Annotated in this window: 395 protein-coding genes, 10 tRNA genes, 1 other RNA gene and 2 pseudogenes; 251 read left to right on the top strand and 157 right to left on the bottom strand. The window is 53.6% G+C overall.

Annotation, left to right across the window (positions count from 1 at the left end; translation table 11 throughout):
* Positions 1 to 121: 121 nt before the first annotated feature.
* The 3 genes from QQJ87_RS09105 to QQJ87_RS09095 form a co-directional block, all read right to left on the bottom strand.
* Entirely contained in the window at positions 122 to 718 is a 597-nt protein-coding gene (locus QQJ87_RS09105; RefSeq protein WP_284281335.1) for an outer membrane lipoprotein, read from the bottom strand.
* 105 nt (positions 719 to 823) lie between these two features.
* Positions 824 to 1999, bottom strand: coding sequence for a vWA domain-containing protein (locus QQJ87_RS09100; protein ID WP_284281334.1), 1176 nt, complete (start codon positions 1997 to 1999; stop codon positions 824 to 826).
* Between the two features lie 26 nt (positions 2000 to 2025).
* Positions 2026 to 2868 (bottom strand): AAA family ATPase, encoded by an 843-nt coding sequence (locus QQJ87_RS09095; RefSeq protein ID WP_284281333.1) that lies wholly within the window; start codon positions 2866 to 2868, stop codon positions 2026 to 2028.
* A gap of 258 nt (positions 2869 to 3126) precedes the next feature.
* Between QQJ87_RS09095 and QQJ87_RS09090 the strand changes: the two genes are divergently transcribed.
* Both QQJ87_RS09090 and QQJ87_RS09085 read left to right on the top strand, forming a co-directional pair.
* The gene (locus QQJ87_RS09090) at positions 3127 to 3390 is read left to right on the top strand and encodes a c-type cytochrome (RefSeq protein WP_431310090.1); all 264 of its coding nucleotides are present in this window, start codon (positions 3127 to 3129) and stop codon (positions 3388 to 3390) included.
* A 30-nt stretch (positions 3391 to 3420) separates the two neighbouring features.
* A complete protein-coding gene (locus QQJ87_RS09085) occupies positions 3421 to 3753 on the top strand; it encodes a c-type cytochrome (RefSeq protein ID WP_284281331.1) in 333 nt (110 codons plus the stop codon).
* Between the two features lie 57 nt (positions 3754 to 3810).
* Here QQJ87_RS09085 and QQJ87_RS09080 read toward each other — a convergent pair whose 3' ends face one another.
* From QQJ87_RS09080 to fdxA (QQJ87_RS09050), 7 genes are all read right to left on the bottom strand, one after another.
* Positions 3811 to 4260, bottom strand: coding sequence for a DUF1841 family protein (locus QQJ87_RS09080; RefSeq protein WP_284281330.1), 450 nt, complete (start codon positions 4258 to 4260; stop codon positions 3811 to 3813).
* 12 nt (positions 4261 to 4272) lie between these two features.
* On the bottom strand, positions 4273 to 5364 hold the full coding sequence (locus QQJ87_RS09075) for a hypothetical protein (RefSeq protein ID WP_284281329.1): 1092 nt from the start codon (positions 5362 to 5364) through the stop codon (positions 4273 to 4275).
* 21 nt (positions 5365 to 5385) lie between these two features.
* The gene (gene nth / locus QQJ87_RS09070) at positions 5386 to 6018 is read right to left on the bottom strand and encodes an endonuclease III (RefSeq protein WP_284281328.1); all 633 of its coding nucleotides are present in this window, start codon (positions 6016 to 6018) and stop codon (positions 5386 to 5388) included.
* The gene (locus QQJ87_RS09065; protein WP_284281342.1) at positions 6015 to 6653 is read right to left on the bottom strand and encodes an RnfABCDGE type electron transport complex subunit B; all 639 of its coding nucleotides are present in this window, start codon (positions 6651 to 6653) and stop codon (positions 6015 to 6017) included. Before QQJ87_RS09065 ends, nth begins: the two co-directional genes overlap by 4 nt.
* Positions 6646 to 7881: a polyhydroxyalkanoate depolymerase gene (locus tag QQJ87_RS09060; RefSeq protein ID WP_284281327.1), complete on the bottom strand. Its 1236-nt coding sequence runs from the start codon at positions 7879 to 7881 to the stop codon at positions 6646 to 6648. Before QQJ87_RS09060 ends, QQJ87_RS09065 begins: the two co-directional genes overlap by 8 nt.
* A gap of 95 nt (positions 7882 to 7976) precedes the next feature.
* Positions 7977 to 8774 carry a ferredoxin--NADP reductase gene (locus QQJ87_RS09055; RefSeq protein WP_284281326.1) on the bottom strand — a complete coding sequence of 266 codons (798 nt, stop codon included), beginning with the start codon at positions 8772 to 8774 and terminating at the stop codon, positions 7977 to 7979.
* The gene (gene fdxA, locus QQJ87_RS09050) at positions 8771 to 9094 is read right to left on the bottom strand and encodes a ferredoxin FdxA (protein ID WP_284281325.1); all 324 of its coding nucleotides are present in this window, start codon (positions 9092 to 9094) and stop codon (positions 8771 to 8773) included. Before fdxA (QQJ87_RS09050) ends, QQJ87_RS09055 begins: the two co-directional genes overlap by 4 nt.
* A gap of 176 nt (positions 9095 to 9270) precedes the next feature.
* Here fdxA (QQJ87_RS09050) and QQJ87_RS09045 point away from each other — a divergent pair, with 176 nt between their 5' ends.
* Genes QQJ87_RS09045 through QQJ87_RS09035 form a run of 3 tightly spaced genes read left to right on the top strand, consistent with a single transcriptional unit; the run spans position 9271 to position 11417 of the window.
* A complete protein-coding gene (locus QQJ87_RS09045; RefSeq protein ID WP_284281324.1) occupies positions 9271 to 9954 on the top strand; it encodes a LutC/YkgG family protein in 684 nt (227 codons plus the stop codon).
* Positions 9951 to 11093, top strand: coding sequence for a TRAP transporter substrate-binding protein (locus tag QQJ87_RS09040; protein WP_284281323.1), 1143 nt, complete (start codon positions 9951 to 9953; stop codon positions 11091 to 11093). Before QQJ87_RS09045 ends, QQJ87_RS09040 begins: the two co-directional genes overlap by 4 nt.
* Before the next feature lie 48 nt (positions 11094 to 11141).
* Complete coding sequence (locus QQJ87_RS09035; protein ID WP_284281321.1) at positions 11142 to 11417, top strand: polyhydroxyalkanoic acid system family protein; 276 nt, start codon at positions 11142 to 11144, stop codon at positions 11415 to 11417.
* A 2-nt stretch (positions 11418 to 11419) separates the two neighbouring features.
* On the opposite strand, the gene QQJ87_RS09030 is transcribed toward QQJ87_RS09035, so the two are convergent.
* Positions 11420 to 12286, bottom strand: a complete 867-nt coding sequence (locus QQJ87_RS09030) for a Rossmann-fold NAD(P)-binding domain-containing protein (protein ID WP_284281320.1) — start codon at positions 12284 to 12286, stop codon at positions 11420 to 11422.
* Between the two features lie 73 nt (positions 12287 to 12359).
* On the opposite strand from QQJ87_RS09030, the gene QQJ87_RS09025 reads away from it, so the two are divergent.
* Positions 12360 to 13394: a CDP-6-deoxy-delta-3,4-glucoseen reductase gene (locus QQJ87_RS09025; RefSeq protein WP_284281319.1), complete on the top strand. Its 1035-nt coding sequence runs from the start codon at positions 12360 to 12362 to the stop codon at positions 13392 to 13394.
* On the opposite strand, the gene QQJ87_RS09020 is transcribed toward QQJ87_RS09025, so the two are convergent.
* From QQJ87_RS09020 to QQJ87_RS09005, 4 genes are all read right to left on the bottom strand, one after another.
* Positions 13343 to 14104: an ABC transporter ATP-binding protein gene (locus QQJ87_RS09020; protein ID WP_284281318.1), complete on the bottom strand. Its 762-nt coding sequence runs from the start codon at positions 14102 to 14104 to the stop codon at positions 13343 to 13345. The two genes, QQJ87_RS09025 and QQJ87_RS09020, sit on opposite strands and share 52 nt — an antisense overlap.
* Positions 14091 to 14870 (bottom strand): ABC transporter ATP-binding protein, encoded by a 780-nt coding sequence (locus tag QQJ87_RS09015; protein ID WP_284281316.1) that lies wholly within the window; start codon positions 14868 to 14870, stop codon positions 14091 to 14093. Before QQJ87_RS09015 ends, QQJ87_RS09020 begins: the two co-directional genes overlap by 14 nt.
* Positions 14867 to 15907: an ABC transporter permease subunit gene (locus tag QQJ87_RS09010; protein ID WP_414674904.1), complete on the bottom strand. Its 1041-nt coding sequence runs from the start codon at positions 15905 to 15907 to the stop codon at positions 14867 to 14869. The genes QQJ87_RS09015 and QQJ87_RS09010 overlap by 4 nt, the downstream gene beginning before the upstream one ends.
* Before the next feature lie 84 nt (positions 15908 to 15991).
* Positions 15992 to 16957, bottom strand: a complete 966-nt coding sequence (locus QQJ87_RS09005) for a branched-chain amino acid ABC transporter permease (RefSeq protein WP_284281314.1) — start codon at positions 16955 to 16957, stop codon at positions 15992 to 15994.
* A 198-nt stretch (positions 16958 to 17155) separates the two neighbouring features.
* Here QQJ87_RS09005 and QQJ87_RS09000 point away from each other — a divergent pair, with 198 nt between their 5' ends.
* Positions 17156 to 18304, top strand: a complete 1149-nt coding sequence (locus QQJ87_RS09000; protein WP_284281313.1) for a branched-chain amino acid ABC transporter substrate-binding protein — start codon at positions 17156 to 17158, stop codon at positions 18302 to 18304.
* 80 nt (positions 18305 to 18384) lie between these two features.
* Here the strand turns inward: QQJ87_RS09000 and QQJ87_RS08995 are convergent, their stop codons facing one another.
* Positions 18385 to 18699, bottom strand: a complete 315-nt coding sequence (locus QQJ87_RS08995; RefSeq protein ID WP_284281312.1) for a c-type cytochrome — start codon at positions 18697 to 18699, stop codon at positions 18385 to 18387.
* A 93-nt stretch (positions 18700 to 18792) separates the two neighbouring features.
* On the opposite strand from QQJ87_RS08995, the gene QQJ87_RS08990 reads away from it, so the two are divergent.
* Positions 18793 to 19086 carry a TIGR04438 family Trp-rich protein gene (locus tag QQJ87_RS08990; RefSeq protein WP_284281311.1) on the top strand — a complete coding sequence of 98 codons (294 nt, stop codon included), beginning with the start codon at positions 18793 to 18795 and terminating at the stop codon, positions 19084 to 19086.
* Between the two features lie 61 nt (positions 19087 to 19147).
* Positions 19148 to 19960, top strand: a complete 813-nt coding sequence (lgt, locus tag QQJ87_RS08985; RefSeq protein WP_284281309.1) for a prolipoprotein diacylglyceryl transferase — start codon at positions 19148 to 19150, stop codon at positions 19958 to 19960.
* Between the two features lie 56 nt (positions 19961 to 20016).
* On the opposite strand, the gene ssrS is transcribed toward lgt, so the two are convergent.
* The 6 genes from ssrS to QQJ87_RS08955 form a co-directional block, all read right to left on the bottom strand.
* Positions 20017 to 20200: non-coding RNA, 6S RNA (gene ssrS, locus QQJ87_RS08980), on the bottom strand.
* Positions 20201 to 20206: 6 nt separating this feature from the next.
* Positions 20207 to 20536 (bottom strand): cell division protein ZapA, encoded by a 330-nt coding sequence (locus QQJ87_RS08975; protein ID WP_284281308.1) that lies wholly within the window; start codon positions 20534 to 20536, stop codon positions 20207 to 20209.
* Entirely contained in the window at positions 20523 to 20765 is a 243-nt protein-coding gene (locus QQJ87_RS08970; protein ID WP_284281307.1) for a hypothetical protein, read from the bottom strand. Before QQJ87_RS08970 ends, QQJ87_RS08975 begins: the two co-directional genes overlap by 14 nt.
* 111 nt (positions 20766 to 20876) lie before the next feature.
* Entirely contained in the window at positions 20877 to 21617 is a 741-nt protein-coding gene (locus QQJ87_RS08965; protein ID WP_284281306.1) for an energy transducer TonB, read from the bottom strand.
* Positions 21618 to 21621: 4 nt separating this feature from the next.
* Positions 21622 to 22443 carry a 4-hydroxy-tetrahydrodipicolinate reductase gene (gene dapB, locus QQJ87_RS08960; RefSeq protein ID WP_284281304.1) on the bottom strand — a complete coding sequence of 274 codons (822 nt, stop codon included), beginning with the start codon at positions 22441 to 22443 and terminating at the stop codon, positions 21622 to 21624.
* Positions 22444 to 22447: 4 nt separating this feature from the next.
* Positions 22448 to 22921 (bottom strand): outer membrane protein assembly factor BamE, encoded by a 474-nt coding sequence (locus tag QQJ87_RS08955; protein WP_284281302.1) that lies wholly within the window; start codon positions 22919 to 22921, stop codon positions 22448 to 22450.
* 91 nt (positions 22922 to 23012) lie between these two features.
* On the opposite strand from QQJ87_RS08955, the gene fur reads away from it, so the two are divergent.
* Positions 23013 to 23447, top strand: coding sequence for a ferric iron uptake transcriptional regulator (fur, locus tag QQJ87_RS08950; protein WP_284281301.1), 435 nt, complete (start codon positions 23013 to 23015; stop codon positions 23445 to 23447).
* An 8-nt stretch (positions 23448 to 23455) separates the two neighbouring features.
* Here fur and recN read toward each other — a convergent pair whose 3' ends face one another.
* Entirely contained in the window at positions 23456 to 25105 is a 1650-nt protein-coding gene (recN, locus tag QQJ87_RS08945; protein WP_284281300.1) for a DNA repair protein RecN, read from the bottom strand.
* A complete protein-coding gene (locus QQJ87_RS08940; protein ID WP_284281299.1) occupies positions 25098 to 26042 on the bottom strand; it encodes an NAD(+)/NADH kinase in 945 nt (314 codons plus the stop codon). The genes recN and QQJ87_RS08940 overlap by 8 nt, the downstream gene beginning before the upstream one ends.
* Positions 26043 to 26117: 75 nt before the next feature.
* Between QQJ87_RS08940 and hrcA the strand changes: the two genes are divergently transcribed.
* The 5 genes from hrcA to dnaJ all read left to right on the top strand — a co-directional run bounded on the left by hrcA (position 26118) and on the right by dnaJ (position 32261).
* A complete protein-coding gene (gene hrcA / locus QQJ87_RS08935; protein WP_284281298.1) occupies positions 26118 to 27137 on the top strand; it encodes a heat-inducible transcriptional repressor HrcA in 1020 nt (339 codons plus the stop codon).
* A 48-nt stretch (positions 27138 to 27185) separates the two neighbouring features.
* Positions 27186 to 28301 (top strand): ferrochelatase, encoded by a 1116-nt coding sequence (gene hemH, locus QQJ87_RS08930; RefSeq protein ID WP_284281297.1) that lies wholly within the window; start codon positions 27186 to 27188, stop codon positions 28299 to 28301.
* A 76-nt stretch (positions 28302 to 28377) separates the two neighbouring features.
* Positions 28378 to 28965: a nucleotide exchange factor GrpE gene (grpE, locus tag QQJ87_RS08925; RefSeq protein WP_284281296.1), complete on the top strand. Its 588-nt coding sequence runs from the start codon at positions 28378 to 28380 to the stop codon at positions 28963 to 28965.
* 93 nt (positions 28966 to 29058) lie between these two features.
* The gene (dnaK, locus tag QQJ87_RS08920) at positions 29059 to 31014 is read left to right on the top strand and encodes a molecular chaperone DnaK (RefSeq protein ID WP_284281295.1); all 1956 of its coding nucleotides are present in this window, start codon (positions 29059 to 29061) and stop codon (positions 31012 to 31014) included.
* A gap of 116 nt (positions 31015 to 31130) precedes the next feature.
* Positions 31131 to 32261 (top strand): molecular chaperone DnaJ, encoded by a 1131-nt coding sequence (gene dnaJ, locus QQJ87_RS08915; RefSeq protein WP_284281294.1) that lies wholly within the window; start codon positions 31131 to 31133, stop codon positions 32259 to 32261.
* Between the two features lie 67 nt (positions 32262 to 32328).
* Here the strand turns inward: dnaJ and QQJ87_RS08910 are convergent, their stop codons facing one another.
* The 8 genes from QQJ87_RS08910 to QQJ87_RS08875 form a co-directional block, all read right to left on the bottom strand.
* Positions 32329 to 33210, bottom strand: coding sequence for a segregation and condensation protein A (locus QQJ87_RS08910; protein ID WP_284281293.1), 882 nt, complete (start codon positions 33208 to 33210; stop codon positions 32329 to 32331).
* 9 nt (positions 33211 to 33219) lie between these two features.
* Positions 33220 to 33402: a DUF3460 family protein gene (locus QQJ87_RS08905; protein WP_284281292.1), complete on the bottom strand. Its 183-nt coding sequence runs from the start codon at positions 33400 to 33402 to the stop codon at positions 33220 to 33222.
* Positions 33403 to 33431: 29 nt separating this feature from the next.
* Entirely contained in the window at positions 33432 to 35513 is a 2082-nt protein-coding gene (gene metG, locus QQJ87_RS08900; protein ID WP_284281291.1) for a methionine--tRNA ligase, read from the bottom strand.
* An 80-nt stretch (positions 35514 to 35593) separates the two neighbouring features.
* Positions 35594 to 35687, bottom strand: a tRNA-Leu gene (locus QQJ87_RS08895).
* A gap of 13 nt (positions 35688 to 35700) precedes the next feature.
* Positions 35701 to 35774, bottom strand: a tRNA-Cys gene (locus QQJ87_RS08890).
* Positions 35775 to 35842: 68 nt separating this feature from the next.
* Positions 35843 to 35918: transfer RNA gene (locus QQJ87_RS08885), tRNA-Gly, on the bottom strand.
* An 81-nt stretch (positions 35919 to 35999) separates the two neighbouring features.
* A complete protein-coding gene (queC, locus tag QQJ87_RS08880) occupies positions 36000 to 36698 on the bottom strand; it encodes a 7-cyano-7-deazaguanine synthase QueC (RefSeq protein ID WP_284281290.1) in 699 nt (232 codons plus the stop codon).
* A 101-nt stretch (positions 36699 to 36799) separates the two neighbouring features.
* Positions 36800 to 37528: a LuxR C-terminal-related transcriptional regulator gene (locus tag QQJ87_RS08875; RefSeq protein ID WP_284281289.1), complete on the bottom strand. Its 729-nt coding sequence runs from the start codon at positions 37526 to 37528 to the stop codon at positions 36800 to 36802.
* 353 nt (positions 37529 to 37881) lie between these two features.
* Between QQJ87_RS08875 and QQJ87_RS08870 the strand changes: the two genes are divergently transcribed.
* From QQJ87_RS08870 to QQJ87_RS08840, 7 genes are all read left to right on the top strand, one after another.
* The gene (locus QQJ87_RS08870) at positions 37882 to 38538 is read left to right on the top strand and encodes an RNA polymerase sigma factor (RefSeq protein ID WP_284281287.1); all 657 of its coding nucleotides are present in this window, start codon (positions 37882 to 37884) and stop codon (positions 38536 to 38538) included.
* Positions 38539 to 38550: 12 nt separating this feature from the next.
* Positions 38551 to 38958, top strand: a complete 408-nt coding sequence (locus QQJ87_RS08865) for a hypothetical protein (RefSeq protein WP_284281286.1) — start codon at positions 38551 to 38553, stop codon at positions 38956 to 38958.
* Positions 38959 to 38971: 13 nt separating this feature from the next.
* A complete protein-coding gene (locus QQJ87_RS08860; RefSeq protein ID WP_284281285.1) occupies positions 38972 to 40897 on the top strand; it encodes a peptidase domain-containing ABC transporter in 1926 nt (641 codons plus the stop codon).
* Positions 40898 to 40922: 25 nt separating this feature from the next.
* Positions 40923 to 42266, top strand: coding sequence for an HlyD family type I secretion periplasmic adaptor subunit (locus QQJ87_RS08855; RefSeq protein ID WP_284281284.1), 1344 nt, complete (start codon positions 40923 to 40925; stop codon positions 42264 to 42266).
* 78 nt (positions 42267 to 42344) lie between these two features.
* Positions 42345 to 43985 carry a TolC family protein gene (locus tag QQJ87_RS08850; RefSeq protein WP_284281282.1) on the top strand — a complete coding sequence of 547 codons (1641 nt, stop codon included), beginning with the start codon at positions 42345 to 42347 and terminating at the stop codon, positions 43983 to 43985.
* A gap of 132 nt (positions 43986 to 44117) precedes the next feature.
* On the top strand, positions 44118 to 45524 hold the full coding sequence (locus tag QQJ87_RS08845) for a hypothetical protein (RefSeq protein WP_284281281.1): 1407 nt from the start codon (positions 44118 to 44120) through the stop codon (positions 45522 to 45524).
* Between the two features lie 87 nt (positions 45525 to 45611).
* Positions 45612 to 46427 carry a hypothetical protein gene (locus tag QQJ87_RS08840; protein ID WP_284281280.1) on the top strand — a complete coding sequence of 272 codons (816 nt, stop codon included), beginning with the start codon at positions 45612 to 45614 and terminating at the stop codon, positions 46425 to 46427.
* 1 nt (position 46428) lies between these two features.
* Here the strand turns inward: QQJ87_RS08840 and acnA are convergent, their stop codons facing one another.
* The 7 genes from acnA to QQJ87_RS08805 all read right to left on the bottom strand — a co-directional run bounded on the left by acnA (position 46429) and on the right by QQJ87_RS08805 (position 58363).
* A complete protein-coding gene (gene acnA, locus QQJ87_RS08835; RefSeq protein ID WP_284281279.1) occupies positions 46429 to 49155 on the bottom strand; it encodes an aconitate hydratase AcnA in 2727 nt (908 codons plus the stop codon).
* A gap of 32 nt (positions 49156 to 49187) precedes the next feature.
* Positions 49188 to 50423, bottom strand: coding sequence for a DUF2863 family protein (locus QQJ87_RS08830; RefSeq protein WP_284281278.1), 1236 nt, complete (start codon positions 50421 to 50423; stop codon positions 49188 to 49190).
* Positions 50424 to 50492: 69 nt separating this feature from the next.
* Positions 50493 to 53048 carry a response regulator gene (locus QQJ87_RS08825; RefSeq protein ID WP_284281277.1) on the bottom strand — a complete coding sequence of 852 codons (2556 nt, stop codon included), beginning with the start codon at positions 53046 to 53048 and terminating at the stop codon, positions 50493 to 50495.
* The gene (locus QQJ87_RS08820) at positions 53041 to 54000 is read right to left on the bottom strand and encodes a response regulator (RefSeq protein WP_284281276.1); all 960 of its coding nucleotides are present in this window, start codon (positions 53998 to 54000) and stop codon (positions 53041 to 53043) included. Before QQJ87_RS08820 ends, QQJ87_RS08825 begins: the two co-directional genes overlap by 8 nt.
* A 49-nt stretch (positions 54001 to 54049) precedes the next feature.
* The gene (locus QQJ87_RS08815; protein WP_284281275.1) at positions 54050 to 56236 is read right to left on the bottom strand and encodes an ATP-binding response regulator; all 2187 of its coding nucleotides are present in this window, start codon (positions 56234 to 56236) and stop codon (positions 54050 to 54052) included.
* Positions 56237 to 56389: 153 nt separating this feature from the next.
* A complete protein-coding gene (locus QQJ87_RS08810; protein ID WP_284281274.1) occupies positions 56390 to 57322 on the bottom strand; it encodes a sterol desaturase family protein in 933 nt (310 codons plus the stop codon).
* Positions 57323 to 57421: 99 nt separating this feature from the next.
* The gene (locus tag QQJ87_RS08805) at positions 57422 to 58363 is read right to left on the bottom strand and encodes an alpha/beta fold hydrolase (protein WP_284281273.1); all 942 of its coding nucleotides are present in this window, start codon (positions 58361 to 58363) and stop codon (positions 57422 to 57424) included.
* Positions 58364 to 58449: 86 nt separating this feature from the next.
* Here QQJ87_RS08805 and QQJ87_RS08800 point away from each other — a divergent pair, with 86 nt between their 5' ends.
* A complete protein-coding gene (locus QQJ87_RS08800) occupies positions 58450 to 59466 on the top strand; it encodes an AraC family transcriptional regulator (RefSeq protein WP_284281271.1) in 1017 nt (338 codons plus the stop codon).
* 156 nt (positions 59467 to 59622) lie between these two features.
* Complete coding sequence (acnB, locus tag QQJ87_RS08795) at positions 59623 to 62205, top strand: bifunctional aconitate hydratase 2/2-methylisocitrate dehydratase (protein WP_284281270.1); 2583 nt, start codon at positions 59623 to 59625, stop codon at positions 62203 to 62205.
* A 79-nt stretch (positions 62206 to 62284) separates the two neighbouring features.
* On the opposite strand, the gene QQJ87_RS08790 is transcribed toward acnB, so the two are convergent.
* Positions 62285 to 62707 (bottom strand): hypothetical protein, encoded by a 423-nt coding sequence (locus tag QQJ87_RS08790; protein WP_284281269.1) that lies wholly within the window; start codon positions 62705 to 62707, stop codon positions 62285 to 62287.
* Positions 62708 to 62892: 185 nt separating this feature from the next.
* Here QQJ87_RS08790 and QQJ87_RS08785 point away from each other — a divergent pair, with 185 nt between their 5' ends.
* Positions 62893 to 64392, top strand: a complete 1500-nt coding sequence (locus tag QQJ87_RS08785) for an amidase (protein WP_284281268.1) — start codon at positions 62893 to 62895, stop codon at positions 64390 to 64392.
* On the opposite strand, the gene QQJ87_RS08780 is transcribed toward QQJ87_RS08785, so the two are convergent.
* The 5 genes from QQJ87_RS08780 to prpB all read right to left on the bottom strand — a co-directional run bounded on the left by QQJ87_RS08780 (position 64389) and on the right by prpB (position 73250).
* Positions 64389 to 67109, bottom strand: a complete 2721-nt coding sequence (locus QQJ87_RS08780; RefSeq protein ID WP_284281267.1) for a phosphoenolpyruvate carboxylase — start codon at positions 67107 to 67109, stop codon at positions 64389 to 64391. The two genes, QQJ87_RS08785 and QQJ87_RS08780, sit on opposite strands and share 4 nt — an antisense overlap.
* Before the next feature lie 215 nt (positions 67110 to 67324).
* The gene (prpF, locus tag QQJ87_RS08775; protein ID WP_284281266.1) at positions 67325 to 68518 is read right to left on the bottom strand and encodes a 2-methylaconitate cis-trans isomerase PrpF; all 1194 of its coding nucleotides are present in this window, start codon (positions 68516 to 68518) and stop codon (positions 67325 to 67327) included.
* Entirely contained in the window at positions 68515 to 71133 is a 2619-nt protein-coding gene (acnD, locus tag QQJ87_RS08770; RefSeq protein ID WP_284281265.1) for a Fe/S-dependent 2-methylisocitrate dehydratase AcnD, read from the bottom strand. Before acnD ends, prpF begins: the two co-directional genes overlap by 4 nt.
* Positions 71134 to 71146: 13 nt before the next feature.
* A complete protein-coding gene (prpC, locus tag QQJ87_RS08765) occupies positions 71147 to 72304 on the bottom strand; it encodes a bifunctional 2-methylcitrate synthase/citrate synthase (protein ID WP_284281263.1) in 1158 nt (385 codons plus the stop codon).
* Positions 72305 to 72356: 52 nt separating this feature from the next.
* Positions 72357 to 73250 (bottom strand): methylisocitrate lyase, encoded by an 894-nt coding sequence (gene prpB, locus QQJ87_RS08760; protein ID WP_284281261.1) that lies wholly within the window; start codon positions 73248 to 73250, stop codon positions 72357 to 72359.
* Positions 73251 to 73475: 225 nt separating this feature from the next.
* On the opposite strand from prpB, the gene prpR reads away from it, so the two are divergent.
* The 5 genes from prpR to QQJ87_RS08735 are packed head-to-tail and all read left to right on the top strand — an operon-like array spanning position 73476 to position 77302.
* On the top strand, positions 73476 to 75086 hold the full coding sequence (gene prpR, locus QQJ87_RS08755; protein ID WP_284281260.1) for a propionate catabolism operon regulatory protein PrpR: 1611 nt from the start codon (positions 73476 to 73478) through the stop codon (positions 75084 to 75086).
* A gap of 57 nt (positions 75087 to 75143) precedes the next feature.
* Positions 75144 to 75302, top strand: a complete 159-nt coding sequence (locus QQJ87_RS08750; RefSeq protein WP_284281259.1) for a hypothetical protein — start codon at positions 75144 to 75146, stop codon at positions 75300 to 75302.
* Positions 75303 to 75332: 30 nt separating this feature from the next.
* Positions 75333 to 76469, top strand: a complete 1137-nt coding sequence (locus QQJ87_RS08745) for an AI-2E family transporter (RefSeq protein WP_284281258.1) — start codon at positions 75333 to 75335, stop codon at positions 76467 to 76469.
* Positions 76466 to 76813 (top strand): DsrE family protein, encoded by a 348-nt coding sequence (locus QQJ87_RS08740; RefSeq protein WP_284281256.1) that lies wholly within the window; start codon positions 76466 to 76468, stop codon positions 76811 to 76813. The genes QQJ87_RS08745 and QQJ87_RS08740 overlap by 4 nt, the downstream gene beginning before the upstream one ends.
* Positions 76814 to 76828: 15 nt before the next feature.
* A complete protein-coding gene (locus QQJ87_RS08735) occupies positions 76829 to 77302 on the top strand; it encodes a WbuC family cupin fold metalloprotein (protein ID WP_284281255.1) in 474 nt (157 codons plus the stop codon).
* A gap of 12 nt (positions 77303 to 77314) precedes the next feature.
* Here QQJ87_RS08735 and QQJ87_RS08730 read toward each other — a convergent pair whose 3' ends face one another.
* Positions 77315 to 78289, bottom strand: a complete 975-nt coding sequence (locus tag QQJ87_RS08730) for an HpcH/HpaI aldolase/citrate lyase family protein (RefSeq protein WP_284281254.1) — start codon at positions 78287 to 78289, stop codon at positions 77315 to 77317.
* 88 nt (positions 78290 to 78377) lie between these two features.
* A complete protein-coding gene (locus tag QQJ87_RS08725) occupies positions 78378 to 79364 on the bottom strand; it encodes a malate dehydrogenase (protein ID WP_284281253.1) in 987 nt (328 codons plus the stop codon).
* Between the two features lie 153 nt (positions 79365 to 79517).
* Between QQJ87_RS08725 and QQJ87_RS08720 the strand changes: the two genes are divergently transcribed.
* From QQJ87_RS08720 to zapE, 11 genes are all read left to right on the top strand, one after another.
* Positions 79518 to 80237 (top strand): GntR family transcriptional regulator, encoded by a 720-nt coding sequence (locus QQJ87_RS08720; RefSeq protein WP_284281252.1) that lies wholly within the window; start codon positions 79518 to 79520, stop codon positions 80235 to 80237.
* A gap of 150 nt (positions 80238 to 80387) precedes the next feature.
* Positions 80388 to 80801 (top strand): succinate dehydrogenase, cytochrome b556 subunit, encoded by a 414-nt coding sequence (gene sdhC / locus QQJ87_RS08715; RefSeq protein WP_284281251.1) that lies wholly within the window; start codon positions 80388 to 80390, stop codon positions 80799 to 80801.
* A complete protein-coding gene (sdhD, locus tag QQJ87_RS08710) occupies positions 80801 to 81178 on the top strand; it encodes a succinate dehydrogenase, hydrophobic membrane anchor protein (protein ID WP_284281250.1) in 378 nt (125 codons plus the stop codon). Before sdhC ends, sdhD begins: the two co-directional genes overlap by 1 nt.
* Before the next feature lie 3 nt (positions 81179 to 81181).
* Positions 81182 to 82963: a succinate dehydrogenase flavoprotein subunit gene (gene sdhA / locus QQJ87_RS08705; RefSeq protein ID WP_284281249.1), complete on the top strand. Its 1782-nt coding sequence runs from the start codon at positions 81182 to 81184 to the stop codon at positions 82961 to 82963.
* Positions 82964 to 82979: 16 nt separating this feature from the next.
* On the top strand, positions 82980 to 83696 hold the full coding sequence (locus QQJ87_RS08700; protein WP_284281248.1) for a succinate dehydrogenase iron-sulfur subunit: 717 nt from the start codon (positions 82980 to 82982) through the stop codon (positions 83694 to 83696).
* Positions 83697 to 83767: 71 nt separating this feature from the next.
* Positions 83768 to 84040, top strand: coding sequence for an FAD assembly factor SdhE (locus tag QQJ87_RS08695; RefSeq protein ID WP_284281247.1), 273 nt, complete (start codon positions 83768 to 83770; stop codon positions 84038 to 84040).
* 27 nt (positions 84041 to 84067) lie between these two features.
* Positions 84068 to 85375 carry a citrate synthase gene (locus QQJ87_RS08690; protein ID WP_284281246.1) on the top strand — a complete coding sequence of 436 codons (1308 nt, stop codon included), beginning with the start codon at positions 84068 to 84070 and terminating at the stop codon, positions 85373 to 85375.
* Between the two features lie 362 nt (positions 85376 to 85737).
* Positions 85738 to 88593, top strand: a complete 2856-nt coding sequence (locus tag QQJ87_RS08685) for a 2-oxoglutarate dehydrogenase E1 component (protein ID WP_284281244.1) — start codon at positions 85738 to 85740, stop codon at positions 88591 to 88593.
* 27 nt (positions 88594 to 88620) lie between these two features.
* On the top strand, positions 88621 to 89889 hold the full coding sequence (gene odhB / locus QQJ87_RS08680; protein WP_284281243.1) for a 2-oxoglutarate dehydrogenase complex dihydrolipoyllysine-residue succinyltransferase: 1269 nt from the start codon (positions 88621 to 88623) through the stop codon (positions 89887 to 89889).
* 12 nt (positions 89890 to 89901) lie between these two features.
* A complete protein-coding gene (gene lpdA / locus QQJ87_RS08675) occupies positions 89902 to 91338 on the top strand; it encodes a dihydrolipoyl dehydrogenase (RefSeq protein WP_284281242.1) in 1437 nt (478 codons plus the stop codon).
* An 86-nt stretch (positions 91339 to 91424) separates the two neighbouring features.
* A complete protein-coding gene (gene zapE, locus QQJ87_RS08670) occupies positions 91425 to 92516 on the top strand; it encodes a cell division protein ZapE (RefSeq protein ID WP_284281241.1) in 1092 nt (363 codons plus the stop codon).
* A gap of 462 nt (positions 92517 to 92978) precedes the next feature.
* Here zapE and QQJ87_RS08665 read toward each other — a convergent pair whose 3' ends face one another.
* Together QQJ87_RS08665 and QQJ87_RS08660 are read right to left on the bottom strand one after the other, a co-directional pair.
* Positions 92979 to 93146 carry a hypothetical protein gene (locus tag QQJ87_RS08665; protein WP_284281240.1) on the bottom strand — a complete coding sequence of 56 codons (168 nt, stop codon included), beginning with the start codon at positions 93144 to 93146 and terminating at the stop codon, positions 92979 to 92981.
* Positions 93147 to 93226: 80 nt separating this feature from the next.
* Positions 93227 to 95557 (bottom strand): Tex family protein, encoded by a 2331-nt coding sequence (locus QQJ87_RS08660; RefSeq protein WP_284281239.1) that lies wholly within the window; start codon positions 95555 to 95557, stop codon positions 93227 to 93229.
* A 147-nt stretch (positions 95558 to 95704) separates the two neighbouring features.
* Between QQJ87_RS08660 and QQJ87_RS08655 the strand changes: the two genes are divergently transcribed.
* The 3 genes from QQJ87_RS08655 to yoaA all read left to right on the top strand — a co-directional run bounded on the left by QQJ87_RS08655 (position 95705) and on the right by yoaA (position 98305).
* Positions 95705 to 95998, top strand: a complete 294-nt coding sequence (locus QQJ87_RS08655; protein ID WP_284281238.1) for a hypothetical protein — start codon at positions 95705 to 95707, stop codon at positions 95996 to 95998.
* Between the two features lie 102 nt (positions 95999 to 96100).
* Positions 96101 to 96310, top strand: coding sequence for a YdcH family protein (locus tag QQJ87_RS08650; protein WP_284281236.1), 210 nt, complete (start codon positions 96101 to 96103; stop codon positions 96308 to 96310).
* A gap of 9 nt (positions 96311 to 96319) precedes the next feature.
* The gene (gene yoaA, locus QQJ87_RS08645; protein WP_284281235.1) at positions 96320 to 98305 is read left to right on the top strand and encodes a DNA repair helicase YoaA; all 1986 of its coding nucleotides are present in this window, start codon (positions 96320 to 96322) and stop codon (positions 98303 to 98305) included.
* On the opposite strand, the gene QQJ87_RS08640 is transcribed toward yoaA, so the two are convergent.
* Positions 98271 to 99119: an outer membrane protein assembly factor BamD gene (locus QQJ87_RS08640; protein ID WP_284281234.1), complete on the bottom strand. Its 849-nt coding sequence runs from the start codon at positions 99117 to 99119 to the stop codon at positions 98271 to 98273. The genes yoaA and QQJ87_RS08640 overlap by 35 nt on opposite strands.
* A 113-nt stretch (positions 99120 to 99232) precedes the next feature.
* Between QQJ87_RS08640 and QQJ87_RS08635 the strand changes: the two genes are divergently transcribed.
* From QQJ87_RS08635 to QQJ87_RS08595, 8 genes are all read left to right on the top strand, one after another.
* On the top strand, positions 99233 to 100423 hold the full coding sequence (locus QQJ87_RS08635; protein ID WP_284281233.1) for an RluA family pseudouridine synthase: 1191 nt from the start codon (positions 99233 to 99235) through the stop codon (positions 100421 to 100423).
* Complete coding sequence (gene pgeF, locus QQJ87_RS08630) at positions 100393 to 101178, top strand: peptidoglycan editing factor PgeF (RefSeq protein WP_284281231.1); 786 nt, start codon at positions 100393 to 100395, stop codon at positions 101176 to 101178. The genes QQJ87_RS08635 and pgeF overlap by 31 nt, the downstream gene beginning before the upstream one ends.
* 332 nt (positions 101179 to 101510) lie before the next feature.
* The gene (locus tag QQJ87_RS08620; RefSeq protein ID WP_284281228.1) at positions 101511 to 103325 is read left to right on the top strand and encodes a PHA/PHB synthase family protein; all 1815 of its coding nucleotides are present in this window, start codon (positions 101511 to 101513) and stop codon (positions 103323 to 103325) included.
* Positions 103326 to 103350: 25 nt separating this feature from the next.
* Positions 103351 to 104529 carry an acetyl-CoA C-acetyltransferase gene (locus QQJ87_RS08615; RefSeq protein ID WP_284281227.1) on the top strand — a complete coding sequence of 393 codons (1179 nt, stop codon included), beginning with the start codon at positions 103351 to 103353 and terminating at the stop codon, positions 104527 to 104529.
* Between the two features lie 35 nt (positions 104530 to 104564).
* Positions 104565 to 105308, top strand: coding sequence for a 3-ketoacyl-ACP reductase (locus tag QQJ87_RS08610; RefSeq protein WP_284281226.1), 744 nt, complete (start codon positions 104565 to 104567; stop codon positions 105306 to 105308).
* A gap of 110 nt (positions 105309 to 105418) precedes the next feature.
* A complete protein-coding gene (gene phaR / locus QQJ87_RS08605; RefSeq protein WP_284281225.1) occupies positions 105419 to 105991 on the top strand; it encodes a polyhydroxyalkanoate synthesis repressor PhaR in 573 nt (190 codons plus the stop codon).
* 9 nt (positions 105992 to 106000) lie between these two features.
* Positions 106001 to 107365: a 30S ribosomal protein S12 methylthiotransferase RimO gene (gene rimO / locus QQJ87_RS08600; RefSeq protein ID WP_284281224.1), complete on the top strand. Its 1365-nt coding sequence runs from the start codon at positions 106001 to 106003 to the stop codon at positions 107363 to 107365.
* A 73-nt stretch (positions 107366 to 107438) separates the two neighbouring features.
* Positions 107439 to 108620: an acetyl-CoA C-acyltransferase family protein gene (locus QQJ87_RS08595; RefSeq protein WP_284281222.1), complete on the top strand. Its 1182-nt coding sequence runs from the start codon at positions 107439 to 107441 to the stop codon at positions 108618 to 108620.
* A 1-nt stretch (position 108621) separates the two neighbouring features.
* On the opposite strand, the gene serB is transcribed toward QQJ87_RS08595, so the two are convergent.
* Both serB and mfd read right to left on the bottom strand, forming a co-directional pair.
* Entirely contained in the window at positions 108622 to 109485 is an 864-nt protein-coding gene (gene serB, locus QQJ87_RS08590; protein ID WP_284281221.1) for a phosphoserine phosphatase SerB, read from the bottom strand.
* Between the two features lie 25 nt (positions 109486 to 109510).
* Positions 109511 to 112981 (bottom strand): transcription-repair coupling factor, encoded by a 3471-nt coding sequence (gene mfd, locus QQJ87_RS08585; protein ID WP_284281220.1) that lies wholly within the window; start codon positions 112979 to 112981, stop codon positions 109511 to 109513.
* Positions 112982 to 113080: 99 nt separating this feature from the next.
* Here mfd and ispD point away from each other — a divergent pair, with 99 nt between their 5' ends.
* The 7 genes from ispD to serC all read left to right on the top strand — a co-directional run bounded on the left by ispD (position 113081) and on the right by serC (position 118800).
* A complete protein-coding gene (gene ispD, locus QQJ87_RS08580) occupies positions 113081 to 113818 on the top strand; it encodes a 2-C-methyl-D-erythritol 4-phosphate cytidylyltransferase (protein WP_284281219.1) in 738 nt (245 codons plus the stop codon).
* 2 nt (positions 113819 to 113820) lie between these two features.
* On the top strand, positions 113821 to 114327 hold the full coding sequence (gene ispF, locus QQJ87_RS08575; RefSeq protein WP_284281341.1) for a 2-C-methyl-D-erythritol 2,4-cyclodiphosphate synthase: 507 nt from the start codon (positions 113821 to 113823) through the stop codon (positions 114325 to 114327).
* Positions 114320 to 115087: a tRNA (adenosine(37)-N6)-threonylcarbamoyltransferase complex dimerization subunit type 1 TsaB gene (gene tsaB, locus QQJ87_RS08570; protein ID WP_284281218.1), complete on the top strand. Its 768-nt coding sequence runs from the start codon at positions 114320 to 114322 to the stop codon at positions 115085 to 115087. The genes ispF and tsaB overlap by 8 nt, the downstream gene beginning before the upstream one ends.
* Positions 115074 to 115535 carry a ribosomal protein S18-alanine N-acetyltransferase gene (rimI, locus tag QQJ87_RS08565; RefSeq protein ID WP_284281217.1) on the top strand — a complete coding sequence of 154 codons (462 nt, stop codon included), beginning with the start codon at positions 115074 to 115076 and terminating at the stop codon, positions 115533 to 115535. The genes tsaB and rimI overlap by 14 nt, the downstream gene beginning before the upstream one ends.
* A complete protein-coding gene (locus QQJ87_RS08560; protein WP_284281216.1) occupies positions 115535 to 115936 on the top strand; it encodes a hypothetical protein in 402 nt (133 codons plus the stop codon). Before rimI ends, QQJ87_RS08560 begins: the two co-directional genes overlap by 1 nt.
* 114 nt (positions 115937 to 116050) lie before the next feature.
* On the top strand, positions 116051 to 117685 hold the full coding sequence (locus QQJ87_RS08555) for an ATP-grasp domain-containing protein (RefSeq protein ID WP_284281215.1): 1635 nt from the start codon (positions 116051 to 116053) through the stop codon (positions 117683 to 117685).
* Positions 117682 to 118800 (top strand): 3-phosphoserine/phosphohydroxythreonine transaminase, encoded by a 1119-nt coding sequence (gene serC / locus QQJ87_RS08550; protein ID WP_284281214.1) that lies wholly within the window; start codon positions 117682 to 117684, stop codon positions 118798 to 118800. The genes QQJ87_RS08555 and serC overlap by 4 nt, the downstream gene beginning before the upstream one ends.
* Positions 118801 to 118823: 23 nt before the next feature.
* On the opposite strand, the gene lplT is transcribed toward serC, so the two are convergent.
* A complete protein-coding gene (gene lplT, locus QQJ87_RS08545; protein ID WP_284281212.1) occupies positions 118824 to 120095 on the bottom strand; it encodes a lysophospholipid transporter LplT in 1272 nt (423 codons plus the stop codon).
* 117 nt (positions 120096 to 120212) lie between these two features.
* On the opposite strand from lplT, the gene alr reads away from it, so the two are divergent.
* The 4 genes from alr to QQJ87_RS08525 are packed head-to-tail and all read left to right on the top strand — an operon-like array spanning position 120213 to position 126946.
* Positions 120213 to 121319 carry an alanine racemase gene (alr, locus tag QQJ87_RS08540; protein WP_284281211.1) on the top strand — a complete coding sequence of 369 codons (1107 nt, stop codon included), beginning with the start codon at positions 120213 to 120215 and terminating at the stop codon, positions 121317 to 121319.
* A 6-nt stretch (positions 121320 to 121325) separates the two neighbouring features.
* Complete coding sequence (radA, locus tag QQJ87_RS08535) at positions 121326 to 122705, top strand: DNA repair protein RadA (protein WP_284281209.1); 1380 nt, start codon at positions 121326 to 121328, stop codon at positions 122703 to 122705.
* 37 nt (positions 122706 to 122742) lie between these two features.
* Positions 122743 to 123849 (top strand): efflux RND transporter periplasmic adaptor subunit, encoded by a 1107-nt coding sequence (locus tag QQJ87_RS08530; RefSeq protein ID WP_284281208.1) that lies wholly within the window; start codon positions 122743 to 122745, stop codon positions 123847 to 123849.
* Entirely contained in the window at positions 123842 to 126946 is a 3105-nt protein-coding gene (locus QQJ87_RS08525; protein WP_284281206.1) for an efflux RND transporter permease subunit, read from the top strand. Before QQJ87_RS08530 ends, QQJ87_RS08525 begins: the two co-directional genes overlap by 8 nt.
* On the opposite strand, the gene QQJ87_RS08520 is transcribed toward QQJ87_RS08525, so the two are convergent.
* The gene (locus QQJ87_RS08520) at positions 126917 to 127759 is read right to left on the bottom strand and encodes a squalene/phytoene synthase family protein (protein WP_284281205.1); all 843 of its coding nucleotides are present in this window, start codon (positions 127757 to 127759) and stop codon (positions 126917 to 126919) included. The genes QQJ87_RS08525 and QQJ87_RS08520 overlap by 30 nt on opposite strands.
* A 117-nt stretch (positions 127760 to 127876) precedes the next feature.
* Here QQJ87_RS08520 and QQJ87_RS08515 point away from each other — a divergent pair.
* From QQJ87_RS08515 to QQJ87_RS08470, 10 genes and pseudogenes are all read left to right on the top strand, one after another.
* Positions 127877 to 127961 (top strand) — tRNA-Leu (locus tag QQJ87_RS08515).
* Positions 127962 to 128338: 377 nt separating this feature from the next.
* Positions 128339 to 129646 carry a trigger factor gene (tig, locus tag QQJ87_RS08510; protein WP_284281204.1) on the top strand — a complete coding sequence of 436 codons (1308 nt, stop codon included), beginning with the start codon at positions 128339 to 128341 and terminating at the stop codon, positions 129644 to 129646.
* Positions 129647 to 129667: 21 nt separating this feature from the next.
* The gene (gene clpP / locus QQJ87_RS08505) at positions 129668 to 130315 is read left to right on the top strand and encodes an ATP-dependent Clp endopeptidase proteolytic subunit ClpP (protein WP_284281203.1); all 648 of its coding nucleotides are present in this window, start codon (positions 129668 to 129670) and stop codon (positions 130313 to 130315) included.
* Between the two features lie 24 nt (positions 130316 to 130339).
* Positions 130340 to 131611 carry an ATP-dependent Clp protease ATP-binding subunit ClpX gene (gene clpX / locus QQJ87_RS08500; protein WP_284281202.1) on the top strand — a complete coding sequence of 424 codons (1272 nt, stop codon included), beginning with the start codon at positions 130340 to 130342 and terminating at the stop codon, positions 131609 to 131611.
* A 160-nt stretch (positions 131612 to 131771) separates the two neighbouring features.
* Entirely contained in the window at positions 131772 to 134180 is a 2409-nt protein-coding gene (lon, locus tag QQJ87_RS08495) for an endopeptidase La (protein ID WP_284281201.1), read from the top strand.
* Positions 134181 to 134395: 215 nt separating this feature from the next.
* Entirely contained in the window at positions 134396 to 134668 is a 273-nt protein-coding gene (locus QQJ87_RS08490; protein WP_284281200.1) for an HU family DNA-binding protein, read from the top strand.
* Between the two features lie 144 nt (positions 134669 to 134812).
* A tRNA-Val gene (locus tag QQJ87_RS08485) sits at positions 134813 to 134888 on the top strand.
* Positions 134889 to 134921: 33 nt separating this feature from the next.
* Positions 134922 to 134998: transfer RNA gene (locus tag QQJ87_RS08480), tRNA-Asp, on the top strand.
* A 197-nt stretch (positions 134999 to 135195) separates the two neighbouring features.
* Positions 135196 to 137292: pseudogene (locus tag QQJ87_RS08475) on the top strand (heavy metal translocating P-type ATPase).
* A 65-nt stretch (positions 137293 to 137357) separates the two neighbouring features.
* Entirely contained in the window at positions 137358 to 139271 is a 1914-nt protein-coding gene (locus tag QQJ87_RS08470) for a SurA N-terminal domain-containing protein (protein ID WP_284281199.1), read from the top strand.
* Positions 139272 to 139289: 18 nt separating this feature from the next.
* Here the strand turns inward: QQJ87_RS08470 and QQJ87_RS08465 are convergent, their stop codons facing one another.
* Positions 139290 to 139961 carry an arylesterase gene (locus QQJ87_RS08465; RefSeq protein WP_284281198.1) on the bottom strand — a complete coding sequence of 224 codons (672 nt, stop codon included), beginning with the start codon at positions 139959 to 139961 and terminating at the stop codon, positions 139290 to 139292.
* Between QQJ87_RS08465 and QQJ87_RS08460 the strand changes: the two genes are divergently transcribed.
* Positions 139960 to 140640: an ABC transporter ATP-binding protein gene (locus QQJ87_RS08460; RefSeq protein ID WP_284281197.1), complete on the top strand. Its 681-nt coding sequence runs from the start codon at positions 139960 to 139962 to the stop codon at positions 140638 to 140640. The genes QQJ87_RS08465 and QQJ87_RS08460 overlap by 2 nt on opposite strands.
* Here the strand turns inward: QQJ87_RS08460 and QQJ87_RS08455 are convergent.
* Complete coding sequence (locus QQJ87_RS08455; protein WP_284281196.1) at positions 140599 to 142170, bottom strand: NAD(P)H-hydrate dehydratase; 1572 nt, start codon at positions 142168 to 142170, stop codon at positions 140599 to 140601. The two genes, QQJ87_RS08460 and QQJ87_RS08455, sit on opposite strands and share 42 nt — an antisense overlap.
* An 86-nt stretch (positions 142171 to 142256) precedes the next feature.
* Between QQJ87_RS08455 and purL the strand changes: the two genes are divergently transcribed.
* From purL to QQJ87_RS08425, 6 genes are all read left to right on the top strand, one after another.
* Complete coding sequence (purL, locus tag QQJ87_RS08450; RefSeq protein WP_284281195.1) at positions 142257 to 146300, top strand: phosphoribosylformylglycinamidine synthase; 4044 nt, start codon at positions 142257 to 142259, stop codon at positions 146298 to 146300.
* An 8-nt stretch (positions 146301 to 146308) separates the two neighbouring features.
* The gene (locus tag QQJ87_RS08445; RefSeq protein ID WP_284281194.1) at positions 146309 to 146965 is read left to right on the top strand and encodes a uracil-DNA glycosylase; all 657 of its coding nucleotides are present in this window, start codon (positions 146309 to 146311) and stop codon (positions 146963 to 146965) included.
* Complete coding sequence (gene uvrC, locus QQJ87_RS08440) at positions 146955 to 148853, top strand: excinuclease ABC subunit UvrC (RefSeq protein ID WP_284281193.1); 1899 nt, start codon at positions 146955 to 146957, stop codon at positions 148851 to 148853. Before QQJ87_RS08445 ends, uvrC begins: the two co-directional genes overlap by 11 nt.
* A gap of 53 nt (positions 148854 to 148906) precedes the next feature.
* Positions 148907 to 149476 (top strand): CDP-diacylglycerol--glycerol-3-phosphate 3-phosphatidyltransferase, encoded by a 570-nt coding sequence (pgsA, locus tag QQJ87_RS08435; RefSeq protein WP_284281192.1) that lies wholly within the window; start codon positions 148907 to 148909, stop codon positions 149474 to 149476.
* Positions 149477 to 149497: 21 nt separating this feature from the next.
* On the top strand, positions 149498 to 150856 hold the full coding sequence (locus QQJ87_RS08430; protein ID WP_284281191.1) for a DUF3422 family protein: 1359 nt from the start codon (positions 149498 to 149500) through the stop codon (positions 150854 to 150856).
* A 42-nt stretch (positions 150857 to 150898) separates the two neighbouring features.
* Positions 150899 to 150988 (top strand) — tRNA-Ser (locus tag QQJ87_RS08425).
* Between the two features lie 51 nt (positions 150989 to 151039).
* On the opposite strand, the gene QQJ87_RS08420 is transcribed toward QQJ87_RS08425, so the two are convergent.
* Both QQJ87_RS08420 and QQJ87_RS08415 read right to left on the bottom strand, forming a co-directional pair.
* Positions 151040 to 152164, bottom strand: a complete 1125-nt coding sequence (locus QQJ87_RS08420; protein WP_284281190.1) for a hypothetical protein — start codon at positions 152162 to 152164, stop codon at positions 151040 to 151042.
* A 96-nt stretch (positions 152165 to 152260) separates the two neighbouring features.
* Positions 152261 to 153058, bottom strand: a complete 798-nt coding sequence (locus tag QQJ87_RS08415; protein ID WP_284281189.1) for a tetratricopeptide repeat protein — start codon at positions 153056 to 153058, stop codon at positions 152261 to 152263.
* A gap of 125 nt (positions 153059 to 153183) precedes the next feature.
* Between QQJ87_RS08415 and QQJ87_RS08410 the strand changes: the two genes are divergently transcribed.
* The 5 genes from QQJ87_RS08410 (at position 153184) to QQJ87_RS08390 (ending at position 157081) form a co-directional block, all read left to right on the top strand.
* Positions 153184 to 153540, top strand: a complete 357-nt coding sequence (locus tag QQJ87_RS08410; protein WP_284281188.1) for a hypothetical protein — start codon at positions 153184 to 153186, stop codon at positions 153538 to 153540.
* Between the two features lie 92 nt (positions 153541 to 153632).
* Positions 153633 to 153977 (top strand): hypothetical protein, encoded by a 345-nt coding sequence (locus QQJ87_RS08405; RefSeq protein WP_284281187.1) that lies wholly within the window; start codon positions 153633 to 153635, stop codon positions 153975 to 153977.
* Positions 153974 to 155341 carry a TolC family protein gene (locus QQJ87_RS08400; RefSeq protein WP_284281186.1) on the top strand — a complete coding sequence of 456 codons (1368 nt, stop codon included), beginning with the start codon at positions 153974 to 153976 and terminating at the stop codon, positions 155339 to 155341. Before QQJ87_RS08405 ends, QQJ87_RS08400 begins: the two co-directional genes overlap by 4 nt.
* A 1-nt stretch (position 155342) precedes the next feature.
* Positions 155343 to 156764 (top strand): multicopper oxidase family protein, encoded by a 1422-nt coding sequence (locus QQJ87_RS08395; RefSeq protein WP_284281185.1) that lies wholly within the window; start codon positions 155343 to 155345, stop codon positions 156762 to 156764.
* 20 nt (positions 156765 to 156784) lie between these two features.
* Positions 156785 to 157081 (top strand): copper-binding protein, encoded by a 297-nt coding sequence (locus tag QQJ87_RS08390; RefSeq protein ID WP_284281184.1) that lies wholly within the window; start codon positions 156785 to 156787, stop codon positions 157079 to 157081.
* On the opposite strand, the gene QQJ87_RS08385 is transcribed toward QQJ87_RS08390, so the two are convergent.
* Entirely contained in the window at positions 157082 to 157738 is a 657-nt protein-coding gene (locus tag QQJ87_RS08385) for a DUF305 domain-containing protein (protein WP_284281183.1), read from the bottom strand.
* A gap of 7 nt (positions 157739 to 157745) precedes the next feature.
* Positions 157746 to 159272, bottom strand: a complete 1527-nt coding sequence (locus QQJ87_RS08380) for an LVIVD repeat-containing protein (RefSeq protein ID WP_284281181.1) — start codon at positions 159270 to 159272, stop codon at positions 157746 to 157748.
* Positions 159273 to 159498: 226 nt separating this feature from the next.
* Between QQJ87_RS08380 and QQJ87_RS08375 the strand changes: the two genes are divergently transcribed.
* A complete protein-coding gene (locus tag QQJ87_RS08375) occupies positions 159499 to 161157 on the top strand; it encodes a PAS domain-containing hybrid sensor histidine kinase/response regulator (protein WP_284281180.1) in 1659 nt (552 codons plus the stop codon).
* A 5-nt stretch (positions 161158 to 161162) separates the two neighbouring features.
* Here QQJ87_RS08375 and QQJ87_RS08370 read toward each other — a convergent pair whose 3' ends face one another.
* From QQJ87_RS08370 to QQJ87_RS08355, 4 genes are read right to left on the bottom strand one after another with little or no spacing between them, the layout of a single operon-like run.
* Positions 161163 to 162716: a DHA2 family efflux MFS transporter permease subunit gene (locus tag QQJ87_RS08370; RefSeq protein ID WP_284281179.1), complete on the bottom strand. Its 1554-nt coding sequence runs from the start codon at positions 162714 to 162716 to the stop codon at positions 161163 to 161165.
* A complete protein-coding gene (locus QQJ87_RS08365; RefSeq protein WP_284281178.1) occupies positions 162713 to 163960 on the bottom strand; it encodes an HlyD/EmrA/EmrK family protein in 1248 nt (415 codons plus the stop codon). Before QQJ87_RS08365 ends, QQJ87_RS08370 begins: the two co-directional genes overlap by 4 nt.
* A 17-nt stretch (positions 163961 to 163977) precedes the next feature.
* Positions 163978 to 165447 carry an efflux transporter outer membrane subunit gene (locus tag QQJ87_RS08360; RefSeq protein ID WP_284281177.1) on the bottom strand — a complete coding sequence of 490 codons (1470 nt, stop codon included), beginning with the start codon at positions 165445 to 165447 and terminating at the stop codon, positions 163978 to 163980.
* Between the two features lie 35 nt (positions 165448 to 165482).
* A complete protein-coding gene (locus QQJ87_RS08355) occupies positions 165483 to 166004 on the bottom strand; it encodes a MarR family winged helix-turn-helix transcriptional regulator (RefSeq protein WP_284281176.1) in 522 nt (173 codons plus the stop codon).
* A gap of 203 nt (positions 166005 to 166207) precedes the next feature.
* Here QQJ87_RS08355 and QQJ87_RS08350 point away from each other — a divergent pair, with 203 nt between their 5' ends.
* The 6 genes from QQJ87_RS08350 to QQJ87_RS08325 all read left to right on the top strand — a co-directional run bounded on the left by QQJ87_RS08350 (position 166208) and on the right by QQJ87_RS08325 (position 173657).
* Entirely contained in the window at positions 166208 to 168382 is a 2175-nt protein-coding gene (locus QQJ87_RS08350) for an acetyl-CoA hydrolase/transferase C-terminal domain-containing protein (RefSeq protein ID WP_284281175.1), read from the top strand.
* Positions 168369 to 168830, top strand: coding sequence for a gamma-glutamylcyclotransferase family protein (locus tag QQJ87_RS08345; protein ID WP_284281174.1), 462 nt, complete (start codon positions 168369 to 168371; stop codon positions 168828 to 168830). The genes QQJ87_RS08350 and QQJ87_RS08345 overlap by 14 nt, the downstream gene beginning before the upstream one ends.
* Positions 168831 to 168841: 11 nt before the next feature.
* Positions 168842 to 170332 (top strand): glycerol kinase GlpK, encoded by a 1491-nt coding sequence (gene glpK, locus QQJ87_RS08340; protein ID WP_284281173.1) that lies wholly within the window; start codon positions 168842 to 168844, stop codon positions 170330 to 170332.
* Positions 170325 to 171818, top strand: coding sequence for a glycerol-3-phosphate dehydrogenase/oxidase (locus tag QQJ87_RS08335; RefSeq protein WP_284281172.1), 1494 nt, complete (start codon positions 170325 to 170327; stop codon positions 171816 to 171818). Before glpK ends, QQJ87_RS08335 begins: the two co-directional genes overlap by 8 nt.
* A 221-nt stretch (positions 171819 to 172039) precedes the next feature.
* Positions 172040 to 173509, top strand: coding sequence for an OmpP1/FadL family transporter (locus QQJ87_RS08330; protein WP_284281171.1), 1470 nt, complete (start codon positions 172040 to 172042; stop codon positions 173507 to 173509).
* 71 nt (positions 173510 to 173580) lie between these two features.
* A tRNA-Arg gene (locus QQJ87_RS08325) sits at positions 173581 to 173657 on the top strand.
* A 39-nt stretch (positions 173658 to 173696) separates the two neighbouring features.
* Here QQJ87_RS08325 and QQJ87_RS08320 read toward each other — a convergent pair.
* The 12 genes from QQJ87_RS08320 to QQJ87_RS08265 form a co-directional block, all read right to left on the bottom strand.
* The gene (locus QQJ87_RS08320; protein ID WP_284281170.1) at positions 173697 to 174830 is read right to left on the bottom strand and encodes a tyrosine-type recombinase/integrase; all 1134 of its coding nucleotides are present in this window, start codon (positions 174828 to 174830) and stop codon (positions 173697 to 173699) included.
* Positions 174831 to 175035: 205 nt separating this feature from the next.
* Positions 175036 to 175446 carry a hypothetical protein gene (locus QQJ87_RS08315; protein WP_284281169.1) on the bottom strand — a complete coding sequence of 137 codons (411 nt, stop codon included), beginning with the start codon at positions 175444 to 175446 and terminating at the stop codon, positions 175036 to 175038.
* Between the two features lie 104 nt (positions 175447 to 175550).
* Positions 175551 to 175769 carry a hypothetical protein gene (locus tag QQJ87_RS08310; protein WP_284281168.1) on the bottom strand — a complete coding sequence of 73 codons (219 nt, stop codon included), beginning with the start codon at positions 175767 to 175769 and terminating at the stop codon, positions 175551 to 175553.
* Complete coding sequence (locus QQJ87_RS08305; RefSeq protein WP_284281167.1) at positions 175766 to 176206, bottom strand: hypothetical protein; 441 nt, start codon at positions 176204 to 176206, stop codon at positions 175766 to 175768. Before QQJ87_RS08305 ends, QQJ87_RS08310 begins: the two co-directional genes overlap by 4 nt.
* Entirely contained in the window at positions 176203 to 176583 is a 381-nt protein-coding gene (locus tag QQJ87_RS08300; protein WP_284281166.1) for a hypothetical protein, read from the bottom strand. Before QQJ87_RS08300 ends, QQJ87_RS08305 begins: the two co-directional genes overlap by 4 nt.
* A 190-nt stretch (positions 176584 to 176773) precedes the next feature.
* Positions 176774 to 178546 (bottom strand): hypothetical protein, encoded by a 1773-nt coding sequence (locus tag QQJ87_RS08295; RefSeq protein WP_284281165.1) that lies wholly within the window; start codon positions 178544 to 178546, stop codon positions 176774 to 176776.
* Positions 178547 to 178548: 2 nt separating this feature from the next.
* Positions 178549 to 179040, bottom strand: a complete 492-nt coding sequence (locus QQJ87_RS08290; protein ID WP_284281163.1) for a hypothetical protein — start codon at positions 179038 to 179040, stop codon at positions 178549 to 178551.
* 10 nt (positions 179041 to 179050) lie between these two features.
* Complete coding sequence (locus QQJ87_RS08285; protein ID WP_284281162.1) at positions 179051 to 180058, bottom strand: recombinase RecT; 1008 nt, start codon at positions 180056 to 180058, stop codon at positions 179051 to 179053.
* Positions 180059 to 180082: 24 nt separating this feature from the next.
* Positions 180083 to 180916: a PD-(D/E)XK nuclease family protein gene (locus QQJ87_RS08280; RefSeq protein WP_284281161.1), complete on the bottom strand. Its 834-nt coding sequence runs from the start codon at positions 180914 to 180916 to the stop codon at positions 180083 to 180085.
* Positions 180913 to 181170 carry a hypothetical protein gene (locus QQJ87_RS08275; protein WP_284281159.1) on the bottom strand — a complete coding sequence of 86 codons (258 nt, stop codon included), beginning with the start codon at positions 181168 to 181170 and terminating at the stop codon, positions 180913 to 180915. Before QQJ87_RS08275 ends, QQJ87_RS08280 begins: the two co-directional genes overlap by 4 nt.
* Complete coding sequence (locus QQJ87_RS08270) at positions 181167 to 181433, bottom strand: hypothetical protein (RefSeq protein WP_284281158.1); 267 nt, start codon at positions 181431 to 181433, stop codon at positions 181167 to 181169. Before QQJ87_RS08270 ends, QQJ87_RS08275 begins: the two co-directional genes overlap by 4 nt.
* 109 nt (positions 181434 to 181542) lie before the next feature.
* Entirely contained in the window at positions 181543 to 181800 is a 258-nt protein-coding gene (locus QQJ87_RS08265) for a hypothetical protein (RefSeq protein WP_284281157.1), read from the bottom strand.
* 422 nt (positions 181801 to 182222) lie between these two features.
* Between QQJ87_RS08265 and QQJ87_RS08260 the strand changes: the two genes are divergently transcribed.
* The 3 genes from QQJ87_RS08260 to QQJ87_RS08250 all read left to right on the top strand — a co-directional run bounded on the left by QQJ87_RS08260 (position 182223) and on the right by QQJ87_RS08250 (position 183310).
* Positions 182223 to 182537 carry a DUF4258 domain-containing protein gene (locus tag QQJ87_RS08260; protein WP_348534579.1) on the top strand — a complete coding sequence of 105 codons (315 nt, stop codon included), beginning with the start codon at positions 182223 to 182225 and terminating at the stop codon, positions 182535 to 182537.
* 17 nt (positions 182538 to 182554) lie between these two features.
* On the top strand, positions 182555 to 183001 hold the full coding sequence (locus QQJ87_RS08255; protein WP_284281156.1) for a helix-turn-helix domain-containing protein: 447 nt from the start codon (positions 182555 to 182557) through the stop codon (positions 182999 to 183001).
* A gap of 162 nt (positions 183002 to 183163) precedes the next feature.
* Entirely contained in the window at positions 183164 to 183310 is a 147-nt protein-coding gene (locus QQJ87_RS08250) for a hypothetical protein (RefSeq protein ID WP_284281155.1), read from the top strand.
* Positions 183311 to 183346: 36 nt separating this feature from the next.
* On the opposite strand, the gene QQJ87_RS08245 is transcribed toward QQJ87_RS08250, so the two are convergent.
* Together QQJ87_RS08245 and QQJ87_RS08240 are read right to left on the bottom strand one after the other, a co-directional pair.
* Positions 183347 to 183778: a hypothetical protein gene (locus tag QQJ87_RS08245; protein WP_284281154.1), complete on the bottom strand. Its 432-nt coding sequence runs from the start codon at positions 183776 to 183778 to the stop codon at positions 183347 to 183349.
* 33 nt (positions 183779 to 183811) lie between these two features.
* On the bottom strand, positions 183812 to 184486 hold the full coding sequence (locus QQJ87_RS08240) for a LexA family transcriptional regulator (RefSeq protein WP_284281153.1): 675 nt from the start codon (positions 184484 to 184486) through the stop codon (positions 183812 to 183814).
* A 396-nt stretch (positions 184487 to 184882) separates the two neighbouring features.
* Here QQJ87_RS08240 and QQJ87_RS08235 point away from each other — a divergent pair, with 396 nt between their 5' ends.
* From QQJ87_RS08235 to QQJ87_RS08030, 42 genes are all read left to right on the top strand, one after another.
* Positions 184883 to 185263: a hypothetical protein gene (locus tag QQJ87_RS08235; RefSeq protein ID WP_284281152.1), complete on the top strand. Its 381-nt coding sequence runs from the start codon at positions 184883 to 184885 to the stop codon at positions 185261 to 185263.
* Positions 185264 to 185401: 138 nt separating this feature from the next.
* Complete coding sequence (locus QQJ87_RS08230; protein ID WP_284281150.1) at positions 185402 to 186121, top strand: hypothetical protein; 720 nt, start codon at positions 185402 to 185404, stop codon at positions 186119 to 186121.
* The gene (locus QQJ87_RS08225) at positions 186108 to 186767 is read left to right on the top strand and encodes a DUF6475 domain-containing protein (protein WP_284281148.1); all 660 of its coding nucleotides are present in this window, start codon (positions 186108 to 186110) and stop codon (positions 186765 to 186767) included. Before QQJ87_RS08230 ends, QQJ87_RS08225 begins: the two co-directional genes overlap by 14 nt.
* Complete coding sequence (locus QQJ87_RS08220) at positions 186754 to 187377, top strand: RusA family crossover junction endodeoxyribonuclease (protein WP_284281147.1); 624 nt, start codon at positions 186754 to 186756, stop codon at positions 187375 to 187377. Before QQJ87_RS08225 ends, QQJ87_RS08220 begins: the two co-directional genes overlap by 14 nt.
* Positions 187374 to 187922 carry a hypothetical protein gene (locus tag QQJ87_RS08215; RefSeq protein WP_284281145.1) on the top strand — a complete coding sequence of 183 codons (549 nt, stop codon included), beginning with the start codon at positions 187374 to 187376 and terminating at the stop codon, positions 187920 to 187922. Before QQJ87_RS08220 ends, QQJ87_RS08215 begins: the two co-directional genes overlap by 4 nt.
* Before the next feature lie 4 nt (positions 187923 to 187926).
* Positions 187927 to 188538, top strand: coding sequence for a hypothetical protein (locus QQJ87_RS08210; RefSeq protein WP_284281143.1), 612 nt, complete (start codon positions 187927 to 187929; stop codon positions 188536 to 188538).
* 142 nt (positions 188539 to 188680) lie between these two features.
* A complete protein-coding gene (locus QQJ87_RS08205; RefSeq protein WP_284281141.1) occupies positions 188681 to 188929 on the top strand; it encodes a hypothetical protein in 249 nt (82 codons plus the stop codon).
* Between the two features lie 628 nt (positions 188930 to 189557).
* Positions 189558 to 190601, top strand: a complete 1044-nt coding sequence (locus QQJ87_RS08200) for a DNA modification methylase (RefSeq protein WP_284281139.1) — start codon at positions 189558 to 189560, stop codon at positions 190599 to 190601.
* Between the two features lies 1 nt (position 190602).
* Positions 190603 to 191013: a hypothetical protein gene (locus QQJ87_RS08195; protein WP_284281137.1), complete on the top strand. Its 411-nt coding sequence runs from the start codon at positions 190603 to 190605 to the stop codon at positions 191011 to 191013.
* The gene (terL, locus tag QQJ87_RS08190; RefSeq protein WP_284281136.1) at positions 190997 to 192439 is read left to right on the top strand and encodes a phage terminase large subunit; all 1443 of its coding nucleotides are present in this window, start codon (positions 190997 to 190999) and stop codon (positions 192437 to 192439) included. Before QQJ87_RS08195 ends, terL begins: the two co-directional genes overlap by 17 nt.
* A gap of 33 nt (positions 192440 to 192472) precedes the next feature.
* Positions 192473 to 194632: a phage portal protein gene (locus tag QQJ87_RS08185; RefSeq protein WP_284281135.1), complete on the top strand. Its 2160-nt coding sequence runs from the start codon at positions 192473 to 192475 to the stop codon at positions 194630 to 194632.
* 6 nt (positions 194633 to 194638) lie between these two features.
* Positions 194639 to 196030 carry an HK97 family phage prohead protease gene (locus QQJ87_RS08180; protein WP_284281134.1) on the top strand — a complete coding sequence of 464 codons (1392 nt, stop codon included), beginning with the start codon at positions 194639 to 194641 and terminating at the stop codon, positions 196028 to 196030.
* Positions 196031 to 196137: 107 nt separating this feature from the next.
* On the top strand, positions 196138 to 197634 hold the full coding sequence (locus QQJ87_RS08175) for a hypothetical protein (RefSeq protein ID WP_284281133.1): 1497 nt from the start codon (positions 196138 to 196140) through the stop codon (positions 197632 to 197634).
* Positions 197635 to 197696: 62 nt separating this feature from the next.
* Complete coding sequence (locus tag QQJ87_RS08170; protein WP_284281132.1) at positions 197697 to 197978, top strand: hypothetical protein; 282 nt, start codon at positions 197697 to 197699, stop codon at positions 197976 to 197978.
* Positions 197979 to 197981: 3 nt separating this feature from the next.
* Positions 197982 to 198539, top strand: coding sequence for a phage head-tail connector protein (locus tag QQJ87_RS08165; protein ID WP_284281131.1), 558 nt, complete (start codon positions 197982 to 197984; stop codon positions 198537 to 198539).
* The gene (locus QQJ87_RS08160) at positions 198536 to 199024 is read left to right on the top strand and encodes a phage virion morphogenesis family protein (RefSeq protein ID WP_284281130.1); all 489 of its coding nucleotides are present in this window, start codon (positions 198536 to 198538) and stop codon (positions 199022 to 199024) included. The genes QQJ87_RS08165 and QQJ87_RS08160 overlap by 4 nt, the downstream gene beginning before the upstream one ends.
* 5 nt (positions 199025 to 199029) lie before the next feature.
* Entirely contained in the window at positions 199030 to 199455 is a 426-nt protein-coding gene (locus QQJ87_RS08155; RefSeq protein ID WP_284281129.1) for a hypothetical protein, read from the top strand.
* A gap of 72 nt (positions 199456 to 199527) precedes the next feature.
* On the top strand, positions 199528 to 200289 hold the full coding sequence (locus QQJ87_RS08150; protein WP_284281128.1) for a hypothetical protein: 762 nt from the start codon (positions 199528 to 199530) through the stop codon (positions 200287 to 200289).
* Between the two features lie 6 nt (positions 200290 to 200295).
* Positions 200296 to 200616, top strand: coding sequence for a hypothetical protein (locus QQJ87_RS08145; RefSeq protein ID WP_284281127.1), 321 nt, complete (start codon positions 200296 to 200298; stop codon positions 200614 to 200616).
* A 68-nt stretch (positions 200617 to 200684) separates the two neighbouring features.
* Positions 200685 to 200861: a hypothetical protein gene (locus tag QQJ87_RS08140; RefSeq protein ID WP_284281126.1), complete on the top strand. Its 177-nt coding sequence runs from the start codon at positions 200685 to 200687 to the stop codon at positions 200859 to 200861.
* The gene (locus QQJ87_RS08135; RefSeq protein ID WP_284281124.1) at positions 200861 to 201067 is read left to right on the top strand and encodes a hypothetical protein; all 207 of its coding nucleotides are present in this window, start codon (positions 200861 to 200863) and stop codon (positions 201065 to 201067) included. Before QQJ87_RS08140 ends, QQJ87_RS08135 begins: the two co-directional genes overlap by 1 nt.
* 5 nt (positions 201068 to 201072) lie before the next feature.
* Entirely contained in the window at positions 201073 to 201393 is a 321-nt protein-coding gene (locus tag QQJ87_RS08130) for a TM2 domain-containing protein (RefSeq protein ID WP_284281122.1), read from the top strand.
* A gap of 64 nt (positions 201394 to 201457) precedes the next feature.
* On the top strand, positions 201458 to 204349 hold the full coding sequence (locus tag QQJ87_RS08125) for a tape measure protein (RefSeq protein ID WP_284281121.1): 2892 nt from the start codon (positions 201458 to 201460) through the stop codon (positions 204347 to 204349).
* A 17-nt stretch (positions 204350 to 204366) separates the two neighbouring features.
* Positions 204367 to 208134: a DUF2460 domain-containing protein gene (locus tag QQJ87_RS08120; RefSeq protein WP_284281120.1), complete on the top strand. Its 3768-nt coding sequence runs from the start codon at positions 204367 to 204369 to the stop codon at positions 208132 to 208134.
* 4 nt (positions 208135 to 208138) lie between these two features.
* Positions 208139 to 208984 carry a DUF2163 domain-containing protein gene (locus QQJ87_RS08115; RefSeq protein WP_284281118.1) on the top strand — a complete coding sequence of 282 codons (846 nt, stop codon included), beginning with the start codon at positions 208139 to 208141 and terminating at the stop codon, positions 208982 to 208984.
* An 8-nt stretch (positions 208985 to 208992) separates the two neighbouring features.
* On the top strand, positions 208993 to 209421 hold the full coding sequence (locus tag QQJ87_RS08110; RefSeq protein ID WP_284281116.1) for an NlpC/P60 family protein: 429 nt from the start codon (positions 208993 to 208995) through the stop codon (positions 209419 to 209421).
* On the top strand, positions 209421 to 212030 hold the full coding sequence (locus QQJ87_RS08105; protein ID WP_284281114.1) for a phage tail protein: 2610 nt from the start codon (positions 209421 to 209423) through the stop codon (positions 212028 to 212030). Before QQJ87_RS08110 ends, QQJ87_RS08105 begins: the two co-directional genes overlap by 1 nt.
* A gap of 8 nt (positions 212031 to 212038) precedes the next feature.
* Positions 212039 to 213136: a hypothetical protein gene (locus QQJ87_RS08100; protein ID WP_284281112.1), complete on the top strand. Its 1098-nt coding sequence runs from the start codon at positions 212039 to 212041 to the stop codon at positions 213134 to 213136.
* A gap of 99 nt (positions 213137 to 213235) precedes the next feature.
* Positions 213236 to 213604 carry a hypothetical protein gene (locus QQJ87_RS08095; protein ID WP_284281110.1) on the top strand — a complete coding sequence of 123 codons (369 nt, stop codon included), beginning with the start codon at positions 213236 to 213238 and terminating at the stop codon, positions 213602 to 213604.
* Positions 213605 to 213946: 342 nt separating this feature from the next.
* Positions 213947 to 214432 carry a glycoside hydrolase family 24 protein gene (locus tag QQJ87_RS08090; protein ID WP_284281108.1) on the top strand — a complete coding sequence of 162 codons (486 nt, stop codon included), beginning with the start codon at positions 213947 to 213949 and terminating at the stop codon, positions 214430 to 214432.
* On the top strand, positions 214429 to 214911 hold the full coding sequence (locus QQJ87_RS08085) for a hypothetical protein (RefSeq protein ID WP_284281106.1): 483 nt from the start codon (positions 214429 to 214431) through the stop codon (positions 214909 to 214911). The genes QQJ87_RS08090 and QQJ87_RS08085 overlap by 4 nt, the downstream gene beginning before the upstream one ends.
* An 87-nt stretch (positions 214912 to 214998) precedes the next feature.
* Complete coding sequence (locus QQJ87_RS08080) at positions 214999 to 215754, top strand: hypothetical protein (RefSeq protein ID WP_284281105.1); 756 nt, start codon at positions 214999 to 215001, stop codon at positions 215752 to 215754.
* Positions 215755 to 216337: 583 nt separating this feature from the next.
* The gene (locus QQJ87_RS08075) at positions 216338 to 217423 is read left to right on the top strand and encodes a DUF3800 domain-containing protein (protein WP_284281103.1); all 1086 of its coding nucleotides are present in this window, start codon (positions 216338 to 216340) and stop codon (positions 217421 to 217423) included.
* A 615-nt stretch (positions 217424 to 218038) separates the two neighbouring features.
* Positions 218039 to 218713, top strand: a complete 675-nt coding sequence (locus QQJ87_RS08070; protein ID WP_284281101.1) for a hypothetical protein — start codon at positions 218039 to 218041, stop codon at positions 218711 to 218713.
* Positions 218714 to 219171: 458 nt separating this feature from the next.
* The gene (locus QQJ87_RS08065) at positions 219172 to 220377 is read left to right on the top strand and encodes an ABC transporter substrate-binding protein (protein ID WP_284281100.1); all 1206 of its coding nucleotides are present in this window, start codon (positions 219172 to 219174) and stop codon (positions 220375 to 220377) included.
* Between the two features lie 82 nt (positions 220378 to 220459).
* Complete coding sequence (locus QQJ87_RS08060) at positions 220460 to 221338, top strand: branched-chain amino acid ABC transporter permease (protein WP_284281098.1); 879 nt, start codon at positions 220460 to 220462, stop codon at positions 221336 to 221338.
* A 5-nt stretch (positions 221339 to 221343) separates the two neighbouring features.
* The gene (locus QQJ87_RS08055) at positions 221344 to 223266 is read left to right on the top strand and encodes a branched-chain amino acid ABC transporter ATP-binding protein/permease (protein WP_284281097.1); all 1923 of its coding nucleotides are present in this window, start codon (positions 221344 to 221346) and stop codon (positions 223264 to 223266) included.
* A 21-nt stretch (positions 223267 to 223287) separates the two neighbouring features.
* Positions 223288 to 224010 carry an ABC transporter ATP-binding protein gene (locus QQJ87_RS08050; protein ID WP_284281096.1) on the top strand — a complete coding sequence of 241 codons (723 nt, stop codon included), beginning with the start codon at positions 223288 to 223290 and terminating at the stop codon, positions 224008 to 224010.
* Between the two features lie 233 nt (positions 224011 to 224243).
* On the top strand, positions 224244 to 224684 hold the full coding sequence (locus QQJ87_RS08045; protein ID WP_284281095.1) for a TadE/TadG family type IV pilus assembly protein: 441 nt from the start codon (positions 224244 to 224246) through the stop codon (positions 224682 to 224684).
* Positions 224674 to 226287 (top strand): Tad domain-containing protein, encoded by a 1614-nt coding sequence (locus QQJ87_RS08040; RefSeq protein WP_284281094.1) that lies wholly within the window; start codon positions 224674 to 224676, stop codon positions 226285 to 226287. The genes QQJ87_RS08045 and QQJ87_RS08040 overlap by 11 nt, the downstream gene beginning before the upstream one ends.
* A 532-nt stretch (positions 226288 to 226819) precedes the next feature.
* Positions 226820 to 228628 (top strand): methyl-accepting chemotaxis protein, encoded by a 1809-nt coding sequence (locus QQJ87_RS08035; RefSeq protein WP_284281092.1) that lies wholly within the window; start codon positions 226820 to 226822, stop codon positions 228626 to 228628.
* 157 nt (positions 228629 to 228785) lie between these two features.
* The gene (locus tag QQJ87_RS08030) at positions 228786 to 229196 is read left to right on the top strand and encodes a hypothetical protein (RefSeq protein ID WP_284281091.1); all 411 of its coding nucleotides are present in this window, start codon (positions 228786 to 228788) and stop codon (positions 229194 to 229196) included.
* A gap of 40 nt (positions 229197 to 229236) precedes the next feature.
* Here the strand turns inward: QQJ87_RS08030 and merR are convergent, their stop codons facing one another.
* Entirely contained in the window at positions 229237 to 229671 is a 435-nt protein-coding gene (gene merR / locus QQJ87_RS08025) for a mercury resistance transcriptional regulator MerR (RefSeq protein ID WP_284281090.1), read from the bottom strand.
* A gap of 70 nt (positions 229672 to 229741) precedes the next feature.
* Here merR and merT point away from each other — a divergent pair, with 70 nt between their 5' ends.
* From merT to QQJ87_RS07985, 8 genes are all read left to right on the top strand, one after another.
* Entirely contained in the window at positions 229742 to 230092 is a 351-nt protein-coding gene (gene merT / locus QQJ87_RS08020; protein ID WP_284281088.1) for a mercuric ion transporter MerT, read from the top strand.
* A 12-nt stretch (positions 230093 to 230104) separates the two neighbouring features.
* Positions 230105 to 230380, top strand: coding sequence for a mercury resistance system periplasmic binding protein MerP (gene merP / locus QQJ87_RS08015; protein ID WP_284281087.1), 276 nt, complete (start codon positions 230105 to 230107; stop codon positions 230378 to 230380).
* Between the two features lie 23 nt (positions 230381 to 230403).
* Positions 230404 to 230826: an organomercurial transporter MerC gene (merC, locus tag QQJ87_RS08010; RefSeq protein WP_284281086.1), complete on the top strand. Its 423-nt coding sequence runs from the start codon at positions 230404 to 230406 to the stop codon at positions 230824 to 230826.
* A 38-nt stretch (positions 230827 to 230864) separates the two neighbouring features.
* Complete coding sequence (gene merA, locus QQJ87_RS08005; protein ID WP_284281085.1) at positions 230865 to 232550, top strand: mercury(II) reductase; 1686 nt, start codon at positions 230865 to 230867, stop codon at positions 232548 to 232550.
* 299 nt (positions 232551 to 232849) lie between these two features.
* Entirely contained in the window at positions 232850 to 233113 is a 264-nt protein-coding gene (locus tag QQJ87_RS08000; protein WP_284281083.1) for a thioredoxin family protein, read from the top strand.
* 373 nt (positions 233114 to 233486) lie between these two features.
* Positions 233487 to 233903 carry a heavy metal-responsive transcriptional regulator gene (locus QQJ87_RS07995; protein ID WP_284281079.1) on the top strand — a complete coding sequence of 139 codons (417 nt, stop codon included), beginning with the start codon at positions 233487 to 233489 and terminating at the stop codon, positions 233901 to 233903.
* Positions 233900 to 234166, top strand: coding sequence for a thioredoxin family protein (locus tag QQJ87_RS07990; RefSeq protein ID WP_284281077.1), 267 nt, complete (start codon positions 233900 to 233902; stop codon positions 234164 to 234166). The genes QQJ87_RS07995 and QQJ87_RS07990 overlap by 4 nt, the downstream gene beginning before the upstream one ends.
* Positions 234166 to 234861 (top strand): cytochrome c biogenesis CcdA family protein, encoded by a 696-nt coding sequence (locus QQJ87_RS07985; protein WP_284281076.1) that lies wholly within the window; start codon positions 234166 to 234168, stop codon positions 234859 to 234861. The genes QQJ87_RS07990 and QQJ87_RS07985 overlap by 1 nt, the downstream gene beginning before the upstream one ends.
* A gap of 98 nt (positions 234862 to 234959) precedes the next feature.
* Here QQJ87_RS07985 and QQJ87_RS07980 read toward each other — a convergent pair.
* From QQJ87_RS07980 to QQJ87_RS07945, 8 genes are all read right to left on the bottom strand, one after another.
* Positions 234960 to 236101, bottom strand: a protein-coding gene (locus tag QQJ87_RS07980; RefSeq protein ID WP_284281074.1) for an IS3 family transposase whose coding sequence is annotated in 2 segments (ribosomal slippage) — positions 234960 to 235831 and positions 235831 to 236101 — 1143 coding nt in all. Because the reading frame shifts where the segments join, the coding sequence is not laid out codon by codon here.
* A 52-nt stretch (positions 236102 to 236153) separates the two neighbouring features.
* Positions 236154 to 236678: a DUF4405 domain-containing protein gene (locus QQJ87_RS07975; protein ID WP_284281073.1), complete on the bottom strand. Its 525-nt coding sequence runs from the start codon at positions 236676 to 236678 to the stop codon at positions 236154 to 236156.
* Positions 236675 to 237535: an FAD:protein FMN transferase gene (locus tag QQJ87_RS07970; protein ID WP_284281072.1), complete on the bottom strand. Its 861-nt coding sequence runs from the start codon at positions 237533 to 237535 to the stop codon at positions 236675 to 236677. The genes QQJ87_RS07975 and QQJ87_RS07970 overlap by 4 nt, the downstream gene beginning before the upstream one ends.
* Entirely contained in the window at positions 237469 to 238002 is a 534-nt protein-coding gene (locus QQJ87_RS07965) for an FMN-binding protein (protein WP_284281071.1), read from the bottom strand. Before QQJ87_RS07965 ends, QQJ87_RS07970 begins: the two co-directional genes overlap by 67 nt.
* Positions 238003 to 238026: 24 nt before the next feature.
* Entirely contained in the window at positions 238027 to 239343 is a 1317-nt protein-coding gene (locus QQJ87_RS07960) for a hypothetical protein (protein WP_284281069.1), read from the bottom strand.
* A gap of 48 nt (positions 239344 to 239391) precedes the next feature.
* Positions 239392 to 240606 (bottom strand): cytochrome-c peroxidase, encoded by a 1215-nt coding sequence (locus QQJ87_RS07955; RefSeq protein WP_284281067.1) that lies wholly within the window; start codon positions 240604 to 240606, stop codon positions 239392 to 239394.
* 119 nt (positions 240607 to 240725) lie between these two features.
* A complete protein-coding gene (locus tag QQJ87_RS07950; RefSeq protein ID WP_284281065.1) occupies positions 240726 to 241727 on the bottom strand; it encodes a quinoprotein relay system zinc metallohydrolase 1 in 1002 nt (333 codons plus the stop codon).
* Positions 241724 to 242533 carry a quinoprotein dehydrogenase-associated SoxYZ-like carrier gene (locus tag QQJ87_RS07945; protein WP_284281063.1) on the bottom strand — a complete coding sequence of 270 codons (810 nt, stop codon included), beginning with the start codon at positions 242531 to 242533 and terminating at the stop codon, positions 241724 to 241726. Before QQJ87_RS07945 ends, QQJ87_RS07950 begins: the two co-directional genes overlap by 4 nt.
* Before the next feature lie 196 nt (positions 242534 to 242729).
* Between QQJ87_RS07945 and QQJ87_RS07940 the strand changes: the two genes are divergently transcribed.
* From QQJ87_RS07940 to QQJ87_RS07880, 13 genes are all read left to right on the top strand, one after another.
* A complete protein-coding gene (locus QQJ87_RS07940; RefSeq protein WP_284281061.1) occupies positions 242730 to 243713 on the top strand; it encodes an MBL fold metallo-hydrolase in 984 nt (327 codons plus the stop codon).
* A gap of 15 nt (positions 243714 to 243728) precedes the next feature.
* Positions 243729 to 244205, top strand: coding sequence for a thiosulfate oxidation carrier protein SoxY (gene soxY, locus QQJ87_RS07935; RefSeq protein ID WP_284281059.1), 477 nt, complete (start codon positions 243729 to 243731; stop codon positions 244203 to 244205).
* 18 nt (positions 244206 to 244223) lie between these two features.
* Positions 244224 to 244535 (top strand): thiosulfate oxidation carrier complex protein SoxZ, encoded by a 312-nt coding sequence (gene soxZ / locus QQJ87_RS07930; protein WP_284281056.1) that lies wholly within the window; start codon positions 244224 to 244226, stop codon positions 244533 to 244535.
* Positions 244498 to 245355: a sulfur oxidation c-type cytochrome SoxA gene (gene soxA / locus QQJ87_RS07925; protein WP_284281054.1), complete on the top strand. Its 858-nt coding sequence runs from the start codon at positions 244498 to 244500 to the stop codon at positions 245353 to 245355. Before soxZ ends, soxA begins: the two co-directional genes overlap by 38 nt.
* A gap of 37 nt (positions 245356 to 245392) precedes the next feature.
* Positions 245393 to 246037 (top strand): sulfur oxidation c-type cytochrome SoxX, encoded by a 645-nt coding sequence (gene soxX / locus QQJ87_RS07920; RefSeq protein WP_284281052.1) that lies wholly within the window; start codon positions 245393 to 245395, stop codon positions 246035 to 246037.
* Positions 246038 to 246055: 18 nt separating this feature from the next.
* Positions 246056 to 247657, top strand: coding sequence for a thiosulfohydrolase SoxB (soxB, locus tag QQJ87_RS07915; protein WP_431310089.1), 1602 nt, complete (start codon positions 246056 to 246058; stop codon positions 247655 to 247657).
* A 127-nt stretch (positions 247658 to 247784) separates the two neighbouring features.
* Positions 247785 to 249425, top strand: coding sequence for an acetolactate synthase large subunit (locus QQJ87_RS07910; protein ID WP_284281339.1), 1641 nt, complete (start codon positions 247785 to 247787; stop codon positions 249423 to 249425).
* The gene (locus QQJ87_RS07905) at positions 249422 to 250810 is read left to right on the top strand and encodes an aldehyde dehydrogenase family protein (RefSeq protein WP_284281048.1); all 1389 of its coding nucleotides are present in this window, start codon (positions 249422 to 249424) and stop codon (positions 250808 to 250810) included. Before QQJ87_RS07910 ends, QQJ87_RS07905 begins: the two co-directional genes overlap by 4 nt.
* 81 nt (positions 250811 to 250891) lie before the next feature.
* A complete protein-coding gene (locus QQJ87_RS07900; protein ID WP_284281046.1) occupies positions 250892 to 251203 on the top strand; it encodes a hypothetical protein in 312 nt (103 codons plus the stop codon).
* Between the two features lie 47 nt (positions 251204 to 251250).
* A complete protein-coding gene (locus tag QQJ87_RS07895) occupies positions 251251 to 252615 on the top strand; it encodes a porin family protein (protein ID WP_284281045.1) in 1365 nt (454 codons plus the stop codon).
* A gap of 10 nt (positions 252616 to 252625) precedes the next feature.
* A complete protein-coding gene (locus tag QQJ87_RS07890) occupies positions 252626 to 253540 on the top strand; it encodes a metal ABC transporter substrate-binding protein (RefSeq protein WP_284281043.1) in 915 nt (304 codons plus the stop codon).
* Positions 253541 to 253542: 2 nt separating this feature from the next.
* Positions 253543 to 254328 (top strand): metal ABC transporter permease, encoded by a 786-nt coding sequence (locus QQJ87_RS07885; RefSeq protein WP_284281041.1) that lies wholly within the window; start codon positions 253543 to 253545, stop codon positions 254326 to 254328.
* Between the two features lie 71 nt (positions 254329 to 254399).
* Positions 254400 to 255038, top strand: coding sequence for a hypothetical protein (locus QQJ87_RS07880; RefSeq protein ID WP_284281039.1), 639 nt, complete (start codon positions 254400 to 254402; stop codon positions 255036 to 255038).
* A gap of 24 nt (positions 255039 to 255062) precedes the next feature.
* Here the strand turns inward: QQJ87_RS07880 and QQJ87_RS07875 are convergent, their stop codons facing one another.
* The gene (locus QQJ87_RS07875) at positions 255063 to 258158 is read right to left on the bottom strand and encodes an ATP-binding protein (RefSeq protein ID WP_284281038.1); all 3096 of its coding nucleotides are present in this window, start codon (positions 258156 to 258158) and stop codon (positions 255063 to 255065) included.
* A gap of 49 nt (positions 258159 to 258207) precedes the next feature.
* Positions 258208 to 259422: a saccharopine dehydrogenase family protein gene (locus tag QQJ87_RS07870; protein ID WP_284281036.1), complete on the bottom strand. Its 1215-nt coding sequence runs from the start codon at positions 259420 to 259422 to the stop codon at positions 258208 to 258210.
* A gap of 519 nt (positions 259423 to 259941) precedes the next feature.
* Between QQJ87_RS07870 and QQJ87_RS07865 the strand changes: the two genes are divergently transcribed.
* Positions 259942 to 261576: a hybrid sensor histidine kinase/response regulator gene (locus QQJ87_RS07865; RefSeq protein WP_284281034.1), complete on the top strand. Its 1635-nt coding sequence runs from the start codon at positions 259942 to 259944 to the stop codon at positions 261574 to 261576.
* Positions 261491 to 263254: an EAL domain-containing protein gene (locus QQJ87_RS07860; RefSeq protein ID WP_284281033.1), complete on the top strand. Its 1764-nt coding sequence runs from the start codon at positions 261491 to 261493 to the stop codon at positions 263252 to 263254. Before QQJ87_RS07865 ends, QQJ87_RS07860 begins: the two co-directional genes overlap by 86 nt.
* Here QQJ87_RS07860 and QQJ87_RS07855 read toward each other — a convergent pair whose 3' ends face one another.
* The 4 genes from QQJ87_RS07855 to metE all read right to left on the bottom strand — a co-directional run bounded on the left by QQJ87_RS07855 (position 263255) and on the right by metE (position 269569).
* Positions 263255 to 264169: a mechanosensitive ion channel family protein gene (locus tag QQJ87_RS07855; RefSeq protein ID WP_284281031.1), complete on the bottom strand. Its 915-nt coding sequence runs from the start codon at positions 264167 to 264169 to the stop codon at positions 263255 to 263257. It abuts the gene before it with no gap.
* 24 nt (positions 264170 to 264193) lie between these two features.
* Positions 264194 to 265945, bottom strand: a complete 1752-nt coding sequence (locus tag QQJ87_RS07850) for a monovalent cation:proton antiporter-2 (CPA2) family protein (RefSeq protein WP_284281029.1) — start codon at positions 265943 to 265945, stop codon at positions 264194 to 264196.
* Between the two features lie 16 nt (positions 265946 to 265961).
* Complete coding sequence (locus tag QQJ87_RS07845; RefSeq protein ID WP_284281028.1) at positions 265962 to 267155, bottom strand: acetyl-CoA C-acyltransferase; 1194 nt, start codon at positions 267153 to 267155, stop codon at positions 265962 to 265964.
* A gap of 80 nt (positions 267156 to 267235) precedes the next feature.
* Complete coding sequence (gene metE, locus QQJ87_RS07840; protein ID WP_284281027.1) at positions 267236 to 269569, bottom strand: 5-methyltetrahydropteroyltriglutamate--homocysteine S-methyltransferase; 2334 nt, start codon at positions 269567 to 269569, stop codon at positions 267236 to 267238.
* Between the two features lie 99 nt (positions 269570 to 269668).
* Here metE and QQJ87_RS07835 point away from each other — a divergent pair, with 99 nt between their 5' ends.
* The 9 genes from QQJ87_RS07835 to QQJ87_RS07795 all read left to right on the top strand — a co-directional run bounded on the left by QQJ87_RS07835 (position 269669) and on the right by QQJ87_RS07795 (position 277343).
* Positions 269669 to 270631, top strand: coding sequence for a LysR family transcriptional regulator (locus QQJ87_RS07835; protein WP_284281026.1), 963 nt, complete (start codon positions 269669 to 269671; stop codon positions 270629 to 270631).
* A 31-nt stretch (positions 270632 to 270662) separates the two neighbouring features.
* Positions 270663 to 271433 (top strand): 3-hydroxyacyl-CoA dehydrogenase, encoded by a 771-nt coding sequence (locus QQJ87_RS07830; RefSeq protein WP_284281025.1) that lies wholly within the window; start codon positions 270663 to 270665, stop codon positions 271431 to 271433.
* Positions 271434 to 271443: 10 nt separating this feature from the next.
* A complete protein-coding gene (locus QQJ87_RS07825; RefSeq protein ID WP_284281024.1) occupies positions 271444 to 272595 on the top strand; it encodes an acyl-CoA dehydrogenase family protein in 1152 nt (383 codons plus the stop codon).
* 12 nt (positions 272596 to 272607) lie between these two features.
* Positions 272608 to 273351 (top strand): fused MFS/spermidine synthase, encoded by a 744-nt coding sequence (locus tag QQJ87_RS07820; protein WP_284281022.1) that lies wholly within the window; start codon positions 272608 to 272610, stop codon positions 273349 to 273351.
* Positions 273352 to 273473: 122 nt separating this feature from the next.
* Positions 273474 to 273878, top strand: coding sequence for a flagellar basal body-associated FliL family protein (locus QQJ87_RS07815; RefSeq protein ID WP_284281020.1), 405 nt, complete (start codon positions 273474 to 273476; stop codon positions 273876 to 273878).
* A gap of 86 nt (positions 273879 to 273964) precedes the next feature.
* The gene (locus tag QQJ87_RS07810) at positions 273965 to 274405 is read left to right on the top strand and encodes a hotdog fold thioesterase (RefSeq protein ID WP_284281018.1); all 441 of its coding nucleotides are present in this window, start codon (positions 273965 to 273967) and stop codon (positions 274403 to 274405) included.
* 11 nt (positions 274406 to 274416) lie between these two features.
* Positions 274417 to 275268, top strand: coding sequence for a class I SAM-dependent methyltransferase (locus tag QQJ87_RS07805; RefSeq protein ID WP_284281017.1), 852 nt, complete (start codon positions 274417 to 274419; stop codon positions 275266 to 275268).
* A gap of 85 nt (positions 275269 to 275353) precedes the next feature.
* Positions 275354 to 276772, top strand: a complete 1419-nt coding sequence (locus QQJ87_RS07800; RefSeq protein WP_284281016.1) for an ABC1 kinase family protein — start codon at positions 275354 to 275356, stop codon at positions 276770 to 276772.
* 160 nt (positions 276773 to 276932) lie between these two features.
* Positions 276933 to 277343, top strand: a complete 411-nt coding sequence (locus QQJ87_RS07795; protein ID WP_284281015.1) for a hypothetical protein — start codon at positions 276933 to 276935, stop codon at positions 277341 to 277343.
* 18 nt (positions 277344 to 277361) lie between these two features.
* Here QQJ87_RS07795 and QQJ87_RS07790 read toward each other — a convergent pair whose 3' ends face one another.
* Complete coding sequence (locus QQJ87_RS07790; RefSeq protein ID WP_284281014.1) at positions 277362 to 278435, bottom strand: MBL fold metallo-hydrolase; 1074 nt, start codon at positions 278433 to 278435, stop codon at positions 277362 to 277364.
* A gap of 13 nt (positions 278436 to 278448) precedes the next feature.
* The gene (locus QQJ87_RS07785; RefSeq protein WP_284281013.1) at positions 278449 to 278730 is read right to left on the bottom strand and encodes a hypothetical protein; all 282 of its coding nucleotides are present in this window, start codon (positions 278728 to 278730) and stop codon (positions 278449 to 278451) included.
* Between the two features lie 167 nt (positions 278731 to 278897).
* Between QQJ87_RS07785 and QQJ87_RS07780 the strand changes: the two genes are divergently transcribed.
* Entirely contained in the window at positions 278898 to 279596 is a 699-nt protein-coding gene (locus tag QQJ87_RS07780; protein ID WP_284281012.1) for a dienelactone hydrolase family protein, read from the top strand.
* Positions 279597 to 279718: 122 nt separating this feature from the next.
* Positions 279719 to 281581, top strand: a complete 1863-nt coding sequence (locus tag QQJ87_RS07775; protein WP_284281010.1) for an ATP-binding protein — start codon at positions 279719 to 279721, stop codon at positions 281579 to 281581.
* Position 281582: 1 nt separating this feature from the next.
* On the opposite strand, the gene QQJ87_RS07770 is transcribed toward QQJ87_RS07775, so the two are convergent.
* The gene (locus QQJ87_RS07770; protein ID WP_284281008.1) at positions 281583 to 281888 is read right to left on the bottom strand and encodes a hypothetical protein; all 306 of its coding nucleotides are present in this window, start codon (positions 281886 to 281888) and stop codon (positions 281583 to 281585) included.
* Between the two features lie 60 nt (positions 281889 to 281948).
* Between QQJ87_RS07770 and QQJ87_RS07765 the strand changes: the two genes are divergently transcribed.
* The gene (locus QQJ87_RS07765; protein WP_284281007.1) at positions 281949 to 282410 is read left to right on the top strand and encodes a hypothetical protein; all 462 of its coding nucleotides are present in this window, start codon (positions 281949 to 281951) and stop codon (positions 282408 to 282410) included.
* On the top strand, positions 282407 to 282823 hold the full coding sequence (locus QQJ87_RS07760; RefSeq protein ID WP_284281006.1) for a carboxymuconolactone decarboxylase family protein: 417 nt from the start codon (positions 282407 to 282409) through the stop codon (positions 282821 to 282823). Before QQJ87_RS07765 ends, QQJ87_RS07760 begins: the two co-directional genes overlap by 4 nt.
* A 1-nt stretch (position 282824) precedes the next feature.
* Here the strand turns inward: QQJ87_RS07760 and QQJ87_RS07755 are convergent, their stop codons facing one another.
* Positions 282825 to 283601: a ferredoxin--NADP reductase gene (locus QQJ87_RS07755; protein ID WP_284281005.1), complete on the bottom strand. Its 777-nt coding sequence runs from the start codon at positions 283599 to 283601 to the stop codon at positions 282825 to 282827.
* Between the two features lie 204 nt (positions 283602 to 283805).
* Between QQJ87_RS07755 and QQJ87_RS07750 the strand changes: the two genes are divergently transcribed.
* Positions 283806 to 284774 (top strand): alpha/beta fold hydrolase, encoded by a 969-nt coding sequence (locus QQJ87_RS07750; protein ID WP_284281004.1) that lies wholly within the window; start codon positions 283806 to 283808, stop codon positions 284772 to 284774.
* A gap of 15 nt (positions 284775 to 284789) precedes the next feature.
* Here QQJ87_RS07750 and QQJ87_RS07745 read toward each other — a convergent pair whose 3' ends face one another.
* A complete protein-coding gene (locus QQJ87_RS07745; protein WP_284281003.1) occupies positions 284790 to 286037 on the bottom strand; it encodes a DUF445 domain-containing protein in 1248 nt (415 codons plus the stop codon).
* Between the two features lie 152 nt (positions 286038 to 286189).
* On the opposite strand from QQJ87_RS07745, the gene QQJ87_RS07740 reads away from it, so the two are divergent.
* The 3 genes from QQJ87_RS07740 (at position 286190) to QQJ87_RS07730 (ending at position 289940) form a co-directional block, all read left to right on the top strand.
* The gene (locus tag QQJ87_RS07740) at positions 286190 to 287449 is read left to right on the top strand and encodes a DUF445 domain-containing protein (protein WP_284281002.1); all 1260 of its coding nucleotides are present in this window, start codon (positions 286190 to 286192) and stop codon (positions 287447 to 287449) included.
* Between the two features lie 78 nt (positions 287450 to 287527).
* Entirely contained in the window at positions 287528 to 288904 is a 1377-nt protein-coding gene (locus tag QQJ87_RS07735) for a hypothetical protein (protein WP_284281001.1), read from the top strand.
* Between the two features lie 4 nt (positions 288905 to 288908).
* Positions 288909 to 289940, top strand: coding sequence for a DUF2804 domain-containing protein (locus tag QQJ87_RS07730; protein ID WP_284281000.1), 1032 nt, complete (start codon positions 288909 to 288911; stop codon positions 289938 to 289940).
* Positions 289941 to 289984: 44 nt separating this feature from the next.
* Here QQJ87_RS07730 and QQJ87_RS07725 read toward each other — a convergent pair whose 3' ends face one another.
* Both QQJ87_RS07725 and QQJ87_RS07720 read right to left on the bottom strand, forming a co-directional pair.
* Positions 289985 to 290149: a rubredoxin gene (locus QQJ87_RS07725; RefSeq protein ID WP_284280999.1), complete on the bottom strand. Its 165-nt coding sequence runs from the start codon at positions 290147 to 290149 to the stop codon at positions 289985 to 289987.
* Positions 290150 to 290181: 32 nt separating this feature from the next.
* The gene (locus tag QQJ87_RS07720) at positions 290182 to 290658 is read right to left on the bottom strand and encodes a rubrerythrin family protein (RefSeq protein WP_284280997.1); all 477 of its coding nucleotides are present in this window, start codon (positions 290656 to 290658) and stop codon (positions 290182 to 290184) included.
* Positions 290659 to 290903: 245 nt separating this feature from the next.
* Here QQJ87_RS07720 and apbC point away from each other — a divergent pair, with 245 nt between their 5' ends.
* The 5 genes from apbC (at position 290904) to dcd (ending at position 295109) form a co-directional block, all read left to right on the top strand.
* Positions 290904 to 291992, top strand: a complete 1089-nt coding sequence (gene apbC, locus QQJ87_RS07715) for an iron-sulfur cluster carrier protein ApbC (protein WP_284280996.1) — start codon at positions 290904 to 290906, stop codon at positions 291990 to 291992.
* 12 nt (positions 291993 to 292004) lie between these two features.
* The gene (locus QQJ87_RS07710) at positions 292005 to 292976 is read left to right on the top strand and encodes an alpha/beta fold hydrolase (RefSeq protein ID WP_284280995.1); all 972 of its coding nucleotides are present in this window, start codon (positions 292005 to 292007) and stop codon (positions 292974 to 292976) included.
* 63 nt (positions 292977 to 293039) lie between these two features.
* Positions 293040 to 293903 (top strand): periplasmic substrate-binding domain-containing protein, encoded by an 864-nt coding sequence (locus QQJ87_RS07705; protein WP_284280994.1) that lies wholly within the window; start codon positions 293040 to 293042, stop codon positions 293901 to 293903.
* 70 nt (positions 293904 to 293973) lie between these two features.
* Positions 293974 to 294498 carry a hypothetical protein gene (locus QQJ87_RS07700; protein ID WP_284280993.1) on the top strand — a complete coding sequence of 175 codons (525 nt, stop codon included), beginning with the start codon at positions 293974 to 293976 and terminating at the stop codon, positions 294496 to 294498.
* Between the two features lie 44 nt (positions 294499 to 294542).
* On the top strand, positions 294543 to 295109 hold the full coding sequence (gene dcd / locus QQJ87_RS07695; protein WP_284280992.1) for a dCTP deaminase: 567 nt from the start codon (positions 294543 to 294545) through the stop codon (positions 295107 to 295109).
* Here dcd and QQJ87_RS07690 read toward each other — a convergent pair.
* A complete protein-coding gene (locus tag QQJ87_RS07690) occupies positions 295090 to 296229 on the bottom strand; it encodes a hypothetical protein (protein WP_284280991.1) in 1140 nt (379 codons plus the stop codon). The two genes, dcd and QQJ87_RS07690, sit on opposite strands and share 20 nt — an antisense overlap.
* Before the next feature lie 190 nt (positions 296230 to 296419).
* On the opposite strand from QQJ87_RS07690, the gene QQJ87_RS07685 reads away from it, so the two are divergent.
* Positions 296420 to 298675, top strand: coding sequence for an arginine/lysine/ornithine decarboxylase (locus tag QQJ87_RS07685; protein WP_284280990.1), 2256 nt, complete (start codon positions 296420 to 296422; stop codon positions 298673 to 298675).
* Here QQJ87_RS07685 and QQJ87_RS07680 read toward each other — a convergent pair.
* Both QQJ87_RS07680 and argA read right to left on the bottom strand, forming a co-directional pair.
* Positions 298648 to 299877: an aminotransferase class I/II-fold pyridoxal phosphate-dependent enzyme gene (locus QQJ87_RS07680; protein ID WP_284280989.1), complete on the bottom strand. Its 1230-nt coding sequence runs from the start codon at positions 299875 to 299877 to the stop codon at positions 298648 to 298650. The genes QQJ87_RS07685 and QQJ87_RS07680 overlap by 28 nt on opposite strands.
* Before the next feature lie 7 nt (positions 299878 to 299884).
* Entirely contained in the window at positions 299885 to 301225 is a 1341-nt protein-coding gene (argA, locus tag QQJ87_RS07675) for an amino-acid N-acetyltransferase (RefSeq protein ID WP_284280988.1), read from the bottom strand.
* Between the two features lie 120 nt (positions 301226 to 301345).
* Here argA and hrpA point away from each other — a divergent pair, with 120 nt between their 5' ends.
* From hrpA to QQJ87_RS07660, 3 genes are read left to right on the top strand one after another with little or no spacing between them, the layout of a single operon-like run.
* A complete protein-coding gene (gene hrpA, locus QQJ87_RS07670; RefSeq protein ID WP_284280986.1) occupies positions 301346 to 305239 on the top strand; it encodes an ATP-dependent RNA helicase HrpA in 3894 nt (1297 codons plus the stop codon).
* A gap of 18 nt (positions 305240 to 305257) precedes the next feature.
* Positions 305258 to 306004, top strand: coding sequence for an EI24 domain-containing protein (locus tag QQJ87_RS07665; protein ID WP_284280985.1), 747 nt, complete (start codon positions 305258 to 305260; stop codon positions 306002 to 306004).
* Positions 306005 to 306017: 13 nt separating this feature from the next.
* Positions 306018 to 306800: a competence/damage-inducible protein A gene (locus tag QQJ87_RS07660; protein ID WP_284280984.1), complete on the top strand. Its 783-nt coding sequence runs from the start codon at positions 306018 to 306020 to the stop codon at positions 306798 to 306800.
* Positions 306801 to 306895: 95 nt separating this feature from the next.
* Here the strand turns inward: QQJ87_RS07660 and QQJ87_RS07655 are convergent, their stop codons facing one another.
* On the bottom strand, positions 306896 to 307447 hold the full coding sequence (locus tag QQJ87_RS07655) for a phasin family protein (protein WP_414674894.1): 552 nt from the start codon (positions 307445 to 307447) through the stop codon (positions 306896 to 306898).
* A gap of 399 nt (positions 307448 to 307846) precedes the next feature.
* On the opposite strand from QQJ87_RS07655, the gene pbpG reads away from it, so the two are divergent.
* Positions 307847 to 308734, top strand: coding sequence for a D-alanyl-D-alanine endopeptidase (gene pbpG, locus QQJ87_RS07650; protein WP_284280982.1), 888 nt, complete (start codon positions 307847 to 307849; stop codon positions 308732 to 308734).
* Here the strand turns inward: pbpG and QQJ87_RS07645 are convergent.
* The gene (locus tag QQJ87_RS07645; protein ID WP_284280980.1) at positions 308728 to 309528 is read right to left on the bottom strand and encodes an IclR family transcriptional regulator; all 801 of its coding nucleotides are present in this window, start codon (positions 309526 to 309528) and stop codon (positions 308728 to 308730) included. The genes pbpG and QQJ87_RS07645 overlap by 7 nt on opposite strands.
* Positions 309529 to 309666: 138 nt before the next feature.
* Between QQJ87_RS07645 and QQJ87_RS07640 the strand changes: the two genes are divergently transcribed.
* Positions 309667 to 310398: a (Fe-S)-binding protein gene (locus QQJ87_RS07640; RefSeq protein WP_284280979.1), complete on the top strand. Its 732-nt coding sequence runs from the start codon at positions 309667 to 309669 to the stop codon at positions 310396 to 310398.
* The gene (locus tag QQJ87_RS07635; protein ID WP_284280978.1) at positions 310398 to 311801 is read left to right on the top strand and encodes a LutB/LldF family L-lactate oxidation iron-sulfur protein; all 1404 of its coding nucleotides are present in this window, start codon (positions 310398 to 310400) and stop codon (positions 311799 to 311801) included. Before QQJ87_RS07640 ends, QQJ87_RS07635 begins: the two co-directional genes overlap by 1 nt.
* Positions 311802 to 311829: 28 nt before the next feature.
* Here QQJ87_RS07635 and QQJ87_RS07630 read toward each other — a convergent pair whose 3' ends face one another.
* From QQJ87_RS07630 to QQJ87_RS07615, 4 genes are read right to left on the bottom strand one after another with little or no spacing between them, the layout of a single operon-like run.
* Positions 311830 to 312867 carry a quinone-dependent dihydroorotate dehydrogenase gene (locus QQJ87_RS07630; RefSeq protein WP_284280977.1) on the bottom strand — a complete coding sequence of 346 codons (1038 nt, stop codon included), beginning with the start codon at positions 312865 to 312867 and terminating at the stop codon, positions 311830 to 311832.
* A 6-nt stretch (positions 312868 to 312873) separates the two neighbouring features.
* Entirely contained in the window at positions 312874 to 313599 is a 726-nt protein-coding gene (locus tag QQJ87_RS07625; RefSeq protein ID WP_284280976.1) for an arginyltransferase, read from the bottom strand.
* Positions 313592 to 314317 (bottom strand): leucyl/phenylalanyl-tRNA--protein transferase, encoded by a 726-nt coding sequence (aat, locus tag QQJ87_RS07620; protein WP_284280975.1) that lies wholly within the window; start codon positions 314315 to 314317, stop codon positions 313592 to 313594. The genes QQJ87_RS07625 and aat overlap by 8 nt, the downstream gene beginning before the upstream one ends.
* The gene (locus QQJ87_RS07615) at positions 314314 to 314880 is read right to left on the bottom strand and encodes an NUDIX hydrolase (RefSeq protein WP_284281338.1); all 567 of its coding nucleotides are present in this window, start codon (positions 314878 to 314880) and stop codon (positions 314314 to 314316) included. Before QQJ87_RS07615 ends, aat begins: the two co-directional genes overlap by 4 nt.
* Positions 314881 to 315098: 218 nt before the next feature.
* On the opposite strand from QQJ87_RS07615, the gene QQJ87_RS07610 reads away from it, so the two are divergent.
* Both QQJ87_RS07610 and QQJ87_RS07605 read left to right on the top strand, forming a co-directional pair.
* Positions 315099 to 315174: transfer RNA gene (locus QQJ87_RS07610), tRNA-Ala, on the top strand.
* A gap of 16 nt (positions 315175 to 315190) precedes the next feature.
* Positions 315191 to 315266: transfer RNA gene (locus tag QQJ87_RS07605), tRNA-Glu, on the top strand.
* Positions 315267 to 315313: 47 nt separating this feature from the next.
* On the opposite strand, the gene QQJ87_RS07600 is transcribed toward QQJ87_RS07605, so the two are convergent.
* On the bottom strand, positions 315314 to 315634 hold the full coding sequence (locus tag QQJ87_RS07600; protein WP_284280974.1) for an Hpt domain-containing protein: 321 nt from the start codon (positions 315632 to 315634) through the stop codon (positions 315314 to 315316).
* A gap of 286 nt (positions 315635 to 315920) precedes the next feature.
* On the opposite strand from QQJ87_RS07600, the gene QQJ87_RS07595 reads away from it, so the two are divergent.
* Positions 315921 to 316511 (top strand): hypothetical protein, encoded by a 591-nt coding sequence (locus QQJ87_RS07595; RefSeq protein ID WP_284280973.1) that lies wholly within the window; start codon positions 315921 to 315923, stop codon positions 316509 to 316511.
* Positions 316512 to 316521: 10 nt separating this feature from the next.
* Here the strand turns inward: QQJ87_RS07595 and QQJ87_RS07590 are convergent, their stop codons facing one another.
* Positions 316522 to 317334, bottom strand: coding sequence for a crotonase/enoyl-CoA hydratase family protein (locus QQJ87_RS07590; protein ID WP_284280972.1), 813 nt, complete (start codon positions 317332 to 317334; stop codon positions 316522 to 316524).
* 89 nt (positions 317335 to 317423) lie between these two features.
* Here QQJ87_RS07590 and QQJ87_RS07585 point away from each other — a divergent pair, with 89 nt between their 5' ends.
* The gene (locus QQJ87_RS07585) at positions 317424 to 318755 is read left to right on the top strand and encodes a PcfJ domain-containing protein (RefSeq protein ID WP_284280971.1); all 1332 of its coding nucleotides are present in this window, start codon (positions 317424 to 317426) and stop codon (positions 318753 to 318755) included.
* Here QQJ87_RS07585 and QQJ87_RS07580 read toward each other — a convergent pair.
* From QQJ87_RS07580 to yjgA, 4 genes are read right to left on the bottom strand one after another with little or no spacing between them, the layout of a single operon-like run.
* Positions 318709 to 318945, bottom strand: a complete 237-nt coding sequence (locus QQJ87_RS07580) for a DUF3717 domain-containing protein (RefSeq protein ID WP_284280969.1) — start codon at positions 318943 to 318945, stop codon at positions 318709 to 318711. The genes QQJ87_RS07585 and QQJ87_RS07580 overlap by 47 nt on opposite strands.
* 33 nt (positions 318946 to 318978) lie before the next feature.
* Positions 318979 to 319659, bottom strand: a complete 681-nt coding sequence (locus QQJ87_RS07575) for an alpha/beta hydrolase (protein ID WP_284280968.1) — start codon at positions 319657 to 319659, stop codon at positions 318979 to 318981.
* 2 nt (positions 319660 to 319661) lie between these two features.
* Positions 319662 to 320261: a molybdopterin adenylyltransferase gene (mog, locus tag QQJ87_RS07570; protein WP_284280966.1), complete on the bottom strand. Its 600-nt coding sequence runs from the start codon at positions 320259 to 320261 to the stop codon at positions 319662 to 319664.
* A gap of 10 nt (positions 320262 to 320271) precedes the next feature.
* Positions 320272 to 320820 (bottom strand): ribosome biogenesis factor YjgA, encoded by a 549-nt coding sequence (yjgA, locus tag QQJ87_RS07565; protein ID WP_284280964.1) that lies wholly within the window; start codon positions 320818 to 320820, stop codon positions 320272 to 320274.
* A gap of 27 nt (positions 320821 to 320847) precedes the next feature.
* On the opposite strand from yjgA, the gene pmbA reads away from it, so the two are divergent.
* The 4 genes from pmbA (at position 320848) to QQJ87_RS07545 (ending at position 325375) form a co-directional block, all read left to right on the top strand.
* Positions 320848 to 322200 (top strand): metalloprotease PmbA, encoded by a 1353-nt coding sequence (gene pmbA / locus QQJ87_RS07560; protein WP_284280961.1) that lies wholly within the window; start codon positions 320848 to 320850, stop codon positions 322198 to 322200.
* Between the two features lie 42 nt (positions 322201 to 322242).
* Positions 322243 to 323328, top strand: a complete 1086-nt coding sequence (locus tag QQJ87_RS07555) for a TRAP transporter substrate-binding protein (protein ID WP_284280960.1) — start codon at positions 322243 to 322245, stop codon at positions 323326 to 323328.
* A 228-nt stretch (positions 323329 to 323556) separates the two neighbouring features.
* Positions 323557 to 324225: a response regulator transcription factor gene (locus QQJ87_RS07550; protein ID WP_284280959.1), complete on the top strand. Its 669-nt coding sequence runs from the start codon at positions 323557 to 323559 to the stop codon at positions 324223 to 324225.
* Positions 324226 to 324235: 10 nt separating this feature from the next.
* Positions 324236 to 325375, top strand: a complete 1140-nt coding sequence (locus QQJ87_RS07545) for a sensor histidine kinase (RefSeq protein WP_284280958.1) — start codon at positions 324236 to 324238, stop codon at positions 325373 to 325375.
* A gap of 20 nt (positions 325376 to 325395) precedes the next feature.
* Here the strand turns inward: QQJ87_RS07545 and QQJ87_RS07540 are convergent, their stop codons facing one another.
* Genes QQJ87_RS07540 through argH form a run of 3 tightly spaced genes read right to left on the bottom strand, consistent with a single transcriptional unit; the run spans position 325396 to position 328793 of the window.
* On the bottom strand, positions 325396 to 326811 hold the full coding sequence (locus QQJ87_RS07540; protein ID WP_284281337.1) for a TRAP transporter large permease: 1416 nt from the start codon (positions 326809 to 326811) through the stop codon (positions 325396 to 325398).
* A gap of 26 nt (positions 326812 to 326837) precedes the next feature.
* Positions 326838 to 327359 carry a TRAP transporter small permease subunit gene (locus QQJ87_RS07535; protein WP_284280957.1) on the bottom strand — a complete coding sequence of 174 codons (522 nt, stop codon included), beginning with the start codon at positions 327357 to 327359 and terminating at the stop codon, positions 326838 to 326840.
* A 9-nt stretch (positions 327360 to 327368) separates the two neighbouring features.
* Entirely contained in the window at positions 327369 to 328793 is a 1425-nt protein-coding gene (argH, locus tag QQJ87_RS07530; RefSeq protein WP_284280956.1) for an argininosuccinate lyase, read from the bottom strand.
* 114 nt (positions 328794 to 328907) lie between these two features.
* Between argH and hemC the strand changes: the two genes are divergently transcribed.
* From hemC to ppa, 4 genes are read left to right on the top strand one after another with little or no spacing between them, the layout of a single operon-like run.
* Complete coding sequence (hemC, locus tag QQJ87_RS07525) at positions 328908 to 329831, top strand: hydroxymethylbilane synthase (RefSeq protein ID WP_284280955.1); 924 nt, start codon at positions 328908 to 328910, stop codon at positions 329829 to 329831.
* A gap of 13 nt (positions 329832 to 329844) precedes the next feature.
* A complete protein-coding gene (locus tag QQJ87_RS07520) occupies positions 329845 to 331833 on the top strand; it encodes a uroporphyrinogen-III C-methyltransferase (protein ID WP_284280954.1) in 1989 nt (662 codons plus the stop codon).
* On the top strand, positions 331830 to 333020 hold the full coding sequence (locus tag QQJ87_RS07515) for a heme biosynthesis HemY N-terminal domain-containing protein (RefSeq protein ID WP_284280953.1): 1191 nt from the start codon (positions 331830 to 331832) through the stop codon (positions 333018 to 333020). The genes QQJ87_RS07520 and QQJ87_RS07515 overlap by 4 nt, the downstream gene beginning before the upstream one ends.
* A gap of 49 nt (positions 333021 to 333069) precedes the next feature.
* On the top strand, positions 333070 to 333597 hold the full coding sequence (ppa, locus tag QQJ87_RS07510) for an inorganic diphosphatase (RefSeq protein WP_284280952.1): 528 nt from the start codon (positions 333070 to 333072) through the stop codon (positions 333595 to 333597).
* 46 nt (positions 333598 to 333643) lie between these two features.
* Here ppa and QQJ87_RS07505 read toward each other — a convergent pair whose 3' ends face one another.
* The gene (locus QQJ87_RS07505) at positions 333644 to 334846 is read right to left on the bottom strand and encodes a GNAT family N-acetyltransferase (protein ID WP_284280950.1); all 1203 of its coding nucleotides are present in this window, start codon (positions 334844 to 334846) and stop codon (positions 333644 to 333646) included.
* A 46-nt stretch (positions 334847 to 334892) separates the two neighbouring features.
* On the opposite strand from QQJ87_RS07505, the gene QQJ87_RS07500 reads away from it, so the two are divergent.
* Together QQJ87_RS07500 and QQJ87_RS07495 are read left to right on the top strand one after the other, a co-directional pair.
* Complete coding sequence (locus QQJ87_RS07500; protein ID WP_284280949.1) at positions 334893 to 336551, top strand: NAD+ synthase; 1659 nt, start codon at positions 334893 to 334895, stop codon at positions 336549 to 336551.
* Positions 336548 to 336886, top strand: coding sequence for a P-II family nitrogen regulator (locus QQJ87_RS07495; protein ID WP_284280948.1), 339 nt, complete (start codon positions 336548 to 336550; stop codon positions 336884 to 336886). The genes QQJ87_RS07500 and QQJ87_RS07495 overlap by 4 nt, the downstream gene beginning before the upstream one ends.
* Before the next feature lies 1 nt (position 336887).
* Here QQJ87_RS07495 and QQJ87_RS07490 read toward each other — a convergent pair whose 3' ends face one another.
* The 3 genes from QQJ87_RS07490 to trxB are packed head-to-tail and all read right to left on the bottom strand — an operon-like array spanning position 336888 to position 339456.
* Positions 336888 to 337796, bottom strand: a complete 909-nt coding sequence (locus tag QQJ87_RS07490; protein WP_284280947.1) for an alpha/beta fold hydrolase — start codon at positions 337794 to 337796, stop codon at positions 336888 to 336890.
* A gap of 23 nt (positions 337797 to 337819) precedes the next feature.
* Positions 337820 to 338464 (bottom strand): Smr/MutS family protein, encoded by a 645-nt coding sequence (locus tag QQJ87_RS07485; RefSeq protein WP_284280946.1) that lies wholly within the window; start codon positions 338462 to 338464, stop codon positions 337820 to 337822.
* 26 nt (positions 338465 to 338490) lie between these two features.
* Positions 338491 to 339456, bottom strand: coding sequence for a thioredoxin-disulfide reductase (gene trxB / locus QQJ87_RS07480; RefSeq protein ID WP_284280944.1), 966 nt, complete (start codon positions 339454 to 339456; stop codon positions 338491 to 338493).
* Positions 339457 to 339564: 108 nt separating this feature from the next.
* Here trxB and QQJ87_RS07475 point away from each other — a divergent pair, with 108 nt between their 5' ends.
* From QQJ87_RS07475 to QQJ87_RS07465, 3 genes are all read left to right on the top strand, one after another.
* Entirely contained in the window at positions 339565 to 341883 is a 2319-nt protein-coding gene (locus QQJ87_RS07475; protein ID WP_284280942.1) for a DNA translocase FtsK, read from the top strand.
* Positions 341884 to 341952: 69 nt separating this feature from the next.
* On the top strand, positions 341953 to 342585 hold the full coding sequence (gene lolA, locus QQJ87_RS07470; protein ID WP_284280941.1) for an outer membrane lipoprotein periplasmic chaperone LolA: 633 nt from the start codon (positions 341953 to 341955) through the stop codon (positions 342583 to 342585).
* 12 nt (positions 342586 to 342597) lie between these two features.
* Positions 342598 to 343941 (top strand): replication-associated recombination protein A, encoded by a 1344-nt coding sequence (locus QQJ87_RS07465; RefSeq protein ID WP_284280938.1) that lies wholly within the window; start codon positions 342598 to 342600, stop codon positions 343939 to 343941.
* A gap of 543 nt (positions 343942 to 344484) precedes the next feature.
* Here the strand turns inward: QQJ87_RS07465 and QQJ87_RS07460 are convergent.
* From QQJ87_RS07460 to QQJ87_RS07410, 11 genes and pseudogenes are all read right to left on the bottom strand, one after another.
* The gene (locus QQJ87_RS07460) at positions 344485 to 345261 is read right to left on the bottom strand and encodes a ferredoxin--NADP reductase (RefSeq protein ID WP_284281336.1); all 777 of its coding nucleotides are present in this window, start codon (positions 345259 to 345261) and stop codon (positions 344485 to 344487) included.
* 13 nt (positions 345262 to 345274) lie between these two features.
* The gene (locus tag QQJ87_RS07455) at positions 345275 to 345583 is read right to left on the bottom strand and encodes a DUF971 domain-containing protein (RefSeq protein ID WP_284280937.1); all 309 of its coding nucleotides are present in this window, start codon (positions 345581 to 345583) and stop codon (positions 345275 to 345277) included.
* Positions 345583 to 346440, bottom strand: a complete 858-nt coding sequence (locus QQJ87_RS07450; RefSeq protein WP_284280936.1) for an ABC transporter ATP-binding protein — start codon at positions 346438 to 346440, stop codon at positions 345583 to 345585. The genes QQJ87_RS07455 and QQJ87_RS07450 overlap by 1 nt, the downstream gene beginning before the upstream one ends.
* On the bottom strand, positions 346437 to 347447 hold the full coding sequence (locus tag QQJ87_RS07445; protein ID WP_284280935.1) for an ABC transporter permease: 1011 nt from the start codon (positions 347445 to 347447) through the stop codon (positions 346437 to 346439). Before QQJ87_RS07445 ends, QQJ87_RS07450 begins: the two co-directional genes overlap by 4 nt.
* Positions 347448 to 347450: 3 nt before the next feature.
* Positions 347451 to 348905, bottom strand: coding sequence for an ABC transporter substrate-binding protein (locus tag QQJ87_RS07440; protein WP_284280933.1), 1455 nt, complete (start codon positions 348903 to 348905; stop codon positions 347451 to 347453).
* Between the two features lie 76 nt (positions 348906 to 348981).
* On the bottom strand, positions 348982 to 349323 hold the full coding sequence (gene fdxA, locus QQJ87_RS07435; RefSeq protein WP_284280932.1) for a ferredoxin FdxA: 342 nt from the start codon (positions 349321 to 349323) through the stop codon (positions 348982 to 348984).
* A 14-nt stretch (positions 349324 to 349337) separates the two neighbouring features.
* Entirely contained in the window at positions 349338 to 350285 is a 948-nt protein-coding gene (locus QQJ87_RS07430; RefSeq protein WP_284280931.1) for a HEAT repeat domain-containing protein, read from the bottom strand.
* 12 nt (positions 350286 to 350297) lie between these two features.
* On the bottom strand, positions 350298 to 350531 hold the full coding sequence (locus QQJ87_RS07425; RefSeq protein WP_284280930.1) for a 4Fe-4S dicluster domain-containing protein: 234 nt from the start codon (positions 350529 to 350531) through the stop codon (positions 350298 to 350300).
* A 25-nt stretch (positions 350532 to 350556) separates the two neighbouring features.
* A complete protein-coding gene (locus tag QQJ87_RS07420; RefSeq protein WP_284280928.1) occupies positions 350557 to 352284 on the bottom strand; it encodes a fumarate reductase/succinate dehydrogenase flavoprotein subunit in 1728 nt (575 codons plus the stop codon).
* Positions 352285 to 352312: 28 nt separating this feature from the next.
* A complete protein-coding gene (locus tag QQJ87_RS07415; protein WP_284280926.1) occupies positions 352313 to 353080 on the bottom strand; it encodes a GntR family transcriptional regulator in 768 nt (255 codons plus the stop codon).
* Positions 353081 to 353228: 148 nt separating this feature from the next.
* Positions 353229 to 354260, bottom strand: a pseudogene (locus QQJ87_RS07410) (YeiH family protein).
* A gap of 101 nt (positions 354261 to 354361) precedes the next feature.
* Here QQJ87_RS07410 and QQJ87_RS07405 point away from each other — a divergent pair.
* The 4 genes from QQJ87_RS07405 to QQJ87_RS07390 all read left to right on the top strand — a co-directional run bounded on the left by QQJ87_RS07405 (position 354362) and on the right by QQJ87_RS07390 (position 358647).
* The gene (locus tag QQJ87_RS07405; protein ID WP_284280924.1) at positions 354362 to 355234 is read left to right on the top strand and encodes a LysR substrate-binding domain-containing protein; all 873 of its coding nucleotides are present in this window, start codon (positions 354362 to 354364) and stop codon (positions 355232 to 355234) included.
* A gap of 42 nt (positions 355235 to 355276) precedes the next feature.
* Entirely contained in the window at positions 355277 to 356038 is a 762-nt protein-coding gene (locus QQJ87_RS07400) for a YoaK family protein (protein WP_284280923.1), read from the top strand.
* A gap of 60 nt (positions 356039 to 356098) precedes the next feature.
* Positions 356099 to 357388, top strand: coding sequence for a serine--tRNA ligase (serS, locus tag QQJ87_RS07395; protein WP_284280921.1), 1290 nt, complete (start codon positions 356099 to 356101; stop codon positions 357386 to 357388).
* An 83-nt stretch (positions 357389 to 357471) separates the two neighbouring features.
* Positions 357472 to 358647 carry an MFS transporter gene (locus QQJ87_RS07390; RefSeq protein ID WP_284280918.1) on the top strand — a complete coding sequence of 392 codons (1176 nt, stop codon included), beginning with the start codon at positions 357472 to 357474 and terminating at the stop codon, positions 358645 to 358647.
* On the opposite strand, the gene QQJ87_RS07385 is transcribed toward QQJ87_RS07390, so the two are convergent.
* The 3 genes from QQJ87_RS07385 to QQJ87_RS07375 form a co-directional block, all read right to left on the bottom strand.
* Positions 358628 to 359947 carry an MFS transporter gene (locus QQJ87_RS07385; RefSeq protein ID WP_284280917.1) on the bottom strand — a complete coding sequence of 440 codons (1320 nt, stop codon included), beginning with the start codon at positions 359945 to 359947 and terminating at the stop codon, positions 358628 to 358630. The genes QQJ87_RS07390 and QQJ87_RS07385 overlap by 20 nt on opposite strands.
* Positions 359948 to 359977: 30 nt before the next feature.
* Positions 359978 to 360544: a hypothetical protein gene (locus tag QQJ87_RS07380; protein WP_284280915.1), complete on the bottom strand. Its 567-nt coding sequence runs from the start codon at positions 360542 to 360544 to the stop codon at positions 359978 to 359980.
* Positions 360545 to 360731: 187 nt separating this feature from the next.
* Entirely contained in the window at positions 360732 to 361124 is a 393-nt protein-coding gene (locus QQJ87_RS07375) for a GIY-YIG nuclease family protein (RefSeq protein WP_284280914.1), read from the bottom strand.
* A gap of 228 nt (positions 361125 to 361352) precedes the next feature.
* On the opposite strand from QQJ87_RS07375, the gene QQJ87_RS07370 reads away from it, so the two are divergent.
* Positions 361353 to 362078, top strand: a complete 726-nt coding sequence (locus QQJ87_RS07370) for an NYN domain-containing protein (RefSeq protein ID WP_284280912.1) — start codon at positions 361353 to 361355, stop codon at positions 362076 to 362078.
* A gap of 19 nt (positions 362079 to 362097) precedes the next feature.
* On the opposite strand, the gene QQJ87_RS07365 is transcribed toward QQJ87_RS07370, so the two are convergent.
* Entirely contained in the window at positions 362098 to 363783 is a 1686-nt protein-coding gene (locus QQJ87_RS07365; protein ID WP_284280910.1) for an AMP-dependent synthetase/ligase, read from the bottom strand.
* A 218-nt stretch (positions 363784 to 364001) separates the two neighbouring features.
* Between QQJ87_RS07365 and QQJ87_RS07360 the strand changes: the two genes are divergently transcribed.
* On the top strand, positions 364002 to 365615 hold the full coding sequence (locus QQJ87_RS07360) for a type IV pilus assembly protein FimV (protein ID WP_284280908.1): 1614 nt from the start codon (positions 364002 to 364004) through the stop codon (positions 365613 to 365615).
* A 19-nt stretch (positions 365616 to 365634) separates the two neighbouring features.
* Here the strand turns inward: QQJ87_RS07360 and QQJ87_RS07355 are convergent, their stop codons facing one another.
* The 6 genes from QQJ87_RS07355 to queF are packed head-to-tail and all read right to left on the bottom strand — an operon-like array spanning position 365635 to position 371330.
* The gene (locus QQJ87_RS07355; RefSeq protein WP_284280907.1) at positions 365635 to 367533 is read right to left on the bottom strand and encodes an ABC-F family ATP-binding cassette domain-containing protein; all 1899 of its coding nucleotides are present in this window, start codon (positions 367531 to 367533) and stop codon (positions 365635 to 365637) included.
* A 13-nt stretch (positions 367534 to 367546) separates the two neighbouring features.
* A complete protein-coding gene (prmB, locus tag QQJ87_RS07350; RefSeq protein WP_284280906.1) occupies positions 367547 to 368455 on the bottom strand; it encodes a 50S ribosomal protein L3 N(5)-glutamine methyltransferase in 909 nt (302 codons plus the stop codon).
* A 5-nt stretch (positions 368456 to 368460) separates the two neighbouring features.
* A complete protein-coding gene (locus QQJ87_RS07345) occupies positions 368461 to 368808 on the bottom strand; it encodes a Spx/MgsR family RNA polymerase-binding regulatory protein (protein WP_284280905.1) in 348 nt (115 codons plus the stop codon).
* Positions 368809 to 368835: 27 nt separating this feature from the next.
* Positions 368836 to 369666: a 2,3,4,5-tetrahydropyridine-2,6-dicarboxylate N-succinyltransferase gene (gene dapD, locus QQJ87_RS07340; protein WP_284280904.1), complete on the bottom strand. Its 831-nt coding sequence runs from the start codon at positions 369664 to 369666 to the stop codon at positions 368836 to 368838.
* Between the two features lie 45 nt (positions 369667 to 369711).
* Entirely contained in the window at positions 369712 to 370902 is a 1191-nt protein-coding gene (gene dapC, locus QQJ87_RS07335; protein WP_284280902.1) for a succinyldiaminopimelate transaminase, read from the bottom strand.
* A gap of 8 nt (positions 370903 to 370910) precedes the next feature.
* Complete coding sequence (gene queF / locus QQJ87_RS07330; protein ID WP_284280901.1) at positions 370911 to 371330, bottom strand: preQ(1) synthase; 420 nt, start codon at positions 371328 to 371330, stop codon at positions 370911 to 370913.
* Between the two features lie 189 nt (positions 371331 to 371519).
* On the opposite strand from queF, the gene smc reads away from it, so the two are divergent.
* The 5 genes from smc to QQJ87_RS07305 are packed head-to-tail and all read left to right on the top strand — an operon-like array spanning position 371520 to position 379807.
* Positions 371520 to 375044, top strand: coding sequence for a chromosome segregation protein SMC (gene smc / locus QQJ87_RS07325; RefSeq protein ID WP_284280900.1), 3525 nt, complete (start codon positions 371520 to 371522; stop codon positions 375042 to 375044).
* A complete protein-coding gene (locus QQJ87_RS07320) occupies positions 375041 to 376069 on the top strand; it encodes a hypothetical protein (RefSeq protein WP_284280898.1) in 1029 nt (342 codons plus the stop codon). The genes smc and QQJ87_RS07320 overlap by 4 nt, the downstream gene beginning before the upstream one ends.
* An 8-nt stretch (positions 376070 to 376077) precedes the next feature.
* The gene (gene ligA, locus QQJ87_RS07315; protein ID WP_284280895.1) at positions 376078 to 378153 is read left to right on the top strand and encodes an NAD-dependent DNA ligase LigA; all 2076 of its coding nucleotides are present in this window, start codon (positions 376078 to 376080) and stop codon (positions 378151 to 378153) included.
* 26 nt (positions 378154 to 378179) lie between these two features.
* Positions 378180 to 379055, top strand: a complete 876-nt coding sequence (galU, locus tag QQJ87_RS07310; protein WP_284280893.1) for a UTP--glucose-1-phosphate uridylyltransferase GalU — start codon at positions 378180 to 378182, stop codon at positions 379053 to 379055.
* Between the two features lie 5 nt (positions 379056 to 379060).
* Positions 379061 to 379807, top strand: coding sequence for an S-methyl-5'-thioinosine phosphorylase (locus tag QQJ87_RS07305; RefSeq protein ID WP_284280890.1), 747 nt, complete (start codon positions 379061 to 379063; stop codon positions 379805 to 379807).
* Positions 379808 to 379829: 22 nt separating this feature from the next.
* On the opposite strand, the gene QQJ87_RS07300 is transcribed toward QQJ87_RS07305, so the two are convergent.
* A complete protein-coding gene (locus QQJ87_RS07300) occupies positions 379830 to 382430 on the bottom strand; it encodes a [protein-PII] uridylyltransferase (protein WP_284280888.1) in 2601 nt (866 codons plus the stop codon).
* A 24-nt stretch (positions 382431 to 382454) separates the two neighbouring features.
* Positions 382455 to 383264: a type I methionyl aminopeptidase gene (gene map, locus QQJ87_RS07295; protein ID WP_284280887.1), complete on the bottom strand. Its 810-nt coding sequence runs from the start codon at positions 383262 to 383264 to the stop codon at positions 382455 to 382457.
* A gap of 184 nt (positions 383265 to 383448) precedes the next feature.
* Between map and rpsB the strand changes: the two genes are divergently transcribed.
* From rpsB to QQJ87_RS07210, 17 genes are all read left to right on the top strand, one after another.
* Positions 383449 to 384204, top strand: a complete 756-nt coding sequence (gene rpsB, locus QQJ87_RS07290) for a 30S ribosomal protein S2 (RefSeq protein WP_284280886.1) — start codon at positions 383449 to 383451, stop codon at positions 384202 to 384204.
* Between the two features lie 85 nt (positions 384205 to 384289).
* Positions 384290 to 385174: a translation elongation factor Ts gene (gene tsf / locus QQJ87_RS07285; RefSeq protein ID WP_284280885.1), complete on the top strand. Its 885-nt coding sequence runs from the start codon at positions 384290 to 384292 to the stop codon at positions 385172 to 385174.
* A gap of 120 nt (positions 385175 to 385294) precedes the next feature.
* Positions 385295 to 386005, top strand: coding sequence for a UMP kinase (gene pyrH, locus QQJ87_RS07280; protein WP_284280884.1), 711 nt, complete (start codon positions 385295 to 385297; stop codon positions 386003 to 386005).
* A gap of 21 nt (positions 386006 to 386026) precedes the next feature.
* On the top strand, positions 386027 to 386587 hold the full coding sequence (gene frr, locus QQJ87_RS07275; protein ID WP_284280883.1) for a ribosome recycling factor: 561 nt from the start codon (positions 386027 to 386029) through the stop codon (positions 386585 to 386587).
* A 6-nt stretch (positions 386588 to 386593) separates the two neighbouring features.
* Positions 386594 to 387376 (top strand): undecaprenyl pyrophosphate synthase, encoded by a 783-nt coding sequence (gene uppS / locus QQJ87_RS07270; protein WP_284280882.1) that lies wholly within the window; start codon positions 386594 to 386596, stop codon positions 387374 to 387376.
* Between the two features lie 28 nt (positions 387377 to 387404).
* The gene (locus QQJ87_RS07265) at positions 387405 to 388247 is read left to right on the top strand and encodes a phosphatidate cytidylyltransferase (protein ID WP_284280881.1); all 843 of its coding nucleotides are present in this window, start codon (positions 387405 to 387407) and stop codon (positions 388245 to 388247) included.
* 5 nt (positions 388248 to 388252) lie between these two features.
* The gene (dxr, locus tag QQJ87_RS07260; protein ID WP_284280879.1) at positions 388253 to 389458 is read left to right on the top strand and encodes a 1-deoxy-D-xylulose-5-phosphate reductoisomerase; all 1206 of its coding nucleotides are present in this window, start codon (positions 388253 to 388255) and stop codon (positions 389456 to 389458) included.
* Positions 389459 to 389464: 6 nt separating this feature from the next.
* Positions 389465 to 390811: an RIP metalloprotease RseP gene (gene rseP, locus QQJ87_RS07255; RefSeq protein WP_284280878.1), complete on the top strand. Its 1347-nt coding sequence runs from the start codon at positions 389465 to 389467 to the stop codon at positions 390809 to 390811.
* Between the two features lie 49 nt (positions 390812 to 390860).
* Positions 390861 to 393167: an outer membrane protein assembly factor BamA gene (gene bamA, locus QQJ87_RS07250; RefSeq protein ID WP_284280877.1), complete on the top strand. Its 2307-nt coding sequence runs from the start codon at positions 390861 to 390863 to the stop codon at positions 393165 to 393167.
* Between the two features lie 38 nt (positions 393168 to 393205).
* On the top strand, positions 393206 to 393718 hold the full coding sequence (locus QQJ87_RS07245) for an OmpH/Skp family outer membrane protein (protein WP_284280876.1): 513 nt from the start codon (positions 393206 to 393208) through the stop codon (positions 393716 to 393718).
* Between the two features lie 15 nt (positions 393719 to 393733).
* Positions 393734 to 394819 carry a UDP-3-O-(3-hydroxymyristoyl)glucosamine N-acyltransferase gene (lpxD, locus tag QQJ87_RS07240; RefSeq protein WP_284280875.1) on the top strand — a complete coding sequence of 362 codons (1086 nt, stop codon included), beginning with the start codon at positions 393734 to 393736 and terminating at the stop codon, positions 394817 to 394819.
* Between the two features lie 30 nt (positions 394820 to 394849).
* Complete coding sequence (fabZ, locus tag QQJ87_RS07235; protein ID WP_284280874.1) at positions 394850 to 395299, top strand: 3-hydroxyacyl-ACP dehydratase FabZ; 450 nt, start codon at positions 394850 to 394852, stop codon at positions 395297 to 395299.
* Between the two features lie 14 nt (positions 395300 to 395313).
* Entirely contained in the window at positions 395314 to 396102 is a 789-nt protein-coding gene (gene lpxA, locus QQJ87_RS07230) for an acyl-ACP--UDP-N-acetylglucosamine O-acyltransferase (protein ID WP_284280873.1), read from the top strand.
* 2 nt (positions 396103 to 396104) lie between these two features.
* The gene (lpxB, locus tag QQJ87_RS07225) at positions 396105 to 397283 is read left to right on the top strand and encodes a lipid-A-disaccharide synthase (protein ID WP_284280872.1); all 1179 of its coding nucleotides are present in this window, start codon (positions 396105 to 396107) and stop codon (positions 397281 to 397283) included.
* Positions 397280 to 397933 carry a ribonuclease HII gene (rnhB, locus tag QQJ87_RS07220; RefSeq protein WP_284280871.1) on the top strand — a complete coding sequence of 218 codons (654 nt, stop codon included), beginning with the start codon at positions 397280 to 397282 and terminating at the stop codon, positions 397931 to 397933. The genes lpxB and rnhB overlap by 4 nt, the downstream gene beginning before the upstream one ends.
* 1 nt (position 397934) lies before the next feature.
* Entirely contained in the window at positions 397935 to 398732 is a 798-nt protein-coding gene (locus QQJ87_RS07215; RefSeq protein ID WP_284280870.1) for a TrmH family RNA methyltransferase, read from the top strand.
* A 9-nt stretch (positions 398733 to 398741) separates the two neighbouring features.
* The gene (locus QQJ87_RS07210; RefSeq protein ID WP_284280869.1) at positions 398742 to 400409 is read left to right on the top strand and encodes a cryptochrome/deoxyribodipyrimidine photo-lyase family protein; all 1668 of its coding nucleotides are present in this window, start codon (positions 398742 to 398744) and stop codon (positions 400407 to 400409) included.
* Here the strand turns inward: QQJ87_RS07210 and ppsR are convergent, their stop codons facing one another.
* Positions 400410 to 401246: a posphoenolpyruvate synthetase regulatory kinase/phosphorylase PpsR gene (gene ppsR, locus QQJ87_RS07205; RefSeq protein ID WP_284280867.1), complete on the bottom strand. Its 837-nt coding sequence runs from the start codon at positions 401244 to 401246 to the stop codon at positions 400410 to 400412. It lies immediately after the preceding gene.
* 143 nt (positions 401247 to 401389) lie between these two features.
* On the opposite strand from ppsR, the gene ppsA reads away from it, so the two are divergent.
* From ppsA to QQJ87_RS07185, 4 genes are all read left to right on the top strand, one after another.
* Complete coding sequence (gene ppsA, locus QQJ87_RS07200; protein WP_284280866.1) at positions 401390 to 403801, top strand: phosphoenolpyruvate synthase; 2412 nt, start codon at positions 401390 to 401392, stop codon at positions 403799 to 403801.
* Between the two features lie 6 nt (positions 403802 to 403807).
* Positions 403808 to 404224 (top strand): NfeD family protein, encoded by a 417-nt coding sequence (locus tag QQJ87_RS07195; protein WP_284280865.1) that lies wholly within the window; start codon positions 403808 to 403810, stop codon positions 404222 to 404224.
* 40 nt (positions 404225 to 404264) lie between these two features.
* On the top strand, positions 404265 to 405182 hold the full coding sequence (locus tag QQJ87_RS07190) for an SPFH domain-containing protein (RefSeq protein WP_284280864.1): 918 nt from the start codon (positions 404265 to 404267) through the stop codon (positions 405180 to 405182).
* A 157-nt stretch (positions 405183 to 405339) separates the two neighbouring features.
* On the top strand, positions 405340 to 405507 hold the full coding sequence (locus QQJ87_RS07185; protein WP_284280863.1) for a hypothetical protein: 168 nt from the start codon (positions 405340 to 405342) through the stop codon (positions 405505 to 405507).
* Positions 405508 to 406035: 528 nt separating this feature from the next.
* On the opposite strand, the gene smpB is transcribed toward QQJ87_RS07185, so the two are convergent.
* Positions 406036 to 406485, bottom strand: coding sequence for an SsrA-binding protein SmpB (smpB, locus tag QQJ87_RS07180; RefSeq protein WP_284280862.1), 450 nt, complete (start codon positions 406483 to 406485; stop codon positions 406036 to 406038).
* A 24-nt stretch (positions 406486 to 406509) separates the two neighbouring features.
* Here smpB and QQJ87_RS07175 point away from each other — a divergent pair, with 24 nt between their 5' ends.
* From QQJ87_RS07175 to QQJ87_RS07140, 8 genes are all read left to right on the top strand, one after another.
* Positions 406510 to 406944, top strand: a complete 435-nt coding sequence (locus QQJ87_RS07175; protein WP_284280861.1) for a type II toxin-antitoxin system RatA family toxin — start codon at positions 406510 to 406512, stop codon at positions 406942 to 406944.
* Positions 406931 to 407272 (top strand): RnfH family protein, encoded by a 342-nt coding sequence (locus QQJ87_RS07170; RefSeq protein ID WP_284280860.1) that lies wholly within the window; start codon positions 406931 to 406933, stop codon positions 407270 to 407272. Before QQJ87_RS07175 ends, QQJ87_RS07170 begins: the two co-directional genes overlap by 14 nt.
* 66 nt (positions 407273 to 407338) lie before the next feature.
* Complete coding sequence (gene guaB / locus QQJ87_RS07165) at positions 407339 to 408799, top strand: IMP dehydrogenase (RefSeq protein ID WP_284280858.1); 1461 nt, start codon at positions 407339 to 407341, stop codon at positions 408797 to 408799.
* A gap of 8 nt (positions 408800 to 408807) precedes the next feature.
* Complete coding sequence (locus QQJ87_RS07160; RefSeq protein ID WP_284280856.1) at positions 408808 to 409791, top strand: GAF domain-containing protein; 984 nt, start codon at positions 408808 to 408810, stop codon at positions 409789 to 409791.
* 61 nt (positions 409792 to 409852) lie between these two features.
* Positions 409853 to 411475 carry a glutamine-hydrolyzing GMP synthase gene (gene guaA, locus QQJ87_RS07155; RefSeq protein WP_284280854.1) on the top strand — a complete coding sequence of 541 codons (1623 nt, stop codon included), beginning with the start codon at positions 409853 to 409855 and terminating at the stop codon, positions 411473 to 411475.
* Positions 411476 to 411486: 11 nt separating this feature from the next.
* Positions 411487 to 412272, top strand: a complete 786-nt coding sequence (gene tadA / locus QQJ87_RS07150; protein WP_284280852.1) for a tRNA adenosine(34) deaminase TadA — start codon at positions 411487 to 411489, stop codon at positions 412270 to 412272.
* Positions 412269 to 413219, top strand: a complete 951-nt coding sequence (locus QQJ87_RS07145; RefSeq protein ID WP_284280851.1) for an LD-carboxypeptidase — start codon at positions 412269 to 412271, stop codon at positions 413217 to 413219. The genes tadA and QQJ87_RS07145 overlap by 4 nt, the downstream gene beginning before the upstream one ends.
* Positions 413220 to 413280: 61 nt before the next feature.
* Entirely contained in the window at positions 413281 to 414882 is a 1602-nt protein-coding gene (locus QQJ87_RS07140) for an ABC-F family ATPase (protein WP_284280850.1), read from the top strand.
* Between the two features lie 40 nt (positions 414883 to 414922).
* On the opposite strand, the gene purT is transcribed toward QQJ87_RS07140, so the two are convergent.
* Positions 414923 to 416155 carry a formate-dependent phosphoribosylglycinamide formyltransferase gene (gene purT / locus QQJ87_RS07135; protein WP_284280849.1) on the bottom strand — a complete coding sequence of 411 codons (1233 nt, stop codon included), beginning with the start codon at positions 416153 to 416155 and terminating at the stop codon, positions 414923 to 414925.
* 20 nt (positions 416156 to 416175) lie between these two features.
* Positions 416176 to 417255 (bottom strand): AI-2E family transporter, encoded by a 1080-nt coding sequence (locus QQJ87_RS07130; protein WP_284280848.1) that lies wholly within the window; start codon positions 417253 to 417255, stop codon positions 416176 to 416178.
* Positions 417256 to 417398: 143 nt separating this feature from the next.
* Between QQJ87_RS07130 and QQJ87_RS07125 the strand changes: the two genes are divergently transcribed.
* The gene (locus QQJ87_RS07125; protein ID WP_284280847.1) at positions 417399 to 418121 is read left to right on the top strand and encodes an SIMPL domain-containing protein; all 723 of its coding nucleotides are present in this window, start codon (positions 417399 to 417401) and stop codon (positions 418119 to 418121) included.
* Between the two features lie 10 nt (positions 418122 to 418131).
* Here the strand turns inward: QQJ87_RS07125 and QQJ87_RS07120 are convergent, their stop codons facing one another.
* Together QQJ87_RS07120 and QQJ87_RS07115 are read right to left on the bottom strand one after the other, a co-directional pair.
* Complete coding sequence (locus tag QQJ87_RS07120; protein WP_284280846.1) at positions 418132 to 418569, bottom strand: DUF3135 domain-containing protein; 438 nt, start codon at positions 418567 to 418569, stop codon at positions 418132 to 418134.
* Complete coding sequence (locus QQJ87_RS07115) at positions 418559 to 418801, bottom strand: hypothetical protein (RefSeq protein WP_284280845.1); 243 nt, start codon at positions 418799 to 418801, stop codon at positions 418559 to 418561. Before QQJ87_RS07115 ends, QQJ87_RS07120 begins: the two co-directional genes overlap by 11 nt.
* A gap of 110 nt (positions 418802 to 418911) precedes the next feature.
* On the opposite strand from QQJ87_RS07115, the gene QQJ87_RS07110 reads away from it, so the two are divergent.
* Complete coding sequence (locus tag QQJ87_RS07110) at positions 418912 to 419907, top strand: tetratricopeptide repeat protein (protein WP_284280844.1); 996 nt, start codon at positions 418912 to 418914, stop codon at positions 419905 to 419907.
* Here QQJ87_RS07110 and QQJ87_RS07105 read toward each other — a convergent pair whose 3' ends face one another.
* Complete coding sequence (locus QQJ87_RS07105) at positions 419908 to 420129, bottom strand: hypothetical protein (RefSeq protein ID WP_284280843.1); 222 nt, start codon at positions 420127 to 420129, stop codon at positions 419908 to 419910.
* A 136-nt stretch (positions 420130 to 420265) separates the two neighbouring features.
* Positions 420266 to 422221: a S8 family peptidase gene (locus QQJ87_RS07100; protein WP_284280842.1), complete on the bottom strand. Its 1956-nt coding sequence runs from the start codon at positions 422219 to 422221 to the stop codon at positions 420266 to 420268.
* Positions 422222 to 422349: 128 nt separating this feature from the next.
* Here QQJ87_RS07100 and QQJ87_RS07095 point away from each other — a divergent pair, with 128 nt between their 5' ends.
* The gene (locus QQJ87_RS07095) at positions 422350 to 423804 is read left to right on the top strand and encodes a DUF5666 domain-containing protein (RefSeq protein WP_284280841.1); all 1455 of its coding nucleotides are present in this window, start codon (positions 422350 to 422352) and stop codon (positions 423802 to 423804) included.
* Between the two features lie 87 nt (positions 423805 to 423891).
* Here the strand turns inward: QQJ87_RS07095 and QQJ87_RS07090 are convergent, their stop codons facing one another.
* The 4 genes from QQJ87_RS07090 to QQJ87_RS07075 are packed head-to-tail and all read right to left on the bottom strand — an operon-like array spanning position 423892 to position 429736.
* The gene (locus QQJ87_RS07090) at positions 423892 to 425214 is read right to left on the bottom strand and encodes a TolC family protein (protein ID WP_284280840.1); all 1323 of its coding nucleotides are present in this window, start codon (positions 425212 to 425214) and stop codon (positions 423892 to 423894) included.
* The gene (locus QQJ87_RS07085; protein ID WP_284280839.1) at positions 425215 to 425511 is read right to left on the bottom strand and encodes a DUF3240 family protein; all 297 of its coding nucleotides are present in this window, start codon (positions 425509 to 425511) and stop codon (positions 425215 to 425217) included.
* Complete coding sequence (locus QQJ87_RS07080; RefSeq protein WP_284280838.1) at positions 425508 to 428573, bottom strand: efflux RND transporter permease subunit; 3066 nt, start codon at positions 428571 to 428573, stop codon at positions 425508 to 425510. The genes QQJ87_RS07085 and QQJ87_RS07080 overlap by 4 nt, the downstream gene beginning before the upstream one ends.
* Positions 428570 to 429736 carry an efflux RND transporter periplasmic adaptor subunit gene (locus QQJ87_RS07075; RefSeq protein ID WP_284280837.1) on the bottom strand — a complete coding sequence of 389 codons (1167 nt, stop codon included), beginning with the start codon at positions 429734 to 429736 and terminating at the stop codon, positions 428570 to 428572. Before QQJ87_RS07075 ends, QQJ87_RS07080 begins: the two co-directional genes overlap by 4 nt.
* A 117-nt stretch (positions 429737 to 429853) precedes the next feature.
* Here QQJ87_RS07075 and QQJ87_RS07070 point away from each other — a divergent pair, with 117 nt between their 5' ends.
* Entirely contained in the window at positions 429854 to 430516 is a 663-nt protein-coding gene (locus QQJ87_RS07070) for a response regulator (protein WP_284280836.1), read from the top strand.
* On the top strand, positions 430516 to 431274 hold the full coding sequence (locus QQJ87_RS07065; protein WP_284280835.1) for a sensor histidine kinase N-terminal domain-containing protein: 759 nt from the start codon (positions 430516 to 430518) through the stop codon (positions 431272 to 431274). Before QQJ87_RS07070 ends, QQJ87_RS07065 begins: the two co-directional genes overlap by 1 nt.
* Positions 431275 to 431336: the final 62 nt, after the last annotated feature.

Here is a 431336-nt window from a genome sequence, read left to right as displayed (position 1 = left end):
GGCGAACGAGTTACCGTTCACCACCCTTGATTCCGAATGAACTTACACAGAATTTTTTACAGGCTCAAAAAAGCCGGCTACCTGTCGTCAGCCGGCTTTTTTGTTTTTCAGTAAACTGGATTTACATGGCAGTGATCTTGCCATTGACCACCTTGACCCGATCACCCACTTGCCAATAGGGTCTTTCCTGGAATTTGTACTGATTGTGGGTGCCATCATCAAAGGCCACTTCCACTTCGTAAATGGTGGCGGCCTTGTAGTTTTTCTCGATTTTATTGCCAAGCACGGCTCCGCCCACTGCACCGAGCAATGTCATCGCGGTTCTACCGTTTCCAGCACCCATCTGGTTACCGATGGCACCACCCGCCACGCCACCTGCTACTGCGCCCAAACCACTGCCATTGCCCTCTACCTTGACGGCTTTCACGTCGACGATTTTGCCGCAGTCATGGCACACGGACGCAACCTGTTGCTTGCTTGATTCGCTGGCCACAGTTTTGTGATGTTCAACGGCCGCTTTCTTAACCGATTCCTTTTCAGCCGCCTTTTTATCGGCCGCCGCCTGTTCCGCAGTTGTCTGCATGGCTGCAGTTTGATCTGCATTGCTGGCTTGGCCCTTGGGCAAAACGCCCAACATGGCAGCGATTCCGACGCCACAAGCCAGAATGACTGCAATGGATGCAGCGATGAGTAGTGGATGCGTGCGTTTGGTGTCCATTTTATTCCCCGTTGTGTTGAGTGACAGATACCGTTATAACGCGAATCCCCTCCCATTGGTAGACAGAATGTATTACAGATTCTTGCGAAGCAGGGGATGAAAATCTTACTTGCTGAGGTAACGCATTGCTCGCTCAAGGCCCTCTACCGTAAGCGGATACATGTGGTCTTCCATGATGTTCTGAATGATTTCAACGCTCTGTCGATACTGCCAGAGACCCTGAGGTTCCGGGTTTAGCCAACAGGCTCGGGTAAAGCGGTCTAAAAAACGTCGCAGCCAGACCGCACCTGCTTCTTTGTTGTTGTATTCCACCGAGCCGCCAGGTTGAAGAATTTCATAGGGGCTCATGGTTGCATCACCGACAAAAATTAGTCGGTAATCTGAGTTGTATTTCCTGAGTATGTCCATGGTCAGGAAACGTTCACTGTGCCTTCGATGGTTTTTCTTCCAAAGAAAGTCATAGACACAATTGTGAAAGTAGTAAAACTCAAGATGTTTGAATTCACTGCGCGCCGCTGAAAACAGTTCTTCAGTGCGTCGAATGTGGTCGTCCATGGATCCACCCACATCGAGCAGCATCAATACTTTGACTGAGTTGTGACGTTCAGGGCGCATCTTGATGTCCAGCCAGCCTGCGTTTTTGGCCGTGGACTCGATGGTGTCATCCAGATCAAGCTCTTCAGCGGCACCCTCACGGGCAAAACGCCTCAAGCGGCGAAGCGCTACTTTGATATTGCGCGTACCAATCTCAAGCTGGTCGTCATAATCCTGAAAGTTGCGTTGATCCCAGACTTTGACCGCACTGCGGTTTCGGGATTCTTTCTGCCCGATGCGTATACCCTCGGGGTTGTAGCCATTGTTACCAAATGGGGACGTGCCCCCAGAGCCGATCCACTTGTTACCGCCCTCATGGCGCTCTTTTTGTTCCTTGAGAAGTTCCTGAAGGCGTTCCATCAGTTTATCCAATCCGCCCATGGCTTCAATGGCAGCCTTTTCTTCCGCCGTGAACTCACGATTGAAGCGCTTTTCCAGCCAATCTTTGGGGATGTGGGCGAATAGTTCGGCGTTGCCTTCCAATCCCTTGAAATAAAGACCGAAAACCTGATCAAAACGATCAAAAAAGCGTTCGTCCTTGACCAGTGTCAATTTGGACAGGTGGTAAAAGTTGTCGATGGACGGTGACATGAATTGCGCTTTCATGCCTTCCAGTAAGGTCAAATATTCACGCACCGTGACTGGAATTTTCGCATCGCGAAGTTTGAAGAAGAAATCGAGTAACACGCGTTAGATCCTGTTGCTTTTGCGGATCAACGACCCTGACGGGCCATGAAGACTAACTTCTCAAACAGCTCAATGTCCTGCTCGTTTTTCAGCAGCGCGCCATGCATGGGCGGGATGGCGTCTTTGCCGTCCTTGGCGTGCAGCGCCGAGGCTGGAATGTCCTCCGCGAGCAGCAGACGCAGCCAGTCGATTAGTTCCGAAGTCGTGGGCTTCTTTTTCAGACCAGGCAATGAGCGAATACCGAAAAACGAAGAGAGCGCCGCGTCCAGCAACTCGGTCTTGATGTCCTTAAAGTGCACATCCACGATGTCCCGCATGGTTTCTTTGTCAGGGAATTGAATGTAGTGAAAGAAGCACCTGCGCAAAAATGCGTCGGGCAGTTCTTTCTCGTTGTTGGAGGTGATCATGACGATGGGGCGATGCCTTGCTTTCACCAACTCTTTTGTTTCATAGCAGTAGAATTCCATTCGATCGAGTTCGCGCAGCAAGTCGTTTGGGAATTCAATGTCGGCTTTGTCGATCTCATCGATGAGCAGCACAACTGGCTTGTCTGCTTCGAACGCCTGCCAAAGCACGCCTTTGATGATGTAGTTGCGAATATCCCGAACCTTTTCGTCGCCAAGTTGCGAATCGCGCAACCTGCTCACCGCGTCGTATTCGTACAGACCCTGTTGGGCTTTGGTGGTGGATTTGATGTGCCATTGAAGCAATTCCAGGCCAAGCGATGCAGCCACTTCTTCGGCAAGCAGGGTCTTGCCGGTGCCAGGTTCACCTTTGATCAACAGTGGTCTTTGAAGGGTAATGGCCGCGTTGACCGCCAGCTTCAAGTCGTCAGTGGCGACGTAATTTTGACTACCTTCGAATCTCATTGCTGCTTTTCCTTGTAATGTCATTGCCCTCAAGTGTAAGGCGAAATCTGATGAATTTGTCCACGATTTGGCGTGGTAATAGACGCCTCGAAAGAACAAACGTACAATGAAGCGGTTTTTGTCTGGCGTATTAAAGTTCTAATTCTAAGTAGCCGGTTTTTTTCAAAAAACTATTTCAATCAAAGACGAGAGAGTGAGATGAGAGTATTGGGTTTGACTTTGAGTGCGGCGCTTGCATTTTCTTTGACATCGCCTGCCATGGCGGTGGAAGGCAACGCCAAAGCGGCTTTGGAGAAAAATGCCATGTGCATAGGATGTCACGGCATTCCTGGGTATAAGGCGAGCTTTCCGAGCGTATACCGGGTTCCATACATCGGCGGACAGAATGCAGCCTACATTGAGGCCGCGCTGAACGCATACAAGAAGGGCGACCGAAAGCATCCGACGATGCGAGGCATCGCAGAGTCCCTGTCCGATCAGGACATCGCGGATCTTGCTGCCTATTACTCACAGCTCAAATAAGCAAAGTCAAGTTATTCAAGGACACTCAAAATGAAAAAACAAATGTTCGCGGTTGCTGCGCTGTTTGCCTTTGCCAGCTTTGCTCACGCAGGTGATCTGGCTGCAGGCAAAGCGAAAGCAGAAGCCCAGTGCGCCGCCTGTCATGCGCAAAACGGAAACTGGAACAAGCCATTGGACCCCAGTTACCCCAAATTGGCTGGTCAACACAAAGATTATCTGATTCAGGCCCTGCACGAGTATCAGAGCGGAAACAGAAACAATGCGATCATGGGTGGGCAGGCTGCCACTTTGAACGATCAAGACATTGAAAATCTGGCCACTTATCTCTCAAGCCTGAACGGCGATTTGTACCTGAAGAAGTGAACTGGCCTTCTGGCGATTGCGTCAGATGTTCAAAACCCGCTCTCGTGGCGGGTTTTTTTATGCCTTGCCTGGTGGCAGGTTGCAATGGTCGAGAATGCAGTTGATGTAGCGCGCGCTGTCAAATGCAATGCCGTTTTTTTGTTGCTGATAAATTTGCTCAGCGAGACATTCAAAGACCTGGTGGGCCGCAAGGTGCTCGTCACCCAGCCTTTCGCACAGTTTGTCGTAGGCGCTGCGGATGCCGGGGGGTTGGTTAATGCTGATCTGTTCTGCCACAGCCAAGTGCATCGAGAGGTGAAGGAATGGATTGCCTTCTCCCGATTCCACTGAATAATCTTTGGCCAACACGTGTTCGATGTCGGCATCAAAAGTCGGGAAGTACTCCGGATGTCGGCTCATCCACTGAAGGGCAATACTTTCTGCGTCGGTCAGCGGTTGCTCTTGGTGGTATTTTTTCCAGGTGTTCAGGAAAAAAAGTCGCGCCTGATCTCGTGTGGGGTTAAACATCGGCATGAACCTTCAGGAATTCGGATTGAACAGACACAGACTGAGTCGATTGTTTCGGGGAGGGGCAAGTACTTTTTCTTGAAGTCCGAGCCAGTTGGCTTGACCGAAAATACCGATGATGTCGGTGTCTGGAAATGATTTCAAAATTTGTGCAACGTCGTCGTCAATGTCGTGACACATTTCGCTTCGCTCGAAGCCCGCAATCAAAAGCCCCATGGCTGGTGCTTGGCCACCAAAATGCGTCGCTATCAGGGGTTGCCAGGCTTTGAATTCTTCGTGCACAGCGTTGGGTGTTCGCCTTGCCAGGCGAATTTGTTGCCCTTTGGCGACCGGGGCCACCAGGCACATCGTTCCATCTGCATGCAGCGAGAGCACGGGTATCCAGCTTTCCCGGTCTTTGTCGATCACTTGCAGGCGCAGGCCAATTGGTTTGGTTTGCTCTTCTGGGCAGCCCAGTGCCAGTGCTGCGCTGACACCATCGACTTTCAGTAGAAAAAGGCCGTTGCTCTCGGTGACGGTTTTGACCTCAGTGAAAAACTCCAGACCCTCGGAATTGAGGGTAAGGGGCTGACTGACGCTTAGGCTGGCTGTGCTGTGGGGCTGGTGACAGAGTCTGCCGAATTCCAGCCGTGGCATGGACAGGTAGTTTGCACCATACGACAGCAGTCCGAGCGTGTCAGCCTGACTGCAATCTGAACCTGGTTCATTGCCCAAACCGGCCCGCAACTGTTCCATGACCAGATGATCGGTTTCGGCGAGGCACAGCGAGATTGTTTTTGAACCTGCGCCTTTTTGTTTGGCTGGCTCAAAGGCTTCCCCGAACACGGCAACCATCAAGGCGGGTTTTTGGCCATACACCTTGCCACCATGCAGTAGCCCCGAAACACAGCCACCCCAAATGTTCAGACAGTTTGTTTTGGAGATGCAGGTGTGCGCCAGAGACTCGATCAGGCTTGCAAAGTGAGGGCTGGCCAGCAGCACTACGCGGCTGATGAAGTCGCTACTGCGACGCAAACGAGCTTGTTCAACCACTTTTTCGATAAGCGCCACGCCCTCCTCGAGGTTGGGCGTTTCAAACACTGCGGCTTCACTGGCGTAGTTCATGGGTTCAGGCTCTGCGTGTTGTTACAGGTTTTTGAGTTTGTAGTCGCACAGGTCTTGGACGTTGCACTTTTTGCATTCTGGTGAGCGGGCCTTGCAGACATATCTACCGTGCAAAATCAGCCAATGGTGGGCATTGAGCATGAATTCACCCGGAATCACCTTCAGCAATTTTTTTTCCACAGCCAGCACGTCTTTTCCCGGCGCCAGACCTGTACGATTTGACACCCTAAAGATGTGCGTGTCTACCGCCATTGTGGGTTGGCCGAAAGCGGTGTTCAAAACCACATTGGCCGTCTTGCGACCCACTCCAGGCAATTGTTCAAGTGCTTCACGCGATTGTGGAACAACCCCCGCGTACTGGTCGCGCAGAATAACCGAGGTTTCGTAAAGGTGCTTGGCCTTCGATTTGTAGAGCCCAATCGTTTTGATGTAACTCTCGATGCCTTCAATTCCCAGGGTCGCCATGGCTGCTGGCGTGTTGGCCACCGGAAACAGTTTGCGGGTCGCTAGGTTGACGCCTTTGTCCGTGGCTTGGGCGCTGAGTAGAACCGCAGCGAGCAATTCAAAGTCACTGGCGTATTCAAGTTCGGTTTTTGGGGCCGGATTGGCCGCTTGAAACCGCTGGAACATTTCTGTGCGTTTTAGCTTGTTCATGAGGACTGCCTTCGGGCTCTTGCCCTGGCAATGGCGGCTTGAATCACAGCCTGCTTTTTAAGAGTCTCCTCAGTAGCAGGTTGGTTTTCAAGCCCTTGAAGTTTGTGCAGCGCTTTGGCTTCGAGGCGTTCTGCGTTGGCCTTGGCCTGCCGCTTCAACCGGTTATTGCGTTCGTGCATGCGGGCTCTGGCTGCTTCGGCGTCGGCCATTTCCCAATGGCTGTGCTCTGGCATGAAGACCATGTCAATGCAGTCGACAGGGCAGGGCGGGATACACAGTTCACACCCTGTGCACAATGCAGCAATGACAGCGTGTCGATGTTTGTTGGCACCTACAATGGCATCGACCGGACAGGCTTTGATGCACAGGGTGCAGCCGATGCAGTGTTCAGGTTGAATGCTGGCAATGTGGCGGGGCACCGTCTTTCCGCACTCGGGGTCCAGTGGCTTCTCGGCTTTGCCGAGCAGACCGGCCAGTGCAACAATGGTGGCTTGGCCGCCAGGCGGGCAGCGATTGATGTCAGCGGTGCCCGCATGCATGGCCTCTGCGTAGGGCATGCAGCCACCAAACCCACACTGTTGGCATTGGGTTTGGGGCAATAAATGGTCAATTTGTTCGATCAGAACATCAGGCATTCGCAGCAATGAATTCTCGTATCTTGGGATAAATCATTTCCCGCCAGCGGCGACCGCTGAAGATACCATAGTGCCCGCATTCAGGGGCAAGAAAATGCTGCTTTTTGCCCTTCGGAATGGAGGTACACAACTTGTGTGCTGCTTCAGTTTGCCCGGGGCCTGAAATGTCATCCAACTCGCCCTCAATGGTAAAAAGCGCCACTTGTTTGATGTCGGAGGGTTTGACGGGCTCACCACGCACTTTCCAGGTGCCTGTGGGCAATGCATGTTCCTGAAACACGGTCTTGATGGTGTCAAGGTAGTATTCAGCCGGCATGTCGAGTACGGCGTTGTACTCGTCATAAAAACGGCGATGAGCTTCAGCACTTTCACCATCGCCTTCAACGAGGTGAAGGTAGAAGTCGTAGTGGCTTTGCATGTGCTTGTCAGGGTTCATGCTGACAAAACCGATGTGCTGCAAAAAGCCGGGGTAAACCTTGCGCAGATAGCCTGGGTAGGTGTGTGGCACTGCGTAGATCACATTGTTTTCGAACCATGAAAATGGTTTGGTCGTGGCCAAGTTGTTCACTTCAGTAGGACTTTTGCGAGTGTCGATGGGGCCACCCATCATGGTCATTGTTTTGGGTTGTTTGGGGTCGTTTGCAGAGGCCATGAGGGACACGGCTGCCATCACGGGAACAGTGGGTTGACACACAGAGACCACGTGAAGATCTGGGCCAAGCAGTTGCATGAATTCAATGCAGTAGTGAACGTAGTCGTCCAGGTGAAATTCGCCTTCAGACAGGGGCACCATGCGTGCGTCTATCCAGTCGGTGATGTAAACCTCGTGGTCCTGCAGGAGTGTGCGAACCGTGTCGCGAAGCAATGTGGCGTGATGACCTGACAGCGGTGCTACAACAAGCACTTTGGGCTGGGGCTTCAGAGGTTTCGATTCGACAGGCAGTAGCTTTCTGAAGTGAAGCAGCCGGCAAAAGGGCTTGGTTTCAACAATTTCTTCGCAAATCGAAATCTCACGACCTTCACATTTCACGGTTTGAATGTTGAATTGTGGCTTTTCGTACTCTTTTCCGAGGCGATACATCAACTCAAAGCCAGCCGCAATTCGGCGGGAAAGTGGCGTGTGAGCCATTGGGCTGAACGGATTACTGTAAAGTTTCGCGCCAGCTTCCGCCCAAATTGTCATTGGATTGAGCATGGCGCGCTGTAGTTCGTGCAGCTGATAAAGCATGGTGTCCCCGAAACGGAATTGTTGACAGGCTTGTTTCGGTGATTATCAGTGAAATATTGGTGCGATGCAACATGCCATTGCCATGGCTAGGGAAATCACCAGTAATTTTCGACTGCGATCTCGCCTGGCTTTGTGGATCGGGCAGGGTTGAAGCCCATGGTTTTCAACACTTTCCGGATGTCTGTCACCATCTCCGGGTTGCCGCAAATCATGAAGCGGCTTCGATCCAGGTTGATTCCGTGTTGTGCTTTCGCCGCCAGTTGGCCCGTTTCAAGTAGCCGGGTGATTCGTTCATCGAGGCAGCCATCGATTTTTTCACGGGTGACCACCGGCAAGTAATGGAAACGATCTCCAATGTCTTCGTGCAGTTCAAGCAATGGGCTGTGGGTTGAAAATTTCTGGATCGTGTCCTGATAAACCAGTTCTTCGGCTGTTCTGGCACTGTGAACCAGGTACACGTGTTCAAACTGGTCCCAGGTTTGGGGGTCATTCATGATTGAAATGAACGGGGCCAGACCGGTTCCACTGGCCAAAAGCCAGAGGTCTTTTCCAGATTCGAAGCGTGCGGTGGTTAAAAAGCCGAAATTGGTTTTGTCGACGTATATCGGATCACCGACTTTCAAGTGACTGAGATGGCTTGTGAATGCGCCATCTGGCACGACGATCGAAAAAAATTCGAGTTGTTCGTCGTAGGGACCTGACACCATGGAGTAGGCCCTCCAGATGATCTCAGGTTCACCCGGGATTTTCTTCAGGTTTTCAACGCCGAGGCGAGCAAACTGCCCAGCCGTGAATTTGTACGCGGCCGGGCGTGTGCAGGTGAATGAAAAGAGTTTTCCCGGAACCCACGTGGTGACACTGGTGATGGTTTCGCGGGTGAATTTCTCGCTCACTCTTGCAAATATTGCAGTTTGTCTTTGACGTCTTTCCAGTCGTCAGCGTCTGGCAAGTGGTCTTTCATGCGGGTGATGCTTGGCCATTTGCCAGACAGTGACACGTTCAAATCGATGAACTTGACTTGGTCAGCAGGCACGTCTTCTTCGGCGTAAATGGCGTTTACAGGGCACTCGGGAATGCACACGGCGCAATCGATGCACTCATCTGGGTCGATGACCAGAAAGTTTGGGCCTTCACGGAAGCAATCGACTGGGCAAACGTCTACACAGTCGGTGTATTTGCATTTGATGCAAGACTCGGTCACTACGTGTGTCATGATTCTGTTGGAAGGTTAAGCTGATAAACACAGTATTGTAATGCATATGGGTCTTTCGCTGGGAGTTTTAGGCAATTCCAGAGAAGGGATGCTTGATTGGCATGGGATAATCCCTAGCAGTCAAGCCGACAGCGATTTCTTACACTGATTGGATTAAACAAAACATTGGAAAATTCATGAATTCTCCGCAGGATGATTTGGACACCTCGTCGGCCCGCAAAGAAATCTTGTCCCGTATTCGCAGTCTGCAGTCCAGACCCGAATCTGCCCGCGAAACCGAGAAGCGCCTTGCTGATGAATACGTCGCCTCGCACGCGATTGGCCCTCAGCCGTCACCGGTCGCCGATGTTGTGTCGCTTTTCGTTGAAAAGACAAAGGCGATGCTAAGCACTGTCGATGTGGTTGTGTCGGAAGATGGAGTGGTGGATGCAGTGAAATCATACTTGTCTGAGCGAGGTCTCTCCGGCAAAGTCAGCATCTGGCCCACCCTGGACCACCTGGACTGGCAAGCGCTTGGGCTGGATGTGAAGTTTGGCGCGCCCGCTGGAGACGACCTGATTGGCGTCAGTGGCGTGGCTTACGCGGTGGCTGAAACGGGCACACTCGTGTTTGCAAGCCAGCCTGACCAGCCAGCCAGCACGCACCTTCTGCCCGAGACGCACATTGCAGTTGTTCATGCCGCGCAAGTGGTTCACACCATGGAACGGGTGTTTGAATTGCGCCGTCAGGCTGGCCTGGCGATGCCCCGTGCCATGAATTTTGTGTCTGGTCCTTCTCGAACCGCCGACATTGAACAGACCATTGTGTTGGGGGCGCACGGGCCTTACCGGGTTCACGTGGTTTTAGTTCAGGCATCATGACCGAATCTTCGAAAGAGCCTGGCCTGGCGCGTCGTCAATTTGTCGCAAAATCGCTGGGCCTCGGTGCTGCAGCAATGGCTACCGCTCAGGCTGTGGCTGCGCCCGCTGTCGTCAAAACCATCAAGCCACAGGTGTTCAAGTTTCAAAGCACCTGGCCCACGCGCGATATTTTTAACGAGTTTGCGCAAGACTTTGCCAAAAAGGTCAACGACATGTCGGGCGGCGAGCTCCGGATCGACGTGTACCCCACCAACAGCATTGTTAAAGCCTTCGGTATTCAAAATGCGGTTCACAAAGGCATTTTGGATGGCGGGCACGGTGTGCCAACCTACTGGCATGACAGAAACCACGCGTTTTCACTGTTCGGGAGTGGCCCCGGTTTTGGAATGACTGCCAACCAGTTGCTGGCCTGGATCCATTACGGTGGTGGGCAGCAGCTCTACGACGAATTGGTTCAAAAGGAACTTGCGCTGAACATTCAGGGCTTCATGTACGGCCCCATGCCCGCTCAGCCATTCGGATGGTTCAGGGAACGCATAAACAGCCTGAAGGATCTACAAGGGCTGCGTTTCAGGGCGGTGGGCTTGTCTGCGGACGTTTATCGTGAAATGGGTTTGAAGGTGACAGCCCTGCAGCCTTCGGAAATTGTGTCCTGGCTGGACAAGGGCCTGATCGATGCCGCGGAGTTCAACAATCCGAGTTCAGACCGTGCACTTGGTTTTCCCAGCGTCACGTCTGTCTGTATGCTCAAGAGCTATCACCAGAGCGGTGAGGTGTTTGAGGTGATTTTCAACAAAGAGCGATTCGACGGATTGTCATTCGAGTTGCGATCAATCATTCGATATGCGCTGCAAGCGTCGTCTGCCGACATGAGCTGGAAGGCAGCGGAGCGGTACTCGGACGATTTTCAGGAAATGCGCCAGCGTCAGGGTGTACGGTACTACACGACGCCGGATGACATTTTGAAGGCCGAGCTGGTGGCCTGGAAGAAGATCATCGCCAGAGAGTCGGCTGCCAGTCCCATTTTCAGGCGCGTGATCGAGTCTCAGATGCGCTTTGCCCGCAGAGTGGTTGATTTTGAAAACGCGGTAACGCCCTCGTCAAAATTGTCTTATGACTTTTGGTTTGCCACGGCGTAACGCGCATTTCGGGTTAAACTGCCCGAAAACAACAACCAAGAGACTAGCATGGCTGACATTACTGCAAGACGTACACACACCATGGGCCTGGACGAGGCCAAAAAAACTGCACAAAAGCTGGCAGAGAAGCTTGAAAAAGACTTTCAGCTTGACAGCGAATGGATCGGCAATCAGCTTCGGTTCACCCGCAGCGGCGTGAAAGGAGCACTGGATGTCACCGACAAAGACGTGTCGATTGAGATCTCACTGGGCTTCATGTTGAAGGCCTTCAAGGGCAAAATCCAGTCCGAGATTGATCAAAACCTGGCCAAACTCTTTTCCTGAGCCTACTTCAGGCTGTCCAGATAGGAGCCAACGCTGGGGTATTTCAATTTAAACCGCAGTGTTGGCATCATCAGCGATTTAATTCGTCGCGATTCACTCATGAAGCTCCACATCATTGGGCTGACCATTTGCTTGGCCTCCGTTCGGCTGACGCGAGGCGGCCTGTCAAGACCAAAGTGATCGGCCACCCTGTCAAAATAGTCGCCCATTTTTTTTGGCTCTGAATCGCAGGCGTTGACCACTGCCCAGTTGCCCCCCTTGAACTGACACCAAAGCGCCAGCCTTGCAAGGTCAACCTCATGGATGTGGTTGGACCAGGAGTCCTCTTCGTCACGCAGAGCAGGGGTCTGGTTGCGAATTCGCTCCACGGGAAGGCGAGACTCGCCATAGATGCCTGGTGCACGCAAAATATGACCTGCGCAGCGATTCGATTGAATGGCTTGCCTGAGCTGGCTTTCTTGAACAACCCTTCGCTTGGCGCGCTCGCTTTGCGGCTGCACAGGTGATCTTTCCGTAATCCAGTGGCCTTGCGCATTGCCATACACGCCAGTGGTGGAAATGTAGGTCACAACAGGCTTGCGTGCGTGACCTTGATACTGGCTCAGGTAAAGGCAAGCCCTTTGAAGGCTGCGATCAATTGCCAGGCCCGGGTTGGGTGGTGCCATCCAAATCAGTCTGTTCGACAGTCTGCATAGTCTTTTCAAATCCACGATGCTGTTGAGGTCGGTTTGAATGGGCTTCGCACCCAGTGCGCGTATGGGGTTTGCCTTGGTCGTCAATTGACGGTAAGTCGCGGTAAAATGCAAGGTTGGTCGCTCTGAGATCAAGCGAAGCCCCACCTGACCACACCCTGCAATGACAATACGCATTTGCCGGAACTGTCTGGGCCTGCTTCGTTTGAAGAATCGGGGCGCTTTTGTCTGTTGTACTGGATCAGTTGTCATGAATCACAAGATCACTATTCTTCCATCGATGAAGCAGGTTGATTGCGAGCCAAGTGAAACCCTGTTGAATGCCGCTTTGCACGCCAATCTTATTTTGCCATACGGTTGCAAAGACGGAGCCTGTGGGTCCTGCAAGGCAGACCTTGTTTCTGGACTTGTGGACTACGGCACTTATCAGTCGCGCGCGTTGTCTGAAGAAGAACGTGTTCGGGGCAAAGTGCTGACCTGCTGTGCCCGACCCTTGTCAGACGTACAGCTGAAAGTACGCGAATTGTCAGGGCTTGGTGACATTCCCGTGAAGAAAATGCCCTGTCGTGTGCAGCACATTGATCGAAAAGCGGATGACGTCATTGTTCTGACGCTACAGTTGCCTGCCAATGAAGTGTTGCAATTTCTCGCTGGACAATACATTGAGTTCATATTGCGTGATGGATCTCGTAGAAGTTATTCGCTTGCCAATCCGCCCAGCCATCAGGGCAGCATTGAGTTGCACCTGCGACACATGCCAGGCGGCTTGTTCACCGACCATGTGTTCGGAACCATGAAAGAGCGCGAGATTCTTCGATTTGAAGGCCCTTTGGGAACATTCTTCCTTCGTGAAGAATCGACAAAGCCGGTGATTTTGCTGGCCAGTGGAACCGGATTTGCACCGATCAAGTCGATCGTTGAGCAGGCATTCTTCAAGAACCTGGACAGGCGTTTTGTGTTGTATTGGGGCGCCCGGACAAAACCCGACCTTTACATGCTCGAATTGGCAGAGCAATGGGCGCGTGATCATGGCAATTTCACCTTTGTGCCGGTGTTGTCTGAACCCACAACCGCTTGCAACTGGAGCGGGCGAACCGGTTTCGTGCATCACGCGGCGATGCAGGACCTGCCTGATATGTCTGCTTATCAGGTCTATGCCTGCGGCGCGCCCGTGGTGGTGGATTCAGCCCAGCGGGATTTTGTACAGCAATGTGGTTTGCCAGAAGACGAATTTTATGCGGACGCGTTTACATCGTTGGCAGATATGGACTCTTCACCCAAATAGGCTTGACGGACCCTCGGGTCTGACATCAGCTCTGCGGCATTGCCATCCAGTTCAATGCTGCCCGAGTCCATCACATAGGCGCGATCCGCAATTTGCAAGGCAATGTGAGCGTTTTGTTCAACCAGCAAAATGGTCACGCCCGTCTTGGACACCTGTTCTACCACCTCGTAGATTTTCTCGACCATGAGGGGGGCGAGCCCCATGCTCGGCTCGTCGAGCAACAACAATTCGGGCCTGCCCATCAGGGCGCGGCCAATGGCCAGCATTTGCTGTTCACCCCCGCTCAGCGTGCCTGCAGACTGCTTACGGCGTTCTTTCAACCTGGGGAAGGTGTCATAGATCTTTTCAAGATCGAGCAGAATGTCTGCGTTGTCTTTTCGGCAATAGGCGCCCATTTCCAGGTTTTCTTCGATGCTCATGCGCGCAAACACGCCCCGACCTTCGGGCACCAGTGAAATGCCGGCTTGAAGTCGCTGGTGCGCCTGCATGTGGCCCAAATGATGGGTCTGTTTGTAAGTGCAGGCATTGGCTGAAAATGGCAGCAGACCCGCAATCGCTTTGAGCGTGGTGGTTTTTCCTGCGCCGTTCGAACCGATCAGACAGACCAGTTCCGAGGTGTGCACCTGAAGCGAAATGCCCTTGACAGCCTGAATTCCGCCATATGAGACCGTCAGCCCCTGAATATTCAACAACGCGTCATGGGTGCTCATGAATTCCTCCGAGATAGGCCTCGATGACCGCTTTGGATTGCTGTACCTTCTGAGGGCTGCCTTGCTCGATGACCTTGCCGTAATCCAGCACAGTGACTGCGTCGCAGACCCCCATGACCAACTTGACATCGTGTTCAATCAAAAGCAGTGTGCGACCATCACCTCTCATGCGAAGAATGAGCTCTTTGAGTTTGAGCTTCTCAGTCGCATTCATGCCGGCAGCTGGCTCATCCAGGGCAAGCAATCGTGGGTTTGTTGCCAGCGCCCGTGCAATTTCAAGCCTGCGTTGGTCGCCGTAGGACAGTTCAGTTGACACGTGATCGGCGTATTGGGCTATTCCCACGTATTCAAGCAGTTCCAGGCTTTTGCGGCGAATGTCCAGTTCTTCCCGACGTTGGTGTGGACATCGGAGTATTGATCCAAGCACCCCTGCCTTGCTGCGGCAATGAAAGCCGACCATCACGTTTTCAAGCGCTGTCATGGAGGCGAACAAACGGATGTTTTGAAAAGTGCGGGCAATGCCCAGGCGGGCCACCTCATGGGGCGCTTTGGGCGAATAGGGTCTGCCGTCGAAAAGAAATTGCCCTTCATCTGCTGTGTACAGCCCCGTTATCAGGTTAAAACAGGTGGTTTTGCCTGCCCCGTTGGGTCCGATCAAGCCGTAAATTTGACCACTGTGAATTTCTAGGTTGACCTGGTCTACCGCGGTGAGACCTCCAAATCGCTTGGTCAGATTTTGAACAGTGAACAATGCCGGGCCACTCATGCTGCACCTCTTTGGGCCACTCGGCGACCCGTTCCGCGTCGCGCAGGCCACAAGCCTTGAGGGCGATAAAGCATGACCAGAATCATGGTCAGGCCGTAGATCAGGGAGCGCAATATTTCCGCATCAACCAACACGTGGCCGAACAGGTCTTGTTGCAGAGGCGTAACCACTTGGCGTAAAAACTCGGGAAAGCCGGACAACAGCAGGGCACCGAGAATGACCCCGGGGATGTGACCCATGCCACCCAGCACCACCATGCAAAGAATGATGATGGATTCCATCAGACCAAAGGATTCGGGGCTGACAAAACCCTGAAAGGCCGAGAACATGCCCCCGGAAACACCGCCAAATGAGGCGCCCAAGGCGAATGCCAGCAATTTCACGTTGCGGGTGTTGATGCCCATGGCCTTGGCGGCGGTTTCGTCTTCACGAATGGCTGTCCAGGCGCGACCCAGACGGCTGTTTTGCAGATGCATGCACACCACCATGATCAAAATGGCAAGTACCAGAAAAAGGTAGTAATACAGCACCAGCGACCCAGTGTGAACGCCCGCCACATCAAGCGGCTTGTCAAATGACACACTGCCCATGCGAACCGGGTCAATGAAGTTGATGCCCTGTGGGCCATTGGTGATGTTTAGGGGGGCATTCAGGTTGTTCAGGAAAATGCGGATAATTTCACCGAAACCGAGCGTCACGATGGCGAGGTAGTCACCGCGAAGTTTCAATGTGGGTGTGCCCAGTAAAACGCCGAACAGCGCCGCAACCAAGGCACCCAAGGGCAGCATGATCCAGATCGAGGTGTGCAGGCCTGCGGGAAAAGCGCTTGAAATCCAGTCAAAATTATCGGTGAGTTGGGGTGAGGCCAAAAGCCCATAAAGGTAAGCGCCCACGGCATAGAACGCGATGTAGCCCAGGTCCAGAAGGCCGGCAAAACCCACCACAATATTCAGTCCCAAAGCCAGCATGACATAGAGCAGTGCGACATCCAGAATTCGCACCCAGCTGTTGCCAAACCATTGCGCAGCCCACGGCATCAATACGAGAGCAAGGGTGACCAGGGCAAGCCCAGCACACTTTTTGAGAAGGCGGTCAGATTGTTGTTGCATTCGAATTTCTCCTCAGGCCCGGTCAGAGACTTTTTCGCCCAGCAGCCCGGAGGGTCTCAGGGTGAGAACCAGAATCAGGACTGCAAACGCAAAAATGTCCTGATAGTTGGAGCCAAATACCCCGCCGGTTAGCTGACCCAAGTATCCGCCGCCCAGGCTTTCAACCAGACCCAGTAGGAGCCCGCCCAACATAGCGCCGTAAATATTACCGATTCCACCCACCACTGCTGCGGTGAAGGCTTTCAGGCCAGGAATGAACCCCATGTAAAAGTGAGCCACCGAGTAATTGGCGGCCACCATGACGCCAGCCACCCCTGCAAGGCCGCCTCCGATCATGAAGGTGGCCGCAATCACGGTGTTTGGGTTGATTCCCATCAAGCTGGCGATGGCTGGGCTTTCTGCCGTGGCCCGCATGGCCTTGCCGATTCGGGTTTTGTTGATGATCAGTGTGAGTGCAATCATCAGCAGCATGGAGACAGACACGATCAGAATCTGGATGGGCGTGATGGACACCGTTCGTACGTAATCGATGCCGGCGGATGGTGGAAATGTGATGAGGTCTACAGGTTCAACAGGAAGGGTGGTGGGGAAGATCAGATAACTTCGTCCCCAAATGATCATGGCCAGGGTTTGAAGTGTAATGGATACGCCGATTGCCGTGATCAGTGGTGCCAGTCGGGGGGCGTTTCGCAGTGGCCTGTAGGCAATTCGTTCAATGCTGAAACTGACCGCCATGCAAACCGGTATTGCGGTTAGCAGGCCCGCTGTCAGCAGGACCCAGCCCGGAAGGCCCGGGGCAACGCCCGACAGTGCGGACATGGCTGAGTAGGCCGCCAAAGCACCGATCATCAAAACATCGCCGTGTGCGAAGTTAATTAACCCCAACACACCATAAACCATGGTGTAACCCAATGCGATCAGCGCGTAAATGCTGCCCAGCACCAGGCCATTAATAATTTGCTGCAGGAAAATATCCATATTGTTTCAACTTCGCCTTGAAAGAAAATAAGGAGGAGTTAATCGGTCATTTTCAGAGTCTAGTATACGCGAGCGCCCGTGCCGCCTTGCCTGGGCAGAAACAAGACAGTTAATTCCTTCTGAAACATTTCTGCCGAAATGGTGATACATTAAGTCTGCATTTAACCATTTCATTCAATCTGGCGGAGGTTTTCGGAGATGAGATTCAAACAGTCCTGGATACAAACAGCGATTTTGTCCTTATTTGGTGCATTGGCATTTAGTCCCGCCGCGCAGGCCAAAGATGTCATTGTCAAGATCGGGCACGTGGCGCCTCTGTCTGGCCCTCAGGCTCACTACGGCAAAGACAATGAGCGTGGGGCTCGCATGGCCATCGAAGACCTGAACGCCATGAAAATCCAGCTGGATGGCGGCACTGCCAAATTTGAATTGGTGCCCGAGGACGATGCAGCCGATCCCAAAACTGGTGCAATTGTGGCCCAAAAGCTGTGCGATGCAAAAGTCAATGGTGTCATCGGACATTTGAACAGTGGAACCACCATTCCGGCCTCCCGCATCTATTACAACTGTGGAATTCCTGAAATTTCCCCCTCAGCCACCAACCCCAAAATTACGCAGCAGGGCTTCGATTCCTTTTTCAGGGTGATCGCCAACGACAGTATGCTGGGTGTTGCTCTCGCAAAGTACGCCTTGAATGAGGTCAAAGCGAAGCGTGTTGTGGTGATTGACGACCGAACCGGTTACGGACAGCCCCTGGCCGATATCTTCAGCAAGCAGGTGGCAGCCAACGGTGGCAAGGTAATTGAACGGGAATACACCAATGACAAAGCCACTGATTTTTCTGCAATTCTGACGTCAGTGAAGCGCTCCAATCCTGATTTGGTGTTTTATGGCGGCATGGACGCGCAGGCAGGCCCCATGCTGAGGCAAATGAAGGCGCTGGGCATCAACGCCAAACTCATGGGGGGTGATGGAATCTGCACGACCGAGTTGATGAAGCTGGGCGGAGACAATGTTGGGCCGAATGTATTGTGTGCCGAGGGTGGCATGGCTTTGAGCAAGATGCCGGGTGGCCCAGCGTTTGAAGCGCGTTACAAAAAGGAATTCAACGCCGACATCCAGGTGTACGCGCCTTTTGTGTACGACGCCACAATGACCATGGGCATGGCCATGAAAGAGGCGGGTTCTGCCGATCCGAAGAAATACCTGCCCAAGTTGAGGAACATCAATTACAAAGGCGTCATTGGGACCATCAGCTTTGACAAGAACGGCGACATCAAGAACGGTGCAATTACGATCAACAGCTACAATGCGCAGGGAAAAACACCTGTTGCCATCTTGCAGTGATACCCAGAGATACACCACGAAAAAAGGCTCACCTTGGTGAGCCTTTTTTTTTCAGCTGACTGACTAGGTCAGTGAACGAATCAGTGAGACAGGACCCACTTGACCAGAATGTGAGCCTCTTCGTCAGTCACGTTCTGTGGGGGCATGGGAATTTGACCCCACACGCCCTTGCCACCATTCTTGACTTTGGCGACCAGCATCTCGACGGCTTTGGGGTCGCCTTTGTACTTGGCGGCCACGTCTTTGTAAGCTGGCCCAACAATCTTTTTGTCGATGGCGTGGCAAGCCAGACAAGCCTTGCTTTTTGCCAACTCTTCCGGCGTTGCAGCGTGGGCTGTAAAAGGCAGCGCCATACTGAATGCAACAGCTGCCAGGGCACCCATTTGCTTGATCATTTTTCACTTCTCCTCTTGTTAATATCTTTTCATATCTAAACGCTTCGGACGGTATTTTGGCAGACATGGCCTTTGTTTGTCATTCGAAAAAAAATGATTTTTCTACTTTTTGGATTTTTATTGTTGGTTTTAAAGTTGAGCCAAATTGAGCCAGTCTCTCAGTGGACCTGGATCATGGTCAGTTTGCCCTTTGCCGTTGCGGTCGTCTGGATGGAGCTGATAGAGCCCTTGATGGGACTGGACGCTCTGCGACAACGTAGGGAGCAGAAACGCTTTTTGGCCAGATTCGATCGCGACAAACAGACCTCCGGCCTGATGAGTCATGGTCAGGTCACCCGTCTAGAACGCAAAAGCAGGGACACGCAGGCGAGTAAACACGGGCGGTAGGCGTCCAATCAGCGGGTTAAGGCATACAATAGCCACTGTTTTTTTAAGCGCTGGCGCCCGTATGTTCGTTCATCCTCAATTCAACCCAATCGCTTTTTCAATTGGTCCCCTGGCCGTTCACTGGTATGGCCTGATGTACCTTTGTGGCTTTCTGGCTTTTGTATTCCTTGCCAAGCGACGCGTACCGCTGTTTCCTGGCATTGCCGTCGAAGATGTCGACAATTTGCTCACCTGGGCCGTGTTGGGGGTCATTCTGGGTGGCCGGCTGGGCTATGTCCTCTTTTACAAGCCTGAATACTATCTTCACAATCCCGCTGAAATTCCAGCCATTTGGGAAGGGGGCATGTCCTTTCATGGCGGCTTTCTCGGTGTGTTGCTCACCTGTTTCATTTATGCCCGGCACAAGGGCTGGAAATTCTTCGACTTGATGGATTTCGTGGCGCCTGCGGTACCACCAGGCCTCGCATTCGGACGTTTGGGGAATTTCATCAATGGCGAGCTGTGGGGCAGACCCACCGACGGATGGTGGGGTGTGGTGTTTCCACAGGCGGGTGACCGATTGCCACGACATCCCTCACAACTGTATGAAATGGCGCTGGAGGGCATCGTCTTATTCGGTGTGTTGTGGTGGTTTGCATCCAAGCCCCGTCAGCGTGGGGCGGTCGCAGCACTGTTTATGTTTGGATACGGTGCGGCACGGTTTACTGTGGAGTTTGCGCGTGAGCCAGACCGCTTTCTGGGCAAGTTGGCACTTGGGCTGTCGATGGGGCAATGGTTGTGTGTACCCATGCTGGTATTGGGTGTGTTGCTTTACTGGTGGTCGGTTGGCAAGCCAACTGCCATGGAAACCATGCGCAACATCAAAAAGAATTAAGCCTGAAGGCCGCTCAATAAAAAAACCCGGACTACTGAGTGGTCCGGGTTTTTTGTTGGGTCTCTGCCAGTGCAGTGTTGATCCGATCCCTGAACCTAAGGTTCAAGTGGGTCGCAGTGTGTAGATCTTTAGGTTTCCCTGGCAATGAAGAGGGAATCACACCGATCAACAGGATACCGCAACCGGGATCACAGATATTGGTTCACGGAATGCTGACCAACACCAGCACGGCAGAGATAAACTTGGCTAGTCGAACAAGCCGGCGTTCTTGGCCTCGGTGTTTTTAACAAGGCTTTGCTCAGCGATTCGACCAATGGAGTCGATTTTACGCTCAATGCTGTCAATGTCCAGCGCCAAAGTGGGTTTGTCTGAATTGGTGCCCACAATGGATTCATGTGCGATCTGGAGAGCCGCCATGACTGCGATTTTGTCGAGTCCTACGATTTTTCCGGTGTTCCGGATGCCCGACATTTTGGTTTCGACAATGTTCACAGCCTGCAGTAGCGCTGACCGTTCTTCAGGTTTGCAGGCAATTTTGAATTCCCTGCCCATAATCTTGACGTCAAGCGCTTCCAATTGAGTTCTCCGTGTTCAGGTCAAGTTCAGGAAACCATTGATTGATCATTTGATTGACCTGCCCTTGGGCCTGCGTCACCTTCTTCTTCAACTTCTCGTTTTCTTTGCTAAGCTGCATCAGCGATTCTTTGTTTTGGCTTGCCTCATAGCGAGCCTGTTCAAGCGCACCTGCCAGCTGTGTCACTTTTTCCTGAAGTTCATCGAGTTTCGCGAGCAATGACTGCGACATATAGTGGGCTCCATCATGACGTTGAACCGCCCCAACGGCTAACCACTGCATTTTACCCAAACAAACCCTGTTGTGAACCCGCATTTGTGCGGGTTTGCCGCAAGTTTCGTGTCAATTTTGCAGTTCGTAGGTCCAGCGTGTGGTCAACCATTGAGCCACCGGCTTGTTGTTTTGCGTGGCAGGCTCAAATCGCCACTGAGAAATGGCCTGTACGGCAGCAGCATCCAGATTGCCGTAACCGCTCGATTTCAGCACTTCAACTTTGCTTGCGGTGCCCGCTTCGCTGACCAGAATACGCAATTCAACCGTGCCTTGTTGACCCAGTCGTTTGGCCATGGGCGGATAAACCGGTTTTGGGTTGGTGGCAGCGTATTGTGCGTTTATTTTGGGTGCCGTGTTGGTCACCTGGGCTGCACTGGGCACAGGAGGGCTTGAATTGGCAGCCGGGGGACTCGGGTTGGCAGCGGGGGGGCTGGCTGCAATTGGTGGTGTTGACGAATGGACAGGCGTTTTTGGGGCTTCCGGCTTCGGATTGAGTGCGATGTCAGGCTTGTTTGCCGCTTCGTGCTGAGGCTCGGCGACTGGTTTTGCGGGTTTAGGTGGCTGTTTGGGTTCTGGGGGACGGGCTTTGACCGGGTTTACAGGTGGATCGATGCTTTTTGTGGCCGGCTCAGGCGCGTAAACCAGATAAGCCTGCATGGGTTGAGCCATTTTTATCGGTTCGTCGTCCCAGTGGCTTGCTGCGATCAGACCGATCATCAATAAGACAGCGTGCAGCACCACTGACATCGCCGCGCCAAGACCTTTTAACGAGTCTTGACCGGGCAGTGGTGTTCTGGCCTGCACCTGCATGGTTCTACAAGCTGAGGTTTTTCAGCCCGAGCACGTCCTGCATGTCAAACATGCCGGTGTTTTTGTTCATCAGATATTCAGCGGCTCTGATTGAGCCCTGCGCGTAGGTCATGCGACTTGCGCTTTTGTGGGTAATTTCGATTCGTTCGCCGATGCCGGCAAACATCACGGTGTGATCACCCACAATGTCGCCACCACGAATGGTCGAAAAGCCAATTGTTCCGGGTTTTCTTTCGCCGGTGATGCCTTCTCTGGCAAACACACCATCGGTGTCCAGGTTGACACCCATGACCTTGGCAACCACCTCGCCCATGCGCAATGCAGTGCCGGAAGGGGCATCTACCTTTTTGTTGTGGTGGGCTTCGATGATTTCAACGTCGTAACCGGAGTTCAGGATTTTTGCTGCCACTTCAAGCAGCTTGAACGTGGCGTTAACGCCCACGGCCATGTTCGGCGACCAGACTAGTGCGATTTGAGAAGCAAACTGGTGGATCTTTTCAAGCTGTTGTGCGTTGAAGCCGGTGGTGCCGATCACGGCCTTTACCTGATGTTTGGCGCAGATCTCAAGGTGGTTCAGTGTGCCTTCAGGACGAGTGAAATCGATCATGACGTCGGCATTGCTGAGTGCAGAGTTGACATCACTGGTGATGAGGACGCCTGTGTTGGCGCCCATAAAATCACCCGCATCCCGTCCAATCGCGGGTGACTGCGCCTGATCAAAAGCGCCTGTCAGCGCGCAGGCGGGGTTGTTGAGCACCGCTTCAATCAGTGTTTTTCCCATGCGCCCTGTGGCGCCTGCAATAGCAATTCGAATGGCTTGACTCATGATCTTATTTCAATACGGGGGCACGTTCGGTGCCGGTTACTTGGGATTGATCCTGGGTTTGCGAGGTCGGCTCGGGCTTTGCTGCGGGCTTTGACTGAGTGACAGGGCTTAGAACAGGATCTGCATTCTCAGGCACGTTTTCACCGCCTTTCTTGACCAGCTTGTCACCGTCGAAAATGACGGTGTAGCGCGATTCATAAACCTTTCCGTCAGCCTTTTTCAACCTGTAAACGTAATCCCAGCGGTTGGCGTGAAAGGCATCATTGAGCAGGGGAGTACCCAGAATGTACTTGACCTGATCTTTCGTCATGCCGATTTTGACTCGGTCAATGTCGGCCTGCGTGACATAGTTGCCTTGCTGAATGTCGAACTTGTAGGGCTTAATGATGCTGGGTACGTAGTTGGTCATTGACGAACATCCGGCCAAAGCGAACGTCAGCATGGCACCCAGAAGCAAATTCAGTCGTAAAATACGCATTGTGTTGATTGAAGTAGTTGACGTGATCGTCGGGTTAAGGCGTTATCATAAGCTACTTAAACCTTTTTTAGGCTCTCCCGGCAACAAAGTCATGACAACTGCTAGCGATCTCAAAAACATGGGGCTGAAGGCCACACTGCCCAGAATGAAGATTCTGGAACTGTTCCAGAGTGGTAACCATCGGCACCTGAGTGCAGAAGATGTTTACAAATTGCTGTTGCAGGAAGATCTTGATATCGGACTTGCCACCGTGTACAGGGTATTAACCCAATTTGAGCAGGCCGGGTTGCTGGCCCGCCAGCACTTTGAAACTGGCAAATCGGTGTTTGAACTGAATGAAGGTGAACACCATGACCACCTGGTGTGCATACAGTGCGGACTGGTCGAGGAATTTTACGACTCTGAAATCGAGAAACGTCAGCGCACCATCGCCCAAGAGCGCGGCTTCGAGCTTCACGATCACGCTTTGGCGCTTTACGGTTCTTGCATCAAGAAAGATTGCGAGCACCGCAAGGGCAAAAACTAGGCCACCTTTCAGCCCGCATTGATCATTTCCTGAGCCGCTGTCCGGGTGGCGCTTGTGATGTTCTGTCCGCCCAGCATTCTGGCAACTTCGGTGATTCGGCTCTCCGCTCCCAATTTCTGGATCACTGATCGCGTAAAACCATTGTCGATCGTTTTGCTGACCTGATAGTGATGATGCCCCTGCGCTGCAACCTGGGGCAGGTGAGTCACGCACAAAACCTGCTTGCCTTCGCCAAGGCTGCGCAGATATTTCCCCACTGTTTCAGCCACAGCCCCGCCAATTCCGCTGTCCACTTCGTCAAATATCAAGGTTGGAACTGGCGTGCTTTCTACGGTATTGACAGTGATGGCGAGGCTGATCCGGGCGAGTTCACCCCCCGAAGCCACTTTCTGGATGGGCTGCGGTGTAACCCCGGGGTGCCCAGCCACTTTGAATTCAATGTCATCGGACCCAAACGAGCTTGGTTCGCATTCGTTCAAGGCCACCTCAAAACGTCCACCTTGCATGCTCAGTGTCTGCATGGAGTCCGTCACGCATTTTGCCAACCTGGAGGCTGCTTCTATGCGGGAATTGCGCAAAACCAATGCGGCGGAGTCGTAGGCCATTTGAGCAACATGAAGCTGCTTTTCGAGTTGATCGAGGTCAAAACCGGTTTCAATCGATTCAATTTCCGCCCTGGTCTGTTCCCACTCTTCGTGCAACAGCTCGGGTGCGACGCGAAGTTTGCGCGCGGTGTCATGCCACTCGGACATTTGCCGGTCGACGTCTGCCAGAGAGTCCGGGTCCAGGTTGCTGTGTTTCAGATAATGTCCAAGATCATAGGCCGCCTCCCGAATCAGGATTTCCCCTTCGCCGAGATTCTTTACGATGTCGGCCAGGGTGTGGTCTCGCTGGCTGAGGTGTGTCAGGGAACCCAAGACCTCGGCCAGCTGATCCAGCATGGAATGCTCGTCTCCGCTGAGGGTGTTCAGCGCGGCCTGCGTCCCCGTCAAAAGCTCTGCACTGTGGCTCAATCGTTCATGTTCCTGGCTAAGCGTCTCCCACTGGCCGGGTTTGGGTGCCACTTTGTCCAGCGCGTCCAGTTTCCATTGGAGGGCAGACAACCGGGCCTCTTTTTCCTGTTGCCCCTCGCGCGCGCTGTTCAGCTGACGGCGGGCTTTGTGCAATGCCTGATAAGCGGAGCCAACGTTTGCCAATAAAGCATCATGCTGGGCGTAGGCGTCGAGCATACGCCTTTGCTCCGCGGGTTTGGTCAAAGTCTGGAATGCGTGCTGTCCGTGAATGTCGATCAGTGTTTCAGACAATTGCTTCAGGGTGGAAGCGGGTACTGGAGTTCCGTTGACAAACGCTTTGGAGCGTCCGCTGGATTCAATCACCCTGCGCAGAATGAGTTCACCTTCAGATGTATCCAGCCCCTGTTCTTCCAGAATGGCTTTGGCCTGCTCGTTCAGGTCGAACATGGCAGAAATGGTGGCTTTTTCAGCGCCTTCCCGCACCTGCGAAGCGTCAGATCGCGCCCCAAGGGTCAGCGACAGCGCGTCAATCAAAATGGACTTTCCTGCCCCGGTTTCACCGGATAGCACGGACATGCCCGAATCAAACTCAAGCTGTAGGTGGTCAACTATGACGAAATCCTGAATGGTCAAACTACTAAGCATGGTGTCCGCTGTCTCTCAATCCTCGTGTGCGAGAAGCCAGTTCTGTGGGGCTGGCGCTCCAGTGCAACTTTTGCCGCAACATGGCGAAATAATCATACCGTGGCGGATGAAGCAGGTGAATGGGTTTGGGGGCAACCTGAATTCGGATTTGGTCTCCGACCCGCACCCGGTCGTTGATTTGCATGTCGAAATGCACGCCGGTTTGCTTGCCGCCAGTCACTGTGATCTCAATGTTGCTGCTGGCCGGCAGGGCAATCGGACGGTTGGTCAAAGCGTGTGGGGCGACAGGTACGATCACGATACCGGCCAGGCTGGGGTGCAAAATGGGGCCGTCGGCCGACAGCGCATACGCTGTGGAACCTGTCGGCGTGGAAAGTATCAGTCCGTCTGCGCGCAAGTTGTACATCAACCGACCGTCCACTTCCACCTTCAGGTCAACCATGCCGCCCACAATGCCGCGGCTGATCACAATGTCATTGAGCGCAATGTGCTCGGCCATGGGCTCGCCATTTCTCAAAATCTGGCCGTGCAGGTATTGTCTCGACTCTTTGACGCTGTCGCCGCGCAGGGTTTCGATGAGTGTGGGGTCAATGTCATCCAGACGGATGTCCGTCAAAAACCCCAGTCTGCCCTGATTGATTCCGATCAAGGGTATTTCGCTTTCGGCAAGGTCTCGTGCAATGCCCAGAAAGGTGCCGTCTCCACCCGTGATGACCGCGTAATCCGCGTTTGATCGAATTTGTTCAATGCTGGCGAAGGTGTATTTCTGGCAACGCAGGTTGTCGTTTTTCTTGCTTTTTGGTAAAACGGAATCGCAGACGAGTACCTTGAATTGATTGGCGATCAGCAGATCGGCCACGTCGCTCCAGATGGTCTGGCTGACCCTGGCGCCATGTTTTGCAAACACTGCAACGCAGACTCCCTGCTTTTTCGGCATGCTGAATGTCCTGTTTTTGAGCTAAAGTGTGGTTTTACCCGCAATCCTAGCGTAATTCATTTCGGTAGTAAGTCGATGATAGACGAACGTGCGCGCTCGATACTCAAAACCCTCGTAGAAAGATACATTGCCGAGGGGAGCCCGGTCGGGTCTCGTGCCCTGTCCAGATGGTCTTCGCTGGATCTCAGCCCAGCCACCATTCGCAATGTCATGGCGGATCTGGAAGAGTTGCGTCTTGTGACTTCACCCCACACCTCCGCTGGTCGCGTTCCAACCCCATTGGGTTACCGGATGTTTGTGGATTCCCTTTTGACCGTCAAGCCCCTGACGCAAGACATTCAGGCCGTACTTAGTCAGCACATCAAACAGGACGACCCAAACAAGGTGGTCAGCAATGCGGTGGACCTCCTGTCCAGCTTGTCTTCGTTTGCCGGGGTGATCACCGCGCCTAAAAAATCAGCAAGTTTTCGGCAGATCGAATTCCTGAGCCTGTCCGACCGAAAAGTCTTGTTGATCATTGTCACGCCCGATGGGGACGTTCAAAACCGCATTTTGATCACCGAGAAAAAATACGCACAGTCCGAGTTGACCTCTGCGGCCAATTATTTCAACCAGCATTTCTCAGGGTTGAGCTTTCGCGAGGCCCGGCAGCGTCTGGCTGATGAATTGGGCCGAATCAGCCAGGACATCAGCCAGTTGATGCAAGCTGCGGTGAATGCGGGCACTGAATCTGAAAAGAATGCAGTCGATGGTGTGTTGGTCTCAGGCGAGAGCCGCTTGCTGGAGGTCAATGACCTGTTTGCAGACATGGACCGTTTGAAACGCATGTTCGGCATGTTCGAGCAGCGCACGGAACTGCTGCGCCTGCTCGAAAGCTCAAATCGGGCTCAAGGCGTCCAGATTTTCATTGGGGGTGAATCCAGCTTGGTCCCGATGGAAGAAATGAGCGTGATTTCGGCACCCTACGACATCAATGGTGAGGTGGTTGGTACCCTTGGAGTGATTGGTCCCACCCGGATGGCGTACGAACGATTGATCCCGATCGTAGACATCACAGCAAAACTGGTTTCGTCTGCACTGTCTGATCCGCAATAAGACGTCCCTTCAGTATACTTTCCCGTTTGCATACAGGCCGTTTTTCTCATGCGCAAAGAACCACCATTCAAGCACGGCACGCCCCAAAAGACAGCGGTAGTGCTGATTAATCTGGGTACGCCAGACAACCCAGACACGCCCTCATTAAGGCGTTATCTTGGACAGTTTCTGTCCGATCCGCGTGTTGTCGAAATTCCCAGGCTGATTTGGTGGTTAATCCTGAATTTGATCATTCTGAGAATTCGACCCAAAAAGTCGGCGGCCAAATATCGCACCATCTGGACAGAAGAGGGCTCTCCGCTGCTGGCCATCGGCAAACGCCAAGTGGCTGCACTGGAGGCCGGCTTCAAGGCAAGGCGATGGGGTGTACGCGTTGAACTGGCGATGCGCTACGGCAACCCTTCAGTTGCCAGCGTTATGGACAAGCTCCGGCAAGAGGCCTACGACAGGGTGCTTATCCTGCCGCTTTATCCGCAATATGCCGCAGCCACAACAGCTTCTTCATTCGATGCCGTGTTTGACTGGGCCAAGCCGGTTCGCAATGTACCCGAGTTGCGTCTGATCAAGCATTACCACGATCACCCGGCCTACATTCATGCGCTGGCTGAACATGTACGAAGGCAATGGCGAAAGATTGGCACTCCCGATTTTGCCCGGGGTGACATTCTGCTGATGAGTTTTCATGGTGTACCCGAGAAAACCCTTTTGGATGGCGACCCCTACCACTGTGAATGCCACAAGACAGCACGTTTGGTCGCTGAAGAATTGGGACTTGAAAAAGCGCACTACCGGGTCACCTTTCAATCCCGGTTTGGCAAAGCCAAGTGGCTTGGGCCATACACCGACAAAACCTTGCAGTCTCTCGGTCAATTGGGCACCAAGCGCATTGATGTGATGTGTCCAGGTTTCATGGCCGATTGCCTGGAAACGCTGGAAGAAATCAATGATGAGGGTCGTGAAACCTTTCAGCACGCGGGGGGTGGCGAGTTCAACTATCTGCCTTGTCTGAATGATTCTGAATTGTCAGGCGCCATGCTGACCGAAATTGCCGGGCAGCATTTGCAAGGCTGGCCTGTGGACCTCGGCTACGAGGAGTCCGCTGCGGCTGAATTGAGCGCCAGTCGGGCGCGGGCACTCGAAATGGGCGCAAAAGAAATTTCCTGAATTTTTTTCATCAGACCCTTGAAATTGGGTCACATGCCCCGATTTACCTCAAATCGTAAAAAAGGAGGAATCGAGCATGTCAGAGCCCACTGGGAACAACAATCCGGAAGAGCAGGCGCAGGCCCGCGCCGAACAGGATGCGGCAGCCAAAGGTGAGCAGGCTGCCCAACCCGCCAGTGAACCGGTTCAAGACGAACTGAGCATTCTGCGTGCGTCGCTTGAGCACGCCCATCAAGAAGTCGAGAAAAGCAAAGAGGTGTACCTTCGTCTGGCCGCCGACATGGAAAACCTGCGTCGCCGCACCCAGGAAGAGGTCTTGAAAGCGCACAAATTTGCCATCGAGTCTTTTGCAGAATCCCTTTTGCCCGTCCGCGACAGTCTGGAGTCAGCGCTGGCACTGGAAAACCAGACTCTGGAAGCTTTGCGTGAAGGCGTTTCGGCCACCCTTCGAATTCTTGAATCCTCGTTCGAGAAAGGCAAGGTTGTGGTGTTGAACCCGGTGGGAGAAAAGTTTGATCCCAATGCGCATCAGGCTGTGTCGATGGTGCCCGGCGATTCAGTGGATCCACCCGTGCCCAGCAATCACGTGGTTGCTGTGCTGCAAAAAGGTTATTTGATCAATGAACGAGTCTTGCGACCCGCTTTGGTGGCAGTGGCTCAATAAAAAATCGCTTGATTCAAAATGCGCGGGCTTGAACTTTGAAATCAAAGCCCCATATCTGAATCAACTTGGAACAATATTCACGGAGAACACATTATGGGAAGAATTATCGGTATTGACCTGGGTACCACCAACTCCTGCGTAGCAGTATTTGAAGGCGGTGGCTACAAGGTCGTTGAAAACTCGGAAGGCGCACGCACAACTCCATCCATCATCGCCTACATGGAAGACGGCGAAATTCTGGTGGGCGCGCCCGCCAAGCGTCAGGCTGTGACCAACCCCAAGAACACCCTGTACGCGGTGAAGCGTCTGATCGGCCGCAAGTTTGAAGACAAGGAAGTTCAGAAAGACATCGACTTGATGCCCTATGAAATCCTGAAGGCTGACAATGGCGACGCTTGGGTCGGTGTACGTGGCAACAAACTGGCGCCTCCCCAGGTGTCGGCTGAAGTGCTGCGCAAAATGAAAAAAACCGCCGAGGATTACCTGGGCGAGGAAGTGACCGAGGCCGTGATTACCGTGCCCGCGTATTTCAATGACAGTCAGCGTCAGGCCACCAAAGACGCAGGCCGTATCGCCGGTCTGGACGTCAAGCGCATTATTAACGAGCCAACGGCCGCCGCATTGGCCTTTGGCATGGACAAAGCCTCCAAGGGCGACCGCAAAATTGCGGTGTACGACCTGGGTGGTGGTACGTTCGACGTGTCCATCATTGAAATTGCCGACATCGACGGTGAAAAGCAGTTTGAAGTGTTGTCCACCAACGGTGACACCTTCCTGGGTGGTGAGGACTTCGACCAGCGCATCATCGACCACATCATTGATGAGTTCAAGAAGAACAATGGCGTGGACCTGTCCAAAGACCCGATCGCTTTGCAGCGCATCAAGGCCGCTGCCGAGCGCGCGAAGATCGAGTTGTCCTCGTCACAGCAAACCGAGATCAACGAGCCTTACATCGCCATGGCCAATGGCGCACCGGTGCACCTGACAGCCAAGCTCAGCCGCTCCAAGCTGGAAGCACTGGTTGAAGACCTGATTTCACGCACCATCGAGCCTTGCAAGATGGCCATGAAAGACGCGGGCGTGTCTGTGGGTGACATCGACGACATCATCCTGGTCGGTGGTATGACTCGCATGCCCAAAGTTCAGGATGCAGTGAAGAACTTCTTCGGCAAAGAGCCACGCAAAGACGTGAACCCGGACGAAGCTGTTGCCGCCGGTGCGGCCATTCAGGGTTCAGTGCTGAGTGGCGATCGCAAAGACGTGCTGTTGCTGGATGTGTCTCCACTGTCGCTGGGTATCGAGACGATGGGCGGCGTGATGACCAAAATGATCGAGAAAAACACGACCATTCCGACCAAGTTCAGTCAGGTCTTCTCAACCGCCGACGACAACCAGCCTGCCGTGACCATCAAGGTGTACCAGGGTGAACGTCAAATGGCGCGCGACAACAAGAGCCTGGGTGAATTCAACCTGGAAGGCATTCCACCTGCACCGCGCGGTGTGCCCCAGATTGAGGTGACCTTTGACATTGACGCCAACGGCATTTTGCATGTGTCGGCCAAAGACAAGGGCACCGGCAAGGAAAACAAGATCACCATCAAGGCCAACTCGGGCTTGTCTGAGGATGAAATCCAGAAGATGGTGAAAGACGCCGAGGTGAATGCTGCAGACGACGCCAAGCGTCGCGAGTTGGCGGAAGCCAAGAACCAGGCCGATGCCTTGGTGCACAGCACTCGCAAGAGTCTGGGTGAGTACGGCGATCAGCTGGATGCCGGCGAAAAGGAAAAGATCGAAGAAGCCTGCAAGGCACTTGAAGAAGCTGCAAAAGGCGACGACAAGGCCGTCATCGACGACAAGTCAAAGGCCCTTGCTGAAGCCGCGCAAAAGCTGGGCGAGAAGATGTACGCCGACATGCAGACCAAGCAGGCTGCTGAAGGAGCCCAGCAAGGTGCTGACGCACAGCACAATGCAGGCGCATCCTCAGCTGGCAAGAAGGACGATGGCGACGATGTGGTTGACGCTGACTTCAAGGAAGTCAAAGACAACTGAGCTTGAAATGGCGGCTGCAGGTATTGTGGCCGCCGTCTTGAAGGGCGATAAACCACTGTGTGTGGTTTCGCCCTTTTTGTGCAATCGGGACTTGTCCCGCGCTACTTGAGACAAAGATGGCGAAAAGAGACTTCTATGAAATTCTGGGTGTGGCCAAAAATGCCACAGACGATGAGCTGAAAAAGGCTTATCGCAAACTGGCAATGAAATACCACCCAGACCGCAATCCAGGGGATTCCACGGCTGAGGCCAAGTTCAAGGAGGCCAAGGAAGCCTACGAAATGCTGAGCGATGCGCAAAAGCGTGCTGCTTACGACCGCTATGGACACGCCGGTGTTGATCCGAACATGGGTGGTGGCGGTGGTGCGGGCGCAGGCGGATTTGCCGATTTTTCAGACGCGTTTGGCGACATTTTTGGTGACATTTTCGGGGGTGGCCGTTCTGGCGGTGGGCGAAGCAATGCTTACCGTGGGTCAGACCTGAAATACAACATGGAAATTACGCTGGAGCAGGCGGCAAAGGGTTTTGAGACCCAAATTCGTGTGCCCGTGTGGGACAACTGCACCGTGTGTTCCGGCAGCGGTGCCAAACCAGGCACCAAGCCTGAAACCTGCTCCACTTGCGGTGGATCGGGTGCTGTGCGCATGACCCAGGGATTTTTCAGTGTTCAGCAAACCTGTCCGAAGTGCCATGGTACCGGCAAGATGATCGCCCAACCGTGCCACAACTGTGAAGGTTTGGGCCGCAAGAAAACCAACAAGACACTGGAAGTCAAGATTCCGGCAGGTATTGACGATGGCATGCGCATTCGCTTGAGCGGCAAAGGCGAGCCTGGCGTGAATGGTGGGCCCGCGGGTGATTTGTACGTTGAAGTTCATTTGCGTGAGCACAGCGTCTTCCAGCGTGAAGGCGACGACCTGCACTGCGAAATGCCGGTGTCCTTCGCGACGGCGGCTTTGGGCGGCACCATTGAAGTGCCAACTCTGGGAGGCAAGGCTTCCTTCGAGATTCCAGAAGGCACCCAGACCGGTAAAACGTTCCGCTTGCGGGGCAAGGGCATTAAAGGGGTTCGTTCGTCCTACCCCGGTGACCTGTTTTGCCATGTGGTCGTTGAAACGCCCGTTCGCTTGTCAGACCGACAAAAGGAGTTGCTGAAAGAGTTTGAGCAGTCTTGCACGGCCGATGGCGACAAGCACTCGCCACGCGCCAAAAGCTGGATGGACAAGGTCAAAGACTTTTTCGGTTAAATCAGATGCAAGCGCCAGGCAATAAAAAAACCGCCCTTGATTGGGCGGTTTTTTTTGCATATGCTTTTCAAGCAGCGGCAATGGCCCCAGAGGCTGCATTTTCCCCGGTGGCCTCGTAACCCAGGCGCACATAAATGGGGGCGTAGGGCTCAGCCTGGGTGACGCGCAGCAACCCTTCACGCGTCAATTCCAGCATGGCAATGAAATGAACCACGACGACGGGCACGCCACGCTGGACGTCAAACAAATCAAAAAATTCCACGAACTTCTGGGTTTGCAGGCGTCGCAAAATGAAGGTCATGTGCTCTCGCACGGACAATTCCTCTCGGGAAATGGTGTGAGTTTTGTTCAAGCTGGCGCGCCGCAGAATGGCCTGCCAGGCTTCTTTCAATTCATGGGGCAGTACGTCAGGCAGTCTGGCCACCGTCTCTGGGTCGTGGTGGGCGTGGCTCACCCAAAAGTCACGATCAATCACAGGCAGTTTGTCCAGTTCCTGGGCCGCCAGCTTCATCTGCTCGTACTCAATCAAGCGCCTCGCCAGTTCCGCCCTGGGGTCCTCGGGCTCGCTGCCATCATCTTTGGGGATGACGGGCAGCAACATTCGGGATTTAATCTCGATAAGCATGGCCGCCATGAGCAGGTACTCGGCCGCCAGTTCAAGGTTGCGATTCCGGATTTCGTTGATGTATTCAAGGTACTGACGTGTCAGGTCAGCCATCGGAATGTCGAGAATGTTGAAGTTTTGCTTTCTGATCAAGTACAGCAAAAGGTCAAGCGGGCCTTCGAAAGCCTCCAGAAACACCTCCAGGGCGTCTGGTGGAATGTACAGATCGGTTGGAACGTTGAACAGCGGCTCACCGTAGAGCCTGGCAAGTGCGAGGCCATCTACTGTGTCGGGGGTGGAGTCGCGATCTGACTGACCGGCCAACTCGTCGAGTTTGCTGTTCAATCGCCGACTTTACTTGGTGGAATACACATACGGCTTTTGGGGCACTTTGGCCTCTGAATAGCCTTTTTGCAGATTGCGGTCCAGTTGTTTGTCCCACAGCAGTGAGCGACCTTTTCGCTGTTCCGCTTCCAGATACTCGCGTTCGGTCTTGAGCTGATTCAAAAACTGGGTTGCTTCAGATTCGTATTTCATGTTTACCTCGAAGTGTTCGCAATGGGTTGTTAGCTGATTTTCATGCCTGGCAGGGCATTGGCGCCGGCAGTCAGCGCAGACAATGCGCTGTCGTCGTCAGACGCAGCGCAAAGCACCATGCCCTCGGATAGGCCGAATTTCATTTTTCTGGGGGCCAAATTGGCCACCACGACCACCTTTTGGCCCAGTAACTGGTCAGGTGTGTAATGCGCCGCAATACCAGAGAATATGTTTCTCGGTCTTTCTTCACCCAGATCCACTGAGAGCTGCAGCAATTTCTTGGAGCCTTCCACTGCGTTGCAGGCCGTCACCAGGCCAATGCGCAGGTCGAGCTTTGCAAAGTCGTCGATGGAAATGTAAGCACTGTCTTGAGCGTCCACTTGGGCGGTCGGCTGGCTTGATGATGCCTTGGCACTGACCTGTGCAGGAGCCTGTGCATTGCCTAGGGACTGCTTGTTGGCGTCGATGAGCGCGTTGATCTGCTTTTGATCCACGCGCTGCATCAGATGTTTAAAGGGCTGAACCGGCTTGGTACTGCTCAATGGTGTGTCAGTGTCAGACCAGGTCAGGCTCTCGATGCCCATGATTTGTTCAGCATTGATGGCCAGTTGTGGCAGCACAGGCTTCAGATACAAAGTCAGCAGGCGAAATGCTTCAAGACAGACTGAACAGGCCGTTTGCAAAGCCAAATCTGCCCCTTCCTTTTTGGCCAGTTCCCAGGGCTTTTCCTGGTCCACATAGGCGTTGACTTGGTCGGCACACGCCATGATTTCGCGAATGGCCTTGCCAAATTCACGGTCGTTGAAATGACCAGCGATGATTGGGCTTTTTCCGCGCAGATCGGTCAGCAGTGGGTGATTCATGGCTGAATCAAGCACCTTGCCCTCAAATTTCTTGACCAAAAAACCTGCGCTGCGGCTGGCAATGTTGATGTACTTGCCCACCAGGTCGCTGTTTACGCGGGCCGTGAAGTCGGCAAAACTGAGGTCGAGGTCTTCAGTGCTGGCATTTAGCTTGGCGGCGAAGTAGTAGCGCAGCCACTCGGGATTTAGCCCTTGCGCGATGTAGCTTTCGGCGGTGATGAAGGTGCCGCGCGATTTGGACATCTTTGCACCATCGACCGTCAGAAAGCCATGCGCGTTGACCTTGCTTGGGGTGCGCATGTCGGCAAACTCAAGCATGGCAGGCCAGAAAAGGGCGTGAAAATAAAGAATGTCTTTGCCGATGAAGTGAATCAGTTCACATTCACTGTCTTTGTTCAGAAACTCTTCCGGGTCGATATTCAGACGGGCGCAAAGTTGGCTGAAACTGGCGAAATAGCCCACCGGTGCATCCAGCCAGACGTAAAAGTATTTTCCGGGCGCGTCCGGAATCTCAAAGCCGAAATAAGGGGCGTCGCGGGATATATCCCAGTCTGCCAGTTTGCCGCTGCCTTCTTCACCCAGCCATTCTTGCATTTTGCGCATGGCCTCGGGTTGTAGCCGACCGGGTGTTGTTGTCCAGCTCCGCAGGAACGATTCACAACGTGGGTCGGACAACTTGAAGAAATAGTGATCTGAGCTTTTTCGGACAGGCGCAGCCCCCGAGACGGTTGAATAGGCGTTTTTCAGCTCGGTGGGTTGATAGGTTGCACCGCAGACCTCGCAGGAGTCGCCGTATTGGTCTTTGGCTCCGCACTTTGGGCATTCGCCCTTGATGAAGCGGTCTGGCAAGAACATTTCTTTGACCGGGTCATAGAATTGCTCCACCGGTCGCATTTCGATCAGGCCTTTGTCCCGCAATCTTTTGTAAATGAGTTCGCAGTAGGCCTTGTTTTCAGGCGAATTGGTGGAGTAATAATTGTCGAAGCCCACGCCGAAGCTTGCGAAGTCACGTTGATGTTCACCGCTAACGCGCTCAATCAGTGCCTCGGGCGTAATACCCTCGGATTGCGCGCGAAGCATGACCGGGGTGCCGTGTGTGTCGTCGGCGCACACGTAATACACGGTGTGCTTCTGCATTTTCTGAAAACGAACCCAAATGTCGGTCTGAATGTATTCGACCAAATGGCCAAGGTGAATGGCGCCATTGGCGTAGGGCAGGGCAGAAGTTACTAAAATTCGACGAGTCACGGTGCTGTTCTAGTGGTGAACCAAAGCCTGCTATTGTACTTCAAGGTGCTTGGGTTATTGCAGGAAATGTGTGCGCTGGATGGTGCCCGGAACCGGAATCGAACCGGTACGCCCCTTATTCAGGTAAGCGGCGGATTTTAAGTCCGCTGTGTCTACCAATTCCACCACCCGGGCCACAGGAATTCAATGGAGGCGAGGGTCGGAATCGAACCGGCGTACACGGAGTTGCAGTCCGCTGCATAACCACTCTGCCACCTCGCCTGAGGTGTGTTCAGACGATTGGACTCTGAACATGAGAAGGGGGAAGTGTAACACTTCCCCCTGGTGTTTGGAGCGGGAAACGAGGCTCGAACTCGCGACCTCAACCTTGGCAAGGTTGCGCTCTACCAACTGAGCTATTCCCGCGTTTCAACAACGTTGCCGTCGTTGAGAGAACGAAATTATAGCAAGAAAAAATTTCGTGTCAAACGATTTCTCAAAAAAAGATTATTTTTCGGAAATATATTTTTCCCACCCGCTTTTTCGCAGTTCGCAAGCAGGGCATTCTCCGCATCCATAACCCCAAGAATGGCGCTGGCTGCGGTCGCCACGGTAGCAGGTGTGGGTGTATTCGATCGCGATGTCGAGCAGTTTTTGGCCGCCCAATTGTTGAATTAAATCAAAGGTTTCCTGTTTGTCGATCCACATCAAGGGGGTTTCGAACCGGAATGAGGAGGCCATGCCCAGGTTGGTTGCAACCTGCAGGGCCTTTAGCGTGTCTTCCCTGCAATCCGGGTAACCCGAAAAATCGGTTTCGCACATGCCACCCACCAGCGATGTGAGGCCACGCCGATAAGCAATTGCAGACGCGATCAGGAAAAACACCAGATTCCGCCCTGGTACGAATGTATTTGGGAAACCATTTTCAGCCAGTTCGATGGCCCGCTCGTCAGTGAGGGCGCAATCGGAGATCTGGCCCAACCAGGAAAGATCAATGACACGATCTTCCCCCAGTTTGCTGGCCCACTCGGGAAAATGTTGGCGCATTTCACGAATGACCTGCAGCCGACAGTCGAGCTCGATTCTGTGTCTTTGCCCGTAATCAAACCCGATGGTTTCAACATGATCGAACCGGGTCAATGCCCAGGCCAGACAGGCTGTGCTGTCTTGACCGCCAGAAAAGAGAACCAGCGCCTTGGTCGCCATGAGTTGTCCAGAATTTTGAGTGATGAATGCCCGTATTTTATCGCACAGGCATAAAAAAACCCCGCCGAAGCGGGGTCAATCTTGGTTTGGGTGAAACCAAATCAGTTCGCCATGCCGGCAGACATGGCGTATTTGACCAGTTGAACGCTGGAGTGAAGATCCAGCTTTTGGAGCAGACGGGCACGGTAGGCGTCGATTGTGCGAGGGGATACCTTGAGCAGCTCAGCGATTTCGCGCCTGGGTTTGCCTTGTGCAATCAGGCTGAGAACCTGCTTTTCCCGGCGAGTCAATGAGGTTTCTTCGCTGGACTCAATCTGAATGGTGCTTCGGCTTTCGGCAGATTGAGTATTTCGTGCCTGTTCTTGGGTTGCAGTTGTCAACTCTGGAGCGACATATCGTTGACCGGTGGCCACTGCATCAATGGCTTCTCGCAATGTTTCGACCGATGACCGTCTACCCACGCAGGCCCAAACACCGGGCCTGAACGAAAGAGACAAAATAGTTTCTGTGCTTCCCTCACAGACCAGCACAATGCGGACATCCCTGAAGTGGGAGCCCAAGTGGTTGACAACTTCAATGCCATGGTTGTTGGAGGCTTCAATGGTTACTACGACGATTCGGGTCTCGGCGGTGGCAAGGTGATTGTCAATTTCTTGAAGGGTGGTGCGGTTGGTCACAAACATGGGTTGAAGGCTGACAGCCCGTGGCGCTTGCGCGCTTGGTATTCTGGGGGTCTCTGATCTAACGACCGAATCGGGTTTCATGCCATTGTTGTCTTTCATCGTTCCACCCATGTGTAGCTGGCTTGGCCAGTCAGTTCTTAGATTCATGATCGCCCCATGTAAGAATCGTTCTTCGGTGCCTTGCGTTTCATGTAATACCTACGACTTTTTGATTTGGATTCAGTAGGAATAGAGAAACTTGATTAGGAAGGATGGGGTGTTTTAGGGGGTTGCTTGTATATTTGTAGGTAAAAAGATTACAAGACCTAGTGATTTCAACTATCATTTGTTATGATCGCTCGAAAGGGGTACTCATTTGGGTTAATCTTTTGAGTCCCCCTCCAAATAGTCCTGGTCTATTTGGGTGGTAAAGCAGGGAAAAGATGCCCTAATTGAGCGATTCGGGTGTCCTGTGCGGCAGTAAATTACCCTAATAAATCTAACAAACGGACGGGTTTGTCTTGGAGACAATTGACCTTAAAGCCGAGCTTGCCTGCTTGATCGAGCGTGTAGCACAGCGCGACAAGGCTGCTTTTGAGCAACTTTACCGGCTAACTTCCCGAAAAATGTTCGCGGTTGCGCTTCGCATCGCCCGTGAGCCCGGGCTTGCTCAAGACGTGCTGCAAGACGCCTATATTCGTTTGTGGCGATATGCCCATACTTTCAATTCAGCGTTGTCCGCGCCCGAGACCTGGATCCATCAAATTGTTCGAAACCGTGCCCTTGATTTGATTTCACAGCAGGGCAACACCGTTAACACCATTCCCATTGAATCGTTTGCTGATTCTGAAAATGTTCAGGAAGAGTTTATGACCGAGTCGGCTGCGGCCAAATCGGATCAGGGGGATGCGGGTCGGTTAATGAACGCCTGCATGGACCGACTGGACGGAAAGTATCGACAGGTTCTGACTCTGGCCTACAACCATGGCATGAGTCACGGTGAAATATCCGAGCACCTGGATGTGCCACTGGGCACCGTGAAAACCTGGGCCCGCCGTGGATTGATCGAATTGAAAATTGTGTACGACGAATTGGAAGGCCAGAGCCACGCACAAAGGCAGGCAGCGATGAGCAAACCGAACCGCCCTGATTTTGAGACACCGACCTATTACAGCTAGGGGGAGACAGAGATGACAGACGAAGAAAGAAACTGGCTGGCTGCAGATTATGCCTTGGGGGTCATCCGGGGTGCTGAAAAAGCTGCTTTTGAAACCCAGCTGAAAACAGATCCAGCCCTGGCCGCTTCCGTGCTGGATTGGCAAAAGCGTTTGTCCGCGTTTCAGCCCGCAGGCGGAGTGCCGTACCCCACGATGAGTGAGACGGAGGTGGATGCCGCTTTGAATGCTGTGTTTCAGCGTGTTTTCACGGAAATCAACACGCAGTTCGACACACCACAGCAACTGCCCAATCCCTTGCAAAAGCTGTCGCCTGAGCAAATTTCTGCCATGCGCCCCATGGTCTCCCGTTTACTCGCTTCCTATGTTGTATTGCTGGAGCGCCTGAAAATTCAACAGGCCAAGATGGCCGGTGCTGTCTGAGTCAAGGATTCGTATGTCAGTCAAATATTTGTTCAAGGAAAGGCTGGAGGCGATCTGGAATTTCGGCTTACAGCAAGTTGCGGGCAAGCCATCTTCAGACAATCAGACAGAGTCGCCCAATTCCGTCTCTACCGACAAAACAGTGTCAGGCGTTGTGCGTGGTGCGTTCCCCATGCTCAAGCGGGCGGCGCTGATCTCTGTGTTTGTGAACCTGGTGGGTTTGTTTCCCGCGATTTTTTCCTTGCAGGTGTATGATCGGGTGATTTACAGGTCGGGCTTGAATACCCTGACCGCCCTGTTGATCGGTATGGCCATTATTCTGTCTGCGGATCTGATTCTGCGTTCGTTCCGCGCCCGGGTGTTGCGTGTGGCTGCTGTTCGTATTGATGGTGACATTGCCGGTCGTTTGATGAATAAATTGCTGGCGATTCCGCTGCGCAATCTGGAGGCACGGTCAACCGCGGCTTGGTACTCCTTGTTTAAAGACGTGGACACCGTCCGCGTGGTGTGGAGCGGTGCGGTGGCCATGACCATTCTGGATCTGCCATTTGCCATCCTTTCAATCGGACTGATTGCCACAATCGCTTTGCCTCTGCTGCCAGTGGTACTTGTCGGCCTGGCTTGCCTGGCCACCCTGTCTTGGTACAGCTCTGGCGAGTTTCGCAAGCGACGTGTCGAGGAATTCATGCTGGCACGTCGTCGGGATGAGGTGCTTGCGGAGGTTTGTCGCGGGCGTGAGGCCATCAAATCACTGGTTCAGGATGAATCTGCCAAGCGTGCATGGGTAGAGAGTTACAACTCATGGGTGCATGAGTCCTTTCAAAAAAACGGTGAAATGGAAGACCAACGCGAGTTGTCGACTTCCATCATGTTGTCGGTCAACGTTTTGATTACTGCCGTCGGTGCGTTTGCGGTGATTCATCAGTGGATGACTGTGGGTGGATTGATTGCCTCGAACATGTTGGCCAGCAAGGCCATTGGCCCGCTGGCCTCGCTTTCCGGGCACTGGAGAAGCATTGCGCACAGTCGGGAAGCGACGGATCGCCTGGATGCCGTTTTTGCCTCTGAAGAAGAAAAGCAGCACACCGGACTGAACCTGCCTTTGCCCTCAGGCGCATTGCGACTCGAAAGTGTGAGCTATCAGCACGTGGGTGCCCAGAAAAGCGTGTTGAACAGCGTGTCTGTGCAGTTGGGCCCACGTGGAATCTATGGCGTGGCTGGTGACAACGGCGCAGGTAAATCCACGCTGCTGAAAATATTGCGTGGCTTGTACACGCCCAGCGAGGGCCGTGTGCTGCTGGATGAGTACGATTTGTCCCAGTTTTCACGTCAAGAACTTTCCAAGTGGGTCGGCTTTTTGCCGCAAACTTCGTTGCTGTTTGAAGGCACCATCGTGGACAACCTGCGCCGATCCAACCCAGATGCGACCGATGAGCAAATTCTGCTGGCGGCCAAACGGTCTGGTGCGCACGACTTCATTGCCAAATTGCCTGACGGTTACATGACGCAAGTGGGCGAGGGTGGCAACCGGATGTCTGGCGGCCAGCGGCGACGAATTGCAATTACGCAGGCGTTTTTGTCAGACGCGCCGGTTTTGCTGCTGGATGAACCCACCAATGATCTGGATTTCGCGACTGAAACGCATTTGATGGCGGTGTTCAAGAGTCTGGCGGCGACCAAAACCATTGTCATGGTGACCCATTCTGTGCGCCTGATGTCCATTTGCGACAAGATTGTGTATCTGGACAAAGAATCTCGCTTGCATCTGGGTTCAACGCCAGAAATGTTGAAGCTTTTGTATGGCATTTCTCTGCCAAAACCTGCTGTGGCAGCGCCTGCGCAGGCAGTTCAACATGGCGTTGCCCCCGCAGTGGGCCACCAAAACGGCGCGGATGTTGATGCGGCGGCGTCGACCGGTGGCAAGGCAGCGCAGGCTTGACCCCTTTTTCGGATGATTGATTGAAATGTCAGACAAAAACACAGTGAAATCCCGAGAACTGGACAAGCCAAAGGCACCAGCCACCGAAATTTCGAGTATCTACAAACCTGCAGGTGGCACGTTTGACACCAAAAGCAAGTTTGCGCTGGGCCTGATCGCACTGGCTCTGTTTGCTTCCTTGTTCATCCGTGTTGACCAGGTGATTACTGCGCCCGGCAAGGTTGTGCCCTCCAGCAAGGTGAAAACCATTCAGCACTTGGAAGGCGGCATCGTAAAAGAGTTGCCCGTGAAAGAAGGTGACAGCGTCAAAGAGGGCCAAGTGTTGGTCGAACTGGATTTGGCAACTGGGGGTATCAACCTGGCCGAACTGAAAAGCCGACGCGCTGCACTGGAGGCAAGCCGCGCTCGGTTGCTGGCTGAGGCATCGGGGAAAAAGCCTGAATTTGACCCAGAACTGGCTGCTGATTACCCCGAGTTGCTGAGAACAGAAACCGCGACGTACAGCGCGCGCATGGCCGAATTACAGGGTGTGCTTGCCGTCAACCAGAGTCAGGAAGACGGGAACCAGAGCCGGGTCAATGAACTTCAGGCCAAGCTGGATGGTTTGCAGAATCGTGCCGTCACTGTGGCTCGTGAATTGGACATCACGCGTGAGCTGGTGAAGGAAAAGCTGGTGTCCCAGTTGGAGTATCTGGGCAAAAAGCGCGATTACGATTCTTTGATTTCCGAAATCAATTCCATGCGCGAATCGGTTCAAACGGCCAAGGCAGCCGTGGGCGAGCGCCGAGCCAACAAGCAAGAGGAAATGGGCAAGTTTAGACGCCGTGCGGCCGATGAACTGACCACTGTTGAGCGCCAATTGGCCAGTTTGAAAGATGAAATCAACCGGGCCAACGACCAGCGTGACCGGGCAGTCATTCGTTCGCCGATTGATGGCGTGGTCAAAAACCTGAAGCTTCAAGCTGTGGGTAACGTCGTTCGACAAGGTGAGCCCATCATGGAAGTGGTGCCCTCTGACGAGGCTTTGGTGATCGAGACCCGACTGTCACCTTCCGATCGGGGGTACGTCAGCGATGGACAAAAGGCAGACATCAAGATTTCTGCGTACGACTTTCTGCGTTACGGCACCTTGCCTGGGCACGTGACCCAGATTGCAGCCGACACCGACCCAGGCAATGCCGAGACTGGGCCTTTCTATCGCCTGGTGGTCAGCACTGACAAATCGTTTTTTGGCACACCCGACAAGCCGGAGCGCATTTCTACTGGTATGACTGCGGAAGTGGATATTCATGTGGGGTCTCAACCATTTATCTGGTATCTGATTAAACCCGTATTGAAATTGCGCAAAGAGGCATTCCGGGAGCCTTGATTGCTGCCAAGGCCAGTGGGCTACCGCGTTTATTTGTATATTGTTGTGTAACTGAATTTATCTGCAATTGGAGACAGCGTGACTGGCCGTGCGTTCTGTAAGAAAACCCTTGCGGTTGCGTTAAGTGGCGCGTTGACGTCACCTTCCTTTGTGTTTGCTCAGGATCAAAGCGTCACTGTTAATCAGGGGCTTGACGGTTTGTCGGGCTCTGCCACGGCCGGAATGTCTGATGTGCAGCTTGCAAAACTGCGTTTTGCCAGAATGGTGCGCACCAACCCTGACATCACGACTTCCCAGATCAATGTGAACGCGACGGCCTATGTCAAAGACGCGGCACAGGCAGCCTTCTATCCGAAAGTGTCAATTGGCGCCAATGCCAGTTCAAGTACCACCGTCAACAACGTTCAATCGACCGACATTACTGTATTGCAGCCTATTTACACTGGCGGCAGGTTGACCGCTCGCGCCAAATCTGCGGAGCAACAAGGTGTCATTGCCAATGGCGATTTCGACAAAACTGTTCAGGATGTGGTGACGGAGTCTTTTATTGCCAGCAACAACCTGTCACGAAACGCCTTGCTGGTTGAGGCCTCCAAGGCGGCCGAGTCTGCAGTGGCCGAGTTGCTCGCGCTGGAGCGCCGCCGCGTGGACTTGGGCGGTGGTGGAGTTACCGATGAGCAGTTTGCAAAGGCCAGGCTGGCTGTGACTCAGGATCGACTGGTTAATTACCAAGGGCAGTTGGATGAGGCCCGTGCAACCTACGCTCGCTATTTTGGTGCTTACCCGGATCCTTTGACGGTTCCTGAACTCGATGTGACGCGTGACATGTTGCCACCGACCATGGAAGAGGCGATCAACAAGGCATTGTTCGCCAGCCCTGAAGTCCGGCTGGGTGAGTACCAGATCAGCAAGGCGAGATACGACTACGACGCTGAAGACGCCAGTTTGTGGCCTTCGGTGGATTTGGTCGGTATTCAGCAGTTCTACCAGCAGCCCGATATTTACACGGGCAAAACTCAAAACAGCTCGGTGAATTTGCGTCTGTCCTACAGCGCATTCTCTGGGGGTGACCAGATTGCGCGGGTCAGACAGGCGCAGGCAACCATCCAGACGCGTCGAGCCCAGTTGGAATCCACCCGGATACGGGTTCAGGAGAATGTGCGGTTTCAGTGGGGCAAGTACATGGCCGGGGTGGGGCGATCAAACACCTTGAGTGGTGCATACAAAGAGGCCCTTCAGGTGTTCAAGAACCGCAAGCGCCTGCGTGATTTCGGTCGCGAAACTGTGATTGTCATGCTGGACTCTGAGGTTGAGTACTTCAACGTGTTGATCGCTTACATCAACTCGGTGTTTGATGCGCGAGAGGCCGGTTTTCGTTTGCTGAGGGCCATGGGCCAGATGATGCCAACCCCACATCAAGAAGGGGATTGGATCAGTCCGTTTTTCGCCAAAGTACCTGAGCGCGCAAAATTGCAGGACAACCTTCGTGCAACGGCTGACATTGCTTCAAGCCCGGCCGATGACAACATCGCAAGGCAGCTGGGCATCGCGGTGGATCAGGCAGACATTCAAAATGCGTCCCGCTTTGTACTGACGCCATCACAACGTCTCAGCGTGACGCGCAAAGCCGAAAACGAACGCATACTGAACAGTGAAAGCGAGCGCAGTGTCAGACCCGCACTAAAGACAGACACCAAGCTTGACAAGGATTTTTACTAAGTAAATCCTTGATTTTTGTCAGTAAAGTGACCAATATAAAGAACAGGCCCAGTTTTATCCCTTAATTGGACGAATCGCCACCCCTGCGTGGTGAGAAACTTGTAAGGGGGATTCAGGATGGCAGGTTCAATCATGGCAAACACTTTCGATACACCGTTCGATTTGACTGAAGAAGATCGCGCCTTGATGCGCGCAGAGCAGTCTTTTGCTGATCCTTCTTCCCTGAACATGCAGATCCTTCAGTCAACCGTGACCGGGCAGCCTTTGCTTGAACGCACTTGGGATTCAGCCCCCTCCGGCGCTTTGCTGAGAAGCATCACCGGCAGTCATTCTGACGCAGGTTCCCTGTACTCCGGTTTTCAAAACAACGATTTGCAGTCCACCTTGAATCTCGCCAGTGCCGCTTCGAACGCGGGACTTCTCGCCTCAGCAATGGCTTTGACTTCCCAGGTGGCCAGTGCCTCCCCTGCGGCGTTCGGCCAAGACAAAGTCAGTGACGGAACCAACCTGGCGGATCTGGGTGGCAAGGCTTTTGCCGTGCCTGGCGGCGATCACCCATTGCCTTTTGATCACCAGGCCGGCAACGCCACGCATGTTTACTCAACGTCTGCCGCATCGACAGCAGGTTCGCCTGAATTCATGCATTTGCTGGCAGGCCTGGACACGGCGAACAATCTCGCCCCTGCCCAAGCTGTGCCCAGTCTTGAACACGTAAACGCTTTGATACAAAGCCTCACCAGTCAGATTGATTCCCTGCACGCCGTGTTCAACCCGGTCATGCCCGGCTTGGGGTCTGAGGTGCAATCCATGGTGCCCGAAGTGGCGCACCTTGCGCCAGCAGATCTGACCTCCAGCATTGCCCATGACAGCGGTTTGCTGCAGGGCACGTTGGACACTTTGCATCTGGATACGGGCGCTGTGTCTTCGGGATTGGACAATCTGACATCAGGCCTGAATTCAGTCACAGACCTGGTTCATTCCTTGCCAGGTCTGGATGGTGTGACCAGTGCGGTGCACTCGGTGATTTCGCCCGTGACCGACACCGTGACCTCAGTCATTTCACCGGTGGTGAACACAGTAACGACTGTCACTGACCCCGTGCTGAACACGGTGACGGGCATACTCGACCCGGTGACTCACACCGTACTTGACCCCGTTTTGCACACGGTGACCGGCGTTGTTGACCCCGTGACCAACATCGTTACGGGTGCAACTCAACCTGTGTTAAATACCATCTCCACCGTGACGGAGCCGATCAGTCAGGTGACATCCCCCATTTTGCACACGATTACCGACCCCATTACCGCCATTACAGCACCCGTCACTGGCGGTACAACCGGCGGAACAGGTGACCTTCTGGGTGGTACGCTCAATCAGGTGGGTGGCATTTTGGGAACATTGTCTGCGCCAACCACCTCTGGAAGCGACAGCACTTTGAGTTTGAACACGCTGAGCAGCAGCATTTCAAGTTCAGCTACGGGTGGTGATTCTGCCGTGAACCATTTGTTGGGCGCTTTAGACCCGAATAAGCACGCCTAAAACGGTTCAGCTTATTGTTTTGACCTGAATCCGATTGACTGGTCTGGTTTGTATAATGGTTATGGAACACAAACCACGTACAGAACCATGAGATCAATCATCCTCGATGCACTGAACAACAGCCAGTCCGACCAGGGGCCGGGCGTGTTGATTGATCGGGTTCAAAGTTCCTCATTTCATTTGCTGGAAGGCGTCCAAGTTCATTCCGCCTCTTTTGCAGGCGAATTGCCTGGTCATCAGGTCATTTCAGTGGGTGGTGTACAATGTGCGATCGAACATTGTGTATCAGATGTGTCATTGACCCAGCCAATGGCTGAGCCTGTGTTGCCAGACACATCCTGGGTGGTTCACGACCTACACGGAGCAGTTATGGCGCAATCTCATGAAAACGCTCACCTCTTGAATTTGGGGCAAAGTCTGGCAGATCAGCTGCCCAAGATTCACCAAGGGCTTGAAGGCCAACTGAACCTGCATGAAATGGGGCAGTTGATCAGCGACTTGCAAAGCCAGCTGTTGCAGTTGAATCACACCACACAAAGCCTGTTTCCAGATTTGTCGTTGAATCTTCACGATGTGTCTGGCGCTTTGTCGAGTTTGCCCAACGGGGCATTGCTGACCTCGGTTCAGGCTGACACTTACAGCATTTTTGACACGTTCTCTCACCATGATCACGGGGTGGCGGGCGTGCACACCACGTTGGATGCGCTGTTTACATCGCCCGAGGCTTTCCCGCTGACGCTTGATTTCTCTGACAAACATCATGTTGAGCAGGTTCATGACCTGTTCTCGTCACACGGAAGCTCGTCTATCAGCACCAGTGCCAGTGTCGGGGGCAACGAGTTTGCAGGTGATTCCGGAACCGGTGGGCACGGTGGCCACAACGGCGGTTCCGGTCAAGTCTGATTCAGGCAGCTGCCAACAATTCCCGAAGCACGTAGGGCAGTATGCCCTTGTGTCTGAAGTACTCAACCTCAATCGGTGTATCGATTCGGCTCAGCACCTTGATCTCTTGGGTGTGCTCGTCGGCGCGTTGAATACGCAGAGTCAATTCCGCCTGCGGTTTGGTGTTGTCCTCCAGACCCAGCAGATCATAGGTTTCTGTGCCGTCCAGATTCAGGCTTTCCGCGCTGTCTTCACCCATGAACTGAAGTGGAATCACGCCCATACCCACCAGGTTGCTGCGGTGGATACGTTCGAAACTGCGGGCCAATACGGCCCGAACTCCAAGCAGTTGGGTCCCTTTTGCGGCCCAGTCTCGGGATGATCCTGTGCCGTATTCTTCTCCTGCGATGACCAGGGTAGGGGTTCCTTCCGCCATGTAAGCCGTGGCTGCGTCGAACACACTGACCAGCTTGCCATCTTTGAGGGTGAATCCCCCTTCGACACGACTGCCGTCCTCACGGGCCGGGATCATGAGATTTTTGACCCTGACGTTGGCGAACGTTCCACGGATCATGACGTCGTGATTGCCTCGCCGTGATCCGTAACTGTTGAACTGTTTGCTGCCCACGCCCTTGCTGCCCAGGTATTTGCCCGCTGGTGTGTCCTGTTTAAATGATCCTGCAGGCGAAATGTGGTCGGTCGTGACGCTGTCGCCCAGAATCAGCAAGGCTTTCGCACCCGAAATGGGTGCTGTGCCACCTGGCTGCATTTCAAAGTCTTCGAAGAAAGGGGGTTCAGCGATGTAAGTGGATTCAGGCCAGCTGTAGACCTGACCATTCGGCGCGGGAACCTGGCTCCACAAATCGGGGTCACTCGTGAAATTGCTGTAAAGCCGCGTGAATGTGGCTGCGTCAAGGGCAGATGGAAGCAGAGCCTGAACCTCCTGATTGCTTGGCCACAAATCAGCCAGATAGACAGGCTGACCATCGCTGCCTATGCCGATTGGATCTTTGGCCATGTTGATGCGTACGGTGCCAGCCAGTGCAAATGCGACCACCAGAGGGGGGGAGGCCAAGTAATTGGCCCGCAAATTTGGATGAATGCGGGCTTCAAAGTTTCGATTGCCAGACAGCACGGCGCAACCGATGATGTCGTGCTTGGTCAGCGTGTCATTGAATTCGGGTTTCAGGTCACCTGCATTGCCGATGCATGTGGTGCAGCCATAGGCCGCCACATTGAATCCCAGCTTGTCCAGGTAGGGTTGCAAACCGGTTTTTGACAGGTAATCGCTGACCACTCGTGACCCTGGGCCCAGTGAAGTTTTAACCCTGGGATGCACCTTTAGACCCTTTTCAACAGCTTTTTTTGCCAGTAGACCGGCGGCCAGCATCACACCTGGGTTTGAGGTGTTGGTGCAGGAGGTGATCGCCGCGATCATGACATCCCCTTGGCCAATGTCCACACCCGAGATGTCGGTGTTGTGCCGGGTGTGCAAGTGTGTGGCAGGTTTGCCAAATCCGTTGTCAGCCACGGGTGCAGAGAACAGTTCGTCAAACCGCTGTTTCATGTCAGACAGCAAAATACGGTCTTGCGGGCGTTTGGGACCCGCCAGCGAGGGCATGACCGTGTCCAGATCCAGTTGAACAACGCTGGAGTAGTTCAATGCGCCTTCTGCTGGAATGCCCAGCAGGCCCTGCGCCTTGAAGTAGGCTTCGAAGCGGTCTGCTTCGTCTGCGGTGCGACCAGTTTTGCGCAAGAACTCGACGGTTTTCTCGTCGGGTGGGAAAAAGCCCATGGTGGCTCCGTATTCGGGAGCCATGTTCGAGAGGGTCGCACGGTCGGTGACCGACAGACTGGCAGCGCCAACACCATGGAATTCAACAAATTTGCCAACCACCTTGTGTTTGCGAAGCAACTCGGTGATGGTCAACACCAGGTCGGTGGCAGTGACGCCCTCACGAAGTGCCCCGGTGAGTTCAACACCGACGACATCAGGAGTCAGGAAATACACGGGCTGACCCAGCATGGCCGCTTCGGCCTCAATGCCGCCCACGCCCCAGCCCACAACACCCACACCGTTGATCATGGTGGTGTGACTGTCCGTTCCCACCAGTGTGTCAGGGTAAAAAACCGTGTGTTCGGTGATGGCGTTGGCGGGTGCCGCGCACCGGACGCCCCGAAACAGGTATTCAAGGTTGACCTGATGAACAATTCCGATGCCGGGGGGCACCACTTTAAAGGTGTCGAAGGCCTGCATCCCCCATTTCATGAACTGGTAGCGTTCTCGGTTTCGCTCAAATTCCAGTTCCATGTTCTGCTTCAGCGCGTCGGCAGTGCCGTAGTGATCAACCATGACGGAGTGATCAACCACCAGATCGACGGGCACCAAGGGCTCGATCTTTTTGGGATTCTTGCCCAATTTGTCTGCCACGCTGCGCATGGCAGCCAGGTCCGCAAGCAGCGGGACGCCCGTGAAGTCCTGCAGCACCACCCTGGCGACGGTGAACGGAATTTCGGCGTCGCGGTGCGCCTTGGGCTGCCAATTGGCCAGTTGTTGAATGTGTGCTTCAGTGACTCTTTGACCGTCGCAGTTTCTGAGAACGGACTCAAGGACTATGCGTATAGAGACGGGCAGTTTGGACAAGCCCTCAAAACCAAGCGCCTGAAGCTTGGGCAGGCTGTAAAATCGACCTTTTAGCCCGGTTTGGGTTTCAAAGGTATCCAGGCAATCTGTGCTCAACTTGGACATGGATAAATTCCCTCCTTGTTGTCATGGTTAAATCAGTGCAGGTGGGCTCCTGGCAGTTCAGAGTCCTCGGGCAATTCCGCATGCATCAGTTCGCCTTCCGGGTTGGGGTACAGCGGTGACCCGCAGTCTTCGCAGTACTCCAGCGGGAAGCGTTCTTCCAGCACGGCAATGTGGCGAATGCCGACGTCTTTCAACAGCGCTTCAATCTTTGAACGAATCACCGGGTTGTCGGGCTCACTCTGGATGTCTTTTTCATACACGGGGTCAGGTTCATTGCCATATTCTTCCCCAATCAGGGGCCAAACCACACCGTGAACGATCTCGGGGCTGTCTTCAATGGAAAATCCGATTCGGTATTCTTCAATTTCGCCGCGTTCAACAAAGGCGCCTACGCTGGCGTGTATGTCTTTGACCGGCACATCCAACGCGCTCTCGAGAAATGCGGCAGAGGCACGAACGGAATAGGCGCGGGCTTCTTTTTCGGCTTCCCGGCAGGCGTTGTACAAGCCATTGGGTAACAACAGTTCGAGCAAACAGCCTGGCATCAGCTTTTGCAAGGCTTGGCTGCCCATGGTTCGCCATTTGTCCAGAACGTCTTCTTTGCTCAGCAAGCTTCCGTTGCTTTGTTCCTCCTGCCATTTGAAGGCAGGTTGACCCGTGGGCACGGCGATGACACCGATGAGATACCGCACATCCGATAGAAAACTTTGGGTTTCAGGCAAATTCTCGGTGTCGATGCGAACAAGCACGCGATCCAGTGCGGCCTGGCCGAGTTGGCGGGCCAGTTCTGCCGCTGCTGTATAGCTCTCAGGCAACTGATCGGGGCTGAACAGCATGTTGGTCAAAACCAGGTGTGAATGTTCGGACAGCACATGGCTTTTGATCAGCTGTGTGAATTCAGCGACCAATGACTCTTCAATTTTGCCTGAAGGAATGTTGTAGGTTGACCAGGCCAGAATGGGGACAGCAAGCAGCAGCAAGTCCTCTGATTCGCCCAGGCTGGGTGATTCCACGGTGTTTTCAATGGCGAAAGCCAGTTCGTCATAGGCTTTGTAATGCGTGCCGTACAGGTATTCCAGCGTCTGGTTCAGCGTGGTGTCACTTCGCCCCTCCAGAATGGGAGCCAACATCGCAAAAAGGCGCTTTTTCCAGTACCTTCGTTCAAGCCGACTTCCCGATTCGGCCAGCAAGACAGCCAGATTGGCCAGCGGTTTGGCGTATTTGGTCAGTTTGGATCTGGATGTGGTGTTTAAAGGCTTTCTGCGCATGAATGAATCCTTGTTCGATTCATTCCATTGTAGACCTTGCGGGCCTCTGTTGCAGGGGGAGGGGTGTTATTAGTTGGCGTCCAGTATCCGTTGTCCATCCGCAAGCAGGGCGTTCAATGGGTCTAAAAGGGTCTCCCACGATTGCTGCCGGCACTGCTTTTCCAGATCGGAAAGTCTGGCCGCAAACTGCTCAAAACCGGATACGGCAGCGCCGCCTTTCATTCGGTGAAGCATTTGAATCAGATTTTCCCGATCTGGATTCTGTGCTGCTTCAACGGCATCCCTCAAGTGTTTCAGGTCTTGCTCCAGTGCCACTTTGTAGCGCGCAATGATCCTTGACACCAGTTTCGAATCTTTTCCGACCAGGTTTTCCAATGCTGCAAGATTGGGCTGATGGACTGGCACATGTTCTGCAGGCCTGAGGTGCATGCTCAGTATGTTGATGACATCCTGTCGTCGAACGGGCTTGGAGACATAATCACTCATGCCCGCTTCAAGACATTTGTCTCGGTCAGTGGGAAGCGCGTTGGCGGTCATGGCCACGATCGGGGTGGGGCGCTTGCCGTGCCTGAGTTCATGATTGCGAATTTCGCGTGTGGCAGCAAGACCGTCCATGTTGGGCATTTGGCAATCCATGAACAGCAGATCGTATTGACCAGATTTGAATTTTTGAACCGCCTGCCGCCCATCAAAGGCAACGTCCACCTTGCAACCCAGCTGTTCAAGGGCAATCATCGCCACTTCCTGATTAACCGGATTGTCTTCCACCAGTAAAACTTGACCACTGAACGTGGTTGCGATGTCCGATTGGATCACTGGTTTGTTGCTGTGGTTGGAATCCGTTTGCAGGAACCGGTGCACCTGTTGATGTCCAAGCCCTTGTCTGACCAGCGCCAGAAGCTCTGTGAGTGTCTGTTTGAGCTTGGTCGTACCGCTCAGTTTGGGCATTCGCTTCACAATGGGGGACGCGTCTGTTGGGTCGGATGAAATCTCTGTTTCCAGCAAGAGCATCAGGGGTGCTGCATCTCCAAGCACGGCATTCAATTCTCGAGCCAACCACTGGCCGCTGAAACGGGGCATGTCCGCATCCACGATGGCCATGCAGTAGGCTGAATGGTTGTGAATGCCATATTCGATTTTCAGCAGTGCTTCTGCCGCGTTTTCGACGGCGTGCACTTCAGCCCCCCAGGCTGTTAATTGGGCCTCCAGCAATTCACGAGAGGCGGCATGACCGTGAACAAGCAGCACCCGTGACTTCTCAAAGTGCGGAGATTCCTCAGAGGTTTGGCCCCCATTGGCTTGGCTGGGGCACAACTCCAGCTCCAGTGTAAAAGTAGAGCCCTGGCCCTTGACGCTTTGGGCATGAATGTCACCGCCCATGAGGTGCGCCAACCGTTTGCTGATGGCGAGTCCCAGACCTGTGCCCTCGTATTTTCGGTCGGCTTCCTGGTCAACCTGGTAAAACATCTGAAACAACTCAGTCAGCTTTTCTTCTGGTATGCCGATGCCTGAATCGCTGACGGAAATTTTGACGTCATGCGCCTGACCGCGCTCAATTTGAACAATGACATGTCCGCGATCTGTGAACTTGATGGCGTTGCTGATCAGGTTGATCAGAATTTGCCGGATCTTCGCTTCATCGCCCACGAAATGGGTGGGCAGATCCCCAGCGTAGTGAAAAACAAGTTCAATGCCTTTTTGGCGGCTGGCCGGGCTCAACATGCTGCTGACATCCAGACACAGCCTTTCCAGGTCAAAGTCCTTGTTCGACAGTGTGGTGCTGCCTGCCTCCAGTTTGGACAAATCGAGCACGTCGTTGATGATGGCCAGCAGCGAACTGGCGCTTCGGGTAATTGTGCGTGCATAGTGCCGCTGGCGCTCGGTAAGCTGGGTTTCTTCAAGCAGTTCGCACATGCCGATGATTCCGTTCATGGGCGTGCGAATTTCGTGGCTCATGGTGGCCAAAAAAAGACTTTTTGCACGGTTTGCCTTTTCAGCCTCGTTTTTGGCCAAAAGAAGGGCATTTTTCGCCAGCTCGTTTTCTCGTTGGGCGCGCATGCTCAGGATCATGCTGCTCAGGCTGGTCCGCACGGGTTCCATCCAGTCTACAAGCGCCTGGCTGTATCCACCGGGGCGGTTGGCAATGGCGATCATGCCAACTACCTCTTGCCCAGCAATCAAGGGCATTCCCAGATAGGAATCCATGTTGCGGTGGCCATGAGGAAAGCCACCCGCGCGTTTGTCGTTGGCCGGGTCGTTCGAGATGATGGTTTCGCCTGTTTTCAACACATGACCGAACAGGTTGTCCAAGGTGCGAAAGTCCATGTGTTTCTTTTGCTCAAACACGGCATACATGGCTCTGGATTTGTCGTCCCAGGAAATGTCTGAAATGGCGTAGGCCCGCATGAAAGGAACCCCTTGCTCATCGTGCATGAGTTCCGACAGAAAGCCGTATTCGCTGTGCGACACCTCAAGGATGATGTTCAGGGTTTCGCTGAAGTGCTTCAGAACATTCTGGGTAGCCAAAAATCCACTGGTGATTCGGTTGATTGCAGCAAGCAGGTCCACCCCAGGCCCGATGATTCGCCCCTCCGTGTGGCTGTTGTTTTGCGTGACCTCAGGCATGGCTTGTCTCCAGGCCACATTGGGTTGAGTGACTCAGCTCCGTGTTGGGTGCAAGGGCCGAATTCAGGGGGCAGTCCAACCAAACCTCGACCAAGTTGCCTCGGCCCAGGTACTTCAAGTCTTTCAAGCCGCTGTGATTGGCCATTGCAATACCTCGGCCATGCAAATCAAATGCGCGTTCCTGTGAAAATTCAAGGTAAGGCTTCCAGTCAAAGCCGTGTCCCTGGTCTTCGATGGTCAAGCGAAATCGGCCCTGAATTTTGTCGACATGCACGTGCGCCACTCTGGCCCCTAGCACGGGGTCAGACAATCGTCGGATGATTTCGGTCTGCAGACACTCCTGTTCCAGCAGACGTGACTTCTCGTTGTATCCAATTTCCAGATTGCCGTGCTCAACTGCATTCATCAGCAATTCTGAGAGTCCGATCACCGCTTCATCGGCGTCGTCGGCCAAATTGGCCAACAAGGCTGCCAGTTGATTGGCCTGGGAAGGTGTTTTGAACTGAAAGCGAAGGCTTTCAGCCATTTGCAGACCCAGGCGTGTGGTGTTTAGTGTATTTCGCAACTCCTCGCGTTGAACACTTTGCTCGCGAATTGAATTCAGGGCAGCTTTTAAGATGTCGTAAGAGGCGGGCTTGGCCAAATAGAGTTGTGCCCCGCTGGCCAGACCTTCCGCCACGGCTTCCGACGTGTTGTTGCCCGTGAGCATAATGACCGGTAAATGGGCGTGGTCGGGGGTTTTGCGTAAAATCCTCAACAGATCAATGCCCGTGATGCCGGGCATGTTCCGGTCAAGGATGAGACAGTCGTAGAAATTTTTTGCAGCGCTTTTGATGTGCTCAAGTGCGCTGTTTGCGCTGTTGAGTGAAGCAAACTGATGCCCCATTTTTGCGAGCATTTCCTCAATGACCCACCTGACGTGGTCATCGTCTTCCACCAACAGTATTTGCATGATTCACTCCTTACTACACGAAGTGAATGTTAAATAACCTTTCAGCGAACTACCATGACGTGAATGTGGCCCCCCCTGACCGGGTATCCGTGCTTTCTTCATCGTACTGCCGGCAATCGGCATGAATCTTGATTGAATTTCGTGCAGGCCATACGCCAATTTGGGCAAGACTTTCTTTCAATTCGGTGGGGTCGAGCGGTTTGATGAGGTAATCCTGCATGCCCACCCGCATGCACTCCGTGGCGTCCGTCTCATTGTCTGAACCACTCAGGCCCACGATGGGTACGTGGGCTGTCTTTGGGTTTCTGCGAATGCGTACTGTGGTGTCAATGCCGTTTTCACCGGGCATATTCAGGTCCATCAGCACCACATGCACCACGTGGTTGCAAAGCAGCTCAATGGCAGCGTTTCCACTGTCCGCTTCAGCCACTTCACAGCCCAAAGATTCAAGCACCCACCTTGTGACATCCCGATTCAATGCAGTGTCATCCACTACCAGCACTTTGAGCCCTTTGAACGTTCCGGAAGGCAACTGATCAGGCATTGCCGTGATCTCAGGCTGCGGCGTTGGCATGCTGGTCAGCGGTTTGACCAAAGGCAGGCGTAGTCGAACCAGAAAAGTTGTTCCGAAGCCTTTGGTGGTGTCTACGACGAGAGTGCCACCCATCAGGCCAAGCAGCTCCCTGACGATTGCAAGACCCAGACCGAATCCACCAAACTCTTTGGCGATGCCTTCGTGCTCCTGAACAAAAGGGGCAAAAATGGCGTTCAAGCGATCTTGGGCAATGCCGGGGCCTGTGTCATCCACCTTGATTTCGACATCGGTTTCCAGCTCATTGACGGGCTGGAAGTTTAAAGAAATCTCGACACCGCCAAAGCGCGTGAACTTGACCGCATTGTTGACCAGGTTCAACACAATCTGCCTCAGACGCAGCTCGTCACCGAGAACGTGGCAGGGTGGGGCGCTCTTTTTTGCCATGCGCAAGTAAAGCCCCTTGTCTTTGGCGACGGGGCCCACCCATTCGATCATTCTGCCGATGACGGATTCCAGGTTCATGGGCTCTTGCTTCAGCACTGTTTTTCCAAGAGTCAACTTGTTCATCTCGAGGATGTCAGTCAGAAGGGCATCCAGATGTCGGGTTGCAAGCTCAAGCTTTCCAGCCAGCTTCGGCGTCTCATCCGCTGGCGCTGCTTTAATCAAGCCAGCCAAATTCACGATTGCGCTCAAGGGGCCGCGAATTTCGTGGCTGACTGTGCCCAAAAAACGCGATTTGGACTCGTAGGCAGCCTTGGCGTTCATTTGCTGCGCCATCAAGGTCTCAACTGCGTCTTGCAGACTGGTTGATTTGATGTGCAATTCCTTGTTCAGTTTTTCATTGAGGGCAGTAATTTGCACGCGCTCAAAATCAAGTTCTTCAATGACCTTTCGCAATTCGGTTTGGGTTGAGTGCAAGCCCTGGCGATGAACCTTTTCCCAATAAGCGAGCACATTGGTGTAGCGAAAAACAGCGAACATCACCAGCGATGAAAGGAGGGCACTGAAGACGGCCACCACCAGATGTGGACGATCGAACAGGTTATTCGACACAACAAGCTGCATCAGCAAACTGAAGGCCAAGAGAACGAAGGGACTGGTCATCAGGAACCAAAGTCCGACCCGTTTGGAATAACTTTCATCAATGTCGACGAGAAACCGCTGAAACACGCGGCCCTGAGTGACGCCGACCCAGGCCAATAACTGATAGGTCAGAGGGTCAGAAAATGAGATGCTGTGCTCTTGGGAAAATGGCCAGTACATCAGTGCAAACATGGACAGCGTCATGCACAACATGAACAAACCGTGTTCTATTTGGGCGGGCAAATGTTTACCGGCGTACAGCACAAGGGCCAAGGCTGCTGTTGCGGTCAAGGTGAAAACCAGGGTTTTGTCTGTATTGCCAGCGGCGTGCAGCAACTGCATTTCCAACACATAGGTCAGAAAGACCAACGGCCCGAGCCACAGTCTGATTGTTGTCAGTTTTGGATTTTTCTTGGCCCACAGGCTGATGGCCATCAGACCAAACAACACTATGGGAAAAGGATGACTGAAGGGCAGATGCAGTGAGTTGGGTGTTTTGTTGGAAGCACCCACCCAAAAACCGATCAGGTTAACCGCCAGAATCAGGAAGACAAGTGCGATTACCTGCTCATGAAGTCTTTTTAGACCCCTGACGTACACGTTGACTGGTTTCTCCAAGTAAGGCCCCCTCTGGATTGGACATAACCAATGCATCAAGAGCGCTTACTTGACTGTCTATGGTTTGCATATGACACATGTTGGACAATGCATGCCTTCAGGCATCATACACATTCTTTAGCGCGATAGGTGTTTTTTCAATCAACTTATTTTTCAGGCCACTGGCTTGTCCCGCAGGTTGGATTGTTCTTGCAAGCCGGGTCGAATCCATTCGGGTGGGGCCCAAATGTGCTTTAGACGGAGCCACGAAGTGCCGGGTTTCAATACGTCGCTGAACATGTCTTTCCACTCGTGGGTGTTCAAGGTCCAGATGTTGTCGGTTTTGGGTTGACGCACAATGCCGTACTCAACGGGTTCAACTTCAGGCTCGAAGGTGCCGAACAGTCTGTCCCAAATGATGAGCACGCCACCGTAGTTCTTGTCGATGTACTGCGGGTTGCGGCCATGGTGTACACGGTGATGGCTCGGCGTGTTGAACAGGTATTCAATCCAGGGTGAAAAACGTGTTACGGCCTGGGTATGAACGAAATATTGGTAGCCAAGGTTGATGCCATACGCCAGCAGTACAGCCCACACCGGGAACCCGATCAACAGCATGGGGGCCCAAAACACCTGATGCAGATTGACCGCGTAAAACAGGCTTTGCCGCATGGCTGTGGTTGTGGTCATGTTCTCACCGCTGTGATGCACAACGTGTGCGCACCAAAACCAGCGAATACGGTGGCTGGCACGGTGGAACCAGTAATAACAAAACTCAAGACCCAAAAACAGCCCCAAAAAATTCAAGGGGGTCACTGTGATGGTTTGAAATCTGAATCCATACATCCAGTGCATGAATGCATTCACAAACAGGGCAAACCACACCATTTCCATGGCCTGATAGCTGCCGCCGAGCAACATGTTGGTGATCACCTCGTTTTTGCGAAAGAAAAACGATTTGCCATGGCGCTTGAGGTAAAGGTATTCAACGCCCGTTGCACCGAGAAAAAGAGGCGTTAACAGGGTCAGAAAAGCCTGCTTCCAGTCTGGGTCAGGACCGAAAGCCATGTGTAGCCATGGCAGGGCCTGCTCAATCAAATGTTCCATTCGGTGTGTCTCCATTGTGAGTGTATGGAAACAGTTTGATCAGTTTTCGAATCACAATCTTGTCTTTACAAGACAATTTTTTGTGAATTCGCGCCATTCTTAGCGCAAGACTTTTCGCCAGGCCACATACGCTTGGGCCACTTCTGCCGGCTTCTCCATCATGGGTGCATGCCCAGTCTTTTTCAGACGCATCAACTCGGCCTCTGGCAGAGCCTGCTTCAGTTCGTCAGCGCCTGCCACATCAAGCACCCGATCGTTTTCACCCCATACAATCATGGCCGGCCCCTTGAAGCCTGAGGCCTGCAATTGGCTGGCCAGATCCGATTCACCCGATTTGAACGTTTTGTAGATTCGCTGGTTCAGTTCGAGGTCTTTCGCCGCCCGCGCCGCCATGGCTTTGATGACCACCTTGGGTGCAAAAGCGGGTCGTTTGTACATCACGAGGTCGATGAATCGTTCATACTCCGCCAGGTTTGAGGGGGTTAGCAAAATTTCTCCGGTCTCTGTGTAAAGGCGTAGCGCCTCGGATTTCCAGGAGGCCTTCATCCCTGCGGGGGCCAAAAACAACACGGAACCTGTTTCATCGGGGTAGGTGGCTGCATACAGGCCTGAAATCCAGCCACCCATGGAATTGCCGGCCAGGTGCGGCTTGCTCAATCCAAGGCTTTGAATGATTTGATGCAAACGGCGGGTTTGCGTCGGAATGTCGTACTCCGCCTGCAGGTTGCGGGTACTGCCACCAAAACCGGGTACATCAATGGCGTACACCGTGAAATGTTGGGTGAGTTTGGCGGCAAAGCGATTGAAGTTGTCTTTGGATCCTCCGAAGCCATGCACCAGCACCAAAGGCTCGCCTTGTCCGCCTTTCAGATAGGGTATGGTGAACCCCTCGATCCGCGTCTCATGTCTGCTCAATCCACAGGCAGATCTTTCCAGCGCAATCAGCCAGCCAGCCAGACCTTGAATTTCGCCTTCTGGCAGACAGAACGGATTTTTACGGCGGGTCTGGCTGAAAAGTCGTTGTGCAAAGGTGGCGGTCATGGCGGGTCTCCGGGTTTTAGTATGATTGGTTAATCGCCATAGAATAATCAAATTTCATCAACTCTGACAACGATTATTGTCAAATAATGAATCAACTCGTGCGCCAAGGTCATGTTTCAGCAAGCTATGTCAATCTTCTGTTTGACTGGCTGGAGGCTGTTCATCCAGCGCTAACCGGCCGGATGCCATTTGAGAGGCCATCGCCCGGTGAATTGAACCGAATCACGGTAGACCAATGGGCAGGTATGCTGGGTTGGGTGGATCAGGCACTTGGGCAGCCTGATTTGCCACTTCAGCTTGCTTCCATGGTGAAACCCTCAAACACAGGGCTTTTGGGCTACATCGCCTCTTGCTGTGGCACGCTGGGCGAGGCGTTTGCACGATTGCAGCAGTTCGAGCACTTGATTTACGCGGTTAATCAGTTGAGCGTTGTACTGGACAAGGACACCGTCATTTTGAGATGGGGTGACGAACACGGCAGGCCCGGCCATTTGGTGGACACAACAGCCATTGGCGTTTTGGTGGCGTTCAGCCGAACCTTGACGGACAAGCCTTTGAACCCCTTGCGTGTTCAGTTCATCAATCCCATGGTGGCCTCCATTGAACCCTACACCCGGTTTTTTCACTGTCCCGTTTATTTTGAAGCCAAGTGGACCGAGGTGGTATTTCCTGCTGAGGCCTTGAGCTGGCCGTTGCGCGCGCCTGATGCCGTGATGCGACAGATTCTGGACCAGCAAGCCGAACTGCTGCTGCGGAAAGTCAGCGAGGCCGCCTCGCCATGGCCGCAACTGGACCGGGCGATTCAGGAGACTTTGGCCTCAGGCAGTGCAAACATCGTGGATGTGGCCAGCAGATTGAACCTGTCGACACGCACTTTGCAACGCAGGTTGGGTGAGTTGGGGAGCCATTTCAGGCTGGAGTTGGAGCGTGTGCGTATCGGGATGGCCAAAAACATGCTGAAGCAGGGCGAAATGACCCTGATCGATCTGGCCAGTTTTTTGGCGTACAACGATCAGGCTGCCTTTACTCACGCATTCAAACGAACGGTGGGTGTGACGCCAGCCAGATACCGGAAATCGGTTCAACAATTCGGCTCAGAATAGACCGGATCGCCTACTTTAAAGGGCCTTTGTCCTATATCATATATAAGACTTGTGGGGCACCTTGCTCGCTGCCATTTTACGCGCTTGTAAGCCGGGCGGAATTGCCCCAAAATCGACAGGTTTTCATTTACTTCACCCAATCTAGGGAGCTTACTCATGCTTGAGTCTTATCGCCAACACGTTGCCGAACGCGCAGCGTTGGGCATCCCCCCATTGCCTTTGTCCGCACAGCAAACTGCTGATCTGGTGCAACTCATTAAAAACCCGCCCGCAGGCGAGGAAGAGTTTCTGCTTGATTTGATCACCAATCGCGTTCCTGCCGGCGTAGACGATGCGGCCAAGGTCAAGTCCGCCTTTTTGGCAGCACTGGTCAATGGATCTGACAGCTGCAAGCTGATCGACCGCAAAAAGGCCACTTTCCTGTTGGGCACCATGCTCGGCGGTTTCAACATCAAGCCATTGATTGACGCGCTGAACGACGCCGAAGTGGGTGAAATTGCCGCTGAAGCCCTGTCGAAAACCCTGTTGATGTTCGATTACTTCCACGACGTTAAGGAATTGGCCGACAAGGGCAGTGCAACCGCCAAGAAAGTGATGCAAAGCTGGGCCGACGCCGAGTGGTTTACCAGCCGTCCTGAAGTGCCTGCCAGCATCAAGCTGACCGTTTTCAAGGTCAGTGGTGAAACCAACACCGACGACTTGTCGCCGGCACCTGACGCCTGGAGCCGCCCCGACATTCCATTGCACGCGTTGGCCATGTTGAAAAACCCACGCCCCGGCATTGAAGCCGACGAACCCGGCAAGGTTGGCCCCATCAAGCAAGTGGAAGCCCTGAAAGCCAAAGGCAACCCCATCGCCTACGTAGGCGACGTGGTGGGTACTGGTTCATCACGCAAGTCAGCCACCAACAGCGTGTTGTGGTTCACCGGCGATGACATTCCTTTCATTCCCAACAAACGCTTCGGCGGTTATTGCCTGGGCAACAAGATTGCGCCTATTTTCTTCAACACCATGGAAGATGCCGGTGCACTGCCTATCGAGCTGGATGTCAGCCAGATGGAAATGGGCGACGAAATTGAACTGCGCCCCTTCGAAGGCAAGGCCCTGAAAAATGGTGCAGTCATTGCTGAATTCAGCGTCAAAACCGACGTTCTGTTTGATGAAGTGCGCGCCGGTGGCCGTATCCCCTTGATTATTGGTCGTGGTTTGACTGACCGTGCGCGCGCCGCTTTGGGTCAAGGCCCTAGCCCCGTGTTCCGTCGTCCTTCTTCACAAGCTGCTTCCAGCAAGGGTTACAGCCTTGCGCAGAAAATGGTGGGCAAGGCCTGCGGCGTGGAAGGTGTTCGCCCCGGCACATACTGCGAACCCAAGATGACCACTGTGGGTTCTCAGGACACCACTGGCCCAATGACACGCGACGAGTTGAAAGATCTGGCCTGTCTGGGCTTCTCGGCTGACCTCGTGATGCAGTCCTTCTGCCACACTGCGGCTTACCCCAAGCCCGTGGACGTGAAAATGCACCACGAGTTGCCCGACTTCATCGAGAACCGCGGTGGCGTGGCCTTGCGTCCAGGTGATGGCGTCATTCACAGCTGGTTGAACCGCCTGTTGATGCCCGACACAGTGGGCACTGGTGGTGATTCACACACCCGTTTCCCGATTGGCATTTCCTTCCCGGCTGGTTCTGGTTTGGTGGCTTTTGCTGCTGCCACAGGCGTGATGCCTCTGGACATGCCCGAATCCGTGCTGGTGCGCTTCAAGGGCGAAATGCAGCCCGGTGTTACCCTGCGTGACCTGGTTAACGCCATTCCCCTGTACGCCATCAAGGCCGGTTTGCTGACTGTTGAAAAGAAAGGCAAGAAGAACATTTTCTCTGGTCGCATTCTGGAAATTGAAGGTTTGCCACAACTGAAAGTTGAGCAGGCTTTCGAATTGTCAGACGCCTCTGCAGAGCGTTCCGCTGCAGGTTGCACCGTGCATCTGGACAAAGAGCCCATCATTGAGTACATGCGCTCCAACATCACTTTGATGAAGTGGATGATTGCTCAGGGTTATCAGGATGCACGCACGCTGACCCGCCGCATCAAGGCGATGGAAGACTGGATTGCCAACCCTGAACTGTTGAAGGGCGATGCCGACGCAGAATACGCTGCGGTCATTGAAATCGACCTGAAAGACATCAAGGAACCTATCCTGGCTTGCCCGAACGACCCTGATGACGTGAAGTTCCTGTCTGAAGTGGCTGGCGACAAGATCGACGAAGTGTTCATTGGTTCCTGCATGACCAACATTGGCCACTTCCGCGCGGCCGGTAAGGTGCTTGAGGGCAAGAGCGACATTCCAACGCGTTTGTGGATTGCGCCACCCACGAAGATGGACCAGCACATCCTCACTGAGGAAGGCTACTACGGCATTTTGGGCCGCACAGGTGCGCGCATGGAATTGCCAGGCTGTTCACTGTGTATGGGTAACCAGGCGCAAATCCGCAAGGGTTCCACCGCCGTGTCCACTTCTACACGCAACTTCCCGAACCGTTTGGGCATCGACACCCGCGTGTACCTCAGCTCAGCCGAACTGGCGGCAGTGTGTGCATTGATGGGCAAGATCCCGACCGTGGAAGAGTACATGGAGCAGGTCAAAATGCTGGGCACAGTGTCTGGCGACGTGTACCGCTACATGAACTTTGATCAGATTCCAGAGTTTGTGGAAATTGCCAACAAGGCGCAACTGGCTGCTTAAAGTCGGTTGTTGATCCGAAAAAGGCCACCGAAAGGTGGCCTTTTTTTATCGAATAACTTGCCCGTTGATGATTGTTCAATCACTCGTTGACGGCTTTCTTGTTCAAACCGGTGCTGCTCAACAAGCTTGCGCGACAGGCTTCAATCATGCTGTGTAACAGAGGGCGCACCTCTGCAAGGTCCATCAGCTTTCCGATCCGGGCCACATCCCGACCATCCGTGTGCTGCAGAAATGCACCCTTGTGGTCTTCTTCAAAAAATACAATTTGTGCATTCGGAAATACGATTTTCAACTCATCAAGATGTGAGCTTTCTTCGTCCCGAGGCAGGTTCATGTCGACCACGACAAGGGGCACCTGGGGCATTCTAAAATCGTCGGGATCCGGAATCCAGTCCAGTGTCTCGATCAGGTTCACGCCCATCTCGGCGAGCATGTTGCAATACAACATGCTTTTCAGTGGGTAGTCGCTGAAAACCAGACTGGGTTGAGAGTTGAGGTTCATGTGTACTGCAAAAAAAGATTCATGAGATGGCCATCATCATGTCACGAACCCCCCGGATTGTTTATTCCCAATCCGGGTTAGTTCTTTCTACTATGAATGTTACCTGCGATGTTACCTGTGCGTTTTGTGGCGCGGTTTTCGGGTACGATTAAGAGCTCAAAGAACAATGAAAGGAGACAGTGTTCATGGCTGGTTTTGGAGAGTACGACAAGTACGACGCCCTGGGTTTGGGGGAGTTGGTCACCAAGGGTGAGGTGTCCGCCGAGGAGTTGCTGGAGGAGGGCATTGCCCGTACTGAGAAAGTCAACTCCAGGATCAACGCCGTGATCAGACCCATGTACGAACTCGCAAGAGCGCGTGCCAAAGAATCATTTGAAGGCCCGTTTGCCGGAGTGCCTTTTTTGTTGAAAGACCTGATCGCGAGTTTTGCGGGCGTTGAAATGACCAACGGAAGCCGCTTCTACCGCGGCTTTGTACCCCGTGAAGACTCTGAATACGTGAAACGCTTCAAACAGGCCGGTTTGAACATTTTCGGAAAGACAAACACGCCGGAATTTGGCATTACACCTTCCACTGAACCAGATTACACCGGGGCAAGCCGAAACCCATGGGACCCCTTGAGAAGTCCGGGTGGATCCAGCGGTGGCGCTGCCGCAGCTGTGGCAGCGGGTATTGTGCCAATGGCCAGCGCCAGTGACGGCGGTGGCTCCATCCGTATTCCCGCTGCTTGTTGCGGTCTGTTTGGCATCAAGCCGACCAGGGGCAGGGTGCCTTCCGGGCCAGATCAGGCTGACGGTTGGTTCAACTTTATCGCTGAACATGTGGTGTCTCGCACCGTGCAAGACAGTGCGGTGATGCTGGACTGTCTGCAGGGCGATTACCCAGGGCAGGTGCTTCGCATCGCGCCGCCCGATAAATCGTACGCCAGTGCGATTGCGCGCAAGCCCAAAAAGCTGAAAATTGCCTATTCAACAGATCCGGCTTTGGGGGACTCCTTGCACAGTGATTGCCGCGAGGGTGTGCTGCAAACCGTCAAGCTGCTTGAAGAACTCGGTCACAAATGCGAAGAGGTTCGCCTGCCGCTGAACAAGGAGGACTTTATCTACGCCTACACCGTGTTGGTGTGTGCAGAAATGTCTGCCACCTTGATGGAAGGTGAAAAGATTCTGGGGCGCAAAGGCACATCGTCTGATTTCGAACCCAGAACCTGGGCCTTGATGAAGTTGGGTCGAAGTTTCCACGGTGGTGACGTTGCGGCTGCATTTCGCTACATGAACATGTTCTCTAGGCAATGGATGACCTATTTCCAGCCCTACGATTGTTTGTTGACCAGCACGCTTGGCACGCCTCCCATTGAAGTCGGTGGTCTGCGTCCAACACCTTCCGAACTTGTTCAGTTAAAGGCGCTTAGCCACCTTCCGATTGGATTCATCGCCAAGCAAAAAGACTTTGTGCTAAAGGCTGGTCACCGGGTGTACCAATACTGTTCGCAAACCATGCCCGCCAACGTGACTGGCCAGCCCTCCATGAGTGTGCCTTTGCACTGGAATGCCCAGAATCTGCCGATTGGCATGATGTTCACCGGTCGATTTGGTGAAGAGGATGTGCTGTTGAATCTGGCTTCGCAACTGGAAGAGGCGAAGCCTTGGGCCGACAAGCGTCCAGGCATCTATGCTGGCGTTTAACCAAACCGGTTTGCGCTTGAAATGGCCTGCATGCTTAGCACGATTGGATTGATCAATCGTTCTTGAACGTGCGGGCCCGCCTGTCTGTGCGCTTTCATCAAACTGGCCTGCATGGATTGGGCGGCTTTCAGCAATGGACGTTTGACCGACATTGATTGGCTTACATCGGAAAGATTGTCATTTTCCGATAGACCGCCTTGAATGCTACGAATCATCTGGTCAGTCAGTGCATGTTCTTTGCGAATTGCGTCAAATACAGCTTGCGAGTTGGCGGGTGCCAACTTGGCATATTGCTCAGCCATGGTCATGTCTGTCTTGTCCAAAGCTGCTGCCGTTCGATCGATGAACGATTTGAAAAACGGCCACTCTTTGTAAACCTTAATCAACTCAGTGACATTGCCGTGATCGTGCAGGGCAGTGCCCGTGCCGTAGAAAGCCGGTGTTGCCATTCCTGCCTGATACCATGATCCAACCCACGGAATCGCCCGCAGTTTTTCCAGCTTGAGCCCCTCGCCTGATGCTGAAGGTCTTGATGCGGGTCTGCTGCCTGCATTGGAATGACCAACAAATCCGATCGGCGTGCTGTGCTCAAAGAAGGTCGGCAGTTGAGGGTGTTTGTACAGCGCGTTGTAGTGTGCCCTGGCCTGATTGGCCAGTTTGTCCATCAAGTGTCCATGTTTGGAGAGCATCGGATCCGGTTTCTCATGCATGGTTGCCAGCGTCGATGCAAGCATGTCGCCCAGGTTTCCCGTACTGATTTCCGGTGTGCCGAATTTTGCGGGCACCTCTTCACCTTGCTCCGTTTGGCGGAACCCTTGCATCAGGGCTGCCGGGTTGCCTGAGCGTATTTCCTGGCTGTAGCTGTCGCCAGACCCCCTTGCTTCCGTTCCTCCTCGGCCGTGAAAAATCATCAGATCCAAACCGTGTGCCTTTGCAATGTCCAGCATCTTCGCCGTACCTTCATAAACCGCCCAACTGGAGGCCAGTGGCCCATCCAGTTTGTTGCTGTCCGAGTAACCAACCATGACTTGTTGGGGGTTTGCGCTGTTGGTCAGTATTCGGTTGTACCAGGGGTGTTCAAGCATGCCTGTCAATATTTTGGGTGCATTGTGCAGGTCATTCACGGTTTCTATCAGGGGAATGACATTCATTTTTAGTGTGTTGCTATCGGCAAGTCCTGCAAATTTCAGCAGAACCATCACTTCCAGCATGTCACTCAGCGTTTCTGTATTGGCTGTAATGCAGTTGGGTAGGGCCTTTTGGCCATAGGTGTCTTGAATGGTTTTGTAATTGCTGATCAGGTCAATTTCGCGTTCAAGATCCGAGTTCGCACTGGATTTTTCGAATATCAGGTCTGACTTCTCAATGGGTGTGTCATTTATCAGCACTGAAGTGAGAATGGCTTGCCGATCTTCTTCACTCAAGTTTTCATAATCCGTGTGCACATTTGCCTTTCGTAGCAGTTCCCCCACAGTTTTTTCATTCATTGCACTGTTTTGACGGATGTCCGTGGAAGCACCATGAAAACCAATGGCCTGTGCATCCAGTCGTAGTAGATCAAGTTCCGATTGGATGTCCGTCGGTAATTCAGGAGATTTGCTGTGGGCAGTTGATGCGTCTCTCGCCATGTGCTCAAGGTCATCCACGAACTCGCTGGCACTCTGATACAGGTCGCCTTGAATGGGCAGGGCTGACTCGCCAAGCAGATGTGCCCGCGTTCTCGCCAATTTTTCCAAACAGTCTTGCAAGTCACTTTCCCTGCCCTTCGTGCGTAGAAATGCGGCCAGTTTGCCATTTGCTGGATGGCTGTTCAGGCGGTTCTGATAATAATCAAATGCTGCAGTGCTCATGGTTTTAACAACTTCAGTCAACACTTTGGCATTAATGAATGGATTACCATCCCGATCGCCTCCCACCCAGTTTCCTGCTTCAATCAAGGCATTTTCCAGTTTGGGCTTCCCTGGTAAAAGGCTGACTTGTGCTTGTAGTTTTTGATGGATTTGATGGGATGACTGGTGTAAGTTTCGAACATAATTGGCAAACAATCGGGCTTCATCCTGAACACTGGGTTTCTGTTCTCGAACGCCTTGGTTTGCCCACACTTCATCGCACAGTTGAGCATGCGATGCTGGTGTATCTACCATTGAAAGGTTATCCAACAAGGCTTTGCTTGCCTCAGGTCGGTTGAAATGTGTGGGGTGCGCTGTAAATACCGGAGACACCTTGGCTTTGGCCAATTGCTGGGTGAATCGTTGTGGGCTTCTTCCCGAGTTTTCGAACAGCGTTGTCAAACCGTCCTTCAGGCTTTCGTCCTGATTGAACTGTTTCACGCGCCCGTGTCTTTCTGCGCCGCTCAGTATCGTCAGTTGGCTATTCAGGTATTTCAGGGTTGTGGAAATCAGTTCCGGGTGGTGCAAGTTGGATTGCACAAAATTCTCGATCATTGAAGGGGTGTCGTCTGATTCAGTGCTGTCATGAATCAGCGGTTCAATCAGCTTTTCAATCTGGGCTGCGTGCTCTGCCGAAAGACTTTGACGCAACTTGTTTTGCAGAACTCGATGGTTGGCCTGTTTGAGGTGCTGCAATTTTCTGGCAATGGGCCCCAATGGACGGATGTTAGGTCCATGCTCTGAATGTGAGCCTGCTAAGGCACGAGTGCATATTCCACTGTGGTTGAGTGATGGAATTTTGCTGGACAGGGCTGTGGCACGGAACATCGCTTTGACTCCATTGGTGAAGGGGTCTAAAGCGTAAGATGTAAGCGGAATGGTTAGCTGTGAAGGGGGATAGGGCGGACGATTGTCGTGCTACCTCGGTGGCTTTCGCTTAGGATCTTCGGGGTAGATCGCAGTCTTATATCAATTGAAACCTGAAGACCGAATCACTGAACAGCGTTTAGTGTCAGCAATACAGTTTCAGGTTCCATTGGGGTTTATTCTGCAGGCACTCGAACCCAACCTTCCATCAACACCCGTGCACTGCGGCTCATGATTGCTTTTTTCACCACCCATTGCCCGTTTTCCTGCACGGCTTGCGCACCCACGCGCAAAGTGCCACTGGGGTGGCCAAAGCGCACGGCCTCACGTTCAGTGCCGCCAGCAGCAAGGTTGACCAGTGTGCCGGGTACTGCGGCCGCCGTACCGATGGCCACTGCAGCGGTGCCCATCATGGCGTGGTGCAGTTTGCCCATGCTCATGGCGCGCACCAGCAGGTCGATGCCACTGGCCTCAACCACTTTGCCGCTGGAACTGGTGTAGGTTTTGGGCGGAGCCACGAAGGCCACTTTGGGTGTGTGCTGGCGGGTGGCGGCTTCATCCACATGCTTGATCAAGCCCATTTTGACTGCACCGTAGGCGCGAATGGTCTCAAACTTTTTCAAGGCCTCCGCGTCGCTGTTGATGTGGTCTTGAAGTTCAGTGCCCGTGTACCCGATGGCTTCGGCATTCACAAAAATGGTGGGAATGCCGGCATTGATCAACGTGGCTTTGAGTGTACCCACACCGGGCACTTCCAGGTCATCAATCAAGTTGCCAGTTGGAAACATGGAACCACCCGCGCCATCTTCCCCTTCATCGGCAGGGTCCAGAAATTCCAGTTGAACTTCCGCTGCTGGGAAGGTCACTCCGTCAAGTTCGAAGTCGCCGGTTTCCTGCACTTGTCCATCGGTGATGGGTACGTGCGCAACAATGGTTTTGCCGATGTTGGCTTGCCAAATTCGCACGGTGCAGGTGCCGTTCTGGGGCACACGGGCAGCGTCCACCAGCCCGCTGGCCACCGCAAACGAACCCACCGCTGAAGACAGGTTGCCGCAGTTGCCGCTCCAGTCTACAAAGGCCTTGTCGATGCTGACTTGGCCAAACAGGTAGTCCACGTCGTGGTCAGGCTTGCTGCTTTTGCTCAAAATCACGGTTTTGCTGGTGGAAGATGTTGCGCCGCCCATGCCGTCGATCTGTTTGCCGTAGGGGTCGGGGCTGCCGATGACGCGCAACAGCAGCTTGTCACGCGCAGCGCCCGGCTTTTGGCAGGCTTCCGGCAGGTCTTGCAGGCGGAAAAACACACCCTTGCTGGTGCCGCCACGCATGTAGGTGGCGGGTACCTTCAGCTGCTGGCTAGGCTTGTTGCTCATGCTTCAGCCCCTTCCAGAAAGTCTTGCGCAAAACGTTGCAGAACGCCGCCCGCTTCGTAAATGGACACTTCTTCGGCAGTATCCAAACGACAGGTCACGGGGAATTCCACGCGCTCGCCATTCTTGCGGGTCATGATTACAGTTAGGGTACCGCGCGGTGTGCGTTCGCCTACCACCTCAAACACTTCGCTGCCCTCAATGCCGTAGGTGTGACGTGTTTCGCCCGCCTTGAACTCCAGGGGCAGGGTACCCATGCCAATCAGGTTGGTGCGGTGAATGCGCTCAAAGCCTTCGGCAATAATCGCTTCAACACCAGCCAGCCGCACGCCCTTGGCCGCCCAGTCGCGGGAAGAACCCTGCCCGTAATCTGCACCTGCGACAATGATCAACGGTTGTGCACGGTCCATGTAGGTTTCAATGGCTTCCCACATGCGGGTCACTTTGCCCTCCGGCTCAATGCGCGCCAGCGAGCCCTTTTTCACCTTGCCGTCCGCATCGCGAACCATCTCGTTTTGCAGGGTGGGGTTGGCAAATGTGGCGCGCTGTGCAGTCAAGTGGTCACCGCGGTGGGTGGCGTAGCTGTTGAAGTCTTCTTCGGGCAAACCCATTTTGTGCAGGTATTCACCGGCCGCGCTGTTCATCAAAATCGCGTTCGATGGGCTCAGATGGTCTGTGGTGATGTTGTCACCGAGCACTGCCAGCGGACGCATGTTTTTCAGCGTTCTTGGGCGCGCAGCCAATGCACCCTGGCCTTCGGTGTCCCAGTAGGGTGGTCGGCGAATGTAGGTGGACTGTGGGCGCCAGTCGTACAGCGGGCTGGGGGCCTTTTCCACTGCGCCCAGGTCGAACATCGGGATATAGATTTGGCGGAACTGCTCGGGTTTGACGTGTTGGTTCACAATCGCGTCGATTTCCTCGTCGCTGGGCCACAAGTCTTTCAGGCGAATTTCTTTGCCGTTTACCACACCAAACACGTCTTGTTCAATGTCAAAACGCACCGTGCCTGCAATGGCGTAGGCCACTACCAGCGGTGGGCTGGCCAGGAAGGCCTGCTTGGCGTACGGGTGAATGCGGCCATCGAAGTTGCGGTTGCCGCTCAATACAGCAGTGGCGTACAAATCGCGGTCGATGATTTCCTGCTGAATTTTGGGGTCAAGTGCGCCGCTCATGCCGTTGCAGGTGGTGCAAGCAAAGGCCACAATGCCAAAGCCCAGCTTTTCCAGCTCGGTCAGCAAGCCTGCTTCTTTCAGATACAACTCGGCCACTTTCGAGCCGGGTGCAAACGAGCTTTTGACCCACTGCTTGCGCACCAAGCCCAAGTCATTGGCTTTCTTGGCCAGCAAGCCAGCAGCCACCACGTTGCGGGGGTTGCTGGTGTTGGTGCAGCTGGTAATGGCAGCAATAATCACCGCACCATCGGGCATCAGGCCTTGCTGTTCTTCGGCTTTGGCCTGGTCCAGGTTCACAGCGATGCCACGCTTGGCCAACTCGGTGGTGGGCATGTGCGCGTGTGGGTTGGAAGGGCCAGCCATGCTGCGGGTGACCTTGCTCAGGTCGAACTTCAGCACGCGCTCGTATTCGGCCTTGGCCATGCCATCGGCCCACAGGCCTGTGTGCTTGGCATAGTGTTCCACCAGCGCCACTTGCTCGCTTTCTCGGCCAGTCAGCTTCAGGTAGTCAATGGTCTGTTCGTCGATGTAGAACATCGCGGCGGTGGCCCCATATTCAGGCGTCATGTTTGAAATGGTGGCGCGGTCGCCAATGGTCAGGCTGCGTGCGCCTTCGCCATAAAACTCCACATAGGCACCCACCACGCGCTCTTTGCGCAGAAATGCCGTCAGTTCCAGCACGATGTCTGTGGCGGTGATGCCGGGTTGGCGTTTTCCGATCAGCTCTACACCCACAATGTCGGGCAGGCGCATCATGGACGCACGGCCCAGCATCACGGTTTCAGCTTCCAGACCACCCACACCCACAGAAATCACGCCCAGCGCGTCGACGTGTGGCGTGTGGCTGTCGGTGCCAACGCAGGTGTCCGGGAATGCGACGCCATCGCGCACTTGCACCACAGGCGACATTTTCTCCAGATTGATCTGGTGCATGATGCCGTTGCCCGCCGGAATGACATCCACGTTCTCGAACGCAGTGCGGGTCCAGTTGATGAAGTGGAAACGGTCTTCGTTTCGGCGTTCTTCGATTTCGCGGTTTTTGCGGAATGCATCGGGGTCAAAACCGCCGCATTCTACGGCCAGCGAGTGGTCGACAATCAACTGCGTGGGCACCACCGGGTTGATCTTGGATGGGTCGCCACCTTCTTTCGCAATGGCGTCGCGCAAGCCAGCCAGGTCCACCAAGGCGGTCTGGCCCAAAATGTCATGGCACACCACGCGGGCCGGGTACCAGGGAAAGTCCAGGTCGCGCTTGCGGTAAATGAGCTGCTTCAAGCTGTCGGTCAATGCGGAAGGCTCGCAGCGGCGCACCAGTTGTTCAGCCAGAATTTTACTGGTGTAGGGCAGGCCGTCGTAACTGCCGGGTTGAATCGCTTCAACCGCTTCGCGGGTGTCGTAAAAGTCCAGCGATGTGCCGGGCAGTTTTTTTCTGAATTGAGTGTTCATGGTGGTCACTCGCTCACTTGCGGTCTTTCAAGGGTACAAAGGCCTGGTCTTCTGGTCCAGTGTAGTTCGCGCTTGGGCGAATGATCTTGCCGTCAATACGCTGCTCAATGATGTGGGCAGACCATCCGGATGTGCGTGCAATCACAAACAATGGGGTGAACATGTCGGTTGGCACACCCATCATGTGGTAGCTGACCGCACTGAACCAGTCCAGGTTGGGGAACATCTTCTTGATTTCCCACATCACACTTTCCAGGCGCTCGGCGATGTTGTACATCTTCAGGTTGTTCTGTTCCTTGGACAGGTCTTCAGCCACTTTTTTGATGACCACGTTGCGAGGGTCGCTGACGGTGTACACGGGGTGACCAAAGCCAATCACCACTTCCTTGCGTTCCACGCGGGCGCGGATATCCGCTTCCGCTTCATCGGGGTTGTCATAGCGCTTTTGAATTTCGAAGGCCACTTCATTGGCACCCCCGTGCTTTGGCCCACGCAAGGCTCCGATGCCGCCGCAAATGGCGGAGTACATGTCGGAACCTGTACCGGCGACCACACGGCTGGTGAATGTGGAGGCGTTGAATTCATGTTCTGCATACAGAATCAAAGAGGTGTGCATGGCGCGAACCCAGCTGTCACGGGGCTTCTCGCCGTGCAACAGGTGCAAGAAGTGCCCACCGATGGAATCGTCATCCGTTTCCACCTCAATGCGCTTGCCGTTGTAGGCAAAGTGGTACCAGTACAGCAGCATGCTGCCCAAACTGGCCATCAGTTTGTCCGCAATGTCGCGGGCACCGGGGTGGTTGTGGTCTTCCTTTTCGGGTTTGACGCAACCCAGCACGCTTACGCCAGTGCGCATCACATCCATGGGGTGTGAAGAGGGTGGCAGCTGCTCCAAAGCCACTTTGACCGCAGCAGGTAAGCCACGCAGCGATTTCAATTTGGTTTTGTAGCTGGCCAGCTCAGCCACAGTAGGCAGCTTGCCGTGCACCAGCAGGTGGGCGATTTCTTCAAATTCACTGGTGGTGGCCAGGTCCAGAATGTCGTAGCCGCGATAGGCCAAATCGTTGCCTGTACGCCCGACCGTGCACAGTGCGGTGTTGCCTGCGGCAGTGCCAGACAGGGCAACGGATTTCTTCGGCTTGAAGCCTGGTGTAGTGGTTTGCTCAGACATTTTTAATCTCCTAAATCTTTCAAAAACAATAGTTTGTATTTAATTAATAAAGTTATTTCTGATTTTTGCTTTCTGCAAAAACGGCATCCAGTTTTTGTTCAAATGTGTGGTAGCCGATGCTGTCGTACAGCTCCATGCGAGTCTGCATGGTGTCCAGCACGTTTTTCTGGGTGCCGTCACGGCGCACAGCCTCGTAGACATTCTGGGCGGCCTTGTTCATGGCGCGGAATGCCGACAGCGGGTACAGCACCAAACTGATTCCAACGCTTTTCAGTTCTTCGGTGGTGAAAAGAGGCGTGGAGCCGAACTCAGTGATGTTGGCCAGAACCGGCACTTTGACTGCCTCTACAAACTGCTTGTACATCTGCAGATCGGTGATCGCTTCCGGGAAGATCATGTCTGCACCCTCTTCCACGCAGGCGCAGGCGCGGTCGATGGCCGATTGCAATCCTTCAACCGCAAGCGCGTCCGTGCGGGCCATGATCACAAATTCGTCCGAACCCCGCGCATCCACTGCGGCTTTGATTCGATCAACCATTTCGCCCTGGCTGACAATGGCCTTGTTGGGGCGGTGGCCACAACGCTTTGCGCCCACCTGATCTTCAATGTGCATGGCGGCAGCACCCGCCTTGATCATGCTTTTGGTGGTGCGCGCAATGTTGAAGAATGAGGAACCGAATCCGGTGTCAACATCCACCAGCAGGGGCGTGTCGCACACGTCGGTGATGCGTCGCACGTCAGTCAGTACATCGTCCAGCCCGGAAATACCAAGGTCTGGCAAGCCCAGTGAGCCGGCAGCCACGCCGCCACCACTGAGGTAAATGGCTTTAAAGCCGGCCCGTTTGGCCAACAAAGCGTGATTGGCGTTGATGGCACCGATCACCTGCAAGGGTTGTTCTTCGCGAACAGCCTGACGAAAACGAGCACCTGCTGAGGCATGAGACATGAATCACTCCTGTTTTGATTGTTTGACTTGAAATGCCATTTGGAGTGGCTACTGCAGGGTATGTGCCAGATAGGCGTTCTGTAAAAAAATTTCAATAAAATCTTTTATAAACAGATATATGGAAAATTATTTGAAACAATTTTGTAGTTTCTTGATTGTTCTATGTCTTGTTTTTATGTTGCATTTAATACATTATGATGTTTTAAATACGACAAGCGCTGGTGTATGAAACCCCGCATTGTAGTGTTCAGTATTAGTGCATTGGCTTACACCTTGCGGGAGATCTCACGGGACTATTCAAGTCAGGCCAATATTGAACTGGTGCCTCGAGCTTACGAGGACGCACTGGAGTTTGCACGAAACCGCTATTACACCGACACAGTGGATGTGTTTGTTGCCGCTGGCTCCAATGGTGCATTCCTGCAAAACCAGCTAGAGGCGCCGCTGGTCGTAATCCGGCCTGACGGGTTTGACGTCATGCAAGCCCTGGCGGTTGCCCGAAAAGGTTCTAGTCACGTGGGTCTGGTGACCTATGAAACGGCATTTGATGAGTTGGCGAACTTGACCCGCGCATTTGACCTTCCAATTTACACGCGCACCTACAGAACACCCGAGGACGCAAGGCAATCTGTTCGCGAACTGGCGCAGTTGGGTGCTGAGGTAATTGTGGGGCCGGGTCTCGTGAATCAGATTGCCAGCGAGATGGGACTTGAAAGTGTGTTGATCTATTCCCGTCAGGGTGTCATGAAAGCCTTTGACGAGGCGATTCGCCTGGCCTCGGCCAAGGCAGGCGGTACACCACGCTCCAATCGCCAAACCTACACTTATCACACTGAGCAAGACATTCTTGGCGACAGTCAGGCTGTCTTGGCCTTGCGCAACACCATCCGTGTGTGCGGGGCGGTGGATTTCTCTGTCCTGATACAAGGTGAGACCGGGGTGGGGAAGGAGTTGGTGGCGCAATCCATACACACTGCAGGTTCTCGGGCGGGCAAACCGTTCGTGGCAATTAACTGCGCCTCATTGACTGAAACCTTGCTCGAAAGCGAACTGTTCGGTTATGAAGAGGGTGCCTTTTCAGGTGCTGTTAAAGGGGGGCGTGCCGGCATGTTTGAAAGTGCACAGGGCGGTACGGTCTTTCTGGACGAGATCGGCGACATGCCCCTGGCCTTTCAGACCCGGCTGCTCAGAATTCTTGAGGATGGCAGTGTGAGGCGCATTGGCTCAGTGTCTGCGCGTAAAGTGGACTTTCGCTTGCTGGCTGCCAGTCACGTCGATTTGCAAAAAGCGGTTGAACAGGGCCGGTTTCGGGAGGATTTGTACTACCGACTCAATGAAATGCTGATCCTGATACCGCCGCTGCGTGAACGTCCTGAGGACATTGCCTCGCTTGCGGGTCATTTTTTGCGCACCACTCCAGTGAGGGTTTCTAACGCAAAGTTTGAGGCGTTTTTGAGCCTTGCTTTGCCGGTGTTCGTCACACTTGCATGGCCTGGAAATATTCGGCAATTAAAAAACGTCTGCAAACGAGCGGCAGTGTTGTTGACTCAAAATGCAGACATTCAGCAATGGCAAAGCTGGTTTCCGGATCTGCTTCAAACACCAGTGAATCAGGCTCCACTGCAGAACTTTGCTGACACCAGGTTGCAGGGTTTTGAATTGCTTGCGCTTCAATACGCGCAGGCCAAGGCCCATCAGAGGCCCGATTTGATTCGAAAAGCGTTGGCAATGAGTGGCGGGGAGGTACAAAAAGTGGCCGCTGCACTGGGGGTCTCGCGCTCCACCGTCTGGAGATTGATGAAAGCCGCCGCTGCAGCCGACCAATCCACTGTTTAAATCATCGCCTTGATATACAATCAGTTCACTGAATTTGACACAAATAGGCGCACACCCATGAAAAAAATACTGGCTTTGATGATTGCATCGGCTTTGATGCACGGATGTGCGGTGTACACCCCTGCCGGGTCGGTGGTCGTCGACCCCGCTGGCACCGGCGGGCACGGTGATGGCAATTTCTGCCCGCCCGGTCAGGCCAAGAAAGGCAACTGTTAATCGGGCCTCGGCCGATTTGGAGATCTCTGTTTGCCAAGTGACAACCTGAATTCGCCAGCCCGGGACGAGCTTCGCCTGTCCACACTGGCCAAGCGATTTTATCTGGATCACTGGGGGCTTCTGCTCAGTGTTTTTCTGATCTTTGCCCTGCTGGTCAGCTTGTGGTCCGTGCTGGCGCCCTTCGTTGCAGCTTTTGCGATTGCCTATGTGCTTTCGAAGCCCAGCCTATGGTTGTATGGCAAATTGCGGCAAAAAGTACCGCTTCCCGTGTGCGCATTGCTGGCTTTCGGTATTTTGCTATTGCTGCTGTCCTCGCTCGCGATGCTGTTTATTCCCGTGGTGGGCACCCAGCTCGAATTGATTCAGTCCAACCTGCCGCAATTGCTTGTGAATTTCAAAGCCAACTTGCTGCCCAGAATCAACAGCTTGTTCGGCGTCTCCTTGTCAGTGGACAGCAATGCGCTTCGCGACACCGTGGCGCACTACATCAGCGACAATCGGGGGGTACTGGCTTCCCTCAGCAGTCGCTTGTTGCGGTCTGGCTCGCAATCAGTGCTTGGTGTCACAGGTTTCGTCTCACTGATGACAGTGGCGACCCTGTTTATTTTGCCGGGTTGGCAGCAAATCAATCGACAGGTGCGCCAAGTGTTTCCGCCCCATGTCTGGAAGAGGGTGCATCCCCTTGCGCTTGAGATTGACACGGTGATGTCCCAATACATGAAGGGTGTTCTTACCGTCATGCTGTTTCTGGGTACCTTTTATGCGGTAGGGCTTAGCCTGGTCGGGGTTCAGAGCGGTTGGGCCATCGGCGTTCTGGCTGGCCTGCTGTCTATCGTGCCGTATTTGGGATTTGCCACTGCCTTGCTGATTGCACTGCTCACAGCTTCATTGGAGCTACAGGGGTTCTTGCCCGTCTTGCTGGTGTTGCTGGTTTTTGTGCTTGGGCAAATCATTGAAGGTTTTGTGCTGACACCGATGGTTGTGGGTGACAAAATTGGTCTGTCAGCCCTTGCTGTGGTGTTTGCGCTGGCCTTTTTCGGTGCAGTATTTGGATTCGCAGGCGTGTTTCTGGCCTTGCCCTTGGCGGCCATTTTCAAGGTGGCCTACGTCTACTTGTTCAATCGTTTTCAGAACAGTGCCTATTACCGGCAGGGCGAGTCATCGTGAATGTCATTCGTGTGATTTTTCATGTCAGCGACGCTGACAAGTGGCCAGTTGCATTGGCCAATGTTCAGAATCTCTTGCACGCAGCATCCGATGCATCGTCCGATGTGCATCTGCTCGCCAACTCGGGCGCTGTGGCTTTTCTGAACCAGGCAAGCAACCAGGAGCAGCTGCAACGCATGCACAATTTGACCGAGCTCGGCGCCCGGTTTTTGGTGTGCGCCAACTCGCTGAAGGGGCATGGCATCAGTCACGATAAGGTGCCTGAATGGATGACCATTGTTCCCGTGGGTGTGTTGACACTCATTGACAGGCAAAGCCAGGGTTTTGCTTACATCAAACCATAAAAGGACCCATTTTTCATGAAACGAATCAGCGCCCAAGGTCTGCGCGACCTCGCTCAGGCGGCTGCGGCCTCACCAAGATTGCGCATGAACCAGAATCTGCACAATGACTTGACCGATCCCATTCAACGTCTCGCCATTGCCATGGAGCCTGGCACATACATTCGCCCCCATCGCCATGAAAACACTTGGGAATTGCTGACTGCACTGAAAGGTCGCTTCGTGGTGCTTACTTTTGATGACGCAGGCGTGGTAACCCACCGTGCAGTGCTTGGGGACAGTGAGAGCGTCATCGAAACGCCCAAGCAAGGCTGGCATGCCGTACTTTCGCTCGACGAAGGCGGGGTCATCTTTGAAGTCAAGCATGGCCCCTATGCGCCTTTTGAAGACAAGGATTTTGCTCCCTGGTCTCCCAAGGCTGAAGATCCGAAGGCGGTCGAGTTGATGCAATGGTACCGGTCTGCCCAGCCCGGTCAGCGTTGGGCCGCTTGATAGGCTTTGTATTCAGCGGTTGCGCTGTTTGAGCACTTCAAAAAAGTATCGGTAGCTGGCCCGGTCGTGCAGTTCGCTTTTGAGCTGAATCGGACCCCAGTTGGCTTTCTCGGCCTCGGTCAGCACTTGCACCGCTTCATCGACTTCACTGTCGCTGGGCAGCATGGCAGACACAATGTGAACAATCTGCGCTGGATGAATGCTCCACATGCGCGTATAACCGAAGTCTCGCTTGGCTCTGGCCGCGTCCTCACCGGCCACCTCCGGCTGCGAAATCTGGCGGCTCACGTTGTGAGAGGGCACCTTGCCAAAGCGGTGGCAGGCGGCAGAAATTTCCAGCTTCGCCCTGCGAACCAGCGGATTTTCGAATTGACCCGGAGAATTCAAAGCCGATTTCGGAATGGCACTGCGGTGGCCCGACACGAAATCCATGATTCCAAAAGACAGCGATTCCACCTCCACCAAACTTGCGATCTCCTGAACTTCTGCCAATGCGCCGTGGGTTTCAATCAGTGCATGAATAGGCGGCATATCAAGACCTCGCGTCTGGCAAACCCCTTGAATGTGGTTGATGGCTTCTTTGATGTCACCGGCACATTCGGGCTTTGGAATCATCAGATAAGCAGGTGAGGGAACTTCAGGACTCAGCAAAGCCTCGATTTCAGGTTCGAATGCCTTGTCTCTAAAAGGGTGCACCCGTACGCCAGGCCTGCGTGCCTCCGGGCCATATCGGGCTTGAAAAAGTTGCAGTGATGCACCAGCCCATTGCACCAAGGCATCCACCTGTCCGTGCTCTGCGCCGTCTTCCAGATCCAGCGTGATGTCGAAACATGCGCCGATGGAATCCCTGACCTCCAGTGCCTTGTCGAAAAAGCGGGGCTTGCCAGCATAGTGGTCGCACACGGGCAGGCTTCTTGGTGTGTCTTCCTCGCTGTAAAGCACCGTTGCGATGTGCTGCAGGTCCAAAGTCTGTCTTTTGTTGTTCATTGTTTAATCCGCGCAATGCAAAGGGCATCCATAAAAAAAGGCCAGCATGTTTGCCGGCCTTTTCTGACAACACCAAGGTGTTGACTGATTACTTGCCCAACAGGTGTTTAACACCTTCGCGCTCGCCCATCAGTTCGTCAAGCGTGACGTTGATGCGTTCTTGGCTGAATGCGTCAATTTCGAGGCCCTTCACGATCTCGAACTTGCCGTTGGCACAGGTTACCGGGAAGCCAAACTGGGTCTTCTCGGGGATGCCGTAAGAACCGTCGGATGGAATACCCATGGTGACCCACTTGCCGTTGGTGCCCAGCACCCAGTCACGAACGTGGTCGATTGCCGCGTTTGCAGCCGACGCGGCTGAAGACAGTCCGCGTGCTTCAATGATGGCGGCACCGCGCTTGCCCACAGTCGGCAGGAATGTGTTCGCATTCCAGTCGTGGTCGTTGATCATGTCTTTGACAGACTTGCCGTCGATGGTGGCGAAGCGGTAGTCAGCGTACATGGTGGGTGAGTGATTGCCCCACACGCACAGCTTCTCGATGGATGACACTGGCTTGCCAGTTTTCGCGGCGATCTGGCTCAGCGCGCGGTTGTGATCCAGGCGCAACATGGAGGTGAAGCAATTTGGATCGAGATCTGGAGCAGACTGCTGCGCAATGTAGGCGTTGGTGTTGGCTGGGTTGCCGACCACCAATACTTTGACGTCGCGCTTGGCGTGGTCGTTCAGGGCCTTGCCCTGTACCGTGAAGATCGCGCCGTTTGCTTCCAGCAGGTCTTTGCGCTCCATGCCTTTGCTGCGGGGGCGAGCGCCAACCAGCAATGCGCAGTCTACGTCTTTGAATGCCACATTGGGATCGTCGGTTACCACCACACCCTGAAGCAGTGGGAATGCGCAATCTTCCAATTCCATGACCACACCCTTCACAGCGGGCAGGGCAGGCGTAATGTCCAACAGTTGCAAAATGACTGGCTGGTCTTTGCCAAGCATGTCGCCGTTTGCAATACGGAACAACAAGCTGTAGCCAATTTGGCCTGCAGCGCCAGTGACTGCTACGCGCATCGCGGGTTTGGTCATGTGTATCACTCCAATTGATTGAAAATCGAAGGCCACATTCTAGCTCTAATCCACCTTCAAAAGCGCAGAGGAAGGTCGATTCCGCTTCGATAAACTTTCAAAAGTCCTCTATAAGATATAAGATACAGCTCGTTCACGAATAACCTTTTCTGCATGAATCCAACATTCAGTCCACTTTATTTGCAAATCAAGAGCTTGCTGATGCAAAGCCTGCAAAATGGCGAATGGAAACCCGGCGAGGGCATTCCATCGGAAACCGAGCTTGCGGCCCGTTATGGCGTCAGTCAGGGCACCGTTCGCAAGGCGATTGACGAGTTGGCTGCAGAAAACCTGGTGGTTCGCCGGCAAGGGCGGGGCACCTTTGTGGCCACGCACAACGAGGCGCGTTCACAGTATCGTTTTCTCAGATTGCGAAATGATGTGAACGAATCAGGACATCCGAAGTCCCGATACATAAGCGTTGAAAAAGTACGCGCCAGCACTTCGGTTGCCAAGCAGTTGGACATCAAGCCCAGCGAGCTGGTTTATGTGGTAAAGCGAATTCTGGATTTCGAGGGCAAACCTCTGATTTTTGATGAAATTTGGCTTCCCGGTGTGCAATACAAAGGGCTTACACTGGAAAAGCTGCAAAATTGGGGCTCAACCCTCTACGGTTTTCTTGAGGCTGAATTTGGCGTGCGAATGCTGAAGGCTGTTGAGAGTCTCAAAGCGGTGAGCGCCCTGCCTGAGCAGGCCGAACGCTTGATGGTGCCCTTGGGCACACCTTTGCTGTATGTTGAAAGACTGTCCATTACCTACGCCGAAAAGCCGGTTGAGTTGCGGCGTGGTTGGTATGTCACCGACGGATTTTCTTATCGAAATGAATTGTATTGAATTGATTCAAGACTTTATGAGGTAAAACCCTTGTTTTTGAAGCAAATCACAGGGAATTCAGGATTGCGGTCCTGTAAAAAGTCAGTGATTTGGTTCAAAATAAAGGTTGAGTCTTATATAAAACCCATCTTTTTATAAAGAACTGTGCGCATGTCAAACACCGTCACCAAAAAACGTCCCGAATATCGGAACATTCACGTTACCCAGATCTTAAAGTATCGCTTGCCACTGGCCGGCAAACTGTCGATTTTGCACCGTGTCAGCGGGGCAATTCTCTTTCTGGCTTTGCCTGTCGTACTGCTGCCGCTTTTCGACAAAAGCCTCACCTCCGAGTTGTCCTTCCAGGATATGCAAGGCCTGGTTAGCAACCCCTTGGTGAAAATTGTTTTGCTTGGCCTGATCTGGTCCTACATGCATCACTTCTGCGCTGGCATTCGCTACCTGATGCTGGATGCACACATGGGCACCGACAAATACGCCGCCCAGAAAAGCGCAGGCGTTGTGTTCGCGGTCAGTCTCAGCCTGACAGCCCTGTTCGGTCTTAAATTATTCGGAGTGTTTTAATGGCTAGCAATATTGGACCAAAGCGCCTGGTCGTGGGCGCGCACTACGGCCTGAAAGAATGGATGGTGCAGCGTATCACCGCAGTCATCATGGCCCTGTACACCATTGGCTTGTTTTTGGCGGTGCTGTTCACCCCAGGTTTGAACTATCAAAAATGGGTCGGCTTTTTCAATTTTGAATTGTTTGCCTTCCCCATGGGCAAGATTTTGGCCCTGTTGGCCTTCTTTTCCCTCTGCTATCACGCCTACATCGGTATCCGTGACATCTGGATGGACTATGTCAAACCAACAGGCATTCGTTTGGCGTTGCAAGTATTCACAGCCTTGTGGCTGCTTGGTGCCGCAGGGTATGCGGCTGAAATTCTCTGGAGGGTCTAAAAAGTGACTGCAGTTAAAACTTCCCTTCCACGTCGCAAATTCGACGCGGTAATTGTGGGCGCTGGTGGCGCCGGTATGCGATGTTCACTTCAGCTCGCCGAAGCGGGCTTGAACGTGGCAGTTCTTTCGAAAGTTTTCCCGACTCGCTCACACACCGTGGCCGCGCAAGGTGGTATCGGTGCTTCTCTGGGCAACATGTCCGAAGACAGCTGGTACTGGCACATGTTTGACACCGTGAAGGGTTCTGACTACCTGGGCGACCAGGATGCCATTGAGTTCATGTGTCGCGAAGCGCCCAAGGTCGTGTACGAGCTCGAACACTTCGGCATGCCTTTTGACCGCAACCCAGACGGCACCATCTATCAGCGGCCCTTTGGCGGTCACACCGCCAACTTTGGTGAAAAGCCTGTTCAGCGTGCTTGTGCTGCGGCTGACCGTACCGGTCACGCTTTGCTTCATACGCTGTACCAGCGCAACGTCAAGGCCCGCACTCAATTCTTCGTGGAATGGATGGCATTGGATGTCATTCGCGATGCCGAGGGTGATGTGGTGGGCGTTGTGGCCCTCGAGATGGAAACCGGCGAAATCATGATCCTTGAAGCCAAGGTCACTGTGTTTGCCACGGGTGGTGCTGGCCGTATCTGGGCCGCGTCCACCAATGCCTTCATCAACACGGGTGACGGCATGGGCATGGCTGCACGCGCAGGCATTCCGCTAGAAGACATGGAATTCTGGCAATTCCACCCCACTGGTGTAGCCGGTGCTGGTGTGCTTATTACTGAGGGTGTTCGTGGTGAGGGCGGTATTCTGCTGAACTCTGAGGGTGAGCGTTTCATGGAACGTTATGCCCCCACGCTGAAAGACTTGGCACCACGTGACTTTGTGTCACGCTCAATGGACCAGGAAATCAAGGAAGGTCGTGGTTGTGGACCCAACAAAGATCACGTGCTGCTGAAGCTGGATCACCTGGGTGCCGACACCATCCTGAAGCGTTTGCCCTCCATCCGTGAAATCGCGATGAAGTTTGCCAACGTTGATCCAATCAAAGAGCCGATTCCAGTGGTTCCAACCATTCACTATCAGATGGGCGGTATTCCGACGAACTTCTACGGTCAAGTGGTTGCTCCCAAATCACCCGGTGGCCCCAGCGAGATCGTCAACGGCATGTATGCCATCGGTGAATGCGCTTGCGTGTCAGTACACGGTGCAAACCGTTTGGGCACGAACTCTCTGCTTGACCTGGTGGTGTTTGGCCGTGCGGCAGGCAACCACATTGTTGAGCAGAACTTCAAGGCCAAAACCCACAAAGATCTGCCTGCGGACGCTGGCGACTTCTCAGCAGCTCGCGTTGCCAAGCTGATGGACAGCAAAGACGGCGAATCAGTCCGTGGCGTGGCCGATGACATCCGGTCCAACATGCAGCAACACTGTGGCGTATTCCGCACCACAGAATTGATGGATGAGGGCGTGGAAGTCATCAACAAGCTCGCCAAACGTGCTGAAGACGTGTTCATCAAAGACAAGTCGAAAGTGTTTAACACAGCACTGGTGGAGGCCCTTGAGTTGGCCAACCTCACTGAAACTGCCAAGGCCACCATGGTGTCTGCGGCAGCCCGCAAGGAAAGTCGTGGTGCGCACGCCCACCGCGATTTCCCAGAGCGCGATGACAGCAACTGGATGAAGCACACCCTCTGGTATTCCGAGGGCAATCGTCTCGACTACAAGGCCGTCAACACGAAGCCTTTGACCGTCGAAACATTCCAGCCCAAGAAGCGCACTTTCTAATTCAGAGGTATCAGAAATGAGCGAAAAACGAATTGTAAAGTTTGAGATTTACCGCTACGACCCAGACACCGGCAAAGCACCTTACATGCAAAAGCTGGAAGTGGAGTTGCACCCCAACGACAAGATGCTGCTTGACGCGCTGTTGCGCATCAAGAGTGACGTGGATGACTCACTGTCAATCCGCCGTTCATGCCGTGAAGGCGTCTGTGGATCAGACGCCATGAACATCAACGGAAAGAACGGGCTGGCGTGTATCACCAACCTGCGCGATCTGAAGCAACCTATCGTGTTAAAGCCGCTGCCAGGTTTGCCAGTGGTGCGCGATTTGATTGTGGACATGACCCAGTTCTTCAAGCAGTACCACAGCATCAAGCCCTTTTTGGTCAATGAAACACCGCCTCCCGAAAAGGAGCGTCTGCAGTCCCCAGAAGAACGTGAAGAGCTGGATGGCCTGTATGAGTGTATTCTGTGCGCCTGTTGCTCAACCAGCTGCCCGTCTTTCTGGTGGAACCCAGACAAGTTCGTCGGCCCTGCTGGCTTGCTTCAAGCCTACCGTTTCATCGCAGACAGCCGCGACCAAACCACCAGTGAGCGTCTGGACAACCTGGAAGACCCTTACCGTCTGTTCAGGTGCCACACCATCATGAACTGCGTGGATGTGTGTCCAAAAGGTTTGAATCCGACAAAAGCGATTGGCAAAATCAAGGAATTGATGGTACGCCGCGCTGTTTGAGGTTTGCTTCTATTGAAGACAGTCCAGATCGGGGATGTCATCTGTCATACCCCGATCTTTTTGTGTAGTTTATGAATAATTCAAATCATCAATCCGATCCTGCCCAAAGGGCGCGCCTTCGCTGGAGGGCCCGCAGGGGTCTTTTGGAAAACGATTTGATTGTCCAAAAATTTCTGGATAATCATGAGCTTGAGCTAAGTGACGAAGACGTGGAGTCTTTGACCCTGTTGCTCGAGATGACCGATAATGATCTTCTTGATGTACTTCTGGGACGCAGGGCTCCAGAGGAAGAATACGATCAGCCCGGTGTGCGCAAGATCGTTCAGATGATGCAAAGCCTATAAGCCATTAAATCACTAAAAGGAAACCCGATGAGCACAGAAAACAAGGCCACGCTGTCCTTTACGGACGGTACCCCCTCGGTTGAATTTCCCATTCACAAGGGCACTATTGGCCCTGACGTGATCGATATCCGGAAATTGTATGCCTCCACAGGAAAGTTCACCTATGACCCAGGCTTCCTGTCGACCGCGTCCTGCAATTCAGCCATCACCTACATTGACGGTGACAAAGGCGAACTGCTGTACCGTGGATATCCCATCGAGCAATTGGCCCAAAACTGTGACTTCATGGAAGTGTGTTACCTGCTGCTGAACGGCGAGCTGCCAAATCAGGCACAGAAAACGGAGTTCGACAGCCGTGTGACCAAGCACACCATGGTCAACGAGCAGATGAATTTCTTCCTGCGCGGTTTCCGACGCGACGCCCACCCAATGGCCGTGATGACCGGTCTGGTTGGTGGTTTGTCCGCTTTCTACCCAGACTCCATGAACCTGATGGATCCTGCACAGCGCGAAATTTCTGCCATTCGTCTGATCGCCAAGATGCCAACCTTGGTTGCCATGGCCTACAAATATGGCGTGGGTTCCCCCAACATTTATCCGCAAAACAAGCTGAGCTACACCGCCAACTTCATGCGCATGATGTTCGGAAACCCTTGCGAAGAATATGAAGTCAATGACGTGCTCGTTCGCGCCATGGACCGCATTTTCATTCTGCACGCAGATCACGAACAAAACGCTTCCACTTCAACCGTGCGTCTGTGTGCCTCTTCAGGCACAAACCCATTCGCTGCCATCGCTGCCGGTGTGGCTTGTCTGTGGGGTCCATCGCATGGTGGTGCCAACGAGGCCTGCCTGAACATGCTGAGCGAGATTCAGGCCAATGGTGGCGTCGAGAAAATCGGCGACTTCATCAACAAGGTGAAAGACAAGGAATCTGGCGTTCGCTTGATGGGCTTCGGTCACCGTGTTTACAAAAACTACGACCCACGCGCCAAGTTGATGCGTGAAACCTGTCATGAAGTGCTGAACGAACTGGGCTTGCACGACGACCCACTGTTCAAGATCGCGATGGCACTGGAAAAGATTGCGCTGGAAGACGAATATTTTGTTTCACGCAAGCTGTATCCAAACGTCGACTTCTACTCTGGTATCGTTCAGAAGGCCATTGGTATCCCAGTGCCGTTGTTCACCGCCATTTTTGCGCTGGCACGCACCGTAGGCTGGATCGCCCAGCTGAACGAAATGATTGCCGATCCCGAGTACAAGATTGGCCGTCCACGACAATTGTTCAACGGCGCAGTTCACCGCGACGTCAAGCCTATCTCTTCACGATAAGCGTACGTTGCTTTAAAAAAGGCCGCCTTTTAAGGCGGCTTTTTTATTTGGCAAGCGTCTTCTACGTGCTTCTACTTAGGGTCTGAATCGCAGTTGCAGACCCCGTTTCATTCAAACCACAAAAAAAGACATCGCTTGAAACAGTGTTTAGATCGGTGCCTCTAATCCTGCTATCCTTTCATTAACTCTTAAGTCAGAACTTTTCTGGCTTTTGCTATCTAACCAAGGGCAAGGAGCCCAGCGGTTGGAAGGGGAGTGCGGTTAAACCCACGTGTGTGTGGATTCGGTCCGAACAGCGATAGCTGCGGTCGAGTCCGAACCCCACATCTTGAACGAGAAACTCGGAAAAAGGTGAAGCGCCAATGATGCGATCTTTTCAGCAAAACTCGTATTTGTTCGGGGGCAATGCGCCCTACGTTGAAGAACTGTACGAGGCCTATTTAGACAACCCCGGTTCCGTGCCAGAAAAATGGCGGGCCTACTTTGACCAAATGCAGTTGGTGCCTTCATCGCATGGTGAAGTCAACGAGCGTGACGTGGCCCATGCGCCCGTGGTGCAGTCGTTTGCCCAGCGTGCCAAAAAAGGCTTCATTCAGCCTCAGGTTCAGTCCGCTGACCTCGAAGTCGCCAAAAAGCAGGTGCACGTGCAGTCCATCATCGCGGCCTACCGCTTTTTGGGCTCACGGTTCGCCGATCTTGATCCATTGAAGCGTCAGGAACGCCCTGAAATTCCAGAGCTTGATCCCGCTTTTTACGGCCTTACCGAGGCCGACATGGACATCACGTTCTCAGCCACCAACACCTATTTTGGCCAGGATCAAATGACCCTTCGCGAAATCGTGAAGGCGTTGCGTGACACCTATTGTCGATCCATCGGCGTTGAATACATGCACATCAACGATCCGGCTCAGAAGCGCTGGATTCAAGAGCGCATCGAAGGCTCACTGGGCACAGCCAGCCTGACTGCTGACCAGAAGCTTCGTATTCTCGATCGTTTGACCGCCGCTGAAGGTCTTGAGCGCTATCTGCATACCCGTTACGTGGGTCAAAAGCGTTTCTCTCTGGAAGGGGGTGAATCCTTCATCGCTTCGATCGACGAGATCATCCAGCGCGCCGGCACCGAAGGCATTCAGGAAATCGTGATCGGTATGGCCCACCGTGGTCGTTTGAACGTGTTGGTCAACACACTGGGTAAAAGCCCAAGCCAGCTTTTTGAAGAATTCGAAGGCAAGCACGCTGATGATTTGCCTGCGGGTGACGTCAAGTATCACCAAGGTTTCTCGTCAGATGTCAGCACCCCTGGCGGCCCCGTTCACCTCTCGCTGGCTTTTAACCCCTCTCACCTTGAAATCGTCAACCCCGTGGTTGAAGGTTCGGTAAAAGCGCGTCAGGAACGACGCGGCGACAAAGAAGGCAAGCAAGTGTTGCCAGTGCTGGTGCACGGCGATGCGGCTTTCGCTGGTCAGGGTGTCATCATGGAAACCTTGAACCTGGTTCACACGCGCGGTTATGGCACGGGCGGCACAGTGCACATCGTGATCAACAACCAGATCGGGTTTACAACATCGGATCCTCGTGACAGCCGTTCAACGCTGTACTGTACTGATGTGGTCAAGATGATTGAGGCCCCCGTGTTTCACGTCAATGGCGACGATCCCGAGGCGGTCATCTTCGCAACCCAGCTGGCGCTGGATTTCCGGATGACGTTCCAGCAAGACATCGTGATCGACATCGTGTGTTTCCGCAAACTGGGTCACAACGAGCAAGACACACCGGCTGTTACTCAGCCTCTGATGTACAAAAAAATTGCACAGCACCCAGGCACTCGCGCGCTGTACGCTGAGCGTCTGGCCATGCAAAAGGTCATCACAGCAGACGACGCCGAGAAAATGATTGCCGACTTCCGTGCAGCCATGGACTCCGGCAAGCACAGTCGTGATCCTGTGCTCACCAATTACAAAAGCAAGTTCGCAGTAGACTGGTCTCCCTACCTGGGCAAGAAATGGACGGATGCGGCAGACACCTCAGTGCCTTCTGCCGAGTTGCGTCGTTTGTCCGAGCGTATTACCTCCATTCCTGAAAACTTCAAGCTGCATCCACTGGTTCAAAAAGTGGTGGCTGACCGCGCAGCCATGGGCCGTGGTGAAACACCGCTGGACTGGGGTATGGGCGAACACCTGGCCTTTGCGTCACTGGTGTCGTCTGGTTACGCCGTTCGAATCACCGGTCAGGACTGTGGTCGTGGTACTTTCACACACCGTCATGCGGTGCTGCACCACCAAGGTCGCGAAAAATGGAACGAAGGCACCTACATTCCGCTGGAGAATGTGGCTGAAGGGCAGGGGCCATTCACTGTGATCGATTCTGTATTGTCTGAAGAGGCAGTGCTTGGTTTCGAATACGGTTACTCCACTGCAGAGCCCAATGCGCTGGTGATTTGGGAAGCCCAGTTTGGTGACTTCGCCAACGGCGCGCAAGTGGTAATCGATCAGTTCATTTCCTCTGGCGAAGTGAAGTGGGGCCGTGCCTCTGGCTTGACCATGATGTTGCCACACGGCTACGAAGGCCAGGGCCCTGAGCACTCCTCTGCACGCATTGAACGTTATTTGCAGCTTTGCGCTGAAAACAATATCCAGGTGTGTCAGCCGACAACACCTGCGCAGATTTTCCATTTGCTTCGTCGCCAGATGATCCGCTTGTTCCGCAAGCCATTGGTCATCTTCACGCCGAAGTCTCTGTTGCGTCACAAAGAGGCTGTTTCTACGCTGCAAGACCTGTCTCGTGGCCACTTCCACACCGTCATCGGTGAAACACAAGAAGTGGATACAGCCAAAATCAAGCGTGCGGTGCTGTGTTCTGGTCGGGTGTATTACGACCTGGTGGCAAGCCGCCGTGAGAGAAACCTCAAAGACGTTGCGATTATTCGAGTCGAGCAGCTTTATCCGTTCCCACACAAGTCATTGGGTGCCGAACTGAGAAAGTATCCGAACCTGACCGAGGTGGTGTGGTGTCAAGACGAACCACAAAACCAGGGTCCCTGGTTCCAGATTCAGCACAACATTCTTGAGAACCTGAGCGAAGGCCAGCGCCTTGGCTATGCTGGACGCCCTGCGTCAGCGTCGCCAGCGGTCGGCTATTATGCCAAGCACAACGAGCAGCAGAAAGCGCTGCTGGATGCGGCGTTCGGCAAGCTCAAGGGTTTTGTGATCACCAAATAATCGAAGAATTCAAAAGGAAAAAATCAAATGGCTATCGTAGAAGTCGTTGTTCCTCAATTGTCCGAATCTGTCGCTGAGGCAACGCTGTTAACCTGGAACAAGAAAGTCGGTGACGCGGTCAAGCGCGATGAAAACATCATCGACATTGAAACTGACAAAGTGGTGCTGGAAGTGCCCGCACCCTCAGCTGGTGTGATCGTGGAAATTCTGCAAGCCGATGGTGCCACCGTGGTGGCGGGTCAGCTGCTCGCGAAAATTGACACTGAGGCCACTGCAGGTGCATCTGCACCGGCTGCGGCGCCTGCCGCTCCAGCAGAGGCTCCCGTTGCTGCTGCAGCGCCTGCCGCAGCGCCTGCTGCACCAGCTTCTGGCGCGGTGGCCATGCCATCTGCCGCCAAGATGATGGCAGAAAACAATCTGTCAGCCGGACAGGTCTCAGGCACTGGCAAAGATGGCCGTATCACCAAGGGTGACGTTATCGGTGCCATGAATGCGCCTGCTGCAAAGCCCGCCGCTGCACCTGCACCTGCCGCCAAGCCAGTTTCATTGTTGCCGGAAGTCAAGGCACCACTCGACCTTTCAACACTGATCGATGGTCGTCCTGAGCAGCGTGTGCCAATGAGCCGTCTGCGTGCCCGAGTCGCTGAGCGTCTGGTGCAATCTCAGCAAACCAACGCGATTCTGACCACCTTCAACGAAGTCAATATGAAGCCAGTCATGGATCTTCGTAACAAGTACAAAGACAAGTTCGAGAAAGAGCACGGTGTCAAGCTTGGCTTCATGAGCTTCTTTGTCAAGGCCGCAGTGGCTGCGCTGAAAAAGTACCCTGTGTTGAATGCTTCGGTAGATGGCAGCGACATCGTGTATCACGGCTACTTCGACATCGGTATCGCAGTGGGTTCTCCCCGTGGACTGGTGGTGCCCATTCTGCGCAACGCGGATCAAATGAGCTTGGCCGACATCGAGCAAAAAATCGCTGAGTTTGGCCAGAAGGCCAAAGACGGCAAGTTGACACTCGATGAGCTGACTGGCGGTACCTTCTCCATTTCCAACGGTGGCGTATTTGGCTCCATGTTGTCGACGCCCATTATCAACCCGCCCCAGTCCGCCATTCTGGGCATTCACGCCACGAAAGATCGCGCAGTTGTTGAAAACGGCGAGATCGTGATTCGTCCGATGAACTACTTGGCCATGAGCTACGACCACCGAATCATCGATGGTCGTGAAGCTGTACTGGGTCTTGTTGCCATGAAGGAAGCCCTGGAAGATCCAGCCCGCTTGCTGCTTGATCTGTAAGGAGTTTTTGACATGAGTGCAGATTACGATGTGTTGGTGATTGGTGCCGGCCCTGGGGGCTACATAGCGGCAATTCGGGCTGGTCAATTGGGTATGAAAGTGGCTTGCGTGGAAGGCAATCCCTATGATGATCCCAAGGGTGAACCACGTCTGGGCGGTACCTGCCTGAACGTGGGTTGCATCCCGTCCAAGGCCCTGCTGGCCTCATCTGAAGAATTCGAAAAAATCAGTCACCATGCCGAAGACCATGGCATTTCTGTGACTGGTGCGAAGATGGATGTGGCCAAAATGATCGCCCGCAAAGATTCTATCGTCGACAAGATGACCGGTGGCATCAAGTTCCTGTTCAAGAAGAACAAGGTGACTTTGGTGAATGGCTGGGCCAGCTTTGTGGGTAAAACCGACGCGGGTGTGCAGGTCAAGGTGACGGGTGCCAAGGGTGAAGAGGTGATCACTGCGAAAAACGTGATCATAGCCACTGGCTCCAAAGCGCGCCATTTGCCGGGTGTTCCTGTCGACAATGACATGATTTGCGACAATGAAGGTGCACTGAAATTTGGTGCTGTTCCCAAGAAGTTGGGTGTCATTGGTGCCGGTGTGATTGGGCTGGAGCTGGGTTCTGTCTGGCGTCGTTTGGGTTCAGACGTCACCGTACTCGAAGCCATGCCGCAGTTTCTGGCTGCAGCCGATGAAGGCGTTGCCAAGGAAATGCAAAAGATTTTCACCAAGCAAGGTCTGAAGTTCAACCTCGGTGTGAAAATTGAAGAGGTCAAAACCACCAAGAAGCAGGTAACCGTCAAGTACAAAGACGCGGATGGCAAAGACCAGCAAATGGTTTGTGACAAGCTGATCGTCTCTGTTGGGCGCATTCCAAACACGGATGGCCTGAACCTTGAAGCCATTGGCTTGAAAACCAATGAGCGTGGTCAGATCGATGTGGATGCGCACTGTCAGACCTTGACGGCAGGCGTCTATGCCATCGGCGACGTTATTCGTGGTGCCATGTTGGCTCACAAGGCCGAAGAAGAGGGCGTCATGGTGGCTGAAATATTGGCAGGTCAAGCAGGCCATTGCAACTACGACACCGTGCCCTGGGTGATTTATACGTCGCCCGAAGTGGCTTGGGTGGGTAAGACTGAACAGCAATTGAAAGCCGAAGGACGCCAGTACAAGGCGGGTCAGTTTCCGTTTATGGCCAACGGCCGTGCGCTGGGGCAGGGCGACTCACAGGGCTTTGTCAAAGTGTTGGCGGATGCCACCACCGATGAAGTTCTGGGTGTGCACATTATCAACTCGCATGCCTCTGATCTCATTGCTGAGGCGGTGATGGCCATGGAGTTCAAGGCGGCTTCTGAGGACATTGGGCGCATTTGCCATGCACATCCGAGTTTGTCCGAAGTGGTGAAAGAGGCTGCCCTGGCTTGCGACAAGCGTCAACTGAACATGTAATCGTGTTTGGTTGAAGCAACGACGGCTATCGGCTGGGAATCCAAAGGATTCTCAGCCGATTCTTTTGATGTATCGGCAAATTCATCGTGAACGTACAAGAATATTACGCACAAGCGTTAAAAGACCGCGGTTACACCGCCGACGCCGCTCAACAGGCAGCAGTCGATCGCATGCAGATTTTTTATGACGAATTTGTCGTGTATAAAAAAGCACGCAGCAGTGTCATTAAAAAGCTGATCAATCGGCCAGCAGTGCCCAAGGGGCTCTATTTGTGGGGTGGCGTGGGGCGCGGTAAAAGCTTTTTGATGGATTGCTTCTACAACAGCGTCAAGGTTAAACGAAAGGTGCGCCTGCATTTTCATGAGTTTATGCGTGGCGTACACGCCGAACTGGATGATCTGAAAGGCATCAAAGACCCCTTGGACGAGGTCGCGAACCGAATTGCCAAAAGATATAGGCTGATCTGCTTTGACGAGTTTCACGTGTCAGACATCGCCGATGCGATGATCCTGTACCGTCTGCTTGATCGCCTGTTCGCCAACGGTGTCACTTTTTTGATGACCTCGAATTACAAGCCGGACGATTTGTACCCGGATGGCCTGCATCGTGACCGCCTGCTGCCAGCCATTGAATTGTTGAACAGCAACCTCGATGTGATCAATGTGGATGTGGGCACTGATTATCGTCGTCGTACCCTGTCCAAATTACACACCTACCTGACCCCCTTGAATGACGAGACGGACCGTCTTGTGATTGGCGCTTTCAAGCAGCTGGCGGAAACTGAAGAGGAAGACCCAGTTCTGGAAATTGAGTCGCGAAAGATTCGTGCTGTCAAGCGAGCGGGTAGCGTCATCTGGTTTGATTTTCCGACGCTGTGTGGCGGGCCTCGTTCACAGAATGACTACCTTGAAATTGCAAGTCAATTCCAAACCGTTATTTTGTCCGGTGTGCCTAAAATGGGCGCAGGTATGGCTTCCGAGGCACGCCGATTTACGTGGCTCATCGATGTTTTTTACGATCACAAGCTTAAGCTGATCATGTCGGCTGAAGTTGAGCCGGAAGAACTCTATGTTGAAGGGGCCATGGCACACGAGTTTGTTCGCACGGTGAGTCGCATCGTGGAAATGCAGAGTCAGGAATATCTGGATTCGCCGAAGCGCAGTGCAGTGCGGCTTTAGACTGCTGTCCAAATTGCCCCAATCGCACTGCTTAGATTGCCCCAATCGCACTGCTTAGATTGCCCCAATCGCACTGCTTAGATTGCCCCAAGCGCACTGCTTAGATTACCCCAAGCGCACTGCCCGGTCTGTCTTTCCCTTGAATTGCCCATTCAACTTGTAATTGCCTCTGGCCTTGGAAGCCCGAGCGACAACTCGCCCCGGTAAAGCCGGGGCTCAGACAAGTCGCAGGTCGGGCATATTCCAAGGCTGCGAGTCAACATAGGTGGGGCAATTCTTGAATTGGGCTGCGACAGACCGGGCAGTGCGCTTGGAGCAGACCGAGGCGTCGGTCAAAGTTGGTGAACAGTGCAATGAGGGTCAAGCTGAGTTGGTCAGCAGGTCAGCAGGTCAGCAGGTCAGCAGATTGGTTTGAATCCCTCTACCAGTGTTCCGCGTGGTCAGGCTTTGCAGGTGGGTGTGTCACGCAGCGCGATTCAGGGTTGCCCGGCTGCTCGGAATCCGCAGCTTTGGAACATGCCCGACCTGCGACATGTCTGAGTGGCTTGCAAAGCCACGAGTTGTCGCTCGGGCTTCCAAAGCCAGGGTTCGGAACAGCGTCATTTCGGGCAAACCAAGCGCAAGTGACATGTACACCTGCAATAGCCAACCCTGCAAAAGCCGACCCAGCAAAAGCCGACCCAGCAACAGCCGACTCAGCAACCAAGGCCTTACTTCTGCCTCGCCTTTGCAAACGCCGCTGCAAACGCGTTGTTTGCAGGCGCCGAGTTGCGATCAGATCGAGGTGCTGAGCTCGGTCTGGCTTGATCTGCCGATCTGTGTTTTGGAGCTGATGCTGATGCCCGGGGCGCTTCGTCGCCGAGCCGCATGGTCAAGGCAATCCGCTTTCGTGGAATGTCCACTTCCAGCACTTTGACCTTGACCACATCCCCAGCCTTGACCACGCTGTGTGGATCTTTCACAAACGTATTGGCCAGTGCGGAAATATGCACCAAGCCGTCCTGATGAACACCAATGTCTACGAAAGCGCCAAAGTTGGCAACGTTGGTGACCACGCCTTCGAGCATCATGCCTGGCTTCAGGTCTTGAAGCGTGTGCACTTTGTCATCAAACTTGGCTGTTTTGAAACTGGGCCGTGGGTCGCGGCCTGGCTTTTCAATTTCGCCCAGAATGTCTTTGATGGTGGGTAAGCCAAATCGCTCATCGACGAACTCTTCGGGTTTCAAGCCTTTCAACACTTGGCTGTTGCCAATGAGTTTGTCGACAGGTTGCCCCACTTTCACTGCAATTTTTTCGACGATTCCATAGGCCTCAGGGTGAACGGCTGAGGCATCCAAGGGGTTGCTTGCACCATGAATTCGAAGAAAGCCAGCTGCTTGCTCAAAGGTTTTGTCGCCAAGGCGAGGCACCTTTTTCAGGTCGGCTCTGCTATTGAAACGGCCATTGCTGTTGCGGTAGGCGACCACAGATCGGGCCACTGTGCTGTTGAGTCCGGAGACTCTGGCAAGCAGTGCCTCTGATGCGGTGTTCAGTTCTACACCCACTGCGTTCACACAGTCCTCTACCACCGCGTCCAGGCGGCCCGACAACTGACGTTGATCCACGTCGTGCTGATATTGACCGACACCGATTGATTTCGGGTCGATTTTTACGAGCTCGGCCAGTGGGTCCTGAAGACGTCGAGCAATCGACACTGCGCCACGCAGGCTGACGTCGAGCTCTGGAAGCTCGCTGGAGGCCAGTGCAGAAGCAGAATACACGGAGGCACCTGCTTCAGACACCATGACTTTGGTGGCGTTCAGGTTTTTAAACTGCTGCAGCATGTCGGTCACCAATTGGTCGGTCTCGCGGCTGGCCGTGCCATTGCCGATTGCAATCAGTGCCACCTGGTGCTTGTTGCACAGTGCTGCCAGCACGGCGATGGATTCGTTCCATTGCTTTCGGGGCTCGTGTGGGTACACGGTGGTGGTTTCCAACACTTGGCCTGTGCTGTCTACCACGGCCACTTTTACACCCGTCCGAATGCCTGGGTCAAGGCCCATCGTGGCTTTCGCGCCGGCTGGTGCAGCCAGCAACAGGTCTTTCAAATTGCGCCCAAAAACAAGAATGGCTTCGTTTTGAGCCTGGTCGCGCAGGTGTGACAGCATTTCACTTTCCATGGAGCTGGCGAGCTTGACGCGCCAGGTCCAGCGACAAACATCCGCCAGGAAGTTTCCCCTCGGCGCGTCAGACAACTGGATGCGTGACAAGGAGGCCACAGTGGCTTCAAAAGGGTGGGGCGCCCGCGGATTTTCGAGTGACCAGAACTCGGGCAGATCAATTTTAAGTGTCAAATAACCCTGATCACGGCCACGGAGCATGGCCAGCATCCGATGTGATGCCACCTGAGACAAGGGTTCCTGATGGTTGAAATAATCTCGGAACTTGGCTCCTTCGTTTTCTTGACCCTCGACGACCTGAGATCGAACGGCACCGCGCTCTAGCAGGGTTTTTCGGATGTGGGCCAGTAACTCGGCGTTTTCTGAAAACTGTTCAGCGAGAATATCTCTGGCGCCTTCCAGGGCGGCCTTGATGTCAGCAACACCCAGATCTGCATTCAGGTATTTGGCGGCCTCCTGCTCTGGTTGGCATTCGGGGTTGTTCAAAATTTCATCAGCCAAGCCTTGCAATCCCGCTTCACGGGCGATCTGTGCTCTGGTGCGGCGCTTGGGTTTGTAGGGCAGGTAGAGGTCTTCCAGAAGCTGTTTGTTGTCAGCCTTTTCAATCGCAAGGCGAAGTTCATCGGTCAACTTGCCTTGTGAAAGAATGGACTCCAGAACGGTTGCCCGCCGGTCTTCCAGTTCACGCAGATAGTGCAAGCGATCCAGGAGGTCACGCAATACGGCATCGTCCAGTCCACCAGTGGCCTCTTTGCGGTACCGTGCGATGAACGGCACTGTGGCTCCGTCGTCGAGCAATTCCACCGCGGCCTGTATTTGTGCGGGTCTTGCGCCCAATTCTGTGGCCAACTGGGTGATAATTCGAGTTTGAACTTGTGTCATGGGTGGGTTTCAATGCGTTTGCAAAAGAGGCTGGAAATTTTGCCACACTACTGGGCTGTTTTTGGCGAACTACTTCCGTACAGGGCCAAGGTCTGCTGTGGAGTCCTTTCTCTTGTGGTCTTGTCGGCCTGTACCAGCCTACCACCCATGAAGTCCCGCAAGCCTGAAATGCCTCAGAATTACGAGCAGGCTCAAAGCTACATGGCGGGTCGTGAGCAGCAACTTGCAATTCTTGACTATGAATTGAATGAACAAACCCGTGCTTGCTACAAACGCTTTTTTGTGGCCAGTTGTCTGGACGATGTACGAGCCGAGAAGGCTGAGTTGCGCCGTGCTCACGCCGAAGCCGCAGACCGCGCCATGGATTTGATTCGCATGCACGATTATTCAGATCGTCAAAGGGATTCAAGGGGCAAGTCGGGTGCCGAGGTTCATCAATAATGCCGGGCCTGCAGCGCCCTGAGTGCATCACCCGGTGTCAAGACACGATAGAATCTTGAAATACATTCTAAAAAAGTGTCCATTAGACAACCTTGGGCTTATATGGTGACTACCCTAGACGCAGATGCCATTCGCAGGCGAATTGTCGAGCTTCAGGTCGAACATCGTGATCTGGACCAGATTATTGATTTGCTGATGGCACAACCCACATTTGATCAATTGCAGATTCGAAGGCTCAAAAAGCGAAAGCTGCAAATCAAAGACTCAATAACCCTTTTACAAATCCAGCTGGAGCCCGACATTCCAGCCTGAACACAACGCATGAACGATTTAAGCAGGCAAGTTGAACAGGCCCTATCACCAGACGGCTTGCTTGCCACAGCAATCCCCGGCTTTTCGCCCAGGCAGGCCCAGCTGGAGATGTCCCGCCGTGTTGCTGAGGCCATTGAGTCCACGCAAGCCTTGGTGGTTGAGGCGGGAACGGGCACTGGTAAAACCTATGCTTATCTAGTACCCGCGCTGCTGTCGGGAAAACGGGTGTTGGTTTCCACTGCGACCAAAACCCTTCAGGATCAGCTGTTTGCCAAAGACATTCCCATGGTTCGCAAGGCGTTGGGTGTGCCTGTTCAGGTTGCACTGCTGAAAGGCCGACAAAATTACATTTGTCATTTTCATCTTGAGCGGGCACTTCGTGAGGCGCGCCTGCCCACGCCCAGAGACGTCGAACATTTACACCGGGTGAAGCAATTTGCCATGGGCACCGACCGCGGCGACAAGGCGGATTGTTCAGGCGTTCCGGAAAATTCGCCAGTCTGGAGCTGGGTGACCTCCAACAAGGACAATTGCTTGGGGGGTGAATGTCCAAACGCGTCCGAGTGTTTTGTGAACAAGGCCAGGAGAGACGCGCTCGATGCCGAGGTGGTGGTGATTAATCATCATCTTTTTATGGCTGATCTGGCGCTGAAAGAGGAAGGTGTGGCGGAGTTGTTGCCAGCCTGTGATTTGGTGGTATTTGACGAAGCGCATCAGTTGCCCGAAATTGCGACCCACTTGTTGGGCCAGAGCATTTCGACCGCGCAATGCCAGGAGTTTTTGCGCGATGTCTTGATCGAAGGGCGTGCCTCCAGTGCCGATGCGGGTGATTGGGATGGGGTCATTCGCCCGCTTGAAACCCGTTTGAAGGACATTCGGCGTTTGGTGGGTGTTGAAATTGATGCAGCGCGCCTGACAAAAACACAATTCGCCGCCATTCCGGGGGTGCTTGCGGCCTGTGAGCAGTTCGAACTCGGAATGGAGCAGCTCATCGATTTCCTGGCGCCTTTGGCGCCGCGTTCAGAATCCTGGGTCAAACTTCAAAACAGGGCGGTCGAGCTGACCACGCGTTGGCAGGCCTGGTTTTTTGATTTGCTGGGTTCCCAGTCGGAAAAGGACACCCAATCAGTGCGCTGGGTGAATGTGACCGCGCACACCGTGCAGTTTTGCGATTCTCCGCTGGATGTGTCTGATGCGTTTGCCAAGCTGTATGCAGAGCAGCCCAAGGCATGGGTGTTCACCAGTGCAACCCTGAGCGTTAAAAATTCGCTTTCACACTTCACGCTGAGCATGGGGCTGGATGAATCGGTTGATCTGCTCCTGCCCAGCCCATTTGATTACGAAAATCAGGCCTTGCTCTGTGTACCAGAAAATCTGCCGTTTCCCAATGAATCGGGCTTCAGTGAAAAGCTGTGTGAAACCATCTGGCCTGTGCTGCGTGCAAGTGATGGTGGGGTGTTCTTCTTGTGTACCAGCCTGAGGGCAGTTCGCCTGGTCGGCGACTTTCTGCGCCAACGCATTGAAGAGCAAAGCCTCGGCTGGCAGATTCTTGTTCAGGGCGATGCATCCAGAGCTGAATTGCTTGAACAGTTTCGAGCTGCAGACAAACCTGTGTTGGTGGGGGCTGCCAGCTTCTGGGAGGGTGTCGACATTCGCGGCGACCAGTTGCGCCTGGTGATCATTGACAGGCTGCCTTTTGCACCCCCTGATGACCCGGTGTTTCAAGCCAAAAGCGATTGGGTGAAAAGCCGGGGTGGAAGTCCATTCCAGGATCTTTCTTTGCCCGATGCTGCCATCGCTCTAAAGCAGGGTGCGGGCAGGTTGATTCGTGATGAATCGGATCGTGGAGTGCTGTTGATTGGTGATCGCCGCTTGGTTGAAAAAGGCTACGGCAAAATGCTGTGGCGTAGTTTGCCACCCTTCAAAAGAACACGCGACCTTGCGGTCGCGGTGTCCTTTCTCAGTCCTTCCAGACTTGCCACCAGTGCGTCTTGATGTTTTGTTTCTCGGGCACTTCCATGTTCCAGTAAGGGCTGTTCGGGAAGTTTTTGTCGATCACGCGCTTGGTGTCTTGGGCAAGCTGGGCCATGTTCAGCTTTTGGTAGCAACGGTAGCTTAAAAACAGGGCCTCTTCGACCGAGGGCGTCTGTTCAAACCGCTTGATGACCTCTTGTGAGCGGTTCAAGGAGGCGAGATAGGCACCCCTGCGATAGTAATAACGCGCTGCGGCCAGTTCGTTTTGGGCCAGTGAGTTCACGAGATACTGTAGGCGCGCTTTGCTGTCCTCTGCGTATTTGCTGTTGGGAAAGCGTGTCACGACCTCTTTGAAGGCGTCGAATGCGGCACGTGTGCCCTTGGGGTCACGTTCGCTGAGATCTTCACCGGAAATGAGGGAGATGATGCCGCGGTTTTCATTGAAGTTGATCAAGCCACGCAAATAATAGATGTAGTCCAAATCGCGGTGGTTGGGGTAGAGCTTGATGAATCGATCTGTTGCGGCCAATGCCTGCACGTTGTCACCGCTTTTGTAATAGGCATAGGCAGTGTCCATCTGCGCCTGTTGGGCGTAACGGCCATACGGGTAGCGCGATTCCAGTTTTTCATAAAGTGAAATAGCCCTGTCGTAGTTGGCGCTGGCCATCTCGTCTTTGGCTTCTTCGTAAATGCGTGCTGGGCTCCAACTCTCGGTTTCATCGTAGGGCTTGGAGGTTCCACACGAGGCCAGCGCTAAAATCAGCACGGGTAGCATGAATAACTGCCATAATACGGGTGCCCATGTTTTGCGGGCTGCAAATGCTGTTTTGTTCATGTGTGTGCGAAACCTGCGTGTTTCAAAACGATCAATATTGGATGCCCATTATATCGGTCATCTGCGCTCGGCATCCATCTGACCCACTCAATTGAAAGATTCGATACAAGTTTATGAGTTCCCCTGAGAATGACAACGAATCGCTAACCGAAGCGATGACCACCAAAGTGCCTGTAGAAATGGCCGGGCAGCGACTCGACAAGGTCATGGCCGAACTGTTCCCGCAGTACTCCCGTTCCCGCTTGCAAACCTGGATGAAGCAGGATCGCCTGCTCCTGAACGGAGAAGCCTGTGGAAAGGGCAATCAAAAGGTGAAGGCCCATGATGAGTTGACGCTTAGCCCAGGTGTACTGGAGCACATGCAGGCTTTGGTGCCTGAGGACATGAATCTCAATGTGGTGGCGCAAACTGACGAGTACACGGTGGTGAACAAACAGGCGGGTTTGGTGGTGCATCCAGCCCCTGGCCACTGGACTGGTACGCTGATGAACGGTTTGTACCATCTGGACCCTGGTTTGATCGATGTGCCCAGGGCTGGAATTGTTCACCGTCTTGACCAGGACACCACCGGGTTGATGGTGGTTGCGCGCACCGAGAAAACACAGATCAAACTCGTTCAAATGTTGCAGGCCCGAATCGTCAAGCGTGTTTACCTTGCCTTGGTGTGGGGGCGGGTTACCCGGTCGTTTGTGGTGAACAAGCCCATCGGGCGAGATCCGAAAAGCCGCCTTCGCATGGCGGTTCTCGACTACGGAAAGCCGGCTGTGACCCATTTTCAACCGGTGGCCATGGGTGAGTTCATGGATGTACCGGTGACTTTGATGGTTTGCCGGCTTGAAACAGGCCGGACACACCAGATTCGCGTGCATGGCCAGCATGCAGGATTTGCCTTGGTGGGCGACCCCATTTACAAATTGAAGGGTGCAGGCAGTCATTCAGCAGCACGCATCCAACAAATTCAGTTGACGGATGGGTCCTTGTTCGAGCGGCAGGCACTGCACGCGGCACATCTGAGTTTTCCAGACCCTTCCCATTTTGAGGTTCGCGACGAAGATCTCAGCGTCGAGGATTGGGATTTGCAACTGGAAGGGCATGAATGGCCTGAGTTCCGGGCGCCCGTGCCTGAAGACATGCGCTTGCTCGGTGAAATGGCCGGTATTGATATGCACTCGGATGAGATCGCCGCTGCCATTGATGAGGCGGCTTTGGCGCACCGTGCTTCGGTGCTGGTGCGTTTCGAGACCGAAGAGGAAGAAGATCCGGAGGTGGAGGAGTGGCTGCTCCGATTTGTTGGCCAACGCTAGGACCAGAATTCAGTGGTGTTTTGGTGGGTGTGACCACGCGTGGTCAGGCCCCTGGTCGCGGCTTTAATCTGGCAACGCACGTGGGCGATGAATTGTCTGAGGTGCAAGGTCGGCGGGCTTTGCTTGAAGGTGAGGTGGGGGCACCCCTGGTCTGGTTGAATCAGGTTCACGGGGCCGATACCCTTCAGGTGTCAGCCCGCGCAGACACACACTTGTGCGCCCCTGCCGATGCCGACGCCAGTGTGACGCGCCGCACCGACATCGCCTTGGCTGTGATGACGGCGGATTGTCTGCCTGTGGTCATGGTGGCGCGTGATTCGCGGAACCAGGCCATCGCGGTGGGTGTTGCTCACGCGGGCTGGCGCGGACTTCATGGGGGTGTTCTCGAAAGCTGTTTGAACGCACTGATGGATGTTGCGCAGGTGAAATCTGAACAGTGTTACGCCTGGATGGGGCCAGCCATTGGACCTCAGTCCTATGAGGTTGGGGCTGAGGTGCGCAGTGCATTCGTGGACCAAGACCCCCAGGCAGCCACGGCGTTTCATCCTTCTCAAAGGCAAGGTCGCTGGATGGCCGACCTCTACACCCTTGCCAAGCAAAGATTACACAGTGTGGGTTTGGAAACGACGGTGGGTGGAGATTTTGACACCTTCACTGATCCACGTTGGTTTTCTCACCGACGCGCTCAGGTGCAATCTCTTCCGGCTGGGCGAATTGCAACTTTTGTTCGGCTTCTTCCTGTGCCTGGCGCTTAAGCCGACGGCTTTTGGTGCCCAACAAATACATCAGCACCGAGCAGGGCAAGAGCCCATAAAACAGAAACGTGGCTGCGCCCGCGGCAAAATTCGTTTCGGTGGCTGCCATCAGGGTGACGACGTACATCCAGCCGATGCCTACGATATACATGGGTGATGCGTTCAAAGTACTCGACGCGTTGATGGTGCAGTAAAGTGAACAGGCTGACAAGAGTAACCCAGGACAAGACATTTATTTGACAAGACAAAATGTTGCGATGCACAATAAGGGAATACACCATAAAAACCAGCCTGCGCACCCGTCATGAGGTGCATCCGCAAAGGAGAGGATTGTGAATAAGCAAATTCCGAGCTTCGAGGAAGTGTTCGGTCAACTGTTGCCTGTTGCCAAGCAAATGCAGACCCAGTTTCAGGAACAGGTTCAACAGCTCTTCTCCGGCGCCATTCCGAGCCTTCCTGTTTCCGAGCACACGCCCAATCTGTTGGGGTCTGTCGGGCCTTTCATGACCTCGGTCATGAGCGCATTCCAGCATTCTTTGGGCAAAGTTCCCTTGAACAGCTTGAGTCAGTTGCAATCCGAGTACGCCACTGAGTTTTCAGCTTTGTTGTCCTCCGCGTTTTCATCGATGCCCAATGTGGGCGAGGAAACTGGCAAGCATGTGTCGCTTGATGAATGGATCAGCGACGACAAACGGTTTGCATCCACAGACTGGCGGGATCACGGTATCTATGAGTTAACCGCTGCCCTGTACTCGTTGAATGCGAAGTACACCCGAAAAGTGGCCGAACTCATGCCTGCAGAGGGCCGCGAGAAGCGACAGATCGATTACGCCATTGAGCAGTTTGTCGACGCCATGAGCCCATCGAATTTTTTCGTTTCTAACCCTGAAGCACAAAAGAGATTGCTTGAAACCAAGGGTGAAAGCCTGACTTTGGCCATTCAAAACCTGTTGGGTGACCTTCAGAAGGGCCGAATTTCCCAAACCGATGAATCGGCTTTCGAAGTGGGCGTCAATGTGGCCCGTTCCGAGGGCGAGGTGGTGTTTGAAAACGCGCTGTTTCAGCTCATTCAATACAAGCCACTGACCGAGCAGGTCGGGCAGATACCCATGCTGTTTGTTCCGCCTTGCATCAACAAGTTTTACATTCTTGACCTGCAACCCGCCAATTCTTTGGTTCGTTACGTGGTTGAGCAGGGGCACACGCTGTTTTTGGTGTCCTGGAAAAATCCGACCCAAGAGGAGCAGGCGCTGACTTGGGACGATTACATCGAGCACGGTGTAATCAAAGCCATGGACGTCGTCAAGAAGATTCGCAAACAGCCCCGTTTAAACGTGTTGGGCTTTTGTGTGGGCGGTACTTTGCTGGCCACCGCCTTGTCGGTACTGGCCAACAGGGGAGACGACAGCGTCAACAGCGTGACATTCTTAACCACCTTGCTGGACTTTGAGGACACGGGCGCTTTGGGCGTGTTTGTGGATGAAGAACAGGTGCGCGCCCGCGAGGAAACCATCGGCAACGGCGGATTGATGTTGGGAAAGGACTTGGCGAGCGCATTTTCAAGTCTTCGGCCCACCGATTTGATCTGGAATTATGTGGTCAGCAATTACCTGAAAGGCGAGAAGCCAACCGCGTTTGATTTGCTGTACTGGAACAGCGACAGCACCAATTTGCCGGGCCCGATGTTCTGCTGGTACCTGAGAAACACCTACCTCGAAAACAATTTGTGCGAACCCGGCAAGGTCGAAGTGTGTGGCGAACCGGTCGACCTCGGCTTGATCGACATGCCGGTGTACGTGCTGGCCACCCGCGAAGATCACATCGTGCCTTGGCAAACTGCTTACCGCACTACTCAATACGTCAGTGGTGACGTGCGTTTTGTATTGGGCGCAAGCGGCCACATTGCCGGGGTGATCAACCCAGCCGCGAAAAACAAGCGCAGCTTCTGGCGCAATGACAACCTGCCTGACAGCGCACAGCAATGGCTGGTCGAGGCGACAGAGGTGCCCGGCAGTTGGTGGAATGACTGGGCTGCCTGGCTGGAAGACAAGAAGGGCAAACTGGTGAAGGCACCGGCCAAGGCTGGCAACCCGACCTACAAGCCCGTGGAGCAAGCCCCCGGGCGTTACGTGAAAGCGCGTATCTGATTAACCTGTACACGGAGAAAACAAAATGACTGAAGTGGTAATCGTGGCCGCAGGCCGCACGGCAATTGGCAAGTTTGGCGGTTCACTGGCCAAAATTTCAGCACCTGAACTGGGTGCGCATGTGATCAAAGGCCTGCTGGAGAAAACCGGCGTCAAGGGTGAACAAATTTCTGAAGTAATTCTTGGTCAAGTGTTGGCGGCAGGATCTGGCCAGAACCCGGCCCGTCAGGCGGTCATCAAAGCGGGTTTGCCTGTTTCCGTGCCTGCCTTGACCATCAACAAGGTGTGCGGCTCCGGCTTGAAGGCAGTGATGTTGGCCGCGCAAGCCATCGCCTGCGGCGACGCTGAAATTGTGATCGCCGGTGGTCAGGAAAACATGAGTGCAGCCCCACATGTGATGTTGGGCAGCCGCGATGGCTTCCGCATGGGTGACGCCAAGTTGGTGGACACCATGATCGTGGATGGTCTGTGGGATGTCTACAACCAGTACCACATGGGTATTACCGCTGAAAACGTGGCCGAGAAATACAGCGTGAATCGTGCTGAGCAAGACGAATTTGCGGTGAAATCACAGAACAAGGCCGAAGCCGCCATCAAGGCGGGGAAATTCAAGGATGAAATCATTCCGCTGAGCATTCCACAGCGCAAGGGCGACCCAGTTGTGTTCGATACAGACGAATTTCCAAGGTTGGGCGCCACGCTGGATCAAATGACCGCGCTGAAGCCTGCATTCAAGAAAGATGGCTCGGTGACTGCCGCCAACGCGTCTGGCCTGAATGACGGTGCCGCGGCAGTGATGTTGATGAGTGCCGCCAAAGCCAAGGAACTGGGGCTGCCGGTTCTGGCCAAGATTCAGGCGTATGCCAGTGCTGGACTTGACCCCACCATCATGGGAATGGGCCCCGTGCCGGCCTCCAAAAAGTGCCTTGAGAAAGCAGGCTGGACTCCCGCGGAATTGGATCTGATGGAAATCAATGAAGCATTTGCTGCGCAGGCTTGTGCAGTGAACAAGGAAATGGGTTGGGACACCAGCAAGATCAACGTCAATGGCGGCGCCATTGCTTTGGGTCACCCCATCGGCGCTTCAGGTTGCCGCGTGTTGGTCAGCCTGATTCACGAAATGAACAAGCGCGATGCCAAGAAAGGCCTGGCCTCTTTGTGCATTGGCGGCGGTATGGGTGTTGCCTTGGCTGTTTCACGCTAAGTTTTTAAATACATAAACAAAATAGGGATGTGAACATGAGTACTCAAAAAATAGCATACGTCACCGGTGGCATGGGTGGCATCGGAACCTCAATCTGTAAACGACTGTGCGAAGACGGCTTTAAAGTGGTGGCGGGCTGCGGCCCCAATTCACCCCGCAAAGACACTTGGCTGGGTGAAATGCGCAACGCCGGTTACGAGGTGTTTGCCAGCGAAGGCAATGTGGGCGATTGGGAGAGCACCAAGGCCGCTTTTGACAAAGTGAAAGCTGAGCACGGCACCATTTCTGTGCTGGTCAACAACGCAGGTATTACGCGCGACGGCATGTTCCGCAAAATGAGCCTTGATGACTGGAAAGCGGTCATCGACACCAATCTGAACTCGCTGTTCAACGTCACCAAGCAGGTGATCGATGGCATGGTTGAACAGGGTTTTGGCCGAATCATCAACATTTCCTCAGTGAATGGTCAGAAGGGCCAGTTTGGTCAAACCAACTACTCAACTGCCAAGGCCGGCCTGCATGGTTTCACGATGGCTTTGGCACAAGAAGTCGCCTCAAAAGGAGTGACTGTGAACACCGTGTCGCCCGGCTACATTGGGACTGACATGGTTCGGGCCATTCGCCCTGAAGTGCTCGAAAAAATTGTCGCAACCATTCCTGTGAAACGCTTGGGTACGCCTGAGGAAATTGCATCCATTTGCGCCTGGCTGGCCTCTGAAGAGTCCGGTTTCTCGACAGGTGCAGACTTCTCGGTCAATGGTGGTTTGCACATGGGTTGAGCGTGCAAATTCCATTTGCGCGAACAAGTTCGAAAAAGGCGGTATGATGTTGCACTGCACGTGAATTTCATGTGCGGTGCAACAACGACTTGTAAAAGAGAAGAAGAGGCATGACAGACGCGAACCGACTCATTAAAAAATACCCAAACCGCCGACTTTACGACACCCAAACCAGCAGCTACATCACCTTGGGCGACGTCAAGCAGTTGGTTCTCGACAATGAAGCCTTTCAAGTGTTGGACGCCAAAAGCGGTGAAGACCTGACCCGCAGCATTTTGTTGCAGATCATCCTTGAAGAAGAAACGGCGGGTTCGCCCATTTTCACTTCCAGCATGTTGTCGCAGATCATTCGATTCTATGGCAATGCCATGCAAAGCATCATGGGCACTTTTCTTGAGAAAAACCTGCAGGCCTTCATGGACATCCAGGGCAGTTTTCAGGATCAGGGCAAAAACATGGTGGATGGCAAGCAATTTGCCAACCCCGAACTGTGGTCACAGTTCATGAGCGTTCAGACGCCCGTCATTCAGTCCATGATGAGCAATTACATCGATCAAAGCAAAAACATGTTTGTGCAGATGCAGGACCAGTTCCAGGAGCAGACGCGCAGCTTGTTTGGCAATTTCGGGTTTCCCGGTACAGATCCCTCATCCAAAAACAAACCCGACCCTACAAAAAAGTAACAGGCCAACATGCAAAACAACGCAAACGCCACCAAGCGCCCACCCAGTGTGGGCTTTGTTTCTTTGGGATGCCCCAAAGCCCTGGTTGACTCCGAGCGGATCTTGACCCAACTCAAGGTGGAGGGCTATGAGGTGGCGCCCGAATATCAGGGGGCTGACCTGATCGTGGTCAACACCTGTGGCTTTATTGACAGCGCGGTTCAGGAAAGTCTGGACGCCATTGGAGAGGCCATCGCTGAAAATGGCAAAGTGATTGTGACGGGTTGTTTGGGGGCGAAAAACGGTGACGAGGGCAAAAACCTGATCACGACCCTGCATCCCAAGGTGCTGGCAGTGACAGGGCCACACGCCACGGAAGAAGTGATGCAGGCGGTTCACACACACTTGCCGAAGCCGCATGATCCATTTATCGACCTGGTGCCGGACCACGGTGTCAAATTGACACCCAAGCATTACGCGTATTTGAAGATTTCTGAAGGTTGTAACCACCGTTGCACGTTCTGCATTATTCCGGGTATGCGCGGCGACCTGGTGTCGCGGCCAATCGGTGAGGTCATGCGCGAGGCCGAAAGCCTCAAGAAAAGCGGTGTAAAAGAATTGCTGGTGGTCAGCCAGGACACCTCGGCCTACGGGGTTGACCTCAAATACCGCACTGATTTTGTCAATGGACGGCCAGTCAAGACCCAGTTTCTGGAACTGGCCCGTGAACTGGGCGATTTGGGCATTTGGGTGCGCATGCACTATGTGTACCCTTATCCGCATGTGGATCATGTGGTGCCATTGATGGCAGAAGGCAAGGTTTTGCCGTATCTGGACATCCCGTTTCAGCATTCGCACCCGGATGTACTAAAACGCATGAAGCGCCCCGCCAGCGGCGAGCGCAACATCGAACGCATTCGCGCGTGGCGTGCAATTTGCCCAGACATTACCTTGCGCAGCACGTTTATCACAGGCTTCCCGGGTGAAACAGAGGCTGAGTTCGAGCACCTGTTGGATTTCATCGCTGAAGCGGAACTGGACCGAGTCGGCGTTTTTGCGTATTCACCCGTGGAGGGGGCCGTGGCCAACAATTTGCCCGACCCTGTGCCGGAAGAGGTCAAAGAAGAGCGCCGGGCACGACTGATGGCCCTTCAGGAAGAAATCAGCCTGAAGCGGAATCAGGCCAAACTGGGCAAGGTGTTGCAGGTGTTGGTGGACGAAACCGACGACGAAGGTATCGTGGCGCGTAGCGCTGCTGACGCACCTGAAATCGACGGCAATGTGTTTGTTCCCATGCCAGAAGATTCCGCTAAGCGCCCTAAGGTGGGCGATTTTGTTTCGGTTGTGATCGACGATTGTGACGAGCACGATTTGTGGGGCCAATTGCAAGGTTGAGGGGTAAACAAGCAAACAGAGGCGCAATTGGAATGCGTCCGACTGGATTGATTTGACTTGAAGGAGATTGAAAATGACACGTGAAGTGGTGGTAGTAAGCGGTGTGAGAACCGCCGTGGGTGATTTTGGTGGAAGCCTGAAAGATTTTTCACCAACCCAGATGGGCGCCATGGTGCTGAAAGAAGCGGTAGCCCGTGCAAATGTGGCCCCTGAATCCGTAGGGCATGTGGTGTTTGGTCATGTGGTGAACTCAGAGCCGCGTGACATGTATCTGGCCCGAGTGGCAGCCATTGAAGGCGGTCTGGACAAGACGACGCCTGCACTCACATTGAACCGCCTGTGCGGTTCTGGCTTGCAAGCCATTGTGACCGCAGCACAGGCGATTATGCTGGGCGATTGCGATGTGGCTGTGGGTGGTGGCGCTGAAAGCATGAGCCGTGCGCCCTACATTCTGCCCAGCGCCCGTTGGGGTGCGCGCATGGGTGACATGAAGGGCATCGACATGATGGTGGGTGCATTGCATGACCCGTTCCACACCATCCACATGGGTGTGACCGCTGAAAACGTGGCCAAAGAATACGGCATTACCCGTGAAGACCAGGACGCTTTGGCGGTTGAAAGCCACAAGCGCGCTGCCAATGCGATCGCACAGGGCTATTTCAAGAGCCAGATTCTGCCGATCGAGGTGAAAACCCGCAAAGGCGTGGCCGTGTTTGACACCGATGAACATGTGCGTGGTGACGCAACCCTGGAAGGCATGGCCAAGCTGCGCGCCGTGTTCCAGAAAGAAGGTACTGTGACTGCGGGTAACGCATCTGGCTTGAACGATGGTGCAGGCGCCGTGGTGTTGATGGAAAAAGAAGCCGCTGCCAAGGCAGGTGCAAAGCCACTGGCCCGTTTGGTGGCCTACGCCAACACAGGTGTTGAACCCACACTGATGGGCATTGGCCCGGTGTCAGCCACGCAAAAGGCACTGGCCAAGGCTGGGTTGACCGTTGCCGACATGGATGTGATCGAAGCCAATGAAGCCTTTGCGGCGCAGGCCTGCGCAGTGACCAAGACGCTGGGCCTTGACCCTGCCAAGGTAAACCCCAATGGCTCGGGCATTTCAATTGGTCACCCCATTGGTGCCACGGGTGCCATCATCACAGTTAAGGCGCTTTATGAATTGCAGCGCATTCAGGGCCGTTATGCGCTGGTTACCATGTGCATTGGTGGTGGTCAGGGCATTGCCGCCATTTTTGAGCGGATGTAATTCAAATCAGCCACTGGCAAACAGTGTCAAGCCCACCGAAGTTGATGCAGTAATCAGTCTGCAGCTGCACCGCGGGCTTGGCCCTGAATGCCACGCTGGCGCCTGAAATAGACATCATTTTCAGATCGTTGGCACCGTCGCCCATCACAATGGACCGGCGGCTGTCAATGCCCATCTGCGTGCAGGTTTCTTGCACGGTTTCCATTTTGGCTTGCCCGTCGATGATGGGGCCTAGCACCTTGCCGGTCAGGTGACCATCCACAATCTCGAGTGTGTTGGCGCGGGTGTAGTCCAGCCCAAGCCGTGCTTTCAGCTTGTCTGTGAAAAAAGTGAATCCACCCGACACGAGCAAGGTCTTCCATCCGTTTGTTCGGGCGAAAGCCAGCAGGTTTTCTGCACCGGGTGAAAGGCGCAGTCGTTCGTTGTAAACAGCGTCCAATGCACTTTCCGGTACACCCCGCAACAAGGCGACCCGGCGGGTCAGACTTTCTGTAAAGTCTGCAATTTCACCGCGCATGGCAGCCTCAGTGATTTCGGACACTTCCTTTTTCTTGCCCACGAAATCGGCAATCTCGTCGATGCATTCAATGGTAATCAGCGTGCTGTCCATGTCCATGGCGAGCAACTTGAACTGGTCAGCATTCACTTGCGATTCAAGCAGCGCGTAATCAAACTCGTGAGTCATTGCGACGGGCTTGAGCACCTCTTGCAACAAAGTGGCGGTCAGCGTAACGGCCTCTGGGAGTTCGCAGACGTATCGGTTGTGTTTGACTTCAACGCCAAGCGTGGGCAATTGAAGGGCTTCCAGTGCCTCCAACACGCTGTGTTTTTCCAGTCGTGGTGAGGTTAAAACGAGTCGGCTCATGGCAGATTCTCCGGCGTGTGTGGGTTCAGGCAGGCTGGCCTGCCAGTTGCTTGATCAGGTTTTTCATCATGGTGACCCGATCACTCAGATTTTCAATGCGCTTGTTGATGCGCAGTTTGTCAGGGCCTGCCAGTTTGTAGTCGCGCTCTTTCTGGATCAATTGAATGATTTTTGCAGCATCAACATTGGCATTGGGCTCAAACTGAACGACCGTGGCCTCTGTGGAGCTGTCAATCTTTTGTACACCCAACGGCTTTGCCAGTATCCGGATGCGATGTGTTTCCAGCAGGGCTTTGGTTTCTTCGGGCAGCTTGCCGAACCGGTCGATCAGGGCCTCTTGCATGTCGCTGATGTCATCCATTGTTTCGGTGCTGGCCAGCCTTTTGTACAGCGTAAGCCTTTCGTGCACGTCGGTGCAATAGCTTTCGGGCAATAAGGCGGGGGTGTGCAAATTGATTTCAACGGTGGCGTTCAGTGGTGCAGTCAGGTCGGGTTCCTTTCCAGACTTCAAGCTGCGCACGGCGTGGTTCAGCATGTCGGTGTACATTTGAAAGCCCACTTCATGCACATTGCCGCTTTGGTTGGCACCCAGCACTTCACCCGCACCCCGGATTTCCAGGTCATGCATGGCCAGGTAGAAGCCGCTGCCAAGGTCTTCCATCATGGTGATCGCCTCCAGGCGACGGCCCGCATTTTTGGTGAGCCCCTCTTCATTGTTGACCATCAGGTAGGCGTAGGCCTGATGATGGGAGCGACCCACACGGCCCCGCAATTGATGCAACTGTGCCAAACCAAACTTGTCGGCCCGATGGATCACGATGGTGTTGGCCGTGGGTACGTCGATGCCGGTTTCGATGATGGTGGTGCACAACAAAACATTGAAGCGCTGGTGATAAAAATCGCGCATCACCCGCTCAAGATCGCGCTCAGGCATTTGGCCGTGGGCGATTGCAATTCGGGCTTCAGGCAGAATTTTCTCGAGTGCTTCCTTGCGGTTTTCGATGGTGTCCACCTCGTTGTGCAGGTAGTAAACCTGCCCGCCGCGCTTCAGCTCGCGCAAAATGGCCTCACGGATCACGCTGTCCGTTTCACGGCGTACGAAGGTTTTGATGGACAAGCGCCGCTGTGGCGCGGTGGCGATCACTGAAAAGTCGCGTATGCCTTCCATGCTCATGGCCAGGGTTCGCGGAATGGGGGTCGCGGTCAAGGCCAGCACGTCCACCTCGGCGCGCAGGTTTTTCAGGGCCTCTTTCTGGCGCACGCCAAAGCGGTGCTCCTCGTCGATAATGACCAGACCCAGTCGTGAAAACTCGATGTCGGATGACAGCACCTTGTGCGTGCCGATGATGATGTCCGCTTTTCCTGAGTTGATCAGGTCGATGGCTTCGCGAATTTCCTTGGGCGACTTGAATCGCGACAATTCAACCACTTTGACCGGCCAATCAGAAAAACGGTCGGAGAAGGTCTGAAAGTGCTGTTCAGCCAACAAGGTAGTGGGTGACAGTAAAACGACCTGTTTGCCATCCATCACACTGACAAATGCGGCGCGCAAGGCAACCTCTGTTTTTCCAAAACCGACGTCACCACAGACAAGCCGGTCCATGGGGCGGGGTGACAGCATGTCGCCGATCACGGCATTGATGGCTGCGGCCTGATCGGCTGTTTCTTCAAAGCCAAATTTTTCAACAAAGGCCTCGTAGTGGTTGGCGTTGAGCTTGAATTCATGGCCTTTGCGCAATGCACGTCGCGCATACAGGTTGAGCAATTCAGCCGCCGTGTCACGCACCATCTTGGCCGCTTTGTTTCGCGCTTTTTCCCATTGGCCGGAACCCAATGCGTGCAGTGGTGCATTGTCGGGGTCAGCGCCGCTGTAGCGGGAAATGACGTGCAATTGGGACACCGGAACGAATAGATTGGATCCGTTGGCGTAGTTCAAGTGCAGAAATTCAGAGGCGCCTTCACCCAGATCCATCGTGGTCAGGCCCTGGTAGCGCCCGATGCCATGTTGCTGATGCACAACCGGGTCGCCCGGCTTCAGCTCGGACAGGTCCCGAATCATGGATTCGACATTGCTCTGCCGTTCCTGGCGACGTCCGTTCTTTCTGCGTGGTGCTGCCGTGGCAAACAGCTCTGATTCGGTAATCAGCGCAATTCGCGGGTCGTGTTTGTGGAGGATTCCAAAGCCTGTGTCCAGCGTGGCAGTGGCCATGCAAAAGGCTTCGCCCGAATTGACGGCCTCTTGTAATGTGGCGTAAGTCGCGGGCTTTAAACCATGTTCATTGAGGTATTGCAGCAGCGTTTCTTTGCGCCCTTCGCTGGGCGCAAGCATCACGATTTGCTGGTAGCCAGGCTTCTGTTCCAGAAAGGATTTCAGCTTGTGCAGCGGATTCTCTGCGCGGCGCTCAGCCGACAGGTCGGGCAATGCGACGCCGCAATACTCGGGCACCATGGCGCTTTTGGCACCTGAAAGGTTGACCCGTGCAGCCTGATTGAACAGGGAAAAAAACAGTTCAGCCGACAGGTAAATTTCAGCCGGGCTCAGTATGGGGCGCTCAATGTCCTTACTGAGAAATTGGTGTCGCTGGCGTGTTTCTTCCCAGAAGGTTTGCAGCGCGTCATCGACCGCACCGTGTTGCACCAGCACCGTTTCGCGTTTGGGCAGGTAGTCGGCCAGCGTGGCCGTTTGTTCAAAAAACAGGGGTAGGTAGTATTCAATGCCCGCGCTGGCCACACCGTTGCCCATGTCGCGATAGATGGAGACTCGGGATGGGTCGCCTTCAAAGCGCTCTCGCCAGGCGCTTCGGAAGCGCGCGCGGGCTTGCTCGTCCAGTGGATATTCACGGCCGGGCAACAATCGCATCTCGCGCACTGGGTAGAGGCTTCGTTGAGAATCCACATCGAATGTCTTGATGGATTCGATTTCATTGTCGAACAGATCGAGTCTGAAGGGCAGAACCGTGCCCGTCGGGAACAGGTCGATAATTCCGCCTCGAACACTGTATTCACCCGGGCTCATGACCTGTGACACATGGCTGTAACCCGCTGTGGTCAACTGCTCGCGCAGCTTGGCTTCATTGATTTTTTCGCCGGTTTTGAAGAAGAATGTGGTGCTTGCCAGAAAGGCGGGCGGTGCCAGGCGTTGAATGGCGGTGCTGGCTGCCACCAGCAACACGTCCAGATCGCCTTGTTGAAGTTGGTACAGCGTGGCCAGTCGTTCAGAAACGAGGTCTTGGTGTGCCGACAAGCTGTCATAAGGCAGGGTTTCCCAATCGGGCAGGTAATGCACGCGCAGTTCGGGGGCGAACAGCTTGATTTCTTCCAGTAGCCGGGTGGCGTCATGCGTTTTTGCGCAGACCACCACATTCAGCTTGCCTGCAGTGGTGGTACTTTGCAGAAGCTGCGCCAACAAAAAAGAATCGGCACTGCCGGGCGGATGCGCCAAGGTGAGCCTGTGGCCAGGTTCGACCGCGAAAGAAGAAGTAAAATGTGACAACATAAAACAGCTTAAGCCCACTGGCCGTTTTTGGCGGGCGTGGGCGGTATTGAATTGACCCGTATTATAAGGCGGCAAACTGCCGCTCAGGACGCTACACGCATGGCAACATCTGCCAAATATTATGGATTGGTGCCCGCCGCGGGGCAGGGTAAGCGTTTCGGGGCAGATGCGCCCAAACAATACGCCGATTTGGGCGGCCTTACCGTGCTTGAGCGCAGTGTGAATGCGCTGTTGGCCGACGATCGCGTTCACAAGGTATTTGTGGTCTGCGCACCAGATGACACGCGCTGTGCGAGCCTTTTTGAATCGGTGCCCAAGGTTAAAGTATTGCCACTTGGTGGCCGGGAACGAGTCAACACCGTGTTAAATGCATTGCAGTATCTGCTTGAAAACATGTGGGTCTTTGAAACAGACTGGGTGTTGGTGCATGACGCTGCGCGACCCGGTTTGACCCGTCATCTGCTGGCCCGATTGATTGACCAGGCCAGTGAGCATGTGGCAGGGGGGTTGTTGGCACTGCCGGTCGCAGACACGCTAAAAAAGGCGTCTGTCAGCGAGGAAGGCGACACCAGCAGCCAGACAACGGTGTCGCGCACCAACATGTGGTGCGCCCAGACTCCACAAATGTTTCGCGCTCAGGCGCTTAGCCTGGCTTTGGCTGAATGCCTGTACCAGGGGGCTGAGGTCACTGACGAAGCCAGTGCCATTGAAACCATGGGCATATCGCCTTTGTTGGTGATGGGCGGACTTGAAAACATGAAAATTACCCAGGCCCAAGATCTTGAATACGTGCGTTGCCTGTTGAACCTGCAGCCATTGGATGGTGAAGCCAATTGAATTTGAACGATTTTCGCAAATTGCGTGTGGGCCAGGGTTACGACGTGCATCAGCTGGTAACAGGCAGACCCTTGGTGCTGGCTGGCGTTCAAATACCCAGTGAAAAGGGCCTGTTGGGTCACTCCGACGCCGACGCCTTGCTGCATGCCATTACAGACGCTGTTCTTGGTGCCTGTGGATTGGGTGATATTGGTCGCCACTTTTCAGACACGGATGCCCAATACGCGGGTGCAGACAGCGCCCTTTTGCTGCAGGCCACGCTTGAGAAATGCGCTGTAGCCGGTTTTGAATTGATCAACGTCGACAGCACCGTGATATGCCAGAGCCCCAAACTGGCCGCTCATATGCCTGCCATGCATCGGCGTCTTGCAGAAATCTGCGGTTTGCCCACCGACAGTGTGAACATCAAAGCGAAAACCAATGAAAAGTTGGGTTATCTGGGGCGTGCCGAGGCCATTGAGGCGCAAGCCGTCGTCCTGATGATTCAAACGGGTGTGTCCGATGCGTGATTCAGATTTTGTGTTGGGTTTGTCCACGAGCTCGGGTGCTGCCCATGTGGCGGCAGTTCAAGCAGGATCAGGTGGTGCCCTATTGCTCGGTACAGCGTTCAAGGTGTTGTTCGAGTTTTCAATCACGGAATACCGAAGCCAGTCGGCCGAACTGCTGCCCCGCTTGGGGCAAGGCATGGTGCAAGCTGGCTTGACTGGCGCGAATTGTCTGGCGATTGCCGTTGACATTGGGCCAGGCGGTTTTACGAGCCTTCGCACGGCTTGTGGTGTTGCACAGGGGCTTGCAACAGCATGGCAGGTGCCCTGCGTGCCACTGAGTAGTTTTGAATGCATGGCCGCCACCTTTGCAGCACGGAAAGATCCGGATGCAAGTAAGGGCGGGGAGGGGGTAGAAGCAGCCTGTCTAATGGACGCGCGTCTTCAGGAGGTGTATGCCGCCCAATTGGTCTTGCAAGCCGACCGCACTTTGTGGATCAAACAGCCCGGCCTGCTGCCTTACTCAAGCGCAGCGCTGCATGAGTTCACGCGTGAGGCGACCAATACACTTGCGGATGCACCCATTCGAGCCGATTTGCTGCCGCAGGCCTTGGCTGTGGGTACTTCGGATGTTTCCCTGGGTTTGGGAACGGCGGCACTGGGGCATGTGCGTTTTAGTCACGGGGTTGTGGCCACGCCCTTGGACTGTCAACCCTTGTATGTGCGTGAAAAGGTGGCACAAACCACCCAGGAAAGGCGAGCTGCACGAGATGTCAATCTTTAGCATCAAGGCCATGACGGAGGCCGACCTGGCGGCGGTGGCAGAGGTCGAACAGGTAATCTATGAATTCCCGTGGACCGAGCGCAACTTCGGAGATTCTTTGCGTGCGGGGTACGATGCACACTGCATGTGGATTGATCACCAGTTGGCCGCCTACCTTGTGATGATGCGGGTTGTGGACGAGTACCATTTGTTGAATCTGTCTGTACGGGCCGATCTTCAAGGGCATGGCTATGGCAGGCACTTGTTGCAGTGGGGCATTGGACGTGCAAAAGGTGCCGGCATGGATGGCATGTTGCTGGAAGTGCGGCCCAGCAACGTCGCTGCCAAAACACTTTACGAAACTGAAGGGTTCAAGTTGATTGGTGTGAGGAAAAATTATTACCCTGCACGTGAGGGGCGGGAAGACGCTTTGGTCCTGTTCAAACGGTTTCAAGACATGGGTATGTGATGATGAACAAGTCAGAATTGTTTGAGGTCATGGGGCTGGGGCCTGTCTGGACACTTCGACATGTTCAGAATCAGACTTTAGAAGAGGTGCGTATCGTGGCCGTGGCTCCTGGGGTGCCATTGCTTGGCACCGAACCCGACACCACAACGGCCGTTGGGCTGTTGTTGTCTAACGTGCTGGCCATGTTTAAAGCTCGTCCGGTAATTTGTTGCCAATCATTCGATGATTCTCGGGTGCATTCTGCAAATCAAATACTGGCTTTTGCCACGCCGATTCCAGATTCATTGCCAGAGACCCTTTATTCGCGTCTTATTCAGCTTCCCACCCTTGAAAGCATGCTGACAACGGGCAGTTCCAAATATCAGGCGTGGCGGAATTTGATGCACCTGCTTGAGCCCTAATCCAGTCTCTAGTCCTGAATTGTGGGCTTTTTGGGGGTGAGTTGAACAGTTTGCCCAATCATCGGCCGTGTTACCTTGGGATATTGCAGATGCAACACCAAGTGAGACCAGACCATGATTTACTCCAGCGCACCAACCCTGTGGGAGCGCCTCCATTCAAAGCCTTTGTTCGCAAGGGTTCCAGTCAGTCTGCCTCAAGACATTCTAAGCTTCCTAGAGGCCGTCAATGAACAGACCGATTATCAACTGCATTTTGCGCGGCCCTCCGATGAAGTACTGACTTCATTTACAAACGCGCTTGCGAAACTTTCTGCCATCGAAGGCGAGACACTGAACACAAATACCCTCGGTTTTGTATGGTTGATGGGGCTTGAGAGCGGTTATCACATCGAGCCGATCGCCTACCCGAATGGTGATGTGATGGGTTCAGTGGTTTTTTTAGCCGCTGACAGAATTGACCAGACTGCATTGTTACTTGCTATCCTTGACACCGGATTTGAACCCGTCATGCGATCGTCCAGCCACAAGCGCGCCTCAGAGGTCGTAGAAGCAGTCCTACAACGGATAGATAGCCACTATCTGGGGCTAGCCCCTTTTCTTGAAATAAGCACTCATGGTGGAGATCTGTCTTTCGCTGTGGAGGGCTTGCTCGCGAGTGCTAATTCGCATCAGGACAATGCTGTGACCTGGATGAACTTGAGCACAGCACTGTTTTCTCTCGGGCAGAGGGATCTGGGTTTGTCCATTCAGTCCCAGGCATTACAGATGTCGCGGCATTACACGCTGCAATGCTGTGAGCATTCGACCGGACCAGTGATTTTGCTGCTGATGGCGGATGGCGATCTGGCTGAGAATACTCCGCTGGACTGCCTGCTGGATTCGGGACCCTGTCGAATTGAGGTTTTTTACTCAACGGTAGATCAGCCCCTTCCCGTTGATGGCGTGGCTTTTGATGTGTTGATGGTTGGGTTGTCCGATACCCATAAAAACAGACCGATTTTGAAGGCAATTGAGAAGAGTCTAGTCAATTTCGATCGACCCGTGATTAATCGTCCACAGTTCATTCCGAACGTAGAGCGGGTAAAGGCAAGTGAATTGTTACAGCAGGTCGATGGGCTCTTGATGCCACCAACCCATGAAGTGGCCAGGTCTGTACTGACCCAATTTGTTGCCAGTGCAACAGGCTCGGCGCTTGTGGGTGACTGCGAGTTGCCCTTCATCGTTCGGCCAGTGGGGTCTCACGCAGGCCGATCGCTGGAGAAGATTGTGAGTCGAGAGGATCTCTCAGGCTATCTTGCTGAGGTGGCCGACGACTCGTTTTACGTGTCCCGGTTTATTGATTACAGCAATTCGGATGGATTGTATTCGAAGATGCGCGTAGCACTGGTCGACGGTGTGCCGTATCCCAGCCACTTGGCCATTTCTGAGCATTGGATGATTCATTATCTCAATGCGGGCATGTATGAAAGTGCTGCAAAGCGTGAGTGTGAGCGGGCTTTTTTCGAGAATTTCCATGAGTTTGCCGCCCGTCACCAGCATGCATTGAGTGCGATTTATGAGCGCTGTGGCCTTGACTACATTTGTATCGATTGCGCCGAAACGCCTGACGGCCAACTGCTGGTTTTTGAAGTCGATCACGCCATGGTGGTGCACGCCAAAGACCCCTTGGAATTATTCCCCTATAAGCAGCGCTACATGAAGAATGTGCGGGTGGCATTTGAGCGCTTTGTGAAAGGATTAAAGCCATGATTGCGATTGATCAAACACTGCATGCCAATCAGTTGAATTTTTCTGGGGGTCCAGGGGCTTTGCCACAAGCCGTGTTGGATGAAGTGCAGCAAAGCATTCAGTGTGTGCCTGAAACCGGTTTGTCGATCCTGGGCATCAGCCACCGTTCAGACTGGTTTGAACAGGTCGTATTTGAGCTGGAACGCAACGTACTGAGCTTGATGGGACTGGGAAGTGACTACAAGGTGCTTCTGCTTCAGGGTGGAGCGACCCAGCAGTTCACGATGGTGCCCATGAATTTTCTTGGTCGTCATGACGGGGCACATGCAGACTATCTCGACACGGGTTATTGGAGCGCCAAGGCGCTTCCAGATGCCCGCATTCAGGGCGATATTCGAGTGGCTTGGAGTGGTCGCTCTGAGAATTACGCACGTTTGCCCGAAGACCATGAGTTGCTTTTGTCACCTTCGGCCTCCTACCTGCATTATTGTTCGAATGAGACAGTGGAAGGACTGCAATTCAACCGGGTGATCGGGCTGCCTGGGGTGCGCAGGGTGTGCGACATGTCTTCTGATTTTTTGTCAAGACCGGGTCAATACGATCAATTCGATTTGATGTATGCCCATGCTCAAAAAAATCTGGGGCCTTCGGGCGTCACTTTGGTTGTGATCAAGCGGGAGTTATTGGAGCAGGTCCCCAAGGGACTGCCCAGCTTTCTGGATTACAGAGAGCAGGCCCGAGCCAATTCAATCCTGAACACACCGCCCGTGTTTGCAATCTATGTGGTGCTGCTTGCTACCCAATGGATTCGCCAAACGATAGGAGGGCTAGACGCAATGGGTGAAATCAACCAATCCAAAGCGGCTTGTTTATACCGGGTGATTGACCAGTCAGACGGCTTTTACAGATGCAGGGTGGCGCATGATGATCGGTCAATCATGAATGTGGCCTTTTCACTGCCTGATCCGGGTTTGCAAGCCCATTTTTTGGCTGAGTCTGCTTTATTGGGTTTTTCAGGGTTGGCTGGTCATCGAAGTGTGGGTGGGTTGCGCGCATCTTTGTACAATGGGCTGGAGCTTGCTGCAGCAGAACATCTGGCCGAATTTATGAGCGACTTTGCGCAACGTAACGGCTGAAATCTTGTAAGAATAGTTTGCGTTTACGGGCCGATGGGCTTTTCTTCACCGATGCAGGCCTCAACATTGAAATGCTTTTGAGCATAGTAATGCCGCAGAATCACCAGGGTCATTGACCCCATCACAAAGCCACCGAACATCAGGATGACGGTGTTGACGTGCACATCAAATTTGATCAGGAATGAATACAGGCCCAGCATAAACAGCACAGACAGGTTTTCGTTGAAGTTTTGAATGGCAATTGAGCGACCTGCGCTCATGAGAATGTGACCGCGGTGCTGCAAAATGGCATTCATGGGTACAACAAAGAAACCACTGAGCGCCCCGATGATGATGATCAGCAAATAGGCGGTGCCCAGCTTGTTGACAAACACCATCGACATGCAAACCAACCCCATTGCCACACCGACGGGCAGCACCCGCATCGACTTTTTCAAGGGGACATACTTGGCCGCCAGCACGGCACCAAATGCCACACCAAAGGCGCACACGCCCTGCAGCACGGCCCCTTTGTTCAGGCTTAAATTCAGTGCCACTTGCGCCCATTTCAACACAATAAATTGCAGGGTGGCGCCCGCGCCCCAAAACAGGGTGGTCACCGCCAGAGATATCTGCCCCAGCTTGTCTTTCCACAATTCGGCAAAACAGCCGAAAAATCGGCGTGTCATTTCAACGGGGTGGCGTAGCTCAGACACGTAGCGGGCGCCTGTGTCCGGAATTTTCATGTTGAAAAGACCGGCGATGACATAAGCCAAGGCAATCACAAACACGGCCACCTCGGCAGGCGTGTCCATGTGTTCAAAATAACCGGGCAGTTTGGTGTGTAAAAACCAGTCGGCGACTTCCGGGGTAATCAGCAAGCCGCCCAGCACCGTGCCCAGGATGATGGACAACACGGTTAGGCCTTCGATCCAGCCGTTGGCCTCCACCAGTCTTTCATGGGGCAGCAGTTCAGTCAAAATGCCATATTTGGCCGGAGAATAAGCTGCGGCGCCCAGGCCCACCAAAGCGTAAGCAAGCAGGGGATGCAAGCCATAGAACATCAGAACGCAGCCCGCCACCTTGATGGTGTTGGTGATCAGCATCACCTTGCCTTTGGGTAATCGGTCTGCAAAGGCACCCACAAAAGGAGCCAGCAGGACGTAGGACAACACAAAAAAGGATTTTAATAGCGGCGTCATCCACTCGGGAGAATGGATCTGCGTCAGCAAAGCGATGGCTGCAATCAGCAGCGCATTGTCGGCCAGCGACGAAAAAAACTGCGCCGCCATGATGGTGTAAAAGCCCGGTTTCATTCAACAGAAGATATCACGAGCCTGAATTTATTCTGGCTCGCAGGTTGGCTGCTCGTTCAATGTTGTTGTGGCGTTATATCATATCCGGACTGATCCAAGACGTCTTTGCTGCCAAATATGCCTCGCCCCATCCGCGCTCACATTGATCCTCAAGCCGTATCATTCAATATCGAAAACTTGAAAAAGCGCATGCCTGATGCGACTTGCATGGCTGTGGTCAAGGCTGATGGCTATGGCCATGGGCTGTCCCGAATTTTCACAGGGTTGGCCAATGCCGATGCACTTGCCCTGCTGGAACTGGACCGTGCGGGTCGGCTTCGGGAGATGGGTTGGTCAAAGCCGATACTGCTCTTGGAGGGCTGTTTCGACAAACCCGATATTGAGCAGGCCTTGGCCCTGCGTTGTGACTGGGTCATCCACAACCAGCAGCAGCTGGCGGTATTGAACAGCGTACTGCCTTTGCTGCGACACACTGAATTCAAGCCAACTTTCTATCTGAAATTGAACACCGGCATGAATCGACTGGGCTTTGACAAAGGTCAAACCCAAGCCGCCATTGCGTCACTGACAGACATCGTGGCGGCCATTGGAGCCCCCACGCCTGTCATGATGACCCACTTTGCCAATGCAGACGCAAGTGACCTTCATGACACTGCCGTTTCTCCGGCGCATCAGCATGCACGATTGATGGACGCCAAGCCCCCGCACTGGAAGGCCTGCCTTGGCAATTCGGCGGCCATCCTGAACTGCCCCGATCTGGCTGGCGACATTGTTCGGCCCGGCATTGCCATTTATGGGGCAAGCTGTGGTCCACATTCAGCGGCTGACTACGGCTTGCGTGCTGTCATGTCACTGAAGAGCGAGGTGATCGCCGTTCAATCGGTCAAAAAGGGTCAATATGCGGGTTACGGGTCGCGTTGGCAGGCCCGGCAAGACACGGTTATTGGAGTGATCGCGTGCGGATACGCCGATGGATACCCTCGGCATGCGCCAGACGGTACGCCTGTCTGGGTGCAAGGTCGTCGTTACCCGCTGGCCGGCAGGGTGTCTATGGACATGATGACCGTCGACCTGGGGCCCGCAAGCGAAATCAAACCCGGCGCACCCGTTGAATTGTGGGGCAATCATTTGCCCGTGGATGAAATTGCCAGTGCGAGTGGCACCATTGGTTATGAGTTGCTCTGTGCGGTCACGCCGCGCGTTCCCTGTTTGATAGGAAGTTGAAACCGCATGGCCAAAGTAAAAACGCAGTATCAGTGCACGGAATGCGGTGCGGTCTTTTCCAAATGGCAAGGGCAGTGCAATGAATGCAGTGCATGGAACACACTCGTTGAATCCGCAGTCAGCCCGGGCGCAGCCAAAAACCCGCGCTTTACGGCATTGGCTGCGCAATCGGCCCAGGTGGTCAAGCTTTCCGAAATCGAAGCAGAGGAACACCCACGATACAGTTCGGGTGTTTCTGAATTTGACCGAGTTCTGGGTGGCGGTATGGTGCCTGGTATGGTGGTTCTTTTGGGTGGCGATCCTGGCATCGGCAAATCAACGCTGCTTCTTCAATCCATGGTCACGCTGTCGCAAACCACCCATGTGTTGTACGTCAGTGGTGAGGAGTCGGCCGGGCAAATTGCCCTGCGCGCTCAGCGCCTTGGTCTTGAGAACACCGACCTTCGCGTATTGACAGAAATTGAACTCGAAAAGATCCTGGCTGAAATTCAAACGCATCAGCCTCGGGTGCTCGTGATTGATTCCATTCAAACACTTTACACCTCAGAACTCAGCTCTGCGCCAGGGTCAGTCAGCCAGGTTCGGGAGTGCGCCAGCCAATTGACACGCGCCGCCAAGTCTTTGGGCATCACCACCATTCTTGTGGGCCATGTCACCAAGGAGGGTACGCTGGCTGGGCCTCGGGTTCTTGAGCACATTGTTGACACCGTGTTGTATTTCGAGGGGGATTCCCAATCGTCGTTTCGATTGATTCGTGCGTTTAAAAACCGTTTTGGTGCGGTCAATGAGCTGGGTGTATTTGCCATGACAGACCGCGGCCTAAAAGGGGTCAGCAACCCCTCGGCCTTGTTTTTGTCACAACATTCCGAGTGGGTGGCCGGTTCCAGCGTGATGGTCACTCAAGAGGGCGCAAGACCGCTTCTTGTGGAAATTCAGGCCTTGGTGGACTCATCCCATTCCCCAGCCCCTCGACGCTTGTCGGTAGGCCTGGAGCAAAACCGACTGGCCATGTTGCTGGCTGTGCTGCACAGGCACGCAGGGCTTGCATTTTTCGATCAGGACATTTTCATCAACGCCGTGGGCGGTGTGCGGATCTCTGAGCCAGCGGCCGACTTGGCCATTGTGCTGGCCATGGTGTCCTCGCTTCGCAACAAGCCTTTGCCGCGCGGCTTGGTGGTGTTCGGCGAGGTCGGACTGTCGGGTGAAATTCGCCCGGCACCTCGGGGGCAAGAGCGGCTTCGCGAGGCTGCCAAGCTCGGCTTTACGCATGCGATCGTGCCTCAGGCCAACTTACCCAAGCAGCCCATCGAGGGCATTCAGGTGATTGGTGTGGACCGCATCGAGAAAGCCCTGAGTGCATGGCGTGATTCCTTTGATGTAGCATAAGCGCACCAACTACAAGTAGTGAATAATCGGAGACAAATTGAAACATTCCCGCAGTCTCGGCCGGGGCGGCTTGTTGTGTCTGGCGCTGTTGCTGGGCGCTTGTTCACGTGGTCAACCTGACACCACCGAAATCATTCGTCCAGTTCGCGTCATGGCGCTGAAAGCCACTGGTGCCGTATCCGATGAGGTGTATCCGGGCCAGGTGGAGCCGCGCTATGAAGCGTCGCTGGGCTTTCAAGTGGGGGGGCGCCTGTTGCGCCGTGTGGTTGAGTTGGGTCAACACGTCGACAAAGGGCAGGTGCTTGCACAAATTGATCCGCGCGACCTGGCGCTGGCTCAATCTGCCGCTCAGGCCCAGTACGCTGCCGCACAGGCCGATTTTCAGCAAGCCGTCACCGACCTGAAGCGCGCCAACACCCTGAAAATGCAAAATTTTGTGAGTCAAGCCCAGGTCGATCGCGCGCAGCTGGCGCGTGACGCCGCTGAAAGCCGACTTGCACAGGCGCGCTCGCAACTCAATGCCCAGGTCAATCAAAGCGCGTATGGCAGTCTGCGTGCGCCGGGAAATGGCTACATCACGAAAATTTATGCCGAAGCAGGGCAGGTGCTGGCTCCCGCGCAACCCGTGCTTCAGTGGGCCGGGGAACATGACATCCAGGTGCGAATAGCCGTGCCCGAAACCCGCGTGGATCAGTTTTCTGCGGGTCAGGTTGCCACCGTCAAATTGTGGGCTGAGGGTGACCCTTTGACCGCCAAAGTCCGGGAGGTGTCGCCTGTTGCTGACCCGGTTACACGTGCCTACCCGGTTTATCTGGATTTGCCCGGTGTAGACCAAAAAAGCGCCCGCTTCGGCATGAGTGCCAATGTCATTTTCCAACGTGCACAATCGGACTCGGCTTTCAAATTGCCCGGCACTGCCCTGGTGGCTGATGAAAAGGGTGCTTGGGTGTGGGTGTTCGATCCCGAGAGCAAAACCGTGCATCGGCGAGCCGTAAAGCCGTTTGGTGTCACTGAAAGCAGCTTTTTGGTCAAAGATGGGCTGAGGGCGGGTGATCTGGTGGTAATTGCCGGCACACACGTGCTGAACGAAGGGCAAAAAGCCACCCGTTTCATCGAACCCGCAGATGTGACCGCGCATGACTAAAAAAATCAATCTGTCGCGTTGGGCGCTGCACAACCAGCCTCTGATCCGCTATTTGCTGGCTGTTTTTCTTTTCGCGGGCGTTGCTGCGTTTTTCGCATTGGGCCAGGAAGAGGATCCCCCTTTTGTTTTTCGGGGCATGGTGGTCAAAGCCCTGTGGCCGGGCGCAACCGCCATGCAAATGGCGCAGCAGGTTGCAGACCCGATTGAAAAAGTGCTTCAGGAGCTGCCCTACGCAGACAAGATCCGGTCCTATTCCAAACCGGGCGAAACAGTCATCTTTCTGCAGCTGAAGGACAGTGCGCCACCCAAGCAGGTACCCGACATTTGGTACACCACCCGAAAACGGGTTGGCGACATGGCGGCCACCTTGCCGCAGGGTGTCAGAGGTCCGCTTTTCAACGACGAGTTTGGTGACACCTTCGGCGTGATGTTGGCCTTCTCGTCCGATGGCTTCAGTTACGCTGAATTGAAGTCATTCGTGGATGAAGCGCGTCAATATCTTTTGCAAGTGCCCGATGTCGCCAAGGTGCAGCTGATTGGTGTGCAGCCAGAAAAGGTGTTCATCGATATTTCTCATCGCAAACTGGCTGAACTTGGCATTTCTGCACAAAACCTGATCGCCCAGATCAACAGCCAGAATGCGGTTGCGCCGCAGGGTGTGGTCAGCTTAGACCATGAAAAAATCTGGGCCCGAGTGCAGGGTCAATTCAATTCAATCGATGACCTCCGCAGCACGCCCATTCGCGCCAACGGCAATACCATTCGCCTGGGCGACATCGCCAATATTCACCGCGGCTACGAAGATCCGCCCGTGTCGAAAATGCGTTTCAACGGGCATGAAGTGATCGGTGTAGGCATTTCCATGGTCAATGGTGGAGACATCATCGCTTTGGGAAAAAACCTGGAGAAGGTGGAGCAAAAAATTCTGCAAACCCTGCCCGCCGGCATTGAAATGAGCCGGGTGGCCGATCAGCCCAAAAGCGTCGCCAGTTCAGTGGGTGAATTTGTCAAGGTGCTGATCGAAGCCATTGTGATTGTTCTGGGCGTCAGCTTCGTCAGCTTGGGCTTGCACACCAAACCGTTCCGGGTGGACGTTCGCCCGGGGTTGGTTGTTGCCCTGACCATTCCGCTGGTGTTGGCCACCACGTTTTTGGGCATGAAGTTTTTCGGCATCAATTTGCACAAAATTTCCCTGGGTGCGCTCATCATTGCTTTGGGTCTGCTGGTGGACGATGCCATCATCGCTGTGGAGATGATGGTCAGAAAGCTGGAGGAGGGCTATTCGCGCTTTGAGGCAGCAACCTTCGCTTACGAGTCCACGGCCATGCCCATGTTGACGGGCACATTGATTACCGCAACGGGTTTTTTACCCATCGCATTGGCCAAGTCCGCTGCGGGTGAGTACACCTTTTCAATTTTTGCGGTCACCGCATTGGCACTGCTGTTGTCATGGCTGGTTGCCGTGGTGTTTGTTCCGTACCTGGGTTATCTGATTCTGAAAAAGCCACCCGCCGCCCAGGCTGGGCATCACGAGGTGTTCGATACCCCGTTTTACCAGGGGTTCCGAAAATGGGTGGCCTGGTGCGTCAATCACCGTTGGTTAACCATCGGAGTCACGTTACTGGCTTTTCTAGGGGGTGGATACAGTTTCAAATTCATTGAGCAGCAGTTCTTCCCGGATTCCAACCGTCTGGAGATCATGGTGGATCTCTGGTTGCCTGAGGGCAGTGCCTATCATGAGACTGAGGCCCAAGCCATCAAGCTTGAGCACTGGCTGGCCAAGCAGCCTGAAGTGCAAGGCTATGCTGCCTTCGTGGGCGACGGTGCGCCTCGCTTCTATCTGTCTTTGGATCAAAAGTTTGCGCAAAGTAACCTGGCCGAATTCATCGTCACACCCCACAGCTTTGAGGATCGCGAGCACCTGCGTAAAAAGCTCGAATCGGTTCTGGCCAGTCAGTTTCCCGATGTGCGTGGCAGGGTCAACCTGCTGCCCAACGGGCCACCGGTGACGTATCCCGTTCAGTTTGTCGTCAAGGGGCCAGACCCTAGGGTGGTACGAGGTGTGGCCGATCAGGTCAAGAAAGCAGTGGCCAGCAGCGCCTACACACGTGCCACACACGACAACTGGAACGAAAACGTCAAAGTGCTCAAGCTGAACATCGACCAGGCGCGCGCACGCGCCCTTGGGGTCAGCAGCGAAAGCATTGCCCAAGCCTCTCAAGTGGTTCTTTCTGGGGCACCCATTGGGCAATACCGTGAGAACAACAAGCTGATCGACATTGAGCTGAGAAATCTGCCGGGTGAGCGATCCAGTCTTTCAGAATTGACCAACGCCAACGTGCCCACGGCCAGTGGCGCATACATTCCGCTGTCTCAGGTGGGCAAAGTGACCATCGGCTTTGAGCCAGGTGTGATCTGGCGTGAGAATGGCGAGTTTGCCGTAAGCGTACAGGCCGATGTGGTACCTGGCGTACAGGGAACCACCGTCGCACTGGCGCTCGACAAAGCCTTGCAACCCATGCGGCAGGCCTTGCCCCTGGGGGTCAGTGTCAACCTGGATGGCCTGGCCTCTGATTCGGGCAAGGCGCAAGAATCCATTTTGGCGAACGTGCCCCTGATGCTGTTTATCGTACTGACCTTGCTGATGCTGCAACTGAAAAGTTTTGGCCGAACCTTGCTGGTGTATTTCACCGGTCCACTGGGCATTATCGGGGCGGCCATCGCGCTCATTCTGACCGGCAGGCCTTTCGGTTTTGTGGCTCAATTGGGTGTCATTGCCTTGTTTGGCATGATCATTCGCAACTCGGTTATTTTGGTTGATCAGATTGAGCAGGACCGGTTGGCAGGCGTAGATCCATTTGAAGCGATCGTGGGTTCTGTCATTCGCAGGGCCAGGCCGATCTTGCTGACCGCTGCGGCGGCGGTGTTGGCCATGATTCCTTTGATGCGCTCGCAGTTTTGGGGGCCGATGGCGGTGGCTATCATGGGTGGTTTGATTGTGGCCACACTGCTGACCCTGTTTTTCTTGCCCGCCTTGTACGCAGCAGCCTATCGCATTCAGGAAAAATCACCAGCGCAAGACCTGAGTCGTCCATGAAATGCTGAACTTTTTCCAGGGGGTGAGCATTTTCTGCTCGGTCAACAACAGGTAATTGCTTGGCTTGTGCAGGTTGAACTCGGCAACCCGCATGCGAAAAAGCGCCCTGAGCGGCCTTGCAAATAGCCTGAGTGTTTGTGGAAGCCGTTTCCAGGCAAGTTCCGCTTCTTCTCGTAGTGTTTTTGCCATGCTGATGAAGAGGGCAGTGGTCCTTTCGTCGTGGGCCCGTTGACGAACTTGCTCCGCTGTCACCTCATGCTGTTGGAGCCAGTCAACCGGAACGGGTTGGAAGTTCTCGTCCAGATACTTGGCCAGACGAAGCAATTGGCACAATTCAATTGACCAGGCCCAAAAATTCAACAGTTCATGCAGTTGTTTGGTGTCCGAAACGCCCGCCTTGACCGCAATCAAGTGGCTCCAGGGTTCGAGCTCCCGAAGCGTGGTGGCATGCCAGTCGGCGAGCGTGTTGTGGCGCTTGACCTCACAGCTGTCAACCATCTGTTCGATCAAGTCACCCCAGGCTGCTTCCGGCACGGCGTTGATGTGATGTTGGCCAATGGCCTGGATGATGGGGTGCTGCGACGCCTGTGTTTTGGCGTCGACCAGTGCGTTTCTCCACCAGCCGAGTTTGACCTGCGTCAGCCCGGCTTCAAGCTGCTTCATGCTGGTGCTTCGAATTTCATGGGCCAGGGTAAAGCAGCCCAGCCAGAACGCCCTGTCTTCCGGATTCTGAAACAACAGTGCGTAGTGCAGGGAAGAACCCGGCTGGCAAACCTTTTCAGAGCAATACGAAAAACTGTTGGCTGAAATCATTCTAGGAACACCCGTAGTACAACATTCGGATTGTAAATCAATGCAAAAGAATTAATTTGCGATTATTTTGGATATCCAAATAAATTCAGGCTATAATGCGCGCCTGCTTTGCTTCCAGCCCAGGTGGCGAAATTGGTAGACGCACCAGATTTAGGTTCTGGCGCCGTAAGGTGTGTGGGTTCGAGTCCCTCCCTGGGCACCATGGTTCAAGCTCGCTTTATCAGTTGACCGCATCTTGCCCCTATTTTGGGGTGTGGTTTTGCGGTGGTATTGAAAAACGCCTTCTTTTCCCCGATTCAAGATTGTCGCTGTCCTTTAGAACGGTCAAAGTCATTTCCCTCGCCAAGCCTGTCAAGAAAGAGCCGAACCGTGAGGTATAGGCGCCAGGCTGCCAGTTTGCAGAATTCATAATTCGAGTGCTTAAAACCGAAGCAGGCGCACTGCGGCTGCCAAACCCCTTGCAGACTTGTGTAAGATATCGTCAAGCGTCAGAGCCTTGCCCGATTTGCGCGGGCGGGTTTGTGCCATCCATTAACCTGGGGCCTGTAACCGGGGCCCCTCTGAGTTCACGAGTTTTAAATGACTGAGAATACAAGCACTGTTAGCCCACTCGAGAAAACGCTCTCTCTGAAGCTGTCAGTAGACAAGATCAACGCTGAAGTAGACAAGCGCCTGAAAAAAGTGGCAAAAACAGCCAAGATGCCTGGTTTCCGCCCAGGTAAGGTACCCATGAAAATGGTTCTGCAGAGCTATGGCCCTCAAATCCATTCTGAAGTGCTGAACGACGAACTTGGTCGCACCTTTTCTGAAGAAGTTCAAAAGAACGACCTGCGTGTGGCGGGTACTCCCAGAATTGAAGCGTCCAAAGACGACGGCAACGAGTCTGAGCTTGAATTCAGCGCCACTTTCGAAGTGTTCCCAGAAGTGAAATTTGGCGACTTCTCAACCATTGAAGTTGAAAAAACAGTCGTTGAAGTGTCTGACGCTGAAGTTGAAAAAACGGTGGACATTCTGCGCAAACAGCGCGCCACCTTTGCGGACGTTGATCGCGCTGCTGCCGATGAAGACAAGGTAACGCTTGATTTTGTGGGCAAAATTGACGGAGTTGCATTCGACGGTGGTACAGCCAGCGACTTCTCTTTTGTGTTGGGCAAAGGCCAAATGCTGCCCGAATTTGAAGCTGCAGCCCGTGGGTTGAAAGCCGGTGAAAGCAAAACCTTTGACCTGAGCTTCCCTGAGGACTATCACGGCAAAGACGTTGCCGGTAAAACAGCCCAGTTTGAAATCACTATCAAAAAGGTTGAAGAGCCCAAGTTGCCAGAGCTGACTGAAGAGTTTGCCAAGTCCATGGGCATCGAGGACGGCAGCGTGGACAAACTTCGCGAAGACGTGCGCACCAACTTGATTCGTGAAGTGAGCAGCCGCACCAAAGCTCAAACCAAGGAATCAGTCATGAATGGGCTGGTCAAGGTTGCTGAGTTTGACGTGCCCAAAGCGCTGATTGAATCTGAGACCACTGAGCTGGCTGCCCGTGCGCGTCAAGATCTGAAGGCGCGTGGCATGCAAAACGTGGAAGAGATCAAGCTTCCGGATGATTTGTTTGCAGCTCAGGCCGAGCGTCGCGTTCGTCTGGGTCTGATCGTGTCTGAACTGGTCAAGCTGCACAGTCTGCAGGCCAAACCCGAACAGGTGCGTGCATTCATCGAAGAACAGGCGCAAAGTTACGAAAACCCTGCTGAAGTCATGCAGTGGTATTTCCAGGACCGCGCCCGTTTGGCGGATGTAGAGGCTGTTATTCTGGAAGACAATGTCGTGGAATGGACACTGGGCCAAACCAAAGTGGTCGAGAAAAAGCTTTCTTTTGATGAACTGATGGGAAATAAGTAAATGATGTGGAACCCTCGCTCAATGACTGGTAATTTTTCAAATTCAACTGTGATAGAACCCCAGGGCAACATGTACGTGCCCATGGTGATCGAACAGAGTGGTCGGGGCGAGCGTGCCTATGACATCTACTCCCGCCTGCTCAAAGAGCGCGTGATTTTTTTGGTGGGCCCGATTAACGACCAGATGGCCAACGTGATTGTTGCCCAGATGCTGTTTCTCGAGTCCGAAAACCCCGACAAAGACATTGCGCTGTACATCAACAGCCCCGGTGGTTCAGTGTCGGCGGGCATGGCCATTTACGACACCATGCAGTTCATCAAGCCTGATGTGTCTACGCTGTGCACAGGCCTGGCTGCCAGCATGGGTGCCTTCCTGTTGTCATCGGGCACCAAGGGCAAACGTTTCTCCCTGCCAAATTCCCGAATCATGATTCATCAACCACTGGGTGGTGTGCAGGGTCAGGCGTCTGACATCGAAATTCACGCCAAGGAAATTCTGTATCTGCGTGAGCGTTTGAACGGTATCCTGGCTGAAAACACTGGCAAGTCGATCGAAGAAATTGCGCGTGACACCGATCGTGACAATTTCATGGGTGCGGATGCAGCCAAGGATTACGGTCTGATTGACGACGTTCTTAAAACACGCAGCCAGAAAACTGACAAGAAATAAGGTAGTAGCCCCGAGGATTTGAGCATGTCAGAGAAAAAAGGGTCGAGCGAGAAGCTCCTGTACTGTTCGTTTTGCGGCAAAAGCCAGCACGAAGTTAAAAAACTGATTGCAGGCCCGTCCGTGTTCATTTGCGACGAGTGCATTGAGCTTTGCAACGACATCATCCGCGATGAGGCCGCGGAAGCCAACGCCACTGGCGACGGTGACCGGCTGCCCACACCCCATGAAATTCGCACGATCCTTGATCAATACGTGATCGGTCAGGACCGCGCCAAACGCGTGTTGTCTGTAGCGGTGTACAACCACTACAAGCGCCTGCGCCACATGGGCAAAAAGGACGACATCGAGCTGACAAAGAGCAACATTTTGCTGGTCGGCCCAACCGGTTCTGGTAAAACACTGCTTGCTCAAACCCTCGCACGGCTTTTGAATGTGCCCTTTGTGATCGCCGACGCAACCACCTTGACCGAGGCTGGTTATGTGGGTGAGGACGTTGAAAACATCATCCAAAAGTTGCTCCAAAACTGCAACTATGAGGTTGAAAAGGCCCAGCGCGGTATTGTCTACATCGATGAAATCGACAAGATTTCCAGAAAATCAGACAATCCTTCCATCACGCGCGACGTGTCGGGTGAGGGTGTTCAGCAAGCCTTGTTGAAACTGATCGAAGGCACTGTGGCCTCTGTGCCCCCGCAAGGTGGCAGAAAGCATCCCAATCAAGATTTTGTTCAGATCGATACCACCAATGTGCTGTTTATCGTCGGTGGGGCTTTCGAGGGACTCGACAAGATCATTCGCAACAGGTCCGAACGTTCCGGCATCGGCTTTGGTGCGGAGGTCAAGAGCAAGACCGACGAAAATGTCGGCGCCATGCTCCAGGACGTTGAGCCGGAGGACCTGATCAAGTTCGGTATCATCCCAGAATTGGTGGGCCGTTTGCCTGTATTTGCCACGCTGGAAGAGCTTGACGAACCAGCACTGATCCAGATTTTGACCGAACCGAAAAATGCGGTGGTCAAGCAGTTCCAGAAATTGCTCGAAATGGACGGTGCTGAACTGGAAATTCGACCCTCTGCGCTCAGCGCCATTGCCAAAAAGGCGATACAGCGCAAAACTGGCGCGCGTGGCTTGCGCACCATTCTTGAGCAAGCTCTGTTGGGCGTGATGTACGATTTGCCCAGCGAAGGACAGGTCAAGAAGGTGGTCATTGATGAGTCCACAATCACGGGTGAGGGTCAACCGCTTCTGATCTACGAAGATGCACCCAAGATCGCAGGCAGCAAAGACAAATCGTAGGCTTCAGAGCCCCCGAAACAGGGGTTTTGAGCGTGAAAGATCCAGAAAAAGCCCGACTTTCATGTCGGGCTTTTTCTTTTCGGTGGTATTGTTTTATTTGAGGCTTGAATAAGCGCGTTTTGCCCCCACAGTAGTATCAAGTTTTAAAAAGGTGAAAATTATGTCAGCGACCAACGTGCTTCCCGAACAGATTATTGACCTGCCATTGTTGCCCCTGCGGGATGTCGTGGTGTTTCCACACATGGTCATCCCCTTGTTTGTAGGTCGCTCCAAGTCGATCAAGGCGCTTGAAATTGCCATGGAAAGTGGCAAGAGCATTCTTTTGGTTGCCCAGAAGTCTGCCTCCAATGATGAGCCCAGCGAAAAAGACATTTATGGCATTGGCTGTGTGGCCAACGTCCTGCAAATGCTGAAGTTGCCCGATGGCACCGTCAAGGTGCTGGTTGAAGGCGTGCAGCGTGCCAAACTCGAGAAAGTACAGGATCTGGAAACCCATTTTCAGGCGGAGGCCCTGCCTTTGCTGCCCGATCCGTCCCAAAGCCCTGAAACAGAGGCTTTGAAGCGTGCCGTCATGGCTCAGTTTGACTCCTATGTGAAGTTGAACAAGAAGATCCCTCCCGAAATTCTGACCTCACTTTCTGGCATTGACGACACAGGCCGGCTGGCCGACACCATCGTGTCGCACCTGCCCTTAAAGCTTGAGCAGAAGCAATCCATTCTGGAAACCTTCAGCGTGTCCGCGCGTCTTGAGGCGTTGTTGGCCCAGCTTGAGTCTGAAATTGACATTCTTCAGGTTGAAAAGCGCATTCGTGGTCGAGTTAAGCGCCAGATGGAAAAAAGCCAGCGCGAGTACTATCTGAACGAACAGGTCAAGGCCATCCAGAAAGAGCTGGGTGAGGGCGAAGACGGCGCTGACATGGAAGAACTTGAACGCAAGATCAAGGCTGCCAAAATGCCCAAGGAAGCCCTCAAAAAGGCTGAGTCTGAGCTTAAAAAACTGAAATTGATGTCGCCCATGTCGGCTGAAGCCACTGTGATTCGAAATTACATCGACACCCTGGTCAATCTGCCTTGGAAAAAGAAGACCAAGATCAACAACGATCTGGCCAACGCTCAGCATGTGCTGGATGAAGACCACTATGGTCTTGAAAAGGTCAAAGAACGCATTGTGGAGTACCTTGCAGTGCAACAGCGTGTTGACAAGCTAAAGGCCCCAATCTTGTGTCTGGTTGGCCCTCCCGGCGTGGGTAAAACCTCATTGGGGCAGTCTGTGGCGCGTGCTACCAACCGCAAGTTTGTTCGCATGGCTCTGGGCGGTGTGCGTGATGAAGCCGAGATTCGTGGTCACCGCAAAACCTACATCGGCTCCATGGCCGGTAAGGTGTTGAGTAGCCTGACGAAAGTGGGTGTTCGTAATCCACTGTTTTTGCTCGATGAAATTGACAAGATGGGCATGGACTTCCGGGGTGACCCTGCTTCGGCGCTGCTCGAGGTGCTTGATCCCGAGCAAAACAGCACCTTTGTGGATCATTACGTGGAGGTTGAATACGACCTGTCGGACGTCATGTTCGTGGCCACTGCCAACTCATTGAACATTCCTCCGGCATTGCTTGACCGAATGGAAGTGATTCGTTTGTCGGGTTACACCGAGGATGAAAAGGTCAGCATTACTCAAAAATACCTGTTGCCCAAGCAGATGAAGAACAATGGTGTGAAGGCGGATGAGCTCTCAGTCTCTGAAGCCGCCATTCGTGACATCATCCGTTACTACACCCGTGAGGCGGGTGTGCGTGGCATGGAGCGCGAAATCTCCAAGATCTGCCGCAAGGTGGTTCGTCAGGTCTTGTTGGGTGGTAAAGACAAAAAAGTGGCTGTGACCCCCAAAAATCTGGACAAGTTTCTGGGTGTGCGCCGCTACAGCTTTGGTTTGGCTGAAAAAGAAAACCAGGTGGGGCAGGTTACCGGTCTTGCCTGGACAGAAGTGGGCGGCGACCTGCTGACCATCGAGACTGTGTCCATGCCCGGCAAGGGCAACATCATTCGCACCGGTTCTCTGGGCGATGTGATGAAAGAGTCCGTTGAGGCGGCACGCTCAGTGGTGCGCTCACGTTCAACCCGCCTCGGCATCGTCGACAGCGTGTTCGAGAAGCGTGACATTCACGTTCACGTGCCTGAGGGCGCTACGCCCAAAGATGGTCCCTCAGCCGGCATTGCCATGACGACCGCGTTGATCTCAACCCTCACGGGTATCCCCGTGAAATCCTCCATTGCCATGACAGGGGAAATCACGTTGCGTGGGGAGGTGCTTGCCATCGGTGGTCTGAAGGAAAAGCTGCTTGCAGCCCATCGTGGTGGCATCAAAACTGTGCTGATTCCTGAGGAAAACGTCAAGGATTTGGCTGAAATTCCGGCCAACGTGAAGAACAGCCTGGAGATTATTCCAGTCAAATGGATTGATCAGGTCATTGAAAACGCCTTAGAACGTTTGCCAGAGCCACTCGCGCAGCAACCTGAGATGTTGTCATCGAAGACTGACGATGCCGTGGCAAATCCTGCTGTAAAGCATTGATCTGTATAAGAAACTTGATTTAAAAAACCCGACTTGAATGTCGGGTTTTTTTTTGTGTGTTTGGCAAGGTGTTTTTACACCTCGAAAATTAACTGAGAAAATCGCGCAAAATGGCTTGACAGCTAGGTTTGCGCCATGTCTAAATTAGGCACTGGAAGCTACGTGGCGCTTACCTAGAGCGCCGTTTTTTTTGTCACCAAGAGGGGGCTTATTACATGAATAAAACCGAACTGATCGACCAAATTGCTGAATCAGCAGAAATCTCCAAGGCAGCCGCTGGCCGCGCATTGGATGCAATGATTGACGCTGTGAAGACCACCCTGAAAAAGGGCGGTTCAGTAACCTTGGTTGGTTTTGGTACCTTTGCTGTTGGCAAGCGCGCTGCTCGCAGCGGTCGTAACCCACGCACTGGCGCTACCATCAAAATCAAGGCTGCTGCTGTGCCTAAGTTCCGTCCTGGCAAGGCCCTGAAAGACGCAGTTAATTAATTTACAAAAAAGTAGCTCGGGCTATTGCAGAGTAAATTAAATTCTGTATATAATTGCGGTCTTGGCTGATTCGCAAAAGCGACAGTCACTAGAAAACAAGAATAAAGTCGATTGACCAAATTCCAAGATTGTCTAGTGTATGTCGGGTGCTTAGCTCAGTTGGTAGAGCGGAACCCTTACAAGGTTTAGGTCGGGAGTTCGAGCCTCTCAGCACCCACCAAGATTTTGCGAAACAGTTCAAAAAACCAACTCAGGAGTGGTAGTTCAGTTGGTCAGAATACCGGCCTGTCACGCCGGGGGTCGCGGGTTCGAGCCCCGTCCACTCCGCCAAAACAAAAAAGCGATGCAACCTTCAAGGTGCATCGCTTTTTTTTATTCTCTTTTGCCTCAGTACACCTTGAGGTGCGTTACCCTCAAAATTGCTTGTAAATCCTTGCTCATTCCCGAGGGAGACTCGAGTTTTGATCCAATCCCGTCGCACCACGCATTCAGCCTCAGACAGCAAGCTGCTGTTGTACGTACCAGCCATGGACTGTGCCAATGAGGAGCGCGAAATTCGACAGTTGTTGAAGGGTGTTGTTGCTGAATCGGCGCTGCATTTTCATCTGTCAAACCGACAAATTGAAGTTCAGGTAGATCCAGGGCAAATCGACGAAATCATTCAACCGATTCGCAAGGCTGGGTTTGAGGTTCAATTGATTCAGGCCCGCGAGGACAGTGAAGCGCTGTTGAGTCGTCAATCCCGATTGGAAGCCTTGCGCGCCAGTGTTGCCTTGGTGTTTGCGCTCACTGCTGAATTCATTCATGTTCTGAAATTCGACGATGGGCCGTTTCAATATGTCGGCATGCTGTTTGCCGGGGTGGGCATTTTGCTGGCAGGCGGGTCAACATACCGCAAAGGTCTGATAGCCATTCGGCAGCTTCGCATGAATATCAGTGCCCTGATGAGCGTGGCCGTAACGGGGGCCTTTCTGATTGGTCAATGGCCCGAGGCAGCCATGGTGATGGCGCTGTATGCCTGTGCGGAATGGATCGAAGCCCGCTCAGTCGGACGCGCCAAAAACGCGGTGCATGCCTTGTTAAAGCTTCGTCCCGAGCGGGTTCACATGCAGCAGTGCTGCGGTGGCTGGAATGAGGTGTCAGTGGATCAAGTGCCCCGAGACTCGCTCATACGAATTCGACCCGGTGCCAGAGTTCCGCTGGATGGCGTCATTGAATCGGGGCAATCGACGTTGGACGAATCTTCTTTGACGGGCGAAAGCATGCCCGTGGACAAGCACCCGGGAAGCGTGGTGTACGCAGGCACCTTGAATCAAACTGCAGAGTTGACTGTTCGGGTAACAGCGACTTCAACCGAGGGCGTGTTGAGTCAGGTGATCGCAGCGGTTGAGCAGGCCCAGCAATCAAGAGCACCCACCCAAGGCCTGGTTGACCGCTTTGCCCGCTGGTACACCCCACTGGTATTTTTCATCGCCTTGGGTGTGGCGTTTGCTGGGCCCTTGCTGTGGCACCTGTCATGGTTGGGTGCAAGTTACAAGGCGTTCGTATTGCTGGTGATTGCCTGTCCTTGTGCCTTGGTCATTTCAACGCCGGTCACCATTGTCAGTGGTTTGGCCAGGGCGGCGCGAATGGGTGTTGTCATCAAAGGTGGTGCATGACTAGAAGCCGCCCGTGATATTGCTGTGCTGGCAATTGACAAGACGGGAACCTTGACGGTCGGCTGTCCTGTGCTGGCTGAGGCTGAGTTTCTGGATTCGGTCCAAGATGAAGCCGTGGTTCGAGCGTTGGCCATTGCCATGGCCGAGCGATCTGATCACCCCGTGGCCAAGGCGATTGCTCAGGGCTTGCAGCCAGAAGGCGAGCCTGTAGATTTGCCTGTCTTGCAAGACTACAGCGCGGTCGCCGGGCTCGGCGTTCAGGCGCACTGGAATGATCAGTCCTGCCAACTCGGCAATAGGCGGCTTTTGGATTCTGTTCAATGTCCGCAAGCGCGTGCACAGCTTGGGCAGCGACTGAATGACATGGAGACAGGGGGCAGATCAACGAGTGTATTGATGTGTAATGATCACGTGCTTGCCCTTTTCGCGGTAAGCGATGAAGTTCGGCCTGGTGCGGCGGCGCAAATTCGTCGCCTCAAGGGTCTGGGCCTGCAAGTCGTGATGCTTACCGGTGACAATCCGGTGGTTGCACAGGGCGTTGGCCGGTCGTTGGGAATTGAAGATATTCGTGCCAGTCTCTTGCCCAATGAAAAAATGGAGCAAATCAGGCATTTGCGTGCGGAAAGCGCCGGCTTGGTGGCCATGGCGGGCGATGGAATCAATGATGCGCCTGCTTTGGCCAGTGCCGGGCTGGGGTTTGCCATGGGTGGGTCAGGAACTGACATCGCCATGGACACGGCCGACATTGTGGTTATGAATGACAATCTGGCCCGCATCGTCGACACGATCGAGCTTTCGAAAAAAACTCGCTGGGTGTTGTGGCAAAACATTGTGTTGGCGCTGGGCATTAAGCTGGTTTTTTTGTATCTCGCGGTGTTTCAAGAGGCAACCATGTGGGAGGCCGTGTTTGCCGACATGGGAGCCAGTCTGTTGGTGGTGTTTAATGGTTTGAGGTTGCTGCGTTAGGCGCCAACGCAGACCAGCTTCAGGTATCATTGTCCGTTGTTTTTAACCTGACTTGGCCTGCCCACATGTTTGATTTTGTTCGCAACAACCAAAAACTGATGCAGTTTCTACTGCTGCTGTTCATTGCGCCTGCTTTTGTTTTGTTGGGTGTGAACCGATATGAAGGTTCTGGTTCCGGGCCAAATGTATTGGCCACTGTGGGTGATTACAAAATCACGCAGGCCGAGTTTGATCAGGTCAAAAGAAACAGGATCGAAGAGGCCAGACAGCGCGCTGGGGCGAACTTCGACCCGAAGCAGTTTGACAATCCACAGGTCAACAAACAGCTGCTTGACACCATCATTTCTGAATACCTGCTGCAAAAAGACGTGGCCAAAGAATACCTGACAGCGTCTGACGAGGCTTTGCGTACCGCCATCCTTGAGACCCCCGCTTTTCAGAAAGACGGAAAGTTCGACATGGACACCTACAAGGCTTTGCTGGCTGCACGTGGCCTGACGCCCGCCAGCTACGATGCCAATCTGAGATTCAACATGGCGCGCGACCAGGTTCTGAATCCCTTGTTTGAATCGGTGTTTTTTACCAAGTCGCTTCGCTCTCAGATTGACAACGCGCAGTTGGCTGGTCGTGTGGTTCAAACACGCACCATTGGACTGGATGCCTATTTGCCCAAGGTCAGCGTAACCGACGATGAAATTACAAAGTACTACAACGACAACAAGTCCGCATTTGAAACACCCGCGACCGCCGATGTTCAGTATCTGGTGCTAAGCCCCGCTGACATCAAGGCGGGTATCGAAGTCAGTGATGCCGATGTGCAAAGCTACTATGAGCAGAACAAGGCCCGGTTTTCCACACCTGAACAGCGCAAGGTGCGCCACATCCTGCTGCCGGCCGAAGAGCAGGGCAAGACCCCGGCTGAGCTAAAAGCGGCAGCAGAAAAGGTACTGGCTGAGGTGAAGGCCAATCCTGCTGATTTTGCCAAGCTGGCTGCCAAATATTCAAGCGATGCGGGTTCGGCCAAGAATGGCGGCGATCTCGGTTATTTTGGCAAGGGTGACATGCCCGCCGCTTTTGAGCAGGCCATGTTCGCGCTTAAAAAGGATCAGATCAGTGATTTGGTGAAGACTCAGTTCGGGTATCACATCCTGGAGGTGACCGACATTCGAGGTGGTGATCAGAAGCCGCTGGCTGACGTTAAATCTGGAATTGTGTCTGAGATCAAAAACCAGAAGCTGACTGTGGCCTTTGCCAGTGCTCAGGAAACCTTTTCTGAAAAGGTCTATGAGGGCGGGCAATCTTTTGACGCAGTGGCCAAGCAGCTGAAGTTGACGCCAGTGGATTTCAAGGGGCTGACTCGCCAACCTGCCAAAGACACCCCCAAGGTGCTGGCAGACCCCAAGTTGCTCGATGAGCTGTTCTCGGATGAATCCATCAAGAGCAAAAACAACACCAAGGCGATTCAAGTTGGAGACAGCCTGGTGTCTGCTCACATTGTTTCCTATCAGGCAGCAGCGCCCAAGCCCTTGGCTGCTGTGAAAGACACCATTTTGAAGCAATTGAAACAGCAAAAAGCGGCTGAGCTTGCAAGCAAGGACGCCGACGCCCTTGTTGCCCAGTTGAACGACGCAAAGGCGGACAGCGCAAGCCGACAGGCAGCGCTCAAAGACTTTGACGCTGCCAAAACCATTTCAGCCATTGGTGCCAAGGGTGTGCCTGGCCCTGTTGCACAAGCGGTGCTGGACACTGGGGCATCCAAGTTGCCCAAGGCCTTGGTTGTTCCACAGGGTGACAAAGGCTTTACAGTGGCCTGGGTGTCCGCAGTGGCCGATGCTGAGGTGGTCAAGAAAGACGCGGATCCGCAAGTGTTGAACTTCTACAATGGCATTGCTGATCAGTCTTATCAAGAAGCCTTGGCGCTGGCCGCACGTGAGGTGCTGGCCAAGCGCATCGGTGTTGAAATCAAGAAGCAGTTCTGAATACGAACACCCTGATTGTCAGGGTGTCAGGGTGCCTGAAAGTGCTGGCCAGATGTTGTCCAGTACTTTTTCTTGATAGTCTGCATTGGGGTGTATTCCATCGGCCTGAAACGCTTCGGGCTTGTCAGCAAATCCTGCCAGCATGAAAGGCACCAGGGGTACTTTCTCCTTTCTGGCCAGTGTCGGGAAAGTCTGGTCAAATCGACGGGTGTAGTTCGGGCCGTAATTGGGTGGAATTTTCATACCGACCAGCACGGTTTGAACCAGGTTTTGCCTGGCCGCTACAATCATGCTGCGCAGATTGTCCTGCATCACCTGCAGTGACAAACCCCTCAAACCGTCGTTGGCGCCCAGTTCCAGAACCATGTGACTGGGTTTTTGGGTTTTCAGCAATTCATCAAGCCGAGCTTTGCCGCCTGCCGTCGTTTCGCCTGAAATGGACGCATTGAAAACGCTGCAGTTCGGGAACTTTTCGGTCAATCTCTTTTCCATAAGGTGTACCCATCCCTGATCGGGGGACAAACCGTAACCCGCAGACAAACTGTCGCCCAGCACCAGAATTTTGCAATCTTTTGGTGTTACCTTTGCAGCGTACGCGGTGGGTGCAAGTGCGAATGTTGCGGCCAACCCGATGGTGGTCAGCCCGATTGACAGGGCGCGCTTTACATGACGAGTGGTATCAAAAAACATGAGTAGTCCTATATTGGAAGTCAAAAACCTGAGTCAGATCATTCAGGACGGCGACAGCACCTTGAGCATACTAGAAAACATTACTTTTTCTATAGATCAGGGGGAGGCCGTTGCAATTGTTGGTGCGTCCGGCTCGGGCAAATCGACCCTGCTGGGCATGCTTGCTGGTCTGGATACGCCCACCTCGGGCGAGGTCAATTTTCTGGGGCAAAACCTGGCTGCCATGAGTGAAGACAGTCGAGCGCGACTGCGTGCCCAACATGTGGGATTTGTGTTTCAGAGTTTTCAGTTGCTGGACCATCTGACGGCCCTTGAAAACGTCATGCTGGCCACTGAATTGACAACCATGTCAAATCGCGAAGAGGCCTGTATCAACATGCTTCAGAGGGTGGGGTTGGCCAATCGGATCCACCACACGCCCAAAACCCTGTCTGGCGGTGAGCAGCAGCGGGTGGCATTGGCGAGAGCCTTCGTCCGAAGGCCCACCGTGGTTTTTGCCGACGAGCCCACTGGCAGTCTTGACTTTGCGACGGGCCAGCGTGTGATTGATCTGATGTTTTCCCTTCAACGAGAGCAGGGCACCACGCTTGTGCTGGTCACCCACGACGACAAGTTGGCGGCCCGTTGTGGGCGACAGTTAACGATTGCCTCTGGCGCGCTTGTGCAGGAAGTGGTTTAGCTGCTGGTTGATCCGTGTGATCAACACGGAGGCGCCAGCAACCTCGGGCCCGTGGGTTTCATCGGGCAGCGGGTCTGCAGCCAGGCCATGCAGCCAGACGCCTGTACTGGCTGCTTCAAAAGCGGAAAGTCCCTGTGCGAGCAATGCCGCAATGCAACCGGTAAGCACATCGCCACTGCCGCCTGTCGCCAACAATGAAGAACCTGTCAGATTGATTTCACTGCGCGCTTTGTAGACCGTCAACGTGCCTGCCCCTTTCAAAACCACCGTGGCATTAAAACGCTCGGACAGCGCGGTTGCGGCGCTCAGGCGATGATGTTGTACCCACTCCGTGCTGGTGTTCAGCAAGCGAGCGGCCTCCAGGGGGTGTGGCGTCAACACAGTTTGCCAACCCGCTTGAATTCGATGAGTCATGCCATCACCTAGAGTGGCCGAGTCTGTGGCAAGCAGGTTCAACGCGTCTGCGTCCAAAACAAGGGGTTGGTTTGCGCGAAGCACACGATTCAGCACCTGCTCTGCCAGACCACTCTGGCCCATTCCAGGCCCCACTGCAAGCACAGTGGAAAAGGTCAGGACGTCTTCAAGGCTTTTGTTCATCAATTCAGGGAATTGAAAATCGAGCAGCGGTTGATCCGCTTGATCCGCCAGCAGGCTGTAAGCCACTCGACCTGCTCCGCACAAAATGGCGCTTCGGGCTGCAAGCAGTGCGGCACCCACCATGCCTGAGCAACCACCAACTACACTGACACTGCCGTGGTTCCCTTTGTGATGGGCATGCAGGCGATGAGGAAGTCGGGCCGTGTGCTGCTGATCACTGGGGGCTTGCAGGGCATCGGGCTCAATAAGGCGTTCGCAGTTGAGCGGCTCAATCATCAAGGTCCCGCACAAGTCTTTGCCTTCTGAACTCAACAGACCCAGTTTGCATGCGATGTAGCTCAATGTGACGTCAGCCTGTACGGCTGGCCCCATCGCCAGACCGGTGTCGCAGTTCAATCCACTCGGCGAATCAAGCGAGTACACCCGGCGACGGTTGGGGCTGTGGTTGATTAATTCGATCCATTTCGCAATCAAGCCCTCTGCAGCGCGCGTTATGCCAATTCCCAGCAGACCGTCCACGATCCATGAATCGCGATCAATGACAGGGTGACGCGCATCCACCAAGGGTATCGGCACGCTGTCAGCCAGCTTCTTTGCGTTTTGTCGGTCTTTTGAGCCGGTGTGCGGGTCCGCGATGTCCATCAAAACCACATTGACACCTGCTTGAGCCAGCGTGCGGGCGCAAATCAGTGCATCTCCACCATTGTTGCCCGGGCCTGCCAGCACCAACACTTGCGCCGGCTGCAATTCGCAATGACGCAGGTCGTCGAGAATTCGGGCTGCGCTGCGTTCTCCTGCAGCTTTCATCAGTTCAAATGAGTCAACAGCCTTGAATGCGGCTTCTTCCGCCGCCCGGGTCTGGGCAACAGTCAGCACCGGAAAGTGGTCTTCTCTGGGGTACAACCAGGCAGTGTGCAAGTCGGTGTCGGGCATTGTGGTGTTTTCTCGCCATTAAGTCAGTGGGGTGGGTGCATAACCTTTATAATTCAACATTCACTCAATCTTTCATCCAAGCCGTCATGTCTCTCGCTTTGTCCTCTGAAGATCAATTTGTCGTGTCTACCCTGTGGGGCGCCCGCGCACTGTCTGCTTTTCGTGCTGAAGGTCTGCTCAAAAAGCTTCAGGCGGTCAATCCGAATGTGACGGGCGTGGCGGCTCGGTATGTGCATTTTGTCGCCAGCAAAGCGGCGCTGTCCAGCGCCGAGATGAAAGTGCTTGAGGGTCTTCTCGATTACGGCGACCCCGCTGAACAATTGAACGGTGTCACCTTAGAGTGCGTGGTGGTGCCACGCCTGGGTACGGTTAGCCCCTGGGCCAGCAAGGCCACTGACATCGCTCACAATGCAGGCCTTGAAGGCGTGGTTCGCATGGAGCGTGGCGTGCAGTTTCAGCTTGAGTTCAAGAAGGGCTTGCTGGGCGGCGCAAAAGTACCGGAAGGCGCTGCGCTGGACGCCTTGAAGGCCTGCCTGTTTGACCGCATGACTGAAACCGTGCTGCCAGACGATTTCAAGGCTGAAAATTTGTTCGTTTCGCTGCAGGGCAAGCCCCTGCAGATCGTTGAACTGAACGGTGATCGCGCTGCCTTGGTGAAGGCCAACAGCGAGTTGGGTCTGGCGCTCAGCGACGATGAAATTGATTACCTGATGGACGCCTACAAGGCGATGGGCCGTTCGCCCACCGATGTTGAACTGATGATGTTTGCGCAGGCCAACTCTGAGCATTGTCGCCACAAAATATTCAACGCCAGTTGGGTGGTTGATGGCAAGCCGGAGGACATGTCGCTGTTCGGAATGATCCGAAACACCCACAAAACCACGCCGCAGGGCACCGTGGTGGCCTACTCGGACAACGCAGCAGTGCTGGAAGGGGGGCAGGCCGACCGCTTTTTTGCAGACGCAGATGGTGTTTATCGCCCTCACACAGAATTGACGCATTACCTGGCGAAAGTGGAAACTCACAACCACCCCACTGCCATTTCGCCTTACGCGGGTGCGGCAACCGGCTCGGGCGGTGAAATTCGGGATGAAGGCGCGACAGGTCGCGGTGCGAAGCCCAAAGCCGGTCTGTGCGGATTTACCACTTCCAGCCTGCGCTTTGGTGCGCCGGAAAGCTGGGAATCCGGCGTAGATGCCACCTTGCCGCTGGAAAAGCGGGAGGGCTTGAACGCAGCCGCCGTTGGTTTGCCCAGCCGCATTGCCAGTCCTCTTCAGATCATGATCGAAGGCCCAATTGGTGCGGCCAGTTTCAACAATGAGTTTGGTCGCCCAAACCTGGGTGGCTACTTCCGCACCTACGAGCAACATGTGGGTGACACGGTGTACGGCTATCACAAGCCCATCATGATCGCCGGTGGCATCGGCAGCATTCGCGACAATCACACCCACAAGATCGACCTGCCTGCCGGCGCCTTGTTGATTCAACTCGGCGGCCCTGGCATGCGTATCGGCATGGGTGGCGGCGCAGCTTCCTCCATGAACGCAGGTACCAACACCGAGGCGCTTGATTTCGATTCTGTCCAGCGATCCAACCCTGAAATGCAGCGTCGCGCCCAAGAGGTGCTTGATCGTTGCTGGACCCTGGGTGATAACAATCCCATTCTGTCCATTCATGACGTGGGTGCAGGTGGTTTGTCCAACGCATTCCCTGAGTTGGCTGACACGGCGGGCAAGGGTGCCACATTCAACCTGCGCAAGGTCAATCTGGATGAGTCGGGTTTAAGCCCTGCCGAGATCTGGTGCAACGAGTCTCAAGAGCGCTATGTGTTGGGCATTGCGCCTGAGTCTTTGTCGCTGTTTGAAGCCTTGTGCGCCCGTGAGCGTTGCCCGTTCAGTGTGGTGGGTCAGATCACCGACGAATTGCAGTTGAAAGTGCTGGACGAACAGTCTGAAGTCAGCCCCGTGGACATGCCCATGGAGGTGCTATTGGGCAAGGCCCCGCGCATGGAGCGCAACGACAAGCGACAAGCCCCCAAGGCAGCTCCGATCGATCTGGCCAACATCGAAATTGCACCGTGTGTGCAGGGTGTGTTGAAGCACCCCACGGTGGCTTCCAAACGTTTTTTGATTTCGATTGGTGACCGCACCGTGGGCGGTATGACTGCCCGCGACCAAATGGTTGGACCCTGGCAAGTGCCAGTGGCCGATGTGGCCGTTACCCTGAACGATTTCACCGGTTACACTGGTCAGGCCATGACCATGGGTGAGCGCACGCCGTTGGCAGTGCTGAATGCACCTGCGTCTGGTCGCATGGCCATTGCCGAGGCGCTGACCAACCTGCTGGCAGCCCCGGTCGACAAGCTTGAGGATGTGAAGTTGTCAGCCAACTGGATGGCTGCCTGTGGCACGGCAGGGCAAGACGCGGCCTTGTTTGACACCGTGAAGGCGGTCGGTATGGAGTTGTGTCCACAGCTTGGCCTCGGCATTCCCGTGGGCAAAGACTCATTGTCTATGCGCACCCGTTGGCAGGAAGAGGGTGTCAACAAGGAAGTGTTGTCGCCCGTCAGCTTGATTGTGTCCGCTTTTGCCAAAGTGAATGACGTTCGCCAGACCCTGACCCCTGTGCTGGACACCACGGAAGACACGGTGTTGGTGCTGGTTGATCTTGGGCAGGGCAAGCAGCGAATGGGCGCCAGTGTCTTGGCGCAGGTGCTCAACCAGATCGGCGAGGCGACACCCGATGTCGACAATCCTGAAGCCATCCGCAGCTTTGTTGACGCCATGAAAGTGTTGCGCGCTGAGGGCCTCGTCAAGGCCTATCACGACCGTTCAGATGGCGGTCTGCTGGCCACCCTCAGTGAAATGGCCTTTGCCAGCCGTTGTGGGGTGTCAATCAACCTCGACATGCTGACCATCGACCCCACCATGGCCGATTGGGGTGATTTCAAGATTCGCCCCGAACAGGTCAGTGTGCAGCGCAATGAAATCACGCTGAAAGCCCTGTTCAACGAAGAATTGGGCGTGGTGTTGCAGGTGCCAGCGCAGCGCAAGAGTGAAGCCATGAACGTGTTGCGCAAGCACGGCCTGAGCGCACACAGCCACATTGTGGGCAAGCCCAACGATCGGGATGTCATTGAGTTTTATCGCGATGCGAAGTGTGTGTACTCTGAAAGCCGTACCACTTTGCAGGCCTTGTGGGACGACACCTCCTGGCAAATTGCCAAGCGCCGCGACAATCCGGCTTGCGCCGACTCCGAGCACGAGGTGGCTGCCCAGTTGCCCGATTCGCTGGTCTGGAAGCCTGCATTCGACACTCAAGAAAACCCGGCAGCGCCCATGATCAAAAGCGGTGCCAGGCCACGCGTCGCCATTTTACGTGAACAAGGCGTGAATGGTCAGCTGGAAATGGCTGCCGCCTTCACCTTGGCCGGCTTTGAAGCGGTGGACGTGCACATGAGCGACCTGTTGACGGGCAAGCATCAGCTGGCGGGTTTCAATGGTTTGGCCGCGTGCGGTGGCTTTAGCTACGGCGACGTTTTGGGCGCGGGCGAAGGATGGGCAAAAACCATTCGTTACAACGCCGTGCTTGCTGATCAGTTTGCTGCGTTCTTTCAGCGCGAAGACGTTTTTGGTTTGGGCGTTTGCAACGGTTGCCAGATGATGGCCACATTGTCTGATCTGATTCCGGGTGCAGACACCTGGCCGCGTTTGATGCGCAATGAATCCGAGCAATACGAAGCGCGCTTGGTGCAGGTCAAGGTGCACAAAACACCGTCCATTTTGTTGCAAGGCATGGAAGGCTCGGTGATTCCGGTGGTTGTTGCGCACGGCGAAGGTCGAGCCGATTTCAGCCGCCAGGGCAAGATGGATCAATTGCTGGCCGGCGGTTTGATGGCGGTTCAGTACACCAACTCCAAGGGTGAGCCCACTCAGCAGTATCCATTCAACCCCAACGGTTCGCCCAATGGTCTGGCTGGCTTTACCACGCCGGATGGTCGATTCACGATTATGATGCCGCACCCCGAGCGTGTGTTCCGCAGCGTGCAAATGAGCTGGCACCCTGGTGATGCTGGCGAGTTTTCACCCTGGATGCGCATGTTCTTCAACGCCCGCAAAGCCATGGGGTAAATTTGAAGGTGGACCAGCATTGGCCCTTGGGCGTGTTTGATGTGCAGTGCACGGCCTGCCCAAGGCTGGCCAGTTTTCATGAGGGCAACCGCACCAGGTATCCTGACTTTTTCAATGCGCCTGTTCCGCCGTTTGGGGACCCTTCAGCGCAATTGCTGATCGTAGGGCTGGCACCTGGGTTGCAAGGCGCCAACCGCACCGGTCGGCCGTTTACGGGCGATTATTGTGGCGACCTGCTTTACAGCACGCTCCACAAGTTCGGGCTTGCCAACCGGGCAGTCTCGGTTGCGGTGGGTGATGGATTTCAGCTGGTGAACGCCCGTGTCAGCAACGCTGTAAAGTGTGTGCCCCCGGAAAACAAGCCTACGCCTGCCGAAATCAAAACCTGCAATCGTTTTTTGAGCCATGAATTGGAAATCAGCCAGCCCAGGGCTGTTCTCGCCTTGGGGTTGGTGGCCCATCAGGCTGTCATCAAAGCTCAGGGCCTTGCCCAGTCTGCTTTCAAGTTTGGTCACGCCGCACAACACCAGCTGTCTGCATTTCGACTGTTCGACAGTTACCATGTCAGCCGTTACAACACCCAGACCGGCCGCTTGACCGCGCCCATGTTTGAATCGGTGGTGCAGGCAGCCTGCGAATTTCTGGAGCACGGCCGTGGTGGATGAACACGCTGAATTTAACATCGCCGAGTTTTTGAAACAGCTGACGACCCGGCCGGGCGTGTATCGAATGATCGACGCCAACGGCGTGGTGATGTATGTGGGCAAGGCCAAGAACCTCAAAAAGCGGGTGTCGTCGTATTTTCAAAAGACGCACGCCAGCCCCCGCACTGCGCACATGGTGGAGCGCATCGTGAGGGTGGATGTAACGCCGGTGCGCACAGAGGCAGAAGCCCTGCTGCTTGAAAATAACCTGATCAAAAGCCTGAATCCGCGCTACAACATTCTGTTTCGGGATGACAAGTCTTACCCGTACCTGCGCCTGACCAATCACCAGTTTCCACGCGTGGCCTATTATCGCGGTGCTGTGGACAAAAAGAGCCAGTTCTTTGGCCCTTATCCAAATGCCTGGGCCGTGAAAGAAAGCATTCAGATATTGCAGCGCGTGTTTTTGCTGCGCACCTGCGAAGACACCGTGTTTGCCCACCGGTCCAGGCCCTGCCTGCAGGCCCAAATACAGCGCTGCAGTGCGCCATGTGTGGGCCACATTTCCCCAGAAGATTACGCGCGCGACGTGGCTGCCGCCAGCCGTTTTCTTCGCGGTGATCACAAGTCGGTGCTGGCTGAACTGGAAGAAAAAATGCTGGAGGCCAGCGGACTGCTGGAATTCGAGCGTGCCGCCATGTACCGCAATCAGATTTCAGCCCTTTCACGTGTGTTGCAAAAGCAATCGGTCGACACCACCGGTGGCGACGACGACGCCGATGTCATCGCCGTGGTGGTCAAGGACGGCACGGTGTGCGTGAATCTGGCCATGGTGCGCGGTGGTCGGCACTTGGGTGATCGGCCGTTTTTTCCGACCATCGCACAGGTGGACGACGACATGGCCAACGAAGTGCTGGAGGCATTTCTAAGCCAGACCTACGTGGACCGGCCTTTGCCCGCCGTTCTGGTGGTCAATCAGGACCTGGATGCCCCAGAATTGATGGCCGCACTCAGCGAGCAGGCCGGACGACGTATTCATTTGATACGCCAGCCGCAGGGTGATCGCAAAAAATGGCTGGACATGGCCATCGACAACGCGGTAATTGCCATTGAGCGGAGAGTGGCTGAGCGCGGTTCTGCCCAATTCAGAACCCGCGCCTTGTGTGATCTGCTTGGGCTCGAGAGTGTGCTGGAAGAGCAGATTCAGCAACAAGGCAATGTGGATCAGCCCGACAGCGATGCGCCAGTGGACATACTGGCCCAGCTGCGCATTGAGTGTTTCGACATTAGCCACACTGCAGGTGAAGCAACCCAGGCCTCGTGTGTGGTGTATCACAGCCACGACATGCAAAACAAGGAATACCGGCGGTACAACATCGAGGGCATTACCCCCGGTGACGATTACGCGGCCATGCGCCAAGCCCTGACCCGTCGCTACCAGCGCGAAGGCAAAGCAGACATGCCCATGCCGAACGTGGTACTGATCGACGGTGGAAAAGGGCAAGTGGGCATTGCGCGCGAGGTGTTTGAAACCCTCGGGCTGGACATCAGTCTGATTGTGGGCGTTAAAAAGGGTGAAAACCGAAAAGTGGGCCTCGAAACCCTCGTGTTTGTGGACGGCCGCCCTGACCTTGAGCTGGGCGTGAACAGCCCAGCCCTGATGCTGATTGCTCAAATTCGAGACGAAGCCCATCGCTTTGCAATCACAGGCATGCGCGCCAAGCGTGCCAAGGCAAGACAGGCCTCTGCGCTGGATGAAATTGAAGGCATTGGTGCCAAGCGCAAACAGAAGCTGTTGGTGCGTTTTGGAGGGCTGCGTGGCGTCAAGGCGGCAAGCATCGAGGATTTGCTGACGGTCGAGGGTATTTCCCGAACCCTTGCCGAAGAGATATACCGGCGTTTGCACTAGTTCCCTGCTATATTCTTGACCATAACAAAACGACAACAGAAGAGAAGACAGTCATGCCTTTGAATATGCCCATGTTGCTGACCTGGATACGGATCGTCTTGATCCCGTTGGTGGTGGGCGTTTATTTTCTGCCAGACACCCTGATGACTGTGGACATGCAAAACTGGGTAGGCGCCTGGATTTTCGTGGTAGCCGCGGTGACCGATGCCTTTGACGGCTATTTGGCACGCCGCTGGAATCAGACCTCTGCATTTGGCGCTTTTCTGGACCCCGTTGCAGACAAATTAATGGTGGGCGCTGCACTCATCGTATTGGTGGATTTGAACCGCATTGGCCCATTCATCGCGCTCATCATCATTGGTCGTGAAATTACCATTTCAGCACTGCGCGAGTGGATGGCCAGCATTGGCGCACGCAACAGCGTGGCCGTCAATTCACTGGGCAAGTTAAAAACCATTGCGCAGATGGTGGCCATCCCGATGTTGTTGGCCGACTCAAGCTGGATGGGCATTGATCTTGCCTTTCTTGGAACGCTGCTGATTTATGTGGCCGCAGTGTTGACGGTTTGGTCCATGTGCTACTACCTCATAAAGGCCTGGCCCAGCATTCGCGAAAAAAGCTGACGCAGCTCACGCGTCGAACTCATGAACAAAAACAAACAATTACCCGAAGCGTACCCGCTGCGGCAGTCACTCAACGACGAAGTGCATTCCCGGCCAACCGAGGTGCTTTGGCCGCAGGAAAGGGTGTTTCACATTGCCTTGCTGGTTCAAAAGGACGTGACGGCCCAGATTGTTGAGCAACTGAAGAAGTTGATCGACTATTGCGGCTGCCCCGAGGTGTCGGATCTTGAACTTTCTGCACCTCAGGTGAATTTGAACCTGAACCTGGGCGAAGCAGCACTGCGTCTGCGGCTCGAAAAGCACAACGAGTTCATTAGCCTCACCTTTTTTGAGCGTGCAGACCACGCCATCGTGTTTGATCGCCCTGTGACCCGACGCCTTCCACCCAGTTGGCTTGCGGCGTTGCCCGGTGTCATGTTGGTCGCTATTGAGCTGTTTGTTCAAAAAACCACCAAGGTGCGTGAGCCCCACGAGGTGGCTGGTTACTTTGATGGCAACACCTTGATCGGTGGCATGATCGCCAATGGCGCTGGTCAAGCCTTTTCTGATTTGCGGATTGCGGATCGTGGCGCCACCCGTATTCTGATTTGTAACTTGAAAATGGGTTCTCGTCAGCTTGGCCGTGTTGTGCAGCGTCTGATCGAAATGGAAACCTATCGGATGATGGCACTGCTCAGTTTTCCGGTTGCGCGGTCCGCCATTCCCAAATTGACGTCTTACGAAGAACAATTGGTGCGCCTGGCCACCGACATGTCGAACACCAGCAAGCCCGAGGTGTTTTTAACGGTGACCGCCGAAGACTTGGAAATGGATCGTCAGCTGCTTTCACAGCTGACCGATCTGGCTGCCAAGGTTGAACAGCTTAGCGCTGAAAACCGCATGCGTTTTACCGCAGCCGAGGCTTACACGGATTTGGTGAAAAAGCGGATCACCGAGCTTAAGGAGCTGCCGATGTCTGGCATGCAGACCTTTGGTGAATTCATGGACAGACGTCTTGCCCCAGCCATGAAAACCTGTACCTGGACCGCGCGGCGTCAGGATGAGCTGGCCGCGCGTATTTCACGGATTACCCAGCTTTTGCGCACCCGCGTCGAAATCGAACGGGAATCACAGAACCACCGTTTGCTGACGTCCATGGACCGGCGTGCCAAATTGCAGCTGCGTCTTCAGGAAACGGTTGAAGGCTTGTCGGTTGTCGCCATTTCCTACTACGGTGCCAGCGTGTGTGGATACATAGCCAAGGGCCTGAAAGAACTGGGTATTTTGCACATTTCGCCTGAAATAGTGATTGCGGTGGCCATTCCTTGCATTGCGATCACGTCATTCATGAGTTTGCACGCCATGAAAAAACGCCTTGGTTTGGATGAAAAACACGATTAGTTCTTGTACCCACTGATTGAATGTGGTTATAATTGCGGGCTCGGAAGCTTGGCAGAGCGGTTGAATGCACCGGTCTTGAAAACCGGCAGGGGTGCGAGCCCCTCCAGGGTTCGAATCCCTGAGCTTCCGCCAATTCGAAAAAACCCGCCCTTGTGGCGGGTTTTTTGTTTCGGCAGCGTGGTGTCAGTTGCAGGCAAAGCAGATGGGTGCTTCTCGGCTGGCGTCTATACAACCACCTTGGGCATACACCCCTGCGGGGTCTCGATAACGCATCATGTTGTCGGCAATAAGCGCCAGCCTGTCTTGATTTTGAAGTGTCTTTGCCACCTCTTGCGCAACAAGGGTTTCGTCGATTGTTGCCATCCCCGTTGCGTTGCTTGAAAGTCCATCTCGCCAGTGATAAACCTCCACGCATTTGGTCATCAGGCTAAAGGGCTTTTGTTTGTCCCAGAAATTCGTGAATTTGCCTTGACCCAAATAAATGACCCATGAGCCCTCATAGCCGGCCACATCGGAGGAGGGAAGGTCTGGATTTTTGAACCAGACCCGATCACCCGGTGTGTAAAAACGCATGGGAAATGGGTTGTCCAGCGAGCCCGATTCAACTAGAAAGTGTTCGTGAAAACGGCTCGATTGAAGTGGTTCAATGTTCCACTGTTGCAGCAGTTCAGTGTACTGCCTGGGCCGCCTTTGCCGAAGTACCTTTGAGATGCCCAGCAAGATGACATATTCAGTGGCTCGGTAACACGAAAAGGAAAATCTGTCGCCAGAAAGTGCGGGCTGTGTGGTGAACTCAAGTGCTTCCACCAAATCCTTTCCCGCCTTCAGCGTAAAGCCTTTGTCTTCGTCGTAGGACCAGAACTGGGTAGGTCGATGAACCGCTTCCGTGTGAAAATTCATCTCGGTTTTTGCTGCAGCCTGAGCGATTTCTGCCCGCATTTCCAGATGTATGTTCAATTCGTCGAGCGACGTGAATTCTGCCGGAAACGGGTTGGCCAGCATGCAAATCAGGATTTCCGTGAGCGGGCGCAGTGCGGGTGGTGATTGTCGGTATTCCGGACTCACCTGTATTCTTGCTGTGTCCTTGTCTGGTAGCCAACGGACCAGCCAGTCCATCTTCAGGCAAACCTGTAGCACATCACCGCCTTCCAGCGAGTGCCAGTCCACGATGTGTGAGAGGCCGTGCCTGTTGAACAATTGCCATAGCGCATCCGTGTGAATTGATTGTCGGTTGCGGGTGATCTTGATGCCGCTGAATGGGGTGGCATGAACCTTTTTTTCAGGCCGTGGAAAGGGGCGGCTAGCCATGGTCGATGTGTTTTAAGTATTTATTAAGCTGATATTTAGACCAATCACACGAGTAAAGTTCCATGGGTCCTAGCGTAATTTCAACCGTTTTCGCAACTAGTTCCAGGAGTCATCGTTGCTGGTGTCGTCAAAGTTGTTGTCGTTCCAGCTACTGTCATCTTGCAGCCCAAAGTCGTTTCCTCCCATGTCGTAGTTCGCTTTACTTTCATTCGGAATTGTTGCCAATGAGTTCAAAGCTTGTCCATTCCCGGATTGATGTCCGTCCAGAATGCGGTTCATCAATGCCTCGCCTGCAACCACGCCCGCACCCATTGCGGCACCCGTTGCTAGGCTTCCGAGAAGCCCAGAGCCGCCACCGCCTTGTGGGCCAACAGGTGGATTGGCGTAACCGAATCCACCTGAAGTGGGGAAATTGCCGGGTATCTGTGCAAGTGCTGGATCAGGTCTATTTCGATTGCGCATAAAGGCAATCAATGAAATCGCAAACAGGGCAATTGCAAGCCATAGTCCCCAAGGCAAGCCGGTTCTATGAGTTAGAGAGGAAGAGCTTGCGGCTGGCCCTGTTGGACCTTGCAGTTGGGTCTCCAAAGCTACGACGGCCTCAGGTTTTGCAAAGCCCATTGAGGGTTCAAGTGCCTTCGCCCTGCCAAATTCAACCCGTGCACGTGCTAGATCCCCTTGTTTTGCTGACAGCTCTGACTCAACGAAGTGGGCCTTTGCGCTGTTGGGGTGATTTTTCAGGACTATGTCCATCATGGACTGTGCTTGGCTCAGGTGGCCAGATTCTGCAGCTTGATACACCTCTTTGATGGTGGGCTCGCTGGCTGCACAGGCCAAGCCAGTTGCCATAATTAATAAGGCAAACAATGTGGAAAACAACGCCGATTTTTTCATGGTGCCATGCCCTTTGTTAAGTGAGTTAGCTGGCAGCTTTAACGCACGAACACAGCCTTCGGCGGACAGATGACGCATCGGTCAGATGATGGTAGACTGTAGGAGTTATATAGGTTGTAATTCATGTGAAAAACGTTTTTGTCGCCTTTTTGCTTGCCTTGACCATGCTGATTCAAAGCGTGGCGATGGCTGCCATGCATGCGCCAACGTTCAGTGCGAGTGGCACAAAAGCTGCTGCGCTTCATCAAGTTGAGGTGGCCTCCATATCGATGGATTGTCACGACATGGGCAAACACGGCAGCCAGCCTGGCGACATGAAACACAATTCGCCGTGCGGTCAGCATTGCGCCATATCCGCCGGATTTCTTCCTTCTGAAGTATTGCACTTCACCGACGTTCAAAGCCCCGTGTTTGGGGCTCAAATTCTTCCCAGCCCTTTGCAGGCGGAGCTTGCTCGTCTGGAGCGACCACCCAAAGCTTGATTTCCCCAGCCTTGATCGCACGGATTTAGGACGCTAGCGTGTCCTGATCCTGTTTCAACGCGTCTCTGCATTGAGACAAGCAGGAAATCAATATGTACAAATTTGCATTTTACAAAACGGCCTTGAGTGCTGCCTTGGCACTGCTGGCTATGCCCCTCTCCGTCAAAGCCGAAGCGCTCGGCGGCGAAGGCAATCTTCTAGGTGGCTACCAACGCTACTCAGAGCCCAAGCTACAGAACTGGAACCTCGCCAATCAGCGGGTTCGTGACCATGGTGGCTGGCAAAACTACGCCATGGAGCCCTATCAGGATCAGCCTGAGACAAGCGCGCCAGCCAGTGCGACCCAAACCGCACCTCAAGCCCCTGCAGCCAACCCCCCAGGCCACATGGACATGAAAATGCACATGCACATGAACGGGCATGGAGGTCAGCCATGAAAAGGTCTTTGATTTGCATGGCCACGGCTTTGGCCTTGAGTGCCTGCACGACTGTGAACATGAAAGACGATTTGGGTCAGGTTAACGGACAATACTCGTCGTTTACAGCGGGCAATGCGCAGTTGTTCATGAATGCTGAAGAACAGCAACAAGCGCGTGAGCAGGCGGAGGCACTGTTGGCCAAGCCGCTTGACATGGCTTCGGCTGTGAAGGTCGCCTTGCTCAACAGCCCTGACTTTCAACGGGTATTGGCCATGCACTGGGCGCAGGCCAGTGCAGCGGCTCAAGGTGGCCGCCTTGGCAATCCGGTTTTTACATTTGAAAGACTGGCTTCAGTCGATGAACTTGAGTTGACTCGCACCTTGAGTTTTGGCTTGCTGGATGTGCTGACCTACCCCTTGCGCAAAGGGGTGGCCGACCGCAATCTGAGGCTGGAACAATTGAGACTGGCCGCAACCGTGGTGGATCAGGTGTCGATGGTTCGGAAGGCATGGGTAATGGCGGTGTCGGCACGCCAGATGGCGGTTTATTCGCGCCAAGTGCTGGACAACGCTGAAATTGTGGCTGACCTGGCGAAGCGATTGCAGGCCGCTGGCAATTACAGCCGTTTCGAGGGTCTGCGAGAGCAGGTCTTCTACGCGCAGGCAGCTGCGGACTATGCCGTGATGCAAAACAAAGCCAGCCAGGCCCGCGAGACTCTTGTTCGGGCACTGGGGCTGAGCAATGAACAGACCGCACAATTGAAATTGCCAGAGCGTTTGCCCGATTTGCCGAAGCAGCCAGCACCACCTGGAAATTGGGGGGCTGAGGCCCTGCGCACGCGACTCGATGTTCAGTTGGCCAAGGCCGAATTTGACTACGCCACCCAAGCGCAGGGTGTGGGCAAATTGTCGAGCTTCACCGACGTGGAATTGGGTTTGCGCCGCAAGACTGTCTTCAACGACAGCAACGGCACCAACACCACACCCACCGGGTATGAATTGGGTATTCGTTTGCCATTGTTTGATTGGGGTGGTTTGAAGCGGTCTGAAATGAAGGCGGGCACCCTGGCCGCAGCCAACCAGATGGAAGCGGCTTTGCGCAACGCGGGCTCTTCACTTCGAAGTGCCTATTCCAATTATCAAACCGCGTATGCAATTGCCCATCAATACCAGGATGAAATCGTACCCATGCAGAAGACGCTCGTCGATGAGGCCCAGCTTCGTTACAACGGCATGATTGTGGGCACCTTCGAGCTGTTGGCCGAAAACAGAAACATGATTGCAAGCGTCATGAAGGCGATCGAAGCGCAATCGGATTTCTGGATGGCCGACGGTGAATTGCAGGCTGAGCAGGTCGGCAGACCCGCCAACAGGGGACAATGAAATGAATTCAAGACGAGAGTTTTTCAAGAAAACGGCAATGACCGGCGGCGCTGTGGCCGCAGCAGCCGTCAGCAAAGTGGCGCTGGCCGCCATTCCTGAACCGGTTATCCAGACCTCACCGGACACCATGCCGCCACTACATCCAGACACGGGGCGGCCCTACAACCCGGTGGTCACCCTCAACGGCTGGACTTTGCCTTGGCGCATGCACAATGGCGTCAAAGAATTTCACTTGGTGGCTGAACCCGTGGTGCGTGAAATGGCACCTGGAATGAAGGCGCACCTGTGGGGTTACAACGGGCAAAGCCCGGGGCCCACGATTGAAGTGGTTGAGGGCGACAAGGTGCGAATTTTCGTAACCAACAAATTGCCGGAGCACACCAGCGTACATTGGCACGGGCAGCGCCTGCCCAATGGCATGGATGGCGTGACCGGCCTGAATCAGCCGGGCATTGCCCCCGGTAAAACCTGGGTGTACGAGTTCGTGGCCAGACGCCCCGGTACCTTCATGTATCACCCCCATGCCGATGAAATGAGTCAAATGGCCATGGGCATGATGGGCATGTGGATCACGCACCCCAAAGTGCCAAGCGCCTTGATTCGTGAAGCGGATCGAGATTTCTGTTTCATGCTCAATGGGTACGACATTGAACCCGGTGCTTACACGCCGAAGATCATGACGATGCTGGAGTTCAATCTCTGGACCTGGAACAGCAGGGTGTTTCCGGGCATCAGCCCACTCTGTGTGCGCAAAAACGACCGGGTGCGCATTCGAATTGGCAACCTGAGCATGACCAATCATCCAATTCACATTCACGGGCATGAGTTTGAGGTGACAGGGACCGATGGCGGTGCCGTGCCCTTGGGGGCGCGTTGGCCTGAAGTGACGACCGACGTTGCCGTGGGTCAAATGCGGCAAATCGAGTTCATCGCCAATGAGGAGGGTGACTGGGCCTTTCATTGCCACAAAAGCCACCACACCATGAACGCCATGGGGCACAAGGTGCCGACATTCATTGGTGTTGACCACACTGGTATCAGCAAGAAAATGGTGAAGTTGTTGCCCGATTACATGGCCATGGGCGACCGCGGCATGGGTGACATGACCGAGATGGACATGCCACTGCCTGAAAACACGGTTGCAATGATGACAGGCGACGGACCCTTTGGCTCGGTTGAAATGGGAGGCATGTTCAGTGTGTTGAAAGTCAGGAAAGACCAGAAGCCTGGCGATTACAGCGACCCGGGCTGGTTCAAACATCCCGACGGCACTGTGGCCTATGAATTCAAGGGGCTGGTGCGTGAGCCGCAGCGCAATTCATCGGCTGGCAAAGGCAGCATGCCGGTGAAATATTCGGCCGATGTCCCGAAGAATCTGGAAGTGAAAGTCAGCAAACCCGGCTCAAGCATGAGCCACGAGTAATTTTTAAAGGAGCAATACACATGAAATTGACGACATTGACCAAGCCACTGTTGGTGGCCTGCCTTCTTGGCTTGAACGCGATTGCGCATGCAGCAGACCCCAATGCAGAAATGGTGCAGGGCGAGGTGAAGAATGTGCTTGCCGACCAAGGCAAAGTGACTCTTAAACACGGCTTGATCAAGAGCATGAAAATGCCGCCAATGACCATGAATTACAAGGTCAAAGACCCCGCCATGTTAAAAGACCTGCAGAAAGGGGATCACGTTGAATTCCAACTGGATTCAGACATGGTCATTGAGGACATTCACAAGAAGTAACTAGTGGTGGCGCTGACGCAGCAGGGCATGAATCCACACCAGTTCATCCCGCTGTGCAGCCCACATGCTTGCAGCCATGTTCCGTACAACGGGGGTTGACGCATTGCGCCGCGCGTAGTCGAGCATGGGCAATGCCGCGCTGTGGTGGGCGGCCATCAAATGAAGGAACTGCGTGTTGGCTGCATCAGGCGGGCTTTGCGCCAGTTCATTGATTTGTGCCATTGTGGCCAATCCTTCCATGCCCAAGCCAGAGGCATTGCAACGGCTGATGAAGGCGAGGTCATCCAGCGTGGCGTGGGGAATCATCCAGTCCATCTGGATTTTTTGAGGGATCACCGGCGCGTTCCAGGACAGCAACAGAGCACGAAACATACCTGTCTCGGTTCGCTGCTGGGCTGCGATTTGATGCGCCAGCTGTGCCACTTGCCCTTGCGCTTTGGGCAACACCAGTTCAGCCAGTGTGATGGCCTGATCGTGGTGATAATTCATCATTTTCAAAAACGGAATATCCGTTTGCCACAGCGCGTTCTGCGTCTGTTGGCTTTTCCAGTGCTGAACGAAAAGGGCGACACAAGCGCCCAGAATGGCGCCTACCAAAGCGACCAGAAGGATCGACTGGCAAGGTCTTTTTTGAAGAAACGGATGGCTCTGAGTCATCTTTGCCTTACTGGAAAGGATAGACGCCTCTCTCAAACTGCAGCACCATGAAACCGTTGTCCTGACAGGTCACCCAAAGCTGATTGCCCCTGAATTCGGGCGGCGAAGAGCACCAGTCTGCCGACAGGTCTGGCCCAATGCTGAGCTTGGTGGGCACGCCCAGCCCAAGATTTTGAACGTCACTGACCGAGGGGCCGTAACCGGCAGGGCTTCCTGCGTGTTCAGAGCCAGGTAATACAGCGGTTTTTCCTGTTTGTGCAGGTGGGTTGTAGTACGCGATTTCCTTGGGTTGCAGCGGGTTGCGAATGTCAAAGACCCGCACACCCGATTGAAAATAACCACAGGCCAGGGCTTGCGGATCGTTGGTGCGGTCTACGCTGCAATAGTGTGCTTCGTAGCCAAACAAGCCGTTGTTGCCGAGGTCCTTTTGTCGAAGGTCAACATGCGCTGGCTGCTGTATTTGAAGACGTATTTTGGACAGGATGGTGGGTTTGGTTTCGTCCGAAATATCGAGGATCCGCGTGGCACCTGTTCCGAATTCGTCCACCACAATGAGCCGCGGCTTGCCCTGATAAAACACCGGTATGGTGTGCTGGGAAATGTTTCCGTCTTGCCAGAAAATCTGTCCCACCGGTTTAATGATGGGCAGCGGTTTTCGATTCTGGATGTCGCTGACGTCCAGAATAATCACGCCGGCTGGCGCTGCACTGGTCAGGTACATTCGTGTGCCATCGGCGTTGAATGAAAACCCGTGGTTGGGCAGCAGGCTATTGCCGATGTAGACAATGCGAGGACTGGCCGGTTTGCTGATGTCAATTGCAGTGATCGTTCCCCCGGCTGAGCTGGTAGACCAGTAAGTGTTGCCATCCGGGCTGAAATTGCCCTCATGACCAATGAAGTTGGCAGGCACACTCAGCGATCCTGCCAATCCGTTTAGCAGGCGAGGGTGGGTGCAATCGCCAGAAATGTCGTAAATGTCAATAAAGCCGAGTCCTTCGATGGGACCGCCCGCCACCCCTGCCAGCAACTGTCGTTCAGGGTTGACTTTCAGGCTTTCCCACGTGCCAGCCTGAAAGGCTGTACTGGTTAAGCTTTCAACATACGCAGGCGCTTCGGGTTTGCTCACATCCACCACTTGCACTCCCTGCATTTTCTTGCTCAAAGTGCCCGCAAATGCCGTGGCCATGTAGGCACAGTTTTTATAAACCGGATTGACCCAACTGGCGCCTTCGCCCTGGAACTGACCTATTTTTTTCAGGTTGCAGTTGTAACCTTGTTCACTGCGCCCGCTGGTTCGGTCTTCAATCGGCACACGCCCTTGAACAGGCCCCTCTGGCAGGTCACCACTGCTACAGTTTTGAACCGGACTGACCTGCAGTGTTTGTGTCTCCTGAGTTGAAACCACTGAGCCCGAGACGCTGGCTTGACCATTGCTGCCGTCGCCTCCGCAGCCCGACAACAGGGCGGCTGACGCGAATACAAGCGACAGACAAATGTGAGTGCGTTGCGTTTTTTGCAGAGTTTTCGGGGGCATCTTTCACAGGGCGGTTGTGGTTGTCTGAGTCATTGATACCCATGGGTAACCAGTTTTAGATGTCATCGCATTCACCCATCCCCCCAAATTAGGATGGCCCTTTTGCGTCTTTTTCCGGCATTGTGTAAAAAATGAGTAAACACAAGTGTTTTACATCGGTTTACATTTATGGAGGTGCGATTATTATTGATCAATCGGTAGCTCAATCACGCAGGTCCAAGTCAGAATGATCAAGGCTTCACAAAGCAGGCAAACGCCCATTGGCAGCCATCCGTTTGCGGCAGACAGTCGCATCGGGGAAGTGGTGCAGGCCAGTGGTGTCGGTATTTATGAATATGACATAGTAAACCGAGCGTTTTTTCTGTCTGAATCTGCGTTTGCCTTGTTGGGTCATCCGCTGTCCGCCATGCCCCAATCCATCGAAGAGTGGTGGAATTTCATGCGCATAGAGGACAGGGAGAAAAGTCGTCAACATGCGCGCGACTCTTTGCACGATCCGGCTGTGAATTACTACGAGGTGTCCAACCGCTTTGATCACCGCGATGGTCATGAGGTCACCCTGCTGACGCGCGCGCGAATTTTTCGCGACGATGCGGGCAAGCCTTTGCGAATTTTCGGCGTGTACATTGACATCACAGAGCGACTGAAACTCGAAGAGGCTGTTGCCCAAAGTGAAATGCAGGTGAAAGCGGAGCGACTCGCCTCAGCAGAAAAGGACAGAGTGATGTCAGCCATCAGTCATGAGGTGCGAACCCCGTTGAACAGCATTCTGGGGTTTGCCAAGTTGATCAGACAGACGCTGGAAGCTCATCGAGATCAAGTGGAGCCAATTTTGCCCAAGGAGCTGTATGCCGATTTAAATCAGATGGTGGAATCTGCCGAGCATCTGGATCACCTTTTGACTGATTTTCTGGATTATTCCCAGCTCAATGCGAAAAACCTCAAGTTGGTGTGTGTGCCGTTTGAGCTTGCAGACGCCGTGGATCAGGTCAGTCAGCGCCTGTTGCGATCATGTTCGGCGAAAGGTTTGGGCGTTGAGCTGGAGACTCGAATCAACAATGTGCGCGCCAGCCTTGCGAATTTGACTTTGTTGGGTGATCAACAGCGCGTGGGTCAAGTGCTGGACAATGTGTTGTCAAATGCCACCAAATTTTCAGACAGTGGTCGAATCCAGTTTTCCGTCGATGTGAACACCAACTCTGACTGCACAGTCGCACAACTCCGCTTTCGAATTTCGGATCAGGGTTGCGGTATTCAAGCTGAATACGTGCAGCGCATGTTTCTGCCCTTTGAACAATCACATAGAACCATGAATGGTCAGCTTTCAGGCACAGGTCTTGGCCTGGCGATTGTCAAGGCCTTGAGTGAAGCCATGGACGGTCAAATACGGATTGATTCCAAACCTGGGGTAGGCACTGTGTTTGAGTGGTTTGTGGTTATGCCCCTGATTGCCTTACCGACTCTCGGCAAGACCACGGTTGCTGCCGCAATTCGCGCCCCCGCACGCGCTTTGAGTGTTCTGATCGCTGACGATGTTGCTCTGAATCTGAAAATTCTGGAGCGTTTCATTCACAATTCAGGTCATTTCGTGACAACCGCCTCCAATGGGCAAGAGGCTTTGGAAATGGCGGAGAAAACCCGCTTCGACGCCATATTGCTGGACATTGAAATGCCCTGTTTGACGGGCTGCGAGGTGGTTCAGTTTTTGCGGGCAGGGGCAGGGCCGAATGCTAAAACGCCCTGCTATGCGCTCTCGGGGCAGGCGTTTGTCAAAGACATCGAGCTGGCCATGCAGTCAGGGTTTGACGCCTACTTTCCAAAGCCCATCCAGTTCGACCAGCTGCTTAACAAGCTGGCCGAGCCGAGTGACGCAACGGTCAGTTAACCCACTTAGTGATCGGCGGCCACCCTGACAAACGGCCCCTTTGCAAACCAGATCGGCACTGCCAAGCACACCATCAAAATACCGCAGGTCAGCATCACATTGTTGGTCGACAGCATGTAGGCCTGTGATTCAACCACACGATTGGTCATCGCCAGTGTGGCGTCATGACCCAACCCCAGTTGACCCAGCTGGTTCATGTAACTTTGGGCTGGCGCGTAGCTGCTGGTGATGTTTTCAGCCAGATTGGCATGATGGAACTGCGCACGGTGTTCCCAGTAGGACGTAATAATCGCGGTGCCCATACTGGACCCCATGTTGCGAAGAAAGCTGTTCAAACCGGATGCGCCCGCCATTTCCTGTGGTGAAAGGCCCGACAGGGCGATGGTGATGATCGGCAGAAAAAAGCAGGATATGCCCACACCCATGATCAGCCGGGTGGTGGCCAAGGTGGCAAAGTCCACCTCAGAGGTGAATTGCGCACACACGTAGGCGTACACGGCAAACATGCTGAAGCCAAAAGTAGCCACGGCGCGAGCGTCCAGCCTGCCAATGTTGGCACCCACAATCGGCCCCATGAACACGGCCAGTACCCCGCCCAAGGCCATGGTTCGACCTGCCCATTCGGAGGTGTAACCCAGTTGGGTTTGCAGCCACAGCGGGAACACCACGTTCGAGCCAAAGAATGCCAGCGTGCCCACCAGCATGCAAATGGAGCCCACCAGAAAGTTGCGATGGGTGAACAGGTGCACATCCACCAATGGGTGCTCGTCATACCACTCCCAGATGACGAGGATCACCAACGCAATGGCAGACACCACGCTGAGCGCGACAATGGTGGGGCTGTTGAACCAGTCCAGTTCGTTGCCCTTGTCCAGCAAGATCTGAAGTGAGCCCACGCCCACCGCCAGCAAACCAAGACCCACAAAGTCCACGGGCTTTTGAACCGAAGGCGTTTCGCGGTTTTTGAACAGGGCGTACACCAGCACCAAACAAATTGCCCCAACTGGCAGGTTGATCAGGAAAATCCAGTGCCAGCTCAAGTTGTCGGTGATCCAGCCACCCGTGAGTGGACCGATAATGGGCGCAGCCACGGTCGTCATGGCCCAGATGCCGGTTGCAAGCCCCTGTTTCTCGGGCGGATAGGCTTGCAGCATCAGAGTTTGAGACATCGGGATCATGCCCGCGCCGAACACGCCCTGCAGCACGCGGGCTGCCAGCAAAATCTGAAAGGAGGGGGCCAGGCCGCACAATAACGAGGCCAGCGTAAAAAAAGCCGTGCTGATCATGAACAGACGCACTTGTCCAAGCCTGCCGGCAAGCCAGCCTGTCATGGGCAGCATGATGGCCTCGGCCACCGCATAGGAGGTGATTGCCCAGGTGCCCTGAGCTGGCGCAACGCCGAGATCTCCGGCGATGGTCGGCACAGACACGTTCACGATGGTCAAATCGAGAATGTTCATGAATGAGGCCATGCCCAGCACCATGGTGGCCATCAGCCGCAAATTGGGCGGCAGCGGCGGATGGTTGTGTGAACGGTTCCCGAAGCGTTTGCTGTTCATGATGCGCTCAGTTCTTTTTTCAGCAGTGCGTTGGCATAGTCGTCGGCTTTCTGGGCAACGTCATCAAACACGGTGGTTTTCTGGGCAGACTGTTCCTGCGCGGGCACCATCAGGGGGCCGTCGGTGTTGTGGGTGTCCACCGTGACGTCCATGGACAGGCCGACGCGCAAAGGCGCTTTTTTCAGATCGGCCGGATCAATGTCGACACGCACTGGAAGGCGCTGGACAATCTTGATCCAGTTGCCGGTGGCGTTCTGGGCAGGCAACATCGAAAATGCACTTCCGGTACCTGCGGAAAGGCCAGACACCTTGCCGTGAAAGGTCATGGAGCTGCCATACAGATCAGCATGCAATTCAACAGGTTGCCCGACGCGAATGCGTTCCAGTTGGCCTTCCTTGAAGTTGGCATCGACCCACACGTCTTGCAGTGGCACGATGGTCATCAGCGGCGTGCCCGGCATGATGCGCGTTCCCACTTCCACGTTGCGCTTGGCAATTTGACCCGCCACTGGGGCAACGATGGTGCCACGCTGCAGGTTGATGTACGCCTGCCGCACCTTGGCCACTGCCTCAACCACTTTGGGATGCTCAGCCACCTTCAGATCGCGGGTTTGGTTCAGAGAGGAAGCCAGTGACGCATTGGCCTGGGTGTAACCGGCTTGCGCCTGTTTGTAGGCTGCCTGTGCCGCAGCCAGTTGTGCGTTGGCTGAATTCACGGCAGCCTGGGCTGATTCCAGTTCTTCAGCCGACACGGCACCCTGCTTGAAAGCGGCCTGACGTCGGGCCAGTTCAGATTGCAGGCGTTTGCCCTCCACTTGCAGGCGTGACACCTCTTCCTGGGCACGGGTAATGTCGGCCTTTCTGGCGGCCTGACTTGCGCGTTCAATGTCCACCTTGTCATACAAAGACCGAACCGAGCGGACCGTGTCAGACAGCTGGGCCTTGGCTTGAGCCAGGGCCAGTTCGGCATCGGTCTCGTCCAGTTTGACCAACACCTGGCCGGCCTTCACCGTCTGGTTGTCGTCAACCAGGATGGCCTTGACGTCGCCCATGACTTGAGAGGAAACGTTGACCATGTCGCCCTGTACATAGGCGTTGTCGGTGTTTTCACTGTATCGGCCCCAGATGAAGTGGTAAGCGCCTACTGCAACGCCGACCAGGACGGCACTGCCTAGAAAGATGCTGATGGCCTTTTTGCGTTTGGCCTGTTTGTCGTTCGCTGTGGTTTCAGGTGTCGTGCTCATGATGAATTCTCTGTGGTTTACTGCTTGGTTTGTGTGTTGGCGCTGCTCAGTTCAGTCAGCACGTCTTTGTTTTCATAGCCGCCGCCCAGGGCCTCAACCAGGTCAACCTGGTTGCCCAAGGCCTGAAGTTTGGTTTGCAGCAAGCGTGTTTGTTGGGTACGCAAGGCCAACTCAGCTTCGATCGCAGGCATGGAGGAGTCGATTCCCAGCTCACGGCGCTGTCTGGCTCGCTTGGTCAGATTCTCCAGGCTGGCTGTACGTGCCTCTTGAGACTGTATTTCCTCATTGAGCTGTTTCAGCAAAATAACTTCGCTGATGACCTGTTGGGCTGCGCTGGTGATGGACCCTTCGTATTGGGCCTTCAGTTCGTCAAATTTCGCTTTTTTCTCCGCCGTGGCAAATTTGACCTTGCCGCCGTCGAAGATCGGAAAATCAACCACGCCGCCCAACAGAGATACGCGGCTGTCCGGCTCGGTCAGCTTGCTCCAGCCAATCGACTGATTGCCAATGTAGCCGTTCAGGTTGATGTTGGGCAGGGCTGCCAGGCGTGTGGTGTCAACCTCTGCAGCGGCAGACTGCACCATAAAGCGTTGCCCCACCAAGTCGGGTCTGCGGGCCAGCAGAGACAAGGCAATGGGCTGTTCGGGGCTGTAATTTAGGATGGGGTCGGGCAAGGTTTTGGGCAAGGCGGCCACGGCTTTTTCAACCACGGCCGTGTCGCCGACCAGGCTTTCGGTGGCTGCGATGTAGCGGGCCTTTTGGCCCTCTGCCTGATTCAACAGCAGTTCAGTTTGAGCCAAAGCGTCGTTGGCACGGTCCAGACCATTGCCATTGTCCAGTCCCAGATCAAGTCGAGTTTTTTGTAGATTGACCATTTGCTCGTTGAGGGCTTTGATGGCCTGCAACTGGTCGATGTAGGCACCGACCCAGCGAATTTGCACATAGACCTTGGCGATGTCGGTTGACAGTTTCAGGGCGACCATGGCGCGTTCCGCTTCAGCCGCTTTCACCTGACCTTCAACCGCTTCAATGGCTTTGGCCTGACGACCCCACAGGTCGATGTTCCAGCCCAGGTTCAAGGTGGCCACGCCCTGTTCCATGGACACACCAGAGAAGGGGGGCGGTACGTAATAGTTTTTGCTCAGCTTTTGCTTGTTCAGATCAAGGTGCGTGCCCACTTGTGGCAATTCGTCGGCGTGTAGAACCCCGATTTGTGCCATGGCGGCCCGTGTCCGGGCGTCGGCGGCGCGCAGGCTGGCATTGTCTTTCAGGGCCTGGTCGATCAACTCGCTAAGAATTGGATCGTGAACGGCCTGCCACCATTTGGTTTGTTTGAACTCGATGGGCGGGGCCGACTTCAAGGGCTCATTGTGACTTTGCAGCCAGTTGGGCATTTTGTTCAGGTTGTAGTCACCCACCCCTTTGGGCGCAATGGCACAACCTTGCAAGGCCAGCACGGCAACACTGGCGGTTATTGCGGCAACCATTGGTCGCAAAGCACGTTTGTTATTCACCATTGGCGTTATTTGTTGGTACATGGCAGCTTTTTTCCGGTCAACATTTTGTTGATAAGGCGGGTCAGGGTTTCTTTCTCGGGTTCGGTCAGTGGCGAAAGTGCAAGCTGATAAGCGTTCCACATTTTTGGCAACAGGTGTTCAACCTGGGTTCGGCCTGCTGGCGTGAGCTCCATCCAGCAACTGCGTCGATTGTCCAGATCAGGAATGCGGGCAACCCAACCTTTTTCAATCAGAAAGACAGTGGTCTTGGTGGTGTTGGGGCCTGAATGGCCGATGGCTTTGGACAGTTCTTGGGGGCGACGTCGAAAGTCGGCCGAACCATACAACATCGCAATCACCATCCAGTGCGACAGCAAAAGCCCTTCAGGGGCCAGCGTGTCTGCCGCGGTCTGTTCCATGGTTCTGTTTGAAAAGTGAATGAGTCTGCAGAGCAACACATCAGAAATGGGAAAAGCCGGCTGGCGGCTTTTGACCACCTGCAGGCTTTTTTGCAGCTGTTCGATTGCGGATATGGGTTCTTGTTCCATTGCTTTGCTAGTAAATTGTTTACCAGTAAATTATATGATTGCAAACGGTGTTCGTCAACTCAGGGTGATTACTGATTGTTCTGGGGTTGGACACTTGAAATTTTGAACGCGCGGGTAACATAAGCTGCGTCTCGCCGGTGTCACTCTGTTTTCGGAGCCTGCTGCCTTGGTATATTAGGGAAAACGAGAACAGGAGACCGGAATTGACGCAATTCCACCGCAGCGCTGATCTGTCCAAACTGATAGACCAGGTGATTGGAACGCTTGGCAAAGACATTCGAATCGGACTGCCCTTGGGTTTGGGAAAACCCACTGAATTCGTCAATGCACTTTATCAACGGGCCAAGGCAGACCCCACACTGAAGCTGACCATCCTGACAGCACTGTCTCTGGAAAAGCCAAAACCGGCTTCTTCTCTTGAGGCCGCCTTTTTGAACCCTGTGCTTGAAAGGGTGTGGGGTGACTGTCCAGACCTTCAATATGCGGTGGACCAGACCCAAAATGCTTTGCCGCCGAATGTGCTAGTGCGTGAATTTTATTTTCGGCCCGGCAGCCGATTGAAATCCGCCAGTGCACAACAGCAATATGTCTGTGCCAATTACACGTTTGCCGCGCGTGAGGTGTTCAATCAAGGTTGTAATCTTGCAGCCCAATTGATTTGTTTGCCTGATCAAGGCGTTCACGACGTGGTGTCGCTGTCTTGCAATCCTGACACGTCCATTGAACTGGTGCGCTGTTTGAAGGCCAGTGGCAGGCCGCATCTGGTGATTGGGCAAGTCAACAAAAACCTGCCGTACATGGCAGGCGATGCCGAAGTTCCGACCGGTATGTTCGATCACCTCATTGAGGTTGACGCGTTGAACCACACCCTGTTTTCCACGCCCAAAACGCCAGTGGGCCTTGCTGATTATCTGATCGGATTGCGTGCCAGCGCTTTGATCGAGGACGGCGGTACATTGCAAGTGGGCATCGGTTCTTTGGGCGACGCGCTGGTGCATGCCTTGGTGCTGCGCCACACCCAAAACACCGATTACAAAAAGTTAATTGAGAATTTTGGTTTCACACCCAGGGAGCTTGAGCTTACAGCAGAGGAGGGGGGAACAGCGCCCTTTGAAAAGGGCCTGTACGCCGCCACTGAAATGTTTATTGATGGCTTCGTGGAGTTGTACAAGGCGGGTGTGTTAAAGCGCAAAGTGTACGACCACTGGGCCTTGCAGACGCTGTTCAATCGCGGGGAAATTGAAGGTGAACAGATACGCCCCGACTGGCTGGACAAATTGGCTGAATTGGGTGTTCGGGAAATTGATGAGTCGCAGTTGGCGGTGTTCAAGCGCCACGGGCTTTTTGTGTCTGAATTGAGCCTGAACGGCATTTCTTTCTGTTTGCCGGGTACTGCGCCGGTGGTGGCCAATCTGGCGGATCCGGCAGCGCGTCAATGGCTGCGTGAACATGCTTTGGGCGACAGGCTGAAAAACGGTGCTGTTCTGCATGGTGGCTTTTTCCTCGGCCCGGCCAGTATGTACCGTTTTTTGCGTGAGCTCAGTGCGAATGAACGGGCACTTTTCCAGATGACTGGCGTTGAAAAAGTCAATCAGCTTGATTTGAATCCTGTGTTGTACAAGGCCCAGCGCAGAAGTGCGCGTTTCGTCAACACGGGTTTGATGGTCACCCTCAGTGGTGCGGTGGCCTCTGATGGATTGGACTCTGGGGCGGTCATTTCCGGCGTGGGTGGCCAATACAATTTTGTGGCCATGGCCCATCAGCTACAAGGTGCCAGAAGTGTCCTGCTGATTCGCGCAGTGCGCGAGCAGCCTGGCCAAAAGCCGCTCAGCAATGTGTTGTTCAATTATGGGCATTGCACCATACCGCGTCACCTTCGTGACATTGTCATCACCGAATATGGAATCGCTGACTTGCGCAGCAAGACTGACAACGAGATTGCCAAAGCATTGATCAACATCGCTGATTCAAGGTTTCAGGAGATGCTGCTTGTTCAAGCCCAGGCGGCCGGAAAGATTGAACCTGGATATAAGGTGCCCGCCGAGTTCAGGAACAACTTGCCCGGTGTTGTACAGGCCCGCTTGCTGCAAGGGGTGGATCACGCGGTGTTGCCCCAATTTCCCTTCGGCACGGACTTTACGCAGCAAGAGCAACGTTTGATGGATGCCTTGCTGCACGTCAAGGAGGCCGCAGCCATCAAGTCGTCTTTGCGGCTGGCGTTTGATACCTTGTTTGAGGGCGGAGACGAGCCGTCTTTGAGTGCTCAAATTCTGGACGATTTAAAGCGAATGAAGCTGGATGCACCAAGTACTTTCAAAGAGAAAGTGACCAGGCATTTGCTGATTAAGGCTTTGAAGGAGGTTCATGCCGATGCCTGAATTGAATGCCCCAGCGCCCCATGCGGTCTTTGTGTATGGCTCGTTGATGTACAACCCGGTTTGGGAAAGTGTTGTGCAGGGCGATTATGGCGTTTTGCCAGCAGAACTTCGTGGATATTCGCGTTATCGCGTTCCTGGAGAAACCTACCCGGCGCTTATCGAAGACTCGGCAGGGGTGGTGCAGGGTCGACTTTGGCTCAATGTGGATGCAGAGGATCTTGTTCGACTGGACAACTTTGAGGGCGATGAATATCGTCGAACGCTTGTGCAAGTTGTTGATGCCCGCGCCCGCATGCAAACTGCTTTTGTGTACGTGTGGCAAAAGCCGGAGTTGTTGGATGGTGTGCCTTGGGACGTGTCCTATTTCGAGGCGGAGGGGCTGGGTCGATTCATGCAAAAACACGTGGCCAGCTGGCAGCGCTCGGGCCGTAGGCAAGAAGAACATTGAGGAAAGACGGCATGACTTACATTTTGGCGTTGGATCAGGGCACAACCAGTTCACGGGCTATTCTGTTTGATGAAAAAGCCAGGGTTCTGGGTTGCGCTCAGCAGGAGTTTGAACAGATTTTTCCCAAGTCGGGTTGGGTCGAACACAACCCGGCCCAGATTTGGAGCACGCAGATTGACTGCGCCCGAAGGGTTCTGCAGCAGGCTGGCGTATCGGCCTCTGAGGTTGCCGGCATCGGCATTACCAATCAGCGTGAAACAACCGTGGTTTGGAACCGAAAGACCGGTGAACCAATCTACAACGCCATCGTCTGGCAAGACAGGCGAACTGCCGCATTGTGCGACAAACTGCGTGAACGTGGCCATGCGGCTGCGGTTGCAGACGCCACGGGTTTGGTTATTGATTCCTACTTTTCAGCCACCAAGCTGGCTTGGGTCTTGAACAATGTGCCTGGTGCGAGGGCGCAGGCTGAACGTGGCGAGTTGGCTTTTGGCACCATCGACACCTGGTTGATCTGGAACTTGACGAAAGGCGCCGCCCATCTGACTGATGCCAGCAATGCCTCGCGAACCATGCTTTACAACATTCACACCCACGCCTGGGACGACGAACTGTTGGCTCTATTTGACATTCCGCGATATGTTCTGCCCTCCGTGGTCGACACCAGTGGCTTTATGGCGGTCAGTTCGGCTGATGCATTGGGTGCTCCAATTCCGATCGCAGCCGCCGCCGGCGACCAACAAGCGGCCACTTTTGGGCAAACCTGTTTCAGTGCGGGTGAGGCCAAAAACACCTACGGCACAGGTTGTTTCATGCTGCTTAACACTGGGCATGATGCAGTGCGCAGCCACAATCGCTTGTTGACCACGGTGGGCTGGCGCATTGCGGGGCAAACGCACTACATGCTGGAGGGCAGTGTGTTCATGGGGGGTGCTGTCGTGCAGTGGTTGCGGGATGGGCTGGGTTTGATTCAGTCGTCAGCCGAGGTTGAAGCCCTGGCAGGCAGCGTGCCGTCAACGGACGGTGTGACCTTGGTGCCAGCCTTTGCAGGACTGGGTGCGCCGCATTGGGACCCCTATGCCAGAGGCACATTGGTGGGCATGACCCGCGGCAGCACCAAAGCACACATTGCCCGCGCAGCGCTGGAATCCATCGCGCTTCAAACCGTTGACCTTGTGCAGGCCATGCAAAGGGATGGGGCAAAGCCGCTGACCGAGCTTCGAGTCGATGGTGGCGCATCGAATAACAATTTGTTGATGCAAATTCAAGCGGATCTGCTGGGTGTGCCCGTGGTAAGGCCCACTGTGACGGAGACCACCGCGCTGGGTGCTGCTTACCTGGCAGGGCTGGCAGTGGGCGTGTATGAAAGCCAGGCCAGTTTGCTTGAAAAGTGGCAAGTGGACGCCCGGTTTGAACCAACCATGAACATGGACGAACGCGGTGCTTTGCTGGATCGCTGGCACCGCGCGATTGAACGCTCAAAGGGGTGGGCTGATGCTTAGCCGTGCAATGCACCTGGGTCTGCTGAAAAAGGCCACAGAACAAAACACAGAATTTGACGTGATCGTTATTGGTGGGGGTGCGACAGGTTTGGGCACTGCGCTGGACGCCGCCACGCGTGGCCTGAAAGTGCTGTTGCTGGAGGCGAATGATTTTGCCAAAGGCACCAGTTCACGAGCCACCAAACTGGCCCACGGCGGCGTGCGTTATCTGGCCCAAGGCAACATCAGCCTTGTGCGTGAAGCCCTGCATGAACGAGGGCGAATGTTGGCCAATGCGCCCGGTTTGGTCAAACCCCTGGCCTTCGTGATTCCTGCCAGAAACTGGTTTGGCAAGCTGTTTTACTGGCTGGGTTTGAAGGTGTATGACTTATTGGCCGGGCGCTTGGGTGTGGGCCCCACCACGCTAATGAGCCGCAATGCCGTGCTAAACGCCATTCCAACCTTGAAAGCCGACGGGCTGGCCGGTGGTGTGCGTTATTTTGATGCCCAGTTTGACGACGCCAGGCTGGCGATCGCGCTTATGAAAACGATTCACAGGCAGGGTGGGCTGGCCGTCAACTATGTGCGGGTAACCGGCTTTGAGAAAAAAGAGGGTCGAATTTGCGGCGTCAGCGCGCAAGACACTCTGGGGGGTGACATCTTTCATCTCAAGGCCAAGGCGGTTGTGAATGCTACCGGGGTTTGGGTTGATGAAGTGCGCAATATGGATGACCCGTCGCATGCCAAAATTCTGAGTCCAAGCCAAGGTGTCCATGTGGTGGTTGATTCCCATTTTTACCCATCCAAAGACGCGCTGCTGGTTCCGAAAACGGCCGATGGGCGGGTTTTGTTTGTGGTGCCATGGCTTGGAAAGACCCTGATCGGAACCACCGACACCGCCCGGCAGGATGCCCCCCTGGAGCCAAAGCCACTGAAAGGAGAAATTGACTTTGTGCTGAACACAGCAGGCCAATACCTGAAGAAGGCGCCCACCCGGGCAGATGTTCGCAGCGTCTTCGTGGGTCTTCGCCCATTGGTCAAGCAGGGCCATGCAAGCAGCACCAAAAGCATTTCACGCGAACACACCATCCTGACCGATCCAAGTGGCCTTGTGACCATCACGGGCGGCAAGTGGACCACCTACCGAAGCATGGCTGAAGAGGTTATGAATGTGGTGGTCAAGCAGCACAGCCTGAGGGCTGGGCCCAGCAAAACCGCCGCTTTGAAACTGGACGAGTCTGCCGCAACGGGGGTGGCCAATGCGCTGGACGCCCGATTGGGCCTGACACGGTCCGACATGGAGTTTGCGGTCAGCGATGAAATGGCGGTTACCATCGAGGACATTTTGGCTCGACGAAGCCGGGCGTTGTTTCTGGATGCTGAAGCCGCGCTGGCCTGTGTGGATGAAGCGGCTGATGTGCTCAGGATGATGCTCGGTGTGAGTGACGTCGAATTGCAAAGACAGCGAGATTTTTTCGAGGAACTGGTTAGGCAGTATCGGGTGTAGAGGGTGTTCTGGTTTTCATTACCGTGACACCTGTATTTCGTGGTAAAACGTAATCAAAAGGCACGCCGTTCTTGACGGAAGCCCAAATTCAAAACATCATGTAACCCATCAGTTATATTCGCGTAAATATTTGCATCCAAATTGCTTACTAGCCAGTAACAAAGCGGATGGCTGATTCAAAAATAAAAAGGCTCACACACGAGTCATAGGAGACATACAAGATGACAAATTTGCGCCTGCGCAACAGGGTGCTCTTGGGTGCCATGGCATCCGCTTTTATCGGGCTTTCTTCATTTTCTGATGTAGTGTTGGCCGGCGGTACGGCTTTTGACGCCGACAACATTTCGGGCATGGGTTCTGCGGGTGCAGGTCAAGCTGCAGAAGCCAGCGATGCCTCTGTGATTTTCTACAACCCAGCGGCATTGACCCGCTTCAAGCAGGCTGAGTTGACCCAAGGAGTTGTATTTACCACGGTCGAACACACCTACACGTCGTTACAAAACAACGATGGTGCGCCAACCAATTCGGGTTCGCAGGGCTCCAAGGGGCAAGTGTTTGATCGCAATCCAGACGGGTATGATGCTTCAGCAATAGCGCCTCACACCTATGTGGCTATTCCACTGTCTCCCAAAACTGTCATGGGTTTCAGTGCCTCAGCCTCTCAGGCTCTTTTGTTGCACTACGACAGCCAGTTCCCGGGCCGCAATCAGGGCAAAGACATTGACTTGAAAGTGACTCGACTCAACCTGGGCGTAGGTCACAAACTGACACCTACTTTCTCTGTAGGTATTAACGGTTCCTATGAGCGTTATTTCCAGAATGCCAAGGTGGCTTTGAACTACCGTGAGGCTGTGCGTGCACAGGCCGGTAATGCGGGCGTGGCTGCGCTGGATGGCGCGGCGGCTACTGGTCAGGCCCCACCTATTCCGAAAGAGGCAACTGCCATTGTTCGTGTGTTCGGTTACGCGTTCAACGCGCAGCTCGGCGCGTTGTGGGAGCCGACAGATCGCACAAGAGTAGGAATTTCCTATCGACCGAAACCCAGGTTCAATGGCAACGAGGGCACTTTTACCATCAACGAAAATCCGGACGGTACCGCGTTTCGTCAATTCTTGACCACCCCGACCGCAGCGACCCTGTTGCCAACAGCACCTCAGTCTGCTGCCGACTTGAACCCCTACCAACGCGCCAACCAGAACATCACGTTGAACGACGAATTGCGTTTGAGTGTGTTCCATCATTACAACCCCAAGTTGGATTTGATGGCCACCTACACGCGTGAAGACTTCAGAAGCGCAACTCTGAAGTACGTACGAGACAACGGAAGAACAATCGAGGACATCCCCCAAAACTATCAGGTTACAAATTCCTATCGTATCGGTGCCAACTATAAACTGTATCGTCGCTTGATCGTTCGTGCCGGTTATGCGTATGAAACCAGTGCAATTGACGACGCCACCCGGATCACGATTTTGCCGGACAACAACCGTCGTTACTATGCGGTGGGCGCAACCTACCTGGTTGATCCCAACACCGACGTACACTTTGCATTCCAACGTTTCCAGATTGATCCGGCGGTGGTTGGATTGAACCAAGGTTCACAGCCTCCCGAGGTGCGTGGTGGTCGGTTTTATGGTATTACCAACACTCGGATTAACTTCTTTGGTGTGGGTTTGACCCAGCGTTTCTAAAAATTTGTACAAAAGGGCACAAATGCTATTGCGTTGGTGCCCTTATTCATGCATAATCTCGCTTCTTTACAGCGGCTGTAGCTCAGTTGGATAGAGTACTTGGCTACGAACCAAGGGGTCGTGGGTTCGAATCCTGCCAGCCGCACCAAATTTAAGCAGTAAGATCAACGGGTTAGAGACAAAATCTCTAGCCCGTTTGCTTTTGTGGAATTTGGCTGAGTGACTTTTGAGTGACTTTCGCCTGTCGTTTCAGCGATTCCAAACTGATATTCCACCGGTTTGCTTCGTCCTTAATGCTTTCCAGTGCCTCAAATATTTCGACGATCTGGGCCATTGAGTAATGCCCAGTGATGTTTTTGTTCGAATGCCAAAGCACAGCAGATACAGTGTTCTCCTGAACTCCGGATTCACGAAGCCGAAGGCCCACGGTGTGTCTCAAATCATGAACGTGCAAGTCGCCAAGGCCCGCCTTCTTGCGCCCGTTCTGCCAGCCGTTGTTCGACATACGTTCAATCGAATGGCCACGGTAGGTGAAAACATACTCCGGGTGCACACCCCTTTGCGCTTCGATGACCTTTTGAGCCACCGTGTTCAGCACCAGTACCGCCTCGCGTTTTCGCTCCTCCTCAGCCTTTACATGCTTTGGTGGAACTACAAACACTGACACACCGAGCTGAGGGATTGGGATTTCCCATTCCCATTTCAGGCTACACACTACATCATCACGACAGCCGGTGTTCAAGATGAATAGCGCCATGGCGGCCAGGTGATCTGCGAGCTTGGGTAGCAGCCTGCGCTGTTCATCCCACATGATCGGTCTGGGTGGCCTTTGGTCTGTCAACTTGAGCAGGGTAATCATGGGTGCGGTGAGCAACCAAGTAAGCCCGTCTTCATCACGCCAGTCACGCGCAGCCAAGTTCAAAATTCGCCGAACTATGGCAAGGCTGTGATTGATCGTCTTATTCTTTCGGCCCTGATCCTTTTTCTCTTCCACAAAAGACTTTAAGGATCCGTTGTGGATTCGATCAAGGTGTAATTGACCGATGTAAGGCATCACTGCCTTTAAGTGATAAATGTCCGATTGAATGGACGGCTTATTGGCATGCAGGTGCAAATAATGAATAGCTGCCTCTTCAAACGTTCGCTTCGGTCGGGTGCCGTGAACGAACGTTGTACGAAGCCCCTCGAGTTGACGGATTAACCAGCTTTCGGCCTCTTCAAAAGAGCAGAAGCCAGACTGTTGAATCCGTTGCTTTCGGTAGACCTTATCGACCTTATAGCCGCCGTCCTTCGTGGACTGGATACCTGTTGTGCGTCCCATAGAGTTCCTTCTGGGCGCTTACTACCCACGCCCATCTTATATGTTTCCCAAGCTCGGTCAATATCCTCTTTCTCAAACACCGTTGATGTCCCAGCTCGAATGCCAGGGCCCAGTAGTGGCGCAATGTTGGTGTCGAAAAATTTGCGCTTGACTCCGAGGTATTCTCGGGCCTCTTGAATGTTGTAGCCTCGTTTATCCATTGCTCTCATTTTCCCAATTTCGATTCATGGTTCCACTTTGCGTAGGTCCGCCAGGGCACCTTTCGTCCATTGACCAGAAAGCCCCAGTCATTTCTTTTTTCACCCACGAACCAGAGTGTCCAGACCCCATTTGAAGGAACGTAGGCAATTTTGTGGAAACACTCCGCGCGCCGATGCACCACGCAACCAGCGGTCCGAATGTTGCTCCTGCCCACGATGTCCTGTTCGTCGTAGTACCCCTTCAACACAATGCTGAGGTTGTCCGCTGGGTGATCGTGGAGATGTCTATCCGCGTCTGGTCTAAAAATGTGATGGACCCGGACACGAGCCCACATAGGCACCCAGTCGTAAGGAACATCAAAGCCATCTTCGTCTTTGGTCAGCAAAAACTTGGGCGTCAACCACCATCGGTTCATGTAACCCTCAAGGTGGTAGTAAGGCCGATTCATAGCGCTATGAATTATTGAGTTGGCCAGGCCTGGCCACCGTCGGATGAGAAGTGCAATTGTTCGGTAGATCATCATTCCTGCTCCAAAAATTGGTAGATGCCGAACGGCTTGCCCCATTTGTTCTTTCGATTGCCGACTCGCTTGATGGCGCCATTTTTCACCATAAGGCCAACCTGTCGCGAGCATTGTGTTGGATGTTTCCCTTTGGACCTGGCAAGGTCCGCGATTGTCCAGTTGGTGGGCAGCACGTTGCTACCAAGCAGGCGTTCTATTTGTTCCGTTGTGATCATGCTGTTTCTCCCAATATCTTCTGCAATCGGGCATGCTCAAGAACTGTTTTTCCGCTGGGTAATAGGAGCTGACCAAGGAAGGCCCCCTCAAATGACAGCACGCCAGTTTGAATGGCCGTGATCTGCCCTTTGATCCAGTCGCGCAGGATTGAGTAGACGGCCACGCTGGCCACTTCCATGGCCTTGGCTTCGTGCTGGGCTTTTGATTTTTGCATGCGGCTGGTGTAGGGGTGTTCTTTCAACCAGGCTGCGGCGTACCCTTTCATGGAAGCTTTGACGCTGACCATTTGGCCACGGTACTCAAACTGGACGAGAAGTTCACCCGCTTCGTCATCCAACATGCTGCCAAACTTTGAGCATCCAAAGCCGCGTAGCAGAGTTTGAAGTTCCGCCAGGGCCTTGCCACCGGCTGTGGTGTTTTCATATGGAAGGGTCATATTGCCCCCCTCGCTATGCGCTCCATTGCATCCATCACTTCAAAAGCAATAATTTCAGCCAAACTTCCTATTGATCCTTTTTTTGGAATTGATGCTTTGATTGACTGTAAAACTTCTTCAACAGTCAACCGCACCGGGGCGGGTGGTGCCTTGAAATACTCGGTGCACGTCTCGCCTGGCTCAAGGTGCCTCTTAATGTCGGCTGCTTCCTCTGGATCTGTGGTGAACGACACTGCGTTGTTGTTGAATTCAAAATACCAACCGTCAGGGGGCTGGGATGCCGGCTCAGCTGGTTCTGCGATTAAGGTTTCAGCCGCTATAGCCGGAATTTGAGCCTCAGGTTTGACGGTGTTGTCATTTTCAGATGCCTTACTCATTGGATGTACTCCCAGCCAGCGCAAACTGATCCGACGCAGACAAGAATGATCATTGCAATACTGACCAGAAAGACACCTCCGGCCAGACTGTAGAAAACGATTCCAAATCCGCTTGCTTGACGCTTGGCGATGCAGTAAACCGATGTGAATCCGCAGAAAAAGAGAAAGAGTGTGAGTAGGCCTGTGGAAGTCATGCTGCCACCTCCTCACTCTGAATAACTCCGTTCTCAATCCATTCGACGGTGATGTGGTCTGGCAGGCCGTGTGGCTTTTCTTTCAGCGTGGCCAGCAACAATGCCCCTTCCAGATCTTTGTTTGCCACTAGGTCGTCGATCAGGTTGATCAGCTGGATGCGCCCCGGGTTGTCCAATACATCGACGCGATCGAGGATCACAAAACCAAGTTCGGAGATTGCTGCGATCGCGCAGGCAATCAGAGTGTCGACTCGCCATTTGTGTGATTCGGAGAGCAGTCGGTATTCGTGACCGTCTGCGACGATCTCCATGTTTTCTGAAATGTGGATCTGACCCCACTGAGCCACCTCTGAGAACGTCGCAATCAAGGTGTTCAATTGGTTGACGGCCTGGCCGACAAACTCAGCCGGAATCCCATCTGGTTTCAGGGCCTTTGCGATTTCATCCCAAGCCTGAACGTCTGCGTGATGCCCGGCGGCCAGCTTTGTTCTTGAGTTGGAATCAGCGATTTGTCGACGCTCATCTTTGGCTGATTTGAGTTTATCTTCGACCAACTTCCTCTCGTCGCGGAAAACTTGAAGGTTTGCCTCAATCTGATTTTTGGCCTTGGCGTTTTCTTCGTTATTTGTGGCCCCCTTGACTTTCTCCTCCAAGGCTACGACCAGCTTTGCTGCGGCATCGGCTGCTGCCAAATCCCGCTTGCCGTTGTCCACGCTGCGTTGAATGAGATCGAGAGCCTTTTGATATTCAGGCAGCTTGCCAGCCAACTCAGGGTCGCCTTGTTGGCCAATAGCGCCATGCTCGGCCTCATAGCGGGCAATGATGCCGCTGTGTTCGTACCAGTCCCCCGTGTAAACGCCATTGAGGAAATCGAGGGCGCGGGCCATGTCATGAATCAGGCCCTCGCGCTTGCCACTTGCCGCAGACTTGGCTTGTTCGACTTTCGTTTTCCAGTCTGCCAACTGCGCTTCATCCACCAAAAGTTTGTCCTGAATGCGCGCGTACAGCTGGCCTTGTTGCCTGGCCTGATTGATCTCTTCTTGAATGGCCTTCACATCGATCAAGTCGACGTTTTGAAGTGCACCCAGGCGCTGATTGGCGTCATCAATGTCGGCACCGATCTCAGTCAGGTCTTTCTCAAGTGATTTGATGTCGTCATCAGACATCGTTATCTGCGGCACCGGTGCCGACCATTCTTTGGCCTTTTCGCTGCCGTAGGTCTCGCCAGTGACCGCGCGCCATGCCCCCTTGGCTTCTGTAGCCTTTTTTGCAGCCTCGGCCTGTGCACTTGAAATGCCGGCTGCCAAAAGCGGCACCACTTCGTCGGCCTTTTTCTCATTCACCCCGCGTTCTTTCAGCTTTGCGATGATGGTTGCTGGTGTGATCTTTGTGCCGGTGAGCTTCAATACAAATTCACGTCGAGTGTTGGCATCAGCAGTAGCGAACCTAGAAGGCTCGAGACAGTAGGGCAGTGCTCCGTGGCTGATCTGACCCTCTCCCTCGCCTTTGGGAAGAACCAGCGATGTGGTGCCTTGGCTGTGTTCAATGACGATGCTTGAAACCTTTTCGCCATCTCGAACGAGTTGCTTGAATTCGTTTTTCTTTGTTACCCGGGTGGGTTCCTCAATGAAGGCATGTTTTAAGGCTTCTCCAAGGGAGGACTTGCCTTGACGATTGTGTCCGGCAACGAGAACCACTGGTGTTTGAAAGCGAATCTCAGCGTGTTGCACGCGCAGAAAGTTGTCTACTTGGATTGAATTGATACGCATCTTTATGCTCCTTGGAGGTCAAGTTCTTGTTGTCTGGCCAGCAGACTCAGGTGTGTTTCGTAGCCCATCAGCTCGCAAAGAATCGCTACATGCCGGCCGTCGGTAATTTCAACGTCAGCCTTGAAACCGATTTCTACAAACTGGTGCTGGCTGATATCGATCTCGGGCAGCGGTTCGCCCTCGGGGGATTTCAGAAAAGGGCGGATTTTGAATCCGCCGAGCTTGGCTCCAATGAAGCAGATTCCAGAGACATCCAGCTCCATGTTCGCCATCTCAAGATCCCAGTGAAACTCGCCAAGTTGCGGCATGCGCAAACCCTCATCCGTAAACAAAAAAGCTCTGAGGGATGGGGAAAACTCTGGAAGAATGTCGATTGCTGGAGCTTCAAAGGACAGCTTGATTGTGGCGCGCAAGGTCCGGCAGTCTTGTGGCCCCACCTTTCTAGGTACCACTTCTCCGATCATTACCAAAGCGTCTCTCAGTTCAAAGGCCATGGTTTCCTCCTTATTCCATGCTCATTGATTGCTGACTTGCGGCGGCGCGCCGCCGCTGTCTGGTCTCACCAGAGGGATCTGCTTGCTGATGGGCCTGTGCTGTTGCCTCGGCCGCTTCCTCAGCTGCAATTGACGCTTTTTCTTCGTCTGTTAATCTGCCAGAATTGAATTGCGCAGCTGGCTGAGATTCATTTTCGATAGCGGGCTGATCCTCTGGAATGATGTTGTAATCACCCTCGAAGGCCTCATCCAGGCGCTGATCTTTCCCGCCGTCGGCCATGCCGTCGAGCGCGGCCGCTGTTTGAAATTCAATGGAGAGAGGCAGGTACTTGGCCAGGCGCCGAATGACTGTTTTCCGTCCCATTTCAATAAAGTTGTCTTTCCAAGGGCCGTACTTGCCTTTGCTTTGGCTGGCCAGCATGATTTCGTTGACTTGTTCAAGGCTCATGAACTCAAAGCAATGCCCGCCATCTTTGAGCTTTGCAACCGCATAAAACCCAAGCACGCCGCCTCGGTCTTGCATGGCTGGTACGTGCGTCAGTTGCTCGTCAAGTCCGTAAACCAGTTCGAATTTGTCGTTGGCACACACCTCATGCGCTGCGATCGATACGATCTGGCCGGAGCGGCGAGCAAGGTCGATCAAGCCTTTGTAGCCGATGATCACCTGAACAGATTTCACCCAGCGCTCGTTGCCCTGGTTGTCTTTACGCTTGGTATTGAAGGGAACCAAATAGGCGTGGCCAAGTACGGTATTGGGTTCAAGGCCCATCTGTGCGCATTGGCCAATTGCACCAACCAGGCTCGGAACATCGCATTCAGCCAGTGCCGGAGTGGTAGTTGCTGCGATTTGAGCAACTTTCATCAGGCGTTCTGGATTTAGATGCCTAGGCAGCATCTTTACAATTTCACTCTTTTTCTGGTTGAGAAAGTAGGCGACCTTTTCTTTGGGCTTCATGCTGGCCAGAACATTTTGTTCTCGGACCTTTGCCAAATCGGTAGTGTTGGTGGTTGTATTCATGTCAGTTCCTTTTGATGAAGTTGATTACCTGCGCCAGAAGCAGTCGTTGAAGTTGGGACAGAATTTCTTGTGGCAGAGCATGCTGCGGGGGTTGCCAAAGGGCGGGATGATTCCGTGGATGATCAGCGCGGCATGGTGAAGAAGGCCCGGGCGACTTTTGTCGCCAAGTAAAACTGCCTTGGCTTCACGGATCTCGCTTGTTGCGATTGCCTGTCCCGCGGGGGTTTTTCCGGTTTTCATGCCGATGATCTTTGCAGGCAGGTCGATTGGGATTCCGGTCGAGGCCTCAGCGAGGATCTCGTAGACACCAATCTGCGGTGCATGAGCCTGGGTTTTCGCCTCGCCATGGCTGACCGCCTGAATCCCGCTTTTGAGGTCGCCCACTCCGAATCGGAGCTCATTGCGAAAGATCCGGTCTGTGCTGCCAGTCAGCTCGAGGCTGACATCGTTTAGGATCAGGCTTTCGCACTTGGCCTCGACGGCCACAAACTCATGTTTTTGGCTTTCCTCTCTGCAATACTTGTTGGTAAGTGCTGCAGCAATCGACTCCGCTTCGTCGCGACGTAGATCCCAGACGGTGTCTTCATCGCTGTCGCGAAGAGTATCAACGGCGCACTGTGTCGCTGCAAAAATGCTGGGTGCCTGACCGTTCAAGACTTCAGTGTCGTAGTGCGCGGTACCCGCATGAATGGCCGTGCCCATAGCAGCACGATCCGACTGGGGCACTCGCTTACCTTCAAGGTGCACCGAACACCAGCGATCAGCACAATCGAACAGATCGGACACACTCGAGGCACGCAGCCGAACAGGTGGTCGGTTGGGTAGCAGCTCGAGCAGCTTCATGTAGGCTTCGCTCACAGCTTGCCCTCCCGCTGCAGATCTGCGCGAATTTCGCTGTACAGCTCGAGGTGGCCACAGGGATTGCGCCAAGCGTCGACGGTCATCTTTCGATCACCATCCCAGTCTGCAACTTTGAAAGGCTCGCCGCGTGGTCCTCCGCATTTGCGACACACCCAGGGCAGCACAAGTTTCAGCGCAAGGTAGCCGCCGTGGTTGTCAGAGCCTGGAATGGTTACCATCTTGACCTGTGGCAGTTCGGTAGTTTCAGTCATGCCAACAACTCCCGACGTGCAATGGTCAGGCGCGGTAACCAGCCGAATCGCTTCCAGGTCTCGCGAACGTCAGTGTCCTCAGAGCGGCGGTATTCAAATCCCGAGTCGACTTGAAGCTGTTTAACCAGGCTGACCACTTGAGTGCGGCTTTCGATGGGGTGCACTCGCAAATGACTCGTCTGCTCCATCAGTCTCAGCGCCTCTGATGTACGACCGCCATGGACCAATTCAAAAATCTTCGCTGTTTGTTCGGGGGTTCTCATTTGGATGCCTCCTGAAGGTGCTGCTGGGTCTGTGCTTGAGCTTCTTGTCCGGCCCAGTAACCGAATGCAAAGCCAAGGGCGAGGAAGAGGGTGATTGCTTGAAGTCGATTCATTTCGCACCACCCCCTAGTGCTTGAGGATTTGCTACGTGAGGGAAGAGCCCGATATCGGCGGGCTTTTGAGCCATCCAGATCTCGCCGGTGGGATCAAGGTGGACTTGCATCTGGCGAAGGCGGGCCAGCTCGGCCTGCGCTCTCTTGTAGACGCGCTGATCTTCCGTGTACTCGAATGACCAGTCGAAGCTACGAAGCGCGGCAATGTACTGTTCCTGCGTTGCGAGTTCGTCGGTGTGTTGTTGGTGTGACATGGTGACCTCACGTGTTGAATTGCGTGAGTTGATTAAACACCATGTTTATTTATAAGTCAAACATCATGTTTAAAAATTCATTGAATTCACCCAAGAAGGGAGGAGGGGAGGTCCGTTCTGGTTTGAGTGAGGGGAAAGACAAACTGTCCCTTTTTCGTCTTGTTGGCTGCACGCAGCGATTCCGCTGACTTTGTGAAAGGAAATCTGATCAGGAGCGGAAGAAAATTAAGCGCTGGATCAAAGAATAATTGAATTGCCTAAAATTATTTCCGACTGGTAAACGTACCCTCAGACTACCTAGTGGGGGACGTTACATCTGGCCTTTATTCGGACATCACTTAACGCTTTGTTACGAATAAAAATAACGGTTGACACCCATAAAATTTATACCCATAATTTATACGGGTAAACATGCGGATTCCATGATGACTGTCTTTCCAAAACCTATTGCGTTGAACGATCGAAACATGCTTGAGATAGTTCGAAGAGTTGCGAAAGACTCAGCCAATATTATTTGGACTCAACATTCCAAACAGAGAATGCATGAAAGGAAAATCACTTCCTCACAGGTTATAAAGGTTCTGCTCAGGGGTGCTATAACGGAATCGGTTTACCAGACACCGGCTGGTGATTGGAAATGTACCATGAGCCACGTGATTGCTTCTGATGAGATATCAGTTGCCTTGGCGGTAAGGTGGGATGCGTCAAATTTGGTTGTCATCATCACCGTATATTGATTAATTAAGGGGGAAATATGTACCACTACATTGAGTGCGGTTTGGAAAATGTGTGGCTTGTAAATGGTTACACGATCAAAGAGATTGAGGGCTATGGTGAAGTAGTCTCTTTCGACGATTTGTGCGGATTGCACAAAAGCATTGGGACATCTTTGACCAAGAAAAATTATCTTTCCGGTGATGAGTTTCGTTTTCTTCGCAAAGAATGTGAGCTCTCACAGGCAAAACTGGCTCATTCACTTGGAGTAAAAGAGCAGACGGTTTCGCTGTGGGAACGAGGTATGGGTATTCCTAAGTATGCGATTAAAGCAATCAAGGGCTTGTATCTGGAGCATGTTAACGAGAATCCGACTTTTGAATCGATTTACAACGCGCCTGAAATTGAAGTGGACGTTGAAACGGAAGACGGCAAACTTCAATTTGAAGAGCGCGATGGAGCTTGGACCCTACCAATCGCAGCATAAGACGAAAAAAAGCCAAGGGCTGGTACCCTTGGCCATTTCCCTGCCTGACTGGGTTTTGACCCCACTCAGTCAATGATAAGCAAAGTGCTCATCGCTTCGCAATCGAAGTGTACTTTGTAAAGTCATTCCAAGGCAAGAGGTCAGTTCTTATATAGGTGCTAAATGAGCATACAGAAAGAACTGTTTGAGCACGACATTGATGATCACGTCATCATTTGTCGCCCTTGGATAACGCTGCGTAACGGCAAGCGACTTTACGCCTGGCAGGTTGGCAAAAAAGCCTTCTGCTTTCCGGCGAAGCGGAGGTAAGTAAGAAAAAGCCCCACCTAGTGGGGCTTCTTTATTTTACGTTTGAGTGATGTTGAATTTTGTTTTTGCAAGAAGGTTTGACACAAGTTCACTAAGATTGGTGGAATATTTCCTGATATTGGCTTTTCGAAGTAAGTCAAACGCGCCCCTGTGTCTTAGTATCAAAAGCCTCAGATCACCAATATCGGAAAATCTCAGAGAAGCACTTAAATACGCACCAAGATTACCTTTGTTTTCGCTAATCCAGGCTGAGGCTCTAATTTGGAACTCCTCTAATGCCAGTCCATCCAGCTGATTCACTACGTCGGTATCTTCATTTCGTGCAGCAAAAATCAAGTGCAGAGGTTCTCCAGATGGGTAAATTAGCAAACCATCTAAAAAAGTCTCCTCTCCAATCTGCTGGGAGTCTGATACGACGATATAGAAGCTAGGACCAGCAATGCCTATTTGAGCTTCCTGAATTTTCATTATTCACCCTTTGGAAAATATTCCTTCACCCCTTCACCAAAACTTCTTTAACGTCCACGACGCGACAACTCGCCCGCAGATCACCAATGAGTCTGCTTCCTCAGCGGTCAACTTCTCTGATTCATAAAGCCGGTTGTCACTGATGATGGCCAGCACGTTACCGTGAAGCATCTGCAGGCGCTTCACCTGGGTCTCCGTGCCTCGGCAAATGACATAAATCCCGTCGCCGTCAAAGTGCCGAATTGCAGAATCAACAAACAGGATGTCTCCGTTTTCGATGGTGCCCTGCATTGAAGTGCCGCGAGCGGATATCAAGCGGATGTTGTTGGTGTTGCTGCCCAGGTTCTTTTTTGCCCAAGTGTCGAGGACATTGATCTTGCGAACGATCTCGGGAAATTCGACAGGTGAACACCCGGGCCCTGCTGAAGCCTGAACATCGAGAAGATCGAAACTCACATAGTCGCTATTGGTTTCAGCAATTTCCTGCCCACTGCCAAATTCCATGGGGGTTTGGCCAGTTTCCAGCCACACGGCGGAGCAGCCGACCGTTTTTTGTGCGGTCAGCATCCCTTGCTTCGATATGCCGCGTTCCTCCCAGTTGTTCACTGTTTGGGGAGACACATTCAGATGTCTTGCCAGCTCGGACTGGTTGCTGATGTTTTTGAGGGCTTTGGCTGCCTCGTAGAGCCTTTTCATTTGTATGTGCATCGAAGCATTCTCATGGAACTAAACACCATGTTGTTACACGCCGTGTTTGACTTGTTTTTAAACATGGTGTTTAATCAAGCTCATCTCTATTGATCAGCGAGAAGAGCATGTCTTCAGACAAAGAAATTATTCAGCGCCTCGGAGGCCCCTCCGAGGTTGCCGAACTTTTGAACTTCGACAAAAAGAAGGGTGGTGTTCAGCGTGTGCAAAATTGGTTGACAAGGGGCATTCCCGCAAAAATCAAACTTGATTACCCACACCTCTTCCTGTCTGAACATCAATCCCAGTCAAAAGGCTTCAAGCCAAAAATCAGTGGCTGATCAATGGGCCCATTCTCTTTTTTTTCCCTTTTTTTGACTTTCCGAATGTTTCCGAATTTTTCGGAAGAGGTAAGCCATGCAGATTGAAATGCCCTTTTTTGAATGTCCAGAAGATGCCTTGAAGTCGGCTGTTCAGGCCTTGGGTGGTGCAAAGGCAGTGGGTCAGATGATTTGGCCCGACAAGTCAGTCGACGCAGCGGCGCGCCTACTTCTTGACTGTCTGAATCCTTCACGCGCTGAAAAACTTGATGTTTCTCAGGTGATTCTAGTTTTCACCCGGGCGCGAGCTGCTGGCCATCACACTCCGTTTCTTTGGTTTGCTCAAGAGGTTGGCTACGAGGCCAAGCCGGTAACCAAAGAAGAAGAGGTTGATCGCCTGACCTTCGTGATCGAAAACTCTACCAAGCAGCTCGAGGCCGCGCTTGGTCACCTGGCTAAGCTGCGGGCAGGGGGTTAAATGGCAAGAATCAGAACCATCAAACCCGAGTTCCCTCAGTCCGAAAGTATGGGTCGAGTCAGCCGTGATGCGAGACTGCTTTTCATCATGCTCTGGACAATCTGCGACGATTCGGGGAGGGCTCGCGGAAATTCGCGAATGCTCGCGAGCCTTCTTTTTCCCTATGACGAGGACGCGCCGAGCAAAATCGAGGACTGGCTCCACGAGCTGGAAGAGGAAAATTGTCTGGTTCGCTATGTGGTCGAAGGATCAACTTACCTGCAAATCTGTAAGTGGTTGAATCATCAAAAGATTGATAAGCCCAGCCAGTCCAAAATACCCCCATTCGACGAATCCTCGCGAATATTCTCGAATCCTCGCGAATCCTCCCCGTTGGATCAAGGATCAAGGACCAAGGATCTAAGGATCAAGGAGGGGAACGACGACAGCGGTGATTTATCGAAGAGATGCGCGCGAGAAAATAAACCTTCGTCGTTGTCGTCGCCCCCTGAAGACGAAAAATCCTCAGATCCAGTCGAACGAGATCCGATCGCTCAGCGTTCGGTTGAAATCTCGGTTTTGCTTCGCAACCACGGTGCCGCAGTCCAGCCTGGCAATCCGCATTTGCTCGAATGGGCGCGAGAGGGACTGAGCGACGCAAAACTTCTGGCCGCACTGGAACAGGCCCAGAGCCAAAGGCAAGAGCAGAGCAACCCACAGCCCGTCAATGCCGGCTACCTCAACTCGATTTTGCAATCAAAGGCTCGTGCAGGGCCGAGAGGCCGAAATCCTCCCCAATCCCTTTACGAGCAAAACATGGAAAACGCGCGCCGCGCCAAGGCGATGATTTTTGGAGACCAAAGCGATGAAGCCAACTGATTTTGAAGCTTTCTCGGCAATGCTCTGCGCCGTGAGCGAGATGTACGGGAAGACAGTGAGCGAGTTCGCAAACAGCCTGTACTGGAATGCGCTGCAGAACTACGAGCTGAATTCGGTCAGACAGGCATTTGATCGACACGTCAAAAACCCCGACACGGGCCAGTGGATGCCAAAGCCTGCTGACCTGATCCGCATGATGCAAGGGTCCACGCAGGATAGCTCTATGTTGGCCTGGAGCAAGGTCGACAAAGCGGTGAGGGTGGTTGGGCCCTACCAGACGGTCACTTTTGACGATCCAGTCATCCACCGTGTGATCAGCGACATGGGGGGATGGGTCGACATCTGCTCAAAGACCGACGCCGAGTGGCCATTTGTGCAGCGTGAATTTGAGAATCGATACAAGGGTTATGCGACCCGGGGAGAGATCCCCGAGCACTTGCCTTCATTGGCCGGAATTGCCGACGCCGAGAATCTGAAACAGGGGCACCAAATGCAGCCCGTGACGCTGATCGGCAATCGTCGGCGGGCAGAGTCGAATTATCGATCCGGCAGCCATGAAGCGGGATTGCTGCAAATCAGCACGCTGCTGCCCGAAACCATCCAACGCATTACAAACAACCAAGGAGACAGGCGTGAGGCATGTTGAAAATCCGCAATTGCGAACATCAAACCCCGGGGGTGTACAAGTTGACCTGCCTGGACTGCTGTGTGCAGCTGGTGGCCAGCACGAGGCCGAGCAAGGCACATGCGCAGGCGATGTTGGAAGCCATCAACAGGGTGATCGGCTCGCCAGGACGGGCGAGGATTCTGGACGCACTGGCGAAAAGTTTGCCTCGGTCAGATTCTCAGTGCCAGGCGCCCCAGTCGGTAAAGGTCGACCCAAATTCGCAAGGCGGGGGAAATTTGTGACCACCTACACGCCAGAGAAGACGGTCAGCTTTGAGAACCTTGTCAAGCTTTATGCGAGCCAGGCCATGGCCGGTAAGAAGTTGCTCGACAGCATGGTTTGCGTCGACATCCATCTGTGGATTTCAGTTCCAGCTTCCTGGTCGAAGAAAAAGCAGCACCAGGCAATCACAGGGGAAATTCGACCCATGACCAAGCCCGATGCAGACAACGTGGCAAAGGCGATCTGCGATGCGATGAACGAGATTGTCTACACCGATGACAAGCAAATCGTCGATCTTCGGGTTAGCAAGTTCTACGCGGAGCAGCCACGCTCTGAGGTAACCGTTTCACCACTGGGGGCTGCATGACCGAAGATTCAGAATTCCTTTTTGACTGCACCGATCATGCTTTGCGGTTCGCATTCCAGTATTCAAGCCAGCAGTCGCCCAGCTCTCCAATGCTGCGGGCAATGGTTGGCCCAACTGGCACCGGCAAGGGACTCTCTGGGTTGGATGGCGCTGGACAGGCAGGGATGATTCTGGACGTTGTGAACCGGATGTCACGCGAAGAAAGGGATGTCATCACGGCACGATTCGGACAGGTGACTCACGAGTGCCCATGCTGCCATCAACAGACCTCCACGCAAGACTGGCGCAGTGCCGTTTCAAATCTGTCCATGTGCGATGAGCTCCATGACCTTGCCAGAGACGTTAGGATTGCAATCGTTCAAAAGGTTCTGTGCAGAAGAGCCGTCGAGGTGGCGGGCCTTGGCAGTCAGTACGGCATGAACGAAAGAACTCTGCGGAATCGAATCAAGAAATTCCGGGACAGGATCTTCAAGGTCGAGCGCCGGGCCCTGTGTCAGCTGGATTCCTTTTTTGCGGCCACAGGACTGATTCCTCCTCAGGTCTGATTCGTTGAGTCAACTCAGCAAGACCAATGAATCGAATCCGTTTTTATTCGACTGGTGTAGGATGAGTTGCTCGAGTTTGCATCCATGCGGAGAAATTGAAATGGCGGAAAAAATGAGTCAGTGGCAAGTTGCAACTGCGGCAGAGGCACTGGCAGCAGCTCAATTTGCAAGGTTTGGTTGGGACGTTTCTGTGCAATACGGTGCGAATTTGCCTGAGTTTGACCTTGTTGTGACACGCGGCGATGCGATGCTTAAGGTGTCCGTCAAGGGAAGTCAGGACGGTGGCTGGGGGCTAACTCAGTCGTTTTTGAAAAACGCGGATTATCATGCTGCCGCGGATGTCTGGCTCAAGAGACATGGCAACAAAACGGTGATGTGCTTTGTTCAATTTAAGGGATGCGAGCCTACAGAAATGCCGCGACTTTACTTGGCCACCCCAACAGAGGTTGCAGCTTGGCTCAAACATGCGGCCGATGGAAGGGGAGATACAGTTTTACGGGAATTTCACCAGTGGGGGCCCTCGGCCCAGGCTGCTGGGACCGTAGATGAGATTCCCCCCGATTGGAAAATGGATGCGTCTTGCATTGATAGACTCCTATCAACACTCAGGGCCTGAAGGACAAGTCAAACCCAAACAGATTGATTCGCTTGTTAATTTCGAATCAAATCCTGTCCTTTCAACCAACATCAATGACCGTGCTTGTAACCCCCTCTTTGAAGCCATAGACTCAAAGTTCAAACTATAGGAGAACTGTGGCATGGAGAAGGAAAAGGTGTGGGCAGTTACTGTGGCAAACCCCTCAGAAGGGCGGCAATTTAGCTTTGAAACTGTTATGGATAAGGAGCCGAGCGGCAGTCGACTCAGTAATTTGGTGAAACAAGCTCTAGAAACGCAGCTAGGTCTGGAATTCGGGATAATTGACCAACCGAGGGGTATCGATGACCCAAACAGGTCAGTGGTGGAATTTTGCGGTTGGTCTGTGTTGTCAATTAATCTCAAGCAATGAATTCTTGACAGATTGCCGTTTTGCGGCAAAAATCGGTCTTAATTCGATATTGTCCAGAAACCGTGCCCAGAGTGATCTGCGCGCGGTTTTTTGCTTTCTGGACCATTCAAAGCTTGTCTCCTCCACCCTCCGCGAGAGTGGATTTCAGCCCGCCCAGCGCGGGCTTTTTCATTTCCAATGGCGCGCAAAGCGGTAGGGCACGCGCTTAACAATATGCCTCCGCAAACACCGACGTTTAGAAGGCTCTGGTTCCTTACCTCACGGGTTCCTGCCGGAGCGCGGGCGGTGTTCAGTCGCCCACGGTTGTTGTTTTTCCGAAGTTTTTACACCCTATAAAAAGGGCACCTTTCCGCAGATTGGTTACATGTCCACCGAAAATTTAAATCTCTGTGATATCGATACGCTGATTCCATACGCAAGGAACAGTCGAACCCATTCCGAATCGCAGATTTCTGAAATCGCTTCGAGTATTGAAGAGTTTGGCTTTGCTGGATCGATCGTTGTACGCGACGGTGTGATTGCAAAAGGTCACGGAACACTGGCAGCTGCAAAGAAAATTCTGAGCGCTGGTAAATCAATCTATCCGGCACCAGGTAAGAGGGCAGGTGCCAGTCCATTTCCAAAAGGCATGATTCCAGTTCTTGATGCGAGCGGATGGAGTGACTCCCAATTCAAAGCGTTTGTAATCGCCGACAACAAGCTGGCCACGAAGGCCGGCTGGGACACGGATCTGTTGGCGCTGGAGATTCTCGATCTGCGAGAAGAAAAGTTCGATCTCAGTGTCTTGGGGTTCTCCGACATTGAACTGAATGAACTCAACAAAATTTCTGGTGCCGGAGCCTCTGGCGGTCTGACGGATCCCGATGAAGTGCCCGCTGCACCAGAGAAGCCTGTGAGCAAATCTGGCGACATTTGGATTCTTGGTGACCACCGCTTGATGTGTGGTGATTCGACCCAGGCCGGCGATGTTGCCCGCCTGTGTGCAGGATCGAAAATTGACCTCTTGCTGACCGATCCGCCCTACAACGTCGCCTACGAAGGGGGCACCAAGGACAAGCTGACCATTGAAAACGACTCAATGGATGACGCTTCATTTCGAGCTTTTCTGCGAGATGCATTTTTCGCCGCCGATGCGGTTTTGAAGCCGGGAGCCGTGTTTTACATTTGGCACGCCGACAGCGAGGGTTTCAACTTCAGGGGGGCCTGCCGCGATGTGGGCTGGAAGGTCGCACAATGCCTGATTTGGAAAAAGAGCAGTCTGGTTATGGGTAGGCAGGATTACCAATGGATTCATGAGCCATGCCTGTATGGTTGGAAGACTGGTGCGTCCCATCTATGGGCTTCTGACCGAAAGCAGACGACTGTCTTGGAGTTCGATAAGCCAAGCCGAAACGCAGAACATCCAACCATGAAACCTGTGGCACTGTTTGAGTATCAACTCCTGAACAACACCAAGGGTGGTGACATCGCCCTCGACATTTTTTCAGGGTCGGGCACCAATCTGATTGCCTGCACCAATCAAAACCGAGTCGCCTACAACATGGAATTTGATCCTCGCTATGTTGACGTGCAGATCAAACGTTGGCAGGACTACACAGGCCAACTGGCGGTTCGAGAGCAGGATGGGCTTTCATTTGCCGAGGCCAAGGCGCAAGAACCCATAGAGGCATGACATGGCACGCCCTCCATTTGTACCCACCGAGGAACAGCGGTTTGTAACCACGGTGATGCTGGCCTGTGGCATGCCCCAAGAGTTTATCTGTAGCCAAATCATCAACACTCAAACCGGAAATCCCATCAGCAAGAAGACCTTTGAGAAGGCCTTCAGAAATGAGATCGACAACTGCAAGTTGATCGCCAATGCTCGGGTCGCGCAGTCTTTGTTCAAAAAGGCGATAGGCACAGGGCCTCAATCTGTCACGGCAGCCATCTTTTGGCTCAAGTGTCACGGTGGTTGGAAGCCGGTTGAGGCGATTGAGCTGACGGGCAAGAATGGCGGCCCAATCCAGCAACAGACATCGACAAGTGACCTGACCGACGAGCAGTTGGAAAAGGAGCTTGCCAAATATGGGATCAAACTTTGAAAAGCTGGCTCTGGTTAAGGAATGGAGATTAAGGCAGGCCAGGAAGTCATTTGCCTCCTACCGGCAGCTCATCAATCCCAAGCTGAAATGGGGCTGGTGGAATGAAGAGATTGCGGCAGAGCTACAGACTTTCTACGAAGACCTTGTAGCGGGTAAAAAGCCGGTCCTGATCATTCAGGCGCCTCCCCAGCATGGCAAGTCAGTTCAGATTGTTGATTTCATCAGTTGGCTGGCGGGGAAGAACCCAGATCTCAAGACGATCTATGGATCGTTTTCTGACCGATTGGGCCTGCGCGCAAACTTGCGTCTGCAGCGCACTTACGATTCAGAAATTTATCGGGAAGCTTTTCCTGACACGAACATCTCAAGGGTTGGTGAGAAGGCTGGTAGCAGTCGCTATACACGGAACCAGTCCTTTCTCGAATACGTCGACAAAGAGGGTTCCTTCAGAAACACCACGGTGATGGGACCAATCACCGGCGAGTCTCTTGATCTTGGGGTGATCGATGATCCGATCAAGGGTCGGAGGGATGCCAACAGTCAGACAGTCAGAGACTCGACCTGGAACTGGTTGACCGATGATTTTCTGACTCGGTTCAGCGAAGACGCTGGCCTGTTGATCATCCTGACCCGATGGCACGTGGATGACCCTGTTGGTCGTTTGATTGCCAAAGACAAAACGATTCGGGTGCTGAGTTATCCAGCCTTGGCCGAGGAAGACGAGCCGCATCGGAAGAAAGGCGAACCGCTATTTCCTGAACACAAAAGTTTGGAATTCCTGCTCAAGCGCAAAGCGATCATGCCAGAGCCCAACTGGTTGGCGCTGTACCAGCAGCGGCCGATTGTGGCCGAGGGCAATCACTTCAAGCCTGACAAGATCGAAATCGTTGATGCAATTCCGGCTGGCTGCAAGTTCGCGCGCGCTTGGGACTTTGCAGCCACCACAGATGGCGGCGACTGGACTGTGGGGTTCAAGCTGGGCCGCATGCCCGACGACCGTTTCATCATTGTCGATGTTGTCCGGTTACAAGGCGGGCCAGAAGATGTCGAGATGACTCTGAAGAACACCACGGTGAGAGATGGCTCAGCATGCAAGGCTCGAATCCCGCAAGACCCAGGTCAGGCTGGAAAGGCCCAGGCCAAACGTCTGATCAAGCTGCTGGCGGGATATTCAGCCACCGCAAAGCTCGTCTCTGGTGACAAGGTGACAAGGTCCAGCGGATTTGCCGCGCAGGTGAACATCGGCAACGTCATGATGCTGCGTGCCGACTGGAACACGGCACTCACCGACGAACTTCGCTCCTTTCCCAATGGCAAGAACGACGATCAGGTTGACGCAGCCTCCGATGCCTTTGATGAGCTGACCAGCACGTCAAATGGACTGCTGGACTTTATTGAGCAACAGATGGCCGAGAGCGCCGACTGAGCAACAGACAAACAACATTCTGGATTTTGATTTATGGCCGATGGCGAAAAAAAACCAATCGAGTCCAGCCTCATTGCCCGTGTCTCCGGTGCGATCAACTACATGTTTCGTGGTGTGGCGCCTACCGACTGGATGAGCCCGGGCCAGCCGATCGACCCGGTCGCCCCAGACACGGCCAAGGGTCGGGAGTTTGATTTTCCGGTTGGTATCAACACGACCACCACGCCCCGTTCCTATGAGCGGGTTTCGTTTTCACAGATGCGCGCCTTGGCCGATGGGTATGACCTGCTGCGTCTGGTGATCGAGACAAGAAAAGACCAGCTTGAAAAGCTGAATTGGAAAGTGGTCAAGCGCGATGGCTCGGAAGCAGATGACCGGGTTAATGAGGTCACGACGTTTTTGACCTTTCCAGACAGAGAGAATACTTTCCACACCTGGGCCCGGATGCTGGTTGAGGACATGCTGGTCATAGATGCCCCAACGATTTATCCGCGTTTTACCCGGGGTGGCAAGTTGTACTCACTGGATTTGATTGACGGTGCCACTATCAAGAGGGTGCTTGACGGAGAGGGTAGGACGCCGATTGCGCCCGACCCAGCCTATCAGCAGATCATCAAGGGGGTGCCCGCTGCCAACTACAGCACCGATGAGCTGATCTACTACCCGCGCAACAAGCGAACTCACAAGGTGTATGGGTTCAGCCCCGTCGAACAGATCGTTATGACGGTCAATATCGCGCTGCGCCGACAAGTTAACCAGCTCGAGTATTACACCGAGGGAAACACACCAAACCTGATTTTTGGTGTTCCAGACGATTGGACCCCAGATCAGATCAAGTTTTTCCAAAAGTGGTGGGATGATCTCAACAAAGGCCAGACCAAACACAACGCCAAGTTTGTACCCGGTGGAGTGGCGCCTCACGACACCAAAGCCCAGGCTCTGAAGGATGAGTTTGATGAGTGGCTTGCACGGGTTGTCTGCTTTGCCTTCAGCATCCCTGCAACAGCGTTCATCAAGCAGACGAACCGCAGCGTAGCGGAGCAACTCAACGAGACCGCCCAGCAGGAGGGGCTTCTGCCCATCATGAATTGGCTGCGATCCCTGATGAACCTGATCATTTGGAAGTTCTTCGGGTACCAGGATCTCGAATTCAACTGGGATGAAGAGTATTCGATTGATCCGCTCAAACAGGCCCAGATCGATGACCTCAAAATCAGGAACGGCAGTCGAATGATCAATGAGGTTCGAAAGGAAGACGGTAAGGCTGCTGTGGATGGTGGCGATGTTCCCCTGGTCTACACCTCGTCCGGTCCCGTTCCATTGACCTCCTACCTGACAAATGCCGAGCAACCCGTTGTTGCGCAAGAGACGGCGGGTGTAGTGGTCGAAAAGCTCGAGCAACTCGGTAAAAAAAAAGCCCAGAGTCTGGCTGTAGAACGTGCGCAGGCCAAAGTCAAACGCATTACTAAGCGCTTCCTGCGGGCTCAGGCCAGCGAGATCTCCAAGCAACTTGGCAAGGCCATGGGGCTGACTGCAAAGGCTGAACAGGATCGAATCAGTGAAATCCTCAGTCAGATTGACCTGACCGGTTGGGCCGTTTTGGCCGGTGACATTCAGCCCATTCTCGAGCGTATTGCTGTGCTCGCTGGTAAAGCCTCTCTTTTGGAATTGGCCATCGACAACGAGGACATGCTGAGCCAGGTCAATTTGAGAGCGCTGCAATGGGCCAAAGACCGGGCTGCCGAACTGGTCGGCATGAGAGTGCTTGAGGATGGCACCGTAATTGAAAACCCAAACGCTCAGTGGGCGATCACCGAAAGCACCCGAGAAATGCTGCGGGGCGACGTGGTGACTGCGCTAGAGGAAGGCTGGAGTAATGCCCGACTTGCTGACGAGATTGCCGACAACTACGCATTCAGCGATGCCAGGGCAGAAATGATCGCCCGTACCGAAATTGCTCGTGCGGATAGCCAGGGCAACCTGATTGCTTGGGACGAAAGCGAGGTGGTGGTCGAGAAGGCTTGGCAGGTCTCCAACCTTGGCTGTTGCGATGCCTGCGAGGGCAATAAGGAGCAGGGTCGCATTCCTTTCAAGAAGGCGTTTCAAAGCGGCGACCAAACCGCTCCAGCGCACCCCAACTGCCGGTGTGTGGTGGTTCCTTTCACCAATGATGACGAATCTGACCAGGAGTAGATCCCCATGAAGAAAATTGAAGACAAAAGCAACGGTGTTTTGAAGAAGCTGTACGGCACCATTGAAAAAACCGAAGAGCTCGATGACGGCACCATCAAGGTGTTTGGCTATGCCTCGACTGCTGACGAAGACGCGGACGGCGAGACCATCACGCCAGAAGCCATGAAGGCAGCGCTGCCGGATTACATGAAGTGGGGCGCTGTGCGTGAAATGCACCAAGCCAAGGCCGCGGGTACTGCAATTCAGGCGGAAGTGCAGGACGATGGAAAAACCTACTTTGGTGCCCATGTGGTCGACAGCGAGGCGGTGAAGAAGGTCAAAACCGGCGTCTACAAAGGCTTTTCGGTTGGCGGTAAAGTCACCGGGCGCGACGACCTGAACAAGGCCATCATTACCGGTATCAAGCTGGTCGAGGTCTCACTGGTGGATCGCCCCTGCAACCCAGAGGCCAAGTTCACGATGTTCAAGGCAGACTCCATTGAACAGCCCAGCGCTGAAGGCGAGCAAGAATCCAGTGGATCAGTCGAAGAGCCAGCGCCAGAAAATACAGGTGGTGATGCTGAAGGCGCGGCCAAAGCCGAAGACCCAGAGGGCCGAAAGTCACCAGATGCACAAGCCATCGAGGAAATCGCCAAGATGGTGGACGCGGGCGAGCTGAGCCCTGCGGACTTGCTGAAGCTGGCCAAGACCGCCAAGCAAAACGCTGGTCAAGGCGAGAAACTGGAAAAGGGCATGTACGGCGTGCGTTGCCTTGCTGATCTGCTTCAGACCTTAAATTGGTTGAAGGAAGATTCAAAGTGGGAAGCTGATGCCGAGGGTGATAATTCGCCGGTACCAGGCAAGCTCAAAGATGCGGTTAATGCGCTTTCCGCCATTCTTGTTGAAATGGTTGCAGAGGAAACTGCGGAGCTGACGGCCAACGATGGCGTGAAGGCTTCTGCTGAGGGTGCCGTGACCGAGATGAATGATTCTGTAGCCATGGCCGACAAGACGGGTGACCTCGCAAAAGCCGGATCTCGAAACAGCAAGGCTGATCAGGAAAAAATCCAGTCGATGCATGACATGGCGGTGGGCCTGGGTGCTGCTTGCGGCGCTGCTGAAAAGCATGATCACACCGAAGACTTAAAGAAAGTTGCTGATCTTGAAGACTCCCTTCAAAAAATGACAGCCGAGCGCGACACCTTGCAAAAGCGTGTGAAGGAGCTGGAGGCCATGCCCGCCGCAGGCAAGGGCGTCCTGAAGGCTGTAGCAAAAGCGGATGATCTGGAAGACGACGAGATCAGCAAGGCTGCAAAGGATGAAGAAGAGTTCCTAAAGACCGCAACGCCCGAACAAAAGGCGCTGTATGAATTGAAGAAGATTCATCAATCTGGTGGGGTAGTGGTGACGCGCCGCTAATCAACCCCTGCCAATCAAAGTCTGGTCTCCCCGGGGGACCTCAATCAACAAGTTCAACGAAATCTCAAGCCTGCCCTGTGCAGGCTTTTTTCATGGAGAAATGAATCATGGGTGCAACTACTCAAGAAACTCTGGACGCGCTGAAAGTGGCGCTGTCCAAGTCCGATGAAACTTTATCAAAGTCGATCACCACGGCCAACGGCCTGGTCGCCTATGACCTGCAGGGTCCAGCCAAGAATCTTTATCCCGTAGTCACACCGCTGCGAAACTCAATTCCTCGGGTGCCCGGCAACGGCGGCAAGGCCACCAACTGGGTAGAGGTCACGAAGCTTGAAGGCTCAGGCTTTAACGCATCACCTTGGGTGCCAGAGGGTCAGCGAAGCGCCCGCATGAGCATCACCAGCGCGCCAAAGGCTGCCAACTACGTGACCATCGGTGAAGAAGACAGTTTGACCTTCGAAGCAGAAAGCGCGAGCAAAGGTTTCGAAGATACCCGTTCCACCATGGCCATGCGTCTTTTGCAAAAGACCATGCTCAAGGAAGAGGCTGGCATCATTGGGGGTAACGCTTCTGTGGCTTTGGGTACACCAAACACCCCAACTGTGACCGCAGACACGTCCGGTGGCACAATCGCTGATGGCACGTACAACGTGATCGTTGTGGCCTTGACTCTTGAGGGTTGGCTCAATGCCACTCGCACGGGGACCCTGGCAGTGCCGACCGCAAAAACCATTACCGGCGCAGATGGCGAGACCTATGTGCTCAATGGCGGTTCATCCAACAAGTCAAGCGCTGCCAGCACTGGCGCCATTTCTGGTAGTGGTGCAAACATCATCAGCGCCAGTGTTCCGGTTGTAACAGGTGCAGTTGCCTACGCTTGGTTTGTGGGCACGGCTGGCAACGAGACACTCCAGGCATTTACAACCATCAACAGCGTGGTTTTGACCAGCCTTTCCAGTGACAACCAAAATGCATCAGCCATCGCCGCGGATTACTCTCGCAACAACGGTCTGGCCTTTGATGGAATTCTGGCTACAGCCTACGCCAGCGGTTCTGCTTACACCAATGCATTTGCCAGCGGTGTGGTCGGGGTTGGTACGAAGCTCACCGCTTCTGGACGCGGCAGCATTGTTGAAATTGACAACATGTTCAAAGAGCAGTGGGATCAGTATCAGATTGGTGTCACCGTGTTGTACGTGAACAGCCAGCAACTGAAGGACATGACCGACAAGGTCCTGGACAACTCGAGCGGCCCTCTGGTTCGTTACAACAGCGACGGCAAAGAGGCCTACAAGCTGTCTGCAAGTGGCGTGATCAGCTACTACTTCAACCCCTTCACTGCGGACGGCGGCCGTCTGATTCCTGTGAAGCTGCATCCAATGCTGCCACCCGGCACGATCATTGGTTACTGCGAGGAGTTGCCAGCTTGGTACCAGAACAACAACGTGGCCAACGTTGCAGAGATGCACTGCCGCCGCGATTACTACCAGCTGGATTACCCACTGCGCACTCGTCGTTATGAGACCGGTGTGTACGCAGAGTGCGTGCTGGCCATTTACGCGCCATTCGCCACTGCTGTTCTGACCAACATCGCCGCTGGCTAATCGCCCGCAGTCGATCCAGCCCCGGCCACGCGCCGGGGTATTTCATCTTGATGGAGAAAACGATGCCAGACGTAAAAATGAAGTGTTCAGGCCCGGGTGTGAACTTTGGCGGCGAAATCTTTGAAGCTGTGGACGGCTTCGTAATGGTCCCTGTGCATGCCGTACAGACTCTGATCTCTCACGGTCTGAAAGTTGTCGAGGACGAAATTGAAAAAGTCTCGGGCAGAGGGGGCAAGAAAGCCAAGACCGAAGATCCAACGTCAGAGCCTACGCCTGCGCCAACCGATGCACCGACTGAGCAACCCAACGGTGCCACGAAGGTTGATGAAAAGGCTGCAAAGTAAGCGATGGCTTCCGGCGATTTAACCACCCTGGCTGATGTCAGGGCTTTTCTCGGCATCTCTGGTGAGGCTGATGATCAATTGATCACTCGGATGATCACTGAGCATTCTCAGGCAATCCAGAACTACGTGAACCGACAATTAACGAGCCAGGATTACGCAGAGACTCTCGACGGTTATGGTGGCTTTACACTGCTGCTGAGAAACTACCCCATTACCGCGATTTCCTCGCTCTCAGTAAATGGCCGAACGATTCCGGCCGCAGCAGGCTATTCAGACCCCGGTTATCGCTTCAGAAATTATGAGGTTGTACTCAACGGTTACCGTTTTGACCGTGGCCTCATGAATGTTGAAATTGCGTACACCGCTGGATTTGAGACTGTGCCCTCCGATCTCGCTGGCGCCTGTATCAAGTGGGTGGCAAGCAGCTACCGGGAAAGAGAGCGACTTGGCCAGGCCAGCAAGCAACTCAATGGTGCCGAGACCGTGAGCTACATCGTCAAAGACATGCCTGACAGTGTAAAGACCGTCTTGAAGCAATACATGCGAGTGGTTCCGCTATGAAAATCTCAGCGCAGGTGGTTGGTCAAGAACGTCTTACATCCAACCTCAGTCAGTTTCCCTCGGCGGTCAGGCAAAGTCTGGTCCGCGAAGTTACGAAAATTTCGATTGATCTGCAGCGCAAAGTCGTGAGTCAAAAGTTGCACGGCCAACTACTCCGACAGCGCAGCGGCCGGTTGGCGCGATCAATCAACCAGCGGGTTGTCGAGGATGACCTGAAGGTGACAGGTTCGGTGGGGACGAATGTCTCCTACGGCAAAGTCCACGAGCTTGGTGGAACGTTCAAAGTGCCGCAACACATGCGAATGATGCGACAGGCCTTCGGCAGACCGATCAAAGAGCCGCGCTTGGTCACAGTGAGGGCGCACAGCGTTACCTTTCCTCAGCGGTCGTTTTTGCAGTCCTCGCTCGATGAAATGCGCAACGCAATCGTAAGTCGATTGACCGCCGCAGCTCAAAAGGCTGCTTCAGATCTCTTCGAGGGTTGATCCAGATGCAAAGGGAGCAGATTTACAAGGCGCTGTTCGATCTGATTGGCGGAGTCTCAAATTTCGTCACCAAGTCAAGAAAGCTCAAATTCATCGACGAGATGAGCCGGGTGGACATGCCTGCGCTTTTTCAAGTGCAAGTGGATGAAACCCCATCGACCACAACAGGCCAGCCCACACGCTGGACATTGTCTCTGGAGTTGTATGTCTACGTGGATGTGGGTGAGGACGAGAGTGTCTCACCCTCAGAAGTCATGAACCCGATTCTCGATTCGATCACCAATGCATTCGATCCCAGTCCCGTATCAGCCCGCCAGACGCTCGGTGGCCTGGTTCATTACGCGCGAATCGGCGGACAAATTCGAACCGGGGACGGCGCGACGCAGAGTCAGGCAATCGCCATCATCCCTGTGGAGATCATGGTCGCATAAAAAATCATTTACTCAGGTTCAACTCACCGGCCCCTTTGATGGGGCTTTTTTTCGCCTTGGGAGGCAACAATCATGCAAAACGTATTCGGCTCCGGCATTTTGTGGGGCATTCAAAACACCGATGCAAACGGCAACTTGGTGGCCAATCCAACGCCGATTATTTTCGGCACCTTGCAGGACGTATCGATCGACACCTCGTTCGATACCAAGATGCTTTACGGTCAGAACCAGTTTCCTGTGGCTATTGGCCGCGGCAAGGGCAAGATCAGTTGCAAGGCCAGCTTTGCCAACATCCAGGGCGACATGATTGGCAACTTGCTGTTTGGTCAGTCCATCACCAACGGCATTTTGTCGGCGGTCTACGACACAACCGGTGCTGTCATTCCTGACACTACCTACGAGATCACGCCGACAGTCCCCGGCAGCGGTGCTTTTTCCCGTGATCTGGGCGTGATCAACGCTACCACTGGCCAGCCTCTGAAGTTGGTTGCCTCAGCTCCTACCACTGGTCAGTACACGGTCGCCGATGGCGTTTACACATTTGCCGCTGCCGATGTTGGCACGAAGGTGTTCATCAGCTATGAATACACCGCAACTTCCACCACAGCCAAGCAGCAGACCGTTCAGAACGTCACCATGGGCTATGCCCCCACGTTCCGAGCCGACCTGTACATGCCCTACAACGGCAAGAGCCTCATTTTCTCGTTGCCCAATTGCTTGTCGAGCAAATTTTCGCTGTCGACCAAACTGGATGACTTCGCAATTCCAGAATTCGATTTTGATGCCTTTGCCGATGCCTCTGGCAATGTGATGACCTGGTCCTCTACGGAGTAATGACTGATGAGCAAAATTGAAGGAGTCACCATCAGCCTGGGCGGGGAGGATTATGTCGTTCCCGCTTTAAATTTCCGCCAGATCAAAAAGATCCAGCCTGACATCCAGAAGTTGGAAAACCTCTCTGGTGGACTGATTTCTGATGAGGAAATGGAGGTGATGGCCAAGGTTGTTCATGAGGCCCTGTCCCGCAACTATCCAGATATCACTCAGGATAAGGTTCTGGATCTCTTGGACCTGCGAAACGCTCCCATCGTGGTGAAGGCGATCATGGGTATATCCGGGTTTGAGGCCAGAGAAGCGGGGGAGGTGAAGGCGGGGAGTTAGATTGGGATCAGTTGTATTGCCACTTGATAGCCTCCACCGGCTGGACTTGGGAGTACATCGACGAACACATGACAATTCCCCGCCTGCAGGCCATGACAAAGTACTGGGAGACCGCTCCACCTGTGCATGTCATGGTTGCTGCCTACTTTGGCATCGGGAAAAAGAAGAAACAGGCCGAACCTGTTGACATGGAAGAACTGATGCGCAGTTTTCCACAGTCCCCTAATCCGTCTATGATATTTTGATGGATATGAAGCCAAAAATTACCGACATCGAGGGGCCAGAGCCCTTGAAACCCTACTTCTTTGAAGGGATTCATGGCGTATTGATTGACGCAGCACTGGCCGAGCTATCGCACAGCCTGGTACCTGCAACCCTAACCATTCAGAAAATCAAAGTCGGTGAAAGTTGGACATACTCAGTCAATTACATCAACGACAAGGGCAAATAATGGAAATGACCTCAAACGATCAGATGGTGTTCTGTCGGGCATGTGGACACAAAATTCACAACTCGGCACCCAGCTGTCCCTCATGCGGCGCGCTTCAAAAAGTCAGTGGTGGTGGTTCAGATAAACGCATCCTTCCGGCATTGTTGCTGTGCTTTTTCTTCGGTTTGTTTGGTGTGCACCGCTTTTATGTGGGCAAAACCGGAACCGGCGTGCTGCAGTTTTTCACCTTTGGCGGGTTAGGGGTCTGGGTTTTAATTGATTTCGTAATGATTGTTTGTGGCAGCTTCACAGACAAGCAGGGAAATTTCCTGAAGCAGTGGACCTGATGGTTCAACAATCCAAAGACAGCCACCTTCGGGTGGCTTTTTTTATGCCTGAATGGTTTTGAATATGAGCAACGAAAATAAAGTTGAGGTGCAGTTTGGTGCCGACGCCACAGGCGTGCAGGATGGTGCCAAGCAGGCAGCAGACTCAATTGCTCAGGCCGTGCAGAGCATCAAGTCAACGCTAGAGGGCATCCGCTCGGATATGTCCGCAGGTTTGAAGCTGAACACCTCAGCATTTGACGACCTCGCCGCAAAGGCGCGCACCTCAGGTCAAGGCGCCACCCGGTCTATCGAAGACGCCACCAGTGAGATGAAGTCGTCTCTGGATCAAATGCGTACCGATTTCGGTAAAGGCTTCAAGATCAACGGCACCGAGGACCTGACTCGCATGAAAAGTGAGGCCGCGTCGGTGTTCAGAGAAACTCGGACTGCTGCCGAGCAGTATCGGGCCAAGCTCGCCGAGCTGGACGCCATGTACAAGCACGGTGCCATTGATGCCGAGACATACAGTAGAGCGGTAGACAGGACAAAAGCGAGCTTTGAGCGCGCAAACGAGGGCACAAGTGTCTGGTCTCGCGGCCTTGGTCAACTAAAGGTTATGGCCCTGGGCTTTTTGAGCCTTCGGCTCGGCGAGCAGGCCTTGTCAATCATGGCAGACTTCGAACAACTGGAGGTCGCACTCACGGGCCTGTATGGAAGCCAGGAGAAAGGCAAGCAAGCCTTTGCCTGGATCAAGCAGTTCGCTGTGGACACCCCGTTCGAAGTGCGCGATGTTGCGCATGCTTTCCAGACATTGAAGTCCTACGGAATCGATCCAACAAATGGCAGCCTTCGCGCGATTGCGGATATGTCTGCCCGAACTGGTCGCGGCACTCAGGGCTTGGAGAGTGCAACACTGGCACTCGGTCAAGCCTGGACCCGAACAAAACTCCAAGGCCAGGACATCCTGCAGATGGTTAACGTCGGTATTCCAGTCTGGGACATCTTGGCTCAAAAGACAGGCAAGAACACCTCCGAGCTGATGAAGATGTCCGAGAAAGGGCAACTGGGACGCGATGCCATCATGGCCTTAATGCAGGGCATGGAAGAAATGGCTGGCGGGGCCGCTCAGGCTCAGATGGACACATTGTCCGGCAAGTGGTCGAACTTCAAAGATGCAATCGCCAACAGTCTGGATGAGATGCGTGAGGAAGGTGCGACCGACGGTTTGAAATCAGGAATTGAAGAACTCACCAATTTCATACCTCCACTGGCCAATACCTTCATGGCCATGGGCGAGACAATCGGCTCAGTTTTCACCAGCATCGTCGATGTTTGGTCAGAGCTTACCGATGCGATCAGCGATGGAGTAGGTCAGCAGGTCGGGCTGTGGGATATGTTGAGAGGGGTTCTGGAGGTTATTCGCTGGGGCTTTATTGGTCTGAAATCGGCAGTTCAAGTCGTATTCGAGACTCTCGGGTTTGCCGTGGAAAACTTCATCAATGGGGTAAAGACACTCGCTGGTGTCCTGAAGGCAGCACTTTCTCTGGATTGGGATGGGGTCAAGAGCGCCTATTCTCAGGGCTTTCAGACAATGGAGGACTTGGCAGTCAAGCACGGTCAGAACATCGTGAAGAAGTTGTCGGCCAACAGAGAAGAAATGTTGAAGTTTTCGGCGATGTACCCGGATGCAGGCAAGGGCCCCAAGATCGACACATCCAGTCACATCAATGCCAAGACTGGCAACGCTCTAATCGACAAAGCGACAGGAACCAAACAAACCTCACGTGTTGGCCAGTGGTCGGCCGAGCTCGCTGAAGAGAAGGTGTACTACCAGCAATCAAACGATCTGCGCGAATACAGCAAGCAGCAGGAACTCGCTTACTGGCAGGAGGTGCTGAGCAAAAACAAGGTCACCGCGGCTGAAAAAGTTCAAATCACTCGAACCATGGCCAACCTGCAACTACAGATCTTGAAAGAGCAGAAACAGCGGGAAGGGCAGCTGACTCTCGAAGGTATAAACAACACCGAAAAATTGGGGATGGACTCAGTAGCAATGGCCGAGCAACATGCTCAGGCCCTGGTGCAGGCGGGTCAAATCACTCAAGAAAAGCTGCTCATCATGCAGCAACAGTTTGAGGATCGAAAATTCAAGATCATGGCTGATGCCCAGCAGCGCAGAATTGATCTTTTGAAAAAAGACCCCAACAGCGATCCGGTTGCCCTTCAAAAGGCACTGGACAAGCTGCAGGAAATTCAGCGCAAACACACCCAGACCATGGCAAAGCTGCAAGATGATGTACTCGTCAACAGCAAGCAGCAATGGGAAAAAGTTCTGCAGCCGTTCTCCCAAGCTTTTGATCAGTCGATCAGCGGGATGATTCAGGGTACCCAGACCTTGCAGCAGGCCATGGCAAATATCGGACAGGCGGTGGTCGCTGAGTTCGTAAACATGGGCGTCAAGATGGCAACCCACTGGGCCGCGACAGAGCTGGCAAAGACAGCGGCCACCGTGGAGGGAACTGCGACCAGAACAGCGGTTGAGCAAGCAGGTGCAAATCAGAGCATCGCGATCTCGGCGTTTGCAGCGATCAAAAGCATCATGAACAGTGCTTGGGAGGCTATGGCTGGTGCATTCAAAGCGCTGGTCGGCATTCCGGTAGTAGGGCCTGCGCTCGCCACGGGTGCAGGCGCCGCAGCATTTGCGACTGTTTCTGGTCTGGCTGGTAACGTGGCCAGTGCCAGAGGTGGCTTCAACATTCCGGCCGGCGTGAACCCGCTTACTCAGCTCCATGAAAAAGAAATGGTTCTGCCCGCACACATCGCAGATCCGATGCGGGACATGTTGGCTGGTGGCGGTGGAAAAGGATCAGCTGTGCACATCCATGCCAAAAGCGACAAAGACATGGTCAGGGTGGGCGACTTGAAGAAGCTTCTTGGTCAGATGAACCGCAATTTTGTACACATCAAAGATTGATTAAGGGTAGGTGTTGAATGGGAGTAGCTCCGAAGCCGGTCCCGCAGCTCTACCCGACACCAAGGGCCTCGGGTGGTTTGACCGACGCCTACACTGACATTCTGGGTGGTGAACCGCTGCAGTCGAACATGGCAGGCACCCAGACTGCCATCAATCACGGTGGCATCAGTGCCGTGGTGACTGTGGTCGCTGGTGGTCCAACTGGAAAGCAGGTGATCATTCCCGAATCTTGGTTCGGTGGGAATGTGACATGGGTGAGGGGATTGTTTGCGCTCAGCGTGGTGCCCAGGTATTCGGACTTTATGGCCGACTTTACCGGCCCCGATTTGACCAATTACGCTGATTTCGACCAGGCGGCGACCAACGACTTCAGCGGTGGTGTTTTGTCGACCACCATACCCGTATTGGCCAGCGTTGCCGTTGGCACCCAGTTGCAGGCTTATTACAGCTACAGGGACGGCACCCGATCCATCAAAGGCCAGGCGGTGGCGGGCTATCCCAGCCTTCACACTGATCCCTATCAGGGTACAGCCAACGATGGCGACAACTATCTGATGCACTCGCTGTATCACGCCTACCACACCAGCCTCGACGAGAAGTATCGTGATCTGGCGGACAGAATCGGTCTGGCCTTGCTGGATGCAGGTCGATTTGACAGCAACCATTTTGCCTTCAGCATTCCGTTCTCAGCGGCGGGTGGCCAAGTGGGTTTCTACAGCTACAACGCCCCGACCACGCCGTTTGCTGTCGACAATGACGCCTTTGGTCTGAACATCAAGACCACGGTGAATACCGGTGGTCCACCCTACAATTACGCCGGGTTTGGACTTTGGCCCACCATTCCGATTATTGACGGATTTCCATTCAGATCCCTGGACATTCGGATGATCGGAGACGGTAGCGGTCGCAAGCTGCCCGTTAACCTGAATATCGCTCCTGACAAAGGCGCAGATGGTGATTACTACTACCAGATGAACATGCTGCCTCAGGATAGCTACGCTTCGGTTCTTTACAGCATCAAGCCCGCTGATTTGTGGAAGTCAGACAATGTCGTCTACGACAGTGCTCACCAAGACTTCAGTTACGTGGGCACCTACGGCAGTGATGTCGCTACTTTGCAGGACTTTGCAGATGTGCCGCGAAAGCGAATGCTCAAGCGGTTCAATTACAACTTTGCTGGAAATGGCAGTGGTTATGCCGGCATGTACATGGGACCTGCCTCAGCATCCAGTGAAAGCTCAGATGGCCTGCATGTCAGTGTTTATTCTGCGCATGACGCCGTGGCAACCTTGACGGCCACAGACAGTGCTGATGTGGATCATGTCGTTTACCTGTTTTTGCGACAGGGATGGACCGATCTGGTGATTCCATGGGTGGGCAGCATACCGGCAACCCCGATTTCAACACTGCCAGAGTACCCTGAAATTCTGTACTACCCACAGGTCCAGAACCCAGATCTGGCAGGCCTGTATTTTGGAGCCGATCAGGTTGGCTTCAGTCAAACTGCATTCACTCATCCAATGAGCCAAATTGCATTTGATGCGGTCTACAAGATGTATTCAATCGAGTCGCCGCTGATTTTTGGACTGCGCAACAAGGGTGTTCCACTCAAAAATATTCCAGGCCTGTCCAGCGCCTTTTACATACCGGGGTCAGATGCCAACACAGTGGCTTTCGATGCGATGAGCTATGGGTCTGTGGTAACCATGGCGGATGTGACACCCAGTCTGTTCAACGGCCTGCAGATTTCGTTTCCAAGCAATGATCTGGGTACTGAGTACAACGTAACCTTCAACGCCATCGACTTTCAGATCGATGTTTTAGACGGGCCGGTCTCTGATCCAACGCGCTATCAGGGCATTCCGCGGTACACCTACAAATGGCAGGTTTCTAACGGTTTCGTGGGCTACGGCAGCTGGCGTGGGCCTTCCTCGCCTGGTTATTTGTGGGCCTCCGGGTGGCACTTTAGCGGAATCGTGAACCCCGACAATGGCCGCGCCATGAGTGCCATGATTCTGGATTTTCTTGAAGATGCGCAGAATGAGTACAAGGTCTGGTTTCCGGACAAACAGATCGGGCCCTTCTTGCCGAGGTATGGACGCACTTCTTGGGAGGCGTTGAACACGCCGGGGTACGTGAAAGGGGTCTTCCAGAGTGGAACGCTCAATACCTGGTACTACCCAGATTTTGACGACTGGTATGGCTACACATACCGGGCCTTGCTGTCTGTTGCCCAGTATTACTTCTACACCCGGTCGGCTCAGGCTAAGTCAATTCTGGACAACTGGATGGCCTGGCTGGACGTTTACATCATCGCTGACGGTGATTACTGGTGGCCACCTAGCGCGTTCAACAACGACGGAACTGTGGGTTACACCTACCACCCGGTCTACGCCTACACTTGCATTGCTTCGGCATGCATCCTGAAATATTGGGTCGATGGGGATCCTCTGGCGCAGAAGTGGTACCGAAGGTTGTTGGACGACATGTTTGCTCGGCAACGCCAGACAGCCACCGGGGGATTGGCGGGGATTTACCCAACTGCCGAGGGTAGCGGTTACACATTTGCCAACCTCGTGTTCACGGTCAATGCTGGAGCGACGGCCCCGGTTGCCACTGCTTTCATTGCCGGCGGCAAGATCACCCACTACGAAGTGACTGACCCCGGCAGTGGCATCACCAGTCTGACGTTCACGATCGATGGAGACGGCAGCGGTGCGGCAGGCAACGCCTATCTGAATGACGATCTGGTCGGCGCCTTCAGCGATTCTCATGCAGGCTGGGAGTTGTCCGAGATCTTCAACACCTACGCCATGGTGGTGCTTGGTGATCGACCTGGCGGCACTGTGAGCTACCCGATCACGCCCACTGCTGACGACATTGCGGCCTTTGAAGGGCTGATCGATTTTTACATTCGGACTTCACGAGACGCGCGGCCTAGCGCCTGCACAGCGCACTGGATGCCGTTGCATGAATGGCGGGTTGATCCCTATCACAACGGAGCAGGCATCGAAAACCCGATGATTTCGGACACGCATGCCAAGGGCGCGATGTGGACTGAGACGATTGGTCCTACGTTTTTCGCAGCAGTTGAGTATGCGCGGTACACCAGTGACTGGTCATGGGTTGATGCACTTTATTCGCTGGTCCTTGAGTTGACCGGAAACATTAGGAGCAAAGAATTGGCTGTATTTCCAACACTTGAGGGTTTGAGCTGGGAGGTGAAAACCACACCCACGTTCAACACCATCACACATCGCTCGATATCTGGCTATGAGGTCCGCGCCGCCTTGATGCAGTACCCGCTGTGGCAATTCTCGCTGTCCTACGAGTTTTTGCGCAACAACGCTGCTCATGAGGAGCTGAAAACCCTGCTCGGATTCTTCTTGGCCAGGCAGGGTAGTTTCAACGCCTTCCTGTATTCAAACCCCAATGACAACACCGTGACCGATCAACTGGTGGCCACTGGCGACGGCTCAACCAAGGATTTTCAGCTGATCAGATCCTACGGTGGTTTCATCGAGCCCGTGCAGAATCTGAACGGCTCTCCAGTCATCAAAGTGGATGGGGCGGCCATGGTAGAGGGCACTGATTACACAGTCAGCCCAACCGGCATGCTGTCACTCAGCACAGCGCCTGCCTCGACCAAACAGGTCACGTGGTCGGGTGCATTCTATTACAGGGTTCGATTCTTGGCAGATCAGGCCGAGTTCAACGAATTCATGAAGGATCTGTTTGAGCTCAAGCAGCTCGAGTTCGTGGGAAGCACGATGAACAAGGTGTAAACGCATGAAGACCGCTTCTGATTCACTGAAGGCCCTGCTGGCCAGCAATGAGTTTTTGTTTGCCGATCTGTACACGATCACTCTGATCAATGGATCTGTTTTGCGATACACGAATGCAGATGGTGCTTTGGTGTATGGCGGCAACACCTTTGCAAATCAGCGCATTGAGCGCACAAGCATTAAGTCCTCCATTGGCGTGAACGTGGACACAATGACCGTGACGATTCGGGCTGGCCTGGGTGATTTGATCAATTCGGTGTCATTTCCACAATTTGCCACGCAGGGTGGCTTTGACGGTGCACTCGTTCAGCTGGATCGAGCGTTCATGTCCAGCTTTGGCAACACCAACGCAGGAGTGGTGAATCTGTTTTTTGGAAGGGTCTCTGAAGTTCAGCCCAGCCGAACCTCAATTGATCTGACGGTCAGTAGCATGACTGAATTGCTGAACATCTCCATGCCGCGAAATCTGGTGTCGCCGGGCTGCATTCACAATCTGTACGACAGTGGTTGCGGGCTTGATCAGGAATCGTTCGCTCTTTCCCGAAGCGTGACTGCAATCAGCAGCCCCACAGAATTCGCAATCAGCGGTTCTGACGCTGATGGTCTATTTGATGCGGGAAAGATCATCGTAACTTCTGGCCTGAACGATGGTGTGGTGCGCAGCGTCAAGACGTTTTCTTCGAGCACTTTGAGCCTTGCACAGCCCCTGCCTTTCGAACTGGCAGTGGGCGATACCCTGAAGGCTTATTTTGGCTGCGATAAATCAAAGGCAACCTGCTCAGCCAAGTTCAACAACATCATCCATTTTCGGGGTTTCCCGTTTGTCCCCGTTCCCACAGCTTCGATGTAGGAATGTTCATGAAAGAAGAAATGCAAAACGCAGTCATTGCGGAGGCCATGACATGGCTGGGCACGCCTTGGCATCACAGGGCCCGGGTCAAAGGGGCTGGCGTGGACTGCGCACAGTTCTTGATTGCGGTCTACAGCGCTGTCGGCTTAATCGATGAGTTTGATTCAGGTGATTACCCGAAGGACTGGCACCTGCATCAAGACGAACCCCGATTCAAAAACTGGTTGCTCAGATTTGCCGATCCTGTGGACAAACCTCAAATGGGCGACGTAGTCATGTTCAGGTTTGGGCGACATGAGTCGCATGCTGCCATTGCTGTCGATTTTCCAACCATTGTTCACGCCTGGATCGACGAGAAGATGGTCGTCCTCTCCGATGCAAGCCTGCGCCCACTCAAAGATCGGGTGGCTGGATTTTACCGATTGAAGGGACGCTGATGTCTGGACTGCTTTTCAAAACGGCCAAGCCTGTCGCTTCAACGCCTTCTCAGGTCAATGGCCTGCAGATTCAAAAGACCGGCTATGGAAACTGCATTCCGCTGGTGTACGGTACCGGGCAGGTATCGGGTAATTTGATGTACTACAACGACTGGACCGCGATTGCGCATTCTTCATCACAGAGTGTGGGAAAGGGCGGCGGTACCAGTGTGAGCAACACGACCTACACTTACACGGCCACGGTCGGCTTTTTGCTGGCTGAAGGTCCAATCAATGGGATCAGTAAAATCTGGCGAAACAATCAGAAGCTCACCAGTCCGTCCCAATTTGGTCTGACCATATTCCCGGGCACATACCCGCAGTCGCCATGGGGATACCTGTCGGCAAATCATCCGGATGAGGCCATTGGTTACCAGGGGGTGGCTTATGCTGCTGCAGCCGGGTACGACTTGGGCAGTGGCAGCCTTGGCAATCACCTGTTTGAAGTTCAAGGCATCTTGTGGAATGCCAGCAACCCCGATTGCAACCCCAAAGATGTCATCGTGGATTTCCTGACCAACGAGAACTACGGGGCCGGATTTCCCGCCGCAAACTTGGGTGATTACACGGACCTTGGTTCTTACTGTGATGGCAATTCGACATACATCAGCCCAAGCATGCAGAGCCAATCGCCGGCGCATGAGCGACTGACTGAGTGGGCCACAGTGGGCAACGCTGGGATTGTCTGGAGTGAAAAGAAGCTCAAAATCATCCCATTCGATAAGACTCAGACGGTCGTTTACAACCTGACCGACGATGATTTTCAGGCTGACTCTGGCGAAGATCCGATCAAAGTGACCCGCAAGCGGCAGGCTGATGCCTACAACTGCGTCAAGGTTGAATTTCTGAATCGTGACAACGATTACACCCAAGAGGTGGCCGAGGCCAAGGACATGGCCAGCATTGAGCAGTTCGGTCTGCGTGAAATGCCCACGGTCAGCTTGCATTCAATCTGTCTGCCTGACGTGGCTCGATTTGTCGCGCAAGGCATACTCCAGCGTCAGCTCTACATTCGCAACACTTACGAATTCAAGTTGAGTTGGAAATACTGCCTGCTGGAACCCATGGATCTGGTGACAATCACTGATGCTGCGCTGGGTTTGAATCAGGCGCCAGTGCGCATCACCGAGATCGATGAGTCTGAAGACGGTCTTCTGAGCATCACGGCCGAGGAGTACAACGCGGCCTACAGCAACCCGGCCGCTTACCTGCAACCACCAAGCAGCGGTTACAACCCCGACTGGAGCGTGATCCCAACTGCTTACTCGAGCCCGACGATCTTTCTGGCACCCAGTGCAGCTACGACTTCAGGGTTTGAAATTTGGATGGCGGTGGCCAACCTCGATGCAAACTATGGTGGGTCGCAGGTCTGGATGAGCTATGACGACAGCACCTACTTCCAGATCGGTAAGATCTCGGGTAATAGCAGGGTTGGCGTGACTTCCGCCGATTTGGTTGCTGGGTCAGATCCGGACACAGTTCACTCCCTGGCAGTTGACCTAAGCTCCAGCAAATCGACCCTTGAGAGCGTGAATCAGACGGAAGTCGACACGCTTGGGACGCTATGTCTGGTCGGTGGCGAGTTCCTGGCATTTCGGGATGCAACTCTGACTGGCGCCAGTGCGTATGATCTGAATTACTTGCGTCGTGGGGTCTACGGCAGCGCTCAAGGGTCTTCTGCTGGCGCACGCTTCGTGAAGTGCGATGATTCGATCTTTAAGTACGCCTACAACCCCGCTCTGACCGGCAAGACGGTCTACTTCAAGTTTCCTGCCTACAACAAGTTCGGTTCGGGCTTGCAGGATCTGTCCACGGTGCCGGCCTTCACATTTGCCATCTCTGGCCAGCTCAGTTTGCCAGCACAACCATCGGGGTTTTCTGTCAGCCAGAGCGAGGCTACAACCCAGTTCAGCTGGTTGGCTTCGACCACTGCTGGCGTGACTTACGAGATCCGGTTTGTGCCGCTGGGTGCCGAGGCCAACTGGCGAGATGGGATCGTGCTGGCGAGCAGCGTGGCTTACACCTCGTTCAATACCACCGGCATGGTGCCGGGCGATTGGACCTTCATGCTCTCGGCGCGCGACAGCGGTGGCAATTACTCCAACCCAGTGATTGCAAACTTTACCGTTGCTGACACCCTGGCCGTGCAGCAGAGCAGGGCGCAAGCACCCGAGTGGCAGGGCACTCTCACGAATCTGGTGAAACACTGGACCGGAAAGGTTCTGGTAAAGAGTCAAAACCTGGCCAGCGCAGACGATTTCGACACCTTTGATGTGATGGTGCCGAACCCTTATGCAACTGCTGAGTTTGAGGGTCAAGAGTTTGATCTCGGCTCAAGCCAGGCTGTCCGTGCTTGGGCCGCCATGGCGGGAACTTTGCCAGATTCTGGGGTGGGTGCAGTCTCGCCTCAGTTCTGGATCAGCACCTCTGATGACGGTCTGACCTATTCGCCTTTCACACAGTGGGGCAATGGAATGCTGACAGCCAGGTTCATCAAGCCGAAATTGATTCTTGCCTCAACGGCAGGCACACCCGCCATTTCCAAATTCACGCCAACAATTGACCAGTAGAGGGATAGATGACTGTTGCAACCTTCAATCAGAATGACTTCACCCTGCAGGATGCGGCCACCTACAAGGCCGCACTGGACGGGAATATTGCCGTGTTGGCCAAGTTGGCTGCGTCGTTTGCGCCTCATGAACAGCCCACCCCGAATTTGACCGTTGCGGTGGATGGAGGATTGAAATTTCTGAGTGGCGCACTCTCGCTGGTTGCCGCCCAAAGCACCTCGGCCATTACCGCACCCGCATCAAATCCCAGAATTGATCGGGTGGTGATTGATCGTACTTCTGGCGCAGTCTCCGTTGTGACGGGTACGGAGGCGGTAAGTCCAACGGCCCCAGCGATCCCCGCAGGTAAGTTGCCAATCTGCCAGGTACTGTTGCAGACCACCAGCACATCGATCACCAACAGCATGATCACAGACGAAAGGGTGGTGACTCACCTGGTAACTGAATCCAGCAACAGTGTCCAGACTCTGGCGAAGTCGGCAGTGCCTTTGTCTTTCGTGGCAGTGGACACAGCCTTTACAGGTGTCACATACAGCAACGGCGGCGGCAAAGTTCAATTCAGCAGCTCCGGAGTGCATGGGCTTACCACCTCGCCTGCCGTCGGCGCTTCGGTCTACGTGACATGGTCTGGGGGCACCGGCCTCGATGGCTTTTACAAGGTGTTGTCAGTTGATTCCACCAATGATTTGACGGTCGACTTCGCGTATTCAGCCGGGCTCGGCACGCCAGTTGTAACACCGGCGGGTGATTACGTGACCATGGCTTCGATACTGGTGCCCTCTGGCACGCTGGGCCCGTCAGGTTGCTTGGATTGCCACACCTTTTTCGATGGAACCAGCAGTGGCAACGACAAAACCACCAAGTTCATCATCGGAAGTGAATACATCGATTCGAACGCTTTCAATTCGGGTAGTCAGCCGTATGACTGGTTTCTGGTCAATCGTGGAAGCCTCACAGAGCAGCTTTACACGCTGAAAGACACTTACATTTCGGGTGGGAAAGCCGTGGATTTCTCAACAGATCAGAGCATCTACCTTGAGGCCTCAGCCTCGGTTCCCAACGAAGTCATTACCCTTGAGGGCTATGTGATCAGAGCGGAATACTGACAACAAGAGATTGAAAGCAGGTGCCAAAACCTGCGGCATGCCCCGGCAACTTGTCGGGGCATTTTTTTGGGGCTGTAGCAATGAGAAGAAGGGGAAAAAATGCAAGAGCCAGCGACAAGCGCATCTGCGGCAGCGGCCGTGTCGATCACAGGCGGTTTGATCGCTCTGTTTGGACCGGTCATTGGCGTGTGGATGGCCGTGATTCTGTCGGCCACGGTCGGCGCGACTTGGACCATCGGGCGAGTGCACACGGATTCCAAGCGAACAGCTCTCTTGATTCTCTGCAGGCTGGTCATGACCGCAATCATTCTGACTGGCGGGCTGTCCTGGTTGGTATTTGAAAAATTGGGGGTGGCGCAGGACTTCGCCTTGCCAATCATCGCGTTCTGCATTGGCGCGCTGGGAGACAAGTTTGAGGCTCTGAAAGATGCCGCCATTGATCGATTGAAGTCTTTCATAGGTGGGTAAACGGTATGGGCGAAGGTACAAACTGGATGTTCTTGGTGGCTTATTTCTTGGGCTCTGCAGCGACCTTCTGGACAGCGTTCTGTCGGCTCGCGATGACTACGCACGCCACGCTGGTTAGGGTTCGGCTTTTGCTTTGGTCAATCAGCGCATTCGCGCTAGTCAGCATCGGCACGACTGTCATCTTTGGCTATCTTCCCGGGTGGTTTCATCTCGCGCTGATTCTCACCATCCTCGCCTTTCAGATCAGGACCGCCAGGCTTTGGTTCTATGGCGTCCCTCACTTTTACCGCAAATCGGCTGCCAAGAATCGGGCAGACCGCTGTTTCCTTTTGAGGTGAAACCATGGCATTTATTTCAGTAGAGCGGGCGGGTGGCAAAAACGTCCTCGCCTTTCTCGACATGATCGCATTCAGTGAGATTGGTCCGCAAATTCTGGCTGCCAGTGATGACGGTTACAACGTGCTGGTAGGCAGTACCCCAAGCCACATCATGACTTTCAAGTCCTATGCCGACCACCCGAATATCGATAACCGGGCAATGAACAGTGATGCGGCCGGCCGATACCAGATCATGCATCGGTGGTGGCCACACTACAAGGCATTACTGCGACTCCCTGACTTTGGCCCACTTTCGCAGGACCTTTACGCCATCAGACAGTTTGAGGAGCAAAGGGCGATGCCCCACATCTTGGCTGGAGAGTTTGAGAAGGCCGTGGCCTGCTGCAGGAACATTTGGGCCAGCTTGCCGGGTGCAGGGTATGGCCAACACGAAAACAGGCTCGAACGTCTGGCAAATGCCTTCACTCAAGCTGGCGGGGTGATTGCATGAATTCGACAGGAATCAAAATCTTTGCCGCTTTGACTTTGTGTGCAGCATTGTTGGGGCTTGGTTTCTGGGTGGGGCAGGGCATGGCTCAACGACAAGCTCTCAAGGACAAAAACGCCGCCTTGAGTGCCCAAAAAGAAGCGATCCTGGCTGATCAAAAAACCTACGAGGAAAACATTCGTCAGCAAATGCAGGCATTTGCCGCGTCAATCAATCAACTGAATGAAGAGAGGGATGCCATCAATGAAAAATACCAAAAGTCACTTGCTGCTGATCGCGCTGGCACTGGCGGGTTGCGCCTCCCAGCCTCAGTATGTTCAAACTCAGTGCCCGCCGTTGATGAAACCACCAGCCGAGCTGACAAAACCTCTGCCCGAACCATTGCACTTCCAGAACGAGTTACAGAGGATCTTCGACGACTCGCTCGTGAAGCCGACGAGGTGATGGCCCAATGCCGGGCCATTCAAAGCTTCAGCAAATAACCCCTCCATGGGCGGCTCCGTTAGTTGCAAAAGGCATAGCCATGGTTTAAAACCATGTCTTTGTCTATTTTTGCGGGGGCATTTTAAATGGGGAAAGGCGACATTAAGTTAAGCCGGTTTATTGTGTTTTTGGGCTGGCCAAAAGATCTAATAATTTTTGGTGTTGCCTTTGGCTTTGGGCTTTATTTTACCCAGTTCCATGGCCCTTTATCTGACAACCCAGGCGATTGGGCAAACTTTGGTTCCTATATTGGCGGCATCACGGCACCCATTGTTGGCGCGCTGACTGTTTACATTTTGCTTATAACGGTTGACCTACAGCACTTTATCCATAAAAATCAGCAAGAATGGAATGAACAAGTCCTCAAAAAGCAACAGGAATATGAATTCCAAATTGAAATGGAGAAGCGCCTTTTCCGCGTGCTAGATAGGCTATTGGAATTGGTTAAGCTTGCTGGTCAAAACGGCCCGGCAAGCGCTTTTAATGAATTGCAGTTTATCCACTTGCTTAGCGAAAGCCCAAGCAGCCCGAACTTGCTTGATATTCAAGTTATTAAAGTTGTGGAAAGGTACAACAGAATTTTACCTGAGCTTGTGCCCCTTTGGTCGGGGGTCTATTTTTTCCTGGATCAATTGAGCACCCATGAAAGCGAAAATGTGAAAAAAGCAGGTTTTCTATTGGAAAAACAAGTCAGTTTTTATGTTACCAAGGGCATGGCTCAAGCGCTTGACCATTTGCATTGGCAATGCGCTGAGACCGAGGAAAGCTATTACCGCTTTTACCAAATGCTAAATACAACGAAAAGGCCAGTACGAGATGTCAGCCAAAGCAACGGGCAATAGCCTATGGGGGGTTGGCCAGCAAGCGGCTACTTTTTGCTGAGGCTACCTTAAGCAGTTTTCCTTCCAGGCTGCGGGCTCCGCTTTGGGAGGGGCAACTAAAGTCGCAGGGCAGTCACCGCAACAGCTAACGCAGTGGGAAGCTCAGAAAAGACTGCGGATGAAGTTTAGCGGATTTTGTTTGGTGGCATACCCGAGCAGATGCTAATGCTGAAAAAAGGCGATCAGGACTTTGCCCAGCGGATGCAGGAACTGGGATTCAAAAACGTCACCCACTCTTGAAAACATTGCGGCAAACGATCGGGCAAATGCACGGGATATGCAAAAAACGGTTCGATCCAAAATTCCTGCTGTCCTATCCGTGCTGGTAACACTTGGATTTTTTGGGCTGTTGATTGGTATGATGACTGGATATCTGCACGTCAGTGACAGTCAAGCATTGCTCTTAATGCTTGGTAGTTTGTCCACTGGCTGGGGTGCCGTTATGGCTTATTGGTTTGGTACAACTCATGATAGTGGTCGAAAAACTGAGTTGTTAGCGCCAATCAAAAGCTTAGCTAAATAAATGATTTTTCTGGAAAATATTATGGTTAATATCAAAAAACTTCCTTTTAGGGATGATCCAAAGTTAATTGATGAAGATTTATTAGATAAAACGGCCATTTGTCCGGTTTGTAAAACCCATACTAAAATACCATGGCTTGAGAAACTTGACTATCCGTTAAAATCAAAACTAATTGAGGGTACTGATACTTATTTGGTTCAAAAAGATTTTCCTATTATTTGTGGAAACTCTGATTGTAATATAAAATACTTTGTCAATGTTCCCGTTCTTCCAGTTGAAAATATATGGGGTTTATATGGTGATGATGCTGGTCGTTTAATTAATGACTTACCGAAAAAATACAATGGTAGATCTGTCAGTTTTCAATGTATTACAATGGTAGCGTGCCATATTGATAAACAAAATGAATTAAAAGAAAATATTTTAAATCTAAAAAAAGAAATTCGTCCAAATGTTGATCCTAATTCTTGGAATCATCATTTTTATGATATATGGGGAAGTAATGTCAAAGAGAAAAAATATTCTTTTGAAAATTTGCAAGAAAAAATAAACTATGCTAATAAATTTTCAAAAATTATAAGGGACGCTCGACCAAGTTTAGTAACACTCAACTTTTCAAATGCTGTCTATTTACCAAAAAATTCTATTGAAAAAAAATCACTTATAAAATATCAAAAAGAAATATTATTTTCAGAATCAATCATGGGTTCTTTGTCTGTTTTTCGTAATCAAAATAAGTCTGTAATTTGGACTTTTGACAATACTCAGGATACAAGCAATACAAATAAAACTGAGGGCTGGGCGCTTGAAAGATTTCTTGGTCTGCAGTATACAAGGTTATTTTCATGGATCGCTGCTGGTTCCCCATTAAAAGAACCAATGTTTGTTAAGCCCGGGTCCCACTTTTTGTTAGAAGTAGCTGATTTTATAAGTTTTTGGATTGCTAGGGAATTTTTTAAATCGATTAAAGAGGAAAAAATCGAGGTTCCTTCAAGTCTTTTTGGACATGCATATTATCAATGCACTTTATCAAATGGCGATGTCGAAAGTGTTTGGAGTTATGGTCTTCCTATGGAAAAAATGTACAAATTAAAAGTTTATTCATAGATAACGATTTAAAAGCTTTTTGATATTAAATTTTGCACAGCCATTCTTGTAGAACAACATATCCCCCAGAAAGTCGCTCCATCCCCCGCAGAACTATGCCGTCTGCGGTCACGTGTACCAATTCAGGATCAAATAAGGTGGCTGCAACGCTGGGCATGTCTTGGTGGCCGACTCTGATTTCCAGAACTTTGTAGGATGGTCTGTGGGAGTTCTCAAGCTTGTATTGCATCACCAGGTCACCTTTGATGACCGGAATTTGGGATCTCTCGCGGGCGTCAAGTCGCCGGCCGCGTGAGCGAAGTAGAGTAACAACTGCTTCCATTGTGCTGTGTTTTTAAACAGTAAAACGGAATTGTTTCAGAGTTGAGCTTTTTTCGCAAACAGTGTGTTTAGCTTGCGAGGAGGTTGCCAGGGGAAGGGGCGCTTGAGCATCAAGGTTTGGGAATCAACCGTGTTGCCTGGGCAGCACTCTTGTTTCCCGTCTCGCGATCGAGCAGACTTTGAGTGTTCAATTGAACTCAGGAGTTCCCCGGCTTGGTCTAAGTCTCAATCTGGCTGAACGAAGCAACCTCACTCGTTTGATAGTATGGCTTTTTCGGCTACAGAAGACACAGCATGCTTCATTCAATTTCTCAAGAGCGCAAATATCAACTGATTGGTTACGTCGTCGTTGCCGTGTTTGTAGCCCCGATCTTTCTCTATTTCGTGATGTTTCATGGGCAGCTGTCCAGCAGTAGTGGTGACTGGTCCGCTTTTGGTTCATATTTCGGCGGTATCTATTCTGTTTTGATCTCTAGTTTCGCTGCTGTAGTCTTGTACCGCCAGTTGCGGATGCAAATGGATTTTCAGAAGCATCAGTTCGACAGAGGTCAAATTGAGAGGGTGGAGGACCGTACGGAGAGGATTTTGCAACGCATGCTATCTGTTACAAAGGAAAACGATGTGCTTGGTGGTGGGCGACGCAACGGACAAAATTTAAACAATGCCGTGCGACTCATATCTCCAAAGATTGGTGAAGGTTCGGATTCTCAAAAGCAAGCCGAAAGCATTGAGTTTGTCTTTGGTAAGTACCATGATTTGCTGGATCTTTGGTTGGCATTTTACCGGCAGCTTACGGGGCTAGATGGAGTGAAAGAAACGGCCTATGAGCAAGCAAAGATCGGTCTGTTGGATCAGGCCCACAGCTTCTTGGGGTTTCAAACCTGCCGGGCTCTAGACATCGTGATAAAGAACAGAAGGGAAGCTGAGCAACCAGGTGGGAAATTTTTCTTTTTCACCGACAAATGGTGAGTGAAATTCGAGTGACTTTTAAGTGACTTAGGGTGCAAAACAGCGCAAATTGGGTAGTAAGCGCTGTTTAAAAGTTAAATAAAATCAATCACTTAAATTTAAGCTTTTGGCTACGAACCAAGGGGTCGTGGGTTCGAATCCTGCCAGCCGCACCAAATGCTCAGCGATTTTCTAATTGAAAATTCTCTGAATCAAAAGCGGATCAAGTGATTATCACTTGATCCGCTTTTTTATTATCTTTTCTTAATATCTCCGCGGTGCTCCGTTCTGGCCTTTTTATTCGGGTTTTCCTTGATCTGGCGCGGGTTTCAAGCCTGTTTTCAAGGGAGGGATTACCCTATTAAAGGGTTTGTACGGATCAAATTGTGCTGCGCTCTGAGCTATCGTCACATCACAAATTGTGGATGTGCAATTTGTCAATAAGAACTTTATAACCATGACTTGTTGGAGCTCAAAATATGCAATTCCGAATGAAACACCTGGTCGCTGCTTTCTCGCTGGCAGTCGCTGCAACGTCTTCTTACGCTGCTGACCCAATCAAAATTGGCGTGTCTGGTCCCTTCACTGGTGGATCTTCATCCATGGGCGTGAGTATGCGTGATGGCGTTCGCCTTGCTGCGAAAGAGATCAACGCCCACGGTGGAATTATGGGCCGTCCAATCCAGCTGGTAGAGCGAGACGACGAAGCCAAAAACGAGCGCGGTGTACAAATTGCGCAAGAACTGATCGACAAGGAAAAGGTAGTTGCAACCGTTGGTTTTATCAACACCGGTGTTGCACTGGCCGCCCAGCGTTTCTACGAAGAAGCCAAAATTCCGGTCATGAACAACGTGGCCACTGGCACGATCGTCACCAAGCAGTTCCCAGACAAGCCCGAAAACTACATCTTCCGCAACTCAGCGGCTGACAACATTCAGTCACCCATGATCGTTGAAGAAGCAGTTGGTCGTCGCGGCTTCAAGAAAGTCGCCATTCTGGCCGACTCCACCAACTATGGTCAGTTGGGTCGTCAGGATCTGGAAAAAGCCCTGGCAGCCAAAGGCATCAAGCCTGTTGCTGAAGAGAAGTTCAACATCAAGGACGTGGACATGACCGCGCAGCTGTTGAAGGCCAAGCAGGCTGGCGCCGAAGCCATTCTGACCTACGGTATCGGTCCTGAACTGGCGCAAATCGCCAACGGCATGGCCAAGTTGGGCTGGAAAGTGCCAATGATCGGCAGCTGGACATTGTCCATGGCCAACTACATTGACAACGCTGGCCCCAACGGTGACGGCGCTGTCATGCCACAGACTTTCATTCAGGATTCAAACAACACGCCCAAGCGCAAAGCTTTCGTGACAGCTTATCTGAAGGAATTCAAGCCAAAGGATGGCCGTATCGACTCACCCGTGTCTGCTGCTCAAGCTTATGACTCTGTGTACCTGTTGAAAGCCGCCATCGAGCAGGCCAAGTCAACCGAAGGCCCAAAGATTCGTGAAGCCCTGGAAGACCTGAAGACGCCTGTTGAAGGTGTTGTGATGACCTACAACCACCCCTACACCAAAGACGATCACGAAGCGATCACTGCCAACGTGCCTGTGATGGGTGAAGTCAAGGGTGGCCGTGTGGTATTTGCCAACCCAGCTGACAAAACCCGTCCTGTAGCGAACGGTAAAAAGTCCTGATTGATGCCAACTGAAAGGGCGACTCTCACAAGGGGTCGCCCTTTTCTTTGCGACAAAATGCAAACAGATTCAAAGGTTTAATATGGAAATTCTTCTGCAACTCATCTACAGCGGCATCGCGCTCGGGATGATTTATGCCGTGATTGCATTCGGCTACCAGCTGACATTTGCAACGTCTGGCACCTTGAACTTTGGTCAGGGTGAAGCCCTGATGTTGGGTGCCTTGGTGGGTTTGACCCTTGTGGATACGCTCGGCATGAATTACTGGGTCATGCTTCCCATTGTGTGCGTATTTGGCATGCTGCAAGGTGGTTTGGTTGAAATGATTGGTGTAAGGCCCGCGATCAAAATCAAGTCTGAATTCGGCTGGATTATGTCCACCATTGCGCTGGGTATCATCTTCAAGAACACCGCAGAAAACATTTGGGGACGCGACGATTTGCGTTTTCCATCTCCACTGCCCGAAGCACCCATCAAACTGTTTGGTGGCAACGTGCTTCCCATGGAAATCCTGGTGGTTTTCGGGGCAATTGCCATGATGTTGGCTGTTGAGTTTTTCAACAGAAAAACCATTTATGGCAAGGCTGTAGTGGCCACCTCGAACGACCGTGATGCCGCGTCATTGATGGGCATCAACACGGGTATCGTCATCTCATTTTCCTATGCACTTTCCTCCATGACAGCCGCTCTGGCGGGTGTGATGGTTGCTCCATTGACGCTGACTGGCGCCACCATGGGTGCGGTATTGGGTCTGAAGGCATTTGCCGTGGCCATTATTGGCGGCTTGAACAGCGGCTTGGGCGTCGTAGTCGGTGGCGTGATTCTCGGCATTGCTGAAACCACGACCGGCTTTTACATCTCAACCGGTTACAAAGACGTGCCCGGACTGGTTCTGCTCTTGCTGGTACTCGCCGTCAAGCCCGCAGGTCTGTTTGGCAAAATGGCCATCAAGAAGGTGTAACCCACATGAAACCTATTAATCTACTTGCAATTGTTTTGGGGTTCGCGGCGATCGCCATTTTCCCGATCATCGTACCGAATCCGTACTACATTCACCTCGTTGAAACCATCATGATTTACGCCATCCTGCTGTTTGGGTTGGACATCGTGGTGGGCTACACCGGGCAGGTGTCACTGGGGCATGCTGGTCTGTTTGGCGTGGGCGCCTACACTGCGGGTGTGTTGTTCCTGCACTTCCATGCGCCCATTTATGTCACAGTACCCGTGGCTATTCTGGTGACAGCGGCGTTCGGCGCAATTCTGGCCCTACCAGCCCTGCGTGTAACAGGCCCTTATCTGGCCATGGTGACGCTGGCGTTTGGTACCATCATTCAGATTCTCATCAACGAGATGGACTGGTTGACACAAGGCCCCATGGGTCTGCGCGTGCCCAAGCCCCACCTGGAAGGTGTGGCCATGAGTGACGAGCACTATTACTGGCTGGTGGCTGTGTTGATGGCCGTGGCCATGTTGGTGGTGCACCGCATTCTGAAAAGTCACCTGGGCCGCGCCTTTGAAGCCCTGCGCGACAGCCCGGTAGCTTCAGACTGTATGGGCGTGTCTGTTTACAAATACAAAGTGTTTGCGTTTGTGATCAGTGCCGGTTTTGCGGGTCTGTCTGGCTCTTTGTACTCTTACTCCGAGCAGTACATTTCCCCGAACACCTACAACTTTGAACTGACCATTCTGTTCTTGCTGGCCATCATCATGGGCGGCCGAAAAACTCGCCTTGGTGCAGTTCTGGGCGCAGCCATTATCGTGATGTTGCCCAAGTTGCTGGATGACATTGCAACATTCCGTCTGGTCGCGCTGGCCTTGGCTGCAATCGTTGCAGTGGGTGCCATCGTTGCGGTGTCCCGCAAGATCGCTCATCCCAAGCAACTCGCCATCCCTGTGCTGGGCACGATTGGTTTGGCTGTGTTTGCTTACAGTCTGAAGAACATCACCGACTGGCGTTTGACCATTTTTGGCTTGATGATTCTTTTGGTGGTTTACTACCTGCAAGACGGTATCGTCGGCTTCGTGAAAAAGTGTCGCGATTTGTTGCGTGGTGAGCGCAGCATGGCACCCGCACCGGCCGTGGATGGCAGAGACGCCATTTCTGCAGCAGCCCAAGGCGGCCCGGACCAGATTCTGTTGGCCAAAGACCTGTTGATGCAGTTTGGTGGTGTGAAGGCTTTGAACCAGGTAGACCTGACGGTCAAGCGTGGCACCATTCACGGTTTGATCGGCCCGAACGGCTCCGGCAAGTCCACCATGATGAACGTGCTGACGGGTATTTACGTGCCCACAGCTGGCAGCATCAAGTTCGTGGAAGAGATGATTCAGGGCAAGTCTTCCGCACACATTGCGCTGGGTGGCATTGCGCGTACATTCCAGAACGTGCAGCTGTTCGGTGAAATGACCGCACTTGAAAACGTACTGGTTGGTTTGCACCACACCTTCAACAGCACCTTGCCTGAGGTTGCTTTGCGTTTGCCTCGCGCCAAGCGGGAAGAGCAGGAAGCCACAGCTCGCGCCATGAACCTGCTGAACTTCGTTGGGTTGGCCGATTTGGCGATGGAAGAAGCGCGTAACTTGCCATACGGCAAGCAGCGTCTGCTTGAAATTGCCCGTGCTTTGGCCCTTGACCCACGCCTGTTGTTGCTCGATGAGCCTGCTGCCGGACTGACTGCCCCTGACATCAAGGAGCTGGTTGCGATCATCAACAAGGTTCGCGATCACGGCATCACACTGATTCTGATCGAGCACCACATGGACATGGTGATGGCCATTTGCGACACCGTGACTGTGCTTGATTTTGGCCAGAAGATTGCAGAGGGCACGCCCGCTGAAGTGCAGGCCGACGAGAAAGTGGTTGAGGCTTACCTGGGCGGCGAAGCCGCTTAAAGGACACAGAGGAATCTAATTATGCTGTCTATTCGGAATCTTGAAGCAGGGTACGGGCAGGTGAAGGTGTTGCACAACATCTCCATCGACGTGCCCCAGGGCAAGGTCATTACACTGATCGGCTCAAACGGTGCGGGCAAGACCACCACCATGCGTGCGGTCAGTGGCATGATCAAGCCGACCAGCGGTGAAATCACGCTGGGTGGCAAGCGCATCGACTCGCTGCCATCGTACAAAATTGCCAAACTGGGTCTTGCTCACTCACCCGAAGGTCGCCGAGTGTTTGCCACCATGAGTGTGGAAGACAACCTGACCCTGGGCGCATTTCCCAGGTTTACGGGCAGTCGCACCAAGGGTGACATCAAAGGCGATCTTGAGAAGGCCATGGAACTGTTTCCACGTCTGAAAGAGCGCCGCACTCAGCAGGCCGGCACATTGTCGGGTGGTGAGCAACAAATGCTGGCCATGGCCCGTGCCATCATGCTGAACCCTGAGGTGGTGTTGCTGGATGAACCATCCATGGGCTTGGCACCGATTCTGGTTGAAGAGGTGTTCAACATCATTTCCCGTTTGAAAAGCCAGGGTGTGACCATGCTGCTTGTGGAGCAGTTTGCTGCTGCTGCCTTAAACGTCGCAGACTATGGTTATGTGCTCGAAAATGGTCGAATTTCCTTGCATGGCCCTGCGGAACAATTGCGTACAGACCCAGCCGTGAAAGCGGCCTACCTGGGCGGCGGACACTAATCCAACGTCTGACAGACACCTTCGTTTCTGTCTTTCAAGCCGAAGTTACTTAAGTAACTTCGGTTTTTTTTTTGCACAAATTTGGGCAAATTCGATTAATTGCACTAAAAATATATTGTTATTCAAGCGAATAAAAAAACATTCCTGTCGCAAAGTGTCAGTAAAATGCGAACAAAACATCCCTCGATCGGGTTTCCCTATTTTGGTGGGGGTGTTCAATTAAAAAGGCACACATGAGACAACCACAGCCACACTTGCGCCAAAAAGGCGTGCTGTTGATCGAATTGGCGCTGACGCTGCCAATCATCCTATTGCTCATCTTTGCGATTGTGCAGTACGCAGTGGTATTGGGGGCCATGATCGTGATGAACAACACGGTCAGCGAGGCTGCAAGGCAGGCCACGGTTTATCGCAGTGGTGCCAGTGTGGCCGATTACGAACAGGTGGCACGCGATGCGTTAAGTACTTTATTGCCCACCTACATTGGCTCCTTCAAAACGATCGTACAAGCCGACGTTCAACCCACCGCCTGTGGCGACTCAACCTGTTTGAAGCTCACGCTGAGTTATCCAGATTACTCGGGTAATCCGCTTTTGGGCAACGCCATGTTTCTGCCCCTGCCCACCAGTTTGTCTGCGCAGGCAACCACACGGGTAGAACCAGATGGCTCCTAAACAATTTCGCCAAAGGGGCGTCTACTCCATCTTGACCGTGTTTATCGTGGGCGTTGCAGTGGCGGCCCTTGGTGTACTTAGTGTTGGTCAATTGGCCTGGCAGAAGGCCCAGGTTCAGTCATTGGCCGACTTGGTGGCTTTAACGGCTGCGCGGCAATTGGCTGACGGACCAACCTTCACTGAGGCCAATCAAATTGCGGTGGACAATGGCAAGCTGGAATCCGATCAGATGTCGATTCAGTGTGTGATCAACAATGTGGCTTACCAGGATTCTGCCAGTTGTGCGCAGGCCATTACCAGCCGCGTAACCTTGACCCGCACCGTCAGTCCATTGTTGTCTTTTTTCGGTGTGCATGACATCACTGCCACGGCAGAGGCAACCACTGCACCCACCGTGGTTGGTGCGGTTGGCTCGGGCATTCTCAGCCTGGACACCAATCAATCCGCCTTGCTCAATGGCCTGTTGAGCAGTCTTGGTGGTGGTAGTGTCAATCTGGGTGTTGCACAATACGGCACCTTGCTTGGCAGCTCAGTCACAGTCAACTTGCTGAAACTTGCCACCCAGCTTGGCGTGGCCTCAGTCGACCAGTTGCTTGATTTGCATGTGTCTGCTTTGACGCTGTTGCAGGACGCTTTGGTGGTGGGCAATGCGTCGGCCGCAGACAATTTGGCCATCACCGGGGTTCTGAGTGCCTTAAGCGGGCCTTTGAATGCGGTGAATCTCAAGGTGGGCGATCTGCTTGCGGTCGATTTATCTGGGCGATCTGACACGGTTTTAAATGTCGGTCTGGGTAATCTTGCGCAAGTGGCGCTGCTGAAATCGGTGCAAAGCCACAGCTACACAGTGCCCATTTCGGTTGGTGTTCTGAATCTTAGCGTCACGGCCAATATTTTGCAGGCTCCACAAATTTTTGTGGGTCGCAAATCGCCTTATAAAAATCCTATCGTTTCTGCGAATACGGCTCAAATTGCCCTGGATGTTCGAATCAAGCAACCGTTGAATATTTCAATTCCGCTTGTGTCGATCAGCGCACTGGACATGGGATTGCAATTGAAGGTGGGTGGAGGTGTGGTCGATATCAACGATTTGACCTGTCGATACCCTCGTGCAAATGACAACCTGAAGATGACTGTCGTGCCGCCGCTGGTGGATGTGTGTATTGCAGACTCCAACAGCAATTTGACTTCAACAACAGCAGGTTTGGTGTGCGGCAGTGAACCCGCAGAGATTTTGTCGGCCAACATTGCGGGATTCAACACCGAGATCGGTTTGCTGGCCTCCACAAGCTTGAGAGGCAGTTCGCAATCCTATTCCGTTGATGGCGAGGCACCCTTTTCGAAGTCTTTGAGTTTAAGTATGTCTGACACACTGGGACATGCTTTGGGCAATACCAACTTGCAACTGTCCATCTCGCCCAATCTGCCGCTCGTCGGTGCTTTGGTCAACACCTTGTTAAGTGCGCTCAGCCCGGTGTTGAGTCCTGTCTTGTCGACTGTGGGTGGTATTTTGGACACGCTTCTGAATGTGCTGGGCGTCAACATCAATCAGGTCACGGTGAATGTGGACTCGGTGGATTGCAAAAGTGTCGTGTTGACCAAATAAAACAGACAATCGCCCGATTTGACAGATTGTCCCGTGTTTGATGTCGCTCAGGTCGAGGTGTGGTAGTTACCGTTATCGAATCGTAAGGCTGAAAAAAGAGCTTGACCTGCAGTTCGATCAGGAATTTGCCGTTGGGCTTAGTGCTGCTGAGTGCTCGCGCCTTAGTGGTCTGCGGGTAAAGGTTCAACAGTTGAAATCAGGCACTACCGAACCCGCCTGGTTGCTTGTGTCCGGATCCGTCGCGTGATTGCCCAACAGTTCTGAGAACCAACGGGATTGTGAAATGCCAGAACTCGACGGACTTGACGCCACGCGGCGCATTCGACATCAGAAAGTGAATAACAATTTGCTAGGTTGGCCCATCGTCGAGCTAAAAGCACAGACCTATAGGGCTGCCTGCTCCACACTCAAATAGGGGTATACCCAAATGGGTGAATTGGGGTGTAATTACCATATTTCTTTTTCAATGCTTATTTTTGTAGCTCTTTAAACTGATTCTTGTTAATACAACAGTCACGAAAGGCGGACGACGATGAGCAACTTCAGTTTATTCGGTTCTAAAGCAACCGGTACGATGGTCAGGCAGTTGCAGCAAATGGGTAGCGATCTGTCGACGCCCAAATTGATTGGTGGAATATTCAATACCAGCGAATTAAAAGACGAGCACCTGCAACTGGCGCAGGGGTTGAACGGATTGTTAAAAAGCCTGGGTCAGCGCATTCAGGCGCTTGAGGACGACAAGCGAGACAATCAGGCTTTGCTCAGCAAATTCGTGAGCGCCCAGACTGAGATGAGCGACAAGCACAACGACCATGGTCAAATTTCCGCAATTATTGATGAAAATCAGTTCAGTGGTGATTTCAAAACCATGGCGCACAACGTCAACAGCATGGTTCAGGCACACATCGGCGTAAAAATGCGCATGGTGGACTTGATCACCAAATACTCCAAGGGTGATTTCTCGGACACCATGGAGACGTTGCCAGGCGAAAAGAAAAAGGTGTCTGATGCGGTTCAAAATGCAAAAGTCATCATGGAATCCAATGCGACCGAGTTGGCCAAGTTCATCGCCGAGCAAAGCGAGATGGCCCATCAGCACAATGACTTGGGCATTATTTCCCACAAAATTGACGAGTCCAAATTCTCGGGTCATTTCCGGGAAATGGCCAAGGGTGTCAATGACATGGTGCAGGCCCACATCTCCGTCAAAATGCGCATGGTGGAATTGATTACCGAGTACGCCAATTCTGAGTTCCGCCAAGACATGGAAACGCTGAAGGGCGAGAAACTGGTGGTTTCTGACGCTGTGCAAGCCGCCAAGCGAATCATGCAGCAGTCTCACGAAAGTCTCAAAAAAGTGGTGGTTGTTCTGGAGTGCATGGCACGTGGCGACTTCACGCGCCGTCTGGACGGTGAATACACCGGTCTGTTGGCCGAGGTTCAAAGCAATGTCAACACCACGATGGAGAAATTGTGCGAAGTGATCTCAGAGGTGCGCAGCAACGCTTACCAGCTCAGTCATGCCGTTCAGGAAATCTCGAAGACCTCCACCTCCTTGTCAGGCAGTGCCAGTGCGCAAGCTGCCAGTGTTGAAGAGGTCAGTGCTTCCATCGAAGAGATTGCGGGCTCCATTCGCCAGAACAGCGACAACAGCCGGGTAACCGATCAGATCGCCAGTAAGGCTGCTGTTGAAGCCAAGGATGGCGGACACGCTGTAATCGAAACCATGCAGGCCATGAAGGCCATTGCCAGCAAAATCAGCATTGTGGATGACATTGCGTATCAGACCAACTTGCTGGCCTTGAACGCCGCCATTGAGGCCGCCAGGGCGGGTGATCATGGCAAAGGTTTTGCGGTTGTGGCCACAGAGGTTCGCAAGCTGGCAGAGCGTTCACAAATGGCCGCCCAAGAAATTGGAGACTTGGCTGAAAGCAGTGTGAAGCTGGCTGAGAAGGCGGGTGGATTACTTGATGAAATGGTACCCGCCATCAATCGAACTTCTGACCTTGTGCAGGAAATCACGGCAGCGTCCAGCGAACAAAGCAACGGCGTCAGCCAGATCAACCAGGCCATGGGGAATTTGAACCAGCAGACTCAACACAACGCAGCTGCGTCCGAAGAACTGGCTGCAACCGCCGAAGAAATGAATGCGCAGTCTCAGAAGTTGCTTGAAATGATGGCGTTCTTTACGGTCAACGAAGGTGAACGCAAATCTGCCAACGGTTCAGCCAGACCAGCAGCCCGCACGGTGACCAACTCAGTTCAGCCACGGCCTGCTGCTCAAAAGCCAAAGTCAGCGCCCGCCATGGTCGACAAGTTCGACGAGTTTGAGGAATTCTGAATCCGCATCGAAGTCTGATTGGTAAACAGCCCCGGTCTGAATGGCCGGGGTTTTTTTTTATGGTGTCAATGGGTTAACCACTCTCTTCGGGGGGCGTCGCCGTCGTTTGTGTTCAGTAAATTGAAGACTGAATTGCCAAACACTGGAGATGGCAAACATGCACATTACTTTGCTGGACCTGTATGCCATCGCAGGGCTCGTTCTGATCATTGTGATTTTGGGTATAGGGCGATCACCCGAATTGCGGGGCTTGCTGTCAGAAATCAAGTTGAGCCTGTTGGCCCGATGCAGTTTCAGAAAGCCTGATTATCAATCCCTGCAGCGCTTAAAGTTGTTTGAACTGCTGGATCATCCTACACACCATGAAATTCTGGTCTCCCGGTTCGGCGTGTTTTGTATTGAATATGTCAGTTATTGTGGCCACATTGAGAGTCGATCGGGCGAGAACTACTGGTATTTGCATCAAGGGCGCAATTGGTACCGATTTGCCAACCCGATTGAACGCTCGCAGGGCAGGGCGCAACTTTACCTGTCCCCACTGAACCTGCTCAATGAGGGTTCGTCTTAGAAAACGGAAAATAAAGCACGTCACGATCGCGTGCTCTCAACTACTCAGCCCCGGAGTTGGAAATTTCTTTTTCCCCTTGGAGCGATGCAATCAGCGGGCAGGAAACGTTCCCCTTCCGTGCATGGCAGGCGCGCACAAGCTCGGACAGCACGGTTTCCATACGCGCCAGGTCGGCAATCTTTTCGCGCACGTCCTGGAGCTTGTGCTCGGCCAGATGACTGGCTTCATCACAGTGGGTTCCATCGTCCAATCTGAGTAGTTCAGCGATTTCATCCAGGCTAAAGCCAAGCCGCTGGGCTGATTTCACAAACCGGACCCGCGTCACATCTGCCTCGCCATACCGGCGAATGCTGCCATAGGGCTTGTCCGGCTCAGGCAACAAGCCCTTGCGCTGATAGAACCGGATGGTCTCTACATTGACCCCGGCCGCCTTGGCGAAGACGCCAATGGTCAGATTCTCAAAAATAGTTTGCATACGCTTGACTCCGTACATGACTACGGAAGTAATCTTAAGCTATCCACTCAATATTCGAAAGGAAAAACATATGGCTGAACCACAAAATGGGCGCGGCGCGCTCTTCGCCGGCGGGCTGGCCGCCATCCTCGCCTCTACCTGTTGCCTTGGGCCGCTGGTTCTGATTGCCCTGGGGTTCAGCGGCGCGTGGATCGGCAATCTGACAGTGCTGGAACCGTATCGACCGCTCTTCATCGGTGCGGCGCTGGTCGCGATGTTCTTCGCCTGGCGGCGCATTTTCCGGCCAGTACAGGCATGCAAACCGGGCGAGGTGTGCGCAATTCCGCAGGTTCAGACCACCTACAAGCTCATTTTCTGGATCGTAGCCGCGCTGGTACTGGTTGCGCTCGGATTCCCTTATGTCCTTCCTTTGTTTTACTAACCGGAGATCACCATGAAAAAACTGTTTGCTTCCCTCGCTCTCGTCGCTGTCGTTACCCCCGTATGGGCCGCCACCCAAACCGTCAAGCTGGCGGTGCCGGGCATGACTTGCGCCGCCTGTCCGATCACGGTGAAGAAAGCGCTCTCCAAAGTCGAGGGCGTGAGCAAGACCGACGTGAACTTCGACAAGCGTGAGGCCGTCGTCACCTTCGACGATGCCAAGACCAGCGTGCAAAAACTGACCCAGGCGACCGAGGACGCGGGCTATCCGTCCAGCGTCAAGCAATGAGCCACTGAACAGGGAGCGGCATCATGGGCTTGATTACACGCATCGTCGATAAAACCGGGGCGCTTGGCAGCGTCGTGTCCGCAATGGGCTGTGCGGCCTGCTTTCCAGCTATCGCCAGTTTCGGCGCGGCCATCGGGCTGGGCTTTCTGAGCCAGTATGAGGGCCTGTTTATTAGCCGGCTGCTGCCGCTGTTTGCCGTTCTTGCCTTCGTGGCGAACGCGCTGGGGTGGCTGAGCCACCGGCAATGGCATCGCAGCCTGCTCGGCATGATCGGGCCGACCATCGTGTTCGCGGCCACGGTTTGGTTCCTGGGCAACTGGTGGACGGCGAACCTGATGTACGGCGGCCTGGCCTTGATGGTCGGGGTGTCGATCTGGGATTTCGTCTCGCCAGCTAACCGCCGTTGCGGGCCGGACGGTTGCGAACTGCCACCACAACATGGCTGACGGAAACGACCGTCGCCTACAACATAAAAGGAATAAACATGACCACCCTGAAAATCACCGGCATGACCTGCGATTCGTGCGCTACGCACGTCAAGGAAGCCTTGGAAAAAGTGCCCGGTGTACAGTCGGCCGTCGTGTCCTACGCCAAGGGCACGGCCCAGCTCGACCTTGACCCTGGCACCGCATCGGACGCACTGACTGCCGCCGTGGCCGGACTCGGCTACAAGGCGACGTTCGCTGATACCTTATCGACGGACAACCGCACCGGGCTGCTCGACAAGGTGCGCGGCTGGATGGGGACCGCCGACAAGGACAGCGACGGTGAACGCCAGTTGCAGGTCGCCGTGATCGGTAGCGGCGGCGCTGCAATGGCGGCGGCGCTGAAGGCCGTCGAGCAAGGCGCGAAAGTCACGCTGATCGAGCGCGGCACTATCGGCGGCACTTGCGTCAATGTCGGCTGCGTGCCGTCCAAGATCATGATCCGCGCTGCCCATATCGCCCATCTGCGCCGTGAAAGCCCATTCGACGCAGGTATCGCGGCAACCGCGCCTGCGATTGACCGCAGCAAACTACTGGCCCAGCAGCAGGCCCGCGTCGATGAGCTGCGTCACGCCAAGTACGAAGGCATCCTGGAAGGCAATCCGGCCATTAACGTGCTGCATGGCGAAGCGCGTTTCAAGGACGCCCAAAGCCTTGCCGTCCGTTTGAACGATGGCGGCGAGCGCGTGGTGGCGTTCGACCGCTGCCTGGTCGCCACGGGTGCCAGTCCGGCTGTGCCGCCGATTCCGGGCTTGAAAGAGTCACCCTACTGGACTTCGACCGAGGCCCTGGTCAGCGATACCATTCCCGAACGCCTGGCCGTGATCGGATCGTCGGTGGTGGCGCTGGAACTGGCGCAAGCCTTTGCCCGGCTGGGCAGCCAGGTCACGATCCTGGCGCGTAGCACTCTGTTCTTCCGCGAAGACCCGGCCATCGGTGAGGCCGTCACAGCCGCCTTTCGTGCCGAAGGAATCAAGGTTCTGGAACACACGCAAGCCAGCCAGGTCGCCTATGCGGACGGCGAATTCGTGCTGACCACGGGGCACGGCGAAGTGCGCGCCGACAAGCTGCTGATTGCTACCGGCCGCACGCCGAACACGCGCAGCTTGGCGCTGGAAGCGGCGGGTGTCGCCGTCAATGCGCAGGGGGCCATCGTCATTGACAAGGGCATGCGCACCAGTACGCCGCACATTTATGCCGCAGGAGACTGCACTGACCAGCCGCAATTCGTCTATGTGGCAGCGGCCGCCGGCACCCGTGCGGCCATCAACATGACAGGCGGAGACGCTGCCATCAATCTGACCGCGATGCCGGCGGTCGTGTTCACCGACCCGCAGGTCGCCACCGTGGGCTACAGCGAGGCAGAAGCGCATCACGACGGGATCGAGACCGACAGTCGCACCTTGACCTTGGACAACGTGCCGCGTGCGCTTGCCAACTTCGATACACGCGGCTTTATCAAGCTGGTCATCGAGGAAGGTAGCGGACGGCTCATCGGCGTGCAGGCGGTGGCACCGGAAGCGGGCGAGCTGATCCAGACGGCGGTGCTCGCCATACGTAATCGCATGACGGTGCAGGAATTGGCTGACCAATTGTTCCCCTACCTGACGATGGTCGAAGGACTGAAGCTCGCAGCGCAAACTTTCAGCAAGGACGTGAAGCAGCTTTCGTGCTGCGCCGGATGAGGAAAAGGAGGTGTTCGATGAACGCCTACACTGCGTACCGACTGGCTGACGATGCCGGAGTGAGTGTGCATGTCTTGCGCGACTATAAATTGGGGTGTTGCAGTCCTCGCCCTGACCGGCTTATTCAGTCTTTCCGTGATATGACTGCTATGTGCGTTCAATTTAAGACCGTGACCGCTCAAACAATGCTTGACTTTGGAGTCGTGACCAAGGTTTATGGTAATAACACGCGGGATAGATAAGCATTTTATGGTTGTTCGTTCTCGCGCACCCTCACCTCATTAACTTGGAGAAATATCATGACTATCAAACGAAAAGTCGAAGTTTTTAGTGCGGGCTGTCCCGCATGCCAAACGGCCATCGAACTCGTCAATCGCCTCGCATGCAGTTCGTGTGATGTCTCAATCCTCGATATGAACGACATCAATGTGGCGAAACGTGCCCATGATCTGGGCGTCCGCTCGGTGCCAGCAGTCGTCATCAACGGCCAGTTGGCTTCGTGCTGCTCAGGTGCAGGCGTCGAAGAGCAGGCGCTTCGCGCCGCCGGTCTCGGTCGTGCCTAGACCACATCCACGGGGGGGGGGCGGCGGCCTCTCCTGCCCGTTTTGTGCCAATGGCCTGGAAAAGAAACTCGGCGAGGTGGATTGTGTCCAGAGCCTTGACACCTCACTCCAGTACCGGCTGTGGCAAAGTAGCTTGGCAACGGGAGTCCCCGCTTTTCCCTATGGCGTGCTCAAAGCTAATCTCGTGCATTCCGCCAGGGATCGTCGAGGCAGGTATTCAGATTTCCGTCAGCCAGCATCGCCGTATCGGACGAGGGAACCATAGGCGTGGTTGATTTCGCCAATAACCGAATCGAGAAGTGGACTTCGAGAAACTCTTGACCATGGTGCCTGCTCTAAGGTTTATTCTGATGCTTATGACTTGGAGGACACCATGTACACTATCGGAAAAGTAGCTACGCTGGCGGGAGTTAGTCCCGATACGCTGCGCTACTACGAAAAAGAACATTTGATTCAGCCTGCTTCGAAAACCGAAGCGGGCTACCGCCTATACGACGATGAGGCCGTGCACCGCATCCGTTTTATCAAAACCGCGCAGCACTGCGGGTTCACGCTATCAGACATTCACGAGCTTCTAACGTTGAAGCAGGCGAATAGTGCTTGTTGCGAAGACGTGCGTAGTATGGCCATCGAAAAGAAGCTGCATATTGCACACAAGCTCCAAGCCCTGAAAGCGATGTCGTGCGCACTGGATGAACTGATCCAACGCTGCGCTGGCGGCGAGGCAGCGACCGACGAATGCCCCATCCTGGAGGCACTTGAAAACAGTCTCTCCGAGGTAGCCCGATGAGCGTCAAGATCGAACTTATTGCCGCGCCGGGGTGCAGCAAATGTGTAGCTGCTCAAAAGCAGCTCCGAGCCATCGCAACCGCCGTGCTCGGCGAGAACGAGGTCGTCTGGCGCGAGGTTAACGTGCTTAAAGAACTGGATTACGCGGTCTCGCTCGGAGTACTCTCCATGCCAGCCATCGCCGTGAATGGCCAATTGAAGTTCTCATCGTTGCCTACCCCTGAGCAGTTCCGTGCCATGGTGATCACCTTGGAGTCTTGCTGATGGATGCCGAAGCACTGCGCCAAGCTGTGGCTCAAGCCAGCTTTGGGGCGCTGTGGGTCGGATTCGTGACGGGCTTTGTATTCAGCTTCAATCCGGTCGCGCTCGCGGCGATCCCAGTTTCACTGGCTTACGTAACGACATCACGCACTCCGCGCCAAGCGACTCTCTACGGAAGTCTCTTTGTCTTGAGCATTCTCCTGACGCATGTGGTTCTGGGCCTTGCAGCTAGTCTGGGTGGCGGTTGGGCGCAACAATTGTTGGGTCGCGCATGGGGAGTAGTGCTTGGCCCGCTCCTGATTATTCTTGGCCTGATCTGGCCGGGATGGCTACGTCTTCCACTACCTGCATTGAAATTACGAGCCAAACCCGTAACCGGAGCGTGGGGGGCCTTTGCGCTGGGCGTACCTTTTTCTGTGGCGATTTGCCCGTTTTGTACACCAGCCCTAATTGTCCTACTCGGCGTTGCCGCCAGCATTGGCTCATCCGTTTTCGGAGCAGCACTGCTGCTGGCTTTCGCCTTGGGACGTGCAATTCCGATCTTGCTTGGTGCAATTGCCGTTGGTTGGCTGGAAAACTTGTCCGGGCTGAGAAGGTTCTACAATGTTTTTGAAGTTATTGGCGGGATTCTGCTAATACTCTCTGGCCTGTATATGCTTAACGCCTATTTTGTCGTCGTGTCCAGTTTGGCCGTCTGAATGAGAAGTGGCCTGGTTCATCTGAACAACTTTTCCCCATTCTATAAGTGATGATAGGGCGGTTGTGTTTGATGCCGGGGCGCATCGGTAAAATCATTTTATGCCGCCAGTCTAAATGTCGGCGTACCCTCCTGCCAAACTTGCTCGGGTGTCTTGTTCCCGAGGCTTGAAGGGTCCCGATCCTGGTTGTACCAGTCGATGTACTGGGCGATGTCTTGCCTGGCTTGTTTGACTGTTTCATACGCCCGCAGATAAACGCGTTCGTACTTGAGGGTTCTCCAGACCCGTTCAACAAAGACGTTGTCTCGCCAGGCACCTCGACCATCCATGGACAGTTTGGCGCCGTTGTTGAGCACGCAGTCCACAAAGTCTTGCGCTGTGAACTGGCTGCCCTGATCCGTGTTGACGATCTCCGGTTTGCCAAACCGGGCAAAGGCTTCCTGCAAAGCCTCTACCGCGTGGCAGGCCTCCAGTGTGATGGCTGTTCTGTGGGCCAGTATGCGCCTGCTGAAGACGTCCGCCACGGCGGTCAGATAGACAAAGCCACGGGCCATTCGAATGTAGGTCGTATCCAGTGCCCAGGTCTGATTGCTTCGAACAATGCGCAACTTTCGCAAGCGATATGGAAACACCTTGTGCTTTGGATTTCGTTGGCTTGTGCCGGGTTGCGGCGCAATTGTACGCACGTTCATCTTTTGCATCAAGGTGCGCACATGCTGTCTGCCCACCTCAAAGCCTTGTTTGACCAATTGATTTCGCAATTGCCGAGAGCCCATGAACGGATGGTCCAGATGCAGGCGATCAATCGCATTCATGATCACCAGATTCTCTGGGCTTTCAGGCTTTGGCAGGTAATACACCGTGCCACGACTAATCTTCAAAAGCTTTGCCTGACGAACAATGCTCAGCTTGTGGGTTCGGTCTATCATTTGTCTGCGCTCAGCAATCCCGCTTTGGTGAGCGCACCTGATAAAAAATCAATCTCAAGCGCCTGTTGGCCAATTTTTGCGTGAAGCGGCTTCAGATCCACCGACTCTGCCGGTTTACTGCTTGAACCAAATACCCCTGAGGCATTCTGAAGCAGTTGCTTTTTCCACTCGATGATCTGGTTGGGGTGAAGCTCGAACTGGTTGGCCAATTCGGCCAAGGTCTTGTCTTCCCGCAAAGCGGCAAGTGCTACCTTGGCTTTGAATTCGGCGTTAAATACCCGACGAGTGCGTCGTCCTGATGACTTGCTCATGATGAAGATCTCCTGCTCGACCATTATCGGTCAAGGCGTTTAACCCAACCATTCACTTATACAAACTGTTCAATTTTCCTGAGCCATTTCTGCTTTTTCGTCCAATCACCGGGTGGAGTACAAAGGTCAGTGTGAACAGCAACCCGGTGATCCAGTGTACTTCAGACCAAATGGGGCGAGCTTGTTCAGAGGCAAAGTAATACAGCACCTCTCCGGAGCCAGACAATGCGACCAGCATGGCAATGACCAGCCAGCCACTGACCCGGTTTCGATGACTGCGGATTGCCCTTCGAATGTGACTGTGCAATACACTTCCCGTGAAAAACAGCATGAACAGCAGAGAAACGCCATGCAGCTTCATGGACAAGGGTTCGAGTGGGCTGGGAAGCTCGCCGAATTGGCCTTGGGTACGCAAGGCATATCTTGCGATTAACCACAAACATCCACTCGCTGCCAGCAAACCAAACGAGGCCCAAATTGCCCATTTGCTGCTTAAGGTCATTCTCAAGGGTGTTGCGTGAGTGGCCATGTGAATGGCGTGGCCAGCCCGGCTGGGTTGGGGGCGTGGGTTTTTCATACGATCAGCGCTTTTGCCATGTATTGGTTCAGAATGGGATGATCAATTTGACCGGTGCACGCAACGATCTTGGTCAGGGCATCGGCGATCATGCACGTCGGGGCAGACACCGATACGCTGTATCGGGATGATAACGATTTTCCGCTGTGCGGATCGATCAGCGCGTCGGAAAAATAACAGGCCGAGGTTGCCAGCGCTTCCTCATTCAGACTGACGCGCAACACACCTCTGCCCGGATTGTCGGGATCGCGAATGGTCGCCTCAAAATCAGCAATTCCATTCACCCGCAGGTCGCCACCTGCATTGACGACAAACCGACGGGCGCCATTGTCCAGCAGGCGTGCGCAGGCCATATCCACGGCATAGCCTTTCGCAATGCCGCCCAGATCAATCCAGCCTTCGGCCATTTTGCGCACGGTCTTGCCATTCAATTCAATCATGTCCGCCAGACCCGTTGCGCCCGGAACCGTCTCGCAAGGCGCGGGCAACAATCCCGATTTCACCAACAGCGGTGCTACACCAGCATTGAACAGACCCTGCGAGTCTCTTTCAATCTGTAGTGCGCAGGACAACACCTTGAGCGTGTGAATATCCACGGACACCCACTGGCCCGGTTTGGCGAGATTGAGTCGGGTAAGGTCGCTTTCTGGTTCATGAAAACTCATCAGTTGATGAATGTCGTGAATGGATTGAAATGCCAACGCTGAAAGTCGGTTCACTTCCTCATCCGGCAATTCTGCGTCAAATGCAATTTCCACCAGGGTGCCCAGCAGTGGCTTGGCTCGGCGCTTCATGGGCGCAGCATGACCTGCGCAACGGCCGCGATGCGACGCACGCCATCGGTCACGTGTGTGCATGACAACGTCGCCCCACTGATGTTGGCAATGCCGTCGCCCACCCGTAGCCCGTGACTGGCTGATTTGCCAGCAAATTGGGCGCGCCAGGCTGGGCTTCGTATCTCGAAACCATGACTTTCCCGATAGGCCATGATTTCGATTTGTTTCACTGTGGCGTCCGCATTCAGACCCACCGCGTAATCAATCAGGTCATATTTTCCGATCACTGAATCGAGCACCACATAGCCCAGCACCGCTTGGCCTTGCTGGGCCTTGAGAACCCGCACATGCGGGTTGTTGGGCCTCTGCCCCGCCAGTTGTTCCACTGCGGCCAACTGGCTGGGCGTCAGCAGCCAGTCTTGCTCGGTAAAGCCGGTGGCCTGCGGAAACAAGGCCTTTTGAGCCTGTTCGGTGTTCAGGTACTGCACGGCATGGGCCTGCTGGCTGAGCGTGGTGAGAAGGACAGCACTGGTCCAAGCGTGTTTCATGATGTTCTGCCTGCTTTTCGCTGCTTAAAAGGAATAACCAAGGCCCAGGTTGATCCGGTCCAGATCCCGATTTTGTGTAAACCGCTGGAAGTCAGCCTTCAGCACCACACCCTCACCAATCCGGAAATTGGCACCCACTGTCGTTACCTTCTGCTCTGGGCCTGCGGAAATTCCCAATCCGGCGGGCATCGGTTCATAGGTTTTGGCAGTGTTGAATTGTTCATAACGGGCAAAAGGGCTGAGTGTGTAATCGCCAGATTGCCACAATTGATAGGCCGCCTGAACATATCCGCCCTGGAAAGAAGAGGGCACAGGGGTCGCGCTGCCCGCATTGGCCAGGTTCAGGCCAGCGGTGTCGGTGATGGTGCCACGGGCAAACAGGGCAGTAAGATCAAGCTTGCCGGGGTTATAGCGCCCATGCACCTCGTACAGCGAAACTTTGGCGTTGCTGGCTGCAAACCCCGGCTGTGAATGCGCTGCGCCACCAGTAAACAGGGAACCCCCGAGCAAAGTGCCGGGAATGCCGCGCCAGTTCAGTGCCCCGTACACGGCCAAATCTTTGGCCATGGCCAGTTGACCCTCCTGGTGAATGCTGCCCAGTGGTGAATTCTTGCCGTCTGAATCCACTGTGAAGTCCCAGTTGTTCAGGTTGAAGCCCGTTGTCACGCCATATTCAGCCGTTAGGCCGTTCTCAAAGTTGTTGCTAAGGCCAAGCCCTACCTCGCGCCAAGTGGTCGGAATGATGGCCGTTTCAACAAAATTTCGCTGCACACCGTAATACGCGGTCGGTTCATGATTGGTATTCAAAAGACCCGATGGAATCAGGAACAAGCCTGCCTTGCCTTTCATGGATGGTGTCAAGTCGCGTTCGATGTACAGTTGCTCGACGGCGGTTTCACCTTGATCGCCTGCAGACACGACCGCATGCTCCCATTCCAATTCGCTGACCAGTTTTGTTCTGTCGTCGAATCGGTGTTCAAAGCCCAACACGGCACGGGCCACATCCGCCTGGGTTTTGCCTGAATCGTGAATAGGGCGCGAGTAATTGATCTCGCCATAACCTGTAAACACGGTTTGTGCGCTGCGCTGTTGCTCGGCTTGCAAGACAGCCTGGGTACGGGCCTGGCTTTCTGCCACCTCGGTCTGACTTTTCTCGACGGCTTCCGCCTTCTTTTTGGTGGCGGCCAGTTCGGCCTTCAGGGCTTCAACCTGTGCAGCGAGATCATTCAGTCTCTGTTCAAGGGCTGCCTCATCGGCATGGGCTGCCATGGGTGCAAGGGGCAGTGCAGTGGCCAGTGCCAGTGCGATCAGGGTCTTTTTGCGTGCAAATCTTGGGTTCATTTTCATCGTCTCGTCTTAAAAAGGATTGGGTAAAGGTTCACTGTTGCGCTATTGCGGCGTGTAGCCATCGGTCAGCGTGTTCAGAAAGGCAATGACGTCGTCTATCTCTGCTTCGGACAGCGCAGGCGCCATTCCCACGGCTCGGTTGTACGGGCCCTCGGTGGTGTTCACATTCTTTTGATATTGATCAGGCAAGTCATTGAACTTTTGTACTTTTCCGTCAGCGCCAATCGGATAGAACTCCTCTGGGTTGGTGTCGCGCCGAACATAAAACCGAAGTGCATCTTTCAAGGTCTTGAATTGACCGTTGTGAAAGAACACTTTTCGTGTTGCGACATTTCGCAGCGTCGGCACCTTGAATGCACCACACAGTTCGGGGCGGTCGGCCAAATCGGTTCTAACCGGGCCGCACAGTCCGAGATCAAAATAGGTGCTGTCCGCATTGGCCGGAATATCCGGGTTGCGGGGTACGCCAATGTTGTCGTAGGTGAAGTCGGTAAACAGCGGGGGAGAACCATCGCTGCCTTTTCCACTGATGTGGCAAGCTGCGCAATTGCCTTTGTCGGCGCGATTAAACAACGCAAGTCCGCGCAGTTCTGCATCGGTCAACGTGGCTGTGCCTGCCAGAAAAGCATCGTATTTGGAATCAAACGGATGGAAGGAGGGGTCTTCAACCTGATATTGCTGAATCGCAAACAGGGCCCTTGCAAATGCGTCATCGGGCGTGTCGAAAATACCAGCACCAAACACTTGCCGGAACTGTTCGGCATAGCCCGTCTGTTTTAAACGGTTCACAAAATCGGACTTGGAAGCGTTGGCCATTTCATTGGGTGAAAGCAAGGGGCGTTCTGCCTGTTCCGCCAGGGTTTGAGCGCGTCCATCGCGGTTGAATCCTCCCACCGGTGTGCCGTCACTTTCGAAGTGAAACGGTGGTGTTTCGGTGGTGAGGTATTTGAGCGACGGTACAGCACGCGTGCCAGCCGTGCTCAGCGTTGGCCCGCCCAGTTGAACAGCCAGCGTGTTGCTTTGTGCATAGGCGTTGTTGGGGTTGTGGCAGCTTGCGCAAGACATTTGGCCGGAAGCGGACAGGCTTGGATCGCTGAAGATCTGTTCACCCAATGCGCCTGCGGCGCTGAGTTCTTCGACTTTGACAGAAGAACCGCCGGAAGCGGATTCTCCGCCACCACCACCGCAGGCTGCAAGCAGGCATGCAGTCAACAGCAATAGAGCATAGGAGGGGGTGTGTACCTTGGAAATTCTCATGAAGTTAAGAGTAAAAATAACGCGAATGAGAATTATTCTAATTTAAAAATAAAAAAGTGACCGAAGCCACTTTCAATTTGCGTATTTTTTTTCAGAAAATTTTAATAAATCACAGAAATTCAGCGAAATCCACCCAATGCCGCCTGCTCGTATTGCGGGTAGAACTTGGTGACGTTTCGGTAGAATTCGGCAGGGTAGGCTGCAAAATGCTTGAATCGGTCAGGCACCCCGGCGTCCATCACTTCATTGATGTCCAGGCCAGCGTCCGCACTTTGTTTCAGGTGTTGGTCTAACCAGGTGATGTAATCCAGTGTTTGGTCAATTGCGCCCGTTCCGAAGGCCACGGGACCATGGCTTGGGATGATGATTTTCGGATTCAGCTTTTTAAGGGTCTTTAGGCTTTCCATCCAGGCTTTCAGATGGGCATGTGGCACGGTGATGATGCGGTCATGAAAAACCAGTCCACCCGACCACAACACGCCATGTTCACGGTCAAAAATCACGAGGTCTGAATCGGTGTGACCACTCAGTTCCATGGTTTCGAATTGGCGGCCACTCCAGTCTAACGGGCCTGGGGCTTTTACTGTTTGGTCGGGGAACCGTGATTCTGTGCCTTTCATCCAATCGCCGCAGAGCTTGTAAAGATTGGTCTCGTAGGCAGAGGCCTCACGGTGCATGCCTTGTTGGGTCACTGCGGTGGCTGCGATGGGGGTGTCCGCGTAGGCCTGGTTGCCCAAAAAATAATCGGGGTGCAGGTTGAGGTTGATCACTTCCTGTATTTTGGCCTGGTGGGTCGTCTTCTCAATCAATGCCCGTTGTTGCTCGCCATACAGCCGTGAGGTGCCTGTGTTGATCACCCAGACTTTGTTGTCTTTGACAAAAAAGCCGGTGTTGATGATGTTGCAGCCATTGTCAACGCTGAAGTCGGCGTTTTGACCTTCGATGACGTACCAGCCGTCTCCAAGGGGTGATGCATTCAGACCGTAGTTGAGGGTCTTGGCGTTCGGTGTTGGGGGAGTAATCGTTGGATTGGCCGCAATCGCGCCTGTTGCCGTGGTCAGCAATGCCGCCAGCATGGCAACTGCCAATCGTTGGTGCGGTGTGCGTGAGTGTTTCATCATTGAACCTGTGCGTTGATTTCGTTTCCGTTGTTGTCATGGCCGACCAGTTTCATCTCGCCTTTGGGCGGGGTATAGAAGTCGAACGAAAACAAGGGGTTTTCAGAAATCGGCTCAAAAGGATAGATTTTCGCCAGGGGTTGGCCAGCGCTGTCTTGCAGCACCAGTTCCTGAATGTAAAACGCCGGTATGCCCTCTACCAGCCCGGTGTCCATCGGGTGCGAGACCTGCAAGCGCAAGCGTGTGTCATTGCGCAAGTGGTTTGGGTCAAACAATCGGCTGGCCACGCGCCCAAGTGTTTTGGGCCAGCTGCCATCTGCCCGGGTTGCACCGGGCACCGTGCATCCGCCGCCCGCAGCCTCGATGAAGGTTGAACCCACGTGCCAGACGTTGTCTGCCCCCAGGGCAGCCACGCGAATGGGGCTGGCCTGTTGCAATTTAAACCGGAAGTTCAGGGTAGGGCGCACGGCGATGGGGATGTATTCAAGCACCTTGCGAATTGGGTTTCGATCCACCAAGACCACGACCTTTTTGACGCCCTCGATCGCACTGGCGTCTAATGTGACAGGTACGTTCATCGCGTCTTCGGCGTAGGGTGGCACATCAATTTTAACTCGCTCGTCAAACTCAACTTTGTCGCTGGGCTTAAAGAACTCGGCGCGAAGACTGGGCCATTGCATGGACTGTTGAGGGTCGCCACCGAACTGATCGGAGGGTGAATTGGCGGCCTGAACATTTGCAGACAGGGCAGTGCCAAGCACAATCACGGCCACTGTCCAATTTTTGAATTGGTACATCTTGTTACACATCCTGCGTACTCCTGCGGTCAACCCCGGTAATCGAGCAAGACTTGTGCCGATCCGACTGTTTCAATTTGCAACAATCGACAAAAGTTTCTCAGGGTTTTCCATGACTTGTATGCATCCAGCGGACCTGTTGCTAATACTGGCAGGCCTTGCTGGGTTATTCTTGAGCAATTATTTATAACCTGAATGTTCACCTGCCATGAAGCGAATTCTTAGTGCCCTGTTTGCACTGTTTTTGGTGCAGACCACCGCCAGCGCCTCTGAGGAGTGCTGGCAAACGGTGACCACCAATGTTTTTCTGTGGCATTGTGCGGCTGAGCATCTTCCGGCCAAAGGCGCTGAAGACTTTGCTTTGCAATTGATGGTGGTCAAAGGCAAAAAATCGCTACTGGTATTCGACTCAGGTTCAACGGCCAAGGTGGGCGAGGCTGCAGCCAAAGCCATTCGCGACAAGTTTGGTACCACACCCGTCTGGATTGTGGATGGTCAACCCCGGCCTGAACATGTGATGGGCAACATCGGTTTTGCGCGTGTGTACACGGCAAACCAGGCCGATCAAAAAGACTTTGCCAACCGGATTCTGGCGGGCAAGCAAACCGCTGATTTAATGGGCGACCGCTGTACGCGCTGTGTAGAAATTGTGGGTGAGCAAATCGGCAAAGAGGCCGTTGCTGGCACAGAGCCTTTGAAACCTCTTGGTGTGTTAACCGGCAAATCGGGGCATTTTGGCTATTACGACTCGGATTGGGTGCGCTGGAAATATCAGCTGTTGCCTCAGTTGCAGTCTGAACAGGCCCTGGTCGCTCGCAATGCAGATCTGGGGGTGTTTTGGGTTAACAGCCTGGTACAGCCGCGGCGTGTGCCTAACCTGCTGGACGGTGACTTTCTCAAGCAAATCGCCTTTCTCGGCAAACAGGTTTACGACAAAACGCCACCGGTGTATTACGTGTCCTCGTATGGGGTCTTGAATCCGGATTGGATCAAACGCAATTTCGACTACTTCAGCGGTTTGCAAGAGCAGATTTACATTGCCATGGAACGTGGCGACAACGAGGTTGAAATTATTGATGAATTGACCAAAAGCCTGAAGGAGAAGCACCCTGATTTGACCGACAAAGAGGTTGAGGTGCATCAATTGAATGTGCAGCGGATATTTCATCAAATGGAAGACAGCAATTTTTAAGAGGTTGATTGGACCATGAATTCTGAACGACGAGATTTACTGAAATTCGCCAGTGCGGTAACTGCATATCGTCTTGCTGCTGCCGCTGGTTTGCTGGTGCCAAGCCTGGCCTTTGCCGAGTTTGAAAACAGCCCCGCCCAGTTCGATGCGAAAAGCATGGACGAGTTTTACAAGACATTGAAAGGCGAATTGCCCCAGGAGTCCCAGGATGTCAAGGTGATTGCCCCCGACATCGCTGAAAACGGCGCGGTGGTGCCGTTGGGCGCCATGAGCAGTGTGTTGAACACCTCTGAGATGTACCTGTTGATTGCCAACAATCCGGCCGTGCTGTCCTCGAAATTCCTGATCCCGCAGGGCACCGATGCAGAGGTCAATATTCGCGTGAAAATGAACAAGACAGGTGACGTGTTTGCCATGGTGAAATCCACCGACGGCAAATACTATTTCGCAAAAAAAGAAGTCAAGGTCACCCTGGGTGGCTGCGGCGGTTAAACAGACGGAGCAAGAAACATGAGTGATCCGATGCGTATTCGCGCCCGTGTGCGCGGCGACAAGGTCGATGTGAAGGCCTTGATTGCACACCAGATGGAAACCGGGTATCGAAAAAATCCGGATGGCAGTGTCATTCCTGCCTGGTACATCAATGAAGTCAAAGTAATGTGCAACGACAAAGTGGTACTCCACTCGTTCTGGGGGCCATCTGTGGCCAAGAACCCCTTCCTGTCCATGTCCTTTTCGGGCGGCAAGGCAGGCGACACCATCTCCATTTACTGGAAGGACAACCATGGCGACTCAAGAACCGACAGTGTACAAGTTTCGTAAGGCCAACCTGAAGGCGTCTGCTTTGCTGGTGGCGGCGGGTGCCTTGGTTGGCGTTTGCACGACTGCCCAGGCCGACCAAGCCTCGATTGAAGAGGGCATTCAACAGTACCGCGACATGCTTTCTGACGGCAACCCGGCTGAACTGGCCGAGTTCAAGGGCGAAGACCTCTGGAAGCAAAAGCAGGGGCCTAAAAATGCGTCGCTTGAGCAATGCGACCTTGGCCTTGGCGCTGGCGTTGTGAAAGGCGCTTTTGCCCAGTTGCCCCGTTATTTCGCCGACACGCACCAGGTGATGGACCTTGAAACCCGCTTGGTGTATTGCATGCAGACCCTTCAGGGGCGCGACACCACGGCGCTTGTGCAGCACCCGTTTTCGAAAGGGGCAGAACCCCAGACCGAGCTTGAATCGCTGGCCGCCTACGTGTCTGCCCAATCCAAGGGCATGCCTGTGAACGTGCCACAAAGCCGACCCGAGGAAAGAGCGTCACGGGCGCGGGGTGAAAAGCTGTTTTTCTATCGCTCCGGCCCCTACGACTTTGCCTGTGCAAGTTGCCACGGCGTGAAAGGTCAGCGCATTCGTTTGCAGGAATTGCCTGAGCTGAGCAAGCCTGAAGACGCACGCAATTCCTTCACGGCCTGGCCCGCCTACAGGGTCTCCGAGGGTGCTGTGCGAACCATGCAGTGGCGTATTTACGATTGCTTCAGGCAGCAGCGTTTTCCTGCCCTGAAATTCGGTTCACAGGCATCCATCGACCTGATCACCTACCTTGGCGTTACAGCGAAGGGTGGCATTGAAAAAACACCGGCGCTGAAGCGTTGATTGTGGGGCCAAAGCGCCCTGAAACAGGAGAATACACATGCAGCGTTTTGCATTCCAACTGACCGCTTTGGCGCTGGGGGCCGCAGGCCTGGTTGCCTGTAGCCTGCCACAGGGCAGTGCGGACGAGACCCCCAGCACGGCGAGCATTCGTGAGGAATTGAAGGCCTCGTTTCAGCCCAAGGGTCAGGCAACCTTGGACAGGCTGGATCAATCGCCACTTCAAGCCGCTTGTTCTGCCTATGCGATGAACCCCAACGACTCGGATTTGCGCAAGCAACTGGATGCGCTGATGGTGGAGCAGATGAACACTGTTCAATATCCAGCCGATGGCCATTACCTGGGCGACTGGAAGAAAGGTGAAAAAATTGCGCAGACTGGCAAGGGCAAACAGTTCTCAGACGACCCCGAAAAGCCTTCTGGCGGCAATTGCTACGCTTGCCATCAACTGTCACCCAAAGAAATTGCCTACGGCAACATCGGCCCGTCCTTGTTGCATTACGGCAAGTTGCGCAACTACAGCCCAGAGGCCATGAAAGTGGCCTGGGCCCAAATTTACAACTCCAAGGCATTTCATGCGTGTTCCACCATGCCGCGATTTGGCGAGCAGGGCATTCTCACGCAAGCGCAAATCAAGGATGTCATGGCCTTGTTGTTTGATCCCAAGTCGCCAGTCAACCAGTAAAGGCATGCAATCATGCAGTTGAGTCGTCGTGAATTCGTGCAGGCGCTGGGTGCGGCGGCCCTGTTGGGCGGTGGACCTGGCGTGAAAGCGGCGCAAGCCAATGATCTGTATGATTTGAAGCCAGCCGGCAATGTCAGCCTGTTGCATCTCACCGATTGCCATGCCCAGCTCTTGCCGATGTACTTTCGTGAGCCTGCGGGCAGCATCGACACCACCGGCTACCTGCAGCTTGTGAAGCGACCCGAACACGGGCCCATGGCCTACGCCTGCACAGCCAGCCAGTTCGAAGAACGCGCCCGTCTGTATGGCAAGATGGGCGGCTTTGCGCACCTGGCTACTCTCATCAAACGTTTGCGCGCCGACAGACCCAACAGCCTGCTGCTGGACGGTGGGGACCTTTGGCAGGGCTCAGCTACCAGCCTGTTTACCCGTGGTGAAGACATGGCGCGCGCCAGCGTGCTGCTGGGCGTGGACATCATGACCCTGCACTGGGAATGCACTTACGGTTCAGACCGGGTGCTTGAGCTTGCAAAAACCACGCTGAAAGACAAAGTCGAGGTGTTGGCGCAGAACATTCGCACCGCCGATTTTGAAGACCCGGTCTTTCCCTCGCACAGCGTTCGAGACATCAACGGCGTGAAGGTGGCCATCATTGGGCAGGCTTTTCCGTATACGCCCATTGCCCACCCGCGTGAGCTGGTTCAGGACTGGACCTTCGGCATCCGTGAAGCGGAGCTTCAAGCACTGGTGACCAAGCTGCGCGAACAGGGCACACAGGTGTGTGTGTTGTTGTCGCACAATGGCTTTCAGGTGGACATGAAAATGGCCAGCCGTGTGGAAGGTCTCGATTTCATTTTGGGCGGGCACACCCACGACGCCATTCCCGAGGCATTGCCCGTGAAAAACAACGGCGGCACCACCTGGGTGACCAATGCGGGGTGCAGTGGCAAGTTTGTCGGCCTGCTCGATATGGACATCCGTGGCGGTCGCCTGCAAGGGTTCAAATACAGGCTGGTGCCCGTGTTCTCAAACCTGTTGCCAGCCGACCCCGCCATGCAAGGGTTTATTGACGAAGTGCGCGCGCCACACCTGGCTGAACTGAACCAGCCACTGGCCGTGGTCACTGAGACCCTGTATCGCCGTGGCAACTTCAATGGCACCTGGGACCAGCTTATTCTGGATGCACTGATGGACCACCACGATGCGCAAGCCGCCTTTTCCCCGGGCTTCCGTTGGGGCACCACATTGATACCGGGTGACACCATCACCATGGAAGACGTGTACAACGTCACTGCCATTACCTACGGTCAAACCACTTTGACCGACATCAAAGGCGACATGATCAAGACCATTCTTGAGGATGTGGCCGACAATCTGTTCAACCCAGACCCTTACTACCAGCAGGGCGGCGACATGGTGCGTGTTGCCGGTTTGACTTACACCGTGCGCCCCTATGAAAGCATCGGCAAACGCATTGATGACCTGCGCTACAAGGGCCAGCCATTGGGGGCTGACCAGGTGTTGAAGGTGGCTGGCTGGGCCTCTGTGCGTGAAGGTGCGTTGCAAAGCAAGGCGCCGCCGGTCTGGAATGTGGTGAGGGATTACCTGGCCCGGGCATAACACTTGCCCTTCACTCCGAATAGTGCAAGACTGAACAGTGCAGTTCACGTACAAACCCGGCGCGGGCTTGCTGTCATTGGCTTGCTGCCCATTCGGAGAACAACACATGGCAACAAGCGGAACTGGCATGAAAGCGTCAGACCTCATCGTCAAGGCGCTGGAAGCTGAAGGCGTCAAACACATTTTTGCCGTACCCGGCGAAGAAAATCTCGATCTCGTTGAATCCCTTCGCGGCTCGTCCATCCAGCTCGTGCTGACGCGGCACGAGCAAGGTGCAGCATTCATGGCCGCCACCTATGGGCGGCTGACCGGCCGTGCAGGTGTTTGCATGGCCACGCTGGGGCCTGGGGCCACGAACTTCGCCACGCCCGCTGCCTATGCGCATCTCGGTGCCTTTCCGCTCATCATGATCACCGGGCAAAAGCCAATCAAGAAAAGCAAACAGGGGCAGTTTCAGATCATCGATGTGGTGGGCCTGTTCGACCCCATTTGCAAAATGAGCAAGCAGATCGTGCATGGCAACACCATACCCTCGCTGGTGCGTGAGGCCTTCCGCATTGCCGAAGAAGAACGGCCTGGTGCGGTGTTGCTTGAGTTGCCTGAAGACATTGCTGCCGAACCCACCGATGCACTGCTGATTCCACGCCATGAGCGCCATTACGCAGTGGCCGACGAGGCCATCCTGAACGAGGCGGTCAGCATGATACGCGCCGCGCGCATGCCCTTGGTGCTGCTGGGTGCAGGCTCCAACCGCAGGCAAGCCCGGCTTGCCTTGTCGGAATTCATTGAGACCACGGGCATTCCGTTTTTCAACACGCAAATGGGCAAAGGCGTGGTGGATGAAGGTTCGCCCCAGTTTTTGGGCACGGCAGCTTTGTCTGATGGCGATTACCTCCACTGCGCCATTGCGCGGGCTGACCTGATCATCAATGTGGGGCATGACGTGGTTGAAAAGCCGCCGTTCTTCATGACCCAGGGCGGTAAAAAGGTCATTCATGTCAATTACCGTTCGGCCCAGGTGGATCAGGTGTACTTTCCACAAGTCGAGGTGGTGGGTGATGTGGCGCGCTCGGTTCAGCGCCTGACCCAGAAGATCGGCCGTAAGCTGGAATGCGATTTCACTTATTTCATGCGTTGCCGCGACGAAGTAGACCTGCACATCAAGGAAGGTGCAGACGACAACCGCTTTCCGGTAATTCCCCAGCGTTTGGTGGCCGACACCCGCAAAGTCATGGGCGCAAAAGACATCATTGCGCTGGACAACGGCATTTACAAGCTTTGGTACGCCCGCAATTACAAAGCCTACGAACCCAACACGGTGTTGCTGGACAATGCATTGGCCACCATGGGGGCGGGCCTGCCTTCGGCCATGATGGCGGCCATGTTGTATTCCGATCGGCGCGTGATGGCCATTTGTGGCGATGGCGGTTTCATGATGAATAGCCAGGAAATGGAAACCGCCGTGCGGCTGGGTTTGAATCTGGTGGTCACTGTGCTGAATGACAGCAGCTACGGCATGATCCGCTGGAAGCAGGAGCATGCAGGGTTTCCAGATTGGGGGCTGCAGTTTGGCAATCCGGATTTTGTGAAGTACGCTGAAAGTTACGGGGCCACAGGCCACCGGGTCGAGAGTGCCGCACAAATACTGCCTTTGTTCGAAAAGGCGTTCAAGGCGGGTGGCGTGCACTTGGTCGATGTGCCTGTTGACTATTCTGAAAACAAACGCGTGCTGATTGACGAATTGGCCGCAAAGGTTTGCCTGCTATGAATACTGAACAAGTGGAAGTGGTCAACCCCTTTGACCGCAAAGCCATCGGTCATGTGTCTTTGACCAACTGGGACCAGATCGATCAATACCTGAACGACGCGCAGAAGCTGTTTCAACACCGCAAAAGCTGGTTGCCAGCGCACAAGCGGATTGCCATTTTGAACAAAGTGGCCGAGCTGATGAAAGGCAGGGCTGAGGAGTTGGCATTTCAAATCGCCAACGAGGGCGGAAAACCGCTGATCGACGCCCGCATTGAAGTGGCGCGCGCCATTGATGGTGTGGGCCTGTGCATCAAAGAACTGTCGCACCTTGCCGGGCAGGAAATTCCAATGGACCTGACAGCAGCCGGTTCCGGCCGCTTGGCATTCACCACGCGTGAACCGATTGGCGTGGTGGTGGCCGTGTCTGCGTTTAACCATCCCTTGAATTTGATTGTCCATCAGGTGGGCCCCGCTGTGGCAGTGGGTTGCCCTGTCATCGTGAAGCCTGCCAGTGCGACGCCCTTGAGTGCACAGGCTTTCGTTCACATGTTGTATGAGGCCGGTTTGCCCGAAGAGTGGTGCCGGCTTGCGGTGTGCAAAAGCGCGGTGGCCGAAAAAATGGTGACTGACCCCCGCGTGAATTTTTTCAGCTTCATCGGTTCAGGCGCAGTGGGCTGGATGCTCAAGAGCAAACTGGCACCTGGCACACGTTGCGCGCTTGAACACGGTGGTGTGGCCCCGGTCATCGTCGATGAGTCCGCCAATCTGGAAAGCATGCTGCCCGCGCTGGTCAAAGGTGGCTTCTACCATTCGGGCCAGGTCTGCGTTAGCGTGCAACGCATTTATGTGCACAAAGGCCATGGCAGCGGCCTGGCCCAGATGTTGGCCACCGAGGCCAAGCACTTGGTGGTGGGCAACGCCATTGAAGAAAAAACACAGTGTGGCCCCCTGATCAACCCGGCTGAGGTTACGCGTGTCGAGAGCTGGGTGAACGAAGCGGTGCAGGGCGGTGCAAAGGTGTTAAGTGGCGGTCATCGGTTAAGTGACACCACTTACGCCCCCACGGTGTTGCTGAACCCAGCGCTGGACGCGAAAGTCAGTGAACTGGAGGTGTTTGGCCCCGTGGTGTGCGTCTATGAGACCGAAGACATCAACCATTCCATCCATTTGGCCAACAGTTTGCCCGTGGCCTTTCAGGCGTCTGTGTTCACCAACCATCTGGATGTGGCCATGAAATGCGTGCGAGAAATTGACGCCACGGCGGTGATGGTGAATGACCACACTGCCTTCCGCGTGGACTGGATGCCGTTTGCAGGCCGCAGACACTCTGGCTATGGGGTTGGCGGCATTGGCTACACCATGCACGACATGACACACGACAAAATGGCCGTCATTAAGCTGTAAGGCGTGGTTACTGAAACTTTTTTGTCTTGACCCTGTCACAGAAAGCCAGCAAGATACTCGCTGGTTTTCTGACTGAATGACATGACACAAAGAAGCTGGAAAATGTGGTTGTTGGCGGTGTTGCTGGCGTTTGCCCAGCAACTGTCGGCCACACACGTCTTCGAGCACACAGCCGATTGGCAGCAGCAAGCCAGTAGCCAACACACAAAAAGCACCCTCAAGGTGTGTGGTGTCTGTCTGGCTTTGTCTGGCATGCACAATGCCGTCGGGTCCTCGCCCTTGGTGTTTTCACCGACCCAGGCGGTTCAACAGTGGTTTTCAGTGGCAGGGCTTTCCCATAGCCCGCTTTTTGTCTCCCATTACCAATCCCGCGCTCCCCCAGTTCTCGCTTGAATTGATCTGTTTTTGCATCATCAATTTTCAAGTTTGAGGACATTTTCATGTTTAAACGCAACGCGATTGCATGCGCGTTGGCCTGTGCGTTTTTAACGCCAGCGCTTGCCCATGCAGACGATCAGGCCGATCTGAAACAACTGCGGGATGATTTCAACGCCATGAAGGCGCAGTACGAGGCTCGCATCAAGGCGCTTGAAGCCAAAGTACAAGAAAACGAACAGGCCACGCAAAAGGCTGCTGCCGCAGCAGAAACTGCCAATCAGAAAGCGGACCAAGTGGCCACAGCGCCCGCATCCAGTGGCGGTGGCAGCGACAATCCCAATGCCTTCAACCCGGCCGTGTCGCTGATTCTGTCGGGCACCTACACCAACCGAAGCAATGCCTCGAAATACCACATCACTGGCTTTCAGGCTGCAGGCGAGGTGGCGCCAGACTCTCGCGGTTTCAACCTCGGTGAATCTGAGCTCGGCATTTATTCCAATGTGGACCCCTACTTTTACGGGGGGCTGAACCTCTCACTGACTGGGGACAACACCCTGTCTGTTGAAGAAGCCTTTTTGCAAACCACCGCATTGCCCAATGATTTCACTTTGAAATTCGGCCGTTTTTATTCAGGCATCGGTTATCAGAATTCCCGCCATTCACACACCTGGGACTTTGTGGATCAACCCTTGGCTTACCGTGCCTTTTTGGGCAATCAATTTGCCGACGATGGCGTGCAGCTGAAGTGGCTTGCACCCACTGATCTGTTTCTGCAATTGGGTGCCGAGGCGGGCAGGGGGCGCATTGCTGGCACCACCGGGCGCGACAAAAACGGCAGCAATGCCGGTTCGATTTTCGGGCATGTGGGTGGCGACATTGGCATTTCCAGCAGCTGGCGTGCCGGGCTTTCCTACCTGCAGGTCTCGCCTGAAAACCGCATGTCAAATGACGTGAATGCAGCGGGTGCGGATGTCACCAACAGCTTCACGGGCAACAGCAAGATTGCAATTGCAGACCTGGTGTACAAATGGGCGCCCAACGGCAATCCAGTGGACCAGAACTTCAAGTTTCAGTCCGAGTTCTTGCATCGCTCTGAAGACGGTCTGTTAAACACCGATTCGTATTCCTCGTCCCAGTCGGGCTGGTACACGCAGGGTGTTTATCAATTCCTGAAAGGTTGGCGCACAGGTTTGCGGTACGACCGCTTGAACAGCGGCAGCGTGAACTACGGATTGAACACGTCGGGCCTTGCTTTCAATGGTTACAACCCCAAGCGAATCAGCTGGATGCTTGATTATTCCACCAGTGAGTTTGCCCGAATCCGACTGCAGCTGGCTCGCGACGAGTCCAGCCAGACCAAAGCCGACAATCAGGTTTTGATTCAATATCAAATGAGCCTGGGCGCCCACGGTGCCCACGCCTACTAAGGAGTTGACAATGAAAACAATTTATCAGGCACTGGCAGGCCTTGCGCTGGTGGTCAGTGTCAATTGCGCCCATGCCGCGTTGAATGTGTTTGCCTGTGAACCGGAATGGGCCGCATTGTCGCAAGAACTGGCAGGCGACAAAGCCAGTGTCTTTTCTGCCACCAACGCGCTGCAGGATGTGCATCACATTGAGGCCAAACCCAGCTTGGTGGCCCATTTGCGACGCGCCGATTTGCTGGTGTGTACCGGTTCTGAACTTGAAATTGGATGGTTGCCTGTGGTGTTGCGCCAATCGGGCAACCAAAAGACCCAACCCGGCAAGCCCGGCTACTTTGAGGCTGCCCAGTTCGTCAAAAAGCTGGAAGTGCCCACCCGTCTCGATCGTGCAGACGGTGATGTTCACCCCGGTGGCAACCCGCACATCCAGACCGACCCGCGCAACATCGCCTTGGTGGCCGACGCTTTGACCGAGCAACTGAAGCAGGTGGACGCAGCCAATGCGGCTTATTACCAGCAGCGGCACGACGCATTCAAGGCCAAATGGTCGGCCGCAATCGCCAAATGGGAAAAGGAGGCTGCCCCCCTGCGTGGTGTGCCCATCGTGGTGCAACACAAAGGATTTCCGTACCTGGAAAACTGGTTGGGCATGACCGAGGTTGCCTCACTGGAGCCCAAGCCCGGCGTTGAGCCCACTGCAGCCCATTTGCAAGATGTGCTGAACCAGATTCAGAAGCAGCCCGTGAAGATGGTTATTCGTGCCGCTTACCAAAGTGATCGCCCCTCGAAATGGCTGTCAGACCATGCGCATATTCCGGCTGTGGAACTGCCTTTCACGGTGGGTGGAACCCCTGCGTCGGGCGATCTCTACAGCTTTTTCGACGACACCATTGCCCGCCTGCTGGCGGCTTTGAAGAAGGGGGCCTGACCATGCATTGGGACTCTGTGAGCTGGATTATCATTGGCCCCGCCGCCATAGCGGGATTGTTGGTGTTGGCCACCCACGTGCCGCTTGGCCAGCAAGTGCTTAAGCGCGGTATCGTGTTCATCGATCTGGCTGTGGCCCAAATTGCAGCACTGGGTGTCATTACCGCCGACGCCTTTGGTTGGGAACCACAGGGTCTCAAGGTGCAGGTGGCGGCCGTGTCTGCGGCCATGCTGGGCGCACTGTTGCTGACCTGGACCGAGAAGAAATGGCCTGAGGTGCAAGAGGCGCTGATTGGCGTGCTGTTTGTCCTGGCCGCCAGCGCTGGCATCTTGATGTTGTCGAACAATCCGCATGGCGGCGAACACTTGAAAGACTTGCTTGCTGGCCAGATTCTCTGGGTCAGCCCCACACAGCTTTGGGCAGCCGCCGGGCTTGGTGTGTTTGTGCTGTCTGTCTGGTTCGGGTTTCGAGAGCGGATGGGGCGAGTGGGCTTTTATGTGCTGTTTGCATTGGCGGTCACCCTTTCCGTGCAACTGGTTGGTGTTTACCTTGTGTTTTCAAGCCTGATCGTGCCGGCCATTGCTGTGCGGCTTTGGCCTGCGCGTGCCCAGTTGTGGGGTGGATATGCCATCGGCGCTGTGGCTTATGCTGTGGGCCTTTTGGCTTCCGCGCTGTTTGACCTTCCCGCGGGTGCACTGATTGTGCTTTGTCTGGCTGCCGCAGGCCTTTTGGCAAACCTGTTGCTGCGTGCATGTGGCATGTTGAAAACCCCACAACCGGCTGTGTGAATTGTCGTAAAATGAAACGTCAGGGCAGGGTTGTTCCTTCCTGCCCGGTTTTCATCAAGCAGGGGTTTGAAATGCGGTTGAAGAGTCTGTTTTTTGTGTTGCCAGTGTTGTTGGGCGGATGCGCTTCCATTTACGATGTCACGCCATTGGTGGCTGAAAGTAAACAGGCGGCCGTGCAGGCCAATAACGATGGCTTGGTAGTAACCCACAAAAACCGGATTGCAGTGGTGCCTGTCAAATTTGCAATCAATCAGTTTGAAAGTCCCCGGTTTTTGGTCACGGTCAAAAATCTGGGTGACACGCCTTTTGCGTTTTCAACCAGCAACATCGAGGTCACGTTCAATGGCCAGCCCGGTCGGGTATTGAGTTACGAGCAGCAGTATGAAGACATCAAAAATCGTTTGTCTTTCTACAATTACGGTTTTCGAATGCCCATTTCTTTTCAGTACGGGTATGGCAGGCCCTTTCACTTGCAGCCTGTCTTTGAAGACTCGGGCGACTCGCTGGACATCCAGATTGCCTTGGCCGATCTGGACCATCTACACAAATACGCCCTTCGTGAAAAAGTGCTAAACCCCGGTGACCAGTACTCAGGGGAGGTGACTTTGGGTAACAAACTGTCCGCCAGCGACATGCAGCACTTGAATATGCAAATCAAGCTAGAGGGCGACACTTACGATTTCGCTTTTGACTACAATGTTCGTCACTGAGGCAGAACCGGGAGAGGCTGCCTCTTAATTGGAGTTCTGCTTTTCCCGTTTGTAGCCCGATGCAGATTCCTGGCTGCTGATGGCCAGTTGATTCAACAGCGAATCAAATTGCAGTGGTTTGGCAAAGTGGTAGTTGAACCCGGCCTGTTTCGCCTTGGACACATCCTCTTCATAGGCAAAACCAGTGATGGCTGCGATCTCACAGTACTGATTGGGCCCGGCAGTCGTTCGTATTTGCTGCACCACTTCGTAGCCAGACAACATGGGCATGTTGACGTCCAGAAGAATAAAATCATATTCACTTCCCAGCGCCAGATCCAGCGCCCTCTGACCATCGCGGGCGGTGGTCACTTCATGACCGGCGCGTTCCAAAAAGGTCTTGATGAGCTTCAGGTTCAGGGCCGAATCGTCTGCCAGAAGCACACGCATGGAGTGCGCTGCCACCAGGGCAATTTTGGGTTGATCCGAATTGGCCCGCACTTCTTCCACGGGGATCAGGCATCGGAAGGTAGACCCCACGCCCAACTCCGACTCCAGCTCAACCTCGCCCCCCATGCTTTTAACCAGGGATTTGACGATGGACAGACCGAGGCCTGTGCCCCCCAAACGTTGGTCACGCGTGTTGTTGACCTGAGAGAAGGGCTTGAACAGTTTGGCTTGCTGTTCTTTGGAGATGCCCGCACCTGTGTCTGATACAGAGATTTGCAACATCAGTCGGCCTGCACTCACGCGCTTGCTGGATATACTCAGGTCAATTCGACCTTTTTGGGTGAACTTGATGGCGTTCGAGACCAGGTTCTGCACAATCTGCCTAAGCCTTGCCAAATCGCCAAGCACCACTGGGCCATCATTGCACAGGTTGTGGGTGCCAAAGCCGATTCCTTTGGCCACGCAAGTCAATTGAAAAATCTGGGCGCTGTTGAACAACTGATTCAGATGGAAGGGGGCCTTTTCAATTTGAAGTTGACCGGCCTCGATCTTCGAATAATCCAGAATGTCGTTGAGAATCACAGTCAGGTTTTCTGCGGTTTCCAAAAGGCTTTCCGCGTTTTCTTTGGCCTGCCCATCTGGCAGATCCTCGTACAACAGCCTTGCGTAACCGATCACCCCGTTTAGCGGTGTTCGTATTTCGTGGCTGATGGTGGCCAGGAAACGGCTTTTCGCGGAATTGGACTCTCGCTCGGCTTGCGCGGTGATCGAAGCCAGACGAACCCTTTCTTCCATTTCCCGCTGTTCGGTCTGGTTGATGTGAGTACCCACAACCCGAATCGCCCGCCCATGTTGATCGCGCATCACCAGGGCACGGCTTAGCACGTGAACGGGTTTGCCGGATTTGGAGCGCATCCTGAACTCGGCCACAAAGGATTCTGCCGACGTGTCGTTCAGCACCTTCTCCAGCCTGCCTTTGGCCTGTTGCAAATCATCAGGGTCGGTCAGTGTTTCCCAGGTTGCAAATGCATTGGGCAACTCATGGTCTTCGTAGCCCAGCATCTGCTTCCAGGCGGGAGAGTAATAAACTTCGTTTTTCTCGAGGTTCCAGTCCCAAAGTCCGTCCCTAGAGCCTTCCATCGCCAATGTGAATCGCTCTTCACTTTCAGCCAGCTTTTGTTCGCTTTCATGCAATTCAGTCACATCGGTGGCAATGACAATCACCCCACCGGTTTGCCCAGTGGATAAGGCCCAAGGTGCAATCACCCAATTCAGCCATTTCACTTCGCCTGCTGGATTCGTCACTTTTTCAAAATTACCGCGCAATGCGTATCCGCTGCGTAACACTTCTGAGGCGGCCTTCCAGCTTTGTGGCATGTAGTGGTCAGTCTTACTGAAGGCCAACGTGAAAACTGGGCCCACGGGAAGTCCAAACTCTGTACGCCATAATTCAGACGCCGCAATATAGACCATGTTTCGGTCCAACATCGCGATTCGCAATGGAGCTTGCTCAATCAATGACGAGGCTAGCCAAGACTGCCGCTGAATTTCTTCCAAAGAGAGCTTAAGAGACTCGTTTTTGTCAGAAAGATCCTGCAACAATTGTTGAATCTTCTTGGCAGTGCCTGTGACCTCGGTTGGAAGAGCAGATAGGGCTTCTTCTTGTTCTGCGTGGTTTCCGCCTTGAATAACCGCAAGAAACCTGCTGGCTGAGTGAGACACTTTGAGACTGAAAATATAAACCAGTGCCAGGGTGATGAAAATACCTGCAACCAGCGTGCCAAGAGCCAGGGCGATTGAAGGGTCGAGTGTGCGGTTTAATGCGTCTGTGGTGCGAATGGTCACAGTCACCCAATTCAACAGGTTCTTGTCCTTCTCGTAGTCCATTGGAGCAAATGCAAGTAAGTAAGGCTCTGTACTCGTGCGCTCCAGGCTCCAGCCAGTCTCACCATCCCTTGCTCTTCGAAAAACCTGGCTTGCTGACCACTTGGTCAACACTGCTGTGAAATCGGGTGAATCGTCCGATGCGAAGCGAGGCAAACCATCCTGACCTAAAATAAACAAGTGCCGATTGTCCAGTCTGCTTTTCGCCGAGTTCGCAATCTCGCGTTTGATCCACTCCCAGTCCAGATGGACGGCGAAGACGCCCGTGGTACTTCCATTGCGGTCTAAAATGGGCGCAGAAAAATCGACAAATTGATATTTACCTGATGCCTTTGGTGGCAAAAGATCAGCCAGCAGCGCCGCTTCATGTTTGTCGACTACTGTCGGTTTGTGTAAACCTTTGATAAACCATTCACGCTGTGAGACCTTCCTGCCCAGCAGCATGTTGTGGGACGAATACTTAACCACACCATTTAAATCAGTAATGCCGATCCACATGTAACTGGGGAAGTTGGCTTGCATAATTTCAATCAGACGGTTTTGTGCATCCGGGTCTTTTTCTTGTAGAAGGCCGGCTATTGCCGCCTTGTTGGTCACGTCTTGCAGTCTGATCTGCAGTTGTTTGTTGATGTTACTCGCGGTACGAGTCGCTGATTCCTGGGCCGACTCTCCAAACTGGCTAAGCGCCTTTTGGTGCAGATACGACCGTCCCCATACCCCAGTCAAGATGGCGAGTACGAACAGGCAGAGACCCGTACCAAGCAGCACTTGTGTTGTAATGCTGCCTGATTTGTATGCCTTTATCATTCAGAGCGCCCAGTCTTGTTAATCGTTTAGACCACATCAGTTTAACGGCTTAGGTCACGATCTGAAAGCTTAGACCGGCGTGCTTTTCAAGCCTAGTTCTGAGATTTGAACCCATCAGTGACGCGGGCGTCCAAAAACCGCCTGGTTTGTCTTGCATGTCCATGGCCAGGCAAACAACCGCTTCACCCAGCATTTTGCCTGTAGATCCGTAACCAGGATCCCGGTCACCTGTCACTTTGGCTTGAATCTGCTTGCCACTGGCGGTTTGCCCATAAAAACGCAAATCGTAATGACCCCTTTCCTGGGCTTTGGGCGAGGGGCCTTCACCGGGTTTGGGAATCACAAAGCGCTCAAGGGCCCAACGAGTCGGAGGAATGACAACGCCAGCCAAAAATGCACCCATGCCCAGCGCCATGGTGGTGGCCATCAAGCGGCCCTTGGTGCCATTCCCGGTCATCATGGCCTCGTCGTATTTGAATTCTTTGCCGTAAGCGTAATTCAGTAGCGCATTGCTGCGATGAACCACGCGGGTGTTGATACCCGCCATGACAAATGGCGCGAGCCAGGACTGTGCCGTGTCGTCATATTCTGCAAATTTCACATTGGGTTGGCGAGTAGGCAGCTTCTCGGGGCAGATATAGTAGGGGTTTGACATTTTCTTGGCCAAGCTGCGGTCTTTGCTGAGTTCGTGCGCAACGTTGATTAAGCTGGCCAACGTACCACCTGAAAATTCGCCTTTCAAGCGCCTGACGCGCATCTTGATCTGTTGGCAGGGCGTGTCAAATTGGCTGACCGCCTGCTCCTGCAGGTATTGCACACCCAGGTCCGATGGAATGGAATCAAATCCGCAGCAATGTACAATTTTTGCGCCGCTGCGTTTGGCCTCATCCTCATGGGCCTCAATCATTCCGGCGATCCATTGTACCTCACCCGTCAAATCGCAATAGTCCACCCCATTTTGTGCGCATGCCTTAACCAAGCCATTGCCATACAGCGCGTAAGGGCCGACCGTCGAGGCCACCGCTCGCGTTTGCTCGCACAGCAACTTTAAATCCGCCTCTGAAGAGGCGTTGATCTTCAGTGCGGGCAGGTTAGCCGCATTCAATTCAGATTTCAGCGCCTCCAGTTTGTCCAGCGACCGACCTGCGATGGCCCATTTGAAGTCGTTTGATTGGCCGTATTGTCGAACCAGATAAGCAGTCAAAATTTTTCCGACAAAACTGCTTGCACCAAATACGACAAAATCAAATTTTTTATTTTTCATTTCAGTCTCCGGTATAAAAAGATTGTTTTGTTATTTTTTCAATTGGAACATTTTAATGGTTATTGCCACAAAGCTTGCCAGTTGTTTATTAAAAATTCATTTTGTATTAGCAGAACGGAATATACCCCCAGGAGGGGGAAATAATATTTTCTCAAAATGCAATATTTTGTGAAGTCGTTGCGCCAAGGTGGTTTTATGGATTTACATTTTCCATTTAAAAGGGTTTGTATCCCCAAATTACAAAAAAAACAAATAAGGCAGATATTGGAATTGATTTTGGTGGTTGTTTTACTTGTCGCCTTCTATTGTTTTTTCACCGTCAAAACAATTCAACTCGAGAAAGACATTTTAAATTACAAAACGTATTCTTCATTTTCTCAACGTATTGTATTTGAAAACACACTTCAAAGCAGCCTTGAAGCCTATTTGATCTCTCTGAAGCAGCTGCTGCTTGGTGCCGTGGCCGCAATTGCAATAGCAATAGCAAGCTTTCGACGCTTCGCGTATTGGTCTGAGCCCATGGAAAATTCGACCGCTCTTGAGGAGCCATGCCCTGAAGAGGCATCCCCTCCGTCCCAGGGTGATCCACCGTCGCCCTCGGGTCAAGCCCGGGGTCTGGAAGAGCAGCAGGCATTTCTGGCAGTGGTTGCACATGAACTTAAAACGCCATTGACCGGTGTTTTGGCCTACATTGAGTCCACCTTGAGATTGTCAACGGGGCCTTCGGCCCGTCTTTTGCAAAAAGCCCGCGAGGTGACGGATCAACTCATCGGCAACCTGAACAACATGCTGGATTCATCGCGTTTGTTCGCGGGCAAGATGAACTTGCAGCCGCAAAAAGTCTCCATGTCTGCATTGATCGCTGAAGTTGCCCAGATATTGGCCCTCAGCGCAGAGCGAAAAGGGCTGGCCTTTTATCTTGAGGCACCCCTGTTTCAATCCGATTGGGTGTGTCTGGATCCGCTTCGGGTTAAACAGGTATTGATCAATCTACTGAGCAATTCAATCAAGTTTACAGACACCGGGTCGGTGTGGCTTTCCGTACACCAGCACTTGGTGGATGACAGTCATGGTGAAGTGACCTTCCGCATCGTGGACACTGGAAAAGGCATTACCGAGCCTCAACTCGAAAAGCTGTTCGCCGCGCACATTCAGCAATCGGATCAAAGCCATGCCCGGTATGGTGGTTTTGGCCTGGGTTTGAGCATCTGCAAACAGCTTGTCGACCTGATGAACGGGCGGATTGCTCTGTCCAACCGAAGCCAGGGCAATGGCACTCAGGCTGAGGTCGTTATTCCCGTTCAGTGTCTGCAGCACAGCGCCGTTGTGCCCGACGTGATGGTGTCGCCAGAACAGACTAAGATCCTGATTGTGGTGGCTGCAGACACCATCGAATGCGAAATCATAGCCAGAACGATTGGAGTCGCTTATTTCGCGGTTCACCGATTTGTAACGCTGGCAGAATGCTTTGCCAGCTGCGAAGATGAGCTCTCAGACCCCACCTTGGTGCTGGATCTGATTGTCATCGTTTCTCACCTCACCTTCGAGGGTCTTGGCCGGCAAGGCTCAGTCGACAAACAGCTCCGTGCATTTCGCCGCAGTCTCGGGCTAGTTGGGTTTTCTGATCAAAGCCGCAGTCTGCGCCAGCTGATGGAAGCAGGCATCTCTGACTACTTGTTCAAGCCTGCCACGGCGCTGCAGATTTTCCTACAGTGGTTTAGAACCACACCTGAAGACGCACAAGGCGAGGGCAACGCCCAGGCCCATCAAATTGAAGCGGCTTTGCGGGGCATGCGTGTGCTGCTGGTTGAAGACACGGACTGCTTGCGGGATCTGACCGCCAGTTCGCTGCAATCGTTCGGGGCCATCGTCGACTGCGCATCCAATGGCGCTGAAGCCACCTCCATGGCGCTTAATCCATTGAACCGTTATGACTTTGTATTAATGGACATTCACATGCCCTATGTGGATGGTGTTCAGGCCGCCTGTCGAATTCGTACCCATTTTGACAGTCATGCCTTGCCCATTTTTGCTTTAACCGCTTACAGTCACGTTGCTGGCAAGCGCAATGACCGCAGTGTCACTGATGGAATATGTGCGAAACACGCAGACACAGCGCGAGCTGGCTGCCAGAAACATGGAGAAAATGCATGAGCGCTTGGTCAATGTCTTCAGCATTGCACCGGCAGCCATGTTTGTGGCTGATTCTCAAGGCAATTTCATTGAATACAATCGGCATTTTGAGAACGAGTTTCTTCAAGACAAAGGAGAACCTTTTTTCGACTTTCTCAAAAAGCCGGCCATCAAGGCACTTCGGGAAAAAGACACGGGTGCCCAATCCATCAATCGGGAGGAAATCCGGGTTGGTTTGGGATCTGGGCAGGTGCGATGGTTCGAGTTGATCTGGAGCTGCGAAAGTGAAGACATGGTGGGTGTGGTCAGTGACTTCACCAGCAGAAAAGACCGCGAACTGGCCTTGCACCATCAGGCCACACACGATGACTTGACCGGTGCCCTGAATCGACGTGGGCTTGAGTGGGCCATTCAGTTGAAGTTGGACAAAGGCGTGGACCATCTGCAGTTGTATCACCTGGACGTCAAGCGTTTTCGTCATGTGATTCTTGCGTATGGGCTCAGCTTTTCTGATCGTGTCCTAAAAGCCTTGTACACCGAGCTGTATCGTTACATGTGTGCATTTGCCGATTTGTGTCGGCTACACATCGATCAATTTGTGGTGCTGGTCAGTGACGATCAAGCTCAAGACGCTGCTGAAGCATTTGAGCGATTTCGCACACGGCTCAAAAGCAGTCCGTTCTGGATTGACAACAGACAAGTCATGATTGACATGGTGACCTGCAAGGTGCATTTTGACGGCCACGCCGAAATGAATGACATGCTGGACGCGCTGGATGAAACCGTGCGTGAATCCAAAATCATCGCCAAATCCAAACCCCACATGGATCACCAAGAGTTCTCGGTCGATCAGACCTTGCAATTTCTGGACAGGGCGCGTGCAGTGGGGCGTCTCGGTCTGCAAGAGTTGCCTCGTCAATTGTGCATGGCCTGGCAGCCCATTCTTTCACTGGAGCGCCCAGACGGACACCTTTATGCAGAATCCTTGCTGCGTATCCGTGGCGATGACGGGGTGCTGAAGTCGGCTGGTTATCTGATTGACGCCTGTGTTCAGGCGGGGCAAACCGCCTTGCTCGACTCATGGGTGCTCAACACCACCATTTCGTATCTGGAGCGGAATCTGGAAGCGCTGCAGCACTTGGATGCAGTGGCTGTGAATGTCTCACCCAATTCCCTGAACGACGAGTTTTTTCTCGAAGACACCATTGCTTTGATCAATGCGCACAGAGGCGTTGCACGCAAAGTTTGCCTTGAAATCACGGAAGTCGGCGCAGTCGTGAACCTTAAGGCAGTGCAAGATTTTATATACCGAGTTCGCGCCTTGGGTGTGCGCATTGCACTGGACGACTTTGGCGCGGGTTACAGCAACTTCAGATACGCCATCGATCTGCATGCCGACGTCATCAAGATCGATGGCTCCATTATTCAACAAATTGCCCAAGGCACAGAAAGCCTGGCCGTGGCGCGTGCAATCAGCGCACTGTCTCAAGACCTGGGTTGCAAATGCGTGGCTGAATGGGTTGAAGATGAACACACCCTCGGGCTGCTGGGTGAAATTGAAGTCGACTATGCCCAGGGCTTTTTCATATCCCCCGCAATTGACCCCGATCTTTTTCTGTACAAACGCAGCGTGGTGGAGGTGTTGGAAGGATCTCCCCAGCAAAGTCGCCTTCTGGCGCGTTATCAGCTGGACGATTGATCAATCCAGATGCAGGTTTTCTGCGTCGTCATCGTGCGCTTCGGGGTGGGGTTGTTGCAGGTATTCAATCCAGAAGCGCTTTACGATTGCTTTTTCGACCTGGCCACGTTTGCTCAAGGGGCAGGCCAGTCGGAGTGTCATGCGCAGGCACTTGTCATCTACACTGGCCCAGAACACCTCGGGACGGGCCTTTGGCAAATCCACAAAATTGTTCCGCTCCAGCATTGAAAAATGCGCCTCTGCATTTTCAAGCCACATTTTGCCGCTTTCTGAGGCAAGCCGAAGGGCGAGTTTTTCAGCCGCATCAAGGTTCACCGTCTTGTCAAAATTGAAATCAATCAGATGAATGCCATAAGTGCCATAGGTGGACAGGTTGCGAATTCCTTCGGTGAACACAATCGAGTTGGGCAATTGCAAGAGACGCCCGGTCTGCTTCTTGGAAGGCCCGATTTCAGCCAGTTCAAAGGTCAGAAAGCCTGTGTTGACCAGTTGGCCCGTGTATTTGCCCACCTCAATGGTGCTGCCGATTCGCAGGCTCTTGTTCAGTGAAATAATCAATGCGCCCCACAGGCACAAAATCAGGTCTTTGCTGACCACCAGCATGGCACCCGCCACGGCAGCAATCGAATACAAAAAGCTTTTGATCTGGTTCGACCACACTGCGGTGATCAGCAGGAAAGTGAATATCCAGACCAGGTTGTTTCGTCGTACCCACTTTGCGCGCATGGGTGTGTCATTCGGGTGCGCCTGCCCCTGACGCTGAAGCTGCCATTTCATCAAACGATTGACAAAGACGGCTGCAACCACAAACAGAATCGACAGCAGAAAACGGCCGGTTCGGGTTTCGAGAAAGTCGAACAGTTTTTCACCAGCAGGTTGTAGCACCTGCAGCACGGACACAAATTCAGCAATCATGGCGGGGTGGCTTTCTCATGGCATTCAATCAGGCTGCTGGTCCTTGCGGAACAGCTCTTCGAGCTCTTGTCGACCGGTCAGGCCAATCTGAATCAGCTTATCAGGGTCTTCACCGGCCTTGGCCTGCTTTTCCAGCAATTTCCGATCGTGTTGCTCAAACAAATTGGCGGCTGACAGCGCCTGGCTGTCGCTGAAGCCCAGCGCAACCAGCGTTTCGGTGGCCGCTTCCAGTGCGCCAGCAAACACTTCACGGATCACCACCTTCGCGCCACTGGCTTTCAGCTTGATGTAATCAGCGCGGTTGTGGGCTCTTGCGATCAAGGTAATCTTGGGGTAGTTGTGGGTTACGTATTCCACCACGTTCAGGGCAATCATGGGTTCATCAATGGCCACCACCACAATGCGCGCTCGCGAAAGCCCGGCCGCCTCCATGATCTCGCGCCTTGCCGCGTCGCCATAAAACACCTTGTTGCCAAATCGTCGAACAAACTCAATGTGGTCAGCGTCTTTGTCCAGCGCCGTAAATGGAATGTGATTGGCCGCCAGAATACGGCCCGTCACCTGGCCAAACCGGCCAAATCCAAGAATCAGCACTTCAGGCGATTTTTCCTCAAAGCGGCTTTCCTTTTCAGGTGTTTTCAAGGCCTTTTTGTCCATGCGTCGCTCGGCCCAGATCACCACAGGGGAAGTCAGTGCCATGGAAAGGCCAACCACCAGGTTCACAAGGCCGGCCACGTGTGCATCCAGCAGTTTGTCCGACAAAGCCTGCGACATGATCACGAAACCAAATTCACCGCCCTGGCTGAGCATCAGGCCCAGCATCAGCGCACGCGACCACGGCACGCGGGCCAACATGACCAATGCCGCCACTACGGCCGCCTTCAGCGCCATCAAACCCAAGGTGCCCGCCATGACCGTCATTGGCTCGGTCCGCAAAAGCCCCAGGTTCAAGGTCATGCCGATTGAAATGAAAAACAGGCCGAGGCTGAGTCCCTTGAAGGGTTCAACATCGGCTTCCAGTTGATGGCGGAAAGTGGAGTTGGCCAGCATCATGCCCGCCAAAAAAGCGCCAAGGCCCATGGACAAGCCAGCCGAGTCCATCAGCACGGCTGCGCCCATCACAATCAGCAGTGCCACCACCGTCATGATTTCAGCGCCGCCATAGCGCGACATGAAGTTCAGGGCGGGGTTGATCAAGAACCGGGCAAACACCACCAAGAGGGTGACAGCCGCCGGCGCAATCCACCAGGGTAGGGCATCTGGCTTGTCGGCCATGGGGCTCAGGGCTTGAACCACAAAAAGAATGGGCACAACCGCCAGGTCTTGAAACAGCAAAATGGAAAAACCGCGACGGCCGTCCTCGTTGCCCATCATGCCCTTGTCGGCCATCAACTGCACCGCAAATGCCGTGGAAGACAAGGCCAGTGCCATGGACACCACCAGCGCACTGTTGCTGCCCATGCCAAAGCCTTTTGCCAGCACCAGGTAGCTGATGGCTGCTGTCAACAACAACTGCCCGCCACCCAGCAAGAGCACCTGCGCACGCATTGCCCACAATTTGGCGGGCTCCAGTTCGAGACCAATGACAAACAGCAGCAAGATCACGCCAATTTCAGAAAAGTGCAGCACATTTTCCGGATCATTGATCAGCCCCAAAACCGCAGGTCCGATTACGACACCCGCAGCCAGGTAACCCAAAATGGCACCCAGCCCCAGTCTTTTGAACAGGGGTACGGCGATGGCAGCCGCCAGCAGAAAATAGACAACACTCAGCATGGTGGGCTTTGAAGGGTCAGAGCATTTCGATGGCCATGGCAGTGGCCTCGCCACCCCCGATGCACAGGCTGGCCACGCCGAGCTTGCCACCCGTTTTTTTCAGGGCACCCATCAAAGTGCACAGAATTCGCGCGCCACTGGCACCGATCGGATGCCCCAAAGCGCAGGCTCCACCGTGGATGTTCACAATGTCTGCAGGCAAGCTGAGTTCAACCATGGCAGCCATGGTCACCACGGCAAAGGCCTCGTTGATTTCAAACAGGTCCACCGCCCCCACATTCAAACCGGTTTTGGTCAGCAGCTTCTGGATGGCGCCTACAGGCGCAGTGGTAAACAAGCTGGGCTTTTGGGCGTGGCTGGCGTGTCCCAGAATTCGGGCCAAGGGCTGTATGCCCATTTTGTTGGCTTGCGATTCATGCATCAACACGAGGGCAGCCGCCCCGTCTGAAATGGATGAGCTGTTGGCCGCTGTCACCGTGCCGGTGCCTGGTCTGAATGCGGGTTTCAAAGCAGGAATTTTGGCAGGGTCTGCCTTCAATGGCTGTTCATCGTGCGCAACCTGTTTGCTGCTGCCTTTTGCTGGCACTTCAATGGGCGCCACCTCCCAATCAAACGAACCGTCTTCAATGGCCCCTTTGGCGCGCGCCAGCGACCGCAGCGCAAATTCGTCCTGGGCCTGACGGCTGAATTCATAAGCGTCTGCGCAGTCTTGGGCAAAAGTGCCCATCAGGCGTCCCTTTTCATAGGCGTCCTCCAGACCGTCCAGAAACATGTGGTCCAGCACCTGCCCATGCCCCATGCGCAGGCCCGCACGGGCTTTCGGCAACAAGTAAGGGGCATTGCTCATGCTTTCCATGCCGCCCGCCACGGCCACGTTGGCACTGCCTGCACGCAAGGCATCGTGAGCCAGCATCACCGCTTTCATGCCAGACCCGCACATCTTGTTGACTGTGGTGCAGGCGCTGTCCAGCGGCAAGCCGGCAGCCAGTGCTGCCTGTCGGGCAGGGGCTTGCCCAAGCCCTGCGGGCAGCACGCATCCCATGATGACTTCTTCAAGATGTTCGGGCAGCAAGCCATTGCCCGTTCTCAGCAATGCCTGTTGTATGGCATGTGCGCCAAGCTCCGGGGTGGAAAGGGCCGACAGCGCCCCTTGAAAGCCACCCATCGGCGTTCTTGCTGCACCCACAATGACGATTGAATCCTGTTGCATGTTGTCTCCAGAAATAGGCCGAATGATTATGGGCTCTATTTTTACTTGGACACAGGCATTTCAACTGGCCCGCAAGTCATTTATGCGCAAAGTTTTACATTCTGGTGAAGTGTTCGAAGCGTCTTGGCAGCCTGCATCATCACATGCAGGGCCTCCAGTGTCTCGGGCCAGCCTCGGGTTTTGAGGCCACAGTCCGGATTGATCCAGAGTTGAGCGGGATCGATCACCTCAGCCGCCTTTTGCATCAATCGAACCAATTCGCCCACTGCTGGTACGCGTGGTGAATGAATGTCGTACACGCCAGGCCCTATGTCATTGGGGTAACTGAATTCACCAAATCCGCGAAGCAATTCCATGTCAGACCGACTGGTTTCGATGGTGATTACATCGGCGTCCATGGCTGCAATATTCGGCAAGATGTCATTGAATTCGGCGTAACACATGTGCGTGTGAATTTGCGTTTCGTCTTTGACCCCACAGGCACTGATTCGGAAGGCCAGCGTTGCCCAATCCAGGTAGGCCGCTTGGTCTTTTTTTCGCAAAGGCAGACCTTCACGGTAGGCGGGCTCGTCGATCTGGATCATGCCAATGCCTGCGCATTCCAGATCGATCACTTCGTCGGCGATCGCCAAGGCAATTTGCTTCGCAGTCTCTGACCTTGCCTGGTCGTCACGCACAAAGCTCCACTGCAAAATGGTCACCGGGCCAGTCAGCATGCCCTTCACGGGTCGCTTGCTCAAGCTTTGGGCAAACACGCTGGTGTCCACGGTCATGGGGGCAGGGCGGCTTACATCGCCGTACAGAATGGGCGGTTTCACGCACCTCGACCCGTAAGATTGAACCCATCCGTTGGCGGAGAATGCAAATCCGTCCAGTCGTTCACCGAAAAATTCCACCATGTCATTGCGTTCCGGTTCGCCATGCACCAGCACATCCAGCCCCAGCACTTCCTGTTTTTGAATGCAGTCTGCGATGGCGTTGCGAATCTCAGTGTCATAGGCGTTCTGGTCGATCAGGCCAGCCTTCAAGCGTTTGCGCAGTGCCCGAATGTCTGCCGTTTGTGGGAAAGATCCAATTGTGGTGGTGGGAAAAGCGGGCAGGTTGAAGCGCTGTTGTTGCACGGCCCGTCTGACCTTGAAAGGACTTTGTCTGGAAAACGACAGCCCTTCAGTGGCCTTCACCCGCGCCTTGACTGCCGGTTTGTGCACCCAGTTGCTCGAATGTCGTTCGGCCACTGCGGCCTGGTGTCTGGCCAGTGCCGTTGCTGTTTCAGTGCTCAGCGCCTTGCCATGCAACAGGGCGTTGGCAGCCTGTTTAAGCAGCTCGATTTCACCCAGTTTTTCAATGGCACCACTCAGCCAGTTGCGCACGGCGGGCAACACCCCAGTGTCATCGGCCAAGGTGTAAGGGCAATGCAAAAGGCTGCAATTGCTGGACAACCACACCTCATTTTTGCCTGAATCAAATGCCGCCGTGACGTGTTTCAAAGCCTGTTCCAGATCCGTTTTCCAGATGTTGCGACCATCGACGAGGCCCAGCGACAACACCTTGTAGTTCGGCAACCAATCCAGCACGGCGGGCAGGTCTTTCAGGCCCCGCACGCAGTCCAGGTGCAAGCCATCCACCGGTAATTTGCACGCCTGGCTAATGTGGCCCTCCAGTTCTGAAAAATACGTGCCCAGCAAGATGGGTAAACCACCCCGTTTCAGGCTGTTGTACGTTGAATCAAACAGCGCCAACGTGCTTGCAGGCAGGTCAAGCCCCAACACGGGTTCGTCCAGTTGCACCCACTGGGCGCCGGCTTGCTTCAGCTGGCCAAGCAGTGTTGTGTACTGGTCCACAAGGGCATCAAGAAGGTTCAGAGGCTCAAAATCCGGCTGTTTGCTTTTGCCCAGCAACAGCAATGTGATCGGCCCGATCAGGGTGATCTTGATTGGGTGCTGCAGCAACTTTGCCTGAGCCAACTGGTCCAGCAGGGCCTCCGCATGCAGGTTAAAACGGGTTTCATCGTCAAATTCCGGCACCATGTAGTGGTAGTTGGTGTCGAACCATTTGGTCATTTCCAGGGCAAAGGTGTCTGCGTGGCAGGCGCATTGGCTGGCTTTGGGTCGCTTGCCGCGCACCATGTGGAAGTAGTTGTCCAGTGGCGAACCCTCTTCATGCCTGAATCGCGGTGGAATACAGCCGAACAGGGCGATGTGGTCGGCCACGTGGTCATACAGGCTGAAATCACCGACAGTAATAAAGTCCAGGCCTTGATCGATCTGTGTTTGCCAATGGGCCAGACGCAGCGCTGTCGCCGTGTCCAACAATTCGCGCTGGCTGATTTCACCTCGCCAGTGTTTTTCCAATGCAAATTTCAGCTCGCGTTGCGCGCCAATTCTTGGGTAACCCGCAATGTGTGTCTTGATCATGATGAGTTGTGTCCGCTTCAAAGTTGAGGCTTGTCATCATGGCGATCTCATGGGTATTATTCAAACGAATATTTTTCCTAATTTTAATGAATTTCATTCATGTCTAAATCCATACTTGAACTGCGTCACTTGCGCACCCTGCTGGCCATTGATCAAACGGGGGGTTTGTCGCGTGCCGCGGATCTGCTGCACCTCACTCAATCGGCGGTTTCTCATCAAATCAAGGCGCTGGAGGATCACTTCGACGATGCACTTTTGAATCGAAGCGCAGGCGGCACCCGATTCACGCCCCTGGGCATGCAGCTGTTGACGCTGGCCAGGCAAGTACTGCCCGAAGTGGATCGTGTTGAACTGAACATTCAAAAGATGCGTGTGGGTGGTAGCGGGCCGCTGCGCATCGCGGTTGAATGCCACACCTGTTTTGACTGGTTGATGCCTTCCATGGACGTCTATCGGGAGCGGTGGCCCGAGGTCGAGCTGGACATCGTGTCAGGATTTCACGCAGACCCGGTGGGTTTATTGCACCGTGGAGAGGCTGAACTCGCCATTGTGTCCGAGGCGCAGGCCGAGCAGGGCGTTGCTTTTGAACCTCTTTTTGCCTATGAAATTGTGGGCGTGGTCGCCAATGAGTCCCCTCTGGCTGCCAAACCCTGGCTTGAACCTGCTGACTTTGCAGACGAGGTCTTGATCACTTACCCCGTGCCCGACGACATGCTGGATGTGTTGCGGCACTTTCTGCATCCTGCCAACGTTCGGCCGCACCGGCGCAGCAGTGAACTGACGGTGGCGCTTCTGCAACTGGTCGCCAGCAAACGGGGTGTTTCTGCTTTGCCGCGCTGGGCGGTCAAACCTTACGTGGATCGACAATACGTCACCCAGTTGAAGCTCGGGTCCAAAGGGCTTCAGGCCGAGCTCCATGCGGCCATGGTGGCTTCACACGCCCACAAGCCCTACATGCAGGATTTTGTTCGAATCATGCGCGAGGTCAGCCTGAAAGCGCTGGAAGGTGTACGCGCACTATCGAACGATCGTTCATTTTCAGGTAACCTTTCACCACATTGAATAGAACAACATGCAGCACAAGGAGACGAGCATGAACCTGAATGACAAAGTGGCCGTGGTAACCGGCGGAGCCAGTGGACTGGGATTGGCCAGCGTGGAGCAATTTCTGGCCAAAGGCGCACGCGCCGTCGTTTTTGACATGAATGAAGAAGCCGGGCAGGCACTTGCACAAAAGCACCCGGGCAAGGTTTTGTTTTTCAAGGTCAATGTGGCCGATGAGGACTCTGTGCAACACGCCATTTCCACCACCGTGAAAGAATTTGGCGGCATCCATGTGCTTGTCAATTGCGCAGGCATTGGCGCTGCAGGCAAAACGCTGGACCGAGACAGCAAAGCCCTGCCTTTGGCAGCCTTTGCCAAAACCATTCAGGTCAACCTGATTGGTTCATTCAACGTGGCCCGACTTGCCGCCGAAGAAATGGCCAAAAACCAGCCTGACGCCGATGGACAGCGTGGCGTGATCATCAACACCGCGTCAGTGGCTGCGTTTGATGGACAAACCGGCCAGGCGGCTTATTCCGCCAGCAAAGGTGGGGTGGTCGGTATGACGCTGCCGATGGCGCGCGATCTTGCCCGTTATGGCATCCGTGTGAATACCATTGCCCCTGGCATTTTCGACACGCCCATGATGCAGGGTGTGTCTGACGAATACCGTCAACCGCTGATTGCCATGGTTCAGAACCCCAAACGGTTTGGTAACCCGGCCGAGTATGGTTCCCTGTGCGTGTCCATCTGCCAAAACGCGTATCTGAATGCTGAAACCATCCGTCTGGATGGTGGTATCCGCATGCAAGCCAAGTAAGGAGTTCAACATGGGACGCATGGAACACATCGACGAAGACTTGACGCTGTATCGCGACATGCTGATTCGCTGCCTGGAGCGCGAAGTGCTGCCGCACTATGACCGATGGGAAAAGCAGGGCCACATGCCGCGAGAGGTTTGGAACATGCTGGGTGCTGCCGGTATGCTTGGCCCCGACATGCCGGAAGAATATGGCGCGGCAGGCGCCCCGTTCGAAGTCAACCTGATGATTCTGGAGGAAACCTGCCGCCTTGGGCTGGCTGGTTTAAGCACAGGCTTGAACGTGCACGCGAACATTGTGATGCCTTACGTCAACAACATCGGCACACCAGAGCAAAAGGCGTATTGGCTACCCAAAATGGCCACGGGCGAGGTCATCGGCGCCATTGGCATGACCGAACCAGGCGCTGGCAGTGATCTCGCAGGCATGCGCACCAACGCAGTTCGCGACGGCGATGAATATGTCATTAACGGCTCCAAGATTTTTATCACCAATGGTTTGAACGCAGGCTTGGTGGTGCTGGCTGCCAAAACCGACCCCAGCAAGGGTGCAAAGGGTATTTCCCTGTTTCTTGTGGACACCAGCCTGCCCGGTTTCAAAAAGGGCAAGGGCATTGAAAAGATCGGCCAGCACACCAGCGACACCGCTGAATTGTTTTTTGACAATTTGAGGGTGCCTGCCAGCGCTTTGCTGGGCGAAGAAAACAAAGGCTTTGTGTACCTGATGCAAGAGCTGCCACGAGAGCGAGTTGGTGTGGCCACCCAGGCTGTCGGTGCATGTGAAGGGGCCATGGCGCTGACCGTGGATTACGTTACCCAGCGCAAGGCCTTCGGGCAAGCGGTGTCGCAATTCCAGAACACCCGCTTCAAGATGGCCGAGCTTCGGGCAGAGATTGAATTGGTGAAAGCCTACCTGGCCCAATGCACAGCGCGGTGCAAAGCCGGCGTCATGAGCACCGAGGAAGCCTCCATCCTGAAGTTGACCAGCACAGAATTGCAGTGCAAGGTCACTGACACTTGTCTGCAGCTGTTTGGTGGCTATGGCTACACCCAGGAATATCCGATTTCCCGTTTTTACCTCGACGCACGCGTACAAACCATCTATGCAGGCACCTCTGAGATCATGAAAGAAATGATCGCCAGGGGCGTGCTGGGGCGATAGGCTGCGGGCTGAATGGAAATTTTGATCAGCGAAGAGAAGGGCGTTCGACAGCTTCACTTCGGTAGCCAGTGGGTGCAGGGGGCCATGCGGCTCTCTCGCCCTGACGCGCTTGAGCTGCAGTACACCCGTGAAATGATGCTGCCTTTGCTGTTCAATCAGCAACCCTGGTGGCCTCGCTCTGCCTTGTTCATCGGGCTGGGGGTGGGGGCCATGCCCCGGTTTTTGCGCAAGCACCGTCCTCAGTGCCGTATTCAAGTCGTTGAAATTGAACCCGCCGTTGTGGCTGCAGCCCGCATGCATTTCAAGCTACCGCCCAATTCAGATCACTTTGATGTGAAGTTGGGTTGCGGCGCAACCCACATGGCCGAGACAAGTGAACAATTCGACCTGATATTTATTGATGGTTTTGATGAAAATGCATGTGTAGGACCCTTGAATTCAAAAGAATTTTATGGGAACTCGCTGTCCCGGTTGCAAGAGGGCGGCTGGGTGGTTGCCAACCTCTTGAGCAATCAAAAAGACAGTGCACAGTCCATCGAGCGATTTCAGGCCGCCTTTGATCAAAAAGCCATCATTTTACCGCCTTGCAGCAGTGGCAATGTCATTGCAATTGGTGGGCGTGATATTCCAGAACTCAGTAATTTAAATGAGTTATCTGATTTATCTAATAAATTACTTGAAGAGACGGGCTTAAATCTTTCGAAATCAGTACAAAAGCTGGTTCAGGCCATTCAGCTGCTTTCCAAAAAGACATAACACAGCAAAAAACCCCTGGCTTTTCTTGCCTTGGTCGCAGCTTGCCAGTGTGTAAACTTTGTTCGTCCCGATTATTTTATTCATTGACTTCCATGTTCTTTTTCAAAAGCCGATGGCCCAAAATGGCCGCGCTCGCGTGCGCCTTGATTTTCATGCACCCTGCATTTTCAGAGGGCGGTGGCGAGAAGGCCTCCGAGAACGCTGGCGGCCCTGGCTTCTTCACCATGCCGCCTGTGGTGGTGAATCTCGCCGGTCAGGACATCGATCACTATTTGCAGGTTTCCATCGTTTTTCAAACCAGTCAGCCCGGTGTGGTTGAAAAGCTCAAAGAATATGAGCCCATTCTTCGCAGCCGAACCATCCTCGTGCTCAGCAGCAAACGTCGAAAAGACGTGGATTCCCTGAAAGGGCGACAGCTGCTGACAGACGAACTGGTTGATATGGCGCGCGTGACTGTGCCTGGGGAAGACAAGGCGCCTGACAAAGGCATCAAAGACGTGCTATTGACGGCTTTCGTCATCCAGTAATCAACGACGTGGTGTTTGCAAGCGGGTGGGTTCCTTTTGTGTTTACAATGGTTGATTAACTGATCAGCCCCACACAGGAGCCCCGAATGAGCGACAAGCCCATCTGGTTTTCAAATCCCGACCTCAAAACACTGAACGCCTTGGGCGAGAACAACGCCGTCAGCCACCTTGGTATTGAAATCACTGAAATTGGCCCGAATTTTTTGCGTGGCACCATGCCTGCCGACCATCGCACCTTTCAGCCCTACGGCCTGATTCATGGCGGTGCCAACGTGGTGCTGGCTGAAACCTTGGGCAGCGTGGGCGCCAACATGGTGGTCAACCCGATGGAATGCTATTGTGTCGGTCAAGAGGTCAACGCCAACCACCTGCGTGGCGTGCGCAGCGGCAAGGTAACAGGCACAGCAAGCCTTGTTCACGCAGGGCGCACCTCACAGGTGTGGTCCATCGAGATCAAGGATGAAGAGGGCCGCTTGACCTGCATTTCCCGCCTGACCATGGCTGTCGTACCCCACAAACGAAACTGAGCGGAGAAAGCATGTTCTCATTGCGTGTGGGGTCTGCCCGTATCAGCCCGACCGCGTTGTACACCGCCCAGGTCTGGCAAGAAAACCAGCGTTCCGTGCCCGAATTGCAATCTTGGGCTTCTCGCGCTTTGTACTCCGCCTTGTGGCCGGCCATGCGCACGTCTCAATGGTTTGGCGGCCCAACTCTGACTGATTTTCTGCTGGCGCGCCACGATCTGATTGATCACTGCCTGACGCAAGCGATTGATTCTGGTCAAATCAGCCACGTGGTCGAAATTGCGGCAGGCCTGTCTCCTCGGGGTTGCCGCTATGTGGACCGTTACGGCAGCAAACTGACCTACATTGAGGCCGATTTGCCCGCCATGGCCCAGCAAAAGGCCAACTTGTTGAAAGACCGCTTGTCCCACAATAGCAATCACCATGTGGTGCCCATCGATGCATTTCAATCGAAGGGCGATGAAAGTCTGGCAGGCATTCTCGCGCGGTTTAAACCGACGAGTGGCGTGGCCATCGTGACGGAAGGTTTGCTCAACTATTTCGACAGACCCAGTGTGCTGACACTGTGGCACAACATTGCTGCGGTAGCCGCTGCATATCCCAATTCCATTTACCTCAGCGACCTTCATTTTGCAGGCCACAACAACGATTTGGCCAGCCAGTTGTTTGCAAAGGCTTTGGGTTATTTTGTTCAGGGCAGGGTGCACCTGCATTTTCAAAATGAGGCCGAGCTGCAACAGGCGCTTGCACCCATCGCCTTGCATTGTGAGGTGCTGGACCCGCGTTCTTTCAAGCAGGAAATTCCGGCTTGCCAGGCTCGTGGTGCCGGTTTGGTGCGGGTCTTGAAGATGACTTTGAAGGCCTGACAGTGGTGAATTAGAGGGTTTTTACCGGAATCAGGCCAACCCAGCCTTATACAATATTGACCTTCTCCAACAGACACACAGCGGCATGACCAACAAAGGCAAATCCGATTCAACACCCGTGGACGTGAATGACCAGACTGGCGCGCTAGACCGCATCAAGACTGGCGCATTTGAGCGCAACCTGGCGTTGACGAAAATGGGTGCCGGCGCGGGTGCAAACATCGCCAAACATGCCTTTCGGAATTTGTTCAGAAGCGGCGAATCCAAAGATCAAGCCAATCGCGAATTCTACAAACGGCAGGCCGACCAATTGGTCGATGAACTTGGTAAATTGAAGGGCAGTGTCATGAAGGCCGGTCAGATGCTCTCGCTTTACGGTCAGTATTTTCTGCCTGAAGAAGCGGTTGAGGCCTTGTCCAGTCTTCAGGACAACACGCCCGCGGTGTCCTGGTCTTTTGTTGAGCCGCAACTTCTGGAAATTCTGGGGGCTAAGGCCGTCGGCAAACTGGACATTGCCCGAAAGCCCATTGCAGCGGCCTCACTGGGGCAGGCGCATTTGGCCACCGTGGTCGAGACGGGCGAGCAAGTGGTTGTCAAAATTCAATACCCCGGCGTGGCCAATGCCATTGGCAGTGACATTCGGACGCTCGCTCGTTTGGTGTCTGCGACCCGGCTTGCGCCCAAAGCGCTTGACCTTACGGATGTGTTCAATGAGTTGCGCGACATGCTTGAACGTGAGTGCGACTACGATCTGGAGCGTCAATTCACGGAGGCTTTTCACGAACGCTTGGCGAGCGATTCACGCTTCATCGTGCCCAAAGTCTATCCCGAGTTCTCTGGCGCGCGCGTGCTGACCACCCGTTACGAGCCCGGTTTGTCTGTGTCATCCCCGCAGGTTCAGGCCCTGTCGCAGGAAAGGCGCAACAGGATCGCCAAAGCGTTCGTCGATTTGTTCGTGACCGAGTTTTTTGACTGGAACATGGTTCAAACGGATCCGCATTTCGGCAATTACCGGGTTCGGATTGATGAATCGGGTGAAAACGACCAGATCGTGGTGCTCGACTTTGGAGCCACGCGATATTTCGAAAAGTCGTTTGTGGACAGCTATGCCAAAATCGTCCGTGGATCGCTGGACGCCGATCGTGATGAAATCGTCGAAGGTGTACTCGACATCGGCTTGATGGAAAGAAGCACTCCCGATTCGGTGTTGCGTGGTTTTGGTGAGTTGACCGAATTGATCGTTGAGCCTTTCCGGAAGCCCTTCGACCCCCGGGTGCCCGAAAGGCTTTACACCCCAGGCGGAGCCTACTGCTTTGGCCCTACAGATCTGCCTGCTCGGGTGGGTCAAAAGGCAGCCCTGAAAATGATGTCAGTCCATTTCAAGATTCCCCCTCAGGAAATCATCTTTTTGCACCGACGAATTGTGGGTGTGCTGGTGACACTGCGCACCTTGAGGGCAGAATTGCGCCTTCATGAGCTGTTGAAACCGTATTTATACGCCTGACTTCCTTCCTCTAAACTGTTGTTAATGAACTGAAGTTCATTAAATACGGGTTATTTCTTATTGCAATAAATGTTATTCAATGCAATATTAATGTTGTAATTTCCATGTGCATATGGTGAAATACAACCTCTGAGTTTGTCCTAGACAAAAAGGCGATCCCATGAAACAAGAACGCAACGCAATCGGTGTGGTGGTACTAGAACCCAACAGTGATCTGTTGAAAAAATTGTGCTTGTCCGCCATGTCTGTGTGGGGTGCCCACGAGGTGTTGCCCAGACAAACAGGTCGCCAGTTGCGCGTTGCAGCGGTTCACCTGGATGTGGGTGTCGTGGTAGTCCGTTCAAGCGTACAGCGGTCATGTCCATTGGTTCAGCAATATTTGGCGGAACTGGTTGCTCGCGGTACCCAGCTGTTGGTGATCCAAGACACGCCTTACCCCTTGAACACCGAGAAAGCGGTTAGCTTGGGCAAACTGCATTTCTTTTACAACGGCCTGAGCGAAGACGAGTTCAAGGCGCTGTTAACCCGATGCCTGGTAAGCCAGTACATGCCTAGCGCACTTGAAAATTAATTTGTCTTAGGCAAAACCCTACCTTTTCAGCAGCATAGCACCACCTTGCGGTAGTAACACAAAGTCGTCGTCGGCCAAGCCTGCGGCGGCTTTTGCTTTTTGCAGGTCACCAATGGGTTGGTCCAGCGGCTCGTCTGTGAGTTCAAAGGTGCCCCAGTGAACGCCCAGCGATTGGCGTGACCTGACGTCTTTGTGAATCTGTACGGCTTCTTCGGGGTCAATGTGTTGCGCTTTCATGAACCAGCGCGGCTGATAAGCGCCAATGGCAATGGCACTGAGGTCAAACGGACCAAGCCTTTCGCCAATTTGTTTGAAGTCGTCCCCATAACCTGTGTCGCCGGTGAAGTAAAAGCTGAGCGCTTTGTTTTTGACGACCCATCCACCCCACAGTGTGCAGTTGCGATCAAGTAAAGTTCGGGCTGACCAATGCCTGGCTGGTACAAAGGTGATCTCAGACCCTTTGACCACCACCGTGTCCCACCAGTCCATTGCTTTGACGTGCGCTATGCCCCAGCTTTGCAGGGTTTTTTCGACGCCCAGTGGCACCAGGAAAAGGGTGTTGGGTTGTTGCTTGGCAATCGCTTTAACCGTGTCTTCGTCGAGGTGATCGTAGTGGTTGTGGCTGATCATTACCACGTCAACAGGAGGAAGTTCTTCGGCAGACACAGGGCTGGGCACTTTTCGCTTTGGGCCAGCCCACTGCACTGGAAATGATCTTTCCGAAAATTGAGGATCGGTCAGGGCCGTGATACCGCCACCCTTGATCAGCACACTGGCATGGCCAAGCCAGGCCACCTCTCGTTGATGTTCATGCTCAAAGGCGGCGGTGTCGAAGTGTTCGTGAGGCATGTCAGCGTAACTTTTGACATACTCGCCCGGCGGGGGAGGCAGCGATTTGCCAAATCGCTCCCGATACCAGCGCATCAAGTCTGAAAACGACTTGGACACTGTAGAGCCGTCCGAGTTGACGAACCCATCTGGGCGGTGATGCGATTTTTTGGGGTCGTAATAAGGGTTGCTGGTGGCGCAGCCCTGAGTTAAGGCGCCAACGAATACAATCGCACTCAGGGTAACCGGCCACTTCAATGACATCAAAACAATCCCTTCAAGACTTGGCGTGCACTCCAAGCCAAACCAGCAAGGGGACGCCCACGTAGAGCAAACACAAGATTCTGAAACGATCCATGGACTCTACCGGATTTCCAATTTGAGTGCCAAGGTCGTTGATCTGGATGCCAAGTTGTGAAAGGGGGGCAGTACTTGCAAGTTCCAGCGCGGGTGTGGCTTGGCTTGCATGGGCCAGGTGGGTGGCAAACACCATGGGCTCGATTACCCATGCACAGCAAGCAAACCACATTGCCAAAGCCAGTATGTATCTGATTTTCATTGTTGTTGTCCTCGTATTTATTTCCCTGTGAAAATACTGTACATGAAAGGCTGTTAGTTTGTACAGTATTTTTTGAGGTGTCGGTTTTAGATCTGTTTGCCCGATCAAACAGTTGCCATTGCTACAATTGAGCTTCCTTCTCAAGTAGCAACAAGGAGTTTTCAAACATGACATCCCGTCAAATCAAGATCGACTCAGCCGAATGCGGCGACTTTAACGGTTATCTCGCACTTCCCCCCGCGGGGCATGGCCCAGCCATTTTGCTCATTCAGGAAATCTTTGGTGTCAACGACCATATTCGCGCAGCGGCAGACCAATATGCGCTCGATGGTTTTGTGGTGCTTGCGCCCGATGTGTTTTGGCGTGCTGAAGCCGGGTTGAATTTGGGTTACGACGAAGCAGGATTCAAAAAGGGTTTGGGGCTGATGCAGGGCATGGATTTCAATCTGGCTGTTAAAGACCTGGTTACGGCCGCTGGTGTGTTGAAGGCCCTGCCCGAGGTGAAGGGCAAGTTGGCCAGCCTTGGGTATTGCATGGGTGGTTTCCTGTCCTATCTGGTGGCGGCTCAAGGGGCGGTGGATGCGGCAGTGTGTTACTACGGCGGAGGTATTCATGGCGCGTTGGATCAGGCCGCCAAGATCGACCAACCCATCCTGATGCACTTTGCGGAAAAGGATGGGTATATTCCCGCGGAGGCTGTTGAGAGTGTTCGCCAGGCCTTTAAGGGCAGATCCAATGCGTCCATTCACACTTACCCAGAAGTAGACCATGGGTTTAACTGCTGGGCCCGTGCAATGTACAATCAAAAAGCGTCAGCGCTTGCACATGGCCGCACGCTGCAGTTCCTTTCGGAACAGATTGCTTAAATACAGTGAATGGCCAGCCTGGTGGCTGGCTTCATTCCACACATAGGGCCAGTCGCTTGCAGAACGATCATCTGAATTTCCAGCAGTTTCTTAAAGCGTCACGTTTGGCTTTTTCCGGGGCCATGCGTGAACGACCTGTGGCGCTCGTCGTGCTGCTGTTTTCAGTTGCCGCCTCGGTCATCTTCTGGTCTCAACTGTCCGCACTTGCACCGATCGGACAAATCTTCTGGTTGGTCATGACCTGTGCCGTCGTTGCGGTCATTGTTGCGGCGGTCATCCATGCGTGGGCTTTGGATTTTCTGACCCGGTACACTCGCCAGATTGGAGTCGAATTGCCGGATGCAAACAAGGAATCGGCGTTTGGACTGGTAAAAGCGGTATTGGGCCAGGTTCGGCAAGAACGACAAGTCAATGATCTGATGCTTCGCCGCGTTCAATCCGAGCAATTCAGGCTTGACGCCATGGAACTGTGCTTGAACGGTTTTACCTTCGAGATCCAGAAAGAAGGCCATGAGGAAGTGGTGCTGCGCCAAATTTCCAAACAGATCAATCGCTTCTTCCGCAGTCCGCTTGCAACCATCGAGAGCAATTGGCAGGTGTTGCTTGATGAAATCGAGCCACGTTACCACGCCGCTGTCGCGCAGGTAATCCGGTTGGAGCAGGTGTTTCCCAGTCAGCAAAGTATCGTGTTTAAAACACGCAGGGCCATCGACAGCGCAGCCTGCTTTCTGCAATTGACGGTCATGCAGCACCCCGACGTCGCCAACGGTGCGGCCTTTGCCGTGTGCCGTGATGTAACCGATCTTGTGGCTGCCCGTGAGAAGGCAGAGCAAGCCGACAGTGCCAAGTCCGAGTTTCTGGCCACCATTTCCCATGAATTGCGCACACCACTCAACGCAATTGTCGGTTTCTCCCGGCTGCTCAGCGAGCAGGTGACAGATGAAACACTGCGTGCCGACATTCAAAGCATCATTACCTCCGGTGAGGGCTTGCACGTCATTCTCAATGACATCATTGATTACTCACGGATACAGGCCGACGGCTTGCGCCTGGAAGTGAAGTCTTTCGACGTGGCTGAAATGCTGGGGGAACTGCACAAAATCAATTCAAGCGTTGCACTTAAAAAGGGTCTGGAATTCACCTTTCTGAATGAGATGACAGAAACCAGCTGTGTCAGTGGCGATTCCAACCGGTTGAGACAAGTCGTTCAAAATTTGGTCTCGAACGCATTGAAATTCACGGATTCGGGGTTTGTCCAGCTCCGCCTTTCAAATTCGCCCGCAGCGCATCATCAGTTGGAGCTGTTTGTCGAAGTATCAGACAGTGGCATCGGCATCAGTGACACGCACATGAGAACCATTTTTGACCGTTTTTCACAAGGCAGCCGAAGCATTCACCGCCAGTTCGGTGGGTCTGGGCTGGGTCTTGCCATTTCCAAGGGGCTGGTTGAAAAAATGGGCGGGCGGATCGACGTCAGTTCTGAACCTGGGGTGGGCTCTGTGTTCACGGTGCGTCTGGTCATGCCCATGAGCAGTTGTGTCGACAAGCCTGCTGCCGCACGTTCGGCCGTCAAGACCGAGTCGCTGCATGTGCTGGTGGTTGATGATCACCCCATGAACCGCAAATTGCTGGATCGTTTTCTCAGCAAACGTGGCCACACTGTGGTGCAGGCGGAAGGGGGTGAGCAGTCAGTCGAACTGGCGAACTCTGAGCGGTTTGACCTGATTTTGATGGACATCGACATGCCAGACATGGATGGTCACGAGGCAACGCGCGCGATCAGGGCGGGGGACGGAAAAAGCCAGGCCTCGTTCATTTGCGCCTTGTCAGGACTCAGTGATGAATACAATCGCCAGCTGTCCACTCAATCGGGTATGAATCGCCATTTGACCAAGCCCGTGTCGTTCGATGAGGTGGATGAAATCGCCAGCATGCTAAGCGCGAGACGGCAAATGTCCGCCACGAAGAGCACCCTTCAGACCTAGGTTATTCGGTGGCCAGACCAGCCTGTTTCTGCAAATAAGAAGTGGCCTTGTCGAGCCAGACGCCCAGTGCGAGGAACATGTCCTGCTGGCTGAACGAGCAGCTTTCTCCAGAAAACATCGCCGTGCTTTCAAGCCTCTCCAGAATGCTTTCAAGTGCGGCTTCAAAGACCGCTGGCAGTTCTGCCAACACTTGTTTTTCAGCCCTGAAAGCCAGAATCATCGCCTGAGTATTCTCAAACTCGTTGTTTTCTAGTTGATCAGATAAATTTTTAAGCTGTCGAAGCGGATCAACTGGTATGTTACTCATAAGTATCAAAAAGTTTTGTATATTGATGCATCGCCCAGTTTAACGTAGGAGTCAACTCAAATGGATTGCAAACTTGCACTCGACAAAAAATCGACCGTCAATGTCAATTACGAGACGCTGATGAAGGACCTTCAGGCTGTTGAGCCCCTGTTGGCCATTTTCCCAAAGCTGGAAAAGTTGACCAAACTGTCTGCCAATGAATACGAATGGCAGCTCAAGCCCATCGGCGCGATGGGCGTCATGCATGCGGTTCATTACGCGGCAAGTTATCAGGTTGATGCGGCTGCAGGCGTGTTGTCATTCAAGGCCAAAGAAGGGATTGGCAACGCCACCTTGTCGGGTAAATTCGAATTTACAAAAAAGGGCGGGGCTGTTGAAGTAGAGATTGAAATCAACGGACAACTGAGAGACATCAAGGTGCCCATGTTGCTGCGTGCGGCGACGCCAGGGTTCATTAAAACGATGTTTGAAGGTCTTGTTGATCGCTTTATGGAAAAAATTGGTGAGAAATACGCATCATGAGTGAATCAAAAAAGCCTGCAAATTATGACGCGGGCAAGGCAATGAGAAGCAAGGTTTTGGGTGCAGACTACGTGTCCCGCTCTGTGTCCAATCCGGATGATTTTGCCGCGCCGCTGCAAGACGTGGTCACCAGCCATGCCTGGGGAACCGTGTGGACCAGAGAGGGCCTGCCGCCCAAGCTGCGCAGTCTGGCAACTGTGTCGATGTTGATTGCCCTGAACCGGCCCAACGAACTAAAGCTGCACATGCGCGGGGCGTTGAACAATGGCATTACGCCGGATGAGTTGCGCGAGTTGATCATTCACGCCAGCGTGTATTGCGGTTTTCCGGCCGCGATGGACAGCATGAAACACGCCAAGGCCCTGTTCGAAGAACTGGGCCTGATGGGCAGTGACGGCGTGATGAAAGACTGAGTTACTTCTCGACGAAGGCGCGTTCGAAGACGTAGTCACCTGGTTCGCCAACCCCTGGTGACACCACAAAGCCCTTGTCGTCCAGAATTTTGCGAATGTCTGCCAGCATGCTGGGGCTGCCGCAAATCATGGCTCGGTCTGTTTCTGGATTCAGTGGGGGCAGGCCGACGTCTTCGCACAATTGGCCGCTTTCCATCAAGGTGGTTACGCGGCCAACGGTGCGAAACTCTTCCCGTGTGACGGTTGGGTAATAGATCAGCTTTTTCGCCACGTCTTCGCCGAAAAATTCATTGGCTGGCAATTCCTGGGTGATGAAATCGCTGTAAGCCAGTTCGCTGACGTAGCGTACGCCATGCACAAGAATGACTTTTTCAAAGCGTTCATACACTTCAGGGTCTTTGATCAGACTCATGAACGGTGCCAGACCCGTTCCGGTGCCAAACATGAAGAGGTTTTTACCAGGCTTCAGATCGTCCAGAACGAGCGTACCTGTGGGTTTTTTGCCCACCAACACGGCGTCACCCACTTTCAGGTGTTGAAGTCGCGAGGTCAGCTTGCCGTCTGGCACTTTGATGCTGAAAAATTCAAGGTGTTCTTCGTAGTTTGCACTGGCAATACTGTAGGCGCGCAACAGCGGTTTGCCTTCCACCTCAAGGCCAATCATGACGAAATGGCCGTTGTGAAAGCGCAGCCCGGGGCTGCGTGTGGTTTTGAAGCTGAACAGTGTGTCGTTCCAGTGGTGAACTTCGGTAACTTGCTCTTGAATCAGGTTAGACATGTTTTTCCTGCTGAATCTGGGTATTTCGAATTGGGCACATGATATCGCAACACCCGAAAATTGGCTTCTAAGTGATTCTATTTTTTAGTTATTTGCTTATTTAGGGCGTCGCTTCTAATTTGACTGTCCCAGTCTGTACTGTAGAGCGGTTATAAAGACCGTGTAGTCCTGAATTTTAACAACTCCTACAAGGGCCTGCCCACCATGACCGAGACAACACCCAACGAACAGTTCAAGACCCATCGCATCGTCCATTCGGACGACGTGGACCTGTCCGTCAACTCCTATGGTGAGCCGCACAACCCAACCATTGTTTTTGTGCATGGTTATCCAGACAGCAGCGAGGTCTGGGCACCTGTGGTCGAAATATTGAAGCACCGGTTTCACGTGGTGACGTACGACGTACGTGGGTGTGGCGATTCCACTGAACCCGACTGGATGTGGGGGTATTCGCTGCAGGCGCTGTCCAGCGATCTGCAGGCGGTAATGCGCACTGTGTGTCCGACTCAACCCGTGCATTTGGTGGCGCACGATTGGGGCTCAATCCAGACCTGGGAGAGCGTCACTGATTTCAAGCTCAAGAATCGCATTGCGAGCTACACCTCAATCTCCGGCCCTTGTCTTGATCATGTGGGTCAGTGGATTCGCAGCGGTTTGGCGTCCGGGAAGCTCGACAAAACAGGAAAGGTTCTGAATCAGCTAATGCACTCTTGGTACGTGCTGGCTTTTCAGCTGCCCCTGCTTGCGCCCTCCGTGTGGCGTTTGGGCCTGGACAAAGCCTGGCCCAAAGTGCTGAAGAAGCTTGAAGGGCTGGATGATCCTGAGGTGTCTGAGACGCAGCGCCGCGATGGCGTCAATGGCATTAACCTGTACCGCGCGAACATGCTGCCACGCATTGTGAATCCGCGAGAGCGCAAAACAGAGGTGCCTGTTCAATTGTTGGTGCCTACCCAAGACAACTATGTGTCTGCACCTTTGGTTGAATCTGCTTATCCGTTTGTGGAACAGCTGTGGAGAAGGGACATTGATGCGGGGCACTGGGTTGTAAAAACGCATGCCGAGTGGGTGGCCAACTGTGTATCCGAATTTGTGGAGTTTGCCGAGACCGGACGGGAGAACCCGAGTTTGGCCAAGGCAAGAGTGCAGGCAGATCAAGCCTCAATCGAAGCTTGATCGACTGGCTGGGGCTTAATGCCCCAGCACCCCAAGGTGAACCATGGCAGTCAATTGGCCTTCACCCACCAGAAAGCCCAAAATTGCCCCCACCATAATCAATATCCATTCTTCCTGCTTGAACACGGGGCGCAACAGGCCTTCAAACTCCAGTGGAGTCATGGCTTGCATGCGTGAACCCACAATGTTCTCGATGTCCAGCGCGGTTTGCACATAACTTTCGGCGTGCATGATGACATCCTGAAGACGTTCCATCAGCATGCTGGCCGTGTCGCTTTTCATTTGCTGAAAGGTTTCAGCGCCAACCGCCATCACCACGAAGGGCTTGACGATGCTTGCCTTGCTGTCGACCATTTCACGCACCCGGTCATCCACCATGGCTTGCACCCTTTCCGACAAAGGGCCTGCAACCAATTCACCAATGATGGTTTGTGGGGTCAAAATGTCCGTGGCGATAATTCGCGCATAATCAGCAGCCACTTTTTGCTGGCGCTTTAAAAACAGGCCCTGGATGGTGTACGAACCAAATGGAATCGGCTTCTTGGGCTCAAACAGAATGTTCAAAGCCACCCAGTCGGAGATAAAACCCACCAGAAAACCAAATATGGGCAGAATCAATGGCTCTTTGAGTAGCACCCACAAGATCATTTGGACCAAGCCGATCATGAAACCAAAATACAAACCGGACACACCAAAGAACTTGAATTCCTCGCGACCGACTTCTTGAAAGATGCGATTTAGCAGGTGCTTGTCATTCATCAGAATGCGAATCACCAGCTCTTTGAGGTTGAGAATCTGGTCGATGTTGCTCTTGATGTCCTCCATCACGCTCGCGATGACATTGGGAACGTCTTTTTTGACGCGGTCAATCAGCTTGCGCTGGGCAAAATTGGGAAGACTTTCCCACAGTCTGGGCTGGTGCTTGGACATCACTTCACGAATGATGCTTTCGATGACTTCCATGGCAGGGCCTTCCAGCTCCTTGCCTAGTCTTTCTGAGTCGAGCCCTGCAACGACCTCTTTGACAGACACCAGCTTGGTGGTGATGGTGTCCACGGCAATGGAGGCCATCCGAAGGGCGTTTCTTGGCACGATGCCTTGCCATCCAAAAATGGGTTTGATCCCGATGAAATTCATCGGGTAGAACATCATTTTGACGGCTGCAATTTTGGTGATGTACCCGAGGAGGGCAGCAATGATCGGGATGGACACGTAAATCAGATAATTTTTCTGAACATCAGCAATGATGTTTTGCCAGTCCATTAGGTTGCTCCTCGTCTCGTATTAAATTTTGTTGTTAAAGTAATGCTGCTTGAGCTTCAGCCATACAGGCGAATAGTATAACGAGCCAACCTGACTACCACGGGCGCTTGTAAAAGATACACCACTTAATTATTTACTCGAAGGACGCCATTTTGGATTTACTCGCATACCATTTGGTATTGCCAGCGTGGGCCACAATTTTGCTGGCCGGATTGGCGGGCCTTTTGCTCGCGTGGGGCTTTCAGGCTGCCGCATTGTGGCTCATGTTCAACCCTCAGGAATTCAAGGGCATCCGCATTCCCCTGTTTCGCAAGCTTGGTCTGCATCAACTGGGGCTGGAGGGGCTTGGCTGGCAGGGTTTGGTGCCCCATCAGCGAAAAATCATGGCTGAAATTGCGGTGCGTCTGATGACGCACAAACTGTTGCCTCTGGACGAGATGATCAGGCGGATTCCCGCGCAGGGCCTCTCTGACCGCTTGACGCCTCCCATGCAGGAAACAGCCGATCATGTGCTTCGCGAGGTCATGCTTCGACACAAACCCACCCTTTGGGAAAGCCTGCCCAGTTTTATTCAAAGTGCAGTGTCGACCCGCGTGCGTGCCATTGTTCCAGGGGTGTCCAGGCAAATCATTCTTGATTTGCAGAAAAAGCCGGCCTACTACCTCAGCCTGAAAACACTGGTTGTGGATGTGATCAGTTTCAAACCCATGTTGATTGTGGATCTCTTCAAGAAAGCCGGCCGCGATCCGATGAATTATCTGAAACGCTTTTCTTTGTATTCAGGCTTGATTGCGGGTTTAATCGGCGGTGTTCTGTATGTAGAACATTTGAAGTGGTATTGGGTCTTTAGTGTAGTGGGTTTTTTAGGATTATTAATGAATAAACTTGCATTAGAAAGTTTGTTTTTTCATCCCAATCACGGCAGGATTCGAATCGGTAAATTTACAGGTTTTTTCTTTCGTGCTCAAAATCACATTGCTGAACTGTTTGCCGCCACTGCCGCCCGTGAAATTCTCACCTCTGAAAACATCGTACTGGCCTTGTGCCGGGGCCCCAATTCCAAAAATTTGTCATCGCTGATTGATTACCACGTGCAACGCGCGATTGATTTGGAGTCCAGCGGGATCAAGCCTCTGTTGGTGACGTTTCTGGGGGCTGAGGAATGGCGTCTGCTCAAGCGTGATGCGGCCTCCATTTTTGCCAACAAGCTTGAATCGCACCTGATGGCTGCGCGCGTCTACCTGGGTGATTCCCTTCGAATCGAAGAGGTTATTCACGAGCGTCTGGTGAACCTTCCTCCCCTTGAATTCGAGCGCGCACTGCGTCCGGTCTTTTCAAGATACGAGTGGATGTTGCCGTTAATAGGGGCATCCTGGGGTGGCTTGCTGGCTGGCCTGATTCATTTTCTGTGATTTCTCTGACACCTTGAATCCATCCCGGCAGTGTCAGAGTATTACCTACAAATTCACACACAAATCCGAGGAGTCGACATGGCAGAAAATCAGGTTGTTGGCAATGTAAGCCAAATTGAGGGCGAGGTGGACGTACAAAGGGACGGCAAAACCATCGCCTTGAAAGCAGGCGATGCTGTCCGCGTGGGCGACGTAGTCACCGCAACTGCCAATGGCCACGCCAGCATCACAGTGACCAATTCTGCCGGCGAGCCTGTCGGAAATCTGGTGTTGTCGCCCAACGGCAGCGTTTTGGCTGATTTACCCAAGGAAGCCGGACAAGAGGGCTTTGTATTTCAGGCTTTGACACCCGATGGTGTTGTGCTCACTGATGTGGATCCGGACTACGCCCAGTTTGTTCAGTTGCAAGGTGGTGAAGGCGGCATGTTTGGCCTGTTCGGTGCGGCCGGTCTGCTGGGTGGAAGCAGTGCTGCCGCGGTTGGCGGTGGTGCCCTCGGCGTTGGTTTTCTGGCTGCTGCGGGCGGCAGCGGGTCTGGATCATCTAGCGCAAGTGGTTCTGCCGGTGGATCTGTCAGCACGCCTGACAATGGCGGCCCCATCAACAACAACACTGGCACCACCAACACACCCCTGGATGCAGTCATTGATCCAGTGTTGAGCACTTTGAATACAACACCGTTGAATGTGCTGTCCGTGCCGCTGGGTGATGCACTCAGCTCGGGTTCGGATGCACTGATGAGCGCTTTGCCGATTGACTTGTCGGGTGGCGGTTCCGGTGGCGTCAGTGGCGGAATCACTGGCACACCGCTGGACACAGTGCTTGATCCAGCTTTGGGCACCTTGAACGCCTCACCTCTGGGTGTGGTGACCCAACCTTTGACCGATGCCATTGGCATGGGTGCCGACACGTTGATGGGTGGTTTGTCGTCCGGTGGATTGCCCTCAGGCTTGCCAATGGAATTGCCCGGCACAGGGGGCTCTAGCGCACCTGTCACCGGAACACCCTTGGACGCGGTGCTCAGCCCCGTACTTGGCGCACTGAACAGCAGTCCACTGAGTGTGGTCACTCAGCCGTTGACAGACGCTTTGTCAACCGGCGCGCACATGCTCACTGATGGTGGCCTGCCATCGGGTTTGCCAACAGACATTCCTGGAGCCGGTTCGACAACAGGAACAACCGGAACCCCCCTGGATGCTGTGGTTGACCCAGTGCTGAACACACTGAACAACAGCCCGTTGGGTGCTGCCACTCAACCCGTTTCGGATGCCCTGCACACGGTTGCCTCTGCACTGAGTTCAGGCAGCTCAAGTCTGCCTTCGCCCAGCGGGTTGCCGATCGATACGTCCGACTCGCCAGTCGATCTGGGTAGCGTGACCAGCAGTATTGGCAGCCTCCAGCAGGCGCCATCGGCCGATTCCCTGACACACCTGCTCAGCGGTCACTTGCCAGTCTGACGACATGCCTCCGGCACTCCGGGAATTGATACGGGCCGACGGAACGCCTCATTTCGGTCGATTTGAGGTGCCCCCCGGTCTGATCAATTGGCAAGACTACGACGCCAGAGACGCCATGGGTGCGCCTAGGGCTTCTTGGGCCAAGCCCTTTTTGTTCAAGCACTTCGATTTTTATGGGGTACAAAGCAGCCAGTTCAGTTTTGGTTGCGGGCTGGTGCGCCTCGGTTACATCAACACGGCTTTTGTGTATCTGTACAGCTGTGCCACAGGGTTGGTTCATCACAGTTTTGATTTGCCTCTGGACATCGGCTTGACCTGCGACCTGCATCCCTACGGCGAATCAGGCTGGATTCACCCTCTCAAAAGCAACCACTGGGTCAAGTCTGCCCGCACTCCCAACAGTCGCAGTCTCCAATTTCATTGGGGGGCCAATTTTCATGGGGCTGTTCAGATGTCACTGTCTGAAGAAGACCAGACCCTGTGCATGAACACGCCGGTTTCGAACACTGGATTTGCCTATGCCCAAAAGACCAGTGGCGTGCCGGTCAGCGGGGAGCTTGTGTACAAAGGTCAGCGTTACACTTTGGACCCTAAGACCGATGGTTGCTATCACGATTGGACCGCCGGATTTTTAAGGCGCGACACCTTCTGGAACTGGGCGTGCGCCACGGGTAGGTTGGGTCTGGATGGGCCATTGCTGTCTGTCAATCTCGCCAATGGCGTGAATGAAACCTGTGCTCAGGAAAATGTGCTGTGGATCAACGGAAAATTACACAACCTTCCGCAGGTGTTTTTTGAATACCGACGAGACGATGTTCTGTCGCCGTGGTTGATTCGTTCAGCGTGTGGCGCTGTTGATTTGCGGTTTGTTCCGTTTGACGCCGTAAGAGACCATCGAAATTTTGTCTTGCTGGCCAGTCGGTTTAATCAGTGTTTGGGGGTGTTTTCAGGCCTTGTGCGATACGCGGAAGACCAGGACGCGCTTGAATTGGATGGCTTAAAAGGCTGGTGTGAAGATCACTTTGCACGCTGGTGAATGAAAAAACCCCCGACTTGTCAGGGGTTTTTTGAGGCAAAGGCTTACACTTCAACCATCTCAAAATCCGATTTTGCGACGCCGCAGTCGGGGCAGAGCCAGTCCGCAGGCACGTCCGCCCACGCTGTACCGGCCGCGATGCCTTCAGAAGGAAGGCCTTGCGCTTCGTCATAAGTAAAGCCACAGACAATGCATACATAAGTTTTCATTTCAATTCTCCAGTGTTCAATCTTTCAATCTTTCAGGCCGTGATGTTATCAAGATGTTTTTGATAATTGTTGGCGTGGCGCTCTTCTACGCGGGTCAAGGCATCAAAACGTTTCTGTGCTTTGGCCAGAGACGCCTGGAAACGCTCGGCGTGCTCTTTTGACTCGGCGATCTGCTCGTTCATTTCCTTGACGGCGCTGGAGTTTCCGTCTGCCTCGGCCTGCTTGCGAAAGCTGGGATACATTTCGGTGTATTCGTACGTTTCACCGGCAATGGCAATTTCAAGTGCTTTTGCAGGTGTCATTTCAGCGGCGGGGTACAGCAAATCGAGATGGCCGAAGGCGTGCAGGATTTCTTGTGCTGCGGTTTCTTCGAACACCTTCGCTGTTTCTTCATCGCCTGCAGCGCGGGCCAGCTTTGCAAAATACTTGTACTTGATGTGCGCCATGGATTCTCCGGCAAAGGCTGCTTCAAGGTTTTCCCAGGTTTTGATTTCGGGTCGCTTGCTCATGTTTGACTCCTTGTGAATGGGTAAAAAATTTCAATGGATCCATTTTACAAAGTTTGATAGATAAATACAATCAATAATTAAAAATTAATAGATTAATAAAAGCTATCGCAGATTTTCGTGGGCAGCTAGGGATTACCTGATGGTTCGCCACCAGGAATTTTGCGGATTTCACACCCTGAACCCGTGAAAAACAAGCTAGACTCTGTGCTGGAAAAGAACGCTCTACAGAAGCTAGGAGAACAGGTATGTCAGTAAGTGCGGACACGGTGCGCGATGCACTGCGCGGTGTCATTGATCCAAACCTCAACAAGGATCTGATCACGGCGAAGCTCATTAAAAACATTCAGGTGGATGGGGGCGATGTCAGTTTTGACCTGGAACTCAGCTATCCCGGCAAAAGCCAGATTGATTCAATTCGTAAAAGCGCAATTGCAGCGGTGCGCACGGTGGCTGGTGTTGAAAATGTGAGCGTGAATGCGTCCATCAAGATTCTGACGCATGCGGTTCAACGTGGTCTTAAGCCCATGCCCAACGTCAAAAACATCATCGCAGTTGCCTCTGGTAAGGGTGGTGTGGGCAAAAGTACCACGGCCGTCAATTTGGCACTGGCGCTGAGTGCAGAAGGCGCGCGGGTTGGCATGTTGGACGCTGACATCTATGGTCCTTCACAACCAACCATGCTGGGCATCACTGGGCGTCCGCAGTCTGCAGACGGACAGATTATCGATCCCATGGAAGGTCACAACATTCAGGCCATGTCCATCGGGTTTTTAATTGACGAGGACACACCGATGGTGTGGCGCGGCCCCATGGTCACCAGCGCACTTGAGCAGTTGCTCAAGCAAACCAACTGGCAGGATCTGGACTACCTCATTGTGGACATGCCACCGGGTACTGGCGACATTCAATTGACCCTGTCACAGAAGGTGCCGGTGACTGGTGCCGTCATCGTGACCACGCCGCAGGACATCGCTTTGCTGGACGCCCGCAAGGGTCTGAAAATGTTCGAGAAAGTGGGTGTTCCCATTTTGGGCCTTGTGGAAAACATGGCAATCCATGTATGCACAAACTGTGGTCATCAAGAACACATTTTTGGAGAGGGTGGTGGCCAGAAAATGGCTCAGGATTACAACCTTCACTACCTGGGTGGCTTGCCTTTGGACATTCGAATTCGCCAGCAGGCCGATTCCGGAAAGCCCACTGTTGTTGCCGAGCCAGACGGTGTTTTGGCGAAAACCTACAAGGAAATTGCGCGCAAGGTGGCCATTCGAATTGCCGAGCAGAGCAAAGACATGTCCTTGAAGTTTCCGTCCATCGTGGTTCAAAACACCTGAGGTCGCTCACGCATGTTCTGCACCTTCGGGCAAATTGCAAGACCACCCTGTGGTGCGGACCGTGCGGCATACTGGACTGAACCTGCGGCCACCATGGACTTTGGTGGCAATCTGGCCGTTTGGGCCGAACACGGTATGCAAGAGAGCACCAGCAGGCCCTGGCTGGTCCTGCATGGCGGCCCGGGCGGACGATTAAGCGCCGCCCAAATTGCCCCCCTGAGGGCCAACGGGGTTCCCTGGTTTGGCTTTGACCAGCGCAACAGCGGCCTTAGCGAAGATCTTGATCTGAATTGTGTAGACACTCAGCGACTTCTTGACGATGCCCTGTCGCTGGCTGACGCACTCGGCATTGAGCAGTTTCATGTGCTTGCGGGTTCGTGGGGCGCGTTTTTGGCCTTGCTTTTAGCGGCCGATTGTCCCGATCGCATTGCATCGCTGGTGCTGCGGGCGCCTTTTTTGCCTCTTCAGTCCAGAGTGGATGCCTTTTTCCACCAATTGGAGGCGCAAGATCCAGATCGGTACAATCAGTGGTTCGGTAAAGGTGCACATACGCATGCAGTTTGCCAAAGACTGCTGTCTGCCCCCCCTGAAGATCAGCTGGAAATGTGCAGGCTTTGGTCACAGTTGGAAAACCAGCTTTTAAGCGTCAAAACGGCTTCAAAGGCGGCGACTTCGACCGGTGGAAATCAAGATCTTTTGCTGGTCCGAAAGTATCGTTTACAGGCGCATTTCCTGTTGCATGATTGTTTTGTGACCCCCAATTTTCTGAATGAAGTGGGCCATTCTTTAAGCCTTTCCGGTCTGCCCGTGACCATTGTCCAAGGCCTGATGGATACAGTCTGTCCGCCAGGTGGAGCCAGGTTTCTGTCGGAACTGCTTCCAGGGTCAAATTTGATTGAGCTGTCTGACACGGGTCACCTCGCCGAGAGTGGCCGTATGACTGAATGCCTGTCTCGAGCGGTGCTGTCTCACTCCAGTCAGTGACCCTTTGCAAGATTGTCATTGTCAAGGCCTACACTCTGGCGTTTTGAACGCGCACTCCACACCATGAATTGCCTTGTTAAAGCCTGTTTTTGCGTCGCGTCCTCCGTTTTCCTGTTCCTGACGCTCATTCCTTCGGCTACCGCCACCAGCCATGAAAATGAGAATGTGGAAATTTCCTCGCAGTGCCTGCAGCCAGTTGCCAATGACCTGTATCAGGTGGCCTGCACCCAACCAGACGGAGACGCGCATGAAGTCTGGGTTATTCCGGGAAGTACACACTTGACCGTACTGCTCTCCGGGCACCCAGAGTTTAATTCCAGCTGGCCGCAAATTGTCCGACAGCGTTGGCCTGACAAGCAAATTCAAATTCTTGACCTGCAGTCTGATTGTGCGCTGCTCCATGTCAATGAGCGACTCGCAGACTGGTTTTCGATCCCCTTGAGCAAGTCTCCCAATGGCTTGCCTTATTCAATGGATGTGCTTGCCAGCAAGCTGCAATTTGTTGAATTCAAGCGCAGTTGTCAGTCGATGTCGGGAATCGTATTTCCCGGAGGAGGCATCAAAGGGCGCGCAGGAAAGCTCGCTCTCGGTCTGGATATCGGCGCAGACTGGAATTTTCAACTTGAACCCGATGGCGCAGGCGCATGGCAATTGCTCGTGTTTAATCCGAAGGATCAAATTGCATTGATCCCCAGGTTTCTGGACATGGCTGACAGCCAATCTGACAAGTCAGGCCTTGTTTTTAATCGCTTTGCATTTTGGGTGAACCGCCTGCAGGGCGGACAGTACAAAGTGTTCTCCATCCAGGGAGAGGTCTCTAACATGGCCGCTCAGGCCGCATTGGATGTCGCCATTCAGTCTCAGTTGACCGCTGCAATGTCGCAAGTCCGATCGCAAGATCAAGCTTCGATCACTCACTCTCATTGATTCAGGGTATACCCGTATCCCCCTTCATCTGGCTACACTGGTGCGGATCCAGTTCAGCAGGGGCCTGTCCATGCAAAAGCCGTTCAATTCCTCTCAGACCACCAAGATTCCTCCTCGGGTCACTCGTCCTGGTCATGAGCCAAACCAGCCGTTACCCAATGGCTTTTATGCAGCCGAGTCGACGTTGGTTCATGAGTCTCTGAGCCTTGCTGGTTTTCAGTGGTTTGATGGTGACAAGGTCATCATGGGTAAAAAACTTGAGTTTGAGGTGTTTCTGCGTCCTGGGCAGTCCCAAGCTGGTCGGTGGATGGTTATGGGCTTCCCCCTTTATGACATGAATGCCCCCAACGCGGCCGAGGTTTGCCTGCATTTTCTGGCAGAGGCTTTTGCCATGGCACACATGCTTGATTTTCAATATCAGGTAGCGATCAATATGGAAAGCGAAAAACTCGAGTTTTTGATTCAACTCCCCCTTGAGAAGGTAACCGCCTCTCAACTTGGCGAACTGATTCGCACATTCTTTGACGCTTTGGCCGAGACCATTTTGCAGGATTTGTCCGAAATATTGAATCACTTCGAAGCGCATCCACAATAGTCTCAGGTAACATTCCGGTTTGACTCAACCAACTAGAGCCAGCGATGAGCATCAAGTCAGACAAATGGATCCGCAGGATGGCGGAATCCTACGGAATGATCGAACCATTCGAGCCCGGCCAGGTTCGGCATGCCGGCGACCAAAGGGTCATTTCTTACGGCACCTCCAGTTACGGCTACGACATTCGATGTGCGCCTGAGTTCAAGATATTCACCAATATCAACAGCACGATCGTCGATCCCAAGAACTTTGATGAGAAAAGCTTTGTGGATTTCACGGGTGACGTTTGCATCATTCCGCCCAATTCGTTTGCCTTGGCTCGCACAGTTGAATATTTCCGTATACCACGCAATGTGTTAACCATCTGCCTCGGAAAAAGTACCTACGCACGCTGCGGAATCATCGTCAATGTCACTCCGTTTGAACCTGAATGGGAGGGCTTTGTCACGCTGGAGTTTTCAAACACAACGCCGTTACCTGCCAAAATTTATGCAGGTGAGGGATGTGCGCAAGTTCTGTTTTTTGAAAGTGACGAAGTCTGTGAAACCTCGTACAAGGACAGAGGTGGCAAGTACCAAGGTCAGAAAGGCGTCACGCTGCCAAAGGCTTGAATGGTTTGATCGGTTTTTTGCAATCACCCAACCAGCCATGGCCCATTGCAACCTGGGCCTTGGCCACCAGAATCAACAGAAATGCCAGTCCACAGGCGCAGGCCCCTAAGGTTGCCAAACTAAACCCAGTCTGAGACAAAAAGTAGGCCACTGCGGCTGCTACCCCATACATCACGGTCAGAGCGACTCTGGTTCCCAAAGTACGCCCCAGTCGTTTGGCCAGAATTTTTTGACCCACAAAGACACCCAAGTGTTTGTCATACGAGCAAAATGCTTTGTTGACAACGGTAAAGATGACGTTGGCAGAGTGCAGGAGAGCACGCACCAATCGAGAATACTGGTGCCGATTGTTCCACATGTAGTTTGTGCCCAGCTGCCTGCTCGCAGCAGGGCCTGTCGAATCAGACGTATTCCGACTCAAGCGTTCCTTTAAAAACCGCAGCTTACGGATTGCCGTGCCCCCCAATGGTTTTGCCCAACGCTCAATCTCCCGCAGAGCCCGCCCCTTGGCTTTTTCAAGATTTCGAGCGATGAAGGGGTAGAGTTCAGGCAGATTGCCTTCACCATTGGCCAAGGCCTGACGGATTTCTTCTTCGCTGCGCCGTGCGCCCAGTTTGGTTTTTGACAGGCTTAGCGCGATGATACTTAGCATGCAGGACGTAAACATGCATCCACAAGCCACCATTTTATTAACACCAGCGACACCGAAGGTTAACTGACTTGAGACGACTCGTCCTGTGCCCGCGGCTGCAATTTTTGCGAGATCGGTTTTATCCCCACCTGAAATACAATGTCGCGTAAATCGTTCAATCATGCTTGAGACATCGGCACTGGCTTCACCAATCTCTTCGAAAATCGAGGCACATTTGATTAATCGCCGAATGGTCTTGCTTCGAAATTGCACCGGATTGAGCAGTGTCTGATCACCCGCGTGATGGCCACTGCCTGCGGGCTTTGTGCCATTGATTTCTTTGTGTAAGGTGCGGGCGCGCTGATAAGCCAACTGATAGTTTTCGACTGCTCGAAACGCCGTCTTGGCCGCCTGCTTGGAAAACAGGGTGTTGTAGGTGAATGGGTCAGCCTCAATGGGGTGCAATGCTGACAGAGCTTGAACTGCCATGTTTGTTTGGGAATGCGCTGTAACCCGCGTATTGAACTGCTGTTACGTGACAGAACTGTGAACTCACTCTTTGTAGCGAGGGACTGAAAAAATGCGACAAATTGCAGGTGATGTGAATTTGCAGTTGGGTACGCCACCATAACAGGCGATAATGTACGGGTTTAAACAGTGTTTTTTTTCAGGATTTTCAATGAAATTCAACTTCCCGATCGTCATTATTGATGAAGACTTTCGCTCCGAAAATGCATCGGGGCTGGGAATTCGCGCTTTGGCCGATGCCATCGAAAAAGAGGGCATTGAGGTGCTGGGTGTGACCAGCTACGGCGACCTGTCGCAGTTTGCGCAGCAACAGAGCCGGGCTAGTGCTTTTATCTTGTCGATTGACGATGAAGAATTTGGCGCTGGCAGCAGTGAAGAAGTTGAAAATGCGCTGGCAAACCTGAAAAACTTTGTTGAGGAAATCCGTTTCAAAAACTCGGATATCCCGATCTATCTGTACGGTGAAACACGCACCTCGCGTCACATTCCAAACGGCATCTTGAAAGAGCTGCACGGCTTTATTCACATGTTTGAAGACACACCTGAATTTGTGGCGCGTCACATCATTCGTGAAGCGAAGTCCTACATGGATTCATTGGCGCCGCCATTTTTTCGGGCCTTGGTGCATTATGCCCAAGACGGGTCCTATTCTTGGCACTGTCCGGGTCACTCCGGTGGCGTGGCCTTTCTGAAAAGCCCTGTTGGGCGCATGTTCCACCAGTTTTTTGGCGAAAACATGCTGCGCGCAGACGTGTGCAATGCGGTGGACGAATTGGGTCAATTGCTCGACCACACTGGACCAGTTGCCGATTCAGAACGCAACGCTGCACGCATTTTCAATGCGGATCACTGTTTTTTCGTGACCAACGGCACCTCAACGTCCAACAAGATGGTGTGGCACGCCAACGTGGCCCCAGGTGACATCGTGGTGGTCGATAGAAACTGCCACAAATCCATCTTGCATTCGATCACCATGATGGGCGCCATTCCGGTGTTTCTCACACCCACCCGCAACCATTTGGGCATCATCGGACCGATTCCGCTGGAAGAATTCCGCCCCGAGAGCATTCGCAAGAAGATCGAAAACCATCCATTTGCCAGCAAAGCCAAGAACAAAAAGCCCCGTATTTTGACCATCACGCAAAGTACCTATGATGGTGTTTTGTACAACGTTGAAATGATCAAGAGCATCTTGGGCTCTGAAATTGACACGCTGCATTTTGATGAAGCCTGGCTGCCACACGCCACGTTCCATCCGATGTACAAGGACATGCATGCGATTGGCAAAGACAGGCCACGCAGCAAAGACTCACTGGTGTTTGCGACCCAATCAACCCACAAACTGTTGGCAGGTCTGTCTCAGGCCTCTCAAATTCTTGTGCAGGAGTCCGAAAACAGAAAACTGGACAGGCACGTGTTCAACGAAGCCTACCTGATGCACACCTCCACCAGCCCGCAGTACGCCATCATTGCATCGTGTGACATTGCAGCGGCCATGATGGAACCCCCTGGCGGTACAGCGTTGGTTGAAGAAAGTATTTTTGAAGCGCTGGATTTTCGCCGTGCCATGCGCAAAGTCGCTGAAGAGTTTGGGCAAGACTGGTGGTTCAAGGTGTGGGGCCCCGATCATCTGGGCGAGGAGGGCATTGGAACCCGAGACGACTGGATGATTCACGCCACCGACACCTGGCACGGGTTCGGCAAACTCGCCAGTGGGTTTAACATGCTTGACCCCATCAAGGCGACGATTGTGAATCCGGGGCTGGACGTCAATGGCCAGTTTGATGACGCCGGTATTCCTGCCTCAATCGTGACCAAATATCTGGCTGAGCACGGTGTGATTGTTGAAAAAACGGGTCTGTATTCATTCTTCATCATGTTCACCATTGGCATCACCAAGGGCCGTTGGAACACCTTGGTGACTGCGCTTCAGCAGTTCAAAGACGATTACGACAAAAACCAGCCCTTGTGGCGTGTCATCCCTGAGTTCTGCAAGGTGCACCCCCGCTATGAGCGGGTCGGTCTGAAAGATTTGTGCCAGCGCATACACGACATGTATCGCAAGAAAGACGTGGCGCGCCTGACCACTGAAATGTATTTGTCAGACATGCAGCCTGCCATGGTGCCTGCTGACGCCTACGCCAAGGTGGCCCACCGTGAAATTGAACGGGTGCCCATCGATGAACTGGAAGGCCGCATTACCTCGGCGCTGTTGACCCCATACCCACCCGGAATTCCTTTGCTGATTCCCGGTGAAAAATTCAACTCAACCATCGTGGATTATTTGCGGTTCGCGCGCGACTTCAACGCCCAGTTTCCGGGCTTTGAGACAGACATTCACGGCTTGGTGGCGCTTGAAGATGAAGCAGGACGCAAGTCCTATTTCGTGGATTGTGTGAAAACCTGATCCAGTGCGCCCAGCAAGTCGGCTTTGAGGTCCTGCAGATCCTCAAGGCCGACCGCCAGCCTGACGATCGGGCCACCACCCGGATTGCTCTCGTCGAATCGCTTTCTGCGTTCCTCCGAAATATTCACTACCACTGCCAGGCTCTCAGGGCCACCCCAAGAGTAGGCAATTTTGAACCACCTCAACGCGTCTACCCATGCACAGGCTTGTGCGTCAGTGTGTTCGGCTTTCAACTGCACAGCAAACAGGCTGGCTGAACCCGTAAATTGCGTCTTCCAGTTCAAGTGGCCTGGGCACTCGGGCAATGCTGGGTGCAAAACCCGGTGAACGGCTGGATGGTCTTTCAAGGCAAGCGCCAGTTGCAAGGCGCTTTCAGCCTGCGCCTGGTAGCGCACTGGCAATGTCACCAAGCCGCGCAGCACCAATTCACAATCCGACGGGCTGACCCCGAGTCCGTACAGACGGTTTTGTTGTTCGACCGGTCTGAAGGTGTCGGTGTTGTTGCCAAGCACCGCACCCATCAAGACGTCGGCATGACCGCATTGGTACTTGGTCAAGGCTTGAACACTGAAATCAATGCCGAGTTCGAAAGGCTTCAGCACAAGGCCCGCTGACCAGGTGTTGTCAATGGCTGTCAAAATGCCATGTGACTTTGCGATGTCCACAATTTGATGCAGATCCGGTGTTTCGAAAGTCAGAGAACCCGGTGCTTCCGTCCAGATCAGCTTGGTGTTGGGTTTGATCTGGTTCGAAAGTTGCGCGGGATCCATCGGATCGTACTCGTCCACTTCAACCCCAAAACGCGATTTGAGGTTGTGCGCAAATGACCACACTGGCCCGTAGGCGTTGCCTGGTATCAGCCAGTGGTCACCGCTTTTCAAGCAAGCCATGGCCACAATCGAAATGGCGCTTAAGCCGGAAGGGCAAACCAGCGCATGAAGGGTCCCTTCGATGTCGGCCAGCTTTTTACAGAGGGTGTATTGGGTGGGCGTACCATGCAAGCCATAGGAGTAGTCGATCCCCAGTGGGTCAACAGGTCTGCGTTGTTCAGCGGTGCTGCTGAAAAATGTGCTGGAACCCCGATAAACCGGCGTGTGCTGCGATTTAAAACCGCTGGCGTCTACAGGTTCAGCGTGCACAAGCCGAGTGGGCAGTGCCGTGGATTCCAGCGGCTCGTCTGGGTTGCGTTTAAATGTGCTCATGCCGGTGTCACAACTGCTTGATCAGGATTTGCGACTTGCGGGTCCAGTCGTACATGCGCTTGCGTTCAGCGGGTAGCTTCTCAAGGTCACTGAGTACAAAGCCACGCTTCTGGAAAAAATGCGACGTTTGGGTCGTCAACACAAACAGGCGTTTCAAGTTCATCTTGCGTGCTTCCATTTCGACTTTCTTCAGCAATCGCTCACCATCCCCGGTGCCTTGCCAGGTGGGGTGTACCACCAGGCAGGCCAGCTCTCCCATGGATTCGTCTGGGTAGGGGTACAAGGCTGCGCAGCCCCACAAGATGCCATCGTGTTCCAGCACAGTGAAGTGCTCAATGTCGCGCTCAATCCGGTCGCGGCCACGTCGAACCAGCGTGCCGTTGATCTCCAGCGGTTCAATCAGAGTCTTGATCGCCCCAGCGTCATCAAAGGTGGCCTGTCGCAGGCTCTCCAGGTTTTGTTCAGACACCATCGTGCCCACGCCATCGTGTGAGAACAGCTCCAGCATGACGCTGCCGTCGAGCTTCAATGGCACAATGTGGGCTCGTTCAACACCGCCTTGCACAGCCAGAACACAGCATTCCAGGTAATCTTTGGTTTGCTCATCCTGATGCGGGCTTTGCATCAATTCCCGAGCGCGGTCAAGCTCAAGTTCTTCAATCAACACGCCATCTTCGTCGTAAACGCCGTCAATGCTCGACACAAAAATCAGCTTGTCCGCTTTCAATGCCCGTGCGGTGCTGGTGGCCACGTCTTCCAGTGTCAGGTTAAAGGCTTCGCCTGTGGGCGAAAAACCCAGAGGCGACAGCAGCACAATCGCATTGTTGTTCAAACTCTGGGCGATGGCCGTGACATCGATTTTGCGGACCAGACCCGTGTGCTGGAGGTCTACCCCTTCCAGAATACCCATGGGTCGCGCAGTGATGAAATTGCCGGAGATGATTCGCATCGACGAATGGGCCATCGGCGTGTTGGGAAGACCCTGGGAGAATGCCGCCTCGATGTCCAGACGCAATTCGCCTGAAGCCTCCATCGCGCATTCCAGCGCAGCTTTGTCAGTGACGCGCCAGCCTTTGTGAAACTGGGGTTGAATATTGCGAAGCGCCAGTTGTTCTTCAACCTGAGGCCGGGAGCCGCACACCAATACAATGCGCATACCCATGGCGTGCAGCAATGAAAGATCCTGGGCCAGGGTGTTCAAAAAGCCCTGTTTGACCATTTCACCTTCGATGGCGACCACAAATGTTCGACCCCTGAATGCGTGGATGTAGGGTGCAACCCGGCGCAACCACTCCACGAATGTTTGACTGTTCACCGGAAATTCGTCGCTGGTGGGGGTATTGCTCATGTCGTCTTCGAGGTTTCCATAAAAAAGGGAATAAAATGAGGCGTCTTTGACGGGTTATTCGCCGATTATAAGTAACTTGTCAGCAAATCCACGTTTTTTAATCCATTCACAAAGCCTGTTGTGTCACTTATCGAACAAAGTCTGAACATTTCCACCATTCGATATCCCGAAGAGCTGCCTGTGTCGCAACGTCGGGCAGAAATTCAGGCCTTGATTCACGCCCATCAGGTGGTGATTGTCTGTGGCGAAACAGGATCGGGAAAAACCACCCAATTGCCCAAAATGTGCCTCGAGCTTGGTCGGGGGCAGGGCGGTAAAAGCATTGTTCACACCCAGCCACGTCGATTGGCTGCCACGTCGACTGCAAAGCGCATCGCCGCTGAATTGGACTCCGAGTTGGGGCAGGTGGTCGGTTACAAAATTCGCTTTGTTGAAAAAGCGGCCCAGCACACACAAGTCAAACTGGTCACGGATGGCATCCTGTTGGCAGAAAGCCAGTCAGACCCTTTGTTCAAGGCCTACGACACCATCATCATCGACGAGGCCCATGAACGCAGCCTGAACATCGATTTCTTGCTCGGTTACCTGAAGCAGGTTTTGCCCAAGCGGCCAGATCTCAAGCTGATTGTGACTTCTGCAACCATTGACGCACAGCGGTTTGCCAGCCACTTTTCGGATGCAGAAGGCAAACCTGCGCCAGTCATTGAAGTGTCGGGTCGACTTTACCCTGTGGAGATTCGTTACAAAGACCCCTCTGAATACGATCTTCGCAAGCGGAAAAAGTCTGACACTCGTTCGCAAGGCCCATCCAAAGCAGTCGATGACATTGATGAAGATGCATTCAACGAAGCTGCGCTGGACGCCGTGCATGAATTAAACCGGCTTGGACAGGGCGATATTTTGATGTTTTTGCCCGGTGAACGTGAAATTCGCGAGTTGTCGCAGTTTTTCAAAAAGCAACTGGCCGGTTTTGAGGTGTTGCCCCTGTTTTCCCGTTTGAGTGCTGCAGATCAAGAGCGGATCTTCAAGCCGGCAGGCCGACGTCGAATTGTATTGGCCACCAACGTGGCTGAAACCTCCTTGACCGTGCCGGGGATTCACTATGTGATCGATTCCGGGCTTGCGAGGGTTAAGCGGTACAGTTACCGCAACAAAGTGGAAATGCTGCAGGTGGAGCGTGTGTCACGTGCCTCGGCCAACCAAAGGGCCGGGCGTTGCGGCCGTGTGGCCAGTGGTGTCTGCATCCGTCTGTACACCGAAGAAGATTTTCAGGCCCGCCCTGAATTCACGGATCCCGAAATTCTGAGATCCTCGCTGGCCTCGGTCATCTTGCGCATGAAAAGCCTGCACCTGACCGAGGTCGAGGAGTTTCCCTTTCTCCAACGGCCCATGGGGCGCGCAATCGCGGATGGTTATCAGCTGCTGCAGGAATTGAATGCCCTGGATGAACAAGGCAGACTCACCAAGGTCGGTCGGTCCCTGGCGCGATTGCCCTTGGATCCACGAATCGCCCGCATGCTGGCTGAAGCGTCCCAGTTGGGTTGTTTGGCCGAGATGCTCGTGATCGCCAGCGCCTTGTCAGTTCAAGATCCGCGAGAAAGGCCGCACGATGCCCAAGAAGCAGCAGATCAGGCTCAAAAAATCTTTGATGATCCAGATTCAGACTTCATCACCTACCTGAATATCTGGAAATATTATATTGATTTAAAATCAGAAAACGCCACCAATGCTCAAATCAGAAATGCGCTTTCTCGCAAGTTTCTGAATGCCAACCGCATGCGTGAATGGACCGAGGTTCATGGCCAACTGGTCAGTATGGTTCGTGAGCATCATTGGTCCATCAATGCCACGCCTGCAAAGCCAGACCTTGTTCATCTGGCGTTGCTGTCAGGTTTGCTGGGTAACATTGGGCTAAAACACGAGACAGACCCTGTTTATCTGGGTGCCCGAAGCATCCGCTTTTCAATCCATCCTTCTTCGGCCCTGTTTAAAAAGGGTGGAAAATGGATTGTTGCGGGTGAGTTGATGGAAACCACTCGCCTGTACGCCCGTTGTGTGGCAAAAATTCAGCCAGACTGGCTTGAGCGCGTGGGCTCACATTTGATTAAGCGCAACCATGCCAACCCGCACTGGGAAAAGTCCTCTGGGCAGGCTGTGGCGCTTGAAACGGGTTTGATCTACGGGCTGCCAATTTACAGCAAGCGTAGGGTTAGTCTGGCGCGGTTCGATCAGGCCGGCGCACGCAAATTGATGATTCAGGAAGGGCTGGTTCAGGGGCAGGTTCAAACGCGACTGGCCTTTTATTTGCACAATCAACGCTTGATCGAAGAAATCGAAAAACTCGAGCACAAGGCGCGCCGACAAGACATACTCGTCGATGAAAGCCTGATTGCCCAGTTTTATGAAGAACGCATTCCGCAATCGGCCTACAACCTGAAAACACTGGAAGCCTGGGCCAACAATGCGCCAGATGCGGAACTGAAGGCGCTTTATCTCAGCAAAGAAGAGTTGCTGAGCAAGCGAGCGGGCGAGGTGACCACGGATTATTATCCCAAGGCCATTGAGATGGGATCGATGACCTTCGCCTTGAACTATCACTTTGAACCCGGAAGTGCAAAAGACGGTGTAACCATGACTGTGCCACTGATGCTTTTGAACCAGGTCAATGCCCAGCAGTGCGAGTGGCTGGTGCCTGGCATGCTGAAAGAAAAAGTGCACCTCCTCTTGAAGTCGCTTCCCCAAAAGCTGCGTCGCCACTGCGTGCCTTTGCCGCAATTTGCTGAACAGTTTACCCAGTCAAACCTCAATACCTCCCGCCAGCAAAAGCCACTGCTAGAAGTGCTTCGTGATTACGTGGTGGAGCACACGCCAGCCAGGCCCGCTTTGTCCGACTTCCGTGTAGAAGGTCTTCCCGCGCATCACTTCATGAATTTCAAGTTGATGGATGAGCATGGCCGTCAGTTGGACATGCAGCGCAGCCTTTCAGCACTGAAAGCAGAGTGGGGCAAAGACGCCCAGCAAACCTTCAAGGCGTCCACTGAGGCGGTGCGCGCCCAATTGCAGGTGGGTGTAGCGGAGGGGGCTGGCGGCAATACCCAACAGGTCGGCTCGGCGAAGGCGGCAAAAAGCGAGGCAGCCTCTCGCAATGTGGACGGCTTGCCGATTGTCGATTGGTCGTTTGGCGAGTTGCCTGAGCTACTGGAGATTTCGCGGGCTGGGCAAACTTTCTTTGGTTACCCGGCCCTCAAAGACATGGGAGAGCACTGTCAGATCGAGGTGTATGACCAACAGGAAGAGGCGCAGCGAGTCCACGAGGCAGGCGTTCTCAGGTTGTTTGCCATTGCCCTGAAGGAGCCGCTGAAGTTCCTGAACAAGAATCTGCTGGATTTTCAGAAGATTGCCATGTTGCACATGCCGATTGGCTCAGCTGAAGAGTTGCGTGAGCAATGGATCAAACTGGCTTTGAAGCGGGCGAGCCTGTCGGCAGGTCTGCCAGTCAATTCAGAGGCATTCGAGATACAGGCGCAGCAAGCAAAAGGCCGCATCAGCTTGATTGCACAGGAAATTGGCAAGTTGCTGCTTGCAATCATGACAGAGTACTCCACGGTTCAGGCGCGAATCAAAACTGCCGGAAAATCATTTCCGCAGGCGCTTGACGACATCCAGAGTCAGTTGCAATGGCTGCTGCCCAAACAATTTCTGCTTCTCAAGCCCTGGGAGCAGCTGGTTCATTACCCCCGATATCTCAAGGCCATCGTGATTCGTCTGGAGCGATTGCGCAATTCTGCGGATCGAGATCAAGCCTGCATGAAGGAGTTGTCCCAACTTCAATTAAACTGGGTCAGGGCGAATGCGCAACTGAAAGGATTTGAAGACGAAAGTCTGAATCAGTTTGCCTGGCAACTGCAGGAATTAAGGGTTTCCTTGTTTGCTCAGGAACTACGAACCCCCATGCCCGTGTCGGTCAAACGGCTGCAAAAGGCTTGGGACATGATTCAAAAGCGTACCCATTGAACTTTGACAGGAAGCCACATGGAACACGGATTACAAATTTTGCTCAAGGCGCTGGTTGATTCGTTTCGGCCGCGCATGCTGATGTTGACGCTGGTCTCGGTGGCGGCGGCTGCCATTTTCTGGATTGTGTTGATCTGGTTGTCGATCGACCCGTTGGCCAACCTTGCGATCAGTCTGTTGGGCAAGATCGGCATTGATGTGTCTCAGTCTGCGGTGGATTCCTTCGCCTTCGTGGGTTGGCTCAAAGCCTTTCTGGTCCCCATGGCGGTGTTCGGCTTTCTGTGGCCAATCGTGGCCAGTTCCGCAGTTTTGCTTGCCGGGCTCTATGTCACGCCGCCAGTGCTGAATTATCTTGGCCAGCGAGAATTCGGCAATCTTAAAAAGCAAGGTGAGGGCACCTTGCTGATGGGCTTGTGGGTGACCTTGAAAGCGGTGGTCATCTTTCTGTTGGGCTGGATCATCACATTTCCGTTGTGGCTGATTCCTGGCATGGCCTTTGTGTTGCCCTTGATCTGGACTTCTTATCTTTTGATCGCTGTCATGCGCTTTGACGCGTTGTCTGCACACGCCACCCGCGCAGAAATGAAGCTCATCAAGAAAAAGGATGCCTCAACACCCTGGCTTATTGGGGTGGTTTGCGCTTTCCTCAGCTTTGTACCTCCCATCTTGCTGATTATGCCGGTCATGTCTGCCCTCGCTTTCACCCGGTATTATTTGGGGGCGCTTGAAAATATTCGAAACAATACAGTTGTGGATACGCAGTAACAGGACTACACAGATGGCAGCAACACCCAAAATCGGCTTGATTATCGTCGGGGATGAAATTCTCTCAGGCATGCGGCAGGACAAACACCTCGGGGCGGTTATCGAGCGACTGCATGCACGCGGACTTCACTTGTCGTGGGTCCAGATGGCGGGCGATGATCCAGACTACTTGTCTGATCTTCTGTCCGGTACATTCTCTCGGCCTGACATTGTGTTGTGCTGCGGCGGAATCGGCGGAACACCGGATGACCACACGCGGCAGGCCGCTGCCAGAGCTTTGGGGCGACCTATCGTCAGACATCCAGGTGCTGTGGCCATAATCGAAGAGCGGTGCAGTGAAAGTGGTCAGCCTGTGGATGAGTACAGACTGCGCATGGCCGACTTTCCGGAAGGTGCTGCGCTCATTCCGAACCCCTACAACAAGATCGCTGGCTTTACCGTCCATGACCATCACTTTGTACCCGGTTTTCCGGTGATGGCCTGGCCCATGATTGAATGGGTACTGGATACTCATTATCGACAGTTACAGCACAGCACAAGAGAATACAAACAGGCTTTGTTGCTTTTTGAAACGCCGGAGGCCCGAATCACGCCGGTGATGGAAGCCCTGGAAAAGGAATATGTGGGGTGCAAGCTGTACAGCTTACCCAGCGTTGGCGATGACAAACTGGCTCGCCACATTGAGTTGGGTGTGAAGGCACGGGGAGGTGAGGAAATGAAAACACTGGTTTCCCAGGCTTTCACGCGATTGCAGGAAATTCTTCAAGACATGCACTGTGTCACCCAACTGTTGTGAGTGAATAAAAAAAGCCCATCTTGCGATGGGCTTGAAGCCGTGAATTCATGACTTGTGAACGTTCCAATAGCGGGAACGAGGAGACAAAAGGGTGTTCAGGCAGCCTTGCGAGCCTTACCGGCGCTTGAAGCGGCCTTGATGGTGGCTTTTGTGGCGGCTTCAACATTGGCCTCGGCCATTTCAGCCGCTTGCTTGGTGGCTTTGCTCAAACCTTCATAAGCGGTGTTGGCCGCTGTCAGCGCTGATTTCATGAGGGCAACAGCACCTTCGCTGCCGGCAGGCGCGTTTTTGCTTGCTGAGTCAAACAGTTCAACCAGTTTCTTGTTGCTGTCTGCAACATGTTGTTCAACAACCTTGCCAGCTTCTGCCACCAGGCCTGAAGTCAATTGATACACTTCTTTGCCGTATGCAACCGCTTTCTCAGCCAGTGGCTGGCTTACAGAAGTGCTAATGGATACGAATTCTTGAATGTCTTTGGCGGAGGCCAGGGCCTTAACGGCTTCCGTGCTTTCTTCCATGTAACCTTTTACCGCATTCAGGTTCAGTTCAACTGCTTTTTCGATGTTGCTGAATGACTTGTGTCCGAAGCCAAGAAGTGCTTCCAGATTGGCTTTTTGCGCTTCAATTACTTGTTCAGGTGTCATCATCATGGTTTGCTCCGTCAGGTTGGACTGTTAAAAACAGCCGGTTCGAATGATTTTGCACCAATGATGCGGTGCACAAAATGAATTTTACGCCAGATAAATTCTTTGTCAACCTGTTTTTGTTGCAATGCAATATTTTAAGTCCGTTCTGCTTGTTTTTTATAGTAAAAAAGCATATATATCAATTGCTTGATACAAACATCCCACTTTTTTATCAGCAAGAAATGTTGTGAATTCTCATACATTCTAGGATTTCTTACTCTTGTCAGTGTTTGAGTCTCAAATGGCGCGCCGCACAAGGCTCAAGGTGGTCACATGACTTGGTACAAAACCGGTATTGGCGCAATATTTTTTTGTGCGTAGAATGGGGCGCAATTTAACTGGAACTGGCCTCAAATCCTCATGAATAAAGCGATTGCCTTGTGTGCGTGCGTGTTGATCAGCGCGGTTAGCCTGCCTTCAACTGCGTCTGCCCAATCAGGCTCGGACGGTCGAGAGATCGGTCTGCAACGTGCATACGATCCACTTTCTTTAAAAAGTTCGGTGGCCTTGGTGGCCGACGCCAATACACACGAAGTGCTGTTCGCAAAGAACCCACAAGTGGTTCTTCCCATCGCCTCCATCTCCAAGTTGATGACCATCATGGTCAACCTGGAAGCGAATCTGGATCTGAATGAAAAAATTGAAATCACCACCGACGACATTGACCGAATCAAGCACACACGCTCACGGTTAAAGCCCGGTATGGTGTTCACACGGCGTGAATTGATGCATCTGGCATTGATGGCCTCAGAAAATCGCGCTGCCCACGCCTTGGCTCGCAACTATCCGGGTGGCATGCAGGCCTGTGTCGCCAAAATGAATGAAAAGGCGCGGCAATTGGGCATGCTGCACACCCAGTTCGTTGAACCGACCGGGTTGTCTGACGAGAACAAGTCCACCGCCAACGATTTGGCCCGAATGGTGATGCAGGCGCACAAATTTCACCTAATCCGCGAATACACCACCGACCCTGAATTCAGTGTGGAGACCCGCTGGGGTCCTTTGCAGTTCCATAACACCAATCGCTTGGTTAAAAAGCACGACTGGGACATTGAAGTTCAAAAGACCGGTTTCATCAATGAGGCGGGCCGCTGCCTGGTGATGCAAACCAAAGTGGCCGGTCGCGAATTGGTCATCGTGCTTTTGGATTCTGTGGGAACACTGACCCGGTTTGCAGACGCCGAGCGCATCCGCAAATACATCCGAAGCGGTGAAATGTTTAAAACCAGTATGCTGAATGATCAGTAACGGGCAGGGGGGGTAAACGGGGTGATCTTGCCCTGCCAACCCAGCGCCACGCTGATTCTTTGTGCGGTGTGCATGAGTTCGTATTGCCACTCGTCCTGAATGCGGTCCGCCGGTGCGGATATCGACAAACCGGCAATCAACTTGCCCGAATCGTCGTAAATACCAGCGGCCATGCAGCGAACCCCCATTTCGAGTTCCTCATTGTCGCGGGCCAAGCCTTCTTTTTGAACAGTTTGAAGCTCTTTTTCAAGGTCAGGGAGTGTTCTCAGGCTGTTGACAGTGTGACCTTTCAAATGGGTCCGGTCCGCGTAGGCACGCAGGGCGTCTGGAGATTCCTGAGCCAGGAACAGTTTGCCGGTTGACGTGAGATGCAAGGGTGCGCGGCCGCCGATGGCTCTGACCACCTGCATGCCAGACCTTTCGCTGTATGAACGTTCAACGTAGATGATTTCATCACCCTGACGCACCGACAAATTGACTGTTTGACCGGTGTTGCGGTGTAACTTTCGCATAAATTCAAGCGAGGCGTCACGGACGTTCAACCTTGCCTTCACAAGATTTCCCAGTTCAAGCAGTCGCATTCCCAGTCTGTAGAGGCCTGGGTCGGTTCGATCCACCAGCCGGCAAGCGACCATGTCGTTCAGGATTCGGTGCGCCGTGGAGGGATGCAGTTTGGTTTCCTGGGCAAGGTCTTTCAATGCAACCGGATCGGGGTGACTGGCCAGGGTGTCAAGCAACTGCATCATGCGCTCAATGACCTGAATGCTGGTTCTTCCGACGGTGTCCTCGCTCATTGACGTTTCATCCTTTTCATATCAGTGCAGTGTAAACCATATTGTGAAATAGGTCACTTTTTATGGTTTCCACTACTAGTCCTCCTGCGGGCTGGATAATACACTTGGATCACCCCATACAGTGATGGAGAAAGTTTCTTGCGAGTCGGTTTTTTTGTGACCTGTCTGGTCGATTCAATGCGCCCCAGCATTGGTTTTTCAGCCATTGAATTGTTGGAATCTGCTGGCTGTGAGGTGGTGGTGCCGCCTGCCCAAACCTGTTGTGGTCAACCCGCCTGGAATTCCGGAGACCGACAGACCACGCGAGACTTGGCCATCAAATGGTTGAAAGAGTTTGAGGCGTTTGAGCATGTCGTTATGCCCTCGGGGTCTTGTGCAAGCATGGTTGTCAGCCATTACAAGCAGGTGTTTGACTCCGATCCCGACCTGAAATGGCGGGCCAGTCAATTGGCCCAGCGCACCTGGGAGCTGACGGACTTTCTGGTCAACGTGCTCGGCATGGACAAGCTCAAGCTTCGAAAGTCGCCTGAATTGTCGAAGGTCACCTATCATGACTCCTGCAGCGGTTTGCGGGATTTGGGTGTCAAGGCGCAACCCAGGGCACTGATCGATCAGTTGGAAGGGCTGGAACTGGTTGAGATGAAAGACTGTGAGCAATGCTGCGGTTTTGGCGGTACCTTCGCCATGAAATACGGGGATGTTTCCAGCGCGATATGTTCCGAAAAATGTGAAAATATCGAGAACGCCAATGCGCAGGCGGTTGTTTTGGGTGACCTCGGCTGCATGATGAACATTCAGGGGCGATTGGCCCGAAAAGGCACGCATGTGAAAGTGTTGCACGTGGCCGAATTGATTACCGGGAAAAGCTGATGCAAGTTCAAAGCATGTTTTTTGAGCGCAAGTCGATTGAAAAATTGAACGACGCGCGTTTGCAGGAAAATTTGAAGCGTTTGTCTGGCAAGTTCGTTCAGGCGCGAACCAACGCGGTGGCCGAGCTTGAAGACTTTGAGGCCACTCGTTCCTGGGCCGTCTCATTGCGCAAGCGTGCCATCCAAAGCCTGGATGTGTGGCTTGAAATGTTTGAGACCAATGCCAAGGCCAATGGGGCGACCGTTCTGTTTGCGCGTACACCACAGGAAGCCAGTGAGTTGGTGGTCAAGATTGCCAAGCGGCACGCTGTTAAATCAGTGACCAAGTCCAAGTCAATGGTGACTGAGGAAATGGCGCTGAACAAGGCCCTTGAGAAGGCCGGTGTGGCTGTTCGTGAAACGGATTTGGGCGAGTACATTCTTCAAATCAATGACTCAGAGCCACCTAGCCACATCATTGCGCCTGTGGTTCACAAAGACAAGGAGCAGATCGCCGATCTGTTTCACAAAACGCATGGTCTGGCACGCAAGACCGACATTCCGGAAATGACCCGCGAGGCCCGGGAGATTCTGCGCCCCCAGTTTTTGGGTTCAGACATGGGGGTCACAGGCGGTAACTTCGTGATTGCCGAATCGGGCACCGTGGCGCTGGTCACCAATGAGGGCAACGAGGGCATGTGCACGATTGTGCCCAAGGTGCATGTGGCCGTTACCGGCATTGAAAAGGTCATTCCAACCCTGGAGGACTTTGCAACACTGATCCGACTATTGCCAAGGTCGGCCACCGGCCAGAGCATATCCAATTATGTGTCTTTGCTCAGTGGCACCAAGCGCCCTGGTGAGCTGGATGGCCCAGAGCACATGTATTTCATTTTGGTCGATGGTGGGCGCACTGGTTTGTTGGGCGGTGAGTTCGAAGAAATGCTGCGATGCATTCGCTGTGGCGCCTGCATGAACCATTGCCCGGTCTACCAAAAAATCGGTGGGCACGCTTACGGTTGGGTGTACCCAGGCCCGATGGGCTCAGTGCTGACGCCAAGTTACGTGGGGCTGGAGAAGGCAATGGACCTGCCACAGGCCTCTACTTTGTGTGGGCAGTGCCACGTGGTTTGCCCTGTGAAGATTCCGCTGCCTGACCTGCTGCGCAAGCTGCGAGAGCAACAGTTTGAAAGGGGGCTAAGGCCTCTGAAAGAGCGTATGGTTTTCAAGGTTTGGGGCTTTTTTGCGACCAAACCCCGCTTGTACCGTTTGTTGACCCGCGTGATGGTGAAAGTGCTTTCATTCTGGGGAAAGCAAAGCGGTGGCATCCACAATCTGCCCATGGCTTCGGGTTGGACAGCTCAGCGTGATTTCCCCACGCCCCAGGGTTCTACCTTCTTCGAGCAATACAAGCGCAAGCAGTAAGCGTGAAAAGCAAGCGGACTGACGGCCGTCAACTCCGCTTGCAGTTCACCGCGATAGTGGCTGCACATTCAGTCACCAGTTCTGGGCCTTTGTAGATCAAGCCTGTGTACATTTGAACCAGTTTGGCCCCTGCACGAATCTTCTTGACCGCGTCGGCGCCGCTGAAAATTCCGCCCACACCAATAATTGGAATGTCGTTTCCGAGTTCGCCGTGGAGTTTTTCGATCACGTGGGTTGATTTGTCGCGAACCGGCAAACCGCTCAGCCCGCCTTGTTCTGCGCCGTGTCGAAGGTGCGCAACGCTGGATTTGTCGATGGTTGTGTTGCTGGCGATCACCGCGTCGAATTGATAGTGTTTCAACCGCTGGGCAATGGCGACAATCTGCTCATCATCCAGATCCGGTGCGATTTTCAACGCCATGGGTTTATACAGTCCGTGTTCATCGGCCAGTTCCAACTGCCTGTGTTTTAGCTTTTCAAGCAGCACATCGAGGTGATCGCCACCCTGAAGATCGCGCAGGTTTTTGGTGTTGGGCGATGAAATGTTGACCGTGACATAACTGGCGTAGGGGTAAACCTTTTCCAGTGCTTTCAGGTAGTCGTCTGCCGCGTTTTCAACGGGGGTCACGGCGTTCTTGCCAATGTTGATGCCCAACACACCCGGAAAATGGCTCTCGGTGACATTGCGAATCAGATTGTCCACGCCGTGGTTGTTAAATCCCATTCGATTGATCAGGGCATTGGCTTTGGGCAGTCTGAACAATCGGGGTTGTGGGTTGCCGGGTTGGGGCAAAGGGGTAACTGTGCCCACCTCCAGAAAGCCGAAACCCATCCGCCCAAGCTCATTGAGGTAGGCCGCGTCTTTGTCCAGCCCGGCAGCCAGCCCCACCCGGTTTGGAAACTGAATGCCCATGACCGTTACGGGGTCGCTGACGGCTTGGGGCGAGAGATGTTTCAACACGTCGAGGCGGTTCAGCGTTTTCATCAAGGAAAAGGTGACGTGATGCGCGCGTTCAGGATTCAACGCAAACAGGGCTGGCTTGACCAGCGAATAGGGTAAAAGCATGTTGTATCAGGGGTTAAGTGGTTGCCACTGGTTGTCTTGCAGAATTTCGGTGGCTGAGAATCTGGATTTGTAGGCCATCTTCGGACTTTCTTCGATCCAGTAGCCCAGATACAGGTGAGGCAATTTGAGATTGCGGCATTGTTGCACTTGCCACAAAATTCCATACACGCCTAGGCCTGATTTGGCCTCGGGATCATAAAAGGTGTACACCGATGAAAGGCCGTCCGTCAAAATGTCGATGATGGAAACCATCAACAGGCGATCGCTTTCATCCCGAAATTCAACCAAGCGAGAGTTTACCCGTGTTTGAAGCAAAAATTGCGAATATTGCTCGCGACTGTCTTCATCCATTCCGCCGCCTTGGTGCCTGGCCGACTGGTATTTCAGGTAAAGCGAGTAATGTTCAGTGTTGAAGTGAAGCCTTTGAACACTGGGTTTTAGTGCGCTGTAAAGCTTTTGCGTACGGCGCTGGCTGCGGTTGGGTTCAAATGATTCAATCTGAATGCGGAGTGGCCGGCAGGCGCGACATCCGTCGCAATGGGGTTTGTAGGTAAACAGGCCGCTTCGACGAAAACCCATCCGGACAAGTTCACTGTAGACATCGGCGTTGATTAAATGGCTCGGCGTGGCCACCTGAGAGCGCGCCAGTCTGTTGCCTAAGTAGCTGCAGGGGTAGGGCGCAGTGGAGTAAAACTGCAATGCTGAAAAAGGTAATTCTTTGGGTCTAGTCATGTGTCCATTCTAGCTGGCGCGGCGCCCAGGTAAGTGGTGGCTGACTTGCAGCATGCACAAGCGCTGTTTCAAACTGTTGCCGGTCAATTTCACGGGCCCCCATGGACAACAAGTGCCTGGTGGCTTGCTGGCAATCAATTATGTGCACATTCTGTTCGATAAGCCAAGAGACAAAGCATGCAAAAGCAATTTTGGACGCGTCAGTCTGTCGGGAAAACATGCTTTCCCCGTACACCATCCGACCCAGTGAGACGCAATACAGGCCACCTACCAATTCATTGTGGTGCCAGTGTTCTACGCTGTGGGCCAGTCCGCGGGCATGAAGTCCACAATAGGCTTGGATAATCTCTTCCGTGATCCAGGTGCCTGCCTCATCAGAACGCGGGGCAGCGCAGGCGCGCATCACGCCTTCAAAATCATGATTGAGCGTGATTTGGCGATCCGGATCCGCTTGGGCCTTGCGCAGGGCTTTTCTCAAGGACCGGCTCACCTTGAACTCATCGGTAAACAGGACGGCTCGCGGTGACGGGCTCCACCACAACACTGGCTCACCCTGGTTGTACCAGGGAAATATGCCGCGCTTGTAGCTGGCCAGCAGCCAATCAGGGTTCAGTGTTTCACTGGCTGCAAGTAGGCCATTGGGTTGTTGTAGTGCTGAATCAGTGTCCGGAAATTCGGCGGGAGATTGCACCCAGGCAATTGTCCGTTGCTGCGTCATCGGGCCAGGTATGCGTTGTCCGGCCAGTCGGTGTAGTCGTATATGTCACCGCTGTGCATTGAAAATTTGCCCTTTCGGCGGTCTTCAAAAAACAGTTTGAGCGTGTTGGTGACCGTCTTGAATGCGATTTCATCCCAGGGGATCTCGTCTTCAGTGAACAATTTGACATCAAGGCTTTCGACGCCAGCCTTGAACACCGGTTCATGCAAGGTAGCCCGAAAAAACAGATGGACCTGCTCGGCACGCAACACGTCAAACATGGTGAAGGGCGGGCCCAATTCCACGTGCGCCCCAGCCTCTTCAAGTGTTTCCCGAAGTGCGCCCTCGTGGGTGGTTTCGTTCAGTTCCATGAAACCAGCGGGCAGGGTCCAGTAGCCGTAGCGTGGCTCGATGGCGCGCTTGCACAGCAATATCCGCTCACCGTGCACGGGTACAGTGCCCACGACCACTTTTGGATTGACGTAGTGTATGGCCTTGCATTGTGGGCAACAGGCCCGCTCACGGTTGTCGCCCTCGGGCACTTTGAAAACAAGTTCTGTTGCGCAGGCACTGCAATATTTCATGGGTGGAATCTCGACCAACAAATTTTTTAAATACGCTTGCAGTTTAACCGACAATTGTGTGTATAATTCGACCTGCTCGGATTGCTGAGGCAATGACAGCAAAGACGCATGTGGATTGGTTTTCATGACATTCACTGTGTTGGTTTAAGAAAATAAAAACTCAACTAAAACTGTTGACAACATTTTCGAAAACAGACATAATCGCGGTCTTCGCTAACGGGGGTATAGCTCAGCTGGGAGAGCGCTTGCATGGCATGCAAGAGGTCAGCGGTTCGATCCCGCTTACCTCCACCAAGCGACATAGGTTTCTGTCCCCATCGTCTAGAGGCCTAGGACACCGCCCTTTCACGGCGGTAACAGGGGTTCGAATCCCCTTGGGGATGCCAAACGGCATCGGAAAAGCCCTGATCTTCGGATCAGGGCTTTTTTGTTTTCAATCGTCTAACTGCTCAATCAGAGCGATAATCTGGTTGATTTCCTGACGGACGCTGACCATTCGGGTTTTGACTTTCGCCAGTTCATTTGCCTTGCACAGTTGCTCTGCCTCAACAACCATGGCGTGCAAACCAGTTGCCCCCGCATTTGCCGCGCTGCCTTTCAATTTGTGCACCGCTTCTCTGGTTTTGTGGGCATCGCCTGAGACTAAACACGTCTCGATGCCTGCCAGTGTGTTTGGCAGGTCGGCTGCGAACCAGCGGAGCACCTGATAAAACAACTGCTGATCATCCCCCAGACGCTGAAGGGTGTCGTCCATGTCAATCAAGCCTGAAAGCCTGATCTTTGATTCGTTTGTCTTTGTCAATTGTCTATCTCTAAGGTTCTGAAATTCCACGCTTCAGGGCAGTATAAATGTTTGATCCATTTGCTCAATTTCAAAATCTGAACAGTAAATTGCCCCATTGATCGAGCATTTGGTTTTGAACTCGCAGGGATAGGATGGTACTCATTGTGGGGCACGTCTTGCAGGCCCCACCTGATCAGGTAGTGATTCGCAGTATCCACGGGTCGATAATTGATACAAGGAATCTGAGGCCGTTGTCATGAAAATTTTACGCACATCCTATCCCACCCAACACAGAATCCGTGTCGCAGGTATGGCCGGTGTGCTTTTATTGACTCAGTGTATCTCGGTGGCTTACGCGTCTGACCTCAAAATGAGCATGCGTCTTGAATTCAAAGAGCCTGCACACTCCAAAAGCGTTCCCAACGAGCAACACTTAACGAAGCCCTCAAGCCCAAGTCCCTGGCTCGGTGGATTCTCTCTGGGGGCGATTCCGGCAACCTTGAATTCAGTCAAACATTTTTTCAATGGGCTGCGACATCATCGGTCGGTGCTTGATGAGGCAGACCGTGCAGAGGTAGCCCAAAGCCAATCGCTAAGCCTCTACGACAAAACAACACACTCAATCGGTCTGATCCCTTACGGTGTCAGTTATGCAGTGTCTAAAGACATTGATCTTCAATATGCAGGCAACAGCGCTGCGGTGGGATCTGGTGCACCCTGGCAAAGCCTCAGAATGATCAACAAGGATGACCCTGAACGGCATTGGTACTTTGCTGTCGACAAGGTTCAATTTGAGCGCAAGGATGCCATTTCTGCTGGCGTGGGTGTTTTATTGCCTTTGAAGTAGGGCGAAGCCGTCAGCTGTCAGCCGCTTGTCTCCCGGTGCCATGCCGGCCAGCGCCTTCGGTAAAGGCCTCCGCGCCGATTTTGGTTTCACCCGACCCAAGCGTATTCAACCCAAACTCGAATTCTTCCATCATGGCGCTGGCTTCGCCATAACCCCATTGAGACAAAGCACTCATGCGGTCATTTCGCATGCAGATTTGAGGCAATTTGCACAAATGCTCGGCCATTAAAATAGCCTCATCAAGTGCGCTGCGCTGTGTGGCAAGCCGATTGGCCAAACCCCATTGAAAGGCTTCGTCTGCGAGAACCTCTCGCCCAGTCAGTATCATGTCCATGGCTCTGCTTTGTCCAATCAGTCTTGGCAATCGCACTGTGCCGCCATCAATCAGGGGCACGCCGAATCGCCTGCAAAAAACGCCAAACACTGCAGTTTGATCGGCCACTCTCAAATCGGTCCAGCAGGCTAGTTCCAGCCCGCCTGCGACACAATATCCACTGACGGCTGCAATGACGGGCTTTTGCAGGGTCAGGCGGCTGACACCCATCGGGGCGGCGCCACTTCGATTGATGCGATTCATCAGATCCGGATTTCCGCTGGCAACCGCCTTCAAATCCGCACCTGCACAAAAGTGGTCACCCTTGCCCGTCAAAATGGCAACTTTGGCGTTGGTGTCGTTGTCAAAATCATTGAAGTGCTGTTCAAGCGCGTCGGCAGTGGGCCGATTGACGCAGTTTCTCACTTCGGGTCGATTGATTGAAATCAGCCAGATTTCGCCGTGTTGTATGATGTCCCGCGTAACGACTTCTGACTGGGTCGGTTTCATGTCTTGGCTCTCAGTGTATGTGTAACAATTTTTGCAATATCTGCTTGGTGCTGTAATTTATTCTGATTCGTTTCCCCATGCAACTTGAAATGTCTCGCAATTTGCCGGTCAGACTGGTGTCTGCTGGCAGTGGTTTTTTTCTGGAGTGGAACGCCACCTGGCGTGTTCGCATTCCTGAAACCATGACTTTGCACATGTCGGACGAGCAGGCATGGATGCTTCGTCGAGGGCTTCAGGAATCGGTTTGGGTGCCTCCGCCCTCAATGCGGAAGGTGCTGAAAATTAACAGTGTTTTGGCAGCCCCTGAATATTTAAGTCTCAGAATCATCAAGCGTGCCTGGTTGCAGGCCGTGCGTCGGTGGCTTGGGCGTGATGTTTTCAGGCTCAGCCTGAAAATTCGACCCAACAACGCTGATTTGCCTTTTGCATTGCGCGTGAGGGCCCACATCAAAACCCTTAAGGCAAGGGAGGCGGAGCACGCCGACCTGATGCCCTTGCTTGGCACAGACCCTGGCATGTGGTCTGGATTGAATAACTGGAAAGGCATCAAGCACCGCTTTGTGGTGATGGGTCTGACGCAATTGGCTTGGCGTTGGTTAACTGTTCAACCTTCGGGTTACGTGGCCAGAATTGATTGGTGCCAGCTTTCTCATATCGCTTGGGTCAATTGTCACGCTGCGCTGGATCGTCCGTTTCCCGCGCGATGGGTTGATCGCCAGACCGCGGCATTCCGCGGGTTTGGTGCCTTGGGTCTTTCAGTTCGTCGACTTGCTGACGATCTGCGCTCAGACCCTGGTGTTCAAATGCTCAAATGCCTTCGATTGGTCCTGAAGCGTCTGTTGGGAACTGAAGGCATCCGGAACCAGGAGGAGGTGATCTCGGAGGAGTTTCCGCTAATTGCCGATTGGCTTTCCTCCACGCTGCAAGGCTCTCTTTCAGGGGCACACCGTATTCGGAGAGGGTGGACCTATGACACCTTACTGGCACGACAGGCGCACTGGCATTTGGTCGAGCTCTCCATGAACCAGTCTCACACGGATGTATTCTGGCCAGAACTGCTTGGACGTGGTCAGATTGAAGGCCAATGTGATTTCATGGAGCTGAGTTCGTTGAATGCTTTGCTGCGCGAGGCCAGAACAATGCATCACTGTGTGCCTTCTTACATTGACCGATGCATGGCGGGTGAAATTTGTTTGTTTCACTTGCAGAGCAAAGGTGCACCGCTTGAGCGTGCAACGCTGGAAATTTCACGGGCAGGAGTGAATCAGTGGGCAATTACCCAATTGAAAGGCCCATGCAACACGCCAGTATCCAATCGAATGCACCAGGCCGCGCGCGAGTTGCTGGCTTGCCTCAACCCGAGAGCCAAGCCATTCATGCTGCGCGACGGATCTGATTGGACTCCTCAAGGGCTGCGTTGACCGCCTGCCGGGCCGGCTCTGAAAGAGTATTGAATGCAATTGTGCTGCGGCCGTTGATGATCATGAGCGCATAAACTTCAGCCAAGTGACTGGCTGGCTTACACAGGGTCATGCTGCCGCTGCTGCTGGGAATTTGTTGACGCCAAAAGTTGATGGCGTATTCAAGTTGTTGGATGGACAGATTCTGCATGACTGATCCTCATCGTGATGGAGAATCAGTGTATCAAAGTGCTGTATTTTTGAACAGTATTTTTAGAAAATCAGCAATGTCTTTGATTTCTTCGGCACACACCGAGTGGGGCATGTTGTAGGTCTTCCAGCTTACATTGTAGCCGCACTCAGCAAGCAATTTCGCGGCCTTCTGACCCCTTTCAGGCAGGACCACATTGTCTGCAATGCCATGACAAATCAGAATCGGAATTTCCCGATTATGCGGTGTGCGTTCATCAGAAAAACTGTCGACACAGGTCAGATAAGTGGACAGGCAGATCAGGCCACCCAGTTTGTGTTTGCTTCTCAAGGCAGTTTGGTAGGCAATGGCCCCGCCCTGGGAAAAGCCGGCGATTACGATGTTGGAAGGTTGAAATCCCTCGGCGATCAATTGATCAATCATTCCGTCAACCCGACTTTGGCTGAGACGAATACCAGCCTCGTCTTCTTCGCGCTGCAGTTCGGTGTATTTGATGTTGTACCAGGCCCGCATGATGTATCCACCGTTGATGCTGACCGGAATTTTGGGCGCATGGGGAAAAAGGAAGCGGGTGGCGGGCAAACCAAGCTGTTTCAGTTCTTCCGCGATTGGCACGAAATCATAACCGTCTGCACCAAGCCCATGCAGCCAGACAATCGCATGCTTCGGCCTGTCGCCGGCGTCAATGCAAACAAGGTCTTCTTGTTGGGTCATGGTCAGTGTTTGTGACGAATAGCTGATTTTGGACGGAATGCGGTGACGACTTCGTCGTTGCTTTCAATGTAAGGCCCGCCGATCAAATCGATGCAATAGGGCACCGCAGCAAAAATACCGTTAACCACTGTTTTGCCGGCACTGTCTTTCAATCCTTCCAGTGTTTCTGCGATCGCCTTGGGTTGCCCGGGCAGATTCAAAATGAGGGATTGCTTGCGAATGACTGCCACTTGTCTGGAAAGGATGGCGGTTGGTACGAAGCGCAGGCTGATTTGCCGCATCTGTTCTCCAAAACCGGGCATTTCCCGATCGGCCACTGCGAGCGTGGCTTCAGGGGTAACATCGCGTTTGGCAGGACCAGTGCCACCGGTCGTGCACACCAGATGGCATTTTTCGTCGTCTACAAGCTTGCACAAGGCTTCAGCAATTTTTTCCTGTTCGTCAGGGATCAGTACTTCAACAAATTCAACCGGATTGAGCACAGCCACTTGAAACCAGGATTTCAGTGAGGGGATTCCCTTGTCTTCGTAAACGCCCGCTGAGGCCCTGTCACTGACTGAGACAAGGCCGATACGGACAGTGTCGCGTGTGTGATCACTCATCGGATATTCCTTATTCGGTGGGTTGTGCTTTCAGAATGGCGTAGATGACCTGGTAAAGCTGTCGGTAGTTTTTGGGCGCTTTCTGAGCAGCGCGCTCGGCCGAAGCTTGTCTGATGATGGTGTTCAGATTTTCCCGGGCAGCTTGCGGGTAAGCTTGTATAAAATCTGCCAACAGCGCTGGCTCTTCAATTAAGCGGTCGCGCCATTGCTCCGCGGCGTGCATGTGCAAAACCTGCATTTTCTGTTCAACGGATTCACCGTTGATCCACGCCTCAATGTCCTCATGCTCTTCAGAGCGCATGAGCTTGCCAATGAATTGCAATTGACGTTTTTTAGCCCCAAAGCTTTTGCAGCTTTGGTATTGGGAAATGGCTTCCAGCAGCCGTTCGCTGACTGGCGCACTGCGTTTGACCTTTTCAAACGGCAGTTCGCAAAGGGCTTTGCCAAGATCTTGAAGCGCGAGCATTTCCCGCTTGACGGCGGACTTGCTGGGCTTTTCACTTGCGTCAAAGTCGTCTTGATTTTCGAAATCATGTTCCATGGGCTGTATATTAGCCATTTTTAAGCCCAACTTGAGCAGGACAGTATGGCCTTCAGCTTTAAATCAGAGACATTTCAGGAATTGACCGAATACGCGTTGAAAAAAGCAAAGGCGCTTGGTGCAAGCGATGCCGCGGTCGACATCAGCGAAAGTGTTGGGCAGTCGGTCTCGGTCCGCATGGGCGAGGTGGAGACCATCGAGCAGACGCGTGACAAAGGATTGAGTGTTTCCGTGTTTGTCGGGCAGAGCCGGGGCAACGCCTCCTCTTCCGATTTTTCGTTGCAGGCCATAGATTCAACCATTCAGGCTGCTCTTGACATTGCGAAATACACGGCGGCTGACGAGCATGCAGGCCTGCCGGACGAAGAAACCCTGTCCAAAAGGCACCGTGACCTCGACCTTTATCACCCCTGGAAGCTGAGCACTGCAAAAGCGGTGGAAAAGGCACTGGCGATGGAAGATGCCGCATTCAGCGTGAGCAAGCAGATCCGAAATTCCGATGGTGCAAATGTGTCTTCCGAGGAAGGGCATTTCTTTGCTGCGAACTCGCGGGGTTTCAGGGGTGGCTACCCATATTCCCGACATTCCCTGTCCGTGTCACCGATCGCACAGGCCAAAAAAAGCAAAGACAGCCCAATGCAACGTGACTACTGGTACGCAGTCGAGCGCAATGCCAAAGACCTTGCCAAACCCCAGGCCATCGGTGAATACGCGGCCAAGCGCGCACTCGCTCGCTTGGGCTCCAAAAAAATCAAGACCGGCAAGTTTCCCGTCATTTTTGAGGCGCCCATCGCATCGAGCCTGATTGGCAATTACATTGGGGCGGTGTCAGGTACGGCTTTGTATAGAAGAACCAGTTTTCTTCTGGATTCAATGGGTAAGCAAGTCTGGTCCAAGCACATTTCGATCGAAGAAGATCCTTTCATCCCGGGTGGCCATGGCAGCTCGCCTTTTGACGAAGAGGGCGTGAAAGTGAAGGCAAGGACTGTTGTGAAAAATGGTCGGGTCAATGGCTATTTTCTGTCGACCTACTCTGCGCGCAAGTTGGGTCAGAAAAGCACGGGCAATGCGGGTGGAACCCACAACATCCTTCTGAAATCCAGCAATACCATACCCGGTGGTCTGGATGCACTGCTTCAGAAAATGGGCACCGGTTTGCTGGTCACGGAAATGATGGGTCAGGGCGTCAACCCGGTAACTGGTGATTATTCTCGCGGAGCCTTCGGATACTGGGTAGAAAATGGCTTGATTGTTCATCCCGTCGAGGAAATTACGATCGCAGGCAACCTGCTGGATATGCTGGCCAACATTGTGGCTGTGGGTGACGACGCCATTTGGCGAGGCAGTCGTTATTGCGGAAGCCTTTTGGTTGAATCGATGACAGTCGCGTCCGAATAAACAGTTTGGGTGTGAGAACAGTAAACAATTCAGGAGAAAAGCATGCAAAGACGGTCATTCTTGTTGAAAGCGGGAACTGGCTCCGTTGCAGTTGGGTCGACAGCCCTGTCCGGCAGTGCCCTGGCGGCAGCACCCACCGTGCGCTGGAGGTTGGTGTCCAGTTTCCCCAAAAGTCTTGACACGATTTGGGGTACCTTGCCCAAGCTTGCAAGCCGGGTTTCCGAATTGACAGGGGGCAAATTCGAGATCAGGCCTTTTGCTGCAGGCGAAATCGTTCCGGGCCTGCAGGTCATGGATGCCGTGCAGAGTGGAACGGTTGAATGCGGTCATTCAGCTGGCTATTACTACGTCGGCAAAGACGCCAGTTTTGCCTTCGACTCGGCTTTGCCTTTCGGCTTGAGTGCACGACAACAAAATGCATGGTTCTACAATGGCGGCGGCTTGCAATTGATGCGTGAGTTTTTTGCCAAATACAACGTGATTAATTTCCCGGGCGGCAACACGGGTGCCCAAATGGGTGGCTGGTGGCGAACAGAGATCAAGAGTCTTGCCGATTTGAAAGGCAAGAAAGTTCGAATGCCAGGGTTGGGTGGCAAGATCATGTCCCGCTTGGGGGCTGTGCCGCAAACGATTGCCGGCGGGGATATTTACCCTGCGCTCGAGAAGGGCACCATTGATGCTGCGGAATGGGTGGGGCCTTATGACGACGAAAAGCTTGGCTTTTACAAAGTTGCGAAATATTACTATTACCCTGGTTTTTGGGAACCTGGTGTGACCTTGAGTTATTACGTCAATCTGGAGGCCTGGAAAAAGTTGCCTGAACCTTACAAGGTCGCTTTTGAAATGGCGGCGGCTGAGGCCAATCTGCAGATGCTTGCGCAGTACGACGCTGACAATCCTGCGGCCCTGAATCGACTTCTTCAGGCAGATGTTCAGTTGAGGGCTTTCCCGAGAGACATTATGGATGCCGCTTATCGCGAGGCCGAGGCGATTTACGCTGAAGAATCAAAAACCAACCCGGGATTTAAAAAGATTTTTGACCATTGGAACCGGTTTCGCAATGATCAGAGAAACTGGTTCAGGGTCACTGAAAACACCATGGCCAATTTCGTGCCCAGAACGAAGTAGTTTTTTGACCAATTGGTCAACGAGTAGTAAAAAAAAGCGGCTGTTGGCCGCTTTTTTTGTTTCCTGTCGGAACCTTATACCTCCACAAAGTCACCCAAGGCAGGGTCGCTCTATCCGGGGTTGATTCGATTCATCCCGGCTGTCCTAATAGTCCTCAGGAACTCAGGTTTGCAATCGCGGGCTCCCCTACAGAGTGCAGAGCATTTGACTTAGATGGAACGTTTAAACATGTCAATTACAAACAATCTCCGTGTCTTCATTATCGACGATCATCCCATATTGGCCATGGCGCTTCGCGACATCATGAATGCCCGCTATTCCGATCTTGATGTGAAGTTGTTCAGCCGCATTGGTCCGGCGCTTGAGCACAGCAAGTTCGAACAACCTGACCTGGTTTTGCTTGATCTGGGGCTACCAGACATGCCTCCGCAAAAGGTCCTGGAGACTGCACTTGAAACTTTCGATTACAGCCGAACATTGGTGCTGTCGGGCAATGAGGACATCCTTGGTGATTTGGCAGAGGCCAATCCAGAAACGGAATTCATTTCCAAGGGCATCACTCAAGATCGCGTTTTAAGCGTGTTGGACAGCATGGTTCTGAAACTGAGGCGCAACACTTGGACGGAACAGATTTACCCCAAAGAAAACGATGGCTCTGGTGCCACGGTTGGTCAAAGAATGGCAAGAATCACCGAGCGTCAGGTGTCAGTTCTCCATCGAATTGCAAAAGGTGAGTCCAATTTTGAAATTGCGCAAAACCTTGGCTTGTCCCCTGAAACCGTCAAAACTCACGTCCGTAGTATTCTTGCACGCTTGAATGCACGCAATCGACTGGAGGCCGCCATGTTGTATCGTGCCTGGCAGGAGCAACGGTCTGATGAGGTGTATTCAGACTAACGGGGCTGTTATGAGACTGCTTACCCATTGGTCTGCGTCGGTTCAAAAAAATCACGATATTTTTTTGATGGGTAGTTTGGTTTTGCTGCCCGTTTCCATTCATCTATTGGGGCTTTATCCAAGCCTGTTGCTCCAAATAATCTGGTTGAGCCTTGTCTGTGGATTGACTCTGTTTGCCAAGGTGCGCATTCACCAGACAAGCCGGGTTGCGCCCACTGAAAGGGTATGGCTACTCGCTTTTGCCGGTTGTGTGGCTTCCCTGGCTACTTCCATGGTTCGGCCGGTCATGGCAGCATCGGTCCTGTCAGTTTTATTGCCGATCGTCTTTTTTGCAGTCCTTCATGATCGTTTAAGCCGTTTCCGAATGGCCCGCCAACGGGTCTCAAGGCGTCGTGAACAACAGTCCAGATGGCGAGCCTCAAAGCGTCAGGTCTTGTCTGAATGGAAAGACAGGCTACGTTGGCTTGCAGGGGTACAACATGACATGCGACAGCCCTTGCATGCCCTTGGCTTGCTGGTCTGCCATCCAAGCTTGAAGGGTCAAGACCGTCTGGAACCCATTATTGGTCAGATTTCCAGCTGTCAAAGATGGTTGTTCGAATTGGCAGAAAACACCATGGAGGCCACACGCTTTGAATTGGGCGAGCGTCGCAACCACCAGATTGAATCGGTGAGTGCTGAAGCCTTGTGCAGTGGTATTGAGAACTGGATCGGCTTTCTGGCGCGTAGCAAAGGCCTGTTGTTCGAGACCAAAATCCACGATGGTGCCATTTACACCGATGTTCGACGTTTGAAAAGGGTGCTTGGCAATTTGGTTTTTAATGCAGTTGAGCACACTTATGAGGGGAGTGTCAGGCTGGAATATTCCCGAAAGGGAGGCGTCCACCGGTTTGTTGTGTCCGACACCGGACCCGGAATTGACGCCAGCATACTGGACTTGCCGAGAGGCGATGGCACCTTCGGCAACAGTGATTTACCCAAGGCAGGCATTGGTCTGTATGTGGTTAAAAAGTTGTGCTACGAAATGGGCTGGAACATTTCATTGGAAAATTCTGAGGTAAACGGGACTACCTTTGTTGTTGAATTGGCCGATCGCATTGCCTCCAAATCAGAATCGATGCCAGCCACAGAGGTCAAGCAAGCGGTCTGATCCATTTTTTCCTTCTTCATTTATTGATTGGGCTGACTGAACTTGGGTACAAACGGCACGGTGCCCTGGCTGGGGTTTGAGTAAGGGTCTTGGTAGCCGCCATTGAGCGGCAAATCGAGCTGCAGCGGCGTGTCTTTGTACACCTGTTTTTGTTGCCCTTGTATGAATTGGGGAAACAGGTAAATCAAAACCACCATGGCGATTTGAATCAAAATGAAGGGCAGAATTCCCTTGTAGATGTCACCCGTTTTGACTTCAGGTGGGGTGACTGATTTCAAGTAAAACAGTGCAAACCCAAAAGGCGGTGTCAAAAACGAGGTTTGCAGATTCACGCCGATCATCACTCCAAACCAGATTGGATCAATACCCAGTTTGTGCGCAACAGGTGCCAGAAGGGGTATGGCGATGAATGCGATCTCAAAAAAGTCCAGAAAACAACCCAAGACGAAGATCAGCAGTTGAACGGCCACCAGAAAACCGATTTGACCGCCCGGGAGGTTGGTCATCAATTGTTCCACCCACAGGTCACCACCAATGGCCCTGAAAGTCAGGCTGAAAACCGTGGAACCAATCAGAATAAACAGCACAAAGCTGGACAATTTGGTAGTGGCTTCAAGCGCTTGCTTCAGCACAGCCAGACTGAGGCGTCGTTTCGCGGCCGCCAGCACCAAAGCCCCGACAGCGCCCATCGCACCCCCCTCTGTGGGCGTAGCGACACCTAAAAAGATGGTGCCCAGCACCAGAAAAATCAGCAGAAGCGGTGGAATAAGGACCAGCAAGACGGTGGAAATGGTCTGTAAAGCGCTGGTGTGCCCCAGGTCAGGCAGCGGGGGCAAGGCGTCTTTTTTGATGCGAGAAACCACAAAGACATAGGCCAGATACAAGGCGACGAGCGTCAGGCTTGGCAGCATTGCCCCTGCGTACATGTCACCCACTGAAACACCCAGTTGATCGGCCATGACAATCAACACCAGTGAGGGCGGAATGATTTGCGCCAACGTGCCCGAAGCCGCAATAACGCCGGTTGCGATTCTCGGGCTGTAGCCATATTTCAACATGACTGGCAGTGAAATGAGCCCCATGGAGATGACCGAGGCTGCAATCACGCCCGTGGTAGCCGCCAGCAATGCGCCAACGAGAATGACCGCATACGCCAATCCACCACGAACCCTGCCAAACAGTTTCCCGGCTGTTTCAAGCAGATCTTCTGCCATGCCACTTCGTTCAAGCACCAGGCCCATGAATGTGAAGAAGGGAATTGCGAGCATGGTGTCATTGCTCATGATCCCGAATATTCGTTCGGGAATCGCTTGAAGCAGCGCTGAGTTCATCAAGCCCTGTTCAATGGCCAGATAACCAAACAACAGGCCATTGGCGGCCAGGGCAAACGCCACAGGGAAGCCAGACAGCAGAAAAACAAACAGGACCGCGAACATCAGCGGAATGAGCAGGTCGGTCGGTATCACGAGGACTGCTCCGCGCGGAGATGCTTGAGGTAATCCGCCTTTTTGATCAACTCAGAGAGGACCTGTAAGCCCAACAAGGCAAAGCCAATGACGATGAGCGCCTTGGCTGGCCAACGCAATAAGCCTCCTGCGTCGGCAGAGTATTCATGAATGCTGTATGAGTTGTACACGAACAGGGAGCCGTGGTAAAGCACAAAGCAGACCAAGGGCAGGATAAACAGCACGTAGCCAATGATGTCGATCAATGCACGGGTCTTGTTCGAGAAGCGAGAGGAAAGGATGTCAATGCGCACATGCGCATTGTCTTTGAGTGTAAATGCGGCTCCGAGAAGGAAGACCGCACCAAACAAATACCATTGAATCTCCAGCAGGCCATTGGTGCTGATGTTGAAAGCCTTGCGCACCACTGCGTTGTAGGCCGACACCAAGGTAACCAGTAAAACCAGCCAGCCGACGCATCGACCTATCCAGGTGTTCAAGCGGTCAATGCCGGCAGAAAGTGCAAGCAGGGCTTTCATGGCTTTCGCTTACATCTGCAAGCGGATTTTGGCTTGATCGATGGCGTAACGTACCTGACGGGGGCTGGTGCCTCCGATGTGGTCTCGGGCAGCCAGAGAGCCTTCGAGGCTGAGCACGTCCAGCAAGGATTGATCGACGAGGTCGGCTTGGTAGCCCAATTCGGGCAAATTCAGCGCTTCAGCAAGCTGTGCCACCGACAATTGCTCAAGGCCCATGACGTGTTGGTCACAGTAACGCACCGCGCGAGCCACAGCCTCGTGTGCATCGCGGAATGGCAGGCCCTTCTTGACCAGCGCATCAGCCAGGTCGGTGGCTGTTGCGTAACCTTGCAATGTGGCCTGGCGAAGATTTTCAGGCTTGATTTTCATGCCTTCGATCATTTCAGCGAATATGGTCAGGGTGTCTACCACGGTGTCAACGGTGTCAAACAGGGGTTCTTTGTCTTCCTGGTTGTCTTTGTTGTAGGCCAGTGGTTGGCCTTTCATGAGGGTCAGAAGGCCGGTTAAATGACCATAAACCCTGCCTGTCTTGCCGCGTGCAAGCTCAGGTACGTCGGGGTTTTTCTTTTGGGGCATGATGGACGAGCCTGTGCAGAAACGGTCTGGCAGGTCGATAAACGCATATCGGGGGCTCATCCAGAGGATCAGTTCTTCGGACAAACGGGACACGTGCATCATCAGAATACTGCTGGCTGCGCAGAATTCGATTGCGAAATCCCGGTCTGACACTGAATCAAGGCTGTTGCGGGTGACTGAGTCGAAACCCAGCAATTCGCAGGTGCGTTGGCGATTGATCGGGAATGTGGTGCCTGCCAGAGCGGCTGCGCCCAGTGGCAATCGGTTGATTCGCTTGCGGCAGTCTTGCATGCGTTCCAGGTCGCGCTCGAACATTTCGAAGTAGGCCATCATGTGGTGGCCAAAGGTCACGGGTTGCGCCACTTGCAGATGGGTAAACCCCGGCAGTACCACATCGTGATTGCGATCAGCCACAGCCAACAGCGAGGCCAGCAATTCGCGGATCAAGCCGCAGATCCGGTCCGTTTCAAAGCGCAGAAAAAGTCGGATGTCGGTGGCAACCTGGTCATTGCGTGATCGGCCAGTGTGCAGGCGCTTGCCAGCCTCACCGATGATTTCGGTCAGTCGGCGTTCGATGTTCAGGTGCACGTCTTCAAGGTCGAGTTGCCAGGTGAATTGCCCGTCGGCGATTTCCTGCCGAATGGTGGCCATGCCTTTTTCGATGGCCTGAAGGTCGGCCTGGGTGATTACACCTGCCTCACAGAGCATGGTGGCGTGTGCCAGCGAGCCCTGAATGTCAAATTCAGCAAGTCGTTTGTCAAAAAACACCGAGGCCGTGTATCGCTTGACCAGCTCTGACATGGGCTCGCTAAAGCGGGCAGACCAGGCTTCCTGTTTTTTGGACCACTGATTGGACATGGATTTTCCTTTTATGAGCACTTTGACCAGGGCCCAATTATAAGTGTGTCGGCGTGCTAGACTTTTGGTGAATTGCCGTTCAGGCAGATCCTTTTTATCAAACTTATTGCGTCCATGAAAATAAGAATAGCTTCAAGAGAAAGCAGGCTCGCCCTGTGGCAGGCTGAGCACGTCAGAGATCTGCTGTTGCAGCAACCCGAGGTCAGTGAGGTCGAGATTGTGGGCATGACCACGCTGGGTGATCAGATTCTGGACAAATCCCTGTCGAAGATAGGCGGCAAGGGGCTGTTCATCAAAGAGCTGGAACATGCGCTGCTGGAGGGGCGCGCAGACCTTGCGGTGCATTCCGGCAAAGACATTCCCATGCAACTGGAACCGGCTTTCAAGCTGCTCGGATTTATGCCGCGTGAAAACCCGCTGGATGCATTCGTCAGCAATGATTTTGAGTCCCTGCATTCGCTTCCGGCGGGTGCAGTGGTCGGCACATCGAGCCTTCGCCGTCAGTCTCAGGTGCTTGCCCGGTTTCCGCATCTGCGCGTGGAACCCCTGCGCGGCAATTTGGACACCCGACTCGGCAAGCTGGACAACGGGCAGTATCAGGCGATTGTTTTGGCGGCGGCTGGGCTGATTCGTCTGGGCATGAATGAGCGGATTCGAGGGGTGATTGACGCCGCCGACATGCTTCCTGCCGTGGGGCAGGGTGCCTTGGGTTTGGAAATTCGTGCAGGCGATGACCAACTGGCCGAGATCGCTTCACGGCTGGTTGACCCCCTGACAAGCCGCCTTGTCGGGTCTGAAAGAACCGTTTCAAGAGAGTTGGGCGGAAGCTGTCAGGTTCCGCTGGCGGGCTATGCCACTGTGGTTGATGGTGGCCAAATGACCTTGCGTGCTTTGGTGGCCAGCCCAAATGGGCAGCAGTGCGTAACTGCAACGGCGATGGGGTCGCAATCCAACTGGCTGGAACTGGGGCTGGAAGTGGTGTCCAAGCTTCGATCTGGCGGCGCCGAGCGGCTGATTCAGGCGGCGCTGGCATCTTGAGGCGAGGGCGATCATGACCTTGACACTGATTGTTTCCAAGCCCCGTCTGCCAAAAGGACACGATGCGCAACGCGACAGCTTGCGCACCAATTTGATCAACAACCTGAAGGCACCCACGGTTCAATTGCCTGTGTTTGACTTGAAAGAGGTGCCCGCGGCATTGGGGCAACTTCGAGACCAGCTCAGTCTGAATGCTGCAGAACGCATCAGAATCATTGTGTTTGTCAGTCCCTCTGCGCTTGAATTTGGCTTGAAAGCCATTGGCCCATGGCCCAGCAATGCCTTTTGCGGCGTGATGGGGCGGCAGAGTGCCCATTTGGCTGCGCTTTTGGGCGTTCCCAAAGACCGGATTATTGCGCCCAGCATGGAGGGCAACGAGGAATCGGAAGACTCTCAGGGGCTGTTCAACTTGCTGACGGCTCGGTTTGCTGCGGCAAACTGCAACATCACGGTGTGCAAGGGTCCTCGGGGGCGTCAGGAATTTGCTGTTCAACTTCGGGATCGGGGTTTTGACGTCGAAGAGCTGGAAATTTATGACCGAATTGAAATAGACCAAGACGCTGACATGTGCCGTCACGTGGTTGACCTCGGCCGAAATGCAGTGCTATGGATTACCAGCAGTGAGACCATCACAAGTCTGGATCGTCAAATGGCCAGGCACGTGATGAACAAGCTGGCTGATTTTCGCCAGGAATGCACCGTGTTGGTGACTCATCCGCGCATCCGCGCCAAATGCCTTGAACTTGGGTACACAAATGTGCAGGATGTGGCAACAGGGATACAATCAGTGCTGGACTGGTTTGAACAACATCAACATAAAACGACAAACACCAAGAGCGATATGACCAATCAAAGTAATCCGGCTGCAGAAAGCACAACGTCCGTTACCGCTGGCAAAGTGGATCAGGCCGCCCCGGTGAACCCAACCAGCGGTTTGGTGAAAGTCAGTTTTGCCTTGTCGCTGATCAGCATTGCTTTGTTGATCGCACTGGTGATCGCGGGCAAAAATCAGATCGAGCAGACCCGCGTGGCCTTTGGTGAGCGGATTCAGCGCGACACAACCCTGTTGAATGTCCTGAAGGACCAGGTGAAAGACAGCAGTGACATCTACAAAGACTTGAAGACGCGCTTTGACATGATGGAAGAAAACCAGAAGGAGGCTGCGGCACAACGCGATGCCCTTCAGGAGATTTACAACAAGCTGTTGATTAATCGCGCTGAGGTGTCACTGAGCGAAATCCAGCAACTGGTTTCCATTGCCAAACGACAACTTTTTCTGTTGGGTAACGTCAAGGGGGCCATTCTGGCTTTGTCTCAAGCTTCAGACTTGCTGAGTAGCTCCGAGAAGCCCTCATTGATTCGGTTGAAAACCGCGATCGACAAAGACTTGGCTGATGTGAAGGCGCTGCCAAACGTGGATTTGCTGCCGCTGGCTGTGTCACTGGACTCTGTGATTAATTCGGTGGACACCTTGCCCATGTTGTCTGGCCCAGACGCCACGACAGACATGACGCTTGACCAGTACACGGACAAGGCAACGCCAAAGGAAAGCGCAAAGGACGCAGCAAATCCCTCCGTTGCGAAGTCTCAGGGGTCCGGTTTCAACCAAGATCTGCAATTGGTGTGGCAGAAAGTGAAGGACGGCGCTGCGCTGGCCTGGCATGACATCAAGGGTCTGATCCAGATCACACGGGTAAAAACACCTGAGGCGTTTTTGATTTCCACCCAACAAGCCAATGACGTGCGTAACGTGCTCAGACTCTCCCTGCTGAACGCGCGAATTTCGCTGTTGTCAAGGCATTCTGACCTTTTGCAAGCGGACCTGGATCGGTCCGACAAAATGCTGGACACCTACTTTGACACGAAGGCCGTTCAGGTCCAGCGGGCAAAGGCTGTGATTGCAGATCTGCGCGATGCCCAACTGAATCTGACTGTGCCTGAATTGCAAGGCACAAGTGCTGCACTGGCATTGGCCGTGGCTGCTGAAGGAGACAAAAAGTGAAACGATTTGTCTCGCTCCTGCTGCTGATTGCAGCGGCGGTGATTATCACCACAATTGCCCACGACAATCCGGCCAAGGTCACCATTTTTCTGACTGAACACCGCATTGATTTCTCACTGAACTTTGCGATTGTCGTGTTCATCGTGCTTTTCTTCGGATTTTATTTTGGCGTCAGTGCGCTGCGGGCTTCAGGTCAACTGCCGGCAAAACTACGGCAATACTGGAAAGAGCGTAAACAGACTGCGCTTTTGAAAGCCAATACGGATGGTGTGATCGCTTTGATTACCGGGGATGAAAGTGGTGCAGACCGAGCCTTGAAAAACGCCGCAAAAACCGGGCTTGAAACGGATCTGACCTATTTGATTCGTGCCATGTCAGCACTTCAGTCGGACGACCTGGATCTTGCTGAAAGCATCTTAAACCGTGAAAAGGCGAGCAATGGGCAAAACCGCGATGCAGTCTGGTTGTTGAAAGCCAAGGTAGCGTTGGCCAAAGGCACCTACGCTCAGGCGCAAGACATGCTGGACAAAATGTCGCCAGACGCCCTGAGACTGATTCAGGTCAAGAAGGTTCGCATGTTGGCGTTGACGGGGCTGGGTGAATGGAAGGCCGCGCTGGAGCAATATCGGCTCATCGCAGATTCTCGTCACAGCTCGAACTCGGAGTGTCATGAGGCGCTGGGCAAGATCTACCAGGGCCTGTGCAAGCAGGCGCAGGGCAAGCCGCTCGAAATTGACAATCTGGTGGCAACAGCAAAGCCTGCCGAGCTCAAGAACATCCAGGTATTGAGAAGCCTTGCACAATTGTTGGCCAGTGCCGGAATGGGGCAGGCCGCCCTGCAAATTCTGGAACCCCATCTGCTGACCAATTTCAGAACCGATCTGCTTGAAATCTATCATCCGGTGGCCGTTCAGGCTGCGCGAGAGGCCTTGCCCTTTGTGGAACGTTTGCTGGAGCTCAATCCAGAAGAGAACGGTCTGTTAGAACTGGCCGCCGATGTGTGCGAGCAAGAGCAGTTGTGGGGCAAAGCGATTGCGCGATTCGAGAAGCTGTACAGCAAAGTGCCTAGCGCTCACATCGCCGCACGGCTCGAAAAGCTGTACCAGCGTGCCAATCAGCCTGAAAAGGCCCGGCAATGGCAAGGCAAGTTAAATCAGCACCTTGTGGTTTCGCGTCAGCCTGCTTAAAGAAAAATTGTCTAAAATCGCGTCTGAATTTATTTACTGAGGAATCAACATGGGCTACGAAAGCATTGCACCGGGAAAAGACCTTCCCAACGACCTGAATGTCATTATTGAAATTGCCGCCAATTCCGACCCTGTCAAATACGAAGTTGACAAAGACAGCGGCGCCTTGTTTGTAGACCGTTTCATGGGCACTTCGATGGTGTATCCATGCAACTACGGTTACATTCCTCAAACACTGGCCGCAGACGGAGACCCCGTTGACGTGTTGGTGATGACACCCTTTCCCCTGCAGCCCGGTTGCGTTGTCCGCGTGCGCCCAATCGGTATTTTGAAGATGACCGATGAATCAGGTGGTGATGCCAAACTGTTGGGCGTACCCGTTGAAAAGCTGTTGCCCAGTTATCGTTGTTATCAGTCGCAAGACGACGTGTCTCCCGAGTTTTTGAACCGAATCCAGCATTTCTTTGAACACTACAAAGACCTGGAGAAGGGCAAATGGGTCAAGATTGAAGGCTGGGGGACACGCGACGAAATGGTCAAAGAGATCATGGATGGTGTGGCCAACTACCAGAAATAAGGCATTGTGTGCCTTGAATGAAAAGCCGCGCTTTGCGCGGCTTTTTTTATTCCAGCGCGACCTGTTTTTTGTAGGCCGTGTGTTCGCTCAATTCGCCTTCATAGGCCCGAAGTCCATTGCGCTCTCTGTCCAAAAACCGGCTGATCGCCTGTTCAAAGTCGGGGTTGGCTACCCAGTGCGCTGAATGCATGGTCACCGGGTTCAAGCCTCTGGCCATCTTGTGTTCACCCTGCGCGCCACCTTCAAACCAGTGAATGCCGCGTTCTATCGCAAATTCAATGGCCTGGTAGTAACAAAGCTCGAAGTGCATGCAGTCAATGCGCTGGCTCGCACCCCAATATCGACCATACAGCCTGTCTTCGTTGAACAGAAAAAACGAACTGGCCACTGGTTTGCCGTCCAATCGGGCAATCACCAACATGACTTGCTCACCCATGTTTTGAAGCAGATTTTCAAAAAATGCGAGGGTTAAATAGGGTGTGGAATGATGTTCTGCATAGGTTTGCACGTAGCAGCGGTAAAAATACGCCAGGTCTTCAGCCGCAATGTCGTTGCCACAATATCGGTTGATCTGAATGCCGTCGAGGTGCGCTTTCCGTCGCTCGGCCCGGATGTTTTTGCGCTTTTTTTGCTGGAGGCTTTCCAACCAGTGTTCGAAACTTTCGAAAGTGCGGGTGGTTTCGGGGTGTCTGTTTTCCCAATGAAATTGCACCACGTGGCGAGGCATGAAATTCAAGCCTGAATGGACACCCAACAAATCGGCTTCATCCCGCCGGGTTAAAAACAGGCAGTGCGCGGTGGACACTTGAACGCCTAAAAACTGCGAACTTTCACTGGCTTTGCGAGCCAATTGTGAAAAGCCCTCCAGCAGAGCTTTGCCTGCGTTGGGTTCGGCATACAGCAGTTTGGGCCCCAATACTGGTGTAAACGGTACAGCAGACAACAGTTTGGGGTAATAGGGCATGCCGTGGCGCTCGTAGGCCTGAGCCCAACTCCAGTCGAACACGTATTCGCCATAGGAATGTGACTTCAAGTAAAGGGGCATGGCTGCCACCAGCTTGCCGTGTTCATCGTCGATGCGAATGTGAAGAGGGGCCCAGCCCGTGTCTTCGGTGGCACTTCCAGAGGTCTCCAGCGCATGTAGGTATTCATGGCGTAGCGCCGGGTGCAGCGTGTTTTGACCAGACGCCAACAACAGCGAATTCCAGTCATCTTGCGCGATCCCGCCGATGGATTGGCACAACTGCATGCGATAATTCATTAATTCGGGTCACACTTTATAAAGCAGGTACAAAGTGAGTTTATCGCGAGTTCGACTGGCCATTGCCCAACTGAACCTCACTGTGGGCGATTTGAGCGGCAACTGCCAAAAAATCATCGATCAGGCGCGTGTTGCGGCCATGCATGGCGCACGCATCCTGTTGACCCCCGAGCTTTCACTGACCAGTTATCCCCCTGAAGATTTGTTGCTGAGGCCGTCGTTCCTCAGGCAGTCAGACAAGGCTTTGCAGACCCTGGCCAGTAGCCTGGCCGATCTCGATATTCACATCGTGGTAGGGCATCCGGTCCAATCCGCGGGCGCTCTTTACAACGCGGCTTCCGTGTTGCACAAGGGCAAAACTGTGGCCCATTATCGCAAGCGTGATTTGCCCAACCGTGAGGTGTTTGACGAACAGCGTTACTTCACGTCAGCCCGCGAGGCGGTGGTCTTCAAAGTGGACGGTATTCAGTTTGGTTTGAACATCTGTGAGGACACCTGGAAACCGGATGCCCCCGCTGCTGCCGCTCAAGCAGGCGCACAGGTGCTGCTTGTTCCCAATGCTTCGCCTTATCACATGGGCAAACAGACCATTCGGCACAATGTGGTCAAGCAACGCGTCGAAGAGACCGGCATGGCAATTGTGTATGCCAATCTGGTGGGCGGACAGGATGAGCTGGTGTTCGATGGTGCCTCCTTTGCGATGGACGCAGCGGGTCATGTGGCCATGGCCATGCCGCAATTCGAAGAGGCGCTGACCTTTCTGGATGCTTCGCTGGACGAAGATCACATTGTTCACTTGCAAGGTGCTGATTCAGCAGTTCACGCTGAACTGGAACCCGTGGCTCAGGTTTATCAGGCCTTGAAGACGGGTGTGCGCGATTACGTCAATAAAAACCGCTTTCCTGGGGCCATTATTGGTTTGTCTGGTGGCGTTGACAGCGCTTTGACACTGGCCATTGCAGTGGATGCATTGGGCGAGGATCGAGTACGCGCTGTGATGATGCCATCGCCCTACACAGCCGACATTTCACTGGATGACTCACGCGAGATGATTCGCCTGTTGGGCGTGCGTTACGATGAAATCGGAGTTTCCGATTGTATGCAGGCCTTCGACAAAAGCCTCAGCCCCTTGTTTGTGGGTACCCAGCCCGACACCACTGAGGAAAACCTGCAGGCCCGCATTCGGGGCACCATGCTGATGGCCTTGTCCAACAAAACCGGTGCGATCGTACTGACAACTGGCAACAAAAGTGAAATGGCGACGGGTTATTGCACGCTGTACGGCGACATGGCGGGTGGTTTCGCAGTCATTAAAGACATTTTCAAAACGCTGGTGTACCAGCTCTGCCATTACCGCAACACTGTGGGGCGCGTTATTCCTGAGCGCATTATTACCCGCCCACCTTCGGCAGAACTGCGGCCCGACCAGGTAGACCAGGACAGTTTGCCCCCCTACGATGTGCTGGATGCCATTTTGGGCATGTACATGGAGCAGGATCAATCGGTCGAGAGCATCATTGCCAGCGGTTACCGGCAGGAAGATGTGGTGAAGGCTGTTAAACTGCTTAGAATTAATGAATACAAGCGTCGCCAGGCGCCGGTGGGCATTCGTGTAACGCACCGGGCTTTTGGCAGAGATTGGCGCTATCCGATTACTTCCAAATTCAATGACCTAGAGGGATACACAGAATGAAATTAGTCAGTGCCGTAATCAAGCCTTTTAAACTGGATGAAGTACGTGAAGCATTGTCTGAAGTCGGTGTAAACGGCCTGACAGTCACCGAGGTGAAAGGCTTTGGCCGTCAGCGCGGTCACACCGAGCTTTATCGGGGCGCAGAATATGTGGTTGATTTTTTGCCCAAGGTGAAAATTGAGCTTGTGATCGACGACTCGCTGGTGGACCAGGCTGTAGAGGCCATTCAAAATGCAGCCCGCACCGGCAAAATTGGTGATGGCAAGATTTTTGTCACGGACGTCGAGCGCGTCATCCGTATTCGAACCGGCGAGCAAGGGCCCGCCGCGATCTGATTCAAGCCAGATGTCGGTGAATGATGTCACCGAATGTGTCCGCGAGGGCCTCGGGCAGATCATGCCCCAGGCCCTTGATCAAATGAAGCCTGCTGCCAGGCACCAGCCTTGCAATCCTCTCCGAGCAATCCTTTTTAAGCAAAGGGTCGTCCAGACCGTGGATGACACAGGTCGGCACCTTGATTTCACGCGTGTATTTTTCGATTGAGCCCGTGGCCACAATGCAATGGGTTTGACGAATGGCGCCTGCAGGGCGATAGGCCCTTTGATAAGCCGCACGGGCGCGCTCGCGCAGCTTGACCGGGTCAGGCGGATAGCCTGGGCTTCCGATTGCCGTAAACACGCGTTCCACGTGTTCTACAACGTGGTCAACGTGACTGCTTTTGGGCTTTCGAAGAAACATGTTGTACATCACATTGGGCGTAGGGCCGGGCAGGTCGGGGCTGTTGGTGCTCGACATGAGCGTCACCAGCTTGCCAATCTTCTCGGGGGCTTTGGCCGCCACAATTTGCGCAATCATGCCGCCCATGGAAACACCGACCACGTGCGGGTTTTCAAGTTTGAGGGCATCGATCAGGCCAATTGCATCCTCTGCCATCAGGTCAAGCGTGTAATTCGTGGGTGTTTTCAAGCCCAGCTTGTTGCGAATGAAGGTGGCCGGAATGTTGACCTTGATGTGAGTGGGGTGCTGGTCGGTTAGCCCCATGTCGCGATTGTCAAACCGCAGCAAGCGATAGCCTAGGTCGAGCAAGGGTTTGCAAAAAGCATCATTCCACATGGTGAGCTGGCAGCCAAGCCCTGCAATCAGCACAATGGTGGGGGCCTGTTCGGGCCCGGCCATTTCCCAGGCCATATTCAGGCCGGTGGTGCTCGATCGGCTGTTGCCGGTTTTCCATTCAATACTGGCCATGCGGTGTTGTCTCCTGTTTTTGGTTATCGTGCTTTGGCTTTTAAAATGACGAGCAGGGCGCCAGCGCCTCCATCTCGCGGTGGCGCCTGACAAAAAGCCAGAACGTCTGCCTTTTGAACGAGCCAGCGCTTCACTTTGTCTTTCAATACGGGTTCTTTGCCGACGGATCCCAACCCTTTGCCGTGAATGATGCGTACGCAGCGCACATCGTGTTTGACACAGCTGCGGATGAATTCGCCGACGGCCTCGCGGGCCTCATCGGTTCGAAGACCATGAAGATCGACCTGTGCCTGAATAACCCACTTGCCGCTGCGCAGTTTGCGCAGGGCCTCTTGACCGATGCCACTGACCCGGTAGGACAGTTTGTCGTCGGTTTCCAAAAACCGTTCAACGTCCATTTCGTCGGACAGGCTTTCGTGCAGCACTGCAGCGTCGTCCATTTCACGTTGAATGGGGCGGGGTGCGGGTTTTGGGGGTTCGTGAATGTATCGGTCGACGGGGGCAATTGGCACCACGTCTTGGATGGAATCGCGAAAAAGGTTGGCTTCTTTTTCGCGCTGGATGCGGGCCTCTTCTTCCTGTTTGGCCTTTCGTTCGGCTTCAAGGCGCTGATCTTTCAGGGTGCGACGCACCCCTTCAAGGTCAGCCATGGAACGGAAGGATTTCATGGTGAAACGCCTGTCGCCGGGTAAAGTCAGCCTTCCTGGGATTCCAGCCAGCGCTGGGCGTCCAGGGCGGCCATGCAGCCGGTACCGGCACTGGTAATTGCCTGCCGGTACACGTGGTCTTGAACGTCACCTGCGGCAAATACGCCGTCGACACTGGTCATGGTGGCCAGGCCGTTCAAGCCGCTGCGGGTCACGATGTAGCCGTTTTTCATGGTCAGCTGACCTTCAAAAATATCGGTGTTGGGCTTGTGGCCAATGGCGACAAACACGCCTTGCAGGGCGATGTCTTCAGTTGCGCTGCCTTCAGAAGCCTTGATGCGCATGCCGGTTACGCCCGTGGCGTCGCCCAGCACTTCATCGAGCGTGTTGTTCCATTTGATTTCAACCTTGCCTTCTTTGACCTTTTCCATCAGTTTGTCGATGAGAATGGCTTCAGCCCGAAATTTGTCACGGCGGTGAACCACAGTGACCTTTTTGGCGATGTTGGACAGATAAAGGGCCTCTTCGACAGCGGTGTTCCCGCCGCCGATGACGGCCACATTCTGGTTGCGGTAGAAAAAACCGTCGCACGTGGCGCAAGCGGACACGCCTTTGCCCATGAATGCCTCTTCAGAAGGCAGACCGAGATACATGGCGCTGGCGCCGGTTGCGATAATGAGTGCATCGCAGGTGTAAGTGGCCGAGTCGCCCTTTAGTGTGAAAGGGCGCTGCTTGAAATCGACGGTGTGGATGTGGTCAAAAATGATTTCAGTGTTAAAGCGTTCGGCGTGGGCCAGAAAACGCTGCATGAGGTCTGGGCCTTGCACGCCCTCAGCGTCCGCAGGCCAGTTGTCCACCTCTGTGGTGGTCATCAGTTGGCCACCTTGCGCAATGCCGGTGATCAGTACGGGGTTCAAATTGGCGCGTGCAGCGTAGACGGCCGCGGTGTAGCCTGCCGGGCCTGAGCCCAGAATCAGTACTTTTGCGTGGCGTGGGGTGGCTGAATCAGTCATGAGAACCTCTTTTGTGCTTCAAATGGTGCAGTCGCGAGATATTTCACTCGAACTTTGTCAGAATATGGACTTCAATTATATGACGCATTCCCTTTAAGACGGACGCACGTGAATTCAAGGACTACACAAAATAATGGCACGTTGCGGGTCAGCAAGCTTTTGCTTGAAATCCGCTGGCTTGCCCTGCTGATTCTATCCATTTACCTGTTTTTGATTCTGGTTTCACACAGTCGCGCCGACGAAAGCTTTTCCATTTCTTCCGGCGAGGCCCTGGTGCACAACTTCGGCGGGAAGCTGGGAGCCATTGTTTCAGACCTGCTGTTTTACATGGCGGGTTATTCAGCGTATGCCCTGTTGGGCCTGACCTTTTATTTGCTTTGGCGTGCCAAGCGCATGGCCACCACCATTGATTTGCCAGGGTTTGACGAGCCCGTGCCCAAGTGGCTGCCTTGGGTTCGCCCCATTGGTTTTGTGCTGCTGTGGCTGGGCTTGATGGGGTTTGAGGCGGTGTCCACCATCAATGCGAGTGCCTTGCCCGAAGGGGCAGGGGGCGTCATCGGCCATGCGCTCAGCAATCTGTTTATCCAGATGTTGGGCCTGTCTGGGGCCGTCATGCTGCTGCTGTTGATGCTGGCCGCAGGTTTAAGCTGCTTCACGGGCTTGAGCTGGGCGGCCATGGCTGAGCGTGTGGGCTACGGTCTGGAGTGGCTGTTCAACAAAGTGCGTTATGGCATTTCAGCCTATGGAGATCGCCAGGCTGGCAAGAAAGTTGCACTTGAACGCGTTGAAAAGGTTGAAAAAAAGCAGAAGATCTTTGAAGAGCACAAGCCTGTCCGCATCGAGCCTACAGCACCGACAGCAGAGCCTTCCGAGCGTGTGATCAAAGAGAAACAACAGCCGCTTTTTGCAGAGCTGAGCGAGACTGAATTGCCGCCATTGGGTTTGCTCGATGACGCACCAGTGCAGGTTGAAACCATTTCCGCAGACACGCTGGAATACACCTCCCGCCTGATCGAGAAAAAACTGACTGACTTTGGCGTGCAGGTGCAGGTAATTGCAGCACAGCCCGGCCCGGTGATTACCCGCTTCGAGATTGAGCCGGCCCCCGGCGTGAAAGGTTCACAGATTGTGAACCTGGCCAAAGACTTGGCGCGTGCTTTGTCGCTGGTGTCCGTGCGCGTGGTTGAGACCATTTATGGCAAAAACCTGATGGGGCTGGAATTGCCAAACCCACGCCGGCAGATGGTCAAACTCACTGAAATTTTGGGCTCACAGGTGTATAACAAGTCCAATTCTGTGTTGACCATGGCCTTGGGTAAAGACATTGCAGGCAATGCGGTGGTGGCCGATCTGGCCAAAATGCCCCACCTGCTGGTGGCGGGTACCACCGGTTCGGGCAAATCGGTGGGTATCAACGCGATGATTCTTTCGCTGCTGTACAAAAGCAGTGCCGAACAGGTTCGCTTGATGCTGATCGATCCCAAGATGCTTGAAATGAGCGTCTATGAAGGCATTCCGCATTTGCTGTGCCCCGTTGTCACCGACATGCGTCAAGCGGCCAATGGCTTGAACTGGGCGGTTGGCGAGATGGAAAAGCGCTACCGCTTGATGAGCAAAATGGGTGTGCGCAATCTGGCGGGTTACAACCAGAAAATTGCAGAGGCCAAGAAGAAGGGTGAAAGCATTCCCAACCCGTTCAGCCTGACGCCTGACGCCCCTGAGCCGCTGGACACATTGCCCATGGTGGTGATCGTCATCGACGAGTTGGCTGACTTGATGATGGTGGTCGGCAAGAAAATTGAAGAACTGATTGCCCGGCTTGCCCAAAAGGCGCGTGCGGCGGGTATTCATTTGATTTTGGCCACACAACGGCCTTCTGTGGATGTGATTACCGGTTTGATCAAGGCCAACATTCCCACACGAATTGCCTTTCAGGTGTCCTCCAAGATTGATTCCAGAACGATTCTGGACCAAATGGGTGCTGAAGCCCTGTTGGGTCAGGGTGACATGTTGTTTCTGCCGCCGGGCTCTGGCATGCCGCAGCGGGTGCATGGCGCGTTTGTGTCGGATGATGAAGTGCATCGCGTGGTCGAGTACCTGAAAGAGAAGGGCGGAGAGCCCAACTACATCGAGGGAATTCTGGAAGGTGGCACCACCGGAGACGAAGGGGGTGGCATTGGCGGTGACGGCGTTGCAGGCAGTGTCGACGGCGAACAGGATGCGTTGTATGACCAGGCTGTCGGCATTGTGTTGAAGCATCGCAGGGCTTCCATTTCCTTCGTGCAAAGACACCTGCGCATCGGTTACAACCGCGCTGCGCGTCTTTTGGAAAGCATGGAGGCAGCAGGATTGGTGTCCGCCATGCAATCCAACGGCAACCGTGAAATTCTTGCCCGGTCTGAAGCGGGTCGCGAAGACGATGAATAAGCCGTTGGTGTGCACTGCGGTGCCTGCCAGCGCGTTATTGAACTGATTTTGTAAAACATCGAGAGAAACATGCGTGTTGTGTATGCATTGATCAAGCTGGCCCTGGTGGCCGGGTTTTTAATGGTCGACCAGTTGGCGATGGCCAACAGCCTGGATGAACTGAAAGCCTTTTCGAAAGACAAGCAGTTTGCGGAAGGTCAGTTTGAACAAGAAGTGGTGTCCAATTCTGGCAAGGTGAAAGAAAAGGGCAAGGGTGTGTTTGCGTTTTCCCGCCCCGGCAAGTTCATGTGGAACATTCAAAAGCCCTACCCACAGCTGATTCTGGCGGATGGCAAAAATGTTGTTTCTTATGACAAAGACCTTGCCCAGGCCAGTATTCGCCCATTGGGCAAAGCGATCGATTCCAGCCCCGCTGCTTTGTTGTTTGGTAACAAGGCGATCGACGCCTTGTTCAACATAACCGACCAGGGCACAGAAGACGGCAAAAGCTGGTTGTTGGCCAAACCCAAAGGCAACGAAACGCTGTTCGAAAGCATTCGCATCGCCATGCAGAACGGGCTGCCCGTGGAGGTACGCATCAACGACGCCATGGGGCAGACCACTCGGTTAAAGCTGACCGACTGGAAGTTCGACAAACGAAAGCCCGATGCGTTTTTTGAATTCACGCCGCCCCCCGGTGTGGATGTCATTCAGGCCAAATAGGCCCCCAGGCCCATGGATCTCTTTGGCAATGCCCAACAAGACAAGCTGGCCAAAAGTGCCCAGCGTGTGCCCGACAGTGCGCCTTTGGCTGAACGTTTAAGACCTGAGTCACTCGATGATGTGATTGGTCAAAGCCATTTGCTCGCCTCAGGTAAACCTCTGCGTCTGGCTTTTGATTCTGGCAAGCCCCATTCCATGATTTTCTGGGGCCCGCCTGGTGTGGGAAAAACCACACTGGCACGCATGACTGCCACCGCATTCGAGTGCGAATTCATCGCGCTTTCTGCCGTGTTTTCGGGCGTGAAAGACATCCGTGGCGCCATGGAACAAGCCGAGGCTAATCAACATCTTGGACGGCAGACGATTTTGTTTGTGGACGAAATTCATCGCTTCAACAAGTCTCAACAAGACGCATTGCTGCCGTATGCGGAGAGTGGACTGGTCACCTTCATCGGTGCCACCACTGAGAACCCGTCATTTGAGGTGAATTCGGCGTTGCTGTCGCGTGCGCAGGTGTATGTCCTGAAATCGCTGAGCGACGCTGAGCTCAAATCGCTGTTTCAGCGAGCCCGAGAGCGCGCATTGGGTGACTTGCAGTTCGATGAGGCAGCCGTTGAAACACTCGTGGGTTACGCCGACGGGGATGCGCGTCGCTTTCTGAACCTGCTTGAACAGGCATGCAACGCCGCAGCCACGGCTGGAAAGACCCACGTAGATGCGGTTTTTCTTGAAAACGCACTCACCTTGAACGCACGGCGGTTCGACAAAGGGGGCGACAATTTTTACGATCAGATTTCAGCCCTGCACAAGTCGGTGCGCGGCTCAAATCCTGACGCTGCCCTTTACTGGCTGACCCGCATGCTGGATGGCGGCGCTGATCCTCGGTATCTATCAAGGCGGATTGTTCGCATGGCGTGGGAAGACATTGGCCTTGCTGATCCAAGAGCCATGCAGATAGCCAACGACGCAGCATTGACCTATGAACGGCTGGGTAGTCCTGAAGGTGAGCTGGCCTTGGGCCAGGCGGTGATTTACCTGGCCGTGGCCGCCAAAAGCAATGCTGGTTACAAGGCTTACAATCAGGCCATGGCCTTTGTGAAGCAGGACAAAAGCCGTGAGGTACCAGTGCACCTGCGCAACGCGCCTACCAAGCTGATGAAAGAACTGGGCCATGGGCGTGAATACCGCTATGCCCACGATGAACCCAACGCCTACGCAGCAGGTGAAACCTACTTGCCTGATGACATGCCAGAGCCTGGCTGGTACCAGCCTGTGCCGCGGGGCTTGGAGATCAAGATCGGTGAAAAGCTGGCGCAGTTGAAAAAGTGGAATGAAGATGCGTCCTCAAAGCAATGACGACCTCACTTCATTTTGGCCATTTTTTGAAGCTGTTCACAACGCTTTGATCTTTCTGCAGGCGATGCTTTTTCCAAACTTTCCCGCCCCTCCTTGTAACCCTGCTGAAACTCGGATTCAAATTGCGAGGCTTTCATGCCGAGACCAACAAATTGCGCTTTTTGCTGTCGCTTAAGTTCAGCCAGCTCGCTGGGCGTGTAACCCCCACATATTGTGGCTTCTCCATGCATTTTCCCGCCAAGCTTCGCGAATGAAAACTCGTGAGTTTGTGAAAAAGCAGCACCGCAATGCACCGCAGCGAAAAGTGAAAACACAGTTCTGATGGACAACCGTTTCAATTGCATTCCTTAAAGTGGGCGCTTACCCTGGACGCACAGCGTAAGTGGATTCCTTTAAGCACGCAAAACATCACTTGGGTGACTCACCCGGAATGATTCTCACAGTTCGGGTTTGGTTATGCATTAAAAACAGCATCAAAGACGCAATTTAACAACCTGTACCCCCCGACTCATTCATCACCTAAGGCGGGGGAGACAACATCCCCTATTTTTCCACGAATGCCCGTTCTATCACATAGTCACCCCGGTCACCTTGTCGTGGGCTGATTTTAAGCCCCCGTTCATCCAGCAAGGCGCAGGTGTCCTCCAGCATGGCCGGGCTTCCACAAATCATGGCGCGGTCGTGTGCGGCGCTTAGTTCTGGCAAACCAAGGTCTGCAAACAATTGGCCACTTAGCATAAGGTCGGTCAGGCGGCCCTGGTTTTTAAAAGGCTCGCGGGTGACTGTGGGGTAGTACAAAAGCTGTTCTTGCACCAGTTCACCGATGAATTCCTCTTTGGGTAACACATTCTGAATGAAGTCTGCGTAAGCCAGTTCGCTGACTGTGCGCACCCCATGCACCAGCACCACCTTTTCAAATCGCTCATAGGTTTCAGGGTCGCGAATAATGCTCATGAACGGCGCCAGCCCAGTGCCTGTTGCAAGCAGGTACAAATTGCGTCCGTCGTTCAGATCGTCGATGACGAGTGTACCCACCGGCTTTTGGCCGACGATCAGTTCGTCGCCTACTTTCAAGTGTTGCAGGCGCGAAGTCAGAGGGCCGTTGGGCACCTTGATGCTCAAAAACTCAAGGTGTTCTTCATAGTTGGCGCTGGCGATGCTGTACGCGCGCAGCAGTGGTTTGTTGTCGGCTTGAAGGCCAATCATAACGAAGTGACCGTTTCGAAAGCGCAAACCCGGGTTTCGCGACGTTTTGAAGCTGAACAACGATTCATTCCAGTGGTGTACTTCCAGTACGCGTTCTGTGGCCAAAGCACTCATGGTGTCATCCTTTTCAAACAGGTTGGGTGGCCAGTTCAATGGCCAGATTTCTCAGGTAGGGCCAGGGGTACAGGCCCCGGTCGTGTCCATCGGAAAAAACAAGTTGTACCGCGTTGGGACCATAAGGGTGCAGTTCGGTCAGTTCTGCGTCGGTGGGGGGCACCACACGTCCACTCAGGCAGTCTGCACACCGGCACTTTTGGCGCAAAAAGGCATGGCTCAAGGTGGTGGTGATTTGGTCGTCCCAATACACAACCAATTGACGATCCAGCACTTTGTTCTCCAGTTTGAGCGGGCGGCAATCATCCGCATGCGTCGTCATCACAGGGCCCCCATGCCTTCTTCACCCAAGTGCCAGTTGCTGCCAAAGCTGCCCGGGTCAATTTCGCCACCCATGGCCGCCAGGCTTTCTTCGCGAATCAGGCTCTTGAGTTGACGGTGCAGGGCGGTAAACACGGGTGAGGCCGTCATGGCCGCGTTGCGCGGGCGTGGCAGGTCAATTGGAATTTCTGCCTTGATTCGGCCAGGTCGAGCTGTCATCACGTACACACGGTCTGACAGAAAAATGGCTTCTTCGATGTCATGGGTGATGAACAAAACCGAGATTTTCCACTGCTGCCACATGTGCGTCAGAATTTCCTGCATGACCACGCGGGTCTGGCTGTCCAGTGCGCCAAAGGGCTCATCCATCAGCAAAACACGTGGGCTGGTTGCAAGGGTGCGCACAATACCAACCCGTTGCTTCATGCCGCCCGACAATTGATCGGGATAGTGGTTCTCAAAAGGCAGCAAGCCAGCCAGCCCAAGCAGGGTGCGTGCTTTGCTTTCTCGTTCGGCCCGGCCAACGCCTTGCAGCTTCATGCCAAACTCCACGTTTTCGCGAACGCGCAGCCAGGGAAACAGCGAATACTGCTGGAACACCACACCCCGCTCGGCATTGGGGCCTTTGATCACCTTGCCGTCCATGGTGGCAATGCCTTCAGAAGGCGACAGAAACCCCGCCACGATGTTCAGCAGCGTCGATTTGCCACACCCGGAAGGACCAACCACGGATACAAATTCACCGGGCTCGACATGCAGGTTCACGTTGGACACTGCTTGAAACCGGTGGCCATCCTGTGTGAACTGAACCTGAATATTGTTCAGTTCAAGGCGACCCTGTTGCAGGGTTGAGTTCATTTGTCACCTCCATGTTGTGAAAGGCTTCTCCAGGGCATCATCCATCGGCCGATCATCAAGATGGAGCCGCTGCAAAACAGCCCCAACACGCCGATGACGATCATGCCCAGCACAATGTTCGGGTACTCAATCAGTGAATACGCTTCCCAGGTGAAATAACCCACACCGAACTGGCCCGAGATCATTTCAGCGGCAATCAGAGACACCCAAGCCACGCCCATGCCCACAGCCAGCCCGGTAAAAATGCTGGGCAAGGCGGCGCGCAAAATCACCTTGGTCATCACGGTCAATTCGCTGGCGCCCAAGCTTTTAGCGGCGCGAACCAACACGGGGTCGACACCGTTTACACCATGGATGGTGTTGATCAGTATTGGGAAAAATGAGCCAATGAATGTGATGAACACGATGCTGCCCTCTGTAGTCGGCCACAACATGATGGACATGGGCACCCAGGCGATGGCCGGAATAGGACGCAACACTTCCATGGCCGGAAAGATCAGTGATTTCGCGTACTTGAAACGTCCACAAATCAATCCCAAAGCCACGCCCAGCACGGTTGCCACCGAAAAGCCAGCCAGGATTCGCCGCATGCTCATCCAGATGTTGGTCTGGAACCGGGTACTCGAGGCCAACTCAAACCCGTTGTGAAACACCTCTGCCGGGGTCGGAATGTTGTTGAATCGAATGTAGAAGTCCAGCCTGTAGGCCGTTGCCAGATACCAGAACCCAAGAAGGGCTCCGATGGAAAGTACCGACAAAAAGGCGTGAAGGGCATGTCTGGACATGGCAAGCTTGAGTCGCATGGCCCATGAAAGCCGCACCGCCTTTGGAGGTGTAGGAGCTACGCGCATGGCAGGCCGTGAGTGGGCAGGCGGTGACAGGACCGCCTGCAGGTTGTTGGTGGATGAGTCGACGCCGATAGACGCCCCGGATGCCGCCTTGTCAAGACCTGCATCCGGGGCGTACTGCTGGCCGACCGATGGATGAATACTCATTGGTCTGGCCATGATTTATCTCCCTGCCTTGGCGGCTGCCAGCGCTTCGTCATACAGGGCGAATTTCGCACCGTTGGCCGACGCATAGGCCTGAGCGTCTTTCTTCAACAAGAAAGGCGTGATATCGGGCGTTTTGCCGTCGGTCTTGATGGCGTAGTAAGCCTTGTCCGCGAACATCTTGATTTTCAAGGTGTCGTCATACACATAGGTCACTCCCACTTTTTGGCCGGCTGCTGTGGCCTTTTTGGTGGCGGCCAGGGCACAGTTGGCTGACTTGTAGGCGGTGATCTTTCCACCCGCAATCCAGACCTCACCTGCCTTTCTGGGCTCAGTAATTTTGCCGCCGCACAGTGGGTCAGTGCCGCTGATTTCATAGTTGGAGAAGCTCGCCTTTTGCTTGTCGTAATCCAGCCCCTTTTGCTTGAAGGCTTCTTTGACATAACTTTCATCAGCCCAGGCATCCGCGTCCAAAGGCTTGACGCGACCCATTCGGTCCAATACACCGTGGTCGTATTTCACGGTCTCAATCCACTTGGGCTTGATGGTAGGGTCTAGCGTGTGCACACCACCTGGGCCGAGGTACAGGTAAACCACCTCTTTTTCAATGTGGGTCCACTGCTCAATTTTTTCGGCGGCAAGGGCGGGGTTTTTGTGCACCCAGTCGTTGGCGTCCATCAGGGCTTTGATGTATGCGACAACAAACTCAGGGTACTTTTTTGCAAAGTCTTCACGCACCACCACGCCGTGGAAGGTGGGCACCTTGGTTTCCGCGCCGTCGAAGATCTTGCGCGCAAAGCCTCGGAAGGGCAGCAAGTCGGCAAAAGGCACAAAATCTGCATGGGCGTCAATTCGCTTTTCCTGCAGGCTGGAAGTGCCAACCTCTGGGCTCTGGCTGGAAAGTTGGAAATCTTCTGGCTTGTAGCCATGGTCTTCCAATGCTTTCAACAACATGCCGTGGGCTGCAGAGCCGAAGGGCACCGAGATTTTTTTGCCTTTGAGGTCGGCAAGTTCGTAATAGGGGGAGTCTTTGTGAACCACAATGCCATTGCCCGATCCGTCCTTGTTGTAGGCGATCATCGCAATCAGTCGGCTTTTGGTCTCGTTGCCATTCTGGAAGGTGGCGCCGTTGACCAGCAGGGGGTAGTCACCCATCATGCCGATTTGCAGCGTGTTGGCAATCATGCCGTTGGTCACGGGCGGGCCCGAGGTAAAGTTCTGCCACTCAATCTTGAATTGGGTGTTTTTGAATTTTGGGACTTTGGCCAGCTCTTTGTCCAGAAAGCCCATTTCCTTCAGGACGATGCCGCCTGTCACCGTGTTGGTGGTGGTGTTCTGAGTGCCAATTCCGACTGTGACTGTCTCAGCGTGTGCAGACCATGAAAGTGCGCAAGCCACAAACAGGGTGCTGATGACGCCCAGCTTGTGAAGCTTGCCATGTACTTCGCCTTTGAATGTTCCTTGGTTCATCATAATTCCTTCCTATTAAAGACATACAAATCAAATAGTTGTGTTCGGCGTTTGACAGTCGGAATTGTTGGTTTTGAACTCAGGCCTTGTCTGTGCAGGCATCTATGAGGTACTGCGACTTCCCTTTCACATCCGCCCAGGCTTCTGCATCGTCCATGGGCTCTTTGGCTTCGTTGATCGTGGGCCAGCTTTGCGCCAGCCTGGCGTTGATTTCAATGAACTGCTTTTGGTCTTCCGGTACCCGGTCTTCCTCGAAGATGGCACTGACCGGGCATTCGGGAATGCAGACTCCACAGTCGATGCAGCCCTCAGGGTTGATCACCAGAAAATTGGGGCCTTCGTGAAAGCAATCCACCGGGCAGACGGACACACAGTCGGTGTACTTGCATTTGATACAGGCTTCGGTCACAACGAATGTCATGGTCAAGTCTCCGTTCAGGCGTGTTGAAGCGTGATGTTGGTCAGCGCGAGCCTTGCCAGCTTGCGCACATCCGGGTCGTTGTCCGCCAAGGCCTTTTCAAGTGCGGGAATGGCTCGTTTGTCACCGATGTCTCCCAGCGCAATGGCAGCCTCTTTGCGCAGGTTGCTGACCACATCGCCCAATGCCTCAACCAGGCTGGGCAAAGCCGCTGGGTCTTTGAATTGGCCCAGAGCACGTGCTGCCTTTACCCTGACTTGCCAGTAGTCGTCTTGCATGGCCTTGATCAATTCTTGCGTCGCCTGGTGAAAGCCCATTTTTCCGATGGTTTGTGCCGCTTCTTCCCGAACCATCCACACGCTGTCACTGAGCGCGCGGCTCAGTGACGGCAGTACGCTGACTTCATGGGTGTACCCAAGGGCACCCACAGCCACCTTGCGCACCTCACCCTCAGGGTCGTGTGCTGCCACTTCCGCAATGTGGCCCGCTGCCTGAGGCTTCTTGAGGTAACCCAACACACCCACCGCTTCCTTTCGAACAGCAGCAGAGGGGTCTTTCAGTTGGGCCAGCGCAGGTTCATAAGCGCTGTCGACTCGCAAGGCGCGCACCGCCCGCAGGGCCAATGTGCGAACCACGCTGTCCGCATGGGTCAGGTATGGAATCAAGGGCGCTGCGGATTCGGGCTCTTTCAATTCTGACAACACTTGCCCGGCCGCCGTCTGCACTTGTTCATCCGGATCCAGAAGCATGTGCGAAAGGGCTTCTACCACTGGCAGATCTTCAAAGCCTTCCAAGGCACGAACCGCCTCCAACCGCACGCTGGCGTCGCTGTCTTTCAACATGGGCACAAGCAGCACTTCAATGTCGTCTTCGTCGCTGTAAGGCAGGTCAATGACTGCCAACCGTCTTACTTCCGCGTCGGTGCTGCTCAACCGCGCCTTCATGCTTATTGCAGTGGTGTTCATTGAAGTCCTCCTTTAGCGCAGTAAAAACGGAATTTCGACGTTCACCGCGCCCGTTGGGCAATCGGTTTCGCAGGGCAGGCAATACCAGCATTCATCAAATTTCATAAAGGCCTTGCCAGTGACGTGGTCGACGGCCAGTACATCCAGGGGGCAAACATCGACGCACACGGTGCATCCTTTCTCTGCGATGCATTTCTCAGAATCAACAGACACGGGGACTTGTGTCGTGGTGGCGGCTAGGGTCATGGTTGAATTCCTCCAGATTGTCTGTTCAAGCGGCGGCTGCATTCACAACGCGCAGGCGCTGGTAGGCATCCATCTCGGTTTGGTCGATGGCCACGATGGTGGGGCCGACTTCCTTCTTTTTCATGGCCATTTGGCCCTGCTCGTTCTTGTAAAGCAGGGTGTGGCAGGCCCAGTTCTCATCGTCGCGCTCAGGGTGGTCAATGCAATAGTGATAAAGGCCCCATCGGCTTTCTGTGCGGAACAGCGATGAACGCGCCGCCATTTCGGCGCAGTCAATGATTGAACTGGTCTCGTGAGCACGCATCAGTTCATGGGGGTTGCTGGCCATCATGAAAGCTGCGTCCTCACGCACTTCTTCAAGCCGTCGCAAGCCAAGAAGGTATTTGCGGGTGATTTTCGGTGGCTGAAGGTAGTCATTGACCAGTCGTCGGGCCTTGTATTCCACCTGGAATGGCGTAGGGCCGTCGGTGCGCAGCAAGGGTGCCTCAATGCGATCGTGTTCCACACGAATCTGATCCTCGTTGGGCGTTGCCGACGGCACTTCAGCGCAGTACTTGGCGGCATTCACGCCGCAGATCTTGCCGTACACAAAGGCGCCCAGCATGTAGTTGTGGGGCACGCTGGCGCAATCGCCTGCGGCATACAGACCGGGTATGGTGGTCTCGCCCTCTGCATTGGTGTGAATGCCCGATGCACTGTGACCGCTGCAAAAACCGATCTCGGAAATGTGCATCTCAATCATTTCCTTGCGGTAATCGTTGCCCCGCTTTTCATGAAAGCGACCGCGGCTTGGGCGTTCGTTGCTGTGCAGGATGGTTTCAATCTCAGAAATGGTCTCTTCTGCCAGATGGTCTAGTTTCAAGAAAACTGGGCCGTTGCCGCTTTGCAGCTCACGATAAAACTCCAGCATCATCTGGCCGCTCCAGTAATCGCATTCGATGAAGCGTTCACCTTTCGAGTTGGCGGTGTAGCCGCCAAATGGACCGGTTACGTAGGCACAAGCCGGGCCGTTGTAGTCTTTGATCAAGGGGTTGATCTGGAAGCATTCCAGATTGGCAAGGCCCGCACCTGCGTGGTAGGCCATGGCATGGCCATCGCCGCAGTTGGTGGGGTTTTCATAGGTGCCCATCAGATAGCCTGAGGCAGGCAAGCCAATGCGCCCGGCAGCCCCGGTTGAAATAATGGCGGCCTTGCATCGAATGACGTAGAACTCTGCAGTGCGGCAATCAAAGCCCATCACGCCTACCACCTCACCCTTGGCGCCGGTCAACAGCCGGGTCACCACAACGCGGTTGGTAACCTCAACCCGTGCGCGTTTGAGTTGGCGATAAAGCACGCGCTTCATGTGGTGCCCCTCGGGCATGGGCAACACGTAACTGCCCAGGTGATGCACCTTGCGCACGGCGTAGTCGCCCGTTTCGTCTTTCTCGAACTTCACGCCCCACTTGTCCAGCTCCTGAATCATGTCGAAGCTGTTGGCGGCGTAAGCCATGACGGCGTCCTGATCCACCACGCCGTCGTTGGCAATCGTAATTTCCTTGACGTACTGTTCAGCCGTTGCATGGCCTGGAATGACCGCGTTGTTCAAGCCGTCCATCCCCATGGAAATGGCGCCACTGCGTTTCACGTTGGCTTTGTCGATCAACAGCACGCGCAGCTTGGGGTTGGCCTCTTTGGCCTTGACCGCAGCCATGGGACCACCCGTGCCCCCGCCGATTACCACCAGGTCATATTCAAGATCGATGCGATTCATGGTCTTACTCCTTTGTGTGCAAGTGCAATTAAGTGCGATTGATCCGCAAGCGGTACTGGAATGCATCGCCCCGGTAATACAAAAACTCAAAGTCGATCGGCCTGTCGCCGGCGTAGGTCAAACGCTCCATGCGCAACACCGCACACCCTTCATCCACCTGCAACTGGCGTGCCAAGGTTTCGTCTGCGCAAATGGCCTCCAACTGCAGATCCGCGTGGGTCAGGTTGTGGCCTAGGTCGTTTTCAAGAATGGCAAAGATGTCGCGTACTGCCAGGTCCTCTTGCGCCAGTCGTTCCCCAAGTTCAAGGGGGAAGTAACTGACATCGACGGAAATCGGTTCACGGTTCAGAAAGCGCAAACGCTGGATCTCAAACACCGCTTGCCCTGTGCGAATATTCAGGCGATTGGCCACTTGTTGTGAGGCTTCAACCGCTCTGGCGCTTAGAACATTGGAAAAGGTTTCATAACCGGACACTGCCATGGCCTCTCCGAAACCCTGCAGTCGGGACAGGCTTTGAAACGCTTTGGGCTTGGACACAAAGCTGCCTTTGCCCATCACTTTGAATATCAAGCCTTCCTTTTGGAGATCACCCAATGCCTGCCGAACGGTGATTCGGCTAACACCGAAGCTGTGCATCATTTGGCTTTCAGATGGCATTTGGGAGTGGGGTGGGTAGGTGCCATTAAGAATGTCCCTTCGCAATGATTCGCGAACCTGTGTGTACAAGGGCAGTGCGGCCACATTGAGTTCCAGCGGCCTGTTGCCTGTATTCGCAAGGTTTGTTTTGCCACTCATTTTTAGCATCCAAATTAAACCTGTTATGACAGGTTATGATAAGCAAACTGTATGCCAGTTTGAATTGCACTGCTGCAGTGCAATTTTGGGTTAAATATGTTTTAAATAATTGATTTCTAACATTTAGAATGAGGCTTCGGTGATTAATCTAGTGCAGTGCAGCACCAAATTTGATCACCTGCACCATCAGTAGGCCTGTTAGCAGCAAATGCCCCCACAGCAGAATGGCCAGCCCCCAAGCCCGAACACTCACAGTGCGCAATTCGGAAAATCGGGTGTTCAAGCCCAGCGCACACAAGCCAATGGCCAGCAATAGTTCACACAGCTCTGAGGTTACGTGGACCACCGGGGTGGGCAGAACGTGCATAAGTTTGAGGGCTGCCACCAATACAAAGCCCCACATGAACAGAGGGGTTTGCGACAATACGCTGCTTTTCGCTGCGGTTCCCTGACGTGGGGTGGGGCGTAATTTCCCGAGCCACATCAAGGCTGGCGCCAAAAACGCCACGCGCAACATTTTCTCCAAAAGTGCCGGGTTGGTGGCAGCAGGGCCCACCATCTCGGATGCGCCAATCACATGGCCCAGTTCATGAACACTTAATCCAATCCACAAACCGGCATCGGTGGCTTGCATGGCCAATGCTTGTGTTATTAGTGGCATCACAAACATGCCCAAGGTCCTAAACAGCACAGCCACAGCCACACCAGTGGCACAATTTTTTGACTCAGCACGCAACACGCCATCGGCTGCCGCCACGGCTGCGGCACCGCAAATTCCGCTGCCAGTACCAATCAGTAGGCTCAATTCGTCGGGCAGGCCCAACCGTTTGCCCAGAAAGCGTGCCAGTGCAATCGTACTGAAAACCATGACACCGGCCGCTGCAATGCCTGCAACCCCAGCCTGCATGATGTCGCCCAGTTCAAGCTTGATTGCAAACAGCGCGATGCCCTAGCGCAAGATATTGCCACGTGACAAGGCCACGCCGGGTGCAAACTGAGCTGGCTTGTAAAACCCGGAGTTGGACACCAGCATCGCCAGTACCAAGGCCAAGGGCATCCATCCAAGCCCGATGTGGCTGACCTGCAGGGGGTTGGCCAACACCCATGCCACAGCGGTAATTGTGATGCAAAGGGCAAGCCCGGGCAGGGTGGCTGGCAAGCGTAGGTCAATGGCGCGCATCTTGGTTTGCTCAATCGGGGTCCTCAATGCATGTATTGTCTGGATTTCATTTGAATTCCCCTAGATAATGGTTGGCATATAAACATAACTCCAGGTTATTAATGAATTTGCATCTACTCAAAATTTTCGTGCAAGCTGCGCAAACCCAGAGTTTTACGAAGGCTGCAGACGCGCTTGAAATCACTCAGCCAGCCGTTTCCAAAGGCGTGCGCGAGCTGGAAAGTCAATTGGACACAGTCTTGTTTGATCGACGAGCCAAGCAAGTCAAGCTCACTGAGGCGGGCGAATTGCTGTTTCAATACGGGCAAAGCCTGCTGGCCATTGAGAAGGAGGCCGAAGAGGCCCTGTATTCATTCAACGACCTCAAGAGGGGCAGCCTGACCATCGGGGCAAGTACCACCGTGGCCAGTTACTGGCTGCCGCCCCTGATTAGCGCGTTTCGTTCAAAGTATCCAGGCATTGACATTCGCTTAAGTGGCGCCAACACCGAGCAAATTTCGCGACGGCTATTGGCCTGTGAAATCGATGTCGCTGTGGTGGAAGGTGAGGTGAAGGATCCCCGGCTTGAATCACGCCCATGGCGCGAAGAAGAAATGGTGGCCATCGGCGCGCCGCAGGTTGTTGCCCAGTCCTGGGAAGATGAAATTCAAAGCTGGACCTGGGTGCTACGTGAAATGGGGTCCGGTAGCCGTGCGGTGTCTGAACGGCTTCTGTCCAATATGGGGATCCGCACGCCTCAGTTCATTGAGGTAAACAGCAATGAGGCCATTGTCCAGATGGTGGCCAACGGCGTCGGGCTTGGCATCGTGCCGCGCATCTGCGCGCGTGATCAGATTGCCCTGGGTCGGGTCCAGCGAATTTCCTTGCCGATTGGCCAGATGAAGAGAACTTTGTACCGCCTTCGATTACCGCTTCGGCCAGTCAGCGCCGCCGCTCTGGCGTTTGAAGGGATGTTGGGTACACAAACCGCATAAGCAGCCTTTACAATACAAGCTTGACCGCCAATTACAACGACGATGCCCGCCAACTTTTCACGCACGCTGATTGGTGCCCACCGCACCGACAAAGGCAATCGCATGCTGGGGCTGGTGCTGGCGTTTGTGGCTGGGGCCAGCAATGCGGGTGGGTTTCTCGCCGTGCATCAATACACGTCGCACATGACCGGTATTTTGTCTTCCATGGCAGACAATCTGGTGTTGGGTGCCTACGGGCTGTGTCTGGCGGGCTTCAGCGCCATCGCCTGTTTTGTGTTGGGTGCTGCAACCACTGCTTTTCTGGTCAATTATGCAAGGCGGCATGCCTTAAGCAGTGAATACGCGCTGTCGCTGCTTCTTGAAGCAGCCTTGTTGCTTGGCTTTGGCATTGTGGGCGCGTTTCTCACCGAGGCGCGTGGTCTGTTTGTGTCTTTTACGGTCATGCTTCTCGCCTACATCATGGGCTTGCAAAACGCCCTGATTACCAAAATTTCAAATGCCCAGATCCGCACCACTCATGTCACGGGCATCATGACCGACATCGGTATCGAATTGGGCAAATTGTTTTACTGGAACATTGACACAACCGCCGAGAAGCCCCGGGTGCTGGCTGACCGCTCAAAATTGGCCCTGCTGGGTGGGCTTGCACTGTTGTTTTTTCTGGGCGGTGTAGCCGGTGCGTACGGATTCAAGCAATTCGGGTACGTATCCACCGTGCCTTTGGCTCTTGTCTTGACTGCATTTGCAAGTGCACCCGCTTTTGATGATTTATTGCGTGTTTTCCGGCAAAAATTCCTGTCCTGACCTCACGATTCGTTACCATTCCACCTACTTGAACATTCACTGTTTTTCGAGAATTCCAACATGTTAGACATCCAGCTACTGAGAAAAGACCTTGCCACTGTGGCCGACAAACTGAAGCGCAGGGGGTTCGATCTCGACGTTGCGCGTTTCACTGCGCTTGAAGCAGAGAGAAAGCAACTGCAAAGTCTGACCGAAGAGCTGCAAGCGAAACGCAACTCCGCATCCAAACAAATTGGCCAATTGAAGGCCAAGGGCGAGGACACTTCCGCTGTAATGGCCCAAGTTGCGGGCCTCGGGGACGAGCTCAAAGCCAGTGCCGACCGTCTGACTCAATTGCAAGCCGAACTGGATGCCTTTCTGCTTCAAATCCCAAACCTTCCCGCTGACAGCGTACCTGTTGGTGCTTCCGAAGAAGACAACGTTGAACTGCGACGTTGGGGCACCCCGCGTCAGTTCGACTTCGACATCAAGGACCACACCGAAATTGGTGCAGCCCTGGGGCTGGATTTCGAGAGTGCCGCTGTGCTCTCTGGCTCAAGGTTTGCTGTTCTAAGGGGGCAAATGGCCCGCTTGCATCGCGCATTGGCCCAATTCATGCTAGACACGCACACGCAACAGCACGGGTACGTCGAGCACTACACGCCTTACATCGTGCACGCGGCTACGCTGCAGGGCACCGGGCAATTGCCCAAGTTTGCAGACGATCTTTTTTCAGTCCGAAAGGGCGGAGAAGCGCCTGACGCGGCCCCGATGTATCTCATTCCCACTGCGGAAGTCACATTGACCAACCTGGTCAATGACACCATTCTCAAACCCGAAGAATTGCCCGTCAAAATGACCGCGCACTCGCCGTGTTTCCGCTCAGAGGCTGGCGCGCATGGCAAAGACACCAAGGGTCTGATTCGACAGCACCAGTTCGACAAGGTTGAGATGGTTCGGATTGAACACCCTGATCGCTCGTACGATGCGCTGGAAGAAATGACAGGGCATGCGGAGGCTATCCTTCAAAAACTGGGTTTGCCATACCGTGTGCTTGTACTGTGTACCGGTGACATGGGCTTTGGTGCAACACGCACCCATGACATCGAGGTGTGGCTGCCCGCACAGAACACCTACCGTGAGATCTCTTCCTGCTCCAATTGCGAATCTTTCCAGGCACGTCGCATGAAAGCGCGCTTCAAAAATGAGCAGGGCAAGACTGAATTGGTGCATACACTCAATGGTTCTGGACTGGCCGTAGGGCGCACCTTGGTGGCTGTTCTGGAGAACTATCAGCAGGCTGATGGCACAGTGGTAGTGCCTGAGGTACTTCGCCCGTACATGGGCGGTTTGTCTGTGTTGTCCACATGAATACTGAACAACCGTGGGTAAAAGCTGTGGATAACTTGTCTAAGTGTTTGACAACACCTCAATAAAGGTACCCTGATCAAATAATGAGCAAAACGTCTCCTATACCGCGCAGTATCTGGGCCCTAGGGTTCGTCAGCCTGCTCATGGACATCTCCTCGGAAATGGTGCACAGCCTGTTACCACTCTTTCTGACGGGCGTGTTGGGTGCCAGTGCCGTCTGGGTTGGTCTGATTGAAGGTGTGGGCGAGGCCACTGCCATGCTGGTCAAGGTTTTCTCCGGCCCGCTCAGTGATTACCTGGGCAAGAGAAAGCCTTTGGCGGTATTTGGATACACGCTTGGGGCTTTGAGCAAGCCATTGTTTGCCTTGGCCCCCACCGTTGGGTGGGTCATGGGTGCCCGAGTCACCGATCGAATCGGCAAAGGCATACGTGGTGCGCCCAGAGACGCGCTGATTGCAGACCTCACTGACCACACCAACCGGGGTGCGGCCTATGGCCTCAGGCAGTCTCTGGACACGATTGGCGCCCTGTTGGGGCCTTTGTTGGCTGTATGGCTCATGGTCTTGCTGCACGATGAATATCGCAAGGTGTTCTGGATGGCCGCTGTGCCAGGATTGTTGGCCGCCTCACTTCTAATATTGGCCGTGCGCGAACCCGCCGCTGAGGTGAAGAGTTCAGCCCAAGCGCGTGTCAATCCGCTCCAGTTTGATGCCCTCAGGTCTTTCCCCAAGGCTTTCTGGTGGGTCGTCGGCATTGGTGGGGTATTTTCACTGTGTCGGTTCAGCGAGGCCTTTTTGGTCCTTCGTGCACAGCAGACAGGTCTTGAACTGGCTTACGCACCCATGGTGATTGTGGTGATGAGTCTGGTGTACTCCGTCTCGGCTTTCCCTTTGGGAAAACTGTCCGACAAAATGGATGCTCGCTGGCTGTTGATGATTGGCGTGGTCGTCCTGGTGTGTGCTGATCTCACGTTGGGCGCGTTTCACAGCGTTTACTCCGTGATGGCTGGCGTTGCGCTTTGGGGCTTGCACATGGGATTTACGCAAGGGGTGCTGTCGGCACTGGTTGCACGAAACTCGCCCAAACACCTGCGTGGTACGGCGTTTGGGCTGTTCAATCTGATTTCAGGTCTAACAATATTGGGGGCCAGCCTGCTGGCCGGGGTGCTGTGGGAAGATTTTGGGTCCGCTTACACTTTTTACACCGGCGCTGGCCTGGGCATTCTGGTTTTGATACTGATTACTTTTGCGCGTGTTTAAGCCTGTATGCCATGGTGGCTGCACCGGCTGACAACAGGGCATAAAGGCCCAAAAGCGTGCTTACATTGCCACCCGCCAGTCCACTGAACGCGCTGCCCAAGATCAGGATCAAGACGCCGATAACCGTGTTACTGACTGCCACATTACTGGCCCGGTTTTCAGCGTGACTGATGTCCATTAAATGTGTTTTGCGTCCTACTCGAACTCCGGCCAAAGCCACTGAAGCCATAAAGAACCAGGCTGTCATCAGACCAAGCATCGAGGATGCGGCTGGCCTGTAGGTCATCAAGAACAAACCCAAGGCAATCAAGGTGGCGTTCATTGTCGCAGCCAGTGCCATGATGCGATGACTGGCCCAGTCTGAGAGACGTCCCCAGAAATAGCCAGACATTGCATTGGCGGCACCAGAAGCCAGCATCAAATAGCCCAAAGAACTGGACTGTCCGATTTGTTGCTGAGCCAGTGCAACCAGCGCGGGCAAGGTCAAGCTCACACTCAGCAACAAAGTTCGGGTACACACAAAAGCGGTAAACTCCCTGTCAGAGAACGCTCGACTCAGCGTCTGCATGGCAATCAATGCGCCGTTTTTTCCACCCGTAGTGGCTCCGGCTTGTTCACTGATTTGAAGCTGGACGGCGGCGCTGATCAGCCAGCAGACCCCAGCGGCTGACAGAAGGATGGCCAGCAAGGTTTCGCTGGATTTCAAATCTCCGAATTGACCCAAGCCCAGTGCCACCAGCAAAGTCAATGCCCCCGATATGCTGGTGGCTGTTCCGGTGAGGGTGCCACGACGGCCTTTTGCAATGGTTTTGCCTGTCACATCCTTTGCGGCAACAGAGCATATTCCCCGTGCTAGGCTGAAGGCGAGCAGTCCAGCCATCACAGAAGCTTGTGCCACTGTGCGATCAATGCCCAATAAAAGCGTGGCCGCACAAGCAAACAGCGACAAGGCGGTCAAAAAACTGCCTGCTGCCCAAATCCATTTTCTGCGACTCAGCAATCTGATTTTTGCGGCCACAAGCAATTGGGGTATCAAAACACCCGATTCGCGCATGGGCACACACAGCGAGATTAAAAACAGGGGAGCGCCAAGCAGCCCCAATACCCATGGAAAAACAAGTTTGGCGCTGGCCAACTCATCTCCCAGCTTGGTAAAAAGGTTACCAAGCAGGATCAGAATAAAATTTCGGGGTTGACTGTTGCAGGACTCTTCAGGAATGTCATCACAGGCTCGGGCATCTTCTTCCCCTGTGATGAATTCGTAAATCTGAACTAATTGATTGTTGGGTTCATCGTGCATGAACCCGATGTTAACCGATGTGCGCCTGCCTTAAACGCCAACAGTTGCCTTGATGGCAGCGATAAACTTTTCGCTTTGTTCGATCTGGTTGATAGTGGCCTCCACGCCGTGCCGAGCGCCTGCCAGGCGAAGGAAGCGTTCCATCCGACGCACTTCCAGTTTGTTCCAGCGGACTACAAAAGACATGATGCGGTCACCTTCAACCCAGACTTTGCTCGGGTTCAGGAACGCAAAATCTCCCAATGCTGTGTTGGGCAGGCCTGGTTGGCCATGCATGTCAATGCCATTGAAGCGAACCAGCAGGGGTGCGCCAAGGCGCAACCAGTCACGATGGTCGATTGAGTCACAAAAGACCGAGCAGGTCGACCAGGTCAGGCCGCTGTAACGCACCATGAAGGCCAGTCGGGACTCCTCAAAGCTGTCAGAGACGTCAGACCCCACTGCAGCAAGGTCTTCCGGGCGCACCTTGAGGGCCAACAATTCCTGTTCGAGGCTTTTGAAGGCCAGACTTTGCCTGATTTGCTCAGGAATGGGTTTGACCTGCAGCCAGTGGAACAGGCAGTAGGCTCGTGTCAGACGCTCAGCAATCGAACTCATCGTTTACTCCAAAATGAAAGATGCTTACTGGTTTTACTCACTTGAATCGCAAACAGATTCAACTTGAAGCTTGAGTTTTACGCAGGGCAGGGTTTCCATTTGAGTTTGAACTTTCTGCAATTAGTTTCAGAAGTAAGACAAGTTCACGCCAAAATAATTCAATATTTCAATTGAAGACCAACACCATTCAAGCTGCTTTTTCGGTTGGACGAGCGTCCGCAGAGACAGGCGTTTTGGCATGGTCTACCAAAAATTGGGGGTAAAGATCCTCCCAATCCGGATTCAGGGATTCAATCAACAGAAGACGCATGTCACGCGGCCAATTCCTCACACGGCGAAGGCGGGCAGTGAATTTGTCCAAGTCGTGCCAGACTTCAAAGTAAACAAGCCTGTCAAGCCTGTGATAGTGCGCATAATCACGCCGTTCGCCGGCCTGGTGCTCTTCCATTCTGGTTTTGAGGCAGTTGCAATCACCCAAATACAGCGGACCATTGATGCGAGTGTTGGACAGAATGTAGAGCCAGTATTCATTGTGTTTTGCTGAGTTGACGGCGTTATTCGGTGTGAAGCTTCTGGTCAATTCAACCTCCGATAAAACAAACGATAAACATTGTTAAGGACAGAATACGCAATTTACTGGTCAATTGTATAGGGTTTACCTATACCCCTGTCGAATCCCATCCCTCGGCATAGGTAGACGCCCTGATAGGCCCGGCACACGCAATTGGGTAATCTCTTCAGTAACTGACTGTTCTGATACACTTTGTTGAATTTCTTATCTTTTTATCTATTTTATTGAAGGGTTGTTATGCTTACTGCCATCATGGTGGACGGTCCATTTTTCATCCGTCGCATCCGTCAAATTTTCCCGGCTTCGGTTCATTATGATGCAAAGCTCATGGCGGACCTGGTTTGGCGTCTTTCGGCAGCACACCTGTTCGAGCGCAATCAACCCAAACGCCACCTCTTCAGGATTTTTTTCTACGACACACCGGTTTTTCAGCACAAGGTGGTTCTTCCAATCTCGAAGCAGTCCATTGATCTGTCCAAATCCCGTGAGGGTGTATTTCGCGCGGCGTTTCAAAAGCAGCTGCAAAAAAAGAGGAAGCTGGCTGTCAAACTGGGAGAACCCAGAGACATTGAGAACTGGAAATTGACCGAAGACGCCCTCGCTGACCTGTTGGGCAAGCGAATTACCGTGAATGATCTGGCCGACGAGGACTTCACGCCTGACATCGCGCCACGTGGGCTTGAATTGCGCATGGGCGTGGATTTGGCCACTTTGGCCTACAAAAAGCACGTACAGCAGGTGGTTTTATTAACAGGCGACGGTGCTTTTTCCAGTGCAGCCGAACTTTTGCGCCATGAAGGTATTGACGTCGTTCTGGACCCGATGTGGCAAAACATCCCAGAGGAGTTGTTTACTTACATCGACGGACTAAGGTCAACCTGCCCACCTGCAGAGCGAGCGGCAGACTTTTTGGCGAGAATCAACAGCGACGGCACCGATTCTGAAGAACTGCAGGGCACTTAGGCCCTGCCTGAAACCCGGTTCAGTCGGAACTCATGCCCTCTGCGTACAGGTCGTTGATTCTCTCTTTGAATGCCTCTACGACACGCTGACGCTTGACCTTCAGGGTTGGTGTCAGCAAGCCATTGTCAACCGTCCATGGTTCTTTGGTGGTGATGATTCGTCGCACCCGGATGTATCTGGGCAGGTCCTGAAGCTTGGCGTTGGCGCGCTTGATCAGTTCTTTTTCATTGGAATTGGCGGTGACGGCAATCATACTGATGAACGGACGGCCTTCACCGACCAGCACAATTTGCTCAAATACATCGTCACCAATAATGGCCATCTCCGCGTCCTGAGGTGAGAACTTCTCGCCGTTCGACAACACCATGATGTCTTTGATTCGACCCCGAATGTAAATACGGCTGTCCTTGATTTCAGCCACGTCGCCGGTGTGCAGCCAGCCCTGTGCATCGATTGCGTCGCGTGTGGCTTCTTCGTTTTGCCAGTAGCCCATCATGACGTTGGGCCCACGGGCCAGCAACTCATCGTGATCGCCGAGTTTGACTTCCACGTCCGGCAAGGCGGGTCCAACTGATTCAGGCACGTTGCCTTTGGGGCGGTTCACTGAAATCACTGGGCAGGCCTCGGTCATGCCGTAACCGTGCAAAATAGGCAAACCCATGGCGATAAAGGCCTTGGCGATGGTGCTGTCAAGTGCGGCACCGCCCACCACAGCCAATCTAAGCTTGCCACCCAAGCGTTCTAGAATGGGCTGGGCCACTTTGGCACGCAACAGGGGCAGCTGGAAATGATCCAGAATTCCACCTTTGCCTTGCTCCATTCGCCAGCCTACATCAACCAGTTTTTCAAAGGCTTTCCGCTTGAATCGGGAGTCTTTGACGGAGGCCTGAATACGCCCATAAAACTTCTCGAAAATTCGCGGAACCGCAAAAATGACGGTGGGGGCCTGGGTTGCCAGGTCATCGGGCAATTGATTGATACCACGCGCAAAAACGACTTTTGCACCCACTCGCAGGGGCAGGTAATAGCCACCCGTGCGTTCGAACATGTGGGACATCGGCAGGAAGGACAGGAATGTGTCCTCAGGTTTGGCGATGTCGAGTTGAAAACAGCTGTTGACGTTGCCCAGCATGTTGTCATGAGAGAGCATGACCCCTTTGGGACGCCCCGAGGTGCCAGAGGTGTAACAAATGGTCGCCAGTGTTTTGTTGGGCAAATCAAGTACTTCAAAGGGAGCCGTGTCGGATCGCACCCCTTTGAGCACGAGCAATGCATTTTCGACCCCATCACGGCCGCCCTCAGCCACCTCCGACTTCACTGACAGAATACGGACGTCTTTCAAACCCTGACCCAACAGGTTTTTACCGATTCGGTCGTTTTCAACCACCACCAGGCGTGCCCCCGAGTTTTCAATGCAATAGGCAATGTTTGAGGCGTTGTCGTCCACATAGAGTGGTACGCACACCAAACTCATACCCAAGGCGGCCTGATCGACTGCAACCCAGTGAATGCTGTTTTTAAGGCATATTGCGACACGGTCGCCCTCAAGCATGCCCATGGCTCTGAAGACGCTTTGCCACTGTTGCGCCAGCTCCAGCATTTCATGGGCCTTGAAGTCGACCCACTCGTTGTCCATGAATTGACGGAACAGCACCCGATTGGGCGTGGCTTCGTGTTGTTTCAACAGCTCGGCGACGTTCGCCATGAGAGGTCTCCTGTTTTTATTGTCTTACTGCGCGTAGTTTACCCAAGAGTAATATCCGCTGCATGGCATTGTGACAACTTTGCAGGCATCGGGTTGGGGCAAACGCTCCAATTTCCCCCGGATGCGGTAATTACAAAGTGCCAAGCCATCTTCAGGATACCTCAGGGCTGCATTGGTTTTGTATGCTCAAGCCATGGATTTTCTCGGATTGTGGTCACATGATTAACAAATGGCGCTTCTCACCAGGGCTTCTGTTCCTGTTCGATTTTCTGATGTGCCTTGGTCTTGTGGCATTCAGCAACCCTGCATTCGCGATTCCAGCATTTGGTGCAATCAAGGGAACCACATTGCTCGGCAGCCCGCTAGAGGTCACGACGACGTTGAGCGGCTTGACTGAGGATCAATTGACGCAGTTCAAGCCCGGGTGTGTAGAAGCCAAGTTGATGCCAACAGGACACTCGGACCTTACTCAGGTCAGCAGGACGCAGTCTTTGGTGGTTGAATTTCTGATGACGCAGCGCGGTGGTGGCACATTGCAACTGCGCTCGCTTTATCCCGTCAACGACCCTGTCATGCAGATTTCATTCAACAGCTACTGCCCCACAGTGCTTTTTTCGCACACATGGACTTTGTTGATCAACCCGCAGAGGGATGAAAGAACTGTAGCCACAGCGGGATCTTCGGGGTCTGATTCGCCAGACAGGCGTGTGCGATTTGAGTTGCAGAATTCAGCACTGTTGAGGGCTTCCCGCGTTCATCCGCCTGCGTTAAAAGGAAGCAAAGAAACCGAAATCGCCAGTCCGTCAAAGCTCGACATGTCTGTGCCGGATCCAGCTCTTCAATTTGACAATTTTGATTCTGCGCCGCCCATTCAAGCGGTATCCTCGGAGCCGCATCCGGCCAGCACCACTGAGAAAGTGAATAATTTGCCAGATTCGATTCGGGACAGTCACCTGATTGAAAGTTCCGCGAGGTTGCCTGCTCCTCAAAACCAGCCTCCTCAATTGAACCAGAACCTTGAACAGAAAGCGGAAGAGTCCTTTCCATGGACGTGGATCACACTGTTGATTGCTTCGGCAATGACGCTGATGTTTGCCGGCGTGATGTGGCTGCGCAAGCGCGAACGCAAAGGCGTAAGCTCCTTGGAAGGCTCTGCAGGGCTTGACGCCTATCAAGTGTCCGATGAAACTAGATCATCGGGTCTGGAACTCGCATTTGACGATGAATTTGATTCACTTGAAGAGCCCATCGATCAATCCTCAAGTCATCTTTTTCAGTCTTTTATTGGAGTTCCTGCCGAGAATCAGGCCGTCGAGTTTGATTTTACCGATGAAAGACCCAGATATGACGGAATGTTGGACTCCAATGATCCCTCTGAGCTCGCTATTTCGGTGGTGACTCGTGATGAACACAATCCTTGGGTGCTGCCGTCAGGCTACGAGCCTCTCGTCAAGCAACGAAATGCATCCATCGACAAGCGAAGACAGACTGATTCCACCCTGTTGAGGGCCAGCCTCGCCCTGGTTGAGTATTGTTACCAAAGTGTCATTCAAATGGTCGAGATTCAGTCCAGTGGCGTCAAGCGGATATTGGGGCAATTGCAAGTTGGGGATGACGCCCTTACCGCTGGAGAAGAGGGCGCCGTGCCAGACATGCTGAACAGCTTTGTGAATGAAAAAATGTGCCGACTGGATTCTGCAGAGCAGCGAGAACACATGATTGCCCAATTGCGTGCTTTGGCAGATCACTGTGATGACTACCCGATCTGTTTTCACTCCTCCGCGTGGAGTGAGTTTTTATTTCAGGTCGGTCAGGAAGCCATGGTCAGTTGAAGTGTTGGTACGGATTGGCCTATTGCAAACCCAGCTGTGCCTCCAGATCTTCAATTTCCAGCATCAATTCAAGCAGCTGTTCTTCAAGGTCGGCGAGTTCATCGGCAATGCGCTGTCGGTTTTGGGTCACTTCAATGGCCTTTTGTTGGCCTGACTGCGATGAATAGTCCAATGTCAGGCTGGCTTCATCGGCCTTCGCAAGCTGCTCGGTCAAGTTGGGCAGCTTCGTCTCCAGTTTCCTAAGCTGGCTCTTGGCCTTTTTCAGCTGATTGTGGTCGGCCTGCCTTTGTTGTTGCCTGTCGCGGTTTGAACTGGTGTTGGCACCCTGGTTTTGGTTCGTTGCAGTGTTGTCTTGCTTGAGTACCTGTGCGTAATCGTTCAAATCGCCATCAAACGGCATTACAGCGCCATTGGCCACTCTCCAATACGTATCGACTGTGCTTTCAAGCAGGTGCCTGTCGTGTGAAACCACGACCAAAGCACCTTCAAATTCAAGCAACCCATTGGCCAAAGCCTGCCGCGTTGCAATGTCCAGGTGGTTGGTGGGTTCGTCCAGCAGAAGCAGATTGGGTTTGGTGTAGGCCAGCAGTGCCAGCGCGAGACGTGATTTTTCGCCGCCGGAGAAACCCTCTACAGTCTGATTGACCTTGTCGTCAGTGAACTGGAAGCGGGCCAGAAAACCACGCAGCTGTTGCTCGGTCGCCTTGGGGTCAAGGCGAAGCATGTGCTGCAGTGGTGTGCTGCTCATGTCCAGGCTTTCAATCTGGTCTTGGGCGAAGTAGCCGCACACCAAACCTTTGCCTTCCACTCGTTCGCCCTGTAGCAAATTCAATTGGCCCACAAGGGTGCGAATCAGGGTCGTTTTGCCATTGCCGTTGGCACCCAGCAGGCCGATGCGGTCGCCGGGTCTGATTTCCAGACCCACACCACTTAAAATCGGTTTGTCAATCTGGTAGCCGCAATCAGTGCGGTTAAGCACCACGAGCGGGTCGGGGCTTTTGTGCGGGTCAAGAAACTCAAGATGGACATGCTGATCCATCGACACGGTTTCAATCAACTTGATTTTTTCAATACGCTTGACGCGGCTTTGGGCTTGTTTGGCTTTGGTGGCTTTCGCTTTGAAACGGTCCACGAAACGCTGCAGCTTTTGTATTTCTTCAGCCGACTTTCGGTTTTGTTGGGCGACCTGTTCAGCCCGCTCCGCAAACGCAAGCTCAAACGCGGAGTAGCCGCCCGTGTATTTGCTTAGCTTTTCATGGTGCAAGTGCAGGGTGTGCGTGCACACTTCGTCCAGAAAATCACGGTCGTGCGAAACCACAATCACGGTGCTGTCGACGTTCTTGATCCATTGCTCAAGCCAAAGCACTGCGTCGATGTCGAGGTGGTTGGTGGGTTCATCCAGCAAAATGAGGTCTGCCCGAGAACCCAGCACCTTGGCCAGGTTCATGCGCATTTTCCAGCCACCTGAAAACTCGCCCACCTTGCGTTTCAGGTCGCCGGTTTTGAATCCAAGGCCCGCCAGAATACTGGCCACTCTGGACTCGGCGGCATAGCCGTCCAGGTTCTCCATCTGTTCATACAGGGCGGCCAGAGCGTCCGAGTTTCCTGTTGCCTGGGCCTTGTCCAAGGCCTCGCGAACGGCCAGCAAAGGGCGGTCACCCTGCATGGCAAATTCGATCACACTGAGGTGCACATCCTGTACTTCTTGATCAATCCACGCCAGGTTCCAGTTTTTCGGTATATCGATTGAGCCTTGGTCAAGGCTGATTTCGCCCAAAAGCGCCGACAACAACGAAGACTTACCTGCGCCATTCAGACCCACAAGCCCAACTTTTTCCTTGGGGAAAAGAGTGGCCTGGGCGTCGCGCAAAATGGTTTTGCTGCCCCTGGCCAGGGTGACTTGGTTGAATTGAATCATTGAGAAAGCAGACTCAGAAGTCCGTTTGATGCATCAGGAACACCTGCTCGTCGCCTGCGGATGTTTCAAGCCAGGTTGGAGAGAGGTCGGGGAACGCTTGATCGAAGTAGGGCTTTTCATTGCCAAGTTCGAGAATCAGCAGCCCCTCCTCACTGAGAAAAGCGGGCGCTTGGGCCATGATTCGTTCAATCAGGCGCATACCATCGTCACCACCGGCCAGCGCCATGCGCGGTTCATGCAAGTACTCGGGTGGCAGGGCCTTCATTGAGCTTTCGTTCACGTAGGGCGGGTTCGTGATGATGATGTCGTATTGCTTGCCCGCCAGTGCGTCGAACAGATCTGACTCAATGGCGTTCACACGGTCGCCCATGTTGTGTAACGCAATGTTTTCGCGTGCCACCTCGAGTGCTGCCGGGGAAAGGTCAACTGCGTCCACACTGGCGTGTGGAAATACCATGGCCGCCAAAATGGCCAGGCAGCCCGACCCGGTGCACAAATCCAGAATTCGAAAAGGCTGATCGGGGTCGTTGATCCAGGGGGTGATCTGATCGGCCAGAATTTCAGCAATAAAAGACCTGGGAATAATGACCCTCGGATCGACTTTGAATGCATGCCCCTGCAGCCAGGCTTGCCCGGTGATGTAACTGGCTGGCTTTCTGTCTTCAGTTCTTTGAGTCAGGTAGCTGTACAATTGCTCACGCTCGGCCCGCAGTACGCGCGCATCCAGATAAGGCGACACGTCCTCGATCGGCAGATTCAAGGCACTCTGGACCAGGTAGATCGCTTCGTCCAGCACATGGCTGGAACCGTGACCCAGAAACACCTTGTAACGGTTCATTTCAGACACAAAAAAGCGCACCCAGTCCCTGACTGTTAGCAGTTCTTCAAGCGTTTGATCCTTGCGGGGCAGTCTGGCAGGCATGGTGTTTATTGTGCTCCGAATTCGGTTTGCCCGATGCTGAGTTCACCTTTGTATTCAACAACGGGGCGCTTGATAACCGTTGGGAACTCAAGCAGCAAGGCCTTTGCACCCTCTGGCGAGTCGGCCTTGGCTTTGTAGTGCTCGTCGAGATTGCGCCAGGTGGTCCCTTTGCGATTGATCACTTTGTCCACTCCAAAGGTGCTTAGCCATTCATCAATCAATTGTGGGTCAACGCCGTGTTTCTTGAAGTCATGAAACACCACGTCGACCTCTTGTGCTTTAAGCGAGGCAACCGCCTTTTTGACACTTCCACAATTTGGAATTCCGTACACCTTCGCAATCATTGCGTGCATTTCCCCTTTGTTGATTTGTTGGGTGACTTACTCTGCGTTACGCAGCAATTCATTGATGCCGGTTTTGGCGCGGGTTTTGGCGTCAACGCGCTTTACAATGACCGCGCAGTACAGGCTGTACTTGCCGCAGGCGCTGGGCAAAGAACCGCTGACCACGACTGAACCGGCTGGAATGCGACCGTAGCTGACTTCGCCAGTTTCGCGGTTGTAGATTTTGGTGCTTTGGCCGATGTAAACACCCATTGAAATTACAGAGTTCTCTTCGACAATGACGCCTTCAACGATTTCAGAGCGGGCACCGATAAAGCAGTTGTCTTCAATGATGGTCGGGTTGGCCTGCAGGGGCTCCAGCACGCCGCCGATGCCTACACCGCCGGACAGGTGCACATTTTTGCCGATTTGAGCACATGAACCGACTGTGGCCCAGGTGTCTACCATGGTGCCTTCATCCACATAGGCACCAATGTTGACATAAGAGGGCATCAGCACGACGTTTTTACCGATGAAGCTGCCACGACGCGCGACTGCGGGTGGTACAATACGGAAGCCGCCCGCCTTGAAATCAGCCTCGGAATAATCGGCAAATTTGGTGGGCACTTTGTCGTAAAACTGGGTGAATCCACCTGCTGCCATGGGTTTGTTGTCTTCCAGACGGAAAGACAGCAGAACGGCCTTCTTGATCCACTGGTGGGTGACCCAGTCTCCATTTTCCTTGGAGCTGACACGAAGTTCGCCAGTGTTCAGTTGCTCAAGCACGGCGCAAACTGCCTCGCGCACCGCCTCAGGGGCTTTTGCGGGGCTGATCTCGGCACGGTCTTCCCAAGCCTGGTTAATGATGGATTCGTATTGATTGGTCATGGTGTTGTTCCTGAGTGATGTGTATTTGTAAATTGTCTGTGTTGTTCAATGGCCTGCACTTAGCAGGGCTTTGATTCGATGAGCCGCCTCATTGCAATCCTCAACCGAGGCGACCAGGGCCAGTCTTACATGTCCTTCGCCTGGGTTGTGTCCATTGCACTCACGGCCCAAATAGCTGCCCGGTAGCACTGTCACGTTTTGTTGCTGGTACAGGTCGAGTGCAAATTGGGTGTCACTGCCTGGTACCTTGGCCCAGAAATAAAAGCCCGCTTCAGGCATGGTCAATGGCAGCGTGTCTTTCAGAATGGATTGAAAAGCCTGAAATTTTTGACGGTAGAGTTCACGGTTTTGCTGCACATGCACTTCGTCAGACCAAGCAGCAACGCTGGCATGCTGCACGGTAACAGACATGGCTGAGCCGTGATAGGTGCGGTACAACAGGAACTTGCTGATCAGGTCTGCGTCGCCCGCCACATAACCCGACCGCAGGCCAGGTGCGTTGGATCGCTTGGACAGACTGCTGAACACCACCAAGTTGTTGTAATCAGATCGCCCCAGTCGGCTTGCAGCCTCAAGCCCGCCAACGGGCGGATCTGATTCATCAAAATATATTTCGGAGTAGCATTCATCCGATGCAATCACGAAGTCGTGTTTGTCAGCCAGATCAAACAGGGTTTGCCAATTGTCCAGTGACATGACAGCGCCGGTTGGATTGTTTGGACTGCACACGTACAGCAGCGCCACCTGGTCGAGCACTTCATCAGACAGGGCAGAGAAGTCGGCCAAACCCGTGTCTGCGTCGATATTCACAAACACCGGCTCTGCGCCACCCAGAAAGGCGGCGCCTTCGTAAATTTGATAAAACGGATTCGGAAAAGCAACCCGAGTGCCTTTTTCACATTCGCCAAGGACCGTTTGCGCAAATGAAAAAAGGGCTTCGCGCGAACCAAGAATGGGTACAACCTGCGTTTCAGGGTCGATGTGCGCGTCGAACCGGCGATTGATCCACTGACTGATGGTCTGCCGAAGCACTGGAAGACCCTTGGTACCTGGATAGACCGCCAATCCGTCGATGTGGCTACACAATGCGTTGCGGATCACCTCGGGCGTGGGGTGTTTCGGCTCGCCGATGGACAGGCTGATTGGGCGCAACGCCGGGTTGGGCGTTACACCAGCAAACAGTTTGGCCAGACGCTCGAAGGGATAGGCTTGCAGTTTGTCCAGGTTCGGATTCAATTGAAACCTCAGCCGCGGGTGGGGTTCATGGTGGAAATCTGGTCGAGTTCAACGCGGGGCAGGGGCTGCCAGCCAGCCTGGCGATGTTCAGCCACCACTGTGGTGTAAACCCCGCCGCGCACATACCATTTGGCGGTCAGTTTCATGTACCGTGGATCAGTGGCTGCCACCAGATCATCCAGAATCTTGTTGGTGACGGCCTCGTGAAATGCGCCTTCATCGCGATAGGACCACATGTAAAGCTTCAGGCTTTTCAATTCAACGTTGCGCAGGTGGGGCAGGTAATCGATCACCAGGGTTGCAAAATCGGGCTGACCGGTCAAAGGGCACAAACAGCTGAATTCAGGCACTTCGATGTGCACGTGATAGGGACGATCCACGTTAGGGTTTGGAAATGTTTCTAGTGATCTGTTTGGCTTGGTGCTCATAATGCGCTCATCTTGCGTACAAGGGGATGCCAAAACGGGTTTAAATCGGTGAAATGCAAATTGCGGACCGAAGAACGGTCCGCAAGGCAAGAACCCCCGGTGGCTTTGTTATTATAAGGTCACTGCGTTTTCAGTATCCCGTCTCTGGCGGAATTTGACAGTTCTATTGGTCTATAAACCTTATCAATCGTGCGCTTAACACACATCCGCCTCGCTGGCTTCAAGTCATTTGTTGAACCGACGTCATTCGCCGTGCCCAGCAACCTGGTGGGTGTGGTTGGTCCAAATGGATGTGGTAAATCAAACATCATTGATGCCGTTCGTTGGGTCCTGGGAGAATCCAAGGCGTCCGAATTGCGCGGCGAGTCCATGCAGGACGTCATTTTTAACGGGTCAACCAATCGGAAACCCGCCTCCAGAGCCAGTGTTGAACTGGTATTTGACAATTCTGAGGGACGTGCTGGCGGCAGCTGGAATCAATATTCCGAATTGTCGGTCAAGCGTGTTTTGACACGCGACGGTGCGTCTACTTATTACATCAACCAGCAAGCAGTCCGCCGGCGTGATGTGCAAGACATTTTCCTGGGAACAGGGCTAGGGCCTCGTGCCTACGCCATTATTGGTCAGGGCATGATTGCCCGTTTGATCGAGGCACGCCCGGAAGAACTTCGAATTTTCCTCGAAGAGGCGGCAGGCGTTTCCAAGTACAAGGAAAGGCGTCGCGAGACTGGAAACCGTCTGGCGGACACTCGGGACAACCTGACGCGGGTGGAAGACATCCGGCGCGAATTGACGGGGCAAATTGAGCGCCTGGAACAACAGGCCGTCGTGGCGCGTCAATACAAAGAATATGAGGCTGAAAAGTCGTCCAAGCAGCAAATGCTGTGGTTTACACGCTTGATCGACGCGCAAGACCAGAAAAACGCCTGTTCGGCCCGTCTTGAGCGCGCGCGAGCCGATCTGGAACAGATTCAGTCGAAATCCGTGCACACGCAGACTGAGCTTTTGCTGATGCGGGAAAAGCAGATGGATGCCCAGCAACAGCTGGATGCCGATCAGTCTGTGTGGATCGAAGCCAACCGCAATGTCAGCAAGCTGGAGGCCGATCTTCGTGTGATGGCTGAGTCCCGATCGCGCCTGTCGGCCAGAGTGCGAGAGCTCGAAGGTGAATTGGCGCTTTGGTCGGAACGTGAAAGTGCGGCCGTTCAAAATCTTGAGGCAGCTCGCGAAGAGACGGAATCTCATGCCTTTTTGCTGGAAGAGGCTGTGGTGGCGCTGGAGGATGCAGAGGCGGCACTGGAACCTGTGGAGGCTGGGCTGTCGACCGCCAGGCAGAACATCGAAGCGAAGCGTGCGAAAGTCATCGAGATTCAGCGCGATTTGAGCCTTGCGTCTTCACAGCAGGAATCCGCCTCCAGAAGCCTGTCCAATCTTCAAATCAAACTGGAAAGATTGACCCAGGAGCGTGGGCAGGTCGCAGCCCCTTCTGACCATGAAATTCAGACGGCAGAGGCTGAACATCAGCGTTACAGTGCCGAATTGAACGATCTGCGACAGTCCCTGTCGACCCGCGAAGCTTCCGTGGCTGAGTTGCAGCATGAATTCGAAGAAAGCCAGCGTCTGTTTAACCAGGAGCGAGACCGGCATGCCAATGTGCAAGCGCAACTTCAGGCACTGACCGAGTTAAATGCTCAGCTCGCAGACTCCACCGAACTAAAGCCCTGGATAGAGCGCAATGGACTTGCCAGCACACCCCGAATATTGAACCGCCTGAAGGTGGAACGCGGGTGGGAAAAGGCGGTTGAATCGGCACTGCGTGAACACCTGGACAGCTTTGAAGCGGGCTCGCTGGAGTCTGTTGCCGGATTTGCCAGCGCGCCGCCGCCCAGCCGCATTGCCTTTGTTGAAACGCAGGGAAATGTGGCGAATCATCGTTCACCCGGGCCTGATGAGCTTGCCAGTGTGGTCAGTGCATCCGATGCGAACCTGAAGCGTGTTGTGGATCAGCTTTTGGCCGGGGTGTTGATGGCAGACAGTCTGCAAGCGGCGCTTCAGCGCCGAAAGTCCCTGCAGGCTGGCCAACGAATTTACACGCAGCAAGGCCATTGCGTGGTCAGTACCGGTCTTTCCTTTTACGCCGCCGAGGGTGAGCAGTCTGGCAGGCTCGAGCGAAACCAGCAAATTGACGCGCTTTCGACTGAATTGAAGGCATTGGAAATGCTTCGCAGCGAATCCATGGCCAAACGGGATCGCTTGCAAATGCGCCTGTCTGAGCAACGCGCTGAACTGAGCGCGGATCGCCAGAAACTGGATCGACTGGTTCGCCAGACCCATGAATCACAGATGATTTTACTCAAGCTGCAGGAAGCCCAAGGGCGCGCGAACAGTCGTCGTGAACAGATCGAACTGGACATTGCGGTGCTGAAGTCGGAACAGGAAGAACAGCAAGCCGTCTTGATGGAAAGCGAAGCTGTGTTTGCCGAGCTTGATGAAACGCTCGCGCAAGCCAGCGAAGAACTGGAATCGGCCAAAACCAATGCCATGCGGCTTGAGCAGCAGCTTCGTGACAAGCAGGCCATGATTCAGCAGGCGCAGCGCAAAAAACAGGATGTCGAGTTTGCCATTCGCAATCAGGAATCGCGTGTGCGCGAATTCGAGCGGGAAATTCGATATGCGCAAGAACAAGCTCATCAGCTTGAACTGCGCAAATCCCAGGCGCAAGTCGAATTGTCGGGGCTTTCTGAAGATGAGGGGCAATCCTTGCTACAGGATGCACTGCAAGCCCGGGTCATTGCCGAAGACCAGGTGGCTGCTTCACGAGAGCGATTGGAACAGATCATTTCTGAAGTCAGTCGCATGGAACTGCTGGAAAAAGAAGGTGAGAAGCTGGCCCAGCCCCTGCGTGATTCCATACAGGACTTGGCTCTCAAAGTGCAAGCTGCCGAGTTAACCATTGATCAATTTGATCAATTACTGACTGAGGTGCAGGCTGATCGACAAGCGCTGGCATCCGAACTTGCTGCAATGGACATTCCTCCAAAAGCATCCGTGCTTCAAGCCGATGTGACGAGACTTGGCAATGCCATGCAGGCACTCGGGGCCGTCAACCTGGCTGCGCTTGACGAATTGGGCGCCGCCAGCGATCGCAAGTCATTTTTGGATGCCCAAGCGCAAGACCTGCTTGAAGCCATGAACACCCTGGAAGATGCAATCCATAAAATTGATCTGGAAACACGAGACCTTTTGTCTGAAACCTTTAATTTGGTGAATTCACACTTCTCGCGCCTGTTCCCTCTGCTGTTTGGTGGGGGTGAAGCCCGTCTGGTTATGACGGGCGATGAAATTCTGGATGCCGGCGTTCAGGTGTTCGCGCAGCCTCCAGGCAAGAAAAACGGCACAATCCATCTGCTGTCAGGTGGTGAAAAGGCACTCACCGCCACGGCGCTGGTGTTTGCGATTTTTGAATTGAATCCGGCGCCTTTCTGTCTGCTGGATGAGGTGGACGCCCCGCTGGACGACGCCAATACAGAGAGATTTTCTAAGTTAGTCAAGCAAATGTCTGAACAAACTCAGTTTTTGTTCATTTCTCACAATAAAATAGCCATGGAAATGGCGGAACAGTTGATTGGCGTAACCATGCAGGAAAAAGGCGTTTCCCGCATAGTTGCAGTCGATCTGGCTTCCGCAGAAAAGATGGCGATGGAAACCGTATGAATGACCTGCAAATGACACTGTTGATCGTGGGCGGTGGCGGCATTGCCGCGATGATCGCTTACAACTGGTGGCAAGACTACAGACTTCGCAAACAAGCTTCCGAGCGATTCGGCAGCACCGATTCTGATCCTCTGCTGAGCGGATCTTCCAACCGTTTCGAACCTGGTTTTGCTGACCTTGGAAGCGATGAAGAGGCAACACAGACCACTGAAAGCGGCATGGAAAACGAGGTTCAGGCCAGCCCGGAAAAGCGGATCTTCTGCGAGTTTTTGGTCCGCTTTGATGCGCCACGCGATGCAAACACCTGGAAGCCATTGATGGACTCTTTGGAGCAGGTGAATCGAAAAAGGGTGGTGTATTCTGTCGCCAATTCATCCACCAGTGATGACGATGTGATCTGGTTCAAAGCGATGCCATTTTCTGGTGAGGCCAACCTGTTGAAGGTCAACGTACAGTTGGCCAATCGGAAAGGGCCACTGACCTCCATTGAATTCAGCGAGGTTTTGTCCCGTTTGCGTCATTTTGCAGACGAACACAATGCCGATCTCGAATTCCCTGAAATGAAAGAGGTGGTGGCCAAGGCGGAAACGCTCGACAAGGCTGCCGCTGCTCTGGATACCTTGCTCGGTCTGCATTGCCTATTGCCCGACACTGTTGAAGAATCCACTGCGATCGACATGTTGGCCAGTGCTGGCTGGGTTTCCAAGGGCCATCAATGGGTTCTGAATCGCGAGGATGGCTGCATTGCCAGCATGGTGATTCACAAGGCGCCTTCCAAACGCCTGCTAAGCTTCAGTATTGACGTTCCAAACTCGAAAGATCCCGTCCAGGCCTTGGGCGATATTGTGACCATTTGCCACAGCATGAACGAGCAATACATGGCCCCCCTGATGGACGACTCGGGCACTGTTCTGTCCACGGCCGCCATTCAAGGCATCTATGAACAGCTGATTGAACGCGTTCGCAACCTGGAAGACTCGGGTTTTAAACCTGGCTCTCTGGCTGCGCAAACCCTGTTTTCCTGATTCCAATCGTGGCCAACCTCAGCCTGTTTGACTCCGAAGAACCCCCGCAAGGCTCCGCCTCGGATGCGGCCAGGCAGATTGAAGCGCTGACCGCGCAGCTTCGGCATTGGGAGCACGCCTACTACGTGCTCGATGCGCCTTTGGTGCCTGATTCCGAATATGACCGGGTTTATCAGGCCTTGCTGGCTTTGGAGTCTGCGCATCCAGAGTTGGTGCGCCCGGACTCGCCCACTCAAAGGGTGGGTGGGGCACCGGTGTCCGCTTTTGAACAGGTGACACACCGTGTGCCCATGCTGTCATTGGGCAACGCTTTTGAAGACGACGATGTGCACGCGTTCGAGAGGCGGGTGCGGGACTTCGGCGACTTGCCGCCCACTCAGACGATTCAATACGCCGTTGATCCCAAATTCGATGGGCTTGCCATCTCGATTGTTTACGAACATGGGGTTTTTGTTCGCGCCATTACACGTGGCGATGGCACCACGGGTGAAGACGTCTCTTCCAATGTCAAAACGATCAAAAACCTTCCCCTGAAACTTCAAGGTAAGGAATTTCCGCCCATTCTTGAGGTTCGCGGCGAAATTTTAATGAACAAGGCCGATTTTGCCGCCATGAATGCGAGACAGGCGGATGCGGGTTTGAAGGTGTTTGCAAACCCGCGGAATGCGGCTGCGGGCACCATACGCCAATTGGATCCACGCGTGGCAGCAGCTAGACCCCTGCGCTTTTTCTGCTACGGGGCGGTCATCGACAGAGAGTTCTCGCAACGTTTGCAAACGCAGTCAGCCATGATGAACTGGCTGAAGGCGCTGGGGTTTCCAGTGTCGAATTTAAGCCAGACCGCGATTGGTGCCGAGGGGCTGTTGGCCTACTATCGCGACATCGGTCGACAAAGAGCCAGTTTACCGTTTGAAATTGATGGCGTGGTCTACAAAGTGGATTCATTCGCCCTTCAGGAAAATCTGGGGTTTGTCGCAAAGGCTCCCCGATTCGCCATCGCGCACAAGTTTCCACCCGACGAGGTTTTGACTACCCTGCAGAATATCGAAGTTCAGGTTGGCAGAACCGGTTCCATCACCCCAGTGGCCAAGCTCGAACCGGTGAAAGTTGGCGGTGTTGTGGTTTCTTCGGCAACCTTGCACAACCTCGATGAAATTCAGCGTAAAGACCTGCGGGTTGGTGACCGTGTAATTGTCCGCAGGGCAGGCGATGTTATCCCCGAAGTGTTGCCCTTTGATGGCAATGTACGTGGGGCCGACAGCATTGCGTTTGTCATGCCTGATCATTGTCCGGTGTGTGGCTCCGCAGTGGTCAAAGAAGAGGGTGAAGCAGTTCACCGTTGCACCGGCGGGCTCGTTTGCCGTTCGCAATTGACCCAATCCATCATCCACTTCGCACATCGAAAGGCTGTCGACGTGGATGGGCTGGGCGACAAGCTGATTGAGGTGCTTGTGGACAAAGGCTGGGTCAGAAGTCCGGCCGATCTCTACAGATTGACCTACGAGCAATTGATCTCGCTGGAACGCATGGGTGAGAAGTCTGTGCGCAATTTGCTGGATGCGCTCGAACAGTCCAAGTCCACAACGCTTGCTCGCCTGTATTTTGGTTTGGGTATTCGACATGTTGGCGAAGCCACGGCCCGTGATCTCGCTTCTGCCTTTCCAGTGCCGGCTCAATTGATGGACGCCACGGAAGAGGCCTTGATGGAAGTCAATGACGTAGGTCCAGTGGTGGCGCGCTCAATCGTTCAGTTTTTTCGCTCTGCAGACAATCGGAAGGTGGTCGAGGATCTTGTCAATCCAGAGGGAATCGGCATGCGCTGGCCCGTGGTGTCTCAAGAATCTGCGCTGGCCGCTGACCATGCATTTGCCGGAAAAACATTTGTGCTGACCGGAACGCTGTCAGCCTATTCGCGCGACGAGGCCGCGGCCATCATCCTTGAAAGAGGCGGGAAGGTCAGCGGTTCCGTGTCTAAAAAAACGGATTTTGTATTGGCGGGTGAATCCGCAGGCAGCAAACTTCAAAAAGCCGGGCAACTGGGTGTGACCATTCTCAGTGAGTCACAATTCCAGAGCATGATTTGATCGGACAATAAAACAGGAGATTTCCAATGACTCAGGTTAGAAAAGCAGTGTTTCCAGTGGCAGGGATGGGTACTCGATTCTTGCCTGCGACCAAGGCCAGCCCTAAAGAAATGATGCCTGTCGTTGACAAACCGCTCATTCAGTATGCCGTTGAGGAAGCCCTTCAGGCAGGCATCACTGAAATGGTGTTCATCACCGGGCGCAGCAAGCGTGCGATTGAAGACCATTTCGACAAAAACGCTGAGCTGGAATTTGAACTGGAAGCTCGCGGCAAGAAAGCCATGCTCGACTTGGTGCGCAATATCGTACCCAGTCATGTGAACTGTATTTACATTCGACAAATGGAGCCTTTGGGTTTGGGGCATGCCGTGCTCTGCGCGCGTCCTGTCGTCGGCAACGACCCGTTTGCAGTATTGCTTGCGGACGATTTGATGGACACCAACAAGGGTGTTCCTTCTGTCACCGCCCAAATGGTCAAGGTGTTCGAGAGAGAGCATGCCAGTATTCTGGCCGTTCAAGAGGTGCCTCGCGCCGAGACCAAATCGTACGGCATTGTGTCCAGTAGTCCATGGAATGCGCGTTCAGAACGGGTCAATGCCATCGTAGAAAAGCCTGATCCTGACAAAGCCCCCACCACTCTGGCCGTGGTGGGGCGTTATGTGCTGACCTCCCAGATTTTCAGCCACATTGAAAAAACAGGCAAAGGAGCAGGGGGCGAAATCCAGTTGACCGACGGCATTGCATCATTGCTGGAAGATCAACCCGTGCTGGCCTATCGATTCGACGGAACCCGATTCGACTGTGGTTCCAAATTGGGATACCTGAAGGCCACCGTGGAGTTGGGCTTGAAGCATCCCGAGGTTGCTGAGGGATTTGCAGATTATTTAAAGAACAGGGGTTGAAGCGCATGTACGCAGTCATCGGGGGAAGTGGATTAAGTCAACTGCCAGAGTTTGAGGTCACGCGTCGGCAGGTTCAACGGACGCCTTATGGCGAACCCTCCGGTGCGCTTACTTTTGGCACTTTGGCCGGCACGGAAATCGTGTTTTTGGCCCGGCATGGTTACGGGCACACCATTGCGCCACATGAAATCAATTACAGGGCCAACATTTGGGCACTTTCTCAGGTTGAGGTGGATGGAATCGTTGCGGTGGCTTCGGTCGGTGGTATCCGGTCTGATTTAATGCCAGGTCACCTGATGATTCCTGACCAGATCATTGATTACACCCATGGTCGTGGCGCCACGTTCTTTGAGGGGCAGGAAGAACCCGTCCAGCACATTGATTTCACCTGGCCTTATGACAATGCGCTACGCACGGCATTGGCGCACGCGGCCAATTCCATCAACGAAGAGGTGGTCAGCGGGGGGTGTTATGCCTGCACACAAGGCCCAAGGCTTGAAACTGCTGCCGAGATCAAGCGTCTGGCGCGCGATGGCGCTGACATTGTTGGCATGACAGGCATGCCCGAGGCATCGCTGGCGCGAGAGCTGGGTATTCCTTATGCGCATCTGGCCTTGGTGGTCAATCAGGCGGCAGGGGTGGGTGACAGTGCCCTCGAGATCTCTCACGCCGAGATTACGCGCACCGTTCAAGATGGCATGGGCCGAGTGCTTGGCATTCTCAAATCACTCGTTCAGCTGCAACACGAATAATCGCTTGCAAGCTGCTCACCGTTTAGATGGAGAGCAGCTCAAGCAAATCGGCTTCCAGTTGAATTTGCAGCTTTTGAGAGGACAGGGAAGGGCCATACACCAAAAAGCTGTCCTCGGCGCGCTCTCCCAAGGTCATGATTTTCGCAGTTTGAATACTGACCTTGTACTGCGCCAGAACTTTGGCAATTGAATAGAGAAGGCCTGTGCGGTCGGTCGCGGAAATGCTGAGCAAGTACTGATTTCCTTTTTCGTCAGGCTTCAGATCAATGCGTGGCCTAACCGGAAAATGCTTGGATTGGCGGGACATGCGACCGAAAACCGGGGCAGGCAAGGGCGGCTTGCGCGTCAAAACATCCTGCAATTCGGCTTCAATCAAACTAATGGTTTCGCGGTAAAACTCATCGCCGCTGTCGTGCTGAATCAAAAAAGAGTCGAGCGCATAACCATGCTTTGTGGTGTGAATTTTGGAATCCAGAATGCTCAGGTTTTTTGAGTCAAAGTAACCACAAATTCGGGCAAACAAATCCATCTCGTCTTTGGTGTAGACCAGCACCTCCAGCCCCTCACCAATCGGGGATAGACGCGCTTTCACCACTGGCTGTTCAGCGTTGACACGCCAGAACAGATGCCTTGTGTGCCACGCTATTTCGCTCGGGTCTTGCCTCAGAAAATAAGAGACCTCCAGATTTTCCCAAAGCTTGTCTTGAACATCGTCTGACAGGGCGTAGAGTCGCAAAATTCGCTTGGCTTCACCTTTTTGCTCTTCCAGCATCTCGCGGCGATTGGGCGCTTGCCCTCCGAGTTGCTTCAAAGTAATCCGGTAGAGGTCTTCCAACAATTTGCCTTTCCAGGCATTCCAAACCTTGGGACTGGTGCCGCGAATGTCCGCAACGGTCAAAAGATACAAGGCGGTCAGATTTCTTGGCGTCTTGACCAGTTCAGCAAATTCCTGAATCACCTCGATGTCCGACAGATCCTTTTTCTGAGCGGTGTTGGACATGGTCAAGTGATGTCTGACCAGAAAGGCCACCAAGTCGGTACTTTCCTGATCGAAGCCATGTTCTTTGCAGAAGCGACGGGCATCGACTTCACCCAGTTCACTGTGGTCCCCACCGCGGCCTTTGGCAACATCGTGAAACAACGCAGCGATGTACAACAGCCAATGTTCATCGAAGTTGGCCATCAACTGACTACAGAAAGGATACTCATGCGCATGTTCAGCCATCGTAAACCGGCGAAGATTGCGCACCACGGTCAGGATGTGTTGGTCAACGGTGTACACATGAAACAGGTCATGCTGCATTTGACCCACAATTTTGCGAAATGCAGGCAGATAGCGGCTTAAAACACTGGTTTCATTCATGCGACGCAACTCATGAACAATGCCGCGTGGTTGCTTGAAAAATTCGATGAACAAAGCCTTGTTCACAGGGTTCTTTCTGAAGCTGCTGTTAATCCGAACCCGGTTGTGCCAGAGTTGCCGCAATGTGCGGGCACTCATGCCTTTCAAAGAAGGGTTTTGCTGCATCACTATGAAGGCGCGCAACATCGCCGAGGGGTTTCTGGCAAACACATCGTCGTCACGAATGTCCAGAAATGAATCAATGGCCTGAAACTCATCGTCGATGTGAACGGGCTGGCTGCTTGAACCAAAGATCGACAGCTCAATGTTCTGCAACAGGATGGCGTTGAGTTGCATGACCGATTTGGCCGCCAGGTAGTAAGTTTGCATCAGCTGCTCGCTCGACCTTTTGGCAGGTGTGGCTTTGTAGCCCAATGATTCAGCGAGTTGGGTTTGCACATCAAACACCAGTCGATCTTCACGTCGACCTGTGGTGACGTGCAACTGGTAGCGGATCAGCTTCAAAGTGCGCTCGTACTTGCGCAATTTTGCCGCTTCAAAGGGCGTGATAAGTCCATTTCTGGCCATTTCTGACCAGCTCTTGCCAAGCTTTGCAGCCCTGGCCACCCACAAAATGACATGCAGATCCCGCAGCCCCCCTGGGCTTTCTTTGCAATTTGGCTCGAGGCTGTAGGGCGTTTCCTGGTATTTGGCGTGCCGCTGCTGAAGCTCCAATGTCTTCTTTCGAAAAAACTGCTTTTTATCCAGCGACTCATCAAAACGCAATTGAAGTTCGGAAAAATTCTTTTTGTTCCCGATGATTAGCCGGCATTCTACAAGTGCTGTCTGAATTGTGATGTCCTTGCCTGCCTCTTCAAGACACTGGTCCAGCGTTCTGACGCTGTGGCCAATCTCAAGACCAATGTCCCAACCCGAACCGCAAAATTGTTCCAGTTTTTCGACGAGCTCTGCCTCAGGCTCCTGATCAATAAGTACTAGAACGTCTACATCCGAGAAGGGGAACAGCTCTCCGCGACCATATCCCCCAACAGCCACAAGGCACCAGCTTTCAGGCATGGAAAGGGCACGCCAGAGTTGCCGAAGCGCCTCGTCCACACACATGCATCGGTGTGTCAGCGTGTGCTCAACCTGATTGCCTTTGTCGGCCGCACTGAGCGGCTTGAGCCAGCTTGAGGCCTCGCCTTTCAGAGCTTGTCGAATGTCTCGACGCACTGCATCCATGTTCGTCAATTGCTGCTGGTGCTCCGGGCTTGTGGCCATTCCGATCCTGTCAGGGTTGTTTGTCTAGGCCGTCAACGCCGCAATGTCGGGCTTGGCGGGCGCGCCCTCAGACACTGTCAACACCTCGTAACCATCCTCAGTAACCAGCACTGTGTGCTCCCACTGAGCCGACAGACTGTGGTCCTTGGTGACGATGGTCCAGCCGTCTGGCATTTCCTTGATTTCACGACGGCCGGCATTCAACATGGGCTCAATGGTAAAAATCATGCCTTTTTCAAGGCGAACGCCTGTGCCAGGTCTGCCATAGTGAAGAACCTGTGGCTCCTCGTGGAATTTGGTGCCGATCCCGTGGCCACAAAACTCCCGAACCACCGAGTAGCCGAAACCCTCAGCGAATTTTTGGATGGCGTGGCCCACATCGCCCAGGGTTGCGCCGGGCCGAACTTGATCAATGCCAATCCACATGGCTTCATAAGTGATTTGACACAGCCTGCGCGCCGCCACGGACCCTTCACCGACCACAAACATTCGACTGGTGTCGCCGTGGTATCCATCCTTGATGACGGTGATGTCCAGATTCACAATGTCGCCGCTTTTCAGCTTCTTATCGCCAGGAATGCCGTGGCAAATCTGGTGATTCACGGATGTGCAGATGGATTTGGGGTAGGGCTTGTAGCCCGGTGGCGCGTAATTCAGTGGGGCAGGAATCGTTCCCTGCACGTTGACCATGTAATCGTGACAGAGCTTGTCGAGCTCTCCGGTGGTGATGCCGGCGACAACGTGGGGCGTAATAAAATCAAGCACCTCCGAGGCCAAACGTCCGGCGACGCGCATTTTTTCGATGTCCACGTCATTTTTAATCACTATGTTCATAAATTATTGAGATTCCTGCTTGAGCTAATGGGCTTTCGTTGAGTATAATCATCCGCTGCTCAAGTTTCATCCTTTTCGGGTTTGAATCTGGGCAAATTTCTTGGTTTGCGCGACAGGGTGCCCGTTTCAGGCATGAATCAGGCCCAGCGCAAATCTTATTTAACCCTGTCTACTGGAGAAATTCATGGCAGCATCTATGCGCGAAATGCTGGAAGCTGGTTGCCACTTTGGCCACCAAACTCGCTTCTGGAACCCCAAAATGGCCCCTTTCATTTACGGCCATCGTAACAAGATTCACATCATCAACCTTGAAAAAACGGTTGTGATGCTCGAAGAAGCCACCAAATTCATCAAGCGTATGTCTGCCAACCGCGGCAACATCCTGTTTGTTTGCACCAAGCGTCAAGCCCGCGAAATCATCGCTGAAGAAGCGCAGCGTTGTGGCATGCCTTACGTTGACCAGCGCTGGCTGGGCGGCATGTTGACCAACTTCAAAACCGTGAAGACATCCATCAAGCGTCTGAAAGACATGGAAGCCATCATTGCTGACGGCGGCCTTGAGCGCATGTCCAAGAAGGAAGGTCTGCTGTTCGAGCGTGAACTGGAAAAGCTGAACTCATCAATTGGCGGCATCAAGGACATGAATTCCCTGCCAGACGCCATTTTTGTGTGTGACGTTGGTTTCCACAAAATTGCGATCACAGAAGCTGAAAAGCTGGGTATTCCAGTTGTAGGCGTGGTCGATACCAACCACTCGCCCGCTGGTGTCAGCTACGTTGTTCCTGGCAACGACGACTCAGCCCGTGCCATCCGCCTGTACGCCCGCTCTATGGCCGACGCCGTATTGGCTGGCCGTGAGCAAGCGGTCAACGAGGTTGTCGAGGCCATCAAGTCCAACGACGAATTCGTTGAAGTGTCAGAAGACAGCGCCGAAGGCTGATTGACCCTGCGAACTTCAATCGGGGCGACCTGTCGCCCCTTTTTTTTTTAATGTGTCCGTACATCAGACATCAGGAGATTGAACAATGGCTGAAATTACAGCAGCACTCGTAAAAGAGCTTCGCGTAAAAACTGACGCGCCCATGATGGAATGCAAGAAAGCCCTGACCGAAGCCGATGGCGACCTGGACAAGGCTGAAGAAATTCTGCGTGTCAAACTTGGCAGCAAGGCCAGCAAGGCATCCACACGCGTTACCGCTGAAGGTTTGGTGGGTATTTACATCGATGCAGAAGGCAAGCTTGGCAGTATCGTCGAAGTCAACTGCGAAACTGACTTTGTGGCCAAGAACGACGACTTCATCCAGTTTGTAGCCAACGTGTCCAAGCTGGTGGCCGACAAGGCACCCGCAGACGTGGCCGCACTGAGCGAATTGCCGCTGGGTGAGGGCACTGTAGAGTCCATTCGCACAGCCTTGATTGGTAAGATTGGCGAAAACATGTCTGTACGCCGCTTCTCACGCGTACAGGCTCAGGGTCGCCTGACGTCTTACATTCACGGCGGTAAAATCGGTGTGTTGGTTGATTACACCGGCGCCGACGAGAACGTGGGTAAAGACGTGGCCATGCACATTGCCGCCACCAAGCCAAAGGCACTGCATGAGTCTGGTGTTCCCCAGGAAGACATTGATCGCGAGCGTTCAGTGGCCAAGGCCAAGGCAGAAGAGTCTGGCAAGCCAGCTGACATCGCCGGGAAAATGGTCGAGGGTTCAGTGAAGAAGTTCCTGAAGGAAGTGGCTCTGCTGTCACAGCCTTTCGTCAAAGACGACAAGCAAACCGTTGAAGCGATGCTCAAGAGCAACAACAGTGCTGTTAACGGCTTCCACCTGTACATCGTGGGTGAAGGCATTGAGAAGAAAGTCAACGACTTTGCAGCCGAAGTGGCAGCACAGGCCGCAGCTGCAGCCCGTTAATACGTGTTGCACTGAAAACAGGGGGAGTCTCGTCAGGGAATCCCCCTTTTTATTTGTTGGATCTCAATCAACGAGAATTTACGTTATAGAATCTCGTCATGGTGTAACTAAGAGGCATGAATGGCGGCATACAAGCGTGTGTTACTGAAACTTTCAGGCGAAGCACTAATGGGAGATGACTCCTACGGCATCAACCGGGCCACCATCGAACGCATGGTGTCAGAGGTTGCAGAAGTGGCTGCGCTTGGCATTGAATTGGCCATCGTCATTGGGGGTGGCAACATTTTCCGAGGCGTTGCGCCCGGTGCAACGGGCATGGATCGTGCCACGGCTGATTACATGGGCATGATGGCCACTGTCATGAACGCGCTGGCGCTTCAGGACGCCTTCCGGCGCGCCGGTGTGACGGCAAGGGTGCAATCGGCCTTGAACATCGAGCAGGTGGTTGAACCCTATATCCGACCCAAGGCCATTCGCTATCTGGAAGAGGGCAAGGTTGTCATTTTTGCAGCCGGCACGGGGAACCCGTTTTTCACCACAGACACAGCCGCCGCGCTGCGTGGTTCCGAAATTGGCGCTGAAATCGTCTTGAAGGCCACCAAAGTGGACGGCATTTATTCGGCAGACCCCAACAAGAACCCAGACGCCACGCGATATGAGCGCATCAGCTTCAATGAAGCCATTGCCAAAAACCTCGAGGTGATGGACGCGACAGCGTTTGCCTTGTGCAGAGATCAAAAATTACCCATCCGCGTGTTTTCCATCAACAAGCCTGGTGCGTTATATCGTGCAGTGACAGGTGACAATGAAGGCACATTGGTGCACATGTAATTCAAATACGGTGATTTAAAAATGAGCATTGCTGAAATTCGTACCCAAACCGAAGACAAGATGAACAAAACCATCGAGTCCCTGAAAACAGATTTGCAGAAAGTTCGCACTGGTCGTGCGCACACGGGCATTCTGGACCATGTGCAAGTGGATTATTACGGCTCACCCGTGCCCATTTCCCAAGTGGCCAACCTGAGTCTTGCCGATTCACGCACAATCACAGTGCAGCCCTGGGAAAAAAACATGGTGAACGCAGTTGAAAAGGCCATTCGTGAATCTGACCTTGGTCTGAACCCGGCCAGCATGGGTGAAACCATTCGCGTCCCAATGCCACCATTGACAGAGGAACGCCGCCGTGAGCTCACCAAATTCATCAAGGGCGAGGGCGAGCATGCCAAAGTGGCCATTCGAAACCTGCGTCGTGACGCCAACGATGCGTTCAAAAAGCTCGTAAAAGACAAAGAAATTTCTGAAGACGATGAGCGTCGTGCCCAAGAAGACATCCAAAAGCTGACTGACCGTTTTGTTGCTGAAATTGACAAGGTTTTGCAGGTCAAAGAAGCCGAAATCATGACTGTTTGAGTCGCCATGACCGTCCATCCTAGTTCGACGATTGAAATTCCGGAGACGGGGTCCATTCCCCAGCACGTTGCAATCGTGATGGACGGCAATGGTCGCTGGGCCAAGCAGCGCATGCTGCCTCGTGTGGCCGGTCACAAACGCGGCGTGGATGCTGTACGTCGAACGGTGCAAGCGTGTTGTGAACTGGGGGTCAAACACCTGACCCTGTTCGCTTTTTCATCCGAAAACTGGCGGCGCCCGGCTGATGAAGTGTCCCTTTTGATGCGCTTGTTTATCCGGGTTTTGCGTCGTGATGTTGAATCGATGCATCGTGAAAACATTCGCTTGAAAATCATCGGCGATGTGTCCGCATTTGAACCCGAGTTGCAGGCGGCAATTCATTCGGCGCAAGCCTTGACTGCCTCCAACACCGGGCTGTGTCTCAATGTGGCGGCCAACTATGGCGGGCGCTGGGACATCATACAAGCCACTCAAAAAATGTTGGCTTCACAGCCAGCCCTTGCCAAGTCTCCCGAGTTGATTCAGGAAAGCGATTTGGCGCCGCACCTGTGTCTCAGCGAGAGTCCCGAGCCTGATTTGTTCATCCGGACGGGCGGTGAGCAGCGCGTGTCCAACTTTCTGCTTTGGCAGCTGGCTTACACCGAATTTTACTTCACCCCCAAATTTTGGCCGGATTTCGGTCTCGATATGCTGAACGAGGCCATTGCTTCCTACAATCAGCGCGAACGACGTTTTGGTCGTACGTCTGAGCAACTGTCTGTGCCGCCCGAATTGCGGTTGTCCAGTTGATCGCGCAAAACATCGTAAAGGCTTCCACATGCTGATGACCCGTATTGCGACGGCAGTTGTACTTTTGATCGTGCTGCTGGCCGTACTGGGTTGGGGCGGTCCAACCGGCTGGAACGAATTCGTGGGCATCACTTTGCTGGCCGCTTTCTGGGAATGGGGTCGCTTGGGTGGCCTTAAAAGCAGCCAATCGCTGGTTTATGCGGTCTTTTCGACCGCCCTGTTCGGTGGTCTTCTCTACCTTTCAAGACCTGAAACACTCACCTTTCCAATTCTGGCTTTGGCCGGTGTGTTTTGGGTGTCCATTGCGCCATTTTGCCTTCGCCAGGTCTCCATCAAATTGATTTCCCGACCCCTCGTTTATTTGAGTTTGGGCTTGATGCTTGTTTGCGCTGCAGGTCTTGCTTTGGGGCTGGCTTACACGCATGGCGTTGTGTTTTTGTTAAGCGTGGTTGCAATTTGCTGGGTGGCAGACGTTTTTGCTTACGTGTTTGGGCGACTTTTTGGAAAAAGAAAGCTTGCCCCCCGCGTTTCACCCGGCAAAAGCTGGGAAGGTGCCATCGGCGGAACTGTGTGTGTGATTCTTCTCAGCTGGGCAGTGGTAAGCCTCGCGGGGCATTACACTGTCCTGCAAGACACTTGGCAATTTCAGGCGGCACAAAAGTTCTCACCTTTGCTGTTCTCGTTTTGGCTGGCTGTGCTCAGTGCTTTCAGCATCGTGGGCGATTTGTTCGAGTCCCTGCTGAAACGCAATTCGGGAATGAAGGACAGTAGCCAGTTGTTACCCGGTCACGGTGGCGTACTAGACCGCATTGATGCACAATTGCCAGTGCTCCCCTTGGCGATGTTGCTGCTGGGTGCTGTCGGGGCTTAATTCGCATGTCAAAACAAGTCATTACCATTCTGGGTTCTACTGGGACAATCGGCGTCAACACGCTGGACGTCATTGCCAGGCACCCAGACAAATTCGAAGTGTTTTGCCTGGTTGGCCACAAAAACATCCAGCTTTTGCTAGAGCAGGCGCTTCGTTTTCAGCCCGAGCACCTGGTTATCTGCGATTCAGCGTCTCTTGATCAATGGATCGCCCTTGGGTTTTCAAATCAATACCGAAGCCAGACCGGCAAAACTCTGGAAGTGACTGGTCAAGAATCCTTGACCACTGTTTGCCAGCACGAGAAAGTGGACACAGTGGTGGCAGCCATTGTGGGCGCAGCCGGGCTATTTCCGACATTGCGAAGTCTGGAGGCTGGCAAGCGTGTGTTACTCGCGAACAAGGAGTCTCTGGTGCTCGCGGGTCGCTTTATGATGGAAGCCTGTTTAAAGGCCAAAGCAACGCTTTTGCCGATTGATTCCGAACACAACGCGATCTACCAGTGCCTGCCTGCTGACTACGACATCAAGCAACCCGCCAGTCATGGCGTGGACCGTTTGATTTTGACGGCCTCTGGAGGTCCGTTCCGTACACTCCCCCTGTCTTGTTTCGAACAAATTACGCCTGCTCAGGCAGTGGCGCATCCCAATTGGGTCATGGGTCGAAAGATTTCTGTGGACAGCGCGACGATGGCGAACAAGAGTCTTGAACTGATTGAGGCACTCTGGTTGTTCGGTTTGCCAGCAACCAGTTTGAGTGTCCTGATCCATCCGCAATCCATCGTTCATTCCATGGTGGAATATCGGGATGGCAGCGTACTGGCTCAACTGGGCTGCCCAGACATGCGAACGCCCATTGCCCATGTGTTGGGTTTGCCAAACCGGATCGAGTCCGGCTCAGCGCGCTTGAATTTGGCTGAAATCGGCAATCTGTCCTTCGAAGAACCCGATCTGAACCGCTTCCCGATGCTGACACTGGCTCGACAGGCCCTTCATAAGCCAGATGTTCTTGCACCGGTGTTCAATGCCGCCAATGAAATTGCAGTCGATGAGTTTCTCAATGAACGAATTGGCTACAAGGACATTTACGCAATGGTCAGTGAATGCATGGCAAGTTTTGCAGACCGCGCTGTGGATAGCCTGGACAGCGCATTTGATCTGGATCAGGAGGTTCGCGCCCATGCTCGTCAGTCTGTTCCTGAATTCAGTCGCTGAGGACCCATGCTCCATTCTTTGACCTCTTTTATCGTTGCGCTTGGTATTCTGGTTTTCTTCCACGAACTGGGGCACTACAGCATCGCGAAGCTTTGCGGAGTTCGCGTCATTCGCTTCTCAGTGGGTTTTGGAAAGCCAATTTTTAAATGGGTCAGTAAAAAATCCGGAGAGGAATGGACTGTGTCGTGGATACCCCTGGGTGGCTATGTGCGGATGCTCGACGAAAGAGACCCAGACAGCCTGCACAATGTAAGCCCAGCACAGCTAGAGAATGCGTTCAATCGCAAGCCTGTCATGCAACGCATCGCCATTGTATTGGCGGGTCCACTTGCAAACCTGATATTGGCCAGTTGTCTGTATGGCGTCATTTCTTTCTCACAGACCTCCGTGTTGGGTACCCGTATTTCACAACCTTTGGCTGGAACGCTTGCAGCGGAATCTGGCCTCAAGAAGGGCGATAAAATTCTGGAGATTAATGGCAGAAAGGCTGATGACTGGAGTGAGGTTTCATGGGATCTCATTCGTGTCAAACTGTTCAACCAAGACCTGACTGTGCGTGTTCAGCGAGAAGGGCAGGCCTTGACTTTGCCGACTGTCAGCAGCAACAGACTAGAATTTGACCTTGGCCCGAATTTACCGACTGAAGCCGGGTTTTATCCCTACGAGCAACAGGTTTCCGTCCGTCAGGTCCTGCCCGATAGCCCTGCGCAAAAGGCCGGATTTCAAAATGGTGACGTCTTGCTAACGCTGGATGGCACGCCAATTGAGTCTTCCTCTCAATTTACGCAAATGATCCGTGAAAGCAAGGCCAAAGAAGTTAAGATTGGCGTTCAGCGGGATAACGGTGCGGTACTCGAGTTGACAGTGGTGCCTGAGCACCTGACAGACCGCAAAGGCAAGACCTATTCCCGGATCGGATTGGGCATGGGTGGCAAGCTCGATGTGCTTGAGCGTCAGCCCGGTGTCTTCTCGGCCCTTTCCGACGGCGTTGGAAAAATGATCGAGGTCAGTGTGTTTTCTCTGGCAGCCATGGGAAAAATGTTGACGGGCGACCTGTCATGGACCCACCTAAGCGGGCCCATTTCAATTGCATCAGCCGCGGGTGAGTCTTCAAGCTTGGGTTTTTTGCCTTTTGTGGGCTTTTTGGCCATGGTGTCTGTGAGTTTGGGCATTTTGAATCTTTTGCCCATTCCGGTCTTGGACGGTGGTCACTTGATGTATTATTTTGCCGAATTGTTGACGGGAAAGCCGGTCAGCGAGGCCTGGATGATCCGAGGCCAGAAAATTGGTCTGGCCTTGATAGGCGCGTTGACGTGCATCGCATTTTTTAATGATATTCAGAGACTGTTTTAGTCTTGCTTAATTTGATCTCCAGTCGACGAGGCTGGGAGGAACTTTTTGAATGACAATGAGAAGTAGACTTTTCCCGGCTCGCCTGGTGTATCCGGTTGTGGCTTGCTGTGCCCTTCAGCTCGGTGTAGCACACGCGGCCATCAATGAATTCAAGGTCAAGGACATTCGAGTCGAAGGCCTGCGTCGCACTGAAGCGGGAACAGTATTCAGTTACCTTCCAGTTCGAGTGGGCGACACATTCAACGATGAAGTGGCGGTTAAAGCAATTCGTTCGCTGTATGCAACGGGCTTTTTTGATGACGTCAAAATTTCTGCCAAAGACGACGTGCTCATCGTGACCGTGGTTGAAAGGCCTGCCATTGCGTCGGTTGACTTCAACGGTACAAAAGAATTCGACAAAGACACGCTTAAAAATGCACTGAAAGGCATCGGCATCAGCGAAAGTAAAATCTTTGATCGCTCTTTGTTGGACAAAGCCGAACAAGAGCTCAAGAAGCAGTATCTGGCGCGCGGCAAATACGGCGCGCAAGTTCAAACCGAAGTGAAACCTTTGCCACGCAACCGTGTTGCGATCACGTTTAATGTGGAGGAGGGTGAGACCGCCTCCATCAAGCAGCTGAAAATCATCGGTGCGAAAACCTTCAAGACTCAGGATTTGTTGGACGAGTTTCAACTAGGCACGCACACCTGGACTTCCTGGTACACCAAAAATGACCAGTATTCGCGCCAGAAGTTGAGTGGCGACCTTGAACGTTTGAGGTCTTTCTATCTGAACCGCGGCTACGCTGACTTCAGCATCGAGAACACACAGGTCCAGATTTCCCCCAACAAGCAAGATGTGTACATCACCATCAGCATCAAAGAGGGCGACAAATTCAAGTTTGGCAAGGTGCAGTTGAGCGGCGACATGCTGGATCGACAGAAAGAGCTGGAATCCTTGTTGACCATTAAACCGGGTGAAACATTCAACGGCGAACAACTTTCCGACAGCACCAAGGCCATTCAAGACGACCTGGGCAATTATGGTTATGCCTTCGCCAATGCCAACGTCATTCCGGACATCGACCGTGACACCCATGAAGTTAATATCAATATTGTGGTTGACCCCGGTAAGCGTGTGTATGTGCGTCGAATGAACATTGGTGGCAATACACGCACCAAAGACGAGGTGATTCGTCGGGAATTCCGGCAGTTTGAATCGGCCTGGTACGACGCCCGTAAAATTCAGCTTTCCAAAGAGCGTGTAGACAAGCTGGACTACTTTAAGGACGTGAAGGTGGACACCCAGCCGGTTCCGGGCACTTCCGACCAGGTGGATGTCAACTTTGAGGTTGAAGAAAAGCCAACCGGCAACCTGTTGCTGGGCGCTGGCATTTCCAGTACAGATGCGTTGATCCTTTCTGCGGCGATTCAGCAACAAAACCTGTTTGGTACCGGCAAAACAGTGGGTCTGGAATTGAACACCAGCAAGGTGAACCGCACCATTTCGTTCAATGAAACCGATCCGTACTTTACGATCGACGGCGTTTCCCGCTCGTTCAACATTTACGACCGTCAAACTGACGCCAGTCAGTTGAACCTGGGTAACTACAAGATTGGCACCACCGGAGCCGGTGTGTCGTTCGGTTTCCCGATTACCGAATATGAGCGGCTGTCTTTCGGAACATCCTATGAAGGCACCAACCTGAGTGTGGACGCCACCAGTCCCGCCCGTTACCAAAACTACGTGCAGCAGTTTGGTAATTCAACGTACGCCATTTTGCTCAATGCAGGCTATCAACTGGACACCCGTGACTCTGCCATTGCGCCAACCCGCGGTCACCTGCGCCGTTTGAGTGCCGATTTGGCCACTCCGCTAGGTCAGCAGGAGTTCTTGAAGACCACTTATCAAGAACAGGTCTACTTCCCCTTGAGCAAGAAGTACACATTGGCTTTGAACGGTGAAATCACCTCCGGATTCGGTTTTGGTGGCAAACCGTATCCGATTTTCCGGAATGTGTACGCCGGGGGTATAGGATCTGTTCGCGGTTACCGCGCCTCTTCGCTCGGCCCCGTGGATGCGGACGGCGTACCCACTGGTGGAGCAAAACGCCTCATCGGTAACGCAGAGTTTTATTTCCCGTTGCCGGGTCTGAAGAAAGATCGAACCTTCCGTGCGTTTACCTTCCTGGACGCTGGTAACGTGTACCAGAGCAATGAGAAGATTTCACTCGGACAATTGCGTTACTCAACCGGGTTTGGTATTTCCTGGACTTCACCGGTCGGCCCATTGAAGTTCAGTTTGGGCTTCCCACTGAACACCAAGCCGACTGACGACATTCAAAGAATTCAATTTACAATTGGAACCGGCTTCTAAGCCGCGCTATTACTTGTTATTTTCATCTGGAGAAAGTTTTGAACCGTTTTGCTAAAGCCCTCGCCGCAGTGGCCATTACCGTATCTTTGGCAGCGCCTGTAGCGGCCAATGCACAAGCGACCAAAATTGGATTTGTGAACACTGAGCGCATCCTGCGCGACTCTAAATTTGCGGTTGAATCCCAGAAAAAGCTCGAGAAAGACTTCGCCAAGCGTCAGAAAGACCTCGAAGACACTGCTGCCAAGGTAAGAGCTGAAGCCGCCAAGCTGGACAAGGACTCCATCACCTTGTCAGAGGCTGAAAAGACCAAGCGACAACGCGATCTCTCCGAAATGGATCGTGACTTTCAGCGCAAGCGCCGTGAGTTTGATGAAGACCTGGCTCAGCGCAAAAGCCAGGTGGTGGGTGAGCTCGTAGAACGCGCGAACCGCATTATCCGAAGCATTGCCGAGAAAGAGGGATATGACATCATTTTCCAAGAGGCTGTTTACGCCAACAAGCGCATCGACATTACCGACCAGGTTTTGACTGCACTTGATTCTGGCAAATAAGCCTGCTTTTAGCCCGTGAAATTCACACCCAGCCGCTTGTCTGAGCTTCTGCCCCTGTTTGGGGGCAGGGTTGAGGTTCTGAATGCGGTGCCTGAACAAGTTGATCTTGCGGATATTGCACTTGTCGGCATACGCCCTTTGGACAGCGCGCAAGCTTGCCATTTGGGCTTCCTGTCCAACAACAAACTGAAAAGCCAGCTTTTGACCACCCGCGCAGGCGTCGTCATTGTTCGCGAGTCACGGTTTGACGAGCTACGCGAATGGCTTTCGACTCAATCCAGGCCAGAGCCATGGCCAGTCTTCTGGCTTGTGGCAGACCCCTACCTGTATTACGCACGCATTCAGCAGTGGTGGGTTGCTCGCAGCGAGTTCAAGGTGCCCGCGGGCATCCATCCCAGTGCGGTGGTTGATCCTGAAGCAATCGTCGATCCAGACGCGTCTATTCAAGCCAATGCGGTGATTGGGGCTCATGCGGTGATTGCTGCCGGCGTGAACATTGGTGCTGGGGTTGTGCTGGGGCGTGGTGTCAAAGTGGGTGAGAACACAAGAATTTACCCCAATGCTGTGGTCTATGACGAATGCGAACTTGGGCGAAACTGCATCGTTCACAGTGGGGCGGTGATTGGCGCCGATGGATTTGGTTTTGCACCCGAGAATGGTGCATGGATCAAGATTCCACAGGTGGGTCGGGTTCTCATCGCCGACGAAGTTGAAATAGGTGCCAACACCACCATCGACCGAGGTGCGCTGGATGACACTTTGATTGGGTACGGTGTAAAGCTGGACAATCAAATCATGGTTGCCCACAATGTGGAGATCGGCGAGCACACCGCCATGGCAGGTTGTGTCGGCGTGGCTGGCAGCACCAAAATAGGCGCACGCTGCACAATTGGCGGCGCGGCCATGGTGCTGGGGCACTTGAACATTGTGGAGGGTACGCACATTTCAGCAGCCACCACGGTCATGAGTTCAATCACCGAGGCAGGGGCATACACCGGAATTTTCCCGATCGACACGCACAAAGCCTGGGAAAAAACTGCTGTGGCATTGCGGCAGATCATGAAGCTGCGCGCAGAAGTGCGTGAACTTAAAAAACAATAACATTCAATTAATCAAAAAACCTCAGAAGCTATGACTACACCTGTAATGGACATTAAAGGCATTCTCGAACAGTTGCCACATCGCTACCCGTTTGTTTTGGTAGACAGGGTTCTCGAAATCGAACCCAACGTGCGCATTCTTGCCCAGAAAAATGTGAGCTACAACGAACCCTATTTTCCGGGGCACTTCCCGATTCACCCGGTCATGCCGGGCGTGCTGATTATGGAAGCACTTGCCCAGGCAGCTGGCTTGTTGTCTTTCAATTCCATGGAAGTCAAACCCAGCGACAATTTTGTCTACTATTTTGTGGGCATTGACAATGCAAGATTCAAGCGTCCTGTCGTGCCTGGTGACATTTTGATGCTGGACGTCAGAGTCAACCGGGTCTCGCGGGGTATCTGGAAATTCAATGCGCAGGCACTGGTTGACGGAAAGGTGGCCGCTGAAGGCGACCTGATGTGCACCGCCCGCGAAGTGTAAGGAAAAGTGTATCCATGTCCATCCATGCAACAGCGATCATTGATCCTTCTGCAGAGATCGATTCGAGCGTCGAAATTGGCCCCTATTGCATCGTAGGCCCCAATGTCAAAATCGGCGCTGGCACACGCCTGGGCCCACATGTCATTGTGTCTGGGCACACCACCATCGGCGAGGACAATGTCTTTCATGGCAGTGCAACGATTGGCGGCGACCCCCAGGACAAAAAATACAAAGGTGAACCCACTGAGTTGCGCATCGGTTCACGCAACACCATTCGCGAATACTGCACCTTCAATACGGGCACAGTTCAAGATGGTGGCCTGACCAGCATGGGCGACGACAACTGGATTATGGCGTATGTGCATGTGGCCCACGATTGCCACATTGGCAACAACACCATCATCGCCAACAGCGTTCAACTGGCCGGCCATGTTCACATCGGTGATTGGGTCATTCTGGGTGGCATGACAGGCGTGCACCAGTTTATTCGGGTGGGCGACCACGCCATGACTGCGTTCCAAACCAAGTTGATGCAAGATGTGCCACCCTTTGTCATGGCCGCCGGCTATCCAGCAGGCCCCGCCAGCATCAATTCAGAAGGGCTGCGGCGTCGCGGGTTTTCCAGCGACAGCATTCTGTTCATCAAACGGGCATACAAGGCGATTTACAGGCAGGGGCTGAGTATCGAAGAGGCCAAAGCAGCCATTCTCGACCTTGAGGGCAGTGCGCCCGCCGACGCCAAGCCTCATCTTGAGCACATGCGACAATTTCTGGCCGAAGCCACACGCGGCATTGTCCGATAGGCATGAAGTCCACCGATGCCACGATGATGGATCCTTACCCCTCCAGCCAGTCTGACATTGCTTTGTGCGTTGGCGAGGCCTCAGGGGACTGGATCGCTGCCTTGGCCATTGAAGAGTTGCTGTACTCAAGCCGGGCTCTGGACATCGAGGGTATTGCAGGACCAAAGTTGCGGGCCTTGGGCGTGCGGCCGTTGCACCAGTCTGAAGAACTGTCTGTGCGCGGTTACGTCGAGGTTTTAAGGCATCTGCCGCGCCTGTTGAAAATGCGCAAGAATTTGATGAACCACTGGGCCGTTCATTCCAAGCCCAAAGTGTTTGTGGGTGTGGATGCGCCCGATTTCAACCTGAAGCTTGAACACCATCTGCGTGAGCACAATGTACCGACTGTCCATCTGGTGTGTCCATCCATTTGGGCGTGGCGTATGGAGCGTATACACACCATCAAGGCTGCGTGCAGTCAGGTGCTGTGTGTCTTCCCGTTCGAGCCGGAAATACTGGAACAGTCCGGAATTCGGGCCAGCTACATCGGCCATCCAATGGCCAGCATCATTCCCGACGCTTATGAGCCGAAGACTTATCGGGAAAAGCTTGGATTGTCCTCCCATGCGCCTTTACTGGCAGTTTTACCAGGCAGTCGCGGCGCAGAGATTAAACACATCGGCCCCGCTTTTGTGCAAGCCTGTGTGGAAATGAAACGGCACAAGCCTGATCTGGAGTTTGTGACTCCCCTGCAGCCCGGGCCGTGGAAATCAAAGTTTGAAAGCTGGATTCCGGCCGCGCTCAAGCATTGCTGGAGGGTGGTCGAAGGGCATTCTCACGAATGCATGGCCGCGGCGAACGCGGTCATGCTGGCCAGTGGCACGGCCACTTTGGAGGCCATGATGTGGCGAAAACCCATGGTTATTGCCTACAAAATGCCTTGGCTTTCCTATCGAATGATGAAGGACAAAGGGTACATGCCCTACATTGGTTTGCCCAATATTCTCCTTCAAGAATTCGCGGTGCCTGAACTGATTCAACACCAGGCCACTCCGCAGGCACTGGCCAACAAAGCCCTGTTTCAGCTCGACAATGAAGCCAATCGACAGCGACTTGAGCGCAAATTTGCGGAGCAGCATCGTTTGCTGAGAAGACCTTCCGGGCAATTGGCCGCACAGGCACTGCAGGAGTATTTGATTTGACGACTGAAATGCCCAGCTGGCCTGAAATTCAAAATTGGGCCAAACATCGAGGCCTTGCGATTGTAGGGGTGGATGAGGCGGGGCGGGGCCCATTGTTTGGCCCTGTGGTGGCTGGTGCCTGCCTGCTTGCTGAACCCAATCCCATTGATGGTTTGGCCTGTTCAAAAACCTTGAGTGATAAAGCCAGAGTTCGACTGTTCGACTCAATCAGGATGCATTCAAAAGCATGGGCAGTGGGCATTTCAAGCGTCGAGGAGATTGATGAACTTAATATTCTGCAAGCCAGTCTGCTTGCGATGCGCAGGGCAGTTGATCAGGTTGTTGACAAGGCGGGTTTAAATCCGGAACAGTGCCTGGTGCTGGTGGATGGCAACAAGCTGCCCGCTTGGTCCTATCTGTCAAAATCGATTGTCAAAGGCGATGCCTTGGTGCCTTCCATTTCAGCAGGATCCATTGTGGCCAAGGTCAGCCGTGACGAGTGGTGCCGCGAACAGGCCCTCGTATGGCCCCAGTACGAATTGGATGTACACATGGGTTACCCGACACCCCGTCACCTGGAATTGCTGAGGCGTCACGGCGCAAGCCCATTGCATCGACGCAGTTTTCGGCCAGTCCGTGAGATTCTGAGTACCAGCCGAGAGGTCTTCTAGCGTGGGATTGCACTTCATTGAATCTGCGGCCAATGACACGTTCAAGACCGCATGCAAGCTGGCAAGCAGCACCCAGGGCTTGAAAAAAGAGGGCCTGGCTTTTGCTGAGGGCCTTCATCTGTTTGAAAGTCTTTTTGCCCATTCAGATCGATTTGACATTCAAATGCTTTGGGTTCCTCAAAGTCTTCTGGATCATGAGGACTTTAAAGCCATGAACCGCGCCCCCCGATTGCAGGCGATTGACTGGCTAGTCCTTCCCGATCGCCTGTACAGCAAGTTAACCCGGGTTGAAAAGCCCACGGGGCCTGGGGTATTTTTTCGAGTCCCAGAGGAAGCCACAGCGCTGAACCCCAATCAGGACGTTGTGTTACTGGACGGTGTGCAGGACCCGGGCAATACCGGCACCCTGATTCGAACTGCGGTTGCCGCAGGCATCACACAAGTGGTGATCACTGACGGTGGGGCCTGGGCCTGGGGTGACAAAGTGCTGCGGGCAGCCATGGGTGGCCATGTTGCAGCCCACTTTTTTTCCACCAAAACGCTGTTGAACACCCTCGAAAAAAAGGCATTGCCCATTCGAACAACTGCATTGCAACCCAATTCTGCAAGTCTGTTCGACTGCGATTTGCGAGCCCCAGGGGTTTGGGTATTCGGCAGTGAAGGGCAGGGTGTCAGCCCTTTCTGGTTGTCCCGGGCCACTGAATGCATTCGCATACCGCAATCGCCTTTGATCGAAAGCTTGAATGTGGCGGTCAGCAGCGCAGTTTGCCTCTATGAACAAGTGAGGCAACGCGGTTAAACTGTCGCCATGAGCGGTAGCACAGTTCACCTCGTCTGGTTCAAAAGAGACATACGCCTGTCAGATCACAAACCTCTGACCGAGGCTTTGGCGCGCCTAAAAAATTCACAGGGCAGGGTGCAACTTCGGCTTGTTTACCTGATTGAACCCACGCTTCTTGCCCAACCGGACTCTGCACCCCAACATTTCATGTTCGCCCTGGAATGTCTGCAGGATCTCGCTGAGCAGCTTCCTGCCCACACCCCCCTTGAATTGGTGCGTGCAGACGCCCCCGAGTTTTTCAGGAGCCTGCTGGACCATTTGGAACCAGACCAAACTTTGCATGTGTTCAGCCACGAAGAAACGGGCAACTGGGCCAGCTTTGAACGCGACAAAGTGGTGGCTCGCCTGCTGAAATCGAACGGTGCAAGCTGGCATCAGTTCCAGAGCAATGCGGTGGTTCGAACGCTCAGCAACCGGGATGTGTGGAGTCAGATGTGGCTGCAGGTCATGCAAAAGCCGGTGTTGCCTGTTCCCCCGGCGTTGATGGAGGGTTCGGCTGCGCCTGCCGGGTCCTCCAACACAGGTTTTGGGTCATTTCCAAGCGTACATTGGCACCAAGGTAAACAGCCCCGGCCAGACTGGATGAATGTTGAGAATTTCTTCCCGATCGGTGAATCGGACAAGACAAATCGACAGCGCGGCGGCCGCCGGGAAGCCCTGTCTACATTACAGGCTTTTTTGGATCATCGTGGCAAGCATTACCGCTATGAGATGTCTAGTCCATTGAGCGCTGAAAGCGCCTGTTCTAGGGTGTCGCCCTATTTGACCTTTGGCGTGTTTTCAATTCGGGAAGTGCTTCAGATACTCGATCAAAATCGCAAGGACGAACCTCAATGGAAGGCCTCGCTCAAATCATTCGAGTCTCGATTGCACTGGCATTGCCATTTCATTCAGAAGCTGGAAACCGAGCCTGAGCTGGAATTCAGGTCCGCGCACCCCGCCTTGAATGATCTTCGCAACCACGGCCCCTTGACCGATGAAGAAGCGGCTCGCCTGCAGGCATGGATCACAGGAAACACAGGCTTTCCGATGATTGACGCCTGCATGCGGATGCTGAGAAGCACAGGATGGGTGAATTTCAGAATGCGGGCGATGTTGGTGGCGTTTGCGTCTTATCAGCTTTGGCTTGACTGGCGACACACGGCCCCACTGTTGGCCCGAGAGTTTCTCGATTACGAGCCCGGAATCCACTATGCCCAGTTTCAGATGCAATCTGGAGTGACGGGCATCAACACCTTGCGCATTTACAACCCGGTCAAGCAGGCCAAGGACCATGACCCTGAAGGCACATTCATTCGACGGTGGATTCCTGAGCTGAAAGACTGCCCAGTAGACTGGATTGGGAATCCTTGGGACTTGCCGGGCCTGATTCAGCAGGAAACGGGATGCATGATCGGCCAGACCTACCCGTCACCGATCGTGAATCCGGACACTGCAATTTCCCTTGCACGGCAAAAAATGACGGCGTGGCGGAAGTCGCCCCAATTCGACCAATTGGCCAAGGCGGTCTACGCCAAGCATGGGTCCAGAAACCCGAACAGAAACGGAACACCCAGAAAAAGCAGATCTGCAAGCCGCAAAAAAATTGATGAACGATCAACACAGCAATCGCAACAGGGCAGCCTGTTTGATTGATCAGTAAATCGCCTGGCCCAGGTTTAACTGCTGCAAGATGGTGGTCGAAATTTCTTCAATGGACTTGCTGGTGGACAGCAGCCAGTTAATGCCTTCGCGCCTCATCATGTATTCAGCGGCCTTGATTTCCTTTCGGCAATTGTCCAATGAGGCGTAGTGGCTGTTTGGGCGCCGTTCATTGCGGATTTCAGACAAACGCTCTGGCGTGATGGACAGGCCGAACAATTTGTCTTTGAAAGGCAGCAGGGCTGGGGGCAATTCACCCCTTTCAAAATCTTCCGGAATAAGCGGGTAATTGGCGGCTTTGATGCCGTATTGCATCGCCAGGTAAAGACTTGTAGGCGTCTTGCCCGATCGGGAAACCCCGACCAGAATGACATCGGCCAGAGCAAGGTCTTTGCTGGTTTGGCCGTCGTCATGAGCGAGGGCGTAATTGATGGCCTCGATCCGGTTTTTGTACTGCTCGTTGTCTGAAATGTTGTGTGACCTGCCGATGCGATGGGTGCTTTTCACACCCAGCTCGACCTCCAGCGGTTCCACAAATGTCATGAACAAGTCCATGAAAACCCCGTCAGCTTGCTTCACGACGCTGTTGATCATGGTGTTCACCAACGTGCTGAATACAATGGGTTTTACACCATCGTACGAGGCGATGTCGTTGATCTTCTGGCGCGCAGAAATGGCCTTAACCTCACTGTCTATAAACGGGATGCGGATCTGCTTGAAACGGATGCCTTCGAATTGTGATAAAACGGAGTGGCCCAGGGTTTCTGCAGTGATGCCTGTACCATCTGACACGAATACAACAGTTCTTTCTTGTAGGGAAGGTGATGACATGAATCAAACTCCAGCCGCGCAGTGGCAAATAGGTTCGTAGCAGTTACAATCGTGAAGCAAGCAAAATTATCAGGGGAAATAATCAATCGTGAAGTGATCTTGCGCGCGATTCATTATTTCTTTTGCTAAATAAGGTGATTCACATGACAAATAACTCAGGTGTTGCAGCAGACGCACTTGTACTGCCTTTCGAGCAGCTTCGAAAGGAAGATGTAGATACAGTGGGAGGTAAAAACTCCTCGCTGGGTGAAATGATTTCCCAACTGGCCGATGCAGGCGTGCGTGTGCCCGGTGGCTTCGCCACCACTGCCCATGCCTTTCGCGAGTTTTTGAATGCAAACAGTCTGGTTGAACGCATCAACAACAAGCTGGACCAGTTGAACGTGGATGACGTGCGCGCACTGGCCCAAGCCGGTGCTGAAATTCGCAAATGGGTTGTTGAAGCGCCCCTGCCCAAACAGCTGGAAGACGAAATTCGCGCAGCGTATGCCCACATGATGGCTCAAAGCGGCGGCGGCATCACTGTCGCGGTCCGCTCCTCGGCAACTGCTGAAGACTTGCCTGACGCCTCATTTGCGGGTCAGCAGGAAAGCTTCCTGAACGTGGATGGCATCGACGACGTTCTTGAAAAAATCAAGGAAGTTTTCGCCTCACTGTACAACGACCGTGCCATTTCTTACCGAGTACACAAGGGCTTTGCGCACGCTGATGTGGCCTTGAGTGCAGGCGTGCAGCGCATGGTTCGTTCTGATGTGGGTTCAGCCGGTGTGATGTTCACGCTCGACACCGAGTCGGGTTTCGACCAGGTCATTTTCATCACATCCAGCTATGGTTTGGGCGAGACAGTGGTTCAGGGCGCGGTCAACCCCGACGAATTTTACGTTTTCAAGCCCACGCTGCAATCCGGAAAATATCCGATCATCCGCCGCCAAATTGGCTCGAAACTGATCCGGATGGAGTTTGATCTGGAAAAAGCGTCAGGTCGCAGCGTTCGCACCGTGGATGTGGCGCCCGAGCAGCGCAACCGTTACTCGCTGAACGACGACGACGTCATTGAGTTGGCCAAGTACGCCATGATCATCGAGAAGCACTACGGACGCCCCATGGACATCGAGTGGGGCAAAGACGGTGTGGACGGCAAGCTCTATATCCTTCAGGCGCGTCCAGAGACGGTCAACAGCCAGAAGGGCAACGATGTTCAACTGCGTTACAAGCTCAAAGGCAATTCGGCGGTACTCAGCAGCGGTCGGGCCATTGGACAAAAAATTGGCGCTGGTACGGTCAGACTGATCAATGACGCCGCTGAGATGGACAAGGTTCAGGCAGGCGACATTCTGGTGACCGACATGACCGACCCCAACTGGGAGCCCGTCATGAAGCGGGCAGCTGCCATTGTGACCAACCGCGGCGGACGCACCTGCCATGCAGCCATTATTGCCCGTGAACTGGGTATTCCAGCCGTGGTGGGCTGTGGAGACGCAACCGAACAGCTGAAAGAGGGCACGTTGGTGACGGTCTCTTGCTCTGAAGGTGACACTGGCTACATTTACGAAGGCCTGCTTGAAACCGAGGTCACCGAGGTTCAGCGCGGTGAATTGCCCGAAATTCCAGTCAAGATCATGATGAACGTGGGCAATCCTCAACTTGCTTTCGAATTCTGCCAGTTGCCCAACAAGGGCGTGGGTTTGGCCCGTCTTGAATTCATCATCAACAACGCGATCGGCGTGCACCCCAAAGCCATTCTGGATTATCCCAATGTCGACGCCGACCTGAAAAAGGCGGTAGAGTCTGTGGCCCGTGGACATGCAAGCCCGGTGGCTTTCTTTGTAGACAAGCTGGCAGAGGGTGTGGCCACCATTGCGGCGGCGTTCTACCCCAAGCCCGTGATTGTCCGTATGTCCGACTTCAAGTCCAATGAATATCGCAAGTTGGTGGGCGGCAGCCGGTATGAGCCTGAAGAAGAGAACCCGATGCTGGGCTTCCGTGGTGCTGCACGTTACATTTCTGAAGAATTCGCGGAATGTTTTGAGATGGAGTGCCTCGCACTGAAACGTGTGCGTGAACAGATGGGGTTGGACAATGTCCAGATCATGATTCCGTTTGTGCGCACACTGAACCAGGCGGCTCGTGTGGTTGATCTGTTGGCCCGAAACGGCTTAAAGCGGGGCGAAAACGGCCTGAAACTGATCATGATGTGTGAAGTGCCTTCGAACGCAGTGCTTGCCGATCAGTTTTTGGAGTATTTCGACGGCTTCTCAGTGGGTTCAAACGATTTGACCCAGCTGACGCTTGGATTGGATCGTGATTCCGGGCTGGATCTGCTGGCTGCCGATTTCGACGAGCGTGACCCGGCGGTCAGAGCGTTGTTGACCAAGGCCATTCAGGCTTGTCGCGCGCAAGGCAAATACGTGGGCATTTGCGGCCAGGGCCCCTCAGACCACCCCGACTTTGCGCTGTGGTTGGCCAACGAGGGCATTGAGTCCATCTCATTGAACCCTGATTCGGTGGTTGACACTTGGCAAAAGCTGGCTGAACGCCACAACAAAAAGGGGTAAATGGCATTGAGTGACACGTCTCTGTGGTTGATTCTGGCTGGTTTGTTGCTGATTGCAGAGCTGACGACCGGGACGTTTTACATCTTGCTGATTTCACTGGGGGCCGCACTTGGCTCCCTGGTGGCCTACCTGGGCCAGCCTCTTGAAATTCAAATTGGAAGTGCGGCCGTGTTTGCTGTACTTTCATGTCTTATGTTGCAGCGGGCCCGCAAGGGCAGCGTCAACACCGAACAAGATCGATTGCACAACAATCTGGACATTGGTAATTCAGTACAGGTTGAGCAATGGTCTCCCAACGGCCATGCCCAAGTTCAATATCGAGGTGCGCGCTGGTCTGCCCAATGCCTTGATGAACAACCGGCGCCCGGCGAACACGTCATTGTGGATTTGCAGGGCAGTACACTTAAGCTCAAGTTAAAGTAATACTTATAAGCTATTGTTTTATTGATGTATTGGAGGTTGTATGCAAGTCTCATTGATTATTCTTATTCTGGCTGTGGTTTTTCTCAGTCAGGCGGTTCGAATTGTGCCTCAGCAAAGTGCCTGGGTGGTTGAACGCCTGGGGAAATACGATCGCACCATGCAGGCGGGCCTGAACTTTCTGGTTCCCTTTATTGAAAGGGTGTCTTACAAGCATTCGCTGAAAGAAATCCCACTGGATGTGCCCAGTCAGATTTGCATCACCAAAGACAACACCCAATTGCAAGTGGATGGCATTCTGTATTTTCAAGTCACAGACCCCATGCGCGCCAGCTATGGCTCCAGTGACTACATCAGCGCGGTTACCCAGTTGGCTCAAACCACCCTGCGCTCGATTATCGGCAAAATGGAGCTCGACAAAACATTCGAAGAGCGCGAGCACATCAACGCCAACATTGTGAACGCGCTGGATGAAGCCGCCATGAACTGGGGTGTGAAGGTATTGCGTTATGAAATCAAAGACCTGACCCCACCGAACGAGATTTTGCATTCTATGCAGGCTCAAATTACGGCCGAACGGGAAAAGAGGGCGCTTATTGCGGCCTCTGAGGGCCGTAAGCAAGAACAGATCAACATCGCCACCGGCGAGCGGGAGTCTTCGATTGCAAGGTCTGAAGGAGAGCGTATTGCGGCCATCAATCGCGCGCAGGGTGAAGCCGCGGCAATCACCGAAATTGCAAAAGCGACCGCAGACGCCATCACCAAAGTGGCCTCTGCCGTGAATGCGCCCGGAGGACTTGAGGCTGTCAACCTGAAAGTGGCTGAGCAATACATCGAGGCGTTCAGCGGCGTGGCCAAGCAAGGCACCACCTTGATTTTGCCGAGCGACCTGTCGAATATGGGCAGCATGGTGGCCAGTGCCATGCAAGTGGTCAAGCAGACTGGGGCAGGGAAGTCCTGATCGTTTTGATGAGGCGGTGGTTGTAGGCCGTGCTTGTTGCTGAGTCGGCTATTGCAGGTGTGCATGTCACTTGCGCTTGGTAGGTGCTGCGTCGGCTATTGCAGGTGGGCTTGTCACTTGCGCTTGGTTGTTGCTCAGTCGGCTATTGCAGGTGTGCATGTCACTTGCGCTTGGCTTGCCCGAAATGACGCTGTTCCGAACCCTGGCTTTGGAAGCCCGAGCGACAACTCGTGGCTTTGCAAGCCACTCAAACATGTCGCAGGTCGAGCATGTTCCAAAGCTGCGGGTGCTGAGCAGCCGGGCAACCCTGAATCGCGCTGCGTGACACACCCACCTGCAAAGCCTGACAGCGCGGAACACCGGCACAGGGATTCAAACCAATCTGCTGACCTGCTGACCTGCTGACCTGCTGACCTGCTGACCTGCTGACCAACTTAGCTTGACCCTTATCGTACTGTTCACCAACTTCGACCGAAGCCTCGGTCTGCCCCAAGCGCACTGCCTGTTCTGTCGCAGCCCGATTCAAGAATTGCCCCACTTGTGTTGACTCGCAGACTTGGAACTTGCCCGACCTGCGACTTGTCTGAGCCCCGGCTTTATCCGGGGCGAGTTGTCGCTCGGGCTTCCAAGGCCAGAGGCAATTACAAGTTGAATGGGCAATTCAAGGGCAAGACAGACTGGGCTGTGCACGAAGGAAGGCAAGACAGACTGGGCTGTGCACGAAGGAAGGCAAGACAGACTGGGCTGTGCACGAAGGAAGGCAAGACAGACTGGGCTGTGCACGAAGGAAGGCGAGATAGACCGGGCAGTGCACGAAGGACGGTAAGTCAGATAGGCTATACGCGGAGCCTCTTCAGGTCCGATGCACCTTCATCAATCGCTCCTGCTCACGCTTCCAGTCTTTGTCTTTCAATGTGTCGCGCTTGTCATGAAGCTTTTTGCCCTTGGCCAACGCAATGTCGCATTTCACGCGACCATTCTTGAAATGAAGGTTCAAAGGCACCAGTGCATAGCCCTTTTGCTCCACTTTGCCGATCAGTCGATTGATCTGCATTTTGTGCATCAACAACTTGCGGGTGCGGGTGGAATCTGGGCGAACATGCGTCGATGCGCTGATCAGCGGTGAAATGTGTGCGTTGAGAAGGTACAATTCGCCGTCTTTGATCACTACGTGACTTTCACGAATCTGGACTTTGCCGGCCCGGATGGATTTGACTTCCCATCCGTCCAGCACCATACCCGCTTCATAGGTTTCTTCAATAAAATAATCGAAGCTGGCTTTTTTATTTTGTATTAGGCTCATGAGTACAGATTACTCCAACGATACATGGCAACTGTAGAAAAATCCGTTCTCGTGCATTTTAGTGCACAGCAAATCTTTGATCTCGTGCAGAAGGTGGAGGATTATCCCAAATTTCTGCCTTGGTGCAGCGCTGCGTCCGCTGAATGGATCACCGAGAACACGGAAAAGGCAACGGTTGAGATCTCTTTCAAAGGTGTCAAGCAGGCTTTTACCACCCTCAATGAGCTGGAAGAGGGGCGTGCCATCCACATGCGCTTGTCAGACGGGCCTTTCAAGCGATTGCAGGGGGAATGGCGCTTTATCGAGCTGAAGGAAGACGCTTGCAAGGTAACATTTTCCATCGATTATGAATTCTCCAGCCGCGTGCTGGAACAACTGATCGGGCCGGTGTTTACGAGCATCACCAACAACTTGGTTGACAGTTTCATCAAAAGGGCAGAATACAATGCCCAGCATTGAAATAAGCTGGATCCGTCTTGAAGAAGACGATGCAGGCGTGCTGAACCGGCTTCCGACTGCCATTCAGGTTCCAGAGGGTTCAAGCATCGAATCGGCACTGGCGCTCTTGGGTTACAACGCCGGGCAAATTCAAGATCTGATTCAGACCAGGGGCGTCTCTATTTTTGGTCAGTACGCCACACCTGGCGTTCTTTTACATCCAGGCGACCGGATTGAAATTCTGGACAAACTCCGATTCAATCCAATGGAAAGTCGTCGCCGGCGGGCAGCACATAAAAACCAACACCCAAAAGGTGTCCGAAAAAGTGGACTGGCATCACCAAAGTGATGCACTGATGGTTAGCAAATGCAGCTGAATCCTTTATAATTCGCTTTTGCGCAAAGGGGTAATTGCATGCGTGTCACGCAAAAAGCGTTAACGTTCGACGATGTTCTTCTGGTGCCAGCCTTTTCAGACGTGCTGCCCAAAGACACTTCGCTGTCTACACAACTCACCCGTGAAATCCGTTTGAATATTCCGCTGGTGTCAGCGGCGATGGACACAGTGACCGAGGCCAACCTGGCCATTGCCATGGCTCAAGAGGGCGGCATCGGCATCATTCACAAGAATCTTTCGATTGCACAGCAGGCCGCTGAAGTGGCCAAGGTGAAGCGCCATGAATCGGGTGTTCTGCGCGATCCAATCACCATTGAGCCCGATTTAACCGTACGGGAAGTGATTGCGCTGACCCAGCATTACAAAATTTCCGGACTGCCTGTGCTGAAAAACGGCAAGGTGGTTGGCATTGTCACCAACCGCGACCTGCGATTCGAAAGCAATCTGGATCAGCCGGTCTCCAACGTCATGACCCCTCGCGAGCGCCTCGTCACGGTGACTGATGACGATTCACTGGAAGACGCCAAACTGCTGATGCACAAGCACAGGCTTGAGCGCGTTTTGGTGACCAACGACAAAAACGAGCTAGTGGGCTTGATCACCGTCAAAGACATTCAAAAGGCCACAGAGCACCCGTTCGCCAGCAAAGACTCTCAAGGCAAGCTTCGGGTCGGTGCCGCGGTTGGTGTGGGTGAAGGCACGGAGGAACGTGTTGAAAAGCTGGTGCAAGCCGGTGTTGATGTAATCGTAGTAGACACGGCTCACGGCCACAGCAAGGGCGTGATCGACCGTGTGCGTTGGGTCAAGCAAACTTATCCGCAGGTGCAGGTAATCGGCGGTAACATTGCCACCGGAGAGGCCGCGCTTGCCTTGGTTGAAGCCGGTGCCGACGGTGTGAAAATCGGCATTGGCCCTGGTTCCATTTGCACAACACGCATTGTGGCCGGGGTGGGCGTGCCTCAAATTACAGCCATCGCCAACGTGGCCAAGGCCCTGGAAGGCACTGGCGTGCCGGCCATTGCTGATGGTGGCATTCGCTACTCTGGCGACATATCCAAGGCCCTGGCAGCTGGCGCAAGCAGCGTCATGATGGGCGGTATGTTTGCCGGCACCGAAGAGGCGCCCGGCGAGGTCATTTTGTACCAAGGCCGCAGTTACAAGTCTTACCGTGGCATGGGCTCCCTGGGTGCGATGACGCAGGGCTCTGCTGATCGCTATTTCCAAGACCCGGCCAACAATGCGGACAAGCTGGTACCCGAGGGCATTGAAGGGCGCGTGCCTTACAAAGGTTCTGTGCTCGCCATTATTTTCCAACTGGTTGGCGGTATTCGATCATCCATGGGTTATGTCGGTTGTCGTTCCATTGAGGAAATGCACGCCAAGGCCAATTTCGTTGAAATTTCCTCGGCCGGTATTCGTGAGTCGCATGTTCACGATGTGCAAATCACCAAGGAAGCACCGAACTATCACATCGACTAGAGCAAGCCATGAAAAGCCCCCAAATTCCCGAGAATGAGTTCGAAAGAACGAGAGCGCTGGATGAGCTTGGGGTTGTTTACTCGCCGGCCGAAGCACGGTTTGATCGCATTGTCCGTTTGGCCAAGAAGTTTTTTAAGGTCAAGTCTGTGCTGGTGTCTCTGGTGTATGGGGAAGAACAATGGTTCAAGGCTCGCCAAGGCTTGAATACCCCATGCACACCAAGGGACATTTCGTTCTGCGGGCACGCCATTCTCAATGACGGTCCCTTCGTGATCGAGAATGCACTTGAGGACGACCGTTTCAGCGACAACCCCTTGGTGTTGGGGCCTCCACACATCCGTTTTTACGCTGGGCAACCCATTCACAACCGCTTCGGCGTCACTTTGGGCACGCTGTGTCTGCTGCACAACGAGCCACGCGCTTTCAGTCACGAAGACCGAAAGGATTTGCGCGATTTCGCCAAGTTGGTTGAGGGCGAACTGGCCAAGCGTGCGGCTTCGCCTGTGGTGGATGATTTTCTGGCGCTGCTTGACTCGAAACAGCGTGCTGCCTTGTTGGAACCACTCACGGGCGCCTGGAACGCGGCTGGCATCGAGGAAGTGCTAACTCGCGAACTTCGTGCATGTCGAAGTCGTGAATTTGGACTGTCCGCCATGAAAATCCGCCTGCGGGGCTACAGCGATCTGCATGAACGCTTTGGGCAAGACCGGGTCGCCGACATTTTGAAGTTTGCAGCGGCCAACATTCGTGATTGCGTGCTGGAAAGTGCCAGTCTTGCTTATCTGGGCAAAGGCGAGTTTTTTCTTGTTTGCCCCTTTCATGATCACGAAAAGCATTTTCAGACCCAGTCGGACCTCAAATTTCTATTTGCGCAGTCTTTGCTGGAAACCCAAGGCATCCAGGCCTTGGTTGAAATCGACATCAATGCAGTACTGATCGAGTCTGAACCTCAAATCGCCAAGGGCGCAGCCCACTGGATTTCCACGCTTTGATTCGACTGAATCAAGCTCCACCAAAAACCACAACATTGAATGCCCTGAAGGCAATTGTCGAATGAATCATCAAAAAATATTAGTGCTTGATTTTGGCTCACAAGTAACGCAGCTGATCGCTCGCAGAGTGCGGGAATGTGGTGTATTTTGCGAAATTCTACCCTGTGACGCTGACCCCCAGCGCATCGCCGACTATGGCGCTTCAGGCATTGTGTTGTCTGGTAGTCATCAATCCGCCTATGAGGAAAGCACCGACAAAGCCCCCGACATTGTGTTTAACCTGGGCGTTCCTGTTTTGGGCATCTGTTACGGCATGCAGACCATGGCCCAGCAGTTGGGTGGCAAGGTGGAGGCGGGTACGGTCCGTGAATTCGGACATGCGCAAATTCGTGCCCACGGCCACACACAGCTGCTAAACGGCATTGAAGACAGCACCAATGAGCAGGGCCACGGCCTGCTGGATGTCTGGATGAGCCACGGCGACAAAGTGACTCAATTGCCTGCGGGTTTCAAACTGATGGCATCCACGCCTTCATGCCCGATTGCCGGTATGGCTGATGAAGAAAGACGTTTTTACGGTGTGCAGTTTCATCCGGAGGTGACGCACACCAGGAAGGGCCACTTGATTCTGCAGCGCTTTGTGCGCGACATTTGCGGCTGCCAGGGTGACTGGTCCATGCCAGGCTTCATTGAAGAATCCATTGAACGCATACGCGAGCAAGTCGGCAGCGACGAGGTGATTCTCGGCCTGTCTGGCGGCGTAGATTCTTCAGTGGCGGCGGCATTGATTCACCGCGCAATTGGCGATCAGTTGACCTGTGTGTTTGTGGACCATGGCCTGTTGCGGCACAGGGAAGGCGAGCAGGTGATGGAGACTTTCGCCAAGCACCTGGGTGTGCGGGTTGTACACGTCAACGCCACGGATGAATTCATGGGGCAATTAAAGGGCGTCACCGACCCGGAGGCGAAGCGCAAAATCATCGGCAAGGCCTTTGTGGACGTGTTTCAGCGCGAAGCTGAACAACGCCAAAACGCGCGCTGGCTGGCCCAGGGCACCATCTACCCCGACGTCATTGAATCGGCCGGGGCCAAAACAGGCAAGGCGACCAACATCAAGAGCCACCACAATGTGGGCGGCTTGCCCGACACACTGAACATGAAGTTGCTGGAGCCGCTTCGCGACCTGTTCAAAGACGAGGTGCGCAAGCTGGGTGTTGAGCTGGGGCTGGACCCTGAGATGGTGTATCGCCATCCGTTCCCAGGCCCAGGGCTTGGTGTGCGCATCTTGGGCGAAGTGAAGGCCGAATACGCCAGTATTTTGCAATTGGCTGACGCTGTGTTTATTGAAGAGTTGCGCAACACCAAAGCCACGGCCCAAGACGCCGCCGCAGGCCTTTGCACTGCTGAACAGGTTGGTAAAAGCTGGTACGACCTCACCAGTCAGGCCTTTGCCGTCTTTTTGCCGGTGAAATCGGTGGGTGTGATGGGCGACGGGCGAACCTACGAATATGTGGTTGCGATTCGCGCGGTTCAAACACAAGACTTTATGACTGCCCACTGGGCGCATTTGCCGTATTCCTTGCTCGGGCGTGTGTCCAATCGCATCATCAACGAGGTGAAGGGCGTCAATCGTGTGGTGTACGACGTATCCGGCAAACCGCCTGCAACCATTGAGTGGGAATAACACCCAAACCGATGAACAACAGCCAGCGATTTCAGCTTCGGCAGCACCAAGGCGACCAGCAGGATCTGGCCTGGATGCGCCGTGCGCTGGAGCTGGCCGACGAAGCAGCGCGAGAGGGTGAAGTCCCGATCGGTGCGGTGCTGGTCGAAAATGGCACTGAAATTGGTGCCGGCTACAACCAACCCATCGCAAGGCATGACCCCACGGCGCATGCCGAAGTGGTCGCCCTTCGCAGCGCCTGTCGGCACCTCGGCAATTACCGCCTGGCGCCTGGCGCAACTTTGTACGTCACTTTGGCGCCCTGTTTGATGTGCCTGGGGGCGATTTTTCATGCAAGGGTAGGGCGTGTGGTGGTCGGTGCCACTGATTCGCGCTTTGCACCGCCTATTTCAGAGTTGCTGTCTCATTTTGAGGGCAACCACGCGTGGTCTTCGTGTGCATTTGAAACAGATTGTCTGGCTGACGAGTCTCGATCAAAACTGGTGGCCTTTTTTGATTCCAGGCGACACTCCAGAGAATCTGCATTGATGCTCCTGTCCAGCCTTTCAGACCTTCCCAACATCGGCAAATCCGCTTTGAGACAACTTCAGGCGCTGGGTTATCAACAGGGAAGTGATTTACTGCAGCCCACCATGGAGGCCAATGCCGAACGCATTGAGCGCCACATCCAAACACTCAGCCGTCTGGAGCATGCGCAAGAAATTGCGATGCTCAGTAGCTTGTGCGACTACCTGCGGGGCAATGTAGTGAGGTCTTGGAAGACCTATTTGCCTGCAGACGGAGGGCTGCCGCATTGACAAATAAACCTACGAATCGGGTTGTATTGTGCTCACCAAGCGGGGCGCTTCTTGAGCCAGATCGCCTTGACAGGGCGGTCTCAGCGCTGCAAAGCCTCAGTTTTGAAGTCAAGGAGAGTGTGCATTGTCGAACCCGGCATCAACGTTTTGCCGGAACTGACGAACAACGCCTGTCTGATCTTGAGGCTGTGTTGGCAAGCACAGATCCAAGCTTTATTATGGCCACCCGGGGTGGTTACGGCGCCTCACGATTGATGGACAAGGCAGATTGGCCCACACTGGCCAGGCATTTGAATGCGCACCAGCATGTGCTGTGTGGCCACAGTGACATCACTGCCATTCAATTGGCCTTAATGGCGGCTGGGGCACGGCCAGAGCATCTGTTACACGGCCCAATGGCCAGCTTCGATTTTGGCGATGAAGCCGGTGTTCATGAATCGACCTTGCAGTACTTCCTGTCCAGCTTGGGCGGCCAGGTCTCGATTCACTGGGAAGGGGCGATTTACGATCGGGATGATGCAGGTAGTTTTGAACCGCTGGAAGGCCCGGTGTGGGGCGGAAACCTGACCATGTTGTGTGCGTTGGTCGGTACACCCAGTCTGCCCAAAATACAGGCTGGCATTTTGATACTCGAAGACGTGAACGAAGCCGTTTACAAAATTGAGCGCATGTTGCTTCAGTTGCACCAAGCGGGGGTGTTGGCGACACAGCAGGCGATCGTGCTTGGCCAGTTCAACGAACCTGCACCCAGCGTGCATGACAATGGCTACGACCTGTCCATCCTGGCCCAGTATCTTGCCAAGCTGACTGGCCTGCCCGTGCTGACCCAATTTCCCTTTGGGCATTGCACCCCCAAGTGTTGCTGGTATCAAGGCAAGAAGGGGCAGCTACGCCAAGCGTCACCATCCACGAATGGTTTGCCTCAATGGAGCCTGGTGCAAAGCTAGGCATCACGTGGCATGTATAATGCCAGCTATTTTTGAAATTCCTTTTAATTATCTGGGACTTATGCTTACAGCAGCAAATATCACCATGCAGTTCGGCGCCAAGCCGCTGTTTGAAAACATCAATGCAAAGTTTGGCGACGGCAATCGATACGGTCTGATTGGCGCGAACGGATGCGGCAAATCAACGCTCATGAAAATACTGGGGGGTGATCTTGAACCCAGCCATGGCACCGTGGTGCTAGACCCCAACGTTCGGCTGGGCAAGTTGAGTCAGGACCAATTTGCATTTGAAGACCTGCGCGTGCTGGATGTTGTCATGATGGGCCACAAAGAAATGTGGAAAGCCATGACCGAGCGCGATGCCATTTACGCCAACCTGGAAGCCACAGACGAAGATTACATGCGTGCAGCCGAGCTGGAGGCTGTGTTCGCCGAGTTCGGTGGGTATGAGGCAGAGGCCAGGGCAGGTGAACTACTACTGGGTGCAGGCATTGCGCTGGAGCAGCATCAGGGCCCCATGCGTGAAATCGCACCGGGCTGGAAACTGCGCGTGCTGTTGGCTCAAGCCCTGTTTTCAAAGCCAGACCTGTTGTTGCTGGACGAACCCACCAACAACCTGGACATTTACACCATTCGTTGGCTTGAAAACGTGCTGAACCAGTACGACAGCACGATGATCATCATCAGCCACGACCGGCACTTCCTGAACTCCGTGTGCACCCACATGGCCGATTTGGACTACGGCACCTTGCAGGTTGTTCCGGGCAACTACGACGACTACATGCTGGCTGCTGCGCAAGCGCGGGAAAGGGCACAGGCTGCCAATGCACGCGCCAAAGAGAAGGTCAGTGAACTGCAAGACTTTGTGCGTCGCTTTGCTGCCAACAAGTCCAAGGCAAGGCAGGCCACTTCACGTCAGAAGCAGATTGAGAAAATCAAGTCTGAAACTGTGCAGCTCAAGCCCAGCTCACGCCAAAACCCGTTTATCCGCTTTGAGCAAAAGAAGAAAATGCACCGCTTGGCGGTTGAACTGGATTCAGTCAGCAAAGGCTACGACGGCAATTCCGTCATCAAGAATTTCTCGGTCATGATTGAGTCGGGTGACAAAATCGGCATTGTGGGCTCAAACGGCTCGGGCAAGTCCACGCTGTTGAAGCTGCTGGCGCAGGCCATCAAGCCAGATCATGGTGAAGTAAAGTGGTCTGAAAACGCCAACCTGGGTTACATGGCACAAGACGTCAGCGATGAGTTTCAAGACGATCAAACCCTGGTTGAATGGGTCGAGCGCTTTGCGCAAGAAGGCGATGACGATCAGGCCATTCGCGGCATTTTGGGGCGCTTGCTGTTTTCAAATTCGGAAATCAGCAAAAAAGCCAAAGTGTGTTCAGGGGGTGAGAAAAACAGGTTGGTGTTTGGCCGCCTGATGCTGGGAAGGCACAACGTGTTGTTGATGGACGAACCCACCAACCACTTGGACATGGAGTCCATTGAATCTCTGCAATATGCGCTTGAGATGTTTGAAGGCACCGTGATTGTTGTATCGCACGACCGGGAGTTTGTGTCCGGTATTGCCAGCCGTATTTTTGAGATGAAACCCGATGGCATCGTTGATTATCGAGGCACCTACGAAGAGTACCTTGAGCAACAGGAAATGAGCGCCTAAAGTGCTTGGCCCTCAGACTTTGTGCTGAGGGCCTTTTCAATTAAACCGGCTTTACCTTTGCGGCAGCCCTGCGTGCCTTGGCGCGGGCCAGCTCGATGTTGGTGTCGCGTGCCAAAGCCACACCCATGCGGCGCTTTTTGAATGATTCTGGCTTTCCGAAAAGGCGCACGTCGGTGCCGGGCTCAGCCAAGGCCTCGGCAACGCCCTCAAAGGCCATGCCCGTTTTGTCTTGCCCACCGTAGATTACCGCGCTGGCGCCAACGGCTTTCAGGCTTGTGTCAACCGGCAAGCCCAATATGGCGCGCGCATGCAGCTCAAATTCATTTTGCCATTGGGTAATCATGGTGACCATGCCGGTGTCATGCGGACGTGGGCTGACTTCTGAAAACCACACTTCGTCGCCTTTAACGAACATTTCAACACCAAAAATACCGGTTCCACCCAAGGCAGCGGTCACGGAATCAGCCATGGCCTTGGCCATGTCAAGGGCCACGGTACTCATTGGCTGGGGCTGCCAGCTTTCAACATAGTCGCCACTTTGCTGCAGGTGGCCAATGGGTTCGCAATAGCTGGTCTGAATGTCAGCCACGGTGCCAGGCACGCGTGAACGCACAGTCAGCAGTGTAATTTCATAGTCGAAATCGACCACACCTTCCACGATCACCAAGCCTGCATCGACGCGACCCGCTGAGGCTGCGTAGTCCCATGCGGCTTGCAGTTCATCAGCGCTGTCTACCTTGGATTGGCCCTTACCGGACGACGACATGACGGGCTTGATGATACAGGGGTAGCCGATGGCTGGCTTACCATCCAGTCCTTGCTCAACCGCTTGCTTCAACAACTCAAAGCTGCTGGCAAACGCATAGCTGGAGCACTTCAGCCCCAAGGTTTCGGCAGCCAGTCTGCGAATTCCCTCGCGATTCATGGTCAGCCAGGCGGCATTGGCGGTTGGCACAACACGCACCTCGCCTGCAGCCTCCAGCTCTTTCAAGGCGGGTGTTGCAATGGCTTCAATTTCCGGCACCACGATGTGGGGCTTCACGCGACGAATGAGCGCCTTCAATTGCTCTGCATCGGTCATGTTGATGACATGGCTTGAATGGGCAACCTGCTGGCCGGGGGCATTGTCATAGCGATCAACCGCGATCACCTCTACACCCAAACGCTGAAAAGCGATGATGACCTCTTTGCCAAGCTCACCGCTGCCCAACAACATGACTTTGAGTGCATTGGGCGACAGGGGCGTACCGATGCGCGCTGGAAATTCAATCATTGTGTCTGTCTCTCAAGTGATTAATTAATGGATTCTGGCTGATCGTGGTGGTGTGCGTGTGACGCCTCATCAAAGAACACCACCAGCAACACCAGCAAAACTGGGCCAATGATCAAGCCGACGATGCCCATGGTGACCACGCCACCAAACACACCAAACAAAACCGCCAAAAAGGGCAGGTGAGTGCCGCCCTGAATCAAGAGCGGGCGAATGAGATAATCGGCGATCATGACCACCAACATGCCAACACTGACCAACACGATACCAGCCACACCGTGCCCACTTAAAAATAGCACAGTGCCCAAAATACCCAACACGCCGGGCGCAGCCATTGGTACGAATGCGATGACAGCGGTGGTGGTACCCAGCAGCACTGGCGCGTAAACACCACACAAGGCAAACAGACCTGAAAGAATGACTGCCTCGGCAAAACTGACAATCACCAAACCGTTGACGGCTGCACGCAGGGCGGGCGGCATGTGAGAAACATAAGGGCGCCAGCGTTGGCCCAGCCAATCGTTACCAATTCGGTTCATGCGGATACTGATTGCCGAGCCGTCACGATAGAAAAAGAACAGCACCCACAAGGCAAAAAACAGGGTGGCCACTCGGCCCAGCAATTCGAGCAGAATGGCTGAAGCTGTGCCCTGGATGGCACCCAGTCGTTGGGTAAATGTGTCGCGCAGCAGGCCAGAGATTTGTTCAGGAATGCTGAGATATTCTTTCCACTTTTGCACCAGGAAATCGCCCATGGCCGGCACATGTGAAAGCCAGTCGGGCACAGCCACGCCCTGTTTGTCTGCTAGACGAAGGAATGTGGTGATGTGCAAGACGTCGCGAACCATGAATACGATCAAACCGATCATGGGTCCTACCAAAAGAAACGCAACCACAAGCGTGGTGATAAAGGCCGCGGTGTTTGGACGCCCTGGAAAGCGGGTGCGAATTCGACAGTGCAGGGGCCAAAAGGCTGTTGCAATGATGCCCGCCCACAATATAGAGAGCAGAAACGGCGACAGCACCACCGCTGCACCCAGCAGTATCAGAATGGTGAACAGCGTGCTGATCAGGGATTTGGGTTGTCTTAAATGCTCTGCCATGTCAGCCGGTGGGTTGGAGGTGCGTTTGGGATTGTGTGGCCGTTAGGGTGCTATTGTAACAACGCTGGACACCAGCTTGCCGCTGGGTCGCAAAAGCTTTGGCGGCCAGCACCATTTTTACAACGATTGAGGAATTCGGCGCAATGAATCAGCTGATCACAAAAAGCAAACCCCTGTTATTTTTAGCCCTTGGCTTGAGTGGCATTGCACTCAGTAACCCTGTCTTCGCACAAACTTGCGAGAAGTCACCCGCCGTCAATTTAAGCGCACAAGCCATGCAGGAAGTGGAAAACAACATGGTCCAAATGAACTGGCAAGTTCAAGTAGAACGCAGTGCCGCCGGCAAGGCGATGAGAGACGCCAGCAATACCTTGAATGAGGCGCTTGCCACTTTGAAGAAAAACGCGAACGTGCGTAATTTACGCAGCAATGTTGAGACTTATCCAAGATATGGCAAAGACCAGCTGGTTACTGGTTGGGTGTCCACCGGTTCATTGAGTTTTGAAATGCCATTGGCGGCATTGGAAAAAAACAGTGACCTGGCTTTGCCCGAGAATGTGGCATTGACCAACATCCAGTACTTCACGAGCCCAGACGTGCTGGAAAAGACCCGTGCGGTACTTATCCAGCAGGCAATCCGCGAGTTTCGCAGCAAGGCGTCCGAAGTGGCCAAGGGCTTTGGGCAAGCAGGCTACAGTCTGGGTGATGTCAACATCAACGATCAAAGCGGTGGCGGACCAAGACCTGTGTTTGCCACACGCGCTTATGCGGCCGAAGCACCCATGGCCAAAATGAATGTGCCGGTTGCGGGTGGAACCAACCAAGTGATCGTGTCGGTCAACGGGCAGGTGTGCTTAAAGCCTTGAACAGACTGAATTAACGCGGCCGAAACTGGATGACAGAGGCCTTGGGTAAAGATTCAGCGATTGGCTGGGGTCGAACTGTCGGCTGACTGTCGCTTTCGACGTTGGCAAGGTCGTCGGCCCCCACCAGTCTCAAGGTATTGCTTGCATTGACATGGTTGGCCTTGGCACTGTCTTCCAGTTGCTGGGCTGCACTCTGAAACTCCTCCAGAGAACCTTTTAGCTTGTCAAAAGATTCCCACATCAAGCGGGAGGCCTCGATGGCGGACTGCAGGGGGCTTTTAGATCGCTTTCGAGTCATCTCGATGCGAAACAGAGTCTGTTCAAGGGCTTTTCGGCCTTTTTCTTCAACAGAATCGATGTAGCCCTGCAAGGCATCAATCCGCTTGACTTCAAAAGCGTCGGGGTCCGTCGCATAGAGTTCTTTCCACTCATTGAATTCAAATTTCATGCGATTTTTCCTCCAACACGGCGTTTAACTGCCTGTCTTTACCGGGCCCATCTTCTGTAATCAAAAAGGTATGCACGGCCAGTTGCAGCTTTCTTAATCGACGGGTTTTTAGGTTAAGCTCATGTCTTAAAGCTTGATTCTCTTCTATGAGTCTGTCAACCAGCGTGAGAGTTTCAAATTTTCTGCCCATTTGAACAAGGTTTCCTGGTTGATCTAGCGATTTTGAGTTCATTGTTTGGGGTACTGCTCGTATGTGTTGTATGTAAGTTGATACTTGGCTTTGCATCAATTGGTTTTAGAAGATTTCGTCTTTGTCCAAAAACTTAAAAAATGAATTCACCCGTGCTTCACAGATCGCTTTTTGTTGCTGTTCTTCTCATTCCCGCCTTGGGGTTTGCTCAAACCCGGTGTGGCGCCAGTTTTGAACGTGAACCGACAAAAACGACCATCAATGTTTGTCGGGATGAGCTGCATGGCCCTATCAGCCATGGCATGAAAGAAGAAATTTTGACGATACTGGGAAAGACCTATCTGGCTCAGGGTGAACAAGACATCGCGATCGCCTCATGGAATGAGGCAAGCCAGTACACGCTGCCTGCCAAAGACCAACCAGAGGCCAATCAAAAGTGGGCTGAACTGCAGGTGCTGATCGCCCAAACCTACGCCCAGATGGACAAGCCCAAGCTGGCTTACGCCCAATACATGAAAGCCCTGAAAACCCTGAAAGTGACTTCAGGTGAGCGTTCAGTGCCTTCGGCGGTTGTCTATGATTCGATGGGCACCTTTTACGCGCAACAGAAAGAGGCTGATAAAGCAGAACATGCATTTTTAAGATCGCGCATTGTGTATGAAATTCGGCTCGGCGCTGACAATCCAAAAACCATCGACACACGCCTGAACCACGCGGTGGCGTTGATGGATCTCGGGCAGGCGGACCAGGCGAAGGCACGTTTTGAAGAGCTGGCCAACATAGTTAACACCGATACTTATTACGCGAACCAGCCCATTCGCGCTGAAATATTGACATTTTTGGGCACGATGGAGATGCAAGACAACAATCTGCCCACTGCCGCTATGCACTACGAAGAGGCATTTAACGTTCGGCAAACTGCTTTCGGCCCCAACGATTTACGAACCAGTCAGTCTTTGAACAACCTTGGCGTTGTCTTGTTTCGGGCAGGCAATCTTCAGCGGGCAGAACAGGCTCTGAGCAGGGCCTACATCATCCGCAAAGATTTGCTGGGTGAGAAGGATCCACTGACCGTCAGCACCCAGCGTAATCTTCAGGCGGTCATCGCAGCGGAAGACGCCGCTGCGAAGCGCCCATTCAACAATTGATCAAGCCTTTGAAGGGGCTTTCAGCGCTTTGCGGTTTGATCGAAAGCTTTTGAATTCGTACACGCCGACGATCAAAAGCGCAGAAAAAACACAGCCCAAAGCGGCAAGGAAACTGGGTCCTGCCAGTTGATAGTCGATGTACTCGACCAGTCCATTGATTGCCAAGGCGGTTGCCACCAACAAGATCGTGAGCACGCCAGGATAATTTCGCAGTGCTTTCATGGTGAGATACTCCTTCAAATTAATGACTAATTAGTCAGTATTGGAACTGTATCATTGCGCAATGGCAATGATTGGAGTATTCATTCTAATGTTGCCTTGAAACAAAACCATATAAAACAGTTACTTACAATAAACCTTAAGTAGATCTGCACCGATACAGAGCCAACAAGACTGCCAAGATGACAAGGCCAGGCAAGGCTGGTGATGAACCGCCACCACCGCCACCTGTACTCCCATTGCTGCCACCCGTTGTAGAGTTCTCTCCAACCGCAGGGTTGGTGCCTGTGGTGGCACCCACCAGTGAAATGGCGTCTGTGTTGTTCACCAATGGGGACAAAAGCCCGGCCAGCAGCGTCGGCGAAGTCGAGCCGGCTGTTGCCACCGTAATGGGTGCTGTCACGCTGCTGCCGTCGCCCAATGTGGCTGTCAGATTGAAAGCCTGAACGCCCTGGGGTGCCATCACATTGACATCAAGTCCAGAGACACTCAGCGTGGGGTCTGGCGCTGTGAAATCGGACTTTTGAACATTGCTGATGGAAAAGCTGGCGCTTGAAGCCACAACGCCCTGGCTGCTGATGCTGCCCTGGGCAGAAAACTGACTGGATTGCCCGGGCGGAATGACCGTTCCGGAATTGGAGTACAGGTTCACCAATGGCGCTGCGGACACTCGACGGATGAACTGATCAACATCGAGCATTCCGGAACCGCAAGTGGCAGTGGTGCAATTGCAAAAAGTACCTGTGCTGGATGTACTGCAAGCCGGGTAGCCTGACGTGCTCAAGAATGGACGAGTGGTTGCAAGCAACTGGGCAACCAATTGATCGGAGCTAAGGCTCGGGTTCAATGCGTGGGCCATTGCCAGCGCTGCAGACACCTGCGGGGCCGCAAAGCTGGTTCCAATTTTAGCGCTGTAGGTGTTGGTCAGTGGCCCAGCGATGCCCGTGTTGCCGGCACCCCACATGGGATAGGCGGAGTCCCCGCCAGGGGCAGTTAGCGCGACCGGGGATCCGAAATTGCTGTAACTTGATTTCAAACCCTGTTGATCCGTGGCTGCCACTGCAAGGGCGCCCGGGCAGTTCGCGGGTGTGTCCACAGAGCCACCATTGTTGCCTGCAGCAGCCACAACCAAAACCCCGGCGGCTCGCGCATCGGCCACAGCCTGGCCCTCAATGGCATTGACACAAGCCCCACTTGCGCCAAGGCTGAGGTTGATTATCTTGGCGGGGTAGGGGTTGGCAGGCACGCCGTTTACAGAAAGTCCGGCAGCCCATCGAATGGCATCGGCCAAATCGGTGGTGTAGCCACCACATTTGCCAAGCACGCGCACGGGCTCAACCACTGCATTCCAGTCCATTGGAAAAACGCCTTCGGACGCAATGGGGTTTCCAGCAATCATGCCGGCGGTGAAGGTGCCATGCCAAGAAGAGCTGCTGACAGAGCCGCACCCTGGGTCGGCTGCCAGATCGGTGGCGGACACGCCATCACCGGGGTCTGTGGGGTCGGCATCACGGTCACTGGCACCGGTGCTTTGGCCATCATTGCCGTTGAATGCATCACTGACAAAGTCGTAACCGGGCAACAGGTGCCCCAACAGCATAGGGTGATCAAAGCGCACGCCTGTGTCGAGCACTGCCACCACTGTCGGGCTTGTGCCGTGATGGTTTGTAAACAGAGGAAACACGTTGGCAGAGGCGGGCTGAGTGGACTTGTCCTGAAGGTTCCAGGATCTTGCTTGATGGGACGGATCCAATGCGTTGAGAAGACCCACAATCGAAGACTGGGCGCGAATACGAATGCGACGATCAAGCGCCACAGATTGAACGCTGGGGTCGGATTGCAGTCGCTGAACGATCTGGTCCACATTATGACCGGATGGTATTGACACTACGCTGCCATGGTTGCCAAATCGCCGCAAACTGGGCAAGGGCGTTCCAACAACCTTGGCAACCTCGTCAAGACGACTTTGCAGGTCTTTGCTTTGCAGTACAGATTGGCGATGGGGGTCCGTTTGCTTGAACTGAATGACCAATCGCGTGTTATTGGCCTGTGCGCCAAAGGCAATTAATGCCAGGAAAATACCACTCAATTTCACGAATACACTCCGCCTGTGATGTGTAACCATGTGTTACCAATGGTTGCTTAATTTTAGATTCAGCTGTTTAACGATCATTTAAATTTGCGAGTGCACACAGCATTCCAATTGTTACAGGAAATTTTGAAATGTCCATCAAAGTCAAGATCGTCACACCTTCAGTGCCTTTGAAATTGCTCGTCATCGTGCTTGCAGTCGGTAGCGCCTTGGCAGCCTGCGGAGGCGGAGGAGGCGCAAGCACCTTGCCTGCTTCGGTAGCACCCGCATCTGCGTCCGGCCCCATCAGGGGATTTGGCTCGATTGTCATAAACGGGTGTCGTTGGTCGACCATTCAATCCAAGGTGCATGATGACCTCGGCAATCCGTTGGGTACCGACAATCTGTACATGGGCATGCAAGTACAAATTGATGGTAACAGCGATTCTACAGGCACTGAATGTATGGCCAACGACATTCTCGTGGACAAGGAATTCGCTGGGACCATTTCGTCAGTGAATTCTGGTGCAAACCAGTTCACGTTGCTGGGTCAGACGTTTACTGTGGATACTGGCACTTTCTATCAAGACCAAGCCAGCAGTTTTGCCAGTCTTGCTGCGGGAAATTACGTGGAGGTGTATGCCCTCGCAAAACCGGACGGAAGCTATCAAGCCACTTTGGTGGTTAAAAAAACAATGGCACCAGCCAGCAATGTATACGAAGCACAGGGACAAATCACCAACCTGAACACCGGCAATACAAGTTTTCAGATCGGCACAGGCTTGACTGTTGACTACAGTGGGGTTCAACCCGCGCCAACCGGGCTGGCGAATGGTCAGCTTGTAAAGGTGGTCGGTAACAACTTGACTGCTGGTGGCACCACCCTGCAAGCCACCAAGCTTATTTCAAAAACTGCAAAAGACCAATTTGCGAATTCAGCGATTGAAATCGAGGGCTATGTGCAAAATGATGCCGGCGATCAAGATCCGAACACTTTCACAATCGCGGATCTGCCTGTAAACGTCAGCGGCGCCTCGCTTCGTGGTTTGACTCAGGTCACCGTGGGTGCGTTTGTTGAAGTTAAGGGCAACTATGACGGCACAACATTACAGGCCACGCGCGTTACTACAGAGGCCGAGCGGGAAAAAGAAGATGGCGGTAGAAACGAGCTTTACGGTCTGGCGAAAAACGGCACACTGAACACGACCAGTAACACCCTGACCTTTACGGTTCAAAACGTGAATGTCAGTTACTCAAGTGCCTCTGACGTTTGCGGTATCACCACAGGGACACCCTATGTAGAGGTCAAGGGCAATCTCAGCAATGGAACCCTGGTCGCGAACAATGTGGAATGCAAGTCCACAGGCGGCTCTACATTTTCCAACAACAGTTTTGAACTTCATGGCGTCATTGCCAGTCTGAGTCAAGGTTCAAGCCTGTTTACCCTGACCGACGGCACAACGGTGGATTACAGCGCAGCCCAGTTTGAAGATGGGAGTGTTGCTGATTTGAGTGCTGGCGAGCGTGTTGAGGTAAAGGGGCAGTTTGACAACACGAATAACCGGGTCAAGGCTGTGAAAATCGAGTTGGAGGACAAACGCAACTGATTGTTGCCGCTGGCGCCAGTTCTTGAGGTGGAACTGGCCCTGTTATCCGGTAGCCCATGATTGGGCCAGCCGGATTTTTTTTGGTTGCTACTCAATGCTTTCGGGTGCGGCCCACAGCACATGTGAATCAATCAGAAGCCGAGCCGCCGCTTTTTCAGCATCCAGACGTGCTTTCAAGGCGTCCAGCTGAACCTGTGCGGTACGCAAACGCGCAGCTTGCAATTCGAACTGACTAATTTCGCTTAGAGAATAGGCCCTTAACTGCTTCTGAAACAGGTCCAATTGTGCCTGTTGGGTGCTGGCGTATATCTTCCATGCAGCGGCAGCTTGTGTGTATGCCTGGGTGGTGAGGGTAGCCTGGGTTTGTGCACCTCGGTTTGCCAACTCAAATGCAAGGCGGGATTGTTCAGCCTGGCTTTGTGCCTGTAAAGCCAATTCACTGCGTTTTGCGCCCCCAATTGGAAAGTTCACCTGAAGCCCCAGAATTTGCTCGGCGTTGTTGCGTTCTCTGGAATAGGTCAAGGCCAAAGTGGGGTCCGCCAATTTTTCAGCGGCTTTGCGGCTGGCCTGGCTTGCGGCCAGTTCAGACTGTACCCTGGCCAACTCAAGACCATGATTCTCTTCAATCATCCGATCTATCCAGTTTTTTTGCTCGGAGTCGGTCAGCAAGGGCTCCTCGAGCCTGTTTTCCATGGATTGAGGAGCTTTCTGACCCTGAATCAAGGCTGAGGACCCCGGAAACTGCTCCTGAAGGGCTGCTGCAGCGCGTTGTTCATCCAACTGAGCAGCTTGAAGCTGAGCCAACTGGGCTTGATAATCCAGCTTGCTTTGCTGGCTGTCCGTGGCAGAAATCTCGCCCAACTCAAAGCGTCGCTGTTGCTGTTTGCTAAAGGTCAGGGTGGCGTCTGCGAGTTGATGGAGAAGAGCGACTCGTGCCTGCTGGTAACGCAACTCAAACCAGTAGTCGTTCAGGGTACGCGCCGTTTCGTGCCAGGCATCGGCCGCCGTTAGATGCGCCAACTCGCCGTACTGACCTGACATCTGTTGATCAATTTTGGCTTTGGATCCAATTCTGACGGTTCGCGAAATGCCAATTTCGTAGTCTTGCTGACTCAGATTCTGCAACCGTTCGTTGCGGTGCCTTGTCGCAACCAGTGCCTCCCACTCGTAGGGGCTTTGCTGACTCAGACGGCTGTTGGCCTGTTCAATCTTTTTTTGCTCAAGGCCGGTTTGCACGCGTGTGCTGTTTGTCAGCAATGGCATGACGACTTCGAGTGGGGGCAGGGCGGGGGCAACCCAACTGCCCAAGGCCTCTACTTTGGGCAGGCTGGCGGGTGCAAGGTTCTCTGCTTTGGCAGTGCTGAATGCAAGGCTGGCAATTGCCAACGTGATCACGGTACGACGAAACATTCAAAGCACTCCTTGTTCCAGCAAGGGCATCATCATCCATTCGACATGCTGTGGATGCCGGCCCTGCCCCAATTTGTCAATCAAAGCCTGTGCGTCTGCCTGCGGCAGCAACAATTGAACACGCACCATGCGGGCCGCCCCAGTCACCTGTTCATAGGTGGATTCAAGAGGGGCCCCTGGGCCTGACTCTTGCACCTCTGAAGTCCACATGCGATAGTCGCCCGGAACAGCGTCCTGTAGTCGGCCTTTGAGCCAGTCCTGTTCACGATGCGGGGCTGTGATGGTCAATAAAATCATTGTTCAATCTCCAGGCGCTGTTTGGCCGAGACGCCAAAACGCTGAAACAGGGCTGGCATCACCAGCAATGTCAGGGCTGTGGCAGTCACCAAACCGCCAATGACCACGATAGCCAGGGGCTTTTGAACTTCAGAACCGGGCCCGGTGGCAAATAGAAGGGGAATCAGACCCAAAGCGGCAATGGAGGCGGTCATCAGCACCGGGCGGAGACGACGGACCGAACCCAGGTGCACCGTGCGCTGCAAGGTGTTGCCGGCATTGAGTAAATTGTTGAATTCCGTCAGAAGTACCAGCCCGTTCAACACCGCAATACCCATCAGGGCAATGAAGCCGACCGCTGCCGGCACTGACAGATATTGCCCGGAAACCAGCAGAGCAAAAACGCCCCCCACCATGGCAAACGGAATGTTGCAAACCACAAGAACGGCCTGCCGCACATTGCCCAAGGTGAAAAACAGAATCAGCACAATCAAGCCAAGTGCAATTGGAATGACGGTGAGCAAACGCTTGGCGGCCCTTTGCTGGTTTTCAAATTGCCCACCCCAACTGACCCGATAACCCGTTGGCAACTTGATTTGTTGTGCAAAGTTCTTTTTCGCTTCGTCCACAAAACCAACCAGGTCGCGGCCATTGACATTGGCGCGCACCACGGTCATCCGTGAGGCATTTTCTCGATCAATTCGCACCGGGCCAGCTTGCTCGGTGAGTGTCGCGATGGAGGAAAGCGGAACCATTTGCCCAGACCGGGTTGGCAATCGAAGCTGGGCTAGCGATTGCAGGCTGGTTTTGTCGGCACGGATCAGCAATGGAGTGCGACGTTCCAGTTCTTGCACTTCGCTGATGGGCATGCCTTCTACCATTTGGCGAAGCATTGACTGCACCTCCAGGGTCGAAAGACCCATGGCCCCCATGACGTCGTGATTCAGGCTGACCTGCAGATATTGAACACCGACAGCCTGGCTGGTCAATACGTCTTGTGAGCCAGGCACATTCTCAAGCATTTTCAAAGTTTGCTCGGCCAATTGATTCAGCGTTTGAAGGTCTGGGCCGTATATTTTGACAGCCAGATCTCCGCGTACACCCGACAACATTTCGCTGGTTCGCATTTCAATGGGCTGTGTAAATCCAATATTCACACCGGGTATGTCGCCGGCCGCCTTGCGGATGGCTTCAATCAACTCGTCTTTGGATTTGAAACGCCATTGATCGGTCGGCTTTAAAACCATAAATGTGTCAGTCTCATTCAGCCCCATGGGGTCCAAACCAAGCTCGTCAGAGCCTACCCGCGCCACAATGCGCTCGACTTCTGGTACGGCATTCATCACGGCTTGCTGGATTCTTAAGTCGATGGCAGAGGATTCAGCGAGTGAGATGGAAGGCAGCTTTTCGACCTGCATAATGATGTCACCTTCATCCAGTGTCGGAATGAACGACTTGCCGACAAAGCTGACTGCCCCAATCGCACCGGCCAACAACACCAGTGCCACTGCATAAATTTGACGAGGGTGGGCCAAGGCAGACTTCAGGAAATGGCTATAGTTACGCTCTAGCCACAGAACAAAACGGGGGCTTTGATGATGCCCCTGTTTGAGCAGCATGCTGGCCAATGCCGGAATCACGGTGAGTGACAGCAACAGTGAGCAGCCCAAGGCAAACACAATCGTCAAGGCCACTGGGGCAAACATCTTGCCTTCCAGTCCCTCCAGCGTCAGCAAGGGCAAAAACACGGTCATGATGATCAGGATACCGGAGGTAATGGGCACAGCCACCTCACGAGTGGCCTCGTAAATGGCATTTAAAAAACCGGCATGTTTTGATCCACTCTGACGCGCTTCAATGTTTTCAACCACAACCACAGCCGCATCAACCAGCATGCCTATCGCAATGGCAAGGCCGCCCAGCGACATCAGGTTGGCAGACAGCCCAACCCAGCGCATCAGTAAAAATGTACCCAAAGCGGAAAGCGGCAAAATGACTGCCACAGCCAGCGCTGCCCGCAAATTGCCGAGAAACACCACCAAGAGGATCAGAACCAGAACGATGGCCTCGTACAGTGCCTTGGTGACCGTGTGCACCGCTTTGCCAACCAAGGTGCCCCGGTTGTAAAAAGGTTTGATGGTCATGCCCGCCGGCAAGGTTTTGGCAATCTCGTCCAGCCGCTTGCTGACTTGGTCAACCAGCAGACGCGCGTTGGCCCCCCTCAAGCCCAGAACAAGCCCCTCGACAGTCTCTTGCTTGCCATTCTGGGTGACCGCGCCATAACGCGTTAAGCCCTCAATGCTGACTTTGGCCACATCACCCACGCGTACAAGCTGGGCGCCACGGCCTTTAATGACAATGCTGCGCAGGTCCTCTGGCGATTGAATTCGACCCTCACTGCGCACCAACAGGGCTTCTTCACCTTTGTCGACTCGGCCAGCGCCATCATTTTGATTGTTCTGTTCGATGGCCATCTTCAGCTCATCAATGCCGATGCCAAAGGCTGACAATTTCTCAAAATCAGGGGACACCACGTAACTTCGCACGTAGCCACCCAGTGAGTTCACATCAGCCACACCCACGATGTTTCTCAGTTGGGGGCGGATCACCCAATCCAGCACGCTTCGGCGCTCGGCCAGACTTTGCGGACCTTCCACGGTGAACATGAACATTTCACCCAGGGGCGTGGTGATGGGCGCCATGCCACCTGTGATGTCGGAAGGCATGCCTGCCAGCACACTGCCCAACCTTTCAGACACCTGCTGCCGGGCCCAGTAAATGTCGGTTCCTTCGTCGAAATCGATCGTAATGTCGGCAATGGCGTATTTTGACTGTGAACGCAACACGGCCTGATGCGGAATTCCCAGCATCTCCTGCTCAACAATTCGAGTAACCCGCGATTCCACCTCAGAGGGCGTCATACCCGGTGCTTTCAGGATGATTTTGACCTGCGTGCTGGACACGTCCGGAAATGCATCGATGGGAAGCCCTTGAAACGCCCACAACCCCGAGAGCAAGAGCACCAAAGCCAGCAATGAGGTTAATAGCCTTTGCGACAGGGCCAGTGCGATCAGACGGCTCATTCTGCAACACCCATGCCCTGCCACGCGGCCTTGATCAATGCGATTCCACGGGTTGCTACACGGGCATTTTGAAGACCCTTAGCCGCCGAAACGGGCAGTTCGATCACCGCTTTGTCATCGGCATCGGCCACTTTTCGGACCGACAGTGCCTGAAATCCCTTTTCATTCTGGACAAAAAGCCAATTTTTTCCGGATTGAAACACCACAGCAGAGGAGGGCACACTAAACCGGCTTGTGGCCGCGCCGGCTTGGCTTGAGTCTGATTTGTCGAGCTGAAGATGCGCTGAAACGATTTGATTGACCCGCACGCAGGTTTGACCTAAATCTCCTTTCAATGCGGCACGCACAACCACAGACTGACTGCCGGCCTCAATGCTGCTTCCCACCCCGATCACTGTGCCGGCTTGAGGACAACCCTCCATTGTTACTCGCTGACCTGCGCGCACACGAGTGGCGTTGGCAGGGTCGGTGTACAGGCGAAGTTCCAGTGCCTTGGGGTCCAGAACACTGAACAGGACTTTCCCGGCTGAAACATGATCGCCAACTGCACTTTCTAGCCCTGTAATTTGCCCGCTGCGTGGCGCTGGAACCACCCAATCTGCTGCCAGATGACCCGCTGCCATGGACTCAATCTGAGAGGCAGGCACACCCATGAGCTTCAAGCGTTGACGCGCGGCCTGATCGGCTGCGTTCGCCTGAATGGCGGCCTGTTGCGTGCGATCCAACCTGACTTTGGGAATTAAACCATCCTTGAACAAGGCTTGATCCCGTTGCAAATCGCGATTGGCCATGGCATGCGCTGAAGCAGCATCCACCAGGTCGCGCTGCAACTGCACAAACACAGGGCTGGACAGGCGAACTACAGCTTGTCCTGCTTTAACCTCAATCAAATTGCCTTGCAACACTGCGGTCAGCAGAACATCTTCGGGCAGTGAAACTGCAACCTGTGCACCGGGCGCAGCCACTGCGGTGCCGCGCAAGGTCAAAGTTCCATCTTGACTGGCAGTCAGGGGCGTGGGCATTGCCGTTTGAATGGCGACTGCATCCAGTTGTGCCTTTGAAATCACGATCTGTTGCGCCGTTTCAGCGGCATAAACAGGCATGGCTGCGGCCATACACATCAAAAATAGACCTAGTACACCCGAACTCTGAAAACGTCGCATCTCTGCCAATTTCCTGACTTTGCTTTGGAGATCGCAAAGGTAGCAGGCACATCTTAAGGTGCCATTAAGAATGTCGAGATATTCTTAAGACTATTATCGGAATGGTGAGACTAGAGAATGAAAATCCTGCTGATTGAAGACGACCCACTACTGGGCAAGGCCACTCGAAAGGGGCTGCAGACCGAGGGTTACACAGTGGACTGGATTGAAAACGGTGCAATGGCCATAGGCGCGATGGAAACCCACACCTACGACTGCCTGGTGCTTGACCTGGGACTTCCGGGCATGGAGGGCTATGACGTTCTTCAATATGCCCGAAAAAATGGTCACACCATGCCTGTGCTGATCATCACAGCGCGAGAGGAAATTGCAGAACGGATTCGACATCTGGATGGCGGCGCAGACGATTTCATCATTAAGCCGTTTGATTTGTCTGAATTGGCGGCTCGAATCCGGGTAAGCTGCAGACGTTCGCAGGGCAGGGCAGAAGACACGGTTTCACACGGTAAACTAACCTTGTATCCCGCTCGAAAACAAGTAGCGTACGAGGGTCGTGAAATTGCTTTGACCGCCAAGGAATACAAGGTGCTGATGACTCTTTTTAACAGCAATGGACAGGTTTTAAGCCGTGGACAGCTTGAAGAAGCCATATATGGATGGGGGGAAGAGGTGGAAAGCAACTCACTGGAGGTTCACATCCATCACCTCCGAAAAAAGCTGGCCAAACCGGTCATTGAAACCGTACACGGCATTGGATACCGATTGGGGCAGGTTGTTTGATGTTCAAAGCAAAAGGGTCGACGTGGTCGCTCAGACAACGATTAACTGCCTTTCTGTTCCTGTTGATTCTCCTGCTGTGGACATTCAGCGCTGGTTTGATCTATCGCTTGTCAGAAAAAGAAAGCAACGAACTGTTCGATGCTTCGCTGAGCGAAACGGCAAATCTGCTTCTCTTTCTGTCGCATCACGAATTTCAGGAAATTCCGGAGGGACGTCCACCCGATTTCGACTCTGAAATGGGGCTGACCGATCAGTACTTGTCTTTCCAGTTGTGGGACGATTCCAACCGGCTGCGGTACAAAAGCACCAATGCACCAAGCCGACCCCTGGCCCCTTTGGACCACACTGGTTTTAGCTGGCAAACCATCCAGCACAGCAAGGTGAGGGTGTACAACCACACCAGCCCAGACGGGCACATCCGCGTACTCATCTCGGATTCAATCAAGCATCGACAGGAAATTTCGGCTCATTTTCTTCAAAATTTGTTGTTATTTACCTTGTTCATGATGCCGTTAAGCTACCTCGCAGTGCGCGCCATCGTTCAACGGTCTTTGGGCAGCATCAAAAAGGCCGTCAGCGATGTAAACCAGTTGGAAGCGCATCGAATCGAGCAGGTCAGCACCGATTATTTACCCAATGAAATCAAACCCTTGGTGAATGCGCTTAACATGGCGCTTGAACGAATTCAACGCGGCTTGAACCGTGAAAAGCGCTTTACCGCCGACGCCGCTCATGAACTGCGAACCCCATTGGCATGACCTTGCCCCTGAAAGATGGACTCGTTAACTGGAGTGTTTTTATACTTTGGTTCAAGGAGAAT

The sequence above is a fragment of the Limnobacter litoralis genome, assembly GCF_030160455.1.
Lineage (GTDB): Bacteria > Pseudomonadota > Gammaproteobacteria > Burkholderiales > Burkholderiaceae_B > Limnobacter > Limnobacter litoralis.
Note: the sequence above shows the minus strand (reverse complement) of the source record. Positions and strands in the feature narration are given on the sequence as shown.

What these genes read in the sequence shown, in the direction of transcription:
- QQJ87_RS09105 (WP_284281335.1), bottom strand. Translation starts at nt 718, where the DNA reads ATGGACACCAAACGCACGCATCCACTACTCATCGCTGCATCCATTGCA.
- QQJ87_RS09095 (WP_284281333.1), bottom strand. Translation starts at nt 2,868, where the DNA reads ATGAGATTCGAAGGTAGTCAAAATTACGTCGCCACTGACGACTTGAAG.
- QQJ87_RS09090 (WP_431310090.1), top strand. Translation starts at nt 3,127, where the DNA reads ATGGCGGTGGAAGGCAACGCCAAAGCGGCTTTGGAGAAAAATGCCATG.
- QQJ87_RS09085 (WP_284281331.1), top strand. Translation starts at nt 3,421, where the DNA reads ATGAAAAAACAAATGTTCGCGGTTGCTGCGCTGTTTGCCTTTGCCAGC.
- QQJ87_RS09080 (WP_284281330.1), bottom strand. Translation starts at nt 4,260, where the DNA reads ATGTTTAACCCCACACGAGATCAGGCGCGACTTTTTTTCCTGAACACC.
- QQJ87_RS09075 (WP_284281329.1), bottom strand. Translation starts at nt 5,364, where the DNA reads ATGAACTACGCCAGTGAAGCCGCAGTGTTTGAAACGCCCAACCTCGAG.
- nth (WP_284281328.1), bottom strand. Translation starts at nt 6,018, where the DNA reads ATGAACAAGCTAAAACGCACAGAAATGTTCCAGCGGTTTCAAGCGGCC.
- QQJ87_RS09065 (WP_284281342.1), bottom strand. Translation starts at nt 6,653, where the DNA reads ATGCCTGATGTTCTGATCGAACAAATTGACCATTTATTGCCCCAAACC.
- QQJ87_RS09060 (WP_284281327.1), bottom strand. Translation starts at nt 7,881, where the DNA reads ATGCTTTATCAGCTGCACGAACTACAGCGCGCCATGCTCAATCCAATG.
- fdxA (WP_284281325.1), bottom strand. Translation starts at nt 9,094, where the DNA reads ATGACACACGTAGTGACCGAGTCTTGCATCAAATGCAAATACACCGAC.
- QQJ87_RS09045 (WP_284281324.1), top strand. Translation starts at nt 9,271, where the DNA reads ATGAATTCTCCGCAGGATGATTTGGACACCTCGTCGGCCCGCAAAGAA.
- QQJ87_RS09040 (WP_284281323.1), top strand. Translation starts at nt 9,951, where the DNA reads ATGACCGAATCTTCGAAAGAGCCTGGCCTGGCGCGTCGTCAATTTGTC.
- QQJ87_RS09035 (WP_284281321.1), top strand. Translation starts at nt 11,142, where the DNA reads ATGGCTGACATTACTGCAAGACGTACACACACCATGGGCCTGGACGAG.
- QQJ87_RS09030 (WP_284281320.1), bottom strand. Translation starts at nt 12,286, where the DNA reads ATGCGTATTGTCATTGCAGGGTGTGGTCAGGTGGGGCTTCGCTTGATC.
- QQJ87_RS09025 (WP_284281319.1), top strand. Translation starts at nt 12,360, where the DNA reads ATGAATCACAAGATCACTATTCTTCCATCGATGAAGCAGGTTGATTGC.
- QQJ87_RS09020 (WP_284281318.1), bottom strand. Translation starts at nt 14,104, where the DNA reads ATGAGCACCCATGACGCGTTGTTGAATATTCAGGGGCTGACGGTCTCA.
- QQJ87_RS09015 (WP_284281316.1), bottom strand. Translation starts at nt 14,870, where the DNA reads ATGAGTGGCCCGGCATTGTTCACTGTTCAAAATCTGACCAAGCGATTT.
- QQJ87_RS09010 (WP_414674904.1), bottom strand. Translation starts at nt 15,907, where the DNA reads ATGCCGTGGGCTGCGCAATGGTTTGGCAACAGCTGGGTGCGAATTCTG.
- QQJ87_RS09005 (WP_284281314.1), bottom strand. Translation starts at nt 16,957, where the DNA reads ATGGATATTTTCCTGCAGCAAATTATTAATGGCCTGGTGCTGGGCAGC.
- QQJ87_RS09000 (WP_284281313.1), top strand. Translation starts at nt 17,156, where the DNA reads ATGAGATTCAAACAGTCCTGGATACAAACAGCGATTTTGTCCTTATTT.
- QQJ87_RS08995 (WP_284281312.1), bottom strand. Translation starts at nt 18,699, where the DNA reads ATGATCAAGCAAATGGGTGCCCTGGCAGCTGTTGCATTCAGTATGGCG.
- QQJ87_RS08990 (WP_284281311.1), top strand. Translation starts at nt 18,793, where the DNA reads ATGATTTTTCTACTTTTTGGATTTTTATTGTTGGTTTTAAAGTTGAGC.
- lgt (WP_284281309.1), top strand. Translation starts at nt 19,148, where the DNA reads ATGTTCGTTCATCCTCAATTCAACCCAATCGCTTTTTCAATTGGTCCC.
- QQJ87_RS08970 (WP_284281307.1), bottom strand. Translation starts at nt 20,765, where the DNA reads ATGTCGCAGTCATTGCTCGCGAAACTCGATGAACTTCAGGAAAAAGTG.
- QQJ87_RS08965 (WP_284281306.1), bottom strand. Translation starts at nt 21,617, where the DNA reads ATGCAGGTGCAGGCCAGAACACCACTGCCCGGTCAAGACTCGTTAAAA.
- dapB (WP_284281304.1), bottom strand. Translation starts at nt 22,443, where the DNA reads ATGAGTCAAGCCATTCGAATTGCTATTGCAGGCGCCACAGGGCGCATG.
- QQJ87_RS08955 (WP_284281302.1), bottom strand. Translation starts at nt 22,921, where the DNA reads ATGCGTATTTTACGACTGAATTTGCTTCTGGGTGCCATGCTGACGTTC.
- fur (WP_284281301.1), top strand. Translation starts at nt 23,013, where the DNA reads ATGACAACTGCTAGCGATCTCAAAAACATGGGGCTGAAGGCCACACTG.
- recN (WP_284281300.1), bottom strand. Translation starts at nt 25,105, where the DNA reads ATGCTTAGTAGTTTGACCATTCAGGATTTCGTCATAGTTGACCACCTA.
- QQJ87_RS08940 (WP_284281299.1), bottom strand. Translation starts at nt 26,042, where the DNA reads ATGCCGAAAAAGCAGGGAGTCTGCGTTGCAGTGTTTGCAAAACATGGC.
- hrcA (WP_284281298.1), top strand. Translation starts at nt 26,118, where the DNA reads ATGATAGACGAACGTGCGCGCTCGATACTCAAAACCCTCGTAGAAAGA.
- hemH (WP_284281297.1), top strand. Translation starts at nt 27,186, where the DNA reads ATGCGCAAAGAACCACCATTCAAGCACGGCACGCCCCAAAAGACAGCG.
- grpE (WP_284281296.1), top strand. Translation starts at nt 28,378, where the DNA reads ATGTCAGAGCCCACTGGGAACAACAATCCGGAAGAGCAGGCGCAGGCC.
- dnaK (WP_284281295.1), top strand. Translation starts at nt 29,059, where the DNA reads ATGGGAAGAATTATCGGTATTGACCTGGGTACCACCAACTCCTGCGTA.
- dnaJ (WP_284281294.1), top strand. Translation starts at nt 31,131, where the DNA reads ATGGCGAAAAGAGACTTCTATGAAATTCTGGGTGTGGCCAAAAATGCC.
- QQJ87_RS08905 (WP_284281292.1), bottom strand. Translation starts at nt 33,402, where the DNA reads ATGAAATACGAATCTGAAGCAACCCAGTTTTTGAATCAGCTCAAGACC.
- queC (WP_284281290.1), bottom strand. Translation starts at nt 36,698, where the DNA reads ATGGCGACCAAGGCGCTGGTTCTCTTTTCTGGCGGTCAAGACAGCACA.
- QQJ87_RS08875 (WP_284281289.1), bottom strand. Translation starts at nt 37,528, where the DNA reads ATGAATCTAAGAACTGACTGGCCAAGCCAGCTACACATGGGTGGAACG.
- QQJ87_RS08865 (WP_284281286.1), top strand. Translation starts at nt 38,551, where the DNA reads ATGACAGACGAAGAAAGAAACTGGCTGGCTGCAGATTATGCCTTGGGG.
- QQJ87_RS08860 (WP_284281285.1), top strand. Translation starts at nt 38,972, where the DNA reads ATGTCAGTCAAATATTTGTTCAAGGAAAGGCTGGAGGCGATCTGGAAT.
- QQJ87_RS08855 (WP_284281284.1), top strand. Translation starts at nt 40,923, where the DNA reads ATGTCAGACAAAAACACAGTGAAATCCCGAGAACTGGACAAGCCAAAG.
- QQJ87_RS08845 (WP_284281281.1), top strand. Translation starts at nt 44,118, where the DNA reads ATGGCAAACACTTTCGATACACCGTTCGATTTGACTGAAGAAGATCGC.
- QQJ87_RS08840 (WP_284281280.1), top strand. Translation starts at nt 45,612, where the DNA reads ATGAGATCAATCATCCTCGATGCACTGAACAACAGCCAGTCCGACCAG.
- acnA (WP_284281279.1), bottom strand. Translation starts at nt 49,155, where the DNA reads ATGTCCAAGTTGAGCACAGATTGCCTGGATACCTTTGAAACCCAAACC.
- QQJ87_RS08830 (WP_284281278.1), bottom strand. Translation starts at nt 50,423, where the DNA reads ATGCGCAGAAAGCCTTTAAACACCACATCCAGATCCAAACTGACCAAA.
- QQJ87_RS08825 (WP_284281277.1), bottom strand. Translation starts at nt 53,048, where the DNA reads ATGCCTGAGGTCACGCAAAACAACAGCCACACGGAGGGGCGAATCATC.
- QQJ87_RS08820 (WP_284281276.1), bottom strand. Translation starts at nt 54,000, where the DNA reads ATGCAAATACTGTTGGTGGAAGACGATGACCACGTCAGGTGGGTCATT.
- QQJ87_RS08810 (WP_284281274.1), bottom strand. Translation starts at nt 57,322, where the DNA reads ATGGAACATTTGATTGAGCAGGCCCTGCCATGGCTACACATGGCTTTC.
- QQJ87_RS08805 (WP_284281273.1), bottom strand. Translation starts at nt 58,363, where the DNA reads ATGACCGCCACCTTTGCACAACGACTTTTCAGCCAGACCCGCCGTAAA.
- QQJ87_RS08800 (WP_284281271.1), top strand. Translation starts at nt 58,450, where the DNA reads ATGAATCAACTCGTGCGCCAAGGTCATGTTTCAGCAAGCTATGTCAAT.
- acnB (WP_284281270.1), top strand. Translation starts at nt 59,623, where the DNA reads ATGCTTGAGTCTTATCGCCAACACGTTGCCGAACGCGCAGCGTTGGGC.
- QQJ87_RS08790 (WP_284281269.1), bottom strand. Translation starts at nt 62,707, where the DNA reads ATGAACCTCAACTCTCAACCCAGTCTGGTTTTCAGCGACTACCCACTG.
- QQJ87_RS08785 (WP_284281268.1), top strand. Translation starts at nt 62,893, where the DNA reads ATGGCTGGTTTTGGAGAGTACGACAAGTACGACGCCCTGGGTTTGGGG.
- QQJ87_RS08780 (WP_284281267.1), bottom strand. Translation starts at nt 67,109, where the DNA reads ATGTTCCGTGCCACAGCCCTGTCCAGCAAAATTCCATCACTCAACCAC.
- prpF (WP_284281266.1), bottom strand. Translation starts at nt 68,518, where the DNA reads ATGAGCAACAAGCCTAGCCAGCAGCTGAAGGTACCCGCCACCTACATG.
- acnD (WP_284281265.1), bottom strand. Translation starts at nt 71,133, where the DNA reads ATGAACACTCAATTCAGAAAAAAACTGCCCGGCACATCGCTGGACTTT.
- prpC (WP_284281263.1), bottom strand. Translation starts at nt 72,304, where the DNA reads ATGTCTGAGCAAACCACTACACCAGGCTTCAAGCCGAAGAAATCCGTT.
- prpB (WP_284281261.1), bottom strand. Translation starts at nt 73,250, where the DNA reads ATGTCTCATGCCTCAGCAGGTGCTCGTTTTCGTCAGGCTGTTCGCGAA.
- prpR (WP_284281260.1), top strand. Translation starts at nt 73,476, where the DNA reads ATGAAACCCCGCATTGTAGTGTTCAGTATTAGTGCATTGGCTTACACC.
- QQJ87_RS08750 (WP_284281259.1), top strand. Translation starts at nt 75,144, where the DNA reads ATGAAAAAAATACTGGCTTTGATGATTGCATCGGCTTTGATGCACGGA.
- QQJ87_RS08735 (WP_284281255.1), top strand. Translation starts at nt 76,829, where the DNA reads ATGAAACGAATCAGCGCCCAAGGTCTGCGCGACCTCGCTCAGGCGGCT.
- QQJ87_RS08730 (WP_284281254.1), bottom strand. Translation starts at nt 78,289, where the DNA reads ATGAACAACAAAAGACAGACTTTGGACCTGCAGCACATCGCAACGGTG.
- QQJ87_RS08725 (WP_284281253.1), bottom strand. Translation starts at nt 79,364, where the DNA reads ATGACCAAACCCGCGATGCGCGTAGCAGTCACTGGCGCTGCAGGCCAA.
- QQJ87_RS08720 (WP_284281252.1), top strand. Translation starts at nt 79,518, where the DNA reads ATGAATCCAACATTCAGTCCACTTTATTTGCAAATCAAGAGCTTGCTG.
- sdhC (WP_284281251.1), top strand. Translation starts at nt 80,388, where the DNA reads ATGTCAAACACCGTCACCAAAAAACGTCCCGAATATCGGAACATTCAC.
- sdhD (WP_284281250.1), top strand. Translation starts at nt 80,801, where the DNA reads ATGGCTAGCAATATTGGACCAAAGCGCCTGGTCGTGGGCGCGCACTAC.
- QQJ87_RS08700 (WP_284281248.1), top strand. Translation starts at nt 82,980, where the DNA reads ATGAGCGAAAAACGAATTGTAAAGTTTGAGATTTACCGCTACGACCCA.
- QQJ87_RS08695 (WP_284281247.1), top strand. Translation starts at nt 83,768, where the DNA reads ATGAATAATTCAAATCATCAATCCGATCCTGCCCAAAGGGCGCGCCTT.
- QQJ87_RS08690 (WP_284281246.1), top strand. Translation starts at nt 84,068, where the DNA reads ATGAGCACAGAAAACAAGGCCACGCTGTCCTTTACGGACGGTACCCCC.
- QQJ87_RS08685 (WP_284281244.1), top strand. Translation starts at nt 85,738, where the DNA reads ATGATGCGATCTTTTCAGCAAAACTCGTATTTGTTCGGGGGCAATGCG.
- odhB (WP_284281243.1), top strand. Translation starts at nt 88,621, where the DNA reads ATGGCTATCGTAGAAGTCGTTGTTCCTCAATTGTCCGAATCTGTCGCT.
- lpdA (WP_284281242.1), top strand. Translation starts at nt 89,902, where the DNA reads ATGAGTGCAGATTACGATGTGTTGGTGATTGGTGCCGGCCCTGGGGGC.
- QQJ87_RS08665 (WP_284281240.1), bottom strand. Translation starts at nt 93,146, where the DNA reads ATGTCACTTGCGCTTGGTTTGCCCGAAATGACGCTGTTCCGAACCCTG.
- QQJ87_RS08660 (WP_284281239.1), bottom strand. Translation starts at nt 95,557, where the DNA reads ATGACACAAGTTCAAACTCGAATTATCACCCAGTTGGCCACAGAATTG.
- QQJ87_RS08655 (WP_284281238.1), top strand. Translation starts at nt 95,705, where the DNA reads ATGAAGTCCCGCAAGCCTGAAATGCCTCAGAATTACGAGCAGGCTCAA.
- QQJ87_RS08650 (WP_284281236.1), top strand. Translation starts at nt 96,101, where the DNA reads ATGGTGACTACCCTAGACGCAGATGCCATTCGCAGGCGAATTGTCGAG.
- yoaA (WP_284281235.1), top strand. Translation starts at nt 96,320, where the DNA reads ATGAACGATTTAAGCAGGCAAGTTGAACAGGCCCTATCACCAGACGGC.
- QQJ87_RS08640 (WP_284281234.1), bottom strand. Translation starts at nt 99,119, where the DNA reads ATGAACAAAACAGCATTTGCAGCCCGCAAAACATGGGCACCCGTATTA.
- QQJ87_RS08635 (WP_284281233.1), top strand. Translation starts at nt 99,233, where the DNA reads ATGAGTTCCCCTGAGAATGACAACGAATCGCTAACCGAAGCGATGACC.
- QQJ87_RS08615 (WP_284281227.1), top strand. Translation starts at nt 103,351, where the DNA reads ATGACTGAAGTGGTAATCGTGGCCGCAGGCCGCACGGCAATTGGCAAG.
- QQJ87_RS08610 (WP_284281226.1), top strand. Translation starts at nt 104,565, where the DNA reads ATGAGTACTCAAAAAATAGCATACGTCACCGGTGGCATGGGTGGCATC.
- phaR (WP_284281225.1), top strand. Translation starts at nt 105,419, where the DNA reads ATGACAGACGCGAACCGACTCATTAAAAAATACCCAAACCGCCGACTT.
- rimO (WP_284281224.1), top strand. Translation starts at nt 106,001, where the DNA reads ATGCAAAACAACGCAAACGCCACCAAGCGCCCACCCAGTGTGGGCTTT.
- QQJ87_RS08595 (WP_284281222.1), top strand. Translation starts at nt 107,439, where the DNA reads ATGACACGTGAAGTGGTGGTAGTAAGCGGTGTGAGAACCGCCGTGGGT.
- serB (WP_284281221.1), bottom strand. Translation starts at nt 109,485, where the DNA reads ATGAGCCGACTCGTTTTAACCTCACCACGACTGGAAAAACACAGCGTG.
- mfd (WP_284281220.1), bottom strand. Translation starts at nt 112,981, where the DNA reads ATGTTGTCACATTTTACTTCTTCTTTCGCGGTCGAACCTGGCCACAGG.
- ispD (WP_284281219.1), top strand. Translation starts at nt 113,081, where the DNA reads ATGGCAACATCTGCCAAATATTATGGATTGGTGCCCGCCGCGGGGCAG.
- tsaB (WP_284281218.1), top strand. Translation starts at nt 114,320, where the DNA reads ATGCGTGATTCAGATTTTGTGTTGGGTTTGTCCACGAGCTCGGGTGCT.
- rimI (WP_284281217.1), top strand. Translation starts at nt 115,074, where the DNA reads ATGTCAATCTTTAGCATCAAGGCCATGACGGAGGCCGACCTGGCGGCG.
- QQJ87_RS08560 (WP_284281216.1), top strand. Translation starts at nt 115,535, where the DNA reads ATGATGAACAAGTCAGAATTGTTTGAGGTCATGGGGCTGGGGCCTGTC.
- QQJ87_RS08555 (WP_284281215.1), top strand. Translation starts at nt 116,051, where the DNA reads ATGATTTACTCCAGCGCACCAACCCTGTGGGAGCGCCTCCATTCAAAG.
- serC (WP_284281214.1), top strand. Translation starts at nt 117,682, where the DNA reads ATGATTGCGATTGATCAAACACTGCATGCCAATCAGTTGAATTTTTCT.
- lplT (WP_284281212.1), bottom strand. Translation starts at nt 120,095, where the DNA reads ATGAAACCGGGCTTTTACACCATCATGGCGGCGCAGTTTTTTTCGTCG.
- alr (WP_284281211.1), top strand. Translation starts at nt 120,213, where the DNA reads ATGCCTCGCCCCATCCGCGCTCACATTGATCCTCAAGCCGTATCATTC.
- radA (WP_284281209.1), top strand. Translation starts at nt 121,326, where the DNA reads ATGGCCAAAGTAAAAACGCAGTATCAGTGCACGGAATGCGGTGCGGTC.
- QQJ87_RS08525 (WP_284281206.1), top strand. Translation starts at nt 123,842, where the DNA reads ATGACTAAAAAAATCAATCTGTCGCGTTGGGCGCTGCACAACCAGCCT.
- QQJ87_RS08520 (WP_284281205.1), bottom strand. Translation starts at nt 127,759, where the DNA reads ATGATTTCAGCCAACAGTTTTTCGTATTGCTCTGAAAAGGTTTGCCAG.
- tig (WP_284281204.1), top strand. Translation starts at nt 128,339, where the DNA reads ATGACTGAGAATACAAGCACTGTTAGCCCACTCGAGAAAACGCTCTCT.
- clpP (WP_284281203.1), top strand. Translation starts at nt 129,668, where the DNA reads ATGACTGGTAATTTTTCAAATTCAACTGTGATAGAACCCCAGGGCAAC.
- clpX (WP_284281202.1), top strand. Translation starts at nt 130,340, where the DNA reads ATGTCAGAGAAAAAAGGGTCGAGCGAGAAGCTCCTGTACTGTTCGTTT.
- lon (WP_284281201.1), top strand. Translation starts at nt 131,772, where the DNA reads ATGTCAGCGACCAACGTGCTTCCCGAACAGATTATTGACCTGCCATTG.
- QQJ87_RS08490 (WP_284281200.1), top strand. Translation starts at nt 134,396, where the DNA reads ATGAATAAAACCGAACTGATCGACCAAATTGCTGAATCAGCAGAAATC.
- QQJ87_RS08470 (WP_284281199.1), top strand. Translation starts at nt 137,358, where the DNA reads ATGTTTGATTTTGTTCGCAACAACCAAAAACTGATGCAGTTTCTACTG.
- QQJ87_RS08460 (WP_284281197.1), top strand. Translation starts at nt 139,960, where the DNA reads ATGAGTAGTCCTATATTGGAAGTCAAAAACCTGAGTCAGATCATTCAG.
- QQJ87_RS08465 (WP_284281198.1), bottom strand. Translation starts at nt 139,961, where the DNA reads ATGTTTTTTGATACCACTCGTCATGTAAAGCGCGCCCTGTCAATCGGG.
- QQJ87_RS08455 (WP_284281196.1), bottom strand. Translation starts at nt 142,170, where the DNA reads ATGCCCGACACCGACTTGCACACTGCCTGGTTGTACCCCAGAGAAGAC.
- purL (WP_284281195.1), top strand. Translation starts at nt 142,257, where the DNA reads ATGTCTCTCGCTTTGTCCTCTGAAGATCAATTTGTCGTGTCTACCCTG.
- pgsA (WP_284281192.1), top strand. Translation starts at nt 148,907, where the DNA reads ATGCCTTTGAATATGCCCATGTTGCTGACCTGGATACGGATCGTCTTG.
- QQJ87_RS08430 (WP_284281191.1), top strand. Translation starts at nt 149,498, where the DNA reads ATGAACAAAAACAAACAATTACCCGAAGCGTACCCGCTGCGGCAGTCA.
- QQJ87_RS08420 (WP_284281190.1), bottom strand. Translation starts at nt 152,164, where the DNA reads ATGGCTAGCCGCCCCTTTCCACGGCCTGAAAAAAAGGTTCATGCCACC.
- QQJ87_RS08415 (WP_284281189.1), bottom strand. Translation starts at nt 153,058, where the DNA reads ATGAAAAAATCGGCGTTGTTTTCCACATTGTTTGCCTTATTAATTATG.
- QQJ87_RS08405 (WP_284281187.1), top strand. Translation starts at nt 153,633, where the DNA reads ATGTACAAATTTGCATTTTACAAAACGGCCTTGAGTGCTGCCTTGGCA.
- QQJ87_RS08400 (WP_284281186.1), top strand. Translation starts at nt 153,974, where the DNA reads ATGAAAAGGTCTTTGATTTGCATGGCCACGGCTTTGGCCTTGAGTGCC.
- QQJ87_RS08395 (WP_284281185.1), top strand. Translation starts at nt 155,343, where the DNA reads ATGAATTCAAGACGAGAGTTTTTCAAGAAAACGGCAATGACCGGCGGC.
- QQJ87_RS08390 (WP_284281184.1), top strand. Translation starts at nt 156,785, where the DNA reads ATGAAATTGACGACATTGACCAAGCCACTGTTGGTGGCCTGCCTTCTT.
- QQJ87_RS08385 (WP_284281183.1), bottom strand. Translation starts at nt 157,738, where the DNA reads ATGACTCAGAGCCATCCGTTTCTTCAAAAAAGACCTTGCCAGTCGATC.
- QQJ87_RS08380 (WP_284281181.1), bottom strand. Translation starts at nt 159,272, where the DNA reads ATGCCCCCGAAAACTCTGCAAAAAACGCAACGCACTCACATTTGTCTG.
- QQJ87_RS08375 (WP_284281180.1), top strand. Translation starts at nt 159,499, where the DNA reads ATGATCAAGGCTTCACAAAGCAGGCAAACGCCCATTGGCAGCCATCCG.
- QQJ87_RS08370 (WP_284281179.1), bottom strand. Translation starts at nt 162,716, where the DNA reads ATGAACAGCAAACGCTTCGGGAACCGTTCACACAACCATCCGCCGCTG.
- QQJ87_RS08365 (WP_284281178.1), bottom strand. Translation starts at nt 163,960, where the DNA reads ATGAGCACGACACCTGAAACCACAGCGAACGACAAACAGGCCAAACGC.
- QQJ87_RS08360 (WP_284281177.1), bottom strand. Translation starts at nt 165,447, where the DNA reads ATGGTTGCCGCAATAACCGCCAGTGTTGCCGTGCTGGCCTTGCAAGGT.
- QQJ87_RS08355 (WP_284281176.1), bottom strand. Translation starts at nt 166,004, where the DNA reads ATGGAACAAGAACCCATATCCGCAATCGAACAGCTGCAAAAAAGCCTG.
- QQJ87_RS08345 (WP_284281174.1), top strand. Translation starts at nt 168,369, where the DNA reads ATGCCGATGCCTGAATTGAATGCCCCAGCGCCCCATGCGGTCTTTGTG.
- glpK (WP_284281173.1), top strand. Translation starts at nt 168,842, where the DNA reads ATGACTTACATTTTGGCGTTGGATCAGGGCACAACCAGTTCACGGGCT.
- QQJ87_RS08335 (WP_284281172.1), top strand. Translation starts at nt 170,325, where the DNA reads ATGCTTAGCCGTGCAATGCACCTGGGTCTGCTGAAAAAGGCCACAGAA.
- QQJ87_RS08330 (WP_284281171.1), top strand. Translation starts at nt 172,040, where the DNA reads ATGACAAATTTGCGCCTGCGCAACAGGGTGCTCTTGGGTGCCATGGCA.
- QQJ87_RS08320 (WP_284281170.1), bottom strand. Translation starts at nt 174,830, where the DNA reads ATGGGACGCACAACAGGTATCCAGTCCACGAAGGACGGCGGCTATAAG.
- QQJ87_RS08315 (WP_284281169.1), bottom strand. Translation starts at nt 175,446, where the DNA reads ATGAACCGATGGTGGTTGACGCCCAAGTTTTTGCTGACCAAAGACGAA.
- QQJ87_RS08310 (WP_284281168.1), bottom strand. Translation starts at nt 175,769, where the DNA reads ATGATCACAACGGAACAAATAGAACGCCTGCTTGGTAGCAACGTGCTG.
- QQJ87_RS08305 (WP_284281167.1), bottom strand. Translation starts at nt 176,206, where the DNA reads ATGACCCTTCCATATGAAAACACCACAGCCGGTGGCAAGGCCCTGGCG.
- QQJ87_RS08300 (WP_284281166.1), bottom strand. Translation starts at nt 176,583, where the DNA reads ATGAGTAAGGCATCTGAAAATGACAACACCGTCAAACCTGAGGCTCAA.
- QQJ87_RS08295 (WP_284281165.1), bottom strand. Translation starts at nt 178,546, where the DNA reads ATGCGTATCAATTCAATCCAAGTAGACAACTTTCTGCGCGTGCAACAC.
- QQJ87_RS08290 (WP_284281163.1), bottom strand. Translation starts at nt 179,040, where the DNA reads ATGGCCTTTGAACTGAGAGACGCTTTGGTAATGATCGGAGAAGTGGTA.
- QQJ87_RS08285 (WP_284281162.1), bottom strand. Translation starts at nt 180,058, where the DNA reads ATGAATACAACCACCAACACTACCGATTTGGCAAAGGTCCGAGAACAA.
- QQJ87_RS08275 (WP_284281159.1), bottom strand. Translation starts at nt 181,170, where the DNA reads ATGACTGAAACTACCGAACTGCCACAGGTCAAGATGGTAACCATTCCA.
- QQJ87_RS08270 (WP_284281158.1), bottom strand. Translation starts at nt 181,433, where the DNA reads ATGAGAACCCCCGAACAAACAGCGAAGATTTTTGAATTGGTCCATGGC.
- QQJ87_RS08265 (WP_284281157.1), bottom strand. Translation starts at nt 181,800, where the DNA reads ATGTCACACCAACAACACACCGACGAACTCGCAACGCAGGAACAGTAC.
- QQJ87_RS08260 (WP_348534579.1), top strand. Translation starts at nt 182,223, where the DNA reads ATGATGACTGTCTTTCCAAAACCTATTGCGTTGAACGATCGAAACATG.
- QQJ87_RS08255 (WP_284281156.1), top strand. Translation starts at nt 182,555, where the DNA reads ATGTACCACTACATTGAGTGCGGTTTGGAAAATGTGTGGCTTGTAAAT.
- QQJ87_RS08250 (WP_284281155.1), top strand. Translation starts at nt 183,164, where the DNA reads ATGAGCATACAGAAAGAACTGTTTGAGCACGACATTGATGATCACGTC.
- QQJ87_RS08245 (WP_284281154.1), bottom strand. Translation starts at nt 183,778, where the DNA reads ATGAAAATTCAGGAAGCTCAAATAGGCATTGCTGGTCCTAGCTTCTAT.
- QQJ87_RS08240 (WP_284281153.1), bottom strand. Translation starts at nt 184,486, where the DNA reads ATGCACATACAAATGAAAAGGCTCTACGAGGCAGCCAAAGCCCTCAAA.
- QQJ87_RS08235 (WP_284281152.1), top strand. Translation starts at nt 184,883, where the DNA reads ATGCAGATTGAAATGCCCTTTTTTGAATGTCCAGAAGATGCCTTGAAG.
- QQJ87_RS08230 (WP_284281150.1), top strand. Translation starts at nt 185,402, where the DNA reads ATGCTCGCGAGCCTTCTTTTTCCCTATGACGAGGACGCGCCGAGCAAA.
- QQJ87_RS08225 (WP_284281148.1), top strand. Translation starts at nt 186,108, where the DNA reads ATGAAGCCAACTGATTTTGAAGCTTTCTCGGCAATGCTCTGCGCCGTG.
- QQJ87_RS08215 (WP_284281145.1), top strand. Translation starts at nt 187,374, where the DNA reads ATGACCGAAGATTCAGAATTCCTTTTTGACTGCACCGATCATGCTTTG.
- QQJ87_RS08205 (WP_284281141.1), top strand. Translation starts at nt 188,681, where the DNA reads ATGGAGAAGGAAAAGGTGTGGGCAGTTACTGTGGCAAACCCCTCAGAA.
- QQJ87_RS08200 (WP_284281139.1), top strand. Translation starts at nt 189,558, where the DNA reads ATGATTCCAGTTCTTGATGCGAGCGGATGGAGTGACTCCCAATTCAAA.
- QQJ87_RS08195 (WP_284281137.1), top strand. Translation starts at nt 190,603, where the DNA reads ATGGCACGCCCTCCATTTGTACCCACCGAGGAACAGCGGTTTGTAACC.
- terL (WP_284281136.1), top strand. Translation starts at nt 190,997, where the DNA reads ATGGGATCAAACTTTGAAAAGCTGGCTCTGGTTAAGGAATGGAGATTA.
- QQJ87_RS08185 (WP_284281135.1), top strand. Translation starts at nt 192,473, where the DNA reads ATGGCCGATGGCGAAAAAAAACCAATCGAGTCCAGCCTCATTGCCCGT.
- QQJ87_RS08180 (WP_284281134.1), top strand. Translation starts at nt 194,639, where the DNA reads ATGAAGAAAATTGAAGACAAAAGCAACGGTGTTTTGAAGAAGCTGTAC.
- QQJ87_RS08175 (WP_284281133.1), top strand. Translation starts at nt 196,138, where the DNA reads ATGGGTGCAACTACTCAAGAAACTCTGGACGCGCTGAAAGTGGCGCTG.
- QQJ87_RS08170 (WP_284281132.1), top strand. Translation starts at nt 197,697, where the DNA reads ATGCCAGACGTAAAAATGAAGTGTTCAGGCCCGGGTGTGAACTTTGGC.
- QQJ87_RS08165 (WP_284281131.1), top strand. Translation starts at nt 197,982, where the DNA reads ATGGCTTCCGGCGATTTAACCACCCTGGCTGATGTCAGGGCTTTTCTC.
- QQJ87_RS08160 (WP_284281130.1), top strand. Translation starts at nt 198,536, where the DNA reads ATGAAAATCTCAGCGCAGGTGGTTGGTCAAGAACGTCTTACATCCAAC.
- QQJ87_RS08155 (WP_284281129.1), top strand. Translation starts at nt 199,030, where the DNA reads ATGCAAAGGGAGCAGATTTACAAGGCGCTGTTCGATCTGATTGGCGGA.
- QQJ87_RS08150 (WP_284281128.1), top strand. Translation starts at nt 199,528, where the DNA reads ATGCAAAACGTATTCGGCTCCGGCATTTTGTGGGGCATTCAAAACACC.
- QQJ87_RS08145 (WP_284281127.1), top strand. Translation starts at nt 200,296, where the DNA reads ATGAGCAAAATTGAAGGAGTCACCATCAGCCTGGGCGGGGAGGATTAT.
- QQJ87_RS08140 (WP_284281126.1), top strand. Translation starts at nt 200,685, where the DNA reads ATGACAATTCCCCGCCTGCAGGCCATGACAAAGTACTGGGAGACCGCT.
- QQJ87_RS08135 (WP_284281124.1), top strand. Translation starts at nt 200,861, where the DNA reads ATGGATATGAAGCCAAAAATTACCGACATCGAGGGGCCAGAGCCCTTG.
- QQJ87_RS08130 (WP_284281122.1), top strand. Translation starts at nt 201,073, where the DNA reads ATGACCTCAAACGATCAGATGGTGTTCTGTCGGGCATGTGGACACAAA.
- QQJ87_RS08125 (WP_284281121.1), top strand. Translation starts at nt 201,458, where the DNA reads ATGAGCAACGAAAATAAAGTTGAGGTGCAGTTTGGTGCCGACGCCACA.
- QQJ87_RS08120 (WP_284281120.1), top strand. Translation starts at nt 204,367, where the DNA reads ATGGGAGTAGCTCCGAAGCCGGTCCCGCAGCTCTACCCGACACCAAGG.
- QQJ87_RS08115 (WP_284281118.1), top strand. Translation starts at nt 208,139, where the DNA reads ATGAAGACCGCTTCTGATTCACTGAAGGCCCTGCTGGCCAGCAATGAG.
- QQJ87_RS08110 (WP_284281116.1), top strand. Translation starts at nt 208,993, where the DNA reads ATGAAAGAAGAAATGCAAAACGCAGTCATTGCGGAGGCCATGACATGG.
- QQJ87_RS08105 (WP_284281114.1), top strand. Translation starts at nt 209,421, where the DNA reads ATGTCTGGACTGCTTTTCAAAACGGCCAAGCCTGTCGCTTCAACGCCT.
- QQJ87_RS08100 (WP_284281112.1), top strand. Translation starts at nt 212,039, where the DNA reads ATGACTGTTGCAACCTTCAATCAGAATGACTTCACCCTGCAGGATGCG.
- QQJ87_RS08095 (WP_284281110.1), top strand. Translation starts at nt 213,236, where the DNA reads ATGCAAGAGCCAGCGACAAGCGCATCTGCGGCAGCGGCCGTGTCGATC.
- QQJ87_RS08090 (WP_284281108.1), top strand. Translation starts at nt 213,947, where the DNA reads ATGGCATTTATTTCAGTAGAGCGGGCGGGTGGCAAAAACGTCCTCGCC.
- QQJ87_RS08085 (WP_284281106.1), top strand. Translation starts at nt 214,429, where the DNA reads ATGAATTCGACAGGAATCAAAATCTTTGCCGCTTTGACTTTGTGTGCA.
- QQJ87_RS08080 (WP_284281105.1), top strand. Translation starts at nt 214,999, where the DNA reads ATGGGGAAAGGCGACATTAAGTTAAGCCGGTTTATTGTGTTTTTGGGC.
- QQJ87_RS08075 (WP_284281103.1), top strand. Translation starts at nt 216,338, where the DNA reads ATGGTTAATATCAAAAAACTTCCTTTTAGGGATGATCCAAAGTTAATT.
- QQJ87_RS08070 (WP_284281101.1), top strand. Translation starts at nt 218,039, where the DNA reads ATGCTTCATTCAATTTCTCAAGAGCGCAAATATCAACTGATTGGTTAC.
- QQJ87_RS08065 (WP_284281100.1), top strand. Translation starts at nt 219,172, where the DNA reads ATGCAATTCCGAATGAAACACCTGGTCGCTGCTTTCTCGCTGGCAGTC.
- QQJ87_RS08060 (WP_284281098.1), top strand. Translation starts at nt 220,460, where the DNA reads ATGGAAATTCTTCTGCAACTCATCTACAGCGGCATCGCGCTCGGGATG.
- QQJ87_RS08055 (WP_284281097.1), top strand. Translation starts at nt 221,344, where the DNA reads ATGAAACCTATTAATCTACTTGCAATTGTTTTGGGGTTCGCGGCGATC.
- QQJ87_RS08050 (WP_284281096.1), top strand. Translation starts at nt 223,288, where the DNA reads ATGCTGTCTATTCGGAATCTTGAAGCAGGGTACGGGCAGGTGAAGGTG.
- QQJ87_RS08045 (WP_284281095.1), top strand. Translation starts at nt 224,244, where the DNA reads ATGAGACAACCACAGCCACACTTGCGCCAAAAAGGCGTGCTGTTGATC.
- QQJ87_RS08040 (WP_284281094.1), top strand. Translation starts at nt 224,674, where the DNA reads ATGGCTCCTAAACAATTTCGCCAAAGGGGCGTCTACTCCATCTTGACC.
- QQJ87_RS08035 (WP_284281092.1), top strand. Translation starts at nt 226,820, where the DNA reads ATGAGCAACTTCAGTTTATTCGGTTCTAAAGCAACCGGTACGATGGTC.
- QQJ87_RS08030 (WP_284281091.1), top strand. Translation starts at nt 228,786, where the DNA reads ATGCACATTACTTTGCTGGACCTGTATGCCATCGCAGGGCTCGTTCTG.
- merR (WP_284281090.1), bottom strand. Translation starts at nt 229,671, where the DNA reads ATGCAAACTATTTTTGAGAATCTGACCATTGGCGTCTTCGCCAAGGCG.
- merT (WP_284281088.1), top strand. Translation starts at nt 229,742, where the DNA reads ATGGCTGAACCACAAAATGGGCGCGGCGCGCTCTTCGCCGGCGGGCTG.
- merP (WP_284281087.1), top strand. Translation starts at nt 230,105, where the DNA reads ATGAAAAAACTGTTTGCTTCCCTCGCTCTCGTCGCTGTCGTTACCCCC.
- merC (WP_284281086.1), top strand. Translation starts at nt 230,404, where the DNA reads ATGGGCTTGATTACACGCATCGTCGATAAAACCGGGGCGCTTGGCAGC.
- merA (WP_284281085.1), top strand. Translation starts at nt 230,865, where the DNA reads ATGACCACCCTGAAAATCACCGGCATGACCTGCGATTCGTGCGCTACG.
- QQJ87_RS08000 (WP_284281083.1), top strand. Translation starts at nt 232,850, where the DNA reads ATGACTATCAAACGAAAAGTCGAAGTTTTTAGTGCGGGCTGTCCCGCA.
- QQJ87_RS07995 (WP_284281079.1), top strand. Translation starts at nt 233,487, where the DNA reads ATGTACACTATCGGAAAAGTAGCTACGCTGGCGGGAGTTAGTCCCGAT.
- QQJ87_RS07990 (WP_284281077.1), top strand. Translation starts at nt 233,900, where the DNA reads ATGAGCGTCAAGATCGAACTTATTGCCGCGCCGGGGTGCAGCAAATGT.
- QQJ87_RS07985 (WP_284281076.1), top strand. Translation starts at nt 234,166, where the DNA reads ATGGATGCCGAAGCACTGCGCCAAGCTGTGGCTCAAGCCAGCTTTGGG.
- QQJ87_RS07975 (WP_284281073.1), bottom strand. Translation starts at nt 236,678, where the DNA reads ATGAAAAACCCACGCCCCCAACCCAGCCGGGCTGGCCACGCCATTCAC.
- QQJ87_RS07970 (WP_284281072.1), bottom strand. Translation starts at nt 237,535, where the DNA reads ATGCACACACGTGACCGATGGCGTGCGTCGCATCGCGGCCGTTGCGCA.
- QQJ87_RS07965 (WP_284281071.1), bottom strand. Translation starts at nt 238,002, where the DNA reads ATGAAACACGCTTGGACCAGTGCTGTCCTTCTCACCACGCTCAGCCAG.
- QQJ87_RS07960 (WP_284281069.1), bottom strand. Translation starts at nt 239,343, where the DNA reads ATGAACCCAAGATTTGCACGCAAAAAGACCCTGATCGCACTGGCACTG.
- QQJ87_RS07955 (WP_284281067.1), bottom strand. Translation starts at nt 240,606, where the DNA reads ATGAGAATTTCCAAGGTACACACCCCCTCCTATGCTCTATTGCTGTTG.
- QQJ87_RS07950 (WP_284281065.1), bottom strand. Translation starts at nt 241,727, where the DNA reads ATGATGAAACACTCACGCACACCGCACCAACGATTGGCAGTTGCCATG.
- QQJ87_RS07945 (WP_284281063.1), bottom strand. Translation starts at nt 242,533, where the DNA reads ATGTGTAACAAGATGTACCAATTCAAAAATTGGACAGTGGCCGTGATT.
- QQJ87_RS07940 (WP_284281061.1), top strand. Translation starts at nt 242,730, where the DNA reads ATGAAGCGAATTCTTAGTGCCCTGTTTGCACTGTTTTTGGTGCAGACC.
- soxY (WP_284281059.1), top strand. Translation starts at nt 243,729, where the DNA reads ATGAATTCTGAACGACGAGATTTACTGAAATTCGCCAGTGCGGTAACT.
- soxZ (WP_284281056.1), top strand. Translation starts at nt 244,224, where the DNA reads ATGAGTGATCCGATGCGTATTCGCGCCCGTGTGCGCGGCGACAAGGTC.
- soxA (WP_284281054.1), top strand. Translation starts at nt 244,498, where the DNA reads ATGGCGACTCAAGAACCGACAGTGTACAAGTTTCGTAAGGCCAACCTG.
- soxX (WP_284281052.1), top strand. Translation starts at nt 245,393, where the DNA reads ATGCAGCGTTTTGCATTCCAACTGACCGCTTTGGCGCTGGGGGCCGCA.
- QQJ87_RS07910 (WP_284281339.1), top strand. Translation starts at nt 247,785, where the DNA reads ATGAAAGCGTCAGACCTCATCGTCAAGGCGCTGGAAGCTGAAGGCGTC.
- QQJ87_RS07905 (WP_284281048.1), top strand. Translation starts at nt 249,422, where the DNA reads ATGAATACTGAACAAGTGGAAGTGGTCAACCCCTTTGACCGCAAAGCC.
- QQJ87_RS07900 (WP_284281046.1), top strand. Translation starts at nt 250,892, where the DNA reads ATGACACAAAGAAGCTGGAAAATGTGGTTGTTGGCGGTGTTGCTGGCG.
- QQJ87_RS07895 (WP_284281045.1), top strand. Translation starts at nt 251,251, where the DNA reads ATGTTTAAACGCAACGCGATTGCATGCGCGTTGGCCTGTGCGTTTTTA.
- QQJ87_RS07890 (WP_284281043.1), top strand. Translation starts at nt 252,626, where the DNA reads ATGAAAACAATTTATCAGGCACTGGCAGGCCTTGCGCTGGTGGTCAGT.
- QQJ87_RS07885 (WP_284281041.1), top strand. Translation starts at nt 253,543, where the DNA reads ATGCATTGGGACTCTGTGAGCTGGATTATCATTGGCCCCGCCGCCATA.
- QQJ87_RS07880 (WP_284281039.1), top strand. Translation starts at nt 254,400, where the DNA reads ATGCGGTTGAAGAGTCTGTTTTTTGTGTTGCCAGTGTTGTTGGGCGGA.
- QQJ87_RS07875 (WP_284281038.1), bottom strand. Translation starts at nt 258,158, where the DNA reads ATGATAAAGGCATACAAATCAGGCAGCATTACAACACAAGTGCTGCTT.
- QQJ87_RS07870 (WP_284281036.1), bottom strand. Translation starts at nt 259,422, where the DNA reads ATGAAAAATAAAAAATTTGATTTTGTCGTATTTGGTGCAAGCAGTTTT.
- QQJ87_RS07865 (WP_284281034.1), top strand. Translation starts at nt 259,942, where the DNA reads ATGGAAAATTCGACCGCTCTTGAGGAGCCATGCCCTGAAGAGGCATCC.
- QQJ87_RS07860 (WP_284281033.1), top strand. Translation starts at nt 261,491, where the DNA reads ATGACCGCAGTGTCACTGATGGAATATGTGCGAAACACGCAGACACAG.
- QQJ87_RS07855 (WP_284281031.1), bottom strand. Translation starts at nt 264,169, where the DNA reads ATGATTGCTGAATTTGTGTCCGTGCTGCAGGTGCTACAACCTGCTGGT.
- QQJ87_RS07850 (WP_284281029.1), bottom strand. Translation starts at nt 265,945, where the DNA reads ATGCTGAGTGTTGTCTATTTTCTGCTGGCGGCTGCCATCGCCGTACCC.
- QQJ87_RS07845 (WP_284281028.1), bottom strand. Translation starts at nt 267,155, where the DNA reads ATGCAACAGGATTCAATCGTCATTGTGGGTGCAGCAAGAACGCCGATG.
- metE (WP_284281027.1), bottom strand. Translation starts at nt 269,569, where the DNA reads ATGATCAAGACACACATTGCGGGTTACCCAAGAATTGGCGCGCAACGC.
- QQJ87_RS07835 (WP_284281026.1), top strand. Translation starts at nt 269,669, where the DNA reads ATGTCTAAATCCATACTTGAACTGCGTCACTTGCGCACCCTGCTGGCC.
- QQJ87_RS07830 (WP_284281025.1), top strand. Translation starts at nt 270,663, where the DNA reads ATGAACCTGAATGACAAAGTGGCCGTGGTAACCGGCGGAGCCAGTGGA.
- QQJ87_RS07825 (WP_284281024.1), top strand. Translation starts at nt 271,444, where the DNA reads ATGGGACGCATGGAACACATCGACGAAGACTTGACGCTGTATCGCGAC.
- QQJ87_RS07820 (WP_284281022.1), top strand. Translation starts at nt 272,608, where the DNA reads ATGGAAATTTTGATCAGCGAAGAGAAGGGCGTTCGACAGCTTCACTTC.
- QQJ87_RS07815 (WP_284281020.1), top strand. Translation starts at nt 273,474, where the DNA reads ATGGCCGCGCTCGCGTGCGCCTTGATTTTCATGCACCCTGCATTTTCA.
- QQJ87_RS07810 (WP_284281018.1), top strand. Translation starts at nt 273,965, where the DNA reads ATGAGCGACAAGCCCATCTGGTTTTCAAATCCCGACCTCAAAACACTG.
- QQJ87_RS07805 (WP_284281017.1), top strand. Translation starts at nt 274,417, where the DNA reads ATGTTCTCATTGCGTGTGGGGTCTGCCCGTATCAGCCCGACCGCGTTG.
- QQJ87_RS07800 (WP_284281016.1), top strand. Translation starts at nt 275,354, where the DNA reads ATGACCAACAAAGGCAAATCCGATTCAACACCCGTGGACGTGAATGAC.
- QQJ87_RS07795 (WP_284281015.1), top strand. Translation starts at nt 276,933, where the DNA reads ATGAAACAAGAACGCAACGCAATCGGTGTGGTGGTACTAGAACCCAAC.
- QQJ87_RS07790 (WP_284281014.1), bottom strand. Translation starts at nt 278,435, where the DNA reads ATGTCATTGAAGTGGCCGGTTACCCTGAGTGCGATTGTATTCGTTGGC.
- QQJ87_RS07785 (WP_284281013.1), bottom strand. Translation starts at nt 278,730, where the DNA reads ATGAAAATCAGATACATACTGGCTTTGGCAATGTGGTTTGCTTGCTGT.
- QQJ87_RS07780 (WP_284281012.1), top strand. Translation starts at nt 278,898, where the DNA reads ATGACATCCCGTCAAATCAAGATCGACTCAGCCGAATGCGGCGACTTT.
- QQJ87_RS07775 (WP_284281010.1), top strand. Translation starts at nt 279,719, where the DNA reads ATGCGTGAACGACCTGTGGCGCTCGTCGTGCTGCTGTTTTCAGTTGCC.
- QQJ87_RS07770 (WP_284281008.1), bottom strand. Translation starts at nt 281,888, where the DNA reads ATGAGTAACATACCAGTTGATCCGCTTCGACAGCTTAAAAATTTATCT.
- QQJ87_RS07765 (WP_284281007.1), top strand. Translation starts at nt 281,949, where the DNA reads ATGGATTGCAAACTTGCACTCGACAAAAAATCGACCGTCAATGTCAAT.
- QQJ87_RS07760 (WP_284281006.1), top strand. Translation starts at nt 282,407, where the DNA reads ATGAGTGAATCAAAAAAGCCTGCAAATTATGACGCGGGCAAGGCAATG.
- QQJ87_RS07755 (WP_284281005.1), bottom strand. Translation starts at nt 283,601, where the DNA reads ATGTCTAACCTGATTCAAGAGCAAGTTACCGAAGTTCACCACTGGAAC.
- QQJ87_RS07750 (WP_284281004.1), top strand. Translation starts at nt 283,806, where the DNA reads ATGACCGAGACAACACCCAACGAACAGTTCAAGACCCATCGCATCGTC.
- QQJ87_RS07745 (WP_284281003.1), bottom strand. Translation starts at nt 286,037, where the DNA reads ATGGACTGGCAAAACATCATTGCTGATGTTCAGAAAAATTATCTGATT.
- QQJ87_RS07735 (WP_284281001.1), top strand. Translation starts at nt 287,528, where the DNA reads ATGGCAGAAAATCAGGTTGTTGGCAATGTAAGCCAAATTGAGGGCGAG.
- QQJ87_RS07730 (WP_284281000.1), top strand. Translation starts at nt 288,909, where the DNA reads ATGCCTCCGGCACTCCGGGAATTGATACGGGCCGACGGAACGCCTCAT.
- QQJ87_RS07725 (WP_284280999.1), bottom strand. Translation starts at nt 290,149, where the DNA reads ATGAAAACTTATGTATGCATTGTCTGTGGCTTTACTTATGACGAAGCG.
- QQJ87_RS07720 (WP_284280997.1), bottom strand. Translation starts at nt 290,658, where the DNA reads ATGAGCAAGCGACCCGAAATCAAAACCTGGGAAAACCTTGAAGCAGCC.
- apbC (WP_284280996.1), top strand. Translation starts at nt 290,904, where the DNA reads ATGTCAGTAAGTGCGGACACGGTGCGCGATGCACTGCGCGGTGTCATT.
- QQJ87_RS07710 (WP_284280995.1), top strand. Translation starts at nt 292,005, where the DNA reads ATGTTCTGCACCTTCGGGCAAATTGCAAGACCACCCTGTGGTGCGGAC.
- QQJ87_RS07705 (WP_284280994.1), top strand. Translation starts at nt 293,040, where the DNA reads ATGAATTGCCTTGTTAAAGCCTGTTTTTGCGTCGCGTCCTCCGTTTTC.
- QQJ87_RS07700 (WP_284280993.1), top strand. Translation starts at nt 293,974, where the DNA reads ATGCAAAAGCCGTTCAATTCCTCTCAGACCACCAAGATTCCTCCTCGG.
- dcd (WP_284280992.1), top strand. Translation starts at nt 294,543, where the DNA reads ATGAGCATCAAGTCAGACAAATGGATCCGCAGGATGGCGGAATCCTAC.
- QQJ87_RS07690 (WP_284280991.1), bottom strand. Translation starts at nt 296,229, where the DNA reads ATGGCAGTTCAAGCTCTGTCAGCATTGCACCCCATTGAGGCTGACCCA.
- QQJ87_RS07685 (WP_284280990.1), top strand. Translation starts at nt 296,420, where the DNA reads ATGAAATTCAACTTCCCGATCGTCATTATTGATGAAGACTTTCGCTCC.
- QQJ87_RS07680 (WP_284280989.1), bottom strand. Translation starts at nt 299,877, where the DNA reads ATGAGCACATTTAAACGCAACCCAGACGAGCCGCTGGAATCCACGGCA.
- argA (WP_284280988.1), bottom strand. Translation starts at nt 301,225, where the DNA reads ATGAGCAATACCCCCACCAGCGACGAATTTCCGGTGAACAGTCAAACA.
- QQJ87_RS07665 (WP_284280985.1), top strand. Translation starts at nt 305,258, where the DNA reads ATGGAACACGGATTACAAATTTTGCTCAAGGCGCTGGTTGATTCGTTT.
- QQJ87_RS07660 (WP_284280984.1), top strand. Translation starts at nt 306,018, where the DNA reads ATGGCAGCAACACCCAAAATCGGCTTGATTATCGTCGGGGATGAAATT.
- QQJ87_RS07655 (WP_414674894.1), bottom strand. Translation starts at nt 307,447, where the DNA reads ATGATGACACCTGAACAAGTAATTGAAGCGCAAAAAGCCAATCTGGAA.
- pbpG (WP_284280982.1), top strand. Translation starts at nt 307,847, where the DNA reads ATGAATAAAGCGATTGCCTTGTGTGCGTGCGTGTTGATCAGCGCGGTT.
- QQJ87_RS07645 (WP_284280980.1), bottom strand. Translation starts at nt 309,528, where the DNA reads ATGAGCGAGGACACCGTCGGAAGAACCAGCATTCAGGTCATTGAGCGC.
- QQJ87_RS07635 (WP_284280978.1), top strand. Translation starts at nt 310,398, where the DNA reads ATGCAAGTTCAAAGCATGTTTTTTGAGCGCAAGTCGATTGAAAAATTG.
- QQJ87_RS07630 (WP_284280977.1), bottom strand. Translation starts at nt 312,867, where the DNA reads ATGCTTTTACCCTATTCGCTGGTCAAGCCAGCCCTGTTTGCGTTGAAT.
- QQJ87_RS07625 (WP_284280976.1), bottom strand. Translation starts at nt 313,599, where the DNA reads ATGACTAGACCCAAAGAATTACCTTTTTCAGCATTGCAGTTTTACTCC.
- aat (WP_284280975.1), bottom strand. Translation starts at nt 314,317, where the DNA reads ATGACGCAGCAACGGACAATTGCCTGGGTGCAATCTCCCGCCGAATTT.
- QQJ87_RS07615 (WP_284281338.1), bottom strand. Translation starts at nt 314,880, where the DNA reads ATGAAATATTGCAGTGCCTGCGCAACAGAACTTGTTTTCAAAGTGCCC.
- QQJ87_RS07600 (WP_284280974.1), bottom strand. Translation starts at nt 315,634, where the DNA reads ATGGACGACACCCTTCAGCGTCTGGGGGATGATCAGCAGTTGTTTTAT.
- QQJ87_RS07595 (WP_284280973.1), top strand. Translation starts at nt 315,921, where the DNA reads ATGAAAATTTTACGCACATCCTATCCCACCCAACACAGAATCCGTGTC.
- QQJ87_RS07590 (WP_284280972.1), bottom strand. Translation starts at nt 317,334, where the DNA reads ATGAAACCGACCCAGTCAGAAGTCGTTACGCGGGACATCATACAACAC.
- QQJ87_RS07585 (WP_284280971.1), top strand. Translation starts at nt 317,424, where the DNA reads ATGTCTCGCAATTTGCCGGTCAGACTGGTGTCTGCTGGCAGTGGTTTT.
- QQJ87_RS07580 (WP_284280969.1), bottom strand. Translation starts at nt 318,945, where the DNA reads ATGCAGAATCTGTCCATCCAACAACTTGAATACGCCATCAACTTTTGG.
- QQJ87_RS07575 (WP_284280968.1), bottom strand. Translation starts at nt 319,659, where the DNA reads ATGACCCAACAAGAAGACCTTGTTTGCATTGACGCCGGCGACAGGCCG.
- mog (WP_284280966.1), bottom strand. Translation starts at nt 320,261, where the DNA reads ATGAGTGATCACACACGCGACACTGTCCGTATCGGCCTTGTCTCAGTC.
- yjgA (WP_284280964.1), bottom strand. Translation starts at nt 320,820, where the DNA reads ATGGCTAATATACAGCCCATGGAACATGATTTCGAAAATCAAGACGAC.
- pmbA (WP_284280961.1), top strand. Translation starts at nt 320,848, where the DNA reads ATGGCCTTCAGCTTTAAATCAGAGACATTTCAGGAATTGACCGAATAC.
- QQJ87_RS07555 (WP_284280960.1), top strand. Translation starts at nt 322,243, where the DNA reads ATGCAAAGACGGTCATTCTTGTTGAAAGCGGGAACTGGCTCCGTTGCA.
- QQJ87_RS07550 (WP_284280959.1), top strand. Translation starts at nt 323,557, where the DNA reads ATGTCAATTACAAACAATCTCCGTGTCTTCATTATCGACGATCATCCC.
- QQJ87_RS07545 (WP_284280958.1), top strand. Translation starts at nt 324,236, where the DNA reads ATGAGACTGCTTACCCATTGGTCTGCGTCGGTTCAAAAAAATCACGAT.
- QQJ87_RS07540 (WP_284281337.1), bottom strand. Translation starts at nt 326,811, where the DNA reads ATGTTCGCGGTCCTGTTTGTTTTTCTGCTGTCTGGCTTCCCTGTGGCG.
- QQJ87_RS07535 (WP_284280957.1), bottom strand. Translation starts at nt 327,359, where the DNA reads ATGAAAGCCCTGCTTGCACTTTCTGCCGGCATTGACCGCTTGAACACC.
- argH (WP_284280956.1), bottom strand. Translation starts at nt 328,793, where the DNA reads ATGTCCAATCAGTGGTCCAAAAAACAGGAAGCCTGGTCTGCCCGCTTT.
- hemC (WP_284280955.1), top strand. Translation starts at nt 328,908, where the DNA reads ATGAAAATAAGAATAGCTTCAAGAGAAAGCAGGCTCGCCCTGTGGCAG.
- QQJ87_RS07520 (WP_284280954.1), top strand. Translation starts at nt 329,845, where the DNA reads ATGACCTTGACACTGATTGTTTCCAAGCCCCGTCTGCCAAAAGGACAC.
- ppa (WP_284280952.1), top strand. Translation starts at nt 333,070, where the DNA reads ATGGGCTACGAAAGCATTGCACCGGGAAAAGACCTTCCCAACGACCTG.
- QQJ87_RS07505 (WP_284280950.1), bottom strand. Translation starts at nt 334,846, where the DNA reads ATGCAGTTGTGCCAATCCATCGGCGGGATCGCGCAAGATGACTGGAAT.
- QQJ87_RS07495 (WP_284280948.1), top strand. Translation starts at nt 336,548, where the DNA reads ATGAAATTAGTCAGTGCCGTAATCAAGCCTTTTAAACTGGATGAAGTA.
- QQJ87_RS07490 (WP_284280947.1), bottom strand. Translation starts at nt 337,796, where the DNA reads ATGGCCAGTATTGAATGGAAAACCGGCAACAGCCGATCGAGCACCACC.
- QQJ87_RS07485 (WP_284280946.1), bottom strand. Translation starts at nt 338,464, where the DNA reads ATGAAATCCTTCCGTTCCATGGCTGACCTTGAAGGGGTGCGTCGCACC.
- trxB (WP_284280944.1), bottom strand. Translation starts at nt 339,456, where the DNA reads ATGACTGATTCAGCCACCCCACGCCACGCAAAAGTACTGATTCTGGGC.
- lolA (WP_284280941.1), top strand. Translation starts at nt 341,953, where the DNA reads ATGCGTGTTGTGTATGCATTGATCAAGCTGGCCCTGGTGGCCGGGTTT.
- QQJ87_RS07465 (WP_284280938.1), top strand. Translation starts at nt 342,598, where the DNA reads ATGGATCTCTTTGGCAATGCCCAACAAGACAAGCTGGCCAAAAGTGCC.
- QQJ87_RS07460 (WP_284281336.1), bottom strand. Translation starts at nt 345,261, where the DNA reads ATGAGTGCTTTGGCCACAGAACGCGTACTGGAAGTACACCACTGGAAT.
- QQJ87_RS07455 (WP_284280937.1), bottom strand. Translation starts at nt 345,583, where the DNA reads ATGACGACGCATGCGGATGATTGCCGCCCGCTCAAACTGGAGAACAAA.
- QQJ87_RS07450 (WP_284280936.1), bottom strand. Translation starts at nt 346,440, where the DNA reads ATGAACTCAACCCTGCAACAGGGTCGCCTTGAACTGAACAATATTCAG.
- QQJ87_RS07445 (WP_284280935.1), bottom strand. Translation starts at nt 347,447, where the DNA reads ATGGCCAGACCAATGAGTATTCATCCATCGGTCGGCCAGCAGTACGCC.
- QQJ87_RS07440 (WP_284280933.1), bottom strand. Translation starts at nt 348,905, where the DNA reads ATGATGAACCAAGGAACATTCAAAGGCGAAGTACATGGCAAGCTTCAC.
- fdxA (WP_284280932.1), bottom strand. Translation starts at nt 349,323, where the DNA reads ATGACATTCGTTGTGACCGAAGCCTGTATCAAATGCAAGTACACCGAC.
- QQJ87_RS07430 (WP_284280931.1), bottom strand. Translation starts at nt 350,285, where the DNA reads ATGAACACCACTGCAATAAGCATGAAGGCGCGGTTGAGCAGCACCGAC.
- QQJ87_RS07425 (WP_284280930.1), bottom strand. Translation starts at nt 350,531, where the DNA reads ATGACCCTAGCCGCCACCACGACACAAGTCCCCGTGTCTGTTGATTCT.
- QQJ87_RS07420 (WP_284280928.1), bottom strand. Translation starts at nt 352,284, where the DNA reads ATGAATCGCATCGATCTTGAATATGACCTGGTGGTAATCGGCGGGGGC.
- QQJ87_RS07415 (WP_284280926.1), bottom strand. Translation starts at nt 353,080, where the DNA reads ATGAGTGGCAAAACAAACCTTGCGAATACAGGCAACAGGCCGCTGGAA.
- QQJ87_RS07405 (WP_284280924.1), top strand. Translation starts at nt 354,362, where the DNA reads ATGAATTTGCATCTACTCAAAATTTTCGTGCAAGCTGCGCAAACCCAG.
- QQJ87_RS07400 (WP_284280923.1), top strand. Translation starts at nt 355,277, where the DNA reads ATGCCCGCCAACTTTTCACGCACGCTGATTGGTGCCCACCGCACCGAC.
- serS (WP_284280921.1), top strand. Translation starts at nt 356,099, where the DNA reads ATGTTAGACATCCAGCTACTGAGAAAAGACCTTGCCACTGTGGCCGAC.
- QQJ87_RS07390 (WP_284280918.1), top strand. Translation starts at nt 357,472, where the DNA reads ATGAGCAAAACGTCTCCTATACCGCGCAGTATCTGGGCCCTAGGGTTC.
- QQJ87_RS07385 (WP_284280917.1), bottom strand. Translation starts at nt 359,947, where the DNA reads ATGCACGATGAACCCAACAATCAATTAGTTCAGATTTACGAATTCATC.
- QQJ87_RS07380 (WP_284280915.1), bottom strand. Translation starts at nt 360,544, where the DNA reads ATGAGTTCGATTGCTGAGCGTCTGACACGAGCCTACTGCCTGTTCCAC.
- QQJ87_RS07370 (WP_284280912.1), top strand. Translation starts at nt 361,353, where the DNA reads ATGCTTACTGCCATCATGGTGGACGGTCCATTTTTCATCCGTCGCATC.
- QQJ87_RS07365 (WP_284280910.1), bottom strand. Translation starts at nt 363,783, where the DNA reads ATGGCGAACGTCGCCGAGCTGTTGAAACAACACGAAGCCACGCCCAAT.
- QQJ87_RS07360 (WP_284280908.1), top strand. Translation starts at nt 364,002, where the DNA reads ATGATTAACAAATGGCGCTTCTCACCAGGGCTTCTGTTCCTGTTCGAT.
- QQJ87_RS07355 (WP_284280907.1), bottom strand. Translation starts at nt 367,533, where the DNA reads ATGATTCAATTCAACCAAGTCACCCTGGCCAGGGGCAGCAAAACCATT.
- prmB (WP_284280906.1), bottom strand. Translation starts at nt 368,455, where the DNA reads ATGCCTGCCAGACTGCCCCGCAAGGATCAAACGCTTGAAGAACTGCTA.
- QQJ87_RS07345 (WP_284280905.1), bottom strand. Translation starts at nt 368,808, where the DNA reads ATGCACGCAATGATTGCGAAGGTGTACGGAATTCCAAATTGTGGAAGT.
- dapD (WP_284280904.1), bottom strand. Translation starts at nt 369,666, where the DNA reads ATGACCAATCAATACGAATCCATCATTAACCAGGCTTGGGAAGACCGT.
- queF (WP_284280901.1), bottom strand. Translation starts at nt 371,330, where the DNA reads ATGAGCACCAAGCCAAACAGATCACTAGAAACATTTCCAAACCCTAAC.
- QQJ87_RS07320 (WP_284280898.1), top strand. Translation starts at nt 375,041, where the DNA reads ATGAATGACCTGCAAATGACACTGTTGATCGTGGGCGGTGGCGGCATT.
- galU (WP_284280893.1), top strand. Translation starts at nt 378,180, where the DNA reads ATGACTCAGGTTAGAAAAGCAGTGTTTCCAGTGGCAGGGATGGGTACT.
- QQJ87_RS07305 (WP_284280890.1), top strand. Translation starts at nt 379,061, where the DNA reads ATGTACGCAGTCATCGGGGGAAGTGGATTAAGTCAACTGCCAGAGTTT.
- QQJ87_RS07300 (WP_284280888.1), bottom strand. Translation starts at nt 382,430, where the DNA reads ATGGCCACAAGCCCGGAGCACCAGCAGCAATTGACGAACATGGATGCA.
- map (WP_284280887.1), bottom strand. Translation starts at nt 383,264, where the DNA reads ATGAACATAGTGATTAAAAATGACGTGGACATCGAAAAAATGCGCGTC.
- rpsB (WP_284280886.1), top strand. Translation starts at nt 383,449, where the DNA reads ATGGCAGCATCTATGCGCGAAATGCTGGAAGCTGGTTGCCACTTTGGC.
- tsf (WP_284280885.1), top strand. Translation starts at nt 384,290, where the DNA reads ATGGCTGAAATTACAGCAGCACTCGTAAAAGAGCTTCGCGTAAAAACT.
- pyrH (WP_284280884.1), top strand. Translation starts at nt 385,295, where the DNA reads ATGGCGGCATACAAGCGTGTGTTACTGAAACTTTCAGGCGAAGCACTA.
- frr (WP_284280883.1), top strand. Translation starts at nt 386,027, where the DNA reads ATGAGCATTGCTGAAATTCGTACCCAAACCGAAGACAAGATGAACAAA.
- uppS (WP_284280882.1), top strand. Translation starts at nt 386,594, where the DNA reads ATGACCGTCCATCCTAGTTCGACGATTGAAATTCCGGAGACGGGGTCC.
- QQJ87_RS07265 (WP_284280881.1), top strand. Translation starts at nt 387,405, where the DNA reads ATGCTGATGACCCGTATTGCGACGGCAGTTGTACTTTTGATCGTGCTG.
- dxr (WP_284280879.1), top strand. Translation starts at nt 388,253, where the DNA reads ATGTCAAAACAAGTCATTACCATTCTGGGTTCTACTGGGACAATCGGC.
- rseP (WP_284280878.1), top strand. Translation starts at nt 389,465, where the DNA reads ATGCTCCATTCTTTGACCTCTTTTATCGTTGCGCTTGGTATTCTGGTT.
- bamA (WP_284280877.1), top strand. Translation starts at nt 390,861, where the DNA reads ATGACAATGAGAAGTAGACTTTTCCCGGCTCGCCTGGTGTATCCGGTT.
- fabZ (WP_284280874.1), top strand. Translation starts at nt 394,850, where the DNA reads ATGACTACACCTGTAATGGACATTAAAGGCATTCTCGAACAGTTGCCA.
- lpxA (WP_284280873.1), top strand. Translation starts at nt 395,314, where the DNA reads ATGTCCATCCATGCAACAGCGATCATTGATCCTTCTGCAGAGATCGAT.
- lpxB (WP_284280872.1), top strand. Translation starts at nt 396,105, where the DNA reads ATGAAGTCCACCGATGCCACGATGATGGATCCTTACCCCTCCAGCCAG.
- QQJ87_RS07210 (WP_284280869.1), top strand. Translation starts at nt 398,742, where the DNA reads ATGAGCGGTAGCACAGTTCACCTCGTCTGGTTCAAAAGAGACATACGC.
- ppsR (WP_284280867.1), bottom strand. Translation starts at nt 401,246, where the DNA reads ATGTCATCACCTTCCCTACAAGAAAGAACTGTTGTATTCGTGTCAGAT.
- ppsA (WP_284280866.1), top strand. Translation starts at nt 401,390, where the DNA reads ATGACAAATAACTCAGGTGTTGCAGCAGACGCACTTGTACTGCCTTTC.
- QQJ87_RS07190 (WP_284280864.1), top strand. Translation starts at nt 404,265, where the DNA reads ATGCAAGTCTCATTGATTATTCTTATTCTGGCTGTGGTTTTTCTCAGT.
- QQJ87_RS07185 (WP_284280863.1), top strand. Translation starts at nt 405,340, where the DNA reads ATGTCACTTGCGCTTGGCTTGCCCGAAATGACGCTGTTCCGAACCCTG.
- smpB (WP_284280862.1), bottom strand. Translation starts at nt 406,485, where the DNA reads ATGAGCCTAATACAAAATAAAAAAGCCAGCTTCGATTATTTTATTGAA.
- QQJ87_RS07175 (WP_284280861.1), top strand. Translation starts at nt 406,510, where the DNA reads ATGGCAACTGTAGAAAAATCCGTTCTCGTGCATTTTAGTGCACAGCAA.
- QQJ87_RS07170 (WP_284280860.1), top strand. Translation starts at nt 406,931, where the DNA reads ATGCCCAGCATTGAAATAAGCTGGATCCGTCTTGAAGAAGACGATGCA.
- guaB (WP_284280858.1), top strand. Translation starts at nt 407,339, where the DNA reads ATGCGTGTCACGCAAAAAGCGTTAACGTTCGACGATGTTCTTCTGGTG.
- QQJ87_RS07160 (WP_284280856.1), top strand. Translation starts at nt 408,808, where the DNA reads ATGAAAAGCCCCCAAATTCCCGAGAATGAGTTCGAAAGAACGAGAGCG.
- guaA (WP_284280854.1), top strand. Translation starts at nt 409,853, where the DNA reads ATGAATCATCAAAAAATATTAGTGCTTGATTTTGGCTCACAAGTAACG.
- tadA (WP_284280852.1), top strand. Translation starts at nt 411,487, where the DNA reads ATGAACAACAGCCAGCGATTTCAGCTTCGGCAGCACCAAGGCGACCAG.
- QQJ87_RS07140 (WP_284280850.1), top strand. Translation starts at nt 413,281, where the DNA reads ATGCTTACAGCAGCAAATATCACCATGCAGTTCGGCGCCAAGCCGCTG.
- purT (WP_284280849.1), bottom strand. Translation starts at nt 416,155, where the DNA reads ATGATTGAATTTCCAGCGCGCATCGGTACGCCCCTGTCGCCCAATGCA.
- QQJ87_RS07130 (WP_284280848.1), bottom strand. Translation starts at nt 417,255, where the DNA reads ATGGCAGAGCATTTAAGACAACCCAAATCCCTGATCAGCACGCTGTTC.
- QQJ87_RS07125 (WP_284280847.1), top strand. Translation starts at nt 417,399, where the DNA reads ATGAATCAGCTGATCACAAAAAGCAAACCCCTGTTATTTTTAGCCCTT.
- QQJ87_RS07120 (WP_284280846.1), bottom strand. Translation starts at nt 418,569, where the DNA reads ATGAAATTTGAATTCAATGAGTGGAAAGAACTCTATGCGACGGACCCC.
- QQJ87_RS07115 (WP_284280845.1), bottom strand. Translation starts at nt 418,801, where the DNA reads ATGAACTCAAAATCGCTAGATCAACCAGGAAACCTTGTTCAAATGGGC.
- QQJ87_RS07105 (WP_284280843.1), bottom strand. Translation starts at nt 420,129, where the DNA reads ATGAAAGCACTGCGAAATTATCCTGGCGTGCTCACGATCTTGTTGGTG.
- QQJ87_RS07095 (WP_284280841.1), top strand. Translation starts at nt 422,350, where the DNA reads ATGTCCATCAAAGTCAAGATCGTCACACCTTCAGTGCCTTTGAAATTG.
- QQJ87_RS07090 (WP_284280840.1), bottom strand. Translation starts at nt 425,214, where the DNA reads ATGTTTCGTCGTACCGTGATCACGTTGGCAATTGCCAGCCTTGCATTC.
- QQJ87_RS07085 (WP_284280839.1), bottom strand. Translation starts at nt 425,511, where the DNA reads ATGATTTTATTGACCATCACAGCCCCGCATCGTGAACAGGACTGGCTC.
- QQJ87_RS07080 (WP_284280838.1), bottom strand. Translation starts at nt 428,573, where the DNA reads ATGAGCCGTCTGATCGCACTGGCCCTGTCGCAAAGGCTATTAACCTCA.
- QQJ87_RS07075 (WP_284280837.1), bottom strand. Translation starts at nt 429,736, where the DNA reads ATGCGACGTTTTCAGAGTTCGGGTGTACTAGGTCTATTTTTGATGTGT.
- QQJ87_RS07070 (WP_284280836.1), top strand. Translation starts at nt 429,854, where the DNA reads ATGAAAATCCTGCTGATTGAAGACGACCCACTACTGGGCAAGGCCACT.
- QQJ87_RS07065 (WP_284280835.1), top strand. Translation starts at nt 430,516, where the DNA reads ATGTTCAAAGCAAAAGGGTCGACGTGGTCGCTCAGACAACGATTAACT.